The organism is Mangrovitalea sediminis, from assembly GCF_002514725.1.
GTDB lineage: Bacteria > Pseudomonadota > Gammaproteobacteria > Pseudomonadales > Oleiphilaceae > Mangrovitalea > Mangrovitalea sediminis.
Genome location: NZ_NTLB01000001.1, coordinates 112204 through 567499, shown reverse-complemented (window position 1 = coordinate 567499; position 455296 = coordinate 112204). Strand labels below are relative to the sequence as shown.

435 protein-coding genes, 2 tRNA genes, 2 other RNA genes, 4 pseudogenes and 1 riboswitch (1 of these 444 cut by a window edge) are annotated in these 455296 nt (G+C 58.2%); of the genes and pseudogenes, 228 read left to right on the top strand and 215 right to left on the bottom strand.

Annotated elements, in window-relative coordinates; all coding sequences use genetic code 11:
- Positions 1-250 precede the first annotated feature (250 nt).
- From CLR77_RS02750 to CLR77_RS02720, 7 genes are all read left to right on the top strand, one after another.
- Complete coding sequence (locus CLR77_RS02750) at positions 251-958, top strand: AzlC family ABC transporter permease (RefSeq protein WP_227519777.1); 708 nt, start codon at positions 251-253, stop codon at positions 956-958.
- Positions 951-1265: an AzlD domain-containing protein gene (locus CLR77_RS02745; RefSeq protein WP_097459044.1), complete on the top strand. Its 315-nt coding sequence runs from the start codon at positions 951-953 to the stop codon at positions 1263-1265. The genes CLR77_RS02750 and CLR77_RS02745 overlap by 8 nt, the downstream gene beginning before the upstream one ends.
- Before the next feature lie 17 nt (positions 1266-1282).
- Positions 1283-1594, top strand: coding sequence for a cupin domain-containing protein (locus CLR77_RS02740; protein WP_097459043.1), 312 nt, complete (start codon positions 1283-1285; stop codon positions 1592-1594).
- Between the two features lie 15 nt (positions 1595-1609).
- Positions 1610-2245: a LysE family translocator gene (locus CLR77_RS02735; protein ID WP_097459042.1), complete on the top strand. Its 636-nt coding sequence runs from the start codon at positions 1610-1612 to the stop codon at positions 2243-2245.
- Between the two features lie 214 nt (positions 2246-2459).
- On the top strand, positions 2460-3110 hold the full coding sequence (locus CLR77_RS02730; protein ID WP_097459041.1) for a class I SAM-dependent methyltransferase: 651 nt from the start codon (positions 2460-2462) through the stop codon (positions 3108-3110).
- 223 nt (positions 3111-3333) lie between these two features.
- Complete coding sequence (locus CLR77_RS02725) at positions 3334-3945, top strand: Crp/Fnr family transcriptional regulator (protein ID WP_097459040.1); 612 nt, start codon at positions 3334-3336, stop codon at positions 3943-3945.
- Positions 3946-4047: 102 nt separating this feature from the next.
- A complete protein-coding gene (locus tag CLR77_RS02720) occupies positions 4048-4491 on the top strand; it encodes a GlcG/HbpS family heme-binding protein (protein WP_097459039.1) in 444 nt (147 codons plus the stop codon).
- Between the two features lie 95 nt (positions 4492-4586).
- Here the strand turns inward: CLR77_RS02720 and purD are convergent, their stop codons facing one another.
- The 10 genes from purD to CLR77_RS02665 form a co-directional block, all read right to left on the bottom strand.
- A complete protein-coding gene (gene purD / locus CLR77_RS02715) occupies positions 4587-5879 on the bottom strand; it encodes a phosphoribosylamine--glycine ligase (RefSeq protein WP_097459038.1) in 1293 nt (430 codons plus the stop codon).
- Between the two features lie 19 nt (positions 5880-5898).
- On the bottom strand, positions 5899-7479 hold the full coding sequence (gene purH / locus CLR77_RS02710) for a bifunctional phosphoribosylaminoimidazolecarboxamide formyltransferase/IMP cyclohydrolase (protein ID WP_097459037.1): 1581 nt from the start codon (positions 7477-7479) through the stop codon (positions 5899-5901).
- Positions 7480-7556: 77 nt separating this feature from the next.
- Entirely contained in the window at positions 7557-7865 is a 309-nt protein-coding gene (gene fis / locus CLR77_RS02705) for a DNA-binding transcriptional regulator Fis (protein ID WP_097459036.1), read from the bottom strand.
- Complete coding sequence (gene dusB / locus CLR77_RS02700; RefSeq protein WP_097459035.1) at positions 7862-8851, bottom strand: tRNA dihydrouridine synthase DusB; 990 nt, start codon at positions 8849-8851, stop codon at positions 7862-7864. The genes fis and dusB overlap by 4 nt, the downstream gene beginning before the upstream one ends.
- Positions 8852-9061: 210 nt before the next feature.
- The gene (locus tag CLR77_RS02695) at positions 9062-10282 is read right to left on the bottom strand and encodes a DUF3426 domain-containing protein (RefSeq protein WP_097459034.1); all 1221 of its coding nucleotides are present in this window, start codon (positions 10280-10282) and stop codon (positions 9062-9064) included.
- Between the two features lie 249 nt (positions 10283-10531).
- Complete coding sequence (gene prmA, locus CLR77_RS02685; RefSeq protein WP_097459032.1) at positions 10532-11434, bottom strand: 50S ribosomal protein L11 methyltransferase; 903 nt, start codon at positions 11432-11434, stop codon at positions 10532-10534.
- Between the two features lie 47 nt (positions 11435-11481).
- Positions 11482-12822 (bottom strand): acetyl-CoA carboxylase biotin carboxylase subunit, encoded by a 1341-nt coding sequence (gene accC, locus CLR77_RS02680; protein ID WP_097459031.1) that lies wholly within the window; start codon positions 12820-12822, stop codon positions 11482-11484.
- 20 nt (positions 12823-12842) lie between these two features.
- A complete protein-coding gene (accB, locus tag CLR77_RS02675) occupies positions 12843-13295 on the bottom strand; it encodes an acetyl-CoA carboxylase biotin carboxyl carrier protein (RefSeq protein ID WP_097459030.1) in 453 nt (150 codons plus the stop codon).
- Between the two features lie 19 nt (positions 13296-13314).
- Positions 13315-13755 (bottom strand): type II 3-dehydroquinate dehydratase, encoded by a 441-nt coding sequence (aroQ, locus tag CLR77_RS02670; RefSeq protein ID WP_097459029.1) that lies wholly within the window; start codon positions 13753-13755, stop codon positions 13315-13317.
- A 267-nt stretch (positions 13756-14022) separates the two neighbouring features.
- A complete protein-coding gene (locus CLR77_RS02665; protein ID WP_097459028.1) occupies positions 14023-15651 on the bottom strand; it encodes a diguanylate cyclase in 1629 nt (542 codons plus the stop codon).
- Positions 15652-15901: 250 nt separating this feature from the next.
- Here CLR77_RS02665 and CLR77_RS02660 point away from each other — a divergent pair, with 250 nt between their 5' ends.
- Both CLR77_RS02660 and CLR77_RS02655 read left to right on the top strand, forming a co-directional pair.
- Positions 15902-17884 carry a bifunctional diguanylate cyclase/phosphodiesterase gene (locus CLR77_RS02660; RefSeq protein WP_097459027.1) on the top strand — a complete coding sequence of 661 codons (1983 nt, stop codon included), beginning with the start codon at positions 15902-15904 and terminating at the stop codon, positions 17882-17884.
- A gap of 130 nt (positions 17885-18014) precedes the next feature.
- Positions 18015-19064 (top strand): DUF2333 family protein, encoded by a 1050-nt coding sequence (locus CLR77_RS02655; RefSeq protein WP_097459026.1) that lies wholly within the window; start codon positions 18015-18017, stop codon positions 19062-19064.
- A 90-nt stretch (positions 19065-19154) separates the two neighbouring features.
- On the opposite strand, the gene ppa is transcribed toward CLR77_RS02655, so the two are convergent.
- On the bottom strand, positions 19155-19688 hold the full coding sequence (gene ppa / locus CLR77_RS02650) for an inorganic diphosphatase (protein ID WP_097459025.1): 534 nt from the start codon (positions 19686-19688) through the stop codon (positions 19155-19157).
- A 115-nt stretch (positions 19689-19803) separates the two neighbouring features.
- On the bottom strand, positions 19804-20949 hold the full coding sequence (locus tag CLR77_RS02645) for an acyl-CoA dehydrogenase family protein (RefSeq protein ID WP_097459024.1): 1146 nt from the start codon (positions 20947-20949) through the stop codon (positions 19804-19806).
- A 248-nt stretch (positions 20950-21197) separates the two neighbouring features.
- Between CLR77_RS02645 and CLR77_RS02640 the strand changes: the two genes are divergently transcribed.
- Positions 21198-22619, top strand: coding sequence for an acetyl-CoA carboxylase biotin carboxylase subunit (locus CLR77_RS02640; RefSeq protein ID WP_097459023.1), 1422 nt, complete (start codon positions 21198-21200; stop codon positions 22617-22619).
- A 21-nt stretch (positions 22620-22640) separates the two neighbouring features.
- Positions 22641-24446 (top strand): sodium-extruding oxaloacetate decarboxylase subunit alpha, encoded by a 1806-nt coding sequence (gene oadA, locus CLR77_RS02635; RefSeq protein WP_097459022.1) that lies wholly within the window; start codon positions 22641-22643, stop codon positions 24444-24446.
- 121 nt (positions 24447-24567) lie between these two features.
- On the opposite strand, the gene rpiA is transcribed toward oadA, so the two are convergent.
- Positions 24568-25248: a ribose-5-phosphate isomerase RpiA gene (gene rpiA / locus CLR77_RS02630; RefSeq protein ID WP_097459021.1), complete on the bottom strand. Its 681-nt coding sequence runs from the start codon at positions 25246-25248 to the stop codon at positions 24568-24570.
- 193 nt (positions 25249-25441) lie between these two features.
- Here rpiA and ilvA point away from each other — a divergent pair, with 193 nt between their 5' ends.
- Together ilvA and CLR77_RS02620 are read left to right on the top strand one after the other, a co-directional pair.
- Positions 25442-26959: a threonine ammonia-lyase, biosynthetic gene (ilvA, locus tag CLR77_RS02625; RefSeq protein WP_097459020.1), complete on the top strand. Its 1518-nt coding sequence runs from the start codon at positions 25442-25444 to the stop codon at positions 26957-26959.
- 212 nt (positions 26960-27171) lie between these two features.
- Positions 27172-27363 carry a hypothetical protein gene (locus tag CLR77_RS02620; RefSeq protein WP_097459019.1) on the top strand — a complete coding sequence of 64 codons (192 nt, stop codon included), beginning with the start codon at positions 27172-27174 and terminating at the stop codon, positions 27361-27363.
- A 134-nt stretch (positions 27364-27497) separates the two neighbouring features.
- Here the strand turns inward: CLR77_RS02620 and CLR77_RS02615 are convergent, their stop codons facing one another.
- From CLR77_RS02615 to CLR77_RS02600, 4 genes are all read right to left on the bottom strand, one after another.
- Complete coding sequence (locus tag CLR77_RS02615; protein ID WP_097459658.1) at positions 27498-28247, bottom strand: 5-formyltetrahydrofolate cyclo-ligase; 750 nt, start codon at positions 28245-28247, stop codon at positions 27498-27500.
- A gap of 15 nt (positions 28248-28262) precedes the next feature.
- Positions 28263-28445: non-coding RNA, 6S RNA (gene ssrS, locus CLR77_RS02610), on the bottom strand.
- Positions 28446-28539: 94 nt separating this feature from the next.
- Positions 28540-28827 carry a cell division protein ZapA gene (locus CLR77_RS02605; protein ID WP_097459018.1) on the bottom strand — a complete coding sequence of 96 codons (288 nt, stop codon included), beginning with the start codon at positions 28825-28827 and terminating at the stop codon, positions 28540-28542.
- The gene (locus CLR77_RS02600; protein WP_097459017.1) at positions 28827-29033 is read right to left on the bottom strand and encodes a TIGR02449 family protein; all 207 of its coding nucleotides are present in this window, start codon (positions 29031-29033) and stop codon (positions 28827-28829) included. The genes CLR77_RS02605 and CLR77_RS02600 overlap by 1 nt, the downstream gene beginning before the upstream one ends.
- Before the next feature lie 150 nt (positions 29034-29183).
- Here CLR77_RS02600 and CLR77_RS02595 point away from each other — a divergent pair, with 150 nt between their 5' ends.
- The 4 genes from CLR77_RS02595 to CLR77_RS02580 are packed head-to-tail and all read left to right on the top strand — an operon-like array spanning position 29184 to position 33687.
- On the top strand, positions 29184-29780 hold the full coding sequence (locus CLR77_RS02595) for a UPF0149 family protein (RefSeq protein ID WP_097459016.1): 597 nt from the start codon (positions 29184-29186) through the stop codon (positions 29778-29780).
- A 52-nt stretch (positions 29781-29832) separates the two neighbouring features.
- Complete coding sequence (gene pepP, locus CLR77_RS02590; RefSeq protein WP_097459015.1) at positions 29833-31149, top strand: Xaa-Pro aminopeptidase; 1317 nt, start codon at positions 29833-29835, stop codon at positions 31147-31149.
- A gap of 44 nt (positions 31150-31193) precedes the next feature.
- Positions 31194-32456, top strand: a complete 1263-nt coding sequence (gene ubiH, locus CLR77_RS02585) for a 2-octaprenyl-6-methoxyphenyl hydroxylase (protein ID WP_097459014.1) — start codon at positions 31194-31196, stop codon at positions 32454-32456.
- Positions 32449-33687 (top strand): UbiH/UbiF/VisC/COQ6 family ubiquinone biosynthesis hydroxylase, encoded by a 1239-nt coding sequence (locus CLR77_RS02580; protein ID WP_097459013.1) that lies wholly within the window; start codon positions 32449-32451, stop codon positions 33685-33687. Before ubiH ends, CLR77_RS02580 begins: the two co-directional genes overlap by 8 nt.
- On the opposite strand, the gene CLR77_RS02575 is transcribed toward CLR77_RS02580, so the two are convergent.
- From CLR77_RS02575 to ubiE, 9 genes are all read right to left on the bottom strand, one after another.
- A complete protein-coding gene (locus tag CLR77_RS02575; protein WP_097459012.1) occupies positions 33688-34407 on the bottom strand; it encodes a 16S rRNA (uracil(1498)-N(3))-methyltransferase in 720 nt (239 codons plus the stop codon).
- Positions 34404-35144 (bottom strand): twin-arginine translocase subunit TatC, encoded by a 741-nt coding sequence (gene tatC, locus CLR77_RS02570; protein WP_097459657.1) that lies wholly within the window; start codon positions 35142-35144, stop codon positions 34404-34406. Before tatC ends, CLR77_RS02575 begins: the two co-directional genes overlap by 4 nt.
- Positions 35145-35252: 108 nt before the next feature.
- Positions 35253-35663, bottom strand: a complete 411-nt coding sequence (gene tatB / locus CLR77_RS02565; protein WP_097459011.1) for a Sec-independent protein translocase protein TatB — start codon at positions 35661-35663, stop codon at positions 35253-35255.
- Positions 35664-35740: 77 nt separating this feature from the next.
- Positions 35741-35968 carry a Sec-independent protein translocase subunit TatA gene (gene tatA, locus CLR77_RS02560; protein WP_097459010.1) on the bottom strand — a complete coding sequence of 76 codons (228 nt, stop codon included), beginning with the start codon at positions 35966-35968 and terminating at the stop codon, positions 35741-35743.
- Positions 35969-36162: 194 nt separating this feature from the next.
- Positions 36163-36513, bottom strand: a complete 351-nt coding sequence (locus CLR77_RS02555; protein ID WP_097459009.1) for a phosphoribosyl-ATP diphosphatase — start codon at positions 36511-36513, stop codon at positions 36163-36165.
- The gene (gene hisI / locus CLR77_RS02550; RefSeq protein WP_097459008.1) at positions 36503-36955 is read right to left on the bottom strand and encodes a phosphoribosyl-AMP cyclohydrolase; all 453 of its coding nucleotides are present in this window, start codon (positions 36953-36955) and stop codon (positions 36503-36505) included. Before hisI ends, CLR77_RS02555 begins: the two co-directional genes overlap by 11 nt.
- A 36-nt stretch (positions 36956-36991) precedes the next feature.
- The gene (gene ubiB, locus CLR77_RS02545; protein ID WP_097459007.1) at positions 36992-38641 is read right to left on the bottom strand and encodes a ubiquinone biosynthesis regulatory protein kinase UbiB; all 1650 of its coding nucleotides are present in this window, start codon (positions 38639-38641) and stop codon (positions 36992-36994) included.
- Complete coding sequence (locus CLR77_RS02540; RefSeq protein WP_097459006.1) at positions 38638-39288, bottom strand: ubiquinone biosynthesis accessory factor UbiJ; 651 nt, start codon at positions 39286-39288, stop codon at positions 38638-38640. Before CLR77_RS02540 ends, ubiB begins: the two co-directional genes overlap by 4 nt.
- The gene (gene ubiE / locus CLR77_RS02535; RefSeq protein WP_097459005.1) at positions 39288-40067 is read right to left on the bottom strand and encodes a bifunctional demethylmenaquinone methyltransferase/2-methoxy-6-polyprenyl-1,4-benzoquinol methylase UbiE; all 780 of its coding nucleotides are present in this window, start codon (positions 40065-40067) and stop codon (positions 39288-39290) included. The genes CLR77_RS02540 and ubiE overlap by 1 nt, the downstream gene beginning before the upstream one ends.
- A gap of 172 nt (positions 40068-40239) precedes the next feature.
- Here ubiE and CLR77_RS02530 point away from each other — a divergent pair, with 172 nt between their 5' ends.
- Complete coding sequence (locus CLR77_RS02530; RefSeq protein ID WP_097459004.1) at positions 40240-40521, top strand: polyhydroxyalkanoic acid system family protein; 282 nt, start codon at positions 40240-40242, stop codon at positions 40519-40521.
- Here CLR77_RS02530 and CLR77_RS02525 read toward each other — a convergent pair.
- Both CLR77_RS02525 and CLR77_RS02520 read right to left on the bottom strand, forming a co-directional pair.
- Positions 40500-41255 (bottom strand): FFLEELY motif protein, encoded by a 756-nt coding sequence (locus tag CLR77_RS02525; protein ID WP_097459003.1) that lies wholly within the window; start codon positions 41253-41255, stop codon positions 40500-40502. The genes CLR77_RS02530 and CLR77_RS02525 overlap by 22 nt on opposite strands.
- Before the next feature lie 130 nt (positions 41256-41385).
- Positions 41386-42309 (bottom strand): alpha/beta hydrolase, encoded by a 924-nt coding sequence (locus CLR77_RS02520; protein WP_097459002.1) that lies wholly within the window; start codon positions 42307-42309, stop codon positions 41386-41388.
- 493 nt (positions 42310-42802) lie between these two features.
- Here CLR77_RS02520 and CLR77_RS02515 point away from each other — a divergent pair, with 493 nt between their 5' ends.
- The 4 genes from CLR77_RS02515 to CLR77_RS02500 all read left to right on the top strand — a co-directional run bounded on the left by CLR77_RS02515 (position 42803) and on the right by CLR77_RS02500 (position 48982).
- Complete coding sequence (locus tag CLR77_RS02515) at positions 42803-43078, top strand: hypothetical protein (protein ID WP_097459001.1); 276 nt, start codon at positions 42803-42805, stop codon at positions 43076-43078.
- Between the two features lie 103 nt (positions 43079-43181).
- Entirely contained in the window at positions 43182-44585 is a 1404-nt protein-coding gene (locus CLR77_RS02510; RefSeq protein WP_097459000.1) for a class II fumarate hydratase, read from the top strand.
- Between the two features lie 18 nt (positions 44586-44603).
- Positions 44604-45098: a CDP-archaeol synthase gene (locus CLR77_RS02505; protein ID WP_227519776.1), complete on the top strand. Its 495-nt coding sequence runs from the start codon at positions 44604-44606 to the stop codon at positions 45096-45098.
- Between the two features lie 176 nt (positions 45099-45274).
- Entirely contained in the window at positions 45275-48982 is a 3708-nt protein-coding gene (locus CLR77_RS02500) for a DUF1631 family protein (RefSeq protein ID WP_097458998.1), read from the top strand.
- Positions 48983-48987: 5 nt separating this feature from the next.
- On the opposite strand, the gene CLR77_RS02495 is transcribed toward CLR77_RS02500, so the two are convergent.
- Both CLR77_RS02495 and mtgA read right to left on the bottom strand, forming a co-directional pair.
- Complete coding sequence (locus CLR77_RS02495; protein ID WP_097458997.1) at positions 48988-49971, bottom strand: metallophosphoesterase; 984 nt, start codon at positions 49969-49971, stop codon at positions 48988-48990.
- A gap of 89 nt (positions 49972-50060) precedes the next feature.
- Positions 50061-50759 (bottom strand): monofunctional biosynthetic peptidoglycan transglycosylase, encoded by a 699-nt coding sequence (gene mtgA / locus CLR77_RS02490; RefSeq protein ID WP_097458996.1) that lies wholly within the window; start codon positions 50757-50759, stop codon positions 50061-50063.
- A gap of 174 nt (positions 50760-50933) precedes the next feature.
- On the opposite strand from mtgA, the gene efpL reads away from it, so the two are divergent.
- Together efpL and CLR77_RS02480 are read left to right on the top strand one after the other, a co-directional pair.
- Positions 50934-51503 carry an elongation factor P-like protein EfpL gene (gene efpL / locus CLR77_RS02485; RefSeq protein ID WP_097458995.1) on the top strand — a complete coding sequence of 190 codons (570 nt, stop codon included), beginning with the start codon at positions 50934-50936 and terminating at the stop codon, positions 51501-51503.
- Positions 51504-51690: 187 nt separating this feature from the next.
- Positions 51691-52509 (top strand): DUF2726 domain-containing protein, encoded by an 819-nt coding sequence (locus CLR77_RS02480; protein ID WP_097458994.1) that lies wholly within the window; start codon positions 51691-51693, stop codon positions 52507-52509.
- Here the strand turns inward: CLR77_RS02480 and CLR77_RS02475 are convergent, their stop codons facing one another.
- Positions 52510-53196: a GntR family transcriptional regulator gene (locus tag CLR77_RS02475; RefSeq protein WP_097458993.1), complete on the bottom strand. Its 687-nt coding sequence runs from the start codon at positions 53194-53196 to the stop codon at positions 52510-52512.
- A 170-nt stretch (positions 53197-53366) separates the two neighbouring features.
- On the opposite strand from CLR77_RS02475, the gene CLR77_RS02470 reads away from it, so the two are divergent.
- Positions 53367-54479, top strand: coding sequence for an alkane 1-monooxygenase (locus CLR77_RS02470; protein ID WP_097458992.1), 1113 nt, complete (start codon positions 53367-53369; stop codon positions 54477-54479).
- 48 nt (positions 54480-54527) lie between these two features.
- On the opposite strand, the gene CLR77_RS02465 is transcribed toward CLR77_RS02470, so the two are convergent.
- The 5 genes from CLR77_RS02465 to CLR77_RS02445 all read right to left on the bottom strand — a co-directional run bounded on the left by CLR77_RS02465 (position 54528) and on the right by CLR77_RS02445 (position 59372).
- Complete coding sequence (locus tag CLR77_RS02465; RefSeq protein ID WP_097458991.1) at positions 54528-55730, bottom strand: Bcr/CflA family multidrug efflux MFS transporter; 1203 nt, start codon at positions 55728-55730, stop codon at positions 54528-54530.
- A gap of 143 nt (positions 55731-55873) precedes the next feature.
- Entirely contained in the window at positions 55874-56068 is a 195-nt protein-coding gene (locus CLR77_RS20170; protein ID WP_227519820.1) for an EAL domain-containing protein, read from the bottom strand.
- Between the two features lie 146 nt (positions 56069-56214).
- Complete coding sequence (locus tag CLR77_RS02455; protein ID WP_097458990.1) at positions 56215-57582, bottom strand: HD-GYP domain-containing protein; 1368 nt, start codon at positions 57580-57582, stop codon at positions 56215-56217.
- Between the two features lie 112 nt (positions 57583-57694).
- Entirely contained in the window at positions 57695-58780 is a 1086-nt protein-coding gene (hemH, locus tag CLR77_RS02450) for a ferrochelatase (RefSeq protein WP_097458989.1), read from the bottom strand.
- 97 nt (positions 58781-58877) lie between these two features.
- Entirely contained in the window at positions 58878-59372 is a 495-nt protein-coding gene (locus tag CLR77_RS02445) for a DUF4124 domain-containing protein (RefSeq protein ID WP_097458988.1), read from the bottom strand.
- 243 nt (positions 59373-59615) lie between these two features.
- On the opposite strand from CLR77_RS02445, the gene CLR77_RS02440 reads away from it, so the two are divergent.
- From CLR77_RS02440 to CLR77_RS02430, 4 genes are all read left to right on the top strand, one after another.
- A complete protein-coding gene (locus CLR77_RS02440) occupies positions 59616-59891 on the top strand; it encodes a hypothetical protein (protein ID WP_097458987.1) in 276 nt (91 codons plus the stop codon).
- A 132-nt stretch (positions 59892-60023) separates the two neighbouring features.
- Positions 60024-60218 (top strand): hypothetical protein, encoded by a 195-nt coding sequence (locus CLR77_RS19965; RefSeq protein WP_143269351.1) that lies wholly within the window; start codon positions 60024-60026, stop codon positions 60216-60218.
- Between the two features lie 101 nt (positions 60219-60319).
- Entirely contained in the window at positions 60320-60616 is a 297-nt protein-coding gene (locus CLR77_RS02435; RefSeq protein WP_097458986.1) for a hypothetical protein, read from the top strand.
- A 103-nt stretch (positions 60617-60719) separates the two neighbouring features.
- Complete coding sequence (locus CLR77_RS02430) at positions 60720-61160, top strand: DUF4124 domain-containing protein (RefSeq protein ID WP_097458985.1); 441 nt, start codon at positions 60720-60722, stop codon at positions 61158-61160.
- 88 nt (positions 61161-61248) lie between these two features.
- Here the strand turns inward: CLR77_RS02430 and CLR77_RS02425 are convergent, their stop codons facing one another.
- Positions 61249-63270: a TonB-dependent receptor domain-containing protein gene (locus tag CLR77_RS02425; RefSeq protein WP_227519775.1), complete on the bottom strand. Its 2022-nt coding sequence runs from the start codon at positions 63268-63270 to the stop codon at positions 61249-61251.
- A 146-nt stretch (positions 63271-63416) separates the two neighbouring features.
- Between CLR77_RS02425 and CLR77_RS02420 the strand changes: the two genes are divergently transcribed.
- Both CLR77_RS02420 and CLR77_RS02415 read left to right on the top strand, forming a co-directional pair.
- The gene (locus CLR77_RS02420) at positions 63417-64664 is read left to right on the top strand and encodes a sensor histidine kinase (protein ID WP_097458984.1); all 1248 of its coding nucleotides are present in this window, start codon (positions 63417-63419) and stop codon (positions 64662-64664) included.
- Positions 64654-65187 (top strand): response regulator transcription factor, encoded by a 534-nt coding sequence (locus tag CLR77_RS02415; RefSeq protein WP_097458983.1) that lies wholly within the window; start codon positions 64654-64656, stop codon positions 65185-65187. The genes CLR77_RS02420 and CLR77_RS02415 overlap by 11 nt, the downstream gene beginning before the upstream one ends.
- 360 nt (positions 65188-65547) lie before the next feature.
- Here CLR77_RS02415 and CLR77_RS02410 read toward each other — a convergent pair whose 3' ends face one another.
- Complete coding sequence (locus CLR77_RS02410) at positions 65548-66006, bottom strand: hypothetical protein (protein WP_097458982.1); 459 nt, start codon at positions 66004-66006, stop codon at positions 65548-65550.
- A gap of 102 nt (positions 66007-66108) precedes the next feature.
- Here CLR77_RS02410 and CLR77_RS02405 point away from each other — a divergent pair, with 102 nt between their 5' ends.
- The 5 genes from CLR77_RS02405 (at position 66109) to CLR77_RS02385 (ending at position 70848) form a co-directional block, all read left to right on the top strand.
- Complete coding sequence (locus CLR77_RS02405) at positions 66109-66825, top strand: DUF2726 domain-containing protein (protein WP_097458981.1); 717 nt, start codon at positions 66109-66111, stop codon at positions 66823-66825.
- Positions 66826-66933: 108 nt separating this feature from the next.
- Positions 66934-67272, top strand: coding sequence for a hypothetical protein (locus CLR77_RS02400; RefSeq protein WP_143269350.1), 339 nt, complete (start codon positions 66934-66936; stop codon positions 67270-67272).
- Positions 67273-67534: 262 nt separating this feature from the next.
- Positions 67535-67963: a hypothetical protein gene (locus tag CLR77_RS02395; protein ID WP_097458979.1), complete on the top strand. Its 429-nt coding sequence runs from the start codon at positions 67535-67537 to the stop codon at positions 67961-67963.
- Between the two features lie 80 nt (positions 67964-68043).
- Positions 68044-68718: an SOS response-associated peptidase gene (locus tag CLR77_RS02390; RefSeq protein WP_097458978.1), complete on the top strand. Its 675-nt coding sequence runs from the start codon at positions 68044-68046 to the stop codon at positions 68716-68718.
- A gap of 501 nt (positions 68719-69219) precedes the next feature.
- Positions 69220-70848, top strand: a complete 1629-nt coding sequence (locus CLR77_RS02385) for an N-6 DNA methylase (protein ID WP_097458977.1) — start codon at positions 69220-69222, stop codon at positions 70846-70848.
- A gap of 3 nt (positions 70849-70851) precedes the next feature.
- Here the strand turns inward: CLR77_RS02385 and CLR77_RS02380 are convergent, their stop codons facing one another.
- Together CLR77_RS02380 and CLR77_RS02375 are read right to left on the bottom strand one after the other, a co-directional pair.
- On the bottom strand, positions 70852-71985 hold the full coding sequence (locus CLR77_RS02380) for a phospholipase D family protein (RefSeq protein ID WP_097458976.1): 1134 nt from the start codon (positions 71983-71985) through the stop codon (positions 70852-70854).
- 153 nt (positions 71986-72138) lie between these two features.
- Positions 72139-72414: a helix-turn-helix domain-containing protein gene (locus CLR77_RS02375; protein WP_097459655.1), complete on the bottom strand. Its 276-nt coding sequence runs from the start codon at positions 72412-72414 to the stop codon at positions 72139-72141.
- Positions 72415-72526: 112 nt separating this feature from the next.
- On the opposite strand from CLR77_RS02375, the gene CLR77_RS02370 reads away from it, so the two are divergent.
- The 13 genes from CLR77_RS02370 (at position 72527) to CLR77_RS19960 (ending at position 80347) form a co-directional block, all read left to right on the top strand.
- Positions 72527-72736, top strand: a complete 210-nt coding sequence (locus CLR77_RS02370; RefSeq protein ID WP_097458975.1) for a MerR family transcriptional regulator — start codon at positions 72527-72529, stop codon at positions 72734-72736.
- The gene (locus tag CLR77_RS02365) at positions 72733-73032 is read left to right on the top strand and encodes a hypothetical protein (protein ID WP_097458974.1); all 300 of its coding nucleotides are present in this window, start codon (positions 72733-72735) and stop codon (positions 73030-73032) included. Before CLR77_RS02370 ends, CLR77_RS02365 begins: the two co-directional genes overlap by 4 nt.
- On the top strand, positions 73032-73304 hold the full coding sequence (locus CLR77_RS02360) for a hypothetical protein (protein ID WP_097458973.1): 273 nt from the start codon (positions 73032-73034) through the stop codon (positions 73302-73304). The genes CLR77_RS02365 and CLR77_RS02360 overlap by 1 nt, the downstream gene beginning before the upstream one ends.
- 241 nt (positions 73305-73545) lie before the next feature.
- Positions 73546-73854 carry a hypothetical protein gene (locus CLR77_RS02355; protein WP_097458972.1) on the top strand — a complete coding sequence of 103 codons (309 nt, stop codon included), beginning with the start codon at positions 73546-73548 and terminating at the stop codon, positions 73852-73854.
- Between the two features lie 14 nt (positions 73855-73868).
- Positions 73869-74090 carry a hypothetical protein gene (locus CLR77_RS02350; RefSeq protein WP_097458971.1) on the top strand — a complete coding sequence of 74 codons (222 nt, stop codon included), beginning with the start codon at positions 73869-73871 and terminating at the stop codon, positions 74088-74090.
- Between the two features lie 2 nt (positions 74091-74092).
- Positions 74093-74365: a hypothetical protein gene (locus CLR77_RS02345; protein WP_198962641.1), complete on the top strand. Its 273-nt coding sequence runs from the start codon at positions 74093-74095 to the stop codon at positions 74363-74365.
- 355 nt (positions 74366-74720) lie between these two features.
- The gene (locus tag CLR77_RS02340; RefSeq protein WP_143269349.1) at positions 74721-75776 is read left to right on the top strand and encodes a hypothetical protein; all 1056 of its coding nucleotides are present in this window, start codon (positions 74721-74723) and stop codon (positions 75774-75776) included.
- Between the two features lie 12 nt (positions 75777-75788).
- A complete protein-coding gene (locus CLR77_RS02335) occupies positions 75789-76043 on the top strand; it encodes a hypothetical protein (RefSeq protein WP_097458969.1) in 255 nt (84 codons plus the stop codon).
- A gap of 1 nt (position 76044) precedes the next feature.
- Entirely contained in the window at positions 76045-77154 is a 1110-nt protein-coding gene (locus CLR77_RS02330) for a zonular occludens toxin domain-containing protein (protein ID WP_097458968.1), read from the top strand.
- Between the two features lie 134 nt (positions 77155-77288).
- Entirely contained in the window at positions 77289-78569 is a 1281-nt protein-coding gene (locus CLR77_RS02325) for a hypothetical protein (RefSeq protein ID WP_097458967.1), read from the top strand.
- Positions 78566-79591 (top strand): phage integrase, encoded by a 1026-nt coding sequence (locus CLR77_RS02320; RefSeq protein ID WP_097458966.1) that lies wholly within the window; start codon positions 78566-78568, stop codon positions 79589-79591. The genes CLR77_RS02325 and CLR77_RS02320 overlap by 4 nt, the downstream gene beginning before the upstream one ends.
- Before the next feature lie 114 nt (positions 79592-79705).
- Complete coding sequence (locus CLR77_RS02315) at positions 79706-79960, top strand: helix-turn-helix domain-containing protein (protein ID WP_158227102.1); 255 nt, start codon at positions 79706-79708, stop codon at positions 79958-79960.
- A gap of 15 nt (positions 79961-79975) precedes the next feature.
- Entirely contained in the window at positions 79976-80347 is a 372-nt protein-coding gene (locus CLR77_RS19960) for a C40 family peptidase (RefSeq protein WP_143269348.1), read from the top strand.
- A gap of 136 nt (positions 80348-80483) precedes the next feature.
- Here CLR77_RS19960 and ssrA read toward each other — a convergent pair.
- Both ssrA and CLR77_RS02300 read right to left on the bottom strand, forming a co-directional pair.
- Positions 80484-80847: a transfer-messenger RNA gene (gene ssrA / locus CLR77_RS02305) on the bottom strand.
- A gap of 25 nt (positions 80848-80872) precedes the next feature.
- Positions 80873-82309, bottom strand: a complete 1437-nt coding sequence (locus CLR77_RS02300; RefSeq protein ID WP_097458963.1) for a WS/DGAT/MGAT family O-acyltransferase — start codon at positions 82307-82309, stop codon at positions 80873-80875.
- A 556-nt stretch (positions 82310-82865) separates the two neighbouring features.
- On the opposite strand from CLR77_RS02300, the gene rfaQ reads away from it, so the two are divergent.
- The 6 genes from rfaQ (at position 82866) to CLR77_RS02270 (ending at position 90894) form a co-directional block, all read left to right on the top strand.
- Positions 82866-83963: a putative lipopolysaccharide heptosyltransferase III gene (gene rfaQ / locus CLR77_RS02295; RefSeq protein ID WP_097458962.1), complete on the top strand. Its 1098-nt coding sequence runs from the start codon at positions 82866-82868 to the stop codon at positions 83961-83963.
- Positions 83963-85114, top strand: a complete 1152-nt coding sequence (locus CLR77_RS02290) for a glycosyltransferase family 4 protein (RefSeq protein WP_097458961.1) — start codon at positions 83963-83965, stop codon at positions 85112-85114. Before rfaQ ends, CLR77_RS02290 begins: the two co-directional genes overlap by 1 nt.
- Positions 85111-86250 (top strand): glycosyltransferase family 4 protein, encoded by a 1140-nt coding sequence (locus CLR77_RS02285; protein ID WP_198962639.1) that lies wholly within the window; start codon positions 85111-85113, stop codon positions 86248-86250. Before CLR77_RS02290 ends, CLR77_RS02285 begins: the two co-directional genes overlap by 4 nt.
- A gap of 57 nt (positions 86251-86307) precedes the next feature.
- Positions 86308-87318 (top strand): glycosyltransferase family 9 protein, encoded by a 1011-nt coding sequence (locus CLR77_RS02280; protein WP_158227101.1) that lies wholly within the window; start codon positions 86308-86310, stop codon positions 87316-87318.
- Complete coding sequence (locus tag CLR77_RS02275) at positions 87311-88435, top strand: glycosyltransferase (protein WP_158227100.1); 1125 nt, start codon at positions 87311-87313, stop codon at positions 88433-88435. The genes CLR77_RS02280 and CLR77_RS02275 overlap by 8 nt, the downstream gene beginning before the upstream one ends.
- A 164-nt stretch (positions 88436-88599) precedes the next feature.
- Entirely contained in the window at positions 88600-90894 is a 2295-nt protein-coding gene (locus CLR77_RS02270) for a glycosyltransferase family 9 protein (protein WP_097458958.1), read from the top strand.
- Here the strand turns inward: CLR77_RS02270 and CLR77_RS02265 are convergent.
- The 4 genes from CLR77_RS02265 to smpB all read right to left on the bottom strand — a co-directional run bounded on the left by CLR77_RS02265 (position 90843) and on the right by smpB (position 94305).
- Positions 90843-91619 carry a glycosyltransferase family 2 protein gene (locus CLR77_RS02265; RefSeq protein WP_097458957.1) on the bottom strand — a complete coding sequence of 259 codons (777 nt, stop codon included), beginning with the start codon at positions 91617-91619 and terminating at the stop codon, positions 90843-90845. The two genes, CLR77_RS02270 and CLR77_RS02265, sit on opposite strands and share 52 nt — an antisense overlap.
- Positions 91616-92692 carry a lipopolysaccharide heptosyltransferase I gene (gene waaC / locus CLR77_RS02260; protein WP_097458956.1) on the bottom strand — a complete coding sequence of 359 codons (1077 nt, stop codon included), beginning with the start codon at positions 92690-92692 and terminating at the stop codon, positions 91616-91618. Before waaC ends, CLR77_RS02265 begins: the two co-directional genes overlap by 4 nt.
- Positions 92693-92699: 7 nt before the next feature.
- Entirely contained in the window at positions 92700-93737 is a 1038-nt protein-coding gene (gene waaF, locus CLR77_RS02255) for a lipopolysaccharide heptosyltransferase II (protein ID WP_227519774.1), read from the bottom strand.
- An 88-nt stretch (positions 93738-93825) separates the two neighbouring features.
- Positions 93826-94305, bottom strand: coding sequence for an SsrA-binding protein SmpB (gene smpB / locus CLR77_RS02250; RefSeq protein ID WP_097458954.1), 480 nt, complete (start codon positions 94303-94305; stop codon positions 93826-93828).
- 301 nt (positions 94306-94606) lie between these two features.
- On the opposite strand from smpB, the gene CLR77_RS02245 reads away from it, so the two are divergent.
- Genes CLR77_RS02245 through CLR77_RS02235 form a run of 3 tightly spaced genes read left to right on the top strand, consistent with a single transcriptional unit; the run spans position 94607 to position 96939 of the window.
- Positions 94607-96145 carry a sodium-dependent transporter gene (locus tag CLR77_RS02245; RefSeq protein ID WP_097458953.1) on the top strand — a complete coding sequence of 513 codons (1539 nt, stop codon included), beginning with the start codon at positions 94607-94609 and terminating at the stop codon, positions 96143-96145.
- A gap of 60 nt (positions 96146-96205) precedes the next feature.
- Complete coding sequence (locus CLR77_RS02240; protein WP_097458952.1) at positions 96206-96652, top strand: type II toxin-antitoxin system RatA family toxin; 447 nt, start codon at positions 96206-96208, stop codon at positions 96650-96652.
- Positions 96653-96654: 2 nt separating this feature from the next.
- Entirely contained in the window at positions 96655-96939 is a 285-nt protein-coding gene (locus CLR77_RS02235) for an RnfH family protein (RefSeq protein WP_097459652.1), read from the top strand.
- 45 nt (positions 96940-96984) lie between these two features.
- On the opposite strand, the gene CLR77_RS02230 is transcribed toward CLR77_RS02235, so the two are convergent.
- Entirely contained in the window at positions 96985-97314 is a 330-nt protein-coding gene (locus CLR77_RS02230; RefSeq protein WP_097458951.1) for an outer membrane protein assembly factor BamE, read from the bottom strand.
- 118 nt (positions 97315-97432) lie between these two features.
- Between CLR77_RS02230 and fur the strand changes: the two genes are divergently transcribed.
- Positions 97433-97846: a ferric iron uptake transcriptional regulator gene (fur, locus tag CLR77_RS02225; protein ID WP_097458950.1), complete on the top strand. Its 414-nt coding sequence runs from the start codon at positions 97433-97435 to the stop codon at positions 97844-97846.
- 376 nt (positions 97847-98222) lie between these two features.
- On the opposite strand, the gene recN is transcribed toward fur, so the two are convergent.
- The gene (recN, locus tag CLR77_RS02220; protein WP_097458949.1) at positions 98223-99902 is read right to left on the bottom strand and encodes a DNA repair protein RecN; all 1680 of its coding nucleotides are present in this window, start codon (positions 99900-99902) and stop codon (positions 98223-98225) included.
- 278 nt (positions 99903-100180) lie between these two features.
- Between recN and grpE the strand changes: the two genes are divergently transcribed.
- From grpE to greA, 7 genes are all read left to right on the top strand, one after another.
- Complete coding sequence (grpE, locus tag CLR77_RS02215; protein WP_097458948.1) at positions 100181-100792, top strand: nucleotide exchange factor GrpE; 612 nt, start codon at positions 100181-100183, stop codon at positions 100790-100792.
- A 100-nt stretch (positions 100793-100892) separates the two neighbouring features.
- On the top strand, positions 100893-102815 hold the full coding sequence (gene dnaK / locus CLR77_RS02210; protein WP_097458947.1) for a molecular chaperone DnaK: 1923 nt from the start codon (positions 100893-100895) through the stop codon (positions 102813-102815).
- A gap of 126 nt (positions 102816-102941) precedes the next feature.
- Positions 102942-104066 (top strand): molecular chaperone DnaJ, encoded by a 1125-nt coding sequence (gene dnaJ / locus CLR77_RS02205; RefSeq protein ID WP_097458946.1) that lies wholly within the window; start codon positions 102942-102944, stop codon positions 104064-104066.
- Between the two features lie 56 nt (positions 104067-104122).
- Positions 104123-104929, top strand: coding sequence for a 4-hydroxy-tetrahydrodipicolinate reductase (dapB, locus tag CLR77_RS02200; protein ID WP_097458945.1), 807 nt, complete (start codon positions 104123-104125; stop codon positions 104927-104929).
- 223 nt (positions 104930-105152) lie between these two features.
- A complete protein-coding gene (gene carA / locus CLR77_RS02195) occupies positions 105153-106286 on the top strand; it encodes a glutamine-hydrolyzing carbamoyl-phosphate synthase small subunit (protein WP_097459651.1) in 1134 nt (377 codons plus the stop codon).
- A 76-nt stretch (positions 106287-106362) separates the two neighbouring features.
- Positions 106363-109587, top strand: a complete 3225-nt coding sequence (gene carB, locus CLR77_RS02190) for a carbamoyl-phosphate synthase large subunit (protein ID WP_097458944.1) — start codon at positions 106363-106365, stop codon at positions 109585-109587.
- On the top strand, positions 109584-110060 hold the full coding sequence (gene greA / locus CLR77_RS02185; protein ID WP_097458943.1) for a transcription elongation factor GreA: 477 nt from the start codon (positions 109584-109586) through the stop codon (positions 110058-110060). The genes carB and greA overlap by 4 nt, the downstream gene beginning before the upstream one ends.
- A gap of 71 nt (positions 110061-110131) precedes the next feature.
- Here the strand turns inward: greA and yhbY are convergent, their stop codons facing one another.
- Positions 110132-110443 (bottom strand): ribosome assembly RNA-binding protein YhbY, encoded by a 312-nt coding sequence (gene yhbY, locus CLR77_RS02180; protein WP_097458942.1) that lies wholly within the window; start codon positions 110441-110443, stop codon positions 110132-110134.
- Positions 110444-110608: 165 nt separating this feature from the next.
- Here yhbY and rlmE point away from each other — a divergent pair, with 165 nt between their 5' ends.
- The 14 genes and pseudogenes from rlmE (at position 110609) to pnp (ending at position 126291) form a co-directional block, all read left to right on the top strand.
- On the top strand, positions 110609-111229 hold the full coding sequence (gene rlmE, locus CLR77_RS02175) for a 23S rRNA (uridine(2552)-2'-O)-methyltransferase RlmE (RefSeq protein WP_097458941.1): 621 nt from the start codon (positions 110609-110611) through the stop codon (positions 111227-111229).
- A gap of 90 nt (positions 111230-111319) precedes the next feature.
- The gene (gene ftsH / locus CLR77_RS02170) at positions 111320-113263 is read left to right on the top strand and encodes an ATP-dependent zinc metalloprotease FtsH (protein ID WP_264754670.1); all 1944 of its coding nucleotides are present in this window, start codon (positions 111320-111322) and stop codon (positions 113261-113263) included.
- A 92-nt stretch (positions 113264-113355) separates the two neighbouring features.
- Positions 113356-114189: a dihydropteroate synthase gene (gene folP, locus CLR77_RS02165; RefSeq protein ID WP_097458940.1), complete on the top strand. Its 834-nt coding sequence runs from the start codon at positions 113356-113358 to the stop codon at positions 114187-114189.
- Positions 114189-115535: a phosphoglucosamine mutase gene (gene glmM / locus CLR77_RS02160; protein ID WP_097458939.1), complete on the top strand. Its 1347-nt coding sequence runs from the start codon at positions 114189-114191 to the stop codon at positions 115533-115535. The genes folP and glmM overlap by 1 nt, the downstream gene beginning before the upstream one ends.
- A 91-nt stretch (positions 115536-115626) precedes the next feature.
- Positions 115627-116376 (top strand): triose-phosphate isomerase, encoded by a 750-nt coding sequence (gene tpiA, locus CLR77_RS02155; protein ID WP_097458938.1) that lies wholly within the window; start codon positions 115627-115629, stop codon positions 116374-116376.
- Positions 116377-116395: 19 nt separating this feature from the next.
- Positions 116396-116743 (top strand): annotated as a pseudogene (gene secG / locus CLR77_RS20250) (preprotein translocase subunit SecG); the annotation flags it as partial.
- Positions 116744-116903: 160 nt separating this feature from the next.
- Positions 116904-116988: transfer RNA gene (locus CLR77_RS02145), tRNA-Leu, on the top strand.
- Positions 116989-117386: 398 nt separating this feature from the next.
- On the top strand, positions 117387-117845 hold the full coding sequence (gene rimP / locus CLR77_RS02140; RefSeq protein WP_097458936.1) for a ribosome maturation factor RimP: 459 nt from the start codon (positions 117387-117389) through the stop codon (positions 117843-117845).
- A gap of 43 nt (positions 117846-117888) precedes the next feature.
- Positions 117889-119382 (top strand): transcription termination factor NusA, encoded by a 1494-nt coding sequence (gene nusA / locus CLR77_RS02135; protein WP_097458935.1) that lies wholly within the window; start codon positions 117889-117891, stop codon positions 119380-119382.
- Positions 119383-119399: 17 nt separating this feature from the next.
- Complete coding sequence (gene infB, locus CLR77_RS02130) at positions 119400-121946, top strand: translation initiation factor IF-2 (RefSeq protein WP_097458934.1); 2547 nt, start codon at positions 119400-119402, stop codon at positions 121944-121946.
- Between the two features lie 83 nt (positions 121947-122029).
- Entirely contained in the window at positions 122030-122455 is a 426-nt protein-coding gene (rbfA, locus tag CLR77_RS02125) for a 30S ribosome-binding factor RbfA (protein WP_097458933.1), read from the top strand.
- Positions 122442-123347 (top strand): tRNA pseudouridine(55) synthase TruB, encoded by a 906-nt coding sequence (truB, locus tag CLR77_RS02120; protein ID WP_097458932.1) that lies wholly within the window; start codon positions 122442-122444, stop codon positions 123345-123347. Before rbfA ends, truB begins: the two co-directional genes overlap by 14 nt.
- Before the next feature lie 100 nt (positions 123348-123447).
- A complete protein-coding gene (rpsO, locus tag CLR77_RS02115; protein ID WP_097458931.1) occupies positions 123448-123717 on the top strand; it encodes a 30S ribosomal protein S15 in 270 nt (89 codons plus the stop codon).
- Positions 123718-124182: 465 nt separating this feature from the next.
- Positions 124183-126291, top strand: a complete 2109-nt coding sequence (gene pnp / locus CLR77_RS02110) for a polyribonucleotide nucleotidyltransferase (protein WP_097458930.1) — start codon at positions 124183-124185, stop codon at positions 126289-126291.
- A 258-nt stretch (positions 126292-126549) separates the two neighbouring features.
- On the opposite strand, the gene CLR77_RS02105 is transcribed toward pnp, so the two are convergent.
- The 8 genes from CLR77_RS02105 to CLR77_RS02070 all read right to left on the bottom strand — a co-directional run bounded on the left by CLR77_RS02105 (position 126550) and on the right by CLR77_RS02070 (position 134919).
- A complete protein-coding gene (locus CLR77_RS02105) occupies positions 126550-127428 on the bottom strand; it encodes an alpha/beta hydrolase (protein ID WP_097458929.1) in 879 nt (292 codons plus the stop codon).
- The gene (locus CLR77_RS02100) at positions 127398-129299 is read right to left on the bottom strand and encodes an Lnb N-terminal periplasmic domain-containing protein (protein ID WP_227519772.1); all 1902 of its coding nucleotides are present in this window, start codon (positions 129297-129299) and stop codon (positions 127398-127400) included. The genes CLR77_RS02105 and CLR77_RS02100 overlap by 31 nt, the downstream gene beginning before the upstream one ends.
- 106 nt (positions 129300-129405) lie before the next feature.
- On the bottom strand, positions 129406-129867 hold the full coding sequence (locus CLR77_RS02095) for a DUF3015 domain-containing protein (protein ID WP_097458928.1): 462 nt from the start codon (positions 129865-129867) through the stop codon (positions 129406-129408).
- A gap of 113 nt (positions 129868-129980) precedes the next feature.
- Positions 129981-130682, bottom strand: a complete 702-nt coding sequence (locus CLR77_RS02090; protein WP_097458927.1) for an ABC transporter ATP-binding protein — start codon at positions 130680-130682, stop codon at positions 129981-129983.
- 13 nt (positions 130683-130695) lie between these two features.
- A complete protein-coding gene (gene livG, locus CLR77_RS20410) occupies positions 130696-131451 on the bottom strand; it encodes a high-affinity branched-chain amino acid ABC transporter ATP-binding protein LivG (RefSeq protein ID WP_097458926.1) in 756 nt (251 codons plus the stop codon).
- 6 nt (positions 131452-131457) lie between these two features.
- Positions 131458-132726, bottom strand: a complete 1269-nt coding sequence (gene livM, locus CLR77_RS20405) for a high-affinity branched-chain amino acid ABC transporter permease LivM (RefSeq protein WP_097458925.1) — start codon at positions 132724-132726, stop codon at positions 131458-131460.
- Positions 132726-133652: a high-affinity branched-chain amino acid ABC transporter permease LivH gene (gene livH, locus CLR77_RS02075; protein WP_097458924.1), complete on the bottom strand. Its 927-nt coding sequence runs from the start codon at positions 133650-133652 to the stop codon at positions 132726-132728. The genes livM and livH overlap by 1 nt, the downstream gene beginning before the upstream one ends.
- A 142-nt stretch (positions 133653-133794) precedes the next feature.
- A complete protein-coding gene (locus CLR77_RS02070; protein ID WP_097458923.1) occupies positions 133795-134919 on the bottom strand; it encodes a branched-chain amino acid ABC transporter substrate-binding protein in 1125 nt (374 codons plus the stop codon).
- 692 nt (positions 134920-135611) lie between these two features.
- On the opposite strand from CLR77_RS02070, the gene CLR77_RS02065 reads away from it, so the two are divergent.
- A complete protein-coding gene (locus CLR77_RS02065) occupies positions 135612-136136 on the top strand; it encodes a MarR family winged helix-turn-helix transcriptional regulator (RefSeq protein WP_097458922.1) in 525 nt (174 codons plus the stop codon).
- A 469-nt stretch (positions 136137-136605) separates the two neighbouring features.
- On the top strand, positions 136606-137733 hold the full coding sequence (locus CLR77_RS20485) for a methyl-accepting chemotaxis protein (RefSeq protein WP_319823062.1): 1128 nt from the start codon (positions 136606-136608) through the stop codon (positions 137731-137733).
- A gap of 214 nt (positions 137734-137947) precedes the next feature.
- Here CLR77_RS20485 and lon read toward each other — a convergent pair whose 3' ends face one another.
- A complete protein-coding gene (lon, locus tag CLR77_RS02055) occupies positions 137948-140365 on the bottom strand; it encodes an endopeptidase La (protein ID WP_097458920.1) in 2418 nt (805 codons plus the stop codon).
- Between the two features lie 255 nt (positions 140366-140620).
- Here lon and CLR77_RS02050 point away from each other — a divergent pair, with 255 nt between their 5' ends.
- A complete protein-coding gene (locus CLR77_RS02050; RefSeq protein ID WP_097458919.1) occupies positions 140621-141484 on the top strand; it encodes a thioredoxin family protein in 864 nt (287 codons plus the stop codon).
- Between the two features lie 53 nt (positions 141485-141537).
- Here the strand turns inward: CLR77_RS02050 and CLR77_RS02045 are convergent, their stop codons facing one another.
- From CLR77_RS02045 to CLR77_RS02030, 4 genes are all read right to left on the bottom strand, one after another.
- Positions 141538-142026 carry an NfeD family protein gene (locus tag CLR77_RS02045; protein WP_097458918.1) on the bottom strand — a complete coding sequence of 163 codons (489 nt, stop codon included), beginning with the start codon at positions 142024-142026 and terminating at the stop codon, positions 141538-141540.
- A 9-nt stretch (positions 142027-142035) separates the two neighbouring features.
- A complete protein-coding gene (locus CLR77_RS02040) occupies positions 142036-142950 on the bottom strand; it encodes an SPFH domain-containing protein (RefSeq protein ID WP_097458917.1) in 915 nt (304 codons plus the stop codon).
- Between the two features lie 99 nt (positions 142951-143049).
- On the bottom strand, positions 143050-143601 hold the full coding sequence (locus CLR77_RS02035; RefSeq protein ID WP_143269347.1) for a hypothetical protein: 552 nt from the start codon (positions 143599-143601) through the stop codon (positions 143050-143052).
- 187 nt (positions 143602-143788) lie between these two features.
- Positions 143789-144106 carry an ArsR/SmtB family transcription factor gene (locus tag CLR77_RS02030; RefSeq protein WP_097459648.1) on the bottom strand — a complete coding sequence of 106 codons (318 nt, stop codon included), beginning with the start codon at positions 144104-144106 and terminating at the stop codon, positions 143789-143791.
- 205 nt (positions 144107-144311) lie between these two features.
- On the opposite strand from CLR77_RS02030, the gene CLR77_RS02025 reads away from it, so the two are divergent.
- The 9 genes and pseudogenes from CLR77_RS02025 to CLR77_RS01985 all read left to right on the top strand — a co-directional run bounded on the left by CLR77_RS02025 (position 144312) and on the right by CLR77_RS01985 (position 156036).
- A complete protein-coding gene (locus tag CLR77_RS02025) occupies positions 144312-145094 on the top strand; it encodes an SDR family NAD(P)-dependent oxidoreductase (RefSeq protein WP_097458915.1) in 783 nt (260 codons plus the stop codon).
- A gap of 118 nt (positions 145095-145212) precedes the next feature.
- Positions 145213-146181: a prolyl aminopeptidase gene (gene pip / locus CLR77_RS02020; protein ID WP_097458914.1), complete on the top strand. Its 969-nt coding sequence runs from the start codon at positions 145213-145215 to the stop codon at positions 146179-146181.
- A gap of 14 nt (positions 146182-146195) precedes the next feature.
- Positions 146196-146663 carry a D-aminoacyl-tRNA deacylase gene (gene dtd / locus CLR77_RS02015; RefSeq protein ID WP_097458913.1) on the top strand — a complete coding sequence of 156 codons (468 nt, stop codon included), beginning with the start codon at positions 146196-146198 and terminating at the stop codon, positions 146661-146663.
- A gap of 292 nt (positions 146664-146955) precedes the next feature.
- Entirely contained in the window at positions 146956-147963 is a 1008-nt protein-coding gene (locus CLR77_RS02010; RefSeq protein WP_097458912.1) for a porin, read from the top strand.
- A gap of 570 nt (positions 147964-148533) precedes the next feature.
- Positions 148534-149592: pseudogene (locus CLR77_RS02005) on the top strand (DcaP family trimeric outer membrane transporter); the annotation flags it as partial.
- Positions 149593-149918: 326 nt separating this feature from the next.
- Complete coding sequence (locus CLR77_RS02000; RefSeq protein WP_097458910.1) at positions 149919-151085, top strand: carbohydrate porin; 1167 nt, start codon at positions 149919-149921, stop codon at positions 151083-151085.
- A 124-nt stretch (positions 151086-151209) separates the two neighbouring features.
- On the top strand, positions 151210-152088 hold the full coding sequence (locus tag CLR77_RS01995) for a CYTH domain-containing protein (protein ID WP_097458909.1): 879 nt from the start codon (positions 151210-151212) through the stop codon (positions 152086-152088).
- A gap of 16 nt (positions 152089-152104) precedes the next feature.
- Complete coding sequence (gene glnE, locus CLR77_RS01990; protein ID WP_097458908.1) at positions 152105-155014, top strand: bifunctional [glutamate--ammonia ligase]-adenylyl-L-tyrosine phosphorylase/[glutamate--ammonia-ligase] adenylyltransferase; 2910 nt, start codon at positions 152105-152107, stop codon at positions 155012-155014.
- Positions 155015-155112: 98 nt separating this feature from the next.
- Positions 155113-156036: a branched-chain amino acid transaminase gene (locus CLR77_RS01985; protein WP_097458907.1), complete on the top strand. Its 924-nt coding sequence runs from the start codon at positions 155113-155115 to the stop codon at positions 156034-156036.
- A 404-nt stretch (positions 156037-156440) separates the two neighbouring features.
- Here CLR77_RS01985 and hldE read toward each other — a convergent pair whose 3' ends face one another.
- From hldE to CLR77_RS01960, 5 genes are all read right to left on the bottom strand, one after another.
- Positions 156441-157868 carry a bifunctional D-glycero-beta-D-manno-heptose-7-phosphate kinase/D-glycero-beta-D-manno-heptose 1-phosphate adenylyltransferase HldE gene (gene hldE / locus CLR77_RS01980; protein ID WP_097458906.1) on the bottom strand — a complete coding sequence of 476 codons (1428 nt, stop codon included), beginning with the start codon at positions 157866-157868 and terminating at the stop codon, positions 156441-156443.
- 27 nt (positions 157869-157895) lie between these two features.
- Entirely contained in the window at positions 157896-158483 is a 588-nt protein-coding gene (locus tag CLR77_RS01975) for a D-sedoheptulose-7-phosphate isomerase (protein WP_097458905.1), read from the bottom strand.
- A gap of 50 nt (positions 158484-158533) precedes the next feature.
- The gene (locus CLR77_RS01970; RefSeq protein ID WP_158227099.1) at positions 158534-159082 is read right to left on the bottom strand and encodes a D-glycero-alpha-D-manno-heptose-1,7-bisphosphate 7-phosphatase; all 549 of its coding nucleotides are present in this window, start codon (positions 159080-159082) and stop codon (positions 158534-158536) included.
- Positions 159083-159195: 113 nt separating this feature from the next.
- On the bottom strand, positions 159196-160002 hold the full coding sequence (locus CLR77_RS01965; RefSeq protein WP_097458903.1) for an aldo/keto reductase: 807 nt from the start codon (positions 160000-160002) through the stop codon (positions 159196-159198).
- Positions 160002-161183 carry an FAD-dependent oxidoreductase gene (locus CLR77_RS01960; RefSeq protein ID WP_097458902.1) on the bottom strand — a complete coding sequence of 394 codons (1182 nt, stop codon included), beginning with the start codon at positions 161181-161183 and terminating at the stop codon, positions 160002-160004. The genes CLR77_RS01965 and CLR77_RS01960 overlap by 1 nt, the downstream gene beginning before the upstream one ends.
- Positions 161184-161352: 169 nt before the next feature.
- Here CLR77_RS01960 and CLR77_RS01955 point away from each other — a divergent pair, with 169 nt between their 5' ends.
- The 3 genes from CLR77_RS01955 to CLR77_RS01945 all read left to right on the top strand — a co-directional run bounded on the left by CLR77_RS01955 (position 161353) and on the right by CLR77_RS01945 (position 163298).
- On the top strand, positions 161353-162243 hold the full coding sequence (locus CLR77_RS01955; protein WP_097458901.1) for a lysophospholipid acyltransferase family protein: 891 nt from the start codon (positions 161353-161355) through the stop codon (positions 162241-162243).
- Positions 162244-162589: 346 nt separating this feature from the next.
- Entirely contained in the window at positions 162590-162805 is a 216-nt protein-coding gene (locus tag CLR77_RS01950) for a hypothetical protein (RefSeq protein WP_097458900.1), read from the top strand.
- A gap of 238 nt (positions 162806-163043) precedes the next feature.
- Complete coding sequence (locus tag CLR77_RS01945; RefSeq protein ID WP_097458899.1) at positions 163044-163298, top strand: hypothetical protein; 255 nt, start codon at positions 163044-163046, stop codon at positions 163296-163298.
- Between the two features lie 463 nt (positions 163299-163761).
- On the opposite strand, the gene CLR77_RS01935 is transcribed toward CLR77_RS01945, so the two are convergent.
- From CLR77_RS01935 to CLR77_RS01915, 5 genes are all read right to left on the bottom strand, one after another.
- Positions 163762-164154: a hypothetical protein gene (locus CLR77_RS01935; RefSeq protein WP_097458897.1), complete on the bottom strand. Its 393-nt coding sequence runs from the start codon at positions 164152-164154 to the stop codon at positions 163762-163764.
- A 428-nt stretch (positions 164155-164582) separates the two neighbouring features.
- Positions 164583-164658, bottom strand: a tRNA-Phe gene (locus CLR77_RS01930).
- A gap of 56 nt (positions 164659-164714) precedes the next feature.
- The gene (locus CLR77_RS01925; protein ID WP_097458896.1) at positions 164715-164993 is read right to left on the bottom strand and encodes an oxidative damage protection protein; all 279 of its coding nucleotides are present in this window, start codon (positions 164991-164993) and stop codon (positions 164715-164717) included.
- Positions 164994-165044: 51 nt separating this feature from the next.
- Entirely contained in the window at positions 165045-166112 is a 1068-nt protein-coding gene (gene mutY / locus CLR77_RS01920; protein ID WP_097458895.1) for an A/G-specific adenine glycosylase, read from the bottom strand.
- Positions 166113-166156: 44 nt separating this feature from the next.
- On the bottom strand, positions 166157-168367 hold the full coding sequence (locus tag CLR77_RS01915; protein ID WP_158227098.1) for an AsmA family protein: 2211 nt from the start codon (positions 168365-168367) through the stop codon (positions 166157-166159).
- Between the two features lie 373 nt (positions 168368-168740).
- Here CLR77_RS01915 and CLR77_RS01910 point away from each other — a divergent pair, with 373 nt between their 5' ends.
- The 5 genes from CLR77_RS01910 (at position 168741) to hisF (ending at position 172181) form a co-directional block, all read left to right on the top strand.
- Entirely contained in the window at positions 168741-169205 is a 465-nt protein-coding gene (locus tag CLR77_RS01910; protein ID WP_097458893.1) for an SRPBCC family protein, read from the top strand.
- Positions 169206-169287: 82 nt separating this feature from the next.
- A complete protein-coding gene (hisB, locus tag CLR77_RS01905; RefSeq protein ID WP_097458892.1) occupies positions 169288-169881 on the top strand; it encodes an imidazoleglycerol-phosphate dehydratase HisB in 594 nt (197 codons plus the stop codon).
- A 90-nt stretch (positions 169882-169971) separates the two neighbouring features.
- The gene (gene hisH / locus CLR77_RS01900) at positions 169972-170610 is read left to right on the top strand and encodes an imidazole glycerol phosphate synthase subunit HisH (RefSeq protein WP_097458891.1); all 639 of its coding nucleotides are present in this window, start codon (positions 169972-169974) and stop codon (positions 170608-170610) included.
- Between the two features lie 37 nt (positions 170611-170647).
- Positions 170648-171391 (top strand): 1-(5-phosphoribosyl)-5-[(5-phosphoribosylamino)methylideneamino]imidazole-4-carboxamide isomerase, encoded by a 744-nt coding sequence (gene hisA, locus CLR77_RS01895; protein ID WP_097458890.1) that lies wholly within the window; start codon positions 170648-170650, stop codon positions 171389-171391.
- 16 nt (positions 171392-171407) lie between these two features.
- Complete coding sequence (gene hisF, locus CLR77_RS01890; protein WP_097458889.1) at positions 171408-172181, top strand: imidazole glycerol phosphate synthase subunit HisF; 774 nt, start codon at positions 171408-171410, stop codon at positions 172179-172181.
- A gap of 83 nt (positions 172182-172264) precedes the next feature.
- On the opposite strand, the gene CLR77_RS01885 is transcribed toward hisF, so the two are convergent.
- The 4 genes from CLR77_RS01885 to gpmI all read right to left on the bottom strand — a co-directional run bounded on the left by CLR77_RS01885 (position 172265) and on the right by gpmI (position 177551).
- Positions 172265-173113, bottom strand: a complete 849-nt coding sequence (locus tag CLR77_RS01885) for a divergent polysaccharide deacetylase family protein (RefSeq protein WP_097459647.1) — start codon at positions 173111-173113, stop codon at positions 172265-172267.
- Between the two features lie 41 nt (positions 173114-173154).
- On the bottom strand, positions 173155-174651 hold the full coding sequence (locus tag CLR77_RS01880; RefSeq protein WP_406564941.1) for a S41 family peptidase: 1497 nt from the start codon (positions 174649-174651) through the stop codon (positions 173155-173157).
- Between the two features lie 110 nt (positions 174652-174761).
- Positions 174762-175946, bottom strand: coding sequence for a murein hydrolase activator EnvC family protein (locus CLR77_RS01875; protein WP_097458888.1), 1185 nt, complete (start codon positions 175944-175946; stop codon positions 174762-174764).
- Between the two features lie 54 nt (positions 175947-176000).
- A complete protein-coding gene (gene gpmI / locus CLR77_RS01870) occupies positions 176001-177551 on the bottom strand; it encodes a 2,3-bisphosphoglycerate-independent phosphoglycerate mutase (RefSeq protein ID WP_097458887.1) in 1551 nt (516 codons plus the stop codon).
- Between the two features lie 133 nt (positions 177552-177684).
- On the opposite strand from gpmI, the gene CLR77_RS01865 reads away from it, so the two are divergent.
- The 3 genes from CLR77_RS01865 to secB all read left to right on the top strand — a co-directional run bounded on the left by CLR77_RS01865 (position 177685) and on the right by secB (position 179057).
- Positions 177685-178101, top strand: coding sequence for a rhodanese-like domain-containing protein (locus CLR77_RS01865; RefSeq protein WP_097458886.1), 417 nt, complete (start codon positions 177685-177687; stop codon positions 178099-178101).
- Between the two features lie 59 nt (positions 178102-178160).
- Positions 178161-178418, top strand: coding sequence for a glutaredoxin 3 (gene grxC, locus CLR77_RS01860; protein ID WP_097458885.1), 258 nt, complete (start codon positions 178161-178163; stop codon positions 178416-178418).
- A 162-nt stretch (positions 178419-178580) separates the two neighbouring features.
- Positions 178581-179057 (top strand): protein-export chaperone SecB, encoded by a 477-nt coding sequence (gene secB / locus CLR77_RS01855; protein ID WP_097458884.1) that lies wholly within the window; start codon positions 178581-178583, stop codon positions 179055-179057.
- A 51-nt stretch (positions 179058-179108) separates the two neighbouring features.
- Here the strand turns inward: secB and trmL are convergent, their stop codons facing one another.
- From trmL to traF, 5 genes are all read right to left on the bottom strand, one after another.
- Positions 179109-179573: a tRNA (uridine(34)/cytosine(34)/5-carboxymethylaminomethyluridine(34)-2'-O)-methyltransferase TrmL gene (trmL, locus tag CLR77_RS01850; RefSeq protein WP_097458883.1), complete on the bottom strand. Its 465-nt coding sequence runs from the start codon at positions 179571-179573 to the stop codon at positions 179109-179111.
- Between the two features lie 21 nt (positions 179574-179594).
- A complete protein-coding gene (locus CLR77_RS01845; protein WP_097458882.1) occupies positions 179595-180779 on the bottom strand; it encodes an acetyl-CoA C-acetyltransferase in 1185 nt (394 codons plus the stop codon).
- Between the two features lie 56 nt (positions 180780-180835).
- Positions 180836-181582 carry a pteridine reductase gene (locus tag CLR77_RS01840; RefSeq protein WP_097458881.1) on the bottom strand — a complete coding sequence of 249 codons (747 nt, stop codon included), beginning with the start codon at positions 181580-181582 and terminating at the stop codon, positions 180836-180838.
- A gap of 16 nt (positions 181583-181598) precedes the next feature.
- Positions 181599-182834: a multifunctional CCA addition/repair protein gene (locus CLR77_RS01835; protein ID WP_097458880.1), complete on the bottom strand. Its 1236-nt coding sequence runs from the start codon at positions 182832-182834 to the stop codon at positions 181599-181601.
- 90 nt (positions 182835-182924) lie between these two features.
- Positions 182925-184169, bottom strand: a complete 1245-nt coding sequence (gene traF / locus CLR77_RS01830; RefSeq protein ID WP_097458879.1) for a conjugal transfer protein TraF — start codon at positions 184167-184169, stop codon at positions 182925-182927.
- A 368-nt stretch (positions 184170-184537) separates the two neighbouring features.
- On the opposite strand from traF, the gene CLR77_RS01825 reads away from it, so the two are divergent.
- Complete coding sequence (locus CLR77_RS01825) at positions 184538-185077, top strand: LPP20 family lipoprotein (RefSeq protein WP_097458878.1); 540 nt, start codon at positions 184538-184540, stop codon at positions 185075-185077.
- A 56-nt stretch (positions 185078-185133) separates the two neighbouring features.
- Positions 185134-186291, top strand: coding sequence for a flagellar assembly protein T N-terminal domain-containing protein (locus tag CLR77_RS01820; RefSeq protein ID WP_227519770.1), 1158 nt, complete (start codon positions 185134-185136; stop codon positions 186289-186291).
- On the opposite strand, the gene nhaA is transcribed toward CLR77_RS01820, so the two are convergent.
- The gene (gene nhaA / locus CLR77_RS01815; RefSeq protein WP_097458877.1) at positions 186281-187462 is read right to left on the bottom strand and encodes a Na+/H+ antiporter NhaA; all 1182 of its coding nucleotides are present in this window, start codon (positions 187460-187462) and stop codon (positions 186281-186283) included. The two genes, CLR77_RS01820 and nhaA, sit on opposite strands and share 11 nt — an antisense overlap.
- Positions 187463-187630: 168 nt before the next feature.
- Here nhaA and CLR77_RS01810 point away from each other — a divergent pair, with 168 nt between their 5' ends.
- The 4 genes from CLR77_RS01810 to CLR77_RS01795 are packed head-to-tail and all read left to right on the top strand — an operon-like array spanning position 187631 to position 191326.
- Positions 187631-188293, top strand: coding sequence for a CerR family C-terminal domain-containing protein (locus tag CLR77_RS01810; protein WP_158227097.1), 663 nt, complete (start codon positions 187631-187633; stop codon positions 188291-188293).
- Entirely contained in the window at positions 188290-189270 is a 981-nt protein-coding gene (locus CLR77_RS01805; RefSeq protein ID WP_097458875.1) for an HlyD family secretion protein, read from the top strand. Before CLR77_RS01810 ends, CLR77_RS01805 begins: the two co-directional genes overlap by 4 nt.
- Positions 189267-190196: an ABC transporter ATP-binding protein gene (locus CLR77_RS01800; protein WP_097458874.1), complete on the top strand. Its 930-nt coding sequence runs from the start codon at positions 189267-189269 to the stop codon at positions 190194-190196. The genes CLR77_RS01805 and CLR77_RS01800 overlap by 4 nt, the downstream gene beginning before the upstream one ends.
- Positions 190193-191326, top strand: coding sequence for an ABC transporter permease (locus CLR77_RS01795; RefSeq protein WP_198962637.1), 1134 nt, complete (start codon positions 190193-190195; stop codon positions 191324-191326). The genes CLR77_RS01800 and CLR77_RS01795 overlap by 4 nt, the downstream gene beginning before the upstream one ends.
- A gap of 36 nt (positions 191327-191362) precedes the next feature.
- On the opposite strand, the gene hemW is transcribed toward CLR77_RS01795, so the two are convergent.
- The 10 genes from hemW to CLR77_RS01745 form a co-directional block, all read right to left on the bottom strand.
- Positions 191363-192520, bottom strand: a complete 1158-nt coding sequence (gene hemW / locus CLR77_RS01790) for a radical SAM family heme chaperone HemW (RefSeq protein WP_227519769.1) — start codon at positions 192518-192520, stop codon at positions 191363-191365.
- Entirely contained in the window at positions 192517-193125 is a 609-nt protein-coding gene (gene rdgB / locus CLR77_RS01785; RefSeq protein ID WP_097458871.1) for an RdgB/HAM1 family non-canonical purine NTP pyrophosphatase, read from the bottom strand. The genes hemW and rdgB overlap by 4 nt, the downstream gene beginning before the upstream one ends.
- A 39-nt stretch (positions 193126-193164) precedes the next feature.
- Entirely contained in the window at positions 193165-193620 is a 456-nt protein-coding gene (locus CLR77_RS01780; RefSeq protein ID WP_097458870.1) for a DUF4426 domain-containing protein, read from the bottom strand.
- Between the two features lie 11 nt (positions 193621-193631).
- Positions 193632-194222, bottom strand: a complete 591-nt coding sequence (gene metW / locus CLR77_RS01775) for a methionine biosynthesis protein MetW (RefSeq protein WP_097458869.1) — start codon at positions 194220-194222, stop codon at positions 193632-193634.
- Positions 194212-195366 carry a homoserine O-succinyltransferase MetX gene (gene metX, locus CLR77_RS01770; protein WP_097458868.1) on the bottom strand — a complete coding sequence of 385 codons (1155 nt, stop codon included), beginning with the start codon at positions 195364-195366 and terminating at the stop codon, positions 194212-194214. The genes metW and metX overlap by 11 nt, the downstream gene beginning before the upstream one ends.
- Before the next feature lie 134 nt (positions 195367-195500).
- The gene (locus CLR77_RS01765; protein ID WP_097458867.1) at positions 195501-197465 is read right to left on the bottom strand and encodes a dynamin family protein; all 1965 of its coding nucleotides are present in this window, start codon (positions 197463-197465) and stop codon (positions 195501-195503) included.
- 276 nt (positions 197466-197741) lie between these two features.
- Positions 197742-198062 (bottom strand): DUF167 family protein, encoded by a 321-nt coding sequence (locus CLR77_RS01760; protein ID WP_097458866.1) that lies wholly within the window; start codon positions 198060-198062, stop codon positions 197742-197744.
- Positions 198063-198081: 19 nt separating this feature from the next.
- On the bottom strand, positions 198082-198690 hold the full coding sequence (locus CLR77_RS01755; protein ID WP_097458865.1) for a YggT family protein: 609 nt from the start codon (positions 198688-198690) through the stop codon (positions 198082-198084).
- Positions 198691-198839: 149 nt separating this feature from the next.
- A complete protein-coding gene (gene proC, locus CLR77_RS01750) occupies positions 198840-199676 on the bottom strand; it encodes a pyrroline-5-carboxylate reductase (RefSeq protein ID WP_097458864.1) in 837 nt (278 codons plus the stop codon).
- Positions 199673-200410: a YggS family pyridoxal phosphate-dependent enzyme gene (locus CLR77_RS01745; protein WP_097458863.1), complete on the bottom strand. Its 738-nt coding sequence runs from the start codon at positions 200408-200410 to the stop codon at positions 199673-199675. The genes proC and CLR77_RS01745 overlap by 4 nt, the downstream gene beginning before the upstream one ends.
- Positions 200411-200569: 159 nt before the next feature.
- Here CLR77_RS01745 and CLR77_RS01740 point away from each other — a divergent pair, with 159 nt between their 5' ends.
- The 6 genes from CLR77_RS01740 (at position 200570) to CLR77_RS01715 (ending at position 208614) form a co-directional block, all read left to right on the top strand.
- A complete protein-coding gene (locus tag CLR77_RS01740) occupies positions 200570-201604 on the top strand; it encodes a type IV pilus twitching motility protein PilT (protein ID WP_097458862.1) in 1035 nt (344 codons plus the stop codon).
- Between the two features lie 102 nt (positions 201605-201706).
- Positions 201707-202828 carry a PilT/PilU family type 4a pilus ATPase gene (locus CLR77_RS01735; protein WP_097458861.1) on the top strand — a complete coding sequence of 374 codons (1122 nt, stop codon included), beginning with the start codon at positions 201707-201709 and terminating at the stop codon, positions 202826-202828.
- A 255-nt stretch (positions 202829-203083) separates the two neighbouring features.
- Positions 203084-204448: an OmpP1/FadL family transporter gene (locus tag CLR77_RS01730; protein WP_097458860.1), complete on the top strand. Its 1365-nt coding sequence runs from the start codon at positions 203084-203086 to the stop codon at positions 204446-204448.
- 128 nt (positions 204449-204576) lie between these two features.
- Positions 204577-205548 (top strand): FecCD family ABC transporter permease, encoded by a 972-nt coding sequence (locus CLR77_RS01725; RefSeq protein WP_097458859.1) that lies wholly within the window; start codon positions 204577-204579, stop codon positions 205546-205548.
- Positions 205545-206330, top strand: coding sequence for an ABC transporter ATP-binding protein (locus CLR77_RS01720; protein WP_097458858.1), 786 nt, complete (start codon positions 205545-205547; stop codon positions 206328-206330). The genes CLR77_RS01725 and CLR77_RS01720 overlap by 4 nt, the downstream gene beginning before the upstream one ends.
- Positions 206331-206437: 107 nt before the next feature.
- Positions 206438-206680: riboswitch (cobalamin riboswitch) on the top strand.
- A 98-nt stretch (positions 206681-206778) separates the two neighbouring features.
- Positions 206779-208614: a TonB-dependent receptor domain-containing protein gene (locus CLR77_RS01715; RefSeq protein WP_097458857.1), complete on the top strand. Its 1836-nt coding sequence runs from the start codon at positions 206779-206781 to the stop codon at positions 208612-208614.
- Positions 208615-208889: 275 nt separating this feature from the next.
- Here the strand turns inward: CLR77_RS01715 and polA are convergent, their stop codons facing one another.
- Complete coding sequence (gene polA, locus CLR77_RS01710) at positions 208890-211625, bottom strand: DNA polymerase I (protein WP_097458856.1); 2736 nt, start codon at positions 211623-211625, stop codon at positions 208890-208892.
- A 95-nt stretch (positions 211626-211720) separates the two neighbouring features.
- Between polA and CLR77_RS01705 the strand changes: the two genes are divergently transcribed.
- Positions 211721-212044, top strand: coding sequence for a DUF2782 domain-containing protein (locus tag CLR77_RS01705; RefSeq protein WP_097458855.1), 324 nt, complete (start codon positions 211721-211723; stop codon positions 212042-212044).
- An 86-nt stretch (positions 212045-212130) separates the two neighbouring features.
- On the opposite strand, the gene CLR77_RS01700 is transcribed toward CLR77_RS01705, so the two are convergent.
- From CLR77_RS01700 to pap, 4 genes are all read right to left on the bottom strand, one after another.
- Positions 212131-212445 carry a fibronectin type III domain-containing protein gene (locus tag CLR77_RS01700; RefSeq protein ID WP_097458854.1) on the bottom strand — a complete coding sequence of 105 codons (315 nt, stop codon included), beginning with the start codon at positions 212443-212445 and terminating at the stop codon, positions 212131-212133.
- Between the two features lie 344 nt (positions 212446-212789).
- A complete protein-coding gene (trhP, locus tag CLR77_RS01695; RefSeq protein WP_097458853.1) occupies positions 212790-214148 on the bottom strand; it encodes a prephenate-dependent tRNA uridine(34) hydroxylase TrhP in 1359 nt (452 codons plus the stop codon).
- Positions 214149-214272: 124 nt separating this feature from the next.
- The gene (locus tag CLR77_RS01690; RefSeq protein WP_227519768.1) at positions 214273-215571 is read right to left on the bottom strand and encodes an MgtC/SapB family protein; all 1299 of its coding nucleotides are present in this window, start codon (positions 215569-215571) and stop codon (positions 214273-214275) included.
- Position 215572: 1 nt separating this feature from the next.
- A complete protein-coding gene (gene pap / locus CLR77_RS01685; protein ID WP_097458852.1) occupies positions 215573-217087 on the bottom strand; it encodes a polyphosphate:AMP phosphotransferase in 1515 nt (504 codons plus the stop codon).
- 246 nt (positions 217088-217333) lie between these two features.
- Here pap and CLR77_RS01680 point away from each other — a divergent pair, with 246 nt between their 5' ends.
- Positions 217334-217705 carry a hypothetical protein gene (locus CLR77_RS01680; RefSeq protein WP_097458851.1) on the top strand — a complete coding sequence of 124 codons (372 nt, stop codon included), beginning with the start codon at positions 217334-217336 and terminating at the stop codon, positions 217703-217705.
- A gap of 31 nt (positions 217706-217736) precedes the next feature.
- On the opposite strand, the gene CLR77_RS01675 is transcribed toward CLR77_RS01680, so the two are convergent.
- Together CLR77_RS01675 and pyrE are read right to left on the bottom strand one after the other, a co-directional pair.
- Entirely contained in the window at positions 217737-218435 is a 699-nt protein-coding gene (locus CLR77_RS01675) for a DUF4124 domain-containing protein (RefSeq protein WP_097458850.1), read from the bottom strand.
- 253 nt (positions 218436-218688) lie between these two features.
- Positions 218689-219336, bottom strand: coding sequence for an orotate phosphoribosyltransferase (gene pyrE, locus CLR77_RS01670; protein ID WP_097458849.1), 648 nt, complete (start codon positions 219334-219336; stop codon positions 218689-218691).
- An 81-nt stretch (positions 219337-219417) separates the two neighbouring features.
- Between pyrE and CLR77_RS01665 the strand changes: the two genes are divergently transcribed.
- Positions 219418-220197, top strand: coding sequence for an exodeoxyribonuclease III (locus CLR77_RS01665; protein WP_097458848.1), 780 nt, complete (start codon positions 219418-219420; stop codon positions 220195-220197).
- Positions 220198-220251: 54 nt separating this feature from the next.
- Here the strand turns inward: CLR77_RS01665 and rph are convergent, their stop codons facing one another.
- Positions 220252-220971 (bottom strand): ribonuclease PH, encoded by a 720-nt coding sequence (gene rph / locus CLR77_RS01660; protein ID WP_227519767.1) that lies wholly within the window; start codon positions 220969-220971, stop codon positions 220252-220254.
- Positions 220972-221227: 256 nt separating this feature from the next.
- Between rph and CLR77_RS01650 the strand changes: the two genes are divergently transcribed.
- From CLR77_RS01650 to CLR77_RS01630, 5 genes are all read left to right on the top strand, one after another.
- Positions 221228-222094, top strand: coding sequence for a YicC/YloC family endoribonuclease (locus CLR77_RS01650; RefSeq protein WP_097458846.1), 867 nt, complete (start codon positions 221228-221230; stop codon positions 222092-222094).
- A 107-nt stretch (positions 222095-222201) separates the two neighbouring features.
- Positions 222202-222834 (top strand): guanylate kinase, encoded by a 633-nt coding sequence (gene gmk / locus CLR77_RS01645; protein ID WP_097458845.1) that lies wholly within the window; start codon positions 222202-222204, stop codon positions 222832-222834.
- A gap of 120 nt (positions 222835-222954) precedes the next feature.
- The gene (gene rpoZ / locus CLR77_RS01640) at positions 222955-223167 is read left to right on the top strand and encodes a DNA-directed RNA polymerase subunit omega (RefSeq protein WP_097458844.1); all 213 of its coding nucleotides are present in this window, start codon (positions 222955-222957) and stop codon (positions 223165-223167) included.
- 260 nt (positions 223168-223427) lie between these two features.
- Entirely contained in the window at positions 223428-225563 is a 2136-nt protein-coding gene (gene spoT, locus CLR77_RS01635) for a bifunctional GTP diphosphokinase/guanosine-3',5'-bis pyrophosphate 3'-pyrophosphohydrolase (protein ID WP_143269346.1), read from the top strand.
- Between the two features lie 92 nt (positions 225564-225655).
- Complete coding sequence (locus CLR77_RS01630) at positions 225656-226042, top strand: RidA family protein (RefSeq protein ID WP_097458843.1); 387 nt, start codon at positions 225656-225658, stop codon at positions 226040-226042.
- Here CLR77_RS01630 and CLR77_RS01625 read toward each other — a convergent pair.
- Positions 226039-226956 (bottom strand): NAD-dependent epimerase/dehydratase family protein, encoded by a 918-nt coding sequence (locus CLR77_RS01625; protein WP_097458842.1) that lies wholly within the window; start codon positions 226954-226956, stop codon positions 226039-226041. The genes CLR77_RS01630 and CLR77_RS01625 overlap by 4 nt on opposite strands.
- 73 nt (positions 226957-227029) lie before the next feature.
- Between CLR77_RS01625 and CLR77_RS01620 the strand changes: the two genes are divergently transcribed.
- The 3 genes from CLR77_RS01620 (at position 227030) to CLR77_RS01610 (ending at position 231662) form a co-directional block, all read left to right on the top strand.
- Positions 227030-228004: a hydrogen peroxide-inducible genes activator gene (locus tag CLR77_RS01620; protein WP_097458841.1), complete on the top strand. Its 975-nt coding sequence runs from the start codon at positions 227030-227032 to the stop codon at positions 228002-228004.
- A gap of 21 nt (positions 228005-228025) precedes the next feature.
- Positions 228026-230095 carry an ATP-dependent DNA helicase RecG gene (gene recG, locus CLR77_RS01615; protein ID WP_097458840.1) on the top strand — a complete coding sequence of 690 codons (2070 nt, stop codon included), beginning with the start codon at positions 228026-228028 and terminating at the stop codon, positions 230093-230095.
- Positions 230096-230288: 193 nt separating this feature from the next.
- Entirely contained in the window at positions 230289-231662 is a 1374-nt protein-coding gene (locus CLR77_RS01610; protein WP_227519766.1) for an HDOD domain-containing protein, read from the top strand.
- A gap of 456 nt (positions 231663-232118) precedes the next feature.
- On the opposite strand, the gene CLR77_RS01605 is transcribed toward CLR77_RS01610, so the two are convergent.
- From CLR77_RS01605 to CLR77_RS01585, 5 genes are all read right to left on the bottom strand, one after another.
- Positions 232119-234428, bottom strand: a complete 2310-nt coding sequence (locus tag CLR77_RS01605) for a molybdopterin oxidoreductase family protein (protein WP_097458839.1) — start codon at positions 234426-234428, stop codon at positions 232119-232121.
- A gap of 73 nt (positions 234429-234501) precedes the next feature.
- Positions 234502-236655, bottom strand: coding sequence for a diguanylate cyclase domain-containing protein (locus tag CLR77_RS01600; protein WP_097458838.1), 2154 nt, complete (start codon positions 236653-236655; stop codon positions 234502-234504).
- A 178-nt stretch (positions 236656-236833) separates the two neighbouring features.
- Positions 236834-239956: an Ig-like domain-containing protein gene (locus tag CLR77_RS01595; RefSeq protein WP_097458837.1), complete on the bottom strand. Its 3123-nt coding sequence runs from the start codon at positions 239954-239956 to the stop codon at positions 236834-236836.
- Between the two features lie 14 nt (positions 239957-239970).
- A complete protein-coding gene (locus CLR77_RS01590; protein ID WP_097458836.1) occupies positions 239971-241305 on the bottom strand; it encodes an OmpP1/FadL family transporter in 1335 nt (444 codons plus the stop codon).
- Positions 241306-241689: 384 nt separating this feature from the next.
- Positions 241690-242847: a GNAT family N-acetyltransferase gene (locus CLR77_RS01585; RefSeq protein WP_097458835.1), complete on the bottom strand. Its 1158-nt coding sequence runs from the start codon at positions 242845-242847 to the stop codon at positions 241690-241692.
- Positions 242848-243002: 155 nt separating this feature from the next.
- Here CLR77_RS01585 and CLR77_RS01580 point away from each other — a divergent pair, with 155 nt between their 5' ends.
- From CLR77_RS01580 to CLR77_RS01565, 4 genes are all read left to right on the top strand, one after another.
- Positions 243003-243560: an NADPH-dependent FMN reductase gene (locus CLR77_RS01580; protein ID WP_097458834.1), complete on the top strand. Its 558-nt coding sequence runs from the start codon at positions 243003-243005 to the stop codon at positions 243558-243560.
- Between the two features lie 16 nt (positions 243561-243576).
- A complete protein-coding gene (locus CLR77_RS01575; protein ID WP_097458833.1) occupies positions 243577-244047 on the top strand; it encodes a flavodoxin family protein in 471 nt (156 codons plus the stop codon).
- A 251-nt stretch (positions 244048-244298) separates the two neighbouring features.
- Positions 244299-245057, top strand: a complete 759-nt coding sequence (locus CLR77_RS01570) for a substrate-binding periplasmic protein (RefSeq protein ID WP_158227096.1) — start codon at positions 244299-244301, stop codon at positions 245055-245057.
- Between the two features lie 104 nt (positions 245058-245161).
- A complete protein-coding gene (locus tag CLR77_RS01565; protein WP_097458831.1) occupies positions 245162-245407 on the top strand; it encodes a hypothetical protein in 246 nt (81 codons plus the stop codon).
- Here the strand turns inward: CLR77_RS01565 and CLR77_RS01560 are convergent, their stop codons facing one another.
- Positions 245408-246079, bottom strand: a complete 672-nt coding sequence (locus CLR77_RS01560; protein ID WP_097458830.1) for a hypothetical protein — start codon at positions 246077-246079, stop codon at positions 245408-245410.
- A 309-nt stretch (positions 246080-246388) separates the two neighbouring features.
- Between CLR77_RS01560 and CLR77_RS01555 the strand changes: the two genes are divergently transcribed.
- The 7 genes from CLR77_RS01555 to CLR77_RS01525 all read left to right on the top strand — a co-directional run bounded on the left by CLR77_RS01555 (position 246389) and on the right by CLR77_RS01525 (position 253732).
- Positions 246389-247111: a response regulator gene (locus CLR77_RS01555; protein ID WP_097458829.1), complete on the top strand. Its 723-nt coding sequence runs from the start codon at positions 246389-246391 to the stop codon at positions 247109-247111.
- Positions 247098-248558 carry an ATP-binding protein gene (locus CLR77_RS01550; RefSeq protein WP_097458828.1) on the top strand — a complete coding sequence of 487 codons (1461 nt, stop codon included), beginning with the start codon at positions 247098-247100 and terminating at the stop codon, positions 248556-248558. Before CLR77_RS01555 ends, CLR77_RS01550 begins: the two co-directional genes overlap by 14 nt.
- 247 nt (positions 248559-248805) lie before the next feature.
- The gene (locus CLR77_RS01545; protein WP_097458827.1) at positions 248806-250062 is read left to right on the top strand and encodes an ABC transporter substrate-binding protein; all 1257 of its coding nucleotides are present in this window, start codon (positions 248806-248808) and stop codon (positions 250060-250062) included.
- A gap of 58 nt (positions 250063-250120) precedes the next feature.
- Positions 250121-251050 carry a carbohydrate ABC transporter permease gene (locus tag CLR77_RS01540; protein WP_097458826.1) on the top strand — a complete coding sequence of 310 codons (930 nt, stop codon included), beginning with the start codon at positions 250121-250123 and terminating at the stop codon, positions 251048-251050.
- Positions 251043-251912 carry a carbohydrate ABC transporter permease gene (locus CLR77_RS01535; protein WP_097458825.1) on the top strand — a complete coding sequence of 290 codons (870 nt, stop codon included), beginning with the start codon at positions 251043-251045 and terminating at the stop codon, positions 251910-251912. Before CLR77_RS01540 ends, CLR77_RS01535 begins: the two co-directional genes overlap by 8 nt.
- Positions 251913-251931: 19 nt before the next feature.
- Positions 251932-253047 (top strand): ABC transporter ATP-binding protein, encoded by a 1116-nt coding sequence (locus tag CLR77_RS01530; RefSeq protein WP_097458824.1) that lies wholly within the window; start codon positions 251932-251934, stop codon positions 253045-253047.
- Between the two features lie 340 nt (positions 253048-253387).
- Positions 253388-253732 (top strand): hypothetical protein, encoded by a 345-nt coding sequence (locus CLR77_RS01525; RefSeq protein WP_097459640.1) that lies wholly within the window; start codon positions 253388-253390, stop codon positions 253730-253732.
- A 109-nt stretch (positions 253733-253841) separates the two neighbouring features.
- Here the strand turns inward: CLR77_RS01525 and CLR77_RS01520 are convergent, their stop codons facing one another.
- The 9 genes from CLR77_RS01520 to CLR77_RS01480 form a co-directional block, all read right to left on the bottom strand.
- The gene (locus CLR77_RS01520; RefSeq protein WP_097458823.1) at positions 253842-255131 is read right to left on the bottom strand and encodes an amidase; all 1290 of its coding nucleotides are present in this window, start codon (positions 255129-255131) and stop codon (positions 253842-253844) included.
- A gap of 38 nt (positions 255132-255169) precedes the next feature.
- Complete coding sequence (locus CLR77_RS01515; RefSeq protein WP_097458822.1) at positions 255170-255853, bottom strand: DUF2848 domain-containing protein; 684 nt, start codon at positions 255851-255853, stop codon at positions 255170-255172.
- An 84-nt stretch (positions 255854-255937) separates the two neighbouring features.
- Positions 255938-257218, bottom strand: coding sequence for a TRAP transporter large permease (locus CLR77_RS01510; protein WP_097458821.1), 1281 nt, complete (start codon positions 257216-257218; stop codon positions 255938-255940).
- Positions 257215-257763 (bottom strand): TRAP transporter small permease subunit, encoded by a 549-nt coding sequence (locus CLR77_RS01505; protein ID WP_198962636.1) that lies wholly within the window; start codon positions 257761-257763, stop codon positions 257215-257217. Before CLR77_RS01505 ends, CLR77_RS01510 begins: the two co-directional genes overlap by 4 nt.
- 60 nt (positions 257764-257823) lie before the next feature.
- Positions 257824-258876, bottom strand: a complete 1053-nt coding sequence (locus CLR77_RS01500) for a TRAP transporter substrate-binding protein (protein WP_097458820.1) — start codon at positions 258874-258876, stop codon at positions 257824-257826.
- Positions 258877-258927: 51 nt separating this feature from the next.
- The gene (locus CLR77_RS01495) at positions 258928-259779 is read right to left on the bottom strand and encodes a putative hydro-lyase (protein WP_097458819.1); all 852 of its coding nucleotides are present in this window, start codon (positions 259777-259779) and stop codon (positions 258928-258930) included.
- A gap of 89 nt (positions 259780-259868) precedes the next feature.
- On the bottom strand, positions 259869-260762 hold the full coding sequence (locus tag CLR77_RS01490) for a LysR family transcriptional regulator (protein WP_097458818.1): 894 nt from the start codon (positions 260760-260762) through the stop codon (positions 259869-259871).
- A gap of 104 nt (positions 260763-260866) precedes the next feature.
- Complete coding sequence (locus tag CLR77_RS01485; protein WP_097458817.1) at positions 260867-264496, bottom strand: hydantoinase B/oxoprolinase family protein; 3630 nt, start codon at positions 264494-264496, stop codon at positions 260867-260869.
- 174 nt (positions 264497-264670) lie between these two features.
- Positions 264671-265183 (bottom strand): winged helix DNA-binding protein, encoded by a 513-nt coding sequence (locus tag CLR77_RS01480; protein WP_097458816.1) that lies wholly within the window; start codon positions 265181-265183, stop codon positions 264671-264673.
- A gap of 572 nt (positions 265184-265755) precedes the next feature.
- On the opposite strand from CLR77_RS01480, the gene CLR77_RS01475 reads away from it, so the two are divergent.
- A complete protein-coding gene (locus tag CLR77_RS01475; RefSeq protein WP_198962635.1) occupies positions 265756-266586 on the top strand; it encodes an alpha/beta fold hydrolase in 831 nt (276 codons plus the stop codon).
- A gap of 79 nt (positions 266587-266665) precedes the next feature.
- Here CLR77_RS01475 and CLR77_RS01470 read toward each other — a convergent pair whose 3' ends face one another.
- Positions 266666-267529, bottom strand: a complete 864-nt coding sequence (locus CLR77_RS01470) for an isocitrate lyase/PEP mutase family protein (protein ID WP_097458815.1) — start codon at positions 267527-267529, stop codon at positions 266666-266668.
- Positions 267530-267661: 132 nt separating this feature from the next.
- The gene (locus CLR77_RS01465; protein WP_158227095.1) at positions 267662-268384 is read right to left on the bottom strand and encodes a cyclic nucleotide-binding domain-containing protein; all 723 of its coding nucleotides are present in this window, start codon (positions 268382-268384) and stop codon (positions 267662-267664) included.
- 231 nt (positions 268385-268615) lie between these two features.
- On the opposite strand from CLR77_RS01465, the gene CLR77_RS01460 reads away from it, so the two are divergent.
- The 5 genes from CLR77_RS01460 to CLR77_RS01440 all read left to right on the top strand — a co-directional run bounded on the left by CLR77_RS01460 (position 268616) and on the right by CLR77_RS01440 (position 271959).
- Positions 268616-269419, top strand: coding sequence for a Crp/Fnr family transcriptional regulator (locus tag CLR77_RS01460; RefSeq protein WP_143269345.1), 804 nt, complete (start codon positions 268616-268618; stop codon positions 269417-269419).
- A gap of 184 nt (positions 269420-269603) precedes the next feature.
- The gene (locus CLR77_RS01455; protein ID WP_097458812.1) at positions 269604-269993 is read left to right on the top strand and encodes a hypothetical protein; all 390 of its coding nucleotides are present in this window, start codon (positions 269604-269606) and stop codon (positions 269991-269993) included.
- Between the two features lie 11 nt (positions 269994-270004).
- On the top strand, positions 270005-270556 hold the full coding sequence (locus CLR77_RS01450) for a MerR family transcriptional regulator (protein WP_198962634.1): 552 nt from the start codon (positions 270005-270007) through the stop codon (positions 270554-270556).
- A 204-nt stretch (positions 270557-270760) separates the two neighbouring features.
- Positions 270761-271663, top strand: coding sequence for a diguanylate cyclase (locus CLR77_RS01445; protein ID WP_097458811.1), 903 nt, complete (start codon positions 270761-270763; stop codon positions 271661-271663).
- Positions 271664-271683: 20 nt separating this feature from the next.
- On the top strand, positions 271684-271959 hold the full coding sequence (locus CLR77_RS01440; RefSeq protein WP_227519765.1) for a hypothetical protein: 276 nt from the start codon (positions 271684-271686) through the stop codon (positions 271957-271959).
- A gap of 64 nt (positions 271960-272023) precedes the next feature.
- Here the strand turns inward: CLR77_RS01440 and CLR77_RS01435 are convergent, their stop codons facing one another.
- The 3 genes from CLR77_RS01435 to yghU all read right to left on the bottom strand — a co-directional run bounded on the left by CLR77_RS01435 (position 272024) and on the right by yghU (position 274283).
- On the bottom strand, positions 272024-272392 hold the full coding sequence (locus CLR77_RS01435; RefSeq protein ID WP_097458810.1) for a hypothetical protein: 369 nt from the start codon (positions 272390-272392) through the stop codon (positions 272024-272026).
- Positions 272393-272531: 139 nt separating this feature from the next.
- Positions 272532-273344 carry a glycosyltransferase family 25 protein gene (locus tag CLR77_RS01430; protein WP_097458809.1) on the bottom strand — a complete coding sequence of 271 codons (813 nt, stop codon included), beginning with the start codon at positions 273342-273344 and terminating at the stop codon, positions 272532-272534.
- A gap of 66 nt (positions 273345-273410) precedes the next feature.
- Complete coding sequence (yghU, locus tag CLR77_RS01425; RefSeq protein WP_097458808.1) at positions 273411-274283, bottom strand: glutathione-dependent disulfide-bond oxidoreductase; 873 nt, start codon at positions 274281-274283, stop codon at positions 273411-273413.
- Between the two features lie 725 nt (positions 274284-275008).
- On the opposite strand from yghU, the gene CLR77_RS01420 reads away from it, so the two are divergent.
- Entirely contained in the window at positions 275009-275986 is a 978-nt protein-coding gene (locus tag CLR77_RS01420) for a lipid A deacylase LpxR family protein (protein WP_158227094.1), read from the top strand.
- Here CLR77_RS01420 and CLR77_RS01415 read toward each other — a convergent pair.
- Positions 275964-277028, bottom strand: coding sequence for an AraC family transcriptional regulator (locus CLR77_RS01415; protein ID WP_097458806.1), 1065 nt, complete (start codon positions 277026-277028; stop codon positions 275964-275966). The genes CLR77_RS01420 and CLR77_RS01415 overlap by 23 nt on opposite strands.
- A gap of 105 nt (positions 277029-277133) precedes the next feature.
- On the opposite strand from CLR77_RS01415, the gene CLR77_RS01410 reads away from it, so the two are divergent.
- Together CLR77_RS01410 and CLR77_RS01405 are read left to right on the top strand one after the other, a co-directional pair.
- Complete coding sequence (locus CLR77_RS01410) at positions 277134-277982, top strand: metal-dependent hydrolase (RefSeq protein ID WP_097458805.1); 849 nt, start codon at positions 277134-277136, stop codon at positions 277980-277982.
- Between the two features lie 240 nt (positions 277983-278222).
- Positions 278223-279050, top strand: a complete 828-nt coding sequence (locus tag CLR77_RS01405) for an alpha/beta fold hydrolase (RefSeq protein WP_097458804.1) — start codon at positions 278223-278225, stop codon at positions 279048-279050.
- A 68-nt stretch (positions 279051-279118) separates the two neighbouring features.
- On the opposite strand, the gene CLR77_RS01400 is transcribed toward CLR77_RS01405, so the two are convergent.
- Positions 279119-279325, bottom strand: a complete 207-nt coding sequence (locus tag CLR77_RS01400; RefSeq protein ID WP_097458803.1) for a cold-shock protein — start codon at positions 279323-279325, stop codon at positions 279119-279121.
- A 525-nt stretch (positions 279326-279850) separates the two neighbouring features.
- Here CLR77_RS01400 and CLR77_RS01395 point away from each other — a divergent pair.
- The gene (locus tag CLR77_RS01395) at positions 279851-280231 is read left to right on the top strand and encodes a hypothetical protein (protein WP_097458802.1); all 381 of its coding nucleotides are present in this window, start codon (positions 279851-279853) and stop codon (positions 280229-280231) included.
- A 50-nt stretch (positions 280232-280281) separates the two neighbouring features.
- On the opposite strand, the gene CLR77_RS01390 is transcribed toward CLR77_RS01395, so the two are convergent.
- The 3 genes from CLR77_RS01390 to CLR77_RS01380 all read right to left on the bottom strand — a co-directional run bounded on the left by CLR77_RS01390 (position 280282) and on the right by CLR77_RS01380 (position 283664).
- The gene (locus CLR77_RS01390) at positions 280282-280704 is read right to left on the bottom strand and encodes an SRPBCC family protein (protein ID WP_097458801.1); all 423 of its coding nucleotides are present in this window, start codon (positions 280702-280704) and stop codon (positions 280282-280284) included.
- A 202-nt stretch (positions 280705-280906) separates the two neighbouring features.
- Positions 280907-282238 (bottom strand): maltoporin LamB, encoded by a 1332-nt coding sequence (lamB, locus tag CLR77_RS01385; protein WP_097458800.1) that lies wholly within the window; start codon positions 282236-282238, stop codon positions 280907-280909.
- Between the two features lie 547 nt (positions 282239-282785).
- The gene (locus CLR77_RS01380) at positions 282786-283664 is read right to left on the bottom strand and encodes a MurR/RpiR family transcriptional regulator (RefSeq protein ID WP_227519764.1); all 879 of its coding nucleotides are present in this window, start codon (positions 283662-283664) and stop codon (positions 282786-282788) included.
- Between the two features lie 314 nt (positions 283665-283978).
- Between CLR77_RS01380 and zwf the strand changes: the two genes are divergently transcribed.
- From zwf to CLR77_RS01365, 3 genes are read left to right on the top strand one after another with little or no spacing between them, the layout of a single operon-like run.
- Positions 283979-285454: a glucose-6-phosphate dehydrogenase gene (zwf, locus tag CLR77_RS01375; protein WP_097458798.1), complete on the top strand. Its 1476-nt coding sequence runs from the start codon at positions 283979-283981 to the stop codon at positions 285452-285454.
- Positions 285441-286160, top strand: a complete 720-nt coding sequence (gene pgl, locus CLR77_RS01370; protein WP_097458797.1) for a 6-phosphogluconolactonase — start codon at positions 285441-285443, stop codon at positions 286158-286160. The genes zwf and pgl overlap by 14 nt, the downstream gene beginning before the upstream one ends.
- Positions 286161-286216: 56 nt before the next feature.
- Complete coding sequence (locus CLR77_RS01365; RefSeq protein WP_227519819.1) at positions 286217-286864, top strand: bifunctional 4-hydroxy-2-oxoglutarate aldolase/2-dehydro-3-deoxy-phosphogluconate aldolase; 648 nt, start codon at positions 286217-286219, stop codon at positions 286862-286864.
- Between the two features lie 361 nt (positions 286865-287225).
- Here the strand turns inward: CLR77_RS01365 and pyk are convergent, their stop codons facing one another.
- Together pyk and gap (CLR77_RS01355) are read right to left on the bottom strand one after the other, a co-directional pair.
- Entirely contained in the window at positions 287226-288674 is a 1449-nt protein-coding gene (gene pyk, locus CLR77_RS01360; RefSeq protein ID WP_097458795.1) for a pyruvate kinase, read from the bottom strand.
- Positions 288675-288697: 23 nt separating this feature from the next.
- Positions 288698-289699 (bottom strand): type I glyceraldehyde-3-phosphate dehydrogenase, encoded by a 1002-nt coding sequence (gene gap, locus CLR77_RS01355; protein ID WP_097458794.1) that lies wholly within the window; start codon positions 289697-289699, stop codon positions 288698-288700.
- 312 nt (positions 289700-290011) lie between these two features.
- Here gap (CLR77_RS01355) and edd point away from each other — a divergent pair, with 312 nt between their 5' ends.
- The 3 genes from edd to CLR77_RS01340 are packed head-to-tail and all read left to right on the top strand — an operon-like array spanning position 290012 to position 293667.
- A complete protein-coding gene (gene edd, locus CLR77_RS01350; protein WP_097458793.1) occupies positions 290012-291835 on the top strand; it encodes a phosphogluconate dehydratase in 1824 nt (607 codons plus the stop codon).
- Positions 291828-292793 (top strand): glucokinase, encoded by a 966-nt coding sequence (locus CLR77_RS01345; RefSeq protein WP_097458792.1) that lies wholly within the window; start codon positions 291828-291830, stop codon positions 292791-292793. Before edd ends, CLR77_RS01345 begins: the two co-directional genes overlap by 8 nt.
- Positions 292780-293667, top strand: coding sequence for an aldo/keto reductase (locus tag CLR77_RS01340; RefSeq protein WP_227519763.1), 888 nt, complete (start codon positions 292780-292782; stop codon positions 293665-293667). The genes CLR77_RS01345 and CLR77_RS01340 overlap by 14 nt, the downstream gene beginning before the upstream one ends.
- Before the next feature lie 52 nt (positions 293668-293719).
- On the opposite strand, the gene CLR77_RS01335 is transcribed toward CLR77_RS01340, so the two are convergent.
- Positions 293720-295843 carry an alpha-amylase gene (locus CLR77_RS01335; protein WP_198962633.1) on the bottom strand — a complete coding sequence of 708 codons (2124 nt, stop codon included), beginning with the start codon at positions 295841-295843 and terminating at the stop codon, positions 293720-293722.
- Between the two features lie 275 nt (positions 295844-296118).
- Between CLR77_RS01335 and malE the strand changes: the two genes are divergently transcribed.
- The 3 genes from malE (at position 296119) to malG (ending at position 299862) form a co-directional block, all read left to right on the top strand.
- Positions 296119-297312, top strand: coding sequence for a maltose/maltodextrin ABC transporter substrate-binding protein MalE (malE, locus tag CLR77_RS01330; protein WP_097458791.1), 1194 nt, complete (start codon positions 296119-296121; stop codon positions 297310-297312).
- A gap of 138 nt (positions 297313-297450) precedes the next feature.
- Complete coding sequence (gene malF / locus CLR77_RS01325) at positions 297451-298959, top strand: maltose ABC transporter permease MalF (protein ID WP_198962632.1); 1509 nt, start codon at positions 297451-297453, stop codon at positions 298957-298959.
- Positions 298960-298971: 12 nt separating this feature from the next.
- Positions 298972-299862 (top strand): maltose ABC transporter permease MalG, encoded by an 891-nt coding sequence (malG, locus tag CLR77_RS01320; protein WP_097458790.1) that lies wholly within the window; start codon positions 298972-298974, stop codon positions 299860-299862.
- 213 nt (positions 299863-300075) lie between these two features.
- Here the strand turns inward: malG and CLR77_RS01315 are convergent, their stop codons facing one another.
- The 8 genes from CLR77_RS01315 to CLR77_RS01280 all read right to left on the bottom strand — a co-directional run bounded on the left by CLR77_RS01315 (position 300076) and on the right by CLR77_RS01280 (position 307029).
- Complete coding sequence (locus CLR77_RS01315; protein WP_097458789.1) at positions 300076-300528, bottom strand: SufE family protein; 453 nt, start codon at positions 300526-300528, stop codon at positions 300076-300078.
- Positions 300529-300567: 39 nt separating this feature from the next.
- Positions 300568-301110, bottom strand: a complete 543-nt coding sequence (gene sufT / locus CLR77_RS01310) for a putative Fe-S cluster assembly protein SufT (protein WP_097458788.1) — start codon at positions 301108-301110, stop codon at positions 300568-300570.
- 19 nt (positions 301111-301129) lie between these two features.
- Positions 301130-301486, bottom strand: coding sequence for a HesB/IscA family protein (locus CLR77_RS01305; RefSeq protein ID WP_097458787.1), 357 nt, complete (start codon positions 301484-301486; stop codon positions 301130-301132).
- 15 nt (positions 301487-301501) lie between these two features.
- Positions 301502-302749 carry an aminotransferase class V-fold PLP-dependent enzyme gene (locus tag CLR77_RS01300; RefSeq protein WP_097458786.1) on the bottom strand — a complete coding sequence of 416 codons (1248 nt, stop codon included), beginning with the start codon at positions 302747-302749 and terminating at the stop codon, positions 301502-301504.
- Between the two features lie 6 nt (positions 302750-302755).
- Entirely contained in the window at positions 302756-304039 is a 1284-nt protein-coding gene (sufD, locus tag CLR77_RS01295; protein ID WP_097458785.1) for a Fe-S cluster assembly protein SufD, read from the bottom strand.
- A gap of 11 nt (positions 304040-304050) precedes the next feature.
- Positions 304051-304812 carry a Fe-S cluster assembly ATPase SufC gene (gene sufC / locus CLR77_RS01290; RefSeq protein WP_097458784.1) on the bottom strand — a complete coding sequence of 254 codons (762 nt, stop codon included), beginning with the start codon at positions 304810-304812 and terminating at the stop codon, positions 304051-304053.
- 70 nt (positions 304813-304882) lie between these two features.
- On the bottom strand, positions 304883-306331 hold the full coding sequence (gene sufB, locus CLR77_RS01285) for a Fe-S cluster assembly protein SufB (RefSeq protein ID WP_097458783.1): 1449 nt from the start codon (positions 306329-306331) through the stop codon (positions 304883-304885).
- Between the two features lie 254 nt (positions 306332-306585).
- On the bottom strand, positions 306586-307029 hold the full coding sequence (locus tag CLR77_RS01280) for a hypothetical protein (RefSeq protein ID WP_097458782.1): 444 nt from the start codon (positions 307027-307029) through the stop codon (positions 306586-306588).
- 144 nt (positions 307030-307173) lie between these two features.
- Between CLR77_RS01280 and CLR77_RS01275 the strand changes: the two genes are divergently transcribed.
- On the top strand, positions 307174-308094 hold the full coding sequence (locus CLR77_RS01275; protein WP_097458781.1) for an AEC family transporter: 921 nt from the start codon (positions 307174-307176) through the stop codon (positions 308092-308094).
- 20 nt (positions 308095-308114) lie between these two features.
- Here the strand turns inward: CLR77_RS01275 and CLR77_RS01270 are convergent, their stop codons facing one another.
- Genes CLR77_RS01270 through CLR77_RS01260 form a run of 3 tightly spaced genes read right to left on the bottom strand, consistent with a single transcriptional unit; the run spans position 308115 to position 311934 of the window.
- Positions 308115-309665 carry a cryptochrome/photolyase family protein gene (locus CLR77_RS01270; protein ID WP_097458780.1) on the bottom strand — a complete coding sequence of 517 codons (1551 nt, stop codon included), beginning with the start codon at positions 309663-309665 and terminating at the stop codon, positions 308115-308117.
- Positions 309666-309723: 58 nt separating this feature from the next.
- Positions 309724-310791 (bottom strand): fatty acid desaturase family protein, encoded by a 1068-nt coding sequence (locus CLR77_RS01265; protein WP_097458779.1) that lies wholly within the window; start codon positions 310789-310791, stop codon positions 309724-309726.
- Between the two features lie 33 nt (positions 310792-310824).
- Entirely contained in the window at positions 310825-311934 is a 1110-nt protein-coding gene (locus tag CLR77_RS01260; RefSeq protein WP_227519762.1) for a flavin reductase family protein, read from the bottom strand.
- A 304-nt stretch (positions 311935-312238) separates the two neighbouring features.
- On the opposite strand from CLR77_RS01260, the gene CLR77_RS01255 reads away from it, so the two are divergent.
- Complete coding sequence (locus tag CLR77_RS01255; protein WP_097458778.1) at positions 312239-312865, top strand: TetR family transcriptional regulator; 627 nt, start codon at positions 312239-312241, stop codon at positions 312863-312865.
- 7 nt (positions 312866-312872) lie between these two features.
- Here the strand turns inward: CLR77_RS01255 and CLR77_RS01250 are convergent, their stop codons facing one another.
- The 5 genes from CLR77_RS01250 to tmpT form a co-directional block, all read right to left on the bottom strand.
- On the bottom strand, positions 312873-313532 hold the full coding sequence (locus CLR77_RS01250) for an START domain-containing protein (RefSeq protein WP_097458777.1): 660 nt from the start codon (positions 313530-313532) through the stop codon (positions 312873-312875).
- A gap of 189 nt (positions 313533-313721) precedes the next feature.
- The gene (locus tag CLR77_RS01245) at positions 313722-315248 is read right to left on the bottom strand and encodes a SpoVR family protein (RefSeq protein WP_097458776.1); all 1527 of its coding nucleotides are present in this window, start codon (positions 315246-315248) and stop codon (positions 313722-313724) included.
- Complete coding sequence (locus CLR77_RS01240) at positions 315245-316531, bottom strand: YeaH/YhbH family protein (protein WP_198962674.1); 1287 nt, start codon at positions 316529-316531, stop codon at positions 315245-315247. Before CLR77_RS01240 ends, CLR77_RS01245 begins: the two co-directional genes overlap by 4 nt.
- A 36-nt stretch (positions 316532-316567) precedes the next feature.
- Positions 316568-318490 (bottom strand): PrkA family serine protein kinase, encoded by a 1923-nt coding sequence (locus tag CLR77_RS01235; RefSeq protein WP_097458774.1) that lies wholly within the window; start codon positions 318488-318490, stop codon positions 316568-316570.
- Positions 318491-318846: 356 nt separating this feature from the next.
- Positions 318847-319506: a thiopurine S-methyltransferase gene (gene tmpT, locus CLR77_RS01230; protein WP_097458773.1), complete on the bottom strand. Its 660-nt coding sequence runs from the start codon at positions 319504-319506 to the stop codon at positions 318847-318849.
- A gap of 250 nt (positions 319507-319756) precedes the next feature.
- On the opposite strand from tmpT, the gene CLR77_RS01225 reads away from it, so the two are divergent.
- The 3 genes from CLR77_RS01225 to CLR77_RS01215 all read left to right on the top strand — a co-directional run bounded on the left by CLR77_RS01225 (position 319757) and on the right by CLR77_RS01215 (position 322654).
- Complete coding sequence (locus CLR77_RS01225) at positions 319757-320731, top strand: D-2-hydroxyacid dehydrogenase (protein WP_406564940.1); 975 nt, start codon at positions 319757-319759, stop codon at positions 320729-320731.
- A gap of 82 nt (positions 320732-320813) precedes the next feature.
- Positions 320814-321245, top strand: coding sequence for a secondary thiamine-phosphate synthase enzyme YjbQ (locus CLR77_RS01220; RefSeq protein ID WP_097458771.1), 432 nt, complete (start codon positions 320814-320816; stop codon positions 321243-321245).
- Between the two features lie 104 nt (positions 321246-321349).
- Positions 321350-322654: a YihY/virulence factor BrkB family protein gene (locus CLR77_RS01215; RefSeq protein ID WP_097458770.1), complete on the top strand. Its 1305-nt coding sequence runs from the start codon at positions 321350-321352 to the stop codon at positions 322652-322654.
- On the opposite strand, the gene CLR77_RS01210 is transcribed toward CLR77_RS01215, so the two are convergent.
- From CLR77_RS01210 to CLR77_RS01190, 5 genes are all read right to left on the bottom strand, one after another.
- Positions 322642-323604 carry an HDOD domain-containing protein gene (locus CLR77_RS01210; protein WP_227519761.1) on the bottom strand — a complete coding sequence of 321 codons (963 nt, stop codon included), beginning with the start codon at positions 323602-323604 and terminating at the stop codon, positions 322642-322644. The two genes, CLR77_RS01215 and CLR77_RS01210, sit on opposite strands and share 13 nt — an antisense overlap.
- Before the next feature lie 255 nt (positions 323605-323859).
- Positions 323860-325086: a DUF445 domain-containing protein gene (locus CLR77_RS01205; protein ID WP_097458768.1), complete on the bottom strand. Its 1227-nt coding sequence runs from the start codon at positions 325084-325086 to the stop codon at positions 323860-323862.
- 342 nt (positions 325087-325428) lie between these two features.
- Positions 325429-326163 (bottom strand): 16S rRNA (uracil(1498)-N(3))-methyltransferase, encoded by a 735-nt coding sequence (locus CLR77_RS01200; protein WP_097458767.1) that lies wholly within the window; start codon positions 326161-326163, stop codon positions 325429-325431.
- A 5-nt stretch (positions 326164-326168) separates the two neighbouring features.
- Entirely contained in the window at positions 326169-327521 is a 1353-nt protein-coding gene (locus tag CLR77_RS01195; protein ID WP_097458766.1) for an adenosylmethionine--8-amino-7-oxononanoate transaminase, read from the bottom strand.
- Positions 327522-327604: 83 nt separating this feature from the next.
- Positions 327605-328207 carry a DedA family protein gene (locus CLR77_RS01190; RefSeq protein WP_097458765.1) on the bottom strand — a complete coding sequence of 201 codons (603 nt, stop codon included), beginning with the start codon at positions 328205-328207 and terminating at the stop codon, positions 327605-327607.
- Between the two features lie 214 nt (positions 328208-328421).
- On the opposite strand from CLR77_RS01190, the gene CLR77_RS01185 reads away from it, so the two are divergent.
- On the top strand, positions 328422-328913 hold the full coding sequence (locus CLR77_RS01185) for a DUF2505 domain-containing protein (RefSeq protein WP_097458764.1): 492 nt from the start codon (positions 328422-328424) through the stop codon (positions 328911-328913).
- 105 nt (positions 328914-329018) lie between these two features.
- On the opposite strand, the gene metF is transcribed toward CLR77_RS01185, so the two are convergent.
- The 5 genes from metF to CLR77_RS01160 form a co-directional block, all read right to left on the bottom strand.
- Positions 329019-329888 carry a methylenetetrahydrofolate reductase [NAD(P)H] gene (gene metF / locus CLR77_RS01180; RefSeq protein ID WP_097458763.1) on the bottom strand — a complete coding sequence of 290 codons (870 nt, stop codon included), beginning with the start codon at positions 329886-329888 and terminating at the stop codon, positions 329019-329021.
- A gap of 84 nt (positions 329889-329972) precedes the next feature.
- Positions 329973-331358 carry an adenosylhomocysteinase gene (gene ahcY, locus CLR77_RS01175; protein ID WP_097458762.1) on the bottom strand — a complete coding sequence of 462 codons (1386 nt, stop codon included), beginning with the start codon at positions 331356-331358 and terminating at the stop codon, positions 329973-329975.
- A 136-nt stretch (positions 331359-331494) separates the two neighbouring features.
- Positions 331495-332685 (bottom strand): methionine adenosyltransferase, encoded by a 1191-nt coding sequence (metK, locus tag CLR77_RS01170; RefSeq protein ID WP_097458761.1) that lies wholly within the window; start codon positions 332683-332685, stop codon positions 331495-331497.
- 96 nt (positions 332686-332781) lie between these two features.
- A complete protein-coding gene (locus tag CLR77_RS01165; RefSeq protein WP_097458760.1) occupies positions 332782-333783 on the bottom strand; it encodes a metalloregulator ArsR/SmtB family transcription factor in 1002 nt (333 codons plus the stop codon).
- A 79-nt stretch (positions 333784-333862) separates the two neighbouring features.
- Positions 333863-334159, bottom strand: a complete 297-nt coding sequence (locus CLR77_RS01160) for a hypothetical protein (protein ID WP_143269344.1) — start codon at positions 334157-334159, stop codon at positions 333863-333865.
- Positions 334160-334363: 204 nt separating this feature from the next.
- Here CLR77_RS01160 and tkt point away from each other — a divergent pair, with 204 nt between their 5' ends.
- The 9 genes from tkt (at position 334364) to CLR77_RS01115 (ending at position 345116) form a co-directional block, all read left to right on the top strand.
- On the top strand, positions 334364-336364 hold the full coding sequence (gene tkt / locus CLR77_RS01155) for a transketolase (protein WP_097458758.1): 2001 nt from the start codon (positions 334364-334366) through the stop codon (positions 336362-336364).
- Positions 336365-336456: 92 nt separating this feature from the next.
- Complete coding sequence (gene gap, locus CLR77_RS01150) at positions 336457-337485, top strand: type I glyceraldehyde-3-phosphate dehydrogenase (protein WP_097458757.1); 1029 nt, start codon at positions 336457-336459, stop codon at positions 337483-337485.
- Positions 337486-337554: 69 nt separating this feature from the next.
- Positions 337555-338718, top strand: a complete 1164-nt coding sequence (locus tag CLR77_RS01145) for a phosphoglycerate kinase (protein ID WP_097458756.1) — start codon at positions 337555-337557, stop codon at positions 338716-338718.
- A gap of 24 nt (positions 338719-338742) precedes the next feature.
- Positions 338743-339807 carry a class II fructose-bisphosphate aldolase gene (gene fba, locus CLR77_RS01140; protein WP_097458755.1) on the top strand — a complete coding sequence of 355 codons (1065 nt, stop codon included), beginning with the start codon at positions 338743-338745 and terminating at the stop codon, positions 339805-339807.
- Positions 339808-340315: 508 nt separating this feature from the next.
- Entirely contained in the window at positions 340316-341545 is a 1230-nt protein-coding gene (locus CLR77_RS01135) for an efflux RND transporter periplasmic adaptor subunit (RefSeq protein WP_097458754.1), read from the top strand.
- Positions 341542-342228 (top strand): ABC transporter ATP-binding protein, encoded by a 687-nt coding sequence (locus tag CLR77_RS01130; protein ID WP_097458753.1) that lies wholly within the window; start codon positions 341542-341544, stop codon positions 342226-342228. The genes CLR77_RS01135 and CLR77_RS01130 overlap by 4 nt, the downstream gene beginning before the upstream one ends.
- 8 nt (positions 342229-342236) lie before the next feature.
- Positions 342237-343397, top strand: a complete 1161-nt coding sequence (locus tag CLR77_RS01125) for an ABC transporter permease (protein ID WP_097458752.1) — start codon at positions 342237-342239, stop codon at positions 343395-343397.
- A 10-nt stretch (positions 343398-343407) separates the two neighbouring features.
- A complete protein-coding gene (locus CLR77_RS01120; protein WP_198962631.1) occupies positions 343408-344715 on the top strand; it encodes an ABC transporter permease in 1308 nt (435 codons plus the stop codon).
- A 41-nt stretch (positions 344716-344756) separates the two neighbouring features.
- The gene (locus tag CLR77_RS01115) at positions 344757-345116 is read left to right on the top strand and encodes a translation initiation factor Sui1 (RefSeq protein WP_097459631.1); all 360 of its coding nucleotides are present in this window, start codon (positions 344757-344759) and stop codon (positions 345114-345116) included.
- A 10-nt stretch (positions 345117-345126) separates the two neighbouring features.
- Here CLR77_RS01115 and CLR77_RS01110 read toward each other — a convergent pair whose 3' ends face one another.
- The 3 genes from CLR77_RS01110 to CLR77_RS01100 are packed head-to-tail and all read right to left on the bottom strand — an operon-like array spanning position 345127 to position 348288.
- Entirely contained in the window at positions 345127-346221 is a 1095-nt protein-coding gene (locus CLR77_RS01110) for an HlyD family secretion protein (RefSeq protein WP_097458750.1), read from the bottom strand.
- Positions 346218-346715, bottom strand: a complete 498-nt coding sequence (locus CLR77_RS01105; RefSeq protein WP_097458749.1) for a MarR family winged helix-turn-helix transcriptional regulator — start codon at positions 346713-346715, stop codon at positions 346218-346220. Before CLR77_RS01105 ends, CLR77_RS01110 begins: the two co-directional genes overlap by 4 nt.
- A gap of 55 nt (positions 346716-346770) precedes the next feature.
- Complete coding sequence (locus CLR77_RS01100; RefSeq protein ID WP_158227093.1) at positions 346771-348288, bottom strand: MDR family MFS transporter; 1518 nt, start codon at positions 348286-348288, stop codon at positions 346771-346773.
- A gap of 266 nt (positions 348289-348554) precedes the next feature.
- On the opposite strand from CLR77_RS01100, the gene CLR77_RS01095 reads away from it, so the two are divergent.
- Positions 348555-349505, top strand: a complete 951-nt coding sequence (locus CLR77_RS01095) for a D-2-hydroxyacid dehydrogenase (RefSeq protein WP_097458747.1) — start codon at positions 348555-348557, stop codon at positions 349503-349505.
- Positions 349506-349631: 126 nt separating this feature from the next.
- On the opposite strand, the gene CLR77_RS01090 is transcribed toward CLR77_RS01095, so the two are convergent.
- Positions 349632-350156, bottom strand: a complete 525-nt coding sequence (locus CLR77_RS01090) for a cytochrome b (RefSeq protein WP_097458746.1) — start codon at positions 350154-350156, stop codon at positions 349632-349634.
- A 277-nt stretch (positions 350157-350433) separates the two neighbouring features.
- Here CLR77_RS01090 and CLR77_RS01085 point away from each other — a divergent pair, with 277 nt between their 5' ends.
- Both CLR77_RS01085 and CLR77_RS01080 read left to right on the top strand, forming a co-directional pair.
- Positions 350434-350619: a hypothetical protein gene (locus CLR77_RS01085; RefSeq protein WP_097458745.1), complete on the top strand. Its 186-nt coding sequence runs from the start codon at positions 350434-350436 to the stop codon at positions 350617-350619.
- A gap of 104 nt (positions 350620-350723) precedes the next feature.
- On the top strand, positions 350724-352187 hold the full coding sequence (locus CLR77_RS01080) for an SLC13 family permease (protein WP_097458744.1): 1464 nt from the start codon (positions 350724-350726) through the stop codon (positions 352185-352187).
- On the opposite strand, the gene CLR77_RS01075 is transcribed toward CLR77_RS01080, so the two are convergent.
- Together CLR77_RS01075 and CLR77_RS01070 are read right to left on the bottom strand one after the other, a co-directional pair.
- Complete coding sequence (locus CLR77_RS01075; RefSeq protein ID WP_097458743.1) at positions 352188-352841, bottom strand: TetR/AcrR family transcriptional regulator; 654 nt, start codon at positions 352839-352841, stop codon at positions 352188-352190. It abuts the gene before it with no gap.
- 59 nt (positions 352842-352900) lie between these two features.
- Positions 352901-353503, bottom strand: a complete 603-nt coding sequence (locus tag CLR77_RS01070) for a LysE/ArgO family amino acid transporter (protein WP_097459630.1) — start codon at positions 353501-353503, stop codon at positions 352901-352903.
- A gap of 143 nt (positions 353504-353646) precedes the next feature.
- Here CLR77_RS01070 and CLR77_RS01065 point away from each other — a divergent pair, with 143 nt between their 5' ends.
- The gene (locus CLR77_RS01065; RefSeq protein ID WP_097458742.1) at positions 353647-354534 is read left to right on the top strand and encodes a LysR family transcriptional regulator ArgP; all 888 of its coding nucleotides are present in this window, start codon (positions 353647-353649) and stop codon (positions 354532-354534) included.
- Between the two features lie 27 nt (positions 354535-354561).
- Here CLR77_RS01065 and CLR77_RS01060 read toward each other — a convergent pair whose 3' ends face one another.
- Positions 354562-355461, bottom strand: a complete 900-nt coding sequence (locus CLR77_RS01060; RefSeq protein WP_097458741.1) for an AraC family transcriptional regulator — start codon at positions 355459-355461, stop codon at positions 354562-354564.
- Positions 355462-355618: 157 nt separating this feature from the next.
- Here CLR77_RS01060 and CLR77_RS01055 point away from each other — a divergent pair, with 157 nt between their 5' ends.
- From CLR77_RS01055 to mmsB, 5 genes are read left to right on the top strand one after another with little or no spacing between them, the layout of a single operon-like run.
- Positions 355619-357115 carry a CoA-acylating methylmalonate-semialdehyde dehydrogenase gene (locus CLR77_RS01055; RefSeq protein ID WP_097458740.1) on the top strand — a complete coding sequence of 499 codons (1497 nt, stop codon included), beginning with the start codon at positions 355619-355621 and terminating at the stop codon, positions 357113-357115.
- Positions 357116-357126: 11 nt separating this feature from the next.
- Positions 357127-358287, top strand: a complete 1161-nt coding sequence (locus tag CLR77_RS01050; RefSeq protein WP_097458739.1) for an acyl-CoA dehydrogenase family protein — start codon at positions 357127-357129, stop codon at positions 358285-358287.
- Entirely contained in the window at positions 358284-359066 is a 783-nt protein-coding gene (locus CLR77_RS01045) for an enoyl-CoA hydratase (protein ID WP_097458738.1), read from the top strand. The genes CLR77_RS01050 and CLR77_RS01045 overlap by 4 nt, the downstream gene beginning before the upstream one ends.
- The gene (locus tag CLR77_RS01040) at positions 359066-360193 is read left to right on the top strand and encodes an enoyl-CoA hydratase/isomerase family protein (RefSeq protein ID WP_097459629.1); all 1128 of its coding nucleotides are present in this window, start codon (positions 359066-359068) and stop codon (positions 360191-360193) included. Before CLR77_RS01045 ends, CLR77_RS01040 begins: the two co-directional genes overlap by 1 nt.
- A gap of 57 nt (positions 360194-360250) precedes the next feature.
- Positions 360251-361162, top strand: coding sequence for a 3-hydroxyisobutyrate dehydrogenase (mmsB, locus tag CLR77_RS01035; RefSeq protein WP_097458737.1), 912 nt, complete (start codon positions 360251-360253; stop codon positions 361160-361162).
- Between the two features lie 18 nt (positions 361163-361180).
- Here mmsB and CLR77_RS01030 read toward each other — a convergent pair whose 3' ends face one another.
- On the bottom strand, positions 361181-362875 hold the full coding sequence (locus CLR77_RS01030) for a hypothetical protein (protein ID WP_097458736.1): 1695 nt from the start codon (positions 362873-362875) through the stop codon (positions 361181-361183).
- A 133-nt stretch (positions 362876-363008) separates the two neighbouring features.
- Here CLR77_RS01030 and CLR77_RS01025 point away from each other — a divergent pair, with 133 nt between their 5' ends.
- Entirely contained in the window at positions 363009-363374 is a 366-nt protein-coding gene (locus CLR77_RS01025; RefSeq protein WP_097458735.1) for a carboxymuconolactone decarboxylase family protein, read from the top strand.
- Positions 363375-363401: 27 nt separating this feature from the next.
- Here CLR77_RS01025 and CLR77_RS01020 read toward each other — a convergent pair whose 3' ends face one another.
- The 8 genes from CLR77_RS01020 to arnB all read right to left on the bottom strand — a co-directional run bounded on the left by CLR77_RS01020 (position 363402) and on the right by arnB (position 371771).
- Positions 363402-364310: an ion channel gene (locus tag CLR77_RS01020; protein WP_158227092.1), complete on the bottom strand. Its 909-nt coding sequence runs from the start codon at positions 364308-364310 to the stop codon at positions 363402-363404.
- A gap of 65 nt (positions 364311-364375) precedes the next feature.
- Positions 364376-364756 carry a 4-amino-4-deoxy-L-arabinose-phosphoundecaprenol flippase subunit ArnF gene (arnF, locus tag CLR77_RS01015; RefSeq protein ID WP_097458733.1) on the bottom strand — a complete coding sequence of 127 codons (381 nt, stop codon included), beginning with the start codon at positions 364754-364756 and terminating at the stop codon, positions 364376-364378.
- A complete protein-coding gene (gene arnE / locus CLR77_RS01010) occupies positions 364756-365097 on the bottom strand; it encodes a 4-amino-4-deoxy-L-arabinose-phosphoundecaprenol flippase subunit ArnE (protein ID WP_097458732.1) in 342 nt (113 codons plus the stop codon). Before arnE ends, arnF begins: the two co-directional genes overlap by 1 nt.
- A complete protein-coding gene (arnT, locus tag CLR77_RS01005; protein ID WP_097458731.1) occupies positions 365094-366749 on the bottom strand; it encodes a lipid IV(A) 4-amino-4-deoxy-L-arabinosyltransferase in 1656 nt (551 codons plus the stop codon). Before arnT ends, arnE begins: the two co-directional genes overlap by 4 nt.
- Positions 366750-366768: 19 nt before the next feature.
- Positions 366769-367653, bottom strand: coding sequence for a 4-deoxy-4-formamido-L-arabinose-phosphoundecaprenol deformylase (gene arnD / locus CLR77_RS01000; protein WP_227519815.1), 885 nt, complete (start codon positions 367651-367653; stop codon positions 366769-366771).
- Positions 367653-369641 (bottom strand): bifunctional UDP-4-amino-4-deoxy-L-arabinose formyltransferase/UDP-glucuronic acid oxidase ArnA, encoded by a 1989-nt coding sequence (arnA, locus tag CLR77_RS00995; RefSeq protein ID WP_097458729.1) that lies wholly within the window; start codon positions 369639-369641, stop codon positions 367653-367655. Before arnA ends, arnD begins: the two co-directional genes overlap by 1 nt.
- Positions 369641-370624 (bottom strand): undecaprenyl-phosphate 4-deoxy-4-formamido-L-arabinose transferase, encoded by a 984-nt coding sequence (gene arnC / locus CLR77_RS00990; RefSeq protein WP_097459628.1) that lies wholly within the window; start codon positions 370622-370624, stop codon positions 369641-369643. The genes arnA and arnC overlap by 1 nt, the downstream gene beginning before the upstream one ends.
- 7 nt (positions 370625-370631) lie before the next feature.
- Positions 370632-371771: a UDP-4-amino-4-deoxy-L-arabinose aminotransferase gene (gene arnB / locus CLR77_RS00985; RefSeq protein WP_198962673.1), complete on the bottom strand. Its 1140-nt coding sequence runs from the start codon at positions 371769-371771 to the stop codon at positions 370632-370634.
- Positions 371772-372190: 419 nt separating this feature from the next.
- Here arnB and CLR77_RS00980 point away from each other — a divergent pair, with 419 nt between their 5' ends.
- Positions 372191-373642 carry a WS/DGAT/MGAT family O-acyltransferase gene (locus CLR77_RS00980; protein ID WP_097458727.1) on the top strand — a complete coding sequence of 484 codons (1452 nt, stop codon included), beginning with the start codon at positions 372191-372193 and terminating at the stop codon, positions 373640-373642.
- On the opposite strand, the gene CLR77_RS00975 is transcribed toward CLR77_RS00980, so the two are convergent.
- Positions 373634-374452 (bottom strand): ABC transporter permease, encoded by an 819-nt coding sequence (locus tag CLR77_RS00975; protein WP_097458726.1) that lies wholly within the window; start codon positions 374450-374452, stop codon positions 373634-373636. The genes CLR77_RS00980 and CLR77_RS00975 overlap by 9 nt on opposite strands.
- Positions 374449-375141 (bottom strand): ABC transporter ATP-binding protein, encoded by a 693-nt coding sequence (locus CLR77_RS00970; protein WP_097458725.1) that lies wholly within the window; start codon positions 375139-375141, stop codon positions 374449-374451. Before CLR77_RS00970 ends, CLR77_RS00975 begins: the two co-directional genes overlap by 4 nt.
- 165 nt (positions 375142-375306) lie before the next feature.
- On the opposite strand from CLR77_RS00970, the gene CLR77_RS00965 reads away from it, so the two are divergent.
- The 4 genes from CLR77_RS00965 to CLR77_RS00950 all read left to right on the top strand — a co-directional run bounded on the left by CLR77_RS00965 (position 375307) and on the right by CLR77_RS00950 (position 377951).
- Positions 375307-376161 (top strand): TrkA C-terminal domain-containing protein, encoded by an 855-nt coding sequence (locus CLR77_RS00965; protein WP_097458724.1) that lies wholly within the window; start codon positions 375307-375309, stop codon positions 376159-376161.
- Complete coding sequence (gene arfB, locus CLR77_RS00960) at positions 376148-376564, top strand: alternative ribosome rescue aminoacyl-tRNA hydrolase ArfB (protein ID WP_097458723.1); 417 nt, start codon at positions 376148-376150, stop codon at positions 376562-376564. The genes CLR77_RS00965 and arfB overlap by 14 nt, the downstream gene beginning before the upstream one ends.
- A 161-nt stretch (positions 376565-376725) precedes the next feature.
- A complete protein-coding gene (locus tag CLR77_RS00955; protein WP_097458722.1) occupies positions 376726-377328 on the top strand; it encodes an FMN-binding negative transcriptional regulator in 603 nt (200 codons plus the stop codon).
- Between the two features lie 29 nt (positions 377329-377357).
- Positions 377358-377951 carry an MPN domain-containing protein gene (locus CLR77_RS00950; protein WP_097458721.1) on the top strand — a complete coding sequence of 198 codons (594 nt, stop codon included), beginning with the start codon at positions 377358-377360 and terminating at the stop codon, positions 377949-377951.
- A 106-nt stretch (positions 377952-378057) separates the two neighbouring features.
- On the opposite strand, the gene CLR77_RS00945 is transcribed toward CLR77_RS00950, so the two are convergent.
- From CLR77_RS00945 to CLR77_RS00910, 8 genes are all read right to left on the bottom strand, one after another.
- Complete coding sequence (locus tag CLR77_RS00945) at positions 378058-378645, bottom strand: HupE/UreJ family protein (protein WP_097458720.1); 588 nt, start codon at positions 378643-378645, stop codon at positions 378058-378060.
- A 32-nt stretch (positions 378646-378677) separates the two neighbouring features.
- On the bottom strand, positions 378678-379301 hold the full coding sequence (gene ureG, locus CLR77_RS00940) for an urease accessory protein UreG (RefSeq protein WP_097458719.1): 624 nt from the start codon (positions 379299-379301) through the stop codon (positions 378678-378680).
- Positions 379302-379347: 46 nt separating this feature from the next.
- Positions 379348-380061 carry an urease accessory protein UreF gene (locus tag CLR77_RS00935; protein WP_097458718.1) on the bottom strand — a complete coding sequence of 238 codons (714 nt, stop codon included), beginning with the start codon at positions 380059-380061 and terminating at the stop codon, positions 379348-379350.
- Positions 380024-380488 (bottom strand): urease accessory protein UreE, encoded by a 465-nt coding sequence (gene ureE, locus CLR77_RS00930; RefSeq protein ID WP_097458717.1) that lies wholly within the window; start codon positions 380486-380488, stop codon positions 380024-380026. Before ureE ends, CLR77_RS00935 begins: the two co-directional genes overlap by 38 nt.
- 182 nt (positions 380489-380670) lie before the next feature.
- Positions 380671-382374, bottom strand: coding sequence for an urease subunit alpha (ureC, locus tag CLR77_RS00925; protein WP_097458716.1), 1704 nt, complete (start codon positions 382372-382374; stop codon positions 380671-380673).
- 25 nt (positions 382375-382399) lie between these two features.
- Complete coding sequence (locus tag CLR77_RS00920; protein WP_097458715.1) at positions 382400-382705, bottom strand: urease subunit beta; 306 nt, start codon at positions 382703-382705, stop codon at positions 382400-382402.
- 25 nt (positions 382706-382730) lie between these two features.
- Complete coding sequence (gene ureA, locus CLR77_RS00915; RefSeq protein WP_097458714.1) at positions 382731-383033, bottom strand: urease subunit gamma; 303 nt, start codon at positions 383031-383033, stop codon at positions 382731-382733.
- Positions 383034-383049: 16 nt separating this feature from the next.
- Entirely contained in the window at positions 383050-383922 is an 873-nt protein-coding gene (locus tag CLR77_RS00910; protein ID WP_158227091.1) for an urease accessory protein UreD, read from the bottom strand.
- Positions 383923-384364: 442 nt separating this feature from the next.
- Between CLR77_RS00910 and urtA the strand changes: the two genes are divergently transcribed.
- The 5 genes and pseudogenes from urtA (at position 384365) to urtE (ending at position 390056) form a co-directional block, all read left to right on the top strand.
- Positions 384365-385669: an urea ABC transporter substrate-binding protein gene (urtA, locus tag CLR77_RS00905; RefSeq protein WP_097458712.1), complete on the top strand. Its 1305-nt coding sequence runs from the start codon at positions 384365-384367 to the stop codon at positions 385667-385669.
- A gap of 81 nt (positions 385670-385750) precedes the next feature.
- Positions 385751-387370 carry an urea ABC transporter permease subunit UrtB gene (gene urtB / locus CLR77_RS00900; protein WP_097458711.1) on the top strand — a complete coding sequence of 540 codons (1620 nt, stop codon included), beginning with the start codon at positions 385751-385753 and terminating at the stop codon, positions 387368-387370.
- 57 nt (positions 387371-387427) lie between these two features.
- Positions 387428-388600, top strand: a complete 1173-nt coding sequence (gene urtC, locus CLR77_RS00895) for an urea ABC transporter permease subunit UrtC (protein WP_198962672.1) — start codon at positions 387428-387430, stop codon at positions 388598-388600.
- Between the two features lie 29 nt (positions 388601-388629).
- Positions 388630-389358 (top strand): annotated as a pseudogene (urtD, locus tag CLR77_RS00890) (urea ABC transporter ATP-binding protein UrtD); the annotation flags it as partial.
- A 2-nt stretch (positions 389359-389360) separates the two neighbouring features.
- The gene (gene urtE / locus CLR77_RS00885) at positions 389361-390056 is read left to right on the top strand and encodes an urea ABC transporter ATP-binding subunit UrtE (RefSeq protein WP_097458708.1); all 696 of its coding nucleotides are present in this window, start codon (positions 389361-389363) and stop codon (positions 390054-390056) included.
- Positions 390057-390214: 158 nt separating this feature from the next.
- On the opposite strand, the gene CLR77_RS00880 is transcribed toward urtE, so the two are convergent.
- The 6 genes from CLR77_RS00880 to CLR77_RS00855 all read right to left on the bottom strand — a co-directional run bounded on the left by CLR77_RS00880 (position 390215) and on the right by CLR77_RS00855 (position 393150).
- Positions 390215-390511, bottom strand: coding sequence for a hypothetical protein (locus tag CLR77_RS00880; protein WP_097458707.1), 297 nt, complete (start codon positions 390509-390511; stop codon positions 390215-390217).
- Entirely contained in the window at positions 390501-390950 is a 450-nt protein-coding gene (locus tag CLR77_RS00875; protein WP_097458706.1) for a type II toxin-antitoxin system HicB family antitoxin, read from the bottom strand. The genes CLR77_RS00880 and CLR77_RS00875 overlap by 11 nt, the downstream gene beginning before the upstream one ends.
- Positions 390951-390958: 8 nt before the next feature.
- Positions 390959-391213: a type II toxin-antitoxin system HicA family toxin gene (locus CLR77_RS20540; RefSeq protein ID WP_097458705.1), complete on the bottom strand. Its 255-nt coding sequence runs from the start codon at positions 391211-391213 to the stop codon at positions 390959-390961.
- A 147-nt stretch (positions 391214-391360) separates the two neighbouring features.
- Positions 391361-391540, bottom strand: a complete 180-nt coding sequence (locus tag CLR77_RS00865) for a hypothetical protein (RefSeq protein WP_097458704.1) — start codon at positions 391538-391540, stop codon at positions 391361-391363.
- 117 nt (positions 391541-391657) lie between these two features.
- Positions 391658-392206: a hypothetical protein gene (locus CLR77_RS00860; protein ID WP_097458703.1), complete on the bottom strand. Its 549-nt coding sequence runs from the start codon at positions 392204-392206 to the stop codon at positions 391658-391660.
- Entirely contained in the window at positions 392203-393150 is a 948-nt protein-coding gene (locus tag CLR77_RS00855) for a hypothetical protein (RefSeq protein ID WP_097458702.1), read from the bottom strand. The genes CLR77_RS00860 and CLR77_RS00855 overlap by 4 nt, the downstream gene beginning before the upstream one ends.
- Before the next feature lie 297 nt (positions 393151-393447).
- Here CLR77_RS00855 and CLR77_RS00850 point away from each other — a divergent pair, with 297 nt between their 5' ends.
- The 5 genes from CLR77_RS00850 to CLR77_RS00830 all read left to right on the top strand — a co-directional run bounded on the left by CLR77_RS00850 (position 393448) and on the right by CLR77_RS00830 (position 399127).
- The gene (locus CLR77_RS00850) at positions 393448-394836 is read left to right on the top strand and encodes a hypothetical protein (protein ID WP_227519760.1); all 1389 of its coding nucleotides are present in this window, start codon (positions 393448-393450) and stop codon (positions 394834-394836) included.
- Between the two features lie 346 nt (positions 394837-395182).
- Positions 395183-395914, top strand: a complete 732-nt coding sequence (locus CLR77_RS00845; protein ID WP_097458701.1) for a hypothetical protein — start codon at positions 395183-395185, stop codon at positions 395912-395914.
- A 9-nt stretch (positions 395915-395923) separates the two neighbouring features.
- Positions 395924-396448: a hypothetical protein gene (locus tag CLR77_RS00840; protein WP_097458700.1), complete on the top strand. Its 525-nt coding sequence runs from the start codon at positions 395924-395926 to the stop codon at positions 396446-396448.
- A 278-nt stretch (positions 396449-396726) separates the two neighbouring features.
- Positions 396727-398298: an IS1182 family transposase gene (locus CLR77_RS00835; RefSeq protein WP_097458699.1), complete on the top strand. Its 1572-nt coding sequence runs from the start codon at positions 396727-396729 to the stop codon at positions 398296-398298.
- A gap of 211 nt (positions 398299-398509) precedes the next feature.
- Positions 398510-399127, top strand: a complete 618-nt coding sequence (locus CLR77_RS00830) for a hypothetical protein (RefSeq protein WP_097458698.1) — start codon at positions 398510-398512, stop codon at positions 399125-399127.
- Between the two features lie 152 nt (positions 399128-399279).
- Here CLR77_RS00830 and CLR77_RS20395 read toward each other — a convergent pair whose 3' ends face one another.
- On the bottom strand, positions 399280-399414 hold the full coding sequence (locus CLR77_RS20395) for a hypothetical protein (protein WP_264754669.1): 135 nt from the start codon (positions 399412-399414) through the stop codon (positions 399280-399282).
- 61 nt (positions 399415-399475) lie between these two features.
- Between CLR77_RS20395 and CLR77_RS00825 the strand changes: the two genes are divergently transcribed.
- Both CLR77_RS00825 and CLR77_RS00820 read left to right on the top strand, forming a co-directional pair.
- The gene (locus CLR77_RS00825) at positions 399476-400021 is read left to right on the top strand and encodes a hypothetical protein (RefSeq protein ID WP_097458697.1); all 546 of its coding nucleotides are present in this window, start codon (positions 399476-399478) and stop codon (positions 400019-400021) included.
- A complete protein-coding gene (locus CLR77_RS00820) occupies positions 400018-400200 on the top strand; it encodes a hypothetical protein (RefSeq protein WP_097458696.1) in 183 nt (60 codons plus the stop codon). Before CLR77_RS00825 ends, CLR77_RS00820 begins: the two co-directional genes overlap by 4 nt.
- A 215-nt stretch (positions 400201-400415) precedes the next feature.
- Here CLR77_RS00820 and CLR77_RS19950 read toward each other — a convergent pair whose 3' ends face one another.
- The gene (locus CLR77_RS19950) at positions 400416-400883 is read right to left on the bottom strand and encodes a lecithin retinol acyltransferase family protein (RefSeq protein WP_143269343.1); all 468 of its coding nucleotides are present in this window, start codon (positions 400881-400883) and stop codon (positions 400416-400418) included.
- Between the two features lie 87 nt (positions 400884-400970).
- On the opposite strand from CLR77_RS19950, the gene CLR77_RS00815 reads away from it, so the two are divergent.
- The 4 genes from CLR77_RS00815 to CLR77_RS00800 all read left to right on the top strand — a co-directional run bounded on the left by CLR77_RS00815 (position 400971) and on the right by CLR77_RS00800 (position 404508).
- Positions 400971-401339, top strand: coding sequence for a helix-turn-helix domain-containing protein (locus CLR77_RS00815; RefSeq protein WP_158227090.1), 369 nt, complete (start codon positions 400971-400973; stop codon positions 401337-401339).
- 330 nt (positions 401340-401669) lie between these two features.
- Positions 401670-402824 carry a hypothetical protein gene (locus tag CLR77_RS00810; RefSeq protein ID WP_097458694.1) on the top strand — a complete coding sequence of 385 codons (1155 nt, stop codon included), beginning with the start codon at positions 401670-401672 and terminating at the stop codon, positions 402822-402824.
- 297 nt (positions 402825-403121) lie between these two features.
- Complete coding sequence (locus tag CLR77_RS00805; protein ID WP_158227089.1) at positions 403122-403694, top strand: hypothetical protein; 573 nt, start codon at positions 403122-403124, stop codon at positions 403692-403694.
- Positions 403666-404508 (top strand): hypothetical protein, encoded by an 843-nt coding sequence (locus CLR77_RS00800; RefSeq protein ID WP_143269341.1) that lies wholly within the window; start codon positions 403666-403668, stop codon positions 404506-404508. The genes CLR77_RS00805 and CLR77_RS00800 overlap by 29 nt, the downstream gene beginning before the upstream one ends.
- 405 nt (positions 404509-404913) lie before the next feature.
- Here CLR77_RS00800 and CLR77_RS00795 read toward each other — a convergent pair whose 3' ends face one another.
- On the bottom strand, positions 404914-405585 hold the full coding sequence (locus CLR77_RS00795) for an Npun_F0296 family exosortase-dependent surface protein (RefSeq protein ID WP_158227088.1): 672 nt from the start codon (positions 405583-405585) through the stop codon (positions 404914-404916).
- Between the two features lie 472 nt (positions 405586-406057).
- Between CLR77_RS00795 and CLR77_RS00790 the strand changes: the two genes are divergently transcribed.
- From CLR77_RS00790 to CLR77_RS00750, 8 genes are all read left to right on the top strand, one after another.
- Positions 406058-406330, top strand: a complete 273-nt coding sequence (locus CLR77_RS00790) for a hypothetical protein (RefSeq protein WP_097458690.1) — start codon at positions 406058-406060, stop codon at positions 406328-406330.
- Between the two features lie 244 nt (positions 406331-406574).
- On the top strand, positions 406575-406805 hold the full coding sequence (locus CLR77_RS20235; RefSeq protein ID WP_097458689.1) for a GDCCVxC domain-containing (seleno)protein: 231 nt from the start codon (positions 406575-406577) through the stop codon (positions 406803-406805).
- Positions 406806-406823: 18 nt separating this feature from the next.
- Positions 406824-407426 (top strand): cation transporter, encoded by a 603-nt coding sequence (locus CLR77_RS00780; protein ID WP_097458688.1) that lies wholly within the window; start codon positions 406824-406826, stop codon positions 407424-407426.
- Between the two features lie 80 nt (positions 407427-407506).
- Positions 407507-408286: a PhzF family phenazine biosynthesis protein gene (locus CLR77_RS00775; protein ID WP_097458687.1), complete on the top strand. Its 780-nt coding sequence runs from the start codon at positions 407507-407509 to the stop codon at positions 408284-408286.
- An 84-nt stretch (positions 408287-408370) separates the two neighbouring features.
- Positions 408371-409519 (top strand): hypothetical protein, encoded by a 1149-nt coding sequence (locus CLR77_RS00770; RefSeq protein ID WP_097458686.1) that lies wholly within the window; start codon positions 408371-408373, stop codon positions 409517-409519.
- A 277-nt stretch (positions 409520-409796) separates the two neighbouring features.
- Positions 409797-410234, top strand: coding sequence for a VOC family protein (locus CLR77_RS00760; RefSeq protein ID WP_227519759.1), 438 nt, complete (start codon positions 409797-409799; stop codon positions 410232-410234).
- Positions 410235-410687: 453 nt separating this feature from the next.
- On the top strand, positions 410688-411452 hold the full coding sequence (locus CLR77_RS00755) for a LuxR family transcriptional regulator (RefSeq protein ID WP_097458685.1): 765 nt from the start codon (positions 410688-410690) through the stop codon (positions 411450-411452).
- Between the two features lie 526 nt (positions 411453-411978).
- Positions 411979-414873, top strand: a complete 2895-nt coding sequence (locus tag CLR77_RS00750) for an autotransporter outer membrane beta-barrel domain-containing protein (RefSeq protein WP_158227087.1) — start codon at positions 411979-411981, stop codon at positions 414871-414873.
- A gap of 81 nt (positions 414874-414954) precedes the next feature.
- On the opposite strand, the gene CLR77_RS20390 is transcribed toward CLR77_RS00750, so the two are convergent.
- Both CLR77_RS20390 and CLR77_RS00745 read right to left on the bottom strand, forming a co-directional pair.
- Complete coding sequence (locus tag CLR77_RS20390) at positions 414955-415083, bottom strand: hypothetical protein (RefSeq protein WP_264754668.1); 129 nt, start codon at positions 415081-415083, stop codon at positions 414955-414957.
- A gap of 91 nt (positions 415084-415174) precedes the next feature.
- Positions 415175-416530 (bottom strand): class II 3-deoxy-7-phosphoheptulonate synthase, encoded by a 1356-nt coding sequence (locus CLR77_RS00745; protein WP_097458683.1) that lies wholly within the window; start codon positions 416528-416530, stop codon positions 415175-415177.
- A gap of 239 nt (positions 416531-416769) precedes the next feature.
- On the opposite strand from CLR77_RS00745, the pseudogene CLR77_RS00740 reads away from it, so the two are divergent.
- The 3 genes and pseudogenes from CLR77_RS00740 to CLR77_RS00730 form a co-directional block, all read left to right on the top strand.
- A pseudogene (locus tag CLR77_RS00740) lies at positions 416770-418671 on the top strand (propionyl-CoA synthetase); the annotation flags it as partial.
- Positions 418672-418884: 213 nt separating this feature from the next.
- Complete coding sequence (locus CLR77_RS00735; protein WP_097458681.1) at positions 418885-419619, top strand: YopT-type cysteine protease domain-containing protein; 735 nt, start codon at positions 418885-418887, stop codon at positions 419617-419619.
- 221 nt (positions 419620-419840) lie between these two features.
- Positions 419841-420596: a substrate-binding periplasmic protein gene (locus CLR77_RS00730; RefSeq protein WP_097458680.1), complete on the top strand. Its 756-nt coding sequence runs from the start codon at positions 419841-419843 to the stop codon at positions 420594-420596.
- A gap of 21 nt (positions 420597-420617) precedes the next feature.
- Here CLR77_RS00730 and gcvA read toward each other — a convergent pair whose 3' ends face one another.
- Complete coding sequence (gene gcvA, locus CLR77_RS00725) at positions 420618-421541, bottom strand: transcriptional regulator GcvA (protein WP_097458679.1); 924 nt, start codon at positions 421539-421541, stop codon at positions 420618-420620.
- 134 nt (positions 421542-421675) lie between these two features.
- Between gcvA and CLR77_RS20075 the strand changes: the two genes are divergently transcribed.
- The gene (locus CLR77_RS20075; RefSeq protein WP_158227086.1) at positions 421676-421846 is read left to right on the top strand and encodes an RSP_7527 family protein; all 171 of its coding nucleotides are present in this window, start codon (positions 421676-421678) and stop codon (positions 421844-421846) included.
- A gap of 100 nt (positions 421847-421946) precedes the next feature.
- Here CLR77_RS20075 and CLR77_RS00720 read toward each other — a convergent pair whose 3' ends face one another.
- Positions 421947-422738, bottom strand: a complete 792-nt coding sequence (locus tag CLR77_RS00720) for a substrate-binding periplasmic protein (RefSeq protein ID WP_097458678.1) — start codon at positions 422736-422738, stop codon at positions 421947-421949.
- Positions 422739-423072: 334 nt separating this feature from the next.
- Between CLR77_RS00720 and CLR77_RS00715 the strand changes: the two genes are divergently transcribed.
- A complete protein-coding gene (locus CLR77_RS00715) occupies positions 423073-424275 on the top strand; it encodes a PilT/PilU family type 4a pilus ATPase (RefSeq protein ID WP_198962629.1) in 1203 nt (400 codons plus the stop codon).
- A 23-nt stretch (positions 424276-424298) separates the two neighbouring features.
- On the opposite strand, the gene CLR77_RS00710 is transcribed toward CLR77_RS00715, so the two are convergent.
- Positions 424299-425297 (bottom strand): hypothetical protein, encoded by a 999-nt coding sequence (locus CLR77_RS00710; protein WP_143269340.1) that lies wholly within the window; start codon positions 425295-425297, stop codon positions 424299-424301.
- Positions 425298-425509: 212 nt separating this feature from the next.
- Between CLR77_RS00710 and CLR77_RS00705 the strand changes: the two genes are divergently transcribed.
- Positions 425510-425878 (top strand): hypothetical protein, encoded by a 369-nt coding sequence (locus CLR77_RS00705; RefSeq protein WP_097458675.1) that lies wholly within the window; start codon positions 425510-425512, stop codon positions 425876-425878.
- 24 nt (positions 425879-425902) lie between these two features.
- Here CLR77_RS00705 and CLR77_RS00700 read toward each other — a convergent pair whose 3' ends face one another.
- The 7 genes from CLR77_RS00700 to CLR77_RS00670 form a co-directional block, all read right to left on the bottom strand.
- Positions 425903-426649 carry an IclR family transcriptional regulator gene (locus tag CLR77_RS00700; RefSeq protein WP_097458674.1) on the bottom strand — a complete coding sequence of 249 codons (747 nt, stop codon included), beginning with the start codon at positions 426647-426649 and terminating at the stop codon, positions 425903-425905.
- Positions 426650-426698: 49 nt separating this feature from the next.
- Positions 426699-427457 (bottom strand): sulfite exporter TauE/SafE family protein, encoded by a 759-nt coding sequence (locus CLR77_RS00695; protein ID WP_097458673.1) that lies wholly within the window; start codon positions 427455-427457, stop codon positions 426699-426701.
- Positions 427457-428719, bottom strand: coding sequence for an amidase family protein (locus CLR77_RS00690; protein ID WP_097458672.1), 1263 nt, complete (start codon positions 428717-428719; stop codon positions 427457-427459). The genes CLR77_RS00695 and CLR77_RS00690 overlap by 1 nt, the downstream gene beginning before the upstream one ends.
- A gap of 1 nt (position 428720) precedes the next feature.
- On the bottom strand, positions 428721-429548 hold the full coding sequence (locus CLR77_RS00685; protein WP_097458671.1) for an ABC transporter ATP-binding protein: 828 nt from the start codon (positions 429546-429548) through the stop codon (positions 428721-428723).
- Positions 429548-430315 carry an ABC transporter permease gene (locus CLR77_RS00680; RefSeq protein ID WP_097458670.1) on the bottom strand — a complete coding sequence of 256 codons (768 nt, stop codon included), beginning with the start codon at positions 430313-430315 and terminating at the stop codon, positions 429548-429550. Before CLR77_RS00680 ends, CLR77_RS00685 begins: the two co-directional genes overlap by 1 nt.
- A gap of 111 nt (positions 430316-430426) precedes the next feature.
- Complete coding sequence (locus tag CLR77_RS00675) at positions 430427-431401, bottom strand: ABC transporter substrate-binding protein (protein WP_097458669.1); 975 nt, start codon at positions 431399-431401, stop codon at positions 430427-430429.
- A 238-nt stretch (positions 431402-431639) separates the two neighbouring features.
- Positions 431640-432530 carry a LysR family transcriptional regulator gene (locus CLR77_RS00670; protein ID WP_097458668.1) on the bottom strand — a complete coding sequence of 297 codons (891 nt, stop codon included), beginning with the start codon at positions 432528-432530 and terminating at the stop codon, positions 431640-431642.
- Between the two features lie 118 nt (positions 432531-432648).
- Here CLR77_RS00670 and CLR77_RS00665 point away from each other — a divergent pair, with 118 nt between their 5' ends.
- Positions 432649-433416: an SDR family NAD(P)-dependent oxidoreductase gene (locus CLR77_RS00665; protein WP_097458667.1), complete on the top strand. Its 768-nt coding sequence runs from the start codon at positions 432649-432651 to the stop codon at positions 433414-433416.
- 54 nt (positions 433417-433470) lie between these two features.
- Here the strand turns inward: CLR77_RS00665 and CLR77_RS00660 are convergent, their stop codons facing one another.
- Positions 433471-434097, bottom strand: coding sequence for a hypothetical protein (locus CLR77_RS00660; protein WP_097458666.1), 627 nt, complete (start codon positions 434095-434097; stop codon positions 433471-433473).
- Positions 434098-434335: 238 nt separating this feature from the next.
- Between CLR77_RS00660 and CLR77_RS00655 the strand changes: the two genes are divergently transcribed.
- The 4 genes from CLR77_RS00655 to CLR77_RS00640 all read left to right on the top strand — a co-directional run bounded on the left by CLR77_RS00655 (position 434336) and on the right by CLR77_RS00640 (position 439264).
- Positions 434336-434965, top strand: coding sequence for a DUF2202 domain-containing protein (locus tag CLR77_RS00655; protein WP_198962628.1), 630 nt, complete (start codon positions 434336-434338; stop codon positions 434963-434965).
- Positions 434966-435220: 255 nt separating this feature from the next.
- Positions 435221-436630, top strand: coding sequence for a sensor domain-containing protein (locus CLR77_RS00650; protein ID WP_198962627.1), 1410 nt, complete (start codon positions 435221-435223; stop codon positions 436628-436630).
- A gap of 147 nt (positions 436631-436777) precedes the next feature.
- Positions 436778-437989 carry a nicotinate phosphoribosyltransferase gene (gene pncB, locus CLR77_RS00645; protein WP_097458665.1) on the top strand — a complete coding sequence of 404 codons (1212 nt, stop codon included), beginning with the start codon at positions 436778-436780 and terminating at the stop codon, positions 437987-437989.
- 147 nt (positions 437990-438136) lie between these two features.
- Positions 438137-439264, top strand: a complete 1128-nt coding sequence (locus tag CLR77_RS00640; protein WP_097458664.1) for an HD-GYP domain-containing protein — start codon at positions 438137-438139, stop codon at positions 439262-439264.
- Here CLR77_RS00640 and CLR77_RS00635 read toward each other — a convergent pair.
- Positions 439261-440160: a LysR family transcriptional regulator gene (locus CLR77_RS00635; RefSeq protein WP_097458663.1), complete on the bottom strand. Its 900-nt coding sequence runs from the start codon at positions 440158-440160 to the stop codon at positions 439261-439263. The two genes, CLR77_RS00640 and CLR77_RS00635, sit on opposite strands and share 4 nt — an antisense overlap.
- 136 nt (positions 440161-440296) lie before the next feature.
- Between CLR77_RS00635 and CLR77_RS00630 the strand changes: the two genes are divergently transcribed.
- The 3 genes from CLR77_RS00630 to CLR77_RS00620 are packed head-to-tail and all read left to right on the top strand — an operon-like array spanning position 440297 to position 442202.
- Complete coding sequence (locus tag CLR77_RS00630) at positions 440297-441088, top strand: DODA-type extradiol aromatic ring-opening family dioxygenase (protein WP_097458662.1); 792 nt, start codon at positions 440297-440299, stop codon at positions 441086-441088.
- Between the two features lie 17 nt (positions 441089-441105).
- The gene (locus tag CLR77_RS00625; RefSeq protein ID WP_097458661.1) at positions 441106-441789 is read left to right on the top strand and encodes an alpha/beta hydrolase; all 684 of its coding nucleotides are present in this window, start codon (positions 441106-441108) and stop codon (positions 441787-441789) included.
- 14 nt (positions 441790-441803) lie between these two features.
- A complete protein-coding gene (locus CLR77_RS00620) occupies positions 441804-442202 on the top strand; it encodes a DoxX family protein (RefSeq protein WP_097458660.1) in 399 nt (132 codons plus the stop codon).
- On the opposite strand, the gene CLR77_RS00615 is transcribed toward CLR77_RS00620, so the two are convergent.
- Genes CLR77_RS00615 through CLR77_RS00605 form a run of 3 tightly spaced genes read right to left on the bottom strand, consistent with a single transcriptional unit; the run spans position 442199 to position 444887 of the window.
- Entirely contained in the window at positions 442199-442897 is a 699-nt protein-coding gene (locus CLR77_RS00615; RefSeq protein WP_227519757.1) for a transglycosylase SLT domain-containing protein, read from the bottom strand. The genes CLR77_RS00620 and CLR77_RS00615 overlap by 4 nt on opposite strands.
- Positions 442898-442950: 53 nt before the next feature.
- On the bottom strand, positions 442951-444123 hold the full coding sequence (locus CLR77_RS00610; RefSeq protein ID WP_097458659.1) for an MFS transporter: 1173 nt from the start codon (positions 444121-444123) through the stop codon (positions 442951-442953).
- A complete protein-coding gene (locus CLR77_RS00605) occupies positions 444120-444887 on the bottom strand; it encodes an iron-containing redox enzyme family protein (RefSeq protein ID WP_097458658.1) in 768 nt (255 codons plus the stop codon). The genes CLR77_RS00610 and CLR77_RS00605 overlap by 4 nt, the downstream gene beginning before the upstream one ends.
- Before the next feature lie 190 nt (positions 444888-445077).
- Between CLR77_RS00605 and CLR77_RS00600 the strand changes: the two genes are divergently transcribed.
- The 3 genes from CLR77_RS00600 to CLR77_RS00590 all read left to right on the top strand — a co-directional run bounded on the left by CLR77_RS00600 (position 445078) and on the right by CLR77_RS00590 (position 448186).
- Complete coding sequence (locus CLR77_RS00600; protein WP_097458657.1) at positions 445078-446043, top strand: AraC family transcriptional regulator; 966 nt, start codon at positions 445078-445080, stop codon at positions 446041-446043.
- Positions 446044-446218: 175 nt separating this feature from the next.
- Positions 446219-447679 (top strand): NAD-dependent succinate-semialdehyde dehydrogenase, encoded by a 1461-nt coding sequence (locus CLR77_RS00595; protein ID WP_097458656.1) that lies wholly within the window; start codon positions 446219-446221, stop codon positions 447677-447679.
- A 54-nt stretch (positions 447680-447733) separates the two neighbouring features.
- Positions 447734-448186 (top strand): YchJ family protein, encoded by a 453-nt coding sequence (locus CLR77_RS00590; RefSeq protein ID WP_097458655.1) that lies wholly within the window; start codon positions 447734-447736, stop codon positions 448184-448186.
- A 14-nt stretch (positions 448187-448200) separates the two neighbouring features.
- Here CLR77_RS00590 and CLR77_RS00585 read toward each other — a convergent pair whose 3' ends face one another.
- The 3 genes from CLR77_RS00585 to hmpA form a co-directional block, all read right to left on the bottom strand.
- Positions 448201-448527 carry an AzlD domain-containing protein gene (locus CLR77_RS00585; RefSeq protein WP_097458654.1) on the bottom strand — a complete coding sequence of 109 codons (327 nt, stop codon included), beginning with the start codon at positions 448525-448527 and terminating at the stop codon, positions 448201-448203.
- 9 nt (positions 448528-448536) lie between these two features.
- Positions 448537-449226, bottom strand: a complete 690-nt coding sequence (locus CLR77_RS00580) for an AzlC family ABC transporter permease (protein ID WP_097458653.1) — start codon at positions 449224-449226, stop codon at positions 448537-448539.
- Positions 449227-449434: 208 nt separating this feature from the next.
- Complete coding sequence (gene hmpA, locus CLR77_RS00575; RefSeq protein ID WP_097458652.1) at positions 449435-450679, bottom strand: NO-inducible flavohemoprotein; 1245 nt, start codon at positions 450677-450679, stop codon at positions 449435-449437.
- 97 nt (positions 450680-450776) lie between these two features.
- Here hmpA and CLR77_RS00570 point away from each other — a divergent pair, with 97 nt between their 5' ends.
- A complete protein-coding gene (locus tag CLR77_RS00570; RefSeq protein ID WP_097458651.1) occupies positions 450777-451208 on the top strand; it encodes an Rrf2 family transcriptional regulator in 432 nt (143 codons plus the stop codon).
- A gap of 16 nt (positions 451209-451224) precedes the next feature.
- On the opposite strand, the gene CLR77_RS00565 is transcribed toward CLR77_RS00570, so the two are convergent.
- From CLR77_RS00565 to CLR77_RS00545, 5 genes are all read right to left on the bottom strand, one after another.
- Positions 451225-451950 carry an LrgB family protein gene (locus CLR77_RS00565; RefSeq protein WP_097458650.1) on the bottom strand — a complete coding sequence of 242 codons (726 nt, stop codon included), beginning with the start codon at positions 451948-451950 and terminating at the stop codon, positions 451225-451227.
- On the bottom strand, positions 451934-452323 hold the full coding sequence (locus CLR77_RS00560) for a CidA/LrgA family protein (protein ID WP_097458649.1): 390 nt from the start codon (positions 452321-452323) through the stop codon (positions 451934-451936). The genes CLR77_RS00565 and CLR77_RS00560 overlap by 17 nt, the downstream gene beginning before the upstream one ends.
- Positions 452316-453056 (bottom strand): FadR/GntR family transcriptional regulator, encoded by a 741-nt coding sequence (locus CLR77_RS00555; protein ID WP_158227085.1) that lies wholly within the window; start codon positions 453054-453056, stop codon positions 452316-452318. The genes CLR77_RS00560 and CLR77_RS00555 overlap by 8 nt, the downstream gene beginning before the upstream one ends.
- A gap of 218 nt (positions 453057-453274) precedes the next feature.
- Complete coding sequence (locus CLR77_RS00550; RefSeq protein WP_097458647.1) at positions 453275-454414, bottom strand: succinylglutamate desuccinylase/aspartoacylase family protein; 1140 nt, start codon at positions 454412-454414, stop codon at positions 453275-453277.
- Positions 454415-454474: 60 nt separating this feature from the next.
- Positions 454475-455296, bottom strand: the 3' portion of a protein-coding gene (locus CLR77_RS00545; RefSeq protein ID WP_097458646.1) for a CvfB family protein. The gene runs 12 nt beyond the window's last position; 822 of the gene's 834 nt are visible here — the last part of the coding sequence; its start codon lies beyond the right edge, outside the window; its stop codon occupies positions 454475-454477.

The following is a 455296-nucleotide window of genomic DNA, read 5'->3' as shown; positions in this document are numbered from 1 at the left end:
ACGGCTAAGCGATTGGCCTTATCGAAAGGGGGCCTGGCAATTCCATCGTCGTGGCGGCAGATTGCGGATTTACCGGCCAGCGTCACCCGACCCGCCACTGCAGGCGAGTCATGGGCGTGACGACTGGGGTTTACCTACAACAGCACTCGGGTTGACGCCATAAGTCACCAAACACCCGCAAGAATATACAAGACCGGACGGGGCGGGCCGCATAGGCTATTCCCGGTCCGGGTTCTGGAGTTTCCGTATTGTGACATCATCAAAACGACAGGCTGTGTTGATCGGCGCTCGCGATACCCTGCCGCTGGTCGTGGCGGCAATGCCATTCGGCGTCGTTTATGGGGCCATGGCGCAGACCGCAGGTTTGAGTCTTTGGGCCACGCTGGGAATGTCGGCTTTTGTCTATGCCGGATCTGCCCAGTTCATTGCGGTCACGCTGTTGGGAGCCTCGGCGGCGATTCCGGTGATCCTGCTGACGGTGTTCGTTGTCAATGCCCGGCACCTGCTGTATTCGGCCAGCCTGATGCCCCACGCGTCGCGCCTGCCACACTGGTTTCGGGTCCCCATGGCGTTCTGGCTGACGGATGAGACGTTCGCCGTGGTATCGAACCGGCTGACCCAGCAGCCGCCCAAATCGGAACTGCCCTGGTACTACCTGGGCTCGGCGCTACTCATGTACGGCAACTGGCTGGCTTGTACGGGCGTGGGCGTCGTGCTTGGGCACCGTATTCCGGACCTGACCCACTGGGGGCTTGATGTCGCGATGATCGTTGCCTTTATCGGTATCGTGGTGCCGGCCCTGCGTCGTCATTCCCATTGGGCTTGCGCCCTGGTTGCGGGCGTTTCGGCCCTGCTGACCCATGACTGGCCGAATCAGAGCGGTCTGTTGTTCTCTGCGGTCCTGGCGATTGTGGTTGGTGCCGGGCTGGAAAAGGTGTCGGAGGTGCGACATGGCTAGCTGGTGGCTGATCGCCGGTATGGCCCTGCTGACCTTTATTCCACGCTACCTGCCGTTGCGGTTCGCCGGTCGCCTGCAGATTCCCCGCGAATTGGAGCGTGCGCTGAATTATGTGCCCATCGCGGTGCTGACCGCTATTGTGGTGCAGGCCACACTGATCCAGCATGGCGGTATCGATGCCTCACTGCACAACCACCGGCTTATTGCAGCGCTTTGCGCCTTCGCCACTGCACTGATCTGGCGCCGTCTGTTTCTGACCGTCGTCGTCGGATTGGCGACTTTCGCCCTGGTAGGGTGGTTGGGCTGAGTAATCGGGGTTTGACGATGAGAGTGATTCGTGGCCGCGAGTTCGTGGCAGATCGCGCTTGGGGCGCGTTGGATATTGCCAATATGGCGGGCACCACTGTGCGCCTGCACTGGACGGACCAACCCTACCGGTGGCATATCAACGATGGCGAAGAAGTCTTTGCCGTGTTGGATGGCATTGTCGATATGCATTATCGTGAAGAGGGCGCTGAAAAGGTGGTAACGCTGAGGTCCGGTGATGTGTTTTTTGCCGGTGTCGGTTGCGAACACGTTGCGCATCCCCGAGGTGAAGCCCGTGTGCTGGTGGTAGAGAAAGACGGCAGTGTCTGACGCGAGAGGTGATCCATGCTCAGCCTGACAACGGTTGGGGTATTTGCGCTGGCGTCGATTGTATTGGCGCTGATCCCGGGGCCCGATATGCTTTACATTGCCACTCGCTCCGTAGCCCAGGGGCGCAGTGCGGGGGTGGTCTCGGCGCTAGGCGTGCATGCCGGCGTATTGATTCATACGCTGGCGGCGGCGCTGGGATTGTCGGCGTTGATCGCAGCTTCGGCAGTCGCCTTCAGTGTGGTCAAGTTTGCCGGGGCGGCCTATCTGGTCGTTCTGGGGATCAAGACGTTGGTCAGCAAGAGCGAGTCGTTCGATGTGAAGGTGACGTCGAAGGCGAAGCTGGGCGAGATTTTCTACCAGGGGTTGGTGACGAATGTGCTCAACCCCAAGGTGATTCTATTTTTCCTGGCGTTTCTGCCCCAGTTTGTCGATCCTGCGCGAGGTAGCGTCTCCCTCCAGTTGCTGCAGTTGGGTTTGTTGTTGTTCATCGTGACGCTGCCCATCGATATTTCAGTCGGTCTGGCGGGAGGTGCCGTAGGTGCCTGGCTGAGTGCGCGTAGCCATATGCAGGCTGCAAGCAAGTGGTTCACCGGCGCCGTATTTATCGCATTGGGGATTGGTACGGCCTTGCATGGGTCCCGAAAACTCTAGTGTTGGTACGGCGGCTGAGGGGCGTCCTCGGACCTTTCATGTCGATGGAAACCAGGCACGGGGACCGCTCTCCGAAGCCTGTCCGTGTTTAAACGAAGCTGACGTGGGGTCTTGGGCCCTGTATGGTGTCGGACAAGCGTGGCAGAGTGAGGTGCTTCCGGGGTTATCTGCCGGGATGTGGAAGCTGCGTGTCACTCACGCGTAAAGGTTCCCCATGAAGGCGCTCCGCCTGCGTTATCAGACCATTGAGTTTGATGACATCGATATCCATGTCCGGACGTTAAGGGACAATCAGCAATTCTCCGATGTTGACGGTGTTGCCGAAAAGCTGGGGATCTCCTCGGCCAGTTGGCCCTTGTTCGGCATTATCTGGGCATCCGGCCGGGTGCTTGCACATCTGATGGTCGACTATGACGTCGAAGGTCGCCGTATCCTGGAGGTGGGCTGCGGAATAGCCTTGGCCAGCCTGGTGCTGAATCATCGCCAGGCGGACATTACGGCGACGGATTATCATCCGGAAGCGGAAAAATTCCTGCACGAAAACGTTCGCTTGAACCAAGGGGAAAGCATTCCCTTCGTGCGCACAGGCTGGGAGGATGACCCTGCGGCCCTGGGGCGTTTCGACCTGATCATCGGCAGCGATCTGTTATACGAGCATGAGCATGTCGATGCGCTCTCCCAGTTTGTCGAGCGACATGCGACGCCCCAGGGGGATGTGGTACTGGTGGACCCCGGTCGCGGACACCATGCGCGCTTCAGCAAACGTATGGTCAGCATGGGTTACTCCCATCAACAGCATCGTCCTGAGCCGGCAGACTATCTGGAGCAGCCGTTCCGGGGGCAAATCCTGCAATATCATCGCTAGGTGAAACGGGTGTATCTGAATCAAACCGTTGGTGTGATGAGGGAACCTCGCCAGTGGCGGCGGTCATTGTGAGAACGTAGTGAGGTGGCTGTTGCATTGGAAGATGAGTGGCGAAGGAAACCGTGCCTGTGCGGGAACGTCAGTTGTACTTCATCCCCAACTCCATTAACTTTCCGTGAATTGCGAGCCTACCGTGCGAGCATTGCGCGTTGAGGGACATTTAATGGACATGGTCGCCGAGCCTTTCCGCCTTTCACAAGCACTACATGCTGCGCTCTCTCCTTGGGGTGTCGTGTCGGACGAGTTGTTGCGTGAGCTGGAACCCTTGTTTGAGGCGCGGCAATACTCCGGCGGCCAATTCCTGGCCATGCCCGGCAAGGCGTTCGACCGCGTCCTGGTGGTAGCCCGTGGGGTCTTGCGTTTTTTCATCCTCGATGAAGAGGGGCGTGAGTGGAATAAGGGGTTTGCCGCCGAGGGGCGACTGACTGGCCCGCTGGCGGAAACACACATGTCCTGGCCTGATCCGTATGGCATGCAGGCGATCGAAGACAGCGTCGTTTTCGAGGCTCCGGCCGCAACCTTTAGTGCTTTGGCGGCCGGGAACGCCGTTCTTGACGGAATGGTCAAACGTTATGTTGGTGCGTTACTCCGGATGAAGGCGGATCGGCTGACGGGGTTCCAACGGCTGGATGCTACCGGGCGCTATCGCGATTTTCTGGAACGTTATCCGGAACTGGCAGGCCGCCTACCGCAGTATCACATCGCCTCCTACCTTGGGATCTCCGAGGTGTCGCTCTCGCGCCTGCGACGCAAGGTGGCGGGTAACCTGAGCTGAGCCGCGGCTTAACATCTGTTAAGGCGTCTGCTTAGCACCCTCTTTTATGCTCTCTCCTCGACCGGATTATCCGGAGGCTTAACCGATTCGAGGAAGTAGACAATGAGTTCATTAGCAACGCCCCCCGTCGAGCCCCTGCCGCGATACGGCAATCCGCTTTCTCTTGATCAGGCTCGTCAGGTCATGGCTGCGGCTGAGCAGGAAGCGGCCTGTCAGCAGTGGCCGATGGTCATCACGATCGTCGACAGCACCGGCCATCTGGTCATGGTGCATCGTTTGGAGCACGCCCAATACGGCAGCATCAAGGTGTCTCAGTTGAAGGCGCAGACGGCATTGGACTTTCGCCGGCCGACACGGCTGCTCGAGCAAGCGGTTGAGCAGGGCGGTCTGGGGCTGCGACTGCTGTCCGTGCCCGGGGTGGTGGCCCTGGAGGGCGGATTGCCATTAATTGCCGGGGGGCTGATCGTCGGCGCTATTGGTGTGTCTGGTATGCAGTCAACGCAGGATGCACAGGTGGCAATGGCCGGAGCGGCAGCCTTGGACTGAGACCGTTGAGTACTGGGAAGTGTCGGCTTGCCGATGAGGTAAAGGGTGACAGCTAGGGCCAGAGCGGGTATTTCGCTCTGGCCCTTCGGACTTGCTCACTGCTCAGCGGTTTCCCGCGCCACGGCGCGGTAGCCGATATCCTTCCGGTAATACAGGTCCTGCCACTGAATCTTGGCCGCTAATGCATAGGCCCGCTGTTGGGCTTCGGTGACGGTCTGACCCAGAGCGGTGGCGCAGAGGACGCGGCCGCCGTTAGTGACTACATTGCCGTTCTCCATGCGTGTACCGGCATGGAAGACCTTCTCGCCTTCGATTTCCGTTTCGGGTAATCCGCTGATGACATTACCTTTGGCGTAGCTGTCCGGATAACCGCCGGCAGCCAGCACGATGCCCAGGGAAGCGCGCTCGTCCCAGTCAGAGTCGCACTGGTCGAGGCGTCCGTCGACCGCGGCATTGCAGAGTTCCACCAGATCGGAGCGCATGCGCATCATGATCGGTTGGGTTTCCGGGTCGCCGAAGCGGCAGTTGAACTCGATCACTTTGGGGCTGCCGTCGGCGGCGATCATCAGGCCGGCATAGAGGAATCCCGTGTAAGGGTTATCCTCGGACGCCATGCCGCGCACGGTGGGCATGATGACCTCGTCCATGATGCGGTCATGGATCGCAGGGGTCACCACCGGCGCCGGGGAGTAAGCGCCCATGCCGCCGGTGTTAGGGCCGGTATCGGCATCTCCGACACGTTTGTGGTCCTGACTGGTGGCCATGGCGAGTACATGTTCGCCGTCGACCATAACGATGAAGCTGGCTTCCTCGCCGTCGAGGAAATCCTCCACCACGACCCGGTGGCCCGCGTCGCCGAATTTGTTGCCGGCCAGCATGTCCTTCACGGCGTCTTCGGCTTCCATCAAGGTCATGGCGACGATCACGCCTTTGCCTGCCGCCAGGCCGTCGGCCTTGATGACGATCGGGGCGCCGCGCTCACGCACGTAAGCCAGGGCCTGGTCGACATCGGTAAAGTTCTGGTACTCGGCGGTTGGGATCTGGTGGCGCGCCAGGAAGTCCTTGGTGAACGCTTTGGAGCCCTCAAGTTGTGCGGCTTTGGCGCTCGGGCCGAAAATGCGCAGGCCGCGTGCGCGGAACAGATCGACGACACCCAGTACAAGAGGTGCTTCGGGGCCCACGATCGTCAGGCCGATGTCCTGCTGCTCGGCAAAGTCTGCCAGGGATTCAAGGTCGGTGACCTCGATGCCCACGTTTTCCAGTTTGGGCTCCAGCGCCGTGCCGGCGTTGCCGGGGGCGACGAATACCTTTTCCACATAGTCCGCCTGGGCGGCTTTCCAGGCCAGAGCATGTTCGCGTCCGCCGCTGCCGATCACAAGAATCTTCATGGTGTTTTCCTCTGTCGGATCAGTGACGGAAATGACGCATGCCGGTGAAGACCATCGCGATACCGTGTTCATTGGCCGCGTCGATGACTTCCTGGTCGCGCATGGAGCCACCGGGCTGGATGACGGCACGGATACCGGCTGCCGCCGCGGCGTCGATGCCATCGCGGAACGGGAAGAAGGCGTCGGAAGCCATGACCGATCCGGCGACCTCCAGCTTCTCATCCGCGGCTTTAATGCCAGCGATTTTCGCACTGTACACGCGACTCATCTGCCCCGCGCCTATCCCAATGGTACGGCCCTGCTTGGCGTAGACGATTGCGTTGGACTTGACGAACTTGGCCACTTCCCAGGCGAACAACAGATCGTTGAGTTCCTGCTCGCTCGGCGAACGCTCGGTAACGACCTTGATGCTGTTCATGTCGACCATGCCCAGATCACGGTCCTGCACCAACAGGCCACCGGTCACCCGCTTGTAGTCCATCGTCGCAGCACGTTCTGCAGCGAACTCGCCGCAGGCCAGCACGCGGACGTTTTTCTTGGCTTCGAAGACGGCCAGGGCAGCATCGCTGACGACGGGAGCAATCACGACTTCGACAAACTGACGCTCGACGATGGCCTTGGCGGTTTCCACGTCCAGCTCACGGTTGAAGGCAATGATGCCGCCAAACGCGGAGGTTGGGTCAGTCGCGAAAGCGAGGTCGTAGGCTTGGCGGATATCGACGCCGATGGCCACGCCGCAGGGATTGGCGTGCTTGACGATGACGCAGGCCGGATCAGAGAAGGGCTTGACGCACTCCAGGGCAGCGTCCGTATCGGCGACATTGTTGTAGGACAGCTCCTTGCCCTGCAACTGGGTTGCGGTGGCAATACAGGCTTCTTTCGGCTGACGCTCGACATAGAAGGCGGCACGCTGGTGCGGGTTCTCGCCATACCGCATGTCCTGCGCCTTGCGGAAATGCAGGTTCAGGGTGCGGGGGAAGGCGGGGTTGTCATTGTCGGTTGTGCGTCCGCCGAGGTAGTTGGCGATGGCTCCGTCGTAGGCGGCAGTGTGCTCAAAGGCACGTACGGCCAGGTCGAAGCGGGTCTCGCGGGTCAGGCCGCCATCGTTGTTATTGAGCTCGTCGAGTACCCGGTCGTAGTCGGAAGCATTGACGACGATGGCGACATCTTCGTGATTCTTGGCAGCCGCCCGGACCATGGTCGGACCACCGATATCGATGTTCTCGATGGCATCAGCCAGGCTGCAGTCTTCTCTGGAGACGGTTTGCTCGAACGGATACAGGTTGACCACGACCAGGTCGATGGCCTGGATGCCATGCTGCTCCATGATGGCGTCGTCGGTGCCGCGACGGCCTAGAATGCCTCCATGGACTTTCGGGTGCAGCGTCTTGACGCGGCCGTCCATCATTTCCGGGAAGCCGGTGTAATCGGAGACCTCGGTCACCGGAACGGCGTTTTCGCTCAGCAGGCGGAAGGTGCCTCCGGTGGAGAGCAGTTCGATACCGCGGCGGCTCAGGGCCTTGGCAAAATCGACGATACCGGTTTTGTCGGAAACGCTGATGAGCGCGCGACGGATGGGGACTATCGGTTTCTTGGACATGATCTGGTCGTCTGCAGTCGTTCGGCTAGACAAAGGGGAGCGTCGCAATAGGACGTCCCCATGGATTCAGGAAGGGATTATAACAGGCCGTACTGTTTCAGTTTCTTGCGCAGCGTGCCGCGATTGAGACCCAGCATGACGGATGCACGGGTCTGGTTGTTGCGGGTATAGCGCATAACGTGTTCGAGCAGCGGGGCTTCGACCTCGGACAGGACCAGCTGGTACACGTCGGTGACCGGGGCGCCGTCGAGTTGGGCGAAGTAGTTGGTCAGCGCCTGCTCGACGCTGTCGCGCAGGGTAACGCCCGTTCCATTGCCGGCAAGAGCCTGCAGTGTCTGGTTCTCATTATTGGCGAGTGGGTTTTCGGCCATGGTTTCGGCACTCATGCTGCAAACACCTCTTGGTTCCGTAAGTCTTCGAAATAGGATTCAATACTGTCCAGTTGCGCGGATTTATCGTCCAACGCATTAAAATACTTGCGAAAAGTCCCGTCCTGGTCATGCACCTGCAAGTACCAGCCCACGTGTTTACGCGCAATTCGCACGCCCATGGGATCCCCATAAAACGCATGCAGGGCGTTGAGATGGCCCAGCAAGGTTTCCCGAATCTCGTCGAGCGCCGGGGTGGGGAGTTGGCTTCCTGTCCGTAGGAAATGGTCGATTTCCCTGAAAATCCAGGGATTCCCCTGCGCGGCCCGGCCGATCAAAAGACCGTCTGCGCCGGTATGGCGCAGCACCTGAAGGGCCTTTTCCGGCGTATCCACATCGCCGTTGGCGAAAACCGGAATCGACACCGCAGCCTTGACCTCGGCAATGGTGTCGTATTCGGCATCGCCCCGATAGCCGCAGGCCCGGGTGCGACCGTGGACGGCCAGCGCCTGTATGCCTGCGTCCTCCGCCATCCTGGCAATACGGGGGGCATTGCGGTTGTCGGTATCCCATCCGCTGCGCATTTTCAGCGTCACCGGTACCGTGACGGCTTCGACCACCGCCTGCAGGATGTCCCTTACCAAAGCTTCGTCTTTCATCAACGCGGAACCGGCAGCCTTGTTACAGACTTTTTTGGCCGGGCAGCCCATGTTGATGTCGATGATCTGGGCGCCGCGTTCGGCATTCAGTCGTGCGGCTTCCGCGAGCATGGCCGGATCACCGCCGGCGATCTGTACGGAACGTGGCTCCGGCTCTCCCGTATGATCCAGGCGCAGTCGGGATTTGCGCGTGTTCCACAGGCGACTGTCGGCGATCAACATCTCCGAAACCGCGAGTCCGGCACCCAGCTTTCGGCATAACAGGCGAAAGGGAAGGTCCGTGACACCGGCCATGGGAGCCAGAATCAACGCGTTATCCAGCTTGTAGGGACCGATGTGTACCACCCTGTTCTCCTGCTAAAGAACTGGTCAAATGTCAGCCAGGTTTCGGGGGCGCTAATGATACCCCCCGTACTGCAGGGGTTAAAGGGGAAAATGGCGGAAAAAGTTGATTAATATTCGTTCGGGCTGGTTGACTTTTAGTCAGCCTTCTGGGAATGGCCGAGCCTGCCGGAAGGTCGGTGAGAGTGGGGCCCAGTCAGGGCCCCGTCTGGATTATTGGGCGGCTGTCGATCGAGCGAAGAAGGCAATGTTGTAGTTGACGGCATCGCGTCCCGGATCCTTGATCGACAGGGATATCCGCACCGGCGTATTCGGTGGCATGGTCTTCATGCCTTTGGCTTCTCCAGCCAGATATTCGTCCGGTTGGAACAGGCGCTGCGCGACGACGTCATTGTTCAGGTTCGAGAAGGTCAATGCGATGGCCGGGAACGGCTGGCCGAAAGGTGCCTGATTGACAATGATCGCGTCGACCACCAGTACGTTGGGTTGATCGGTTTTGGCGCGAACCAGCAACTGCTGGCTCTGGATCTGGCTGACATCGATCAGTGGCGGCAGCTTGCAACCGACCCAGTGGCAGCCCATTTCGTAAAAGGGGCGCAGGGTTGGGATACGCGACAGTTTATCGAACTGGAACCAGGTAACCTGGGCAACGGCGCCACCGATCAGTGCCAGCAGGACGAGCGTCCAGAAAATGCGCTTGCCCCAATGCCGGGAGGGGCGCTCGTCGAGCGCGATAGGCTCTGCCCTGAGGTGGTCGAACCGTTGTGCCGCGACGGGCTTGGCCTTTGGTTTCTGTACTGCCTCCCTGTCGTCGGGTTCGACTGTCATCCGGGGCTCGGCGCGCAGCGGTTGCTCTGTTTCCGACGGTGCAGGGGTCGCCCTCGGCCGGGGTTGGGAAGACGGACGCGGTGCGGATTCCTTTGGCTCAGGCGTTTCGGGTGCCTTCTTTTCCTTGTGGTCTTCCTGCAGTATTTCCTCTGCCCAGCTTTCGTCGATATTCTCTTCCGTGTGCTCGACGCTGTCGCTGTCCTGGAAGCCCGGCTCATCTTCACGGTCCAGGGAGAGGAAGCTGTCGCTCAATTCATCGTTGTCGAACAGCTTCTTGTTGCCGGCATATCCGCTGTCGGTGCTGTCTTCCTCGGGGTTGTCGGCAAAAAGCAGTTCGTCCTCGTCCGGCGCTGCTGTTGCCGGCTTAGGCTTTGGCGGCTCTTGTGGCTCGGGTTCCGGTGGCGGCTCGACGGCCTTGGTGGGCGGAGCTTTCTGTGGCGCTGGCTCGGCCGGAGGTGCAGGGGGCGTGTCGTCGATCTGATATTCCGTCGCGTTGAAGACGCCCATGCAGTGCCCGCAACGGACTTTGCCGGAGGCCATTTTCAATTGTTCGTCGGTTACCCGGAAACGGGTCTGGCAGTGGGGGCAGCGGGTGAGTATGCTCATGCACGTCCTTCAGGCCAATGCCGGTGTCTGGCAAACTACAATCGCGGTAACGTGGGTCCGGCGACTGAAGGCCGGTAACACACCTGGCATCGTATACTACGTTTTCCTTGCGTTAGCCGCTACCGGTGTCGTGAACGCTGCACTGCAGCGTCTGCCACCGCTTTGGCCGTTTGCGGAATCGTCGATTCTGGGCAAGTGTATTCGAAAACAGCTCTTCGAAAAACAGTGTAGTCGGAAACCGGAGTACGGTCACCCGTTTGCCTGATGCCGACGTCCCTGCAGTCTCACCCAACCATCCTGCTCTGCCGGTTCTTCCATATCGAACCAGTGCTCGTAACGCTTCAGAAGATCGTCTGCCTGATTCGACAGAATGCCTGAAAGTACGATCCAGCCGCCGGGACGAACCCGTTGTGCGAGCATAGGAGCAAGCTCCATCAAGGGTTGCGCCAGGATGTTAGCGAGCAGGATGTCCGCCTGTGTTTCCGGCGCCGCCTCGGGTAGGTAGAGGTCGAGCCGCTCGGTGGCGACGTTATTGCGCCGGGCGTTTTCGCGGCTGGCCTCCAGGGCCTGGGGGTCCATATCGACGCCGATGACATGGGGCGCTCCAAGCAGCAGAGCGGCTAGTCCGAGAATGCCCGATCCACAGCCGTAATCGATAATTTCCTTGCCGCCGACCTCGGCACTGTCGAGCCATTCCAGGCAAAGCGCCGTGGTCGGGTGCGTGCCGGTACCGAAGGCCAGTCCAGGGTCGAGCATCAGGTTGACGGCATCGTCGGTGGGCGGTGTATGCCAGCTCGGGCAAATCCAGAGGCGTTGCCCGAAGCGCATGGGCTGGAAGTCGTCCATCCAGGCCCGTTCCCACTCCCTGTCTTCAAGCAGCTCGACCTCGATGTCACCCAGCGACTGGGCTGTTTCAGCGTGGTAAAGCGCCTGCAGTTGGGACTGAATGGCGTCGAGATCCTGCTCACTCTTGAACAGGCCGGTAACCCGGGTGCTGTTCCAGAGTGGTGTCGTTCCCAGTTCGGGTTCGTACAGCGGCTGGTCCAGTGCGTCGTCCATGGAAACGGCATCCGCGCCGAGCGACATCAGCAGGTCTTCGAGCTGCTCGGCATGATCCGGGTCAGTGTGAACGTGCAGTTGTATCCAGGCCATGCCGATGTCCTTGGGAGGGCTTCGGGTGACGGGCGCCCGTGAAGGCGTCAGTCCCGAATCAGTTTTTCCAGATAATGAATGGTGAAGTCGACGTGGCGGAAGGCGCTATCGCGCACCAGTCGCCGGTGCAGCGGCGTATTGGTCTTGATGCCGTCCACGACCAACTCGTCCAGTGCAATGCGCATCCGGTTAAGGGCGATGTCCCGGTCGTCACCAAAGGTGATCAGCTTGCAGACCAGCGAGTCGTAGTACGGTGGCACCGTATAGCCGCTGTACAGGTGGGAGTCCACCCTGACGCCGTTGCCGCCCGGTGCATGGAAATGGTTGATGCGGCCGGGGCTGGGACGGAAGGTTTCCGGATCCTCGGCGTTGATGCGGCATTCGATAGCGTGACCGCGAATGACGATGTCGTCCTGGCTGACAGATAGCGGCAGGCCGCTGGCAATCCGCAGCTGCTCCTTGACGATATCCACACCTGTCACCATTTCAGTGACCGGATGCTCAACCTGAACACGGGTGTTCATCTCGATAAAGAAGAACTGGCCATCCTGATAGAGGAACTCGAAGGTACCTGCGCCGACATAGCCGATTTCGCGGCAGGCGCGAACACAGGCGTCGAGGACCTGGGCGCGGGCGTCCGGATCGATATTGGGGGCCGGGGCCTCTTCCAGGACCTTCTGGTGGCGGCGCTGCATGGAGCAGTCGCGATCGCCGAGGTGAATGACGTTGCCATGGGTGTCGGCCAGTACCTGAACTTCGACGTGCCGTGGCGTATCGAGGAATTTTTCCAGATAGACGGTATCGTCACCGAAGGCGTTGCGGGCCTCGGACTGGGTGATATACACCGAGTTGAGCAGGGCTGCTTCGGAATGCACGACCTGCATGCCGCGTCCGCCACCGCCGGCTGCCGCCTTGATGATTATGGGGTAGCCGATTTCCTGGGCAACGGCCAGGGTGCGCTCGGCGTCGCTGCCGACCGGACCGTCTGAGCCGGGTACGGTGGGAACACCGGAACGAGCCATGGCCTTGATGGCGGAGACCTTGTTACCCATCAGGCGAATGACTTGGGCGGGTGGTCCTATAAAGCGGAATCCACTTTTTTCCACCTGCTCGGCAAAGTCGGCGTTTTCCGCCAGAAAGCCATAGCCCGGGTGAATGGCCACGCTATCAGTGACCTCAGCTGCGCTGATGATCGCCGGAATATTCAGGTAGCTGTCGGTGGCGCTGTTGGGCCCGATGCACACGGATTCGTCCGCCAGACGGACGTGCATCAGGTCGCGGTCGACGCTGGAGTGGACCGCCACGGTACGGATGCCCAGCTCCTTGCAGGCACGGAGAATGCGCAGGGCAATCTCGCCGCGATTGGCAATAAGGACTTTTTCTATCATGATTCAGGACTAACCTGTCGTCACACGATGACCAGCAGCGGTTGATCGAATTCCACCGGCTGGCCGTTGTCTACAAGGATTTCGGCGATGGTGCCGCTCTTGTCGGCCTCGATCTGATTCATCATCTTCATCGCTTCGACGATGCAGAGCACATCGCCTTCCTTGACTGTTTGACCCACTTCCACGAACGCGGGCGCTGTCGGAGACGGTGAGCGATAGAACGTGCCCACCATCGGTGAGCGCATCAAATGCCCCTTGGGTTTGTCTTCTGCAGGCTTGCCCGCTTCGGTCGCTGGTTGCGCCGGAGCTGCAGCCGGGGCGGGTGCCGCTACGACGGTCGCCGGTGCCGTGTAAGCATCGGGCTGGCGGCGGCGAGTAATGCGAACGGCGTCGTCGCCTTCCTTGATTTCCAGTTCTTCAACGTCGGACTCTTCCAACAGTTCAATCAGTTTCTTGACTTTACGAATATCCATGGGCTCTTTCTCGGTGCATTCAGGACGCGATTCGTTTTAACGCCGCCTGCAGGGCCAGTTCGTACCCCTGACTTCCCAGTCCGCAGATGACGCCGACAGCGGCATCCGAGAAATAGGAGTGGTGGCGAAACGGTTCACGTGCATGAACGTTGGACAGATGGATTTCAATGAATGGAATGTCGACGCCCAACAGGGCGTCTCGTAAGGCCACGCTGGTATGCGTCAACGCGGCAGGGTTAATCAGGATGAAATCCACGCCTTCCTGCCGGGCTTCATGGACCCGGTCGATCAGTTCGTATTCGGCGTTGGATTGCAGGTGAAGCAAATGATGACCGGCTTCGGCCGCGATGTCATGGAGGCGGTGATTGATGTCCGCCAGTGTTTCACGACCATAGATCTCGGGTTCCCGGGTGCCCAGCAGGTTCAGGTTCGGTCCATGCAGAACAAGAATGGTGGCCATTACGGAGTCCGTTATGTCGAGAAACATTTGCGTCGCCAAGCTGTCGTTTGGCGACTATAGACGACAAATCGCGGCAATTTCACGCAAGTTTGCCGACTTCTACTGGCAACTTCAACCCATTTTGCGAGGTGCAGACATGCTCCCGGTGCCGGGTCAGTCAATGTGAGGGCATTGTCAATCAGGATTGGGCGGGGGTCCATACGACGTATGGCGATGGGGCAGTCGCCCGGGGCCGGGCGACCGGTCAATCATCTGGCGTGGGTGGCGTCAGGCATCGGCTCCTGCACTGGCGGCGGCGACGGTATTCCGTCCGGCACGTTTGGCGTCATAGAGTGCCCTGTCGGCTTTTTCGCACAGCTGTTGGGACGCTTCTCCTGTCCAGTCGGCGACGCCACAACTGAAGGTGACACGGAAATCCTCGTTGCCGGCCGGTTGTAACAGTTCGCCGAAGCGTTCGCGAATTTCATTCAATACGGTGCGTGCATCCTGTTCCCGGGTATCCGGGAGGATAATAGCGAACTCCTCGCCGCCGTAACGGCCGATGTGGTCGGTCTTGCGCAGGCGCTGCTTGAGGAACAGCGACAGGCTGCGGAGCACACGGTCGCCGATGGGGTGGCCGTAGCTGTCATTGATTTTTTTGAAGTAATCAATGTCCAGCATGGCGAAGGTGAGCGGTTGGCCGCTCTGTCGCGCCTTGTTGATCTCCACATCGAGCAGGTGCAGCGTGTGGGTGTGATTGTAGAGGCCGGTCAGGCTGTCGCGGATCATCAGTGCCAGCAGCGAGCGGGCGCGGCGGCCACGGTTGTGGATGGTGGCGATAAGGTGCTTGGGGTCGATCGGCTTGGTGAGGAAGTCGTCACCGCCCAAGCTCATGGCGTGAAGCTGTTTGTTGACGTCGTCTTCGGCAGACAGGTAGATGATCGGCACGCTGTGGAGGCGGTCCTGCTGGCGGATCACGCGGGCGATCTCCATGCCGGTACAACCTGGCATGTACATGTCGAGAATGATGATTTCGGGAGAGAATTCATCAAGGGCGTCCATCACCAGCATGGGATCGGTAATGATCCGGGATTTCATGCCGGCACGATTGAGCACGTTCTCCATGAACTTGGCCTGGGCGCGGGAATCGTCGACAACCAATACCCGGTAAGGCTCGATCGGATTCGAGTGAGTGTAGGTCTCGATCTTCTCGATGAGCTGGCCGGGGTCCACTGCCCGGTGGAAGAATTCTTCGCCGCCGGAACGGGATGCGCGCAGGCGGGTGCCGATACTGCCGTCATCTTCGCTGACGAAAATGATCGGGATGGGCGTTTCGTGGTGTTGTTGAAGTGCTTCGATGGTCTCAATGCCCTGCTGCGGGCTGCCTCCGAAGTTGACGTCGATGACAATGGTTTCTGGCTTGTGCCTCGAGCATTCGTCGATGAGTGCCTGTGGGGTATCGAACGCGGCGGCGCGGAAGCCGAAGAATTCCAGTTGCTTGATGACCCGGTGGCTGCTCTCCGGGCTGTCGAGCGCAATGTAGATAGGGGTGCGCAGCAGGGTCCTGGGCGGCTCGTCCTGGGACTGATCGGTCCGCCTCAGGGTGCACTGGCTCAGGCGATCAATGGCACCCTGCAGTTTTTCCTGCGTGTCGGGGGACAGCTGTTGGCCTGCCTGCCAGCCGGACAGGCTGGTTTTCAGCTCGTCACCGACGGCCGCGTGCTTCTCCATCTCAAAGCGATGGGCATATTTGATGAGCTTGTCGACGGCGTCGTTAAGTTCGCTCCGCAGAAGAGCATCGCCTGCGGTTTCGCCGTCACGGACCTTTTGCCAGGTCTCGAGAACGATCCTGGCCTGAGTGGTTACGCGGCGAGCGAAGTGTTGTTTGAGTTTTTCGCGCTGACTTTCGTCGGTCATGAGTTGCGCCTTGCCTGTCCGGTATTTGCGATCTGTGGCAGCGTGCCGGGTCTGGTTATGGGTATTTTTATCATTGTCGGGTCGACGTTGATGACTATAGTGTGTATTAAAGGCTGATGCTTTCCCCGGTGTTCAGGATGTGACCGGACCGACACCTGTCGGATGCAAGGGACAGAATCAGCTTACCCTTAACTATAGTCGCTCTCGCCGCACAGGTGTAAACGATTGTAATATCGGGTGTTATGCTCAGATGACGCAAAGGGAAGCGCGGGCGCCATACCGGCTCAAGACATTACTGCTGACATTCACCGGCATATTGATGCTGGTGTTGTTGGCTGGCAGCTTTTACGTCAGCTTCGAGCGTTTTCGCGCCTATTTGTCATTGCAGCTCCAGGAGCATGCCCAGGATGCGGCAACGGCGCTGGGGCTTTCTCTCTCAAATGCCATCGACGGCCGTGACCCGGTAGCCTCATCATTGGCCATTGATGCCATGTTCGATAGCGGCGACTACCGGTCGATCCTGTATCTCGATGTCAACGGGCAGGAGGTCGCGGGTCGCCGGGCGGGCGATGGGATCGAAGGTGTTCCGCCCTGGTTCGTTCATCTCGTACATTTGCCGTTCCCTCAAGGGCAGGCGCAGGTGGTCCATGGTTGGCAGCAGCTCGGGCGGGTGATCGTTACCGGCAGCCCGGCCCGGGCCTATCGGGACCTGTGGGCGAGCCTGCGTAACCAGACCCTGTGGTATCTCGCCATTGCGATTCTTGCGCTGTTTCTCCTGTATCGCATGGTTCGCCTGATTCTGCGCCCCCTGCTGGCCATGGAGCATCAGGCGAATGCGATTCGCCAGCGGGATTTCAGTGTTCATGTTCCTTTACCCCAGACCCGGGAGCTGCGCAAAGTCAGCTTGGCCATGAACCAGATGGCGGATGATCTGGGCGTGCTTTTCGACGGCCAGCTTAAGCTGATTGAACAGTTGCGCCTGCAAAGCACGGAAGATCAGGTCACCGGCCTGTTCAACCGCTCCACGTTCGACCAACGCCTGCGGGCGGAGCTGGAGTCGGAGGATGGGATTGGAACCGGCACCTTGATCCTGATTCAATTGGCCTATTTCGCCGATTTCAATCATGCCCGTGGACGTCAGGCGGGCGATGCGGTGCTGCAGCAGATGGCTGGCGTCGTGGATGAATTTGTCACGGGCCACAGCAGCGCCTTTGCCGGGCGGCGGGGCGGTGCCGAATTTGTCCTCTTCCTGCCCGGCATCGGTATGGTGGATGCCGAGCATTGGCTGTCGGATCTGATTCTCCAGTTGGAGCGAGTCTACAGTCGGGTGGCAGATGCCATGACCAGCGGCGTCCATGCGGGGCTGGCTGCCAGCCGCGGCGGTCTCAAGGCATCCGAGCTGCTCTCTCGGGCCGATGCGGCTCTGCGTCAGGCGCAAGACGATATGGTCAGCGGCTTTCGCCACTACGATGAGGAGCTGGGTGGTGTCGAGGGGGCGGAACGCTGGCGGCAGATCCTGCAGGATGCACTTGACGGTGAACGCATTCATCTCCTGTTCCAGCCGGCACGGAATATTGCGACGGGCGATACCGCCTATTATCAAGTGCTGTCCCGGGTTGAGGTGGACAGTGAATGGGTGACGGCCAGCGTTTTCATTCCGTTGGCAGAACGGTTCGCCCTGGTCTCGCGGCTGGACCGCCTTGTGTTCGACTTGGCACTGAAGTGGCTGGAAGCGCATCCGGGTGTCTTCCTGTCGCTGAGTGTTGCGACAGCCTCCGTCGGCGACGACGACTTCCTTGATGGGTTGCAGCGGTTGCTTCGCAGGGTGGGCGATCTCGCCAGCCGTGTCTGGATGACGGTGCCTGAACAGGTGGTAAGGTTGCAGCGCAGTGGCTTTGAGAAGCTTCTGCGTATCGGCGGAGAGTCGGGAGCGAAGGTCATGGTCGATCGCTTCGGTGTGGGGGGGGTGCCCTTCAACTACCTGCGCCAATTACCCGTGCAGGGAATCCGCATCGACCGTAGCTATATCCGCGACATCGACAAGCACCCGGAGAACCTGTTCTTTATTCAGTCCATCCTGCCGATTGCTCATGGCCGGGGAGTGAAAGTCTGGGTCAACGGGGTGGAAACCGCCGCCGAGTGGGATCTGCTGCGAAAGCAGCCGATCGATGGCGGTATGGGGTATCATTTGGGGCGTCCGCAAGAAGCGCCGGAGAATGGCGCCAATCCTTGATCAGCGGTTTTCTTGACCCGTTACGGTTGCCCGGGATTATCTGTTTCCGGCAAGGTGTGTGTGCGGCGCTGTCTGCGAACCGGTCCTGATACAGAGGCCGGCAACGTATTGAATCAGGAAAATGACAATCATGTGGCATCGAATTACTGCGGCTCTGGGTGAGCGCTGGGAAAGTCTCCAGGATTTTGTTGGTGGACGTCATATTGCGCGGATTATCGGGGTGGTAGTGGCCCTGTACCTGGTGGTAACCATCATCCTGGGGATGTATTGGAGTTCCGAGCCGCCGTTGTTTTCCGTCCAGAAGGTGGCGGCCGACATGGCGCAGCAAAACAATCGAAAGGTCGTTATCGGTTTCACGACCACCGCGACCCTGATTCATATGGGAGATGTCCTGCTCACCAAGCCCGGGGGATACCTTTCCAACGATATCTTTCCGCCGGGGGTCTGGCTGGACAATATGCCAAACTGGGAATACGGCGTCCTGGTGCAGATGCGCGACATGGCACGGGCGTTGCGCCGCGATATGAGCCGCTCCCAGAGCCAGTCCGCAGAGGATAAGGACCTCACCGTGGCTGAGCCGCAGCTGAATTTCGATAACAACAGTTGGGCGATTCCGTCTACGGAGGGTGAGTATCGCCGAGGCCTGAGAGCCTTGCGCGGTTACCTGCTGCGGTTGTCTGACCCCAAACAGCCGCAGGCACAGTTCTATGCTCGATCGGATAACCTTAATGCCTGGTTGGGAGACGTGCAGTCCCGTCTCGGCAGCCTTTCCCGGCGCCTGAGTCAAAGTGTGGGCAATGTCGAACTGAATGCAGCGATGAAGGGTGACAAGGGCGCGCGGCAGTCGACGGAACAACCGGCTTCCGAATATGTGCAGACACCCTGGACCAAGATCGATGACGTTTTCTATGAGGCGCGTGGCCAGTCATGGGCGCTGATTGAATTGCTGGAGGCCGCGGAGGTCGACTTCCATGGTGTGCTGGTGGATAAGAATGCGCTGGTCAGCTTTCAACAGATTATTCTTGAGTTGAAGGCGACGCAGGAGCCGATCTGGAGCCCGATGATTCTCAATGGCAGCGGTTTTGGGGTCCTGGCCAACCATTCGTTGACAATGGCTTCCTACCTGTCTCGGGCCAATGCGGCCATCATCGACCTGAGATCCCTGCTGGCCCAAGGTTGAGATCCTGTCTCGGCAGACAGATACAGGGAATCGGGAATAAAAAAAGAGCAGCCATGGGCTGCTCTTTTTGTTGATGCCAACCGGTTCGGATTACTTGCCGGCGTTGTAGGCATCCACAGATTTCATGATGGCTTCGCGCGCGGCGTTTGCGTCGTCCCAGTCGCGCACCTTGACCCACTTGCCGTGCTCCAGATCCTTGTAGTTCTCAAAGAAGTGCTTGATCTGCTCGCGCAGCAGCAATGGCAGGTCTTCGACCTCTTTGACTTCATGGTACAGGGTGGACAGCTTGTCGTGAGGAACCGCAACCAGCTTGGCATCTTCGCCGGCTTCGTCTTCCATGTGCAGCATGCCGATTGGGCGACAGCGGACAATGGAGCCGGGAATGACCGGGTAGGGCGTGACAACCAGAACATCCAGAGGGTCGCCATCATCCGCCAGGGTATGGGGGATAAAGCCGTAGTTGGCAGGGTAGAACATGGGGGTAGACATGAAGCGGTCTACCAATACAGCGCCCATCTCCTTGTCGATTTCGTACTTGATCGGCGAGCTGTTGGCCGGAATTTCGATGACGACGTAGATATCGTCCGGTGGATTCTTGCCCGCGGGGATGTTGTCGAAAAGCATGTTGTTGTCCTTTCTGAGCCGGGTTTATGAATACGAGGTGGCGTGATTATACGGGATGGGCGGTGCCTGAGAAACCGCCGGGGAAACCCGGTTGCCTTCTGGACGTCAGCCTGCCCTAGAGGCCCATTTGCTTGGCGATCAGCTCTTTCATGATCTCAGTCGTGCCGCCGCCGATCGCAAGGATACGGGCATCCCGGTATAGGCGTTCGACCACAGACTCCCGCATATAGCCCATGCCACCATGCAGTTGCACGGCTTCGCGGGTGACGCGCTCGCAGGCCTCGGTGGCAAAGTTCTTTGCCATGGCGACCTGTCGTATCGGGTTTTTCCGGGCTTGCATCAAGGCCGCGCAGCGGTATGTGTATTCGCGGGCCAGATCGACATCGGTGGCCATGTCCACCAGTTTGTGCCGGGTCACCTGAAAGCCGGCGACGGTGCGGCCGAAGGCCTTACGGCTGCGGGTGTATTCCAGGGAGGCCTCCAGTGCCAGTTCGGCTGTCATGTAGGCCATGACGCTGAGCATCAGGCGCTCGCGCAGGAAGTTGGCCATGATGGCGATGAAGCCGGCATTTTCCTGGCCGATCAGGTTTTCTGCGGGCACCCGGCAGTCGTCGAAGAAGAGTTCAGCGGTATCACTGGCCCACCAGCCCATCTTGTTCAGTTTGCGGCCGACACTGAAGCCCGGGGTCCCTTTCTCGATCAGCAGCAGGCTGATGCCGCCATGCCCCTCGTCGCCGGTGCGTACGGCGACAGTGTAGTAATCTGCCCGAATACCGCTGGTGATAAAGGTCTTGCTGCCGGAAACCCGATAATGGTCGCCGTCGCGAACGGCACGGGTTTTGAGGCGGGCCACGTCCGATCCGCCGTCGGGTTCGGTAACCGCGAGAGCGGCAATTTTCCTACCGGCGAGTACGTCCGGAACCACCCGGTCGCGAACCTCGGGCCTGGCCCACTGGACGATGGGGGGCAGGGCAATATCCAGTGAGCCCAGTCCGGCCACGAGTCCGCCTGACGTGGAGCGCAACAGCTCCTCGCTGACGGCTATCTTCAGGAAAAGGTCTCCCTCGCCGCTGCCGCCGAACTTCTCCGGATAACCGATGCCCAGGAGGCCAGCCTCTCCTGCCTGGTGGTAAAGTTCCCTCGGGAACTCTCCCTGTTCTTCCCAGTCATCGATATGCGGGAGGATATGCCGGGCAACAAAGCGTCTGGCCATTTCCCTGGCTTGGTTGTGGGTCTCCGAAAAATATTCGGTGTTGGACATGGGGCTCTCCTTGCAGTGAGCGATAAGGGTAATTAGCTATTGAGTCTGCCCCAAACACAAAAACCAAGCAAGCGCTTGGTTGTAGGCAGGCGGGTTGGAATCATGGCATTATTCGTTGTTTGCAATCGCCGGGCGCTCTAGAGTTGCTAGTGCCGACAGCATTGGTACGGGACAGGGTCCTGTGTCTGTCGGTCTGGGGATTAGCGTCCGGAACAACCACTTCCTGCCCACCGGGGAGAGTATCTCAGATGAAAATCAGGAAGGTTTTGATCGCCAATCGAGGCGAAATCGCCGTGCGTATTGCGCGGGCCTGTCAGGAGATGGGCATCAAGGCGGTCGCCATTCATTCGGAGGCGGATCGTTATGCGTTACACGTTAAGAAAGCTGATGAGGCGCACTCCATCGGCGCCGATCCGCTGACCGGGTATCTCAACCCGCACCATATCGTTAATCTCGCCGTGGAAACCGGCTGTGATGCCTTGCATCCGGGTTATGGTTTCCTCTCGGAAAATGCCACGCTGGCTGCGGTGTGCCGTGAGCGGGGGATTCGTTTTATCGGCCCTTCTGCAGACGTGATTCGCAAGATGGGGGACAAGACGGAAGCCCGCACCGCCGCTATTGCGGCTGGTGTGCCGGTGACACCGGGCTCCAAGGGCAACCTGCGTGACCTGGATGATGCGGTCAAACAGGCCGAGGCGATCGGTTATCCGGTCATGCTCAAAGCCACCTCGGGTGGCGGCGGCCGGGGTATTCGCCGCTGTAATGACGAGAAAGAGCTGCGTCAGAACTACGAGCGGGTCATCTCCGAGGCAACCAAGGCCTTTGGCAGCGCTGATGTGTTTTTGGAGAAGTGCATCGTCAATCCGCGCCACATCGAGGTGCAGGTGCTGGCCGACAGCCACGGTAACGTTATTCACCTGTTTGAGCGGGATTGCTCGATCCAGCGGCGTAACCAGAAGCTGATCGAATTGGCGCCGTCGCCACAGCTCGATGAGGCGCAGCGCCAGTATATCGGTGATCTTGCCGTGCGCGTCTCCCGCGAAGTGGGCTACGAAAACGCAGGCACCGTCGAATTCCTGCTGGCGGACAACGGCGATTTCTATTTCATGGAAATGAACACCCGCGTCCAGGTCGAACACACCATCACGGAGCAGATCACCGGGGTAGACATCGTCAAGGAACAGATCCGCATTGCCGCTGGTGAAGCGTTGCGTTTCAAGCAGGAAGATATCGCCTACAAGGGGTTTGCGGCCCAGTTCCGTATCAATGCGGAGGACCCCAAAAACGGGTTCTTGCCCAGCTTCGGTAGAATCAGTCGCTACTACTCCCCGGGTGGTCCCGGTGTGCGCACTGATGCGGCTATCTACACCGGGTATGAAATTCCGCCCTATTACGACTCCATGTGCGCGAAGCTGATTGTCTGGGCCATGGATTGGCAGGAACTGATCGAGCGCTCGCAGCGGGCGCTGAACGATATGTCGATTTTCGGGATCAAGACGACGATTCCCTATTATCAGGAAATCCTCAAGCACGAGGAGTTCCGTTCGGGTTCGTTCAACACCGGTTTTGTCGAAGCGCACCCGGAATTGACCCAATACAGCATCAAGCGGCGCCCGGAGTCCCTGGCGGCGGCGCTGGCTGCCACGATTGCCGCCCAGGCCGGCCTGTAAGGCGAAAGGAGAATTCACACCATGGCAAAGCGCAAGATCCATATTACCGATGTCATCCTGCGGGATGCACACCAGTCTCTGATCGCGACCCGCATGCGTACCGAGGACATGCTTCCGGCCTGCGAACTCCTGGACAAGGCCGGTTACTGGTCGCTCGAGTGTTGGGGCGGAGCCACCTTCGATGCCTGTGTGCGCTTCCTCAAGGAAGACCCCTGGGAACGCCTGCGCCAGCTGCGGGCAGCGCTGCCCAATACGCGCTTGCAGATGCTGTTGCGCGGTCAGAATTTGCTGGGGTACCGGCATTATGCCGACGACGTGGTTGAAGCCTTTGTGCAGAAAGCCGCCGATAACGGGATCGACGTCTTCCGTGTCTTCGATGCGTTGAACGATGTGCGTAACCTGGAAACCAGCATCAAGGCCGTGAAGAAGGCCGGCAAGCATGCCCAGGGAACCATCTGCTACACGACCAGTCCGGTGCACACGATCGAGATGTTCCTCGATCAGGCCAAAGCGATGGCGGATATGGGCTGTGACAGTATCGCCATCAAGGATATGGCCGGCCTGCTGACGCCAAAAATCACGGCGGATCTGGTGAGCGCGCTCAAGAAGAGCCTCAATCTGCCGGTATTCCTGCACTCGCACTACACGTCCGGCATGGCGACGATGTGCCAGTGGGCCGCTGTGGAAGCGGGTGTCGACCATATCGATACGGCATTGTCCGCCTTCGCCGGCGGCACAAGCCATCCGCCCACCGAGACCTTGGTGGCGGCGCTGGAAGATGCCGGCTATGAAACCGGACTCGATCTGGTGACGCTGGACAAGATCACCCAGCATTTCCGTGAGGTTCGCAAGAAGTACCACCAGTTCGAGAGCGAGTACAACGGCGTCGACACCACCGTGCTGCTCAGCCAGGTGCCGGGTGGCATGATGTCCAACCTGGCGAATCAGCTGAAGGAGCAGGGCGCGCTGGAGAAAATTCGTGATGTCTTCGAGGAAATTCCCCGTGTTCGCGAAGATCTCGGCTTCCCGCCGCTGGTGACGCCAACCTCGCAGATCGTTGGTACCCAGGCGGTGATTAACGTACTTAGCGGCAAGCGCTACGAGAACATCACCAATGAAGTGAAAAAGTATCTGCAGGGCTGGTATGGCCAGGCTCCCGGCAAGGTGGATGAGGACCTGCGGCAGCGCGCCGTGGGTATGGAAGACCTGATCGATGTGCGCCCGGCAGACCTCTTGCCCCGTGAACTGCATAAACTGAAGGATGAGATCGGTGAGTTGGCGGAGTCCGAAGAGGACGTGCTGACGTTTGCTATGTTCCCTGACCAGGCGCGGACTTACCTGGAGCAGCGTAAGGCCGGTACCCTGCAGCCGGAGCCGCTGGAGCCGAAGCCGACGATGAAGGCGATGGGTAGCGTGTCCACCGAGTTCAAGGTGACGGTGCACGGTGAAACCTACGATGTGCATATCACGGGGGTCAGCCCGAGCAGCGACAAGGAAAGCCGCTTCTATATGACCGTCGATGGTATGCCGGAAGAAGTGAACCTGGAGACGCTGGCTGAGTTCAACACGGAAGGTAGCGGTGGCGGCAAGCGGGCCAAGGCCTCGGCCGAAGGTCATGTCACTACCAGTATGCCGGGTAACATTGTGGATGTGCTGGTCAAGGAAGGCGATATGGTCGAAGCCGGCGATCCGGTCCTGATCATCGAAGCCATGAAGATGGAAACCGAGGTCAAGGCGCCGATTGGCGGTAAGGTCGTCGCGACGCATATCAAGAAAGGCGATCGCGTTACGCCATCAGAGGTGTTGATCGAGATCGAGTCGGCTTAAGACGTCGGCTGACGAAGGAAAAAGGGCGCCGTCAGGCGCCCTTTTTTGTGGCAATTGACTGCATTCGCAGGGCGCGGTTATTGCGCCCTATCTGGAGTTGTGTGCTTCAAAGGGTAGAGGCTTACCCCTTGATCCGCTCAATCGTCTCCACTCCGGAAGGCCGTCCAACCAGCAATACATCGGCCGGGCGCCGCGCAAAGAGTCCGTTGGTCACCACGCCGACAATCTGGTTCAACTGTTCTTCAACATGGATGGGGCGCCCCAAGTCCATGTTGTGCACGTCGAGAATGACGTTGCCATTGTCGGTCACGACACCTTCCCGATAAACCGGGTCGCCGCCGAGCTTGACGATTTCGCGAGCGACATAGCTGCGGGCCATGGGGATGACTTCGACAGGCAGTGGAAAGGTGCCCAGTCGCTCGACCTGTTTGCTTTCGTCGACGATGCAGATGAATTGCTTGGCGACAGCCGCAACGATTTTCTCGCGTGTCAGCGCGGCGCCGCCGCCCTTGATCAGCTCCAGGTGCGGGTTGGTTTCGTCGGCGCCATCGACATAGAAACTCAGGTCTTTCACGCTGTTGAGGTCGTAGACGCTGATGCCGTGGTCGCGCAAGCGGCGGGCACTTTCCTCGGAGCTGGCGACGGCCCCGTCGAAGCGTGCCTTGTGGGCGCCGAGCAGATCGATAAAGTGGTTGGCGGTGCTGCCGGTACCGATCCCGACAACGCTTTCGGCGCCAAGGCGAGGCAGAAGGTAGTCCAGTGCGGCCTGGGCAACGGCCTGTTTGAGTGCGTCCTGATTCATGGTCGGTTCCCCAGTAGCCAGCAAATGTGCGGGTTATTATATCGGTCGGGCCGGGTTGCTTGTAGACGGGGGCGACCAAAAGTTCATAATATGGCGCCTTCGCTATGCGTTACCGTTGTTTGCCCGAGTGCTCGGGAATCATGCGCGGTGCGCTCTTACCCCAAATACGCCGCTTCCCGGGATGTCTCCTGTCATGCCACAACGCTACATCAAGAAAATTCTGGATGCGCGGGTGTACGATGTGGCGGTCGAATCGCCGATTACCCACGCCCGTATCCTCTCCCGTCGCTTCAATAATACCATCCTGCTGAAACGTGAAGACCTGCAGCCGGTGTTTTCCTTCAAGCTGCGTGGTGCCTACAACAAGATTCGCCAGTTGTCGGAAGAAGAAAAGGAGCGTGGCGTCATTTCTGCGTCGGCGGGAAACCATGCGCAGGGTGTGGCGTTGGCCGCGCATCGCCTGGGAATCAAGGCAACCATTGTCATGCCGCAGACGACGCCAGAGATCAAGGTGAATTCGGTACGCGGCCACGGTGCCAAGGTGGTCCTTAAGGGTGACGCTTTCGATGAGGCGTCGGCTTATGCCCAGGAGCTGGTGGCGAAGAAGGGGCTGACCTATATCCCGCCCTACGACGACGAAGAGGTTATCGCCGGGCAGGGTACCGTGGCAATGGAGATGCTCTGGCAGCATACCCAGCCGCTGCATGCCGTCTTTATTCCCGTTGGCGGTGGTGGCCTGATTGCGGGCATGGCGGCCTATATCAAGTATCTGCGCCCCGAGGTCAAGGTTATCGGTGTTGAGCCGGAAGATTCCAACTGCCTGCAGGCCGCCCTCAAGGCGGGTAAGCGGGTGGTGCTGGATGAAGTCGGTATCTTTGCCGATGGCGTGGCTGTGCGTCAGATCGGTAAGCATCCCTGGGAAATCTGCCGGTCCTGTGTAGACGAAGTGATCACCGTGACCACTGACGAAATCTGCGCGGCGATCAAGGATGTGTTCGATGATACGCGCTCTATCGCTGAGCCTGCCGGCGCGCTGGCGGTGGCAGGTATAAAAAAGTATGCCCAGCGTGAGGCGATCGAGGGAGTGAACCTGATCGGTGTCATCAGCGGTGCCAACATGAACTTCGACCGCCTGCGCTATGTTTCAGAGCGCACGGAGATTGGTGAAGAGCGAGAAGCGATTCTGGCCGTGACCATTCCGGAGCGGCCCGGCAGTTTTAAAATGTTCATCAAGGCGTTGCACAAACGCAATATCACGGAATTTAACTACCGCTACTCCGATCAACAGGATGCGCGCATCTTCGTCGGCGTGCAGATCCAGGCTGGCGGGCTGGGGCGCGAGGAACTGGTAAAGGAGCTGAATGATACCGGGTACACAGTTCTGGACCTGACCGACAACGACGTGGCCAAGCAGCATATTCGACATATGGTCGGAGGGCATGCGCCAGCGGTGGTCAACGAACGGGTTTTCCAGTTCGAGTTTCCTGAGCGGCCGGGTGCGTTGATGAAGTTCCTGATGTCGCTGGGGACCCGATGGAATATTTCCATGTTCCATTATCGGAACCACGGTGCCGCCTACAGTCGCGTGCTGATGGGGGCTCAGGTCGAGGACGATGAGCTGGAGGAGTTTCAGGGAATGTTGGCGCGGATTGGCTTCCGGTACGAAGAAATGACGGATGATCCTGCCTATCGTTTATTTCTTGGGAATTGAAAGAGTTGTCGCGATTAAGGTTGTGAACCTTTACTCTATGGAGAAATTTTAATAACTGTAAAATTGCGGCTTTAAAATTACGTGATATTCTTATAATCACGTCTGAGAGTTATCGCTAGCATCCTGATTCTTCAAAATAAACATCAGTTGTCGCGCCCTCTGAACAGTTGGCTGCAACTATAACGTCCGGCCTTTGGCTCGGGAGAATATCAATGAACCGCAAGCCCGATGTCATTCGGGTCCTCGTTATTGTGTTTGCATTGGGGCTCGTTGTTACGGGTATTTCCTCCTTGCAGGCGACTGAAGGACATCGCGCCGATGAGCTATCGGCGAAGGTATTGAACAACAACCTGTTTCAGAAATCGGGGCGCCAGGACGCCTCCGGCATGGTCAGCGCCCGCTAGCAATTCGGACGAAGTCGGAAGGCCGCCGTTTCGGGCTTTCCGCCTTTGTGGTCCAGCTGACACCTTTCTCCGGCATTCTCCGACGCTTTCCTAGTAGTCCAATCCACAACCAGGCTGTCTTCTCTTCTGTTGACTCAGGCGGGTGCTATGCGCTGCTGGAGAATGCGGAAGGTTCGGGTGCTGCAAGCGCGCTTCAGGCGTGACTTCAAGCGGTGGCGGCCCGCCAGAATGCGCGGCTCTCCGGCTCCCTGCATCGCCGTTGCGTTGCGGCTTCCATAAATGGCGCGGTCGGTGACAATCGCTTCCAGCGGCACATCCCAATCGGCAATGGGTAGTCGGTCCACCCGCTGGAGTTCGTGGGCGAGGCCAACAAGGCGCGGTGCGGGCTGGGCGCTGTGACGTGTAAAACCGAAGGTGCGGTCATAAAAGCCGCCTCCCATGCCGAGTCGGCCGCCATCGGCATCGAACGCAACCAGGGGTAATAGCACGACATGCAGTGCCCAGGGCGCGCAGCGTGGTGCATTGCGGTGGGCGGGTTCCGGTATGCCGAAACGGTTATGGCGTAGACGGGTGTGGCTGTCGAACCGATAGAACCAGAGCCGGTTGTGCAGTATTGGGTGCAGTACCGGAAGGTAGCAGGTTTTGCCGAGTTGCCGGGCGACCTGAATAAACGCGGTGGGATCGATTTCGCCATCGTTGGGCAGGTAGATGGCAAGCCGCCGGGCCCGTTTTAGGGCGGGTAGGCTTAACAGGTGCCGAATCAGCAGCAGGGACGCTTTTTTCTGCGCGTCCGGAGTGAGGGCTCTGCGTTGGCGGCGGATTTTTCGTCTCAGTTGCTGACGCTGGTCCTGCAGGGTGGCATCGATGGCAGAATTCGATGGCATGGTGTCCTCGGGAAAGCGCTCTCCAGACTGCCGCTGTCGGATGTGGCCCTTGAACCCTATGGTTCAAGGTGGTGGCCGCTGTGACAAATCAGGCTTTCCCCTGCATAGGAGGACATGCACACATTGCCCTGAAGTGGCCACCTTGGTGAGATGCATCGGCTCGAGGACTTATCCGCCTGGCATGCAGCCCAGAGAGTGTGGCTATTATACGGGGCATATGGGGGCAGTATGCAAACACTCTTCGTTTCAGACTGTATCCCGTCTGCCCCCGGCCTTTAAGGGAGGGCGCCGTTCAGTTGCCGGACAGCACCTGATCCAGCTTTTCATTCATGCGGCTGAGCGTGTCCGACGAGTCACTCGAAAAGGCGCTCTTCTGCAACAGTTCATGGGTAATGTTTAACGCGGCCATCACCGCAATGCGCTCAGTGCCGAAGACTTTGCCGCTGGTCCGGATTTCGCGCATCTGGCGGTCGAGATGTTTTGCGGCCCGTTCCAGTTCATCGCGTTGTTCTTCGGGGCAGGCGACAAGGTATTCCTTGTCCAGGATGTTAACTTGGACCGTTGTAGGCTGATCAGGCATCAATGTTGCTCCAGGGCGCGCAGACGACCGATCATCGCCTCGATTTTATTGCGGGCCAGATCGTTCTTCTGCAGTAGCTGCGCACGCTCACGATGCCAGTCCTCCTGCATTTGCCGCAGAGCGGCGCAATCCGCCTCCATCTGCCGATAACGTTCCAGCAGGCGATCGAGTTTCTCGGCCAGCGTTTGCAATTCAGACTGTTCCATGTGAGTTCCAACAACTTTGGCAACGTGCCAGTAACTATAATTGCGGGTCTGAGGTGGGTCAATTCGCGTGGGGCCTGTCGTGACGCTATTGCCATCAAAATGCTAGGATAGCGCATTGCCGCATAGAGATTGAGGTCCGCGTCCGCACTCATGAGTACAGCTTCCCAAACGCCGTCCGCCGCCGTTCCCCAGGATTTCGAAACCTGGGCGGATGTCTTCCTCCGTCAGGGTGCCGTCAATCATCCCAGCGAGCTGCACGGTAACCTGAGCGGCCAGTTGGCACTGGGTGCCAGACTGTCCAATGACGCCTGGCTTGCACTGGCGGCAGAGCACATGGGCTCTGAACAGGTCGCCGCCATGCAGGAAGAGGATGCCGATCTGCGCGACTTCCTGATGAATGCCTACGAACAGACTTTACTGGCGATGAATTCGCCGGACATGAGTTTTATGCCCCTGTTGCCTGATGATGAGTATGGACTGAGCGAGCGCCTGGTGGCCCTGGGGGCATGGGTGAGGGGGTTTCTGGAAGGCATGGCGCTGGTTGGCAGCCGCCAACTGGGTGAGTCTTCGCCTGAAATCCGTGAAATCATTCGGGATTTCGTGGCCATCAGTCAGGTCGACGCCGACGAAGACGACGCCGAAGAGGATGAGCTGCAACTGGCGGAAGTGATCGAGTTTGTTCGCGTGGGTGTATTGACGGTCTTTACCGAATTCAACACCGCGCCCGCAGCTGAAACCCTGCATTGATTGTTTTGTCAGCTGGCGGGGCATTTGATTCCCTGTTCCGAGGAACTCCTGCATGACTATTCCGGTTCGTGAATTTGCGCATCGACGCCAAGCCCTGATCGAACAGATGGCGTCGGAGAGCATTGCGATTCTGCCGGCGGCTCCTGAACGTACCCGTAATCGGGACGTACATTATCCCTTCCGGCAGGACAGCGATTTCCAATACCTGACCGGCTTCGAAGAGGCCGATGCGGTGTTGGTGTTGATCCCGGGGCGCGAGCACGGGGAGTCTGTGCTGTTCTGTCGGGAGCGGGATCCCGAGAAGGAGCGCTGGGACGGCTTTCTGGTTGGGCCGGAAGGTGCGGTCGAGCGGTATGGCTTCGATGATGCCTTTCCGATCGATGATATCGACGAAATCCTGCCGGGTATGATCGAGGGCAAGAGTCGGGTTTATTATTCCATGGGCCTGGATGCCCAGTTCGATGCCCATGTCATGGAGTGGATCAATGTGATCCGCAGCAAGGTCCGCAGTGGTGCTCAGCCTCCAGGGGAATTTATCGCCCTTGAACATTTTCTGCATGACATGCGCCTGTATAAGAGTGCGGCCGAGATCAAGGTGATGGAGCAGGCGGCGCGTATCAGCGCAGAGGCTCATTGTCGTGCCATGCAGATCTGCCGGCCGGGAATGTTTGAGTACCAGCTCGAGGCCGAATTGGTGCATGGTTTCATGCGGCACGGTTCGCGGGCGCCTGCCTATCCGTCGATCGTCGGTGGCGGGGATAATGCCTGCATTCTGCACTACATCGACAATAACCAGCCGCTCAAAGACGGGGATCTGGTGTTGATCGATGCCGGTTGCGAGCTGGAAAACTACGCGTCCGATATCACCCGCACTTTTCCGGTTAACGGCAAGTTCTCCCCTGAGCAGAAGGCCATCTACGAAATCGTTCTGGCGTCGCAGGCAGCGGCAATCGATGCCGTGCGGCCGGGTAATCACTGGAACCAGCCGCATGAAGCAGCGGTGAAAGTCCTGTGCCAGGGGTTGATCGACCTGGGTATCCTGAAAGGGACCCTCGACGAGGTTCTTGAGACGGAAAGCTATAAGTCCTATTACATGCACCGTACCGGTCACTGGCTGGGTATGGATGTGCATGATGTCGGGGACTACAAGGTGGGCGGCGCCTGGCGGGTCTTGGAGCCGGGCATGGTGCTGACCGTGGAACCCGGTCTGTATATTTCGCCGAATGCCGAAGAGGTTGACCCGCGTTGGCGTGGTATCGGTATCCGTATTGAGGATGACGTTACCGTGACCCGCGACGGCTGCCGCGTATTGACAGACGGCGTGCCGAAAACGGTTGAGGCGATCGAAGCGTTGATGGCCGGAGCCTGAACGGCGCCGGTTGGGGGTCTGATACCTGTCCACGAAGGCCGACAATGAAGACAAGTCATGATGTGGTGATCGCCGGCGGTGGCCTTGCCGGCGCGACGCTGGCGCTGATCCTGCGCCGCTGGGTGCCTGGTCTGCGGGTGGCCGTCGTCGAGCGCTTTCCGCTCCCGGAGACGCACGATACGGCGACCTACCAGCCCAGTTATGATGCGCGCTCCACGGCTCTGGCCTGGGGCACTGCGCAGATATTCGAGAGTCTGGGATTGTGGGCGGAGATGTCCCGGCACGCCACACCGATTCGCCATATCCATGTGTCCGAGCGTGCGCGCTTTGGCGCGACCCGCCTGCACGCCGAGGAACATCAGCAACCCGCCCTTGGATTTGTCGCCGACAACCGCTGGCTGGGGCAGTGCCTGACGGCAGCCCTGCGTGCGGATAGCGCTATCAGTTGGATCAGTCCTGCGGACGTGGCGTCTGTGCATGTCGACGCCGACAGCGCCCTGATAGGGCTGGATGGCGAATCGCCAGAGGCGGAACTCAGGGCATCGTTGCTGGTGGTCGCCGATGGTGGGCGTTCCGGCCTGCGGGAGCGATTGGGGTTCAGCGTGTCGGTGAGCGACTATCGCCAGCATGCCCTTATTGCCAATATCAGCACGTCCAAACCCCATGATTTTGTGGCCTACGAACGCTTTACCGATCGTGGCCCCCTGGCGCTGTTGCCTCGAGGCAATCCGGAGCGTGCGGAAGGGCGGGCCGCGCTGGTCTGGACGTTGACGGAAGCCGAAGTCGCCGACATTCAACCGCTGCCGGACGCGGCGTTCCTGTCGCAACTCCAGGCCCGCTTTGGCTGGCGCTTGGGACGTTTTACGCAGGTTGGCGAACGGCATGTCTATCCGTTGTCGCTGAGTCTGGTTCAGCAACCCATTCGCCCGCGTGTCGTACTGGTCGGCAATGCTGCCCAGTCTCTGCACCCGGTCGCCGGGCAGGGTTTCAATCTGGCGATTCGCGGCCTGGTAGGGCTGGCCGAAACCCTGCGCGATGCGGTCTCCAGGGAAGAGGATATCGGCGGCCTGTCTGTGCTGGAGCGGTATGTGCAGGCGCAGGAGCCGGATCGCCAGCGCATCATCGGCTTGTCCGACGGGTTGATTCGTCTGTTTGGCGACCGCTCCGGCCCCCTGGAAATGGCCCGCGACGCCGGATTGGTGGCAATGGACCTGATGCCGGGGCTGCGCCATTGGTTTACCCGTTACGCGATGGGCATCGGCGGTCGCCGTCCGGTGCCGCCACCAAGGAAACCGGAGCATGTTTGAAGTGACCCAAGCCACACCGTCGTCTGCCGATATCGTCGTTGTGGGTGGCGGTATGGTCGGTGCCGCACTCGCATTGGCCCTGTCGCCGCTGGATGTGAAGGTGCTCCTGCTGGAAGGACAGGCTTTAAGTGAGGCACCCCGTGACATGCCGGCTTTGCCGGATGTGGGGTGCTTCGAGCGTCGAGTGAGCGCCATCAGCCCCGCCAGCCAGCGTGTCCTGGCACGACTGGGCGCCTGGAATCTGATCCCCCCGGCCCACCTGGGGACCTATACGCGCATGTACGTGTGGGATGCTGAAGGGACCGGTGAGATTCATTTCGACGCGGCTGATATGGGTGCGTCGAGTCTGGGGCATATCATCGAAAACCGGCTGATTACCGATGCCTTGTATGCCGCCCTGCGCAAGAGTCCTGTCGAAGTGCGTGACGGGGTAACGGTGACGGGCTGGCAGGCGCTGGATGGACGCTCGGTATTGTCGTTGGCCGACGGCTCCCGTGTCGAAGCCGGTCTGGTGGTGGCTGCGGACGGCGCACGCTCGCCGCTGCGGCAATGGGCCGGGCTACCGATCCGCGAGTGGGATTATGGTCAGCGGGCCATTGTGGCCACGGTACAAACCGCAAAACCCCATAATTGTACGGCGTGGCAGCGTTTCACGCAGACAGGGCCGCTGGCGTTCCTGCCGCTTGCGGACGGGCAGGGCGGGGAGCACTTCCTTTCCATCGTCTGGTCACAGGACACCCAGGAAGCGGAGCGCTTGATGGGGCTGGATGACACTCAATTCCGCCGAGAGCTGGGTGCTGCTTTCGAACAACGTCTGGGCGATATCCAGGCGGTTTCGATGCGTCAGGCGTTTCCGCTTCGACAGTGTCATGCCAAGGCCTATGTGCGGCAGGGGCTGGCGCTGGTGGGAGATGCGGCGCATGCGATCCATCCGCTGGCGGGCCAGGGTGTCAATCTGGGCTTCGCCGATGTGGAGGTGTTGGCCGAGGAAGTGGAGCGCGCGTTGAAGCGGCATCTGGCGCCGGGGGATATCTCGGTCCTGCAGCGCTATCAGCGCCGTCGGCGGGGCGAGAATCTGGCGATGATGGCGGCGATGGAAGGCTTCAAGCAGCTATTTGGCCGGGATGAACTGTTGCCGCGCTGGTTGCGTAACACAGGGATGCGCTGGATGGATGGGCAAGCAGCGCTGAAGCGACGCATCGCGAGTCAGGCCATGGGGCTGGCGCTCTGATCAAACGGTACTGTCAAACAGGCGTGTCAGCAGGACCGGTACGGCGGTTTCCACGCGAAGGATGCGCGGCCCCAGGTGTACCGGCTCAAAGCCTGTCTCGATCAGTTTTTCCACTTCATAGGGAATAAAGCCGCCTTCGGGTCCGATGCACAGGGTGACCGGCGTATCGACATGTGTCGGGCACGCGGTGCCTGTGCCGGGATGGGCGACCAGTTTGCGGCTACCGCTGGCAATCGCCGGCAGCTCGTCCTCGACGAAAGGTTTGAAGCGCTTGCATAGGGTCACTTGGGGCAGCCTGGTATCCATGCCCTGCTCCAGGCCCAGGATCAGATTTTCCTGCAGTTTTTCCTCACCCAGCCATGGGCTTTGCCAGAAACTCTTTTCCACCTTGTAACTGTTGATCAGGTACAGTCGCTTCACGCCCATCGTGGCGCAGTTCTGAATGACGCGCTTGAGCATTTTGGGGCGGGGCAGCGCCAGTATCAGTGTTACCGGTAGCGGCTGGGGCGGTTCCCTGTCGAGATGCACCCTTAGCTCCGCCTCTTCATCGGTGAGACGTAAAAGCTCGCCGGTTCCCATCAGTCCGTTGAGACGCCCCACCGGCAGCCTGTGGCCGGGTTGCGCCTGAATCACCTCATCCAGATGCAGCCGTCGGCGCCCTCGCAGGAGGACGCGATCGTCAGCGATGAAGTCTTCATCCAGAAGCAGCGCCAGGTTCATGCCGATTCGTCGGCTGTGTCCGCCTTATGTCGCTTCATCTGGCGCTCGACCAGGCGGCCGAACAGGACGCCGGTTTCGAACAGCATCCACATGGGAACAGCGAGTAGCGACTGGGAAAAGATGTCCGGGGGCGTCAGCAGCATGCCGACCACAAAACAGCCGACGATGATGTAAGGGCGCTTTTGACTCAAGGCGGCAACATTGGTTACGCCGATGATGATAAGCAGGATGGTGGCGACCGGTATTTCGAAGGCGACACCAAAGGCAAAGAACATCTTCAGCACGAAATCCAGGTAGGCCGTGATGTCGGTCATCACCGCCACACCTTGCGGCGCGACCGAGGTGAAGAAGCCGAAAACGATCGGGAAGACAACGAAGTAGGCAAATACCACGCCGAGGTAGAACAGGAAAATGGATGATACCAGCAGCGGCATTGCGATGCGTTTTTCGTGTTTATAGAGGCCTGGCGCGATAAAGCTCCACACCTGATAAAGCAGATAGGGAATCGACAGGAAGACGGCGATCACCATGGTCAGCTTCAGTGGCGCGAAGAAGGGGGAAGCCACTTGGGTGGCAATCATCGACGAGCCTTTCGGCAGATAGACGCGTAGGGGTTCGGAAATCCAGCTGTAGATGCGGTTGTCGAACGGATACAACACCAGGAACGCCACCAGGATGACGGCGACAGAGCGTAACAGGCGGCTGCGCAGTTCGATCAGATGATCGATCAGCGGCATGTCGCTGCCCTGGTTTTCCTCGGTGGTGGCCTGTGGGTCGGGCGACGCGCCCTGTGGATCATCGGAGCGCTCGCGCTCATGCGGGTCTGTCATGGTGATGACTGCTGCTCACTGTTTATCGGAAGCGGCCGGGGTATCTGCCCTAGCCGTTGTCGCAGCCTCTGCGGCTTCCCGCGAGGCGGCGGTACTCTCGGCTGATGGCGCTTCAGGGGCGGTCGAGTCGGTCGCCTTGTCCGGCAGGATCATATGTTCGTATTGGCGGGCTTCGTCCATGGCGCTGTTGACCGTGCGCTGAATGTCGTCCAGGCCAACCTCGCCGCCCTCCTTGCGGATACGCTCGCGCAGTTCGTCGGCCTTCAACTGACGGTCCAGCTCGTCGCTGAACTGGCGTACCATGCGCCGGGCGCGACCGACCCAGCGCCCGGCGGTTCGGGCTGCGGCGGGAAGGCGCTCCGGGCCGAGCACAATGAGTGCAATCACAGCACAGACCACCAGTTCGGGAAATCCGATATCAAACATGCGTGCGAAACCGCCCTAATCCCCGTGGATAACGAGAGTGTTGGTGAGCGGGACGAGCGGCAGCAAGCCGCCGCCACTCATTGATGCTGCTTTTCTTCCTGCTTTTCAGCAACCTTTTCGGCTTTGCTGTCTTCCAGCTGCTTGGCCGGTTCGGCAGGCTTGTCACTCTCGTCACTCATGGCTTTCTTGAAGCCCTTGACGGCGCCGCCGAGGTCACTGCCGATATTGCGCAGCTTGTTGGTTCCGAACAGCACCACAACGATGCCGAGAATGATAAGAAGTTGCCAGATGCTAATGCCACCCATACTGAAAGCCCTCCAGGCGGTCGGTCTGTGTCGTCTGTCGCGCATACCGTGATATGCGACTCAGACAGTTATTGTACTCTACTCTTGCTGTTTACCAGCGACTCTTGCTCAGGGTCAATCTGATCGATCCCTGACTGTCCGTGTCGCTGTTTCGTAACATGTTGATTACCAAAGGCATTTTGCCGTTGGTGGGATCAGGCATCCTGGTCCGGTTTTGCGGATCGGGCGGCCTTTTCATCGAGTCCGGACAGGTTGAAGCGCCGTTCGAGTTCTGCCAGAACGGCTTCCGGTCCTTCCCCAAGGTGTGACAACATCACCAGGCTATGAAACCAGAGGTCTGCCGTCTCGTAAATCAGGTCCTGCTTGTCGCCACTGATGGCGGCATCCTTGGCGGCGATGATGGTCTCGGTGCACTCTTCGCCGACCTTTTCCAGAATCTTGTTCAGCCCCTTGTGATGCAGGGAGGCCACATAAGAAGTTTCAGGGCTCGCCTGGCGGCGCTGTTCCAGCGTTTCAGCCAATGCGCGCAGGACATCATTCGCCATGGTTGCCATCCTTCTTTGGGGGCTGTATGTCGCCATAAATGGCTTCGGGATCCTTGATCACGGGATCGACGGTTTGCCACTGGCCCTTCTCCAGGCGGCGGAACATGCAACTCCTTCGTCCTGTATGACAGGCGATACCCCCGATCTGTTCCACTCGCATCAGAATAACGTCGCCATCGCAGTCTAGACGAATTTCATGGAGGCGCTGCATGTGCCCCGAACTTTCGCCTTTGCGCCAGAGTCGGGCCCGGGAACGGGACCAGTACACGGCCTGTCCCTCTTTAACGGTGAGTGCCAGCGACTCCCGGTTCATCCAGGCGACCATCAGGACTTCGCCGGTGTCGGCATCCTGGGCGATAGCGGGTACCAGGCCGTTGGCATCCCAGGCGACTTCATCGAGCCAGGTATTATCGTTGTTTACCGCTGTATCAGTCGTGTTCATAGTAATCCGGTAGCGAGTCATTCACGTGACGGAAATTCAGGAGTCCGTGCGACGGGGCAGTATCAGATAGATGCCGATGGCTGCCAAGAGCCAACTTTGCAAAGGCAATTGCTGCAACCAGCTCAGGGTGGCCTGATCGCTGCCCAGCCAGGCAGCCACGAAACACAGTGTCGCGATCCAGTAGCGGCGACGTCCGCTCTCGTTGCGGCGCAAGTCCTGTCGCAGGCGGCTGATGCCCGACTCCTGACTTTGATTGAAGCGGTCCAGGGCGCGCAATTGTCCGATAGCATCATGTAGCATCTGCGGCATTTCCGGTGCCTGTTCCAGCCAGGTCGGCAATTGTTGCTCGAAGGCCTTGAACAGGCCTTGAGGGCCGATCCGGCGCTTCATCCAGTTTTCCAGGAAAGGATGAGCGGTTTGCCAGAGATCGAGGTCAGGATACAACTGGCGTCCCAGCCCCTCCACATTCAACAGGGTTTTCTGCAGGAGTACCAACTGCGGCTGCACCGTCATGTCAAAACGGCGAGCGGTCTGGAACAGGCGGAGCAGGAACTGCCCAAAGGATATGTCCCGCAGCGGCTTTTCGAAAATCGGCTCGCACACGGTACGTATCGCAGCCTCGAATTCATTCACACGGGTGGTTGCAGGTACCCAGCCGGACTGGATGTGCAAAACCGCCACCTGCCGGTAATCGCGCTTGAAGAAGGCGAGCAGGTTGCGGGCCAGATAGGACTGATCTTCTGGCGTCAGGGTGCCGACAATGCCGAAGTCGATGGCGATATAGCGGGGATCCTGCGGGTTTTCGGCGTTAACGAAGATGTTGCCGGGATGCATGTCCGCATGGAAAAAGCTGTCCCGGAAGACCTGCGTAAAGAAAATCTCCACACCTTTTTCCGCGAGCACCTTGAGGTTGACGCCTGCGGCGTTGAGGGCCTCCACATCGGCGACGGGGATGCCGTGGATGCGCTCCATTACCAGGACGCGTGCACTGATGTAATCCCAGAAGACTTCGGGGATATAGATCAGGCTGGACTGGTCGAAATTGCGCCGCAACTGACTGGCGTTGGCGGCCTCACGTTGCAGATCCAGTTCATCGAAAATGGTCTGCTCATAATCGGATACGACCTCCACCGGGCGCAGGCGATGGCCATCTTCCCAGTAGCGTTGCAGCAGTTCCGCCATCAGGTACATCAGGGCGATATCCTGGCGGATGGTCTTGTCGATACCGGGCCGTATTACCTTGACGACGACTTCCTGTCCTCCTGGCAACCGGGCGGCATGGACCTGGGCGACCGAGGCCGACGCCATGGGTTCGGCCTCGAAATAGTCGAACAATTCGGTGACCGGGGCGCGCAGGTCCCGCTCGACGATGGCGCGTGCCTGATCGCCGGGGAAAGGCGGCACCTGATCCTGCAACTGGCGCAGCGCATTGGCAATGTCGTCGGGCATCAGGTCGCGGCGTGTGGAGAGTAACTGGCCGAACTTGATGAAAATCGGGCCGAGCTCTTCCAGTGCCATTCGCAAGCGTTCGCCGCGTGTCAGGCGGGGGCGCGGAAACAGGTGCCAGGGCGCCAGCCAGAGCAGTATTTTAAGCGGGAGTGGCAGGCGGACCAGATGGAGGAATTCATCGAGGCGGTAGCGGCAAACGACAAAACCGATCCTGAACAAACGCAACAGGCGACTCACTGCGAGTTGGACTCCGGTGTTGGCGGGATGGGAAAAACGCGGGTTTTGACGGCGTCGATGCGGGCGGCGATGCGGTCCACAGCCAGTCTCAACGTGTCGATGTCTTCGAATTGGGCATCGGCTTCCAGGCGTGCCGGCAGCGCCTGGCTTTCCTCTTGCAGGTACTCTTCCAGGTTGGCCGTGAGCGATGCCTGTGCCTGCCGGGTCCAGCGCAATGCGTGGCGAACCCGCTGGCCGATGAAATGCGCAGGCAGGTCGCCCAGGTGCCGGGCAAGCTCGCCCTCCCAGTCGAGGTCCAGCGCCATGACGGATGTTTGCAGGCCTTGCGCCAGGGCAACGTCACCGGTCACCCGCAGGCGGCCGTCATGGAAAACGCTTTGTTCTCCGGTCAGAAGTGCCGCAAAGGCGAGTGGACTGCCGGCCAGCTCGAGCGCGGCATCCTCGGCAGGCTCCGTGCTGACACCAATGCGCTCGCCCCGGGCGCTGACGCTGATATCCCAGCCCGGTGGGTCCAGCCGGACCGTAACGGCGCGATCGAGCTGTGCCAGCAGCGCCTGGCTGCCGGCAGAATCCAGGCGCAACACCTGATTCAGCACCGTCTCGACGACGCTGCTGAAGGTGGCACGAAGGGTTGGGCCCGGACCCATCAGGGTTTGACCCCGGCATGCAGGGCGACAATGCCGCCGGTCATGTTGTGGTACTTGCAGTTGACCAATCCGGCGTCCCCCATCATCTGCTTCAGGGTTTCCTGGTCCGGGTGCATGCGAATCGATTCGGCCAGGTATTTGTAGCTCTCGCTGTCACCGGCGAAAAGCTTGCCCATCATGGGGAGTGCAGTGAACGAGTACAGGTCGTAGGCCCGGCTCAGCATGGGGATCGTGGGCTTCGAGAACTCCAGGACCAGCAGCTTGCCGCCCGGCTTGAGCACTCGCGTCATTTCCCTCAGGGCCTGGTCCTTGTCGGTGACGTTACGCAGGCCGAAGGCGATGCTGACCACGTTGAAGCTGCTGTCGGGAAAGGGCAGGTGTTCCGCATCGGCCTGGACGTATTCGATATTGCCGGCGTAACCCTCGTCGATCAGGCGGCTGCGTCCGACCTTGAGCATGGAGTCGTTGATGTCGGCCAGCACGACCTCGCCTGTATCGCCGACGAGCTCGGAAAATCGCTTGGTCAGGTCACCGGTACCGCCGGCGATATCCAGCACGCGATGCCCTTTGCGAACGCCGCTGAGTTCGATGGTGAAACGCTTCCAGAGACGATGAATCCCCATGGACATCAGGTCATTCATCAGATCGTATTTTCCGGCGACCGAATGGAAGACATCGGCCACGCGCTTGGCCTTTTCGTCGACCGGTACCTGACGGTAACCGAAGTGGGTCGTGCCGGCCGGCTTGTCGGATGTCTCCGGGTGTGGCTGATCGCTCATGATGTGCGTCCCGCTGGTTAGGCTGCGAATGTTGCCCGTATTCTATCGTCCGAAGCCGGGCTTGTCTTTGAAAGAGAGGCCATGAGTTGATCCCGGTGCGGTATCCCGTTTCCGCTATGCTAAAATCCGAAGCGCCGGCGGTGGTGCCGGCGGCCTGGCAATGAGGAGTCCCATGTCCGCCATCGAAATTACCCGTCATCACACTCTGGATCACCACGCCGCGAGAGAGGCCGCTGAATCTCTGGCCAGAGACTTGGCGCAGCGCTTTGACGTCGACTACGCCTGGCAGGGCGATACCCTGCGCTTCAAACGTTCCGGCGCCAGCGGGCAATTGGTGGTAGGGCCGACGGTGATTGAAGTCAGTCTCAGTCTGGGCTTGCTGTTACGCCCGCTGAAAGGTCGTATCGAGCAGGAAATTCACCGGCATCTCGATCATCTGATCGAAAAGGGCTGATCCAACCGGACGCTGAAAGGTGCCGGTCGCCCCTGCAGTATCCCTTCCAGAATATCGGTTTCCCGTTCCACGATCTGGTCTAGCAGGCTGTCGACGCTTTCCATTGCGCGAAAGGCGGCGAAACCGCGCCGCAGGAAACCATGCAGTTCGCCCAGGCCAGCCATTTCAGCCGCTCCTTCGGTCAGGCTAAGGGCGAAACTGATGGTTCGGCTGTGGACGTACCGGTCAAGATCGTTGCCGATATTGGCGACCAATTGGATCTGGCGCAGGCGTTCGGCGCGGTTGTCGCAGCGCCGGAATGCCTCGCAATAAGAGGCTTCGTCGAGCGGCTGGCCCAGTTCGCTCCAGGTTTCGGTCAATTGCAGATCCAGTCGCTGGCTCAGCAGGTTGAGTTCCACCAGCTCTGCGACGGTGTATAACACCGAGTCCGGCAGCAGCTTTACCATCACCGGAAAAACACGGTCGACGTCGTCGTCTCGACGGGTGAATTGCGTGGGCGCATACAGGTCGGCCAACAGGAAATCCAGGCCGTCGCGATAGCGCGGGTCTTCGTACAGGTCCCTGTGGGACGACTTCAAGCGCTCGCTTTGCCAGGTTCTCAGTGCCTCGAGAGCCGGTTGCTGGGGGCTGGCGGCCTGCTGGTTGCGGAAGTCGTGATAGTCCAGCAGCAGCTGCTGAAGGCGGCGGGCGTTGTCGGTGCGCACGCGCGAGTGCAGAAGTTTGTGGCGGTACACGATGGGTGCTACCTCATGGGGGAGTGGACACGAACCCGTTCAGGAGGCGCATTGTAAACAAAATGAATCGATCTGGGGTTGATCGGCCGGGTGTTAACGGCCTCAGCCCCTGATTTTGGCCCTGGAGCACTCAGCCATGCGCGGCCATCGCGGTTTGTTCCAGCGGTGGAATCCAGGCTTCATTGTCGAGCGTGACGAAATGGCTGGGGGAGTCGGTCTCGATGATTCGCACGCTGTTGGGACTGTGACGCGCACTCTTGAGCATCGCATTGCGGTCCAGGATGCGGTCCTGGCGCGGAATCAGGAAGGTGCCGTGGCGAATGTTCTTGTACAGGCTGTAATCGTTGTGCTCCATCCACGCCATGATGTTCTCGATATTGCGAACGATGGTGAGGTGGTCGCGGGTGGCACAGAAGAGTTTGTTCAACAGCTGTTTCTTGCGGGTGTTCATGCGGCCGAAGAACGCCTGGGCGTAGGGCGATGATGGCGTGCTGTTGATCAGCCGGACCAGCCAGGGCCACATGCCGTTGCTGACCGGTTCCAATAGCGCCATAACCATCGGGTGGAGACGTCCTTGAGGCAGTACTGGTGCCTCCAGCACCACTTCGACGTCCCGGTAGAGCTCCGGGCGCTGGCGGATGGCGTCGAGAATCACCGCGCCGCCGCGAGAGTGGCCATGCACTCGGATCTGGGTTGAGCTGGGCAGATTGGCCAGTGCCTGATTGAGTAGGCAGGCATCGTACTCGATGGTGGCTTCTGGGTACTTGATAGGGACTTCCCAGGCCGGTGTTTCCACTTCCACGCCATTGACGGGAATATGGTAGTTGCTGCAGGTGATCAGGATCAGCTCTGTGGTGGCTGACTGGTAGCTCTGGGTAAAGTAACAGTGATTTTCCAGAAAGCCGTGAACGCCGATAACCGTGTGGACTGCCTTGCCGCTATGGTTGCGCACAGAGACCGCCCCTTTGCCGACGCGGAAGACGCGGCCGGAGAACATCTCTGAGTAGGCCGGCGCGATCGGCTGCAGCAACTTGCGCGCATGGCTCGCTTTCATGGCGGTTGGCTCCTCAATCGTCATAACGACGATTTTTAGACAAGACAGTTTTTATTCTATTTTGTGACAACCATGTCCTGACCGGAGTCGAAAAAACCATAAATTCTGGTATTGCGCCTCGTCGTCACATCCTGTGAGAGAAACAACTTCGTTGTTGTATGGTTAGACCGTTTTCTTAAAGCGCTATTTTCTTTTTGCGGCCTAGCCTTACACTCGATTATAGGAAAGCAATTGGTACGTTCGTGTTATTTTTTGTAACTGTCACGAAGGGTTCATCAGGGTGTAGTCTGGCAGAATTCAGCCTCGTTCTGTCTATCTCGGATGGCACCGGAACCTCCAGTCTGTCCTCAGGTATCTTGCGGAATCTATTTGGAACCTTGTCTGTCGGCGCTGGATCATTGGGTCTGACTGTTCGGCGAGGGGGCTGGGCAGTTACACTGGAAGAGCCGGCGTAGCCGGTCTTGCCGATACAGATGCTGAAGAAGGAGCTCCCATGCAGATCCCCGAAGATGCCTTGACCAATCATGAAGTGACCATCTGTCTGGCGGGCGGCGCCGTTCTCGGGCCGTTTAATGCAGCCTGGAGTAAGGAGTCGTCCAGCGATGTGCGCGAACTCTCACGGGAATACGACCAGTTTCTGCAGGGCCAGACACAGAAACGGTTCAAATTTCATCTGCACGATACCTACACCAATACGGTTCACACCTTGATCCTGAACTTTGAGCAGGTTACCGGAATCTATGATCATGTTCGCCTGAAGCACGGCTGAGAGCGCCAAACTGTGGTCTGGGCAGCTGTCTGGCAGGCGGCAGCTGCATCTGACCCAGTCTCTGGTGTTCCGGGCAGAGGAACGGCAGGAAAGGGAGGCCGCCATGCGCAATGCTCAAGACTCTGACGACTTTCGTATCGAAAAGGACAGCCTGGGAGAGGTGAATGTTCCGACCCGGGCACTTTGGGGCGCGCAAACTCAGCGAGCCATCGACAATTTTCCGATCAGCGGACGACCGCTGCCCAGTGCGTTCATCCTGGCGGTGGTCAGCATCAAACGTTGTGCAGCCCGGGTCAACAGCGCCCTAGGCCTTTTGTCTGGTGATCGCAAAGGGGCCATCCTCGACGCCTGCGACCAGATCCTGGCGGGCGACCATCTCGATCAGTTTCCCATCGACATCTATCAGACCGGTTCGGGTACCAGCACCAACATGAACGTCAATGAGGTGCTGGCCAATCTGGCGCATGATCGCAAGGGCGTCCAGATCCATCCCAATGATGACGTCAATATGAGCCAGAGCAGTAATGACGTCATCCCGACAGCCATTCACGTCAGTGCGGTTACGGCACTCCAGAAGCAACTCATGCCCGCGTTGACGCATCTGCAAGGCGCGATCTACGAACGGGAGCCCTCTCTGGGCCGGATCGTGAAAACCGGACGTACCCATCTCATGGATGCAATGCCGATCACCCTGGGGCAGGAAATCCAGACCTGGCGGGAGCAGTTGGCCGCTGCCGAAAGGCGCCTGCAGGGTGCCAGTGATGATCTTTTGTCTGTGCCACTGGGTGGCACCGCGGTGGGCACGGGGATCAATGCCGATCCGGCCTTTGCCGATCGCTGTATCGGCGAACTGGCGAAGCTCACCGGCTTCCCGTTCAAGCCGCTGGCTCACCGCTTTGTCGGCCAGAGTGGGGTGGATGCGCCATTGGCACTGTCGTCCCAGCTCAAAGGGTTGGCGGTGGTGCTCATGAAAGTGGCGAACGACCTGCGCTGGATGAACAGCGGGCCCCATCACGGGTTGGCGGAAATCAGCCTGCCGGCATTGCAGCCGGGCAGCAGTATTATGCCTGGCAAGGTCAACCCGGTTATCCCGGAAGCCGTGGCCATGGTTGCAGCGCAGGTGATCGGCCTGGATGCGGCGGTTACCGTGGCGGCCCAGTCAGGCAACTTCCAGTTGAATGTCATGTTACCGCTGGTGGCTGCGAACCTGCTGGAGATGATCGGGCTGCTGGGCAATGCCGCCCGTCTGCTGGCGGAGCGGGTCATAGCGGGTTTTGAGGTCAATGAATCGCACCTTTCGGCGACAGTGGGTCGTAATCCGGTACTGGTAACCGCGCTGAATCCCGTGATTGGTTATGGCAAGGCGGCGGAAATCGCCAAGGAAGCGTTCGCATCCGGTCGCCCGATTATCGATGTGGCTGCCGAAAGGACGGACTTGACGCGGGAGGCGCTCGAGGCGCTTCTTGATCCGCTCAAGATGACTCGGGGCGGTCTGCCGGGGCGCTGACTGCGGGTTGGGGAATAGATGGCGGGATTGGTCATGTTGTCACTGCAGTTGCTGATGTTGCTGATTGCCGCCAACGGTTCTCCGGTATTGGCGAAACGCCTGTTCGGCAAGCATTTCACATTGCCGGTCGACGGCGGTCTTCGTTGCCGCGACGGGCGCCCTTTACTGGGGGCCAGCAAAACATGGCGTGGCATGATCACCGCTACGCTGAGTTGTGCCCTGATTGCTGAGTTGATTGGGCTGTCTGCGTTGTTTGGCGCCCTGTTCGGTTTGCTGAGTATGTTGGGCGACCTGCTGTCCAGTTTTTGTAAGCGCCGGTTGGGGTTGGCATCCAGCGCCCGGGCTACAGGCCTGGATCAGTTGCCGGAAGCGTTGCTGCCGCTGCTAATGGGTAAATACTGGCTCGACTACGCCTGGTGGCCGGTTGTGCTGGTTGCAGGACTGTTCATGGCATTGGAGATGATGGCGTCTCCGCTGCTCTTTCGACTGGGTGTGCGGAGCCGTCCTTATTAGGGCTGGTATTGAGTGGGCGACAAAGGCTGACGCGGCGCACAAAAGATCGGTTGAAATGCAGACAGAGTCCTATACGTCGCATATAACTAACATATAACACTGTAAATAAACGAGACGGAAAGCCTCGTATCAGTCGCTGACCGGCGCATATCCGGGGCATTTGGCAGTAACTCATCATGATGCAGTCAGAACAGCGCCGATATCCACGTCACCCACTCTGCCGGGACGCCTTTGTCGTGGCGCGCGGGTTCAATCCCGTCGCTTGCGCCACGGGCGATATCTGTGAAGGCGGCATGCTGGTGACCGATATTGAGTCTGACCGCATGCTCCAGCACTTTCGCCAGTCGGATGACTGTCCTGTCGAAGTCCACCTCTTTTGCCAGCAGGCAGGCACCGAAGCCCATCTCCGTGTCCTGGCTCGCGTCAGACGTGTTGTCGACGACTGCATCGGTGTCGAGTTCGTTCAGCCGACGCCTGAGCTGATGTCCACCTTGCTGGAACCGGGTAACGCCCACGTGGGGCGCTATGGCGGACTGCGCTCGTCGGCGAAGCGCCGGGGCCTGTGGCGAACCGTTGCCCAGCAGAGCCGGGACTGGCTGAAACAGTTGCTGGCGGACTTTCAGCGGCTCGCACTGGAAGCACTGCAGGATCGTTTGGATGCGTCCAGTCAGTTTGAGGAGATCAACCGGCTGCGCGATGCCCGTTTGTTGTTACTGGAAGCAGAGCCTGCCATCAACCGGGACTTCTTTGCTGACTGGACCGGGCTGCAACCCGGTTCGAACGAGGATGAGGCGACGGAAAAGCAGCGACAGGTCGATCTCCGCCTGGTCGACAAGGTCTTCTTTGAGGACTGGCTGGAACTGCAGATGGTTGCTACCGCCGTCACCAATCGTCATAGGCCTGAGTTGTTTATCGTCAACCAGTTGCTGTCTCAGGTGATTGGTAGCGATGTCGATGACAAGAATAACCCGTTGGCGCCCACCGTCTTGTGCCAATGTTTGCAGCATGCCATTGCGCGCCGTGAGTTCCCTTCCAGCGTGAAATCCATCCTTTATCATGCCTTCGAACAGACACTCACTGAGTCCTGGCCAGACTTTCTGCATCGTTTGTCTGACTGGCTCGAGGGGCAAGGGCTGCGGGCGGTTCCTCTGGAGAAGATGCGCTCCAACTGGTCTGAGTTGCGCGTGCCGAAAAAGGCGGGTCCCGCTTTGTCGACGGGCGAGGGCCGGGCCGAAGAGCGCGATGCAGTGGGTACTGTGCCGGTCAGCCGTTCTCCCCGTCACCGCGGAACGGTTTTACGCCTGATGCGAATGGGGCGAGGTGATGAGGTGTCGGCGCCGGCGGGGAACGTACTTGAGCCACGAGACGTCAGTAAGCGCTTGTTTACGCACCGGCAGCAGTTACGTAACCGGCTGAGTCATCAGCAGGTCAGCTTGCGAGAGGCGCTGGATGAGGTGGTCGACGGGGATCGACCGCTTAAAGAGGGTATCGGAGAGGACGTCTGGGATGTGGTCAGTGTTGTCGATGGCCTCTTCTCGCCGTTGTCGCGGGGTGAAAACGGGATAGAGCCGGCCCTTCTGGGGCTGCTGGAGCAACTGCGCCTGCCGCTGCTGCAGATATTGCTGCGCGACAATGACTTTCTGGAAAACCCGGAGCATCCGGCTCGCCGGATCCTTAATCACATTGTTTCTCTGTGCTCGGCCGACCGGGCGTCCAGCAAAAACCTGGAGAGAATGCTGGCAACGGTGATCGATGAGATCATGCAGGAGGAAACCCTCAGTGCTTCCCAGTTGCAGGATATCGGCGATCGTCTCGAATCCCTGGTCAAGCGGCAGGAGCATGCGTTTGTCCGCAACGCAGAGCGTGTGGCGAAGACCTGCGAGGGACAGCAGCGCCTGGACCATGCGCGCCGGACGATTCAGCGCCGGATCAATATGCTGTTGGCGGGGCGCGAAATACCTCTGGTGTTGCTGGAATTGCTGGAGGGGGGCTGGGAACAGCAGATGGTGCTTGCCCTGTTGAAAGAAGGGGCAGACGGCACCCATCTGGCGTCACTTTTTTCCGTGATCGAGCAACTGCAGGGCTGGCTGGGGCGGGACAGTCAAGGTGATAGCGCGTTCGAAAGAGAGCTGGAAGCCCCCGCGCTGGTTGAGCAGATAGAGCGCGAGCTGGTGACGACCGGTGAGCCCGCTCGCTACAAGCCGGTCCTGCAGCATCTGAACGCGGTCCTCAAGGAAGAACGGCGTGTCGATTATGTCTGGCTGACGGCTTACCCACTCAGCGAAGCGCAGGACTCGGCGGCGGAAGGCCCGCCGGAAACAGGGCGCTGGGCGGACCGGGCGCAGCAACTTGCTGTTGGCGACTGGGTGACACTGGATTCGGACGAGGGGCCGCAGCGTATGAGCCTGGTCTGGGTCGGTGACGATGCCTATAAGTTCGTGTTTCTGACGGAACATGGTCTGCACGAAACCGCCTACAGTTTTGCCGAACTGGCTGACCAGCTCCAGCAGGGGCGCCTGCAACCTATAGCGGCGCAGGATGTCCCGTTCGTGGACCGCAGCCTGTACGAGCTGGCGCAGGATCTCTACAAAAAAATGGCAAGTCAGGCGTTGCATGATCCCCTGACCGGCTGCCTGTATCGTCATGAATTCGAAAAGCAGTTAGCACGGGTAGTCCTGCAGGTCCCGGTGAGGCACGCCTCGGCGGCGTTGCTGATGGTGGATATCGACCAGTTCAGCGTGATCAACGCCAGTTACGGGACGGCGGCCGGCGATGCCATGCTTAAGGGCTTTCAGGATGTGTTGGTGGCAGGGCTGGACGATTTCGCCGGAGCCCATCTGGTCGGGCGTATGGGGAGTAACGAGTTCGCGCTCCTGCTGTACCCCTGCCTGCATGAGCAGGCCCTCGATCTGGCGGAGCAGTTGCGCAATCGCCTGAGCCTGCACCGCTATCATCATGAGGGGCAGGCGTTCCAGGCTTCCGTCAGCATGGGCCTGGTTCTGATTGAGTCGGATATCCCGGATGCGGGTACCTTGTTGAATCAAGCCAGTCTTGCCTGCTCGGCGGCCAAGCGTAGTGGCGGCAATAGGGTGCGTCCGTTTCGGGAAGGCGACCGGGATCAGGCGCACCAGCAGGAAATGCTGTCCTGGGTCACCCGGATCGACAAGGCGCTGGATGAGGACGCTCTGGAATTGCGAGCCCAGCGCATCCGGTCGCTGGAAGAGGGGGTGCCGGACCGTTACGAAATTCTCCTGGGCCTGAAAGGCGAGGCGGGGCGGGACTGGTCGCCCGCGTTGTTCGTCGAGGCCGCCGAGCGCTTCCACCGTTCCAGTCGACTCGATCGCTGGGTGGTCAACAAGGTGCTTGAGTGGGCGGCCAGTCATGCCGATAAGCTCGGCCAGATCGGGGGCCTGAATATCAACCTGTCCGGTTATTCGCTCAGCGACGACGGCTTTCTGTCATTCCTGGAGCAGCGTATGCAAGTCGGTGACGTCCCGGCGGAGAAAATCTGCTTTGAAATCACCGAAACCGCTGCCGTCGCTAACCTCCACTACACCGCCGACTTTATTCGCGAGCTCAAGCGTAGCGGTTGCCAGTTCGCTCTGGATGATTTCGGTACCGGTTTCGCCTCCTACGCTTATCTGCAAAAGCTGCCGGTGGATTTTCTCAAGATCGATGGCGTCTTCGTCAGGGATCTGGGCGACAATCTGACCAATTACGCCATGGTGCGTTCCATCAACGAACTCGGTCACTTCCTGGGTATGAACATCATCGCCGAGTACGTGGAAAATATGGAGATTCTGGAAGCTTTGCGCGAAATCCGGGTGGATTTTGCCCAAGGGTTCGGGGTGGGAAAGCCTCGCCCGCTCGATGGACTGCTTTAACCGCCTCAGGGGCCTGCTGTCAGGGTGTGCAGGGTGACTTCTGGTGGACAATTCAGCCGCACGTTTACCACGGACGTGCCGGAGCCCACTGAGGTGTAGCCCTGCATCCCTTCGAATTGCCAGTACCCGCGACCGACAAAACGAGGGCAATCCGCGTCCAGCGTTAGCGGAATGCCGCCAGGCAGGCAGATCTGTCCGCCATGTGTGTGGCCGCAAAGGAATAGGTCGAAGCCAGCGTGTGCCGCCTGCCGATAGATTTCCGGAGTATGGCTGAGCAGCATCGTGGTGCTGCCGGAGGGTATGCCGTCGCCCGCCTTTTGCAGATTGTCGACCCGGTAATAATGGGCGTCGTCGATACCGGCGATATAGAGCCGGTCGCTACCGCGCTCGACGACGACGTGTTCGTTCATTAGCAGACGAAAGCCCTGGGCTTCCAGAGGCGGTAGCATTCGAATACTGTCATGGTTGCCCAGCACGGCCAGTACGTCGCCCCGTAGGTGGGTGCGAAGACGTTCCATGCCATGCATTGCCGGGCCGATTTCACCCCAGGTGTCTCGGCGATAGTCCCCGGTCAAAACGCATAGATCGTATTGCAAGGGCCGCACCTTTTCGATCATGGCGACCAGTGCCTGCTCGTCCATATCGACATGCAGATCGCTCAGGTGAAGGATGCGGAAGCCTTCAAAGGCCGCCGGCAGATCCGGAATGCAGAAGCGGTTTTCCTTGAGGTTGATGGCGCGACAATTGGTTTCGCCTCGTCGTAACAGGCCGACGAGCCGCAGGCAGCCGCGGATCACGCCGTGAATCGAATACCAGTTTTCGATATGGAAGAAATTCAATCCCTGTCCGAAAACCTGGGCTTCCTTTTCCCGTTCTATGCCCAGCCGCTGGCGGGCATGGATGGGGCCCAGGCGCTTGGCCAGGGCTGAGAAGAGTGTGGATTCATCCGTTATCTCGAAACGCTCCTCGGGGAGGACGGGCGCATTCATGGGCTTAACCCTGTCCGGAACTGGGTGACTGATCGATGGCTTGCCGAGCCTGCATTGACCATTATGTGCCCTCTGGCGCTCCCTGCAAGTTATGGAATACGGGCTTCCGGCATGCGCTGGCGAACGATGCCTGCCTTTTCCGCCAGCCAGGTGGTCACACCCAGGCGGTCATAGTAGCGGGGACTGGGCAGCATGGAGGCCAGCAATGCCGATTGCTCCGGCCCCAGAGTCTGGGCGGTGCAGTGAAAGTAATGTTCTGATGCTGCTCCAATGCCGAAGATGCCCTGACCCCATTCTGCCGTGTTCAGGTACAGCTCCAGAATGCGCTGTTTGCTCATCATGCCTTCCAGCATCAGTGTAATGAGGGCCTCTTCGCCCTTTCGCAGGAAGGAGCGTCTTTCGGAGAGCAACAGGTTCTTTGCCAACTGCTGACTGATGGTTGAACCTCCCGCTCGGAGTTCGCCGTGGCGTATATCCGTCTCCAGCGCATGTCGGATACCGGCCCAGTCAAAACCCCAGTGGGTCATGAATTTGGCGTCTTCGGCGGCGATAACGGCACGTTTGAGAGAGGGCGAGATCTGGCGATAGGCGACCCAATGTTGCTCCAGCCGGGCGTGGGGATTCCGCTGACGCAGTTGGATGAGGCGCTCCTGCATCACGGCGGTGTACGCCGGGTTATGGGTGCGCCACCACCAGATATGCGCGGCATACCACGCCTGCAATCCGATAAAGATTGCCAGGGCGATCCAGAGTCCGCGCTTGATGAACCGTCGAATTGCCTTTCGCATTTATGAGCGTCGTTTTGCCATTCCGCGCAGACCCTATCACCCTGATGCAGGCCCTGATATTACGGCTTCCCGTAAAACCCGAAGCGTCCGCCTCTTCTCATCATACGGGAGGCTGACGTCCGGTGGCGAACTTGTCATACAATGCGCGCATCCGTTCAACCTGATGAGGTTTCTATGCCTAAGGCTCCCGAACTCAAGCGCGGCGACGTCGTGCTGCTCGACGGCCAGCTTCTGCTGATTCGCGATATTGAAGTCCACAGTCCCAGTGCGCGGGGCGCAGCGACCCTTTACAAGGTGCGTTTCTCCAACGTGCGTACCGGGCTGAAGCAGGAAGAACGTTTCAAGGGTGACGATGTGCTGACGACGGTCGAGATGACCCGCCGGCCGGTGACGCTCTCCTACGTCGACGGCGACGAATATGTCTTTATGGATGCCGAGGACTTTTCCCAGTATAGCCTCAAGCGCAAGGACATCGAGGACGAGCTGCTGTTCCTGACCGACGATATCCAGGGGCTGAGCCTGCGTAAGGTTGAGGATGAGATTATCGGTCTGGAGCTGCCGCCGTCGGTGGAGATGACCATTGTCGATACGGCTCCAGCGATGAAAGCGGCGTCTGCCAGTGCCCGCAGCAAGCCCGCCAGCTTTGCCACCGGGTTGGTGATTCAGGTGCCGGAATACCTGGAGCCTGGCGAGAGAGTGAAAGTCCACACCGTCGAACGCCGTTTCATGGGGCGTGCTGACTAAGGCGCACGGCATCGGGGTGAGGAGGGCTGGCGCTCTTGTAATGGCAACGGGTTGGTATTCCTGATCAAATGTGCCCTGTTCCCAGGGCGCGCATATCGTCGGTCGGCTGGGACAGGGGGTGTCTGTCGAGGCGCCAAGGCTGGCGTTTAGGTTGGCCGGCAAGTGGTCTGGTGAGGCGTGCGACTGTATGGAGATACTGATTTTCCCGTTGGTGCTGTTGCTGCTCCTGGTTTTGCTGTTTGTTGGCGGCGCAGCGCTGATCGTTAGCGTGATCAGGGGGCTCTTTGGCATTCGGCCCAAGCCTCGGGTATCCGGGGCGCAGCCCGGTGCCGATCTGGCGCAGCTGCGTTTGAAAGGGAGCGTACTGAATGCGTCCGAGCACCACATTCTCCAGATATTGGACGGCATTATTGCGCCGAACCACTATCGCATACTGGCCAAGGTACGCCTCAGTGATCTTGTTGTTCCGTCCACGACGGTGAGCAGTGCCTACCTGGCGAGCGTTCGTATAGAACTGCTGGTTTGCCGGCAAAGTGATTGGGGGCCGGTTTGTGGCATTGTATGGCGTGATGAACTGGAGACCCCGTCTACGCGCAGTGCGCTCGACACCGGTTGGGACAAGGGCGAACTGCCGATAGTTAGGGTCTCACTTCAGAACGACGTGACGCCGGAACGACTGGCAGCACGATTGACGGGATATGTGCTGTTCCGGAGCGAGGCGGTTGATACGCCCGATCAGGAGCCCCAGGATTCTCCCCTGCTGGTGGAAGCTCCGGTGCCTGACGAGTTGCCGGAGGCTGAGCCGGAAGCGGACGATACACCGGCTGCGACGGGCAGCGTTGAAGCTCCTGATGTCTTGCGAGACCGGGCCGGTCAGCGGCTTTGCCCGCGCTGCTACGCGCCCATGGAAAAACTGTCGCCGGAAGACAGCCGCTGGCGCTGCAGTCGTTACCCCCAGTGTTCGACGATTACCAACGGTACCGGCGCGGAAGCCGCCCAAGACTGATCAGGCTCTCTGTCGGGAGCCTTCTTCCTGTGTTTCGACAGATGTCAGAATCATTTCGCATTGGTGTTCGCCGAAACGCTGAACCGCTTTCCGCGCCGCTTGGCGGTCACGCGCCAGCACGGCGATCGTCAGGGTATCGAAGAAGTCACGGGTACTCTCGATCTCGCTGCGAAAGCGTTCCATGCTCAGGTAATAGGTGCGGCTGATTGCCGGCTTGAAGTTCTCCAGCGCTTCCTGCAGGAACGGGTTGCCCACCACCGTACAACAGATTTCCATGACGTCGAATGAGGCTTCCACGATGCGGGGTACATCCCGCGGGTTGCTCTCGATCAATCGTTTCACCTGGGATACACGTTCCAGCAGCGCCACCTTGTCTTTTTCCTGCCAACAGCCCACGAGTTCATCGGCCAGCAACTCCAGCAAATGGGCATATACCCGATACAGCGATTTTACGCTATGTGCCGTAAGCGGCATCACTTCAGCGCCCTTGCGCGGCAAAATGGTAATCAGGTGGCGCCGCTGCAAAATATAGAGCGCCTCACGCACTGAACCGCGGCTGACTTCCAACTGGTTGGCGATCGAGAGTTCATGCAGTCGTTCGCCAGCAGGTAGTTCGCCCATGATGATTCGCTGTCCGAGGTAGTTTGCAAGTTGCTCGGCCAACGTATCCGGTGCTTTGAATTCCATGAAGACTCCTGGCTGGACGGGAGGGCGCATCGATGATGTCTCACTATAGCGACCACTAAAAAGTAATACAATTCATCGATGCGTCAGTCTAATTGTTTGACAATCCGTCAATGCCATCGTAACGTAACCACACAACAAGACATCCGGTTTCGATTGCAGAGGACAGCACCATGTCGGACGCCGTAAAACACAGAATTCTGCTTCACCTGAAAAAGTTCAGCTTTCTCATTGCCCTTTTGCCTCTCCTGTTACTGCCGCTCAGCCTGTGGGGCGGTCATACTTTTGGTCATCTGGACGCCTTCGCCTGGGGAACCCTGGTGGTGGTGTTCGGTGTTATCCCGTTGCTGGACGCGATACTCGGCAAGGATGCGCTCAACCCTGACGAAGAAGTCGAGGTGCCGAGTATGCAGAAGGAGCGCTTCTATCAGGTGCTGACGCTGGCCTGGGTGCCGCTGTACGGCGTTCTGCTCGTTTGGAGCTGCCATATTCTGCTGTCAGAACCGTTCGGTCCGGCCGGTGTCCTGGGGTGGGTTATGTCGATGGGGATGGTGGGCGGCCTGGGTATTAATGTTGCCCATGAACTGATTCACAAGGACAGTCGTCTGGAACAATGGAGCGGTGGACTCCTTTTAGCAATGGTGACCTATGCCGGGTTCAAGGTGGAGCACGTTCGCGGACATCATGTACATGTGTCGACACCGGAAGATGCCTCCTCCGCGCGCTTCAACCAGTCGCTTTACCAGTTCCTGCCTCACGCCTACCGGCATAACTTCATGAATGCCTGGAAGCTGGAGGCTGCGCGTCTGAAGCGCAAAGGGCAGTCACCCATGAGCCTGAGCAACGAATTGATCTGGTGGTATGGGATCAGCCTGGCATTGCTGGTGGGCTTCAGCCTGGCATTCGGTTGGCAGGGCGCTGTCTTCTTCGTGGTGCAGAGCTTCGTCGCCTTTACGCTGCTGGAAATCGTCAATTACCTGGAGCACTACGGACTGCATCGCCGCAAACTGGAAAACGGCCGCTATGAGCGGACCATGCCGGAACACAGCTGGAATTCCAATTTCTTCCTGACCAATGTGTTCCTGTTCCATCTGCAGCGCCACAGTGATCACCATGCCTATGCCAAGCGGCGTTATCAGGTGCTGCGCCATCACGACGTCTCGCCCCAGTTGCCGGCCGGCTATGCCACCATGATCCTGCTGGCACTGGTACCACCGCTGTGGAAGCGGGTGATGAATCCCAGGGTGCTGGCGTATTACCAGGGTGAAGAGCACCAGCTGGCCTGAGCAGGCTTCCGCCAAAAACGTCGACCGGTTAATTCCGCTCGGCGTTTTTTAATGTGAGTCGTTCGCTGTCTGATCTTTGGGAATCAGTCGTGCATGTGCCAGGAAGGCGATCACAGTGGCAACGGCAATGACGCCGCCCAAGGGACGTGCGGTGCCATCCTGCAGCAGCCCGACAGTGGCGCCGGAGAGTGTGGCGGCGCCGAACTGGAAGGCGCCGAGCAAGGCGGCGGCGGAACCGGCCTGATGTCCCTGATGCCTGAGGGCGCCTGCCGTGCTGTTGGGGTTGATGAAGCCCAGTGAGGCGATAAAACAGAACAACGGCACCATCAATCCCACCAGCCCGCCAAAGCCGGTGGCCGCGCAGGCAAACAGGATGAGGCCGCAGAGCGCTCCGACCTTCAGTGCCGGCCGCAACAGTGCTTCCGGAGAGCAGTGGGATAGCAGTCTCGCATTGATCTGCGAGGCGGCGATAAATCCCGCCGCATTCAGTCCGAACAGCCAGCCGAAGTGGCTGGGGGAAACATGATAGAGCTGAATGAAAACGAACGGAGATCCGGTGATATACGCGAACATGCCCGCCATGGACACGCCCCCGGCCAGGGCATAGCCCAGAAAGAGTGGATCGCGGAGCAGGCTAAGGTAGGTACGTAAGGTGCGTCCCAGGTGTAGCGGTTGCACCGTTGCAGCTGGCCGGCTTTCCTTCAGGCCGAATATCACACCCACCAGGCAGGCAAAACCGAACAGCGTCAGGATGATGAAGATCGCGCGCCAGCCGTAATGAGTGAGCACCCAGCCGCCCAGCAGCGGGGCCAGTATGGGGGCCAGTCCCATCACCAGCATCAGCGCTGAGAACACGCGGGCCACGGTCCGGTAATCGAACAGGTCCCGCACGACGGCGCGGGCGAGAACGACGCCGGCGCAGCCTCCCAGCGCCTGCATTAGTCGCATGGCAATCAGGGTTTCTATGTCGGTCGCCAGACTGCAGCCGATAGAGGCCAGAATGTAGATGCTGATGCCGATCAGCAGCAATGGGCGGCGCCCGTAATGATCGGAGAGGGGGCCGTAGATAGCCTGTCCTACCGATAATCCGATGAAAAAAATCGCCAGGGAGAATTGGACGGCACCCGGGCTTGCCTGGAGTGACTGCCCCAATTGCGGAAAACTGGGCAGGTACATGTCGATGGACATGGGCGCAAAGGCGGTCAAGGCGCCCAGCAGAAGGATCAGGCCTTTGGAAGCGGATTCTGGCATCGGTATGTCGTCTGGTCGTATCGAGAATCGTCGGTATTGCAGCGATGACGCACTCGGAATTGAGAGAACTCTGTCGCTCAGGGCGCCGCCGGCATCGTCTAACGAAACCAAGTGATTTGCAAGCTAATGGATTTTCGGCGGGATTAGGAGGCTGCGCTGGTGGCGGTTCCCACGAGGCGGAGGTAGTCGATGTCGCTCACCGGTTTTCCAAAGAGCCAGCCGTGGCCGAAATCGCATCCCTGATCTTGCATGATGTGCCAGATCTCGTCGGTTTCCACGCCTTCTGCCACGACCTTGAGCCCCAGGGCTCGCGCCATGGCCATGACCGAACGGGTAATTTCCCGGGTTTTTCAGATAGCCGAATGAAGAAGCGCCAGTGCCGAAGTCGTCGAGCGCGCAGGGGATACCTAGGGCGCGGATGGCGCGAATTTCCTCCAGCGCCGACAATTTTCAATACGCTCTTCCCAGCACCTCGCCTGCAAGATCATATGGCGCTGTGCCAGGCCATGGCCTGTTCAGCGCCTGCCTGGGCGGGTATGAGGGGGTCGACCACCTGACGGATACTTTGTCGAGACTGGTCTGGTAATTCATCCACGTCGTGGGAGACGAGGTGCATCGCTCGCGCCAGTTGTTTGAGCTGCCAGTCCAGCTCCTGATACATCAGCGTAATCTCCGCCAGTTCGGGGGCGGCGATTTCGAGCCCTTCCTGGCGGACATGCTCCAGCCAACGCGCGAGCGGGTCGCTAAGCAGGCCGGAACCTGTGACGGTGATCCAGAGCCGTTGCAGGATAAGGCGGGCACTGCGCAGCTGATGATGCTGCTGGCGATCACTACCGAGGTGAGGCTTCAGACTGTGTAGTTGCTCAAAGCGCTTTTCCAGCTCACAGCGTTGCGTCAGCAGCCGGCTGACGGTTTCGGTGAGCAGGGCGAGGTCGACCGACGGCGAAGGGGCATGTTCGAGCAGTTTCAACGTATTGATCGTCGCCGCATACGCTTGTGCGGTGTGCACGGTGCTGTTGATTTGCAGGACCGGAATCAAGTCGCTGAGGCTTAGGGCTTGCGGGCTGTCCTGCTGGCGCTTTTCGGCGATCGCAAGCAGCATGTCTGCCATCGCCACCAACTGTCCTTCGATCCTCATTTGCTCTTCAAACAGACCCTGCGGGTAGCCGCTGCCATCCGAGCGCTCATGGTGTTCCCTGACGGCACGGCGCGTGGCTTCCGGTAGTCCCTCCACGTGGGAGAGAATCATGTCGCCGATGACCGCATGGCTCTGCATGGCGCGCCATTCGTCAGCGGTGTAATCGCTCTGCTTTTCCAGTATGGTCGGATCGATATGCAACAGGCCGATATCGTGGGTCAGCCCGGCAAGGAAACTCGCTTCGCAATTGAGGGGCGAAAGTTTCAGTTGTCGGGCGAGAGCCAGTGAAAACCAGGCACAGAACAGGGCCTTCTGGTAAAACTGCGGCAGGCGTTCTGCCATGACGGTCATTTTCTGTCTGAGCAGCCCATATTCGGCATAGTGCCGGCATTCGAGGACGAGCGGGTTGTCCAGTTTGAGTGTGCGGTGGATGGTTTTACAGTCGGCAAAATGTTCGATCAAGCTGCTGATATCTTCGTATAGGCGCTGAGCGCCTACCGTCTCTTCAACATCAACCTGCATTTCCAGCGGCTTGACCAGTTTATGGTTCAAGACACGGCGGGCAATATCGGGCTTCAGATCGAGGCCTTTCTTAATCAACAACATACCATTGCTGTTGTAGATGTCCTCAGTGGCAACGACCTGAATGCTCTCGTTGACGTCCGCCAGGTGACCTGCGTAGGCGTCCGGTGTATTGAGATCGTAATCCCTCATTTTCTCAATAACTCGCTCGTGATAGGCGTTTAACGACTCCCTTAATTTAGTCGAAAGCTAATTGTTGGCAAAGAAAATCTAGCATTTGGCGACATGTTTCGTTTTCGTTGGCCTATTTTGCCGCGCCCATGGCCACCGCGAGGGCCTTCTGTGCTTCCACCGTAGCCTTGTCCGGCACCTTCCAGCCCGCCAAATTACAGTCGATCAGGGCGGCCAGTGCGTCGATATGTTCCGGTAATGCGTTGAGAGCACTGATGTACTCGTAACGCTCACCGCCAGCCTGCAGGAAGTAGTCCCGGTTCTCGACCCCGATTTCTTCCAGTGTTTCCAGGCAGTCGGCGGAAAAACCGGGGCAGAAAACCTGGACGGAACGGACGCCTGTCGCTGGCAACGCTTTGAGTGTTTCGTCCGTATAGGGTTGCAACCAGGGCTCCCGGCCAAAGCGGGATTGGAAGGTGACCAGATAGTCGCTCTCGCCGAGTGCCAAGTGTTTCGCCAGCAAACGGGCGGTTTTATGGCATTCGCAATGGTAAGGGTCTCCGCTTCTCAGGTAACGCTGGGGCACGCCATGAAAGGAGAAGATCAGCCGGTCAGCCCTGCCCGCGGTTTCCCAGTGACGGCGAATTCGCGTTGCCATGGCCTCGATATAAGGTCCGAAGTCCGGGTAGTGACTGATGAAACGTAAGTCCGGTAGCCAGCGGCGCTGGATAAAATCCCGGGCGAGGGCGTCGAAGGTCGAGCCGCTGGTGGAGCCGGAGTATTGCGGATACAGCGGTAGGACCAGCAGTTGGCGAACGCCGGCGTTTTGAAGTTGGGTCAACGTATCGGGGATGGAGGGGTTGCCGTAGCGCATGGCAAATGCCACTTCGATGTGGTCTCCCCAGCGTTGTTTGAGCGCTTTACGGAGAGCATCGCACTGAGCCTCGGTGTGCACCAGTAACGGTGACCCCTGTTCCGTCCATACCTTGCGATAGGACTTTGCCGAGCGCCTGGGACGCAGGCGCAAGATGATGCCGTGCAGAATCAGCCACCAAATCAGGCGGGGAGCTTCGACGACACGGGGGTCGGAGAGAAACTCACTGAGGTAGCGTCTGAGAGCGGAGGCTGTCGGTGCCTCGGGCGTACCCAGATTGGTGATGAGAACGCCCAATTTGGTCGGTTGACCGTGGGAGAAATCTGCTACGCCCTGATAACGCATGATATCTGCACTTCTGTCGGTGGTGATGGGGAACGGCCGGTATCAATGTACGTGAGATCGGGGTCTCCGGATGTCTGCCGTCGCAATGATCTGTATCTTACCGGAATTGCGGACCGATCTTCTCGACCCGCACCACACAGTTCTCACGCAACACGATGCGCTGGGATTCGATGATATAGCCATGATAGATGTCGGTGTAAACCCAGGTTTCCTCCCAGCCGGATTCGATCCTGGCCGGTGAACCCAGGGATTTGCGCACGTCTTCTGCTTTCATCCCAGGGACGATGTCTTTGCCGATGATGTAGTGACGCAGGTCTGTGGACAGGAAGCTTTTGCAGGGAGATTCCGCCTTGGGCGCAGGCGTTGGACCTGGCTTTTCAGGTCGGGATTCGGAAGGCACTACTCCCTGACCGAAGCTGCCGCCGATTCGATTGTCTGGCACCTGGATCTGCTTGGCGGAAGGGCCGCAAGGTGTGTCTGAATAGATTGTTCCTTGTGAGTCCACGCAGCGGAAGATCGCCCCGCTGGCAGGGAGGGAGTTCAGCAGTGCCAGTAAACATAGCGGGCGTAAGATTCCGTAAACGGTTTTCATGTTCAGCGGAGACCTGCGGGCAATAAACGATTCAGCCTAAGGGGCCAGGGACATCGGACATAGTGGGGATTACCACTAAGTTAATGGTTGTGACGCCGACATAATGATCCTGGTCAATTTTCGAACAGTCTAGTCCGAAAGCGGATTGACCGCTCTTGCTCAGGGGAGGATAACAAAACCGAATTTTCAGCTAACTGCGGCGTTAGTGCGTGGATGACTGCGAGCGCCAAAGGGGAGGAAAACATGACGAAACCCATATTGCATGGGCTGTTCGAGATCGATAAAACGCATCGACTGCAGGTAGAACCCGCTATTGCCGCGAGTGGCGTTAGGGAGTTGCCATACACGGTGATGTATTTCGGCGAATGGGATAGTGACGGCCGCCAGGTCGCACGAATACGGTTTTGGGAAGCGTTTGGCGGACGCTTGTGTGGTGCGGAATATCTCGACCTTGAAGGCAATATTCTGCATCGCTCGGTCAAATCACGCCGAGCTGCTGCCAGAGATCAGGCGGCATAATGTCTTTGATATTCAATATGTTTTAGACCTGAAGGAGGGCGAGAGTCCGGATACTACGTACGGATAAGCGCATATTTCAAAAATTTGGTTAAAAAATATACTGCTTCCCCGTCGAACGTAAAGGGGGAAGTTATGACGTCAGTCGTCAAAACAGTGGTTCGGGAGCGAGGCGTATTGCGTGTAATGCACGTGACCGAATTTTGCGACGATGAAGTCAGCAATACCTACTATGCCGTCGAGGTGGAAGGGGAAGGTGCCATCAAATCCTTTAGCCATTTACCCCACGCCGAGACCTACATGGACATGCTGTTTGCCAGCATGGTCTAGCTCATTTCCGGACCGTCACCCAAAACTCGCAAATACGCTCTTCGCCGTGCATTCTTAATATGTCTTTTCTGATGAGTCTATAAGTCGTCGGAGCGTCTGTTATGGATACATGGTTTCTCTTACCGCTGGGCGATGGCATCACCGCCCAGTCAGTTCTCAGTCGTATCGAACCGGTCTTCGCGCATACTTACCGTCAGTACGGGGAGCCCTCTGATATGGCTGTTTTCACGCAATTCCTCGGTGGCGGCGATCTGCACTGCTCGGTGAATGCCTATTTTTCGCCAGCAACTGCCGGAATCGCGACAGAGTTCAAAGCACTCCCCTGCCGCAGGCCCCGGCGAGAAAGCCTTGAATTGGTGTTTGGTGGAGATGCCTGCTGGGAGCGCCTTTTTGGATAGGGCCGCTGTGGCATGGGTTTTTGTCGGGGGCCGTTCCCGTTATAGTGTTGTCGTTACTGAAGTCTGAAGGTGAATACCCCCTGTATCGACATGGAAGTTCGACATGCGTCAATGGATGATTCTGCAGTTCGCGCTTTGTGCGTTTGCCCTGCTGTGCCAAACAGCTCAGGCCCGGATTTACAAATGGGTTGATCAAAGCGGCCTTGTCCATTACTCGGATGAAGCGCCGCCGTCCGCGAAAGCCAAGGTGCTAACACCGCCCGCCTTGCCCGATATCAACGTGATTACATCCAGCGGTCAATTGCGCCACGCACCAAAAAGTTCGGAGGGAACCGCACAAAGGGCGCGTGCCCAGCGACGCTCGTCAGCCAGCGTACAGAAACATCGGGCCATGTTGATCCGTCGTTGCGCGCATTACCGTCACGAAATCGAGGTCATCGAGGCACGGTTACGGGCGGGGTATCGTGAACCTCAGGGCAATCGTCTGCACGCCAAGGTCCGGGCGTTGGAGTCAGCGCGATTTCGGGAATGCCAGGGTGTTTGAGGAGGCATAGGGCTTGCGATGACAGGACAACCGGTCAGTTTATTTCTGGTCGACCGGTTGTCCTTGCAAGTTTTTATCGCGTTTGCGGTTACCAGGTGGCGTTCAGCGCCACATGCAAAGTGCGTCCGGGTTCATTGACACGAACTGCCTCTGGGCTGAACGGGTCGCTGTTGGCGCGACTGACATTTGGTGCCCAGGTCTTGTCGAACAGGTTGTCCACCGCCCAGCTCAGGGACAGGTGACGAGCCAGTGGGTGTTCGCCCGACAGGTTGATTACGCCGTAACCGTTCGATGGGCCCGGATCCTGACCGCTGGCGGTATCGACGCGATGTTGTGCCTGCGCAACGACCCACTCCACTCGAACCTGATGGCCCTTGTGGTGCCACGCCAGGCTCTCGACCAGGCTGAGCGGCGGGATCTGCGGCAAGGGGCGGTGGTCCGTCAGGTTTTCCCCGAAGACATAGGCCAGGGCGCTATTGGCTGCCCAGGCACCCTTACCCCAGCCGACACTCAGCTCAGCACCATGGAGCTGCGCACGAACATTGCGATAAACGCTGGTGCCTGCGTAAGTACCGCTTTCCAGCTGCGTACGCAACACATAATCCTGCACCTTATCCAGCCATACACTGGGGCGCCAATGCCAGGCACCGGCACTGCCGTTGAGGGCCAGATCGACCTTGTGGTGCTTTTCAGTAGCCAATGCTGGATTACCCACCCAGCGCATTGCGGAGCTCATGCCCCAACTGGCCAGATAGCGTTCGGTAGCATCGGGGCTGCGTACACTACGGCTGAAGGTGAGCGAGAGAGTCTGCCATGGAGACAGGGTCCAGTCGCCACCGATAAAACCGCTCCAGTTGTCGTCAATGGCCTCGAGGCTACCGGTTTGGTAAATACGCTGGTAGAGCATGGCGGGCGTCGCCATGCCGAGATTGTCGTGAGCCCTGTTGGCGTCCATGCGGACATGATCGTAGCGGACACCGCCGCTCAGTTTTATTGAAGACTGGATGCGCCAGAAGGCTTCCAGATAGAGTCCGTAGCGGTCGCGCTGCACGTCAGGCCAGAGTAGCGATTGCAGATTTTGTAACTGTGAACCGGAAAAACGCTCGGCATTACGATTGATCGTCTGAACGTCAAAACCGGTTGACCAGTTCAGGTTGTCGTTGAAGGACTGGTCCAGCACCCAGCGAGCACCGCGGGTATCGGCGCTGGCGCGGGTCAGCATTTTCATGGCGCTGGTCAGCGGGCGCAGGCTGAAATTGTCCATGATGTGGTCGACATTGGTCTGCCAGGCGGTCAGTTGCCATTGACCGCTGGCCAGCGGGGCGCTGATCTCGGCACGGTAGATGTCGGTATTGGTCTTGGGGCTGTCCATCCCGGTGCCGGCATATTTGACGTCGCGCTCTTCCTGACGGCTGTATTGACCGGCGACGCGGACGCCGTTGGCCCCCTGCCAGGCACCATCAAGCTGCCCTTCCCGGCGGGTAAAGGCACTGCGGACTTCGTTGCCGTCGCCATCCTTGTAGTCGTCGGCCTTGCTCCAACCCCCCGCGGCACGGATGAAGTCGGTGGAGGTGCCAGCGGCGGCGCTGAGACTTGCCTGTTTGCCATTGCCGTTGTCATAGCCGCCCATGCTGGCGTGGCCGCTGAAGTGGCTGCCGTCTGCGAATTTCGGGGCCGGTGTCGTGGCCATGATCTGGCCGCCGTACAGTGGTCCCCAGCGCAGGGTGCGGGTCTCGGTTTCAACCTGTAAATCCTGGGTCAGTGCGGTACTGATCCGGCTGGACGGCGGGTCCATGCGGTTGGGGCAGGCACCGGGAACTTCAACTCCGTCGAGCAGCACCCTCACGCGGTCCTGGCTCATGCCGCGGACCACCGGGTCTGTACCCAGTCCCCCCATACGGGAAAGGGACACGGCGGGGTTGTCGCGCAGCGTCTCCACCGGTGTCGCTGTGACGGCGGCTGGAGTCGCCGGCATCTCATGGCCCCCGGTAATCTTGATCAGTAACGGGTCCTGGGCTGGTGAGGTGCTATCGTTAGTATCGCCAGCCCAGGCCGTGGCGCCATGCAGTGTGAGCCCTATCAGACAAAATTCCGCCCATGGTTTACGCATGCCTGGAATACCTCTTGATTGTTATAGCGTTCATTTCGATGGTTAAAGTCAGAAGGGGCGGCATGATAAGGACCCGGAGCGGTACTTGCCTGAGACAAGATGTCGCACCTGCCTCGACCCCGCCGCAAACATGTAAAATGCACGCCATGCGAATAACGACCTCTTCTCAAGCCGGCTTCCGTGAGGCTGCGCATTATCTTCTTGTCATGCGCCTCGCTATTGTTGGGGCGGAACTGGTGCTGTTGCTGATTACGGACCATCTGGGCCTGCTCGGCAGTGACATCACCGAAGCGGCCTTAACCAGCCTGGGCACTATGTTGCTGGCGCTGGGCATGACGTACTGGTTGCGTCGGAGACCTCCCAGTCGCCCCTGGCCAGTGACGCTCTCATTGTTACTGGACCTCCTGCTGCTGGGTGTCTGGCTTTCCTTTACCGGCGGCTATACCAATCCGCTGACCGCGCTGCTGCTGTTGCCGCTGGCGATGGCGATTATTTTGCTGCCGATGGTGCACAGCATCCTGTTGGCCGTGGGCGGCATTACGATCTATGGGTTGCTGATGCGCTGGTATGTCCCGGTGATACCCCATGCCGGCAAAGCGCATCTTGAACAGCTGCACCTGCATGGCATGTGGGTCGCCTTTATGATCACCGCCGGCATTCTTTTATGGGTGGGGGGCGCGTTAGTGCGACGGCTACGGGCGCAACAGGAAGTCCTGGGGCAGTTCAGGGAGCGGCAGTTGCGTGACGAGCAGATCATCGCGCTGGGTTTGTCGGCGGCGACGGTCGCTCATCGCATCGGCACGCCACTCAATACCATGGCGCTCTTGCTGAACGAGATGCGGTCGCGGCCCATGTCCACTGAACAGTCAGAAGACTTTGACACCCTGGAAGAGCAACTGGGTGTCTGCAGCCAGCAACTGCGGCAGCTTTCCGAGGCGGCGAGCCTGGTCAGTGCGTCGCGTCTGGAGCCCGTCCGCCTCGCAGATTGGCTGCAGCGCCTGCGGGAATCGGCCACGCTCTTGTGGCCCGCCGCGGACATCGTCTGGGAAACGCCCGAAACGGATGCCGGGGTAGCCGTCGATGCCACCCTGGATCAGGCGGTGCTCAATATTGTGGGCAATGCGCTGCGAGCCAGCCCCGATCATGTGCGGATTTATTGCGGTCGTGAAGCGAGGTGCATCACCTTGTCGATCGAAGACCACGGTGCCGGGCTGACGGAGTGGGGCTCGCAGCACCCGGGGGAGCGTCACAGCGAGTCTGAATCGGGACTGGGGATAGGGTTGTTCCTTTCCAATGCAACCTTACAGCGCCTCGGCGGTGAACTGCGGGCGACGGTAGATGAGTCGGGAACGACCATGATTATCGTATTGCCGGAGGCTGATCATGCTCTCTGACACCCCCTGGTTATTGATCGACGATGACCGAACCTTTCTCGACATCCTTGCCCGATCATTGCGACGCCAGGGCATTGATGCTCACTTGGCCCACGATCCGGAGACCGCGATAACCGCCCTGGCGGAGCAGGAGATCGCCCGTTGTGTGCTTGACCTCAATCTTGCCGGAGACAGTGGCCTGGCACTTCTGCCCAAACTGCTGGCGCAGCGGCCGGGACTGGATGTCGTGGTGATTACCGGCTATGGCAGCATAGCGACCGCCGTCGAGGCCATGCGCCGCGGTGCCGTCAACTACCTCTGCAAACCGGTCACCGTCGCCCAGCTCATGGAAGTGTTTTCCGTCTCCAGCGCCGAGCCCCCACTGCGACAGACGCCGCCCTCGGTCGAAGAACTGGAATGGGAGCACATCCAGCAGGTGCTGCAACAGCACGACGGCAACATCTCAGCCACCTCACGAGCACTCAATATGCACAGGCGCACGCTGCAGCGGAAGCTGCAGAAGCGGTCTCGTTGGCGGCAGTGAGGGGGCGCTTGGCACCTCTACGGCTTCCTCTAGTCAGATAGATAGGCCTGTGCTTTTTGTACCGGATTATTTGGACGGCAGGGAAAGGTTCAATCCTGTGAGCGGGGTTGACGCTTATTAGACATAAATGAGTTTTAGAAAAGAAAAAGCCCCTGAAAATCAGGGGCTTATTCCGGGAGATATGGTGGAGACGGCGGGAATTGAACCCCATTCCTGGCGTCAATCTTGGCCCACTATCTGCCACTGATCACCATAAAACAGCATGTTAGGGTGGGGCATTTCCACATTGCGCCGCTTTGTCCCACTGGTGCGTTGACACTTCGTTGACACCTTTTGGAACCGTAGCCTCCTCTCGAGGGGCTATTGATTTGCGGTTTGGCTGTTCAACTTTGCCATAAAGGCGCGGCGCGCGCGGATTCTGGCATTCACGCAGGCCACCATTTGCTGCTCTGTCTTGTTCCACTGTTGGCACTGCGCTGATTCGACGTACTGCTTGTTGAATGCGTCTAATGCCGTTTGTGGCGGGGCTGACGACCATCTTATGACGGCAGCAGGGGGTGCCGTTCTCGTCACTGTCCGTGAAGCGAGGGGGGATGCAGGAGAGGCGTTTTGCTTCATCGCCTGCAGTTGATGCTGTTGGGCGACGTCTGCTCTGGCGCGTGCTTGTGCTTCCTGCACATGCTTTTGATCGGCCTTGTTCATGTCCGTGATGACATTGGAAAAGTAGGAATTCAGGAAGCCTGTTCCGAGTATTACCAAGCCCAGCGCGATGCCCAACACTGCGAGCTTTAATGCCAAAACTCTGAATATCCGTTTCATCGTCAGTTTTCCCTAACGCAGTGTGGTTGAAGTCCTTGGCTGGCACCTAAGATCATAAGGACTATTATACGACATGTTTCCCGTGTGATTTGAGAGAGCGAAATGGAGCTATTTGCTGTCGTACTCATTGTTGTCTGTGTTGTTGTTATCGCGGTTCTCAACAAGAAGGAACTGAAGGATCGCGGTAATGGGCTGAGTGACTCAGAGTTTGAAGTCTATTACCTCAATAAAAGTGTCTTCTCACCAGCTGAGCGTTCTTTCTTCGGTGTTCTAGAGCAAGTTCTCGCGGGGACCAGGTACAAACTTTTAGCCAAAGTCAGGATCGCGGATCTCATCGGGGTCAAAAGGCAGAAAAATCACCTTCGTTTTTTCGGGCGGATTAGTCAGAAGCATTTTGATTTTGTCATCTGCTCTGCTGATACCTTACAGCCTGCCTGCGCGATTGAGCTTGATGACAAGTCCCATGACAGCCCCAAACGAAAGACGCGAGATCAGTTCGTTGACCAGGTCTGCAATGCGGTACAGCTCCCGCTGTTGCACGTGCCAGCTCAGAAATCCTATTCCGTCCAAGACGTGATAAACGGCCTTTCCAGATACATCGAAATTGGGGCGCAATCGTCGACGCCTGAGCCTACAAGCGCCTCGCTCGTGCCGGTGGACAGCTCTGATCCTGAGGATGCTCCTCTTTGCCAAAGGTGCTTTGCCCCGATGGTTAAACGTCGTATTACGAGCGGTAAACGTGAGGGGACAGAGTTTTGGGGATGTGGTCGGTTTCCCAAGTGTCGGTATGTTCAGCCTATCCCAGTTAAGGTTGATTAGTGTGAAGGGGCGGTTAGCGGTCTTGCTCTGATTACGCGGTTGCGGCTGGTACTTGAATAACCGCCCCTGATGCGGTCAAATACTGTTTAAGTATACAGTATTCTAGCCATGCCACTACTACGCTTTCGACACAATGCCAGCACAACCGAGCTTAGTGACGATGCGCCCGCTAGATTTGGGGTGCTCGTCTACCACAAGAACGGCAAGTGCAAATACATGCCCTGGGCGGGGTTTATCGATCTGAAAACGGCCCGGAAGCTGCCAAAAGCAACGCCCGTGAAGATCAATGTCATGGACTATAAAATTGGTGGAATCACGGATCGTGATGACTGGATCAAGGTCGGTGATTTGCAGGCGGTCCAGGGGTGCTACATCAACGGGGTTGTCTTTGCCGTTGTAGATGGCGGTATACCGCGCCTAGTGCTCAGGAAAGGCCAGGATAAATAAGCGGCTGTTGAAATCACCGGTTTGAGCCGGTAGGGTGTTGTCTGACCGCTCGCATGGATGCCCAGCGGCTGCGACACCTGCCCAGTGGTGTGACTACCAGGGAGAGTTCTGGCCCCTTTCTTAACGTATCTCATTCGGTAACGCCAAACTTTGCCAAGATTGCTTGGCCCACTCTCCTTTTCGTGTCAGATTTGCTCAACGCCTTCATTCAGCTTGATGTCGGTGTCGGGTTAATACGGAAGTTTCGACGAGGGGAAAGGGAATGGCTACTCGATACGTCTATGTTGCCGTTACTCCAGATATTATCGGGAATGATTGGGATCTCGTTGATCGTTCTGGCTCTAAGTTCTGCTTCATTAAGTTTGGTGTGACTGATAATCCGAACCTGGACGTCTTGAGGGCCGGTTATACGACTCACAACCCGTCGATTGGCTTCAACAAAATGAGTTACGAGACGAACATTTCTCGAGTTGTTACGACGACGGATCTCGGCAAAGCTATTGAACAAAATTCGTTGAATGGCTCGAAGCTCGTGAAAGTCGGTACTACGGAATGGTATTCGTCTCCGCATGAGAGCGCGATTAAGCTTTTTGAATCCTTTTCTCGCCAGGAAGCCACCGGGAATCTACTTGACTATCAATCCGTAACGAATTTTCTAGCGCGGCTCAATAGCGTAATAAAACGGGCATAGTGGGTGTCATTGGTTCGTGTGATTGTGTCCGGTTGGGTTTGCTTGCTCAATTCGTTCGATATCGCAGGGGGGGGCTCGCTATGTGTGGCCGATATGACCTCAATGATCGCCCGAACACTCGGGACCTGTTCGGAACGCTCGGCGTTCCCGGCGACCTGGTCGAACGCTTCAACATCGCACCAGGCGGAATAGGGCAGATCGTTTACGAAACCCCGCAAGGCCGAGTCCTCGAGGACGCCTACTGGTCGCTCCTGATCGAACCTAAGCCTGACGGCAACGGTTATCGCCCCAATCCCAAATACTCCACCTTCAACGCCCAGAGTCGGCGCCTGACCAGTAGCTTCTTATGGAAGGAACGCTACGAGCGACAACGCGCCGTTATTCCCGCATCGGCTTTTTATGAATGGACGGGAGAGAAGGGCCACAAACAATGTCACCGAATCGAACCGGTTGACGGTGCGATCGCCTTCGGTGGTCTCTATGAACGATGGCATTTTGGCGACGACCTGGTCACGTCTTTCTCTGTCATCACGCTACCTCCTCATCCTCGCTTTCTGCATATCCATGACAAAAGCATTCCGTTGATGCTCGAGGAAAGGGATTTTGATTCCTGGCTCGATCACACCTTCTCAGGCACTGACGCCTTCCTTTCCTTGCTAGCACCTCATCTTCCATATGACCTGCGTGTTTCGCGTGTCACGTCTCCCTTGGCGGATGTGGGGAATGACTTAGAAGTCATAGGTGCAGAGGAGTGAGCTACGTTGTGAGTGACTTTTCCTCGGAAAATAGATCTGCTCCCCTTTCCTGCAGGGATCCAAGGACCATTACCTCAGGAGAGGCTTCTCGTGAAAAATTGACTTCTGCCGTGAAACAATTTGTAGCGTTGAAACAAGCGCATACACCGAAATTGAGAAAGTGGGGGGTGCAGGTCAATTGTGTCGGCTAATGACTCTGATCCCATTTTCCCGCTTCGGGAAGCATACTTGAGTGCTATTGTTGGGTTATTCTATATTTAGTGCGCTGATTGATTTTTTTTCTATTTATTATTTGTGTCTCGCTGGTGGCGGTTTTGGCTATTTTATTTTTGGGTATTTGTTTCGGGTTGCATTATTTAATTTTCGAATAATTATTTTTAATAAAAACTTTGGTGGGCCTTTGTTGTCCTTAAAGATACCAAAATTCTTATGAATTAATAATTGTTCTTTTAAAAAAATAATTTTCGTAGTATAATTTTTAAAAATTACAGGGTGCAATTAATGAAGTTCATCTCTCAACAAACCGCTCAGAAGCTAAGGGGTGGGTATTATACGCCAGAAAAACTGTCTGATTTTATAGTTAGATGGATATCTTATAATAATCCGAATAGTATCTTAGAGCCTTCGTGTGGAGATGGAGCTTTTATATCCTCTTTGACTCGAGTTGGGGTGAAGGTTTCTGAGTTTTTAGGGTTGGAGATTGAGTTTGATGAAGCTGAGAAAGCGAGGTCTAGACTGATACAGTCAGGACATGTTTCTGGCCATATTCTTAATGAAGATTTTCTTGGTTGGGCTCTGTCGTCTTTCTCCAGGAAAGCTAGGTTTGATGCGATAATTGGTAATCCACCCTTTATAAGGTACCAATTTCTACCAAAAATTTTTCAGGACAGATCTGAGAAGATATTTTCTACATTGAGTGTTCCTTTCACAAAGCATACAAACGCCTGGGTTCCTTTCGTCTTAGCTAGTATAAAGCTCTTAAAGCCGGGAGGGAGACTTGGGATGATACTTCCCGCTGAGTTGGTCCATGTGGCTCACTCCCAAGGTCTAAGAACGTATCTTGGCGAAACATGTTCTCGTATATTGGTAATTGACCCGGAAGATATTTGGTTTGAAGATACATTACAGGGAGCTATTATTCTTCTTGCGGAAAAAAAACGGGAGTCGGGTGACATTGGTCAGGGTGTTGGCTTTCATAGAGTTTCTGGTTATGAATTTCTTTCTGAGAGTCCAGAGAATATATTTCGGTCTGTATCAACGATAAATGGAAGGACCGTTGAGGGTAAATGGACTAAAGCACTGTTGCCGTCCTCAACCTTAAGGACTTACGAGTCTTCGTTGAGTTTGGAAAGTGTGCGCAAGTTTTCGGATATTGCAGATGTTGATGTTGGTATCGTTACGGGCGCCAATAAGTTTTTTTTGATTCCAGAGCATACTGTTGCTGATAATGGTCTCCAAGAATACGTTTACCCTATGTTTGGTCGTAGTGAGCACTGTCCTGGTCTTATTTATAATGAAGAACAGCATAATATAAATGTTGATTTAGGTCTTCCGACAAACTTTGTTTATATTCAGGCCTCTTTGGATGAACTTCCGGCTAGTGTCGTCAGGTATATAAAATCGGGCGAGGTAGAGGAGCTGCATATGCGTTATAAGTGCAGAATTCGCCAGCCTTGGTATAAAGTACCTTCTGTCTATACTGCACCAGTTGGTATGCTGAAGCGCTGTCATAATTTTCCTCGTTTGATACTAAATGAACTTGGCGCTTATACTACTGATACTGCTTATAGGATTAGACCGAAAGGTGTTGACGCGACATCTCTTGTTTGCTCGTTTTTTAATCCTTTGACTGCGTTGAGTTCAGAGCTTGAAGGTAGGCATTATGGTGGTGGAGTTTTAGAGTTAGTTCCTTCTGAAATTGAACGACTTCTTGTTCCGGTGAGCCATTTTTCGGCTGCAGAGTTAGAGAAATTGGATCGAGATTTTAGGAATTCAGCTAAAAATAACGTTGGTTATTTTTTGGAGGTAGGAAGTGATATTCTGCGGCGAAGTGGTATGGCTCAACATGAAGCGCAGGATATTGCTGACGCGTGGTGGGCATTAAACCGAAGGCGTCAGCGGAAAGGTTGATCGCTAATCGATTTCTATTTCATATGAAATAGTTGGGTGTTCTGCTTTGTATAGAAATAATGACCGCTTTAGTAAAGAGTCGTCTGCGATAATGCTAATAGCGGTCCCCCAGTGGATCTGGGTCATGAAATTTTTTTGCCGGTAAGATTCTGACTGGGTGTCCGTTTTGTGTGATATTAAAAGTTCGTATGTGCCCATATTAATTCCGGCGATGATTATTCTGAAGTTTGCATGAGCTTGTTCGATGTAACTTTTTTTGGAGTGCGTGTGCCACTCTAACTCATTGAAAACTTCATCTCGAAAGTAGTGGCGATGATCTATTCCCGTCATTAGCCCTTTCTTTAGGCCCATTGATCCCGTTGGATGCGTATTTCCTGCTGTTGGGATACTGAGGTCTCGTCTCGTAAGGCGTTTACTCTTCCACACGAGAACCATGTTTTGGGTGCGAATATTTTGCATTTCCTCAGTTAGAGGTAGATTTTTTGAATGTCTTATTTTCGATTCTTGTTTTTTTGAATATGTGTCAATAATTTTCTTTTTTGATTCGGGTTTTTCGTTTGAACCTTGATTTGCTATTTTTAAGTTTTCGTCAGCTAGTAATCCTTGTTCGGAAAGACTCTTAATCTGGTCTTTATTATTTATTCTTATTACGTGTTCCGGGTGTTCTTTGGCAAAGTTTTGGAAAGTGTCTTCTAATTGCTTTGAGTTCTTTGCGTCTTCATGCACGGAAAGATCTAATTGTATTATCGCGCTAGCTTCAATATTCCTTTGAAGGCCGCCAGTCGTTAGATTTGCGCTGCCAATTATTGCTACCGCTCGGCCGGGTGTTCTTTTATAGTATATCTTTGGGTGATAGATTTTTTGCTGAGACCCAGTATCTACAATGTAAAGGTTTTCGGTTGCAAGAAAGAGGGTGTTAATTGCTTGGAGTGATGTTATGCCATTCCTGATGCCGACAAAAATATAGGTATTCGAGTCGCCTTTTATATATTTTGCTATTGCTCGGGCGCCGCTGTCGCTTGCAAAGGCAACACTTATAATCGTCCTTTCGTTATTTTTGGCTTTGAGAAGGTCATTTATAACGTCTTCGTGATATATGTCGTGTATGGATTGAATTAAAAAGTCAAAATTTGCCATTGTTCCCTCATTTTTCTTTCTCAGATCCCTGATTTAGCACATTCATTAATGCGAGTTAACTTCCCAGGCTTTAACTCGTCCCGCGTTATTGTTGTCTTTCCCTGATTTCTCGCCTATGCCATTTATTAACGACCTTTGTAGCGATCTCGAAACCTATCCTACTTTTAGCTTGTTTGCCCGCCTAGCAACTTCCGTATCCGGATCTATCTGCCCACATTCCGGTGCCGTGTCGTTGGACATCAGCCAAAGTGTGTATTTCTTGAAGCGCTCATGAGTCGTGATTTTCATTAAGAAATCACTTCTAGGTTCGGAGCCTCTTTGTTCGATCCCTTCCAGTGTTCGCTGAGAAGCACCGATTAGATCGGTAAAAGCTTTTCGTCCCAGCCCTTCGGTTTCTCGGATCAGTTTAATTTTTTCAGCAATAGACATTGACATACTACAATTCGCGTATGTACTATTGTTGTAGGTACTACCGGTGTAGTACTCCCGTTGAGCTGAAATACAAGTCAGCCCGGATTTGAGTGTAACAGAGTGGTGAAAAGTGGACGAGCAAAAGCCCTTAGCCTTCAACCTGGTCCCGATCATGACCCAGGAACGCTTCGCCGAACTGACCGGCCTGACGCCGGGCCAAGTGCGGGGCATGGTCGAGAAAGGCCACCTGCCGTCAGTCAAAGTCGGCGGTGCCCGTCCTCGCTTTGTGAACCTGTTGCACCTGAACAAAGAAGTCTACGAAGCGGAGGACTGGTCATGATCAACCCCGCCAAATACGACCTTATCAAAGGGCACATCGACTTCCTGATCGAGTCCCTGGCCGAACGCCTCTATGTGGACGGCACCGTCTGCGCCTTCTGGCATGGCAAGCTCCAGGCCTATGCTGACCTGCTGGTTCACCTGGATCTCGACCTCTGGTCCTACGCCGTCGAGTCCCGCCGTCTCGTCCTGGCTTATCACCGCTATCTGCACCAGGAACAGAACCCCCATCTCCCGCGCCCGTCCTTCCAGGGCTGGCTGATCGGAACCTCCGTCAACGTCTTGAGGGCCGCCTAATGACTGCCTTGATTCCCCCACGTCAGGATCAGGTCGAAGACAAGGAACGCCGCTTCTACATCGTCGCCCCGTCGTCCGTTTATCTCAGCCTCCAGCAGGAAGCCATCGCCCGGGGTTCTGACCTCTGGACCCTCGGCGGCACCGTCCTCGCGGCATGGCTCCAGGCGGGCTGTCCTGATTTTGGATTTTCACAACCGGCCTCCGCCGAAAGTCCTGCTAGTCCGCCCCCGTCATCGTCACCGCTCGCGAACACCAAGGGGTCCGGCCTGTGAGCCGTGCAAGGCTGCGTAGCACCGGCCGCGCAGCGGACGGCCTGGCCTTGCGCGGATCGCAGGTTGGGCCACGGTTCGCATCAAGAGCGGAGAGGATGCCGGGGGTGGACGACCGCCCTTTGATTCCGAACCAGGAGCACAGGCCGCAAGCGGAGCGCGCAGAGAGCGCAGCGACCGCAGGCCTTTGACTCTTCACCCTGAAAACTGAACGCCCTGTTGGGCAACTGAAGGAGAACACCCCATGGAAAACTATCTCAACCTCATGATCCTCGGCGCCACCCGTTACGACATCGACGGCCACAAGGGCGGCAGCGTCTACGCCTACAGCCCCGCCGAACCCGATGACGAAAACCGGGTCGGTAACGAAGTCATGAAGATTGCCTGCGACTTCAAACACATCGACCAGCTCCGCAACCACGCCGACAAACTGCCCGCCATGTTCATCGTCAAGGCGCAGATGAAGGCCGGTGCCGGTGGCAAGGTCACCTTCAAGGCCCTCGAACTCAAGCCCGCCGACCTCACCAAGAAACCTGCCAACGCGCAGGCATAAGGAAGGGGTAGGGCATGGCTTACGCACTCGTCTGTGATCAGCAGTACACCGTCGATACCACGACGGGTGCGCACGTCTGCCCGGGGACCGTCAGCCAGATGGTGATCGATCCCCTGGTAGCCCTGGACCCGAGCACCGCCGGCACCTACCTCGCGGCCGGTTTTGCTCTCGGTCTGGTGGTTTTCAGCGCGGCCCATACGGTCCGCGTCATCTACGACCTCATCAAAGGTGCATGACTATGAACCAAGTAACTGTAAACGCTGCTCCCATCTCCCGCCGTGCTGCCCGTGGCTGGGCCCGCCGTGTTGGCGTCGGTATGGCCTCCCTGATGGTCTCCGGCATGACCTTCGCTGCCGGAACCGCGGCGGCTGCGGGTCCCGATCTGACCAGCCTCACCACCGCCGTGGATTTCTCCACCGTGATCACGGCCATCCTGGCCGTCGGTGCAGGCATGGTCGGTCTGGCCCTGGCCGTCATGGGCGTCCGTAAGGTCGTTCACTTCCTGAAATGATCGTCGTTCAGCTGCTCTATGTGTGCTGCTTCGTCAGTGGCCTCATGGCGGCCTGGATCTTGTTCAGATAGGGCCGGGTTTCCGGCCCTTTTTTATGGGGGGCGTTATGCGCTATTTACTGGTTGGATTGTTGCTCTTTTCCGGATTCTGCCGCGCAGACTGGTATGACCCCTATTATTCGGCAAACGTTACGAGACCTACTGCTCCGCAGATGTGTGTGCTTTCGCAGTCGGGTTCCACCTATTTCGTGACGGTTTCCCCTACGCAAGTGCAATGCTGGAGTGCTCCAGGCGGTGCCCATTTAACGGATGTTTATGTTGTTTCCGGTACAACGGCTTGTCCTTCGGGGAGCACTTTGCAGACTGATGGAACCTGCTCTGTTCCCACCTGTACGCCACCGCAGGTGCTCGACTCCAGCACCAACACCTGCGTCGACAACTCCCCCACATTGTGCGGCGAGACCGGCCAGTTCTATGACGACAGCACCAAGGCCTGCGTCGCCCAGTGCTCCACCGGTTACCTGGGCACCGGTAACGAATGCATCAAGATGGCCGACTTCTCCTGCAGCGTCACCGATCCGACCTATGTCGGCACCGTCTATGACGACAACGGCAACCCCGTCCATATGTGTTCCGACCAGGAACAGCAGTGCAAAGCCTCCGGCGGCTCCTACGGTGTAGGTCCCACCGGGCAGGGCACCGTGGGCTTTGTCTGCGTCCCTAAGGATCATCAGGTCCCCACCTGCGCCAGGAACAGCGTCATCTATATCGACAACTCCAGCATCGCCGGGGGCGGCACCGGCTTCGCCTGCATCACCGCCGACGGCAACAACACCCAGCTCGACAAGAACGGCAAGCCCGTTGCCAAACCGGACCCCAATGCCGGTAAAACCGCCGACCAGATCGCCTCCGAGAACCAGCAGAACAACCAGCACTCCAACACCGCCCTCAAGGGCCTCAGTGATGCCATGGCAGGCACCAACAGCAAACTGGCCAGCCTCAACAAGTCCGCCTCCCAGACAAACACCCAGCTCGGCACCCTGCACCAGGACCTGACCGCCGGTCTCGGCACGGCTAACCAGACCCTGGCCAAGATCCACGACAACACCCAGGCGATGGCCGACACCATGAAGGCCCCGGATAGCGGCTGGCTCGCCACCGCCCCCGACTTCTCGGCTACCTTGGGAACCTTTATGGACTCGGTGAAGGGCGCCCCCTTGCTGGCTCCCCTTAATGTGCCTGACGTCTCCGGCACCTGTCCGGTCATCAGCTTCGATCTCACGGCGCTCAAGCTGGGCGTCGTTAGCAGTAACTATTTCTGCACCTTCTACCAGAACTGGGGGGCCTATATCTCCTCGTTCTTTATCGGCCTCTATGCACTGGCCGGATTCCGCGTCATTGCCTCAGCGTAAAAGGAGCACGCCATGTGGAGCACCCTTAAAGACCTGTTGCTCTGGATACCCCGCGAACTGTTCGCCAAGGTCATGGAAGGCCTTTCGGCCCTGCTACAGGCCATTCCGGCCCCGGACTGGTATGCCAATATCTCGAACATCTTCCAGGGCGACAACAACGTCCACTTCTTCCTGATGCTCTGTGCCGTCACCACCGGCTTAAAGATCCTGGCCGCCTCCTATGGCATCCGCTTCCTGATCCGCCGCATTCCGTTCATAGGGGGCTGACGTGTCCATCGTTGCCTATACCGGCCTGCCGGGGTCCGGCAAAAGCTACGGCGTCGTCGAGAACGTCATACTCCCAGCCCTCAAGCAGGGAAGGACCGTTGTCACCAACATCCCGCTCAACCATGAAGCCCTCGATCAGGAAGTCCCCGGCAACACCGTCATCAGCTTCGACCGCAGCGTGACCGATGCCTTCTGGAACGCTGACAACCAGCCCGCCGGGGCGGTGTTCGTCATCGACGAATGCTGGCGCTTCTGGCCCTCCGGCATGAAGGCCAACAACATTCCCGAACGGGTCCGCTCCTTCTTCACCGAACACCGCCACGTCGTCGGGGAAGATGGCTTCTCCAATGAAATCGTCCTCGTCACCCAGGACCTGAAACAGGTCTGCACCTTTGTGCGGGACCTGGTCGAGGAAACCTTCCGGTCCGTGAAACTCACGGCCATCGGTGCCAAGAAGAAATTCCGGATTGATGTTTATGAAGGCGCTGCCATAGGACAAAAGCCCACCGGCCAGCCGATCCGGCAAATGTACGGCAAGTACAAAGCCGACATTTATAAGTTCTACCAGAGCCACACCCAAAGCCAGACCGGGGCGGCAGGTACTGAACAGAAAGCCGATGATCGCGGCTCTGTCCTCAAGTCCGGCCTGATCAAGCTCGGCTTACCCATTGCGGGCCTGTTCGTCATCCTCTCCCTGGTCGGCGTCTACCGGTTCTTCCATCACAACCCGGATGAGGCAGAGGCCCATACCGTCCCGCTCAGGGCAGGAACCGCAACCGCTGCAGCCGCACCCCCGAAACCCCAGCTCACCGCCGAGCAGAAACGGGAACTGCGAAGGGACCTGGACGCCGACAAGCTCCCCCTCAGTCCCACGTGGCGGATCGTCGGCCAGATCAACAACACCCTGATCCTCGAGAACCCCACCCACGGGGACCGCTACATCCCGGCCACACGCTGCGCAGCCTTCCGGCAAACCTTCGAGCAGTACTGCGTCCTGAACGGCCACCTCGTGACCTGGTACAGCGCCAAACAACCGCAGCAGCCCAACGACCCCGGCCAGCTCGATGCGGCCATGCCATCGATCAGCTTCAACAAGTCACCGGATGGATAAGAAACCCCGCCGGAGCTGCGCGCGAATGCGAGCGGAGCGACCATCGCGCGCCGCCCGGCGGGGCCTGAGACGTCCCTGTAACACGTCTAACAGATTGACAAATAAAAGTGCCAAACGACCACAGAGGACCACACATGACCATTCGCGATTTTGAACGTATTGACCTCCACACCGGAGAGACCGGAAAGGGGGACTTCTTCGTCGGTCCCCAGGGACAACAGTTCAACCTGTCGAACGTTCACATCCTCCATTGTGGCGTCGATACCGTCCGGCAGATGTACCAGGGCCATTTGCGGGAGCGTGAACTGGCGAACGTCGTCATGGCATATGAGGAGGGCAGGGACACCCACACCAAAGTCCTCGGAGAAACCTTTGTTGTTGGGGGAGGGGGCAAGTCCGGTTATCAGTACCGGCTGCAGAACAATGAGCTGGGGCTGATCCTCTTCGTGAAGTCCACCTATGCCGAGCAGGACGCAAGGCACAATCACCTGAAAATCGAGTGTTCCCCCCATTACATCGCCGAACGTTCCGCTGAACAGCTCCAGGCCGATCTGGACCGCTTCGCCACCTACTTCCTCAAAGCCATCGAAGGAACCGGAGTGGCCGTTCATCTGGCCGTAGACGTGCAGGGATGGCGACCAGGTCGTCACTTCCACGACAACCTGACCGCTCGTGCCCGTCCCAATCTGGATGCCAGGGGCATTAGCACCATGACCTTCGATCTCCCGTCCGTTGCGATGATTTACGGCGAGTTTGAAACCATCACCTACGGCAAGGCCAACGCCCTGCAATTCAGCGTCTACGACAAGCGCAAAGAGGCCCAGAAAAAGGACAAATGGCACTACTGGGAGGCGATCTACCAAAAACACCCCCAGTACGACCCGGAGGGGCCTGTCACTCGCCTGGAAATGCGTTTCCATCACTCCGTGGTGCGTGAGATCGCACAGGGTACGGACCTCTCCTATATCGACACCGAAACCGGCGAGTTGATCCGGCAGCAACCGGAAGCCTTTAACACCTTCCTCGGTGTGTTCCCGCACCTTGATGGTCTCTGGCGCTTTGCCATGACCCGTTACCGCCTCGATATCGCCCGCAACTGGGTCCACCCGGTATGGACCAAGTTCCGTGAGGATGCCCGCTTTGTGAGCCAGCCCCATGACGTGGAGTACAAACGCCTCCGAAAGCCTCCAGGCGAGGGCAACGAGAAGAATGTCGCTCTCGTCCTTGGCAACTTACTCTCGATTTATGCGCGTCATAACATGCCCGCACACCAGGTCTGGGCCTGCCTCAAGCAAACCGGCATCTGGGAGGACATCATCAACTATCACCGGCGACGAGAGATCTACGAGAACGAGCTGTTCCAGCTCATACAAAAGGCGCTGATCGACCGGCGATTGCGGGGTAAGGCCGCATGATGAGGAAGCTACCGTCCGGCCGTTGGCAGGTTGATCTGCAACCCGGTGGACGCGGCAACAAGCGAATCCGTAAGAGTTTTGATTCCAAGGTTGAAGCCAAGCGTTTCGAGCGTTGGGCGTTGGGGCAACAACAGGCCGGTAACGTATGGGATGCTCTGAAAGAGGATCTGCGCACGCTTCAGGATCTGATCAAGACCTGGTACGACGCACATGGTCGATTTCTGAGTGATGGTGAACGGCGGTTTCGTCATCTTGAAAGGATCGTTGTTGCATGGGGCAATCCTGTCGCTTCCCAGGTCACCGCGAAAACGTATACCCAATATCGGGCCATCAGGATCGAGGATGGCATTGCACCGAAGACCTGCAACAACGAGTTGGGTTATTTGAATGCTGTTTATAACGAATTGCGTCGGACTGGGGAGATTGAGTTCGAAAACCCGTTTTCTGCGGTGCGACCGATTAAGATTCAGGAGCGCGAAATGGGCTACCTGGAACACGAGCAGATCATGGCGATCTTCCGTCAACTTCACACCAAGGCTACGAATCCGCATGTGCTCCTGGTTGCGCGTCTATCGCTAGAGACGGGTGCACGTTGGTCTGAAGCTGAAAGTCTGACCCTCGAAAGAGTGAAGCCGTATCGCGTCGTGTTTCACATGACGAAGTCAGGCAAAAAGCGATCAGTGCCAGTTTCCAAAGGGCTTTATGAAGCGTTGGTGGCCCATCTTCGAGAATGGGGGTCGCTCGGTACCTCCACGATTTCAGCGTTTCGGCGTGCTGTTGATCGGTCTGGCGTGAAGTTGCCCCAGGGGCAGTGCGCTCACATTTTGCGCCATACGTTTGCCAGTCATTTCATCATGAACGGCGGCAACATTCTCACCCTGCAAAAAATCTTGGGTCATTCGACCATTAACATGACGATGCGTTACGCCCATCTTGCACCGGATCACCTAGAAGACGCTGTCAGATTTAACCCGGTCAACGGATTTGATGCCTGGCTAGATGAGGGCTCGGTAAGGAAGTAGCCCTGTTTAGAGGGGCGCCCTGATTGCTTACTGCACTTTCTTTGAAAGCCATATTAGTTGACATGGACTAAGCGTAGGCTTAGTCTTTGGCTTGTTGAGGTGGGAGATATAGCTGTGAATGTATCTGAACTCAGGGCAAAACTAGGGTTAAATCAAGCTCAGTTTGGCAATCTTTTCGGCGTACATCCGATGACGGTTAGTAAGTGGGAACGAGGACTTCTTCAGCCCTCCGAATACCAGTCTGCCTTGATGACAGAGTTCGAAAAGGCTGCAAGGCAAAAGGAAGTGACTGAGACCATTGGGGCGGTTCTGGTAGGTGCAGGCATCGCTGCTGCGTTACTTCTCTTGCTTAGCAATTCACGAAAATAAATTAGGAAAATAGTTATGTATGAAATTGGCTCAGAGTTGTCTGTTCCGCAGCAATTTTATCGGCATGTAGGCGTTTATGTTGGCCTTGGCCAAGTCTTTCACAATCATCCGGAGCGTGGTGAAGAAATCACGACTGTTGGAGGTTTTGCTAATGGGCGAGCTGTTTCGGTAACAGAGTCCGGGGTTTTGGAACCAATGGCGTTCATGGCCCGAGTCCATGCGGCGATTTCAAATCCTGCCTCTTACAACTTGCTCACCCGCAACTGTGAGCACACCGCAAGCTGGCTTCGTACAGGCAAGGCAAAAACGCCTCAGGTCTGGATATGGGGTAGTGCTGCGGTTCTCACTGCAGTGGCTTTATTTGCCGCATTCCGCACGAAGAAATAATGGGGCCTCTGAGTTGTCGAGGCTGTAGTTCGCGTTTGCTTGCGTTGTCTGTCGACACATCGTTGACACGTTGTGGTGTTTTTCATATGGCCGAAAAGAAAAAGCCCCTGAAATCAGGGGCTTATTCCGGGAGATATGGTGGAGACGGCGGGAATTGAACCCGCGTCCGCCAGCACTCTGCCTTTGGCTCTACATGCTTAGGGTCCTTCTATTAATTTAACTTCAAGCGACCCGAAGGTCAGGGTGCAGGAAGCGATCTCTTTAGAGCTTAGCCGTCAGACAGTGAGCTCTGTCAGTCGGAGCAGCTTGTTAGCTATGACTGCCTGAAATGTTGCGCTCGGTTACAAGCATCCGAGTCAGGCAGACCAGCGGCTTACGCCGCCAGTGCGTAGTTTTCGTCGTTTGCGACTATTTTAAAGCAGCTTTGGATTTACGAGATTCGCTGCCATCTCGGCATGCACCGCAGGGTTCGCCACCAGCGTCGAAGCCATGTCGTCCCCTCTACATCGCAGTATATGGGGTTGCTCAAGCGATATTCAAGGGCTTGAACAAGGGTTTCACGTTGGGTGTCGGGTCTTCCTGTATTGCAAGCTGGCGGAGTTTTTCGAAATTCTCCACGAAACCGGCCACGACATCGTCAGGGCAATCGATAAGGCGCTTGTCGGAAATCAGGCCAAACTGAACGGTGTCGTGATAGCTGAAGATGCTTAACCCGACACCGACGCCGCCGGTCTGGGGCACCCAGAACATGGGCTGTACCAAGCGGCAACCGGCAAGATACAGCGGTTTGCGTGGGCCTGGGACGTTGGTCATGACCGCAGAGGCTTTTTGGCTGAGCAATTCCAGGGCTCGTCGCTCCAGGAGGTCGGGGCCGCGTCCGAAAATATCCAGCAGGCTGTAGGTGATCTGGGCCTGGGAAGAGCGTTTTAGGCGGTTCATTTCCTGCTGAACCTGGTGGAAACGGGCCAGGGGCGAGACGAGGTCCACTGGAAGGGGGACCAGTACAAGCCCGAACTGGTTTCCGAGCGTTTCTATCGGCTGCCGCAGGGGGCGCAGATTGAAGGGGACGGCCACGCGGATACCATTCGGCGGGATTTCTTCTCCAGCCTGATGCAGGTAATCACGTAAGGCGCCGGTCGCTGTCGCCATCAGGACATCGTTTACGGTACCCCCCAGCGCCTTGGCCGTTTCCTTAACCTCGGCCATGCTTAGCGGTTCTGCCCAGGCGACGCGCTTGCGGCCGCATAGTTCGCCTTTCAGCGGTGTTGGTGGGTCTGAGGGCATCAGGCCCAGTCGCAGGCATTCAAGGCTTACATCCAATCCGGTCTTTCCCAGTTTCAGCAGATAGCCGGGGTCTTTCCAGGCGCGATTTACAACCCGGCCGGCCTGCTCTCTGGCCATATCCAGGTTGTTTTGCCAGCGGCGGAAGTGGCGTGTCAGGCGGTGACCGGGAACCGGCAGAGACGGTCGTGCTTTATGCATCGGCGTCACTTTGGTTTGGGGGTTTTCATCGGTTAGGGACAATAGGACCCGAACCAGGGAAATGCCGTCGGCGATGCAGTGATGGATTCGGACCATCAGTGCGCAGCCGCCTTCATACCGATCGATATAATGGATTTGCCACAAGGGCTTGTTGAGGTCCAAGGGTGAACTGTTGAAGTCGCTGGCGAGGTGCTGAAGCGCGGCTTTATCTGCATTACCGGGAAGCGCGATTTGATGGAGGTGGTTGTCGAGATCGAAGTAGGGGTCATCTTCCCACCAGGCGCGCTCTCCGTCGACGACAACCTTCTGTCTGAAACGACGGTATTTCAGGAACCGTTCTTCCAGTAGGTGCCTGAAGGCTCCCATAGGAATGGGCGAGTCAAAGATAAGAACGATGCCAATCATCATCGGGTTGGCCGATGTTTCCATCCGCAGCCAAGCTTTATCCACTGCAGACATAGGGGTGCGATGCCGAGTCATATCCCCCTCCCTGTCGGTGACGTGGGTTCTATGCTTTTGTGAGACGGCGTTCACGGAAGTAGTGTGACGCCTGTGTGGTGAAGGGCCAGTATAGGCAGATGCCCCTGTCAGACGGAAGTGGTGTTATTGATGGCAGGCTTGGGCGTTTTATCGGTAGAGGTTGAGAGCAGGGGCCCGCGGCTATTCGTTAGCTTTTGCGCCCTTTTGTAATGCTAACCTTCTTTTCTGCAGGCCAATTGATCTGCGGTCAGGTGGTTTTATGGACTCTGCTCCGGCGGGCTTCTAAAATGGCGGCTTTGTGGCTGTTGGGCGCATTTCCCCGACGGGGAAACAGGAGTGATGTTTGTCTTGTTTCCTGGAAACTGTCGTTAAAGTGACCGTAATCGGTTGGCGTGGTTTATGCCAGGACGTTTGTCTGAATAGGTCTAAAGTGATTGTCGGATCTCTCGGTTCGATCTGCAGCTTGGGACTGTTCGATCTGCGGCTTGATTCAGTTTGATTCAGCGTGTGGCGACAACGAAAAATGCCAGACGTGACGTGACCGAGACTATATACGATGATCAACTACCTCAAGGATGCCGTGGATTTTTCGCAGATCAGCCGGGTGTTGATCATTAAGCTGCGGCATCATGGAGATGTCCTGCTGACCTCCCACCTGTTCCGTGTGCTCAAGCATCAGTATCCCCATCTGGAGGTTGACGGCCTGGTGTACAAGGACACCGGGGAAATGCTCAGCCTGCATCCGGATATGGCCCAACTGCACCTGATTGACCGCAACTGGAAAAAACTGGGGTTGCGTGAGCAGTTGCGGGCTGAGGTGGGGCTGATCCGTCAGCTGAAACAGCGCCGTTACGACCTCGTGATTCACTTGACGGAACACTGGCGGGGATTGCTGCTGACCCGGCTGATCGGGCCACGTTTTGCGGTGGCCGGGAGCTATGCGTCCCGTCAGAGTAAATGGTGGCGCAAGACATTTACGCACCAGTACCCGATTGTCCCGCGGCGTCACATGGTCGAGGTTCATCTCGACGCTCTGCGCCGTATCGGTCTGCATTCGCCGGCGGAAACCCGCAAACTGGTCATCGCGACCAGTCCTGAAACCGACGCCGAGGTTGCCCAGCTGTTGACGGCAAACGGCACGGCGCCGGGTCGCTATATTCATCTGCATCCCACCTCCCGCTGGCTGTTCAAGAGCTGGGATCCCGCCAAGTTCAGCCAGTTGATCCGGCAACTTCTGGTACGTGGTCACCATGTCGTTGTCACGGCAGCACCCGATGGCGCGGAGCTTGCCATGGTCGAAGAAATCCTGCGCGATCTTCCGCAGCAACCGATCAACCTGGCCGGTAAGTTGAGCCTGAAACAGTTGGTTGCCGTCACTCGTAATGCCCGTTGCTTTATGGGCATGGACTCGGTGCCGATGCATATCGCTGCGGCAGTAGATACGCCATCGGTGGCCCTGTTTGGCCCCAGTGGAGAGACCGAGTGGGGGCCCTGGAACGAAAAGGCCGAGGTGCTGACCGAGCCTTTCAGCTGCCGCCCTTGCGGTAAGGACGGTTGCGGCAGTGGCAAGGTCAGCGAATGTCTTTGGCAGATTCCTGTTGAGCGGGTGCTGGATGCGATTGAGCGGGCCTGTGCCAGCGGGGCGTCGGCGTGATGCCGTCGGCGGGGGATAAGCCCTTGCGGGTTGCGATTATCCGCCAGTCCTATCGTCCCGATGGTGGTGCCGAGCGTTTTGTTTCCCGTGCGATGGAAGCCTTGTCCGAGCAGAACATCGAATTGACCGTGATTGCCCGGGAATGGTCCGGCACCGGCAGTTTCCAGACGCTCTTGTGCAATCCGTCCTACAAGGGCCGTGTCGCCCGGGAACAGGGGTTTTCAGAGGCGGTCTGCGCGCTGCTGAAGGAGCATGAGTTTGATTTGGTCCAGTCCCACGAGCGGGTTCCCTGTGGCGATATTTACCGGGCAGGTGACGGTGTTCATCGGGAGTGGTTGCGCCAGCGGAGCCGGGTGCAGGGGGCGTTGAAGAACTGGTTACAGTCTCGAAGCGGGTTTCATCGCTACGTTTTGAAGGCGGAGCGGGCGGTTTTCGAAAACCCGGAGCTGAAGGCAGTTATCTGCAACTCGCAAATGGTGCGCGACGAAATTCTGCAGAACTTTCAAATCCCTTCTGAGCGCATTCATGTCATCTATAATGGTGTCGACCTGGCGCGTTTTCATCCGGATTGCCGGTCGCAGCGTGAGGTCATGCGTCGTAAGCACGGTGCGGATGAGACAACGCCGGTCATGCTTTTTGTCGGTTCGGGTTTTGAGCGAAAAGGTCTGGCTTCCGCCATCCGGGCCGTTGCGGGTGCGAATAAGGGCGTGCATTTGTGGGTGGTGGGAAAGGACAAGCACCAACCTCGTTATGAGCGCCTGGCCCGTCGGCTAGGAATACAGAAGCAAGTCCACTTTTTGGGCGTTCAGCAGGACGTTCGACCCTTTTATGGTGCTGCGGACGCATTCCTGTTTCCTACCCTTTATGATCCATTCCCCAATGTGGTTTTGGAGGCAATGGCCTGCGGTCTTCCTGTCATTACATCGAACAAGTGCGGCGGTGCTGAATACGTTCAGGAGGGAAAGAACGGCATGGTCGCAGATGCGTTGGATATCCCAAGTCTCTCTGGCGCTGTCGTCGTGCTGGCCGACCAGGAGCGAGCCCGGGTGATGGGTGATGTTGCCCGCAGCAGTGTCATGACGCTGGATATCAGCGCTATGGCGCAACAACTTATTCAGCTTTATCGTAATCTTCTAGGTATAACGTCGTGAATGAAACCACAAAGTCTCAGCCGGTGAAGCCCATGCATGTTGTTCATACAGAAGCTTCGTGCGGTTGGGGAGGGCAGGAGATTCGTATCCTGACCGAGGCGGTCGGAATGCAGGCCCGGGGGCACCGGGTCACGCTGGTCTGTCCAGAACAAGCCCCCATTTACCGGGAAGCGCAAAAGCGCGGTTTGCCGGCAGTGGCATTACCGATAGGGCGTAAGAGCCTGACAGGTTTGTTTGTGCTGCGTCGGTGGCTGAAAACGCAAAATGTCGACGTTATCAATACGCACAGTTCTACCGACAGCTGGCTCTCCGCACTGGCACGCATCGGGCTAAAGGCGCCGCCGGCGATCGTCCGTACCCGCCATATTTCGCCGCCGGTCTCCAATAACCGGACGACGCGTTGGCTGTACACTCGCGGAACCGACTTCATTGTGACGACGGGTGAGCGGTTGCGGGAAACATTGATTCGGGATAACCGGTTTCCTGCAGAGCGTATTTTGTCGGTGCCGACGGGTATTGACCCGCAAGCCTTTGCGCCTGGAGACAGTAGCTTGGCGCGCCAGCAATTGGGATTGCCTGCTGACAAGACCATCATCGGCATTGTGGCGACGATTCGTAGTTGGAAGGGCCACGTTTACCTGGTGGAGGCCATTGCCAGGTTGAATAGACCGGACTTGCTGTTGTTGATGGTCGGTGATGGCCCCAATCGCCATAACGTGGAGAAGGCGGTCGAGACATTCGGTTTGAGTGATCAGGTGGTTTGGGCTGGAAATCAGGAGAATGTGGCGGACTGGTTGAGGGCCATGGACCTCTTTGTATTACCCTCATACGCGAACGAGGGGGTGCCACAAAGTATTATGCAGGCGATGTTCTGTCAGTTGCCTGTGGTCAGTACGCCAGTGGGCAGTGTCGATGAAATCATCAAGGATGGACAAACGGGGTTGATGACGACGCCCCAGGATGCCGGCGCTCTCAGTGAGACCATCGCTCGGATTCTGGATGCGCCAGAACTTGGTCGCCAGCTGGCCAGTGCCGGTTACCAACTCGTGACGAACGGCTATACCTTGAACGGCATGCTTGAGCGAATGGAGCAGATCTTTGAGAGTGTCTGTCGACGCCGTCATTCAGAGGCATAATTTGGTGTTTTCTTCTGCCCCTATCATTTGCGGAAATTATTTCAAATCACTATGCCGATGCACTTTCAAAATATCCTGATCATCAATGTGACTCGCATTGGTGATACGTTGCTGGCAACGCCCGCAGTCCGAGCTATCGCTGAGGCTTGGCCTGAGGCGCGTATCACGGTGATGGGGCATCCCAAGCGTGTTGAGGTGATGGACAACCTGCCCTATGTTCATGCCGTGGAAGGTATTACAAAGAAAACGGCGCCCTGGCGGGACCGGTTTCGGCGTCGCCGCTGGGATCTTGCCGTGGTGTTTGGCTTCGATGAAGCTCTGGTTCGCTATGCCTTGCGCGTCGCCGATCAGGTCGTGAGCTGGGAGCAGCAGGATGCGGATTTGAACCGCCGTGTTACAAAGACGGTTCCCAAACCCCCAAACGACAGTGTGAGTGCGGTAGACATGCTGAACGCACTTCCGTGTCAAGGTTTGGGCATCCCGGATGCCGGCGGTGCCCTGGATTATGCGGTGACGCCGGACGAGGCTGAACAGGCGAAGCAGACCATTGCTTCGTATTGGCCTCAAAAACCGAACCCTCTGATTGGCCTCATGTTGGAGAGCTTTCCGACGAAACCCTATCGGGACTGGCCCCTTGAGAGTTTTCAGTCGCTTTGTACGCGTATTCTCGTTGATTATCCGGGAGCGAGTTTTGTGCTTCTCGGCGGTAATCACTCTCCAGAGAAGCTGGAAGCTTTTCGTCAGCAGTTCGACAGCCGTGTGGCGGTCCTGGCGGGCAAGCTAAGCCTGCGGCAAAGTGCCGCGATTATGAGTCAGCTCGACTTATATATCGGTTGTGATACAGGGCCTTCTCATATTGCCGGTGCGCTGAAAAGTGTCCCTCTGATTGTGCTCTACCATTGTCTCCATCGCGCGTGGGTGCTGGCGCCACAGGGGCACAAGGCGTTGTCTGCGATCGATCATCCCGATTCCGATGCGCAGTGCAGCATTACGTCGAGTATGGCTGATATATCCGTCGAGGACGTGTACCGTCAGGTGGTCGTCCGTTTGGGGACACGTGATGAGTGATAAGCCTGCTCGCGTGCTGCACGTTATTACCACGCTGCCGGTAGGGGGGGCTGAGCGGGTTATCTTGAACACGGTCAGCTTGCTCGACCCCACCCGATTTGAGTCAGTCGTCTGCTGCATAATGCAGGAGGGGGAGCTAGCCGAAGAAGTTCGCCAGCGAGGGGTTAAGGTGGTTTCCCTGGACCTCATGAGTTCAGGTGGTTGGGACTCAAAAGTGGTTCCGGCGCTGACGCAGCTGATTCGCGAAGAGGCTATTGACCTGGTTCATAGCCATCTTTACCACGCGAACCTCTACGGAAGAATCGCTGCCTATCGGTGCGGTATACCCAGCGTCGTCACCATTCACAATACCTATGTTCGGACAAAATGGCATCGGCGTCTGCTGAACTGGTATTGGGGGCGCCGAACGGCTGCCCTGATAGCGGTGTCCGATGATATCAAGCGAGATGTCGTTCGCTGGGATCATGTTCCGGAATCCCTGGTGCAGGTTATCCCCAATGGCATCAGTATCGAGCGCGTGCAGTCAATTTTGTCTGTGGCTGAAGCCCGCGAAAGACTGGACATTGACGCCGGAACACCCGTTCTGGTCGCGGTTGGGCGTTTGGAGGAGCAGAAAGGTCACAAATATCTGCTGTCGGCGCTTCCTGAACTGGCCCAAAAAGGGTATCGGCCGGTCTGTCTTATCGTTGGCGAGGGACGAGAGCGTGCATCGTTGACCGCTCAGGCTGAAGCCCTGGGGGTTGCCAGTCAGGTGCGTTTGATGGGTACACGCTCGGATGTGAGTGATATCCTGCGGGCGGCGGATGTTTTTGTGATGCCCTCTCTGTGGGAAGGTTTGTCTCTTGCGCTATTAGACGCCATGGCGGCAAAAAAGCCTATTGTGGCGACGGACGTTGGTGGTATGCGTCAGGTTCTCGGCGATCGCTTGGGATTACTGGTGCCGTCGGCGGACGCCAGCGCATTAGCTGATGCCCTGATGTTCGCGCTGACGCGTCAGGAGGAAATGCATCGTATGTCTGAAGCCGCCTATGCCCGGGTTTGTGATGAATTCAGCGATCGACGCATGGTTGGCGATGTTGCCTCGTTGTATCACCGAGTATTGGGTTCGCGTACCTGACTACCCTTGACGAGGCCTGATGACGTTGCCTCGTTTTCCGTTGACTCCGCAGGTTTTACCTTGGCGTTATTGGAGCTGGCGGCTGTGTTGGACATCGTAAATACTGTCTTGGATTGTTGTCTCCAAAGAGGCGATTTCTTGTTGTATCAGGACTGGATGGTGCTTTGAAAGACATTACCGCTAAATTTCAGCAATTTTGGGCATGGTTGTTTTTTTTCTCAATTCCCATAGCAAATGCGCCTGCACTGACGTTCGGTGCGCTAATACTGATGTTGCTGACGAGTATTGTTTCTGCTGAGAAAGTTCGGCCACCGCTTTCGTTGCTGGGCATTTTCGCGGCATATATCCTGGTCTCTACGGCGTCGCTTGCCTGGACGTTCGAGCCGGGGGCGACGTTGACGGCGCTTAAGCGTGAAGTCTATATCCCGACGCTCATTTTCTTTGTTTTCTATTGTTTCCGCTTGCCGAATAGCCGTTCTATCGTAACGGCCGCCCTGGGTGTCGGCCTGGTTCTGATTACGTTTGTGTTCATGGCGGAATCCGGGGCTTTGCGCCAATACGTTGGCTCCGCGATACAGCATTACAACCCCGGCGTCGGCGATTTCAGTACCTATGCTGTTCTTCTCTTACCCATTCTTTATTGGGCTTCTCACGGAAGTGACGGGTTTGATCCGCGTAAGACGATCGGGGCGATCGTTGGGGTATTGTTGATTTTTTATGGTGGCTATCTGACGAAGAATCGCATGTTTTGGCCAGCGGCATCCGTCACATTGTTGGCGCTTTTTCTGATCCATTTGGGCGGTAGAGAGCGTCAGTGGGGGGCCAGGCAAGTGGTGAGTCTGTCTCTGGTTGCTGCTGCCCTGATCTCGGTGAGTCTTGTGTTTGCGTACGTCAAGTACCATGGCCCATCCACAGCGTCGGTAGACAGTCAGGTTGAAACGGTTGTGGATAAGGACCCGCGCTGGGAAATATGGAGTTATTGGATACGATTGGTCGATGTCCATCCTTGGCTTGGGTATGGCTATGGGCGCTATATCGCCCTGAGGCATTCGCCTGTTCCGCAACCGGAGGCTGCTCGGGGTTACTTGAGCATGGGGCATGGACATAACATCTTTCTTAACCAGGCTAGCGAGATTGGCATTATCGGACTGGTGTCTTTTTCCCTGATGTGGGTGCTTCTATGGCGCCAATATTGGCGTCATCTTCGTAACCCTGCTATTCGGCACTATGCGGCTGCTGGATTGGTGTTGATGATCGCGTATTTGATGAAGAACATCACGGATGACTTCTACACGCGGCGTAATCTATTGCTTTTCTGGGCGCTCAACGGACTTTGGTTAAGAAGCATTCACGATCACCTGCGGGAACGCGTTTCCTCAGACCTGCAGACGCTTCAGCGTATCCTCGTGATTCGCCGGGATAACATTGGCGACCTGATTTGTACCACGCCCATGATTCGTCAGCTGCGCGAGCGGTTTCCCACGGCGCGTATTGATGCACTGGTCAACAGCTACAACCGGCCGGTGCTTGATAACAACCCGGACCTGGATCACGTGTATGAATATACCAAAGGGAAACATCGCCGTCCGGGCCAGCAGCTGCTTGGCGTCTATTGGGCAAAGTGTCGCCTTTTCATGACGTTGTATGCTCAGCGTTATGACCTCGCCATACTGCCGGGTAGTGGCTATGCCGCTCGTGGCGTCCGGTTTGCCCGTCTTATCGGTGCTCGAGATGTGTTGGGTTATTTCGAGAGAGAGCGGCAAAAATCAGCTGGCCTGACCTTGGCTGTCGATATCAGGCCTCTAGGGCCGATGCATGAGGTCGAATATGGCAGCGTGTTGCTCAAGCCCCTGGGAATTGAGAGTAAACCGCCGCAAACGCTGGTGGTGCTCGCTCCGGAAGAACGTCGTCGTGCCGAAGAAGTGGTTGAAGCTGCCGGGGTTTCTCTGGCGGCGCTTTCGCATGGTGCGATTGGTGTTCACATCAGTGCCCGTAAACACAGTAACCGCTGGCCGGAAGAGGCATTCGTCAGGCTTATCCGGGCGTTATGGCAGGCAGAAAGTAAGCCTGTACTATTGTTTTGGGCGCCAGGGTCATCGAATGATCCCCGGCATCCAGGCGATGATGAAATGGCTGCGCGGATTGCCGCCGCCTGTTCCAACGTGCCGCTGATTGCTTTCGCAACTCAGAACCTTAGAGAGCTGATGGCGGGAATATCGCTTTGTGAGAGTTATATCTGTTCTGATGGCGGCGCAATGCATATAGCGGCCGCGCTACACAAACCCATTGTCTGTTTTTTTGGGAACTCCGACGCTCGGCAATGGTGCCCTTGGGGGGTGTCACATCGATTGTTGCAACCAGATAGCCTCCATGCAGGTTGTATTACGGTCGACGATGTTTTGACCGCTTATTCTGACCTGCGCTGTTCTTTAAAGGCGTCGGAGGCGTGTAGCTCATAAAGCTTCGCATATTTAAAAAAACTGTTCATACAGCCGATCAGGATATGGATCAGTCCAGGGATGCCGTCCAGAAAGCCCCGTCTCACGATGTAAAACTTGAAAAAACGTGTGACGGGGCTTGAAAGCATTCGAAATGCGGACGGTTTCTTGTCTCGGGCATGAAGGGCCTCTGCCTGCAGGCTGGTGTAGCGGTTCTGCTTTTGCAGGTAACGCTCAATCCGGTCCGCGGATTGGTGGTTCAGGTCATTCTTAAACCGCCCCACAGAACCGCTGCAAACCACCTTCTCATGCACGGGGTCTTCGCTCCAGCGGGCTTTTTGCCGATGGAACAGGCGCAAGCTGAGATCGGGATAGCCTTCGCCATGGCGTAGCCAGCGGCCCAGGAACAGGTTACACCTCGGCATTTCATAGGCGTCTGCATCGGGCGATTGCATCGCTGACTGGATTTCCAGTGCCAGTTCCGGTGTCAGGCGTTCGTCCGCATCCAGGCAAAGCACCCAGTCATGGGATGCCTGGTCCACCGCGAACTGCTTCTGCCGTCCATATCCCAGCCAGGGCTGCTGGATGACGCGCGCACCGTGGGATTCCGCGAGAGCGACGGTGTCGTCAGTGCTGCCGGAATCCACGATGACGATCTCATCAACGAATTCCAAGGATGCCAGACAGGCACTCAGGCGCTCGGCTTCGTTCAATGTGATGATGCAGGCGGTCAGCGGCTGTTTCATGTTGGCGAGGCCTCGCGCAGAGAATCCTGGGTCTGCTGCAGATCCGTCCAGACCCGTTCGGGGCTGAGCTCCTCAAAACAGGGCGGATAAACGGGGTAGCGCTCGCTGGCCCCATCGGTCAGTCGGCAGCGTTTATTCATGCAGGGCGCGCAATCCAGTTTTGAGGATAGGATCGATTGGTGGGCGCCGTAATTACCGGTAAGGCCGGGCCGAGTGGGGCCATACAGGGCCGTCGTCGGTACGCTCAGCGCGGCCGCCAGGTGGCCGAGACCCGTATCCACGGCGACGACGCCTAGGGCGTGTCCGATGAGTCCGGCAACTTCGGTCAGGCTGGCCTTTGGGCAAACCCGGGCCGTTTTAATGTCCGCCGCAATCCGGTGGGCCCTGGCCTGTTCTTCGGAATTGCCCCAGGGTAGATATACGGTCATGCCTGCCTCGGCGGCTATTTGGGTCAGCTGCTTCCAGTAGCTTTCAGGCCACAGCTTGGTTTGCCAGGTGGTTCCGTGACAAAAGACGAGGTACGCCTCATCGGGAACCAGGGTCCCTGGCAGTCGTTCCAACGATAGACCGTATTCTCCGAGCCCTTCAGGAACCTCGTAGCCCAGTGCCAATGCAAAGAGCTTGCGCATACGCTCTACGGCGTGCTGCTGCAGGTCGACCGCATAACGGTGGTTGTAGAACAGGCTGGCCAGGGGTTCGCGAATCGAATGCCGGTCATAACCTGCGCTGGGCGCGGTATTGAATCGTGTGAGGAATGCGCTTTTAGCTAGCCCTTGAGCATCCAGGATGAGGTCGTAGTGTGTGTCTTTGATGTCTGCACGAAAGCGCGCCCACTCGCCGGATCTCCGGGCTTTGAACGGCTGCTTTCGCCAACGGCGCAAGGCGACCGGAATGACTTTGTCGACGGCAGGGTGACACCCGGGCAGGCCGGCGAACGCCTCTTCAACCACCCAGTCGAAACGAATGCCGGGAATTGCACGTTGGGCATCGGTCAGTGCCGGGAAACAGTGAATGATGTCCCCCATGGAAGAGGTCTTGAGCAACAGGATTCGTGGTTGGCTGGATAGCGGCATATCGGCCTTAGCCTTTGCTGGGAATCAGGTCGTTCAAGGCATTCAGTACGACCTCGGGAGACAGTTCGCGCAGGCATTTCAGGTGGCCGAGTGGGCACTCGCGCTCAAAACAGGGACTGCATTCGAGGCCGAGTCGCAGAATCCTGACATCGTCGGCCAGAGGCGGAGTGAAGTCGGGAGAGGTGGACCCGTATACGACAATCAAGGGGCGTTTTAACGCAGCCGCAACATGCATGAGCCCGGAGTCGTTGCTGATCACGACATTCGCCAGCGCCAGCAGGTCGACCGCCTCGGCAAGGTTCGTGCGCCCCGCGAGATTGTGGCAGTGCTGGCGGAGCTCTTCGGGCATAGACTGCAGTATGGTCTTGCCGACGGCGGCATCGTTCTGTGAACCGAAAATCCAGACCTGCCTCCCTGCCTGGATTTGCTGCCGGGCGACCGTTGCGTAGTGATCCTCGGGCCAGCGTTTCGATGCACCGAACTCGGCTCCCGGACAGAGGGCAACGATTGCCTTTTCTGTCGACAGTTCGAATTTGCCCAGCGCCGTTTGCTGATTGGCCGCGTCAGTGACCAGGGCGGGGTGAGGCAAATTCGTCGGCAAGGGGGCGCCTTTGGGAACGGCGAGGGCGTCGAAGCGCTGTACCATCAGGGGGAGTGCCGACTTGTCCAGCTTTCTCAGGTCATTGAGTAAACCGTAGCGCATTTCACCGCGCCACCCGGTGCGCTGAGGGATGTTTGCCCACCAGGGGATCAATGCCGATTTCAGGGAATTGGGCAGTACGATGGCCTGGTCGTAATGGTGGCTGCGTAACCCCTTGGCCAGGTTGCGGCGAACGCCCAGGCTGACCTTTCCATGTCCGACGGGCATGTCCAGTATCTCGGATACTTCGGGCATGCGTGCCAGAATGGGGCGGCTCCAGGCGGGCGCCAATACATCGATCCGTGGCGAAGGTGTTCGCTGTTTGAGAAGCATGAACAGCGACTGCGCCATGACCATGTCGCCGACCCAGGACGGGCCTATTATCAAAATCCGGGGAGCACCCACAGCGTTGTTATCTACCCTGTTGTCGGAAACGTTCGTGTACTGTTAAGGGCCCTTTACAGGACCTGCCAGCGAGGTATCAGGTGGCTCCTCAACTGGCAAATTCCCTGACCACCCGCTGCTTCTGGCGCTGCCAGTCGCGTTCTTTCTCAGTGGCGCGCTTGTCGAACTCCTTTTTCCCTTTAACCAGGGCGATCTCGCACTTGACCTTGTTGCCCTTCCAGTAGATCGAAAGCGGAACGCAGGTAAAGCCCGACTGGTTGACCTTGCCGATCAGTCGCCCAATCTCCTTGGCGTGAAGCAGGAGCTTACGGGTACGGGTCGGATCCGCAATGACGTGGGTCGAGGCTGTCTGCAGAGGGGTGATATGACAGCCCAGCAGCCAGGCTTCGCCATCCTTGAACAGGATATAGGCGTCGGTCAGCTGGCATTTCCCGGCGCGAAGGGACTTGACCTCCCAACCCGTCAGTACCAGGCCGGCCTCGATCTTATCGTGGATATGATATTCATGGCGGGCTCTGCGGTTGACCGCGATGGTACCGGAACTGTTGCCGGATTTGCTTTTGCTCATGAGTCGTCTTTGCTGAGGTATAAGGAGGTAATCCAAGCGTATGCTGCGACAGAGGTTTTGCGTCGCAGCGACACGATAAACGTTCGGGATTGTAGCGTAATTAACGGCATCCAGCACGGATGTTGGCTATAAGCAATGATGAAGCCGGGAATGGCTTTCCGTTACAATACGAGATCCTTTCCCGATAGGTATGAACTGGCCGGCGTTCCTGACCGCTAGCCGGCGGTAGTTGCAGCGGACGCCACTATCGTATCCGTTAACCTTAGGACGCCCCTCTTTCGGGCTCGATGGCAGGGACCACATGGTGAAGCGATACGATAAACCAGTGACCGGTTGGACAGGGCGCTGGACCTTCGTACTGGCCGCCACCGGTTCGACGGTGGGGCTGGGCAATATCTGGAAATTCCCCTCCATGGCAGGTGCTGATGGCGGCACCTACTTTATTCTGATTTACCTCCTGTGCCTTGTGCTGATGGGTATTCCTCTATTGATGGCGGAAGTGGCACTGGGGCGCCGTGCCCGGCGCAACCCTGTTGCGGCGATTGAATTCTGGCGTGCTGAGGTTCATGCCGCCAAGGCATGGGTATGGGCCGGGCGCTTGGGCATATTGGCCGGATTCCTGGTGCTGTCCTTCTATGCCGTGGTAGGCGGTTTCGGGCTTGCCTATGTTTTCTTTTCAGCTTTCGGCGATTTCGTAAATGCAGGGCATGCCGTTGTTTTGGCGGAACTGGGGCGCCTGACGGCCAGCCCGGAGGATATGGTGGGCTGGCATACGCTGTTTATAGCGTTGGTTATCGTCGTCTCCTTGCGCGGCGTAAACCGGGGGCTGGAGCGTGCGTTGCGGGTTATCATGCCGGCGCTGTTCGTTTTGCTGGCGATACTGCTTCTGTATGTTTGGCGCCATGCCGACTTTAACCAAGCGGTGGCGTTCCTCTTCTCCATGAACAGCGGACACCTGCGCTGGCAAACGCTGTTCGACGCGCTGGGCCATGCTTTTTTCACATTGAGTCTGGGGATGGCGGTCATGATGGCGTACGGTGCCTATATGCCGCCGCGTAGTTCTGTGGTGGGATCGGCAGTGGTGATTGCGCTGGCAGACACCCTGGTGGCACTGGCGGCAGGCTTGGTGGTGTTCTCCGCAGTATTCTCACAGAATCTGGCACCGAGTGCTGGATTTGGGTTGCTCTTCCAATCGGTTCCGGAAGCCTTTGGCGGGCTGCCCGGGGGGCAGTTTATCGGCAGTATGTTTTTCCTGGTGGTTTCTCTGGCAGCCTGGAGTTCCGCGATTTCGGTTATGGAGCCTGCGGTTGCGTGGTGCCAGGAGCGTTTGGGAATGGCGCGTCAGTGGGCCGTTGTTGGGGTGGGTGTCGCTGCTTGGCTGGTGGGACTGGGGACGGTGTTTTCCTTTAACATATGGAGCCAATCGGACTTTCTCGGGGCGAACTTTTTCGAATGGATAAACTTCATTACGGCAAGTCTGCTATTGCCGTTGACGGGGTTTCTGATAACGCTGTTTGCCGGACGAGTCGCGTCATCGGGCTATATGCGTGAGGCCATGGGGCTTCGATGGCGCCCGCTGTATATTGCTGTCCGTTGGTCGTTACGCTATCTGTCTCCTTTGGCCATTGTCCTGGTTTGCTTGTGGTCTGTGCATGGTTTTATGTCGACGCTGTGTGTCCAGACCCGAGCTCCGGATTGGTGTCCTGCGGCGGGTGGGAACGTGGTGCCAGGCAGTAGTCCTGCTCCGGAGTTGAGAGGAGGGGCCCGCTTGGGACTCGGTTCAAAGACTCCGCTGCCTGTGGTGCCCGAACCATATGGGGGCGTGGAGACGTATTCATGAAGTCTGAGCAGCAAGCGATTCGACGGGGTTGCCCGGCATCGAACGAGGTAGTGGATAAGCATGGTGAATAAAATCGAGCGGAGCGCTCTGGTCTGGCATTCCGCCGAACGCATGTTCGGTCTGGTGAACGACGTGGTGGCCTATCCCCAGTTTCTACCCTGGTGTGCCAGTGCCGAGGTGCACCATACCAATGAGCAGGAAATTACCGCTTCGCTGGAAGTGGCGAAAGGCGGCATGCGTCAGCGGTTTACTACACGGAATCAATTGGTTGCGCCGAGTGAAATTCAGATGGTGCTCGTCGATGGTCCCTTCACCAGGCTCAAAGGATGCTGGCGCTTCCATTCCTTGGATGAACGGGCTTGTAAGGTTCAGTTGACGCTGGAATTCGAGTTTACGGGCACGTTGGCTCGTATGGCGTTCGGGACGGTTTTCAATCAGGCGGCGAATACGCTGGTGGATGCATTCTGTAAACGTGCCAATGACGTTTACGGAGCGTCTCTCCTGTGACAATCGACGTCGAAGTTGCCTACGCCCGCCCCGATCAGCAGTTTCTGCTGCGGGTTGCTGTGCCGGAGGGGGCTACGCCCACCGAGGCTATTGAGCGCTCTGGCGTGCTGCAACGTTTCCCAGAGATCGAATTGGCGAGCGCCTCTATCGGAATTTTTAGCCATGTTCTCAAAGATCCCCAGGCCTATCGTCTCAGGGCGGGGGATAGGGTTGAAATATACCGGCCCCTGATTATCGACCCCAAAGAAGCCCGCGCGCGGCGGGCTCGCAAAGGACTGGGTCGGTAAGGCCTTGTCGGAGGGTAGCCCGCTTAAGGTGGGCCACGTGCCGGATCAGTAGGCCGGCGTCCTGGCGAGAAGGTGGGCCTCGTAGCGCGTATAACGATTCTTATCGTAGTAGACTACGATTTGTTGTTTGCGGATGTCCCCGCCGTGTTTCTGGAAGGTGTAGATATAGTATTCACGGCTTTTGTCCAGTGGGTCCATGACCAGCGGTGTGCCCAGTACGAAGTGAACTTCGCGGTGGGTCATGCCGGGCTTCAGTTTGGCGAGCTCTGCCTTATCGACGATATTGCCTTGCTGGACGTTGATCTTATAAACGCCGGGAAACATACAGCCAGACAGCAACAGAACATACAGCAAGCAACAGGCGAGTTTTTGCATCGGGATTTGAAATCCTCTATCTTGACTCCGCGCCAAGCGGCGAGCGCAGTCATGAGCCGACGGTGAGGCCGTCATCATACCGGAACCACAGGTGTTCCCCCAAGAGCGAACATAGGGCATGTCATCGGAAAACTCTGAATTACGCAAGGCCGGGCTTAAGGTTACGCTGCCCCGGGTCAAGATTTTGAATATCCTGGAGCGCGCCGACCAACATCATCTGAGTGCAGAGGATGTCTACAAGCGCTTGCTGGACGCTGGGGATGATGTAGGGCTGGCGACGGTTTACCGGGTGCTGACGCAATTTGAGGCGGCAGGCTTGGTGTTAAGGCATAACTTCGAAGGCGGTCACGCCGTTTTTGAAATGGCGACGGATGACCACCATGATCATATGGTATGTACGCAAACCGGCAAAGTCGTCGAGTTTTTCGATTCGGTGATCGAGGAGCGCCAGCGCAAGATCGCTGAAGAGCATGGCTTCGACATTGTGGATCACAGTTTGATTCTTTATGTTAAGCCAAAGAAAACGAAATAACGTTGCTCTGCAGGCAAAGTCGGTGTGACCTCGTTGTCTAAGGTGTTTTTGCCTGCGCCTTTCTCGTTCTTGTAAATCCCTTCGCTCCTTTCGGCCTTCAGTCAAAGGAAACTTTGCTCTGGGTCTGTGTGTTTAGTTTGTATGGAAAATAAAAAAACGGCGAGCTATATAGGCTCGCCGTGAGTAGGCTCTCAGGGGTGAGAGAAGGAGTACTGCCAAAGGCAGTATGGTGAGAAGAATCTCAATGGTTCTGGTGCAACCCGGAAAACATGCACCAGATACATACCTTAACTTGCTGGCGTTTGATAACAATTAGCCATTGGTCGCCCGGGTGCTACTTACCTCCTGATGTGGCGCAGTTTGTTTCGGTCGGCCATCAGTGATGGGTGGCCTGCCCTTTGCCATACATCTCCCGAGCATGGGCTAGCGACTGATCGGTCACGTCGACCCCGCCGAGCATGCGTGCCACCTCTTGTACCCGTCGTTGGTCGTCCAGTTTTTCGACACGGGAAAATGTTGCGTCGTTTTCGCTGAACTTGCTTACAAAGAGGTGTTGGTGAGCTTGCGCCGCGACCTGGGGCAGGTGCGTGACACAAAGCACCTGACCGCTTTCGCCGAGGATTCTTAGCAGTCGGCCCACCACTTCCGCTGTGCCGCCACCAATGCCGACATCGACTTCATCGAAGACCAATGAGGGGATGGTGGATGTTTGTGCAACGACTACTTGGATGGCGAGACTGATGCGGGACAGTTCTCCGCCAGAAGCCACCTTCGCCAGGGATCGAGCGGGTTGTCCGGCGTTTGCGCTAACCAGGAACTCGATGTCCTCATTTCCGTGTGGATGCGGTGTTCCGTCGCTGTGCTTAGTGAGCCTGGTTACGAATTGCGCGTTTGCCATATTGAGGCGATGTAACTCTTCTGCAACACGCATGTCGAGTTCTGCGGCCGCCTGCTGGCGTTGTTCGCTAAGCTGCCGTGCGATCGTTTGATAATGCTCCAGCCGGTTAGACAGTTCTATTTCCAGCTGCTCCTGGCTGTCTGCTCCGCCATCAAGTTCGGACAATTCCCGGTGTAGAGTCTCTCGAAGTGCTGGGAGTTCCTCGGGTTGAATACGATGCTTGCGGGCTAGCTGATAGATGGCGCTTAGGCGCTCCTCGACAACCGAGAGTCGTTCGGGGTCGAGTTCGTAGCCATCGATAAAGTGCCGCAGGTTATTGCCGGCCTCATTCAGTTGAATGTGAGCTTCGTTGAGCATCTGCAATGTATCCGTCAGGGCGATCACCTCGACGGGCAGTTGCTCCAGTTGTTGTATGGCCTGACGCACAAGGTAGGCGGCGCTGGAGTCGTCCTCGGCACAAAACTGCGCGGCGAGGTGTGATTGCTTAAGGATTTGTTCTGCGTTGCTGAGTTGCTGTTGTTCGTTTTCCAGTTCGGATAATTCGCTTGGCTGAAGGTCAAGGCGCTCCAGCTCTTCGACCTGATAGCGAAGCAACTGAAGTCGCGCATTCGACTCTTCCTGGCAATTGCGGGCTGTATCGAGACGTTCCTGAAGTTGCTTCCATTGTTTGTAGGTCGTCAGGGTTTCTTCGGCGAGGGTTTCTGCGCCGGCAAATTCATCAAGCAAGCGTCGATGGTTGTCCCGCTGTAGGAGCGACTGGTGTTGATGTTGACTGTGAATATCCATCAACAGCGAACCGAGTTGGCGCAGGTCCTGTAACGGGCAGGGTTGGCCATTGATGTAGGCGCGGGAGCGACCGTCGCGGCTGATGACGCGTCTGAGGATGCAGTCATTGTCGGCGTCGAGGTCGTGTTTCTGCAGCCAGGTGCTGGCGGCCTCATTGTCGCGGATATCGAACACTGCCGTAATGTCGGCGCGTTTTGCGCCTTCTCGTACAACTGCTGCATCGGCTCGGTCACCAAGACTGAGGGACAAAGCACCAAGCACAATCGATTTCCCTGCGCCGGTTTCGCCGGTCAATGCCGTCATACCCTTGTCAAACTGAAGCTCCAGGCGATCGGCGATAGCATAGTTGGATACCGTCAGTTGCGTCAGCATGCTCGATCTCCGTGTTCCTGTTCCGATAAGTGCTGAAGTAAGTCATTGTCTGGATCTGTGTACGTGAGCTGGTCATATAAACAGCTGTTCATGCGTACAGTATATGATTATTTGTACAGTGATGTTTGTTGATTTGCAAGAGGGATATCGAAAACGGTGACGGAAAGCGGTTGAAAGCCGGTGTGGTGACCCCATATAGCGGCAAAGACTTCCAGGCCTCCATGGCCCTGGCGTGACTCAACGAACGTAGTGTGCAAATAAGTTGCAGGAGAGTGCCGATGAGCGCAGAGGAGACTCGTAACGAGAATTCGATGGCAGATGAGCCGAGAGAGGATCTCGCCTCTGATGCCGAGCAAGTGCAGGCGGAAGCGGGGCAGGGTGATGCCGTCGAACCCGCCGACAGCGAGGTGGCTGCGCTGAAGGCTCAGGTGGATAACCTGAAAGAGCAGGCGTTGCGGGCCCAGGCGGAAATGCAGAATGTGCGTCGCCGCGCTGAGTTGGATGTGGAGAAGGCGCATAAGTTTGCGCTTGAAAAGTTTGTTCGTGAGCTGGTGCCTGTCGTCGATAGCCTGGAAAAGGCGGTTGAGAGCACTGGCGCCAGCGAGGGTGAAGAGCTGCTGACGACGATTCGTGAGGGTGTCGAGATGACGCTCAAGATGTTCGTTGCCAGTTTGCGTAAGTTCAATGTGGAGCAGGTCAACCCGCTGGGCGAGCCCTTCGATCCGCAAGTGCACGAAGCGATGTCGATGGTGGCGGCGCCGGATGCCGAACCCAATACCGTTGTGGCTGTTATGCAGAAAGGCTATTTGCTCAATGACCGGTTGGTAAGACCGGCTATGGTCGTTGTTTCGAAGCCTGACTCTGCAGGGAATGTCAATCAGCAGGCTTGAAAACTCGAAATGGGAGCCAATATAGGGCTCTAAATGGTGCGTAATCTGCCCAAGATTTCAGGTTTAAGTCCTCAACAGGATTCAGGATTGGAGCTATTCGATGAGCAAGATAATTGGTATTGACCTGGGTACGACAAACTCCTGCGTCGCTATTATGGATGGCGACAAGGTCAAAGTAATCGAGAATGCCGAGGGCGATCGCACGACGCCGTCGATCATCGCCTATACCGATGAAGGCGAGACGCTGGTTGGCCAGTCGGCCAAGCGTCAAGCGGTGACTAACCCGCACAACACGCTGTATGCCATCAAGCGCTTGATCGGTCGCCGTTTTCAGGACGACGTCGTACAGAAAGATATCAAGATGGTGCCTTACAAGATCGCCAAGGCCGATAATGGTGACGCCTGGGTTGAGGTAAAAGGCAAGAAGATGGCGCCTCCGCAGATTTCCGCGGAAGTGTTGAAAAAGATGAAGAAAACCGCTGAAGACTATCTGGGTGAGGCGGTGACCGAAGCGGTTATTACGGTTCCGGCTTACTTCAACGATAGCCAGCGTCAAGCGACCAAGGACGCAGGTAAAATTGCCGGGCTGGATGTTAAGCGGATCATTAACGAGCCGACCGCTGCGGCGCTGGCTTATGGTCTGGACAAGAAGGGTGGCGACCGCACTATCGCGGTTTACGACCTGGGTGGCGGTACTTTCGATATTTCGATTATCGAGATCGCAGACGTTGATGGTGAGCATCAGTTTGAAGTGCTTGCGACCAACGGTGACACCTTCCTGGGCGGTGAAGACTTCGACCTGAAGTTGATCAACTACCTGGCTGAGCAGTTCAAGAAAGATTCCGGCATCGACCTGACCGGCGATTCTCTGGCCATGCAGCGTCTGAAAGAAGCTGCTGAGAAAGCGAAAATCGAGCTGTCTTCAGCGCAGCAGACCGACGTCAATCTGCCTTATATCACTGCCGACCAGACAGGACCCAAGCACCTTAACGTCAAGGTGACGCGGGCCAAGCTGGAGTCGCTGGTAGAGGATCTGGTTGAGCGCAGTCTGGAACCATGCCGTATTGCGTTGCAGGATGCGGGCCTGAAGTCGGGCGGTATCGACGAAGTGATCCTGGTGGGCGGCCAAACCCGCATGCCGCTGGTTCAGCAGAAGGTAAAAGATTTCTTCGGCAAGGAACCGCGTAAGGATGTGAACCCGGATGAGGCCGTTGCGATCGGTGCTGCGATTCAGGCAGCCGTGCTTTCTGGTGATGTGAAAGATGTTTTGCTGCTTGACGTGACCCCGCTGACGCTGGGCATTGAAACCATGGGTGGGGTTGCGACGCCGCTGATCGAGAAGAATACGACGATTCCGACCAAGAAATCGCAGACTTTCTCGACAGCCGACGATAACCAGACAGCGGTCACTATTCATGTGGTTCAGGGTGAGCGCAAGCAGGCGTCCCAGAACAAATCGCTGGGCCGTTTTGATCTGTCCGATATTCCGCCGGCACCGCGTGGCCTGCCCCAGATTGAGGTGACCTTCGATATCGATGCCAACGGTATCCTGAACGTGTCTGCTAAAGACAAGGCTACCGGCAAGGAGCAGTCCATCGTTATCAAGGCGTCCTCAGGTCTGAGCGATGAAGAGGTCGAGCGGATGGTGCGTGATGCCGAGGCGAATGCCGAGGAAGATCGTAAGTTTGAAGACCTGGTCGCAGCGCGTAACCAGGGCGACAGCATGGTGCATGCTGTGCGCAAGACCCTGGAAGAGGCTGGCGATAAGGCGACGGCTGAAGAGAAAGAGAAGATCGAAGCTGCCATCAAGGATCTGGAAGAAGCCTTGAAGGGTGATGACAAGGATGACATTGAGGCCAAGACCAAGGTTTTGACGGAAGCCTCATCTGAGTTGGCGCAAAAAATGTACAGTGCTCAGGAAGAGCAGGCGCAAGCTGCAGGAGCCTCCGGTGAAAAGGCGAGCGGCGAATCGGATGACGCAGTTGATGCGGAGTTCGAAGAGGTCAAGGACGATAAGCGTTAATTGCAGGCGTTGCAGTTGAGCGTCCAGACGCGGGAGGATTCTCCCGCGTCTTGTCATTCATAACGGTTGAAAACGGGGCAGCGGGTTTTGGTGTGCTGTCCACGACAAAACGGATAAACGAGTATCATGGCCAAGCGCGATTATTACGAGGTTCTGGGTATCGCCCGAACGGCGGACGATAAAGAAATCAAACGGGCCTACCGTAAGCTGGCGATGAAGTATCACCCGGACCGAAATCCGGGCGATCAGGAATCCGAGGAAAAATTCAAGGAAGCGAGCGAAGCTTACGAAGTCCTTTCGGATGAGCAGAAGCGCGGAGCCTACGACCAGTTCGGACATGCCGGTGTGGATGGCCAGGCCGGTGCCGGTTTTGGGGGCGGGGGCGCCAGTTTTGCCGATATCTTTGGCGATGTCTTTGGCGATATTTTCGGTGGGGCTGCGCGCGGTCGTACGACCCGCGGTGCTGATCTTCGTTATACCCTCGAACTGGATCTTGAAGAGGCTGTTCGAGGTACCACGGTGAAGATCCGTGTGCCGGGGCATGTCGACTGTGAGACCTGTGGTGGCAGTGGTGCAGAAAAGGGCACCCAGCCTGAGACCTGCAGTACCTGTCGAGGGGCGGGACAGATCCGCATGCAGCAGGGGTTCTTTTCTGTCCAGCAGACGTGTCCTCACTGTCGCGGTGCGGGCAAGGTTATCCGGTCGCCCTGTAAGGCCTGTCATGGCATGGGGCAGGTAGAGGAAGAAAAGACGCTTTCTGTTAAGGTTCCGCCGGGTGTCGATACCGGTGACCGCATTCGCCTTGCGGGCGAGGGCGAGCCGGGTGTCAGTGGTGGTCCGGCAGGCGACCTTTATGTGCAGGTTGCTGTGCGGGAACACAGAATTTTTGCCCGTGACGGTCGCAATCTCTATTGTGAAGTACCCATCAGTATTATTGATGCCTCTCTGGGCGGTGAGCTGGAAGTGCCTACGCTGGATGGCCGGGTCAAGCTCAAGATCCCGCCGGAGACGCAAACCGGCAAGTTGTTCCGGTTGCGCGGCAAGGGTGTTGCGCCGGTTCGGGGGGGAGGTCCCGGGGATTTGCTGTGTCGCGTTGTCGTCGAGACGCCGGTGAATCTCACCAAACGCCAGAAAGACTTGCTTGATGAGTTCCAGAAAACCCTGGATGAGAGTAACGGTAGCCAGCACGCTCCACGTAAGAGTTCGTGGTTTGAAGGAGTGAAAAACTTCTTTGAAGACATGAAGTTCTAAATGGCAGGCTGGGGTGCCGCTTTGGTTTGCAGCAGACGGAAAGGATTGGATAGACCATGATTCGCATCGCTATCACCGGCGCAGCCGGCCGTATGGGGAAAACCTTGGTTGAGGCGTTGTCGTTGACCGACGATCTCCAATTGACGGCGGCTATCGATCATCCTGACAGTTCATTGATCGGTAGCGATGCGGGTGAAATCGCCGGCGTTGGGCGGATTGGGGTGGCGTTGAGCCCCAGTCTGGACGATGTGATCGCCGATTTCGACGTGCTTATCGACTTCACCCAGCCTGCGCTGACGGTCGAGAACGTGGCGACCTGTCGTGCTGCCGGGAAGCGTATCGTGATTGGCACAACAGGCTTGTCCGATGACCAGAAGGCTGTCTTGCAGGAAGCCGGGCGGGATATTGGTATCGTTTTTGCCCCGAATATGAGCGTGGGTGTCAACCTCCTGTTGCAACTGCTTCAAATGGCGGCACGGGTGCTGGGTGATGAGGTCGATATCGAGATCATCGAAGCCCATCATCGGCATAAGAAAGATGCTCCCAGTGGCACGGCGCTGCGAATGGGAGAGGTTATTGCTGAAACCCTTGGTCGTGACCTTAAGGAGTGTGCAGTTTATGGTCGCGAAGGATTTACCGGTGAGCGTCCTCGGCAGGTTATCGGTTTCGAGACAATCCGTGCCGGTGATATCGTGGGGGAGCATACGGCGATGTTTGCCGCTATGGGAGAGCGCGTTGAAATTACGCACAAGGCGAGCAGCCGTATGACCTTTGCTCGGGGTGCTTTGCGAGCTGCGCAATGGCTGGCTGGCCGGGATGCCGGGCTCTATGACATGCAGGATGTGCTGGAACTGAAGGGCTGAGAGGCTCTTTAGCGCTGAATCTACAGATTAGGTGCGCATTGTCGTGGACATTGGCGGCCTAAATTTTTTACAATAAGGCAGTTTAACTGCTGCTTATTGCGTGTTCGGCAATTCCTAAGACAAAAAAGGGCGGGACGGAGTTGTAAGAGCTCCCTCTCGCTTTTTTGCGACCTGAATTTGCCTACGTGCTCCCCAGCCCACGACGGTACAAGAGGACATGGCCTTGAGCAAACCTGCAATCCTTGCGCTCGCGGACGGAAGCATTTTCAGGGGAACGGCTATCGGCGCCGACGGACAGACCAGTGGTGAAGTTGTCTTCAACACTGCGATGACCGGATACCAGGAAATCCTGACGGACCCCTCCTATGCGCGCCAGATTGTGACCCTGACTTATCCCCATATCGGCAATACCGGCGTTAATGCCGAGGATGTCGAATCCGATCGCATTTGGGCCGCCGGCCTGGTTATTCGCGATCTTCCCCTAATGGCCAGTAACTGGCGCTGCGAGAAATCGCTGGACCAGTACCTGCGCGACAACAACATTGTAGCCATCGCCGATATCGATACCCGTCGTCTGACTCGGATTTTGCGTGAAAAGGGCGCCCAGAACGGGGCTATCATCGCTGGTGACCAGTTGGACGAGGCCCAGGCGCTGTCCCTGGCAAAGGCATTCCCCGGCCTGAAAGGCATGGATCTGGCGAAGGAAGTCACCCGTGAGAACAGTGTCCAGTGGCGGCAGGGTAGTTGGGCATTGGAGACGGGGTATGGCACCCCTGATCAATCGCGTTTCAAGGTGGTTGCCTTTGATTACGGCGTCAAGCATAACATCCTGCGCATGTTGGCGGATCGCGGTTGCGATTTGACGGTGGTTCCAGCGCAGACTTCGGCGGAAGACGTGCTGGCGATGCAGCCCGATGGAATTTTCCTGTCGAACGGCCCTGGCGACCCGGAACCATGCGACTACGCGATCAGTGCGATCGAGTCATTGCTGACTAAGCGTATTCCGATTTTCGGTATCTGCCTGGGTCACCAGTTGCTGGCGCTGGCCAGCGGTGCCCGCACAGTAAAAATGAAGTTTGGCCATCATGGTGCGAATCACCCGGTGCAGAACATCGCCGACGGTACGGTGATGATCACCAGCCAGAACCATGGTTTTGCCGTCGACGAAGGGTCCCTGCCGGATTGTCTGGTGCCGACACACAAATCCCTGTTTGACGGTTCGCTACAGGGTGTTCGGCGTTCTGACGTGCCGGCGTTCAGTTTCCAGGGGCACCCGGAAGCGAGCCCGGGGCCGCATGATATGGCGCCCTTGTTTGACGAATTCATCCGCTTGATGGAGCAACATCGAGGCGCATGACCCCAGCCCGACGCCGTTTGACGGCGTCGCCGGAATCCGCACGCGAGACACGAGCTTAGGACAGGTTAACGAAGAGATGCCAAAGCGTACCGACATCAAAAGTATTCTGATTCTGGGGGCTGGGCCCATCGTCATCGGCCAGGCATGTGAGTTCGATTACTCGGGCGCACAGGCCTGTAAGGCGCTTCGGGAAGAGGGCTACCGGGTTGTCCTGGTGAACTCGAACCCCGCCACTATCATGACCGATCCGGTTATGGCCGACGCTACTTATATTGAACCCATCACCTGGAAAACCGTCGAGAAAATTATCGAGCGTGAACGCCCCGACGCCCTGCTGCCGACCATGGGCGGCCAGACGGCGCTGAACTGCGCCCTGGACCTGGAGCGTCACGGTGTCCTCGAGAAATACGGCGTTGAAATGATCGGCGCTAACGCCGATACCATCGACAAGGCTGAGGACCGTGAGCGTTTTGACAAGGCGATGAAGGCCATCGGTCTGGAAACGCCGCGGGCTGCGATTGCGCACAGCATGGAAGAGGCCTATCAGGTTCTCGATAATATCGGCTTCCCCTGCATCATTCGCCCGTCCTTTACCATGGGGGGCTCTGGTGGCGGTATCGCCTATAACCGGGAAGAGTTCGAAGAAATCTGTACCCGTGGTCTCGATCTGTCACCGACCAGTGAACTTCTGATCGACGAATCCCTGATCGGCTGGAAAGAGTATGAGATGGAAGTTGTCCGTGACCGCAACGACAACTGCATCATCGTTTGCGCGATCGAAAACTTCGATGCCATGGGTGTGCATACTGGTGATTCGATCACGGTTGCGCCAGCGCAGACTCTGACCGACAAGGAATATCAGATCATGCGCGACGCCTCTCTGGCGGTATTGCGTGAGATCGGTGTGGAAACCGGCGGTTCCAATGTTCAGTTCGGCGTAAGCCCGACGACAGGCCGCATGGTGGTGATCGAGATGAACCCGCGGGTGTCGCGTTCGTCTGCCCTGGCATCCAAGGCAACCGGCTTCCCGATTGCCAAGGTCGCGGCCAAGCTGGCCGTGGGTTATACCCTTGACGAGTTGCGCAACGAAATTACCGGCGGTGTCACTCCGGCGTCGTTCGAGCCCAGCATCGACTATGTCGTTACCAAGGTGCCTCGCTTCACGTTCGAGAAGTTCCCTCAGGCCGATGCGCGGCTGACTACGCAGATGAAATCGGTGGGTGAGGTGATGGCGATTGGCCGCACCTTCCAGGAATCGTTGCAGAAAGCGTTGCGGGGATTGGAGGTCGGCTCCGCCGGCTTCGAACCGAGGCTGGATCCGGCGAATGCCGACGACCGGGATATCCTGATCCGTGAACTCAATGTTCCCGGTGCGAACCGTATCTGGTTTATTGCCGATGCTTTCCGCATGGGTATGACTGTCGACGAAGTCTTCCGTCACACACATGTTGATCCCTGGTATCTGGTTCAGATCGAAGATATCGTTCGAGAGGAAGAGGCGCTCAAGACTACCGCCAAGGGCGAACTGGACCGCGATACCATCTTCCGGCTCAAGCGTAAGGGTTTTTCCGATACGCGCCTGGCGGCCTTGCTGGGTATCTCGGAGGTCAGCTTTCGCAAACACCGTCACGATGTCGGCGTGCGGCCGGTCTTTAAACGTGTCGATACCTGTGCGGCGGAGTTCGCGTCGTCGACGGCCTATATGTACTCCACCTACGAGGAGGAGTGTGAGGCTGCCCCTACGGATCGTCAGAAGATGGTCGTTATCGGTGGTGGTCCCAATCGTATCGGTCAGGGGATCGAGTTCGACTATTGCTGCGTGCATGCCTCCTTGGCCATGCGCGAAGATGGTTATGAAACCATCATGATCAACTGCAATCCTGAAACGGTTTCAACCGATTACGACACGTCTGACCGTCTCTACTTCGAGCCGATTACGCTGGAAGATGTGCTCGAAATCATACAGGTTGAAAAGCCGCTGGGTGTTATCGTGCAATACGGCGGACAGACACCGCTCAAGTTGGCGCGAGGCCTGGAGCAGGCGGGTGTGCCCATTATTGGTACCTCGCCAGATGCGATCGACCGTGCAGAAGATCGTGAGCGGTTCCAGCAGATGATCAATCGTCTCGGGTTGCGCCAGCCGCCAAACGCGACAGTGCGCAGTCATGAGGAAGGTATCGTTGCTGCCCGAGGCATCGGTTACCCGCTGGTTGTGCGTCCCTCCTATGTGTTGGGTGGACGGGCGATGGAGATCGTCTACGAGGAAGAAGAACTGATTCGCTACATGCGCGATGCGGTGCTGGTCTCCAATGACAGCCCGGTCCTCTTGGATCACTTCCTGAATGCGGCCATCGAAGTCGATATCGACGCCATTAGCGACGGTAAGAATGTCGTTATCGGCGGGATTATGCAGCACATTGAGCAGGCGGGTGTTCACTCGGGTGACTCGGCCTGTTCGCTGCCACCCTACACCTTGCCCGCTGAGGTCCAGGACGATATGCGCGATATGGTCAAGCGCATGGCCTTGGAGCTCGAAGTCGTTGGACTGATGAACGTCCAGTTGGCCTGGCAGGATGGCGAGATCTACGTTATCGAGGTCAATCCCCGGGCTTCGCGTACCGTGCCTTTTGTCTCCAAGGCGACGGGGGTGCCCCTGGCGCGCATTGCGGCGCGTTGCATGGCAGGGAAGTCTCTGCAAGAGCAGGGCTTCACAGAGGAGGTTGTCCCGACCTACTATTCGGTTAAGGAATCCGTATTCCCGTTCAACAAATTCCCTGGTGTCGACCCGATTCTCGGGCCGGAAATGAAGTCGACGGGAGAAGTGATGGGCATTGGCGACAGCTTCGATGAAGCCTTTGCCAAGGCTGCTTTGGCAGCGGGTGAGCGGCTACCGGAGAAGGGCACGGCCTTTATTTCAGTGCGTGAGATGGATAAGGATCGCGCGGCACAGTTGGCGAAAGATCTCCGCGATGCCGGCTTCTCCATCGTGGCCACCCCAGGGACGGCCAAGGTGATTGCTGATGCGGGTGTCGAGGTCCAGATCGTCAAGAAGGTGCGTGAAGGTCGGCCACATGTTGTTGATGCGATCAAAAACAAGCAAATTCAATTGATCGTTAATACGACGGAAGGGCGCAAGGCAATTGCTGATTCGGCTCAGATTCGGCAGTCTGCGTTGCAGCACAAAGTGACCTACACCACGACGCTGGCAGGTGGAGAGGCGTTTTGTCGGGCCATCAAGTTCGGGCCTGAGCGGAAGGTTCGTCGTTTACAGGATTTGCATGCGGGAAATGATGCATCATGAATAGAGTGCCAATGACGGCCGCTGGAGAGGCAAAACTCCGCGAAGAGCTGAAACAATTGAAATCGGTAGAGCGACCGCGGGTCATCGAGGCTATTGCGGAAGCGCGAGAGCACGGTGATCTCAAGGAAAATGCCGAGTATCATGCTGCGCGCGAGCAGCAGGGGTTTATCGAGGGGCGCATTCAGGAGATCGAGAGCAAGCTGTCTGCGGCCCAGGTGATCGATGTGACGCGCATTGAAAACACGGGGAAAGTAATTTTTGGCGTGACCGCACACCTGATAAATCTCGATACGGACGAAGAGGTTACCTATCAAATCGTCGGTGATGACGAGGCGGATATCAAGGCAGGTAAGATTTCGGTCTCATCACCTATCGCCCGCGCTCTTATCGGCAAGTCTGAGGGAGATGTGGTGCCGGTCAAGGTGCCGTCGGGTATCGTCGAGTACGAAATCGACCGGATCGAGCACTTGTAACCGTGTGACGGGTCGAAGAAAAACAAAGAAGCCGGCAAATGCCGGCTTCTTTGTTTTTGAGGCTTGTAGTGTCAGGTAAGGGCGCGGATCAGGTTTGACAGCTTGCGGTTGGGTTTTGCTGCGCGACGCAGAATGACCGCGATTTTGCCAATACTCTGGACAAGCTCGGCACCGGTTGCCGTGCAAATTTCTTCGACAATTTCCTGGCGTTCTTCGCGGTCGTTGGAGGCTATTTTGACCTTGATGAGCTCGTGGTCGTCCAGCGCTCGCTCCAACTCCTGTTTCAGACCCTCGGAAAGCCCTTTCTCGCCCACCATGACAACGGGTTTCAGGTTGTGGGCGATTGCGCGATATTGCCGGCGTTGTTCCGCGGACAGACTCATGATGAATTCTCTTGATCGGGAAGATTAAAAAACGTCCGAGGTCTCCCCGGAACGATGCGGTATACTTTAAAGCTTATAGTCTATCAGTCGCCCGTCGGCCCGTGAATCCGGGGTTGTCCCGAGTGTTGGCGTGCGTTGAAGGTGATTAACTGAGCGGAGGTGGTATTGGCCCGTTCCAAATCGAGTGGTCGCTGGTTGCGCGAGCACTTTGACGATCCTTACGTCAAGCGTTCGCAGGCCGATGGTTATCGGTCCCGTGCGAGCTATAAGCTGTTGGAAATCGACCAGCGTGACCGTTTGTTTCGGCCAGGGCAGGTTGTGGTGGATCTCGGCGCGGCACCCGGAGGTTGGTCGCAGGTCGCTTCGCAGTTGGTTGGTGACAAGGGGGTCGTGATTGCCAGCGATATATTGCCGATGGACCCTTTGGCAGGTGTGTCCTTTGTCCAGGGTGACTTTACGGAAGAGGCAGTACTGAATGAACTGCTCGACCTGCTTGGGGATCGGCGCGCAGACATTGTAATTTCAGATATGGCCCCCAATATGAGTGGTATGGCTGCGGTCGACATTCCCCGGGCCATGTATCTGGTTGAGTTGGCTCTCGATATGGCGCGTCAGGTGCTCGCTCCGGGAGGAGCATTCGTAGCGAAGGTCTTTCAGGGCGAAGGTTTTGATGCCTTGCTAAGCGAGATGAAAGAGAGCTTTTCCAGCGTAAGCAGTCGCAAGCCGGATGCGTCGCGGGCACGTTCCCGCGAGCAGTATCAGGTCTGTAAGGGTTTCAGGCCCTAGCGCCGGTCCACCTCTGGCGACACACCGTATAATTGGTGTAAGGTTGCCGAAGGGTGTCCTGCGCGACACTTCACTCACAGGTAGAGTACCTTGAACGACATGGCAAAGAATCTGGTTCTCTGGCTGATTATAGCCGCCGTGCTGCTGATGGTGTTCCAGAACTTCAGTCCGACCACCACCGGCCAGCAAGTCAATTATTCCCAGTTCATCCAGATGGTCCAGAACGGCCAGGTGAAGAAAGTCACCATTGATGGACTGGATATTAACGGTGTCCGTGACGACAACAGTCACTTTCAGACCGTGCGTCCCGCCGTTGCCGATAACAAGTTGATGGATGACTTGTTGAGTCATAACGTCGAAGTTGTCGGTAAGCAGCCGGAGCAGCAAAGTATCTGGACTCAGTTGCTGGTCGCCTCTTTCCCGATTCTGGTGATCATCGCCGTTTTTATGTTCTTCATGCGGCAAATGCAAGGCGGTGGTGGGGGCAAGGGCCCTATGGCCTTTGGTAAGAGTAAGGCCCGCCTGATGAGCGAAGATCAGATTAAAACGACCTTTGCCGATGTCGCCGGTGTTGACGAGGCAAAAGAGGACGTTAAGGAAATCGTTGATTTTCTGCGCGACCCGAGCAAATTCCAGCGTCTGGGTGGCCGTATTCCCAAGGGTGTGCTCATGGTGGGCTCGCCGGGGACGGGTAAAACGCTGCTGGCGAAAGCTATCGCGGGTGAGGCCAAAGTACCCTTTTTCTCGATTTCCGGTTCGGATTTTGTCGAGATGTTCGTTGGTGTCGGCGCTTCTCGAGTGCGGGATATGTTCGAGCAGGCGAAGAAACAGAGTCCCTGCATCATTTTCATCGACGAAATCGATGCGGTGGGGCGTCATCGTGGAGCGGGTCTTGGCGGTGGCCATGACGAGCGTGAGCAGACGCTGAACCAGTTGTTGGTGGAAATGGATGGTTTCGAAGGCAACGAAGGTGTCATCGTCATTGCGGCCACCAACCGTCCCGATGTTCTTGATCCGGCGCTGTTGCGTCCTGGTCGTTTTGACCGACAAGTCGTGGTCGGTCTGCCTGATATCATCGGCCGTGAGCAGATTCTCAAGGTTCACATGCGTAAGGTTCCGTTGGCCGATAACGTCGAGCCCGGTGTGATTGCGCGTGGCACGCCAGGATTTTCCGGTGCCGATTTGGCCAATCTGGTGAACGAGGCGGCGCTGTTTGCGGCGCGTCGTAATCAGCGACTGGTTTCCATGGAAGAGCTGGAGCTTGCGAAGGATAAAATCATGATGGGCTCCGAGCGGAAGTCCATGGTGATGTCGGAGAAAGAAAAACGGAATACCGCCTATCACGAGGCTGGGCATGCCATTGTCGGGCGTCTGATGCCGGAGCATGACCCTGTGTATAAGGTCAGTATTATCCCTCGTGGTCGTGCGCTCGGCGTAACCATGTTCCTGCCTGAGGAAGATCGGTATAGCCACAGTAAGCGCTACCTGATCAGCCAGATATGCAGTTTGTTCGGGGGGCGTATCGCTGAAGAGCTGACACTGGGGCATGAGGGCGTGACAACGGGAGCGTCCAACGATATCAAGCGGGCGACCGAATTGGCTCGCAGCATGGTCACCAAGTGGGGGCTATCGGAAAAGTTGGGTCCGCTGATGTACGACGAAGAAAGCGAGGAAGTTTTCCTGGGGCGTTCTGCTGGCCACAGTGCTCGCGTGTACTCGCCGGAAACGGCTCAGCGCATTGATGAAGAAGTGCGTACGATCATCGACGATTGTTACGATCGAGCCAAGCAGCTCTTGGTCGATCACATGGATAAGCTGCACAAGATGGCGGAGGCGTTGATGAAGTATGAAACCATCGACAGCGACCAAATCACCGACATCATGGCCGGTAATGACCCCCGACCGCCGAAAGGTTGGGACGACAAGGGGCATGGAGGTGGTGCTTCATTGTCTTCGGATAGCGAAGAGCGGCCGTCGACAGATCAGGGTGGTCGGCCTGATGATGGGGTTGGACGCCCCGCGGGCGAACATTGACGCCATTGCCCAGATGAAACGCCGCCTTCGGGCGGCGTTTTTCATGGTTTCATTGGAATGTCTTTCACCAGTCTGATTCAGGTTCTCGCGGTATGGAAATGACGTTTGCCGGACGTACGCTTGATTTGTCCCGGCCCAGAGTGATGGGCATTCTGAATATTACGCCTGACTCGTTTTCTGACGGTGGGCGGTTTTTAGGGCGCGATGAGGCATTGCGTCATGTTGATGAGATGATATCTGCCGGTGCTGATTTTATCGATGTCGGCGGTGAGTCGACCCGTCCCGGGGCTGCTGCTGTCAGCGTGCAGGAGGAGTTGGATCGGGTCTGTCCCATGGTTGCGGCCATACGTGAGCGTTTCGATGTGGTGATATCGGTGGATACCAGCACGCCGGCGGTCATGTTGGAATCGGGAAAAATCGGCGCCGGTTTGATCAATGATGTGCGGGCTTTAGGGCGTCCGGGTGCTTTGGATGCTGCGCATGCTGCGGGCTTGCCGGTTTGCCTGATGCATATGCAGGGTGAGCCGGACTCAATGCAGAAGGATCCTCGCTATGACAGCGATGTGACCAGGGAGGTGCTAGACTTCCTGGCTAGGTCGGCAGAGCGGGCATATCAGGCGGGGATTGGTAAAGAGAATATATTGCTAGACCCTGGGTTTGGCTTCGGTAAAACCCTGAAGCACAATCTTCAGCTGATGCGAGACTTGCCGGTTCTGGCCAATCTGGGCTACCCCTTATTGATCGGCATGTCGAGAAAAACCATGATCGGGCAGATAACTGGCCGGGAGGTGGGCGCGCGCGTCGCTGGTAGCGTTGCGGGTGCCCTGCTGTCTGTGATGCGCGGCGCGGCAATTGTCCGGGTGCATGATGTGGCGGAAACGATCGATGCGCTCAAGGTGTGGGGCGCGCTACGGGAAATCGAGTGATGACGGAACGAAAGTATTTTGGCACTGACGGGATTCGGGGGCGCGTCGGTGAGCCACCGATCACGCCGGAATTTATGTTGAAGCTGGGTTGGGCGGTCGGCGAGGCATTTAAGCGGCAGGGGCAGCGCAATAAAGTCATCATCGGCAAGGATACGCGCTTGTCCGGTTACATGTTCGAGTCTGCGCTGGAGGCTGGTTTGTCTGCCGCAGGTGTTGACGTCCGGTTGCTGGGGCCGATGCCGACGCCGGCGATAGCTTATTTGACGAGGACGTTCCGGGCGGCCGCAGGTATTGTCATCAGTGCCTCCCATAACCCTCATCACGATAACGGTATCAAGTTTTTTTCCGCGGAAGGTACCAAGTTGGATGATGCCCTTGAGGCTGAAATTGAGCGATGGCTGGAGTGTCCCCTGGAAGTGGTACAGTCTTCCGAACTGGGTAAGGCTGTGCGCTTGGAAGACGCGCCGGGGCGCTATATTGAATTCTGTAAGAGCACTGTGCCCAATGCCTTCACCTTGGACGGCTTGAAAATCGTGCTCGATTGCGCGCATGGCGCGACCTATCATGTCGCGCCGAGTGTCTTTAAGGAGCTTGGTGCCAAGGTTACGGCAATCGGTGTCGAGCCCGATGGCCTCAATATCAACCTCAACTCCGGGTCGACTCACCTGGATAACCTTGTGGCAAAGGTGCTGGAAACCAAGGCCGATCTTGGTATTGCCTTCGATGGGGACGGTGACCGGGTCATGATGGTTGATCATACCGGTGCAGTGGTTGACGGCGATGAGTTGCTGTTTATTATCGCGCGGCAACGTCGGGAGGTGGGGCGTCTTCATGGGGGGGTGGTTGGTACCCTGATGACGAACTATGGGGCTGAAATGGGGTATCGAGAGCTTGGTATCCCGTTTGAGCGGGCGCCTGTCGGTGACCGTTACGTAATGGAGCGCCTGCTCAAGAATCAGTGGTTCCTGGGAGGCGAGAGCTCGGGGCATATCGTTTGTCGTGATTGCACTTCCACTGGAGATGGTATCGTCTCTGCCCTGCAGGCCTTGGTGGCGTTGTGGCAAAGTGGTAAGGGGTTGGCGGAGATGCGGGCAGGGATGCACAAGTTGCCGCAAGTGATGGTTAACGTAAGGGTGGCGCAACGTTTTGATCCTCTGACGTTGTCGCAGGTCCAGGCGGCCGTAGAAAATGCGGAGTCACGACTGAATGGCGCTGGGCGGGTGCTCTTGCGGGCCTCGGGAACCGAACCTGTGATTCGAGTCATGGCTGAGGGTGTGGATGAGGCCCTGGTCGGGCAGATCGCGAATGAGTTGGCTGAGGTCGTCAAAGGGGCGTCGCCAGCCTGAGCGAGAGGTGGATGAATTCGGTGTTGCGCTTGGCTTGTATGGTGGCGTCAACTCCGGTATAGTTTCGCCTCCCTGAATAAGGGGGAATGAGATGCGGCAGCGGCTTGTAGCAGCCAATTGGAAAATGCACGGTGATCGTGCTTTTGCCCGTCAATTGATGGGACAGTTAAAAACCTCGCTTTCAGCTCTTGATAAAGAAGCGCAGGTTGTTATCATTCCTCCCGCGCAGCTTCTGGCTGATGTGTCGGACTTGGCAAAAGGTTCGTCCATCGAGGTGGGGGCGCAAAATCTTGCGCAGTGGGAAAGCGGTGCCTTTACCGGCGAGATCTCGGCAGAAATGCTTGCGGATGTCGGTGCTCGGTACGCGTTGGTAGGACACTCCGAAAGGAGGTCCCTGTTCGCCGAAAACGACGATGTCGTTGCTGCCAAAGTGGCGCGAGTGTTGGCGACAGAGATGAAGGTTATTTTCTGCTGCGGAGAATCATTGGCGCAGCGGGAGAGTGGTTCGGCGCAGGCTGTGGTGGACGCGCAGCTGGCTGCCGGGTTGCGAGAGGTAAGTAGTGGGCAGTGGGGGAAAGTCATTGTTGCCTATGAGCCTGTTTGGGCAATAGGTACCGGTAAAACGGCTTCTCCCGAAGATGCTCAAGAGATTCATGCTGGCATTCGAGTGGCTTTGAAGCGGCTCGGTGCGCCGGAAGATGACGTTCCGGTGATATATGGTGGTAGCGTTAAAGAAAGTAACGCCCGCGAACTGTTTGCTCAGCCAGATGTCGATGGTGGTTTGGTGGGTGGCGCATCTTTGGATGCCCAGGCCTTCGCCGCGATTTGTCGGGCCGTATAAAGGTTAAGAGAGTATCCGGATGGATTTGCTCGAAACGCTGGTTTTGATTGTGCATGTCGTCGTAACGCTGACGCTCATCGGGCTGGTGCTGATTCAGCACGGCAAGGGGGCGGATGCTGGAGCGGCATTCGGTGGCGGCGCCTCTCAGACCGTGTTCGGTAGTCAGGGTAGCGGAAGCTTTCTGACCCGTATGACAACGGGGCTGGCTTTGGTATTCTTTGTAACCAGCTTTTCCTTGGCGATCTTTGCCAAGAAGCATGCGCAAGTGGCGTCCATGATTTCGGTTCAGCAAACCGAGCAGTCTGCCGCTCCTGCAGCTCAGAAAACAGCGCAGGGTCAATCGACGACATCGTCGGCTGATTCTGCCAAGACGTCCGCCGAAAAGCAGTCCTCTGGCGATACGTCTAAAGCAGCTGATAAAGCTGCGACACCGGCATCGTCTTCTCAGTCGCAAAGCGCTTCTGATAAGCAGGATGCAGGTAAGCCTGCGGAAGGTTCCGGCCTTCCAAAGCTTCATTAAAGGTTAAGCCGAAGTGGTGGAACTGGTAGACACGCTATCTTGAGGGGGTAGTGGCGTAAGCCGTGCCGGTTCAAGTCCGGCCTTCGGCACCAAGTAAGCAGGCGGCTTGGTTTATCCAAGCCGTTTTTTTTGGTCAGTCCTTGACCAGTGTGGTGGCCGTCTTTATACTCCGTCGGTTGCTGTAGCGGGGTAGTTCTCCCGTCGGGAGAGGGCCTGCTATCGATAAGGCTGCTGTGAGCATGCTGCTTTGTCGAAAGTGGGGACCGGATAAACCGACCAGGCCCCGCGGGAGAAGTTTGCAGACGGCCCCTTTATGGGGTTTTTTGCTAAGTAGGGCCTGGTTTGGTATGGGGCCCTTACGTCTAAAAAAGGGCTGTTTAAGGCCCTTTTTTTGTTTTTGTTTCGGCGGTTAATGCAGGACTCTGTGTGGGTTTTGGGTTGATTGCTGTCTCTACAGTCATCATTTAGGTGTTACGGGAGGCTGGGGAACTTGTCCACCAGACTGCTTAAACTTGAGAATCTGCTGCGCCCTGTTATCGAAGGCCTTGGCTATGAATGCTGGGGGATTGAGTTCTATTCGCAGGGTAAGAATTCGGTGTTGCGCATTTTTATCGATAAGGCTGACGGTATCGTCGTCGAGGACTGCGAGGCGGTCAGTCGTCAGGTAAGTGGCGTATTGGACGTCGAAGATCCCATCCCGAGCGAATATACCCTGGAAGTCTCCTCCCCCGGTATGGATCGTCCGCTGTTTCGATTGGACCAATATCAGAAATTTGCTGGCCATATGGTGCAACTGCGTTTGCGGATGCCGTTCGAAGGGCGTCGTAAATACCAGGGTATCCTGAAAGGCACTGAAGGAGATGATGTGATTATCGTCGTCGATGATCACGAGTTCTTGTTTCCCATCGATAGCATCGAGCGCGCCAATGTCGTGCCGGTGTTTGAATGAATTACAGTCTTTACGAGATTTCAGTCAAGGGCAGGGCAATCGGATGAATAAAGAAATCTTGCTGGTGGTTGAAGCAGTTTCCAACGAGAAAGGCGTTGATAAAGAAGTTATTTTTGAAGCTATCGAGTTGGCTTTGGCCACTGCCGCCAGAAAACGTTACGAAGAAGAAGATGTCGACATCCGTGTGGCCATTGATCGTAAGACTGGCGAGTACGAAACGTTCCGTCGCTGGACCGTCGTTGACAACGATACGGTGCCCTCTCTGGGTGCGGACCTGACACTGGAGGAGGCTCATGAAAAAGATGCCTCTCTGCAGGCCGGCGACATTTACGAAGAAAAAACTGAATCCGTAGCCTTCGGCCGAATCGGTGCACAGGCGGCCAAACAGATTATTTTCCAGAAAGTCCGTGAAGCCGAGCGTAGCAAGATTGTCGATAGCTACCGCAATCGCGTCGGCGAGCTGGTTTCCGGTACCGTCAAGAAAGTGACCCGGGATAACGTTATCGTGGATTTGGGTAGCAATGCGGAAGCCTTGTTGCCTCGTGATCAGTTGATCCCCCGCGAGACATTTCGAATGGGCGACCGTGTGCGAGCTCTCTTGTTGGAGATTCGCAGCGATCACCGCGGGCCGCAGTTGATTCTGAGTCGCAGTAATCCTGGCATGCTGATTGAGTTGTTCCGTATCGAGGTGCCGGAAATTGCGGAAGAGCTGATCGAAATTCGCGGTGCCGCGCGGGATCCCGGTCTGCGCGCCAAGATTGCGGTTAAAACGAACGATGGCCGTATTGATCCCGTCGGAGCCTGTGTGGGTATGCGTGGATCGCGTGTCCAGGCAGTGTCCAACGAGTTGGGCGGTGAGCGTATCGATATTGTGTTGTGGGACGACAACTCAGCGCAATTGGTTATCAATGCGATGGCGCCGGCAGAGGTGGCATCGATTGTGATGGATGAAGATCGTCACACGATGGATGTGGCCGTCAGCGAGGAAAACCTGGCTCAGGCGATTGGTCGTAACGGACAGAATGTTCGACTCGCCAGTGAGCTGACCGGCTGGGAACTGAACGTGATGACTGAGGAAGAGGCCGGTCAACGTCAGGAGCAGGAGTTCAACCGCTTGCTGGATTACTTCGTCAGCAAGATGGATGTCGATGAAGAATTGGCGGGAGTGCTTGTCGAAGAAGGCTTCACCTCCCTGGAAGAAGTGGCCTATGTGCCGATGGAGGAGATGCTTGGCATCGAAGGGTTTGATGAAGATCTGGTCAATATGCTGAGAAAGCGGGCGAAGGATGTGCTGCTGAATCAGGCGCTGGCCAGTGAAGAAGCGCTTGAGGGCAAGGCGCCGGAAGACGATCTGCTGAACATGGAAGGCATGGATCCTGACCTGGCAGTTGTCTTGGCTTCAAAGGGTATATGTAGTCGAGAGGATCTGGCCGAGCAGTCGGTGGATGATCTGCTCGAGGTTGAAGGTATGAGCGAGGAGCGTGCCGGTCAGTTGATCATGACCGCCCGGGCGCCCTGGTTCGAGGAACAGGAATAATCGGGAGGAGGACCAGTATGTCAGATGTGACCGTAAAGCAACTGGCCGATGATGTAGGCGCTCCCGTTGACCGTTTGCTCCGTCAGATCGAAGACGCCGGACTGCAGCAGCGCGCGGAAGACGACATCGTCACAGACGATGAAAAGCAGCACCTTCTCGCCTTTCTGCGTCGCAGTCATGGTGAGGCCGATGGCGAGCCGCATCGCATTACGCTTAAGCGTAAGACAACCACCACGCTGAAAATGGGCGCTGGTGCCAATCGCGGCAAAACCGTCAATGTGGAGGTCCGTAAGAAGCGGACTTACATCAAGCGCACCGAAACGCCCGTTGAAGCAGAAGCGGAGCGTCGTAACCTCGAGGCTGAGGAAGAGCAGCTCGCAGCAGAAGGGGTATCGCCAGAAACCGTGGAAGCCGTGTCGGAAGCCACGGAAACGCCGGTAGTTGCGGTAGATGCTTCGACAGAGGTCGCCGAGGAATCTCCGGCTGCAGCGGTAGAGCCGGAAGTTGTAGCTGTAGAGCCGCCTGCGACGGAAGGCGAAACACCTATCGTTGAGCCGGTGTTGACGCCGGAAGAGGAAGCCGCACGCGAGAGCCGCAAGGCCAAGAAGAAAAAGCGTCCGCGTGATGATGCGGATGATGAAGCAGCGCATAAGTCCAAAGGCAAATCTGCCGGGCATCGCGGACCTCGTGTACGTGTCGAGGAAGAGTTCGTTGCGCTGGTAGAAGACGATGACGATGCGCGGCTTGCAAAGCCGTCGCGACAGAAGAAAAAGTCGCGTAAGCATGCGTTCGAGAAACCCACCAAACCCATGGTGCGTGAAGTGGATGTACCCGAAACGATTACGGTATCGGATTTGGCCCAACGTATGGCCGTCAAATCAGTCGATGTCATCAAGACCCTGATGGGTATGGGTGTCATGGCGAATATCAATCAGAGCCTGGATCAGGATACGGCTGTTCTGGTTGTTGAAGAGATGGGGCATAAGGTGAGGCTGGTCCGTTCCGACGCCATCGAGTCTGACGTCCTCAGCGGCATCAGCTTTGAAGGTGATGAACAGCCCCGTGCACCGGTCGTCTCAGTGATGGGCCACGTCGATCACGGTAAGACTTCGCTGTTGGATTACATTCGCCGTACCAAGGTGGCAGCGGGTGAGTCTGGCGGTATTACGCAGCATATCGGCGCTTATCACGTGAATACCGATCACGGCATGGTGACCTTCCTGGATACGCCTGGCCACGCGGCCTTCACAGCGATGCGTGCTCGCGGTGCCCAGTGTACGGATATCGTCATCCTGGTCGTAGCCGCGGATGACGGTGTGATGCCGCAGACGGAAGAAGCTGTACAGCACGCCCGTGCTGCCGGCGTTCCGCTGGTCGTGGCTGTCAATAAGATGGATAAGGAACAGGCCGATCCGGATCGCGTCAAGAACGAACTGGCCGCCCTGGATGTTATTCCTGAAGAGTGGGGCGGCGATACGCAGTTCGTGCCGGTTTCTGCGCACACAGGCGCGGGCATCGACCAGTTGCTGGAGTCGGTTCTGCTGCAGGCGGAAGTCCTGGAGCTCAAGGCTGTTCCCGATGCGCCCGGCAAGGGTGTTGTAATCGAGTCGAGCCTTGAGAAAGGTCGCGGTTCGGTAGCCACCATTCTGGTCCAGAACGGTACGCTGCGTCAGGGCGACATGATCGTTGCCGGCGCCTTCTTCGGTAAGGTTCGCGCCATGATCAATGAAAGTGGCGATCAGGTGAAAGAGGCAGGTCCTTCGATTCCGGTCGAGGTTCTGGGTCTGAACGGAACGCCGGACGCGGGCGATGAGTTCGTTGTCGTTGCTGATGAGAAGAAGGCGCGTGAGCTTGCCGAGTTCCGTAAGGGGCGTGAACGTGAACAGCGTTTGCAGCGGCAGCAGGCGACCAAACTGGAAAACTTGTTCGAGAACATGGGCAAGGATCAGACCAAGACACTCAATATCGTTCTGAAGACCGACGTGCGTGGTTCGCTGGAAGCGATTACCAAGGCATTGCAGGATATCGGTAACGACGAAGTGCAGGTCAAGGTTGTGTCTTCCGGTGTTGGTGGTATTGCCGAAACTGACGTCAACCTGGCGCTGGCCACGGGTGCGGTCATCTTTGGCTTTAACGTGCGTGCCGACAGTGCCTCTAAGAAGATCGTCGAGAAGGAAGGCCTGGATCTGCGCTATTACAGCGTTATCTATAACATCCTGGATGACGTCAAGCATGCTCTGACCGGGATGTTGGCGCCGGAATATCGCGAAGATATCGTCGGCATTGCCGAAGTGCGCGATACCTTCCGTTCGCCGAAGTTCGGACAGGTGGCGGGCTGTATGGTTGTGGAAGGTACGGTCTATCGCAACAAGCCGATTCGCGTGTTGCGTGACAACGTTGTGATCTTCGAGGGCGAACTGGAGTCGCTGCGTCGCTTCAAGGACGACGTCGCCGAAGTTCGTAACGGCATGGAGTGTGGTATTGGCGTCAAGGGTTACGATGTCAAAGTGGGCGACCAGATCGAAGTCTTCGATCGTGTCCGCGTAGAGCGTACCCTGGGTTAAAGGTTGAGACCAAAGGGATCTCCGATGATGGGGCTCCCTTTGGTTGGCCTATACCCCTAGTCAGGTAATTCCGGAAAATATTCATGCCTCGAGAATTCAAAAGAACCGACCGGGTGGCCGACCAGATCCAGCGAGAGCTGGCTTGGCTTCTGCAGCGGGAAATCAAAGATCCCCGCGTAGGGCTGGTCACCATCAGTGATGTTCGCGTCAGTCGCGATATGGGCTACGCAGAAGTTTACTTTACGTTGCTCAGTACTGAGGAATTAAATGCTTCCTCACCTGAAGTGGAACAGTCTCTGAAAGTGCTTCAAGGGGCAGCCGGCTTTTTGCGAAGCGCCTTGGGACGCGCCATGAAATTGCGGATCGTTCCCCATCTGCGTTTCCATTTCGATGCGTTGGCGGGTGAGAGTCGGCGTCTCGATGCCTTGATTAATCGGGCCGTGAAGGAAGACGGTGAGCACGAGCATGGCGAGGACGGTCCGGCGGGAGAGGACCATGAGGCGTCGTAAGGGCCGCCGTCTTGATGGGATTCTGGTTGTTGACAAGCCTCAGGGGCTGACATCGAATGGGGTCCTGCAGCGTGTAAAACGGTGCCTGGATGCGGCGAAAGCCGGGCATACTGGAAGTCTTGACCCGCTGGCGACGGGAGTGTTGCCGATCTGTCTGGGTGAAGCCACCAAGTTTTCGCAGTACCTGCTGGACGCGGATAAGGCTTATGTTGCCAGGGCGCGTCTGGGGCAGGTCACCTCCACCGGTGATAGCGAAGGCGAGATCATCCGCGAGCGTCCCCTTCCTGAATCGCTTGATGAAGCGCAGTTGGAAGAGGTCTTGGCGCAGTTTCGTGGAGAAATCGATCAAGTGCCGCCGATGTATTCAGCCCTGAAGCACCAGGGGCGGCCTCTCTACGAGCTGGCCCGGCAAGGTGTGGAGGTCGAACGCAAAGCCCGTCGCGTGACGATTTACGAACTGACTCTCCTGAGCCTGGCAGCCGATGGTTTCGAGATTGCCGTCCGCTGTAGTAAAGGGACCTATATCCGGTCTCTGGTTCAGGACATTGGTGAGGCCCTTGGGTGTGGCGCTCACCTGACGGCTTTGCGTCGTACGATGGCGGCGGGTTTTACGGAAGCGGTTGCCGTCTCCCTTGAACAGTTGCAGGAAGAGCCGCCAGAGGTGCGCGAAGGGCGTCTGATGCCCGTGGATACGGCATTGAAGGCGTTGCCGCAAATTGTACTGAATCCAGAACATCTCGTATCGATATTGAACGGACAACCCGTTAGAATAGACGGCTGTCCAGTGCCGGGACCGGTGCGCCTGTATGGGGCGGATCGTTTTGTAGGACTGGGCGAATACTTGGCAGACGGTCGGGTGCAACCCCGGCGTCTCATACAGAGTTCCCCCTGAGCCAGCTGCATAGGGCAGCCGGACGGAGGAATGGGTAGCGGGAGCTGTAAATATGCGCGGTTCCCTCTGCATTGAAAAAGGCATATTTTGAGGTTGAATCATGGCACTGAACGCCGAAGAGAAAGCAAAGATCGTAAAGGGTTATCAGCGCGCTGAAGGTGATACCGGATCTCCTGAGGTTCAGGTAGCACTGCTGAGCGCCAACATCGACAAGCTGCAAGATCATTTCAAGGTCAACAAACAGGATCATCATTCCCGTCGTGGCCTGATTCGCATGGTTAACCAGCGTCGTAAGTTGCTCGATTACCTGAAGAGCAAGGATGCGGAACGCTACGTTCAGCTGATCGGTCGTCTTGGACTGCGTCGCTAAGCGTTTTTCGCGGATTTGTGTGACGTGTCAGGCTCGCCTTGGCGGCCTGACACGGTTCTCTGAAGAACGCCAAGGTCTTTCCGGTTTGAGCGCACGTTGTTGAAAGTTGCTTTGCCGCTGTTGCGTGCGTCCAATCAAGGCGGTGTCATTGGGGACAGTATCCTGGGTCGATGTGCAGAACTCCTCGTTTTTGATGGGCGTTGGAGGTTGCCAGTTAAGGGCCGGGCTTGGGCTGTCCTGTTGAATGCCAGACGGACGCAACGTCCAGATTCGTACCCTTCAGGGGTGTGAATAAAGTTCGGCGCGTATTGTCTATTTTTAATTGTCCCATATTAGGGACGCGAGCAGAGTATCAACGGCCGGAAAGTCAGCCGGCCATGCATTCAGGATCGATGGCCTTTCCATGCATGGGCTGGCCGTCGGATAGTACTCAGACAGCTTGCATCACACTGGAAAGGAGCAATTGTGAATCCAGTTAAAAAAACCTTTCAGTACGGTGACTCAACAGTCACTCTCGAAACGGGGCGTATTGCCCGTCAAGCAACGGGCGCGGTGCTGGTCACCGTTGACGACACTTCCGTTCTGGCAACTGTTGTCGCTGCCAAAGACATGAAACCCGGGCAGGATTTCTTCCCGCTGAGTGTCCACTACATGGAAAAGACCTACGCGGTCGGCAAGATTCCTGGTGGTTTCTTCAAGCGTGAAGGCCGACCGTCCGAGAAAGAGACGCTAACTTCGCGTCTGATCGACCGTCCCATCCGTCCTCTGTTCCCGAAAGGCTTCATGAACGAAGTACAGGTGATCTGTACTGTGATGTCCTCCAACAAGGATCAGGATCCGGATATCGCTGCAATGATTGCGACATCCGCTGCCCTGTCGGTATCCGGTGTGCCTTTTGAAGGCCCCATCGGCGCCGCGCGTGTGGGCTATACCGATGAGAACGGCTACTCACTCAATCCGAGCTACGAGCAGTTGAAGAGCTCGCGTCTCAACATGGTCGTTGCAGGCACCAGCGATGCTGTCCTCATGGTGGAATCCGAAGCCAATGGGCTCACCGAAGACCAGATGTTGGGTGGCGTGCTCTTTGCGCATCAGGAAATGCAGGCCGTTATTGAAGCGGTGAATGCATTTGCCGCTGAAGTCGATGTCCAGAAATGGGACTGGCAGCCTCCTGCGACTAATACCGCGCTGGCTGAAGGGCTGGCGGCTGAATTCGAAAGCAAGATCAGCGATGCCTACACCATTCGCGAGAAGATGGAGCGATACAACCAGCTCGGTGAGTTGCGCAGTCAGGCTGTTGAACGGTTTTCCGGCGAGGGAGAAGGTCAGCCCAGCGCCGATGAGGTGAAAGGCTACTTCAGCAAACTGGAAAAGCGTGTTGTTCGTGGTCGGATCATTCGTGGCGAAGCGCGTATCGATGGTCGAGACAACAAGACGGTTCGTCCGATTGAAGTAGAAGTTGGTGTGTTGCCCAATGCCCATGGTTCCGCGCTGTTCACGCGCGGTGAAACCCAGGCGTTGGTCGTCACCACGCTGGGCACCACTCGTGATGCACAGATCATCGACGCGCTGGAAGGCGAGCGGAAGGAACATTTCATGTTCCACTATAACTTCCCGCCTTTCTCTGTCGGCGAAACCGGTCGTGTAGGTGCCCCTGGCCGCCGTGAAGTGGGTCATGGCCGTCTGGCCAAGCGTGGCGTTCAGGCTGTTATGCCGACTGACGACGAGTTTCCTTATGTCATTCGCGTCGTATCGGAAATCACCGAATCCAACGGTTCCAGTTCAATGGCTTCCGTCTGCGGTAGTAGCTTGGCGCTGATGGATGCGGGTGTTCCCCTGGCGGCGCCGGTTGCCGGTATCGCCATGGGGCTGGTGAAAGAAGGTGATCAGTTCGCCGTTTTGACGGATATCCTTGGTGACGAGGATCATCTAGGTGACATGGACTTCAAAGTGGCCGGGACCTCCGATGGTGTGACCGCGCTGCAGATGGATATCAAGATCAACGGCATTACCGAGGAAATCATGGAAACCGCGTTGGAGCAGGCTTACCACGCGCGTATCCATATCCTCGGTGAAATGGCCAAGGTCATCGATAAGTCCCGCGAAACGCTGTCTGAGAAAGCGCCGAGCATGCACACGCTGAAGATTCATCCGGATAAGATCCGTGATGTTATCGGCAAGGGTGGTGCCACCATTCGCTCGATCTGTGATGAGACTGGCGCGTCTATCGATATCGACGACGACGGTAAGATTCGTGTTTACGCGGAAAATCTCAAGGCGGCGGAAGATGCGATCAATCGCATCATGGAAATCACCGCTGAGATTGAAGTGGGCAGGGTGTACAAGGGCAAGGTTGAACGCATCGTCGATTTTGGTGCTTTCGTTAACATCCTCCCGGGCAAAGACGGCTTGGTGCACATTTCACAGATCGCGGATCGCCGTATCGAGAGTGTGCGCGACGAACTGACTGAAGGTCAGGAAGTGATGGTCAAGGTGCTGGATGTTGATGCCCGCGGCCGCGTCAAGTTGAGCATGAAGGACGTGCAGGAAGGCGAAGCGCCCGAACTGGACTGATTTCGATGTGTTGAAACGAAAACCCGGCATCTGCCGGGTTTTTTTGTGGCCAGCTAAGGCTATCCGTTACGAGATGCTTTGAATCGGAATGGCAGTATCGGCCGTCGGCGGCGGTAAGCTCCTTTCCATCGGGCAGGCGCAGGTTCGTGCCGGTCAGTTGCCGCAACGTCGAAGGGCGTTTGCGTTGGGGCTTCCCGCAAGCCTTTTCTAAAGAGGCGCTGTTTTTGACAGGCTTGACGAATAAGCCTGGCCGTTGAATTAATGGGTGTCGCTCAGGGCTGGTTCGCCAGTCAATGGCGAACGTCCGTACTCCGCCAGAAAACTCAATACTTCTCGTCGATAACGGGGCACAAGAAAGGTGGCGGTGTGCGGTGTTTCCGTTGCCAGGAAACGTTTGGGTTCCCCTGCGGCCTGGAACAGCTGTGCGCCATGGTGGAAGGGAACGATATGGTCATGGTGGCTGCTGATCAGCATGAGCGGCACCGGGCTGATATGTCCGACGTTATCAATGGGCTCGTGACCATCTGGGATGGTCCAGGCTAGCGGATACTGCAGTGGCCAGGTCAGCCAGAACTGGTCGAGCTTTTCCCGAGCAATTCGCCGGAACCCCGTAAAGGCGCCATCGGCGATAACCCCGGCGGGTCTGTCGCCAAATTGACGCCAGTGTCCCGCCAGGTCCAACGTCAGCGCGGCGCCCAGGCTTTGTCCCAACAGGAAGACTGGCTGTTGCGAATGGTGTTGATAGACCCAGCGTAGGCCCGTTTCCGCATCGTTCAAGGCACCTTCGAGATCCGGCGACCCGCTGGACTTGCCGAACCCTCGGTAGTCGATCATGAAGACATTGTAGTGGGCCTTGGGCAGCCAGCCGATGTTGATGAGGAAGGCGCCCATGTTCTGTGCATTGCCGTGTAAGTAGTAGATCGTGCCAAGGCTATTGCCGTCGGCGGGTAACCACCATGCATTCAGGTGTGTGCCGTCGGAGGTTTCAAGGGGCACATCCTGATAGCGTAGGCCCAAATCCGGTGGCGACAGGTAATGCCGGCTGTCCGGATAGAAAAAGAGCGAGCTGCATCCGCTCAGGCCGAGACTTAATAATAAAATGATGCCTAGAAGTAAGTGTGAAAGCCGACCAGCCATGATGTCCTATAACGATTCAGGTAGTGGGTTCGGTCGAGCGAGGTAAAGAGGCCGAAATTCCTTCTGATATGCCAATCGCCCCGCAGATAGGCTGTGTCTTCGCGCTTTGAGTAACCACTGGCCATCCAGAGTTTGCTGCGCACACCGGCCGCTGCACTCAATGAGCTGCCTTGATGAAGCAGCATCAAATCGACGCCCGGTGCTGCATGGTAGCCCTGAGCGATCTTTTGACTGATTTCCAGATCAGCGGTTCCCATGGCGACAGCCAGCCATTCCGGTGTCGGTGCCCAGGCGAAACCTGCTCCGCCATCGAGGTAGGGGGTTAGCGCTTCCTGGCCATTGGCAATCATGCGTCGACGGGCGCCGAAACCGACCTGCCATGATAGGGGGTGGAAGAAGGCATTGCGCGGCGATAGAGAACGGATTTCGACACCGGTGAGTTGATCAACGCGCAGGCTGTTGTTATCCGGATAATAGCGACCATCGAAACGCAGGAATTGGAGTTGCGCGCCTGGGCGGTAACCTCCGGGGGAGTCGAGCAGGTCGTGGTAGGCCGGGCGCAGCGAAATGCGCACGATATTCCGGTGGGAATCCCGTCCGCCTGCGATGCTGAAGCGGAACGTATCATGCCCCTGATCATCGCGAATCTCAGGTGTCGGCGGCTGCGGAGGGGCGCTCTGTAGATCCAGCGCGCTTCGTGCTGCAAGGAGTTGGTAGGACAGCGGTGCAACTCGTTTCCGCGGCCACTTGTCCTCGATTGCCATGTATTGCACATAGTTATAGGTCGTATCGAGCACTTCCGCACGTCGGGCAGGCGGCAGCGCCAGCACCTTGGGGGCGGTGGGCTTGAGTGTGCCATCGGCGAGTTGTCGGGTCAGTATCTGTTCCTGGGGCGACAGTTGCTGGATTTGATAGGCAACGGCGGTCGCTGAGGAAGGGCGGTAATGCACATGATCGACCAGGCCGGCGTCGACAACCCAGCGCACGGTATCAGACGGAATCGCATGGGTGGTGACGCGGGCTGTCAGGTCCAATCCCGGGCGAGCCACATCTAGTAACTCAAGCAGGCGGTAGGCGCAGTTTTCATCGAAAAAGTAGTAATCGAAACGAATGTTTTGTACTTCCCAGGAATGCCAGAGCAGGCGCTGAATTTCTTGGGGCTTCAGGTTGAGGCGGTATTCCCAGAGGTCCCGGTTTTCGATGTCGGAATATTGTTTGATCTTTTCATAGTAGGGGCGCACGGAGGTAACACCGGGGTAACCACCGAAAATGCCACGATAGGCAAAAACAATCTCGCTGTCGGTGGCGTTGGCATCAGCGGCATAGGAAACGGTGCTGGCCAACAGTAAATCGGTTTTTGTATTGCTGGAGGGCGGGTCCAGCCGCAAAAACGTATGCCCGAACATAGAGGAAGGGCTGTTTAGGTAGGATGCGGCGAAAACCAGTGTAACCTGTGCCGTGTCCAGTTTCTTCAGCCAGGCGTCCAACGCGGGGCAGCTGACTGGCGTTTGGGGTATGCCCAAAACCTGCCTTAGCCAGTGATCGCGGGCCGGAAAGCGGCAACGCGCATCCTTGTTGCCTTGGCCGGGAGTCAGGATGGCCTGAAGCGTCGCCTTGAGTTCCGCGCCCGGCGAGTGTTTACCCTTGGGACTGAGGAAAAAGCGTGGATCGTCCGCTTCGCTCGTGTAGTCCCCGGTAATGTGATTGATGCGATAGTGGACAAGTGCAAGCCAGGCCGGGTTGTGGGCCAGGCCGCGTTGTTGGGCAAGTGCTGTGGCATCGGCAATGGATAGCGTGGAGGCCTGAGCCGTCAGGGAAAGCATTGCACCCAATGTGAACAGCAGATATCGAAGGCAGCGTGGGGCAATCACGAGGACGTGTTATCCGGATCGAATATCGAAGGCATCCCGCGAACAACGAAACTGTGGGCGGGGCGGAAAACAAGGGGCCCCGATTGGGGCCCCTTTTACGTCGTGTTTAGCTGACGTACTTCTGGAGGGTTTTGTCGCCTTTCATCACGTTGATGATATTGTCGACTGCCTCGTTTGAAGTGGTGTTGGCCGACGGGAAAATCGTGTTGAAATGAGCTTGCATGACCTGGTTGAAGGTCGCACGATCCTGCGGCTGTACGCCCAGCAGTACCGCTACCGTCGTCAGGTTTTCGCCTTGGCCGCGGGACATGTCACGCGCAACGTTGTTCACGTTGTTGTTCATGTACATGGCCATCGACTGCACGGCTTCGTTGGTGTTACAGCCCAGCGTACCGGTGGTCATACCAAAGGTCTGGTTACCGAAGGAACCGTTGGTGGTCGCTGCCAGGACATGCGGAGCGATACCCGATTGGCCTTTCCAGATCATGGCGCCAACGCCACATCCCGGTTGTGCAAAGGCCAGCGAAGATGCGCCCAGAAGAACTGCACCAGCAATCAGCTTTTTCATTGTCAACTCCTTGTACGAAGTGAAACTGCTCTCTTTCTTTCTATTCCCGTCGCGTCAAGCGCCATGGGGGGGTGCCTCAGCAGTATAGCCCAGAAGGCCTTTTCGCCAATACGCTAACCACCCAGATAGGCTTTACGGACGTCCTCGTTGGCCAGCAGGTTATCGCCGGTGTCATGAAGCACGATCCGGCCATTCTCCAGCACGTAACCCCGGTCAGCCAGTTTCAGGGCCTGATTGGCATTCTGTTCGACGAGGAAGATGGTGATGCCTTCCTCGCGTAACTGGCCAATGATCTCGAAGATCTGGTTGATGATCAGCGGCGCGAGCCCCAGAGAAGGTTCGTCCAGGAACAGCGCCCGGGGTCTGCTCATCAGTGCGCGACCGATGGCCAGCATCTGCTGTTCGCCGCCGGACATGGTCCCGGCACGCTGCGAGAGGCGCTCCTTCAGGCGAGGGAACAGATCGCAGACATAATCCATACTTTCCAGCACTTCCTGCTTTGAGCGGAAGAATCCGCCCATATGCAGGTTCTCCTCGACCGACAGGCCAGGGAAAATGCGGCGTCCTTCCGGCACGATGGCCAGGCCGGAACGCATGATGCTGGCGGTGTCCTCGTGGGTGATGTCGCGACCATCGAATGTGATGGTCCCGGCGCTGGCCCGCGGGTCGCCACAGATGGTCATCAGCAGTGTCGTTTTGCCGGCGCCGTTGGCGCCGATCAAGGTAACGATTTCCCCTGCTTCAACGGTTAGCGAGACGCCATGCAGCGCCTCAATCTTGCCATACTGCGTATGCACGTTTTCCAGTGTGAGCATCATAGTCTCCCGCTTATTCTTCACCCAGATAGGCTTTGATCACATCCGGGTTGCAACGGATTTCGTCCGGTGTGCCTTGTGCCAGGGGGCGCCCCTGGTTGATAACGGCAATCCGGTCGGAGATGCCCATAACCAGTCCCATGTCATGCTCGATCAGCAGGACGGCAACGTTGTAGTCCTCCTTCAGGCTGACGATCAGCTCGTTCAGGTCCCGAGTCTCCCTAGGGTTAAGGCCAGCGGCAGGCTCATCCAGCATCAACAGTTTCGGGCCGGTCACCATGCAACGGGCGATTTCAAGTCGACGCTGCTGGCCATAGGCCAGGTTGCCGGCTTCCCGGTTCGCCAATTCGAGCAGGTTGACTTTCTTCAGCCAGTAGACAGCACGGTCCATGGCTTCCTGCTCGCGATGACGATAGCTCGGTGTCTTGAACAGGCCGGCGAACAGGTTGGTGTTGACCTGGTGGTGTTGAGCCACCATCAGGTTTTCCAGGGGCGTCATCCGGTTGAATAGGCGCACGTGCTGGAAGGTGCGAACCATGCCCAGCCGAGCGATGCGATAGTCCGGCATGCTGTGGATGGCATGCCCGTTAAACTGGATTTCGCCACCGGTTGGTCGGTAGAAACCGCTGATGCAGTTGAAAACCGTGGTTTTACCGGCCCCGTTGGGGCCGATGATGGAAAAGATTTCCCGTTCATTGAGGTTCAGCGATACGCCGTCGACAGCCAATAGCCCGCCGAAGCGCATCGAAAGATCGCGTACTTCAAGCATCCTTCGTTACTCCCGGGCCAGTTCGACAGGTGTGCGTTTCATGGGGATCAGCCCCTGCGGGCGCCAGATCATCATCAGTACCATCAGCAGTCCGAAGAACAGCATGCGGTATTGCGCCATGTCCCGTGCCAGCTCGGGGAGCATGGTCAGGATGGCGGCGGCGAGGATGATGCCGACCTGTGAACCCATGCCGCCCAAAACCACAATCACGAGCACGATGACCGATTCGTAGAGATTGAACGAATCAGGGCTGATGAAACTTTGTTTGGCGGCGAAAACGCAACCGGCAAAACCGGCAAAGAAGGCGCCTAACGTAAAGGCGGATAGCTTGATGCCTGTACGACTGAGTCCCAGCGAACGGCAGGCGATTTCATCCTCGCGCAGTGCCTCCCACGCGCGCCCGACGGGCATCTTCGTTAGTCGTTTGATAACGAAGACGGTGAAGAGGGCAAAGACGAGGGTGATGAGGTAGAGGAATATCACCTTGTGGTTGCTGTTGTACTCAATGCCGAGGACTTTGTAGAACAGGGTGTCGCCTGGATCCTTGACGATGCGGCCGAACTCCATGTTGAACAGGGTCGGATTGGGGATGCCGCCAATGCCGTTGGGGCCGCCGGTCAGCCAGGTCATGTTGTTAATCACGATCCGGATGATCTCCCCGAAACCGAGGGTGACGATGGCGAGGTAGTCGCCGCGCAGACGCAATACCGGGAAACCCAGGACAAAGCCAAAGGTGGCAGCCAGAATGGCGCTGATGGGTAACGCCTCCCAGAATCCGAAACCGAAATACTGGTGCAGCAGGGCGTAGCTGTAGGCGCCAACAGCGTAGAAGGCGACATAGCCCAGGTCGAGCAGGCCGGCCAGTCCCACCACGATATTCAGGCCCAGGCCCAAAATAACGTAGATCAGTACCAGATTGCCCAGGGCCGTGGCGCCTCGGCTGGCAAAGAACGGCATGGCAAATGCCAGTACGGCAACCAGGAACCAGCCTGCCCGTTCAGCATAGATCCGCTTACGGCCTTCCAGGTTAGGGGTGAAGGACGATGCCTTGGGCAGGGGGACCTGACGCCAGAAGCCGGATAGGTAATCCTTGAACAACTGGAACAGGAAGACCACGGCCGCACCCAGCGCGATCCACATGAACGTGGCGCTTGGCGCGGACTTGAGCACGATGTGGATGCCCTGTGGAGTCAGGTTCAAGCCCAGGATAGGCAAACCCATAACCAGGGTCAGTACGGCACAAAGGGCCGCGAAGGGAAGTCTTTTGGCTAGCATCAGATCTTCTCCACTTCGGGTTTACCCAGCAGGCCTGAGGGCCGGAACAGCAGGATCAGAATCAGCAGCAGGAAGGACACCACGTCCTTGTAGTCGGTGGACAGGTACGCTGAAGTGAAGCTTTCCGCAACGCCCAGTACGATGCCGCCCAGCATGGCGCCGGGAATGCTGCCGATGCCGCCCAGTACGGCTGCAGTAAAGGCCTTGAGGCCGGCAATGAAACCGAACTCTGGATCGATGGATCCGTAGTACATGCCCAGCAGCATGCCGGCAACGGCGGCCAGCGCGGAACCGATGACGAAGGTCGCCGCGATGATCTTGTGTGTATCGATACCCAGAAGGTTGGCCATCTTCAAATCCTGCGCCACGGCGCGACAGGCGCGGCCCAGGCGGGATTTGGAGATGAACAGCGTCAGCGCCACCATGCAGACGATCGTGACGATGAAAATCGTCAGCTGCATGTAGGAAAAGTTGGCCTCAAACCCATTGGGGTCGCCGAAGGTCCAGCTGCCTTTGATCAGCAGCGGGAAACCGATATCGCGGGAACCTTGAGCCAGAAGCACGTAATTTTTCAGGAAGTAGGACACGCCGATGGCGGAAATCAGCGGGTTCAGGCGATTGCCTCCCCGCAAAGGGCGATAAGCCACACGTTCCATGCTCCAGCCGAATGCGCTGGATACGATCATGGCGAGAACCAGGGCGATAACCAGAACGACGGGGAGGAACGTGATGTTGAGGGTTGCCAGGCCAGTAATGGTGATAAGGGCGATGTAGGCACCGATCATATAGATTTCGCCGTGGGCGAAGTTGATCATGCCGATAATGCCGTAAACCATGGTGTAGCCGATGGCGATGAGGGCGTAGGCACTTCCTACGGTCAGTCCATTGAGGAGCTGCTGCAGGAAATACAACATTTGCTCATGCATGGTTAGAAGAACTCCGATTGCAAAGAAACCCCCGCGTTGGCGGAGGTCTCCTTTTTGATCCCGCCGGGTAGGCAGGCTGTTCAAAAAAGCACCCTGTCTCCGATCAGGAGAGAGGGTGCTGGGTTCTTTGCAAAAAAGGTGGTTATTCTACCCGAGTTTTAGTGCCATCTGAATGCCACTTGTAGACGACGAAGTTAAACTTCTTCAGGTCGCCTTCCTTGTTGAAGCTGACATCACCGATTGCGGTGTCGAAAGTGCCAGCGTGCAGTACCTTGGCAACTTTCACAGGATCGGTGGACTTGGCTTTTTCGATGCCTTCAGCAATCAGTTGAACTGCAGCGTAGGAGGTCATGACGAACGGACCAGTCGGATCCTCCTTGGCGGCCTTGAAGGCTTTAACCAGGCCAGCGTTCTTCGGCAGGGTGTCGAAGCTGGGCGGCAGGGTGACATACATGCCTTCAGCTGCGTCGCCAGCGATGGTGTTGATGTCTTTGTTACCTACGCCTTCCGGACCCATAAAGTGGGCTTTCAGGCCTTTTTCCTTGGCTTGACGCAAGATCAGGCCCAGCTCCGGGTGGTAGCCGCCGTAGTAGACGAAGTCGACTTTGGCTTGCTTGAGCTTGGTGATCAGAGAAGAAAAGTCTTTCTGGCCGGCGTTGATACCTTCATACATAACGACGTTAACGCCGTCCTTCTCGAGGGTCTTCTTGACGGCGCTGGCGATACCTTCACCATACTGTTGCTTGTCCTGAACCACAGCAACGCGCTTGGGTTTGATCTTGTCGGCGATGAAGTTTGCGGCGATCGGGCCCTGCATGCTGTCCAGGCCGATGGTGCGGAAGATGTTGTCGTAGCCGCGCTGGGTGATCGTCGGGTTGGTAGATGCCGGAGTGATCATGACAACGCCTTCGTCGGCGTAAACGTCAGAAGCCGGCTGGGTCGAGCTGGAGCACAGGTGGCCTACAACGAACTTCACACCCTTGTTGACCAGATCGTTGGCAACGTTAACTGCCTGCTTGGGGTCACAGGCATCGTCTTCTTCGACGGCAACCAGCTTCTTGCCCATCACGCCGCCGTGGGCGTTGATTTGCTTGATAGCCATCCGGGTGCCGGTGAACTGCATGTCGCCGTATTGTGCAACGGGACCGGTCATGGGACCTGCAATCCCAATCTTGATAGTGTCTTCCGCGCTGGCGGTCGTGGCCGCGCCAGCCAAAACGACAGATGCCGCTAACCCTGCAATAAGTTTACCGTATTTGCCTTTCATTCTTATGTCCTGTCTGGATTGTTAAGTGTGTTTCCACTCTTTATCAGGCTGTTCGGGTATGGCGCTTGGTGATCGCACATCCGCGAACAATGCAACAAACAAACACTAGCGTCTTAATGTTGTCAAGCAAGACGGCAGAGAAAGGGGATAAGACCTTTGGACAGGTATATAAAGTGTCCAATTTTTGGCGGCTTCTGGTGGGGGCTTTGATTGGGGGGGGAATGCCTGCGAGGGTGAGGTAATTTGACGTTGTGTGATGCGATATTCTGTTGATGTCGAAGTTTTCTTGATGGGGTTTGTCCGGGGGTGAGGGTGGATATTGGATGGTTTGCAATTGTTGGCTGAATAGAGCGATTGCGCTCCGGGGTCTTTGTGATGGCTTGGGTTTTGTTGGTGGACGAATAGTGTTAGAAAAGTTAGAGTTGTAAGTAAAATGCGTGTGTGCATTCTTTCTTTTTTATGGGCTGCACGGTTGCATGGTGTGGTTCGTCCTCGGGTTTCGTTTTAGCGAGAAGCAAGATGGCTCGCGCTCGTGCGGACGTCGGCTCACTGAAAATCGTGCGCAGCGGTCAGTCATTGCTTCCAGATTCAATGCTTCTTTCGCTATTATGTCGAACCATAAAACTTTGTACTCAAAAAAGCTCGGGCACTATGAGCGCCGCCATGCCGAGCAGTCCTGGTGGGATATCGTCATGAATAACTATGAACAGGTATTGGTTGCTCTGCGCCGGGTCATGCGGGCGACCGATCTGCACTCCAAGCGTCTCAGCAAGACGGCCGGCCTTACGGCGCCGCAGTTACTTATTATGCAGACCATCCGGGATCTCGGTGAGGTGACAATAGGGACTATCGCCGATAAGGTCAGCCTGAGCCAGGCTACGGTCACGACGATTCTTGACCGTCTGGAGCTTCGTAAGCTGATTTACCGGGTTCGAAGTAAGACGGACAAGCGTAAGGTCCATGCGCACCTGACACCTGAAGGCGAGGTGATTCTCGCTCAGGCGCCGGCACCGCTTCAGGAGGAGTTTATTCGCAAATTCCAGAATCTGCATGAGTGGGAGCAGACGATGATTATCTCGTCGTTGCAGCGGGTTGCGCAGATGATGGATGCGGAACGTATCGATGCCTCTCCCGTGCTGGATGTCGGCCCGATCAATCGCGAGGACGGGTGGTCCGAACCTGAGGATGCGGTTTCTCGGCGGGCGGAATCCGGTTAAGCAGGAACTCCGTATCCCCAGGGCTCTCTCCATTTAAGGCGCCCTGTGAGCTGGCGAAATAAACCTGGACGGCTAGAGTTAAAAGGGTGACGGGGGCACTTTCCGTCTATTCCTCAGGCCAGACTCGTCGGAAATCATGCCATTCGCTGTCTCATCATCATCTCAAGCTCTACCTCGATTATTGCTAAGGGTTTCTCCTGTCGGTGACATCCTGCAGTGTGAGGCCCAGGCCTTTCCGGTCGATTCGCCGACGGCGCTGCCGCGGGAGTCGAGTTCGTTGTCGGACCTGTTCCGGGCGGATGCCGCAGACGCGCTTGCGGCATTGCAAAAGGCTGTTCGGAGCGGTGTTACCTGGAGTGGTGCCCTCCCGCTGCGATCACCATGGGCTGATACCTCCTGGGTACAGTGCCTGATTGCGAGTGACAATTCTGACGCCCGGCTTTGCCTTTTGACTCCCCTAGATGCTTCTTTGCAGGCGCAAGCCGAAGCGACGCTCGGTACTGTGCGTCCTTTCTGGCATGGCTGGCCGCTGACGCGGCTGATTCGCAATACCTGGCCTTTGTGGATTGCCTTGCTGGCTGCCCTGGTCGCCGTCAGCGTTGCAGGGGGCGGTTGGGCTGCTTACGGGATCGTGCTACTTGGGCATTTTTCAGCGCTGCTGCCGTTACGCCTGTTCTGGTATGCGCATACTGCGCAAATGCTGCAGGGATCGGTGCCGCTCACTGAGGGAGACGGCCTCCTGTTGTCCGCAGGAATGGCTCCGGAAGTCGCCAGGGTGCGGCAAGCCATTGGGATGCCGACGCTTCAGGCGGCGTTGGCTGAGTCCCGGCTTCAAATATTATGCCAGCGCCTGGGTGATATAGAGGCCTTGCTGCAATCACCGCCGGAAGTGTCGGCAGCTTCATCCTGGCAGCAGCTCGCAGAAGATTGTGATCGTTTGCTGCAGGCTTCAGTGGATGCACAAGGGGTGTCATCTTCTGTCAATGTGGCGGATGGAGACGGGAGTGATATGGTGTCAGCCATTAAGCGTCTGCGTGCGGAATCTGAAGCAGAGGTGGCTCGTATAGGACACTTGACGTCGGCATTCGCCCATCTCCGGGAGTCGGCTGACCGTATCGGTCAGGCGGCTGCGATGATTTCCGGCATTGCCGAGCAGACCAACCTGCTGGCGCTGAATGCGTCCATCGAGGCGGCCCGGGCGGGTGATGCCGGCCGAGGCTTTGCGGTGGTCGCCGATGAGGTTCGCGCGCTGGTCGGGCGCACACGGGAGTCCACAGGGATGATTCAAGACGTGACGGAGTCGCTTAACCAGCAGTTGGTGAATGCGGCCGATGTGCTGGCAAGCGTCGATCGGGATAACGGTTCCGGGGCAGACTGGCCGAGTGTCGAGGCGGGCTGTGAACGTTTAGAGGCACAGCGTCGTCAGTTGCTTTTGTCGCTGACACAGCAGAACGAATGGCTGGTGGCGCACGCAACTGCGCTCTGTGAATTGCGGGATGCGTTGGCGCGTGAATCGGTGCCGCAGCGGGATGGTGAACAAGCCGACTGGGCGGCACGCCTTGCGCCGACGGTCGCTTCCATCCGGCTGTGGCTGTAGCGGTTTGAGGGATGTCGGGATGCCGTTCGGAGATAAAAAAACGGCGCCAGGGGATGGCGCCTAAAGGGCTCTTCTCAGATGATGGCCAGCAGCAGTCATGTCACTGCGCTTGATGATTAAAAGTTTAGTACTTCAGTGCCAATCGCCAATACGGAGTTGTGCGTAGATCGGTATTAAGCTAATAGACACGATTTGTGAGCTATCGACATTGGTTCTAGTGAACGCTGGTTCCCCGCTTGGCTTTTTCCTCGAAACAGGCACGGAATACGTCGGAAAAATGCTGGGCGAAATGGACGTCCAAGCCTTCCTTCAGGTAGTCGGGCAGCTCCTCGAAGTCTCCCCGGTTTGCCTCCGGTAATATCAGGGTGCCGATTTTCTGGCGGCGAGCAGCAATAACCTTTTCGCGTATGCCGCCGACTGGCAGGACCTGACCAGTGAGGGTCAGCTCGCCGGTCATGGCGAGCGGTGTCTGTAACACTTCGCCCCGCGCCAGCGACAGGAGTGCCGTTGCCATGGTGACGCCGGCGCTGGGACCGTCCTTCGGAGTGGCGCCCTCAGGGACGTGAAGATGAACGAAGGAATTATCGAAAAAGGCCGGATCGCCCCGGTATTGCTTCAGGTGTGAAGAAACAAAGCTATAGGCGATTTCGGCGGATTCACGCATAACATCACCCAACTGGCCGGTCAGTTTGAAACCGCGGTTATGGGTATGGATGCGGGAGGCTTCAATGGATAGTGTGGCGCCGCCCATGGCTGTCCAGGCCAGGCCCGTGACGACCCCGACCCCCTTGAGAGAACGCTCCTTCTTGAAGACGGGCTGTCCCAGGTAATCTGCCAGGTCGTTGACGCCGACGCGAATCTGCTGATCCGGGTTTTCCAGCAGGCGTACGATCGCCTTACGGATAATCTTGTGCAGCATCTTCTCCAGATTGCGGACACCGGACTCCCTGGCATAGCCTTCAATTACCTGGCGTAGCGCCGCATCGGTGAGGTTGACTTGTTTCTTCAGCAGCTTGGCCCGGTGTAACAGTCTCGGCAGTAGGTGGTGCTTGGCGATAGCCAGCTTTTCCTCGGTGATGTAGCCGGACAGCCGAATGGTATCCATGCGGTCGAGCAGTGGACGAGGGATGGTATCGAGCTGATTTGCCGTGCAGATGAACAGGACCTTGGAGAGATCCAGGCGGACATCCAGATAGTGATCGAGGAAGTCGCGGTTCTGTTCCGGATCCAGTGTTTCAAGAAGGGCCGCCGCCGGATCGCCCTGATAGGAAGCGCCGATTTTGTCGATCTCGTCGAGCATGATCACCGGATTGGAAACGCCTGCCTCTTTCAGTGCCTGAACGAATTTGCCGGGCATGGCGCCGATATAAGTGCGCCGGTGTCCCTTGATTTCGGCTTCGTCCCGCATTCCGCCGACACTGAAGCGATAGAACTTGCGCCCCAAGGCGTCTGCGACTGAGCGTCCGATGGATGTCTTGCCGACGCCGGGAGGGCCGACCAGCAACAGGATCGAGCCGCTGACTTCGCCCTTGAAGGCGCCTTCAGCAAGGAATTCGATGATTCGGTCTTTGACGTCTTCCAGTCCGTCATGGTCGCGATTCAGGACCTTTCGCGCCTGCTGTAGATCGAAATGGTCATCCGACTGAATGCCCCAGGGAACCTGCGTCAACCAGTCAAGATAATTACGGGTAACGCCATACTCCGGCGAGCCCTGTTCCAGGATCGACAGTTTTTGGATTTCCTCGTCAAACCGTTTGCGCACATGCTCAGGTGGCTGCAGTTCGTCCATCCGTTCGCGGAAGGCATCGACATCGGCGGTTTTGTCGTCCTTGGCAATGCCAAGCTCCCGCTGGATGACCTTGAGCTGCTCGCGCAGGAAGAAGTCGCGCTGATGCTTTTGAACCTTGATGTTCACCTCTTCGGTGATCTGCGCCTGCAGCTTGGCCACCTCCTGCTCCTTGCGCATCAGGAGCAGGACTTTCTCCATCCGGTGCAGCAGCGGGATGGTGTTGAGAACGTCCTGCAGCTCGGTCCCGGGAGCGCTGGTCATTGCTGCGCCGAAGTCCGCCAATGGCGAGCTGTCTGCCGGCCCGAAGCGGGACAGGTATTGCTTCACTTCTTCGCCATACAGCGGGTTGGTGCGCAAGAGTTCCTTGATGGCGCTTATGATGGCCAGGGTATAGGCCTTAAGCTCATCCTGATCCTCTTCCGGTTCCTGTGGATATTCTACTTCCACCAGGTAGGGGGGGCTGCGGCGCAGCCACTGGGTAATCCGGAAGCGCTGCATGCCCTGGGCGATAAACTGGATCTTGCCTTTCTCCTGCTGCACATTATGGACGCGCACCGCACAGCCAACCGAGGCGAGGTCGCTGGAGAGCGGCTGGTCGTTGTCGGCATCGGGGTTTTGGACAAAGCAGAGGCCAAGAATGTGATGATCTGTATTGGCGACGCGGTTCAGGGTTTCCTGCCAGGGGGTTTCATTGACGATGACTGGCTGGACCTGGGCCGGGAAAAAAGGGCGCCCGGACACCGGTAGAAGATAGATCCGCTTGGGCATGATTTGATGTGGCAGGGCCAGACTGTTGTGAGTGTCTTCCTTGCCGATGAATTCGATTTCGCTGTTATCCGTCATGATGTCTTCGATCTCTTCCTGTTTTGTCGGACCAGACGCCCGAAATGGCGCCTTCTCAGGTCACCGTGACAGGCGTTCTCGAAACGAACAGCCATTTAAGAGTGATGCTCCTAATGTGACGCCGTTATTGGAGAATTCAAGCGGCGGGAATGAACTGTATGATGGCGGGCTGTGTGGTGAGCAGCAATGCTTGAAGCGGCAGGAGTTCGCCCATACATTGGTTAAATCCATTCGAATTGCGCAAGGCTATCGTCTATGACGGATTCTCCCTACGTTTTCGAGGCTACTCTCGAAAACTTCCAACAGGACGTTATCGAGGCGTCCATGACCGTACCGGTCGTTGTCGATTTCTGGGCGGACTGGTGTCAGCCTTGTCATCAGCTGATGCCTGTGTTGCAAAAGCTGGCCGCCGAATACCAGGGAGCCTTCCTCCTGGCCAAGGTCAATGCCGATGAACAGCAGCAGTTGGCGGCACATTTGGGCGTACGCAGTTTGCCGACGGTAAAAATCGTCAAGGGCGGCCGCCTGGTGGACGAGTTTACGGGTGCGGTGCCGGAAGGTCAGGTGCGCGGCATTCTGGATAAGCACGTGGAGAAACCGCCGGAGTCCGTTTACGATCAGGGCAAACGACTCTGGTCCGAAGGTAAGCTGGATGAGGCGCTGGCTTTGCTGATGCAAGCCAACCAGGAAGATCCCAAGAATCTGGCGGTCCTGATCGATATTGCCCAGTTGAAGGCGGAGTCCGGGGATATTGTCGCTGCTCGGGAAATTCTCGACAGCTTGCCGCCTGAAGAAAAGTTGCAGCCCCATGCGAAACAATTGGCGGCCCGCCTGAAATTTCTGGAGCAGGCGGGCGAGCTGCCGCCGGAGGCAGAACTCGAAGCGCGCCTGGAGCAAGATGGCAAGGACTTGGAGGCGCTGTATTTGCTGGCGCTGCATCGTGTCCTCAAGGATGACAATGAGGGTGCAATGGAGCTGCTGATCCGCTTGATGCAGGCCGATCGCCACTACCGGGATGGCCTGGCACGGACGACGCTGATCGAATTGTTCGATCTGCTCGGGAATGAAGATCCTGCGGTTAAGCAGTATCGGCGAAAGCTGTATGCCCTGATGTATTAATGTCGACGATGGCGAAACAAAAAGGGTCCCAAGGGACCCTTTTTTGTTTACGTCTAGCTGGCGAGCCTGTTATCACCCATCGGCGCGACGATCAGGGTCGTGCCGGCGGCTCCGATCACTCTGACCCGTTTTCCTGCCTCAATCCTATCGCCATCCTTTTCCAGGCGGGCCAGCCAGGTGGTGTCTCCGATACGAACACGGCCGGACGAACCGTCGATGTCGCTCGCGGCTGTATATTCGTGCCCAATATATCGGCGCAGGCGTTGGTTGACGTCACCGTCAGCGGGTGTTTGCGGTACGATCTTTTGCCGATACAGTCGATTGCCAATGTAGCAACTGACCAGGCTCAACAGGGCGAATGTCAGTAATACGAACTCCCAGGGCAGCGGTGGCAGTACCAACATCAAGCCGCCTGTGACCAGTGCCGCGAGGCCGAACCACAGCAGATAGAAGCCGGGTAGCAGAACTTCCGCCACCAGTAGCAGGATGCCTGCAATGACGAGGGTTTCCCAGCGGGCCAGCAGGGATGCATCGAAGACCATGGTTGCCCCTCAGTGTTTGATGGTTTTCAGCAGTTCGTTCATGCCACCGAGAGCGCCAATCACGCTGCCGGCTTCCAGCGGCATGAAGATGACTTTCTGGTTTTGGGCAGAGGCAATGGTGGATAACGCCTCGATATACTTTTGGGCAACGAAGTAGTTCACCGCCTGAATATCGCCCTCGGCAATGGCCTTGGATACCATCAGTGTGGCGCGGCTTTCCGCCTGGGCCATCCGCTCACGGGCTTCGGCGTCGCGGTACGCCGCCTCGCGTCGGCCTTCCGCCTGCAGTATCGCGCCCTGCTTTTCCCCTTCGGCCTTGAGAATTTCCGACTGTCTTTTGCCTTCCGCTTCCAGGATGGCGGCGCGTTTTTCCCGTTCGGCGGTCATTTGCCGGGACATGGCCATCACCAGATCCTGGGGTGGGGTAATATCCTTGATTTCCACCCGGGTCACTTTCACGCCCCAGGCTGCAGTGGCTTCATCCACGACCTGCAGCAGACGTGCGTTGATGGAATCCCGTTCGGAGAGGATTTCATCCAGATCCATCGACCCCATAACGGTCCGCAGGTTGGTGGTGACCAGGTTGCGGACAGCGCGGGACAGTTCGGCGACCTCATAAACGGAGGCGGCAGCATCGATCACCTGGAAAAAACAGATGCCGTCGACCTGAATCAGCGCATTGTCTCGGGAAATGACCTCCTGGGAGGGGATGTCGAGTACGGTTTCGCGCATGTCGACCCGGGCGCCGACTCGCTGCACGAAGGGCACGACGAAGTGCAATCCGGGGTCGAGGGTGTTGGTGTAGCGGCCGAAGTATTCAACGGTATAGCGAAATCCCTGGGGTACGATCACCAGTGCGCGCGTGATAAAGACCACGGCCAGAACCACCAAGGCGATAACAACAACGGACGGTGTGCTGAACATTCCCTTTTGCTCCTCGAAGGCAGGTCCGGTTTTTGTCGAGGAGAACTATAGTCCGTTTGGCTGGCGGGCGACAACGCAGGCCCCGCTATCCTGGGCTGCTCAGGGGTGAGTCTTGATGCGAACGCTGTTAGTGATCTCAATATTGCGGAAGGAGTAATCCCCGCGGGGCATATCAGCGATATCGCGGGCATTGTGTACTGAGACTTCACCGATCTGGTTGCTGGTTTGGACATTCAGGGCGCCATCCGCGCCGGTCTGGCTGGATACCGCGGATTTGGACGGGTCTGCGGCAATCTGCGTCTGCCCGTCATGGCCCACGTTCACCACAGCCGGAGCCTGGGCGCCGGGCAGGTTGCTAGGGAGGATGGGAGTGGTCGATGGTCTAATGTTTTGCCCGCCATCGGCGGACTCCCGGTTGCTTTGGTTCGCCGAATTCAGGCTGGTTCCCAGTGTATTGTTTTCGCCGCGGGAGGGTGTGGCCGTTACCTTGCCATTGCCGGCCGCGCTGGGGCCGGCAATGTTCAGCACGTTTCCACCCGGCAGATGTACCTGGTCCATCGCCGTATCTGTCAGGGGTTTTGCCGCCCAGGCACAGGCTGGTATGAGGAGGGCAAGAGTCAGGGACGGTATGGCAACGGCACTAGGGTTCATGAGGAGGCCTTCTGGCATATCGCCAGTTTGTAACATTTTGTTTCAGTTTACGGGGCGGCTCTCGCGAAAAGAAGGGGGGTGGTGGATTTTTGCCCAATGTGACAGCCGTGAAGTGTGAAAATCGAAGCGCCGTCACAGATTGTGGTGTCGCTTCGGATGCGCCGTCGGAAGCTGGGGCGAGGCCTTTTCAGTCGTCGCCCTCGCCGAGGAATTCTGCCAATCTGCGTCGCATGTCTGTATTCAGGTAACAGGTGAGGAACTTGCCGTTACGTTCCACCCGGATCAGGTTGGCATTGACCAGCTCCTTGACGTGATGGGAGATGGTCGGGGCGCCGATCTTCAGTGAGTTGATGAAATCGTAGAGTAGGCAGCCGCTGCCATCGTCTGGCCCGACATCGTGTCGTTGGCGCTGCAGTATTTCCTGATAGATACGCAGTCGGTTGGGGTTCGACAGGGCCTTAAATGCCTTGGCGATGTCTTGATGACTTGGTTTCGTGTCGCGCATAAAGCCCCCTTGCTGGCAGCGGCAAGAATAGCCGTTCTCTTCCTCGGTTTTCAAACCTCTTCCCCGGAATCTCTCAGTGTTTGCCTGTCCATTTATTATAGTTTGACATATTTCGAAGTATAGAATAGTTTTATATTCTTCGAACTGTTATTGGTGATGGTTCTCGGTAGAAGCTCAAGGCCGGGGATGACGGAGGCAATCAGAGATGGCGGAACAAAAGCAACAAACCGTTTTAATAACCGGTGCCTCGATGGGCATTGGGCGTGATATGGCGCTGGATCTGGCCCGGCGGGCCAATCACCTGATATTGGTGGCGCGAAGTGAAGAGGCCCTGCAGCAGCTGGCAACCCGGCTACGTACGGAGCGGAATGTCGAGGCGACAGTGATAGCCCTGGATCTGGCGCAGCCGGATGCGGCGGACACCTTGTACCAGAAGGTACAGGCGTTGGGGCTGGAAGTGGATGTCCTGGTCAACAATGCGGGCTTTGGACTGAAAGGCGCTTTTATGGAGCTGCCCCTGGCTGATCAGCAGCGCATGATGCAACTGAATATGGGGGCCCTGACGTCGCTCTGCTATCTGTTCGGTCGGGATATGGTGCGCCGCGGTGGTGGTCGTATCCTCAATGTGGCATCTGTCGCTGCCTTTCAGCCAGGGCCGTTGATGGCGATCTACTGCGCTACCAAGGCATTCGTTCTCTCACTGTCGGAGGCCTTGGATACCGAACTGCGCTCGCAAGGCGTGCGGGTGACGGCGTTATGCCCGGGGGCCGTCGATACGCATTTCCATACGGTGGCAAAGAATGACTCAAAGCTGCTATTGGGCATGGCGATGCAGCCGGCGCCGGTGGCGAAGGAAGCCGTCAGGGGGCTTTGGCGGGGGCAGCGTATTGTGATCCCTGGCTGGATGAATCGCCTGACCGTCTTTTCCGTGAGATTGATGCCTCGGCGCTGGGTGGCCGGTATCGCCTATCGCCTGATTGCCGGCTAGGTGTCGTAGGCCGACCGTGGCGATATCGGCATCTGGATCAAGTCTCGGTCTTTCCGCTGTAGCATCGTTGCCAGCGATGCTCTACAGTCAGGAAAAATCCGTGAAAGGATCCTCACCGATGTTGACGCTTTACCCCGAAATCAGACCCTATGCAGAGCACCGCCTCAAGGTCGACTCGTTACACGAGCTATATGTCGAAGAGTGCGGCAATCCGCAGGGGATTCCTGTCGTCGTCGTGCATGGCGGGCCGGGCGCGGGGTGTGAGGACTACTACCGGCGATACTTCGATGCCGAGCTGTTTCGGATAGTGTTGTTCGATCAACGCGGCAGTGGCCGCTCTACGCCGTTGGCGGAGTTGCAGGACAACACAACGCTCGATCTGGTGGAGGATTTGGAAAAGATCCGTCACTTCCTGGGAGTCGAGCAATGGATGTTGTTCGGTGGGAGTTGGGGTTCCACGCTCAGCCTGGTGTATGCCGAAACCTACCCGGAAAATGTGCTGGCGCTCGTGCTCCGCGGCATTTTTCTTTGTCGCCCGGAAGATATTCACTGGTTTTATCAGAACGGCGCCAGCCGCATATTCCCTGATTATTGGGAAGACTTTGTCGCGCCGATTCCTGTCGAAGAGCGTGGTAGTCTCGTATCGGCTTATTATAAGCGCCTGACCAGTGAAAATGAGCTGGAGCAAATGCAGGCCGCCAAGGCTTGGTCGGTCTGGGAGGGGCGGTGCGCTACCTTGCATCCGAATCCCCGTGTCGTTGAGCATTTCGGCCATCCGCATGTGGCGATTTCGTTGGCTCGGGTGGAGTGCCATTACTTCATGAATGACTCCTTCCTGGAGCCGAATCAGATTCTGCGTAATGCCGGTCGGATTGCGGATATTCCCGGTGTCATTGTGCACGGCCGTTACGACATGGTATGCCCGCTGGATAACGCGACGGCACTGAGTAAGGCCTGGCCCAATGCAGAACTTTATATTGTGCGCGATGCCGGACATTCGGCTTCGGAGCCTGCCATCATCGATGCACTCATGCAGGCCTGCGCGCGCATGGGGGAGCGTTTGCGTCCCCAGTTTTTCCCCCACTGATGCTGTAGCCTGGTATGAAGGGATTGATACAACGAGTGAGCCGGGCATCGGTTTCGATCGATGGTTGCACGGTCGGTGCGATTGATGCGGGAATCCTGCTGTTCCTGGCGATTGAGGCGGCCGATACGGATGACTCGGCACAGCGCCTACTCGATCGAGTTATCCGCTATCGTATTTTTCCTGACGAGCAGGGGCGCATGAATCGTAGTCTTGTCGATTGCGGCTATGACCTTCTCGTCGTTTCACAGTTCACGTTGGCCGCAGACACCCACAAGGGATTACGGCCCAGTTTTTCGGGAGGTGCCGACCCCGCACTGGGGTTGCAACTCTACGAGCGCTTTCTGGATAAGGCCCGAGAGCGCCTTTCCGAGCTCAATGTCGGGCGGTCGAATGCTATGACTCTGGCTAGCGGTCGCTTCGGTGCGGACATGCAGGTCAGTCTGATCAATGACGGGCCTGTGACCTTTCTGCTGAACGTCTGAACGCCGTTTCTCCCCTCATTTTGCCTCTTTCATGGTCATCGATCATGGGGCCCATCTCCGGCTGAAGTCTTATTGACGGCTTCGTTTTTCGTTTGCTTAAGGTGCTGTCGCGAGGGAGCTTTTTGTTGCTTTCGCTCAAAAAATACACGATTTTTCAAGTCGTTATGAAGCGGGTCTTCTGAGCTTCTGTCATCTGAATGTCACTCCGTTTTTATCAAACTGTCATCGTCCGCCGCCACCATCTCGCCTGTGCAAACTTCTCCCATATTTTTGAAAGGCAAGGAGTGATTCCATGAAGTTCAGGCTGATTCCTTTAGTTGCGGTGGTCGCCTCCCTCACTGCAATGTCTGCGCATGCTGAAGGTCCGATCGACGGTAAGGTATACGGTAAGCTGCGTCTGTCGGCTGATTACGTACGTACCGAAACCAGCGGCACCACCACCAACACGAATGAACTGAAAAGCCACGCTTCCCGCATTGGCTTCAAGGGCGCGACCAAGCTTGAAGGTTACAACAACCTGAGCGTGATCTATCAAGCCGAATACGGCATCGATGGCCAGATCAACAACGGTAACAACTGGAGCGCCCGTAACACGTTCCTGGGCCTGAAAGGCGATTTCGGTACCTTGATCGGTGGTCGTCACGATACCCCGATGAAGTCTTCGCAAGGCAAGGTTGACCAGTTCAACGATGTCGACGGTGATTTTGCTTCGATCATGAATGGTGAAAATCGCCTGAATCAGCTGGTGATGTACACCACACCGTCGCTGAGCGGTCTGAAAGCGTCTGTTGCCTATGTGATGAGCAAGGACAATGCGGCTAACTCGAACAACAAGAATACCCAGAAGAACGGTATTTCTGCGGCTGTGATGATGGATGCCGGCATGTTCTACGGGGCCGTTGCCTATGACCAGAACATTGCCAATGCCAACACGCTGCGCGTAACCGGTGTCGTAACGCCGGTTAGCGACCTGCAACTGGGTGCCATGTGGCAGCGTACCAAGTGTAACGACTCCACTCTGTCCTCCTGTGCTCCGACCAACGGTGCAAGCGCCAGCGATAGCGAGAACGGCTACCTTGTCAGCGCCGGTTACAGCATCGGTGCTGCGACGTTGAAAGCAGAGTACGGCGACTCTGACATCTATAAGCTGGGTCTGGCGAAGTATAAGAAAGATGCTTCTATCGGTGCAGACTACAAGCTGGCAAAAAATACCAAGGTTGAAGGATGGGTCACCCAGCTCAAGAAGGACAATGGGGACAAGACCACCTACATTGCCCTGGGTATGGAACACAAGTTCTGATCGAGGTTGGGGCGCGGGCAGCCCTGTCGTGACGATTGGGCTGCTTTTCCTGACAGGCCCCGGCATTAGCCGGGGCCTTTTGACGATCTGAGTCAATGATTTAGGTGGCAAGAGATTTTCTTTTTCAATTTTTCATTGAATCTTATTTATTTGAAAAATAAAGAAAAAATATTTTCTCTTGCGGTTTGGAGGTTGTCGTTTCCTTTCTTCTACCACTATTGTCTCAGTTAAAATCTTGCGTATTCGGTGTCAGAGGGCGTGACGTGCTTCGCTTTTGGTTGCTATGCTGTCGCGCATTGATTAAAAATTGGAAACGCTAAATGGTTGCTTCGGCACTCATGTCTGTTGTTTCGATCGACATCCCCGACTTGAAGAACAGGACCCAGATCTCTGTAATCCGGTCGGTGGGTTATTCACTAAGACTAAAGAACAAGAACCCAAAAACTTGACAATTTGGTGAAGTCTTTTAATGTTTCACAGAAGTGAAAATTGTTTAACTTTGCAGAACAAGTTGTCAGGATTCTTGAGTTTTAAGCGCCCCCCAAAAAACAAAGATGGAGTGAGAAAAAAATGAAACACAACAAACTCAACAAGCTGTGTTTGGCCATTGCGGCGACTGGCTTGGTTGCGGGCTACACGACGGCGGCATCGGCGTTCACGATTACCGGCGGCGATAACACCAAGGTTGATATTTACGGTTATGTTAAGGCGGACGTGCGTTATGACCTGGGCGAGAGCTTGGGCAGCACTAGCCCTGCCGCTGACATCGGAAGCGTGCTGACCACTCCGGCGGCCAACGCCAACGAAACCAACGGTCACTTGAGCTTCACTTCTCAGCAAACCCGTCTGGGCTTCAACTTTACCCAAGGTACCGACATGGGTGACGTGAAGGCGAAACTGGAAGGTGACTGGGCAAGCGGCGGTGCGAACTACGCTTTCCGTATTCGTCATGCCTATGTTGAGTGGCAAGGTATCCTGGTTGGTCAAACCTGGACTAACTTCACCTCTTGGAACGACTGGGCTGACACTCTGGATTGGGACGGCCCCTCCGGTCACGCTGGTGGCTTCCGTCACGGCCAGATCCGTTACACCATGGCTTCGAGTGCTGGCACACTGTCAGTAGCGATGGAGCAGCCTCAGTCTGGCGATTTGGACGGCACTGGTGCCAAAGGCCAAGTACCTGATCTTACCGCACGCTTTGAAGGCAAAGCAGGCATGATCAACTACGCCGTAGGTGCTCTGGGTCGTCAGTACAAGACTGACACGCCCAACGGCAACAACGACACCGCTAACGGTTGGGGCGCGATGGCGAACATCTCGATCGCGTTGGACTCCGGCACCACGCTGCGTGCGGGTATCCTCCACGGTAAAGGCCTGGGCTCCTACATGTATCCGGGTACTTTCAAGGGTGCATATGTTGACTCCACTGGCAAGATTCAGACTCTGAAGCAAACTGGTGCTAACCTGTCCGCTTCTCAGGCTCTGACTTCCAACTCGGACCTGACTCTGTCTTACGGTTATACCAAGAGCGACGTCGATCCGATGGCAAGCGCCACTACTCACAAGAAAGAGCAGAACGCTTACCTGACTTACACCATCTCTCCGGTTAAGCACCTGATGTATGGTGTTGAATTTGCCCATTACTGGGTAACTGACGAAGTTGGTCGTACTGGTAACGCCAACCGTCTGCAGTTCTCTGCAAAATACAGCTTCTAAGAGGCTGTTGTCAGGGGCGGCTCTGCCGGTCCTGATGCCCGTTCCGGCAACGTCGGCTCGGGCTTGAGTATTAAAACGGGTCCTTCGGGGCCCGTTTTTTGTTATGCGCTTGCAACTCTCACTCGACAAATGATAATCGTTTGCATTGGAGATTGATTCCTGGCAATCTGGCGTGGCTTTTGAGTGGTGCCTTGTTGGGGTGCCTGAATCTATCTTGCGACAAGAGACCGGAGACGCTCATGCAACGAAAACGATTGTGCCGTTCCTTTTCTGCAACGTCCTCATTATTGGTGTTCAACGTGTTGGCTGGCCTCACTGCAGCGAATGCGGCGACGCTGTCGCCCGGCGTTGATGTGTCCCTGGATTTTGCCCAGGACTATTTCAACAACGTCTCGGGGGGGGCGGAGCATGGCAGCGGCTCTCCTTCAGCGCTGCATCTCACGACGACAGTGGATAGTCGTGCCTTGCAGGGTTCCGGGAACGACGTTGTCCATCTTGATGTGCTGGGCTTGGGGGGTACCTCCATTTCTGCTCGCGTAGGCGACCTTCAGGGTTTGGATAACAATGAGGCGACCAATACAGTACGCGTGTTTGAGGCCTGGTATCAGCACGATTTTAAGGCCCAGGGGCTGAGCGTCAGGCTGGGGGTGCAGGACTACAACGCATTATTCGATACGCTGGACAGCGCCGGTCTGTTTATCAATAGCTCTTTTGGGCTCGACCCTTCGGTTGGCCAGGTGGGGCTGAGCACCTTCCCTGAATCGACGTTGGGGGGCGTTATGCGCTGGCAGAACGATGCGGGAATCTACGTCATGGGTGGCGTCTATGACGGTACGCCTGGATTGGCGGGGCATCCTTATGGGACCCACGTAGAGTGGCGCCAGGGTGATGGAACCTTTATCAATCTCGAAGCCGGGGTTCAGGTGTCCGGTGACGACGGGTACAAGCTGGGGGTGGGCGCTTGGCATCGTGATGGCGATTTCGAAGACCCCAAGGGCAACCTCCGTAATAGCAATCAGGGGCTCTATTTCCTGGGAGAGAAGCATTTCTCGTCCCGTTATCTGGGGGTCCCGTTTAGCCTATTCACTCAACTGGGGGGCGCTGACGCGTCGCGTAACACCTTCGATCATTACATGGGTGCCGGCATGACCTTCTCGGGACTGGTGCCCGGTCGGCCGGACGATACCGCAGGTTTCGGCATTGCGAGGGTGCATCTCAGCAATGCCTATCGAGACGTGACGGCGGGCAGCACGCAGGCTGAAACAGCGTATGAACTGACCTATCAAGCGGTATTTGGGGATCATTTCAGTCTGCAACCGGATATTCAGTACATCCAGTCTCCCGGGGCGCTTTCCTCCGTGGATGACGCCTGGGTTGTTGGTGCGCGGGCTGAAGTAACCTGGTAATGGAAAAGCCCTGGCGCGCTGCCAACGGTGCGTCGGGGCCTTTGGTTTATCCAGGTGCGCAGCGGGTTTCGCTTTGCCATACTGACGTCTCCAAAATGGTCGCTTTTCCAAACCAAGGAACGTCATGGCGCGCGAAACTGAAATCAAGCTGACACTGTCCCCATCCTCCTTTCCCGAAGTCCGCCGCTGGTTGATTGATATAGGCGCGGAGTCCCAGGGAGTTCGCCGCCTGGAAAATATCTACTTCGACACCGATCAGAGCGACCTGAATCGGCAGCACGTTGCACTGCGTATCCGCAAGGCCGGGGACCGTTATATCCAAACCTTGAAGAGCAAGGGGCAGGCACGCAATGGTGTGCATGAGCGTAATGAATGGGAGTGGTTTGTCGCTGGGGCGACGCTGGATCTCGCGGTATTGCAGGAGGCTGGCGTTGAGGGGCTGCCATTGGGGGAGGGCGCTTTGCAGCCGGTTTTCGCCAATCACTTTGAACGGGACGCCTGGCGCATTGTAACGGTGTCGGGGGAGGTCGAGTGCGCGCTTGATCATGGCCTGATCGAAGCACAGGGGCGTCAACGGCCGTTGGCGGAAGTGGAGTTCGAGCTCAAAGGCGGTGAACCGCATACCTTGCTGGATCTGGCGCGACGCTTGGCCGATACCGTACCTGTATTCCTCAATACCGTCAGCAAGGCGGAGCAGGGTTATTTTCTGGCCGGCTTGCATCATCCAGAGGTCCCTGCCCCCACCGGCGACGAGATTTTGGGAGGGTGGCTGGATGCGCTTGGTGCCTTCTGGCTGGCCGGGGAGAAGGAGGCTTTGCTGGCATCCTGGGGGTGGCTTAACCAATTGCGCTCCCATGCAGTGGCATGTGGTTGTGATGCGTTGTGGGTGGCGGTTTGTGCGTCGCATTTTCGAATGCTCGCGACATCGAAACCGGATTCCAAGACTTTGTTGGACGATCCCTCGGTGGGGCAGCTGGCGCTAGCGTTGGCGTCGGCAGGTTGAGCAGGAGGCTATGACCATGTCGAGCGGTGCGTTTGAAGTAGGCTGTCTTCCGCCTTTGTTGCAGGACAAGGCCGAGGAGGCCTTGCGTTCCGTCGAGGAAGCCTACGGTCGATTTCCGTGGCAGCCCGAATCGCAGGAGCATTGGGTCAGGGCACTGGTGCTGAGTGACTTCCTCAAAGAATCCGTATTGCGTCACCGGGACATGATGGTCGACCTGATCGATAGCGGGGACCTTGATCGCGTCGGTGAGCTGGGACAGATCGCTGACAGGTGGCGGGATTTCGGTGCAACGATTGAGGATGAGCCCGGGTTGTTTCGGCAACTGCGGCGCTTCCGCCAGCGCGAAATGTTCCGCATTGTCTGGCGGGACATGTTGGGGAAAGCGGACCTCAAGGAAACCATGGCCAACATGACCGAGTTGGCGGAAGTTTGCATCGAAAGGGCGCTTGAGTGGCTCTATGACGATGCCTGTCGCCAGTGGGGGACGCCGTTTGACCGGTCGCCGGAGGGCCAGCCGCAGCGCATGGTGGTGTTGGGTATGGGCAAGTTTGGCGCCCACGAACTCAATGTGTCTTCCGACATCGATCTGATTTTTGTCTTTCCCCATAACGGCGAGACGCGGGGCGGAAGCCGGGCGCTGGACAACCAGCAATTCTTTGTCCGGCTTGGGCAGAGGTTGATCCAGGCTTTGGACAAGACAACCGAGGATGGCTTTGTCTTTCGTACCGATATGCGGTTGCGGCCTTACGGGCAGAGCGGGGCACTCGCGCTGAGCTTTGCGGCCATGGAAGAGTACTATCAGGACCAGGGGCGCGAGTGGGAGCGCTACGCGATGATCAAGGCGCGTGTCGTCGCCGGTGATCGTCTGGCCGGACAGCAACTGATGTCGGCATTGAAGCCCTTTGTCTATCGCCGTTATATCGATTTCAGCGCTTTCGAATCGTTACGTGGCATGAAGGCGATGATTAGCCGAGAGGTCCGGCGCAAGGGCCTGGAGAACAATATCAAGCTAGGTGCTGGAGGCATCCGCGAAACGGAGTTTATCGTCCAGGCATTCCAACTGATTCGAGGTGGCCGGGAGGCGGATCTGCAGGTTCGCGAACTGCTGACGGTGCTATTCGTGCTGCGCCAGCGACAGTTGCTGCCGGCCGCTGTTGTCGACAGCCTGCGTGAAGCTTATTGCTTCTTGCGGCGCGTTGAGCACATTCTCCAGGGTATCGCTGATCGCCAGACGCAAACGCTGCCGGATAACCCCCAGGATCAGGCTCGCGTCGCCTGCGCTATGGGGTTCGTCGATTGGCCGGCGTTCCAGCATACGCTGAATGCGCATCGTGACGTGGTCAGTCAGCATTTCGCCGATATCATTTCTTCTGACGAGGAAGAGACTGACAATGCGGAATGCGATGAGACCTGGCAAGAGCTTTGGCAGGGGGAAATAGAGGAAGCTGCAGCAGTATCCTGGCTTTCCGGGCAGGGCTTCGAAGTGCCCGAGGACAGCTACCAGCGGTTGCAAGCCCTGCGTGCGAGTCGCGTCGTACAGACATTGCAGAGCCAGGGGCGTCGCCGCTTACACCAATTCATGCCGATTCTGCTGCAGGCGCTCAGTGACGCGGAGAATCCTTCGCGAACATTGGAACGGGTGCTGGTGTTGGTCGAGGCGGTGTTGCGGCGTTCGGCCTATCTGGTGTTGTTGAACGAGAACCCTCCCGCGCTGGAGCAACTGGTCCGTCTGTGCAGTGCGAGCCCCTGGATTGCCGAGCAACTGGCGGAGACGCCGCTGCTGCTCGACGAACTGCTCAATACCCACAGTCTTTATTCGCCGCCCACAAAGATCGAACTTGAGGACGAGCTGCGTCAGCAGTTGTTGCGGATTCCCGCTGAGGATCTGGAAGAGCAGATGGAGTGCCTGCGGCACTTCAAGAAAGCGCATGTGCTGCGAGTGGCCGCTTCGGAGATCCGCGGTACCTTGCCCCTGATGAAAGTCAGCGATTATCTGACATGGATTGCCGAGGTCGTGCTGGCGCAGGTGGTGATGCTGGCGTGGCATAACCTGGTCGAAAAGCATGGCCGGCCAGGGGGAATCGACAGCGATCCGGAAACGGCGTTCGCGGTCATTGGCTATGGAAAGCTCGGTGGCATCGAGCTGGGATACACGTCCGATCTCGATCTCGTATTCATTCACGATGCAGATCCCACCTTGTCTACCGATGGCGCGAAGCCGGTCGAAAACGGTGTTTTCTTTACCCGCCTCGGGCAACGTATCGTCCATATCCTCAATACCCAGACGCCTTCCGGCCTTCTGTATGAAGTCGACATGCGACTGCGGCCGTCAGGTAACTCCGGCCTCCTGGTGTCCTCGTTGTCGGCCTTCGATCGCTATCAGCACGAAAGCGCCTGGACTTGGGAGCATCAGGCCTTGGTTCGTGCGCGTTGGTTGGCTGGCAGCCCTGCTGTCGGGCACCGCTTTGAGGCGCTGCGTCGCGAGGTTTTGGGTAAGCATCGCGATATCGAGCAATTGCGTCAGGAAGTGGTTTCCATGCGGGAGAAAATGCGTGACGCGCTGGCAACGCCGGTCCCCGTTTCGGGAGAGCCGGAGGCGTTTCATCTCAAACAGGATCCAGGCGGAATCATCGATATCGAGTTTATGGTGCAGTTCCTTATCCTGTCCTGGACCCAGGCCTATCCCAGCCTGGCGCGCTGGTCCGACAACATCCGTCAACTGGAAGCACTGGGTGAATGCGGTCTGTTGGCGGCGGCGGTGACGGAGCGTTTACGCGAAATCTATATTGCCATGCGTTCGACGATTCACCGTCGTGCCCTGCAAAAGCAGAATAGCCGTGTTGAGGCGGAAGCTTTCGTCGAAGAACGTGCCTTTGTGATGGCGCAGTGGGCATTGGTGATGGGGGCAGGGAAGCAAGATGATTAGCGGTGATTATTAATAGCTCTCAGCGATTCTGCGGACTTCGTCGGGTGCGCATTTCTTGCTAGAATGGTTTTTTTATCGCGGTGATAGGAGCGGCGGTTATGTCAATGGCGGATCGTGATGGTCTGATCTGGCTGGATGGTGAAATGGTTCCCTGGCGCGATGCCAAGGTCCATGTTCTGACCCATACCTTGCATTACGGGATGGGTTGTTTTGAAGGTGTCCGGGCGTATAAAACGGAGCGTGGTACTGCGATTTTCCGTTTGCAGGAGCATACCGATCGTCTGTTCCGTTCCGCGCATATTCTCAACATGAAAATGCCTTTTAGCAAAGAAGTGATCAACGAGGCTCAGCGTAAGGCTGTCAGTGAGAATAACCTGGAAGAAGCTTACCTGCGTCCGATGGTTTTCTACGGATCGGAAGGTATGGGCTTGCGTGCCGATAACCTCAAGGTGCATGTCATGGTGGCAGCCTGGTCCTGGCCGTCCTACATGTCTCCCGAGGCGCGCGAGAAGGGTATCAAGGTCCGTACCTCCTCCTACACTCGCCACCACGTGAATATCACCATGTGTAAGGCGAAGGCGAACGGCAACTACATTAACTCGATGCTGGCATTGAATGAAGCGCTCAGCTCCGGTTGTGAAGAGGCCCTGCTCCTGGATAACGAAGGGTACGTTGCTGAAGGCTCCGGTGAGAATATCTTTATCTACCGCGACGGCGTTCTGTACACGCCTGAGCTGACCTCCTGCCTGGACGGCATCACCCGTCGGACCATCTTCTCCTTCGCCGAGGAGCTGGGTATTCCTGTGCGTGAAAAGCGGATTACGCGTGATGAGGTTTACGTGGCGGATGAAGCTTTCTTCACCGGCACCGCGGCGGAAGTCCTGCCGATTTATGAATTGGATGGCCGTCAGATCGGCAGCGGTAGCCGTGGACCGATCACGGAGAGAATGCAGACCCTGTATTTTGACGCGGTCAAAGGCCGTCGCGCAGAAAACATGGAATGGCTGACTCCGGTGAAGTAAATCGCCGCGTGTCGTACTGATGGGCGACAAACGAAAAAGCCCCCGCTGAAGTCAGTGGGGGCTTTTTTGTGGTTCATCGCGGATTAGCGTGAAGAGCCGTAGCGCCGAATGAGACGCCACTCGGTGTAACAACACCCCATGACTGACCAACGGCGATACTACACCCGGAAGCTAAACTCGGAGTTTGCCTGCTGCCATGCGGCGCAATGCCCTTCGGTTATTGCGCCCTACCGATGGAACAAGCGCTAACCTCCAGGTATGACAAGGGGGTATCGGGGCAGCGACTTCTCTTTGAAATCAAAGCCGCTTTTCCCGGTAAAGTGCGATGAACCTTTTTTATGGGTGCAAACACGTTGGGGAGAAGGGGAGACCGTCTCGGACACCGTCCGCCCTCCTTCCTGTCCCTAGCTATGCTCTCGAATGTACTTGATGGTTGCTGTTGTCGAAAGCCCGGCCTCGACATTCAGCACTTCCACTTCGCCACCGTAGGCCCTGACAACTTCGGCGCCGACGACCTGGTCGATCGTATAGTCGCCACCTTTTACCAGTACGTCCGGTTTGACGGCTTCCAGCAGGGGGATCGGTGTGTCTTCGGAAAACGAGGTTACCCAGTCCACAGCCTTCAGTCCGGCCAATACCGCCATGCGGTTATCGACCTTGTTGACGGGGCGCCCCGGCCCTTTGAGGCGGGTGACTGAATCGTCATCGTTAACCGCAACGACCAACTTGTCGCCTCTGCGTCGTGCTTCCTGAAGGTAAGCAACGTGACCGGCGTGGAGGATGTCGAAGCAACCGTTGGTGAAGACTACGCGCTGACCATAATGGCGCGCGTCGCGAACAGCGGCGACGAGTTGTTCCTTGGACAGGATGCCCCCCTCCAGTTCATCGTCATGCTCGATGGACTTCTTGAGTTCTGGCGTGGTGACGACGGCAGTGCCCAGTTTGCCAACGACGATGCTGGCTGCATGGTTGGCCAGGATGACCGAGGTTTGCAGGTCGCAACCAGCCGCCAGTCCGACCGCCAATGTCGAGATCACGGTATCGCCTGCGCCGGTGACGTCGAATACCTCGCGGGCATGTGCGGGGTAGTGATGATGCTCGCCGTCTGCGGTGATCAGTGACATGCCCTTTTCGCTGCGTGTAATCAGCAGAGCATCGAGTGCCAGCTCGGCGATCATGGCCTTGGCCCGCTCCACCATTTCTGCTTCGTCTGCGCATTTGCCGGCGACACCCTCGAATTCCGACAGATTGGGTGTCAACAGGGTGGCGCCCCGGTAACGACTGAAGTCGTTACCTTTGGGGTCGATCAGCACGGGTTTACCGGCTTTTCGTGCCTCGTCGATGAGCGTGGGGCACTGGCGCAAAGCCCCTTTGGCGTAGTCGGAAAGCAGCAGGACATCGGCGCTGGCCAGTGCGCTGCGCACACGAGATGTCATATCGTCGATGAGCTCGTCGCCACAGGTGGCTTCGAAATCAGCGCGTATAAGCTGTTGGTGTTGGCTGATGATCCGCAACTTGGTGATAGTGCTGAACCCGGCGTTCTGGGTCAGCAGGGGCTCGACGCCCGCGTCGTTGAGGATCCCCGTCAATTCCGCGCCGGCGGGGTCGTCGCCGACGATGCCCGTGAGCAGCGCTTTGGCGCCGAGTGCTGCGATATTCAGTGCGACGTTGGCGGCACCGCCAGGGCGGGCTTCCTGCTGGTTAACGGCGACCACCGGAATCGGGGCTTCTGGCGAAATTCGTGAGGTGCTGCCGTGCCAGTAGCGGTCCAGCATCAAGTCACCGGCGATCAGTACGTGGGCGTTGCGGAAGAAACTGAAATCGATATTCATGTCGTGTCGTCTGTCCTGATGCCCGGTTTATACCAATGCCTGACCGTACATTTCGACCTCGATGGCCGAGCAGAGAATGTGGCCCAGCATGATGTGGCATTCCTGGATCGTGGCGGTCGCCGTTGCCGGAACATTCAGGGCAATATCGGCCTTCTCCGCGAGTCGTCCGCCGGGGCCCATAAGGCCGATAACCTTGGCTCCCCGCTCGTGGGCGACATCAGCTGCGGCCAGTATGTTGCCGGAGTTGCCGGAGGTGGAGATGCCGATAAAAACATCCTGCGGCTGAACCAGGGCTTCGACTTGGCGCGAAAAGACCTGGTCATAGCCGTAATCGTTACCGATGGCCGTCAGGGCTGAAGTGTCTGTCGTAATGGCGATGGCGGGTAAGGCGGGCCGGTCCTTCTTGTAGCGGCCGACGAGTTCTGCCGCAATATGCTGGGCATCTGCTGCACTGCCACCGTTCCCGGCAATGATCAGTTTACCGGAGGCCTTGAGCGCGTCGACGCAGAGCGACACGCAGGATTGCAGGGCTGCAAGTAGTGCAGCATCCGCAAGGATTGCCTGTTTGGCCTCGATGCTGCGCTGAATATGGGCGGTGACCAAAGTTTCCTGCATTAGGTTGTTTCCCCTGTCGTCTCAAACTGTTGTCGTCGGCCCGCGAGCCGTTAAAGCAACTTTTCCGCCTGGCAAAGCCGGGTGATCGTATGGTCCGCCAGACTGCGTCGTCGAAAGCGCTTGCCAGGCGCTTCCCGAAACAGTATCGCCCGACGAATCCCGGCCTGGCGGGCGGCCTGAATATCCGACACCTTATCGCCGATCATGATCGAACGCTGCCGGTCCAGGCGATAACGGCGCGCGCCTTCGATCAACATGCCGGGCCGGGGTTTGCGGCACCAGCAATTTCGCCCCAAGGGCCCCTCAACGGCGGGGTGGTGAGGGCAGTGCAGTATACCACTTATCGTTACCCCCTGACGCTGGAACTGGCCGGCCAGCCAGCCTGAAAGGTGTTCGAACTGTGCCGTCGAATAATAGCCGCGGGCGATGCCGGATTGATTGGTTACGATGACGATGCGGTAGCCTTTTTTCTGGGCGGCCCGACATAGGGCGAAAATGCCGGGAATGAACCTTATGTCCTGTGGGCGATAAACGTAACCTTCGTCGACATTGATGACGCCGTCCCGATCCAGGAACAGGCCTTTGAAGGAGGTCGTCACGGGCGCATTCCCCCTTGTATCGGGGGCCGGGTGGCGGAGGGGCGGGTGCCGACAATTGGGGTTGGGTACATCTGATACCTCTGTCGCGTTGTCAAAATCATCAATCGTGACAACTAGTGTGACGACGACGCGAGAATCTGGTTGGCAATGGCCACATTGGCCTCCAGGTGTCTGCGGTTGATCGTGCCAACGACGACCGAAGTGACGCCGGGTTGTGTCAACGACAGCTCGAAGGCTTCCCGCACCGGGTCCTGGCGTGCCTGATCCTTGGCTGTGTGTCCGGAGGCCAGGGCTTTCTTGATGATAATGCCCTTGCCGCTGGTCCTGGCTTGCTCAATGACCGGTAGCTGTTCGAGATCGTCGATGTTGAGCGTGACCATGGCACAGTCGGACTGACCCAGCGCCGCGAGACCGCCGGCGACGGTTTTGGTCGACATGCCGCTGGCCCGGATCCAGCCGCGTTTTTTTAGGTCTGCCAGGACTTCCAGGGCTCCCAGTCGGTGGATGATGCGCTCGTCGTCGCCGTCAGAGTGGATCATGACCAGATCCAGATAATCGGTGGCCAGTCGCCGCAGGCTGGTTTCGACGCTCCGGATCAGGGCTTCCGGTGTAAAGTCATAGCTGGACTCCCCGCTTTCGGGATCGAAAGATTCGCCAGCCTTGGTGGCGAGTATCCAATGCTGGCGTTGGCCGCGCAGCAGGCGTCCCAAACGGGCCTCGCTCTCGCCATAGGCCGGCGCGGTATCCAGAAAGTTGATGCCCAGGTCGCGCGTGCAGGCCAGCAGGTCGAGCAGGGTTTCATCGTCCGGCAGCTCGAAGGCCTCAGGGTATTTGACGCCTTTATTGCGGCCAAACTTGACGGTTCCCAGGCCTAGCGGGCTGATCTCCAGGTCGGTGCTGCCGAGTCTTCTGAGTAGCATTACATATCCTCCCAGGCGGTAGCGGTTAGCGGAACCGGCTGAGACGCCTGTAAGGCGCTTAGGTCAGAGTGGGTGCCGCTGGGGGGATCGAGTTGCTCCAGTACCCGGTCTGCCAGATTTGGGCTCAAGGCCAGCTTGGTCGGCCAGGTCACGAGGATGGGACCACGGCGTTCCACAAAGGCCGTATCCGGCCGGACACCACCGCTTTGCTTCGGTTCGGCGCGATTGACGCGGACGGTCCGCCACTGTGGACTTTTCAGCGTGATCCAGGGCAAGAGTTGACGAAGGGTGGATTGTCCGCGTTCGATCACTTCTTCTGACGTCATATCGACACCGCTTTCCGCCAGCTCGCCCCCCAGGTACCAGACATGGCGTCCACTCGCTGCCCGGTGTGTGGTAACGGTGAGGAGCGGTTTCGCGGAGGCACCGATGCAATGGGCGAAAAGGTCGAAACCGTCCTGATGGGAAACCAGCGCCATGTGCAGGGGGCGCAACTGCATCTCCGGTTCTTGTAGGCCGAAGGTTTTGGCGAGATCGGCGTAGCCTTCCCCGGCAGTCAACAGGACCTGTTTCGGCATCAGGGTGACGCCCTGTCTGTTGAGTTCCAGCCGGGCAGGTGCTGTTGCTGTTTCCGGGTGGAATGTCGTGTCGTCGGCCGCATCGATCTGAAAGATGCGATCCTGATGAGGGGCACTCAGATTTCTGACCAATGAGGGTGTGTCCAGCACCAGCTCGTCCAGGCGATACACCTGGCCGCGGAACCCGGGGGCGCGGAAAATCGCCGGTCGTTCGTCCGCGCTGACTTTTTGGGTACGACTGCGCATGGCCTTACTGGCAAAAAAACCCGTCATGCGTTGCGACAGCGAGCCGTTGGACCAGAGATAGTGGGCATCCGAGAGCAGGCGGGTGTCGCGCAAGTCGATGTCGCCTGTCCCCTGTAGGCAGTTGCGCCAGCGGGAGGGCATATCGCCAATGGCGCTGGCGGCACCGGACAACATTCCGTTCAGGGTATACTTGGCGCCACCATGGATGATGCCTTGGGACAGGCAGGTCTGGGCGCCACCCAGGGCCCGTTTTTCGAATAGAATAGCGTTGTAGCCCTCTTGCACTAAACGGTTCAGGCACCAGAGGCCGGCTACGCCGCCACCGACAATCAGTACGTCGACTTCGATCTGCTTCATCCTGTCTCGATAATCCTCGTGGTCAACTGTCGTTTTGGAGGCTCCCTAGTCTAATCGTCCTCCCGCGCCATTTCACCTGTGGTAAACCGTCGTTCAACCGGGCGGCTTCAAGCGCTATACTGCGCAGCGCCTCGAATGACCCAGTTTTTCCCTGGAGCGCCTTTTACTCATGAAGGAATTTGCCGCCTCGCTTATCGTCCGTTTGGCGCATTGGTTAGCCAAACTCGAACTGCGTTCCCTACAGCGTCTCGGTGCCGCCATTGGCGACCTGATCTGGTGGTTGCAGTTGAAGCCAGCGCGTATCACTCGGACCAACCTGAACTTCTGCTATCCGCGGGCGACGCCAGACCAGTGTCGGGACCTGGGGCGGCGCAGTATGCAGGACACCGTCAGAACCATTGTTGAGGCAGGCGCGATCTGGGAGTGGCCGTTGGAGCGGAGCCTGGCGCTGGTGCGCGAAGTGGAGGGCGAGGAACTGATCAGAGAGAGCCTGGAAAAGGGCCGCGGCGTGATCGTGCTCGGGCCGCACCTGGGGAATTGGGAACTGACCGGGCTGTACCTGGCTTCGAAATTTCGTATGGCTTCTCTCTATCGGCCGCCGCGCTTACAGGGGCTTGAAAACTACATGCGCAAGGCGCGCAGCAGGAGTGGAGCGGAACTGGTGCCGACCACCAATAAAGGGGTGGCGCGCCTGTTGGCGATCCTGAGAGACGGCGGTGTCGTTGGTATTCTGCCGGACCAGGTGCCTCCGAAGGAAAGCTCGGATTTCGCACCTTTTTTCGGGTTGGAGACCAGTACGATGACATTGGCCTCCCGGCTTTCTGCGCGCACGGGAGCTTCTGTTTTGTGCGCCTATGCGTTGCGTTTGCCCAATGCACAGGGCTTCCGTCTGATCATCAAGCCCGCCGATGGCGTTGAGGCCCCTGACCTAAAATCGTCGTTGACGGCGCTCAATCGCTGTGTCGAAGAGGGAATCTCGCTGGAGCCGTCCCAATATCAGTGGGAGTACCGTCGCTTCAAACGTCGCCCGAAGGGCTTGCCTCGAATCTACTACGAATGAGTGGCGGTAAAGATTTCCGCCTTTCAAGAAACTGTCATGTTCAGGATGCTAAATAGGGCTGAGCGCTGGCGAGCGCTCGAGATGTTCTTGGCGTCCTTTTCCCTCCCACGGGAGACGTCTTTCGGGTCTGGGTGCCTGTTCCGATGAAGCGTCCCGGAGCAGACTGATGGCCAACGTCTGGATTGTATTGCCATTCTCCTGAGACACCCAGTTTTCGGCCCCGGCAGGCAGCGGGGCCTTTTTTAATTTTTGATCTCGCCGTCACTTTTTTGATTGTTCTGCGTTTGTCGCCTACGCTGATGTGACCTTTGTCGCTTTTGTCGGCAAATCCCTGCTAAGGACGCGTATGCGCACTCTGATTCGAGATGCCGGCCTCATAAAGCTGGTAGAAGTTGTCGTCGCAGATGAAAACGCTGGCGTATCCCCTGCTCGTTATGACATCGAGGTCGAGGGGGAGGGCGTCTTACACAGCTTTGCCGAGCGCCAGGAGGCGGAGGGATATTTGCAGATGCTGCTGGGCGACGATGATCAGGCCAATACGTACCAACTCGACTGGGGTTGAATTTTCGAATCTGTCGCTTGTCCCCCGCTTACCATCGCGTAACAACTTGCCCATGCTGCACTTCTGATATTCTCAGGAAATCTCACTTAACTTATTGAAAATAAATATTTAAATTCCATTTTAAAAACCTTTCCAACCTGCGTTTTCGCTGCCGTTATATACGGGTAATGCCGGACTTAGTCGTGTCGGGGGGCTTGCCATAATCGCCGGGCAGATCCAGCGACAAAGGATGACAGCTATGTACGATTGTTCCAGAGTGATCTTCCAGCGCGAAGATGTCCGGGTTCGGGAAATCGATCGCAAGTTTACTTCTGACGGCAGCTATGTCGCACGTTATGCCTTGGAGATTGGCGGAGAGTCACTGTTTCGCCATTTTGTCAGTCTTCTCGAAGTGATGGATGCCGTCGCCACCCTTTTTGCCGAGCGCAATGAACTTCGAATGAAAGTGACGGGTATGCTCCCCGCTGCCGCAGTTGAGAGCCACTTGGGTTGATGCCGTCGTCAGGAGCGGCGGTGACGTGCCAAGGATGAGCTGCCGTTCCTGATTCTCTTCTTTTCTCCTCCCTCCATACTTGCCTTTATCGACTGACGCTGGTTTCAGGCGCCTGCCGTTGCAGGAAAATCCGTTTGTATAAAAGATGATCACCTGTGTGCGTTATGATGATCTTTGTCTGTTTACCGGGTAACAGGGTGCCGGACGGCGAGCAAGGAGCGCAAATTATGAGGAATTCAGGAAAGCGCTGGAGTGGAAACGACGAGAGGACTCTGGTCGACTTGGTCGAGCGGAGGCTGCCGCTTAACGAGATATGCCTGAAACTGGGAAGGAGCCCCAGCGCGGTGAGATCCAAAGCGCAGGAGCTGGGTCTTTCCTTGAAGCCTACCAACCACGGTTCCTGGTAGAGAGTGGCGCAGCGGTTACTTTGACGACCAGTGGCTGCGCCCTCTCTGCCCGTCAACTAGAACCAGGTCGTTTGGTGAGCGTCGCGCTGGAAGCTTTCTGCATTGGTTGCAGAGGCTTGGTCATATAGACCCGACAGGCTCACGTTGGACGTGTGGCCGCTGTAGTTGTGCGAATTCACGTTGAGGTCGCTTCCCGTATTCGCATGAGACACCTGGGTGCGAGGGCTCGTGAACTTCACGGTTGACGGAATGCCGTCATAGTTGTGCGAGTTCACGTTACGGTCGTTGATTGCCTGCTGATGAACTACATACGGTGTCGGCATAACGACCTTGCCACTGGCAACGCCATTGTAATTATGGTCGTTCGCGAAGGCAGCCCCTGAGCCGGTAGCCAAGGCCGCTGCCAGTGCCAGAGCAGTAATTGCAGATGTCGTGTTGATGGTGTTCATGATGAATCTCCTTACGTGGTGCTTGTGTGAGTTCGCTCGGGCTGTCGGTTTGTTTGGCTGCGGGAGCGGTATGGGAGTATTTCATCAGTTTCCCGTATGTAGATAAACTCGCCTTCCATAAACCAATTGTTTATTAAATTGAAACTATGCCCAAAAGGCTTGGCCCGCGGGCCTTTCGGGCGTTCACGGTGTGTTTGGGGGCTGGGGTCTGTGGCTACTACGGATTGCGCTGGATAGGGTGGTTGTGAGAGGCGCTAATTGTTCGTTGATGGATAAGCAATGCTTGGGGGAAGGGCTGGGCTTGGGCTGAGTGGTGGCCAATTGCCTGGTGGTACCGCGAATATTGCGCGGGTGAATGTCTGTTGTTCCTGGAATATTTGTCCCATGAAAAAAAGGCCTAGCTCGTGAGAGCTAGGCCTTTGAATTTTTGGTGCCCGGAGGCGGAATCGAACCACCGACACGGGGATTTTCAATCCCCTGCTCTACCGACTGAGCTATCCGGGCAACGGGGCGCTATTAAACCGATTTGGCCGACGCTAGTCAAGGGTGTTTTTGCGGTTTTACCCCTGATTTTCCGGTGGCACGTAACCTTCGGCGGTATCGTGGGCTTCGTTGTTCAAAAAACGATCCATTTGCACCTGCAGATATTTACGTGCGTTGGGGTCCATCAGATTCAGGTGTTTCTCGTTGATCAGCATGGTCTGCTGTTGCTGCCATTCCTGCCATGCCTTTTTCGAGACGGTTTCGAAGATCTCCTGACCCTTGGCGCCGGGCATGGGGGGAAAGTCGAGGCCGTCCATTTCCTGCTGGTATTTGCGGCAGAGGACCTTACGGCTCATGGGGTTTCTCCTGGGGATGCTTGAATGATGGGGCGATGATAGCAAAAACGTTCAGGGGGCAGGGGCCAGATCGAGCTGGGCCGGTTCCGTTAGCAGCTTACGGATCGGTGCGGGGATACCAGCGCGTACCGCGTCGTCACGAAAATGCCAGCGGCGGTCACTGTCGGCAACGGCCCGGGTGCCGAGGCAGCGCAGCAGGGCGGGCTGGATCTGCAGGTGATAGTGACTGAAGGTGTGGCGCAGGCCGGCCCTGGGCTCGGCGGGCTGGCAGTCCAGCCCCAGGTGGTTGGCGCAGTAGTCCGCCAGTTCCTCGGTATTGAGCGCCGGATCGGCTTCGGGGAGGCTCCATAGGCCGCCCCATATGCCGCTGGGAGGACGACGTTCGAACAGCAGGCGGCCTTCGCCGTCTTCGATCATCAGCATCCAGGTGGCCTTCTCGGGCAGGGTCTTGCGGGGTTTGCGTCCGGGATACTCGGTCGGCGTGCCGCGTTGAAAGGCGGCGCAGCTGTCGTTGATCGGGCATTGCTGGCAGTCGGGCTTGCTACGAGTGCAGAGCAGGGCGCCCAGGTCCATGATGGCCTGGGTGTAGTCGCGGACTCTGTGGTCTGGCGTGTGTGTCTCGGCTTTATCCCACAGTTGGCGCAGCACGTCGGTCTGGCCGGGCCAGCCGGCTATCGCATGATGGCGGGCCAGCACCCGTTTGACGTTGCCGTCGAGAATGCTCGCGCGCTGTTGGAAGGCCTGGGCGAGAATGGCGCCTGCGGTGGATCGACCGATGCCGGGGAGGGATTCCAGGGCTTCGATGTCCTCGGGAAAGGCTCCGCCGAATTGCTCTGAGACCTGTTTCGCGGCTTTGTGGAGATTACGGGCGCGGGCGTAGTAGCCCAGCCCTGACCAGTGTTCGAGCACGTCGTCCAGTGGCGCGTCGGCGAGGGTGGCGACATCCGGGAAGCGCTGCATGAAACGCTCGAAGTAGGGAATGACCGTGGCGACCTGGGTCTGCTGGAGCATGATCTCCGAAATCCAGACCCGGTAGGCTGAGCGATCCTGATGCCAGGGCAGGTCCTGACGACCGTGTTGGTCATACCAGGACAGCAGCTTGTCGGCGAATGTCGTCATTGTCCCTCGTTGTTCTCTGTTATTGCTCGTTGCCGCTTGTTGCGTTACTTGAACAGGTTCTTGAGCTGGTTCTTCAGGTTTTCGGTTGAATCCTGCTGGCTGCCGTCGCTCTTCTGCGAGTTTTTGTCGAGCAGTTTCTGCAAGGCGTCGCTGGCCTTGGTTTTCAGCTCTTGGGTTGCCATACCTTTCAGGACGTCGCCAAAGCGGGCCGTATCAAACCGGCAAAGGGACTTGCTGTTGCCGGTCAGGCTGCCGTCGCATTTAACCGGGATCACTACACCCTGTATGCGAGGATTGACGCGGCAGGCCTTGTCCTTGCTGATCTCGCCGACCACGCGCAGGCCCAGTTTGTAATCGAGAGCCATCTGCTTGAGATCGACGGTGCCGTTACCGCCCAGGGCCAGGCCCACCAGCTTGGCGCTGAGGTCGGTGTTGTTGAGGGTGTTGCCGTTGATCTTCACGGTACCCTGTAACTGGTCGAAGGGGGTTTTGTCCGGCCAGTTACCGGTGTCGATGCTGTCCTTATTCAGACGGGCAATCCCCTCACAGGCCTTGGCGGTCAGGTTCATGCCCTCCAGTGCGCCATTGGCGATATTGAAGCTGGCTTCGCCGTTGGCATTCTGGCGCAGGGTGGAGATGCGGTTGCCCTCGGTTTTTACGTCAGCCTTCAGGTTGACTGCTCCGGATACCAGTTTGACCTTGGCCAGGTCGGTCAGCAACGGCAGGGTCTGGATCCCCTTGAGGTCGTTGTGGAGCTGCCAGGTCGGTTTGCTGCTGCGGGCGTCGAGGCTGGCCGTTGTGGCAAAGCTGCCATCGTACATCTTGCCGTTGAGTGCCTTGAGTTGAATCAGGCCCTTATTGCCCGTCGCCTGAACCTGGATGTCGGAGATCTTGAGGTTTTCCGCGGTGAGCTTGCCAAGTCCCAGTTTTACGTCGAAGTTAAGCTGGCGCAGCGTATCCAGCGGCAGCAGGTCCTTCTCGGGGGTGTTGGCTGCGGGGGAGGGGCTGCCGGAACTGCTTTGCTGTTGAGAGGCTGCCGTTTCGGTGGTTTTGCCCTTGGCTGCCTTGGGCGGCAGGTAGCGGTCCACGTTCAACTGATCGCCGTTAAGGTCGGCACCGATGAAGCCGCTGAGCAGGTTGTAGCCCAGAGAACCTTTGAAGTTGGAGTCGTCCAGTGTCAGTTGGAACGGCTTGAGGTTAAGTTGTCCGCCGCTCCCGGAGATCTGGGTTTGCAGTGCGACTTTTTTCAGGACGCTGTCATCCTGCGTCTTGATATCGGGTTGGCCGAGATCGTCGAGCAGCTTGCGGACCGAGAAGGGTTTGATCGCCAGCTCGCCCTTGATATCGGGTTTGTTGTTGAAGCCGGTAATGTCGGCGCTGGTGGTCAGCGTGATATTGGCCACCTGCAGCTCCAGGCCGCTCAGTGACGCCATCTGTTTGTCGAGATCGGCTGTTACGGCACCGGTCAGTTTGGCGTCGACAGACTTGCCGTTGAAAGGCTGTCCCTGTGCGGTGACTTTGGTGCTGAGGTCGGATATCGCGAACTTCTTCAGGCTCTTGTCGGCGAATACCTTGGCGCTCAATGTTGCGTCGATGCCCATCTGTGGTTTTGCGTTGTCGACATGGAATGACAGGTCGAGCGGGAAGGTCTTGCCGGGTGCAATATTGCTCGCGGTCAGGTTGAGTTTTTCCAGTGCAACCTTCTGGCCCGTGGCGGCGTCCGCATAGTGAATCTGGGCATCGCTTATCTTGACGCTGTTGACGTCGAACTGTAGCGGCTTGCCGGCCTGGGCCGTTTGCGGTTGCGACGGTTGGGGCTGGGGCGCTGCTTTCGCGGGAGTCTGCAGTGTCTTCGTTGCCGCGGGCGCCTCCGCCACAATGCGGGTCCAGTTGCCGACGCCTTCCTTGTTCTTGCTCAATTCGGCATTGAGGCCATCGAGTTCGAAGGTGCCGACGGAAGGCTGCAGGCGTAGGAGCGACCAGAAGTCGATCTCCGCGATCAGCCGGTTGACACGGATGAAGGGTTTGCCATCGAGGTCTGCTGCCACGTCGTTCAGTTTCAGGCCGATCGGGAACAGGGACCAGCCAATGTCGCCGTTCAGCTTGAGATCGAGGCGGGTATGGCTTTCCACCGCTTTTTCGATTTGCGGTTTATAGTCGTTGGGGTTGATCACCGATACCGCAACGACGACTCCGATGACCGCGAGGACAATCAGAGCAAGCAGGGTCCAGAGTGCGTAGCGTAGCGCTTTCATCGTCAAGCGTTCCTTTTCCGTGTCCATTTCTGTCCGCTGGGATCCAGGGGGGCTGGATCATCACGCCGTGTCCATCAATCGGCGGTTGGATGCCGCCAGCATACCTCAGCCACCATAAATTAAAAGTTGATACGCTGCCTTGTTGCGATAGGTTTCCTGGCTGATTCGTAACCTTTTCGATAATATCCCGATGTTCGGCCTCCTGGTCTGGCACCGCAAGCTGGCGCGTCAATCTGGAATGACAAGGGCAAACTGCTGGCCGAGGCAGTTTGCCGCGACAAAACCGTCTGTAATGACAAAAGACGGCAACGACAAAAGCGGTAACTACAAAAATAGTAACCGGCGCTGCCGGTGTTCTTAATAGGAGTTGAATGTGGCGATTAATATTGCGATCGAGATCAGTCGTGAGTTCGACCTTGCGGCGAGCTTCGACGACGTGTTCGAGCTGTTGGCGGATGTTCCTCGCTCGGCGAGTCATTTCCCCAAGCTGCATAACCTCGAGGACCTGGGAGGCAATGCGTTTCGCTGGGAAATGGAAAAAATCGGCGTTGACAAGCATGCCCTGCAGACGATTTATGCCTGTAAGTATTTCTCTGACAAGGATAAAGGGCGTATCTGGTGGGAGCCCGTCAAAGGTGAGGGCAACGGTGTTGTGAAGGGCTCCTGGAGCCTCACGCGCAATGGCGACGACCGTACGCATGCGTCCTTCCATACGGAGGCTGAGCTATCTCTACCGCTGCCGAGCCTGCTCAAGCTGGCTATCAGTCCGGTGGTCAAGCATGAGTTCAACTCGCTGGTGGACGTCTACACCCGCAACCTGCAGGCTGCTTTCCAGTAAGCCGCAGTTGGCGCGACGGGGCGCGTGATTGCAGGTATAATGCGCGCTCTGTATTTGCCATTCCTTTGAGGTCAGAGTCGACATGTCCGAACGCAAGGCCCGGGTCGAACGCAATACGCTCGAAACCCAGATTACCGTGTCCATTAACCTGGATGGGACCGGCGAAGCCCGGTTCGATACCGGGGTGCCTTTCCTGGAGCATATGCTGGATCAGGTAGCACGGCATGGTTTGGTGGACCTGGATATCCAGGCCAAAGGGGACCTGCATATCGACGCGCACCATACGGTCGAGGATATCGGCATTACGCTGGGCCAGGCGTTTCGCCAGGCCGTGGGCGATAAAAAGGGTGTGCGGCGATACGGACATGCCTATGTGCCGCTGGACGAGGCCCTGTCCCGTGTCGTGCTCGATCTGTCCGGCCGCCCGGGACTGGAAATGCATGTGCCCTTTACCCGGGCGATGATCGGTGGCTTCGATGTCGACCTGTTCGGTGAATTCTTCCAGGGCTTCGTCAATCACGCCATGGTGACGCTGCACATCGACAATCTGCGTGGGAATAACTCCCATCACCAGATCGAAACCGTCTTCAAGGCATTCGGTCGTGCCCTGCGCATGGCTATCGAGCATGATGAGCGTATGGGGTCGGCCACGCCGTCGACCAAAGGCGCGCTCTAACCACCTGTCATGTTGAATTGATTATTGCTAGTAAGGCGTGCCGTCTTTGTTGGGGGCACTCCTCATAGCGTTGTCAAAACCGAGGTCGGTATGAAAACCGTTGCCATTATCGATTACGGCATGGGTAACCTGCATTCCGTGAGCAAGGCCGTGGAGCACGTGGCGCCCGACACCCGGGTGCTGGTGACTGCCGAGCCGGACCTGATCCGGGAAGCCGACAGGGTCATCCTGCCAGGCGTTGGGGCTATTCGTGACTGCATGGCGGAAATGCGCAGGCTGAATGTGGACAAGCTGGTTCTCGAGGTATACCGGGATCGTCCGCTGCTGGGTATTTGTGTCGGAATGCAGGCGCTGATGGCCCATAGCGAGGAAAATGAGGGTGTCGATACCATAGGCCTGTTTCCCGCGACGGTGCGCTATTTTGGTGATCACCTGATGAATGGCGAAGAGCGTCTCAAGGTTCCGCACATGGGGTGGAATGAGGTTTTCCAGAGTCGCGATCATCCGCTCTGGCATCAGATCGACGACGGCGAGCGCTTCTATTTTGTCCATAGCTATTATGTCGCAGCCGAGGGAAACCCGGATGTTGTCGGTCACACCCGTTACGGGGTCGATATCGCGGCAGCGGTTGCGCGTGACAATGTCTTCGCCGTGCAGTTCCACCCGGAAAAGAGTCATCGTGCCGGCCTGCAACTGCTGCGTAATTTCGTGAATTGGTCGGGCGCCTGAGCCTCCGGCCTGGATTGAGAACCTATTGGATACCGCCATGCTGATTATTCCCGCCATCGACCTCAAAGACGGCAAGTGTGTTCGCCTGCGTCAGGGACGGATGGATGATTCCACCGTTTTCTCCGACGATCCGGTGCAAATGGCTGAGCGCTGGGTGAACGCTGGTGCGCGTCGGCTGCACCTCGTCGATCTCAATGGCGCTTTCGCCGGTGAGCCGGTCAATGGCGAAATCGTCAAGGCGATTGCGCGTCGGTTCCCCGATCTGCCGATTCAGATCGGTGGCGGCATTCGTTCGCCGGAAACGATCCAGGCGTATCTGGATGCGGGAGTGCATTGGGTCATTATCGGCACCAAGGCGGTCAAGGAACCCGAGTTTGTCACCGAAATGTGCACCAGGTTTCCCGGTCACATCATCGTTGGCCTGGATGCGAAGGACGGCAAGGTGGCAACTGATGGCTGGGCGGAAGTTTCCTCGGTCGATGCAGTCGAGCTTGCCTGCCGTTTTGCCGATGACGGCGTCAGCGCTATCGTGTACACCGATATCGCGCGCGATGGCATGATGCAGGGCGTGAATGTAGAGGCTACGGTGCGCCTGGCAGAGAAGTCACGTCTTCCGGTGATCGCTTCAGGTGGCGTGACCGATATGGAGGATATCAAGCGTTTGACGGCTGTGGCGGACCGGGGAATCCTCGGCGCGATTACCGGCCGTGCCATCTATGAAGGTACGCTGGACGTTGCCGAGGCCCAGGCCTGGAGCGATCAGCAACTGCAGCAGCGCTAAGAGGAAGGGCTCTCCTATGTCACTGGCGAAGCGCATCATTCCCTGTCTGGACGTCGACAAAGGGCGCGTGGTCAAGGGCGTCAATTTTGTCGATATCCGCGATGCCGGCGATCCGGTTGAAGTTGCCCGGCGCTATAACGAGCAGGGGGCCGACGAAATTACCTTTCTCGATATCACGGCCAGTCATGAAAGCCGGGATACCACCTACGAGACTGTCGAGCGGATGGCCAGCGAGGTCTTCATTCCGCTGACGGTTGGCGGTGGCGTGCGCACCGTCGAAGATATCCGCAACCTGTTGAATGCCGGTGCGGACAAGGTCAGCATCAACACCGCAGCGGTCTTTCGTCCCGAGTTCGTCCGCGAGGCTTCCGAGCGTTTCGGCAGTCAGTGCATTGTGGTGGCAATCGACGCCAAGCGTGTCAACGGTGAAGGCGAGCCGGCGCGTTGGGAAATTTTCACCCATGGCGGGCGCAAGCCGACCGGACTGGATGCGGTCGAGTGGGCGCAGCGGATGACGGCATATGGCGCAGGGGAAATCCTGCTGACCAGCATGGATCGGGATGGTACCAAGGCGGGTTTCGATCTGGGGGTGACACGCGCTATCAGCGATGCGGTGTCAGTGCCGGTGATTGCCTCGGGAGGTGTCGGGAACCTGCAGCACTTGGTGGATGGCATCAAGCTGGGTGGTGCCGATGCCGTGCTGGCCGCTTCCATCTTTCATTTCGGCGAATTCACCGTGCCTCAGGCAAAGGCGTTTATGCGGGCTCAGGGAGTCGAGGTCCGTTTATAAAGCCGTGCCATCGGTTTTCGTGTCCAGCTTCAGAGTGGGGCCTTCTTCCCACTCTTCCTAAGCCTTTCTTCCCTTTTTGCTCTTCAATTCAGGCGCGCCTGCGATGGTCTGGCGGTTCCGCTTCGAAGCGTGCTCGACATGTCGATCTGTCCCAGCGCCATGTTCGGCAGTATGGCTTCCTTATGACTGGCAAACATCACATGGTTGTCGTTACGGATGTGCCAGAGCCCGCTGACGGTGGCAACGGCGATACCTTCGGCGTCCAGTTGCGGCAGGTGCTGCTCCAGGTATTCCACGGTTGCCGGATGCGGGTGACCGATAGCTACTGCCGTACCGTCCTTGCGCGCGATGTCCAATAGCCGCTTGAACTGAACGTCGATGGCCTGCTCTGTCTGCACGTCGTCCAGGAAGACGTCGCGGCTCAGGTTGGGTATCTGATATTGGTTCGCCACGTTCGCAGCGACCGACGTGGCAATGGTGCGGCTGTCGACGAAATACAGCGGATAGCGGGATATCTCTTCCATCACCCAGTCCATTGGCCGCACTTCCTGGGTGAGAAGGCTACCCATATGGTTGTTCACGCCTTGCACATAAGGGATGCTTTGCAGCGCATGAAGCAGGGTCCTGGTGAAGGTGACCTCGTCCATATTCGGCGTCAGTCCGGCGGCCCCAAGCGGCAGGTTGCGGGTGTTCGCCATCGGCATGTGGAGCATGATTTCCTTGCCCAGGCCGTGGGCCTCGATGGCCTGCTCGTGGGTAAACGGGCGAAACGGCAGGAAGGATAGCGTCAGCGGGTAATTGAGGTGGATCAGGCGTTCGCCCCAGGAGCCGGCGTTGCCCATGTCATCAATAATGATGGCGATAGTGGGTGGTGTTTGTCGCGGTTGCGCCGACACCATGGCCGCTGCCAGTATCGCCATGCCGCCGAGCATCAGCCCGGCGACATGAACGAATAGCCGGCGCGACGGCTTCGTCACGATTTAGTGCCCTTCTGGCTGCTGCTCTTATTCTTCAGTGCGCCAGTATCGTCGGCAGGTATCGTCGTAGGTCCCTTCTCGCGGAAGATGGTCAGGCCCTTCAGCAAGTTCAGCGCGGAGCGCAGTTGGAAGTCGCGATCGATTGCCTTCTCCTTGTTGGCATCCTTGTCTTCTTCCTTTGTAATCTTCTCGCGTGCCTTCTTGGCGTTGACCTTATCGTTGGTCAGGTGACCCGTCAGGTCCGCTTCCGTGAAGAAGGGCTGGCTGTCGGTTTCCGTTAGCTTGGCCTGTTTTACCTCGATATCCGGAGTAATACCGACCGCCTGGATGGAGCGTCCGCTCGGCGTGTAATAACGTGCCGTTGTCAGCTTGATGGCGGAGTCCTCACCCAGTGGCATCACCGTTTGCACGGAACCCTTGCCGAAGGATCGGGTGCCCATGATCACGGCGCGGTGGTTATCCTGCAGGGCGCCGGAGAGAATTTCCGAGGCCGATGCCGAGCCACCGTTGATCAGTACCACAATGGGGATGCCGTGCGTGATATCGCCCGGTTTTGCGCTGAAACTGAGCTGTGAACTCGGGATGCGGCCTTTGGTGTATACGATCAGGCCCTTGTTCAGCATGCTGTCGGCAACGCTGACGGCTGCCTGCAAAACACCGCCGGGATTGTTGCGCAGATCGAGGACGAGTCCCTTGAGGGGGCCTTTATTGACTTTTTCGAGCGACTTGAAGCCCTTGATGAACTGTTCGCCGGTGCCGGCCTGGAATTCGGTGATCCGCAGGTAGCCGTAACCGGGTTCAAGCAGGTGCGTCTTGACGCTGGTGACCTTGATGATGGCGCGCTTGAGCTTGACATCGAAGGGCCCGCTCTTGCCTTCGCGAACGATGGTCAGCGTGATTTCGGAGCCGGCCTTGCCGCGCATCATGTTGACCGCTTCTTCCAGGGTCATGCCTTTGACCGGATGATCGTTGATCTTGATGATCAGGTCACCGGGTTGCATACCGGCTTTCTGGGCAGGTGTATCGTCGATCGGTGTAATGACTTTGACGAAGCCGTTTTCCAGGCCGACCTCAAGACCCAGTCCACCGAATTCGCCGGTGGTGGTCTCTTCCAGGGCACTGAAATCCTTGGGCCCCATATAGGCGGAGTGCGGGTCCAGGCTGTCCACCATTCCTTTGATGGCATTGTTCAGCAGGGTCGTGTCGGAAACCTTCTCGACGTAGGTCTCCTTAATCCGTTGAAACACCTCGGTGAACTTGCGCAGCTCGTCCAGCGGCAATGGAGCATTTTCGCTCTGGCCCGCGTCCACCGGTGTGTTGTCGGTGTTGTCCGAATTGGCGCCGGGAGAAGCCGGCGATAATACCGGGGACGGCATGACCGGTGTGGGCGTCTTGCCGGGCGTGGCAGGCTGGCCCTGAGCATTGAACGCCAGCGTCATGGAAAGGGAGGCTGCCGCCAGGGTCCTGAACAGAGTACGTCGGGCAAGTTTCATCGATTCGTCCTGTTCCTCGTTAGACAGTACGCGGGACTTTCCCGCTTTGAGGTTGAGTCATTCCAGGGAAAACCCTGCAAGTATGGTGTTGTTTTCGGGCTTTGTCAGCGTCACTTTCGCAGCCAGCGCAAAGGGTTAACCGGTCTGCCATGGTGACGTATCTCAAAGTAGAGTCCTGTGGTATCGGCTCCGCCACTATTGCCGGCCAGCGCAATGGTTTCGCCGGCACTGACCCAATCGCCGGTCCGTTTCATCAGGCTGTTGTTGTGACCATATAGGGTCATGTAGCCGTGCCCATGATCGATAATGATCAACAACCCGAAGCCGCGGAGCCAGTTGGCGAATACGACCCGGCCGTAGTGGACCGCGATGACCGGAGCGTTGGCGCTGGTGGCGATCAGTATGCCGTTGCGGTGTAGCTTCCCATCCGCCACCGGGGCGCCGTAGTGGCCAACCACTCTACCATGAGTCGGCCAGGGAAGTTTAGCGCGTAGTTTGCCGAAGGGCGTGCTGTCCTTGGGGAGCGGCATATTGGCGACGGCAGACTGTACCTTGTCCAGCAGTTTCTCCAGGCGTTGCTGGTTGGCCTTGAGGTTGGTCAACTCCTGTTGCTTGTCGGTAATCTCCGACTTCAACTTGGCCAGGGTGTCCTTGCGCTCGGATTGTTGCTTGCCGAGGTCGTCTCGCTTGGCTTTCAGCTTTTCCTGGGTGTCCGCCAGGGCGAGCTGGGCCTGGGTGGTTTCCTGGCGGGTGCTTTGGAGTTCTGAAAGGGTGTCGTTGAACTGCTTGAGTTGAGCGACATCTTGCCGGCTCAGGTAACTGTAATAGGTCATGGTGCGCGCGACCTGTTGGGGGTCGGCTTGATTCAGCAGCACCTTGAGTGCGGGGGCGTCGCCCTGCATCCAGGCGGCACGGATCTGCGCCTTCAGGCCCTGCTTCTGCGACTCGAGTTGGCCGCGGAGTTTATTTTCCCTGTCGGATAACTGCTTGAGTTTTGCAGAGAGTGAGTCGCTTTTGCTTTGCAGGTCCTGCAATTGCAGGTTGAGACTGCCGATCTGGCGCTCAGTGTCGCGCAGTGTTTCCAGGAGCTTGTTGCGGTGTATCTGGGCGTGGTTCAGCCACTGGGTGACCGCCTTGATGCGGGTTTTCAGGGCTTCCAGCTTTTGGGGCGACACGCTGTCTTCGGCATGGGCTGGTGGTGCCGGCAGCAGCGCGCCCAGCGTCAGGCAGCACAGTAGCAGCCATCGGGTCAGATGGTGCCTGTCGAACCAGGATTGGTGGTGCAGATTAGGCATGAATAAGGCGCCATATGGCCGCTTCCGACGAATTTCGGAAGCGGCGCAGGGAGATTATCCTCCCAGTTTTACCAGAGAATGGCCTGTCATTTCATGCGGTTGGTCGATATGCATCAAACTCAGCAGCGACGGTGCCACATCGCTCAGGCGACCGCCGTCTTCCAGGGAAACCGCCTGCGGCCCGACGTAGACCAGCGGTACCGGGCCGGTCGTGTGGGCGGTATGTGCCTGACCGGACTGCTCGTCACGCATTTGTTCGCAGTTACCGTGGTCGGCGGTGATCAGGCATTGCCCGCCGACTTTCTCGAGTGCCGCCGCAACGCGGGCCAGGCACTGGTCGATGCACTCCGCCGCCTTGACCGCAGCATCGAAGTTTCCGGTGTGGCCGACCATGTCGCCGTTGGCATAGTTGCAGACGATCAGGTCGAAGCGACCGCTCTCGATAGCTTCGACCAGTTTGTCGGTCACCTCGGGAGCGCTCATCTCCGGTTTGAGGTCATAGGTGGCCACATGGGGCGAAGGGATCAGGATGCGCTCTTCACCGGGGAAGGGTTCTTCCCGGCCACCGCTGAAGAAAAAGGTGACATGGGCATATTTTTCCGTTTCGGCGATGCGTAGCTGTGTTCGTCCCAGGCCGGACACATACTCGCCAAGACTGTTGTTCAGGTCTTCGGGCGGATAGGCGCAGGACGTTTTGATGTCTGCGGCGTACTCGGTCAGCATGACGAAGTCGGCCAACTTTGCCTGCTGCTGCCGTTCGAAACCGTCGAAGTCCGGGGTGACGAAGGCGCGGGTCATTTCGCGGGCGCGGTCGGCACGGAAATTCATGAACAGGATGCAGTCGCCGTCGTTGACGCCGACGTCTTCCTGCCCCTGCGCCTGGATGCGCGTGGCCTTGACGAATTCGTCGTCTTCGCCCCGCTCGTAGGCGGCCATCAGGCCGGCAACGGCATCGTCGGCGCTGTAGTCGGCCTCGCCCCGCGTAATGAGGTTATAGGCGCTTTCGACACGATCCCATCGGTTGTCCCTGTCCATGGCGTAGTAGCGGCCGACAATGGAGGCGACACGGCCAACACCAAGTTCGTCCAGCTTTGCCGACATTTTCTGCAGGGAGGGCTCGGCGCTGCGGGGCGGCATGTCTCGCCCATCGAGAAAGGCGTGAACATAGACCCGGCGTGCGCCGCGGCGGGCGGCCAGTTCGCAGGCTGCATGAATGTGGTCTTCGTGGCTGTGCACACCGCCCGGAGACAGCAGGCCCAGGATATGTACGGCACCGTTGTCGCCAACGGCCTTGTCGATGGCCTGGGTCAAGACCGGATTTTCATAGAAACCGCCGTCGGCGATATCCTTCGTGATTCGCGTGAAGCTCTGATAAACGATACGACCGGCACCAAGGTTCATGTGACCGACCTCGGAGTTGCCCATCTGTCCGTCCGGCAGCCCCACGGCCATGCCGGAGGTGGCGATCAGCGTGTTGGGCCTGCTGGCCAGCAGCTGATTCCAGAACGGCAGGTGGGCATTGCTGATGGCGTTATCGCCGGCAGGATCGCGATGGCCCCAGCCATCAAGAATGATCAGGGCAGTCGGTTTGCGGGTATCAGTCATCACTCAACTCGGTTGCAGGGGTTTCAGAGCCCCGGATTTTACCTGTTTTGACCCGGCTAGGCTATGCGGCGCACCTTCTGTCCGGGAGGCTCCCTGTGTATAATCGCCGCCACATCCATCGTAGGCTGAATCAATGGAAAGGCTGTTTGAATTTGCTGTCAACCACTGGATCCTGGTGGTGATCTTCGCAGCATTGCTGGCTGCGTTAATGTTGTTGGAATCGTTCCGCGCCGGGCGCAAGATTTCGCCGAATGAAGCGGTTAGCCTGATCAATAAGGATCAGATGGTGGTCGTGGACTTGCGCGAACGCAAAGATTTTACGGCCGGACATATTACCGGGTCGCTGCATATTCCCCTGGCCAACCTGCAGGAGCGCATCTCCGAGCTGAAGAAGCATGAGGGGCAGCAGATCCTGCTCGTGTGCAGAACCGGGCAGTCGGCCGGTGCCGCCGTGAAGATGCTGAACAAGGCCGGTTTCAAGAATGCAGTACGGCTGCGAGGTGGCGTTGAGGAGTGGAGAGGCAGTAACCTGCCCCTAATCCGTAAGTAAACGGCCACGCGTCGTTACGCTCCGGGGAGTGGTCCCGTCTGATAAGTGTGGAGTCGATTATGTCGTCGGTGATGCTTTACACCACCCGCTATTGTCCTTTCTGTGTCCGGGCAAAGCGGTTGCTCGATAGCAAGGGTGTTACCTACACGGAGATTGCTGTGGACGACGATTACCGGCTACGTCAGGAAATGATGCAGAAAAGCGGTCGTCATACGGTGCCGCAAATCTGGATCGGGGACCGCCACGTCGGCGGCTGCGATGAACTCTACGCGCTTGAGCGTAGTGGCGAATTGGACCGGTTGCTGTCTGCAAGCTGATCGGATGGTCGGTTTCACAGTTCTGTCAGCGGACTGGTCTATATAATGTACGTCTATAATAGGGACCTTCGGCGCATAGCGGCGACAGGTGATGTTGGGCTAAAGGCGCACATCAGACTGAATACCAACACAACACGACGACACTAGATAGAAGGGTTCGACATGGCAGACGAGCAACAGCCGACCGAAGGGCAGCCGCAATTCGCCCTGCAGCGTATTTATACCAAGGATATTTCCTTCGAATCTCCGAGCGCGCCGCTGGTGTTTCAGGAACAGTGGCAGCCGCAGGTCAACCTGGACCTGAATACCTCGAACGAACGTCTGAACGATACCCAGTTCGAAGTGGTGCTGTCCCTGACCGTGACGGCCAAGGTGGGTGAAAAAACGGCATTTATCGTTGAGGTGCAGCAGGCGGGTGTCTTCTTTATCTCCGGATTCGAAGGCGACCAGCTCGGCCACATGCTGGGTGCATACTGCCCCAATATCCTTTTCCCCTACGCCCGCGAATTGATTGACAGTCTGGTCAATCGTGGCAGTTTCCCGGCACTGATGCTGTCGCCGGTCAACTTCGATGCTATCTATGCGCAGGCTCTCCAGCGTCAGCAGGAAGAAGCGCAGAGCGACAGCACCGCGCACTGAGCCTTCGGTCAGTGTCGCTGCGGAGTGTGTTATCCCGCAGCGACCTGTCTCTTATATAGCCCCCTCGAAATCCAGCTGGCGCCAGACTTCATAGGCGATCAGCGCCACTGTATTGGACAGGTTCAGACTGCGGCTCTGCGGCAGCATGGGCACACGCAGCCAATTCGACTCCGTAAGCTGCTGGCGGATCTCCAGCGGCAGGCCGCGAGACTCCGGTCCAAACATCAGATAATCGTCCGACCTGAACGCGACCTCATGGTGATAGCGCTTGCCTTTGGTGGTCAGGGCAAATAGCCGCTCGGGTTGTTCCTGGGCCAGGAAGGCCTCGAAGTCCCGATGTACGGTCAGCGAGGCGAATTCCCGGTAATCCAGGCCAGCGCGGCGAAGCCGGCGATCGTCGATTTCGAAGCCCAGCGGCTCGATCAGGTGCAGGCGAAAGCCGGTGTTCGCGCACAGCCGGATAATGTTTCCGGTATTGGGCGGGATTTCCGGCTCGAACAGAACGATGTGCGGCATGCTTCCGATTTCTCGTCAGCCTCAGGCCGGGCGCTCGACGGCGAGTGCCACGCCCATGCCGCCGCCGATACACAGCGTTGCCAGACCTTTGCTGACATTACGTCTGCGCATTTCGTGGAGCAGGGTGACCAGGATGCGGCATCCTGATGCGCCGATCGGATGGCCCAGCGCAATGGCTCCCCCATTCACGTTCACCTTGCTCGTATCCCACCCCAGTTCCCGGTTGACCGAAAGCGATTGGGCCGCGAAGGCTTCATTGGCCTCGATCAGGTCGAGATCGTCAATGCTCCAACCGGCGCGCTCGAGGCAACGGCGGGTGGCGGGTACCGGGCCGGTTCCCATGATAGCGGGATCGACGCCGGCGTTGGCGTACCCGCGGATCACTGCCAACGGCTCCAGGCCCAGGGCCTTGGCTTTTTCGGCGCTGCAGACGATGACAGCAGCGGCGCCGTCGTTCAGGGATGAGGCGTTGCCGGCGGTCACGCTGCCATCAGCCTTGAAGGCCGGGCGCAGGCGGGAAAGGCCTTCCGCGGTGACGCCGTCGCGTGGACCTTCGTCGCGATCAAAGCGGATCGGGTCGCCTTTGCGCTGGGGGATCTCGACGGGGACGATTTCGTCGGCAAAACGATTGGCTTCCTGTGCGGCGACCGCCTTCTGTTGGGAGGCGGCGGCGAAGGCGTCTTGCTCCTCACGGGTGAAGCCGTACTTGGCGACAATATTCTCCGCCGTGATGCCCATGTGATAGCCGTTGAAGGCATCCCAGAGGCCGTCATTGATCATGGTGTCAATCATTGCCCAGTTGCCCATGCGCTGGCCGGTGCGGCTGTTGGGCAGAACGTGCGGTGCCAGGCTCATATTCTCCTGGCCGCCAGCGATGATCAGGTCGGCATCGCCGCAAGCGATGGCCTGGGCGGCGAGATGAACGGCCTTCAGGCCGGAGCCGCAGACCTTGTTGATGGTCATGGCTGGTACCGCATCGGGCAGGCCGCCACGAATCGATGCCTGGCGGGCCGGGTTCTGGCCGCTGCCGGCCGTCAGTACCTGGCCGAGAATGACTTCGTCGACGTCTGCCGGCGCGATGTCGGTATCTTCCAGCAACTGCCGGATAACGGTGGCGCCCAGAGTGTCGGCGCTCAGGCCGGCGAGAGCCCCGCCGAAGCTGCCAATGGCGGTACGGCGTGCGGCGGCAATCACAACATCGCGCATCGATAAGTCTCCACAGTATTAAGGTGATGAGTTGCGGCTATTCTACCGCAAAGCGGTTATTGGTTCAGGGTTCGTCCGCCATCGACCGCAATGATTTGTCCAGTGACGAAGGGTGCTTCACAGGCGAGCCAGGTAATGGTGTCCGCAATATCGGAGGGCTGACCGGTCCGCCCCAGCGGAGTTTGGGAGAGGATGCGCTGTTGATAGTCCGCGTCGATGGTCTCTCCGTTGTCCGGCCAGAGGATAGCGCCCGGCGATACACCGTTGACGCGGACATCCGGCGCCAGATCGCGCGCCAGGGCGCGTGTCAGCATGGCCAGCGCGGCCTTGCTGGCGCAGTAAAGCGGATGTTGCGGCAAGGGGCGCTCGGCATAGATGTCGATCAGGTTGACGACGTTACCTTGAGTGGCTTTCAGCGCGGGGAGGCATTGTTGAACGAGGAAAAATGGTGCCCGGACATTGGTGTGCATGATGCTGTCCCAATCATCGAGCGTCGCCGTGTCCGTCGGCGCCGGATAGAACAGGGAGGCATTATTGACCAGCAGGTCAAGGCGTTGCCAGTGCCCGGTAGCCGCTTTCGCCAGCGCCAAGACCTGATCGCTTGCCTCGAGGTCTGCCTGCAGCGGGTGTGCAGATTCCGGGCGAATGCCATTCAGGTTCCTGGCCAGCTTGAGAGCCTTGTCGGCGCTGTGGCGGTAATGGATAAGCACGCGGTAGCCACGGGCATGCAGAGCTTGGGCTGTGGCGGCGCCGAGTCGTTGAGCGGCTCCGGTGATGAGGGCGACAGGCGCGTCCGTGATCATAGGCTTTCGAGGGCCATCAGGAGGTTTTCCTTTGCGTTTTCAATGTCTCGGTAATACGAGCCAGACGCTCCCGTTGGATCGCTTCGCCCAGCGCTTTTCCCTGAAAACCCTCTTCCATCAAGGCTCTCGGGTTGACCGACTGCGCAGCCTGCAGGGCCGCGCGGAACAGGTTCGCCTGGGGGTAGGGGCGATCACTCAGGCCGGTGCGTCCCCGTGCGTCGGCTTCACAGGCGATAAGGAAACGCTCGAAACGGTCGGGTCGCCGCCAGGCGTCGCCAGCGTCCAATACCTTGAGATAGGTTTCTGGCCGCAATTCGCCGGCGCGGTGCACGTGCGTGTGGTACTGCGCGGTCAGTAAGGCTAGATCGCGGCACTCGTTAGGGACCTTCCAGCGTTCGCTGACCTGACGGATCAGGGGGAGCCCCCGCGTTTCGTGGGCGATGTGTCGGGGCCACTCCGCCTGCGGCGTCAGACCTTTCCCCAGGTCGTGCATCAGGGCGGCAAAACGCACATCGGTTGCGTCGCTGAGTCGGCAGGCCTGCTCCAGGCAGAGCAGGCTGTGCTCGCCGGTATCGATTTCCGGATGATGCTCAGGCGGCTGCGGCACGCCAAAGAGTGCGTCGAGTTCAGGAAACAGGACAGCAAGGGCGCCGCAGCGACGCAGCACATCAAAGAAGACGCGCGGCTGCCTTTCCTGCAGGGCCCGCTGCGTTTCCTGCCAGACGCGTTCGGCCACCAGGTGATCGACTTCTCCGGCCGCCACCATGTCCTGCATCAGTTGCATCGTTTCCGGCGCCACTTCAAAACCCAGGACGGCAAAGCGAGCAGCGAAGCGGGCAATGCGCAGTATACGCAGTGGGTCCTCGCTGAAGGCAGGGGATACGTGGCGCAACTGTTTATTGTCGAGATCCCGCTGGCCGCCAAATGGATCGACCAGTTCTCCCTCCGGAGTTTGGGCCATGGCGTTGATGGTCAGGTCGCGACGGCGCAAATCCTCTTCGAGAGTGACATCCGGTGCGCTATAGATGGAAAAACCGTGATAACCATGGCCCTGCTTGCGTTCTGTGCGGGCGAGGGCATATTCCTCGCGAGTGTCGGGGTGCAGGAATACCGGGAAATCAGCACCAACCTGGCGAAATCCCTGTGCGAGCATGTCTTCCGGGCGGGCCCCCACCACGACCCAGTCCCGGTCCTGAACCGGGAGTCCCAGCAGTCCGTCGCGAACGGCGCCTCCGACCAGATAGATTTGCACTGCTGCTCTCCTCAAATGCTGGCGAGCATTATGTCGGTATTGAGGGAGGGCGGCAAACGGCTCCGCGGGGGCGGAGCCGTGAGGTGTCGCCTAGAAGGTGAATGCGGTCTGTAAAGCGGCGCCGTATTCGGCGGAACTGACCAGGCCCGACAGTTCCAGGTGGATGCCAAAAGGCGAAAGGCCAACGCCGGCGGTGAACTGGGTTTTCTCCTGAACACCATAATCGGTCCCGGTTTTAGCCAGGTTCTGCCGCACGCCAGCGCGCAGCTGTAAGGTCTCGAAGATGTTGAATTCCCCGCCAACCGCCAGCCACTGGGTTTTATCGTCATAGCCGAAGGACCGCGTCGGCGTCAGGTCGAGATCGACGGACAGGGTATGCCAGTCGGTGGACTGGGAAAGCCCGACTGTTGCTTTCGGATCGAGATGGAAGGTGCGGCCGTACACCGAGTCCAGTTTCATCGGGATAACGTTGCGAATGCTCAGGCCCGCTACCCACTGACTCTGTTCCCCAAACTGATAGGCGGCGCCGATATCGGCATTGAAGCCATTTTTTCGGGTTTCGTAGTTGGCAGCGTGGAAGTTTGAGCTGTCGAAACTGCCAACGTCCTGTTTATAGTCAAAGGTCCGCAGTTGCACGAATTTGGGCGAAATGCCCAGGGCGATCTGATGGTCGTTAAGGTCGAACTGGTGGGCGAAACTGATGCCCGCTTCGCCGACGGCGGCTCCGACGACCGTGCCGTAGGACTGGAGCCTATAGCCACCGGTACCGGTGCCGCTGGTGTCGATCGAAGTGGCGGGTGTCCCGTTGGCAATATTGTTCAGGTAGGTCAGGTCGCTGGCTGCAATGTCGCTTTGGGCGGTGACTCGCAGGGTGGCATCACTGAATACGCCGACGGAAAGGGACTGGCTAGGCACCTGCAGGGCGATGCCCAGTCCGGCGTCACCTCGAACGGTATCGTGGTTGAGGTCGCGTAGCTGGTTTTCCAGCGTGGCGGCGGACTGCTGCACGGCGGTGCTGTTCAGGGCACTGAGTGCGCTGTTGAAACGGTTGATTTCGTCCTGGATGGCGTTGATCTGGTCGATCACTTTCTTGTCGTCGGCATAGCGGGCGTTCGCTGAAGGCAGAACCAGTGCAAAATCGTCTGCACTGTCACTGTGCTGACGAATGGCCAGCAGGGCCGGGTTGGCGAAACTGGCGTCCGACGGTAGCGCAGAAGCGACACCGGTGCCTCCCATGGCAAATGAACGTGCGTCACTGAAAAGCTGAGGACCTGCATAAGCTGTGGAGGTCAGGGTGGTTATGGCGGCGGCCAAGGCCAGGCGTCGCATCGACATGCATATACTCCCGAACAAACTGCTGATATCTGATGGTTGTCTGGACGGTCTATGACGAGTCCGTCAGCTTCTGATTTTAGTTCAGGTCTCGAAGGGTATTGGGGCCGGCGGGGAAAATCTTGTTACCAATTGTCAGGAATCGTTGCCCTGGGCGCGCTTTTGCAAGGTGGGGATCGGGTAACGTCGACCGCTGCCGAAAAAGCGGCGAACCCTTGCCGCATCGGCAAGTAGGCTTTGGGTTAACATCATGATTTTCTGGCTGAAAATGTTGGCATGGAATTTTCTATGCCCTTCTCAGGGAAATTGCGTACCCGTGACGAGTGGCGGCGGGTTGCCGCGTTCGTTCACGCACCGGGTGGAGACTGATTATGAAAAATCGCGGATGGTTGATAGCCGCGTTCGCTGTGCTGCTGGGAGGTTGTTCTGGGCTGCAGTCGCCGCAGAATAATGTGTCAAAGGTGGATCTCGAACCCGTGGTCATACGGGTGAGCGGTTATGGCACCTACGACAAGCTGGGTGATCGTCAGGATCCCCGCAAACATCTGTTGGCCATGCGAGCCTCCAAGCTCGACGCCTATCGCGCGCTGGCCGAGCGGGTCTATGGCACCGTGATCTATGGCAGTTCCACGGTCAATGACTTCGTGCTGCATAACGACGTGTTTCGGGCCTATGTGGATAGCTATATCCGCGGCGCCAAGGTCATTTCGGTCAACGAGCATGCCGACGGTGTGGTCGAAACGGTGATGCAGCTCAAGCTGGAGCCCCGGTTCCGTGCCTGCGTAGCGCACCTGACGCCGGAAGAGGTCGCGGCGAATTGCCCGATTCCGATGCCCCGGGGAAATGACGCCAGTGGTGACGTCGCCTCCGGTAAAAAGGGTGTCGATTCGCTCTACTATCTGGACCAATAGTGGGTGTTCACATGTCGTGTCGTCTTGGCGTTCTAATTGCGACGGTTGTCTTTCTGATGGCTCCGACCGTGTCCGCCCAATGGGTCCAGGCAGGGGGGCAGGCGGTGATTCGCCATGGAGACGTTGATAAGGCGCGAGAAGAGGCCCGTAACGCGGCGCTGCGTGATGCAGCGCTGCAGTTCGAGGCTCAGGTGGACTCCAGCGATACCATGGAAAACGGTGTGCTGACGAAGTCCAGTCTGACCGTTGCCAGCCAGGCCAGCGCACGACAGGTGAAAGTGCTTAGCGAGCACCGGGAGGGTGATGTCCTGCGGCTGGTATTGCTGGCGGACATGCAGGCTGGAAATTCCCGTTGCACAAGTTCAGAGGCTGCCGGCTATCGCAAGCGTGTGGCCGTCGCGGGATTTGCTTTGTTGCACCCGGCCCAGGCCGGAATGGGGGCGCTCGACAACATTGGCCGGGCGCTGCCGGCCGCGTTATATCAATCGCTGTTGCAGACGAACTCCGTGGAGCCTTTTTCGATCGGGCGCCGCGATCTGTTTCAGGATGTCGGCGATGCGCCGACGCGTATCGAGCCCGACAATGTCGTGGATAAAACGTTGCGTCTGGCGCGGGAAATGAATGTTCAGTTTGTGGTGGCCGGTGTCATTCGGGATATCGGTCTGATCGATCCCAATGCCTGGGGTACTTCGATTGTCGACCGAATGGTGCGGGGCGTCGGACTCTCCAATACGCGCAGGCACTTCGTCGTCGATATCTTTGTGTATGACGGTTTTAGCGGCAGCATCATCGACGAGCGGCAAATCGCCGTAACGGGCAAGTGGAACATCGACAAAACCACGGACGTGGGCTTTGGCTCTGCAGCCTTCTGGCGGACCGATTACGGGGACGCGGTGCGTGGTGCCATTGGCCAGATGCGGGACGTGGTCACCCAGGCTATCGCCTGTCAGCCTTTTATGACACGTATCAGCCGCGTCGACAATAAGACGGTCTATCTGGCGGCGGGAGCGGGTTCCGGTATCCGACCCGGCGATACGCTGAAGCTTTACCGCACCTACCACTTTCAGGATTCACCAGACAGCATGCCGGAGTTGCAGGATACGCACACCCGGATGCGGGTGCAGCAGGTCAATCCCGAGTTCAGTCGCGGTGTTATTGCCCGAGACGCTTCGCAATTGAACCTGCAGCAGGATGATGTCGCGGTTATTTGGTAGATACCGGTTTGGGCGCAATATAGCGTAGCCAAAGCAGACCCAGAACCGCTGACAGGAAGGAACCGAGCAGGATGCCCAGGCGGTCGGTCGAGGCATAACCGCTGGCGTTCGGGTCGAAGGCCAGCGAGCTGATAAACAGGCTCATCGTAAACCCGATCCCGCAAATCAGCGAAATGCCGTAGAGGTGTCGCCAGGTGGCACCTTCAGGCAGTTTGGCGGCCCCAACCAGAATGGTTGCTCCGGCGAACAGGAAGACGCCGAGTTGCTTGCCGAAGAAGAGGCCTGCAGCAATGCCCAGGGGGATGCCGTCAAGCAGGTTGTGCCAATGGATGCCGTTCAGTGAAACGCCGGCATTGGCAAAAGCAAACAGAGGCATGATACCGAAGGCCACGGTGCGCTCGATGCTATGCTCCATCTCCACCGACAGCGGGCGTCCGCTTTCGCCTTTGACGCGATAGGGAATGAACAGCGCCAACACTACCCCCGCCAGTGTGGCGTGGACGCCGGACTTCAAAACCGCCACCCACATCACCAGTCCGACCAGCAGATAGGGCGCGACTGCCGCTACCTTCAAGCGATTCAAGATAAACAGCGCCAGGATCATCGCGCCGGCGACTGCCATGGATATGGCTGACAGGTGGTCGGTATAGAAAATGGCAATGATGATAATGGCGCCGATGTCGTCGACCACCGCCAGAGTTGCGAGGAAGACCCGCAGCGCCGGAGGCACCCGTGAGCCCAGCAGCGCGAGAATACCGAGCGCGAAAGCAATATCGGTTGCGGCCGGAATCGCCCAGCCGTTAAGGGCAATCGGGTCGTGGCGGTTGAGCGCCGCATAGATCAGTGCGGGTATCAGCATGCCGCCAAGAGCGCCCATTGCCGGCAAGACGATCCGGCGGGCACTGGAGAGGGAGCCCACCAGCATTTCCCGTTTCAATTCCAGTCCGACCAGGAAAAAGAACACTGCCATCAGTCCGTCGTTGATCCAGAGCAGCAGCGGTTTTGCGATTTGCAGCGCGCCGACCCGTACTTCCACGGGCGTATCCAGCAGCGCGTCATACCAGCTTTTCAGTCCGCTGTTGGCGAAGATCAGGGCCAGTACGGTTGCAATCAGCAGCAGGACGCCGCTGGCAGAGCCGCTTTGCAGAAATCGCTTCAATGCTGAGGGCATTCGGTTCTCCGATAAACGATGGAACGCGTCGTCCCAAGGGTCATGAGAGGGCATGTTACCAGCTGCAAGCGTCAGGGGTATTCGTGGATTTCACCGAGGAGCTCATTTGCAAAGTTGTCAGCCAGACAATATTATTTAGAAAAGTTGTTTGAAACAGGTTTTCTAAATATGCGTCGAGCTCCTGATAACGCCCAGAACGAAAGCACCCGCCAAGCCCTTTTGCTGGCAGCTGGTGAGGTCTTTGCTGAGCATGGTTTCCAGATTGCCCGTATGCGGCAGATTGCCGAGCGGGCGGGTGCGAACCTGTCGGCCATCAACTATCACTTCGGCAGCAAGGAGGGGCTATACGAGGCCGTGCTTGACGCTGGGGCAAAGGATGTCATCGGGCGCTATCCGCTGATCACCGAGGAAACCCGGGCTATGGCGCCTGAAGAGCGCTTTCGTCACTTGGTCCGCAACCTGTTACGGCGTTTTATTTCGCCACATACCCCGTCGATGATGTCGCGATTGATGGTGCGAGAACTGGCGAATCCGACCAAGGCATTGGAGCGTGTGGTGGAAACGATCAGTAAACCCCAGATGCAGGTCGTGGCGGTCCTGGTCAGGGAATTGATGGGCGGAGAACCCGACATCGATGTTGTGCGGCGCTGTACGTTCAGCGTGGTGGGGCAGTGCCTGTTCTGTCTGTTCGGGCGGCCGCTATTGTCCCGTCTGGCGCCGGAGGTCTATGCCTCCGAAGAGGGGATCGATACGCTGGCGGCACATATAGCGCACTTTTCGCTGGCTGGTATCGCGGCCTATAGCGCGGTGGATGCGGGAGACGCGTCATGATAAGCCGCGGGCGAATGCTGTGGGTGTTCCTGATGGCCGTGCCATTACTGGCTGGGTGCGATCACCGGTCTCCTGCCGCCTGGCAAGGCTATGTCGAAGGAGAATCGTTGTTTATCTCGGCGCCTGTTGGCGGAACCTTGCAGACAGTTACCGTGAATGAGGGGGAGCGGATAGCCAAGGGGCAGCGGTTATTCTCGCTCGACCCTGCACCGCAGTCCGATAATCTGGCGCAGGCGAAAGCCGGCCTGTCCAGGGCGGCGGCGCAGCTGGCCGATATGGAAAAGGGGAAGCGGCCGCAGGAGCTGGCAGTTATCCAGGCCCAATATGCGGAGGCGCGGGCAGCCGAGCGGCTATCGAGTTTGCAGTTGCAGCGAGCGGAGGCCTTATTCCAGCGGAAACTGGCCAGCCAGTCCTCGCTAGACGAAGCGCGAACGACGGACGCCCGCAATCGGCATCAAGTGCAGGCACTTGCTGCGCAGCTGCAGGTGGCGAAACTGGCCGCCCGGCCGGATCAGTTGGACGCGGCCCGGGAGCAATTACATTCCGCGCAGGCCTTGGTCGATCAGGCCCGGTGGCAGTTGTCCCAAAAACAGCAGGATGCTCCCGCCGCGGGCCTCGTGCAGCAGGTGCTGTATCGGCCGGGTGAGTACGTTGCGCCAGGGCAGCCCGTTATTGCCCTGTTGCCGCCGACACGCCTGAAAATCCGTTTCTTCGTGCCAGAACCGGCGCTCTCGTCGCTCCAGCCGGGAGCCCGGGTTAAGGTGAGTTGCGACAGCTGCAAGCCGTTTGAGGCGACAATTCGCTATATCAGTCCGACAGCGGAATACACGCCTCCTTTCATCTACAGCCGGGACAACCGGAAGAAATTCGTCTACCTGGTGGAAGCCTGGCCTGGCGCCGAACGGGCCGTCACCCTGCATCCCGGTCAGCCCGTCGATGTGCGTCCGGAGGATGGCCATTCCGGGATAACGCCATGACTGGGCAGGAGGCGATTATCGATGTCCGGGGGCTGTCCAAGTCGTTTGGCGACAAGGTGGCCGTCAATCAGGTGAACCTGAAGGTGCATAAGGGCGATATCTTCGGGTTCCTTGGTCCCAACGGCAGTGGTAAGACCACCACGATCCGTCTGCTGTGCGGTCTGCTGACGCCGGACGCCGGTGAAGGCCAGTGTCTGGGGCTGGATGTCCTCGCCGAATCCCGGCGGATCAAGCGCCAGGTTGGTTATATGACCCAACGTTTCAGCTTTTATGAAGATCTGACGATTCGGGAAAACCTGGATTTCGTGGCGCGGGTCTACGGCATGTCCGGACGTAAGGCGGCAGTCGACGAGGCGTTGCACCAGTTGGGGCTGGAACAACGGCAGCACCAGTTGGCGGGCGATTTGTCCGGCGGCTGGAAACAGCGTCTTGCCCTCTCGGCCTGCATGCTGCACCAGCCGAAGCTGTTGTTGCTCGACGAGCCCACCGCCGGGGTCGATCCCCAGGCGCGCCGCGACTTTTGGGATGAGATCCATCGGTTGTCCGGACGGGGTATTACCGTGCTGGTCTCCACCCATTATATGGATGAGGCGGAGCGCTGTAACCGGTTGGGATACATCGCCTATGGCCACCTGGTGGGAGAAGGCTCCCCCCAGTCGTTGGTTGAGGAATCCGGTTTGGTCACCTGGCTGGTCGATGGCCCGGATATTCACCGGGTGGCAGACGAATTGCGGCAGTTCCCCGCGGCAGAGCAGGTGGTGCCTTTCGGTAACCGGCTCTATGTGTCAGGTACCGACGAAAAGGCGCTGGGGCAGGCGTTGCGGCCATTGATGCAACAAGCTGCGTTCCATGTCGAGCGTACCGAGCCTCGTTTGGAGGATGTGTTTATTCGTCTGATGAATACGTCCCGGGAGGAACGTTGGTGAGCGCTTTTTCCCTCTACCGTTTGTGGGCTGTGGTGCTGAAGGAGTTTGTGCAGCTGCGTCGCGATCGTCTGACGTTCGCTATGATGATCGGCATTCCACTGATCCAACTGACCCTGTTCGGTTTCGCCATTAACTCCGACCCCAAGCACTTGCCGCTGGCAGTGCGTAGTGCCGAATCCACGCCCTATACCCGCAGCATCATCGAGGCGCTGGTGCATACCGATTACTTCACCCTGGTGCGTCTGACCGACTCTGAAGCGGAGGCCGATCGTCTGCTCGCTGAAGGCAAGGTTCAGTTCGTGTTGGCCATACCACCGGGATTTACGCGGGCATTGCTCCGGGGCGAGCATCCCGCCCTGTTGATGCAGGCAGATGCCACGGATCCGTCTGCCACGGCCAACGCGCTGGCAGCGGTACAACAGATCGAGGGGCAGGCGCTTACGCACGACCTGACGGGACCCCTGGCACATTTGAAGGGCAGGGCCGGGGCCTTCCAGATTGAGTTCCACCGGCGCTATAACCCGGAAGGAATCACCCAGTACAACATCGTGCCTGGGCTGATGGGCGTTATCCTGACCATGACGATGATTATGATGACGGCGCTGGCGATTACCCGCGAACACGAACGCGGCACCATGGAAAACCTGCTTGCGATGCCCGTGCAGCCGCTGGAGGTCATGATCGGTAAGATCGTGCCCTATATCCTGGTGGGCTACGTGCAGGTGGCCGTCATTATGGCCGCGTCGAAATGGGTGTTTCAGGTGCCGATGGAAGGCTCGATGCTGTTGCTGGTCGTCGGTATCCTGGTGTTTATCCTGGCCAACCTGACGGTCGGCATTACCGTGTCCAGCGTGTCCCGCAATCAGGCGCAGGCCATGCAGATGTCGTTCTTCTTCCTGCTGCCGTCGATCCTGCTGTCGGGGTTCATGTTCCCGTTTCGCGGGATGCCCGAATGGGCCCAGGTCATCGGAACGGCGTTGCCGCTGACGCATTTTCTGCGCTTTATCCGCGGACTTCTCCTGAAAGGCAACGACTGGGCCCTGGCCTGGCCGCACCTTTGGCCGCTACTGCTGTTTATTCTGATCGTGATGGGGGTGGGGTTGTTGAGGTATCGGCGGACGTTGGATTGATCGGATCCGGCAGCCTTTGAACCCCGGTATAGGTTCCTATAAAAAACGCTCCAACAGGCCGTTCAGGTACCGTTGACCGGTAGGCGTTGCCTGCAGTCTGTCGGCGACGATCAGGCCGTCCCGGCGAGCGCGCTCCAGCGGTTCGGCGATGACGTCCAGTGGTAGCCCCGTGCGGGCTTCGAACTGGCTTTCTTCAGTGCCTTCCCGCAGGCGTAGCGCATTCATCAGGAACTCCAGCGGTCGTTCATCCCTTTCGATCTCCTGCCGTCCGGCCGTGCGACTGCCGACGCGATTCAGGTAGGCTTGGGGCTGGCGGGTTTTCCAGTAGCGCTGGATAAGGTTCTTATCGGGCCAGGTGATTTTGCCATGCGCGCCGGCACCCAGGGCCAGGTAGTCACCGAAGGTCCAGTAATTCAGGTTATGGCGGGCCTCGCAGCCTGGGCGGCTCCAGGCCGAAATTTCGTAGGCATCGTAGCCGGCACTGCGCAGCGTGTTGCCCCCTGCTTCGTGGATCGCCCACAGTGTGTCGTCCTCCGGGAGAGCGGGCGGGCGGCTGTAGAACTCGGTATTGGGCTCGATGGTGAGCTGATACCAGGACAGGTGCGGCGGTTCGAAAGACAGGGCCGTTTGGAGGTCCTGGACGGCGTCTTCCTCATCCTGGTCGGGAAGGCAGTGCATCAGGTCGAGGTTAAAGTTGTCGAAACCGGCGCGTCGAGCAGCGTCAATGGCACGCTTGGCCGCCTCGCTGTCATGGATGCGACCCAGATGCAGCAGGTGGCGATCATTAAAGCTTTGGATGCCGAGGGACAGGCGATTGATGCCGGCAGCGCGGAAACCTTCAAAACGGGATTGCTCGACGGTGCCGGGGTTGGCCTCTAGCGTGATCTCGGCATCGTCTGCGAAATCCAGAAATCGTCGCAGTTGTCTCAACAGCTCCGTATAGAAGGCTGGTGACAGCAGCGAAGGCGTGCCACCGCCAAAAAAGAGGGTGTCGACCTGCCTTCCCTGCACCGCGCCCAAATCTTCCTGCAGATCTTCGAGCAATGCCTGCAGATAGGCGTCTTCTGGTAGCGATCCGCTGGCAGCGTGTGAGTTGAAGTCACAGTAAGGGCACTTGCGAACGCACCAGGGAACATGGATGTAGAGACTTAGCGGCGGCGCTTGCAAACCGCCGGGGGGCACGATGGCGTTCAAGTCCGCTCCGTACGCAGCGCTTCCACCAGTTGGCGCAGTGCCTGGCCGCGATGGCTCAGTTGGCTTTTTTCGGCGCGACTCAACTCCGCCGCGGCACATTGACGTTCAGCCACCCAGAACAGGGGGTCGTAACCAAAGCCCTGTTCACCTCTGAGGGCGCTCAGAATCCGGCCGTGCCAGGTGCCGTGACAGATGATGGGCGTCGGATCCTCGGCATGTCGCAGATACACGAGAACGCAGTGGAACGATGCGGTGCGCTGTTCTTCGGGGACGGCCTTGAGGGCCTCCAGTAGCTTGGCGTTGTTGTCCGCGTCGGAGGCCGTTTCGCCTGCGTAGCGGGCGGAAAAGACGCCGGGTGCGCCGTCCAGGGCATCCACGGCCAGTCCCGAATCGTCTGCCAGTGCTGGCAGGCCCGTGATGCGGCTGGCATGACGGGCCTTGATCAGGGCATTTTCGACAAAGGTGACGGCGGTTTCCTCTGCCGGCTCGACGCCCAGGGTTCCCTGTGCGGCCAAGCTGAATCCCAGGGGTGACAGGAGGTCGGTGAGTTCGCGAATTTTGCCGGTATTGTTACTGGCCAGCACCAGTGTGGTCTTTTCGGTCATTGAGACGGCCTGGTCGTTGGGCGTTTTGTCGCCGCTTATCTAATCGTTGAAAAGCGCCTGGGCAAAGCGAATGGCCAATGGCGAGCCGGTGCCTATCGGTGTTGCCTTGATATGAAAAGTCAGCATGTCCCCCTGCGTAAACTGGAAGGGTGCGATGTAGTAGACCGCTTTGCCTTCGGTCACCGCGCGAAAATTCAGGGTGGTGAATTGCTGGATATCATTGTTGACCTGCCCTTCGACAGTGGCCTCGACTGGCTCCTTGTTCGCCGCGTCGAGAGGCGTGACGGCGATGGTTACCACGCCGATCGCCTTGGAACGCGTAATCTGATAACGCTGGGCAATCGTCGGCGTCAGGAAGGCGCTGGGCAGGGCATTGTAGTGCACGCTGTAGTGGTCGAAGTCGACTTTCTGGTCGGCCTGGGCGCTCGGCGTCATGCTGCCGAGTATCCAGAGCAGGCAGAGATTCCCGAGATGTTTCAGACCACGGCGTGACATAGCGACGTCCCTCAGCGGGTAACCCGGTAGATGGCGAACTGGCCGAGCATGTTGGGCCACAACTGACTGAGCCAGCGGTGGCGGTATTCTTCGTCCACCACGGTCCGGTTCAGGATCTTGATGTGCTTCTCCTGACAGAGCGCCTCGAAATCCTTGAACGTGCAGAAGTGGATGTTCGGCGTATTGTACCAAGTGTAGGGCAGGGCCTGGGAGACTGGCATACGGCCGCGGCGAATGAGATACCAGCGCAGGCGCCAGTAAGCAAAGTTGGGAAAGGTGATGATGCATTCCCGTCCCAGTCGCAGCATCTCCTCCAGCATGACATCCGGTTCACGCACAACCTGCAGTGCCTGGGTCATGAGCACGGTGTCGAAGGAGGCGTCCCCGAAATTGCCCAGACCATTGTCCAGATCCTGCTCGATCACACTGACCCCGCGGCGCAGGCAGGTGGTGATGTGGTCGTGGTTGATTTCCAGGCCGTAGCCCGTCACTCGCTTCTCCCGTTGCAGGAAGTCGAGCAGGGTACCGTCGCCACAGCCGAGGTCGAGTATGTGGCTGCCGGGCTGAATCCATTCCTGGATGATTTCCAGATCAACGCGCATCGGCGACCTCCTCGGAAATCCGCGTCATATACCCGGAAAACACGTCCAGATAGCGTTGCGTCGGAATCAGGAACGCGTCATGTCCCCAGGGTGCTTCGATCTCGGCGTAACTCACCCGCCGGCGTGCTTCGATCATGGCGTTGACCAGTTCTTCCGAGCGGGCGGGGGAGAAACGCCAGTCCGAGCTGAAGGAGATCACCAGAAAGCCGCATTGGGCCTGCCGCATCGCCTCGGCCAGGTTATTGCCGTAGTCGTAGGCCGGGTCGAAATAGTCCAGCGCGCGAGTCATCAGCAGATAGGTGTTGGCATCGAAGTTTTCGGAAAACCGCTCGCCCTGATAGCGCAGATAGCTTTCCACCTGGAATTCGGCGTCGTAGCCGAACTTGAAGGCCTGATCCCGCAGTTCCCGACCGAATTTCTCGCCCATGGAGGCATCTGACAGATAGGTGATGTGGCCAACCATCCGGGCCAGCATCAGGCCATGGCGGGGAATGGTGTTGTCTTCGTAGTAGCGGCCGTCGCGGAATGCGGGGTCCGAGGTGATGGCCTTGCGGGCAACCTCGTTGAAGGCAATGTTCTGTGCGCTAAGGCGTGGGGTGGACGCGATGACCACCGCATGGCGCAACCGATCCGGATAGGAAATGGCCCATTGCAGCGCCTGCATCCCCCCGAGTGAGCCGCCGACCACGGCTGCCCAGCAGTCGATACCCAGACGGTCGGCCAAACGGGCCTGACTATCGACCCAGTCCCGCACCGTAACCACGGGAAAGTCCGGTCCATAGCGGCGTCCGTTGGCCGGATTGATGCTGGTGGGGCCGGTGCTGCCATGGCAGCCACCCAGGTTATTGAGGCTGACGACAAAGAAACGGTTGGTGTCGATGGGTTTGCCCGGGCCGATACAGGTATCCCACCAGCCCGGTTTACGGTCTTCGGGGCTGTGATAGCCTGCAGCATGGTGATTGCCGCTCAGGGCATGACAGATCAGGACGGCATTGCTGCGGTCGGCGTTGAGCTCCCCATATGTCTCGATAACCAGGTCATAACTGGGTAAGGACCGCCCGCCTTGTAGAGGCAGCGGCTCATCGAAATGCAGGGTACGGGGTTCCACAAGCCCAACGGAATCGGGCGGCAATGAATCGGGCATCAACGCAATTCAATCCTGGCGGTCCGAAGAAAGGGGGCTGCGCTGAAACAGAGCAGTGACGGACAGGGCAGTTTATCGATGGCGGGGGCAGGACGCAAGGTAAGGCGGCGTTATGCCGCCCCGGAGGCGGCCTCTCAGGCAATGCCGGACAGGCTGACGACTTTTTGCTGCACGAGCGTGGGTGCCGGTCGCCGAATCTGGCGCTGGATGTTGTCGGCCAGCTCCATTTGGCGGCGCAGATCGGCGATGGCGTTCTCCAGGTTTTCACGTTGTTCGCGCACGCTCTTGTCGCTTTGCACCATTCCGTGCAGGCGCTTGATCTGCTGCTCCAGCAACTGTTTCTGCTCCATGGAAAACTGAATGATGGGAAGCAGGGCCTCTTCAGGCCAGCGTTCCACATCCTCCTGGGCCTTCTCATAGAGACGGCGCGCCTCAGAGACGAGCGTATTGAAGAATCGCTTGATCAGCAGGGTCTGTTCGGTGAGCAGGTTCCGGGGATCGTGGCGGAACCGATCCGCCTTTTTGCGCAACTCCCGGATAGCGATGACGTGGCGTCCCGCCCGCAATGGAATTGGCTCCAGGTGTTGGGCGCCGGCTTCCTCGTTGTAGCGCTTGTACATGGAGGAAACCATCTTCTCCGCAAGCTTGCCTTCCGCCAGCAGGTTGGTGAAGTCATCTTCTATCAGGCTGAAGAAATGGTTCATCGCCCGGCTCATGCCCAGCGACGTCCAACTTTCCTTGAGCAATTGCCGTGTCTTAGCGACGTGATCGTCGAATCGCTCGCGGTTAACCAGTTCGCTCAGGATTCTACCCTGGGACTGCATCAGCCGGCGGCTGGAGCGTAGCGTGATGAGCTTCTTGTAGTAAAAATCGTAATCGCCCTGTGTGCGGTCGGCGAGCCGGCGTAGGGCGTCGCGATCGATATGCTGGTCGGCGCAGATTGCCATTTCCTCGTTCAGGGCGGCGAGGCGCGCCTGCATGGCCGCATGGCTGTTTTGCAGCATGCCGAGCATATCGTTGATCAGGTTACGGGTGATCAACTGCTCCTTCTGCACGAGGATGCGGTCGATGATCAGTTTTTCCAGGTTGGGCAGCCCACTACGCTGGCGTAGGGCCTTGTCGCCGCGAACCTTGCCGAGCAGTCCTTGCTTGGCAGAAATCGGAATGACATCTTCTGCGGGTATGCCCAGGTGGTCAGCCGTGTAATGCAGCACCTTGTCGATGGACGCCTGGGTGTAGTTATCGCCTTGGAGATCGTCCCAGAGCACGTCGATCTTATTGAGCACGGCGAAGCGACCTGCGCGGTGGTCGGCATCTTCGGTGGTGATGTAGTCCTTCCACATCGCCATATCGCTTGCGGTGACGCCGGTATCGGCGCTGAGCAGGAAGATTACCGCATGGGCATTGGGGAGCATGCTGATGGTCAGTTCCGGCTCAGAGCCCAGGGCATTGAGTCCCGGTGTATCGAGAATCCTCAGGCCTCGCTCCAGCAAAGGGTGGCGAAGGCTGATGAGGGCATGGCGCCAGGCGGGAATCATCACCTGATCGCGATTCTCCCGGTCATGATCGAGCATCGCTTCTTCAAAACCGAGCGCGCGAGCTTCTGCAACCGGAACGCTCTTGGTTCTCGCCACTTCGGCGAGCACTTCGCGCATGATCTCCGGCGAACCGGTATCCAGTTCAAAGCGTTGCCATTGCTGAGGGTGCTTACGCCACTGTTGCAACGGAATGCTTTCGCGGCGGCTTTCGATGGGGAGCAGTAACAGGTAATCGCGCCCTTCAGCGCGGTCGAAAAACAGTTCCGTCGGACACATGGTGGTCCGGCCGGCTTGCGATGGCAGCATGCGCTGGCCGAAACCGGAGAAAAACAGGGCGTTGATCAACTCGGTTTTGCCGCGGGAATACTCCCCGACGAAGGCAATGGTCAGCTCGTCCTCGAGCAGCAGTTCGATGCCCCGCCGGATGCGCTGATGCACGTCATCGGAAAAAAGGTCGTTGTCCTGTAACCAGTTGCGGTAACGGGAGATCTGTTTGATCAGTTCCTTTTTCCAGGCGTGATAGGCTTCCACCTGATGGGACAGGTTGCCTGCGTGTTTCATGGGTGCTTGCCTTCTCCGGTTTACGGGCCCTGTCGTCTATATCTCCTGAGGGGAACACCTCTATATCTCCTTAGGGGAACACCTCGGATGCCGTGGGCAGTGAACGGGTTCGTCCGCTGTGCACAACGACAGTGCATTCAAGTATAGAAGCTAGTTCGCGGAATGCCCGGGCGCTGTGATGCAATCGACACTGGATCGTCGGTCCCGTTTACGGCGGTTCGTTTGCGATCAATTAATGGCGCGTAAACAATAAGTTGTCTGCGATGGGCTTGGCGTTTAATTTTGCGGGTTTTTGTCAGCGAATGTTACGCCGGGGATGCTGGGGAAGCATTGTGGCGCTGAGACTCGCAGGCGTTTTTGACGGGACGTTTCGCCACTCAGCAAGGCGATGTCGCGCTGGCGGACACCGAAGCTCTTGGCGAGGAATTTGAGTAAGTGACGGTTGGCCTTGCCATCGACGGGCGGCGCACTGATGCGGATTTTCAGGGCGTCGCCATGCAGGCCGATAAAGGCGTCATCCTTGGCGCCGGGTTGCAGGTGGCATACCAGGATGAGGTCATCACCTTGCCATTGATAGGGTTGCGGATTGTCGGTCATGCTAGCCGATATGGCGATGTCAGAACATGACGCCGATCTGTCCCATGCCCACGCCGCGAGCCAGGTACCCCACCATTAAAGAGGCAACCTGTATTGCCAGGAAGGCGATGATGGGCGAGAGATCCAGTCCCCCCATGGGCGGCAGCAGGCGGCGGAAGGGCCTTAAGACCGGTTCTGTCAGCTGGGCGAGCAATTGTGTGGCTGGGTGCGTATTCGTCGGCGCGATCCAGCTCAAAATCACCACGGCGATGATGGTCCAGTAGTAGATGCGGAGAATCAGCCCCAGCACCGTGACGATGGACCAGGCGAATATGGTGAGGATGATCGAGGCGTTGGAGGCGGTCAGCGAGAAGAATTCACTGCTTTGGGTCTGCGCGATCAAGATCAGAATAAAGCATAGCGCCTGCACCAGAATCGCCAGAAGCAGGGAGGCTCCGTCCAGTGCATGCCACGGTGGAATGATTTTCCGCAACGGTCGCAACACCGGGTTGGTGGCCTTCACCACGAACTGGGTGATCGGGTTATAGAAGTCTGCACGAGCCAGCTGCAGCAGGAAACGCAGCAGCACGATGGTCATGTAGAAGGTGGTTAACAGTTGCAGAGACGATATCAGTATCTGCGTCAGCATTGATGACTCCTCAATGGCGATTCGCCGGTGCAGGGAATGATGCGGGCGGCGCGGCCAGATTTCCAGTCCTGGCCGTTCGATTGCTTGATTAAAACGCTTTCATCGGGCCTGTCGCGTCGCCCCGAGTCTCTTCCCACGATCTTCTTTCGTCAGTCCTGGGCCTTGCCTAACTGGTCCGAGAGCTCCCGCGAGCGCAGGGCTGCCGCATCGAATGCCTTTCTGACCAGTTCCCGCAAACCGCCGTCTTCGAAAGTCTGAATGGCACGCTCGGTCGTGCCGCCGGGGGACATGACATTGCGCTTGAGCTGGGCCGGATCATGGGGGCTGGTGGCTGCCATTTCCGCGGCGCCTGCCATGGTCTGTATAGCCAGGCTGCGGGCCGTTTCAGCGGTCAGGCCGGCATCCGTCGCGGCGGACTCCAAGGCTTCCAGCATCAGGAAAAAATAGGCAGGGCCGCTGCCCGAAAGCGCGGTAACGCTATGCAGGAGCGCTTCGTCGTCAAGCCAGGTAACGATCCCGATACTGTTGAAGATTGCTTCTGCGGCAACCTTTTGTTCAGCGGTCACCGACTCCGTGGCATAGAGGCCCGCAGCGCCACGACCGACCAGGGCCGGGGTATTGGGCATGCAGCGTACGATAGGGAGATGGCCACCCAACCACTGGTCGAGGGTATCGGTTTCCAGGCCAGCGGCAATGGAGATGATCAGGGGCCGGGTGTTTTGCACCACCGGGGCGATCTCCTGGCAGATGTCCCGCATTACCTGCGGTTTGACGGCCAGGATCAGGATGTCCGCCTGTTTGGCACAGTGACGGTTGTCGGTGGTGCCGTTGACGCCATACTGATCGCGGATGGCGGTCAGGTGTTTGTCTTCCGGAGAACTCACCCAGATATTGGCCGCCGGAAACTGCTGCGCCACCATGCCGCCAATGATGGAGTTGGCCATATTGCCGGCGCCGATAAAGGAAATGGTCTGTGCTGTGTTCAAGGGTTGTGCTCCATGGTTTCGCAGGATGTCTTGGCTGGCTTGGGGCGCGCACCGAACAGGGCTGTGCCGATCCGCACAATGGTTGCGCCTTCGGTGACCGCGGATTCCAGGTCATCGGACATCCCCATCGACAGGGTGTCCAGCGTTGTCCAGTCCGGATGCTGCTCGCGTAGGGTTTCCAGCGTTTGTCGCAGAGTGGCAAAGCGTTGGCGAAGCTGCTCTGCGGACTGATCGGGGTTGGGGATGGCCATGAGACCTCGCAACCGCAGCCGCGGCAGGCTGCCGATATGATTCGCCAGGCTCTCCACCATTGTCAGCGTGGTGCCGGATTTCGTGTCTTCCCCATCGATATTCACCTGGATGCAGATGTTCAGTGGCGGCATGTCCGCAGGGCGCTGATCGTTTAGCCGGTCAGCAACCTTGGCGCGGTCGACGCTGTGCACCCACTCGAAATGTTCGGCAACCGGTCGCGTCTTGTTGGATTGCAACGGGCCGATGAAATGCCATTCAAGGCCCTTCAGATCCTGCAGCGCCTGTACTTTTTCGAGGGCTTCCTTGACATAGCTCTCGCCGAACCGGGTCAGCCCTTCTGCGGCGGCGGTCCGGATCTCGTCAGCGCTGCGTGTTTTGCTGACCGCAAGCAGGTGTACGCTGTCCGCGGGGCGGCCCGCAGCCAATGTTGCTTTTTGTATGCGCTGCCTTACGTTCCGAATGTTGTCTGCTATGCTGGACATTACCCTCTACCGGCATCGACGAGTGGGGTTACACGTTACCGTCAGGATACTGAGTTGCCAAGGCTTTCCCCTGTTTCGTGTGTCCGCCCGACTGCCGCTATATGAAGCTCAATAACACGAAAACGCAACATCCGATCAGAAAGTCTTTCGAGGACGCGTATGGATATTACTGAACTCCTGGCCTTTTCCGCCAAGCAGGGCGCTTCCGACTTGCACCTGTCATCCGGCCTGCCGCCGATGATCCGTGTGGATGGCGACGTCCGTCGCATCAACCTGCCGGCGATGGAGCACAAGGAGGTTCATGGGCTCATCTATGACATCATGAACGATAAGCAGCGCAAGGACTACGAGGAGTTCCTCGAGACCGACTTTTCCTTTGAAGTGCCAGGTGTCGCCCGCTTCCGGGTCAATGCCTTCAATCATAACCGGGGTGCCGGTGCCGTGTTCCGGACCATTCCCTCCAAGGTGCTGACCATGGAGGACCTGGGTATGGGGCAGGTCTTCAAGGATGTGTCCGGTGTTCCCCGGGGGCTGGTGCTGGTCACCGGGCCGACCGGTTCCGGTAAGTCGACCACCCTGGCAGCGATGCTCGACTACATCAACGATTCACGTTACGACCACATCCTGACAATCGAAGACCCTATCGAATTCGTGCACGAGTCCAAGAAATGCCTGGTCAACCAGCGTGAGGTTCACCGTGACACGCTGGGCTTCAACGAAGCATTGCGCTCGGCGTTGCGGGAAGACCCCGATATCATTCTGGTGGGCGAGTTGCGGGATCTGGAAACCATCCGTCTGGCGCTGACCGCCGCGGAAACCGGCCACTTGGTGTTTGGCACTTTGCACACCACCTCGGCGGCGAAAACCATCGACCGTATCGTCGATGTGTTTCCGGCGGAAGAAAAGTCCATGGTGCGGTCCATGCTGTCGGAATCCCTGCAGGCGGTTGTCTCGCAGACGCTGCTGAAGAAAACCGGCGGCGGGCGGGTAGCGGCCCATGAGATCATGATCGGTACGCCGGCGATTCGTAACCTGATCCGTGAGGACAAGGTGGCGCAGATGTACTCCGCCATCCAGACCGGTGGTGCCATTGGTATGCAAACGTTGGATCAGTGCCTGAAGAACCTGGTCCAGAAAGGGGTTGTCACGCGGGAAATTGCCCGTACCAAAGCGAAGACGCCAGAAAATTTCTAGCGGCTATTGCCCTTTGGGGCACGCAGTATTCGAAAAGCGACAGTGGGACAGATCCGGTGAGCCCTGAGATGGGCCGCCGGCTAGCGACTTGGGAAGACGGTCATGGAATTCGAAAAACTGTTGAAGCTGATGGTGGAGAAGAACGGCTCCGACCTCTTCATTACCGCCGGTGTACCGCCGAGCATGAAAGTGAACGGTAAGATGGTGCCGATCACCAAGAATGCGCTGACGCCGGAGCAGACGCGCGAGCTGGTGTACAACACCATGAACGACAAGCAGCGTGCGGAGTTCGAGGACAGCCATGAGTGCAACTATGCGCTGAGTGCACGGGGCATCGGCCGTTTTCGGGTCAGTGCCTTCTACCAGCGCAACCTCTGCGGCATGGTGCTGCGGCGTATCGAAGTGAAAATACCCCAGGTCGATGATCTCGGATTGCCTGAAATCGTCAAGGATCTGGCCATGACCAAGCGGGGATTGATTATCTTCGTCGGTGCTACCGGTACCGGTAAGTCGACATCGCTGGCGGCCATGATCGGGCACCGTAACCGCAACAGCCGCGGCCATATCATTTCCATCGAGGATCCGATCGAATTCGTTCACCAGCACCAGGGTTGCATCGTCACCCAGCGCGAGGTGGGCATCGACACGGAAAGCTTCGAGGTCGCGTTGAAGAACACGCTGCGTCAGGCGCCGGATGTCATCCTGATCGGCGAGGTGCGTACTAAACAGACGATGGAGTACGCGGTGACCTTCGCGGAAACCGGCCATCTCTGTCTGGCGACACTGCACGCCAATAACGCCAACCAGGCGTTGGACCGCATCATCAACTTTTTCAATCCCGAACAACACAACCAGATCTGGATGGACCTGTCCCTCAACTTGCGTGCTATCGTCGCCCAGCAGTTGGTGCCGACACCCGACGGCAAAGGGCGCCGGGCGGTTATCGAAGTTCTCGTCAATACTCCGTTGGCGGCGGACCTGATCCGTAAAGGTGAGGTACACCGGCTTAAGGAGTTGATGACGAAGTCCACTGAATCCGGTATGCAGACCTTCGATCAGGCGCTCTACAGGCTTTATGCCGAAGGGGCGATCACCTACGAAGATGCCCTGGCACATGCCGATTCGGCCAACGATCTGCGCCTGCTGATCAAGCTGGGAGCCGATGCAGCTGCGCCGGAAACGCTCTCTTCCTCCGTGGACAAGTTGTCGATACAAGGCGATTGAGTCCATACTCACTGTAAGGGCGGCAGCGGGATCGTTGCCGCCCCTCTGATAAGTGTTCAACATCATAATAAGGTCGGCCTGACCGACGTGCCTGATCGTGGTCAGTAAAAGGTACTTCTTTTCTGTCGATCGACATTGGACGACGGAGACTTGCGCCCGTACTCGTTACATTACGTAACAGTGAAATGGGGATTCAGTGCTTATACTGTGCGCCCCGTTAGATACGGAAAAGTCAGACAGGAGAAGGGGTTAGAGATGATAATCAATAATAATCGCGGTCGTGTTCTGCTGGCCGCATCCGTTTTTAGTGTGTTTCCGTCCCTCGCTTTCGCCGCTGGTTATGCACTTAATGAACAGAGTGCCAGCGCCATGGGCGCAGCGAATGCCGGTGCGGCAGCGGACCCGGAGAACGCATCCACCGTATTTTTCAATCCAGCCGGCATGACCCAGTTGAAGGGCACCCAGATTTCCTTCGGTGCAACCTTGCTTGACGTGACGTCGGATTTTCAAGGTTCGGCCACCAACACGGTCGGTAAGACCGTCACCGGAGGGGATGGCGGACGCTATGTTCCGCTGACCTTCGTGCCGAACTTCTATGTCACCCATCAGGTCAACGACTATCTGGCTGCCGGTTTTGGTGTCCATGTGCCTTTTGGCCTTAAGGGTAACTACGACAACGATTTCGTCGGGCGTTACTTTGGTGATAAGACCGAAATCGAAGTGGTCGATTTTCAGCCCAGTATCGCCATCGATACACAACAGGGGCTTTCCCTCGGTTTCGGGCTGGATATCATGCGCGCGAAGGGGACTTTGACCAAGTATCAGGACTTCAGCTATTACAACCAGCCTGACGGATACTTCGAAGCGAAAGGTTATGACTGGGGACTGGGATGGAATGCCGGTATTCTCTGGCAGCCCTTCGACAGAACCAACATTGGCATGACCTACCGCTCCCGGGTTGAGTTCAAGTTGCGAGGTCAGGCTACACTGACGGGCGCTCCGGTTGCGTTGACGGGCAATACCACCGGCGACCTGACGGAAAATGCCCGTGTGCCGCTGACCACTCCGGATACGCTGACGTTCAGTTTGAAACAGGGGCTGGCGCAGAACTGGGACCTTTTGGCGGGCGCGACCTGGACGGACTGGAGCCGTTTCCCCTCCCTGGCGATTCTCAGTTCCCAGCCCAACGCCGGGCAATACGGCACGATTTCGTTCCTGGGGTCGCAGACCTACAAGGGGAGTGCTGACCTGATCGGTTACGAAGCCGAGCATTGGCACAATACCTGGGCGTTCTCCATTGGTACGGCCTGGCAGGCAACGCCGGCATGGAAGTTCAAGGCTGGCTACGCCTACGATGAATCTCCGATTCCCAGCGAATACCGTAATGTACGGATACCGTCCACCGACCGTAACTGGCTGACGCTTGGTGCCCAGTGGAAGGATGTGCCGACTGGTTGGACCGTTGACGGTGCCTTCGGCTACCTGATCATTCGTGATGTGCACGTCAATGAAGTGTTGCACACCGTGAACGATCAGCCGGTGTCGGGCGCGGCGAATGTCCAGGGAACCTACAAGCCGAAGGCTTGGGGCCTCGCTGTTCAGGTCAGCAAGGCGTTCTGATAGAGAGCTGTCAGAGGCGAGCCTTTCGGTCTGCGCTTATAACGGCAAGCCGCTTTACAAAAGCCCGGTATCCCTGTGATGCCGGGCTTTTGCTCGTTATACTCGCTCCGTTTCAGTTGGGATAACCTGTGGTGCGACGGACGACGTTGATATTTTTTCTCCTGCTGTTGTTGGATCTGGCAGCCTTCTGGCTGGCCCTTTCCCATGGCGCGGTGACGATTGATCCGTTGGCGGGATGGACGGGACATCTTCCTGACTGGCAACTGACCATTCTCGAACAACTTCGCCTGCCCCGCGCCGTGGCCGGTATGACGGTTGGCGCTATGCTCGGTATGGCCGGTGTCCTGATGCAGGTGCTGTTGCGAAATCCTCTGGCAGAGCCCTATGTGCTAGGGATATCCGGCGGTGCCGCGGTTGCTGCGCTGGGGGCGCTACTACTGGGGTTGAGCAGTTTCTGGGTTTCCGGCAGCGCCTTTATCGGTAGCCTCATCTCCATGTTCATGGTTTTCCTGCTGGGCGGCCGCCAAGGCGAAACGCATTCGGAACGCCTGCTGTTGACGGGTGTTGTCGTCGCCGCCGGATGGGGCTCCATGATCAGCTTCATGCTGGCGGTTGGCCCAGACCAGTCGTTACGCGGCATGCTGTTTTGGTTGATGGGAGACCTGTCCCGGACATCTGCGCCCTGGTGGTCCATCGGCGTGGTTTTCCTGGCGCTGGCGGCGGGCTGGGTGATGGCGCCTGCGTTGGACCTGCTGGCGAGGGGCGATCAGCAGGCTGCTGCGTTAGGGGTGGAGATTCACCGCCTGCGTGCCAGTTGCTATGTGACGGCGTCGCTGTTAACGGCCAGTGCTGTGACGCTGGCCGGTCCCATCGGATTTGTCGGTTTGGTGGTTCCGCACCTGATCCGCCTGGTGAGTGGTGCCCGCCACCGGGTATTGCTGCCAGCCTCCATGCTTGCCGGTGGTGCGCTGCTGACCCTGGCCGATACGCTGGCGCGGACGATCATTGCTCCGCAGCAGTTGCCGGTGGGTGTGCTCACCGCGATGATCGGCGTCCCCTTGTTCCTGTATCTCCTGCGGCATCAGGGAGTCCGCGGATGACGATGCTACAATTGGACAGCCTGGTCTGCGGCCGGGGGGCGAGTCGGTTGGGCGCGCCCCTGTCACTTCAGGCCCAGGGAGGTGAGTTCTGGATGATCCTGGGTGAAAACGGGGTGGGTAAATCCACTCTGTTGCTGACCTTGGCCGGTCTGCTGCCCCCGCTCTCCGGCAGGGTCTTTCTGGACGGAATCGATGTTGCCCGATTTCCCCGTAAACTCCTGGCCCAGCGGCTCGGGATGCTATTGCAGCAGTCCGACATGACCTTTCCTTTCACCGTGCGGGAAGCGGTTTCCGCTGGCCGTTATGCCCACCGCAAGCCCTGGCATCCTTCAGCACCAGAGGATGGGGCCGCTGTCGATCATGCTCTGCGGGCCTGCGCATTGACTGAGCTTGCCGGACAGAGCGTGCAGCGGTTGTCCGGTGGTGAGCAGCGGCGGGTGGCTATCGCCACGTTACTGGCGCAAGAGGCCGGAGCCTTGCTGTTGGATGAGCCCGTCAATCCGCTCGACCTGCGCCATCAGTCGGATTTGATGGCGCACTTTCGGCATCTGGTCTGCTCAGAACGCCGACTGGTGATGATGTCGGTGCACGACCTCAACCTGGCAGCCCGTTTCGCCGACCGGGTGATCCTGATGTTCCCCGATGGCTCCGTCGAAGCCGGTGCCGCCAGCGAGCTGCTTACGCGATCCCGGCTCGAAGCTCTCTACCGTCACCCTCTGCATGAGATCCGCGATCAGGATACCCGGTTTTGGGTGGCCGGGGAGCGTGACTTGGCGGACTAAGTGATTCCTTATCCACAGGATTGGCTTGACGGGTTCGTCGTCGATCCGTACATTGCGCTCAGTTTAGAAAATGGATCGCGCGACGATCCCGGCGGATGCTGCATTGAGTGTCCGCCGCTGCATTCGGTGCTCGTATCACGAGTGAAACGGGAAACTGGTGGAAACCCAGTGCTGCCCCCGCAACGGTAAGTGACAGAGGCAATGATCGATGCCACTGTGTCCGTTGGAACGGACCGACCTGAGCCTGACTCGGGTCCGGACCGTGCCACGACACGGGAAGGCGTCATTGCCGGGCCATCCCAGATGGCCACTTCACGAGCCCGGAGACCGGCCGATTGCAGTGACAGCGGTGTAGCGGAGGGCTTCACCGGTGGACACTGCCTGCCAGTTCCGCTCGTTTTCCCTCCTCTCACCGGGCCTTTGATGCTGACCTTCAGGAAGCAAACCCGTGAGAGTAAACATTTCTATATCCCGTTCCCGTCTGGCCCAGGCCGTGGCGCTGACAGTCCTGTTGTCACCGCCCACGCTTGCTGACGAATTGCCGAACATGGTCGTTACCCCGACGGACACCCCCCAGTCACCGGAAGACGTCAACGCCTCCACCACGGTCATTACCCGCAGACAGATCGAGCAAAGCGGCGCCCAGAGTCTCGATGAACTCCTGGTCGGCGTACCGGGCGTGTCCGTGGCCAACTCTGGTGGCTATGGAAAACAGAGCAGTCTGTTTATGCGAGGCACCAGCTCCAACCATACCTTGGTGCTGATCGATGGTGTTCGCATTAACACGGCGACGCAGGGCGCCGCCCTGATCCAATACATTCCACTGGATCAGATCGAGCGTATCGAAGTGGTACGCGGGCCACGCTCCAGCCTGTACGGCTCGGATGCCATGGGAGGCGTGATCCAGATCTTTACCCGTAAGACCAATAAACCGTTCAGTGCGTCAAGCGCGGTGACCGTGGGGAATCAGGGCACGACCCACTTCCAGCAGTTTCTCGGCGGCAATGTGGATGGTACCCGCTGGAACCTGTCGTTGGGGACGTTCAAAACCTCCGGCCAGGATCAGTACCCCGGCTACGAGCCGGATAACGATGGTTACGATAACCAGTCGATCAATGCCGGCGCCGAGCATTCGTTTGCGGGGCGTTTGACCTTGGGAGCCAACCTCTATCGGGCTCAGGGCAACACGCAATTCGACGACCCCTACAACCCGGGCAACCTGCCCAATACCGATTTCGTCCAGCAGGTATTGTCGACTCACGCGAATTACCTGCTCTCCGATAGCCTGCTGTGGAAAACGCAGTTGTCCCGCTCGGAGGACCGCGACCGTGAATATGCCAAAGGCGTGGCGACGTCCAATACTATTGGCCGACGGGACACCTTGCGCTCAACGCTGGACTACGTGTTGTCCGAAAATGAGACGCTGACCGGTGGTATCGAGCGTAGCCAGGATCACGTCAAATCGTCGGTAGATTATGCGCAGACGGGCCGTTTCAACAACGCGGTTTTCGTGCAGTCGCTTGGCAGCCTGGGCGGGTTCAGCCATCAGCTGGCACTGCGCTATGACGACAATCAGCAGTTCGGTAGTGCGGTTACCGGTAATGCGGTGTTTGGCTATAAGGTGAGTAAAGGTTTCTCGCCCTACGTTAGCTATGGTACAGCTTTCGTGACGCCAACCTTTGTCGACCTGTATTACCCCAATTACGGCAACCCCAACCTGAAGGCGGAGAAAGGGCATACCCTGGAGCTGGGGGCGAAAGGACAATTCACTGACTGGCACTACACGGCGGATATCTACGAGTCCCGAATCCGCGACATGATTGCCTACACGGCGAGCTACCAGTTGGACAACATCAACAAGTCTCGAATCCGTGGCGCTGAAGTGTCTGTGGGCACGACACTGGCGGGCTGGGAGTTGAATCTGGCCGCGGGCTACACGGATGCCATCGACGACAGTACGGACCAGAAACTGATCCGTCGTCCCAAATGGAACGGGAATGCCAGTCTGTACAAGGAGTTCGGGCGCCTGGGTTTCCGCACCGAAGTGCAGGCGCAGGGCTACAGTTGGGATAACTACTACGACCCGTCGAATGTCTTCAGCAGCGGCCAGCGGGTGACTCTGGGCGGTTTCGCACTGACCAACGTGGCGCTGACCTGGCAGGCCCGTAAGGATCTTCAATTGGAGGCACGAGTGGACAATCTGTTCAATCGTGATGCGGTCACGGTGGCAGGCTACAGCGGTCGCAGCCGCCTGGTCCTGGGAACGGTGCGTTACACCTATTAATCGTTGCCGCGCCAGCGCTCGATCTCCGCTGCCGAGTGGCCCGCCAGACATGGACTTGGTGCCTCATGCGGCGCAATGCGCTGTGCTTATTGCGCCCTACAGCAGTGGCGGGAAGCTACAACGGGTTATCGATCCGGAGGTCATGCGTAGGGCGCAATAACCGAAGGGCATTGCGCCGAAAGGGTTGGTCTTGTTGCGTCCTGTGGCATTGGCAGGGCGTTGATTAAAATTCTATCAACGCCCTGCCAGTGTTTTATGCCATGCCCGATGTTGTGTTAATGCGCTTCGTCCCAGTTGAGGCCCGTTCCTGCTTCCACCAGTAGCGGAACATCCAGGTCTGCTGCTGCCGACATCCGCGTCACCAAACCATCCCGGACCTCCTCCAGACAGTCTTCATGGACTTCCAGGATCAGTTCATCGTGCACCTGCATGATCATGCGGGCGTTGAGTTGGCTGTCGTTAAGCCAGCTTTCCACCGCCAGCATGGCGCGTTTGATAATGTCTGCTGCCGTGCCCTGCATGGGCGCGTTGATGGCGGTGCGCTCTGCTGCCTGTTGCAGGTTCCGGTTGGGGCTGTTGATATCCGGTAGATAGAGGCGGCGTCCGAACAGGGTTTCAACGTAGCCCTGGTCGTGCGCCGAGGAGCGGATCCGGTCCATATACGCGAGGACGCCGGGGTAGCGTTCGAAGTAGCGGTTGATGTACTCCTGGGCGGTGCCGCGATCGACGCCGATCTGGCGAGACAGGCCAAAGGCCGACATGCCATAGATCAGGCCGAAGTTGATGGCCTTGGCGCTGCGTCGTTGTTCAGATGAGACGGCATCCGGCGTCGTACCGAAGACCTCGGCGGCGGTGGCCCGGTGGATGTCCTCCCCCGCGGCAAAGGCTTTCAGCAGTCCTGAATCGCCGGACAGGTGGGCCATGATGCGTAGCTCGATTTGGGAGTAGTCGGCCGCGATCAATCGATAGCCCGGCTCGGCAATGAAGGCCTGCCGGATGCGCCGGCCTTCTTCTGTACGGATCGGGATGTTCTGCAGGTTCGGGTCTGAGGACGATAGGCGTCCAGTGGCGGCAACGGCCTGGTGATAGCTGGTGTGTACGCGACCCGTGTGCGGATTGACCATTTCCGGCAGGCGGTCGGTATAGGTCGACTTCAGCTTGCTCATGCTGCGGTATTCGAGGATCAGCGTGGGCAGGCGATGACCGGACTCGGCCAGTTCCTGAAGCACGGGTTCTGCGGTCGAGGGCTGTCCCTTCGGGGTTTTCTTGACGACCGGCAGGCCCAGCTTGTCGTAGAGGATTTCCTGCAACTGCTTCGGCGAACCCAGATTAAAGGGTTGGCCGGCCTCTGCATGCACCTCTTTCTCCAGTGCATCCATGCGTTCGGCCAGTTGCTGGCTTTGCTGGCGCAGCTTGCCGCTATCGATTTTGGTGCCTCGTCGTTCCATGCTCGCCAGCACGGGAACCAGTGGCATGTCGATCTCACGGTAGACCGAGTCGGGGCCGGTCTCCCGAGCCAGTTGAGGGCGCAGTTTCCGGTGCAGTCGCAGGGTGATGTCGGCATCCTCTGCGGCATATTCACCTGCCTGTTCCAGCGCGATCTGGTTAAAACTGAGCTGCTTGGCGCCCTTGCCGGCAATGTCTTCGAACTTGATGGTTTTCAGGCCGAGATACTTCAGGGCAAGACTGTCCATATCGTGACGGGTTGCCACGGAGTTGAACACGTAGGACTCGAGCATGGTGTCTTCGGCCACGCCGCGTAAATGCACGTCGTGATTGGCGAGGACGTTGATATCGTACTTCAGGTTCTGGCCGACTTTTCGGTGTTTGGGGTCTTCCAGTAGCGGCTTCAGTTGTGCGAGTACCTGCTCTCTGTCCAATTGGTCCGGGGCGCCCATGTAATCATGTGCGAGCGGGACATAGGCCGCTTCGCCGGGGGTAATGGAGAAGGAGACGCCGACGATCTGTGCCTGCATGTAATCCAGGCTGGTGGTTTCGGTGTCGAAGGCGAAAAGTTCCGCGGCGGCCAGTCGCTGCAGCCAGGTGTCCAGGTCGGCCTGTGTCATGATGACATCGTAATGGCGTTCGGCCGGGGAGTCCGCCGGGTCGTCCCCGGTTTCTTCAGCATTCCTGGCCGTCTCTCGGCCCGGTTCGCTAAGCTCCGAAATCCACCCCTTGAACTCGAGTTCGCGGAACATCTCCAGCAGCGCCGGCTTGTCCTCCTCAACCGGCTTAAGGTCGCTGAGGTCGATGTCCAGTTCGATATCTGTGCGTATGGTCGCCAGTTGGTAGCTCAACGGCAGATGATCAAGAGCCTCGCGCAGGTTTTCGCCAATCTTGCCTTTGACCTCGTCGGCATGAGCCATGACGGATTTCAGGTCGCCATACTCCTGCAGCCATTTGACGGCGGTTTTGGGGCCACACTTGGTGACACCGGGAATGTTGTCGACGGTGTCGCCCACCAGGGCAAGGTAGTCGATGATCCGCTCAGGGGGGACGCCGAATTTTTCCTCGACGCCGCTGCGATCCATGCGGGTTTCAGTCATGGTGTTGATCAGGGTCACGTGAGGGCTGACCAGCTGAGCCATATCCTTGTCGCCGGTAGAAATCACGGTGTCGATGCCTTTTTCCGTGGCTTCGCGGGCAAGGGTGCCGATGACGTCGTCGGCTTCCACCTCAGGAATGATGAGCAGGGGCAGGCCCATGGCGCGGATAATGTCGTGTATCGGCTGGATCTGGCTGGCCAGTTCTTCGGGCATGGGCGGCCGGTGAGCCTTGTAATCGGGAAAGAGCTCATGCCGGAAGTTCTTGCCGCGGGCGTCGAAAACCACAATGATGGGAGAGCCTGGGAAATCCTTGTTCAGGCGGCGGATCATATTGATCACGCCCTTTATCGCCCCCGTGGGTTGCCCGGAGGATGTCGTCAGGGACGGCAGAGCATGGAAAGCCCTGAACAGATAGGATGAGCCATCGACGAGTACAACGGGGGGCTGCTGAGCATTGCTGGCCATACGGGTCCTTCGAAGTCTGGAAGTCGGATCGATGGTCGTTCTTGAACCGGGTGTTTACGCGGAACGGATCAATTAAGAAGGATGCCAAGGTTATCATGAAACGCAAGATCAACGCTGTGTTATTGGGGGTGTCTCTGGCGGTCGGTATGGCCGGTGGTGCCCATGCGGAAGAATCGGCGAAGCTGTCGGAACAGAAGGCTGAACCCAGCCTGCCGAGCCAGGATGGGTCTGAGATCGTTATCCGGCATAGGGAAGATAAAACGTTCTACGAATACCGGGTCAACGGTGTTCTCAAGGAGATCAAGGTGGTGCCCAAGCATGGTCCCGCCTACTACCTGGTGCCGCAGGACGGCAATGGCTGGATCCGTGAGGACAAGCCTCAGGTATTGGTGCCGAGCTGGGTGCTGTTTCGCTGGTGACCATAGCGCTTGCAAGCCGTGCCGCCTAAGCGGCACGACTGTTCCAGGCGCTGGTGTACCTGTCCCTGGCGGGTACCGGCACGGCCTTAGATAACGGTTATCTGGACCGCCTGCGAAGGCCCGCTTTCCAATCCCTGCTGATCAACAGCCGTCACTTCGAAATCGTAAATCCCCGGCGAAAAGCTGGACAGCGACAATTCCGTCGTTGATCCGTCGGGGATCGTGATCAGGTGATACTGCTTTTCGTAAGTGAACTTGTAATAGACGTGGTACTGGGCTATCTCGCTGGGGTAGAGCAGGGAGCCGTCCTCGCGTGCCACGGGTTCCTGCCAGACGAGACTGGATGTCGGGCCGGCAGTCATCAGCCGCATTGCCGAATTGCCGGTGTATGTCGAATCCATTGCTTGTGCGGAACCTGAACTGCTGCCGCCACAGGCGGTAAGGAGTAGTGTTGCCGAAAGTGTCACAAAAGCTATGCCGATGCGATGCCAAGCCAAGTTGGCGCATGAAAGAAAAGCCATGCGAATCATTGCCTACGGTTATGAATGATGTGCGGCTCTGCGGCCGCTGGCAAGATTTGGTCCGTACACCTTGATCGGAACAAGAGGGATTATGCGGATTTGATGAGTTGATACAAGTGAAGATTACGTAAGTGATGCCAATTAAAATATGACGCCAATAGCGTCGTGATTGATGGGTGGTGGGCCTAGGCCGGCAATTGTTGCCGGCCTTTTCGTCAGGTACTCTACAGATTCCGTAAAAGCAGACCGTATTCCAGTCCTTCGCCGACGTCAGCCGGCAGCGGGATGCGCATCTGGTGACCGGAGCCGGGGGCAACGTCAACCTGCTCGCCGCGGCGGTTTTCGAGGGACTCGATGTTGAACACCAGATTGCCGGTGGGTGTCATCAATTCCATCGACGAGCCTTTTTCAAAGCGGTTTTTCACTTCGACCAGGATGGTGTTGCTCTGCGCATCGAATTCCAGAATTTCTCCGGCGAATTGCTGTTGCTGGGAGCGTGAGTTGCCGTCTTTGTAGTTCTGGTATTCGTCATGGACGTGGCGGCGGTAGAAGCCTTCGGTATAGCCTCGATTAGACAGCTTCTCCAGCTCGTCCATCAGACCACGGTTGAATTCGCGACCGGCAACCGCATCGTCGATCGCCTGCCGGTAGACCTGTGCGGTGCGGGCGACATAGTAATGGGACTTGGTGCGGCCTTCGATCTTGAACGAGTGGACGCCCATTTCCGTCAGACGCTGGACATGCTGGATGGCTCGCAGGTCTTTCGAATTCATGATGTAGGTGCCGTGCTCGTCCTCGTAGGCGGTCATTGGCTCATCGGGACGGCCTTCCTCATGGAGGAGGAACATCTTGTCGGTGGGCGTCCCTTCGCCCAGCGTCGACGAGCCTTCCTCCGGCGACCATTGGCCGGGTGCAGCGCCGGACTCCAGCTGTGTCACAGGGATCACGTTGCCGGCTTCGTCCTGCTTGGCTTCCACGGCATTGTATTTCCAACGGCAGGCATTGGTGCAGGTGCCCTGGTTGGGGTCCCGGTGATTGATGTAGCCTGACAGGAGGCAGCGGCCTGAGTAGGCCATACAGAGGGCGCCATGGACAAAGACCTCAATCTCCATCTCAGGGCATTCCTGGCGAATTTCGCCAATCTCCTCCAGGGACAGCTCGCGGGACAGGATGATGCGGCTGATGCCCTGCTTTCCCCAAAATCTCACGGTGGCAAAGTTGACGGCGTTGGCCTGCACTGAGAGGTGGATCGGCATCTCGGGCCAACGTTCGTGCACCATCATGATAAGACCGGGATCGGACATGATCAGCGCATCCGGACGCATCTCCACGATCGGTTCGATGTCTTTCAGGAAGGTGCGCACCTTGCTGTTGTGTGGCGCGATGTTGGCGGCGACGTAGAAGCGCTTGCCCAAACTGTGCGCCAGCTCGATGCCTTCTGCGAGTCGCGGCATCGTGAAGTCGTTCTCCCGCACTCGCAGACTGTAGCGGGGCTGACCGGCATAGACGGCGTCGGCTCCGTAAGCGAGTGCGTAACGCATGTTTTTCAGCGTCCCAGCGGGGGAGAGCAGTTCCGGAGTCATGGCCAGCACCTACAAGCTATCGGTTACAGATTTTGAAAAATGGTTCCACGCGGGTGGAATACCCGAGTATTGGGGTCGGACATTCTACCAGAACCCGTTTCAGATAGCAGCAGCCTGCCCCAGGTCAGCCCGGTAGCGCCGGCGAGGGCACCAGCCAGGCCACAGCCAGCCCGCCAATGATGGCCAAAACCAGGGGGATCGTTACGCGGCGGGCCAGTGCCATTTGGCCGACCGTCGCAGCCAGGGTCGCCTTGACCAGACTGTTGACCGAGGCCGCGATGATGATGCCGACGACGGCGGTGTGCAGGTCCAGGCCTTGGCCAGTCATGCGTCCCAGCGAAAGGGTAATGGCGTCGACATCGCTGATGCCCGAGCTGGCGGCCAGCAGGTACACCCCGGCGCTCCCCAGCCAGTCGCGCAACCAGTTGCCCGCCAGCATGACGACCAGCAGTAGCACGCCGAAGGTGAGGGCGGCTTTCAGGTCGAGCGGGTTCTGCTGCAGGTGAGGGCTTGTGACGGAGTGGTGCCGATACCGATACCAGATAATCAGGGCTGGAATATACAGCAGCGCGGCCATCACCAGAACGGGGGCGATAATGAGGGGGATCAGGGCACGATTGACGGCTGTGCAGAGGATCAGGATGCGAGGGAACATGGTGCCGCACGCCATCAGGATGCCCGCTGCCAGAAGCGGGCTGAGTTCCCGCGATTCGCGGGAAAGGCGTGCGAAATGTAGCGTCAACGCCGTGGATGAACTGAGTCCGGCAAAGAGTCCGGTAAACAGGATGCCACGTTCGGCGCCACCCACCCGAACCGCGAAGTAGCCGACGAAGGATATGGACGCGATCAGCACCACCATCCACCAAAGCTGGAAGGGGTTAATCGCCTCGCCTGGGCCGAAGCCCCGATTGGGCAGCAGCGGCAGTACCACCACGGTAATCAGCAGTAGCTTGAGTCCGGCGTCCAGTTCATGGGCTTGGAGTTTGCGCAGCAGACCGTGAATTTCATCCTTGTTATCAAGGATCAGGGCTGTCACGACCGCAGCAATAGCGGCGATCTCGATCTCGCCCAGGACTGCCAGTGCTCCGAACATCAAGGTGAGCAGAAGTCCGACCAGCCCTGTAATGCTGTAGTTTTTTACCGAGTCCACCCTGGCGCGGTAGGCGATGATGCCGATCAGGGAGAAGCTGGCGATCAGCGACACCAGTATCCAGGGGCCAAATTGCTCTGCCAGCAAACTGCCGAGTCCGCCCAGCAGGCCGGTGAGCGCGTGGGTGCGGATGCCAGCGATCCGTTGCCCGGCCTCCTGGTCGCGATCCCGCCAGCCGCGTTGAATGCCGATCAGGGTGCCCAGGAGAAGTGCGACAGTGAGGCCGATCAGTGCCCGATTATCCATCAATAGGGACTGGGCAAAATCATTCACGTTACTCGTCTCCGTTCAGCGCGGACTTGTGTTTGTGTCTTTCTTTGTGAGCCTGGTCGTGCAAGCGGGCCTTCAGCGCCTCACAGACGATTTCCAGTACACGTATCCGGGTGTAGCGTTTGTCGTTGGCGGCAATCAGGTGCCATGGCGCGATATCTGTACTGGTGCGGCTGATCATTTCCTCCACGGCTTCAGCGTAGGTCGGCCACTTGTCGCGGTTGCGCCAGTCTTCGTTAGTGAGTTTGTAGTGCTTGTAGGACGTTTCCAGGCGCTTGTTGAAGCGGCGAAGCTGGGTTTCAGGGTCAATGTGCAACCAGAACTTCAGCACGACGACGCCATGCTCCACCTGTTGCTCCTCGAAATCGTTAATTTCGGCATAGGCTTCGTGCCACCGATGTTCCGGTGTCAGGCCCTCCACCCGCTCGACCAGGACGCGACCGTACCAGCTGCGGTCGTAGATGGTAACGCGCCCGGCCCGCGGCACGTGTCTCCAGAAGCGCCATAAGTAGTGGTGGGCGCGCTCTTCGTCGTTGGGCGCGGCGATTTGGATAACCTGTGCGACTCTGGCATCGATACCGCGCATGATGCGGCGGATGGCGCCGCCCTTGCCGGCGGCATCCCAGCCTTCGAATACCAGCGAGAGTGAGACGCCGGCATGATAGGCCTGCCAGCTCAGCTTGTTGAGCGTCAGCAGCTTTTCGTCGATCGCCTGGCGGTAATCCTTTTTGGAGAGTTTCTGATCCAGATCCAGCTTATCCAGGATGGTGCCGTCAGTGTGATGGTGCTCCCGGTGGACTTTCGAAACATCGACGAGTGACTCACCGGCCAGTGCCGCCCTCAGGTGTTCTCCGGCCATCAGGTTGCGGTAACGGTGGTCGGCCGCCTCGATGGCAGTCCAGGGCGCTTCACGGTGGTCTGTGTGGCGCATGGCTCGCTCCGCACCGGCGACCAGTCGGTGGTAACTGGCGTGTAGCGTGTGGTCCAGCTTGGATACCATCCAGCGGGCGTTGGGCTCGTGGTCCAGCTGTTTCAGGTAGGTTTTCTGGTGTTTTTCTGAACGGTGTAGCCAGAGTTTGACGAAGACGGCGCCGTCGTGGGCCAGCATGCGCTCAAAGCGGCTGATGCGCTGCATGTGGCGGTCGAACGTGTCATCGTCGATCTGGCCAAGGGCATACTGCACCAGTGTGCCGGTGTACCAGGAGCTGTGAAAGATGCCAATGCGGCCGCGCCCCGGCAACGCCCGCCAATAACGCCAGAAACGTGGGCGCTCCAGTTCTTCATCGGATTTCGGGCCAAAGGCATGGAATTCCACGCCGCGGGTATCCAGCCAGTCGTTGAGTACGTTGGCGACCTCACCCTTGGTGGCGTTGTCGAGACCTTCGAGGATGAGAATGATCGTCCGGTCGGTGTCACGCAGCTGGAATTGCAGGTCGAGCAGGGTTCTGCGCAGGGCGGGCAGCGCTTCCTTGTACTGAGCCTTGTCCAGGGTTCTTCCCAGTTCCGCAGTTTCCAGCATCGTCTTGGCGCCTAAATCAAGATGTCCGTGTCGGTCGTCACTGCCTTCGAGCTGAGTCGAAGGCATCGGAAACAGTATAAGGCGTGACTCGGGCGTGGAAGTTCGCTGAGATCAAAAGTTAGACGGAAAAAGCGCACGAGCCTTATCCCTAGTATGAATATTCTAATTTTTATCTTTATCGTCCCAGTTCGTGGTCATAAGGGACGTTATGCAACGTCTGACGTTTATCCGTGGTTGGAGGTCGTTATGGGCAAGCTGAAGTCGTATCAGGAGCAAGTACAGGAAGCCATCGAAAAAGGCATCAACAACGTTGAAGAGCAGTACAAGACGCTCTCAGCCAAGCCTTTTGAACTGGCGGAAAAAGTGGAAGCCGAAGCCAAGAGCTACAGTGTTAAGACGGTTCGTGAGCGTCATAACGAATACGTTGCCAGCCTGTATGACTCGCTGCGTACGCTGAACAAGCGTCTGGGTGGCTATGCCGGCGACCTGATCGGTCGGTTCGAGAAGGAAGTGGCAGAAGAAGCCAAAGCGGTTGAGGAGGCGACCAAGCCTGCGCCGCGTAAGCCGGCTGCTCGCAAGACTTCGAGCGCGAAAAAAGCCGAAGCAGCGACGGCCTGATCGGCAGGACAGAAAGCCAGTGAGGCATGCCTCACTGGTTTTCTGACGCCGTCTTGTCCAGAGGTAAGGCGAAGGGTAGCGTCGGCTTTTCCCCTGTCAGTTGCTCAAGTCGCGTCACTTTTTCCCGGTAATTTTTTTCGACATTGTCGATTTCCTGTTTCTGTCCAGCAATTTCCAGCTGAACGGAACGGATGTGTTTCTGTAGCTGCTGCATCTTTTCAAGCACGCCTTTCGGCACCGTGCGTCCCGCACGTTGCAAATTGCCGGCCTGTTCCTGCTCCTGTTCGAGTTGCGACTGCAGAATAGCAATGTTGCCGCGCTTGAGATTGATGAGGCTGTTCATCTCCTGCAACTGACGATGTAGTTCGCGGATGGCGTCATCCGGCGAGCTGTAATTGCGTAGCAGTATCTCGTCCTGACGTTTCTGGTCGGCGATTTCCTGCGCCTTCGCCTTACGAGCTTCCTCTGCCTGCATTTTGGCTTTTAGCTCAGCGGCAGTGGGCGCGGGAGGGATCGTCTTGATGACGCGGCCATTGGGACTGAGAATTTCGTAGCCGCGCTTGACGGCATCATCCGGCACCGTGCCGCTGATGGCTGGGTGACCCTGGCTATCGATATATCGATACAGGGTGGCTGCCTGAGCCACCGGCAAGCCGAGTAGCAGGAATGAAGATAGCGTCGCGATGTGCTTTAAGAGCGTGGCAGGGGATTTGCTAAGTACTTTTATCATAATGATGAGTTAGCAGGGAGTGCCCGGTTTGCTTAAGTCTCCTAAGCATAACAAAAGTTCCGGGAACCTGCGTCGGCACCTGAAAAAGTATACATTTTCCCGGTTAGGTCGCCAGAACAGACTGGTCCGGGGTGGCTTTGCGACGGTCCATAAAGTGGCAGCAGGCACCGGGATTGGGCGTGATCCCGGTGGCTGTCATCTGGGCGGTGTAGCCTGAAGCGAAACGAGTGGATACGGCGCTGCCGAATTCGACTCAGCCGGCGCTGCCGTACTTGGCGCGATAAGCTTCCACGCTTTCGGCATATTGTGCCAGGGAAGGGGTTTCCCTGAGATAGGCCAGAATCTGGTTGAGCTCTACGATGCTGAATACGGGAACCTTGTATTCGGCTTCGACTTCTTCGATCGCCGACTGCTGTCCCTTGCCGCGTTCCTGGCGGTTGAGGGCGATCAGGACGCCAGCGGGCTCTGCGCCGGCATCACGGATGATCTGCATGGATTCGCGGATGGCTGTGCCGGCGGTAATGACGTCGTCGATAATCAGCACTCGCCCTTGAAGCGGTGCGCCGACAATGTTGCCGCCTTCGCCGTGGTCTTTCTTCTCTTTGCGGTTGAAGGACCAGGGGATGTCCTGCTGGTGATGCTCGGAGAGCGCGATGGCTGTTGCGGCAGCTAAGGGAATGCCCTTATACGCTGGGCCGAACAGGACATCGAATTCGAGACCCCACTGTTGCAAGGCCGCCGCGTAATAGCGTCCCAGGTGGGCGAGGTCGGAACCGGTATGAAAGAGTCCCGCGTTGAAAAAATAAGGACTTATGCGTCCTGATTTGAGCGTAAACTCGCCAAAACGCAAAACATTGCGGGTAATGGCGAATTCGATGAACTGCTGCTGATAATGCTCCATGGGCGGCGAGTATCTTCTACCGGTTCTTTTCAAAAAGTATTAAAACGGTATCATACACGCAAACTAAATCAGGGAACATCTATGCGGGTTGTATCCATCAGCGTCAACGGGCTCAGGCAGGCCGTCGAAAATGGGTTTTTCGACTGGGTTGCCGGCCAGAACGCCGATGTTATCTGTGTGCAGGATCATCGCGTCCGTGCCTATGAAGTCGAGGATGAGCCAGCGCTGCGACCGGATGGTTACGAAGCCTATTTCATCGACGGGGAGCATAACGAGGATGGTGGTGTCGGCATTTATACCCGCCACTTTCCCAAGGCCATCATGTACGGTTTCGCCCACGAGTCGGCTGACCGGGAAGGTCGCTTCATCCAGGCTGATTTCGAGCGTGCCAGTGTCGGCTGCGTGCTGGCGCCCTGCGCGCTTGGAGATCCCTCCCGGCAGGCGCACAAGGACGAATTCCTTCAGGCTTTCCAGGTGCACCTGCAGAAGACGCTGCGTAAGCGGCGCCAGTTTATTTTCTGCGGCAATTTCCAGACAGCGCACTTGGTGACCGATGCCAGTCCGCGCTACCACAAGATGGAAGTGTCCGGATTCCTGCCGAATGAGCGGGCCTGGATGGACGAGGTTTTCGATACCATGGGGTATATCGATGCGTTCCGCGAGGTCAATCGCCAGGGCGGCCAATTCACCTGGTGGCCGGAATGGGCCGAGGGCTGGCGTAAGCAGGCGGGCTGGCGCACGGACTACCAGATGTTGACGCCCGGGCTGCGCAATACGGTGCAGGGTGGGTTTATCGATGTCGATACCCGCTTTTCCGATCATGCGCCGATCGTGATGGATTATGCGATCCCAATGGAATGAAGGATGCCGGATGAAAAAAGGCCGCCCAAGGGCGGCCTTTTTTTGTGGTCAGTTTCAGCCTTCCAGTGCTGCTTTCTGGATGCTGAAAAGTTGATCGATGCCGCGGCCAGCCAGTGCTAGCATGGCATCGAGATGGTCTCTCTCGAAGGGCGCGCCTTCCGCTGTACCCTGAACTTCGATGAAGCCGCCCTTGTCGGTCATGACAACGTTCATGTCTGTCTCGGCCGCGGAATCTTCCGGATAATCCAGGTCCAGTACCGGCGCACCTTCATAGACGCCAACGGAGATCGCCGCCACCATTTGCAGCAGTGGATTGCGGGGGATCATTTTTGCCTTCACCATATGGTTTAGTGCGTCGACCAGGGCCACGCAGCCCCCGGTAATGGAGGCGGTACGGGTGCCGCCATCGGCTTGAATGACGTCGCAGTCCACGGTGATGCTGTGTTCGCCAAGCGCTTTGAGGTCGACGGCGGCGCGCAAGGAACGGCCGATCAGACGCTGGATTTCAACGGTGCGTCCGCCCTGCTTGCCGCGCGCGGCTTCGCGGCCCATGCGCTGACCGGTCGAGCGCGGTAGCATGCCGTATTCGGCGGTGATCCAGCCTTGGCCGGTTCCTTTCAGGAAGCGGGGAATGCCGGTCTCAACCGTGGCGGTGCAAAGAACCCGGGTGTCGCCGAATTCGACGAGAACGGAACCTTCCGCGTGCCGGGTGTAATGGCGCGTGATACGGATATCGCGAGTCTGTTCCGGTGTGCGTCCGCTGGGTCTCATCATGGGTACTGTCTCTTGCCTTAAATCTGAATGGGCTCGCATTGTAGCACGAGCCTGTAGGCATGCTTCTCCGGCGCGTGGCTCTTGCTGTGGCTCCATGGATCGGATGCCTCCATGGGAGTGAAGATGATACAGTCGTGGCTATCGAAGACCTCAATGCCCATCCGGGCCGCGAGGCGTTTGAATGTTTCGGGCTCACCGATGTCGTGTGCCAGATCGAATTGAAGTGTCCGGCGAGAGTCCGGGTAGAGGAGTGTTGATGATCAGAAGTATGACGGCTTTTGCCCGCCAGGAAACTCAGGCGGAATGGGGATCGCTCACCTGCGAAGTGAGGACCGTGAATCATCGCTATCTGGAGCCTCAGTTCCGTTTGCCGGAATCGCTGCGGGATCTGGAGGTCACGATGCGCGACCTGGTTCGGGACCAGTTGCGACGTGGCAAGGTCGATATCGGCATGCGTCTGCAGCTCACTGAAGGTGCCGGTGGGACGCTCTCGATCAATCAGGTGATGGCTGAACAAGTCAATGAGGCCGCTAACCTCATCAACCGTATGCTCGATAACCCTGCACATATCAATGCCCTCGATATTCTGCGTTGGCCAGGGGTGTTGGAAAACGCCGAATTCGATATGGAGCCGGTGAAGGAAGCCGCGCGTGCGCTGATGCAGGCCACGCTCCGTGAAGTGGTTTCCGTGCGGGAGCGTGAGGGCGGACGTTTGCGCCCCCTGTTCGACGAACGCCTGGATCGTATGAATGAGTTGGTGGGAGTCGTGCGTCAGCGCATGCCTGAACTGCTAGAGAGGCAGCAGGTGCAGTTGCGGCAACGCTTTGAGGATGCTCGCGTCGAACTCGAGAGCGACAGGCTGACCCAGGAAATGGTGCTGCTCGCGCAGAAATGCGACGTCGCCGAGGAGATGGACCGCCTTGATGCGCATATCAAGGAAATCCGGGAGGCGCTCGATCGTGATGAGTCCATCGGTCGGCGTCTCGATTTCCTGATGCAGGAACTCAACCGCGAGGCCAATACGCTCAGCAGCAAGTCTATCGATGCCGATGTGACAAAGGTGGCGGTGGAGTTGAAAGTGTTGATCGAGCAGATGCGGGAGCAGGTCCAGAACATCGAATAGATGGGGTGTATCGTTCTGCACCGTCAAAGGGCGGATTCCCGCCCTCGTTCCGGTTACAATGGCGGGCTTAATTCAGGTCGTCGGCACAGGAACAGGAGCAGATCAGTATGAGCGCGGCTATTGAGCGGGGCACCCTCTATGTGATATCCGCCCCTTCCGGGGCGGGCAAGACCAGTCTGGTGAACGCGCTGCTCGAGCGGGATTCGCGCCTGTGCGTTTCAGTGTCACACACAACACGCCAACCGCGTCCCGGGGAGCAGGATGGCGTGAACTACCATTTTGTCGATCGCGCCAGCTTCGAGGATATGATCGGCAACGCCGCTTTTCTCGAGCATGCCGAGGTCTTCGGCAACTACTACGGCACCTCCCAGCAATGGGTGGAAGACACCTTGGCGACGGGGCGCGATGTCATTCTGGAAATCGACTGGCAGGGTGCGGAGCAGGTACGTCGCCTGCTGCCGGACTGTGTCAGTATTTTCATCCTGCCGCCTTCAAGCCAGACGTTGCGTGAACGCCTGGTCGGTCGCGGGCAGGATTCGCCGGAGGTGATCGAGCGTCGGCTGCACGAAGCTGCGGTGGAGTGCAGCCATGCCTTCGAGTTTGATTTTGTCGTTGTCAATGATCAGTTTGATGAAGCCCTGGCCGACCTGCTGGCCATTGTGCGGGCCCAGCGTCTCAACATCCGGCTGCAGAAGGTTCGCCAGGAGGTTCTTCTGGAAAGCCTGGTGGCAGGGAGCTGATCGGGCGCTGTACAGTTCGTCAGCTTTTGGTTAGAATTCGCGGTCCGCAAAGGCTCATGTTATCGAGTCTTGGGCGCAGGACATTATGTGTAAATAGGTCGACTGAATAACGAGGTTATCATGGCACGAGTTACGGTTGAAGATTGTCTGGATATGGTGGATAACCGTTTCCAACTGGTCATGGTGGCTTCGCGCCGCGCACGTCAGATAGCCAACCGGGGCCGCGATCCGATGGTGCCGGAGGAGAACGACAAGCCGACGGTTATTGCGCTGCGGGAGATCGCTCTCGGCAAGATCGATAAAAGTATTCTCGACGAGGACGATGAGGGCTGACAGGGCCTTTTGTCACACGTCGCAAAGGCGCCCCGGTCTCTGATCGCGGCGCTTTTTTTGTGGGCCGGATTCTTAAGGCCTTCGCCTGCAGGTAGTCGCTTCTGCTCAGGTATTACCACTTATGGCTATTACCCTTATAGCCTCCTTGAATTTGCCGCCACCGCTTTTATAGTGAACCCTGTATAGTATTGAAATTGGGTGGTTGCGCCCGGTCACAAGATGACGAGTGTGCGCAGGAAGCACCCTCCAGAGGTGGATACGTGTCGACGATAGAAGCGCTAGCCGAACGCCTGCATGACTATATGGATGATGCTCGCATCAACCAGGTGCGTCGTGCCTATTTCTATGCCGAACAGGCCCATGAAGGGCAGTTTCGGCGCAGCGGCGAGCCCTATGTCACCCATCCGCTGGCTGTAGCCACGATTCTGGCAGACCTCCACCTCGACCATCAAAGCCTGATGGCGGCGATGCTGCACGATGTCATCGAAGACACCGGTATTCCAAAGGAGGCACTGAACGAGCAGTTCGGTGAGGCTGTGGCGGAATTGGTTGACGGCGTCAGCAAGCTGACCCAGATCGAATTCCGTACCCGGGCAGAAGCGCAGGCCGAGAATTTCCAGAAAATGACGTTGGCGATGGCGCGGGATATCCGCGTCATCCTGGTGAAACTGGCCGACCGCCTGCACAACATGCGTACGTTGGGGCCGCTGAACTATGAGAAGCGCCACCGTATTGCGACTGAAACTCTCGATATCTACGCGCCCATTGCCAATCGGTTGGGGATGCACAGCCTTTGCGTGGAATTGGAGGATCTGGGATTCAGTGCCCTCTATCCCATGCGTTCGCGTTATATCCGCAAAGCGGTTGAGACGCTGCGGGGTAGCCATCGCGAGATCATCGAGGAAATCCAGGGGCGCCTGGAAGAGCGACTGGCGGAGCGTGGCTTGCCGGGGCGGATCCTGGGGCGGGAAAAGCACCTGAACTCCATCTACAACAAGATGAAGTTCAAGCACAAACCCTTCCATGAAATTATGGATGTCTATGCGTTCCGTATCATCACGGACAGCGTCGATGACTGTTATCGAATCCTTGGTGCCGTACACAGCATTTACAAGCCGTTGCCCGGTCGTTTCAAGGACTACATCGCCATGCCCAAGGCGAATGGCTATCAGTCCCTGCATACCACGCTGTTCGGGATGCACGTGAATATCGAGATCCAGATCCGCACTGAGGAGATGGAGCAGATCGCCAATAACGGGATCGCGGCGCATTGGCTGTATAAGAGTGAGGATTCAAGTGTCAGTCAGGCCAATCAGCAGCGCGTCGATCGCTGGGTGCGCGGTTTGATGGAAATGCGCGAGCGGGCGGACGACTCGCTGGAGTTTATCGAGCACGTCAAGGTCGACCTGTTTCCCGACGAGATCTATGTGTTTACGCCGCGAGGCAAGATTCTTGAAATGCCGGCCGGTGCGACGCCGGTGGACTTTGCCTACGCCATTCACACGGACATTGGTAATGCCTGTGTCGCCTGTCGTGTCAATCGCAATCTTGCGTCGCTGAGTGTCCCGTTACAAAGCGGTCAGACGGTCGAGATCATTACCGCGCCCGGTGCCCGCCCCAATCCGGCCTGGCTCAATTTTGTCATGACCGGTAAAGCCAAGAGCAGTATTCGCCACTACCTCAAGCATCAGCGACGGACAGAATCGGTCGAACTGGGCCGTACACTGCTGAAAAAGTCCCTCAATGGTTTCAGCATCAAGCTTTCCGACGTCAGCCCGGAGCGGATTCAGCGTGTCATCAGTCATAACCAGGTGTCGACGTTCGACGACCTGCTGGCTGAAATCGGTCTGGGAAGCCGGATGGCCTACATCGTGGCCCGCCAACTGTTGCCCGGCGACACGGATGTGGCGGCTAGCGACAATACTCTGGAGTTCGGCAAGGGCGCCGAGGCGGGGACTGTGACGATTCATGGCTCCGAGGGGCTATTGTTGCGGTTTGCGACCTGTTGCAAACCGATCCCGGGCGATCCCATCGTCGGCCTGATGGATTCAGGCACCGGTATGGTGATTCACTCAGAAAGCTGCGACAAGATCCGCCTGCATCCGGACGACAACCACCGCCTCGTGCATCTGAGCTGGGCCAAGGACATTACCAGTGAGTTCTCGGTGGAACTCCGTGTCGAACTGGAGCGTCAGCGTGGTGTCATCGCGGAGCTGGCCAACGCGGTAACGCTGGCGGACGGCAACATCGAGCGTATCGGTGTCGAGGAGCAGGACGCCCATCTCAGCAGCATCAGTCTGGTTGTTCAGGTCCAGGGGCGTAAACACCTGGCGCGAGTCATGCGCCGCATCCGCAATATTCGCGCTGTCACCAATATTTCCCGCGTTCGTCATTGACTGGGGCGTCGCTTCCCGGCGACTATCGACCTTTTAGCCCGGATCGATTGAATCCGCACCTATTCAGAAAAGACAGGAGCCTGCGTGGCGCTATGACCAACAAGTCCGTTATCCAGACTGAAAAAGCCCCCAAAGCGATCGGTACCTATTCACAGGCCGTCAAGGCAGGAGATACCGTTTACCTGTCCGGTCAGATTCCCCTGGTGCCGGCCACCATGGAAATGGTCGCAGGGGATTTCGCGGCCAACGTGCGTCAGGTCTTCGACAACCTGAGCGCTGTCTGCGAAGCCTCTGGCGGGACCTTGCAGGATATCGTCAAGCTCAATATCTACCTGACGGACATGGCCAACTTCGCCACGGTCAATGAAGTGATGGCGACCTACTTCCAGTCCCCGTATCCGGCCCGTGCTGCGATCGGTGTTGCGGCACTGCCCAAAGGTGCCGAGGTGGAGATGGACGCCATTATGGTCCTGAGTTAAACGGGATCGGATTGGAGCGGCACTTGCGGGGATGGCGCTGCGGCGAGAGTCCCCGAATCGATGATGGCGCCGTATCCTTCGCGGTAGGTCGGGTAGAGGAAATGGTAGCCGCTGGCTTTCAGGCGGGCGTTGTTGCAGCGCTTGCTGCCGGCGCGACGTGCACCGTCCCCGGCGCCTGGCTGCTCGGCAGCGCAGTCGGCATGTGACCGTATCCAGGTGATGATGTCGCTCAGGCGGCAAGGTTCGTCGTCGCTTCCGATATAGCAGTCTGCCAGCTCCACACCCTCCCAGTTGGTCATCACCAGATGGTGCAGGATGCCCGCACAGTCTTCTTCATGGATACGGTTGGTAAAGGGGCTGTCGGCGCGAGGTGCCAGACGGCCCTCCTGTACCATGCGCAGAAAGCGGGTCCGGTCCGGTCCGTAGATACCGGAGAAGCGGATGCTGGTGCCAGCGATCGGACTCTGCTTGAGACGCTGCTCTGCCTCCAGCAGCCGCTGGCCGCTAAACCGGGCCGGTTCCGTCGGACTCTCCTCGTCGATCCACTCATCGTCATTCTGATGGTAGACTCCAGTGCTGGAGATAAAAAAAACGCGGCGCGGCGGGGTGGGCCGGGATTCCAGTAGGGTCAACAGGTTGTCCAGGCCGTCGATGTAGGCGCGCTTGTAGCCGGCGTCGTCCATCTGCGACGGTGTGACGCAGTAGATCGCGAAATCCAGGGCGTCGGGTAGGACGGCCGCCAGCGATGTCCTGTCCCCCAGGTCTGCCTGCAAAGGATGGATAGGCGCAGGGATGAGATCTGCATGACGACGCAGCCCCCAGACGTCTGCGAACGCACTGAGACGCCGGGCAATGGCCGTGCCCAGCGCGCCACAGCCGGCGAGCAGTATGCGAGGGCTTTGCGTTGCGCTCATGGGGTCCTGTCCTTATGCTTTTACCGCAGTTCATACGATGCCCAGAGTTGGGCCTCACCGGTGGGAGAATACCATGACGCTGACCGAGCTCCGTTATATCGTCACCCTGGCGCAGGAGAAACATTTCGGCCGTGCCGCCGAGCGCTGTCACGTCAGCCAGCCGACGCTCAGCGTCGCGGTTAAAAAGCTTGAGGACGAATTGGGCGTTGCCTTGTTCGAGCGCAGCAAGAGCCATATCCGTGTGACGGAAACCGGACTGCGTATTATCGAGCAGTCGCAGCGGGTGCTCGATCAGGTGGGGGTTATTCGCGATCTTGCCCAGGACGGCAAAAATCAGCTGAATTCACCGCTGCGCGTGGGCGCCATCTACACCATCGGTCCTTACCTTTTTCCGCATCTGTTGCCGGAACTGCGCCGTGCCGCACCAGAGATGCCATTGTTCATCGAGGAAGGTTATACCGCTGTGCTGCGTGAGCGACTGAGGCATTCGGAGCTGGATGCCATCATTATCGCGTTGCCCTTCGACGAGCCCGAAGTCGTCACCTTGCCGCTTTATGATGAACCCTTCGTGGTGCTGCTGCCGGGCGGTCACCCGCTTACCAAATTCGACCATATCCGCAGCGAGCAGCTGTTGCAGGACCAGCTCCTGATGCTGGGGCCGGGGCATTGTTTCCGTGATCAGGTCCTGGAATCCTGTCCCGCGTTGCTCAACACCCTTAACGTCAAGGGGAACGAACAACCCCGCAGCGGCGCGCTGATCACGGAAGGCAGTTCCCTGGAGACCATCCGTCACATGGTGGCCTCTGGACTGGGCATCACGGTATTGCCCATGTCGGCGGCCAACGCGGTGCAGTATCGGGAACATTTGCTGGAGGTCCGGCCGTTCGTGGCGCCGGTTCCCTACCGGACGGTGGCACTTGCGTGGCGGGTCACTTTTCCCCGGCCAAAGGCGATCGATGTTCTTTCCCTGGCGGCCAATCAGTGCCGCCTGATGGAAACGGTGGGCAGCGACAGCGCTAAAGCGCTGGCGTCCGCCGCTTCAGCCTGATTCCGCCTGGCCGGATTACCGATGGCTGCACTGGATGATCTCGAAGTCGGTGTGCTGCGTGGTGTGGGTGCCGCGCTGGCGCAGCGTTTGGCGCATCTCGATATCCATACGCTGCAGGATCTGTTATTTCATCTTCCCCACCGCTATGAGGATCGTTCGCGCATTCTGCCGATCGGCTCACTGCGTATTGGCGATAGCGGTGTCGTGGAAGGGGAGGTCGCCGCCTCGGATATCGTCATGGGGCGTCGCCGCAGCCTGCAGGTGACATTGCGTGATCAGAGCGGTTTTCTGGTCCTGCGCTTCTTCCATTTCAACGCCGCCCAGAAGAAACAGCTCGAACCGGGAAAGCGCGTTCGCTGTTATGGTGAAGTGCGTCCAGGCCGCGCCGGTTTTGAGATGTACCATCCTGAATATCAGGTGGACCCCGAAGCCTTGCGCCCGGGCGAGACCGAGACGCTGACGCCCGTGTACCCTGTCACCGAGGGTATCCAACAGACCCGGATCAGAATGCTCTGTCGCCAGGCGCTGGAATATCTGGATCGTTATCCGATTCGGGAATGGTTGCCCGATGATTGGCTGGCGGATTTCCAGTTGCCGGAAATCAATCGGGCGGTGCGCCTGATCCATGCCCCGCCGGTCAATGCCGACCCCGTACGCCTGATGGAGGGAAGGCATCCAGCACAGCAGCGGCTGATTATGGAGGAGCTGCTGGCGCACCACCTGAGCCTGCTTCGTCTACGTCGGCAAATCCAGCTGCGGCGGGCTTTACCGCTCGGTCTGTCCGGCGAGCTGGTGGAGCCGTTTCTCGATCAGTTGCCGTTTCAACTGACAAGGGCTCAGCAACGTGTATCGGAGGATATCCGTCAGGACCTGTCCCGCTCCCGCCCCATGCTGCGTCTGGTACAGGGCGATGTCGGGTCAGGAAAGACCGTGGTTGCCGCGCTGGCGGCGCTGCAATGCGTAACGGCGGGTGCCCAGGTGGCGTTGATGGCGCCGACGGAGATCCTTGCCGAGCAGCACTACCAGAGTTTCTGCCAGTGGCTGGAACCACTCGGAATACGGGTGACCTGGCTTTCCGGGCGGACCAAGGGAAAGGCTCGCGAGGCGGCGTTGGCGCAGGTTGCAGGCGATGCCCAGGTCGTCATCGGCACGCACGCGCTGTTCCAGGACGATGTTCGTTTCCGCCGCCTGGGTCTGGCCATCATCGATGAGCAGCATCGGTTTGGGGTTCATCAGCGGCTGGCGCTGCGGGATAAGGGAGAAGCCGGGGCCGTGCCGCACCAGCTGATCATGACGGCAACCCCGATTCCCCGGACCCTGGCCATGAGTGCCTACGCGGACCTGGATACCTCTGTTATCGACGAACTTCCACCGGGACGCCAACCAATCGAGACCATCGCTGTTTCCGACAGTCGTCGCGAGGAAGTGATCGAACGGGTTCGTCGGGCCTGTCGCGAAGGCCGGCAGGCTTACTGGGTCTGTACGTTGATCGAAGAGTCCGAGGCGCTGCAATGCCAGGCGGCGGAAGTGACCGCGTCCCAGTTATCGGAATGGCTGCCTGACCTCAAGGTCGGTCTGGTCCACGGGCGCCTGAAACCGGCGGAAAAAGCTGCAGTGATGGAGGGCTTCAAGAACGGTGTTCTGGATCTGCTGGTTGCCACCACTGTGATTGAGGTGGGGGTCGACGTGCCCAATGCCTCCCTGATCATCATCGAGAACCCGGAGCGGTTGGGGCTTGCCCAGCTTCACCAGTTACGGGGGCGAGTGGGTCGCGGCCATACCGCGAGTTTTTGTGTGCTGCTGTATCACCCGCCACTTTCGGAGAATGGGCGGGCTCGGCTGCAGGTTTTGCGGGATAGTCAGGACGGCTTTGTCATCGCGGAAAAGGACCTCGAGATTCGCGGCCCCGGCGAGGTATTGGGAACCCGCCAAACAGGAATGCTGCAGTTTCGTCTCGCTGATTTTGAGCGCGATAAGGGATGGATCGAGGTCATACGCGAGCGGGCGCCTTCACTGATGGACGATGAGCCGCGCACAGAAGCCTTGGTCCGGCGATGGCTGGGGCAGCGGTTGCGTTACGGGGAAGTGTAAGCCTAAGTGTAAGGGTTTAGCGACCCGGGTTTTGATAAGATACGCGCAGTAACCTATCCGGCAGAGGGTCTTTTACAATCGGAGAGCGTGTTTCGAAGGGCGCGCCAATCGGTCGGGTACGGCACTAATATAAAGGGCAGGCCAGATGAGCAGTGGGTAACTGTCGACTATCGAGTGTTTTTCTGGGGGATTTATGAGTGTACCTGGCGCATTAATGCAGGTGTTTGGCGCTTTGTCGCCGCCGGTCGAGCCGCGCGTGTTTGACGCCGCAAAAAAGCCTCTGGAGACCATCCTGAAGATGGTCGTGCTGGCCGACGACCAAGGGCGGCAACAGGTTGTTTTTCCTGCAGCGCACCTGCTCGACATTGATCGTTTGAACAAGTTGCAGGCTAGGGAGTTGAGGGCCTTGCCGCGGAGTGATGTCCAGCAGTTGCTGACACGCTTCCAGATGCTTCAGCTTCCTGCAGTGCCGAGTCTTACGGGGCTGCCGACGATCTTGGATAGCGATATCGACCTCGGGGGGAACGACCTGCTGATCGAATCCGGTTATCCCGACCAATGGCTGTCGATATCGGTAAAGGATTTTCTCCGGTTGGCGCCGGACGCCCGCAGTTTCCAGGTGTCTGTGCCCTTGTCCCGGGTCGAAGTGAACGATTCGGAACCGGATCGCGACCAGGAGCAATTCGAGGAAGCGCTGCGTCGTTTTACCAAGCTGCGGATCAAGCAGCGTCTGGAAGATACGCTGGAGCTGCCGCCGCTGCCGGAAACCGCTCAGAAGATCATTCACCTGCGGGTTAACCCGAACGCCGGTGTCGGCGATCTGGCCGATATCGTCGAGAGCGATCCCAGCCTGGCGGCGCAGGTGGTGAGTTGGGCGTCGTCTTCGTTTTATGCGGCGCCGGGGCGCGTACGTTCGGTGAACGATGCCATCGTCCGTGTGCTGGGATTCGATCTGGTCATGAACCTGGCTATGGGGTTGGCCTTGGGGCGAACCCTGAAACAGCCCCAGGATGCACCGGAAGGCTTGATGGACTATTGGCCTCAGGCGATCTGGATGGCGCAGTCGGCAGGTATCCTGACAGGGCTGATGCCGCGTGACCGGCGACCGGCGTTTGGTCTCAGCTACCTCGCGGGCCTGCTGCACAACTTCGGCTACCTGGTGCTCGCTCACGTGTTCCCGCCATACTTCTCGTTGATCTGCCGTTATGTCGAGGCGAACCAGCATATCGACACGAAATATGTCGAACACTTCCTGCTGGGGATCACCCGGGAGCAAATCGGCAGCCAGCTGATGGATGTCTGGGCAATGCCCGAGGAGGTGGTGGTGGCGCTGCGTCATCAGAAAAACCCGGCCTATGAGGGGCCGCACGCGGTTTATGCGAAAATCCTCCTGCTGGCCCGTCAGTTGTTGACGGATCGTGGTGTGGCATTGGGACCGCGACAAGCTGTCGATGACACGTTGATGGCCAGCCTCGGGTTGGATGAGGCCAAAGTGGCCGAAGCCTTCGACGAGCTGGTGGGAAATAGCGCTGATATCTCCACTATGGCGGGCATGATGGCTGGTTGAATTCGATTTTGGCATAAAAACGTGACTAAAAAGCCCCGACCGGCATAAACCGGCGGGGCTTTTTCATACCTGTAGATAATCTCTCGATAGATTTGTTACTAAATGTTTCTTTTTGTAAATATTTTGAGGATTCTATTGCTGAATTTGTCCGGGTTTTCATTCAGTTGTGAAAAATTGAAAGATTGACGCCTGCTTCACGCTCCAAATGTGACGTGGGCGGTTCTTTCTTCATGCGCTAATTTTAAATCAGGGACTGATTGATGAGGGGGCAAGGTCCCAGGGCGTAATGAGTTTCAGGTCAATCCGACCTTCGATGCGACGACAGGCCATCGTCAAACAGGGAATGTTTCTGCAACTGCAACAAGCGGGTGAGCTTGCCAGCCTTCGGGCTGGCTTTTTTTGTGTACGATCATCGCCGGCGTGGCGACCGGCACCCTGGCAGGTGCCGGTCAGTGTTCAGGAGGCGATGGCGCCGGTGCGGGATCGGTCTTCTGCCAATGCGGCTTTTACCCGTGTGACGGTTACCGGTTGCCCATTGAGCACGGAGGTTCCGCAAAGGGTGTCCACCTGATCATCCCGCAGGACATCATTGATGCTGACTCCCGGATGTGTGGCCGCTGTACCGAGGCGGATACCTTCCCGTTGATGTCCCCATCCGTGAGGCACGCTGACGACGCCGGGCATGATGTTGGCGGTGATTTCCAGCGGAAGCTGAATCCGCCCAACGGGTGTTGCAGCCTCAACCGTATCGCCTTCCTTGATCCCCAGGCGTTTAGCGTCGTCGGGGTGCATCATCAGTGTGCAGCGAGGCTTACCCTTGACCAGCCGCTGGCTGTTATGGAGCCATGAATTGTTGCTGCGGACGTGACGCCGGCCGATCAGCAGCAGGCTGTCCGGATCCGGCATTCCCTCCTGTAATGCCTCATAGAGCCGGTGGAGGTCTTCCAGATAACGCCGCGGGGCAAGTTGAATCCGCCGGTCACGGGTATTGAGTCTTTCCGGTAGCGAGGGTTTCAGCGGCCCAAGATCCAGGCCCTGAGGATTATCCTTGAGCATCGCCAGGGAAAGGCCCTTGGGCAGGTCCTGCCATCGTCGGTCCAGGGGGCTGGTGCGTAAAAGAGTCGATAACCAATGCCTGGCAGGCAGGACATCGATCAGCATGTCGACCAGCGGCTGCGTTAGCGACCTGAACTTTTCCGCAGTAACCCCATAGGGGCCGGTGCGCAGGGCGAGGTCGAGCAGCCAGTCCGGGTTTACCCGCTTGAAGGCCCGCCACCCCAAATCTCCCCGGAAACTGAGACCGCGTTTTTGGGCCAGTTTGTGTCCCAGCTCCAACAGTATCTGCCAGTCGGAGCGCTGATCGGGCTTCGGGGCAAACAGGGCCTCGGCATACTTTGCAACGTTTCGGATGGCGAACGCGTTGAAGATCAGATCGTAGTGACTGCGTTCCAGCGGACCTACCGGTGGCAGAATGACGTCTGCATGCCGGGTGGTTTCGTTCAGGTAGAAATCGATGCTGACCATGAAATCCAACTGCTCGAAAGCCGTGTCCAGGCGGGTGCCGTTCGGGCTGGACAGAACGGGGTTGCCTGCCACGGTGACAAAGGCCCGGATCTGGCCATCGCCGGGGGTCAGGATTTCGTCGGCCATGGTGCTGGCGGGGAATTCTCCGCCGAACTCGGGCAATTGGCGAACCCGGCTGTAACGACGGCCAATATGGCCCTTTTCGCTGCTGCCTAGGGCGACCATGTCGATGGCGGGTTGAGTGAACAGTACGCCACCGGTGCGGTCGAGTTTTCCTGTCAGGATGTTCAGGAGGTAGACCAACCAGGTTGCGAGACCGCCGAACGCCTGTGTGCTGGTGCCAATACGGCTGTAGATGAAGGCGCGGGGCGTGTTTGCCAGACGCCGGGCCAGGCCACGAATGGTGTCGGCAGAGAGGCCAGTGTTCGTCGCCACCTTCTCCGGCTCGAAAGGCATCACCGCGAGGCGGACGAGGTCGAGGTCCTGGCACCAATTGGCCGTGTGGCCCGCATCGATACGGTCTTCCTCAAACAGGGTGTGCAACATACCCAACAACAGGAAGGCATCGGTGCCGGGGCGGATGAAATGGAATTCGTCGGCGAGGGCTGCGGTTTCGGTGCGCCGGGGGTCGATGACGATCAGTTGGCCATCCCGCTCGCGGAGGGCCTTCAGGCGGCCGCGGACGTTGGGGACGGACATCAGGCTACCATTCGAGGCCATCGGATTGGCGCCGATACAGATCATCAGGTCTGTATGGTCGAGGTCCGGAATCGGGAACAGGAATTGGTGACCGAACATCTCCAGATTGGCCAGCATATGCGGCAATTGGTCGTTGGAGGTGGCGGAGAAACGGTTCTGGGTGCCGAGTGCGCGCAGAAACGGCAGCATGGCCATCATGGCCCCGTGGTTGTGCACATTGGGGTTGCCCAGATAGACGCCGACCGCGTTGCGGCCATGGTTTTCGCGGATTTTGTGCAGTCGGTCTGCGACCAGCTCGAAAGCTTCGTCCCAACCAATCGGTTGCCAGCCGTCGGCCGTCTTGCGGATGGGCTGCCGAAGGCGGTCAGGGTCTTCGTGAAGGTCTTTCAGTGCGACTGCCTTGGGGCAGATATGGCCCTGACTGAACGGGTCCTGGTCGTCTCCCTTGATGGACTCGATCACGCCGTCTTGAACATTGACGACGACGCCACACATGGCTTCACACAGGTGACAGGTACGACGATGAACGGTGGTTTCTGGCATTCCCTGATCCTCGTTATTGTTCTGGGCTCAGGTTAGCAGGTGGTGCTGCCGGACTCCACGCTTGAGCTTGTCCTTATCCGGTATTCTGCCCCCGGGGTTGTGCGGCTGGCTCAATGGGTACCGTTGTCAGACTGAACAGCTTCTGGACACTCCCGGCGAGCAGGGAGCGCAGCGTGAGCGCATCCACGGGTGGCGGCAGGACCAGATAGTCCGCCGGCAACTCCCGGCCATGGGGTGGGCTGTCGCCGACAATCACCACTTGCATGTCAGTATGCTGGGCCTTCAGCCAGGCGAAGAAGCGGCGAATATCGATACCTGGCAGAGATCTGTGCATGAAGAGAATGTGCGGCTTCAGTCGGTTGGCGTGCAGGATCGCTTCAAGGCCGTCTCGGCTGTGTAGCGACTTGACCGGCATGGGGGATTCTGCGTTGAGCAGTGCCTTGGTGCGTGCGGCACTTTTCAGGTCGGCATCGACGATCAAAACCCGCAATTCATAGAAAACCGCCTGGTTGCGGCCATGCTCCTTGGCGTAATACAGAGCCGTGTCGGCCCGCTTGAGTGCGGCCTGAATGGATTCCGTGCTGGCCGCTGGCGTGGCGGGTGCTGAGGCGGGCAGGTGTTCCGACAGACCGATGCTGACGGTGAGGGGAATCACCTCGGATTCGGTGGAAACCGGCGCTTCCTCCATCACTCGCACCAGCCGCTTAATCAGCCGCTCTACCAAGGGGCGCGGGCCTGGAATATAGGCGACGAACTCTTCGCCGCCGAAACGGCCCAGGGGAATTGCTTCGCCGAACAGGCTGCGGGCGCGTTGGGCAAAAACCTGGAGGGCACGGTCGCCAGCCTCGTGGCCGTAGGTGTCGTTGACCTTTTTGAAGTGATCGAGGTCGCACAGCGCGATCCAACCGGTGGTGTCCGTGGCTTCCGCTGTGAGCTGGCGGACTTCTTCCATGAAAGCCCGCCGGTTTTTCAGTCCCGTTAGGGGGTCGTGATTGGCCAGGAAACGGAAATGGCGCGCCTGATCGCGTAGTGAGGCCATCTGTTCGCGGGTCCTGATCATATGCGACAGGTCCTGGACGAAGACGCCGTAGCCTTGGCGCTCGTTGTCGATCCGGACCGGTTCCATGACCAGGTGGGCGCTGAATTCCGTGCCGTCCTTGCGCAAAGCGGTCAGGTTGCGGTTAAGGCCGCGCCGGCTTTGGTGGGCCTCCTTCAATAGTGCGTCGCCGTTACGCAGGAACCGTGAGATATGGGCGCCGACGGCTTCGTTTGCCGTGGCCTGGAAGGTGGCTCGTGCGCCGGAATTCCAGGTGCGGATGATACCGTCGCGGTTGACCAGGAATATGGCGAAGAAGCGCACCGAATTCACCACGGTGTTGAGGTAGCTGTCGGTCCGGGCCAGTTCCTTTTCACGTAAATCCCGTTGCCGCTCCATGGCAGTACCGTAGATCAGCAGCCGGCTGATGGTCAGCAATATCGCCATAATGCCAAGCGCCAGCAGGATGCGCTGGGGTGGTGTCATGAAATCGGTTCCGGGTTGCGAGGGCGCAGCGGACAGAAAGCGAGTGCCGGCCATGGCAGTGTAATGCATGGCGCAGATGGCAGAGGCCAGTGTTGCGGCACTGACCCAGCGCCAGCGCCCCTGGCGGCGATGAAACACCAGACCGAGAGTGATGGCTGACATACCGGCGACGATAGCCAGCGCCACCGTGGCCCAGAAATAGTTAGGTAGATAGACGGTGCGGGCTTCGACGGAGAGTGACAGCATGCCCAGCAGGTGCATGACCAGAAAGCATAGTCCGATGAGTCCTCCGCACAGGATTCCCACGGGGCCGGTCACCCAGACGGAGGCATTCTGACGCTGTCGCCAACGAGCCATGAGATGTAATGGGGCCACGAGCAGGACAATCGGCGCCGCGAGAGAGGCTAACGTCAGCAAAATGTCATGGCCAACGGGCAGGTCGAGTTCGAAGGCCAGCAGCGCGGTAAATTGCATGGACCAGGCGGTGCCACCCAGGATGATGGCTGCACTCAGTGCCCAAAAAGGTTTGTGCCGGTGGAACTCATGGGTGCTGAACAACTGCATTGCCATTTTAAGGAAGGCGCGAGCGCCGAACAGTGCAATGGCAAACGACAGGATCACCAGGAGGGGGACGTAATGGGACAGCCGGGAGGCGCCGGGGTGCTGCGCAAGGATAATGCCGAGATGAGACAATAATGGCTCCATGATCTTCACCCGTCCTGGCAAGGTTGACTCGTCCTTGTCCAGTTATACCGCGGTTACCATCAATGGGCTGTACTGCTTGTGTAATCCATTGTCGATAAATGTATTTATGAAAAAACGGTCACAAAATGCCGGCCCCGAAGGGCCGGCCAAGATGGCGTGAGTCCAGGATGAAACGCCTTTACGGCTTGATGGGGTTGGAAATGTAGTTGAGGTCGGCACCACCGGTTGGGATGTTCAGGTAGATATCGCTCTTCAACAGGTTGGCCGACGAGGTACTGGAGCTTCCGAATATCAGTGAGCCGATGCTGTTGAGGAAGTTGGTGATGTCGCTGATGGTCTGGTTACTCTGCAGCGGCCAGAGCGCGACATCGATCGGTACCGCCGAGGTATTGAGCTGCCCGATCTCCATGCGGCCATCCGGCAGGAACACGATGGGACCGTCCAAGTTCAGCTGCACCGGATAGCTGTATTGGTTGTTGGTCGATTCGAAGGGCGCCACCAGATTGGGGGCATCCAGGTAGGCATCGACGGTGGTCTTGAACCTGGGGCCCTGGGCTGTCGAGTAGATCCAGCCATCGATCAGCTGATTACGTTGCCCGTTGCTGTCCTTCTGGTAACGCAGTCTCATCACCATGGGGCCGGTGGGCGTTTTCGACTGGATCAGCGAGGCGACGGTGCTGTACACATCGATCGAAGACGTCATCAAGAGTGTGGGATGCAGCTTGACCTGAACTGCATTTTGCGCGGCGTTGTAACCTACCACCTCTGTGTTCAGGGCTCCGGTCAGGAACACATACTGATTCGCCGGACAATTGCCATTTTGACAACCGACGTTGGCGGCAGTGACGGCGCCACCGACGCCCGTGACGAGCAACTGCGTGGAGTTGTCCAGGTTTGTCGTGGGGCTGGCGGATGTCGGCCCCGGTTCGCCGGCCTCGTAATCGAAGTTGGCGTTGACGTCGGCTGTCGGCAGATTCTTCAGCGGATTGAAGACATTGGTGTCGGCGGCTTCGCCCCGGAAATCGATTTCCATATCCGGGCCGCCGCTGGTTGCGCTGTAGCCTTCCAGCAAGGCGGTCTGCAACGGCAGGTTCTGGGTCGAACAGATGGCGTCGTTGCCGCCGCAGGCGGGGCCGCTGGAGACCGATCCCAGAACGTAGCGGTACAGTTGGTCCTTGGTCCAGGGGTCTTTCGGCGTGAACGTGACCTTGCGTGTGTCGATGGTCAACTGCCCGGGAACGGTTGCCACGCAGTTGCCATTAGTGTCGATCTGCTCCACTCGGAAGGTTGCACTGGTATCGCTGCAACTGGTGCCGAGTCGGATTGAGCCGGCTTTCATGTCTTGTGAAAACGTCACGATGATGGGCCGGTTGGCAGGTTGCCTGGCGACGGGAATGATGTCGTCGAGCGTGTTGGCGGCCGGTGCGGTAGAGGCTGAGTAGTTTTCCGTGCCGTTCCTGCCATAGTGATCGCTGGGATCGTTGTTGACGCCGCCGAGGCAGCGACCTTCCAGGTTGTTGGCGAGGTCTCGGCTCACGGTGGTAACGGCACAGGGATAGCCGGGCTCCAGCGAGGTGACGATGGGCGAGCGGTCATTCCCCGTGACATAGGTGGGCAGGGAGAACGGCAGGTTATAGGTCTTGTCCAGCGGGTTGCCGGCGAGGTCGGTGACTTGGGTCGACACTTGCACCGTATAGTTTTTGCCGAACTGCAGCCCGCCTTGGGGGTGAATGACCAGGGTGCCGCCATCGAGGGTCTTGGTGAAGGTGGCCGGTGTGCCGTCTGCGAGCAGCGTCACGGCGCCGGAGGCATCAAGACTGGCGCGAGATAACGGTTCGCTGAAGTTAAGGATGATCGGGTCGCCGGGGCGTGCCATGTTGCTGTGGTCGCCGGGCTCCCAGGACTGCAGCGTCGGCAGCGAGGTGTCGGCCACCGCCGCGGGCGGGTTGGTCTGATCCTTATAGCCGGCCATGTGGAACGAGATGGTGCCGTAGGCGTTTTCCAGCCCCAGGACCTTGGGTTGAACGACACCGACGGCGTCGATCACCATGGCGCCATCCTTGACGATCGAGGTGCCGACCAGCTCTACATGCATCAGGTCCTGGCTCAATCCGCCGTTGGCCTTGGCATTGGCCGTCGTCATGGCGATGTCCATGTACAGGTAGACCGTGCGCGGTGCATCGGGACTGCTACTGTAGTGGTTGCGCGTCAGGTAACCGTTGGCGTCTGAGATGAAACGTACGCTGATGGCGCCGGTATCGAAGCCGGCAGGCACCTGGCCATTGATCTTGACTGTCACGCTGGAGCCGTTGAGCAGGGTGCCTTTGCTGATCCTCAACGGCGTATCGTTTGGATAGTGGGGCACGAAGGCCAGTTCTGCCCGAATGTCGCCGGTTTGTTGCGAGCGGGAGTTGTTTCCCAATAGCACGGCGTTGATCGGCACCGTATTGATCGGGTCTCCGGTCAGAGGGGAGATGATGCTGCCGCTTTGCGAGTCGGCAGCCTGTTGCACCATGACCGTGGTGGGGCTCGAGTTCTGCGGTGTCAGTATCAGACTGTCGAAATTGCCGGGAATCAGCGCGTCGCCAAGCGTGCTTTTCACCGCGTTGCTGAGGGATAAAGTGTATTTCGTTCCGGCGGTCAGGTCCTTGTTCGGATCGATGGTCAGGTAAGGCCCATGGGCGATCACGGTGGCATCGACCAGTTGCCCGCTGGCGTCCGTCAGGCTGACATCGGTGCCGTAGTTGACGGTGGTGCTGTCCAGTGGCTGCGTGAATTGCAGCCGCAGGGTGGAAAAGTCCATCAGCGGCTGGCTGCTGCCGTCGGGAATCATGCGGGCAACGGTGAAGGGGCCTTCAGACACCTCTGACGCCGGTCCACTTGTGGCCGCACGGGTATCGAACTGTACGCCGCCGGTGGGCATCAGCGCGCTGCCTGATGCCGTCGTCAGGGTGCTCGCAGTAACCGTGTAATGGGTATGTGGGGGCAGCTCGCTGTCGGGCGTCAGAATCAGTGTCTTGTTGTTGTTGACCGCCTTGCGACTGAAGCTGACGGTGTTGCCCTTGCTGTCCTTGATGACGAAAGTGCCGGCGGGAATAGTGCTGGGAACGGCTTCCGAGAACTCCAGCACGATGGGTGCGTGACGCGGCACCTCGTGCTGTAGATTGTCAGGATAGGAGTAGATCAGCTGCGCACTGTTCCAGTCGAAGGACGAAGACTGGTCACCGCCACAGCCGGCGATCAGCGATGTCAGCAACAGCATCGCTATCGTGGAAATTCGAACCGGGATGAAGAGTCGCATTGGGCGGATCCTCCTCAAAATTTCAGGGTAACCGAGCCGGCAAAGACGTTGACGCTGCCTTTGGCCGTTACGGTTTCATAGGGGTTGGTCGGCGCGCTGCTGTACGTCATCTGGAAATCGCGGGACTGGAGGAAATGGTGCTGGTAGCCGAAGTCCAGGCGCAGGGGGTAGGCGAGGATACCGGTGTGCTCGAACTCGGCGCTGAAACCCAGTCCCACAACCCATTCGTTGTTGTCGAAGTAGTTCACATCCAGGGTTTGGCTGCTTTCCAGTGGTGATTTCTGGTAGGCCACGCCAGTGATCACGTGAAAGTCGGGGCCAAGGTTGAATTCCAGACCGGCGCGGGGGATCAGTATGTCCTTGAACTTGGCGTTGGCCTGATCCTTGATCGTGTCGCTCTTCAGTTCGTCGGTCAGTTGCGACCAGCGCTGTTGTTCCAGGGCCACGCCGGCGCGGAACAGTTCACCCTGATATTGGATGGCGGCTTCAAGAACGTCAGGCTGGTACGAGTCGAGGGTCGACACGTTCAGCGTGAGGCCCGGGGCCGGAATGGTGCCGGGAATGGTGGTGTTGGCCGTCACTGACGTGCGGGTGTTCGAATGCTCCCGGAATACAAACGCCGTCTGCCAGCCGCTGGCCCAACATTGTTGTTTGGGGCACAACGTATCGCCCCAATCCACCGTCAGCCCGAAGATCGGTCGGATCGAGGGCTTGGCGTTGACTTGTAGTTGTTCATATTGGGTATTGCCTGCCAAGTCGGTCTGGGCGACCAGGTTGGCTTCGGCGTGCAGCGTGATCCGCGCGGAGAAACCAGCATCGATACCGCGCCAGAGTGGGGTGGCTCCCCCCAGGTTGAGGAACAGCGGCTGACGGCCGTATTTGAGATATTGGCCGGTCTTCGAGGTGGTCGAATCGAACGCGAGCATCTCGCGCCCATATTTCTCGACGCCGGCGACAAACCCCAGGTAAACCGGATGATGGAACTTGGTGAGCGACGTCAGGTTGGTTTTCATGCCGATCAGTACATGCTGACTGGGCGCATCCTGCAGGACATCGCCTTTGCGTACCGGCGCGTTCGGTCCACCATCGCTGATGGCCTTGAGCGTGTGATTGGCCTGGAGAAGCCCCATTGTAAGTTCGCCGCGGTCATCCCTGGCGAGATAGGAGGGGTTGTAATACGTAGCCGATACCTGGCTATCGAACATCGACAGCGCCTGGGCCGAGGCGATATCCACAGGAAGGACACCGTAGCTCGTGCCGATGTTGCCCATACTTGCCAGGGCGGGGAAGGACAGGCATACGCCGGAAAGAGCCAGCGAATAACGTATCTTCAGGGCAGATGAAAGCATCAACCGTACTCCATTCTTATTTGATAATGGGTCGCGCTCGCCAGCATCCGACAGGCGCGGTGCTACGATTCGGCTATAGGGGGGTGACACCATAGGGAGGGGACTGTCAGCACAGGTGTAGGCCCTGTACTCACAACGGCGTCGTTTTTTCTCTTCTTCTTAGCGGTCCATCGTCACGCTCTTAGGCTGCGATAGGACTCGTGTTGCTCACATTTAGGTATTCAGGCAGATACCTGCGAGCAGATTATTTCGTTATCACGGTTTAAGACTAGTCAAAAGAGGTCAATCTCGACTTGGCTGAATTGACATTGGAGAAGGTCAATTTGGCAAAAAGCGGCTATTTGATTTGGAACTGTGATCGACTTCGCGCCGAGCCGAAGCCAGTTATTGGGGTTCATCGCCCCGACGGAAAGGCAGCAGGCCTTCTGCGGCCTGGCGGTAGGACTCGACTTCCGGGGTTTCTTCCTCCAGGAAACGATCAATGGCGGCTCTAAAGTCCGGGTGGGCAATCCAGTGCAGGGATTGGGTCAGTATCGGGCGAAATCCTCGCTGTATCTTGTGCTCTCCCTGGGCGCCGGCGTCAAACCGGGAGAGGCCGCTGCGTATGCAGTAATCGATACCCTGGTAGTAGCAGGTTTCGAAATGCAGATGATTGTACTCTTCGAGACAGCCCCAGTAGCGTCCGAACAGGGTGTCCCGGTTTTTCAGGAAGAGCGCACCGGCAACGTAGCGGTTGTCCTTGAGGGCCATGACCAGCAGCAGCTGTTCCGGCATGCGTTCGCGCAGCAGGCGGAAGAATTCCTGGTTCAGGTAGGGGGGCTGTCCGCGCTTGAAATAGGTGGCGCAGTAAAAGTCGTAAAAGGCGTCCAGCACGGTGTCGTCGATGTCCGCTCCTTCGAATGTCTGGAAGCGGATGTCCTGCTCGTCGACGCTGCGCCGTTCACGGCGAATGCATTTGCGCTTGCGGGCCGTCATGCCACCCAGGAAATCGTCAAAATCCCGGAAGCCTTCGTTATGCCAATGGAACTGACAACCCAGGCGTATGGAAAAACCGGCGTCGCGTAAGGCGTCAAAAGAGGCCTGGTCAGGGAACAGAATGTGCCAGGAGGACAGGCCTGTCTCCAGGGCCTTGTCTTGCAAAGCGTCGGCGATGAGGCGGCCTATGTCGGCGGCGTTGTAGCCGGGCCGGATGATCAGGCGTGGTCCGGTCGACGGGGTGAAAGGCACCGCAGTCAGCAGTTTCGGATAGTAGGGGACGCCGTAGCGGTCATAAGCGTCGGCCCAGCCCCAATCGAAGACGTACTCGCCCCGTGAGTGGGTTTTCAGATAGGTGGGTGCCAGGGCGACGAGGTCGCTGTCGCTATTGCGCAGGAGAAGGTGATGCGGCGTCCAGCCGGTTTGAGGGCTGACGCAGCGGCTCTCCTCCAGGGACAGCAGAAATTCATGGCGGACGAAGGGGTTATCTGTTCCTGCCAGCGCATTCCAGTCATCGGCATCGATGCGTGCCAGGCTGTCCAGCCACTCAAGGGTTAATGATGACATGGGCCGATGTTTTCACTCACTATGTCGTGACGCCTTCGCGGTGTTGTAACGCTTTCACGTGGTCGAGGCTTCGTTTAAGGTTGAGAACGAAATCGCTGAAACGATCTATCCGCCATTCTGGTGTTGATCATACGCACATAACAGGGAGACAGTTTATGGGTATTCAGATCCTGGGCATCTGCGGCAGCCTGCGCAAGGCTTCATTCAATCGAATGGCTCTCAACGTTGTCATTGAAGAAGGCCAGAAGCAGGGGCATGCCATTGAAACTGCCGCTATCGATGAGATTCCACTGTACGATGCCGATTTGCAAGCCTCGGGCTTTCCTGAGGCTGTGGTCCGCCTTGGTGAGCAGGTTGCCGATGCCGATGCGGTGATTTTCGTTTCTCCGGAATACAACTATTCCGTTCCGGGCGTGCTAAAGAACGCCATTGACTGGATTTCCCGCCTGCCCAACCAGCCCTTCGCCGGCAAACCGGTTGCGATTATGGGGGCGTCCATGGGAGGGATTGGCACGGCGCGCATGCAATACCACCTGCGCCAGATCCTGGTGTTCCTGGATGCCAGGCCGCTGAATAAGCCGGAAATCATGATTGGTGCCGCACACGAGAAATTCGATAACGAGGGGCGCCTCAACGACGACAAGACCCGGGAAATGATTGGCAAGCTGCTCGATAGCCTGAATGACTGGACCGCCCAGTTGCAGCCGCGCTGAGGCGGCTGAACCGGTTATGACCGAGGCTAAATCCTTACTGGTCATTGCACATGCGCCGTCGCCGAATACGCAGGAAATGTTGGCGGCGGTGCTGCGAGGTGCGGGGCATCCCGACATCGAAGCGGTGGATGTGCGTTACCTTGCGCCTCTGGCGGCTGGCCCAGAGGATGTGCTCGGGGCCAGCGCGCTGATTCTCGGCACGACCGAAAATCTCGGATACATGAGTGGCGCGTTGAAGGACTTTTTCGATCGTTGTTACTACCCATGCCTGGAGCGAACCCAGGGCTTGCCTTATGCGCTCTATATCCGGGCCGGCCATGACGGTACCGGAACACGCCGAGCGGTAGAGTCGATCGTGACGGGGTTGCGCTGGAAGGCGGTGCAGGAACCCCTGTTGTGCCGCGGTGATTTCAAACCGGCATTTTTGGAACAATGCGAAGTGCTGGGGATGTCGGTGGCGGCAGGCCTGGACGCTGGTATTTATTGATTGAGGCGATTTTCGTCCTTTCGGAATTCGTTTTTTTGATCTACTCCTAAGAAGGAGGGTGGTGTCGTTCCGGAAGGCTACCTTCTGCGCCTCCTTAATGATGGAGCGGGTTAATGATGGAACGGGATGAAATGGAGCTGAATCTCCTCCCATGATCAGGACGGTCGACTATCCAACAACGGCATCGTGTAGGGCAAATGAAGGGTAAGCGTCGCATCCTCTGGCTCGTTAGAGCAGCAGGATGGGTTAGCTTGCTGTGCCTGTTGGCGATAAATGCTGCCTGGGGCGCGGCAGACTCCACCGTGTATCTGGCATCCACGCCCTGGCCACCTTATTCGGGGGCCTCGCAACCGGATGGCGGAGCGACGACCGAGCTGATTCGAGAAGCCTTTGCAGCCGTCGGGCGCAAGGTGGTGGTCAATTTCTATCCCTGGCGCCGGACGATGTTCATGGCGCGTCAGAACCCTCAAACCGATGGTTTCTATCCTGCCTACTACAGTAGCGCGCGGGCGCAGGAATTTCTGGTATCGGCGCCAATCGCCGTCAGCCTGGTGGGGTTCGCGGAGCGGAGCGACGCTCCTGTCAAATGGCAGTCATTGTCGGACCTTGCGCCCTACCGACTGGCGGTGGTCGACGGCTATTACAACCCAGGTGGGCTGGACGCCATGATTGCCCATGGTGTCATCAAGACCGACACCGTGCGCGACGACGCCCTGGCACTGGGTATCCTGGGAGCCGGCCGTGTCCGGTTGGCGGTGGTGGGGCGTAATGTCATGAATTACCTATTGCGGACAGACCCTACACTCCGGCGCTATAGGGCCAGTATTGACTTCAATCCCCATGTTCTTGCCACCTTGACCGTACACCTGATGTTTCGAAAAACGCCGCGAGGACGGGTGTTACAGCAAGACTTCGCCCGGGGCCTTCATATGATCGATCAGCAGGCCATCATGAAGCGGTATATTCCTGGCTATCTCACCGAGCTACCCGTGCCGCCCACCGCGCGCTGACGGCCATCTTTCAAGTTTTGCAGGATTTTATCATTGGGTGCGGCGCTGCTTGCTATGGTTCTTGCGTGACCTATCCATTTCCGCTGAGGAACCCGGTGAGCGACATGCGTCGTCAGATACTGCGTTATGGAACCATGACCCTGTTTGTTGTTGATGGCGGCCCTGAAGTGGGCGGCGCCCCGGTTTCGCGTTATGAGCTGGAGGTCGATGGGCAAGGTGTTGTGGCGACGTTTCTCAGCCTTGAGGAAGCGTCGATCTATCTGGAGCTGATGGCGGAGGACGATGCCGCAGGGCCAATGTCCGGCCCGACGGCGTTTAAGCCTCCGCCCTGTTTCGGGCGTTGCTCTTGATCAGCGTGTTGGGCAGGGTAAATTGACCGGCTCCCAGTGTGGTGGGACCGACTTGCCGGGCATCTGTCCCGCGGCGGGGCGAATCGCCCGATAGAAGTGTCCCTGAAAACTCACCAGGCTGCCGATGATATAGGAATCCGTAAACGACCAGCGGGTGACCTGTTTGCAGACCTTCCCGGTCAAGGGCTTGTCCTGCTTATCCAGGCCCAGCGCATGCTCCAGCATGTTGACCGGCTGCTTTTCCTGCGCAGACTGCGCTTTCAGCCGTTGTTCCTGTTCCCGGCGCGCCTGGTCGGTGTTGGCCGGTAGCGGCGTCGGCACTGCCGCGGGTGCGATGGCTTTCGGCGGCATCGACTTCATACCATTTTTCGGCTCAGCGGCGCTGGACGCAGTCGCCTGCGCAGGTGCCGCTTCCTGTGCCGGACAGTGCGGCGGCGCCTTGACCTCCTCCCAGGCAAACATATTGGTGCCTCCCGGCTCGTTGCCGGACTGCCAAAGCCGCGACTTGAACCAGTGTCCCTGATAATGAACGATGATTCCTGGCCCGAAATACTCGGCGGGTACCCATTTGGGGGTCTGTTCCTGGCACTGTGCATGGTCGTCGGCGGCGAGTACGGTCTGGCTCAAGGCCAGTGTCAGGAGAAGGCAGCAACGTGCCAGCAATGTCTGCATGTCGTGTTCCGGTTTGGGGCTGAAGCCGTACTGTTTCACCTGTCTGGGTGTTTTGGCAACCTCCGATGTGGCATCGTGGCAGGGCGTAGTCTGGGGGCGTAACCTTCTCAGGGCAATGCGGGCTTTTGCGCGATGGTTGTTTTTGGGGTATACCAGTGCAGGCCCCGCGAGGGGACGTTTTCGGTGATAGGGGGTGTTCAGGTGCCGGGCTGAAGGATTTTGCCCGCTGGCAACCACCCGACCAGATAGCGACCGTCTGGACTCCTGATAGCCGCTCGGTCCAATAACAAAAGCAAGTGGCGCTATACGATGACCGCAGTAACCCAATCGATTCTCGTCGTCGACGACGACCGTGAGATTCGCGAACTCCTGCAGGAATATCTCAGCCGTGCCGGCTATCACGTGCGCACCGCGGCTGACGGTGACGAGCTGCGTCGCGAACTGGACGAATGCCTCCCCGACCTGTTGATCCTGGACATCATGTTACCTGGCGATGACGGTTTTGTACTGTGTCGCCGCGTCCGCGAACACTCGTCGGTCCCCATCATCATGCTAACGGCCAGCTCTGACGAGGCGGACAAGGTGATCGGCCTGGAGCTGGGTGCCGACGATTACATCGCCAAACCCTTCAGTCCCCGCGAGTTACAGGCGCGGGTGAAGGCACTGCTGAGGCGCTCACAACTGACGCAGCAGGGATTCAATCGCTATATCCGGGTGGCAGAATGGCGACTCGACACCCAGACCCACGAGCTGATCCACAATGACGGCCACCGGGTGGCCCTCTCCGGCGCTGACTTCGCCCTGCTCAAACTGTTTCTCGACCATCCGATGGAAGTGCTGGATCGGGATACCATTTCCGGCGTTACCCGCGGCCGTGAGTCTGTGCCCCTGGATAGGGTCGTGGATGTGGCGGTCAGTCGCCTGCGCCAGCGTTTGGGCGACAACGGCAAAAGCCCCCGTTTGATAAAAACGGTTCGGGGAGCCGGTTATGTCCTTATCGCCAGCGTCAGTCACGACCATGACCCTCTCTGATCCGACGAAGAAGGGGCTGCGCCGCTGGCTGCCGAATTCCCTCATGACCCGTATGCTGCTGCTGACGCTGTTGGCGGTGGGGCTGGCGCAAGGGCTTTCCAGCGCTATCTGGGTGGGTACCTTTCGCGCCCATGAGATGGAAGGCTTGATGAACTCCACCCGCAACCTGGCCTATTCGGTTGCGGCAACCGTGCGGTTCTTTACGTCGCTGCCGCACCAGTACCGCGACATTGTGCTGGACCAGTTGCGCAACATGGGGGGCTCGCGATTCTTCGTTTCGCTCAATGACCACGAAATCGTCATGAAGCCTTTGCCCGACAGCGAGCGTAAGCAACTGGTGCTGGGTGAGATCAGGCAGGTGTTGGATCAGCGGTTGGGGCGGCGACACGAGCTTAAGGTGGAATTCGTATCGCCGGAGAACGTGCGCATCCTCAACAGCCAGATTCCCCTGTCAGGATTGCCCCATTCGTGGGCCCGCTATGCCCTGACCCTGGAGCCGATCAATCCACCGGTGCTGGTGACGCAGATCCGCATCGGCAAGAACGAATGGTTCTATCTCGCCGCCATGCTGCCGGCGCCTTATGTCTCACTGGAAGACCAAACCCTGCCGCGTCAGCAGATCGTGTTCATTGCCGTGATGACCCTGATCCTGCTGCCGTTTATCGTCCTGCTTGTGCGCCGCCAGACCCGCCCCCTGAAGGAACTGGCATTGGCGGCCAGCGAACTGCCGCTCAATGAACACAAACCTCCGCTGACGGAGCAGGGGAGTTCGGAAATCGTGGCGGTCACCCGCGCCTTCAATCTCATGCGTACCCGTATCCAGCGTTACCTAAGTGATCGGGAGCAACTGTTCAGCGCCATCTCTCATGACCTCAAAACCCCCATCACCCGCTTGCGCCTGCGCACGGAATTGCTGGAAGACGATCAGATGCGAGCCAAGTTCGAGCAGGATCTTGGCGAGCTGGAACTCCTGGTCAAGGGGGCGCTGCAATGCATGAAAGACACGGATATCCATGAGAACGTCGAACCCATCGACATATACCAGCTCCTGTCCCATATCACCGAGCCCTATCGTGGCGAAGCGGCCCAGGTATCCCTGGCCGGTCATGCACTCAAGCCCTATCGGGGTAAACCCTTGGCCATGAAGCGCTGCCTGGGCAATTTGTTGGACAACGCCGTGAAGTATGGCGAGTCCGTCACGATCACGATCCAGGACTCTCCCGATCAACTGACCCTCGTCTTTGACGATCGAGGTCCCGGTATTCCGCATCAGCAACTGGAGCAGATTTTTGATCCTTTTTATCGCCTGGCCCCGCAGAAGGAGGGTTTTGGGTTGGGATTGGGGATTGCGCGGGATATCGCCCGGGCCCATGGGGGGGAACTGACCCTGTCCAATCGTCCGGAGGGGGGATTAAGGATGCTCCTGGAGCTGCCCCGGCAGCCTTAGCCCTTTAACTTCAAGCCCTCTGGCGGACAGGGGGCCGCAACCACGGTGCTTTTTCCTGGGTCCGTGCATTCCCTCCCGCAAGCGTAACAGGCTCGTTACATTTGGCTTGCCCTTTGATACCTACGGGAAGTACCTACTGCCATAAACTGGAAATGTCAGACAACCCCGGAAAAGGGTGTGTCGTCCGACAGGCTTTACCCAACCTGGTGACTACAGTTTTTCGGAAAATAAAAACAAGGGAATAACTATGAAAATGCTGAAACGCTCCGCAGCGGCGCTTGCACTGTGCTGCGCGGCCTCCATGGCGCAAGCCAAAGGTACCGTTGAAGTCCTGCACTGGTGGACCTCGGGTGGCGAAGCCCGCGCTGTTGGCGTGCTCAAGAACATGCTTGAGCAGGAAGGGTATCATTGGAAAGATTTTGCTGTTGCTGGCGGGGGTGGTTCCGCTGCAATGACTGTACTCAAAACCCGCGCCGTATCCGGCAATCCTCCCGCCGCCGCCCAAATTAAAGGTCCCAGCATTCAGGAATGGGCCAAGCTCGGTTTTCTGACCAATCTCGACCCGGTTGCCAAGAAAGAGCACTGGAATCAGGAATTGCCGCCTCTGGTGCAAAAGATCATGCAGTACAAGGGGCATTACGTGGCCGTGCCGGCCAACGTGCACCGGGTGAACTGGCTCTGGGTCAACCCCGAAGTGTTCAAGAAAGCGGATGCCCAAATTCCCCATACCTGGCCGGAATTCTTCGCTGCCGCCAAGAAAATCAAAGCAGCCGGTTTCATTCCGCTGGCCCATGGTGGCAACCCCTGGGGCGACACGACATTGTTTGAAGCTGTCGCACTCTCCCAGTTGGGACCGGATGACTACCGCAAGGCGTTCGTAGACCTGGATCAGAACGTGCTGGAAGGGCCCAAGATGGTAGAAGCCTTCACCATCTTCAAGAAAATCCATGATGACATCGACTCCAACTCCCCCGGCCGTCAATGGAACATGGCGACTCATATGGTCATCAATGGCAAAGCCGCCATGCAGATCATGGGCGACTGGGCGAAAGGCGAGTTTACCGCCGCTGGCAAGGTCCCGGGCAAAGACTACGAGTGTCTGCCGGCACCCGGTACCCAGGGCGATTTCTCTCTGAATATCGACTCTCTGGCGATGTTCCAGCTCAAGGACAAGGCGGACATCAAGGCTCAGGATGCGTTGGCAGCCCTGATGCTTCAACCCAAGTTCCAGCGTGTGTTCAATATGGCCAAGGGCTCCATTCCGGTGCGTACGGACCTGAGCATGAAGTCGTTTGATGCCTGCGCCCAAGCCTCCATGAAGGCCTTCAAGGCCGCTTCCAAAGATGGCCGCCTGGTGCCGAGCTTCTCACAAAGCATGGCTGACAGTGATGCTGTCCTCGGCCAGATCACTGACGTGGTCACCAACTTCTTCAACGATCCTGGCGCCGATCCCAAGAAAGCGGCCCATCAACTTGCCGTGGCGGTGAAATCCGCTCAGTTGTAGGCCGTAGTCCTGGCACCCGGCTCCAGCAGCCGGCGTGCCAGGGTTGAGGGAGGTTTCCATGTCAACTCAAATCGGAGTGCTGTCTGTGCCCGCCAAACGCCCGGCCAGCCGCGTGATCAATCTTATCCAAGCCTGGCTTCCCAAGCTGGTGCTGGCGCCAAGCCTGGCTCTCGTCCTGGTCGGCGTATACGGATACATGATTTGGACGGCGGTTCTCTCATTCACCAATTCCAGCTTCATGCCCAGTTTCCGCTTTGTGGGATTTGCCCAGTATGCGCGGTTGATAGCCAATGACCGCTGGCACACCGCCTGTATCAACCTGGTGATCTTTGGGGTGCTGTTCATTGGTGTGTGTCTGGCGCTGGGGATTTTCCTGGCCATCTTCCTGGATCAGAAAATCCGCCAGGAGGGCTTTATCCGCACCGTCTATCTCTACCCGATGGCGCTGTCGCTGATCGTGACCGGTACCGTCTGGCGCTGGATTCTCAATCCCGGCCTGGGATTGGAGAAACTGATGCACGACTGGGGCTGGACCTCGTTCCATTTCGATTGGCTGGTGCGTTCGCACCTGTCCGTCTATACCCTGGTCATTGCTGCCGTCTGGCAATCCTCGGGCTTCGTGATGGCGTTGTTCCTGGCCGGACTGCGGGGGATCGATCCGTCCATCATCAAGGCTGCACGCGTCGACGGCGCACGACTGCCCACGATATACCTGCGCATCATCCTGCCCTGTATGCGGCCGGTGTTTTTCAGCGCGATCATGATCCTGGCACATCTCTCCATCAAGAGCTTCGACTTGGTCAAAGTGATGACCGCCGGCGGCCCCGGCTACTCGTCCGACCTGCCGGCCCTGTTCATGTATGACATGAGCTTTACCCGAGGTCAGTTAGGCCTGGGGGCGGCGAGCGCCATCATGATGCTGGGGGCGATTCTGGCCCTGTTGGTGCCCTATCTCTACTCGGAATTGCGGAGTAAGCGCCATGACTGAGATGGTTCGTAAACCGTTCAGCTTCAACCGCGTTCTTATCTACACGGTGCTACTTACGGCCGCCGCGGTGTACCTGGTGCCGTTGGTGGTGATGTTGCTGACCAGCTTCAAGACCCTGGGCGATATCAGCAGCGGTAACCTCATGGCGCTGCCAACCCACTGGACGATGCATGCCTGGCATAAAGCCTGGTCCACCGCCTGCACGGGTGTCTCCTGCGAGGGTGTGCATCACTTCTTCTGGAACTCGTTCAAGATGGCGATTCCGGCCGTACTGATTTCCACCGGTATCGGCGCCTTCAACGGTTACGTTTTTTCCAAATGGCGTTTCCGGGGCTCCGACCTGATTTTCAGCATGATGCTGTTCGGCTGCTTCATTCCGTTCCAGGTGATCCTGCTGCCGATGGCGGCAACATTGGGCAAGATGGGACTGGCCAACACCACCGCGGGTCTGGTCGTTGTGCACGTGACCTACGGGGTCGCCTTCACCACGCTGTTTTTCCGTAACTACTATGTCGGCGTGCCAGATGCGCTGGTTAAGGCCGCCCGACTCGATGGCGCGGGTTTTTTCACCATTTTCTTCCGCATCATGCTGCCGATGTCCGTGCCCATTTTCATGGTCTGCATCATCTGGCAGTTCACCCAGATCTGGAATGACTTCCTGTTCGGCGTGGTGTTTGCCAGCGGTGACAGCCAGCCCATCACAGTGGGACTGAACAACCTGGTCAATACCGGGACCGGGGTGAAGGAATACAACGTCAATATGGCCGCCGCGCTGATTGCCGCGCTGCCGACCCTGGTGGTCTATGTGCTGGCCGGCAAGTACTTCATTCGGGGCCTGACCGCCGGGTCGGTCAAGGGCTAATTTCTCGAGGTAACAGAACATGTCAAGACTCGAACTGCGAGCCATCCGTAAAACCTACGGTAAGGCCGAACGGGAAACGCTTAAGGGTATCGACATCGATATCAACTCCGGTGAGTTCCTGATTCTGGTCGGGCCATCCGGTTGCGGCAAATCGACCCTGATGAACGCGATTGCCGGCCTGGAAGATATTAGCCAGGGCGCTATCGTCATCGATGGTACCGACGTGACGACTCTGGAACCGCGTGACCGCGATATCGCCATGGTGTTCCAGTCATACGCGCTCTATCCCACGATGACCGTCCGGGAAAACATCGCGTTTGGCCTGCGTATCCGTCGTCAGCCGAAAGAAGAGATCGATCAGGAAGTACAGCGCGTTGCCAAGTTGCTACAGATCGAACCCTTGCTGGACCGCAAACCGTCACAGCTCTCCGGTGGCCAGCAACAGCGTGTGGCCATGGGCCGCGCCCTGGCGCGTCGTCCCAAGATCTACCTGTTCGATGAGCCGCTTTCGAACCTCGACGCCAAGCTGCGGGTGGAGATGCGCACCGAGATCAAGCGTCTTCACCGCCGCCTGCGCACGACCATCGTGTACGTAACGCACGATCAGATCGAAGCCATGACCCTGGCTGACCGCATCGCGGTTATGAAGGATGGTGAACTGCAGCAACTGGGTACGCCAAAAGAAGTCTACGAGACCCCGGCCAACCTGTTCGTGGCCAGCTTCATTGGATCGCCGGCGATGAACTTTATTCCGGTCACGGTGCAAAAAGGGGATCGGGGGCTGCATGCGATGGTGAAGAGCGACAGCGGCGAAACCATCGACCTGCCGTTACCGCTGGCGCTGTCGGCCTACGAAAACAAGGAAATTATCCTGGGTGTCCGGCCGGAGCACATCACGCAGATCCAGGCCCATAAGGAGGGGCAACCGCTGGTGGCCCGGGGTAGGCTGACCATCGAAGTCACCGAGCCGACAGGGCCGGACGTCATCGCCCTGGTCAACATCAACGGTATTCCCGTGCATTGCCGCATCGACCCGGATCATCCGGTCGATCCAGGCGACGTCGCCGAGCTGATGTTCGACATGTCCAAAACCTCCTATTTCGACCCTGCCACTGAGCAACGTATTACGCTGTAACCCGTTGACCGGTGCCGCCGTTCCTGGCGGCACCATCTCTCCCTTCAGTGTCCCGGTGGCGCATCCTAGCCCTCCAATAGCCGCTGCGGCGCTATTGTCATCGGCGCTGAACGTTGATATGCGCCAGTTGTCGGTTATCATTCCGGAATAACGTTAACAAGGCCCGGCAGTCGCTGGGTGGCGTTAATTGTTGGTGCATGGAGGCAGGTCTTAACTGAAAGGAAGCTGCTTGTGTAAAGCAATCGAGTAAGAAATCGACTGCCTTGATTTGCCATTGCCCTGACGTTTGCAGCCTGCGCTCAAGCGCCAGGCGGGCGGTAAGGATCAAGCTGAGACCCTGATGGAACCTGAATCGAAACTGCGTACCATCAAAGCGATCCACACTTTGGTGTGGGCTGTCTTTGCGGCTTCCATACTGGCTATTCCAGTCTTCGCGTTCATCGGGGACTTGGCGATGGCGTGGCGCCTGACCGGATTCGTGCTCCTTGAGGTCGTCGTGCTCGTCGTCAACCGGATGAGGTGTCCACTCACCGACGTTGCGGGGCGTTATACGGCCAATCGCCAGGACAACTTCGATATCTACCTGCCGCTGTGGCTTGCGCGCCATAACAAGGCAGTGTTCGGTGGACTTTATGGCGCGGGGATTGTGTACACCCTATGGGAGTCTGTTCATGCCGTCACCTAACCAAAGAGGCGGCAATATGACTAAGCGCGACCGGGGCCGGACGCGCTAGGCCCGGCGTGAACCTGGGTCTTGTGATGCTCATTTTGGTCGCTCGCCGCTTCCACCTGTCTCAGCGTCTCAGCGGCGGGAGTAATGACATTACCTGATGCGCAACCGACAGCAGCTGCCAGTCACTGCCTGAAGGCAATCCCAGCATCAGGGCTGCGGGCGCTTTTCCCAGGCCGGCTGTAGGCAGCGAAATCGCACAGGCATCGGCCAGATTGAGCAGGCTGGTGTTGCGCAGCATCATGGCGTTGATAGGGTCAAAATCGGCTTCAGCTTCGGCAATGGTGGGGGCCGGTATCATGAGCGTCGGCGCGACCAGCGCGTCGAAGCCTGACATCTGGCGATTGAAGTGCGCGATGACCTCATCCCGGCGGGAATAGGCCTGGGCGACATCCGTCTCACTCAGGGTTTCTCCGTAGCGAAGGCGTTTGAGTACCCTCGGATCGCCGACCTTTTCCAGTCGCTCCAGGTCTTCGCCGTAGATCCGGAGTGCCTCGGCGGCGACCAGTATCCGGTTGAGCGGCGCCGCTTCCGTCAGAAAGCCGAGGTCCAGGGGGATCAGTTCGTGGCCGGCTGAGGTCAGCACGTCGCAGAGTCGGTCGAATTCCGTCTGGATGTCGGGATGGAGATCGTTGGTGAGGGCGTTTTGAGGCAGCGCCAGCCGAAATTTCCTGGCCGGCCCCGGGAAACCGGTCGGTGCCGGCTGACCTGCGATCACTTCGAATATCCGAACGACCGTTGCAAGGTCGCGCGCCAAAGGGCCTGCCGTATCGAAGCTGGGCGCCAGCGGATGAATGCCGTCGGTGGGCACGGCGTTGCGACTGGGCTTGAATCCGACTAGGCCATTGACGGCGGCAGGGATGCGGATTGAACCGCCCGTATCGGTGCCCAGAGCGGCGTCGACGATGTTCAGGGCCACGGTCAGGGCGCCACCGGATGTGGAGCCGCCTGGAACCCGGCTTTCATCGAACAGGTTGCCTGGTGTTCCATAATGGGGATTCAGGCCCACGCCGGAATAGGCGAATTCGCTGAGGGTGGTGCGACCGAAAGGTACGGCGCCTGCGCGTTTGATGCGGGTGATCACTTCGGCATCCGTGGTTGCCGGTGGGCGATCGCTTAGCAGGCGGGAGGCTGCCGTGGTGGTAATGCCGGCCTCGTCATAGAGATCTTTCACCGAAATCAGAAGCCCCGCCAGCGGGGGCGGCGTGGTTGAGGCCGCAACCCGTGTTTCGGCCGCCTGCGCCAGCTCGATGATGCGTGACGGATCGAATTCGGTGAAGATTCGGTGTGCCCGGTCGCCCAGTTGGGCAACCCTGGCGATGGCATCATGTGCGGTGTCTACGATTTTGCCCATGCTCAGTTTCCTTAGCCCGATCAGAAGTCCCGTTCCCGTCAAGCGACGACCGGCAGTTCGAAAATGCGATATTCGTGCGATATCGTCCTGCCTTTGACGGGGTCCCTGAGTTCCATCCGGAACGTCTGGGCGGGTCTGACGCCACCTTTTGCGCCGAGTGTGCCGCACAGCATGGCGGCCGCGGTGTCCTGTCCGGCCGCCTGCTCAAGCCCCGCGCCTGCAATCAGGTCTGTCAGCGGACGAATGGCCGACAGGGAACCTTCCTGATAGAGCACCCAGTCTGCCGAGCCCGCTTCCTGTATCCAGGAGCGCATCTCTATGGACTCCAGATGGTCTGCCACCTCGTCGAAGTGCCACAGTCTGTCGGCAACTGGCTTGAGACAGACCTGCTTCGATAGGGCGACCGAGTGGCTTTCCAGGTCCCGGTCAGTGTGATCCGAAGCGAGACCGAGATAAAGATGTCCCCCGTTGGCGAGCACCAGGGGTTCGACCTCACCGGAACTGGACCCGCCGACCACCTCGATTTCCGGCGCCTGGCTCAGGATGCCGCTGGATACCCGGTAGTAGAGCGGCACGCTGGACGGGGGTGTCACGCCCAGGGCAGCCAGTTCGTCAATATGATGTTGAATCGCGAGTGCGTCGCGGCCTGTCCAGCCGGCCACTGTGCAATGATGGATATCAACGGCAAGGGACGTTTCATCGATGGCGAATTGCAGTTTCATAGAGCTCCGTAGGTTGCTAGCCTGGCTGTGGGGCCTCGCCTGCGGAACGGTGAGTGATCGTTCGGCGGGCAGGGCGACCGAGGGTTAGAGGTGTCCGGGCAGATAGAGGGCCAGGTTCGGTGCTGCCACCAGCAGTGCCACCATGGCCAGCATGACCAGTACGAATGGAATGGTGCCCAGCATAACGTCCGTCATGCTGCCCGATTTGCGTGCACCCTGGACCACGTAGAGGTTAAGGCCCACGGGTGGTGTAATCAGGGCCATTTCGATCATCACGATCAACAGGATGCCGAACCAGACCTTGTCGAAGCCCAGGCCGGTGATGATCGGCACGATGATCGGGATGGTGGCGACCATCAGCGACAGCGTTTCGATAAAAAAGCCCAGCACGATATAGAGCAGGATGATGACCCCCAGAGTGCCGAACTTGCCAAGGTGCAAGCCGGTGATGATGTGGGTCAGTTCCCGGCCCAGCCCGGCGGAGGTCAGGGTGAAGTTGAGGAAGTACGCACCCATGATGACCAGCATGATCATCGAGGTGATACGCACCGTGCCGGTGAGACTCTGGTTGAACATGTCCAGGGAAACGCCACCGTTGGCCCAGGCTATCAGCAGGGCGATAACCACGCCGATGGCTGCCGATTCGGTGGGCGTGGCCCAGCCGGCGTAGATGGAGCCGATGACGACCATAAACAGGAAGAAGATCGGCGCCAGTTGTATCAGGCTCGCGAAGCGCTCACTCCAGCTGAAAGAACGGCTCGAACCGCCCAGCGATGGCTTGATCGTGCACAGCACCACGGTCACCGCGATAAAGGCTGCAGCCATCAACAGCCCAGGCAGGAGACCAGCCAGAAACAGTCGTGGTATCGATGTTTGGGTGAGGAACCCGTAGACGATCAGGTTGATCGAGGGCGGAATCATGATGCCCAGGGTGCCACCGGCGGCGATGGCACCGGAGAACAGTTTGGGATCGTAACCCAGTTTCTCGGCCTGGGGCAGGGCGACGGTGGCCACGGTTGCCGCGGTCGCAACCGACGAGCCTGAGGTGGCGGAAAACATGGTGGCAGTGCCGATATTGGCATGGATCAATCCACCGGGCAGCCAGGAAAACCATTTGTCCAGCGCGTTGTAGGTGCGTGCGGCGATCCCTCCGCGCACCAGGATCTCGCCCAGCAGTACAAAGAAGGGAATGGCGATCAGCGTGGACGAATTGGAGGATGACCAAACCACCTGACCCAGGGCCCGGACCAGGGGGAAGAATGAATAGAAGTGGCTGATCCCGAAGCCCAGCAGAAACAGCACGATACCAACAGGGATCGATAATGCCAGCAAGCCCAGCAGCGAAAGCGTCAGCGTTGGGATCATAGCTCCAACTCCATCTCGGTGCGGGCGCCGACCAGACTATCCGCTTGGCGCAGGTCACCTTTCATCATCAGTACGACGGTCAACAGCACCAACAGGCTGGAACTCAGTGCGAACCAGACCCATCCCGCAAACCAGATGCTTTGGGGTATCCACAGCGGTGTGGCCAGGGAGGTATTGGCCAGGGCGTGATGGGCAATGGTCTTCTGGAGGACCGGCCAGGCCTCGAAGGCAATTACGATGGCCGTACCGGCCAGCGCCACGATGGCAATCAGATCCAGGATAGCCTTGCCTAACGGCCGCAAGCGGACGCGGATCAGATCGATGCGGACGTGAGCCAACTCCGTCAGCGTATAGGACACACCCCAACTGGCGATGCCTGCCATGACGTAGCCGGAGATTTCATCCGAGCCGCCGAAGGATATGCCGAGCTGACGCAGGCTGATATCGATGAGTATCAGCGCCACACAAGCGATCAGTGCCAGCCCGACCAGCAGGGCGATGAAACGGTTGATACGCCGTAAACCGGCAATCACTGAAATGATCACGGGTGAAGTCCTCCGCCAGTGAGCAGGGCTCGGAGCCCGAGGGCTCCGGCGCTATTGTCATCAGTTCAGTGGGACCTGAACGCCGACGGTTTTGCCAACGGTTTGGTTCCAGCGGGCTACCCACTTCTTGTCGGTCTGTTTGGCCCATTCGGGAAGTACCTTTTGCACCAGAATCCGATGTGCCTTATCGAGGTCGGCCTGGGTCACTTTGACCAGTTTCATGTGGGCGGGTTTCCCTGCGGAGCAGTTGCCGTTGCCGGTGAGGCAGGCAATGTTGTTCTTGAGGGCGCCGGCGGCGTTGTTCCAGGCGGGGTTCTCGAACTGGCTTTTGATCTTCGTGGTGATCAGGTTCTGGGTCTTCGGCGAGAGACTCTTCCAGGTGTTCATGTTCATGGCGGTAATGACCGGGTCCCAGCCGCCCAATGGAATGGGGTACAGGCTGTCTGAGACTTCGTACCATCCGGCGCTATAGCCGGAACCTGCGCCGGTTACCGCACAGTCGATCACGCCGCGCTGCAGGGCTCCTGGAACTTCAGAGAATGAAATGTTGACGCCGGTCGCTCCCAGGGCTTCGAGGAAATCCGTGGTCATCCGGCCGGAGCCGCGAACTTTCTTGCCTTTCAGGTCCGCAAGGGAGTTGATATTGCCTTTACAGAAAACCACCTGTGGCGGATAGGGGGCGATGGCCAGCAGCTTCGCATTGAACCGCTGCTTCATGATGTCCGCCACCATGGGGCGGGCTGCATTAACCATGGCTCGTGCCTGCTTGGCCGTGGTGGCGACCAGCGGGACGTCCAGGCCCTGAAGCTCTGGGGCGTCTCCGACGGCGTAATCGGAAACGGTCATGCCCACGTCAAAGACACCGTCGCTGAGCATACGCAAAACGTCGCTGCCCTTGATTCCCATCTGATCGAAGGTGGTCATCTTGACGTTGATAGCGCCGCCGGAATCGGCTGGCAGGTCCTTGGTCCAGAAAGGAACTTCAAATTGCTTGTGCAGCGGTAGACTGCTCCAACTGCCAACCACGGACAGGTCCTTGGCTTGTGCTGTCGACGCAAGGACGGCAGCTCCCAGTGACACTGCCGCCAGTAATCCAGTTAATGCCCTTTTCATTGTGCTGTCCTCCGGTTATTGCCTGTTAGTATTTTTTGGTCTTGCCGGTTCCTACTGCACGCTGGGTGTGATCGAGAATTCGGCCGCTTCGGCCGGAACATCGGTCACCAGCATCATGCCCGGTTCGTGACTGATGGCCAGGTCCGCCCGGGCGTTGCGGATAGCCACCTGCGGCGTAACTCCGCAGGCCCAGAAAACCGGGATATCGCCGTCTTCGATCAAAGGGGGGTCACCGAAATCCGGTTTGGAGAGGTCCCTGATACCAATTGCCCCAGGGTCGCCAATATGCAGAGGCGCACCATGGGCGAGACGGTAGCGGTCGGAATAGAGAATCGCCTTGATGGCGTCCGAAGGCTTGAATGCGCGCATGGAAACCACGGTCGGTCCCTGGAAACGGCCGGCGGCGGCAGTCGGAATCGTGGTTTCGTACATGGGTACATTGCGGCCGCCGTCGATATGGCGTACCGGCACACCGGCCCGTTGAATCGCATCTTCGAACGTGAAGGAACAGCCGAGTACGAAAGTCACCAGATCGTCACGCCAGAGATTCTTGAGATCCCTGACGCTGTCCACGTGCTGTCCGTCGCGGAATATCCGGTATCCGGGCAGGTCGGTGCGAATATCCAGGTCTCGGCCCAATGTGGGAATGTAAGGGGATCCTGGCTCGGAAATGCCTATCAGTGGGCAGGGTTTGGGGTTTCGGACACAGAACTGCAGGAACTCGTCGGCAAAGGCGTGCGGGAGGATAGCGAGGTTACCCTGCAGATACCCTGCGGCATGGCCGGTTGTCGGCCCCCTGAAGTCACCGACGCGGATGGCATGACGCAGTGCCTGCGGAGAGGTGTAAGGGACCTGACCATGAAGGCCCCCGGTCTTGCTGCCTGGCTCGCTTTCGGCATGCATGGGATGGATTCCTGTTTTTCGTCTACTCCTAGATTGAAAAAACAGAATGATCTTGTCAAGGAATCGATTTATTTAATTGGTGATCGAAATTAAAGATCAGATTGATCGAAATGACGGGCAGTATTGACTACGGCTTCACCAATTTCGCGATTACGCTCGGGAAAATAGCTCACCACGAAATGCAGATCGGTCAGATGGGCCTCGTCCAGGACCGGGATCCGTCGGATTGGATCGGCGTCCACATCGCTCTCGGCCATCAGCGCCGGCAGCACGCCGATGCCGAAACCGCCGCTGACCAGATGCTTGACCGTGGAGAGGGATGCGGAGCCGTGCAGGGATGGGAAGGCGATGTCAGGGGCCGAGAATATGCTTTCTATTTCACGGAACGGTAGTGTGCCTTTGGGAAAGGTCACGATGGCGTTTCGGGCCAGTTCCGCCAGCGATAGGGGATGATCCGGCAACGACATGTTCTCCGGACCATACCAGCCCAGCCTGACCGGCTTGAGGGAGGCTGCGGCAGCTCCCTGGGGAACCGATTCGCGCAGCAGGATGGCGACGTCCAGCCGGTCGTCAGCCAGGGCGTCGGCGAGTTGGACAGAGGTATCCACCGACAGCTCGAAGCGTACCATCGGGTAATCGTCTTTCAGCCGGTTCAGCGTGTCGGTCAGGATGGTATGGACGATGGTCTCGGCCACACCGATACGCACCGTGCCACTGAGTTCGCCGGCGTGGGTCATCTCCTGCCAGATGCGGTCCCTGGCACGCAGCAGGCGCTGGGCTTCCTCGAGGAAGCGCAGGCCGCTGGCGGTAAGTCGTACCTGGCGATTGGAGCGGTCGAACAGTTGGACACCGAGGCGCTTCTCCAGTGCAGCGACCCTTGAGGAGATGGCCGACTGTGACAGCCCGAAGTTCTGGGCCGCCGCCCGGAAGCCGCCGGCTCTGACGATGTCCTGGAGAATCTCGATATCTCTGAATTCAAACATGCGGTTTCAGTCCGTCGCCTCGTGGTATCGAAACCGCAGTTTATCAGCCCCCGCCCAGATGCCCACTGCGGATTTGAGTGGGCCTGACGGTTATAGAACTGGCGTCAGGGATTGCCATAGCCGCCGCCTCCCGGTGTGGCTACCACGATGCAGTCGCCCGACTCCATCTCGCAGCGATCGGTTCCGCCCAGAGGTTCCCGCCGGCCGTCGGCCCGCTCGATCCACTGCTCGCCAAGGGCTCCCGGTCGCCCACCAGCCAGGCCGGGTGGGGGTATCCGTCGGGAGTTGGCCAGCAGTGCGACGGTCATCGGTTCCAGGAATCGCAGGCGCCGGATCGCGCCATTGCCGCCGCGATGGCGACCCGCGCCCCCGGAATTGGGGCGGATGGCGAATGATTCCAGCCGCACGGGGAAGCGCCACTCCAGGACTTCCGGGTCGGTCAGCCGGCTGTTGGTCATATGCGACTGGACGGCGCTGGTGCCGTCGTAATCGGGACCGGCACCGGTGCCGCCGCAGAGCGTTTCATAGTGCTGGTGGCGTTCGTTACCGAAGGTGAGGTTGTTCATGGTGCCCTGGGCGGCGGCCATGGTTCCCAGCGCCAGGTAGAGGGCATTGGTCACCACCTGACTGACCTCTACGTTTCCGGCCACCACCGCAGCCGGCGGATTGGGGTTAAGCATGCTGCCTTCTGGGATGATCAGTTCGACCGGCTTGAGGCAGCCGTCGTTGAGCGGAATGGCATCGTCCACCAGAGTCCGCAGCACATACAGTACGGCCGCACGGGTGACGGCGCTTGGGGCGTTGAAATTACTGCTCTGTTCGTTGCTGGTGCCGGTAAAGTCCACTGTGGCGGTGCGGGCCTGCTGATCGGCCCGGATACGCACCTCCACGGCGGCGCCGCTGTCCAGTTCCAGCCGGTAATGGCCGTCATCCATGACCCCGAGCACACGGCGCACCTGTTCTTCGGCATTGTCCTGGACGTGGCGCATGTAGGCATGCACCACCTCCAGGCCGAACTGATCGATCATCCTGCGCAATTCCTGGATACCGTTTTCATTGGCCGCGATTTGTGCACGTAGGTCGCTGAGGTTCTGCTCCACATTTCGCACCGGATAGCGGCCGCTGCTGAGCAGTTTGCGGACATCGTCCTCCAGGAAAGTGCCGCCGGCGACCAACTGCACATTGTCCAGCAGAACCCCCTCCTCATCGATGGTGTGACTATCGGGCGGCATGGAGCCGGGAGTAATGCCGCCGACATCCGCATGGTGGGCGCGGCTGGCGATGTAGAACAGGACCTGCTCGCCTTCCCGGTCGAAAACCGGCGTGACGACCGTGATGTCCGGCAGGTGGGTTCCGCCGTGGTAGGGGTCGTTGAGCATGAATACATCGCCAGGGCGCATACTGTCCCTGCGTTGCTCGACGATAGCCCGGACGCTCTCGCCCATCGAGCCGAGGTGCACCGGCACATGGGGCGCATTGGCCACCAGTTGGGTGTCCGGATCGAAGACCGCACAGGAGAAGTCCAGCCGCTCCTTGATGTTGGCGCTGTAGGCGGTTTTCTGCAGGGTGGCGCCCATTTGCTCTGCGACCGACATGAACAGGTTGTTGAAGACTTCCAGCATCACCGGGTCGACGTTGGTCCCGACAGCGACCCGTTTTGGCCTTGCCTGAACCCGGTTCATCACCAAGTGATTGCGCTCGGTTATTTCCGCCTGCCAGCCGGGTTCGACAATGATGGTGGAGACCGGATCCCGGATGATTGCCGGTCCGTCGATGCGGTCTCCCGGCAGCAGGTCTTGGCGGTCGTAGACCGGGGTCTGCCGGTGCTCCCCCTCCATAAAGGCATCGACCTGGGCGAGAACGGTGGGTTCGCCGCTGACTCGGGCGTCGACACGGGTTTCTTCCAATGGCTGTTCGCCCCCGCCGATCAGCTCCACGCTGGCTGCGGCGATCATCAGGGCCTTGCCCGGCATGAGAAAACCGAACTGGCCACGGTGCAGGGTCTCGAACGTTTCGCGGATGCCGGCCAGGGACCCCAGTTCCGTTTCCAGCGTGGTATCGGTGCCCTCGTATTTGACATGCAGACGTCGCACTTCACGGATGGCGTCGGCAGGACAGCCTTGGGCGACCAGCTCTTCACGGGCGGTCTTGGCGAGACCATCGAGTGCCGGGGCGATTTGGGCCAGTAACCCATCGTCCAGGCGCGCATCCACCGGATGTTCACGCAACAGGGTCAGGTCAGCCAGTCCCATACCGTAGGCGGACAGAACCCCGGCGAAGGGGTGGATCAGCACCCGGCCCATCCCCAGTGCATCGGCCACCAGGCAGGCATGCTGGCCGCCGGCGCCACCAAAGCAATTCAATGTATAAGTGGTGACATCCCGGCCCCGCTGGACGGAAATCTCTTTGATGGCATTGGCCATGTTTTCCACGGCAATCCGCAGGAAGCCCTCGGCCACTTCCACCGGGGAACGGGTGTCGCCGGTGGCTTGACGGATGCGCTCGGCCAGTTCGCTGAAACGCTCGTGAACGATGGCGACATCCAAAGGCTCGTCTGCACCGGGGCCGAAAACCCGGGGGAAGAAGTCAGGCTGAAGCTTGCCCAGCATAACGTTGCAGTCGGTGACCGTCAGTTCGCCGCCCCGGCGATAGCAAGCCGGGCCGGGGTTGGCGCCGGCCGATTCGGGACCGACCCGGTAGCGGGAACCGTCGAAATGCAGGATGGAACCGCCGCCCGCGGCAACGGTATGGATTTTCATCATTGGTACGCGCATGCGCACCCCGGCAATCACGGTTTCGAAGCTGCGCTCGAAATCCCCGGCAAAGTGGGAAACATCGGTGGAGGTGCCTCCCATGTCAAAGCCGATGATGCGGTCGTACCCGGCCATTTGGCCGGTACGCGCACAACTGACGATACCTCCAGCCGGTCCGGAAAGGATGGCGTCCTTGCCGGCGAACCAGCGCCGGTCGGTCAGTCCGCCGTCGGATTTCATGAACATCAGCCGGGTATCGCCCAGTTCCGATGCGACCTGCTCGGCGTAGCGCTTGAGAATAGGGGACAGATAGGCATCCACGACGGTGGTATCACCCCGACCCACCAGCCGCATCAGCGGGCTGACCTCGTGGGACACCGACACCTGGGTGAAACCAATGTCTCTGGCGATAGCCGCGACCTGTTGTTCGTGGCCGGGGTAGCGATAGCCGTGCATGAAACAGATGGCACAGGCGCGGATGCCGGTATTGAAGGCCTCGGTGAGTCCGGCCCGCACCCGTTCTTCGTCCAGCGGCCGAACCAGGGTGCCGTCTGCCGCCAGTCGCTCAGGTGCTTCGACCACCTGTTCATAAAGCAGCGAGGGTAGTTCGATGCGGCGGGCAAAAATTTCGGGCCGGGCCTGATAGCCGATGCGCAGGGCGTCGCCGAATCCTTCCGTGACGACCAGTACCGTGCGCTCACCCTTGCGCTCGAGCAGGGCATTGGTGGCGACCGTGGTCCCCATCTTCACATGCTCTATCCGGTCTGCCGGAATAGGATCATCGGCGGCGATACCCAGCAGATCGCGAATGCCTTTCAGGGCCGCATCGCGGTATTGCTCGGGATTCTCGGAAAGCACCTTGTGCGTAACCATGACTCCGTCGGGACGGCGGCCAATGATGTCGGTGAAAGTGCCGCCCCGGTCTACCCAGAACTGCCAGCGACCGGTGTCCACCGGGTCCTGTACCTTGGTTTCGCGCATGATGCTCTCCCGTTGAATAGCATGACGGATGCCAGGCATGCGTCGGCTATGCAATGCCGTCGCAACGATCTACTCACTCTCTTTTTCTCAAAACGTCTACAAAATGTCAATAAATTGTATTTTAGGGTTGTCGCGTGTTTGTCCTGTGCCGGTGAAAACGGGGCGGGAATGAACTTACAGGGAGGTTGCGGCTCTTGCCGCTTGATCATAGATGCCCGAAAGGGCTCGCAACCGGGTTGCGATGCTGGCCATATCCTCGGTGCCAGGGCCGCCAAACGCGGCCAGTGCATCAATCAGGCAGGCTTCCCGTACTTCCCGGTACCGCTCGCAGGCTTGGGCGCCGGCCTCTGAGGTGGCGAAAACGGCTTCCTTGCCCCGTTTGCGGGTTTCGATCAAGCCGAGTTTACGCAGCTTGCGCAGCGAATAGCTGACGAGGTGAGTGTCTTCGATATTGAGCACGAGGCAGATACTGGCGATGGTCTTTTCCCGCTGACGGGAATAGACGTTGTGCAGTACCAGGATATCCAGTGGCGCCAGATCCGGAATGCCTGCAGCGGTCATGCAGTGGACGGTCCAGCGTTCGAAGGCTTTGCTCGCAATGATCAGGCCGTATTCGAACTGGCTGAGGTCCGCCGCCTTTTCCGAGACAAGATGGGCAGAGGAAACAATGGGATCTTGGCGTGTCATGAAAGAAAACCTCTCATCAAGGGACCGGCTTGCTGTGGCGTTCCGGTGGCTGCCGCTCACTGTTTATCTGATAATTCGTCGACAAATTATCGTTAGATAATGCCTGAGAACGAGCGCTCAGGCCATGCGCTTTTGTTGGCTATTATCTGTGGTTGGACCGCTCGTTGTGAGCGTTGCATCCCGAAGTAGGCAAAACGCCACAGGCGAAATACTGGCGATAAGCGACTACGCCTCGGTTCTCACAATGAGAGCGGGATACCACCGAATGGTCTTTTATGGTTAAGCTTATGGCGTAAGGTTATCGCCGAAGCGTAGGTAACCTTTTTCACTGGGAACCTACTTGTTTTTATCACGGGGAACCTACTTGGTTCGGAAGTGACGCATAAACAGTGTAAATGACTCCGACGACTGTGATCGCGCCTTTTCGGGAAGCTGCACCTAAGTTCAAGTGCGATAGGGTGGCAGCGTGAAACTCAAACGCGGATGCCTGTCGTGCGCGAAAATCTAAGTGAGGCACGCCAGGATTGCTGAACCCCTTCAGCAACTGGCATCCGGCTTGAGACCTGAGCCCTATGCGCCGTTTGATGACATTCTGGGTGGTTGTGTTCTTGTTTGTGTCGCTGGCCGGCTGTGCCACGTCGTCAGTCGACACCCGGCGTGCGGCGTCGGAGAAGGTGGCGCAGGATGCCGGCTGGGAGCGGTTGGATCTGGATGCCGGGATGTTCGTCCTTGCGGCTTTCGTCCCTCCTTCGCTGAAACAGGCGGATATCCTGACGGTCTATATCGAAGGTGACGGACTCGCCTGGGTCGACGCCCACACGCCCTCATTCGACCCGACGCCGCGCGACCCTCTGGCATTGAAACTGGCTATCCGTGACCCCGGCCGCCATGCGGTTTACCTGGCGCGCCCCTGCCAGTATGTCCGTAGTGCCAATCGCCGTAATTGCCGGAATCAATATTGGACAAGCCGCCGTTTCGCGCCGGAGGTGATTGCAGCGGAAAACCAGGCCATCGAGGCGTTGCGCAGAAAGTACCGTGCCAGGAAGCTGGTGCTGGTGGGCTATTCCGGCGGCGGTGCGGTGGCGGCACTGGTGAGCGCCAGGCGTGATGATGTTGTTCGCCTGATAACGGTGGCGGGTAATCTGGATACGGCTGTTTGGGTGGCCAAACAGCATCTCAGTCCTCTCGCGGGCTCGCTGAATCCAGCGGACGCCTGGCGGAAGTTGCGTCGTATTCCTCAACTGCACTTCGTTGGTGGTCGGGACAAGGTCATGGGACCGGCGTTTGCCAAAGCCTATCAGGCTCGGTTTCCGCCGGGGCAGAAACCCGACGTGGTGGTGATTCCAAACTTCAACCATCACTGCTGCTGGGTGAAGGATTGGCCGGAGTTGCTCCGCGATTGACGCCCGGCGGCATTACATCGGCTTGCCGATCGGGCTGAGGTTTTCGTGAACTTGGTGGCCCGCGGCTAACTGCCGTACTTCACTCATGCACATCCATAAATCGGCGCGCCCAATCGCGGTTTTCCTCCAGTGTGGAGTATCGGGTCGCAAGCTCTGAGGCATTTAACGTCCCTTCGGCAATGCCCCGCTGTTCGCGCAGGCAGTCGTAGGTCGCCTTAATTGCGGCAAAGTAGGCTGCGTGTCCGTTGACGACGATGCGAACCCCGTTCTCAGCGAGACGCGCACGATCGCTCAACGCCGGATTGTCGTAGGCGACCAGCATCAGCGGAATGGAGAGGTGCGCGCTGATCGCTTCCAGATGAACGAAGTCACGAATGCCTACCATGCAGATGCCATCCGCGCCGACGGCTTGATAGGCCTTCACTCGCGCGATCGTGTCGTCAACATTCAACTGTGCGGCATTAGTGCGTGCAAAGATAGCCATGGCGGGGTCAATTCGAGCCTCCAGTGCCGCTTCTATCTTGCAAACCGCTTCTTCGAGCGGGACCAGGTCCGTGGTTTTGCGCCCGTATTTGGGGGGCAGCAAGGTGTCTTCAATGGTGAGCGCGGCCACGCCGGCACGTTCCAGCTCTGTGACGGTGCGGATGACGTTCAAGGCATTACCGTAGCCGTGATCGGCGTCGGCGATGATCGGTAGTCGTGCCACGCGGCCCACACGTGTGGCCTGTTCCGTGAATTCACTCAGGGTGATGAGCGCAAAGTCCGGCGCGGCCAATACCTGAAGTGAAACCACGGAGCCGCCGAGAATGCCGACCTCATAGCCGAGGTCTGCGGCAATACGGGCCGACATCGGGTCGAATGTCGAGGCCGTGTAATGGCATTGATGACTATCCAATAACGCCCGGAAGTCTTTGCGAAGATCGTGCTGGGAGGGAGTTGCCATGCCTTGGCTCCTCGAAACAACGGATTACGTGGGAAGGGGGCAATGGGGAAGAGTATATCCGCCTTACCATCGAGAATCATGAGGACCTTGGTCGTGTAGTCAAGCGCCTCCGGCGCCGAGGTACTGAAAACGTCAGCGTGACGTGCGTAGCCTTTCTTTCAGTGCATCCGGGTCGGGTAAGCTGATCTCCTGCCCCTTCAATGTGATTAACTTTGCCGCATTGAGGTGCTGCAATTGATCATGGATGGTGTCAGTCGTCATCCCCAGATAGTTGGCCATTTCATTGAGCGGGATTGGCAGCCTGAAGCGGGTGGGCGATAGGTGCCGGCGATGAAAGTGGCGGGAAAAGGAGAGCAGCAACGTGATGATGCGTTGTTCGTCGGTGTAATAGCGCCGCATCACCGACAGGTGCTGCGTATCCTGTATCTTCAGGCTCATCAGGTCAAAGACCTGCCGTTTGAAGGTAGGCAGCTCGGTCAGTAGTGCTTCGAATTGATCGCCGCTGAGTTCACAGACGGCACAGTTTTCCAGCGCTATCGCGGAATACGCATAGTGGGAAGCGTCGAGACTGTCGAGGCCGATGATCTCGCCGGACAAATGGAAACCGGTGATACGTTCGGCGCCGTGCGCATTGGAAATGCTGGTCTTGATGGCGCCGCTTTGTAGTGCGAAACACGTGGAAACTGGATCGTTTTGCAGGAAAAGGTGTTGGCCTTTTTCGAGGGTTTTCCCGCCTTTGACGATATCTTGCAGGAGTGATGTGTTCGAGGCGTCGAGCAGGCCAGGAAGACAGACATCGCTAAGATGGCAGGATTGGCAGCGGTCGACAGTCCTCTTGTCGAACGGAGTGGGCACGTAGGTCGGCTCCCATTGAGAGAAATATGATAAATCAAATAGCTTCAATGCGTTGAACCGGAGGATCATAGGAAGGCGATTCTGCCGGAGCATTGACTCCGGTCAGTGTGTGACAATGCTAATTATTTTGTTGCGGGTTGCGTTACGTCACAGATGGAAACGTGATTATCTTTGTACCGTGGGTGCCATGGTTCGGCGCTCGGCGACGTTGGTTTGCCGAGGGGGTTGTCGGTGATCGATAGAAAAGGCCATTTCATGTTGGAGAATACCGGGCAAGGTGCGGTTCTGACGGAGTCCAATCGTGCATGCGAAGCCTGTGCGCTCAAGGATCTCCGTTTGCCTCGGCCTCTGAGCCCCCGGGAATTGGAGGTTCTGGAGCAGCGCGCCAAATCTTCCGCAGTACTGGATGAGGGAGCCACCTTGTTTTCGCAAGGAGACTCTGTCAACGCTGTCTATATTGTTCGCGGTGGTGCGGTAAAAACCTTTGTGACGGACCGTAACGGGAAGGAAGACATCATCGGCTTCTTCTTCACGGGGGATTTTATTGCGCTGGAGTCTCTTGCGTGTGACCTGTATCCCATGTCCTGCGCGGCACTGACGAAGACCTATATTTGCAAGATTTCCCGGGCGGATATGCAGGCGCTGACCCGCGAGCTTCCCTCATTGGAAGAGTATCTGTTTCTGTCCGTCAGTGAGGAGCTTCTGGGGAGCCACCAGCTTTCACAAATATTGCGGCAGCTCTCTGCCGACGAGCGCCTGTCCTCTTTCCTGCTTTTCCTTTCCCACACCAATGAAAGACACAAGCTGTCTGGAACGGACCTCGCTTTACCGATGTCTCGTAGGGAGATTGCCGGCTACCTGGGGCTGGCGGTGGAAACCGTTAGCCGTGCTTTCAGCCGACTTCAGGAAAAACAGCTGATCGCGGTCAACGACCGCAATGTAACGCTATTGGATATCGAAGGGCTGAGGGCGCAGTCCCATTGTTGCCAATCCTACCGGGACGGGACCTTCTCGAGCGAAAAGCCGGTCATCTGAACCGAATCGTATCCACCGCAAGGGACTGTGTCTGCGACAAGAAAACAAGGTGTTGCCCAAACGCCCGGTTTTTTGCCGATTACTGGCACCTGAGTCCGGCGTAAGTAGGCCTTTATGCGGTTATTGACCCGTCTATCGCTTCACAGTGCAAATTGGCGCTTTTGCACGTAGCGGGAGCATTTGCATGCACGACCAAACCTATCTTGAGCGATTTGCCAACCTGGATCTCGGGCCCGAGCATTTTGATCACCGGGGACACTTGTTCATCGCCTGGTTGCACCTTATACATTATGACGAGGATGAGGCGGTGCAGCGGGTCTGTGAAGGGCTCAGGGGGCTTGCCTCGAAATTTGGCGCACAGGGAAAATACCACCAAACGTTAACGGAAGCGCTGGTCCGCATCATGGCCCGTCGCATGCGAAGTGGGGAAGACTTTGAGGCTTTTCTAGAGGCTAACCCTGACCTTCTCACGGATTGCCAAAGTACCCTGTCACACTACTACAGTGACGAACGCCTTCATTCGGAAACGGCAAGGGCGGGTTGGGTGGCGCCGGACCGCCAGTCTTTGCCTTAAGGGGGCTCCCGGTGAAAACGCAGACGATCACGGCATTTGCCAAACGGTTCGGCCTTTCGCGGGCGACCTTACTCTATTACGACCGCATCGGCCTGCTCAGTCCCAGCGCTCACAGTTCTGCCGGCTATCGCCTGTACAGCGAGAAAGACGCGGCTCGCATGAGCCGTATCGATACGCTTCGTCAGGCGGGGCTTCCGCTCAAGGCCATTCAGTCCGTATTGGATGCGACTACGGGCGATCGTCTGGAGGCAGCACTGGAGCAACAGTTGGTCAATCTCAATCGGGAGTTGGCCCAACTGCGTGCCCAGCAGCGTCTGGTCGCGCAGTTACTGCAGCACCACGGTCGGCAGTTGCCCATCGGCAATGTCGATGTGACGCAGTGGGTTCGAATGCTTGAAGAGGCAGGGATGGACGAGGCGGCCCGCCAGCGCTGGCATGCGGCCTTCGAGCGCGACGCACCGGACGCGCATCAGGAATTCCTGCACTCTCTTGGGCTTAGCGAGGCACAAGTGGCAGAGGTGCGACAGCGGTCGCGGGAAAAGCCCGCGGCAGAAGGAACATAGGAAAGTTTCTTGCGCAGAATGGGGTGTTAATGTGTGGGGGGCGAGTCTACTCTATAAGAGAGAGCCTTGTTGGTTTTGCCCGTGTCTTTGCTGATGGTCATCTGCAACGGGTTCGAGCGCCGAGGATGGATAGATGGCCTTATTGCAGTGTTGGGGCCCGGCGTAAAGGGTGCCTTGGGAAGACATCTTGGCGGGGAGCACGACATGGAAGCCTTCACCAACCAGCAATTACAGTCTGCTGTTGCCCAATTGGATCAGGCACTGGCCAGTCATGAGCAGTGGTATAAAGGCGTGCTGCGAGTACTGGTTTTGCATGTCCCGCCCGACAAATCGGACTTAGCCCCCGCCGCGCACCGTCTTTGCCGTTTCGGACAGTGGTTTGAGAGTCCACAAGCGGCATTTCTCTACAACCACCCCACATATGCCTCTCTCGGCGCTGCCCATGAGAAAATGCATGTCTATGCACGGACGCTGTTGCAGCGGGTGGTGAACGACGAGACCATTTCGGAAAGCGATTTCGATAAGTTCAACAACACCCTGGATCGAATGCGACTGGAATTTCAGTCGCTACGCCAGGAACTGGCTGATCTGGTGCAGAACCGGGATCCTTTGACCGGGGCGCGAAACCGCTTGAATTTGCTGGCGGCGCTTCGCGAACAATACGCCCTGGTACTGCGTGGGGTGCAAGTCTGTGCGATCGTGATGTTGGATCTTGATCACTTCAAGCGCGTCAACGATGACTACGGTCATACCATCGGTGACTCGGTTCTGGTCGCGACGGTTAACTGCCTTCAGGCGCATGCTCGGCCCTATGACCGGATATATCGCTATGGCGGGGAAGAGTTTCTTCTCTGCATGCCCGGTACGGCGTTGGAACAGGCGCGTGGCGCGGCGGAACGTCTACGTGAGGCTATCGCGGCACTGCAGATTCCCGTGAATAAGTCGGGTGAGTCGATTCAGATTACTGCCTCCTTTGGTGTGGCCGAGCTGAGCGCATTACGTTCGGTCGAAGATTCCATCGATCGTATGGACAAAGCGATGTACGTGGCCAAGACATCGGGGAGAAATCGTGTTGCCACCGAAGAAGACTGCGGCCCTGTCGGTTGAGGTTCCGCTAAGATCTCAGCATGATGAAAGACGTCGTGCTTCTTCATACCCTGACGACCGGAACCGGGTGGAGTCCAAGTCCCATGTGTCCTCATGAGATTCTCGATAACATTCCCGACGTACGCGATGGCCTTACCCGCATTGAGCGGATTGTGCTTTATGTGCTCAGGGAAACCCAGCGTGAGCGCAACGGTCGCGCTGTCCCCACTGCGATGCTCTACGGACGGGTGCTGGAGCATATCACTATCAGCGAGGACGAGTTGCAATCGTCTCTGGACAGACTTGGCGTGAAATAAAGGCGTATCCCGCCCGCGATGGGCTGCACATACCGGGGCAGTCCGTTTTCAGACGGACAAAGGCCTAGGGCTGATTCTGCCAGCGGTCGGACTGGGCCTGCAGTCGTGCTATGCACTCCTGGTAAAGTGCCTTGTCCAACTCGCCGCACAGTGCCGTGTCCGTTGGTAAGCTGTTTGCGACGGCCGTCTTTGCCAGTGCGACCAGCCCCCCGCGTAGCAATTGCTCGGCCTGTTCTATCAGCGGTAACTCGCGTCGCTCAAGGTGTCGTGCTGCAGCGTAAAGGTCATCGCGGACTGCGATTTCCAGTTCTGCGAACGGCAGGATGCCGGTCATCACCTCGCCGGCAGGGCTGTCGTCTGCATCAAACAGGAAATGCTCCAGAATCTTGTCGAACTCGGCGGTGGTCAGGCGATCTTCAGCCGAAGTTTCCATAATGGCATCCTGCAGAAAGGGGGATAGGGTCATTGTAAGGCTGGAGGATGGCCGGCGGATTAGATCTGTATCAACAGAAGAGGAGTCTTGGCGGGGCACCGTTGAGAATGGCTTGGACCGCCAAGTCATCGTGTACGCATTATTTGGGTGTCAGCTCCCTCTGGTTCAGATTCAGTGACTTTTGCTTTTTAATCCTGAACAGGGGCTTGATAAAAATCTGATAGGCAAATTTCCGATAAAGCATCTTTTTTAGATACGGCTTTAGGCCGCGCTTTTTTAGCGGAGACATCAGCTCTTCGCGGCCCTCGATATTCGACTGAACGGCATGATCATTATAAAGCCCAACAACGTAGGGAATGAGGCCGACTATTTTTAAGGTGCGCAGCTTTAGCAGTGTATTCCAGTTGTCGGCAACCTGATTCACCGGGTACAAATTCTGAAGAAGGACTTCCGCCGATTTCCGTGTAACCACGTAGCCGTTGGCGCAATAGCTTTCAATGATTGGGCAGAGCTTGCCGACTGATGGCAGCTTTTTATGGTTCCAGAGCGTGTAGCGGTGAACCTGATTCAGCAAATACACCCTGTTATCTTGGGGGCTGAGCACCTGTTCCAGGGCGGCAAGGGCCTTTGGAAGCGTTTCGGCTAACTCCGCGTCATCTTCCAGAATGAGGGCGTACGGCGCCTGGCTTTCGATTAAATCCCGATAGACACCGATATGCGAAAGCGAGCAGCCAATTTCGCCGAGCGAAAGCTGCCGCCCCATCACCGCAAGCGTGGTGATGGGGTCATAGTCTCGGGAAAGCTCGTCTTCCGACAGGCTCTTGCCGTCAACGGCATTGAAGACAGTGTACTGCAGGCCAAGCTTTTCGAGCTGGTGAGTAATACGCGCCCGCCGATCCCGAGATCTTTCCAGGTTGATAACGTAGATCGGAAATGAATCAGTCACTTTCATGCAAATTAACCATGCAAAAGACCAGGGGACTAGTGTTCCCGGCGTCTCATAACTCAATGATAAAAATCAGGTTTCCTGCATCTTGTCCTGAGTTTTGTTCTCAAAATCGCTGGCATCGTGCCGTTCCCGGAGTTGTTCCGAAGGCTCACCCCAGGACCGGTTGACCATGCGACCGCGCTGCACCGCTTTTCGCTCAAGCAGCATGTCCGCCCAGCGCAGCACATTTTTGTACTCGTGGACGGAGAGAAATTCCCCTGCATCATACAGCCAGCCTTTCGCCAAGGCCCCGTACCAGGCGAAGATTGCCATGTCTGCAATAGAGTATTCGTCGCCCGCCATATACTGCCTATCTGCCAGGTTGCGGTCGAGAACATCCAACTGGCGCTTGGTTTCCATCGCGAAGCGATCGATTGGATACTGCCATTTCTCCGGCGCATAGGCGTAGAAATGGCCGAAGCCGCCACCCAGATAAGGGGCGCTGCCCATTTGCCAGAACAGCCAATTCAGCGTTTCCGTGCGCTTGTGGTGGTCTTTCGGTAAAAAGGCTCCGAACTTTTCCGCAAGATACAGCAGGATGGAGCCGGACTCGAAAACTCGGGTTGGCGTTTCGGTGCTGTGATCGACCATCACCGGAATCTTTGAGTTGGGGTTGATCTCCACATAACCGCTCGAGAACTGCTCACCTTCCCGGATATTGATCAGCCAGGCGTCGTATTCTGCGCCGGTGTGCCCGAGCGAGAGCAGTTCTTCCAACATGATCGTGACCTTGACGCCGTTAGGGGTCGCCAGGGAATAAAGCTGCAGCGGATGCTTGCCGACCGGTAGTGTTTTTTCGTGAGTGGGACCGGCAATCGGACGGTTGATGTTGGCGAATTGTCCTCCGCTTGCGTGATCCCATGTCCAGACCTTGGGAGGGGTATAGGGCGCTGTATCTGTCATGTTGGTTGGCTCCTTTGCTCAACGATCGTTGTAATAGCGTTCGGCATTAAGTGCCCATGTGCCGTTCCATGTCAGAACGGCTATACGTCGATGTTGCCGCAGGCGATTTGTCGAATGAGTCGATTGGCACCGTTCACCTATCGGTCCCATCTGTTAATGCCCTTTTGGTGTTGGCCGTTGGATTAACTGAACGGTGGGTGTTGGGGAACTCACGCCCGTCATCCTACATTCCGAAAGGCTTCCAGGCGAGCAATAGACTTGATAAAGACCGGCACGCGACGAGCGGAGGGAACCAGACCGAGGCGAGATTACCCTAATCGCTGGACGCCAAAGCTGCCAAGTGGGACATCGCTCTGCCAGCAATGCGGCGGCTCACCTGGTTTTGGGTGTATACCTGATATTGCGTCCTGTCGCCTAAGTCTGGTAATCGCTACCGTTGAATGAGGCATCCAAGATATGATTCCGTGCGTCGCCAAGGTTATCCCGTATGAGATTGCGGTGTTCAAGGTCTCGGTTGGGCAGGGAGTCCTTATTTACTGAGGTAAAGGAGAAATGAGTGCGCTTGGTGATGCTGGTTCAGGTGTTGCTGTTGCCAGGATGTTGCGCAGCACACCGGTAGATTGATGAAAGGCGTGATCCCGTATTTTTGAAGCGATTTCCTTTGCTCAAGTGCGGCGCGCGGTCGAACCTTTTTCCGGGTTGTTGTTGATGGGGAGCTGAGTTGCGTGGGTCTAGGCCGGGTTTCTGCTGTCTTACTGGTCATTTTGCTGTTGGTCAGCGCCCCGCTCAGGGCGGATACCGTCGGCGTTACCTGGGAAGACGATATCTTCGTCCATCGAGACTACCACTACACCAATGGCGTGAGTCTGTTTTGGGCACGTAACGGGCTCCAGCATTTCAGCGATACGCCAGCCACCTGGCCTATGCGCTGGATGGGGAGACTGTTTCAGTTTTCTTCCTCCCGTTATGATTTCCGTGCTGTCACCCACGCCATCTGGCAAACCATGCAAACGCCCGAGAACCTGGCCCTGACGCCACCAAAGGCTGATGACTTGTCCTATGCTGGGCTGTTGTTTTGGCAGGGTGATTTATATGCCGGAAATGCGCGTGTCACCGATCGATTGAGCCTATTGGTGGGCGTGGTTGGGCCTTCGTCCGGTGCCTCCTCGGTCCAGCACTGGGTTCATCATCTGATCAACGGCAACACACCTGAAGGATGGCGTTTTCAGTTACACAACGAACCGGTGATCAATCTGCAGTTGGGCCGTGAATGGCGTGCCTGGCAGACGGCGCACGTGGATCTGGTTCCCGGTGCTCAACTGAGTGCTGGCCTGCTGAAAACCGAGTTGAGCGGGAGTGTCATGCTACGGATGGGGCGCCAATTGGCGGCAAGCTTTCCTGGTGTCGATCTGGTGGCTTCCCGTAGCGCTTTCATTCACCAGCATATTGCTCCGGCATTCTGGTATTTCTATGTCGGGTTGGGCGGCTACTATACCGTCAATGACCTGCTGGTCGAGGGCAATAACTTCGAGGACAGTTCCGGGTTGCCGTTAAAGAAAACCGGCGTAACCCGGTCTTTGGGGTTGGTATGGGGTAAAGGAGCGTTGACGCTTGCCGCGGGTTTGGTTGATCGCACCCACCGGTCCGGCGTGTTGACCCATGGGGTGAGGTTCGGCTCGATCAGCGTGGCGTGGCGTTATTGAGCGTGTCCCGATATTCCCGGGGCGACGCGCCTGTCCAGCGACGAAAGGCACGGGTGAAGTTTGCCGGATTCGTATAGCCAAGGAGCTCGGCGATACGTTGAATCGGCAACTCGTCGCGAGCCAGCAGGCGCAGGGCATCCTGATGGCGGGCCGTCTCCAATTGCTGCTGGTAGCTGCTCCCCTGTTGTTGCAGTCTCCGCCGCAGGGTTCGCGTAGACATATGCAGACCTTTGGCAAGCAAGTCCGCGTTGGGGTAGCCTCTGTCGCTGAGTGTCAGAACGGCCCTGACCCTTGGGAGGATGTCGCTGTCGTGTTCTTCGATCAGCGCATATTCACGTTGGCACTGGGCAACCGCCAGATGCAGGGCTTCCGGGTTGGCTGTGGCGATGCGATGGGTCGGCAATTGTGAGCCGGCGAAGCGGATTTGTGCGGCGGGCATTGCATAACGGACCGCCGGAAAGCCGGCGGGCAGATCCTGTGCCGGTGTCGGGGCTGGGTGGTCGAACCAAAGTTCGCCGTCCGGTGTCTGGTCGCCTAACAGGAACTGAACGCCGCGATAGAAGCCGCTCATGATGAATTCGAAGATAACGCGTTTCAGCACCGGCGGAATGGGTGCCTCCGCCCTGAACTCAAAGATATGGCAGCCGTCATGCTCGATAAAGCTGAACTCGACCCCCCTTCCGCGCAGATGCCAGAATCGTTCCAGCAACGCCAATGCCTCACCGACGGTATCGCAGCAAAGTAACGCGTACCCCAAACTGCCATGCGCGGTCAGTGGTAATTGCCAACCCAGCGCCAGTCCCAGCCCAGGGTTACCGCTGCGAGTGATGATTGCACCCAGCAGGCGTAGGTGATCCTGGAGGGCAATTCGGGCAGTCGGTTCCGACATCAGGGTTGGGGGGAGCCCCAGTTCCCGGAGCAACGTCGAGGTCTCTATACCCTGGGCCTGTGCCCACTCCAGGTAGATCCGGGTGTAGGTGGCCGGCATGTTCGCATGTTCGAGGGTCGGATGACGTTCCTTCATCGCGCTGGTTTTGGCCACAAATGATAAGTTGCTTGGCCGCTCAGAATCTCACGCTCAGGCCTGGATAGCAACTAAGCTGACACTTCGAAATTCAGCGAAGTGAAATGCGACCAGGAGAACGCCATGACTGCCGCCCTGTCTGCCGATACCGTTGCTGCAGCCCACCATAAACTGAAAGTTCGCAAGATCGATTTCGAATTTACCGACGATATTCCCGAGTTTTGGTACGCCGGTGATCCTTTCCGGACGCTTCTGCTAGCGGCTCTGTCCGGCGGGTTCCCGGAGGGAGAGCGCTTTTTTATCGACTCGGTCAGACACTTTCAGGACCGGATCACCGACCCTGCGCTGAAAAAGGCGATTCGCAGTTTTATCGGGCAGGAAGCGCATCATGCCAAGCAGCACCACGCGTTGAACGGGTTTCTTTCGCGCCGGGGTTACCCGGTGGACAGTATCGATCGTGGGGTGGGCAAGCTGATGAACCTATTCCGCAACTATATGACGCCCGAACGACAACTGGCGCATACGGCAGCCATTGAACACTTCACGGCGATCATGGCCGAGCACGTGATCATGGGTGATCTGGATGAGTTGCGTAAGATGGCGCCGGAGATGGCAAGGATCTGGGCCTGGCATGCGGTGGAGGAGTCTGAGCACAAGGCCGTGGCTTTCGATGTGTATAAGGAAACGGTGGACGATGAGTGGGTACGGATTTCACAGATGATGCTGGCGACGTTTCTGTTTCTGACCTTCAGCTCTATCGATTTCCTGCGGATGTTAAGGCGTTCCGGCCACATGACGGACTTGAAGATGTGGATGAACGGAATCAATCATTATTGGGGGCGCCCCGGAGTCTTTCGACGCCTTATCCCGAAATACCTCCGCTATTACCGCCGCGATTTCCACCCCTGGCAGGAAGATAACAGCGCCCGGGTGGATTCAGTGAAGACGGAATTTTTGGGGGAGTGGGCCTGACGTCGCACTCTGGCATGGTGATGCAGGGCGCCATGGATGGGGCCCTTTCGGGCAGGATGCGGACCATCCCCTATCCACCGCTGGTGGCCTGTCTTTTCTCCGCTTTTCGCCTGAGCGGTTCACGCGCGCATTGACGTATCGGTGTGAACCGACTAAATGAGAATGAATGCTGAAGGACGCGGTAGCAGGTTGTAGATGTCCACTTGGATACTCAATCGCTGAGAGAAGGAGCATTCTCTAATGACTTCCATGAACACCGCCCGCCGATTCGTTCTGTTTTTCTGCCTCCTGGTCAGTCCCCTTGCCTTCGGTGATTACGCCAACGTTAACGGCATCCGCATGTATTACAGTATCCAGGGGCAGGGCACACCGGTTGTTCTGTTGCACGGAGGGTACGTGGACTCGGATATGTGGGCGGTCGAGAGTCGTTTGTTGGCTGAGCACTACGAGGTGATCAAGATAGACAGCCGCGGGCACGGCAGAAGCAGCGACGCCAACGTACCTATCACTTATGAACTGATGGCAAGCGACACGTTGGCGTTACTGGACAAGCTACACGTCAACAACGCCCATTTCGTCGGCTGGAGCGACGGCGCCGTGATCGCGAGCCAGATCGCAGCCTTTCATCCGGAGAGGGTCGATCAACTGGTCCTTATCGGAGCAGCCTATCAGAACAATGTGTACACAGCGGCTTTCGAGTATTTCCTGAACAGCAAATTCCTCTTCGACGTGGGTATCGACCTGCTGTTCAGTGAAAAGTACAAGGCCGTCAATCCTGACCCGGACCACTGGTCGGTGTTTCGGGATAAGCTGCATGCGCTGTGGCAGTCGCCCTGCTATTTCGCGAATACACCCGTCGATTACTGTCTGGAGCCGTTGGAAAGCATTGCGGCGCCAACATTGGTGCTGGCAGGGGAGAATGAGATCATACAGAAGGCCCACACCGAGGCGATTGCCAGCCGGATTCCCGGTGCCAAACTGGTCATTGTTCCGGGGGCGGGACACTTCCTGCCGATCACCAAGCCTTTCGTCACGACTAATCTGATTCTGGATTTCCTGAATAACTAGGTGGTCGAAGGCGATATTTGTGCAATAAAAAAGGCAGCCGAGGCTGCCTTTTTTGTGTCGCCGGTAATTTACACGGCAACAACATTTTCCGCTTGCGGGCCTTTCTGGCCTTGCGACACGGTGAAGCTCACTTGCTGGCCTTCGGTCAGGGTTTTGAAACCGCTGCTCTGAATGGCGCTGAAGTGAACGAATACGTCCGGACCATCTTCACGGGTGATAAAGCCAAAGCCTTTGTTTTCGTTAAAGAACTTGACCGTACCGGTAGTAGTAGACATTAATAAAATTCCTGAATTCAATCATTAAATGTGCTGTCATCGCATCGATATGATGCTCGATCAGCTTTTTTGCGGAAACAAAAAACGGGCGTAATCAAAAACAGGACGGTGCACTACTAATACCACTGAGGAACGTCATATTCGTGAAAGGCTTTGTTGAATCGTTTCCAACAGGACTCACATTACTCCTCGCTCGCTGGAATAGCGAGCTTTTTAATGTAGGTAAATGCCACTGGGCCATCAGCAGGGTGTATGTGTTGTCTCGAAGCCTCAAGGTTTGGCTATTTTCAAGGCATTACCTGGATTTGTTGCGAGCTGTCGTTGCATGGCGGCCAGAACTTTACGGTTTTACCGGCTCAAGCCCTGGCCTAAAAGTGCCTTTACCGTTTAATATTTGACCGCCAGTTCACGGAATTTTGTTGGCGTCAGGTTACAATCTGTACACTTTTGGTTACATGCTGGCTGTTGAATGCTGTTCGCCAGGCCCATCTTCGGGTGCCTGGTGTTTCCCACTAAGGGTACGTCATGTTGATCTCGACCGTTGTACATTACGCCGAGGCGGTGACGGGAGTATTGGCTCTCGCGTTGTGTCTCAGGATTTACCTGCTCTATCGCGCCTTTGTTGCCAAGACGCTTTCGCATGCGCCGGTGACAGCCGTGGTGCGCATGCCTGCGCAGCCGGCGACACCGAACGCTATTCTTGAAGAATATATTGGCGAGCTTCTCGGGGCGGATAACATCATTAATTCCCTCCCCGAGCCGCGCCTCGAAGAAACGGTTCAGCTGGCGCAGCCTCATAAGGAAGCTGCGTACGACATCCGGCAGCTTCCCCCGTTCAACCCGCAATCCTATCAGCCGATTACCGCTTTTCTGGCAAATCGCTGCGAGGTGCAGCAGGCCAGTTGAGGTGGTGGCGACCCATGCAACTGGCACCGGTCGCCGAAAGTGCATGGATGCTAGCGCTGTTTGGCGAGGCGACGTAAACCTCGTGTCAATCCCTGTTCCAGGGTTCTACTGACCAGGCGGCCCACACCGGGTAGCGCTGAGAAATCGATAGTCCAGGTTATGTGGCTGCCTTTGTCGGTTTCCGCAAACTCGATGCGTCCCTGATGTTGTCGGAGCGGCCCGCCAAAGCGGCTGATGCGGTAATCGATGCGACGGTTCGGATCAAGCGCGGTTACGGTTTCCTGAGTGCCGACCGGCCAGGGACCTATGCGGCGGATCGAGCCCACGCCGTTGGGCGCGTCAGCGCCGTCCCGGATGCGCGCCACGGGAACGCCGAATACCTGTCCCAGCCGATTATGATCGGCAAGCACACTGAAGACCTCTCCGACCGGACGGTCGAAGTCCTGGTTGATCACGATCTGATAGCGCGGCATGAGCTCCCCTTTTATAGCATTATGATAATGATGGGTGTTGTCATAATGCCGCTTTCTCAGGATCGGTAACACCCTTATATCAGGCCAATGAAGCTCTTTTACTGGAAGGGATGTATTGGTTTTTAGGGGCCTAGCCCCCTAAAAAAAGGGGCCGCGCGATGCGCGGCCCTGAAGATGGAGTTGAGCGATTACTCTGTCGTACCTACCACCAGGCTTCCATTTGCACGCCGACCTGGATATCACCGTCAACACCCTGCTTGTTTTGGGCATCTTTTGCGACATTGCCGAAGAAGGACGTTACGTAGGCGCGAATGACTGGGCGAGCCCAAAAGCCTGGGCCAGCCTGCCATTCCTGAGCCAGGGTGACTTTTTCGAGATCGGCGGAGCTGGTGCTACCCGTGTTCTCAACGCTTGAATAACCGAGCTCCAGGGCGGTGCTGCTGACGTTGGTCCAGCTGTAAACCGGGCGCACAACGACACTGGTGGTTGCCGGATCTTCTTTGGTTGCGGTGCCGTTGGCCTTGCCTTTTTCGTACATGGCCGAATAGCCCATTTGCAACGGGCCGCTCAGGGCAATGACGCCATGATCGATAACGCGCCAGCTATGCTTGAGGCTGCCGGCTGACAGGTAGTTGGAGCTGGTGCCGCCGGAGGTGTAGTAGGCCGCGTCACCCATAGAGTCCTGACCGTACTGGAGCACGAACTTGTTGAAGCCGCCCATGATGTTGGTCGACAGCTCGGAGCTCAGGAAGAAGCCATTCTTATTGCCCAGGCCATCGGTTTTTTGTAGCTGGGTGCGGTCTGCCATGCCGTAGATTGCCGCCAGGTCCAGTGTGCTGTCACTGCTGACCGGGAATGCGTAACGCACGTCCAGCTTGTTGTTCTGGACGATATTGTTGTTGTTAAAGGCGTCTTTCTGGGTGGTGTCGTTGTTCATCCAGGCGACGGACAGTTTGCCGACTCCCGCCGTAATGTTCTCGACACCGGCGCCGTAGCCGGAATCGTTCAGGTAGTAAAAATCGATCTGGTCGATGTTGTGGCGCTGGTAGTAGCGCTTACCGGCCCAGAGTGTGGCACCAGGGAACAAGGCGACAACGTTTTTGCCGGAAACATACAGCTGACGAAGGGCGAGTTCGCCGCCGGAGTAAGGGCTGGAAGAGGCGGTCGTCGTCGTGTTGTTGTTAAAGTCTACGCCGGTCACGGTATTGGTGCCGGTGAAGGCCTGATAGTCATTGCCTTGATTGGGCGCGTTCAGGGACACCATGGAGTCGATGCGGAACGACTGGTCGTCCTTGTTGTACAGCTCCTGACCGAGAGCGAGTTCCGCGTAGGTGTCGCACTCGTCACCCAGTCGGCCGGACAGCTTGCCACCCAGGCAGGTTTGTTCACCGCCGTTGCTCAGGTTGGTGGATAGTCCGGAACGTGCATAACCATGGAAATCAACGGCTGCGGCTTGGGTCGTCAGCATGGCCGCCGCAATGGCGGTCGTCAGAGGGGCTACTTTTGCGATCAAGCGTTTCTTGTTGTGAATCATTATCTGCGTCCTGTTCATTATTGTTGGAATTGCCATGCCTAGCCCATGCCGCCAGTGCCCAAGAAGAAGGCCTGAGCGTCATACACACCGGGCTACTGCATATACTGCTTAGTGGTTATCGGGCAACCTGCGCCTATGGTGGGTAAAGGCGGGGTAGCCCGCATCCTCCGGCCCATAACTTTTCGGGGGGGAGGAGAAAGGATGACGGGGGCGTAGGGCTGGGCGTAAAACCGCAGATCTCGCCGGGGTCCGATGGCGTTGTGTCATGGCTGTTCCTTTTTGTTGTTGTGCGGAACCTGGATCTGTTTGGAGCCTGATACTGACATCATGCGACGGGAGGATGGGGCCTGAGGGTGGCCCAATCGCGCCCGCAATACCTGCATGACGTGGATACGAGTCTATGCCCGGTGTTCGATGCGTGGTGTATCAAAGTGAAAGGCCAATGTAACAATCTTGATACTTACGGCGAGGTGCGAGCGCGACCGGCCGCATAGGCGACCGGCCAGTGGCGTATGGCAGGTGGGCAGGGGACTCGGGCTTTTGGAGGTTAAGGCGCGCTGTCGTCGCTGGGGAAGCGGGTCGCGCGCAGGCTGTCCTTGATCTTCTTCAGGTGTGACTGGAAGTCGGAGCCGCGCTTTAGAGTGACGCCGGTGGCGAGAATGTCCACGATGGTCAGATGGATGATGCGGGAGGTCATCGGCATGTAAACGTCGGTGTCCTCCGGCCCGGTGACTTCGAGTGCCACGGTGCAGACTTTTGACAGCGGAGAGTTTGGCGCAGTGATACCGACAACCGTGGCGCCGTTTTCCCGGGCAACCTGTGCAATGTCGACCATTTCCCGAGTGCGTCCCGTATAGGATATAACGACGATAGTGTCGCCCTTGCCGGAGGCTGCGGCCACCATGCGCTGCATGAGGGCATCGTCATAGGACGTGACGGGAATGTTGAAACGGAAGAATTTGTGTTGTGCGTCCAGTGCGACGGGTGCGGAGCCTCCCATGCCGAAGAATAGAATCTGCTTGGCCTGGATCAGGTAGTCGATGGCTTTGCCGATGGCCTGGGGGTCAAGTCCCTGCCGTGCACGCTCCAGGCTGGCGATGGTGCTCTGGACAATTTTCTGGGAAAAGGCCTCAACGGTGTCGTCTGGTTCTACACTTTGACTGACATAGGGGATGCCGACAGCAATACTTTGCGCCAACTGGATCTTGAAGTCGGGAAAGCCACTGGCTGAAAAGTTGCGGCAAAAGCGGTTGACGGTCGGCTCGCTCACGGATGCTGCATGCGCCAGGGCGGCGATACTGTAACGGGTGGCTGAACTGGGATCGCGCAGGATCACCTCGGCAACTTTGCGTTCCGACTTGTTCAAGTCCTCCAGGCGGCTGCGTATGGCGGTCAGGAGGTTGTTGGATTGGCTGTTGTCGGTCATGGGTACCATCGACTCTCAGGGTTTGATTCCGGAATGGCCTTGCCACTTCGGATGGGCAGGATAGAGGTTGAGCGGTGACAGGGCAACAGGGTATGTAGTGAATTAACCACGTCGGACGTATTACCACTATAGCCCGTGGTTCTCGGCTCTTCCATTTCGGTGTTTGGCGCTGCATGGAGCGAATTTCAGATCTTTGATGTAGTAAAAACAAATAAATAATTTGCGTCAATGCTGGAAATCCTGAAATAATTCCGCATAATTTTTAGTATTACTACTTTTTGGTACGATCACTCTACGTTGGCGAACGAGCGCATATGAAAGAAAAAGAGAAGGCTCAGTGCGACCTGGCGTTGTTCGGTGCGCTGGGAGATCTGGCTCAGCGTAAGTTGTTTCCGGCGCTTTATCAGCTGGAGCGCGCCGGATTGTTACATGGAAAGCTGCGTCTCCTGGGGTTGGCGCGCGAAGGTTTGGATGCGTCTGGGTTTCGGGGGCGCCTGCTGGAGGGATTGCGCACCCACGTTCGTAAGGCTGAGCAGGACGAGGCGGTCATTGAGCGCTTTCTCTCCAAGGTCGATTATCTGGGAATGGATTTCTCTGACCAGGAGAGTTACCAGCGTCTTGCAGCATGGCGGCAGTCGAGTGCTGTGCCGCTGATAGTGTATATGGCAACGCCGCCGGCAATTTACGGCATGATCGGTGAGCGCCTCAGCTCGGCCGGATGTGTTGATGCCGAGACACGTGTGGTGGTGGAAAAGCCGATTGGTCATGACCTGGCCTCATCGGAAGAAATCAACGATCAGCTGGCGGCCTACTTCAGGGAGTCGCAGCTGTTCCGTATTGATCATTACCTGGGTAAGGAAACGGTCCAGAATCTGATCGCCCTGCGTTTCGCCAATAACCTGTTCGCCAGTCAGTGGGACCAGGATCACATCTCCCACGTGGAAGTGACGGTGGCGGAAAAGATCGGTATCGAGGGCCGTTGGGGATATTTTGATAAGGCTGGCCAGTTGCGCGACATGGTGCAGAATCACCTGCTGCAGCTGCTCTGTCTGATTGCGATGGATCCGCCCGCTGACCTGTCGTCGGACAGTATCCGTGATGAGAAGGTCAAGGTGCTCAAGGCATTGCGCCCCATAACGCCGGACATGATGGAATCCCACCTGGTGCGAGGCCAGTACACGGCCGGCAGTAGCGATGGCCAGGCTGTGCCCGGTTACCTGGAGGAAGAGGGCGCCAATGCCGGTAGTCCGACGGAAACCTTTGTGGCGCTCAAGGCGGAAATCGCCAATTGGCGCTGGTCGGGGGTGCCGTTCTATCTGCGTACCGGCAAGCGTCTGCCCGAAAAGCTGTCGCAGATCATCATTCATTTCAAGCCGGCTCCCCATTACATCTTTGACCCGGACCAGAAACATCTGGCGAACAATAAGCTGATTATCCGCTTGCAGCCCGACGAAGGTATTTCGTTGCAGGTGCTGACCAAGGCGCAGGGGTTGGACAAGGGGATGCGTCTGCGGCAGGGGCCGCTTCAGCTTAATTTCTCTGAAGCCTTCAATGCGTCACGCGTGCCGGATGCCTATGAGCGTCTGCTCTGGGAAGTCATGAAGGGGAATCAGTATCTCTTCGTGCGTCGTGACGAAGTGGAATATGCCTGGCGCTGGGTTGACCGTGTCATTGCCGGTTGGCAGGAATTGGGTTCTCCGCCCAAGCGCTATGCCGCAGGCACCTGGGGGCCGGTGGCCTCCATCGCCATGATCACGCGGGATGGCCGGAGTTGGTATGAAGATGCATGAGTTGCCTTGGCCTGACGGTGTGAATCTGGTGGAGGCCGGCGATCGCCAGGCGCTGGCTCAGAAGTTGGCGATGCAGGTGGCGGACTGGTTGTCGGAAGCGTTGCGTCATAGCGAGCGGGCTTCTCTGGCCGTTTCCGGTGGTCGGACGCCGGTACCTTTCTTTGAGGCGTTGTCCGGTTTTGAGCTGCCATGGTCGCGTGTGGATGTGATGCTGGTCGATGAGCGTTGGGTCCCACCGACCGACGCTGACAGCAATGAACGCCTGGTGCGAGAGCATCTTCTTCGGGGCGCTGCCGCCAAGGCGCGCTTTGTGGGAATGAAAAATGCCGCGGCGACGGCGGCTGAAGGGGTTTCGTTATGCGAGTCGGCGCTGAAGTCCCTGCATTGGCCGCTCGATGTAGTGGTTTTGGGAATGGGGAACGATGGCCATACGGCATCATTGTTTCCGGAAGCTGGCGGGCTGGCGGCGGCGATGGCTCCGGGCGGTCCGGACCTTTGTGCGGCGATACATCCTCCGGCAGCCCCCCATGAGCGAATGACATTGACCCTGGCGGTCCTGGCAGAGGCGCGGCATGTCGCGTTGTATGTGGTGGGTGACGACAAGGCGGTCACGCTCGGTGAAGCGCTCGCCGCTCCTGAGCGCCTTTTTGATATGCCGATTCGGGCCTTTCTGCATCCGGGGCTGCAGGTCTATTGGCATGCCTGATAACGCTGTCCAGTGGACGCGACATTGATTGAAAAGAGGTTTTAGCGATGGCCAAGATGCTGTCTGAACGGCTCAGCGAAGAACTGGAACGCATTACGGCGGCCTGTCCCCTGGTGCCGGTAATTGCGATCGATAACCTGGACGAGGCATTGCCGCTGGCGCGAGCCCTGGTGGATGGTGGTATCACCATCCTGGAAATCACGCTGCGTACGGTGCATGGAGTCGAAGCGATTCGACAGTTACGTGAAGCCTTGCCTGATGTGTGGGTGGGGGCTGGAACGGTTACCACGGTGGAGCAGTATCGTGCCGTGGAGGCGGCGGGTGCCCAATTCGTGATTACGCCGGGATCGACGCGTGAATTGCTGGAATACGGTGTGGATGCCCAGGCTCCGCTGTTGCCTGGTGTGTCGACCTTGTCGGAAATGATGGAAGGGTATCGGCTGGGCTATCGCCAGTTCAAGTTCTTCCCGGCAGAAGTGGCAGGTGGAATTGCGGCGCTGAAAGCATTCAGTGGCCCCTTTTCCGATGTGTGCTTCTGTCCGACCGGCGGGATTCGTCAGGATACGGCGGCCGACTACCTGCAGTTGCCCAATGTGGCCGCGGTGGGGGGGACCTGGCTGACGCCGAAAGATGCTATTGCGACCGGCGACTGGTCGCGGATTACCGATATCGCTCGTGCCAGTCTGTCGCTGGTTAAGGGCTGATTCGACCTGTTCTTGTTCTCTCTCACTGCCAGGGACGCTCACTCCTCGGGCACTCCTCCTGCAACCGCCGAAAGGCGGTTTTTTTTGTCTGTAATCTGGCGGGGCATGTTGTGCGCGTCTGTCAAATAATCCATGCGGCGCAATGCCCTTTGGTTATTGCGCCCTACGACGAGGCCGCTGGCGTCGAGTCGGTGCTTTTTCTGGCATTTGGGGGAAAGAAAAAAGAAGCAGGGGCGGAAGGGGATTCCGGAGCCCTGCTTTAATGCTCAGACAAGAGAGTCTGGATGGGTGTTCGTCCCTGAACCGTGCGACAAAAAAAGCCTGTAATAGGTGTACGGTGGCGGATTGTTTTCGGCTCTTTTTACCTGATCTCGCTTCCGACACGGACAATTTTCAGGGTATTGGTGCCGCCCTGGGCATTCGCGTAGTCGCCTTTGGTGATCACTATGCGATCGTCGCGGCTGACGATGCCCTGGCGGATCAGTTCGTCAACGGCAAGCCTGTTGATTTCGTCGTTAGGCAGCGTTTCAGTATCGAACGGTACCGTTTGCACGCCCCGATACAGTGCGACGCGGTGCTGCGCGAGGTGGTGGCGCGAAAATGCGAAGATTGGCAGCGGGGATTTGATGCGCGACATGATCAGTGGGGTGGCGCCGGTTTCGGTCATGCAGATGATCGCAGAGACGCCTTCCAGGTGGTTGGCGGCGTACATGGCCGATAATGCAATGGCTTCGTCGACGTGCACCATGACTTCGTTGATACGGTGCTTGGAGTTGTGGGTCGACGGATGTTTTTCCGCCCCGATACAGATGCGGGACATAGCCTGCACGACTTCGACGGGGTATTCGCCAACCGCGGTTTCCGCTGACAGCATGACGGCGTCCGTGTAGTCGAAAACCGCATTGGCGACATCGGACACTTCTGCTCGGGTCGGCATTGGCGAATGGATCATCGATTCCATCATCTGCGTGGCGGTGATGACGACGCGGTTCAGCTGGCGCGCCCGTCCGATGATGTGTTTCTGTACGGCGACCAATTCAGCGTCGCCGATTTCCACGGCGAGATCTCCGCGAGCCACCATCACAACATCTGCTGCGCGGATGACGGCTTCGAGCCGGGCCTCGTTATGGACCAGGTCGGCTCTTTCGATCTTGGCGACGATGGCTGCCTGGGAGCCTGCCTGGCGCAACAGTTCGCGGGCTTCCTGAATATCGTCTGCGGTGCGGACAAAGGATACAGCGACGAAATCTGCGCCCAGTCTTGCGGCGGTAACGATGTCGGCCCTGTCCTTGTCGGTCAGTGCGCTGGCGGAGAGGCCGCCGCCCCGTCGGTTGAGGCCTTTGTTGTTGGAGAGGCATCCGCCGATGAGGACGCGGCACTCCACGGTGCGTCCCTTCACGGCAGTGACTTCGAGTTCGAGGCGCCCGTCGTCGAGCAGTAGCACGTCGCCGGCATGAACGTCTTTGCAAAGGTCTTCGTAGTCGAGCCCGACGCGGTCGGCCGTGCCTGCCGATTTGTCGCAATCCGGGTCCAGTGTGAAGGCTTGCCCCTTCTTTAACTCGACCTTGCCGTTGATAAAACGCGCCACACGGAGTTTTGGGCCCTGCAGGTCGGCCAGCAGCGCCACGAAGCGGCGATGTTTGCGTGACAGTTCGCGAACCAGTTCCGCGCGCTGCACGTGTTCTGCGGCTTCGCCATGGGAGAAGTTCAGGCGCACACAGTCGACGCCTGCCTGAATCAACGAATCCAGTGCTTCCGGTGAGCTTGTAGCTGGGCCAAGTGTCGCAATGATCTTGGTGCGACGTAGCATGTGGCGATCTCCTTGGGATGGGCTCAGGACGCTTTCATCAGCGCCAGGGTGTTGTCGAGCATCCGGTTGGAGAAGCCCCATTCGTTGTCATACCACGCCATCACCTTTACATGGCGGCCTTTCACTTTGGTGTGATTGGCGTCGAAGGTGCTGGACAGGGCGGTATGGTTGAAGTCGGTCGACACCAGTTTGTCCTCGTTGTAGCCGAGAATGGCTGACTGGGTCGCCGCCTCCTGCAGGATGCGGTTGATCTCCTCCCGGCTGGTATCGCGGTTGGCGATGAAGGTCAGGTCGACCAGTGAAACATTGATCGTTGGTACGCGGACCGCCATGCCGTCAAGGCGACCGTCCAGCTCCGGGAGTACCAGGCCAATAGCGGCGGCAGCGCCGGTCTTGGTCGGGATCATCGATTGTGTTGCTGAGCGGGCCCGATAGGCATCCGGGTGGTAAACGTCGGTCAGCTTCTGATCGTTGGTGTAGGAGTGGATCGTTGTCATCAGGCCGCTTTCGATGCCCACGGTGTCATTCAGTGCCTTGGCGACCGGTGCGAGGCAGTTGGTGGTGCAGGAGGCGTTGGAGATGATCTGGTGTTGGGCTGTCAGCGTGTTGTCGTTGACGCCGAAGACGATGGTGGCATCGGCGTCGGAAGAGGGGGCCGAAATGATGACCTTGCGAGCGCCGGCTTCCAGGTGTGCGGCGGCTTTGGCCCGGCTGGTAAAAAGGCCGGTACATTCGAAAACGACGTCGACATTGAGCGCGCCCCAGGGCAGCTCCGCCGGGTTCCGGACGGCGCTGACGGAGATGCGGTCGCCATTGACGGTCATATAGTCCTGGTCGTGACTGACGTCGCCGGAGAAACGGCCGTGGACGGTGTCGTACTTCAGGAGGTGAGCGTTGATGGAGGCATCGCCGAGGTCGTTGATGGCAACGATCTGGATGTCTTGGCGGTAGTTGTTTTCATACAGGGCGCGCAGGACGTTGCGCCCGATGCGTCCGAATCCGTTGATGGCGACGCGAATAGCCATGGTTTGCCTCCATATTCGGTCAGGGTGTGCGTATTGTTGAACTTGTAATGTAGTAAACATAACAAATAAAAATGGGCGCAGATAGATTTTTACCGGAATTTAAGGAATATTTTGTAGTAAACTTACATTTAATATAGAACGATAAGTACTATAAGAAGGGGGGTGGCGTATCGATGCCCTCGTGAGGCTTTTCCCGCCGAGGCTTTGGCGCGATCATGGGTGTATCGGTGGTCGATAGGCATGGCGGAAGGATCTCGCCGCGATCAGTCACCCCCGCAATCAGCCACTCCAACAAGGGAGTCAATGTGCCCTATGCACCCGACCGTTGAGACAGTCACCCGGCGCATCATCGAGCGCAGCCAACCAACACGTGACGACTATCTGGCCCGCATGCGCCGTTTGAAAGCACAGTCGCCGCAACGCAGCACATTGTCCTGCGGCAACCTGGCGCACGGCTTTGCTGCTTGCGGGCAGAAGGACAAAGACGTCCTGCGCCTGATGAACCAGGCCAACGTGGCGATCGTCTCCGCCTACAACGATATGTTGTCGGCACACCAACCCTACGAACGCTTCCCCGATGTGATCCGCCGCGCGGTGCATGAGATGGGCTCCGTGGCGCAGTTTGCCGGGGGTACTCCGGCCATGTGCGACGGGGTTACCCAGGGGCAGCCGGGCATGGACCTGAGTCTGTTTTCCCGCGATGTGATTGCGATGAGCACCGCCGTGGCGTTGAGCCACAATATGTTCGACGCGGCATTGTTGCTGGGTATCTGCGACAAGATCGTGCCGGGCTTGTTGATCGGCGCGCTGAGTTTTGGCTATCTGCCCGCGATACTGGTGCCGGCAGGTCCCATGCCGTCCGGCCTGCCGAACAAGGAAAAACAGCGCATCCGGCAACTCTATGCTGAGGGCAAGATCGGCAAGGACGAGTTGTTGGAATCGGAAAGCAAGTCCTATCACAGCCCTGGCACCTGTACTTTTTATGGTACGGCCAACAGCAACCAGTTGCTGGTCGAAGTGATGGGGTTGCACCTGCCCGGTGCGGCGTTCACCCATCCCAATACGCTTCTGCGCGACGCCTTGACGACGGCAGCGGCTCAACAGGTCGTGCGGCTGTCGGTGCCCAATGGTGGTCAGGTGAGCTTGTGCGATGTGGTGTCCGAGAAGAGTATCGTCAATGCGCTGGTGGCGCTGTTGTGTACCGGTGGTTCGACCAACCACACCATGCACTGGGTTGCTATCGCCCGGGCGGCGGGCATCCTGATCGACTGGAACGACTTTTCGGAGCTGTCGGCAGTGGTGCCGTCGCTGACACGCATCTATCCGAACGGTCAGTCCGACGTCAATGCTTTCCATGAGGCGGGCGGTACGGGCTTCCTGATCCGCGAATTATTGGACGCCGGTTTGCTGCACGAAGACGTCCAGACCGTCATGGGGCCGGGGTTACGCCAATACACGCGCATGCCCGTACTGGAAGGGGAGCAACTGGTCTGGAAGGAGGCGCCGAAAGAAACCGGCGATCCCGATGTCCTGCGTGGTGTCGATGCGGCCTACGCGCCAGACGGCGGGCTGCGCGTGCTGGATGGTAATCTTGGGCGTGGTGTGATCAAGGTGTCCGCAGTAGCGCCGGAGCATCGGATTGTCGAGGCGCCTGCCATGGTCTTCGAGGATCAGGACGACTTGGCGCAGGCGTTCAAGGACGGGCTTCTCGAGAAGGATGTGGTGGCGGTCGTCCGTTTCCAGGGGCCGCAGGCCAACGGCATGCCGGAGCTGCACAAGCTGACACCCTACTTGGGTGTGCTGCAGGATCGCGGCTTCAAGGTCGCGCTGGTCACCGATGGCCGTATGTCGGGTGCTTCCGGTAAAGTGCCAGCAGCGATTCACGTCTATCCGGAAGCGGCCAAGGGTGGTCCGCTGGCGCGATTGCGCGACGGTGACATTATACGGGTCGATGCCGAGGCCGGAACGCTGGCCGTGGCGGTTGGCGAAGATGAACTGGCAGGGCGTCCTGTCAGCAAGCCGGACCTGTCCCGGGTGCGTCAGGATATCGGCCGCGAACTCTTCGGCTGGATGCGTCAGGGCGCGAGCACGGCCGAGACCGGCGCATCCGCTTTCTGGAATCCCGAGCATGACTGATACGCAATACGCCCTGGTGGGCGACATCGGCGGCACCAATGCCCGTTTCGCGCTGGTCCAGCCGGGCAGTGTGGAGCTGGAGCAGATTCAGGTATTGCCCTGCAGCGACTATGCGAACCTGGACGGCGCCGTGGCGGATTATCTGCAGCGGGCGAACGTCGAATCGGTCAGCCAGGCCTGTATGGCCTTTGCCTGTCCGGTGCATGGTGAACGGATTCGGTTGACCAACAACCACTGGTCTTTCGATCGTAACGACATGCAGCAACGTCTTGACCTGACGACCTTCAAGATTATCAACGATTTCACGGCGATGGCCTTGGGTGTTCCCCATGTCAGTCATGAGCGTTTGGTGAAGATCGGTGGTGGCGAGGGTGATCCGGCACGGCCGCGGCTTGTCATAGGTCCTGGTACCGGGTTGGGGGTGTCGGGTCTGGTGCGGACAAAGGCTGCCTGGGTGGCGCTGTCCACCGAAGGCGGTCATGTGGATTTCTCGCCCCGGGACGATGTGGAATTCGGTGTCCTGCGTATCCTGCGCGAGCGCTTTGGGCGGGTGTCGGTGGAGCGTATTCTCTGCGGCCAGGGACTGGTGAACCTGTATCAGGCGCTGGCCGAGCTGGAGAGCCGGACGGCCCGGTTCACCGATCCTGGCGAGATCACGCGCCATGCACTGGAGAACGATGATGCCCTGGCGAGGGAGACATTGACCCGCTTTTGCGAAATCCTGGGCCGTGTGGCCGGTAACGGTGTTCTGACGCTGGGTGCCCTGGGGGGTGTCTATATCTGCGGAGGCATCATTCCCCGCTTTATCGACTTCTTCCGTGAAACGCCTTTTCGGGCAGCTTTCGAAGACAAGGGCCGGATGCGTGGCTACATGGAATCGGTGCCGGTCTATGTCGTGACGGAAACCTATGCGGGATTGCTGGGCGCTGCGGAGGCGTTGACCAATGATGAAGTCTGAAGGCGCATCGAAGCTGTTCGACGTGCCGGTCATCCTCGGCATGATGCGGCTGCTCGACTATCCTGATCTGGCGTCGCCCAAGGCTTTGGCCGGTTGGATCGAAGCGCGCATCGGGGAGGGCCTGCCGGTCTTCGATCATGCGGATATCTATGGCGGCAATGCCTGTGAGCTGGCTTTCGGTGAAGCCATGTCGGCTGCGCCTGCATTGCGTCGGCAGGTCCGGGTGATCAGCAAAGCGGATATCGTGCCGCAACAGCTCGACACCTCGGACTGGCGGGTCAAGCATTACAACACCTCCGGCACCTATGTGACGGCAGCCATTGATGCATCGCTGCGCCGCCTGCGGGTGGAAACACTGGATCTCTTCCTGATTCACCGGCCTGATCCCCTGATGCCCTTGGCGGAAACGGCGCGGGCATTGGAAGAGGCGGTAAAGTCGGGCAAGGTCCAGGCGCTGGGTGTGTCCAACTTTCTGCCCGAGCAGTGGCGGTTCCTGCAGTCGGCGCTGTCCCGGCCACTGATCTGCAATCAGATCGAATTGTCTCTGCGTGCGTCGACACCCCTGTTTGATGGTACCCATGAGGCACTACAGCGGGACGGTCTGCGCCTCTTGGCATGGTCGCCTCTGGCTGGAGGGCGCTTGCAGGAAGGCGTCTTGGCTGAAACCCTGGCTGAGGTCTCAGCAGAAACCGGGCTGAGCGCCACGGCGCTGGCGATGGCCTGGTTGAGGCGTCTGCCGGGGCAGCCGGTACCGGTGATCGGCTCCCTGCGCGAAGAACGCATCGCCGATGCGGTGGCTGGCGCAGGCTACGAGATGCCGCGCGCACTGTGGTTCCGGTTACTCGAGGCGGCCCGCGGTCATCGCGTTGCCTGATCCCGCCCGGGCGCCTTTTATGGCGCCCGTTTCCCCTCTCAATGGCTCCTTCTCAGTTTCCCCTGTCCTGTGCCACGGCGATGACGACGCGGTCGTTTTTGTCGATGCGGGCAAAGGTGTAGGGGCTATTGTCCAGCTCTTCGTGCCGTCCGTCGCCGATGGCCGGATGGTCTTTGCGGAACTGGCCCAGCTTGCGCCAGAACTGGAGCATGTCGTTCCGCTGCCCGGCTGCGATCTGAGCCCAATTCATGTCGGAGCGGGTGCCCTGGGTGGGGTCCGAGCCGGTTGGACCGAACTCCCGGCCGCTTTCGTCGCCGTAGAAGATTTGTACGGCACCGGGCAAGAGGAGCAGGGCGGCGCCCGCACGTTTTTCCAGTTGCGGATTCTTGTGGGCGATGGTGCTGAACAGTTCAGTATCGTGGGATGAGATATAGGTCATCACATTAAACGGCTGGCGACCGTTCATGGCATCGGCATAGCGCTGGAAGACCGGTTGCAGGTTACTCAGACATTCCGCGCCGGCCTTGGCATCCTGTTTCTGGAAGTCGAAATTGATCACCGCATCGAAACCATCCTGGTAATAGTGGTCCCGTTCGACCCCATGAGGGAAGACTTCGCCCACCATCCAGAACCGGTTGCTCAGCGGCTTCTGTTCGGGATGTGCCTTGTAGTAGTCGGTCCAGGCCCTGTCGGCGGCCCGCTTGAGTTGCTTCCAGGCGGCGGGCTCGACGTTCTTGGCCGTATCCACCCGGAAACCATCGATGCCGAAGCGGCGAACCCAATCGGTCAGCCAGGAAATCAGGTAGTCGCGCACGGTGGCATGGGGCAGGTCGCGAGCGCGGGTGTCCGGCTTGTCGCGCAGGAACGTCGGCAGCTTGACGAACTTCTTCGATTCGGTCTTGAAGTCCGGCAGGTAGGCGACAGAGCCTTTATAGGGATCGATATTGATATCCGGAGGCGTATCGTAATTGTAGATACCGGCACGGACCCAGTCCTTGCCCCACCAGTTGGCCCAGGCAGGAGCGTCGTAATCGATCAGTGCATTGTAGGCGTGGTAGTTCTCGTAGGATTTCGGTGTCCAGTCGCCCCAGTGCGCCGGCAGGTACTTCCCAAAGCCCTTGCGTAAGGCGCCGAAGTGGTACTGCTGCATATCCTGCAGGGTGGCATAGCCGGGATGATTCATGACGATATCGAACAGGACGCGAATGCCCCGCTTGTGGGCTTCGCGAATCAGTGTGCGTAACTCCTGCTCGGTGCCCATGTTCTTGTCGAGGCGCGTGTAATCCAGCGCGTAGTAGCCGTGATAGGCGTATTGCTTGAAATCCCCGTCGCTGCCGCCGCCGACCCAGCCGTGGATCTGCTCGTAGGGCGGAGAGATCCAGAGGGCTGTCACCCCCAGCTTGGCGATGTAATCGAGCTTGTCGGTGAGACCGGCAAAATCGCCACCGTGGAAGGTGCCGATTTCCTGTTTGCCGTCGGATTGGCGACCGTAGCTGTGATCGTTATCCTTGCGGCCGTTATAGAAGCGGTCGGTGATGACGAAATAGACGGTGGCGTTATGCCAGGTAAAGGATGCGATCCGGGGTTTGGCCGACTCGATCAGCATCAGGCCTTCGGAATGAAGGGCCGGTGTCAGGGTGACCTTGCCGTTCTCGACGCGCGCCTTGGCGCCAGAGTAAAAGTCGCGCACCCAGTCGCCGTCCTTGAAGACCGGGGCGACGGTGACAGTCTGAGGGCGGTAATCGGCTTTGCACAGTCCCTGGTGAACGACGGGCTCTTTGGGCGGCGGCGTAGGCGCTCGAGACAGTCTCAGGTTGGGATGTTCGCCGGCGTTATAGATCAACTGGTAGCGGCCCGCTTGTACGATATGCACCTGATAGCGTTCGTTGAGTGGCTTGCCCTCGGGAAGGTCGATTCGGTGGTAGAGCTTCATGCTGCCGGTTTGGCTGCCGCCCTGGCCGACGCTGACGGTGTAGTCGCCCGGCGATAGCGTGGCGAAGGCGCGCTTCTGGTTGGCCTCCGGCTGGCTGAACTCGAGACTGACGGCTTTGCCATCTTGGGCGATTCTGACCCATTGGTCGCTGTCCGAAGCCGTGGTGGCACAGCCCCCCAGCGTTATCGCCAGGCAAAGCAGCGGCGTTGTGATAGCCGGCGAGCGCAGGGTGTGAAGGGGCATGGCGGTCGTCCTTATTGTTGTTGACCCGATAGCGGCCGTGCTTCATCACACCAAATTCAGAGTGGCTTGAGTAGGTGGAATTCCGGGGGGCGTACTACTCCCCCGTTCTACGCCTCCCCTATTCGGGGGAGGGGGGATGCGGTTAACTCCTATCTGATTGACTATCGCTATACACGCAGGGCCGTCTTGCGTTCTCGCAGGGTGGCGGAGTCCCGTCGAGGTTCTCTGGGCCCGCTGCGAAAACAAGAATAAGTCGAAGAGAGGTAAATGCCCCTATGTTTTCCTGGAAGAAACTCATCACCTCCGTGGCTGCGGCCACTGTCCTGACGGCGGGCGCTGTCGCCTCGGCCCAGGCTGATATCAAGCAGGGCCAACTGGTCGTCTGGATCAACGGCGACAAAGGCTATAACGGTCTGCAGAAAGTCGGCGACTGGTTCACCAAGGAGACCGGCATCAAGGTTACGGTCGCGCATCCTGACAAGGTTACCGACAAGTTCCAGCAGGCGGCTGCCACCGGTAATGGGCCGGATATCTTTATCTGGGCGCATGATCGCCTCGGCGAATGGGCAAAGAGCGGCCTGCTGGCGCCGGTCAATCCGTCCAAAGAGGTGAAGGACGGCATCTATGACTTTACCTGGAAGGCTGTGACCTGGAACCACCAGATCTACGGCTACCCGATGGCTGTCGAGTCCGTCGGCCTGATCTACAACAAGGACATCATTTCCAAGCCGCCCAAGTCGTTCGAGGCGATGTTCGCCCTCAATAAGAAGCTGGCTAAGGAAGGCAAGAAAACCATTCTCTGGGACTACAACAACACCTATTTCTCCTGGCCGCTGCTGGCTGCCAACGGCGGATACGTATTCAAGCGCGAGAATGGCGGTTTTGACGTCAAGAAAACCGGCGTGAACGACAAGGGTGCCATCGAAGGCGCCGATATGATCAAGAAATTGATCGACAAGGGCGTTATGCCGAAGGGCGCAGACTATGGGGTCATGGATTCCGAGTTCAACCAGGGCAAGCTGGCCATGATGATCAGCGGTCCATGGGCTTGGGCCAACCTGAAGAAGAGCGGTATCAACTTCGGTGTAACCACCATCCCCACCATCAACGGCAAGCCGGGCAAACCTTTTGTGGGCGTCATGGCGGCGATGATCAGTTCGGCGAGTCCGAACAAGGATCTGGCGGTGGAGTTCATCGAGAACTATATGCTGTCCCTGAAAGGCTTGAAGATGATCAACAGCGATGTGCCGCTGGGGGCTGTCGCCAACAAGGCGTTCATGAAGGAACTGTCCTCCGATCCGCATATCAAGGCGACTTTCGAGAATGCCCAACTGGGCGAGCCGATGCCGAACGTTCCTGAAATGGGCGCCTTCTGGTCGGCGATGGGGCCTGCCCTGCAGAACATCACGTCCGGCCGTCAATCGGTCAAGGCCGCTCTCGACGCGGCAGCCACGCGCATCACCCACTAGGTGCCGTATGCCGGCGAGGGTTTTGTGAGCCTTCGCCGGTTTTCCAAGGTTTTTACGTTTTATCCGTAGCCGTCAATGGGGCCTCATGTCATGCTCACCCAAGCCCTTTCCGAACCGTATACGAGAAGCAAGCGACTGATGAACCTCCGAGCCCTGGTGAAATGGGGCGCGCTCGGCGCGGTGTCCCTGCTGGCTTTCTACCTTATCCTGGCCCTGTATCTCCAGCGTCAGTTCATGTTTGCCATACTCTTCCTGGTACTGACCGGGTCTGCCCTTTATGTTTTTGCGCGCAGTAAAGCCTATACCTACCGCTATATTTTTCCCGCCCTGGCCGGGATGTCGGTTTTTGTCCTGTTCCCGCTGTTCTATACGGTGGCGATTGGGTTTACCAACTACAGCGCGGATAACCTGCTGACATTGCCCCGCGTACAGCAGGTGTTGCTGTCGCATACCTATCAGGTTGCCGGTGGGCGCCACGATTTCGAATTGCGGGAGCAGGGTGGCCGTTATCGACTGAGTATCACGGATGATCAGGGCGCGCGTCTGGTCACCGCACCCTTTAGCCTGGAGGCGTCCGGCAAACGCCAGAAGCTGTCGCTGCAACCGGCCGGTAGCCAGCCCATTGCGGGCGACAAGGTCAACCTGCGAGGCATCATCCAACACAAGAAGGCGCTCAACGACCTGACACTGGTCCTGCCGGACAAGACGCTGTTGAGTATGGTCAGCCTGCGCAGTTTCGGCGCCGTTAAGCCACTGTACACGGTGCACAGCGACAATACCCTGGTCAACAACAAGACGGGAGAGGTCTACTACCCCAACGACAAGAGCGGGTTCTACGAATCGGCGAAGGGCGAGACGCTGTCGCCGGGCTGGACGGTGGCCATCGGTTGGGCCAACTATGTCCGGGTCCTGACCGATCCCACCATCCGTGGTCCCTTCATCCAGATCTTTACCTGGACGGTAACTTTCGCCCTGCTGACCGTGGTCTTCACGCTGGGGCTTGGCCTGCTGCTGGCCAGCTTGCTGCAATGGGATCAGGTGCGCGGCAAGGGCTTCTACCGCACCATGCTGATCCTGCCCTATGCGGTCCCGGCCTTTATCTCGATACTGATCTTCAAGGGGTTGTTCAACCAGAACTTCGGGGAGATCAACCTGGTACTCCAGCACCTGTTCGGTGTCCGCCCCGACTGGTTCAGCGATCCCTTCCTGGCCAAGGTGATGATCCTCATCGTCAATACCTGGCTCGGCTATCCCTACATGATGCTCCTCAGCATGGGGTTGCTGCAGTCGATTCCCCGGGATCTCTATGAAGCATCGGCGATGGATGGCGCAGGTCCCATCGACAATCTGTTCCGGATTACGATCCCGCTGATCATCAAACCGTTGATGCCGTTGCTGATTGCCAGCTTTGCCTTCAACTTCAACAATTTCGTGTTGATCGCGCTGTTGACCAACGGCGCGCCGGATATCATCGGCGCCAGCACGCCCGCGGGTACAACCGACCTGCTGGTGAGCTACACTTACCGCATCGCCTTCCAGGATGCCGGACAGAACTTCGGCCTGGCGGCGGCCATTGCCACGGTCATTTTCCTGCTGGTCGGCGGTCTTTCGCTGATCAACCTGAAGTTGTCCAAGGTGAAGGTCTAGGAGGGAATCGACATGGCAATGGTCCAACCGCGCTCCACCAAATACCGCGTCCTGCTGACACACCTGTCGTTGCTGGCGTTTATTCTGCTCATCCTGTTTCCGCTGCTGATGGTCATCTCCATCTCGTTCCGCACCGGCAACTTCGCCACCGGTAGCCTGTTGCCCCAGCATCCGTCGCTGGAACATTGGTCGCTGGCCTTCGGTATTCCCTATCATGAGGCCGATGGCAGCGTCATTCAGCCGCCGTTCCCGGTCCTGCTCTGGTTGTGGAACTCGATCAAGGTGGCGTCGATCGCCTCGGTCATGATCCTGCTGCTTTCCACCACCAGCGCCTATGCCTTCGCGCGGATGCGCTTCAAGGGTAAAGACGTCATTCTCAAGGCCATGCTGATCTTCCAGATGTTCCCGCCGGTGCTGTCGCTGGTTGCCATCTATGCACTGTTCAACCAGATCGGAAAAGAGGTCAGCTGGCTGGGGATCAATACGCACGGCGCGTTGATCCTGGCCTATTTGGGCGGTGTCGCCCTGCATATCTGGACGATCAAGGGGTACTTCGAGTCGGTGGACAAATCCCTGGAAGAGGCTGCAATTGTCGATGGGGCCACCACCTGGCAGGCGTTTCGCTACATCCTGCTGCCGCTGTCGGTACCGATCCTGGTGGTGGTGTTCATCCTGGCGTTCATCATGAACATCATGGAATACCCGATTGCCTCGGTACTGCTGCTGGATGTGAACAAGCTGACCTTGGCGGTGGGCGCCAACCAGTATCTCTACCAGCAGCATTACCTGTGGGGCGACTTTGCCGCCGCAGCGGTGCTGTCGGGATTGCCGATCACCGTGATTTTCCTTTACTGCCAGAAATGGATTGTGGGCGGCCTGACGGCGGGTGGGGTCAAGGGGTGAATCGGTACTGAACCTATTCGCACTCCCGTGGGGGGAATTCGCGATTGCCCGGGACCTGTTTCCCGGGCTTCTTTTTATGGGGTGTCCGGACTGGATACCGCAGTTGTAGGGCGCATTAACCGAAGGGCAATGCGCCGAATGCACTGGAGACAGACCCTGTGCAATGGTCGTAGGTTAGTGCGGCTTAGGCTTGGGCACCGACGGTGCCGAAGATCATACTGCGTGCGCGGCAATATCCCGAATCTTGCTGACCATGGCCCGCAGACCGTTGCCTCGGGTCGGTGAGATGTGGCGGAACAGGTCGAGCTTCTGGAACAGGGCGTCGACGTCGACCGTAAGCAGGTCGTTGGGGGTGCGGGCGTTGAGCGCGATCATGATGATGGCGGCGAGTCCGCGTACGATCATGGCGTCGCTGTCGATCAGCAGGTAGAGCTTGCCGCTGCTGGGATCGAGAAAATCGGTGACCCAGACCTGACTTTGGCAGCCGTGGACATAGTTGGTGTCGGTCTTCTGGTCGTCGGGGAAGGCCGGTAGCTTCCGGCCCAGGTCGATGATATAGGCATAACGCTCTTCCCAATCCCCGAGGAATTCGAAGGCTTCGAAAACGTCATCGATGGAGATCTGGGTGCCCAGTTCGTTTTGGGTAAAAGCGGCGCTGTCTGTCATGAAAAATCGACCATTGCGAAAAGCGGATTCAGCGGGCAGTTACAGCATGCCCAGTTCGAGCTTGGCCTCGTCCGAGAGCATATCGTTGCTCCAGGGCGGATCGAAGGTCAGGTCCACCTGAACCTTGTCGACGTTGGGGACGTCTTCCAGCTTGCGTTTGACGTCATCGGTGATGACCGGCCCCATGCCACAGCCGGCGGCCGTCAGTGTCATCAGGATGCGGATGCGGTTGCCTTCCTCGGTGCCGTTTTCCACATGGCACTCATAGATCAGGCCGAGGTCGACGACGTTGACCGGGATTTCCGGGTCGTAGCAGTTTCGCAGCGCTTCCCACACCTGGTTTTCGTTAACGGTGCCGTCGGCGGGTGTCTCGAAACTGCTGACCGGGGGCTCTTTGCCCAGGGCCGGAGCGTCCTTGCCCTCGATACGGGCGAGGTTGCCGTTGACCGCCACCGTAAAGGTGCCGCCCAGCGCCTGGGTGATGGTGACGAAGGTGTCTGCGGGAATCATGATTTCCGTACCCGAGGGCACCAGTCGTGCTTCCACCTCACGCTTGGTCAGGACTACTTCACGTTCGTGCATTGTCGTTTCGCCCTGTCTGTCAGGTCACCGAAAAACTTTCACCGCAACCGCACTCGGCAGTGGCGTTAGGGTTACGGAACTGGAACATGGAGTTCAGGCCCTTGGTGATGAAATCGATCTCGGTCCCGTTCACCACCGGAAGATCCTTGCGTGCGACATAGACGGCGACGCCGTCTGCGATCTGAAAGATCTCGTCATCGGAGCCTGGCTCGGACACCCATTCCGTCTCATACATGAAGCCGGAACAACCGCTTTTCTTCACCGCGAGCCGAATGCCCAGGGCGCCGGGATGCTTGCCCAGTTGCTGGCGAACATGATCGACCGCGCTTGGCGTCATGCTGACGCCGACCGTCGGGGTAAAGGCTTCTGCCGTCATGCACAAACCTCCAGGTTAGTTGGCAAACAGGCGCTGGATTTTCTGTAGGGCGGCGAACAGCCGATCCACTTCATCCAGCGTATTGTAAAAGGCAAATGAGGCCCTGGCGGTACCCGGTACCTGGAAACGTTCCATCAGGGGCATCGCGCAATGATGGCCGGTACGGATAGCGATACCCTGCTGGTCGAGCAGGGTGCCGATGTCGCTGGGATGCAGGCCATCGATGGCGAACGAGAGCACGGGCACCTTATCCCGCGCGGTGCCGATCAAGCGCAGGCCGGGGAAGTCCGCCGCATGCTGCATGACCGACTGCCAGAGTTTTTCCTCCGCCGCGGCAATGGCCGGGCGTCCCAAGGCATCCAGATAATCGATGGCGGCCGCCAGGCCAATGGCTTCGGCAATGGCCGGAGTGCCCGCTTCGAATTTGTAGGGAAGCTGGTTCCAGGTGGTCTTCTCGAAGGTCACCTGCTCGATCATTTCGCCGCCGCCCTGGAACGGAGGCATGCGCTCCAGGAGTTGTTCGCGGCCGTACAGCACGCCAATCCCCGTCGGGCCAAACAGTTTGTGGGAGGAGAAGACGTAGAAATCGCAGTCCAGGTCCTGCACATCCGGCTGCATGTGCGGTGTGGCCTGGGCGCCGTCGATGAGGGTGAATGCGCCGGCCGCCTTGGCCCGGGATATCAGGTTCTTGATCGGGTTGATCGTACCCAGCACATTGGAGACGTGACCCACGGCAAGAACACGTGTGCGTTCGCCGAGTTGCTGTTCGAAACTGTCCAGGTCCAGTTCGCCGGCATCGTTGATGGCGATGACCTTGAGGACCGCACCGGTACGCTCGGCGATCATCTGCCAGGGCACAATGTTCGCGTGGTGCTCCATGTGGCTGACCAGGATCTCGTCACCGGGCTTGAGTTCCGGTGCCAGGCCATTGGCCACAACGTTGATGGCTTCAGTCGTGCCGCGGGTCCAGATCACTTCGCGGGTACTGGCCGCGTTGATGAAACGACGTACGGTTTCACGGGCGCCCTCGAAGGCTGCCGTGGCGCGGTCACCCAGTGTGTGGGCGCCGCGATGCACGTTGGCGTGGCTGGTCTCGTAATAGCGGGTCATCGCGTCCAGCACGGCGCGGGGCTTCTGTGCTGAGGCGGCGTTGTCCAGGTAGACGAGCGGGTTGCCGTTGACGGTCTGCGACAGTATCGGGAAATCCTGCCGGACCTGTTCGACATCCAGGCCAGTGACGGCTTCGGGGGCGACCTGAGTCATGGGTCGTTACACCTCCTGAAAGGTGGTTTCGATGAAATCGATGAGGCGTTGTTCGATCGCGTCTTTCACCGATTCGACCGGAATCTGCTGCACCAATTCATTGATGAAGGCCATGCTCAGCAGGGTGCCGGCTTCCGTGCGGCCAATGCCGCGCGATACCAGATAGAACAACGATTCTGCATCGAGTTGTCCAATCGTGGCTCCATGAGCACATTTGACGTCGTCGGCGTAAATTTCAAGTTCCGGCTTGGTATCGATTTCCGCTTCCGAGGACAGCAGCAGGTTCTTGTTGCTCATCTCGGCGACGGATTTCTGGGCGTCGCGATGAATCAGGATGCGCCCATTGAAAATGGCGTGGGACTTGCCCGCCGCAATGCAGCGATAGGTTTCTTCGCTGTTGCAGTGCGGAGCGACGTGCTCGATAACCGTGTGATTGTCGTAATGCTGCTCGCCCAGCGTGACAGTAACGCCGTTAAGGCGGCATTCGGCACCCGCTTCCTGCAGACGTATTTGTAGGTCATGGCGACGTAGCGGCCCGCCGAAACCGACGCAGTGGCTGTCAAAACGGGCATTGGCGGCCAGTCGCACGCCCGTGGCGCCAATGTGGTTGACCGTCGTACCGTCGAGGGACAGGCGGACGTAGGTGACCTGTGCGCCCGCTGCGAGATTGAGTTCGGTGACAGCGTTGACCAGTGCCGGGGCATCTCCCTGGCTTTCGTGCTGCTCGACGAGGGTCAGTTCGCTGTGGCTGCCGGCATCGACGAGAATGCGCGGATGGGCGGAACCGCTATGTTCGGCCAGCGTCTGGCACAGCACGAACAATGGTTTGTCGAGCCTTGCATTGGAGGCCAGGCGAACCAGAAGGCCGTCTTGCAGGCGAGCGCTGTTGAGTGGGGCGAACTGCAGGGCTGCGGTGTCCAGCGCGCCATCCAGTTGCTCGACGATCTTTTGCGCGTTGACTTCATCAAGGTCGGCAAAACGGACAATTTCGATGCCGTCGATCGCCGGCAGTCGTGATTCGTCCGCTGCGATGACGCCATTACGGATGACGATACGGTACGCGTCTCCGATGTCGGTGGAGATGGTGCCGGTCGCCGCCAGCGGCGCCGCGAGAGCGGTATCCAGTTGCAAGTGACGGCTGGAATATTTCCAGTTTTCGGTACGCCGGGTCGGCATCGCCATGCCGGCTATCGCCTTGGCGGCGTTATCGCGGTAGCGCTGAAGCGGTCCCGGCAGTGTGCTGTCGGGCACACTGGCGAATTCAGGGGCGAGGGTAGCCAATGCAGTCATCAACGTCTCCTTCAGCCCGCGGTAGCGGTTTCGTTGATACCGAGCCAGCCATAACCTTTAGCTTCCAGTTCCAGCGCCAGTTCGCGACCGCCGGACTTGATGATGCGTCCGCCGGCCAGGACGTGGACATAATCCGGTACGATGTAGCTGAGCAGGCGCTGGTAATGGGTCACCATGATCACTGAGCGGTCCGGTGAGCGCAGGGCGTTGACACCGTCGGCAACGGTCTTCAGGGCATCGATATCAAGGCCGGAATCTGTCTCGTCCAGAATCGCCAGTTTCGGTTCCATCAGCAGCATCTGCATGATTTCGTTGCGCTTCTTCTCGCCACCGGAGAAACCTTCGTTGACGCCGCGCTTGAGGAAGGACTCGTCCAGATTCACCTGGCGGGCTTTCTCGCGGGCCAGCTTCATGAACTCTACCGCATTGATTTCGTTCTGGCCGTGGTGCTTGCGGATGGAGTTGAGCGCGGTCTTGAGGAACTGCAGGTTGCTGACGCCGGGAATCTCCACCGGGTACTGGAACGCCAGGAAAACGCCTTCGCGGGCGCGCTCCTCGGTTTCCATCTCCAGCAGGTTCTTGCCATCCAGGATCACTTCGCCGCCGGTGACCTCATAGGAGTCGTTACCGGCCAGAACCTGGGACAGGGTGCTTTTTCCAGAGCCGTTCGGGCCCATGATGGCGTGAACTTCACCGGGCTTCACTTCCAGGTCGATACCCTTGAGGATCTCTTTGCCCTCGATGGCCGCGTGGAGGTTCTTGATGCTCAGCATGGACTCTGGTCTCTCTCTGAATCTGAATTCGATGTCGTTGAAACGGGGTGCTCAGCCTGTCCGCCGGGTATTAACCGACGGAACCTTCCAGGCTGACTTCCAGCAACTTGGTGGCTTCCACGGCGAACTCCATGGGCAGCTCCTTGAAGACTTCCTTGCAGAAGCCGTTGACGATCATGGAGACCGCCTGTTCCGGATCGATGCCGCGCTGGCGGCAGAGGAACAGCTGCTCGTCGCTGACCTTGGATGTGGTTGCTTCGTGCTCGACGATGGCGCTGGGGTTCTTGCTTTCGATATAGGGGAAGGTGTGCGCGCCGCACTGATCGCCGATCAGCAGCGAATCGCACTGGGTGAAGTTGCGCGCACCCTTGGCGTTGGGTCCGAAACGGACCAACCCCCGATAACTGTTGTTGCTGCGACCGGCGGAAATCCCCTTGGAAATGATGGTGCTGCGCGTGTTCTTGCCCAGGTGGATCATCTTGGTGCCGGTATCGGCCTGCTGCATGTTGTTGGTCAGGGCGACGGAATAGAACTCGCCGACGCTGTTTTCGCCACGCAGCACGCAGCTCGGGTACTTCCAGGTGATCGCGGAACCGGTTTCCACCTGAGTCCAGGAAATCTTCGAGTTGCGGCCGATACAGGCGCCGCGCTTGGTGACGAAGTTGTAGATGCCACCCTTGCCGTTCTCGTCGCCGGGGTACCAGTTCTGCACCGTGGAATATTTGATCTGGGCATCGTCCAGCGCGACCAGTTCGACGACCGCTGCATGCAGCTGGTTCTCATCGCGCATGGGGGCTGTACAACCTTCCAGATAGCTGACGTAGCTGCCCTTGTCGGCAATGATCAGGGTGCGTTCGAACTGGCCGGTATTGGCCGCGTTGATACGGAAGTAGGTAGACAGCTCCAGCGGACAACGCACACCCTCGGGGATATAGACAAAGGAGCCGTCGCTGAACACCGCGGAATTGAGGGCGGCAAAGTAGTTGTCGCCGGTCGGCACCACCGTACCCAGGTATTTCTTGATCAGCTCAGGATGCTTGTGGACGGCTTCGGAAATCGGGCAGAAGATCACACCCGCTTCAGTCAGCTGTTCCTTGAAGGTGGTGGTTACCGAGACCGAATCGAAAACGGCATCGACGGCAACGCCGGCGAGTTTTGCGCGCTCGTGCAGCGGGATTCCCAGTTTTTCATAGGTGCGCAACAATTCGGGATCGACTTCGTCCAGGCTCTTGGGCGCATCCGCCTTGGACTTGGGGGCTGAATAATAGGAAATGCTGTTGTAGTCGATCTTGGGAAAATGCACATGCGCCCATTCAGGCTCGGTCATTTCCAGCCATTTGCGATAGGCCTTAAGCCGCCATTCCAGCATGAACTCCGGCTCATTCTTGATGGCCGACAGGCGCCGAATCACGTCTTCGTTGAGGCCGGGCTCAAAGGTATCCGCCTCGATCTCGGTCACGAAACCATGTTCGTACTCGCGCTTGATGAGTTCTTTGACCGGCTTGTTGCCATCCGCCATGTCTTACCCCGTAGGTTACCTTGATGCGCATCCCGCCCAAGTCAGCATGACTCCCGGTCAAGGAGGTTTCGACTTGGGGGTTAAAAATGAGAACTGTCTCTCTGACTTCGACCGCAATTGTACAATATCAGAGTGTTTTAGTCAGGTATTAATTGTGAGTCCGGCGACGGTCCCACAAAAGGCCGGAGATTATACCGTAAAATGGCGGGGAAGTGGACGTGGCGGCGGGCTGGCGCCGCCGCCGTTCAAGAGATTTACCGTGTGCCCGGTAATGTCTGGTACAGGTCGTCGATGTCAGTGGAGTAGCTGACGCCAACCAGGTGCCAGCCCTGCTTGGGCTGATAGAAGGTGAACTGCCATTCGAAAGCGGCGCTCTGGTATTTTTGCAGCACGCTGATCCGGTAGAAGCTGTTTCCGATATGTTCACGCCTGACGACAAGGTCTCCCAGCGGCTTGCCGACCTTGTCGAAAACCTCCTTGAAATAGGACACAGCCTTTTTGGCGGCCTGGTTGTAGGCATCGGCATCGACGCCCAGATAGGGGTGAAGTCCTACATAGGCCTGGTCCACCTGGCCCTGGTCGGCCTGTTGCATGAAGGTGGCGACCGCCTTATCGGCCATTTTAGGGGATTCCAGGCTGTCGGCCCGGGCCAGCAGCGGTGCCAGCAGGAACAAGCCGAGCAGGTAACGGTAACGCATGATGAACTCCGTATCGCCATAGGGATGCCCGGTAGAGGATAAGAGAAACCGCAGGCGATGCCCACGTCAACGGCGCTAAAACGCCAACTATTCCGCGCTTCTCCGGACTGATAGACTGCGCAGCGACCTGCATCGGAAACTGTTATGGCCATCGTTTTCTCGCTGTTGACCAAAATGATTCCGCTCTACCTGACGATTGCGTTGGGCTGGATCGCGGGTCGTTTCCTGCAGGTCAACGGGCGCCATATCGCCAGCCTGATGCTGTACATCATCACGCCATCGGTGATTTTCAGCGGGGTGATGAGCGCGCCGCTGAGCACGACGGTGCTGCTGATTCCGGTGTTCGTCTGGTGCATTTGCCTGGTGTTGGGGTTGGGCTTTCTCACTATTGGCAAACGGGTGCTCGGCGACGCCCGGGCCAATATCCTGGCCATGACCGTATCGACCGGCAATACCGGTTATTTCGGTATCCCGGTGGCCCTGATCCTGTTTGGCCAGAAGGCGCTGGGGATCTATGTCGTCTGCATGCTGGGGACGACGCTGTATGAAAACTCCATGGGTTTCTATATCGCCGCGCGCGGTCGGTACAGCGTGCGGGAATGCGTCTTGCGTGTGCTGAAACTGCCCTCGCTCTACGCGTTCCTGATTGGCGCCGGGCTCAACCTGTCCGGTATCCGCATACCGGATATCTTCGTGCCGATGTTCGATAACCTGCGCGGTGCCTACAGTATTTTCGGCATGATGATCATCGGTATGGGCATCAGTACCTTTCGGGGGCTGGCCGGAGACTGGCGCTTTACCGGGTTGTCATTTGTCGGCAAATTCCTGGCCTGGCCCCTGATGGTACTGCTCTTGTGGTGGATCGACGGGCTCGGGCCGCACTGGTATGACCTGCAGGTCTACCGGTCGCTGTTCCTGGTGTCGATCGTGCCCGTCGCCGCCAATACCGTGGTCATTGCCACTCTCCTCGAAACCCATCCGGAACAGGCGGCGGGAACCACCCTGTTGAGTACCATTGTGGCTTTGCTCTATATACCGGTGATGGTGGCTCTGGTTTTGGGATAGTCCGTCGGGCACTCCTTGGATTACAGGGTGTTCAGGGCGTTTAGCAGCGTTTCCGCCCGCTCGAGAGTGGCCTGTCGTTTGCTGTCGCCTTGCCGTTCCCAGTTGCGGTACATCATTGTCATGCGCGGGTTGTCGGCGAAGTGCACCCGGTTGCGATGAATGAAGTGCCAATAGAGACTGTTGAAGGGGCAGGCATCCTGCTCCGTCGTTTTCGCAACCTTGTAGCGGCAGTCGCGGCAGTAGTCGGACATGCGTTGAATGTACTTGCCGCTGGCGGCATAAGGTTTTGAGCCCAGGTAGCCGCCATCCGCATGCAGGGCCATGCCGAGAGTGTTGGGCAGCTCAACCCAGTCGAAGGCATCCACATAGACAGCCAGATACCAGTCGCAGACCTGTTTGGGCTGTACACCGATCAGCAGGGCGAAATTGCCGGTGACCATCAGGCGCTGGATGTGGTGGGCATGGCCGTTGCGTCGGGTCGCGTCGATACAGTGGCGCAGGCAGTTCATGCCGGTGTCGCCGGTCCAGTAGAATCCTGGCAGGTCGCGTTGCGCGTTCAGGCCGTTCAATTCCGCATATTCGGGCATGCGCAGCCAGTAAAGGCCCCGGACATACTCTCTCCAGCCGATAATCTGCCGGATAAAACCTTCTACTGAATTCAACGGGGCGCGTCCAGCATGCCAGGCTTGCGCGGCCGCCTCGCACACTTCACGTGGGTCCAGCAGGCCGATGTTGATGTAGGGGGAGAGCAGGCTGTGAAACAGGCTGTCCTCCCGTGCCGCCATGGCGTCCTGGTAGTCGCCGAAGCAGGGCAGGGCGAAATCGACGAAATAGTCCAGGGCCTGCAGCGCCTCGGTGCGGGTGACCGCAAAAGCGAAATGGTCGAGTTCGCCGAAATGTCCGCTGAAGTCGCGTGCGACAAGATCCAATACGGCCTGCGTTATCGCATCCGGTTCGACGCGGAAGGGGGCCGGTGCCGGTGGTTTGCCTGACCATTTGCGCCGGTTTTCCGCATCGTAATTCCAGGATCCGCCTACGGGCTTGCCGTCTTCGGTCATCAGCAAGCCGGTTTGCTGTCGCATCTCCCGATAGAAGAATTCCATGCGCAGCTGTTTGCGCCCCTGTGCCCAGTGTGCAAAGTCTGACTTGCTGCAGAGGAAACGGTCGTCGGGCGCGATGTCTACGGGAATGTGCAGGCTCGTCGCCCAGCTCCGTATCTGCTGATCGAGACGGTATTCTCCGCACTCGGTGCTTATCAGGCGCTTTGGCGAAAGCTGGGTAACCGCCTGTTCCACCACGCTATACAGCGAACGCTGTGCAGCGTCCGGTGTGAAGGGGTGATACTGAACCTCAAAGCCGCGCTCGCGCAGTTCAATCGCGAAGTGCCGCATGGCACTGAAGATCAAAGCGATCTTCTTCTTGTGGTGATTGACGTAACCCGCTTCCTCAGCGACCTCCGCCATCAGTATCCTGTCGCACGTTGGATCGGCATCGCGAAGCGCGGACAGGTTGTGTGAGAGCTGATCGCCGAGAACCAGAATGAGGTGGCGGGTTTGGGCGTTATCTGTCATGCCGGCTGTGCGCCTTTAGGGAGGTCTCCTTTATACGCACAACCGGCACCGATGGTTTTCAGGCGGCTTGCCGAGTCAGCCGTTCCGGCAGCGAGAAGCGCAGGATTCGTTTTACCACGGTCGCGTACTGGCGCCCAAAGGAACCGGTGTTGTAAGGGATGCCCAGATCCTTGCACAGCGCCTGTACCCTGGGTGCCATCTCCGGATAGCGATGCGCCGGAATGTCCGGGAACAGATGGTGTTCGATCTGGTAGCTCAGGTGTCCGCTCAACAGGTGGAGCCAGCGCCCGCCGGTGAAATTGCTGGAGCCGGTCAACTGGCGGTAGTACCACTGCCCCTTGCTCTCGTTCTCGCAATCGGCCTCGTGGAAGGTGGCCGCCTGTTCGGTGAAGTGCCCGCAGAAGATGATGGTCGAGGCCCAGAGGTTTCTGGCCAGGTTGGCGCTCAGGTTGCCGAGCAACACCTTTCCCGCGACCGGAAAGGTCAGCAGCGGGAAGAAGACGTAATCCTTGAAGAACTGGCGGCCTCCCTTGCGGAAGAATTCCTTCAGAAAGCCGCCTTTGTCGCGCAGGGAGATCTCGCCACTGAGCAGCTTCTCGTATTCCAGTTCGTGGAGGCCCACACCCCATTGGAACAGCACGCTGAGCCCGACGTAATCGGCGAACTGGAACAGGTTGCGCCAGCGCCAGGGAGTGTCGTTGCTCAGACGCAGCAACCCGTAACCGTAGTCGCGGTCCTTGCCGATAATGTTGGTGTAGGTGTGATGCTCGTAATTATGGGTACGACGCCATGAGTTGCTGTCGCAGGCGGTATCCCACTCATAATCCTGGGAGTAAAGTGCCGGGTCATTCATCCAGTCGTATTGACCGTGCATGACGTTGTGGCCGATCTCCATATTCTCGATGATCTTGGCCAGGCTGAGGCTGGCGGTGCCTGCGACGAATCCCACCGGCGTGAGGCTCAGGGGAATCAGTATGCGGCCCGCGACTTCCAGGCTGCGCTGCAGGCGGATGATACGTCGGATGTAGCGGGCATCCCGTTCGCCGAGGTCGCTGACGACGTCCTCTCGGATGGCATCGAGCCCGGTTTCCAATCGTTGTAACTGCGTCTCGTTGAGTGTCTTCATTGCAGATATCCTTTCTTTGTTCGTCGTGTCGGTTTACAGGTCCAGCGAGACTGGGCCTTGCGGAACCGATACGCAGAGCTGAATGGTTTCTTCGCCTGGGCCGGATACATGGCCTGTGTTTCGGTTGACGACAGTGCCCGTTGTTTTTCGGCAGCTGCATTGATGGCAAATGCCCATGCGGCAGCCGAACCGGGGGCTGAGACCTGCCGATTCTGCCGCTTCCAGGAGGCTCTGGCCGGAATCGACGGTCAGCTCGCGGTTACTGCGCATCAGGGTGACAGCGCCGCCTGCCGTGTCGGTCAGCGGGTTGGTGAGAGGCGCAAAGAAGGTCTGGAAAACCTGTTCTTCCGGTACGTCCCGCGTTTCGAGCAGGGTCGTCGCGACCGCCATCAGGCCGGTCGGGCCGCACAGGTAGCAGTGGCGTGCCTGAATGTTTTTAATGCTATCGATATCGGACGCCTGCAGCAGCCTGGGGGGCTGTCCCTCGCCCTGGTCGGCCCGAATGATCTGGCAGTTCAGCAGGGGCAGCTTGTGTTGCAGTTGCTCGAGCTGTTGCGCGCCAATCTGGTCCTGAGCGCTACGGATGCAATAGATCAAGGTGATCGGCGCTGTGTATTCGCGGCAAGCCAAGCTCTCCAGGTGGGAAAGAATCGGTGTGATGCCACTGCCTCCCGCGATATAGAGCAGCGGTGCTTCGACGTCCGGTAGCAGAAAATTGCCAAAGGCTTCGCTGATTTCCAATGCACCGCCCCGGTACAGGTTTTTGTGCATCCAGGGAGTGACCAGACCTTCCGGCGTTCGTTTGATGGTGATACGGATCAGGCCTTCGCGTTGCCAGGTTTCCGGGGCGCAGGCAAGGCTAAAGGTGCGGTGATGACGTACCCCGTTGATATCCAGGGCCAGGGTGACGTGCTGACCCGCCAGGAAGCCCCGCCAGCGACGCGGTGGACGCAGGACGAATGTCCGGGTGTCGTGCGTTTCGTCCTCGATACGTTCGACCGTGGCGATCATGCGTCCGAGAGCCCAGCGTGGGTTCAGGGGTTCTATCAGCGGATCGAAATAGCGACCGGCAACATCCTGGTTCAGCAGTTGTCGACTCAGCCACTGCATTGCGGTGATTCGTTGAGCGTTAAAAGCCGACATGATGATCTCCTTGTGTACGACTGTTCACGTTATGTGAACGAATGTACACAAGAGGATTTCTGCCTGTCAATCTCTGTCTTCTGTCAACGGTAGCTTGAGCGAGGTTTCCGTCACCGGCCCGGATTTACTGTTTATACAAGGTTTTTACTGGCTTTGGCAGGGAAGGTAGTGGGTCCATGGCTGGGGCTGCGCCTTGAAGTTGGCCCCTTTTGACTAGTGTTTTATGGTTTAATACGTTTTTATGTTGACTCGAATGATGTGAACACATGTTTTTAGATAACATGTTTTTAAATAAGAGGTGGCAATGAGTGAGCGTCATCGGACTCGCCGAGGCGAAAATCGGGAGCGCCTGATGGAGGCGGCTCTGGCGCTGGTCGGCGAGGGGCGCCACTTTGCGGGAATGGGCATCCGGGAAGTCACACGGCGGGCCGGCGTGGTGCCGACCGCGTTTTACCGGCATTTCCGCAGCATGGACGAGTTGGGCCTGAGTCTGGTGGACGAACTGGGCTTGCTGTTGCGTCAGATGATGCGGGATGCAAGACGTCAGGCGCCTATGGCAGACCGCCTGATTGACGATTCGGTGGACGTCTTTATCGCAAACGTCCTGGCCAACCGTGCCTTTTTTATCTTCATGTCCCAGTGCCTGGCCGGCGAGAGCCGCGCTGTACGTGAAGCCATTCGTTCCGAGATGCGGTTTTTCGCGCACGAACTGGCCAGCGACTTAAGGCAGTTCAAACTGCTTCCGCATCTGGATGATGCCGCTTTGGAGATGGTGTGCGAGCTGGTGATCCGGACAGTGGCCTTTTCACTGACCGACCTGCTGGGACTCGATCCCGAGGACGAAGCGCAAATCCAGCGCGTGCGGGATCGTACCGTTTCCCACCTGAGGCTGATCTTCGTCGGGGCGGAACATTGGCGCCAAACCGTCTGAGTGGCGCTCACCGGGACGCGGGTGGCTCCGTGATGAAGGCAACCCTGGCGTTTCGATAGCGCGGATCGTCGACGTGTTGCCGAAGTTTCTCCAACGTCTGAAATGGCTGGTCCACCACGAAGCTGTTGGCCAGCCAGGCGGGGACGTCGCCGCTGGGATCGGCATGAACCTGATATTCCACTTTGACCTGATGGCCCGGCTCGGGCGTGAAGCGCCAGAAGCCCTCTACCTTCGCGGCCCGGACGCAGCTTTGGGTTCGGGCCAGAACGTTGTCGACCCCCTGAAAATTCACCGTGACCACAAGGCTCTTCGGGTCCTGATCGATGACTGAATGCAGGACATAATCCCGGTCGTCCACCGGCCAGGGGGCGTGAGTGACGTAATAGACATAGAATTCCCGGTCGCTTACGCGTTTGACCAGTTCACTCTTCTTGCAGTCCTGGATCCAGTCCGGCTGCGAATCGAGGTGGAGTTGCATCGCCACCAACTGATGCAAGCTGGCGTGCACATGGGTAATGGCGTAAAACGCCTTGAACTCCGAGCCCTTGGGTAATTCTGTGTAGACTTCGATACCATCATTTTTCTTGGCCAGGTCCCAGGCCGAAGCTGCCAGCGAATGGAGCGCCAGTAGGGCTGACAGTAAGAGGCTGACGCTTTTCCGTGACATGGCATGGATCCCTTATGCGCTATGCGGTGGAGAGTCCATTCTAGCGGTTGGCGCCGGTCCGGGCCTGATCTGTATCAACCTACGGTTATCCGGTGGGGAACAGGTGGCGGGAGCCGTTTGGATGATCCTTGACTGAATGGCTCGCAAGCCTGCGCGGCGGGAGAGCGGACCGCCGCGCAGGTGGCGCGCTCAGTCTTCGCTGAATTCCTCTTCCGGCACCGTCTGCGGCGGGCAGTGATATTCCGCCACGACGGTATCGTCATCGACACTTTCCAGATGCACATCGAACCCCCAAAGCCGATGCACGTGGCGCAGGACTTCGTCCGTATCCTCCCCCAGCGGCACCCGGTTGGTCGGTACGTGGCGCAGGGTGAGTGAACGGTCGCCGCGCACGTCGGCTTCCCATACCTGGATGTTGGGTTCGCGCTGACTCAGGTTGTACTGCCTTGCCAGCTGCTCGCGAATGTAGCGGTAGCCATTGTCGTCGTGAATGGCGGTGATTTCGTAGGTGGGGTCCTGTTCGTCGTCGCAGATGGCAAACAGTTTCAGGTCGCGGATGACCTTGGGCGAGAGGAACTGCAGGATGAAGCTCTCGTCCTTGAAGTTGCGCATGGCGAAGTCGAGCGTCTTCAGCCAGTCGGAGCCGGCGAAGTCGGGGAACCAGTGTCTGTCCTCCTCGGTAGGATTCTCGCAGATCCGGCGCAGGTCCGAGTAGATGGAGAAACCCAGGGTGTAGGGGTTCAGCCCGGAATACCAGGGGCTGTCGAAAGGTGGCTGATAGATGACGGCAGTGTGGCTCTGCAGGAATTCCAGCATGAAGCCGTCAGTCACCAGTCCTTTCTCGTGCATCCGGTTAAGAATGGTGTAGTGCCAGAAGCTGGCCCAGCCTTCGTTCATCACCTGGGTCTGGCGTTGCGGGTAGAAGTACTGGGCGATCTTGCGCACGATGCGCACGATCTCGCGCTGCCAGATTTCCAGTAGCGGCGCGTTCTTTTCGATGAAGTAGAGCAGGTTTTCCTGAGGCTCCTCGGGATACCGGTGGCGACCGCGGTGCGTTTCGCCCTTGCCGTCCAGGGGCTTGGGAATGGTGCGCCAGAGGTCGTTGAGCTGGCGTTGCAGATACTCCTCGCGCTCTTTCTGGCGACGCCGTTCCTCGGCGGCTGATATGGGCGACGGCCGCTTATAGCGGTCGACACCGTAGTTCATGATGGCGTGACAGGAATCGAGGATTTCCTCGACGGCCTCGACACCATAGCGTTCCTCGCATTCGCTGACGTAGTTCCTCGCGAACACCAGGTAGTCGATGATGGCGCTGGCGTCGGTCCAGGTGCGGAACAGGTAATTCCCCTTGAAGAAGGAATTGTGTCCGTAGCTGGCATGAGCAATCACCAGGGCCTGCATCATCATGGTGTTCTCTTCCATGAGATAGGCGATGCAGGGATTGGAGTTGATGACGATCTCGTAGGCGAGCCCCATCTGCCCCCGGCGATAGCGCTTGGAGGTGTTCAGGAACTGTTTGCCGAAGGACCAGTGATGGTAGCCCACGGGCATGCCCACGGAGCTATAGGCGTCCATCATCTGTTCCGCGCTGATCACTTCGATCTGATTGGGATAGGTATCCAGTCCGTATTCTTCCGCGATCTTGCGGATTTCCTCGTGATACTGCTCTATCAGCTCGAAGGTCCACTCTGAACCGGTCGATATGGGCTCGGTCATGCGGCTTTCCTCTCGAACAGTTGACGGAACACCGGATAGATTTCGCCGGCATCGGCAATCTGCTGAATAGCAAAGGAATTTGGATACCTTTCCTGTACTTTCTCGTATTCGTACCAGAGCATCTGGTGGTCTTGCGGGGTAATCTCCACGTAGGCGTAGTATTGGGTCTTGGGCAGGATCTCCTCGCTCAGCAACTTGCTGCAGACGGGGGAGTCGTCGTTCCAGTTGTCGCCGTCGGACGCCTGGGCGGCGTAGATATTCCATTCCGCCGGGGAATAGCGTTCGTCGATGATCTGGTTCATCAGCTTGAGCGCACTGGAGACGATGGTGCCGCCGGTTTCCCGTGAATAGAAAAACTCTTCCTCATCCACTTCCTTGGCGCTGGTATGGTGGCGGATGAAGACGACATCGATCCGCTGGTAGTTCTTCTTCAGGAACAGGTAGAGCAGGATGAAGAAGCGCTTGGCGATGTCCTTGTGCATCTGGCTCATGGAGCCGGACACATCCATCAGGCAGAACATGACCGCGCTGGTGGCCGGCTGCGGCTGCTTGACGTGTTGGCGGTAGCGCAGGTCGATCTCGTCGATCCAGGGTATCCGTTTGACCTGGGTCTTGAGGCGTTTGATCTCATCCTGCAGGGCCTGGATCTGGTCCTTCTTGCTGAAGGCGGGATCGGCGATATCCGGCGTTTCCTGCAATTCCTTGAGCTGCTGCTCCATTTCCCGGATATGGCGCTTGCGGGCACCACCCAGGCTGAGGCGACGGGCATGAGCACCTCGCATCGAGCGCAGCACGTCGAGCTTTGCCGGCACGCCTTGTGTCGAATAGCCGGCCCGGACGTATTTGAAGGCCTCCGTATCCTTGAGCCGTTTGCGGGCCAGGTTGGGCAGCTCCAGATCGTCGAACAGGAAATCGAGAAACTCCTCCTGTGTGATCTGGAAGACGAAGTCGTCCATGCCTTCGCCCTGGTTGCTGGCCTGTCCGCCGCCGCCCCCCCCGCCGCCGCTAGGAGGCTTGGGCAGGGTGTCGCCGGTGACGAACTCCCTGTTGCCCGGATGAACGATCTCACGGCGACCGCCCCTTCCGTTGTGGAAGACGGGTTCCTGGATATCACGGGTCGGGATACTGACTTTTTCGCCGTGTTCGATATCGGTGATCGACCGTTTCTGGACGGCTTCCGCCACGGCTTTCTTGATGTGCTGCCGGTAACGGCGCAGGAACCGTTCCCGGTTCACCGCGCTCTTGTTCTTACCGTTCAGACGACGATCGATAATGTGGGTCATCCCCATAAAACTACTCCAGAGCGGCTACGCCGCCGATCACTGGGACTTGCGTACGCGCAGATACCATTCGGCCAGCAACCTGACCTGTTTCTCGGTATAGCCCCGTTCGATCATGCGTTCGACAAACTGCCGGTGTTTCTTCTGGTCATCATTGGACGCCTTCGGATTGAAGGAGATGACCGGCAGCAGATCTTCCGTATTGGAGAACATTTTCTTCTCGATCACGCTACGCAGCTTCTCGTAGCTGAGCCAGGACGGGTTCTTGCCCTGGTTGTTGGCGCGGGCCCGCAGGACGAAGTTCACCACCTCGTTGCGGAAGTCCTTCGGGTTGCTGATACCCGCCGGCTTCTCGATCTTCTCCAGCTCGTCGTTGATGGCCGAGCGGTCGAGGATCTCGCCGGTTTCCGGATCCCGGTATTCCTGGTCCTGAATCCAGAAGTCGGCATAGGTGACATAGCGGTCGAACAGGTTCTGGCCGTATTCGGAGTAGGATTCGAGGTACGCGGTCTGGATTTCCTTGCCGATGAATTCCACATAGTGGGGCGCCAGGTACTCCTTGATGAAACGCAGGTAGCGCTCCTGGACCTCGGGCTGGAACTGCTCCTGTTCGATCTGCTTCTCAAGGACATAGAGGAGGTGGACCGGGTTGGCCGCCACTTCCGTGGTGTCGAAGTTGAACACCTTGGACAGGATCTTGAAGGCGAAGCGTGTCGACAGGCCGTCCATCCCTTCGTTGACGCCGGCCGTATCCCGGTACTCCTGGATCGACTTGGCCTTGGGATCGGTGTCCTTGATGTTCTGGCCGTCATATACCTTCATCTTCGAATAGATGCTGGAGTTTTCCGGCTCCTTCAGGCGCGAGAGCACCGAGAACTGGGACAGGATGCTGAGCGTATCCGGGGCGCAGGGCGAGCCGGAAAGCGAACTGTTGCGCAGCAGTTTCTTGTAGATCTCGATCTCTTCGGTCACCCGCAGGCAATAAGGCACCTTGACGATGTAGACCCGGTCAAGGAAGGCCTCGTTGTGTTTGTTGTTGCGGAAGGTTTGCCATTCCGACTCGTTGGAGTGAGCCAGGATGATGCCATCGAAGGGCACTGAGCCCATCCCTTCGGTGGTGTTGTAGTTGCCTTCCTGGGTGGCTGTCAGCAGCGGGTGCAGGACCTTGATGGGCGCCTTGAACATCTCCACGAATTCCAGTAGGCCCTGATTGGCCTTACAGAGGCCGCCGCTGAAGCTGTAGGCGTCAGGGTCGTCCTGGGAGAACTCCTCCAGCATGCGGATGCTGACCTTGCCGACCAGTGCCGAGATGTCCTGGTTATTGTCGTCGCCGGGTTCGGTCTTGGCGATGCCGACCTGATCGAGGATGGAGGGGTAGCGCTTGACCACGCGGAACTTGCTGATATCGCCGCCATACTCGTGCAGCCGTTTCACCGCCCAGGGCGACATGATGGGCTTCAGGTAACGCTGGGCGATGCCGTATTCTTCTTCCAGGATAGGACCGTCTTCGTCCGGGTCGAACAGACCCAGGGGCGATTCGTTGACCGGTGAATCCTTGATCGCATAGAAGGGCACTTTCTGCATTAATGCCTTGAGTTTTTCGGCGAGCGAAGATTTACCGCCGCCGACCGGGCCGAGCAGGTAAAGGATCTGTTTCTTCTCTTCCAGGCCCTGTGCCGCATGCTTGAAGAACGACACGATGTTTTCCACGGCTTCTTCCATGCCGTAGAACTCGGAAAACTCAGGGTAGCGTTTGATGATCTTGTTGGAGAAGATTCGCGACATTCGCGAGTCGAGAGAGGTGTCCACAAAGGCTGGTTCGCCGATGGCGATCAGCATGCGTTCGGCGGCGGTGGCGTAGGCCGTCGGGTCCTGTTTGCAGATATTCAGGTATTCTTCCAGGGAGTATTCTTCCTCCTGCGTGGCGTCATACCGAGTCTTGAAGTGCTGCAAAATGCTCATGGGTTGGCCCCCTCGCTTATAGCGTTTCTAAAGCCTGACTACACGAAATCTTTCCTTCTGACTGACTCACTACCGGCTTACGATCCACTGCCGGCACTGGACTTATTGGGTTCATCGATTGCGGGGCCTGTGGCCTCCGCGATTAGGGCGACTTTTTGACGGTCTGTCGCCTTTGACCGAATCCCTTGCAGGTTTCGGGCCTCGTCGGCGATTTTCGTCGCGAAGCCCTGCCAATGGGTCCCCATTTCGGGGGCATCCTTTTCCGGATGCTCTATGTTTGAGCATAGTCCAGGCTTATAGCGTTGGACAGGGGGAAAAGAACGATGTTCAGCGCAATTTCACGTATTTACAGACCGTTAACGATCCTTACTCAAGCCGTACACAACCTCTCGGGCTGCGCTTAAACCGCGTCTTTTCGCAAAGGGGTCGTCCCTTGCCAGATCCTGCTCATGCAGCCGCTCGATGTGATAGTCGCGGCCATACAGTTGCTCGATTTCATCCCCGCGTACGGAAAAAGGCGGTCCCTGCATAGCGTCTTGGGGGTACTCGATCGTTATCAGCAAGATTCGGGCCCCGGGTTTCAGAATACGAGTCAGGTGATCTACGTACCTCCGCCGCATTTCCGGTGGAAACGCAATCAAAGCAGCGCGGTCGTACACCAATTTGATGCTCGAAAGATCCTCTTCGGTGAGATTGAAGAAATCACCGCACCAGAGTTGCAGGTCGTCGTGCGCGAAAATGGTAAAGCGTGGATCGGGGCGCACTGTTGCGGTGCATTGACCTTCCTCGAAAAAGTCTTTGCAGGCGATCTGGCTGAGCTCGACCCCGAGGACCGGATGGCCGCGATCATGCAGCCACCACATGTCGTGGGATTTCCCGCAAAGCGGTACCAGTACGGCTTCGTCGCCGGTCACTGCCAGGGCGCGCCAATGCGCCTGGAGATAGGCATTGATGCTGTCCTGGTGAAAGCCAATCTGGTTTTGCGCCCAACGGGCGTGCCAGAACTCGTGTTCCATGAAGTCCTTCTCCTGATGATATGCTGTCAGGGCGCCCAAAAATGGCGCCGTTTTAGATAGGGAGCGCGACGGGGAAAGGGCCCAACGTGGCGCCCCTTTACAGGAAGCGTCATGGCAGAGTGAGCTGCCCTTTACACTTACTATAGACCGCTGACGCACCAAAATGCACCGAATTAACATTACAGGGTTTAAGGTTAACGGCCCGGGCCGAGCGAAGGTCGCCCTTGTTTGTCGTGAAACGGAGGAAAGCGTGGAGCAAATCGTAAACGCAGTATTTCTGGACGCCGATAGCCTGGGGCCGCAGATTACGCTGGCGCCGATACAGGGCGTTGTCTCCCGTCTGGATACCTGGCCTGGAACGGCTCCCGCTGACGTTGTGGGAAGGCTCCAGGGCTATCAGATTGCCCTGGTCAATAAGGTTGTGCTGGGCGAGACGCATTTTGCCGCTTGTCCTGAATTGAAGCTGGTGGCGGTGACGGCGACCGGTGTCAACAATATCGATCTCGATGCGGCCCGCCGTCATGGCGTGCGTGTGATGAATGTGGCGGGCTACGGCACGGCCACCGTAACCCAGCATACCCTGGCGTTGATCCTGGCACTGGCGACGCGGCTGGTGGACTATGTCGGCGATGTCAAAGCCGGCGCCTGGCAGCGTAGCGAGACCTTTTGCCTGATGCACCGTCCGATCATCGAACTGGCGGGCAAGACGCTGGGGATCGTCGGTTATGGTGAGCTGGGGCAGGGGGTGGCAGCACTGGGGCGTGCGTTGGGCATGCGGATATTGGTCGCTTCGCGACCTGGCCAGCCCGGTGGTGAGATCGGTGGTGTGGTTCGGGTTCCCTGGTGGGAACTGTTGCCGCAGGTCGACGTGCTTTCCCTGCATTGCCTGTTGACCGCGGATACGCGGCATCTGATCGACGCGGAGTCGTTGCGGGCGATGAAGAATAGTGCCTTCCTGGTCAATACGGCCCGGGGCGGGCTGGTCGATGAAGCTGCGTTGGCCGAGGCGCTGCGTACTGGGCAGATCGCGGGCGCGGCGGTGGATGTCCTCAGCGAAGAGCCTCCACGCCACGGGAATCCGTTACTGGCCGATGATATTCCGAACCTGATTGTGACGCCTCACAGCGCCTGGGCCAGCCGGGAGGCGCGACAGCGGGTGGCGGACATGACAGCGGACAACCTGCGCCGCTTCCTGGCCGACGACAGTCCCCGTTTTATTGTGTGAAAGGGCTCCTGTAGACAGGTTGGCGGGCTTTCGTATTTCGGGCTTTATCGCCATTCACTCATGACGGTGTGATCAATTCACTATGACCTGGTTTCAGAAAACCATTACGCTCAAACCTCGTCCCAGAGGTTTTCACCTGGTCACGCGCGAGGTGCTGGAACAGTTGCCCGAAGTGGCATCGCTCAGGGTGGGCATACTGCACCTGTTCATCCAGCATACCTCTGCGTCGTTGGCGGTGAATGAGAATGCCGACCCCAGTGTCCGCTCCGACATGGAGGCGCATTTCAATCATCAAGTGCCGGAAAATGCGCCATACTACGAGCATATTCTGGAGGGCAGCGACGATATGCCTGCGCACATCAAGGCGGTTTCGGTGGGCGTATCGCTCAGTCTGCCGATCAGCGAAGGCCGTCTGGCGCTGGGCACCTGGCAGGGAATATATCTGGGTGAACACCGTAACCATGGCGGTTCGCGAAGACTGGTCGCAACGCTGTCCGGGGAACCGGCTTCCTGATAATCCGTGTTGAACTTAACCTCCGCCTGGACCGGACGATGCGATACCTGTGCCGAGCATAGTTGTTCCGGGAGGTGTCGTCGGCCTGCGAATAAGGAAACCCCGTGGCCAATATGACCTTGAAAGACCGGCTGCACGTTGCCGAAGAATGGATACTCGCGCCGCCATCGCCACAGGCTGGCGGGCCACTCCGGCTGCTGCATCATTTCGGGCGTATCGCCTACGCCGTGATCCGTGATGTTATCAGCGGCAATCTCACGCTCTACGCGATGAGCCTCGTGTACACCACCATGCTCTCCGTAGTGCCGCTGCTGGCGCTGAGCTTTTCGGTGCTCAAGGCATTGGGTCTTCACAGCCGTATCGAGCCGATGTTGTACCAGTTCTTCGAGCCGCTTGGGCCGCGGGGCGTCGAGATGGCAGACAAGATGCTCAGCTTCGTCGACAACATCAAGGTGGGCGTTCTGGGTTCCCTCGGCCTGGCGTTGCTGGTGTATACCGTCATATCCCTGGTGCAGAAGATCGAGCGGTCCTTCAACCAGATTTGGCGGGTACCGCAGATGCGGTCCATGTCCCAGCGCTTTAGCAACTACCTGAGCGTTATCATGGTCGGCCCGCTGCTCATGGTATCGGCCGTCGGGGTGACGGCGACGATCTTCTCCTCATCGATTGTGCAATGGCTGCTGAAAATCGAGCCTTTTGGTTCCCTGATCGTGCTCGGCAGCAAGCTGGTGCCTTTCCTGTTGGTCGTGGGGGCCTTTACGTTTGTCTATACCTTTATGCCCAATACTCGGGTGCGCCTGCGCAGTGCGTTGTTGGGCGGCGTGCTCGGCGGTATGGCCTGGCAGGCGGGAGGCGTCCTCTTTGCCTCCTTCGTGGTGGGCTCATCTCGTTATGAGGCGATTTATTCCAGTTTCGCCATTGGCATCGTGTTGCTGATCTGGGTCTATATCAGTTGGCTGATCCTGCTGATCGGGTCGAGCATTGCCTTCTATGACCAGTATCAGGGGTCGATTTCCCGCAATCGTCAGGTCAAGTCCGCACCGGAGCTGGAAGAGCGCGTGGCGTTGGCGCTGATGTGGTTAGTGGCCAAGCCCTTTGATCGGGGCGAGAAGGCGCCGCAACAGGAAGCGCTCGAGCACCGGATTCATATCCCGGCAGAGATCACCCGCCGGATCAGCGATAAGCTGATCCGCGGTGGCCTGATAACGTTGGCCGGGCCTCGCGGCGATCAGCTGGTGCCCGCGCGCTCGCTGGATCAGATGACGCTGGCGGATGTGCTGGCGGTGGTCCGGGCGGATGAAGAGGGATTGGTGGGACGTCTGCCGACACACCTGCCTTCGGACCACTTGTTGCAAGCTGAAGCCAGTTTGCAGGAAACGCTCCAGACGTGGGTTCGTCAGGCGGATTGAGCCCCGGCGTCCTCGCCTTTCAGCATCGCAACGAGGCGGTTGCGCACCTGATGGAACTGGCTCTGTGGCAACTGTAGCAGCGCACACAGGGTGTCTTCCGGCAGGTTCCTTTGATGGGCGTGACGTAGCACTTCCCGGGTACCGAGAATCATGCCGTCGTTGAGCGGCGTATGCTCGGCGCCCGGTGCCGGTCGCTGGGCATGTAGCAATATCGCGTGATGCCGCGGCGACAGCTGCCACTCGGTGGCGATGTATTGGCAGGTCTGCCAGAAATACTTGACGATGACGTGATAGGCCACTGCAGGGTCAGGGACGGTCTGTCGTTGGGTGTTGGCCAGTTCCCGGTACAGGGAGAGATACGCCAGCGCCGGTAAAAGCCCCACCACTGAGAGTGAGTGATAATCGATATTCTGTGCCTGCGCGACCAGCTCGCTGGCCCGGGAGCAGGCCAGGCCCCAGCGCCAGGTGCGGCGGGCAAACAGGGATTCGCTGTTGCTGCGGGCCGCCATCATGGGACGCATGACCGCTGCGGCGATAACGCTGCGGATGCCGTCCATGCCCAGCATGAAAATCGCCTGATCCACCGACTCGATGGACTGTTCAGTGGTCCGGAAGAACGGTGAATTGACGACCTGTAACAACTGGTCGGTGAGGGCCGGGTCAGCCAGCATGATTTCCGAAATTTCATGGCGGCGGACATTCGGCATGGCAATGGCGCGCATCAACTGCGGCAGGATCATGGGTTGACGGGGCAGCTCCTGCAAGTTGCCGCTTTCCAGTCGTTCCGCAATTTCCCGGTCGATGGCGACGGTGCTTTCCGTCGTCAATTCCAGTCGGTGATAGTCGCTATCGAGGAGCCAGCCGAACAAATAACGGTTGAGCTTGGCCAGCTCTTCCTGCATGTGCTCTGCGGACTCTTCGTCGGAATGTCCCGACGCCAGTGTCGACATCGAACGGCTCGTGCCCGAAGTGGGTTCAGGTGCTTTCTTTCGGGAGAACCAGCTCCACATCATCATGGATCCTTGCCGCACTCGGCTCTGGGGATATAGGTTTCCTAAGTTTACTCTGGCAGCCTGCGTTTCGGTAGAATTTGCCAGCAAATTGCCACTATTGGCGTAATCACCGGCAGTTGATAGCCACAGCGGACAAACGTCCGACCAAACGCGCAGGCCTGTCCCCAGATCTCAGCCTATGAAGGTCGAACGTTACAGGACGTTGCCGAAAACGAAGAAAACCTGTCCTATCCCGGCAAGCAGACCCAATACGGCTCCCACCACGATCAGCTTGATTTCGTCTTCCTGGAAGCAGGGACGCAGCAGGTCCTGGAACTCGGCCGATGAAAGGGCGCTCATCCGTTGACGCATGATGGCTTCCACGGCTTCAGCCCGGTCTCGCTCAAAGAAGGGATCATTGAAGGCGGTGGCGGAAATCTCGATTGCCTTCTCGCCCACCTGATGTTTTAGGGTGGCAAAGCCTTTGGGGCCGAAAGCCATCTGGGTCAGGGGCTTGCTGATGCCGGCCGTTTCGTCCACCAGCGGCTTGGCGTGTTTTTTCACCATGTTGCGAGCGCGCTCGCTGTAAGGGCCGTTGAGGATGGCGCGGATGATATTGCCGACCGTCAGGATTTCGTGAGTAATGATCCGGCAGAAGGATTCCGCCACTTCCTGCTGGCGGCGCAGGAACAGTCCCTGGATGCGGAAGGGCCCAATCTTCACGGGCTCCAGCGGTCGAAAAATCACGTTGAGGGCAATCCAGTTGGTGGCCCAGCCAACGATGAGTCCGAATACCGGAAGCACCCACCAGGACTGATAGAAGAACCAGGCAGCCATCTGGATCAGGCCGAAGGCGAAGCCGAAATAGAGGCCGGAGTTGACGATGAAGCGGAATTCCGCCTCGCCGCACTCCAGGAAGATCCGGTTGAGCAGGCGCTTGTCCTCGGCCAACTGGTCGATCACCATGGCCTTGATGTCCAGCAGACCTTCGATGTTGTCCGAGATGTCGGCGACCAGATTGTCCACCAATTGCGGGGTCGCCTTGCGTACGCGGTCGTAAACCAGACTGCGAGCCGCGGAGGGCAGGTTCTCCCAGAAAGTGGGATAGTCGCGCAGCATCAGTTCGTCCACGTATTCCTCTGTGCGAGGCTCCATGGTCCGCACGATATAGGCAGACAGTTCCTGGGGGTCGATCTGCTGGAAAATTTCCTGCACGGTGCCGATCTTGGCAATGGTGGCGTCGACGCTCTTGGCCGCCATTTTACGGGCTTTCGACGGGATGATGCCCTGCCAGCCCCAGATCGGCCGGAGACCGACGAACTCCAGGGGGTAAAACGTCATCTGGATAGCCAGCCAGTTGGTGATCCAGCCAATCAGGGCCGCAATCACAGGAATACTCAAATATTGCCAGAAAGTGGCACTGCGCACTAAATCCATCATCAACAACGCGCCCTGCGAGAAAACCTATTCTTGTCGTTTGCGACACCGTGCGGGACTGTTTCCGGCGAGGCATCGACGCTTATGTAACTCTGTGTAACCGGGTTTGGGCATTATAGGGAGGAGTCAGCCCATGAACATCGGAGGCAATCACAGAATCGCGTATCCTGTCCGACAATCTGTGACCGACGAGGATAATCCGGGGGCGGGGAGGGTAAGTCAATGTCATCGCTGACATCACCTGAGGTAAAAATGATCAGCATCATCCATGCCCCGGTGCTGGCGGGTCGGGGACTGTTGCCCATAGGCGATGCACAGAGTTATCCACAGATTGTGTGAACAAGTTCAGGTGTTGAAATCTCCCCACAGCCATTGACAGACCGCCATTGCGGCGATTGGAGCCGTCTCTGTCCGCAAGACGCGAGGGCCCAATGTGGTGGCCATGAAACCCGCAGCTTCGGCGGCTTCGATTTCGGCGTCGGTCAGGCCCCCTTCGGGGCCGATCAGGATTATCAGCCGACCGGGTCGGGGCAGGCTGGTCAGGGACTGGGTGGCGCGGTGATGCAAGACCAGTCCCAGATCGTGCTCGGGGAGTTGGTGCAACCAGTCGGTAAGGTTTTCAATGGCGGCGATGTCGGGTACCCGGGCCCGTCCGCACTGCTCTGCGGCGCTGCTCGCGACCTGTTGCCAGTGGCGAACACGCTTGTCCTCGCGATCACCCTTCAATCTGACGTCACAGCGTTCGCTGACCAGGGGCACGATGGCGGAGACGCCCATTTCGACGCTTTTCTGAACGGCGTAGTCCATGCGGTCGCCCTTGGAAATGACCTGCCCGAGGGTGATGTGCAATGGGGATTCCGACGCGATAGGAACGGCGCTGTCGATGCGGACACTGGCGTCACGCTTGCCGACCTTGTCCAGGACGGCTGCGTAGTCATGTCCGTCACCGTTGAAGAGGATCAGCGGCTGCCCGGCCTGCATGCGCAGTACCCGGACCACATGATTGGCGGCGGTCTCGTCGAGTTCATGTTGTTGGCCGACGCTGAGCGCGGACGGGGTGAAAATGCGGGGTACACGCATGCTTGTCAGTCCTTCACGGCCAGTTCTATGCCTTCGCTGGCGACCTGCGCCAGGTGCCGGATCTGTTCCGGCGTAATCACGTAGGGCGGCATAAAGTAGAGCACGTTGCCCAGCGGACGCAACAGTGACTCGCGGGTCAGGGCATGCTGATACACGCGCAGGCCACGGCGCTCCTGCCAGGGGAAGGGCGTGCGGTTGGCTTTGTCCTTGACCAGTTCTATGGCCAGGATCATGCCGTGCTGGCGGATTTCCCCAACATGGGGATGGTCGGCCAGGTGCGCGACCGAGTCTGCCATGCACTGTGCAAGTTCCCGGTTGTGGGCGATGACGTTTTCGTCGCGGAAAATGTTCAGGGTTTCCAGGGCGACAGCGCAGCCGATGGGATTGCCGGTGTAGCTGTGTGAGTGCAGGAAGGCCCGCAGGGTTTCGTAGTCGTCGTAGAAAGCCTGGTAGATATGATCTGTCGTGAGCACCGCTGAAAGTGGCAGGTAGCCAGCTGTCAGCCCTTTGGATAGGCACAGGAAATCGGGGCTGATGCCTGCCTGCTCGCAGGCGAACAGGGTGCCGGTCCGTCCGAATCCAACGGCGATCTCATCGGCGATCAGGTGCACACCGTAACGGTTGCAGGCGTCGCGCAGCCGGCTCAGGTAGATGGGGTCATACATACGCATGCCGCCGGCGCACTGTACCAGGGGTTCGACGACAACGGCGCAGATCTCTTCGTGCTGCTCGGCGAGAATCCGCTCCATCTCCTCGAAGCGACGCAGGGCCACCTCTTCCCAGCTTTCGCCGGGTTCACGGGTAAAGGCGTCCGGTGAGGGCGCGGTAATCACTTCCATCAGCAAGGGCTGATAGGTGTCCTTGTACAGGCTCACGTCGCCCAGCGCCAAAGCGCCCAGGGTTTCGCCGTGATAGCTGTTGCTGAGGTTGACGAAGTTCTTCTTGCGCGGCCGACCGCTGTTTCTCCAGTAGTGGTAGCTCATCTTGAGTGCCACTTCGATGGCGGAGGAGCCGTTGTCGGCATAGAAACAGCGTTCCAGGCCGGCTGGCGCGATCTCCACCAGGCGCTCGGAGAGTTCGATAACCGGCTCGTGGGTAAATCCGGCGAGAATCACGTGCTCGAGTTGTTCGATCTGGTTACGGATGGCGGAGTTGATACGTGGATTGGCATGGCCGAACAGGTTGACCCACCAGGAACTGACCGCGTCGATATAGCGGTTACCTTCGAAATCTTCGAGCCAGACACCCTGTCCCCGTTTTATCGGCACCAGCGGCAGTGTCTCGTGGTCTTTCATCTGGGTGCAGGGATGCCAGACGTGCTTGAGGTCACGTTCGATGATGTGCTGGTTGAGGCTCATGGCCGCTCTCCTTTGGGACAATCCAGGTACAACAGAGCGGAAATGATACGGGGGGGCTTCGCGGGACGCAAAAGACCTCGCGGTTACTCCTTTTCCTGAGAGGCTTGACGGTTTTGCTCAGGGTGCTTGTAGCGCTGGTAGAGCCGCCACCGGTAGATCAGGTAAGCCGTGAGGCTCAGCACGACGATGCCGCCAAAGATGGCGGCTTCTATGCGTTTGATATCCTGCAGCAGCCACGCTAATGCCTGACCGAACTGAAAGCCCAGGAACAGGAACAGTGTGGCCCAGATAATGGCACCCAGCGCGTTCCAGAACAGGAAGCGTAGGTGGCTGAGATCGCTCATGCCCACCACCATGGGGCCGACGGTCCGCAAGCCGTAGGTAAACCGCAGCAGGACGATCACGGCTGCGTGCCAGCGATCGATCATCTGTCTGACCCGGGGAGCCCGTTCGGCGACATTAGGGAAGCGATCCAGGATATTGTTGCCATAGCGGCGCCCGATGGAGAAGAAAACCTGGTCCCCCAGTGTGCCGCCGGCTGCCGCGATCAGCGCGGCGAGGGAGAAATCCATATAACCGCGACTGACTGCCAGTCCGGCAAGTAACAACACGGTTTCACCTTCCAGAACGGTTCCCAGGAAAAGGGCGTAATAGCCGTACTGTTGAATGAGGTAGGACAGGTCCATCGAATGCCCAGCGTATGGTCAGTGGCGATAGCGTGCGGTTTATGCAGGTCTTGGAGTATACCGGATTTGCCGGTGAGTTCGGTTCCAGCCACATGGTGGATAACCGGTATGCCGGGGTTCGCCCTTCTGTCTTCATCGGCTTGCCGGTGTTGCCAATGCGAATGCCCTGGTTGTTGGTAGGATTTTTCCACTATCCACGTACGGGGAATTCATCATGGAAGTGCAATTTACCCACGAGTTTGAGGCTGGACTGGCCTCGGTGCTCGAGGCGTTTTTCGATCAGGAGCATATCCTGCGCAAGAATCGCGAACTGGGCTACGATGCGGCGAAGATTACTCGTCTGGAACGCTCGGCCGACAGGGTCATCCTCGTTGTACAGCGACGGATGCAGCCTTCCGTACCCGTGCCGGGCGCGCTTCGGCCGTTCCAGCAGGAGTGGAACGCTGTCGAGCAGGAAGAAACCTGGGAGCGTCAGCCCGACAATTCCTGGCGCTGTGACTTTCGGCTCAGGGTGGAGGGCGTTCCGGCCCGTCTGGCGGGCAAGATGCACCTGACCGGCGACGCCAACTGCGCCACCAATCGCGTGTCGCTGGCGGTGCGTTGTGACGTGCCTTTACTGGGGCGTAAAGTGGCCCGCTTCCTGGCGGAAGATTCCGGGCACAAGATCAATCGGGAGTACCAGGTGATCCGGTCGCTGGTCGCTTGAGCGACAAGAGACGATCATCGCGGATGCTGCGGGTAGGGCACAATCACCGAAGGGCATTGCGCCGCTTGTGGAGCAGGCAGTCAATGCCTGCCTGCTCCAGGGGCTCTAGAAGGCGATTTTGCGACTGGGGCTGAGGCCGAGGTTTTCCCACACCTGCAGGCTCGCATCGGCCTGATTCAGGGTATAGAAATGCAGTCCGGGCGCACCAGCGCCGAGCAGTCGCTCACAGAGGCGGGTCACGACCTCGATGCCGAACTGGCGAATGCTCTCTACGTCGTCCCCGTAGGCTTCCAGCTGCTTACGGATCCAGCGCGGGATTTCCGCACCGCACATATCGCTGAAACGCATCAGGTTGGTGTAGTTGGTGATCGGCATGATGCCGGGCACCACGGGCAAGGTAATGCCCAAAGCTTCCAGGCGGTCGATAAAGTAGAAATAGCTGTCCGCATTGTAGAAATACTGGGTGATGGCACTACTGGCGCCAGCATCCACTTTGCGCTTGAAATTGATGAGGTCTTCTTCGGCGGAGCGGGCCTGGGGATGGAACTCCGGGTAGGCGGCTACTTCGATGTTGAAATGATCGCCGCTGTGCTCGCGGATAAAGGCGACCAGGTCGTTGGCATAACGCAGATCCCCGGGAGCCCCCATACCGGAAGGGAGGTCCCCACGCAGGGCCACGATGCGGTTGATGCCGTTATCCCGGTACAGGTCCAGCAGCTCCGCCACACTTTCCTTGGTGGCGCCGATGCAGGATAGGTGCGGTGCCGTTGAAATCCCCTGTTGGTGCAGGGTCAGTACGGTATCGATGGTGCGCTCGCGGGTTGAGCCGCCGGCACCGTAGGTCACGGAAAAGAAATCCGGGCCACGCTCGGCCAGTTGATCCCGGACCTGCTGAAGCTTTTCCTTGCCTTGCGGGGTCTTTGGCGGAAAGAACTCAAAGCTGAAGCGGCGTTTAAACTGTTTTTGCGATTGCATAGTCCATCTCGCAGTCGGGACAGGCTGAATACCCGGTCCGGAGCCTGCCGGCTCCGGACCGCTTTAACGCACCGGCAAGCGTGATCAGTACTTGTAGCTTTCCGGCTTGAACGGGCCTTCCTGAGGCACGCCGATGTACTTGGCCTGGGTCGGCGTCAGTTGCGTGATCACGCCACCGAAACCCTGGACCATGTACTTGGCGACTTCCTCGTCCAGTTGCTTCGGCAGGACCTTGACGTAGACGCTGCCCGGCTTCTGGTCGGCCGGCAGATCGGCGAACTTGCGCTCGAACAGGTACATCTGCGCGAGGACCTGGTTGGCGAAGGAACCGTCCATGATGCGCGAGGGATGGCCTGTCGCGTTACCCAGGTTCACCAGGCGGCCTTCCGACAACAGGAGCAGGTGGTCGTTTTCCGCCTTGTTGCGGTAAACCTTGTGCACCTGCGGCTTCACCTCGTCCCATTCCCAGTTGTCACGCATGAACTGGGTGTCGATCTCGTTATCGAAATGACCGATGTTGCAGACTACCGCGCCGGATTTCAGGGCGGCCAGCATGTGGCGGTCACAGACGTTGACGTTGCCGGTAGTGGTTACCAGCAGATCGGTGTTGGCCAGCAGGTCGCGGTTGATGCTTTCAGCCGTGCCGGTGTTGATGCCGTTGACATAAGGAGAGACCACTTCGTAGCCATCCATGCACGCCTGCATGGCACAGATCGGGTCGACCTCGGTGATCTTGACGATCATGCCTTCCTGGCGCAGGGACGCCGCGGAACCCTTACCTACGTCGCCGTAACCGATCACCAGGGCTTTCTTGCCTGCCATCAGGTGGTCGACGCCGCGCTTGATGGCATCGTTGAGGCTGTGACGGCAGCCGTACTTGTTGTCGTTTTTCGACTTGGTGACGGAGTCGTTAACGTTGATGGCCGGAACCTTCAGGCTACCTTCCTTCAGCATGTCCTGCAGACGGTGCACACCAGTGGTGGTTTCTTCGGTAACTCCGTGGCACCGCTCCAGGATTTCAGGGTATTTCTTGTGCAGCAGTTCGGTCAGGTCGCCGCCGTCATCCAGGATCATGTTCGGCTTCCAGTCCGCTACGTCGGCGCCGACGGTGCGTTCCAGGCACCATTCATATTCTTCCTCGGTCTCGCCCTTCCAGGCAAAAACGGGAACGCCGGTAGCCGCGATTGCAGCGGCAGCGTGGTCCTGGGTCGAGAAGATGTTGCACGAGGACCAGCGGACTTCGGCGCCCAGCGCGACCAGTGTTTCGATCAGCACGGCCGTCTGGATGGTCATGTGGATGCAGCCCATGATGCGGGCGCCGGCCAGCGGTTGCTCGGCCCGGTATTTCTCGCGCAGGGTGATCAGTGCCGGCATTTCGCCTTCGGCAATCTCGATTTCCTTGCGGCCCCAGGCGGCCAGTTCGATGTCGCGGACTTTATAATCGGTGTTTTGGGTGTCGAGCGCTTGCATGAATCTGTCTCCGTGCTTGGATGGCAGCGGGCAAAAACGCGCCGCCAGTCAATCGTCTGGTGTGTTCGACGCCAGGCAGTCGCCAATCGGTTGCGACTGTCCGGCGTCTTTCGAACCCCGAAAGGAACGGAGTGTTTTAGAGGCCTGCGGCTTCTCGCAGCATCTCGGCCTTGTCGGTCTTCTCCCAGGGGAAGGCGACAAAGGTGTCGTTGCCGACGGTCATCTCGAAAGGCTCGCGACCGAAGTGGCCGTAGGCTGCGGTCTGGCGGTACATTGGGTGCAGCAGGTCGAGCATCCGCGTGATGGCGTAGGGGCGCAGGTCGAAGATCTGGCGGACCATCTTGATGATCTCGCTGTCGTCGATCTTGCCGGTGCCAAAGGTGTTGAGCGAGATGGAGGTCGGATTGGCCACGCCGATAGCGTAAGACACCTGGATCTCACAACGCTCGGCCAACCCAGCAGCCACGATGTTCTTGGCCACGTAACGGCCGGCATAGGCTGCGGAACGGTCGACCTTGGACGGGTCTTTGCCGGAGAAGGCGCCGCCGCCATGACGGGCCATGCCGCCATAGGTGTCGACGATGATCTTGCGGCCGGTCAGACCGCAGTCGCCCACCGGGCCGCCGATGACGAATTTGCCGGTCGGGTTGATGTGGAACTGGGTGTCCTTGTGGATCAGCTCTGCCGGGATGACATGCTTGACGATCAGTTCCATCACGCCGTCACGCAGGTCTTCCTGGGAAACCTCCGGGCTGTGCTGAGTGGACAGGACGATGGCATCGATACCGACGACCTTGCCGTTTTCGTACTGGCAGGTGACCTGGCTTTTGGCATCGGGACGCAGCCAGGGCAGCAGTCCGGACTTGCGGGCTTCTGCCTGACGTTCCACCAGACGGTGGGCGTAGCAAATCGGAGCCGGCATCAGGACATCGGTTTCGTTGGAGGCGTAACCGAACATCAGGCCCTGATCGCCTGCACCCTGATCTTCCGGCTTCTGGCGATCGACGCCCTGGGCGATATCGACCGACTGCTTGCCGATGATGTTGAGTACGCCGCAGGTTTCGCCGTCGAAACCAACATGGGAGGAGGTGTAGCCGATGTCGCAGATGACACGGCGAACCAGCTCTTCCAGATCGATCCAGGCGGACGTGCTGATCTCGCCGGCGACGATGGCGACACCGGTCTTGACCAGTGTTTCACAAGCAACGCGTGCAAATTTGTCTTCCGTGATGATAGCGTCCAGTACCGCGTCTGAAATCTGGTCGGCGATCTTGTCCGGATGTCCTTCGGACACGGATTCGGAAGTGAAGAGGCTGTATTCGGCCATAGCTACGGGATCCCCTCTTGGATGGGTTGATCAACAAATTTTGATATTCTTTAACAAAAGTTCACACTACCGTCGGAGACGCTGGCGTAACAACGGCTAGCCGCCATCTCCCTTCCTGAATTCCCGGACCTGCACCTGAAACCCGTTGCGCAGTCCGATGAACAGTGTTTCTCCGGCGACCAGGCCTGCATCGGCAGCCCAGGCGGTTAACTCTTCCGGCTCGAAGCCGAGCCAGAGATCGCCACAGTTGTCGCGTACCCAGTCCTGATCATGACTGCATAGATCGCTGACAATCAGATAACCGTTTTCTTTCAACAGGGCGGCGCTGTCCAGGAAGATATCCGCAGGACTGGGCACATGGTGCAGCACCATGTTGGCCACGATCAGGTCGAATTGATCGCCCCGCTCAAGGATGTCTCCGGTCTCGCCCAGCACCAGCTCCACATTGTGCAGTTGGGCTTCCGTCCTGCGCTCCCGCGCCTGCTCCAGCATTTCCGCCGAATTATCGACGGCAATCACGTTTTCGCCGAGCGAAGCCAGACTGGACAGAAAAGCCCCTTCACCGGGCCCGATTTCGAGAATGGCCTGGCAGGGCGATTCGTCGAAACGTTTACGCAGCAATTCGTTCACCGGTTCGGCATAGAACGCATATTCGGCAATCAGTTCCTGTTGTTCGCGGAACTGTTCGGCGAAACGGGCGAAAAAGGCCCTGGACTGCTCCGAGCGCTGTCGCCGAATTTCCAGGATGCGTGCCTGGCGCGCTGGCGGCAGGCTTAACCGGTCGACAGCATCGAAAATCTGGCGAATGACGTCAGCCAGCAGTCCGTCGCCGATTTCCTGCAGGGGCCGCCGATAAAAGATCGCATTGCCTTCCCGTTGCGGCTCAACCAGCCCGGCCCGGCTCAATACCTTGAGGTGGTGGCTCATGCCGGATTGGCGCATGTCGAACATCTGGCTCAATTCCAGCACCCCGAAGGTATCCCGCTGCAGTACGCGAAGGATCTCCAGGCGCAACGGGTCTCCGCTCGCTTTGAGGAGTGTCGCGAGATCCGCATACGGGGTGGTATCGACGGGTTGGAACTCAGCCAGATTGCTCATGCTGCGCAGTGTAGAAAGCTTTCGATGTGGGGTCAATATCAATATCAAAAAGTTTTGATATAGATGTGACGGTATTGTGTCAGTGGGCTTTGGCGGCTTGCGCTACGTCAGGCGTGCCGCACTTCGGCAGATAGTGCTGACAGAGTTTTCGGTAGGTGCCGTCGACCAGGATTTGCCATAGAACGCGGTCGAACTGCTGCTTGAGCGGCTTGAACGACGGCTTGGTGGATAGCACCAGATAGGCGGGACGGATCGTTAGTGGCGGATTGTCGGCCAGGACGCAGCCCTGGACTGCATTGCCACGGCCTTTCGGCATGAGGTCGAGGCGGGGTTGGCTGAGGTCCTTGCAGACCTGCCGGGGTCTTCTGCCGGCCACCGGATCGGCGCCTATGTCGTTGGTAAAACACTGCAATTCCGTCTTCTTTAGTCTCCGTTACAAACTTTGTTCCCTTCTTGCTGGATGTTATTTGCCCCCGTACCCCCGAATCGGCGAAAATAGCGCCCTTCTTTTTATCGGTTCGCCGGCCAAATAGCCCGCTGTGCCGGCCGCCAAACGCATAGATTCGCTGGAGACTGCCTGATGCCCTCGCGCAAAGACCTTGCTAACGCCATTCGTGCCTTGAGTATGGACGCTGTCCAGAAGGCCAACTCAGGACACCCCGGAGCGCCGATGGGTATGGCCGATATCGCGGAGGTGCTGTGGAACGATTTCCTCCAACACAACCCCGCAAACCCAAAGTGGCCCAACCGCGACCGCTTTGTACTCTCCAACGGGCACGGCTCCATGCTGCTGTATTCGTTGCTGCACCTGACCGGCTACGACCTGTCCATTGAGGACATCAAGCAGTTCCGTCAGTTGCACTCGAAGACACCGGGCCATCCGGAGTATGGTTATGCGCCGGGCGTCGAAACCACCACCGGTCCGCTGGGGCAGGGCATCGCCAACGCCGTGGGCATGGCGATTGCGGAAAAGGTGCTGGCCGCACAGTTCAATCGTGACGGTCACAATGTCGTCGACCACTTCACCTATGCCTTCCTGGGCGACGGCTGCATGATGGAGGGGATTTCCCATGAGGTCTGCTCCCTGGCCGGCACCCTGGGGCTGGGCAAGCTGGTCTTCTTCTACGACGACAATGGCATCTCCATCGACGGCGAGGTCGAGGGCTGGTTCACCGACGATACGCCCAAGCGCTTCGAGTCCTATGGCTGGCATGTGATCCCGGATGTCGACGGTCACAACAGCGAGGAAATCCATCGCGCCATCCAGGCGGCCCGCCTCAACGCGGATCAACCCACGCTGATCTGCTGCAAGACCATCATCGGTTTCGGCTCGCCCAACAAGCAGGGCACCGAAAGCTGTCACGGTGCGGCACTGGGCGAAGACGAAATCCAGGCCACCCGCAAGAACCTGGGCTGGAATTATGGGCCGTTCGAGATTCCCGAGGAGATCTATCAGGGCTGGAACGCCGGCAGTAAAGGCATGGCGCGCGAGGAAGCCTGGAATGTGGCGTTCGACGCCTACGCCAACGCCTACCCGGAGCTGGCCGCCGAACTGAAGCGCCGCCTGTCCGGTGAGTTGCCTGCCGATTTCAGCGAGAAGGCGACGGCCTATATCCAGGCTTGTCAGGAAAAGGGCGAAACCATCGCCAGCCGCAAGGCTTCCCAAAATACCCTGAACGCCTTCGGTCCATTGCTGCCTGAACTGCTGGGCGGTTCTGCCGATCTGGCCGGTTCCAACCTGACCCTGTGGCAAGACAGCAAAGGTGTCAGCGCGGGAGATGCCAGCGGCAACTACCTGTTCTACGGCGTTCGCGAATTTGGCATGAGCGCCATCATGAACGGTATCGCACTGCATGGCGGATTTGTCCCCTACGGCGCCACCTTCCTGATGTTCATGGAATACGCGCGTAACGCCGTGCGTATGGCGGCGCTGATGAAGCAGCGTACCCTGTTCGTCTATACCCACGACTCCATCGGCCTCGGCGAAGACGGCCCCACCCACCAGCCGGTGGAGCAGATGGCGGCATTGCGCCTGACACCTAATATGAGTCTCTGGCGTCCCTGCGATACTGTCGAGTCGGCTGTCGCCTGGAAGGCGGCCATCGAACGTCAGGATGGCCCCACCTCCCTGATCTTCTCCCGTCAGAACCTGCCCCATCAGGCGCGAACGCCTGCCCAGGTGGCGGAGATCGCCCGTGGCGGCTACATCCTGTCGGACAGCGACGGCCAGCCGGACCTGATCCTGATGGCGACGGGCTCCGAAGTGGCCCTGGCCCAGGAGTCAGCCGCCGTGCTGCGTGAGAAGGGGCACAGTGTCCGCGTCGTATCGCTGCCGTCCACCGATGTGTTCGATGCGCAAAGCGCTCACTACCGGCAGCACGTCCTGCCGCTGGATGTGACGAACCGGATTGCCATCGAAGCCGGTATTGAGGATTACTGGTACAAGTATGTCGGTCTCGATGGCCGCGTGGTGGGCATGTCCAGCTTTGGCGAGTCGGCCCCGGCCGGTCTGCTGTTCAAGGAATTCGGGTTTACTGTGGATAACATTGTCGCAGTGGCTGAAGACATGCTGTCGGACTGATGGCTTGGGGCGGGCGCTATGTGCCCGCTGCCTGGCTCTGGTAGCAGGTCTCAGTGACGGAACACAGGTGGCAGGTCTCACGAGTGGCAAAAATGGCGTATAGGCTGGCAATCAACGGGTACGGTCGGATAGGGCAGAGTGTGCTGCGGGCGCTTTACGAGAACGGCTACCGGGAGTCGCTGCAGGTGGTGGCGATCAACGAATTGTCCGACCTCGACACCATTGCTTACCTGACCCGCTATGACACGACGCATGGTCGCTTCCGCGGCCAGGTGGAGACCGAAGACACCCATATGGTGGTCAATGGCGACCGGATTCAGGTGCTTCGCCGCAGCGATCCGCGGGAACTGCCCTGGCAACACCTGGACGTCGACCTGGTACTCGAATGTACGGGCGCCTTCAGCGATCGCCGCACCGCCGAAGTACATCTGGAAGCCGGAGCCCGCCGCCTCTTGTTCTCGCAGCCGGCGGAAGCCGATGTGGATCGCACCATCGTCTTTGGTATCAACGAGGACAGCCTGAGTGCGGATGACCTGATCGTCTCCAACGCCTCCTGCACCACCAACTGCATCGTGCCGGTGATCAAGCTGCTGCATGAAAGCCTGGGGGTCGAACAGGGCACGACAACCACCATCCATGCCGCCATGAACGACCAACCCGTTATCGACGCCTATCACCACCACGACCTGCGGCGCACCCGCAGCGCCTTGCACAATATCGTGCCGGTCGACACCGGCCTGGCCCGCGGTATAGAACGCCTGTTGCCGGAAATGAGTGGCCGTTTCAGTTCGGTGGCGATGCGTGTGCCGACCATCAATGTGTCGGCTATCGACATGACGGTGAATGTTGGACGGGATACCAGCGTGGAGGAGGTCAACGCCATACTGCGACAGGCCTCGAAAGGTTCGCTCGGCCGCATCATCGGCTTTACCGATGAGCCGTTGGCAAGCAGCGATTTCAATCACGACGCCCATTCGGTCGTTGTCGATGGCGGTCATACCCGTGTGAGCGGGCGACGCATGGTGAAAGTCCTGTGCTGGTTCGACAACGAGTGGGGTTTCGCAAACCGCATGCTGGATGTCAGCCATGCCTGGTTGACCGCGGCTGGCGACAAGGGCTGAACCTTGCCGGCCGCCCATCCCGCCAGCATGACAAGTATTCAACTCGATAAGTGATTCAAGGATACGAAGATGCCAATTCTCAAGATGACTGATCTCGACCTGGCCGGCCAGCGCGTGCTGATCCGCGAGGATCTCAACGTGCCCGTGAAGGATGGCAAAGTAACCAGCGACGCCCGTATCCAGGCGTCCTTGCCGACTATCCGTCAGGCGATGGAAGCGGGCGCCCGCGTCATGCTGATGTCCCACCTGGGACGGCCGGAAGAAGGCGTCTACGATGAGGCGTCCTCGCTCAAGCCGGTGGCGGAACACCTGTCCACATTGCTGGGCAAGCCGGTACGACTGGTCAAGGATTACCTCGGCGGTGTCGATGTGGCCGAGGGTGAAGTTGTCCTGTTTGAAAATGTCCGCTTCAACAAGGGCGAGAAAAAGGACGACGAGAGTCTGTCGCGTCAGTATGCTGCGCTCTGTGATATCTATGTGATGGACGCCTTCGGCACGGCGCACCGCGCGCAGGCGTCGACGCATGGCGTTGGCCGCTTTGCCCCGGTCGCCTGTGCCGGTCCCCTGCTGGCGGCCGAGCTGGAAGCGCTGGGCAAGGCACTCGATAACCCGGCCAAGCCGGTTGTCGCCATCGTCGGCGGTTCCAAGGTGTCGACCAAACTGGATGTGCTGAATGCACTGTCGCAGATTTGCGACCAGCTGATCGTCGGTGGCGGCATTGCCAATACCTTCCTGGCGGCGGCGGGGCACAAGGTCGGCAAATCCCTGTGTGAACACGACCTGCTCGACACCGCTCGCGAGGTGGCCGCCAAGGTCAACATTCCGTTGCCGGTCGACGTGGTTGTGTCCAAAGCCTTCGCCGAGGATGCTGAAGCCACGACAAAATCCATTGACGATGTGGCCGAAGATGACATGATCCTGGATATCGGCCCGCAGACGGCACAACAGTTTGCCGACATGCTCAAGTCCGCCAAGACCATTCTCTGGAACGGTCCGGTCGGCGTGTTCGAGTTTGATCAGTTCGGCAACGGCACCAAAGCGCTGGCCGAGGCGATTGCGGGTAGCTCCGCTTTCTCCCTGGCCGGTGGCGGCGACACGGTGGCCGCTGTCGACAAATACGGTGTTGCAGACCGGATTTCCTACATTTCCACGGGTGGCGGTGCCTTCCTCGAATTTGTCGAGGGTAAGGTACTGCCCGCGGTACAGATGCTGGAAGCGCGCGGTAGCGCCTGAATGAATTCTTAAAAGGAGACCCTCATGGCCCTGATTTCAATGCGACAAATGCTGGACCATGCCGCCGAGTACGGCTACGGCGTGCCGGCATTCAACGTGAACAACCTGGAACAGATGCGCGCCATCATGGAAGCGGCGGACAAGACCGATAGCCCGGTGATCGTCCAGGCGTCTGCCGGCGCCCGTAAATACGCCGGTGCTCCCTTCCTGCGCCACCTGATTCTGGCGGCAGTCGAGGAGTTTCCGCATATCCCGGTGGTGATGCACCAGGATCACGGCACCAGCCCCTCTGTCTGCCAGCGTTCCATCCAACTGGGCTTCAGCTCGGTGATGATGGACGGCTCCCTGGGTGAAGACGGCAAGACGCCGACGGACTATGGCTACAACGTCCGTGTCACCCGCTCCACCGTCGAAATGGCCCATGCCTGTGGCGTTTCGGTGGAAGGCGAGCTTGGTTGCCTGGGTTCCCTGGAAACGGGGCAGGCCGGCGAAGAGGATGGTATCGGTGCGGAAGGCGTTCTGGACCACAGCCAGTTGCTGACCGATCCGGAAGAAGCCGCCCACTTCGTCAAGGCGACCCATGTCGATGCCCTGGCGATCGCCATCGGCACCAGCCACGGCGCCTATAAGTTCACCCGTCCGCCTACTGGCGACATCCTCGCCATCGACCGTATCAAGGCGATCCACGAACGGATTCCGGACACCCACCTGGTCATGCACGGCTCTTCCTCGGTGCCCCAGGAGTGGCTCAAGGTGATCAACCAGTTCGGCGGCGAAATCCCGGAAACCTACGGTGTTCCGGTCGAGGAAATCGTCGAGGGCATCAAGCACGGCGTGCGCAAGGTCAATATCGACACCGACCTGCGCCTGGCATCCACCGGGGCTGTGCGTCGCTTCCTGGCCGAAAACCCGGCCGAATTCGACCCGCGCAAATTCCTCAAGGAAACTGTCACCGCGATGCGTGAAATCTGTATCGCCCGCTACGAAGCCTTCGGCACCGCCGGCAACGCCAGCAAGATCAAACCGATCTCGCTGGAGGCGATGTTCGAGCGTTATGCCTCGGGTGAGCTGGACCCGAAAGTGAAATAAGCCTGTCGCGTCCTCATGGACGGGTGATCGGGAGGGCTGTGCGGGTAGATCTGTGTCGTATGGCTTTGTCGATGAATATATGAAAAATGAAAGGCCGGTGGAAACACCGGCCTTTTTCGTTGTGGACGAAGCATTCCTGGGTCGGGGTGGCGAGGTCTGCCGCAGGGGCGTGCCAAGGCGTCATTATCTTTCCGAGTATGCAACTCGAACGTAAGTGAATCGTAAGCACGCTAATCAGAAGGAGATCCCTCCATCTCACTGGCCACCACAACCCTCTCCGCAAACTGAACCATGGCGCCTGCGAGAAGGTCGATTCGTGAGGGGATCCGGTATCTGTGGAAGGCGTGGGGACACTCCCGTCCCAATTGAAGCGACAAATCCGAGAGATGGCTTCTTTCCCTGGCTGTTAACCCCGGCATGGCAGTGCCTGTGCCTGTCAGTCATCTCGCCGTATACTACGCACCAACTTTGGGTTCATTTCCCCGCACCTATCACCTAAAAAAACACCATGAGCGACGACGATCTCCTTTCCCAGCTTCGAATCGATCCCGGCCAGCGCGAAGGTGGTACCCGACGCCCGTGGCGCTGGCTGGCCATACTCCTGCTTGTCGTTGCGGTTGGCGTCGGCGCCGTGTTTTTTGCGTTGCAGGGGCGTGCCTTGCCGGTGCGGCTGGCGACGGTCGAGCCGCCGCCCCGGGCGGACAATCAGGTGCCGGTACTGGATGCCACCGGCTATGTGACGGCGCGCCTTGAGGCGACGGTGTCGTCCAAAATCACCGGTAAGCTGTCCGAAGTCCTGATCGAAGAGGGGGACCGGGTCAAGGCCGGGCAGGTGCTGGCCCGCCTGGAGGGGGCGGACGAGAAGGCTCAGCTACGGCTGGCGCAGGCTCAGTTGGGTGCGGCGCAGTCTCAGTTGGGGGAGTTGCAGACGCAACTGGACCAGGCCCGGCGGGATCTCAGCCGGCAGCAGTCACTCAATACCAAGGGGCTGTCGTCGGAGCAGACGCTGGAAGACGCCCGCACCCGCATGCTCACCCTGCAGGCGCAGATGGCCGCTCAGCGTAAACAGATCCTGGTGGCGCAGGCCCAGGTCAATGTCGCTCAGGTCAATGTCGATAACACCATCATTCGCGCACCGTTTTCCGGCGTGATCATCGCCAAGGCCGCACAGCCCGGCGAAATCGTGTCACCCATCTCCGCCGGGGGCGGTTATACGCGGACCGGGATCGGCACCATCGTCGACATGGACTCGCTGGAAATCGAGGTGGATGTCAACGAGTCCTACATTAACCGGGTCAAGCCGGGGCAGCCGGTGACAGCGGTGCTCGATGCCTATCCGGACTGGAAGATTCCTGCTCAGGTTATCGCCATCATTCCCGCGGCTGATCGCAGCAAGGCCACGGTACGGGTTCGCATCGGCTTCCAGGTGAAGGACCCGCGTATCGTGCCGGATATGGGCGTGCGGGTTTCCTTCTTTGAAGATAAGGCCGATCAGAAGGCGCGGCCGATCAAGGGCGTTCTGGTCCCGAGCAGTGCGGTGGTGGAGCGTGACGGTCGTAATGTCGTCTTCCGCGTGCAGGATGGCGTAGCCCACCGGCTACCGGTTACCGCCGGGCAAAGTTATGGGGATTTGCGCCTGATCAGTCAGGGGCTGGCGGTCGGCGACCGTATCGTGCGTGATCCTCCTGTCCAGTTGGGTGACGGGACGCGGGTCAAGGCGGAGACCGCGACCCCATGACGGCTTTGGTGGAAATCCGTGGCGTCAGCAAGGTGTATGAACGCGGTGCACAGAAGGTGGAGGTGCTGCACCACGTCGACCTGGATATCGAGGAAGGCGATTTCCTTGCCTTGATGGGACCGTCCGGTTCCGGCAAAACCACCTTGCTCAATATGATAGCCGGTATCGATACGCCTACGGACGGTACCCTCTCGGTGGCTGGTCGCCGGATCGATAATCTTTCGGCCACGGCGCTGGCCCGCTGGCGTGCTGCCCACGTGGGCTATATCTTCCAGTTCTACAACCTGCTGCCGATGCTGTCGGCGCAGAAGAACGTGGAATTGCCGCTGTTGCTGACCCGCCTGAGTGCGGCCCAGCGTCGGCGTAATGCCGGGATTGCGTTGCAGCTGGTGGGATTGGCGGATCGCGTTTCCCATAAGCCGGGCGAGCTGTCCGGCGGTCAGCAGCAACGGGTGGCGATTGCCCGTGCCATTGTGGCCGATCCGACCTTGCTGGTCTGTGACGAGCCGACGGGAGACCTGGACCGTCAATCGGCGGAAGAGGTGCTGGGCTTGCTGCAAAAACTCAACCGGCAGTATGGCAAGACCATGATCATGGTCACCCACGATCCCAAGGCGGCAGAGTACGCCAAACGCGTGCTGCACCTGGATAAAGGCACGTTGGTCGAGACCGCGTCGGCCTGAGGTGTGTCGTGAAATACTTTCCCCTGATTCTGGCCGGATTGCTGCGTAAGAAAACGCGAACCCTCCTGACATTGCTGTCCGTGGTGGCTGCCTTCGCCCTGTTCGGACTGCTCGATGCCGTCAGGGTGGCCTTCAACGCACCGGATAATGTCGCCGGCATCGATCGCCTGATTGTCGCGTCCCGCTTCTCCATCATCCAGCCTTTGCCCTATGCCGATTACAATCGTATTCGCCTCTTGCCGGGGGTGAAGGAAGTGGCCTACGCCAATTGGTTCGGCGGCGTCTATCAGGACCCCAAGAATTTTTTCGCGAATATGGCCGTCAGCGCCAAAAGCTTTCTCGATACCCATCCTGAGCTGGTGATGCCGGCCGCGCAGAAAGCCGCCTTCCTGAAAACGCGCACCGGCGCTATCGTCGGGCAGACCCTGGCTGACCGTTTCGGCTGGAAGATCGGCGATAAGATCCCGCTCAAGGCGACCATCTTTCCCAAGAAGGACGGCAGCAACCTTTGGACCTTCGACCTCGTCGGCATCTACCACACGGCCCAGCCCGAGTTGCGCGGCCTGGAGCAGCAGATGTTCTTTCACTACGACTATTTCGACGAGGCTCGTCAATTTGGGCAGGGCACGGTGGGGTGGTATATCGTCAAGATTGCCGATCCGGCACATGCCGACCAGATGGCCCAGACCATCGATCACCTGTTCGCCAATTCGTCGAACGAAACCAAAACCGAAAGCGAGCGTCAGTTTCAGTTATCGTTCGCCAAACAGATCGGCGACATCGGCCTGATCGTGTCGGCGATCATGGGGGCGGTCTTCTTCACCCTGGTGCTGTTGACGGGCAATACCATGGCGCAGGCCTTCCGCGACCGCATTCCGGAGCTGGCCGTCATGAAGACGCTCGGGTTCAGCAACGGCGCAGTCTTGCGTATTGTCCTGGCGGAGTCGGTGTTGGTGCTGTTGATCGGTGGTGCCGGTGGACTGGTCGCGGCGCGGACGATCCTGCCGGTGATTGCGGCGGCCAGCGGCGGTCAGTTCGACCTGCCCATGACGGATCGCACCTGGTTGCTGGGGCTATTGCTGATGTTGCTGATCGGCATACTGGTGGGGCTGCCGCCAGCCTGGCGGGCCATGCGCCTGAAGATCGTCGATGCACTGGCGGGGCGCTAGGGTGATGTCGTTGCTATTCAGCATATTACGGGGCCTGGGGCTGTTGTTGCTGGTATTAATCGTACTGGCAGCCTGGATGCGGTTTCCCTGGCTGTTTCTGGTACTGGCGGTGGTCCTCTCGGGATGGCTGGTCGGAACCCGTTCAGGGCACCAGACGATAGCGATTACCTGGACCAGTCTGCTGACGCTGCCGCAGCGACTGGGCGCCACCTCGGTAATAGTGGTCGGGATTGCCGGGGTGGTCGGCGTGCTGGTTGCGTTATTGGCCATGGCGGAGGGCTTTCAGGCGACGCTGCGGGATGCCGGGCGTAGCGACACCGCCATCGTGCTGCGGGCCGGTGCCAATGCGGAACTGTCCTCGGGACTGGATCGTGCCACGACCCGTTTGCTGGCCCAGATGCCGGGCGTTTTGCGGGACGCCGACAACACGCCCATTGTGTCTGCGGAAGTGGTTGTGGTGGCGAACCTGCCGAAGCGCTCGACCGGTAGCGACGCCAATGTGGAGGTGCGGGGTGTGGGGCCTGAAGTCTGGCAGCTTCGGCCCAATGCACAGCTGATTGCCGGTCGGCACTTTCGGCCGGGATTGCGTGAACTGGACGTCGGCAAAGGTGCCGAAGCGCAATTCGCCGGGCTGGGTATCGGTTCGACGGTTCGTCTCAATAACCAGCGCTGGAAGGTGGTCGGTATCTTCGACTCGGGCGATGCCCACAATTCGGAACTCTGGGGCGATGCCGAATCGGTGGCCGCTGCCTACCGGCGCTCCGGTTTCCAGTCGGTGACCGCCCGCCTGACCGGGCCTGATGCGTTTGACCGATTCAAGGCCGCCGTCGCCGCCGATCCCCGTTTGCGGGTGGATGTCAGCACCACACGGGATTACTACAATAGGCAGTCCGAGCGCCTGACCCGGGTGATCCGCATTCTCGGAACCGGCGTCGCCATCATCATGGCCATCGGTGCCGTTTTCGGTGCGCTCAATACGATGTATGCCGCCATTTCGGCGCGGGCGCGGGAAATCGCCACGCTCCGGGCCCTGGGCTTTACCGGTGGGCCTGTACTGGTTTCGGTTCTGTTGGAGACGCTGCTGCTGGCGCTGGCGGGTGGCCTGCTTGGCGCCCTGGTCGCGTATGCGGTGTTCAACGGTTATACGGTGTCCACGTTGGGCTCTAATTTCAGCCAGGTCGTCTTCCAGTTCCAGGTCGGGCCGTCACTGTTACTGAGGGGCGTGCAGTGGGCGCTGGCGATCGGCTTTGTCGGTGGCCTGTTCCCGGCACTCCGGGCGGCGCGGATTCCAGTCACGACGGCTCTGAGGGAGCTGTGACGGCCGAGCAACCTTTTGCATATTTCCAAGGTCAGCCATTTATGAGCAAGAAGCGAGAAAACGGTGGTTTGGTCTACTCGACAGAGTTTGGCCGCATGTGCCCGGATTGCGGTCGGTCAAGGGCTGACTGTTCCTGCGGCGAGAGCACTGTGCCGGCAGGTGACGGCATTGTGCGGGTCAGCCGGGAAACCAAGGGACGCAAAGGGAAAGGGGTGACCCTGATTTCCGGCGTTCCGTTGACGGGCGATGCTCTGAAAACCCTGGCCAAAACCCTGAAAGCCCGCTGCGGCACCGGCGGGACGGTCAAGGACGGCGTGATTGAAATCCAGGGGGATCACCGGGACCTGTTGCTGGAGGAATTGCGCAAGCTGGGCTGGACGGTGAAGAAGGCTGGCGGCTGACGACCGACGGTCAGTTGCCTGCTCTTGTGCCGGCCGGGGTCAGGCCCTGCTGCTTGGCCTGCGCCATAGCCTCAGCGTCGCTGAGGACCGCGCCGCGGGGCTTTCCCAAGGGTGTTCTGGCGCTGCCGGTGTCGATCCTGACCTCCGTGCTGGTTTGTACGCGCAGCGGATAGGCGGGGCTGTCGTCCACCACCAGGATGCGTACGGGCACCCGCTGGGTAACCTTGACCCAGTTCCCGGTCGCATTTTCAGGCGGTAGTAATGAGAAGGCCGTACCACTGGCGGGGTTGATGCTTTCGACGATGCCGTGAAAGGGGTGGTTGGGGTACATATCGACGTCGATTGTCGCCACCTGTCCGGGGCGAATGCGGGTCAGGTCGGTCTCCTTGAAGTTCGCGTAGACCCAGAAACGGTCTTCGCAGACCAGCGAAAACTGCGCCGCGCCTGCCGATACCCGATCTCCTTTCTGTAATTCGAGGCTGGCCAGGCGTCCGTCGCAGGGAGCAGTCTGGCGCGTATAGGAAAGGTCAAGCCTTGCGGTGTCGAGCTGTGCCTGGGCGCTGCGGATGCGTTCGTTCTGTTGGCCGCTGCTGCCGAGTTGCTGTTCGGCCTGCTGCAGTTGGGCCCTGGCCAGCTTGAGCGCCGCCTTGGCGCTATCGAGCGTGGCGCGGGCGTTATCCAGTTCGGACTGGGGTTTCACCTTTTGGGCAACGAGCTTTTGGGTGCGCTGGTACTGGCGCCGGGCGTTTTCCAGTCGCGCCTGCCTGTCCTCAATCGCCGCCCGTGCTGCGGCCACGGCCGCCTGGTCCGCCGCCACCTGCTGTCGGGCCAGGGATAACTGGGCTTCGGCCTGTTGAACCTGGTACTGGAAGCGGCGGGGGTCTATCTGGAAGAGCAGCTGCCCTTGTTTCACCAGCTGCTGATCGTTGACGGGCAGGGCTATTACCTGCCCGCTGACCATTGGCGTTACCTTGACCACCTTGGCTTGCAGGTAGGCATCGTTGGTGCTGGGGTAGTGCTCGTTGTAGCGGTAGTAGATATAGCCACCGGTGGCGACAGCGAGTGCCGCCACGCTCACGAGACTCCACTTCAGCGTCCGGATCATGCGTCCTCCTGCGGGGTGCCTCCGTCAGTGCATTCGTCACGATCACCTTTGGGGCAAACGCTGTCACGGATATGTGTCAGCACGCGCTTACAGGTGTCGATGTCCTGCTCGTCGATGCCGGCCAGCAACTCCTTTCGTAGCGCGGTGGCCACTTCCTCGATTTTCTGGCGCGTATTCAGTGCCTTGGCGGTGAGGTGGACGGTCTTGCTGCGCCGGTCGTGGGGTGAGGAACGACGTTCGATCCATTGATCCCGCTCCATGCGATCGAGCAGGCCGACCAGCGTGGGCCCTTCAACGCCCACGCGCCCGGCCAGTTGCTTCTGGGTCAGTTCATCGCCACCGTTTCCGCCGGCATGCAGCAGCACCAGCCATTGCGACTTGCTCAGCCCCAGCGGTTGCAGTCGCCTGTCCAGCTCGAAACGCCACGCCCGTGCCGTTTCGCCTAAGAGTTGGCTGAACTGTTCCTGGTCTTTATCAATTTTTTTATTGGTCATTGCTTATCCAAAAAACAGTAAGTGACTTTGGGAGCCAGATTCCCGCATTGTTTCCTTATGCCGCTTTCCCGCGGCCTTCCTTGCCGGCGTTCCTGCTGATCAGCAACAGCAGGGGAAAGCCGAGTACAACGGTCAACGCCATGACCTCAAACGCATTGAGCAGACCGTGGAAATCGGCCTGCAGCCGCAGCAGATGTCCCAGCACCGCAGCGGCCTCTCGGCTGTCGGGGCTGAGGTGCAGCGGTGCCAGATACTGGCGGACGGCATCCGATGTTGCTGTGATGTGCCCACCATACTGGTGCCATGCGACCTGGCTCTGATGTGCCATGACGGCGCCGCTGACGGAGACGCCCAGCGAGGCGCCGATGGTTCTGCCCAGTTGTCGCACGCCAGCGGCCTCTGCGGACCATTCCTCTGGTAACGTCGCGAAGGAGACCGTTGCCAGTGGCACAAAGACCATACCTAGCCCGAATCCCTGCAGGACGATGGGCCAGATGATCCACCAGGGATCGATTTGCAGGGTGTACCAGGTAGTGACCCAGGTACTGAACAGAACACAGAAAAAACCACAAACGATTAGCGGCTTGGCGCCGACCCTGTTGATCAGGCGCCCGGCCAGGAACATCGACACCATGGCGCCCACCCCTCGCGGGGCCAGCACAATGCCCGTGGTGAGGGCCGGATAACCGAGCAGTGACTCCAGCATCTGCGGTTGAAGCGCCAGGGCACCGTACATGCTGAACATGAATGTGGCCAGGATCAGCACTGAAACGGCAAAGTTGCGGTCCTTGAACACGCCGAGGTGAAAAATCGCCCGAGGCCCCATTTCCAGGTTGCGCAGGATCAGGCAGAGGTAGCCGAAGGCACTGAGAACGGTGAATATCTGAATGGTGTGGGACTGGAACCAACCCTGTTGTTGCCCCTGATCCAGGACGTACTGCATGCAGGCGACGGCGAGGACCAGAAAACTGAAGCCGATCCAGTCGATACGACGCTCGCGGGTGTCCGTTTCCGGAATGAAGAACAGGGCGCCGAGCAGCGCCAGGATGCCCACCGGCAGGTTGATAAAGAAGGTCCAGCGCCAAGTGAGCACTTCGGTCAGGTAGCCGCCCAGTGTCGGTCCGAGAATCGGTCCCACCATGGCCCCGACGCCGAAAATAGCCATCGCCTGGCCGCGCTTTTCGCGGGGATAGATGTTGATGAGGACGGCCTGGGCCGTGGGCACCAGTCCGGCTCCGGCAATGCCCTGTAGCAGCCGGAAGATGACGATTTCCTGCAGGTTCCCGGCAATCCCGCAGAGCATGGATGTCAGTACGAAGCCGGTAATACTGAAGGTCAAGTACCTTTTCTGTCCCAACCTGTCCGTCAGGAACCCGGTCAAGGGCATGAAAATGCCTGATGAAATCAGGTAACTGGTCAGCACCCATCCTATCTGCTCGGTGTTGGCGCCCAGTTGCCCCTGCATGTGAGGCAGGGCCACCGTGACAATAGTGGTATCCAATATCTGCAGGATCGCCGCTGCCATAACCACGGCTGTAATCAGGAAACGGGTGCGCTGATTTTCGACAACCATCGCGAATGACCTTTCCTGGTTTTGCATTGCTTGCAACCGATTCGCTTGCAACTAAAAACCCTAGCACAAACGGGGTTTTTCGCCCAGCGAGATAAGATTACGCGCGATTAACGGGGGGCCGGACATCATGAGCAAGGTGGTGTTGATGTCGCATCAGCAGTGCTGGCAGTCTAGGATGAAAGGAGTTGGCGGCTAAGTCCTGGTCAACGGAGCCTTTCAGCGGTCAGGGCGCCTGCGGTTTCGCGGCAAGATGGAGGGAGAACACTATGGCAGTGCAGCAACACCGGATACTGGTTGTCAGTGCTGACGCTGGAGACTATGTCGAGCGGCTGCAAGCGGCCTTGCCGGCCCATGCCGAGCTGAGTTACGCAACGACGGTGGAGGGCGCGGAGTCCTTGGTGACCGATTGCGATGTCGTGCTGGGTAACCCGTCGCTGGTGGCTGAGATCCTGCCGCAGGCAACGCATCTGAAGTGGGTCCAGTCGACATTCGCCGGCGTCGAGCCGCTGTGCCGTCCGGGGCTGCGGCGGGATTATCAGCTCACAGGGGTTCGCGATGTATTCGGTCCGCTCATGAGCGAATATGTGTTTCTGCATGTGCTTGCCAACGAGCGCCAATTGGCGGCTACCTGGCAGGCGCAGACCGATGGCCTGTGGCAGCCATTGGCTTACCGGGGCTTGAGTGGCCTGACGCTGGGTATTTGCGGTCTTGGCTCCATCGGTCGCCATATAGCGACGACCGGCCGGCATTTCGGGATGCGGGTGCTTGGTTACCGGCGAAGCGACGGCACCTGCGACGAGGTGGACCGGGTTTACTCGGGTGACCGGTTGCACGACTTCCTGGCGCAATTGGATTATCTGGTCCTGGCGTTACCGCAAACCGCGGCAACCCATCACTTGATCGATGCGGCGGCGTTGGCCGAGCTCAATGCCGAGGCGACGCTGATCAATGTGGGGCGCGGCGATGCTGTCGACGAGGAGGCGTTGATTGCGGCCCTGCGTCGTGGGCGTCTGCGCCACGCGGTGCTGGATGTCTTCGAAACGGAGCCTTTGCCGTTGGGTAATCCCCTTTGGCGGCTACCCAATGCGACGGTTACGCCCCACAATGCAGCCCGCAGCTTCCCGGCGGATATCGTGCGGTTGTTCCTGGTGAATTACGAGCATTATTGCCGGGGAGAAGCGCTGGAGCATCTGGTGGATTTCGAGCGGGGTTACTAGTCGTTCGAGCTTGAAAATTACGTCGGGCAACCCGCTGGTGTGACAGCATGACAAAGGGCGCGGAGAGAGTGTCCGCGCCAAACTCCTGGGGGGCAGGAGAGCAGAAGAACAGCGGGTTACCGAGCGTCAGAGCATGCGTTGCATCACGTCGTCGCGCTTGAAGAACCGGTGGTAGAGGGCTGCACCGACGTGCCCTGCGATCAAGGCCCATAACAGGAACTGGCCGACTTCGTGCATTTCCTCACCTAATTCGTGGGCCCATTCCAGCTTGGCGCCAGGGGCGATAACGGGAAGGCCGAAAAAGCTGGCACCATGGCCGCTACCCCAGGCCAGTAACAGCCCCGAGGCGGGCATCAGCAACATCATCAGGTAGAGGGCCCCGTGCCCGAGCTTGACCCATATCCGTTCGGCACCTGAGGCCACTGCCGCGCCCTGATTGAATCGTCTCCAGATCACGCGCAGAACCAGCAAGGCCAGGATCGCCATGCCGATACTCTTGTGATAGGCCATCAACTCCCGTTCGAGAGGACTGTGTTCCACCAGTTCCCTGACTGCACCCGTGGCCAGCATGCCCAGAATCAATAGCGCCATCGACCAGTGGATCAGGCGTGTCGTCACGCCGTAGCGGGTTGATGTGTCCATGAGTTGCATCGGTCCGGATCTCCCGTGAGCAAAAAGGATTGCGGCTTCGCGACGAAGTCTTGATTGGGATATTCCAACGCAACTTTGTCGCGAGCCTATGTCCTGAAACCGGGGTTTTGTCGCAAAGTATGTCAGCGCGGGCAGTTGGGATATTCGGTGACAACAGCGAATGCCAGGAGCCTTCGGCACGGGGCGACCGTTTTCTTATACCCCGACCTATGTCAAGGTGATGAGGATGGGCATGACCGTATAGTGTCCTTTTCGTGATAGGGGAAAGGAGGGCGTCATGGCGTTCAAAGGGACGGATAAGAGTTCATGGGCGATTGGTGGTGGAACCCTGATGGGATTGGGGGTCGGGCTGGTTTTCCTGAAAGCCTCTGCACTGGCGTTTGTCGGCTCATTACTGGCAGGCTTGGGGTTGGGATTGGTCATCGCCGCGCTGATTTCACGGGATCATGGCGGTACGTCCTAGTTCCTGTTTCCGTGTTTATCTGCGACTCGTATCGCGAGCCGTTTCTGTCATCCGCTGATGTCTGCTGCGCGGAGAAAGCGTCCTCATGAAGGATACCTTGCTGCATGCCGGTTAGCGCCGAAGATAATGCCGAGCCGTCAGGGCTGCCCACCAAGCAGGTGCTGGGGCTGATTCTGGGGCCTTTGCTGTTCCTGCTCACGGTCTTGCTGCCAGCCCCGGCAGATATGAGTGTGGCAGCCTGGTCTGCTCTCGGACTGATGTTGTTGATGGCCACCTGGTGGTCGACAGAGGCTATTCCCATCCCTGCCACCGCCTTGTTGCCGATTGTGCTGGTCCCCGCATTAGGGCTGGGGACGATCAAGTCCGTTACGGCGCCCTACGCCAATCCCATCATATTTTTGTTTCTCGGAGGCTTTGCCCTGGGACTCGCGATGCAGCGATGCCATCTGCATCGCCGTATTGCCCTGAAAATACTGTTGGCGGTCGGCGCGAAACCGCGACGGCAGATTGCCGGCTTTATGATCGCCACGGCCTTCCTCAGCATGTGGGTCAGCAATACCGCAACGACGATCATGATGTTGCCCATCGGCTTATCGGTGATTGCCATGCTGGACCCGTCTGACTCGGACGCCGTGCGCCGATATGCGACAGCACTGATGCTGGCAATAGCCTACGCGGCAAGTATTGGGGGTGTCGGAACCCTGATCGGTACACCGCCCAATGCTCTGCTGGCGGCCTATCTCAACGAAACCCAGGGGATCTCGGTAGGGTTTGCCCAGTGGATGCTGTTGGGTGTGCCGCTGTCCCTGATCATGTTGGCGGTGATCTGGTGGTGGCTGGTGCGCAAGGACTTCGGGCTGGCCGGCGCCGGCATTCCCCAGGGCCTCATCCGTGAGGAATTGGCCGCGTTGGGGCCGCTTCGAAAAGGGGAACGGCGGGTCGCCGCGATTTTCCTGATCACGGCGATGGCATGGATATTCCGGCCCTTGTTATCGAAAGTGGGAATGCCCTGGCTTAGTGATACGGGCATTGCTGTCGCGTCCGCACTGGTGTTGTTTCTGACGCCGGAGGATCTTCGCGCACGCCGTTTCCTTCTGGACTGGGAAACGGCGAAAGGCATTCCCTGGGGTGTGTTGTTGTTGTTTGGTGGCGGCCTTGCGCTGGCGGATGTCATCAACCATTCGGGCCTGGCGGGCGGGATCGCCAACAGTCTTTCTGTGGTGGGGCATTGGCCGCTTATCGGCCTGATCGCCTTAGTGGTTTCCGTCGTGATTTTCCTGACGGAAGTGACGAGCAATACCGCAACGGCGGCGACCTTCCTGCCCCTACTGGGCGCTCTGGCACTATCTCAGGGATTGCCGGCGGTTATGCTCACGGTACCGGCCTGCATTGCGGCCAGTTGTGCCTTTATGATGCCCGTGGCGACGCCGCCGAACGCTATTGTCTTTGCGTCAGGCCACCTGGCCATCGAGGATATGATCCGTGCCGGTTTTGTGCTGAATTTGTTGGGGATAGTGGTGGTGACCGGTCTCAGCTACCTGATGCTGGGATTTGTGCTGAGGTTCTGATCAGGACGATGCCGGGCGGGTGGCCGCTGTTGCGGCATCCAGGGGGCCGTTGCTGGCCGTCGGTGCCATCAATTGGTCGAGCATGAGGTTCAGCGTCGTGTCCAGGCTCTCCGTCGACCCTTCCACCTTCATCCGTGTAATCCCGCCTTCCCAGGCATTCCAGAACAGGCTGGCGAGGGTTTGCGCATCGATATCGTGGCGGAATTGGCCGAGACGTTGTCCTGCCTCGAACAGGGGCACGAAACGGGATTGCCAGAGTTCGTAGGCACGGTGCAGGGAGGCACGGCAGAGGGGATTGCTGGCGCCGATTTCGGCAGCGAGGTTGCCCAGCAGGCATCCCTGAACGCAGCCCTGTCTGGCGAATTCTGTGCTGAGACGGCTGTAGACGTTACGAATCAGTGTGCGGGGATCGTCTTCGGCGCGGGCGAGGTATTTGTCGGTCAGCGAGACCAACTGATCGATATAACGGTCGATAATCTCCGCCGCGAAGGCTTCCTTGCTCTCGAAATGGTTGTAGAAGGAGCCTTTTGGCGCATTCGAACGCGCCAGGATCTCCTGCAGTCCGGTACCGTGATAGCCCTGGCGGGCGAGCAATGCGGAACCTTCGCGGAGCAGGTCTTCCCGGGTCTGTTGACTACGGCGGGGTCTTGCCATTGTGGCCTGCAAAAGTCTCTGTTAGCGAAAGCAGACCATACGTGCGGTGCCAGTAAGCGTCAAGCCGACCAAAGGAGGCGCACGGCCATACTCAGCATGGTGATGGCCACGAGCGCATCGATGGCGCGCCATACGACGGCTCTTTGTAACCAGGGCGCCAGCGCCGCCCCGCCAAGCGACAGCAACATAAACCAGCTTGCGGATGCGGTAATGGCGCCGCCGACAAAATGGCCGGGCTGAGCCTGTTGGACACCGACAGACCCCATCAGCAGCAGGGTATCGAGATAGACGTGAGGGTTTAGCCAGGTCACGGCGGTGGTGGTGGCGAGCGCGGAGGCCAGACTGACCGGCGATGCCGACAGGTCATTGAGCCCCTCCTGTTGGAAGAGCGCGCGATAACCGGCCTGTAAGCCGTAGCCCATGAGGAAGGCCACACCGGCCCAGCGCAGCACTTCGGGGAGCCAGGACCAGTGAGTGGCCAGCGTGGCGGCTCCGGCAACGCCTGCGGTGATCAGGATGGCATCAAACAGGATGCACAGGGCTGCGATGGCCAGATGGTGTTCGCGGCGCAGGCTTTGTGCCAGCAGGTAAGCATTTTGCGCACCGATAGCCACGATCAGGCTGCCGCACAGTGTCAAGCCGTTCCAGTAACTTTGCCCCAAGACCTGATCCATGCCCCCTCCTGTTTCTTCCCATGTGCGTCACGTGTTTCGAGGCACCTAAGGTAACGTTACGCGCGCTATTTTATAAATTAATTGAGGTAATATTGCATAAGAAAATTTCATGACATCTGACGAGGTTGTCCATGTTGGATTACAAACTGCTCGAAGCCTTGACGGCGGTTGTCGAGACGGGAGGATTCGAGAGGGCCGGGCAAAGCCTGGGTCTCTCCCAATCGGCGGTGTCGCAGCGGATCCGGTTGCTGGAAGCCCGCCTGGGGCAGCCGGTGCTGGTGCGGTCGGGCATCCCTTCGTTGACGCCGTTGGGACAGCGTCTGCTCAATCACTGTCAGCAGGTGCGGTTACTGGAGCAGGATCTGCAGCGCAGGGTGCCGGCCCTGGGGCAGGAGCGTAACCGGCTGCGTATCGCCATTAACGCCGACAGCGTGGCAACTTGGTGGGCAGAGGCGATAGGCGATTTTGCGGTAAACAATGATCTCCTGATGGAATTGGTTATTGAGGATCAGGATGTCGGCCTGCAGCGCATGCGCGATGGCGAAGTCGCCGCCTGCCTCTGCAGTGGCGAACGCCCGGTGCAGGGGGCGAGAGTGGTGCCGCTGGGCGCCATGATCTATCGGGGACTGGCGAGTCCGTCCTATGTGCGGCGTTACTTCCCCGATGGTCTGACTCCCGCTGCCATTGCCCAGGCTCCGGCGGTTATCTATGGCCCCAACGATCAACTGCACGCACGGTTTTTGCGCGGCCTCGATTTTCACGACCCTTTCCCGTTTCACCTGTGCCCGTCGTCGGAAGGTTTTGTCCGTTTCGCGGAGGCGGGACTCGGCTATGGCTTTATCCCGGAAATTCAGGCCGCGAAGCCGTTGGCCAGCGGCCGCCTGGTGGATGTTGCGCCGGAGGGGGCATTGAGCGTGCCCTTGTATTGGCATTACTGGCGCCACGGTGGGGAGTTGCTGGATGAACTGACCCGAACCCTGGTGCAGCGTGTGCCTGCTTTGCTGGTGATGCCGGAATAGTAGAGCCCGGCCCCGAGGTGGTGCCTTTTAATGCTGCAGGCGCGTCCGCCGGTAATGGTCGGGCGCGAGGCCGATAATGCGCTTGAACAGGCGTGAGAAATAGTAGGCGTCTTCGTACCCCAGCTCCTGGGCCACATCCTGCACCTGGCGGTCGCTGACTTCGAGCAGGAAGCAGGCATGCTGCATCTTCAGTTGCAGGAAATGCTGAATCGGTGTCTCCCCGGTCATCTGCTTGTAGATACGGGCAAAGTGGTGGCGTGAGAGGCCAACGCTGCCCGCCAGGGATTCCAGGCTGAGCGGCTGACGGATGTGCTGTTGCATGAAGGTGTGCACGGTATCCAGATCGAAGGCGCCGGTGCGTTGCTCGTCCTGGCGGCGGCGTTGCAGGGCACAGTAACCGAGCAGTTCCTTCAGGGCGAGGGATTGATGAATCAGGGTGTTGATCCGGTTACCCGAAAGCCGGGGCGCCATCAGTTCGTGGAATTCCGCGAGGAGCTTGGGTGCGACGCCAAGGTGGCAGACCGGTGCCGCTGGTGTGACGCCGAGATGCTCCAGGTAGTGATCGGCCAGTTCTCCGCTGAAGTGCAGCCAGAAGATGGTCCAGGGCTGTCGCCGGTGCGCTTCGTAACGGTGGGACTGGCCCGGGGATAGCAAGATAAGGTCGCCGGCACGAATGTCGAAACGCTGCCGGGTTCCCGGTTCCGTTTCGACATCCAGTTGGCCACGGCCGGTCGAACAGAAGATCATGAGATAGTCGTCGTGGCGGTCGCGACGCATGCGATGACCCTGTGCATCCGGGTAGTAGCCAAAGACACGGGGGTACAGATCCCGGCTCAGCGGGTGTCGCGCCAACTGCTGGACGATGCTGTCGGGCAGGGCGTAACGGATGCCGTCGGGCGGCAGGGGCCAGTTGGATGGTCGTGACATGGCTTGCAGAGTCCGCCTGATAAGTCGATGATGAAGATCGAAACTGCACCAATTGTAGCAATATAGTCCATCCGGGTGTCTGTTTTCGCAATCCCACCCCGGAAAAAACTGTGGCTAGAATGCTGCGATCCGACAACAACAATCCGGAGTGATCGTCATGGATTCTCGTGTTCCCCTGTATCTGGAAGGCCAGTTCGTCGATAGCACCAGCACACGGACCCTGCCCAACCTGAACCCTGTAAACCAGCAGAAGCTCGCCGATGTTCCCTGTGCCTCGGAATCGGAGATGGCGCGTGCCGTCGCCAGCGCCAAGGCCGCATTCGAAACCTGGAAGGAAGTGCCGGTACCTGAGCGTGCCCGCTTGATGATGCGTTTCCTGCAACTGCTCAAGGACAATCAGGACGATATCGCCGAGACCCTGAGCCACGAAACCGGGAAGGTCTTCGCCGATGCCAAGGGCGACGTCTGGCGCGGTATCGAAGTGGTCGAGCATGCCTGTGGCATCCCGTCGCTGATGATGGGGGAGACGGTGGAAAACGTCGCCCGTGACATCGATACCAGTTCCTATATGCAGCCGCTGGGCGTATGTGCCGGTATCACACCGTTCAACTTCCCTGCGATGATTCCGTTGTGGATGTTCCCGCTGGCGATTGCCTGCGGTAATACCTTCGTGCTCAAGCCGTCCGAACAGGACCCGCTGACGCCGATGAAGATCGCACGTCTGTTCGATGAGGCCGGTTTCCCCAAAGGCGTTCTTCAGGTGGTTCATGGCGACCGCGAACAGGTCGATTACCTGCTGAACCATCCCGATATCCGCGCCATTTCCTTTGTCGGTTCGGCGCCGGTCGGACAGCATATCTACAAGACCGGTACTGCGAACCTCAAGCGCGTGCAGTGTATGACCGGTGCCAAGAACCACATGGTTGTGATGCCGGATGCCGACAAGCGTCAGGTCATCAACAACCTGGTGGGGGCGTCAGTCGGTGCCGCGGGCCAGCGTTGCATGGCCATCAGCGTGGCCGTGTTCGTCGGCAGTTCGATCGAGTGGCTTGATGAACTGAAAGAGGAATTGGGTAAAGTCACGCCGGGTGCCTGGGATGATGCCAGTGCTGGCTATGGCCCGCTGATCAGCGTGCGGGCGCGGGAGCGCGTGATTGATCTGATTGGCCAGGGCAAGAAAGAGGGCGCGAACTGCGTGCTGGACGGTTCTGACTTCCGTCACTCGGATTTCCCGGACGGCAACTGGGTGGGTCCCACCATGTTCTCCGGTGTGAAGCCGGACATGACCATCTATAAGGAAGAAATCTTTGGTCCAGTGCTGCTGGCTATGCAGGTGGATACCATCGAAGAAGCGGTTGAACTGATCAACAACAACCCCTTCGGAAACGGTACCTCGCTGTTCACCAACTCCGGCGGTGCCGCCCGTTACTTCCAGCACCATATCCAGGTCGGCCAGGTCGGTATCAACGTGCCGATTCCGGTGCCCCTGCCGTTCTTCTCCTTCACCGGCTGGCGCAATTCGTTCTATGGCGACCAGCACGCCTACGGTAAGCAGGCCGTGCGTTTCTATACGGAAACCAAGACCGTCGTCAGTCGCTGGTTCCACCATGGTGAGGAAGCGCAGGGTCCGAACATGACCATCCAGATGCGCTGAGCGGGGTTTCCATGGATTTCAACCTGAATGAGGAGCAACGCGCCTATCAGGCATCCGCCCGCAGCTTCGCCGAAAAGGAACTCCAGCCGGATGCGGCTGAATGGGACGCTACCGGGTTTTTCCCGGTCGACGTTCTGCGTCGTGCCGGCGAAATGGGGTTCATGTCCCTGTACACCGCAGAGTCCGAGGGTGGCCTCGGACTGACGCGCCTGGACAGCAGCCTGATCTTCGAGGAGCTGTCCCGGGGCTGTACGTCCACCACCGCCTACATCACCATTCACAACATGGCGACCTGGATGGTGGCGACGTTCGGTAGCGACGAGCTGCGCGAAACCTGGTGTCCCGGACTGACCACCGGCCAACAGCTGGCCTCCTACTGCCTGACAGAGCCGGGCGCAGGGTCCGATGCGGCGTCATTGCGCACGAGCGCACGTCGCGAAGGCGATGAGTTCGTCATCAACGGATCCAAGATGTTTATTTCCGGCGCCGGCGAAACGGACGTGCTCGTGTTGATGGCGCGTACGGGCGGTAATGGAGCCTCCGGTATTTCTGCGTTTGTGGTACCGGCGGATACACCTGGCATCAGCTATGGTCGCAAGGAAGCCAAGATGGGCTGGAACAGCCAGCCGACGGCGGGCATCACGTTCGAGGATGTACGGATTCCGGCGAGCAACCTGCTTGGCACCGAGGGCGACGGCTTCAAATACGCCATGAAAGGTCTCGATGGCGGCCGCATCAATATTGCCACCTGTTCCCTTGGCACCGCACAGGCAGCCTTGGAGCGGGCGCAGCAATATATGCTGGAACGGCAGCAGTTCGGTCGTCCCATCGGCGACTTCCAGGCCCTGCAGTTCAAGCTGGCGGACATGGCAACGGAGTTGGTTGCTGCCCGTCAGATGGTGCGCCTGGCTGCGTTCAAACTGGACCAGAAGGACCCGGAAGCGACAGCGTACTGTGCGATGGCCAAACGCTTCGCCACCGATGCCGGCTTCAATGTTTGCAACGAAGCCCTGCAGATTCATGGCGGATACGGCTACATCCGCGAATACCCGCTGGAGCGTTATGTGCGCGACAGCCGTGTCCACCAGATTCTGGAAGGCACCAACGAAATCATGCGTCTGATTATCGGGCGCCGTCTATTGATGGAAAACGCTTTGGAGATGATTCGATGAGTACGACCGACAAACTGCGACTGGAAAAGATCGGCCATACCGCATTGATCACCATCGCCAATCCGCCGGCCAATACCTGGGATGCCGACAGCCTGCCGGCGCTGCGCGACATGGTCGAGATGCTGAATCAGGATAAGGAAATCTATGCCCTGGTCGTGACCGGCGACGGGCAGAAATTCTTCTCCGCCGGCGCCGATCTGAAGATGTTCGCTGATGGCGATAAGGCACGTGCACGTGCCATGGGCCGCGTTTTTGGCGAAGCTTTCGAAGCCCTGACCGATTTTCAGGGCGTGTCGATTGCGGCGATCAACGGTTTTGCGATGGGGGGCGGCCTTGAGTTTGCTCTCGCCTGCGATATCCGTATTGCCGAAGAGCAGGCCCAGATGGCCCTGCCGGAAGCGTCTGTCGGTTTGCTGCCCTGTGCTGGCGGGACCCAGAACCTGCCCTGGCTGGTCGGCGAAGGCTGGGCCAAGCGCATGATCCTGCTGGGTGAGCGGGTGGATGCGCAGACAGCGCTGCGGATCGGACTGGTGGAAGAAGTCGTGCCCACCGGAACGGTGCGCGAGCGTGCGCTGGAACTGGCGGCGAAAGTGGCCCGTCAGAGTCCGCCTGCGGTACGAGCCTGTAAGCAGTTGATCCAGCATGCGCGCCAGGGAACGCCCAAGTCGGCGCTGCCGGTGGAGCGTGAACTCTTCGTCGACCTGTTCGACACTCAGGATCAGAAAGAGGGTGTCAACGCCTTCCTGGAAAAACGTGCACCGGAATGGAAGAACGGCTGATGACGGATACCGCACCTGTATTGTTCGAAGAACGCGCCTGCGCTGACGGTCACCGCATTGGGCTGATTACCCTGAATGTCCCCAAGGCCCTGAATGCCCTGGGGTTGGAGATGATCGACGCGATCTATCCCCGGTTGTTGCAATGGCAGGATGACGACGGGATTGCCTGCGTCTTCCTGCAGGGCAGTGGCGATCGCGCCTTCTGCGCGGGCGGCGATATCGTGCATCTCTATCGCTCCATGGTGGAGGCGGACGGTGGCCCCAACCAGCATGCGGAAGATTTCTTCACGCGGGAGTACCGTCTCGACTACCTGATGCACACCTATGCCAAACCCATCATTTGCTGGGGTAATGGCGTGGTGATGGGCGGTGGCCTGGGACTGATGTCGGCCTGCAGTCACCGGGTGGTGACTGAGAGCGCCCGCATCGCCATGCCGGAAGTGAGCATCGGGCTTTATCCCGACGTCGGCGGCACCTGGTTCCTCAATCGAATGCCGGATGGTTCCGGGCTGTTCCTCGGTTTGACCGGCGCACATTGCAACGCCAGTGATGCCCTGGAGCTGGGGTGGGCCGATCACTTCCTGCCGCACTCGGAGAAGGACAGCTTGCTGCAGGCGTTGTGCGATCACGTCTGGGATCAGGCAGAGAGCCGCCATAGCGAACTGTCTGCGTTGTTGTTGGAGCGCTCAGCGCCGCATCGTGCGGAGCAGCCTGAAGGACAGGTGGCCCATCATCGTGAGTTGATTCAGCGCGTGACCAGTAGTGACAACCTGATCGACGTGGTCAACGCCATTCTGTCCGCCCCCGAGCCGGATACCTGGCTGGCAAGAGCCCAGAAGTCGCTGGCGCACGGGTGCCCGACGACGGCGCACCTGGTCTGGCGACAATTGCACGGTGGACGGGATCTCAGCCTTGCCGATGTCTTCCGCCGCGAATTGATCATGTCGGTACGCTGTACCCGCTTCGGTGAAATGCGGGAAGGCGTGCGGGCGTTACTGATCGAGAAAGACAACCAGCCGAAGTGGGCCTACGCCCGCGTTGAGGATGTGCCTGCAGACTATGTCGACGGCTTCTTCGTGAGCCCCTGGGCGGAAGACGCGCATCCCTTACGTGACCTCGGCAACTGAATCCGGGATCACTGGTCAATAACCAGACTGGCCAATAACAAGAAAGGAGTGTCAGCCATGCAACGTATCGGTTTTATCGGCCTCGGCCATATGGGCGGCCCCATGGCCTTGAATCTGCTCAAGGCAGGTCTCAGCCTCAACGTCTTCGACCTGATGCCGGAGGCCCTGGAAAAGGCCCGGGCGGCAGGTGCGAATGTCGCGGCCAGCGCATTGGATGCCGCCACGGATGTCGATGTGGTGATCACCATGCTGCCTGCGGGCGCCCATTGCGAAAAGGTCTATTTGGGTGAATCCGGCCTGATCCAGCAACTGAAGGCCAAAGGCCAGTCTCCGCTATTGATCGATTGCTCGACCATCGCCGCGGAAACCGCGCGCAAGATCAGTGGCGTCGCCAAAGCGGCCGGTTTTGCCATGCTCGATGCCCCGGTTTCCGGCGGTACGGCAGGCGCAGCGGCTGGCACCCTGACCTTTATCGTCGGGGCGGACGACGCCGATTTCGAGAAGGCGAAGCCGATCCTCGAGCATATGGGTAAGAACGTCATGCATGCCGGTGGTCACGGTGCCGGTCAGGTGGCCAAGATCTGCAACAACATGCTGCTGGCGATCCATATGATCGGAACCGCAGAAGCCATACAGATGGGCGTCAACCTCGGCCTGGACCCGAAAGTGCTCTCTGACATCATGTTCAAGAGCTCAGGCCGCAACTGGTCGCTGGAAGTCTACAACCCCTATCCGGGTGTGATGGAAAACGCACCGGCCTCACGGGGTTACGAGGGCGGCTTCGCGGTCGACCTGATGAACAAGGATCTGGGCCTGGCCACCGAAGCCGGCATCCAAAGCAAGTCCTCCACCCCCATGGGCGGCCTCGCCAAGGCCCTCTACCAGCTCCACAGCCGAAAGGGGAATGGGAAGCTGGATTTCTCGAGTATTCTCCAGTTGTTTGAGGAGGGTGTGGACGGCGGTCACTGATCTGCCACGCCCTGCGCTCTAGAAAAAGGAAGCGACACCGTCGTTGGGACCTGGATTGCTGTCGATCAGCAGGCGGGTCCCGGCAGCGGTTCCATCGGTCGTCCAGGGCTCCCACCCATGGGCACTATCGTAGGATTTAAACAAAAGATAAGGCCCGATGCTGGGCTGGCGGTTGGCTGCAGAGAGACTGTATAGGTAAGGCATATATCCCAGCATGCTTATTTCGGCGGTTGTGGAATATATCTGCTGTAGCCCTGATGATGTTTCGGAAGTGAGGCTGACTGAGCTAAAAATCAGGTTTTTCTGGCAGCTCCTGGGGGCCAGGGGGCAACTCTCCGTTGCCTGAATCTCGTGGCTCTCGATGAGTCGGCTAACCGTGTAGTAGGCACCATCAAATGCTTGATCATACGAAAATAGTCGTATCGGTGTCGTCGATTGGTTGAGATCGCGAACCTGCCAAACATCCTCTCCCTGTATCACGCCGTTGCTGTCGGTGACGGCACAGCTATAGGTTAGCCGCGACCCGGAAAGTGAACGAGTGCTAAGCGGCTTTGAGGATTTACCGGCGCAGGCGTCTGCAATGAGTGTGCTCCAGTTTCCTTGGTCTAGTGCATAGAGGCCGGGCTGGCCTGATGTCTTGTCGTCGATCTCGAAAATCTGCTGATGACCGACATGGCCGATAAAGCGTGGCTCCTCCGGTTGCGCAATCGGGAGTGAAATATACCTCGTTCCGTTTTCCGTACCGTCCGACATGAAAAGTGTACCAACGCCTGCCGAATTTTTGCCCATTCCAAGGAAAAGGCTGGTGCCCGTTTCAACCGGCCCCACCGCGGTGGAGGAGAAATATGGCCAAGGCGGTGGGGGTGTCGCTGAACTGTCGTAAGGCACGAATATCAGCGACTGGGCGCCGCCAGATGTTTTGTTTTCCCGAATCAATAGGACTCCGCTGTCCAGAGCGTAGAGGTATTGGTATTGCTGCGAGGTGCTATCGGGTAGTTGGGCGATCAGGCTGGGTGTGTCATCGGGATGGTAGACGGCCGTGATGATGGCGCTCCCGTCGGCCTGGGTTTGAAGGAGGTAGAGGGCCCCATCATGAGGTGACACATCAGCGGTTGTCGCACTTCCCCACGCTGCTGGCATGGTGCCGCCAGGGGTGCCATCGCTCCGCTCCCACTCGGTTCCCAGTTTGAAGAAAAGCGCATTGCCCAGCCGTAAGCTGTAATTGCTGATGGGATGGGGTGATGCGGTGATGTCTGGTACCTGCGCTGTCAACGCTTTGGTTCCCTCCGGGGTACCGTCCGTGATGTAAAGCTTTCGGGTGCCGCTCTTTGCGCTGCTGAGCGGGAAAGACTCCCCCGCGACGAAGAACTGCTTGTCTTCACAGACTATCTGGAGCGAGCGGGCACCGCCTGAGCTGGGCAGCGTGATTTGCTTGCCGACTCCCTTGAAGTAGCAGGCTTGCAAAGCGGGCTCAGCGCTGATGGTCAAGGTTACCGGGCCGCTGGTATCTCCCAGGTCCATTGGTTCTTCCGGTTGGCTCTCGGTCAATGTCGTGACGGTAGCGCCGAGTTGACGTGTTATGTCTACAGAGCCGAGCAGTCCCGAAGCCGTGATTGTCGCTATGCTGCCTTGAGAGGTTGAAGATGACCCGCCACAGGCGGACAGAAATAGGGGCAAGAGTGCTGTCAGTGAGAGCCAGAAGATCCTTTTCATGTCGCTTCCGTAAACGTTGATGGCGTAACTATGGTGGCTCTGGAAAGAGCGAAGATACCTTATGGTTAAAAGTCGTTAATATACCCGAATTAAGCCACCGTTATAGACATATCTCTGTGAAAGGAGTACCGAAATGACCAGAAAATCCCCAGGTGAAACCGTCCGTCGCGAAGTCATGGGCGACGAGTATGTCGACCGTTCCCTGAATAACGCCAACGAACTCACCCAACCCCTGCAGGACTTTATCAACGACCATTGCTGGGGGGCAGTTTGGACGCGGGAGGCCTTGGATCGGCGGACGCGTAGTCTGGTGACGTTGGGGATGCTCGCTGCACTCAAGGCGCCCCAGGAGTTGAAAGGGCATGTTCGGGGAGCGCTGAATAACGGTTGTACGGTGGAGGAGATTCGCGAGGTATTGCTGCATTCGGCGGTGTACTGCGGAGCACCCGCAGCGCAGGAGGCGTTTCGGGCAGCGGGTGAGGTGCTGGACAACCTGTAGGGCGCATTGCCCTCCGGTTAATGCGCCCTACGGCTGGACTGGTTCTCCGGCGAGGGCAACGGTCTCGTGGATGCGGTCCAGATTGACGATGCGGTCGCCTTCAGGACTGACACTGATCATATCGACGAAGCGACGGCCAAACAGGATGCTGTCACTGGGATAGATCGCTCGTGCATGGACGGTCTGGTTCAGAGTTTCGTCGACGCCGGATAGCAGGACTGCCAGTTGGGCGCCGCAGGCCTGTATGTCGTTTGCGTCCTGTCCGTGGAGGGGGCTGGTTTCGTCGATGCGATGCAGCACCAGCCAGCTCATGGAAAAGAACGGTGTCCTGCTGCGGACCAGTCGCAGGTCGTGCATCCGCAGTATTTGTGAGCCTTCCAGATTTTCCTCCTGCCGCAATAGGGTTACGGACACTTCCGCCTGGATCAGGTTGTTGCGTCGCTGGTTGGCGATACGCAGCATCAGGGTCGGTACGCCATCGTAGGGGGCGATGAGAGCGACCCGGCTGAACATCAGGCGTGCCGTGGGGTAGGAGAAACGGGCGAAGAAAAGGCCGGTCAGCAAGGCATAGAAGAGAGCGCCGACGATGGCTTCCAGCGTCATGACAAGATTCGCAGGAGTGGTCGCTGGATACATCTCGCCGTAGCCCACGGTGCTCATGGTCTGCACGCTGAAAAAGAAGTACTGGGCGAAGTGGTGGTGGGGAATGCGTGCCACGCTGTCCGGCAGCGACGTATAGATGGCCGCGAAGATCAGGTTGATGGTGAGATACAGGAGAACGGTGCCCAATAATACTGTCGGCCAGGACACCGTCAGGAGGATATGGTAGGCGTCGCCGCGTAGCGAGTATTGTTGGCCCCGTGAGCGAACGGGAGTGGCATGAGGCGCCACGCCGTATGGCGCGCGCTTACCCGCGGTGCTCGTGTGTTTTGGCATGCTCGGCTCCAGGAGGGACGGCATAAGCCGCCGTGGATCAGAATGGCTGCTGGTGTTGGTCGAGCTTAAGCGGGACGGCGCTGATTGATCAATACGACGCCGACGACGATGAGTCCTACGCCGAGGCTACGGATCATCGAATAGGGTTCGTTGAACCAGGGAAGAGCGCCTGCGACGAGGTAGACCAGTGCGTAGCTGATACTCAGGAGTGGATAGGCGCGGTTTAGCGGCAGGTCGTGCAGGGCCGCCATCCAGCAGCCGAGAGAGGCGGCGTAAGCGACCAGTCCGCTGAACACGAGTAGCAGCATGCCCAGGTGGGCTTGCCAGTGGGACAGGATGGCCAGCAGGTCGTGTAGGGGCGGCAGGTGGCTCATGCCCCACTTCATGGCTAACTGGGCATAGGTGGTCAGCAGGATGCTGGCGCCGGCGAAGAGGTAACCGCGCATCAGGTCCCCCTCAGCAGGGCGATGCCCAACATAATGAAAAGGATGCCGACCCAGTGACGGGGCGTGGTCTTCTCGCCGAACCAGAACTGGGCCGCCAGTGTCACAAAGACAAAATTAAGGCTGAGCATCGGGTAGGCAACACTGACCTCCAGTCGCTGCAGTACCACCAGCCAGATCAACATGGCGGTACCCAGCGAGATGATGGCCAGCCAGAGCCAGCGCGATGTCAGCATGCCAAGCGTTCCGGTCGGTTGCACCTTCCAGCTCTCCACAGCCTGCTTCTGCATGAGCTGCCCCAGGCAGGTGAACAGGCTGACGGCAAGGACCAGTAAAAGGCTCATGAGTCGCGCTGCTGATACACCAGCAAGGTGAACTTGCCGCGTCTGATGTCTTCATCCGCTTTGGGCAGGCCTTGCACATACTCCGGCGAGCGGTCACGCAAGAACAGGACAATCGAGCCTTTGCGGCGATGCTCTGCCAGCCACTGCGGGAACGCATCCTTGGACACATAACGCGATTGGGCGTCCGCATAACCCAAACCGTAGGTCAGCTCTCCCTTGTTTTCGAAGATATCGATGTTCGTCCGTTTCAGCGCCCAGGCGACGCTGGTAGCCAGGCCGACGTCGTTACTCAGGATTCGGCTGGCCTGCGCAAAATCGGCGCGATGGTCATGAATGAAAAACTCCGGCAGCTTCGAGTCGGCGACGGACTGCGGCAGTGCCGAGGGGAACAGATACATCAGTGGGAACAGGCAGAAGGCGCTGAGCAGCCAGAGCTGCTTCGGCCGAATCAACTGGATCAGGCCGATGATGCCCCAGATGGCGAAGATGGCCATCGCAATCGCCTGCTTGCCCTCCTGGCCGGGACCGTAGACCGGCTGGTGCCCCATCGACCCAAGACGCAGATTGATCAGAGCAATGCAGGCTGCGACGCCAAAAATCAAGTTGATGGCTGCGTTGATTCGGAAGGACGGGCCGCTGCTCTTGTCCTGCAGTTTCTCAACGGCGCCCCAGGCGATCAGCATGGCCAGTGGCGCAAAACTGGGCAGGATATAGGTCGGTAACTTGCCCTTGGCGATGCTGAAGAAGGCAATAGGCAGCACGAACCAGGCCAGCAGGTACAGGTAGTCACGGCGCTGGGAAACGACCTGCCAGCCTCGGCGCAATGCGGAGATGACCAGCCCCGTCCAGGGCAGTATGCCGAGGATCAGGATCGGAATATAGAACCAGAAGGGGCGCATGTGCTGTGCGTGCGCGCCGGCGAAGCGCTTGATGTGCTCGATCCAGAAGAAGTAGTGCCAGAAGTCCGGGTCCAGCGTATTGATGCGCAGCGACCAGGGCAGGCTGATCAGCGTGGCGACGACGATGGCAATGGGACCGAATTTCACCAGTTCCATGAAACGGCGTTGCTGAAGCATGAAGGGGACGGCGACGATGACAGGAACGGCCAGGGCGATAAAGCCCTTGGTCAGGAAGCCGAAGGCGCAGGCCACGCCCAGCGCCGCATAGCCGAGCAGACGGCCGCGGGTGGTTTCCGCACTATAGGCCAGATAGAAGGTCACCATGGCGAGGTTCAGCCAGAAGGTGATCATCGAGTCGAGTACGGCATCGGTACCCACACCGAGGACCAGCAGGCTGGACCAGTAGATCAGCGTCGCAGCAACTGCTTTCGTTTCCTGGCGCCAGAGACGCATACTGAACCAGTAGATCAGCAGGCCGCTGAGGCCGGTGAAGAACGCCTGGGCGAAGCGGACACCGAAGTTGGTGTCACCGAACAGCATCTGGCCGATGCTGTTGAACCAGTAGCCGGCAATCGGCTTCTCGAAATAGCGCAGGCCCAGCAGATGCGGCACCACCCAGTTACCCGTAGCCAGCATCTCCCGGCTGATTTCCGCGTAACGGCTTTCGTCCGGAATCCAGAGCGGTCGGAGATTAAGGGGAATCAGGTACAGAAAGACGTAGAAAAGGGGCAGCAGCCACTTGTTGAATTTCATGCAGGTCCTCGTGTTTCTGTTATCCCTTGCAGCCGATCCAGCCTTCCCGGCCTTCGAGCAGTCCCCGGATCAGGCGCCCCTCGGGAAGATCCGACTTTTGGGCGGGAAGCAGTTCCCGTAACGGGCAGAAACGGATGCCCTGTTCCCTGGCCCGGCTAAGTAACGCGTCAAACTGATCGGCCATAACGATGCCTTCGACTTCGGCATGGATGGTGTAGACGTTGTCCGTCGGACTGGCCGTCATGCGTGTCAGGATGAAGTCATTGAAGTTGTCCGGGGTGATCTCTTTGCCCGCCACTTCATCGAAGGTCGGGAGATTCACCGGAATCTGGGGCGTGCCGGGCAGTCCATCGGAGCGGATAGGGCGGAATGCACCCTTGCCTCGGCAGTCACTGTTGTAGCGGAAGCCAAAGCTCTCCTTGGCATCCACTACGCGCTGGTCTGCGCGCCAGCCAGCTGCTGCAGAACAGTCTACCGCCCGGCCCAGGATATCGTTCAGGCAGTCCAGGCCCAGACGGATCTGTTCGACCAGTTCCTTGTGGGTCCAATGCTCGGTATGGGCCTGCCAGCCGTGGTGGTCCCAGGCATGCAGCCCGATCTCATGGGCGCATTGGTCGGTTTCCCGCATTTTGCTGCCCAGGTGCCGGCCGATCTGACGACCTGGCCAGGCCGTACCAGCCAGCAGGATGTCCCAGCCATAAAGGCTGGCGGCGTTCGACCGCAGCATCTTGATCAGGAACTTGGGCTTGAGCAGGCGCCATAGGTGGCGCCCCATGTTGTCAGGCCCGACAGAAAAGAAGAACGTTGCCGTCACTCCGTGCTTCTCGAGGAGTTCCAGCAGCCGGGGGACACCGTCACGGGTCCCCCGGAAAGTATCGACGTCGACACGTAGTCCGACATCGATCATGAACGTTCTTCCTGCTCCACCGCGCCGCGCAGGAAGAAGTCCAACGTCTTCTCGATGGTTTCTTCCATCTGGATCGTCGGTTCCCAGTCCAGCAGGCGCTTGGCGTTACGCACGCTCGGGCGACGGTGGGAGACGTCCTGGTAGCCGTCGCCGTAGTAGCTGTGGCTCTCGATGTCGATCATGCCGGCAAAGGGAGGGAAGTGGTCGCGCAGCGGATGTGCCTCGAACTTGGCACACAACAGCTCGGCCAGTTCACGGATGCTCGCCTCGTTGTCCGGGCTACCGATGTTGATGATCTGGCCGTCGCACAGGTTGTCCTTGTTCTTGACGATCCGGTAGAGGGCTTCGATACCGTCGTTGATATCGGTGAAACAGCGCTTCTGCGCACCGCCGTCAACCAGCTTGATGGGCGTGCCTTCCACCAGGTTGAGGATCAACTGGGTGATGGCCCGCGAGCTGCCGATACGGGCGGAGTTGAGGCTGTCCAGGCGCGGTCCCATCCAGTTGAACGGACGGAACAGGGTGAACTTGAGACCTTCTTTCTTGCCGTAGGCCCAGATGACACGATCCAGCAGCTGCTTGGAAACCGAGTAGATCCAGCGTTGCTTGTTGATCGGGCCGACGATCAGGCGAGACTTGTCCTCGTCGAACATGGCGTCATCGCACATGCCGTACACTTCGGAGGTCGACGGGAAGATGATGCGCTTGTTGTACTTCGCGCAGTAACGCACGATCTTCAGGTTTTCCTCGAAATCGAGTTCGAAGACACGCAGCGGGTTACGGGTGTACTCGATCGGCGTCGCGATGGCCACCAGCGGCAGGATCACGTCGCACTTCTTGATGTGATACTCGATCCACTCGGTGTGGATACTGATGTCGCCTTCCACGAAATGGAAGTTGGGGTTGCCCATAAAGCGGGTGATGGCATCGGAGCCGATGTCCATGCCGTAGACTTCGAACTCGTCGTCGCGCAACAGCCACTCGGTCAGGTGGTTGCCGATAAAACCGTTGATGCCCAGGATCAGCACGCGGGTGCGCTTCTTATCCATGATGGCGGCGCTGGCCTTCGGACCCAGGCGCATGCCGGCCACCAGACCCATTTCCCGCGCCAGTTGCGGGCCGCGAACGAAGAGGCCGGTCTCAGTCTGGCCTTTGGTGATTTCCAGCACACCCTCGCCACAGACCACTTTCAGCGGATCGATGGACAGGATGGTGCCCGGAGTCTGATCGCTCTGCTCTGACAGCGCCTTGGCTTCCCAGATGGTCAGCTTGCGGTCGCCTGCGAAGGAGAAGGCGCCCGGATAGGGCTGGGTGACAGCGCGAACCAGGTTAAACAGGGCGCGTGCCGGACGGTTCCAGTGCAGCTCGCCGTCTGCGGCGGTGCGGCGGCCGAAGTACATGGCCTGGGACTCGTCCTGTGGCGTCAACTTGACGGTGCCGGCCTTGAACAGCGGCAGTTGTTCGTCCATCAGCTCGCGCGCAGCCTGGCGCAGTTTGCGATGCAGGGTCAGGGCGGTGTCTGCGTCCTCGATCTCCACCTGACGCTGACCGGCGATGTCGCCGGCATCGGGCTTGGTGGTCATCTGGTGCAGGGTGACGCCGGTTTCGGTTTCGCCGTTGACCAGCGCCCAGTTCACCGGTGCCCGGCCACGATAACGGGGCAGCAGGGAGCCGTGCAGGTTGAAGGCGCCCTTCTTGGCCAGGTCGAGGACGTCCTGGCTCAGCATGTTGCGATAGTAGAAGGAGAAGATGTAATCCGGATCCATTTGGCGGATGCGCTCCACCCACAACGGGTGGTTGACGTCTTCCGGCGCCTGAACCGGAACGCCGCGTTCGGCACAGAGGTGCGCAACCGAATCGAAGAACCGGTTCTCGCTCGGGTCATCGACGTGCGTGAACACCGCCTGGATTTCGAAGCCGGCATCCAGCAGCGCCTCGATACCGGTGCAGCCGATATCGTGGTAGGCGAAAACGACAACTTTCATCAGTGCTTGTCCTGTGTTTGAGGAGAGGAAAGGTTACGGGTGCGGGTCACCTTCTGCACGAAATAGCGCGGACGCGCCCGGACGTCGTTGTACATGCGACCGATGTACTCTCCGAGCAGACCCATGCCGATGAACTGGGCACCGACAAAAATGAACAGGATGGCGAACAGGGTGAACACGCCCTGCGCCGCCCAGGCCTGACCCAGGATCAAACGCATGACCAGGATCAGGATGGCGAAGAAGAAGCCGGCACCGGCAATCATGCTGCCGACGATGCTGAGCAGCCGCAACGGCGTCGTGGTCATACTGGTGACCAGATCGAACATCAGGTTGATCAGCTTCATGAAGCTGTATTTCGATTCGCCGTGGGAGCGTTCCGCATGGGCCACCGGCAACTCGATCACGTTGCGGGCAAAGCCGTTCGCCAGGATCGGGATAAAGGTGCTGCGCTCATGGCAGGACAGCATGGCGTCGATAATATGCCGGCGATAGGCGCGCAGCATGCAACCGTAATCGTGCATGTCGACACCGGTGGCGCTCTTGACCGCCTTGTTGATCAGGCGCGAGGAGAGCTTGCGGAACAGCGAATCCTGCCGGCGCTGGCGAACGGTGCCGACCACGTCGTAACCCTCTTCGGCCGCCGTGACCAGGCGCGGAATTTCCTCCGGTGGATTCTGCAGGTCGGCGTCCAGGGTGATCACCAGATCGCCGCGGGATTCGTCAAAACCGGCCATGATGGCAGAATGCTGGCCGTAGTTGCGGTTCAGGATCACGGCGACGACATGGCTGTCCGGCTCTTCCGCAGCTTCCAGCAGCATCTCGGCGGAACGGTCACGGCTGCCGTCGTCGACCAGGATGATTTCGTGATCCTGTTTCAGTTCGGCGCAAGCGGCGCGGGTGCGGCGCAGCAACTCGGGCAGGCTGGCTTCCTCGTTGAATACGGGGATGACCACGGAGACCAAGTTGATATCGGGTTCTTTCAGCACGATGTCAGTCCAGAATGTCCTTGATGGCGGTAACCACGCGATCGAGATCTTCGGCGGTCATGGTCGGGAACAGGGGAATGGTGCAGAGGCGACTTGTGTTCCAGTCGGTATTCGGCAGTGTCTGTCCCGGAAAGTTCTCGCGGTAGTATTTTTGGGTGTGTGCAGCCCGGAAGTGGATGCCCGTACCGATACCACGCTGCTGCAGGGCCTGCATGAAGGCGTCGCGGTCGAGGCCGGCTTCTTCCGGATCGATGCGGATGATGAACAGGTGCCAGGCGTGCAGGTGATCGTAGCTTGGCAGTGCCAGTGGGCGCACGGGAAGTCCGGCCAGGCGCTGCTGGTACTCGGCGGCCAGTTCGGCACGGCGTGCGTTCAGCTTCGGCAGGCGCTTTAGCTGGACCAGGGCAATGGCGGCGTTGATATCGGCCAGGTTGTACTTGAAACCTGGCTCGACGACTTCCGCCTGAGGTTTGCGACCCTGCGTCAAACGGTCGAAAGCGTCGACGCCCAGGCCGTGGAATTTCAGGGTGCGGACCCGGTCGGCAAGGGCCAGGTCATCGGTGACGACCATGCCGCCTTCGGCGCAGGTCATGTTCTTGATGGCATGGAACGAGAAAATCGCTGTCCCGCTGCTGCCGATCCAGCGCCCCTTGTACTGGGTGCCGGCGGAGTGGGCGGCATCTTCGATCACCGCAATACCATGCTTTTCGCCCAGCGCCAGGATCGGGTCAAGATCTGCCGGTGCACCGGCATAGTGTACCGGGATGATGGCCTTGGTCCGCGCTGTGATGGCCGCTTCGATGCGCTCGGCGTCGGTCATCAGGGTGTCGCGGTCGATATCGACAAAGACCGGCGTTGCGCCCAGCAGGCAGATCAGGTTGATGGTGGAAACCCAGGTCTGGGACGGCGTGATGACTTCATCGCCGGGGCCGATATTGAGCGCCATCAGGGTAACGTGCATGCCGGCCGTGGCCGAGCAGACGGCAATGGCGTGTTGGCAGCCAAATGTCCGGCAGAATTCCTCTTCCAGTTCCTGGTTCTTCGGGCCGGTGGTGATCCAGCCGGAACGAAGGACGTCGGTTACCGCCTGGATTTCCTCGTCGCCCATTGCCGGACGGGAAAACGGTAAGAAATTCTGCATGATGTGCTATCCAGCCTCGTAAAGAGAAAGTGCCCTGATGCGCTTAAACACCGCTCACCCGCCAGGAGCGAGGGGCTATGCGCGCCTGCCGGCCTGTTCCAGCGTCGACGGCCGCCCATTATACAGGCAATGGAATACAATGTTGACGGCGCGAAATGAGGTCGCGGTCGCTACACGGCAAGTCTGTCCGAATTGGGACTATCGAGACAGTAAACGCAGCATGCCTGATCGCGCGCCATGCTACCAGAGCGACAGGCTCCGGGCCAGTTATCACACCCTGTCGATTCCCCAAAGGCGGTGAGTATCCGCAGAATTACTGATATGGGTTATGAGGAATTCGCAAACCTGAACCCGAGTGCTTTGGATTGACGGTCAGATGCGTATACTGGCTGAGCTGTGACCCACAAGAATAAGGACGACTGATGAAACGCCTGGGACCCTTGGATGCCTCTTGGTTGGCTGTTGAATCCGAAGACACGCCAATGCATGTGGCCAACTTGCTGATCTTCTCGCTACCGGACGGTGCCCCGGAGACATTTCTCCGGGATATGGTGAGCCGGATGAAGGCCGAGTGCGAGGTGGCGGAGCCCTGGTGTTACCGTTTGGCCCGTACCGGCAAACTCGGTCGCTTGCTGGCACCAGCCTGGGTTGTCGACGATAAGATCGACCTCGACTACCACGTCCGCCATTCGGCGTTGCCCCGGCCGGGCAGCGAGCGGGAATTGGGTGTGCTGGTGTCCCGGCTGCATTCCAATCCACTGGATTTTTCCCGGCCGCTGTGGGAATGCCACATCATCGAAGGGCTCGAGAATAACCGCTTTGCCCTCTATACCAAGATGCATCACTCGATGATCGACGGCATCAGCGGTGTGCGACTGATGCAGCGCGTGTTGAGTACCGATCCCGGCGAAACCAACATGCTGCCGCCCTGGTCGGTGCGCCCCCAGCGTACCCGCGGTAACAAGACCGATCGCGAAGCCAGCGTTCCTGCCGCGTTCTCCCAGGCGATGGACGCCCTTAAGGTGCAGATGGATATGGCGCCTCACCTGTGGGATGCGGCGAGTCGCCTGATCCAGTCGGCCCGTCATGCGGATGACGAGCTGACAGCGCCTTTCTCCGGGCCAAGTTCGATCCTCAATGGCAGGGTGACGGGCCAGCGCCGTTTCGCCACCCAGCATTACAGCCTGGATCGTCTGAAGCGTTTGGCGAAGCTCGGCCAGGCGTCGCTGAACGACGTCGTCCTGTACCTGTGCGGAACCGCTTTGCGGCGCTTCCTGTTGGAGTCCGATAATCTGCCGGACATTCCCCTGACCGCGGGGATACCGGTCAATGTGCGACCGGCTGACGACCAGGGAACCGGTACGGCCATCAGTTTCATGATTGCCTCGCTGGCAACGAACCAAGCCGACCCGCTGACCCGGCTGGCGCAGATCAAGGTCTCCACCCATCGCGCCAAGGAGCACCTGCAGACGTTGCCGCGCAGTGCACTTAACCAGTACACCATGCTCCTGATGTCACCCTACATCCTGCAGCTGATGTCGGGTTTGGGCGGGCGTATGCGGCCGGTTTTCAACGTCACTATTTCCAACGTGCCGGGCCCGCAGCAGGCCCTGTATTACGAAGGCGCCAAGCTGGAGGCCATGTACCCGGTGTCGCTGATTGCCCATGGCGGTGCGCTCAATATCACCTGCCTGAGCTATGACGGCTCCCTCAACTTTGGCTACACCGGTTGCCGTAATACGCTGCCGAGCATGCAGCGGCTGGCGGTCTATACCGGTGAAGCCCTGGAAGAGCTGGAGGCGTTGCTGGTGCCGCCGGCCAAGAAGCCCGCGACGAAGCGGCGGACCCGAGCCCGCAAACCCGCCTCAGACTGACTTGCCGGCCTTCTCCCGTTTGTACAGCCGGTCGCTGCGTAGCTGCAGGTTGGGAGAGAACAGGGTGCGGTAGGCGAGCATGACCACCATCAAGGTTCCCAATGCCGTGGCGGCGGCGATCATAAACATGATGACGATCTGGTAGCGCACGGCGGCCGCCGGCGCGGCCCCTGCCAGAATTTGTCCGGTCATCATGCCGGGCAGGCTGACGACGCCCATCACCATCATGGCGTTCACGGTGGGGATCAATCCCGTTCTCAGGCTGGCGCTGGTCAGGCCGTGCGCCGCTTCCCAGCGGGTTGCGCCCAGGGCCAGTTGAGTTTCGATCAGGCCGCGTTCCCGCGCCACACCTTCCATGAAATGATCCAGCCCCAGGGAAATGCCCGTCAACACATTGCCCAGCACCATGCCGAGCAGGGGGATGGCATATTGCGGATTGAACCAGGGTTTCACCTGCAGGATGCCCAGAAGTGCCAGCCCCGTGACAACGAAGGACGCACTGAACACGGCGATAAAACTGTGCCAGTAGATATCGCGGAAACGGCGCTGGGTGCGGTTGACGGCCGCAAAGCTCGCCAGTAGAACCATCACCAGCCCGACGCCGGTGACAGCCAGCGGATGTTCCAGGGCGAAGAGGTATTGCAGGATCACGCCGATCAGCAGCAACTGCACGATCATGCGCACGCTGGCGATGAGCAGGGTACGGGCCAGTCCCAGTCGAAGGGCTACCGAGATGGCCATATTGGTCAGGATCAGCGCGGTTGCGCCGCCAACCTGCCAGAGGCTGAGATTGAGGTAGTGGGAGGTCATGGCGAGATGGCCTCCAGCGTGGTGCTGGTTTCTGTTTGCGTGCCAATACGGATGTGGCGGCTACAGAGGCGCTCGATTTGCTCGGGGTCGTGGCTGATGTAAGCAAAGGCTCTTTCCGGCTTTGCGTGCAGCCAGTTGCTGAGCAGTGACTCGACCTGCCGCACTCGCGTGCCGTCCAGGGAGGCCGTGGGCTCGTCCAGCAGAAGTACGGAAGGTTTCAGTAACATGGCTCTGACCAGCGATACCAACTGGGCTTCGCCCCCGGAAAGGGAGGCGGTGTCCTGATCCAGGAAGGCGCCTTCCACCGCCAGTGCTTTCAGGTACTCCAGTGCCTCCGGCCGGGAAAAACGCTTGTCTCGGTGGATGCTCAGCTCAAAGGGTGCTGCGAGCGCGGTTTCCACCGAGCCATCGGGCAGGCTGGGGCGCTGCGGCAGGTAGATGATGTCAGCCCGGAATGCGGTCAGCTTCGGGAGTGCGATAGGCTCGCCGCGCCAGAGGATCTTCCCCTCTCCCCAGGGGTTGAGACCGACCAGTGTCCTTAAAAGCAGGGTCTTGCCGCTACCGGAGGGGCCGGTCACGCCCACCCCTTCTCCCGCGTTGAGTTGGAGGTGCAGATCCTGCCAGACATTGCGGCCTGCGATCGTGCAGGACAAATCTGTAGCTTCCAGCAAAGGCGCTGGCTGAGTCATGGAGTTCCCCTGGAATATGGAAAACGGCAGGATACTTGATCGCTGCAGTCTGAACGGTCGTCGTGGTTCAGGTAATATACCAGTTTACAGTCGTCGAATCGGTCCTCCGCGGCCTGCCGGTATTCTTATCGAAATCCGGGTCTTCCCTGGAGAGTGCGCACAACCATGATCCCGCTCCTGTCTCTGGTTATTGTCTTATTGTTATCCATAACGGTGACGCGTATCGCCACCATCGTCCTGGTGCATACCGGCCTCTCGTTAGAAACGGCGAGGTTTCAGGCTCGCTCCGCATTCACCGGTGCCGGCTTTACCACCCAGGAGTCGGAGCAGGTCGTCAATCACCCTGTGCGTCGGCGGGTCATCATGTGGCTGATGCTGTTCGGCAACGCCGGCATCGTTTCGGTGATCGCTTCTGTCATCCTGACCTTTATCAATTTCGGTGAGGCCGCTTCCGGTTCCCTGCTGTGGAAGTTGTTGCTGGCTATCGGCGGTTTGATGCTGGTTATCTGGTTTACTTTCAGTCGCTGGTTGCGGCAGCGGATGTCCGTGCTGGTGGACCACGCATTGGCCCGGATCACCGATCTGGACGTGCGCGACTATATCAACCTGTTGCACCTGGACGGCGAATACCGGCTGATCGAGATGGTGTTGGAAGAGGATGACTGGCTGGCAGGGCGCACTCTGTCCGAAGCCCGTCCACGCAGTGAGGGCATCGTGGTACTCGGTCTGCGTCGGCGGGGCAAGGGTTATATCGGCACCCCGTCCGGGGATACCACCTTGCAGGCGGATGATACTCTGTTGCTTTACGGTCGCCAGTCTGCGCTGGCGCGCGTGGATCAGCGGCGCAAGGGATGGACTGGTGATATCGAGCATCGGGAGGCTGTGGAGGAGCAGCTGGTAGTCGCCGAGCAGGAAGCGGCGACACTGGCTGAACCAGCTCCTGAAGAAAAGACTGTCGCCCCAGCGGCAAAGCCCCAGGCCGCTGAGGATAAAACCAAGGATCCCGATGTTCGCGATTAACGACACCCTGAGTATTCCCGAAGAGGACATCGAGTTCAGTGCCATCCGTGCCCAAGGTGCCGGTGGGCAGAACGTCAACAAGGTGTCGTCGGCCGTGCATCTGCGGTTCGATATTCCTGCCTCGTCCCTGCCGGCGTTCTGCAAGGAACGATTGCTGGCGTTGAGCGACAAACGCATTACCAAGGAAGGGGTCATCGTTATCAAGGCGCAGACGGCCCGCACTCAGGAGCGCAATCGCGAGGATGCGCTACAGCGGTTGCGGGAGTTGTTGCTGAGTGTCCTCAAGACCCCGCCGCCGCGTCGGCCCACCAAACCGTCACGTTCGGCCCGGCGCAAACGTGTGGATTCCAAGGTAGCGAGAGGGCGAGTGAAGTCTTTGCGTAAGCCCCTGAAGCCGGAATAAACGGGCTTTCCATCTTTAAAAAGAATGTCCCCGCTACAAATTCAAAGCGAAGATTCGGTGCTGGCTCCAGGTGGTTTGGATCGAGGGCCACGCATATCGACAAAGGTGTTCCACGACAGGCATGATGCGTTTCTTTATCGGGCCTTCATGGGAGCGCAGGGATGTATCAGCCCAAGCACTTTGTCGAGAATGACCATCAGCGTCTGAGTCAGCTAGTCGACCGTTATTCCTTTGCCACTCTGATCAGCCATGCGGGCGGGCGCTGCGAGGCCAGCCATGTGCCGGTCATGGCGGACTTCCCCGGTCGCAGGCTGCTATGCCATCTGGCGGCTGAAAATCCCCAGGTGGATATGCTGGAGCAGGACGACCGGGCCCTGGTGGTTTTCCAGGGGCCCCATGCCTATGTTTCGCCGTCCGTTTACATCAATGCCGGTGTGCCGACTTGGAACTATGCGGCCGTTCACGTCTACGGCCGCGTCGAGTTGATGCGCGATCCGGCCGACCTTCGCTGGCTCGTGGACACCCTGGCGAGCCGCCATGAAGCGCACCGGGCCGAGCCCTGGTCGCCCCACTATGCGCCGGGCATGCTGTCGCGGATTGTCGGCCTTCACATTCATATCGACGACATTCAAGGCAAGTTCAAACTGAGCCAGAACCGGGCTGCTGAGGATCGACTGCGGGTGATTGAGGATCTCGAGAAGGCGGGTGATGAGAACTCGCTCGAAGTGGCTAAGATGATGCGGGAGCAGGGAGGTGTGCGTTGAATAGATGGTGTTACAGGGAAGTAACTCTATTGGGTCTGTTTCTCCTTTCCTCCGTCGCCCATGCAGAGCCACCCATAAGGCCCTTTATCGACGGGACAGCTGCCTCAACGCATGTTCTGCCGGTGCAGGTTGGTAGTTCCTTCACTGAACCCGGATGGCGGCTGACAGGGCTGGTACGTGCCGGGGTGGTTATTCCTGTACTGGGGCCGATTTTCGTGCAGACTGATGCCGGTTACAACGTCCTTGGCGCCACTAACCCAGACCAATCTGCCTTTAACGAGGGAACTGACGCGCAGGCGGATGTTCAGCTGCGTATCGAGCCTTTTCCCAGCTACGTCGTAAGTCCCTATGTTGTTGGCGGTTATTCTGTGGCATCTGTGACGCCATACTGGGATTGTTACAAAGTCTATCCTCCATGGAGTAATACGGAAAAAACGACCTGTGATGTAAAGAGTTTGATTAGCCGCGGGCCTTCCTATGGCATTGGTGTCGTCTTAGGGACGGGAAACTCGGGAGGGTATGCCGGTTACTCCGGTTATGGCGGCTTCATGATCCAATTCACGCATTTTTCCGGAAATCACGACGTTTGGTCGAACAGCCTGAGTGTCGGCTTTATGTTCTGAAAGAACGAAACAGGAAAAAGGCGTCAGCCAACGCTGACGCAAGGAAACCCGGAGCCGTTATACGGGAGTGATGAAGGTTTTGGTGGCTCCGGGGAATCTCTGTCGATCAGGCGAGGCCAAGTAGCATCAGGGCGCCTGCGCCGACGGTACCAAGCCCGGCGGCTGGCGTGAGCCACTGCAGAGAGCTGCGCGATGCCGCACGTCCGACAGCCATCCCGATCAAATGCAGGGTCGCGGTGGCCATAGTGAAGCCGGCGAAGAAGCTCCCGACATGGGCACCGGAGGGCATCTCGCTACCGTGGGCGCAGCCGTGGAAGAAGGCGAAGGCAGCGGTCAGGCCAACACCCAGCAGGGTCGGCATCTGACGCGCAGCCATCATGATCAGGCCGAGCATCAGCACGGACAGGGCGATGCCGGTTTCCAGTCCCGGCATGGCAAAACCGGCCACCCCCGCGCCGGCACCCACCAGCATCCAGCTCATGAACGCGATCGGCATCCAGATACCACGGCGACCCATGCGGGAGGCCGCAAAGCCCACCGCCAGCATGGCCAACAGGTGATCGAGGCCGGTGAAGGGGTGCACGAACCCGGTACTGAAGCTGTAGGTCATCTGATGGCCCGGGTGTGCGGATGCGGCCAGTGGCAGCAAGGTCAGTGCGAGGCCGCTGAGGCCGGTAACCAGTGATTTGCGCATGGGAATCTCCTTATAGGGTGGGCGCTGGGGCGTCAGGCGGCGGGTCTGGCCAGCATGCCCTGATTGATGATGAATTCAATGACGTCCCGCAGGCCGTCGCCGCTTTTCAGGTTGGTAAACACGAATGGCTTTTCTCCGCGCATGCGCCGTGCGTCGGTATCCATGACCTCCAGGGAGGCACCGACCAAGGGGGCCAGGTCGGTCTTGTTGATGATCAGCAGGTCGGATTTTGTGATGCCCGGGCCGCCCTTGCGGGGAATCTTGTCGCCGGCGGAAACATCGATGACGTAGAGCGTCAGATCGGACAGTTCGGGGCTGAAGGTGGCGCTGAGATTGTCGCCGCCACTTTCCACCAGGACCAGTTCGAGTCCCTCGTGGCGCCGGTGCAGTTCGTCGATGGCGGCAAGGTTCATGGACGCGTCCTCGCGGATGGCCGTGTGGGGACAGCCGCCGGTTTCGACACCGATAATGCGGTCCGCTTCCAACGCCTCGTTACGGGTCAGGAATTGGGCGTCTTCCTCGGTATAGATGTCGTTGGTGACCACCGCGAGGTTGTAGCGGTCGCGCAGGGCACGGCAGAGGGCCAGGGTCAGTGCCGTTTTGCCGGAACCGACGGGGCCGCCGATGCCGACTCTCAGGGTTTGGCTCGGGTTCATGCAGGCTTCCTCTTGTTGTGAGGTCTTGGCGTCATCGCGTTTCTTCCTAAGACCTGAATAGTCTTGAATATTGGGTTTCGTGATTGCTGCAGACGATGGCAAAGCCCGGATAGGAGGCCCCCAGCTCGTCGTCGTTCAGGGCCGCCGCCCTCTCGATGCAGGCAGGTACTTCAGGCATCAGGTGCTGAAGGATGCGCTGGGCGTCCGTCTGGCCCAGAGGCAGGGCCTTGCAGGCGACGGCCATCTGGTTTTCCAGCCAGCTCCAGAGCCAGCCGATGGCGGTGGCCCGGGCGGGTACCCGGGCATGCACGGCCGCTTCGGCGAAGGTGGTGAGCAAGCTGATGGGCTCGTCGGTGCCGGTCCAGTGTGTCCTGATTTCCAGGCGCTTCAGCAGTTGCCAGAGTGCACGTCCCAATTGGGTGTCTTCCTGATAAAGCTCGTGGGTTTCTCGGCTGGCGAGGGCGTAGTCGTTCCAGTATTCCAGCGCCGCGACATCCTGATGCAGCGCACAACAGTGCAGGCGCAGCAGGAGCGGCAGGTCGAGATGCGTCAGGTTATGACGCAGGATTCCGCCGACCCAGCGCTCGATGCTGTCGGCATCGGTCGCCACGCCGTTGTCGATTACCGACTCCAACCCCTGCGACCAGGCGAAAGCCCCTATCGGCAACGCCGGACTGACCAGGTGCAGCAGGCGCACCAGGGCCAGTTCGTCGAGGCCGGTGTCAGTGGTGGTGATGGCCGCCGTGAGCGCTGTGCTCATGGTAGGCTCCCTGTTCCGGTTCGAAGGGCGCCAGCTCGCGTTCGACCTGCAGGCCGTAGCGGGTGACGAGTTCTTCCAATACATGATCCGGTTGGAACCGCACCCATCCCGGACCGATCTGCAGCGGTACATGGCGGTTGCCCAGGTGATAGCAGATGCGGGCAAAGGTGAGGTCGCCGGCACCGGCAGGGCAGTAGGCGGTAACGACATCCTCGGGGGCGGAGATAATGCGGATGATTTCGCCGCTCCTGGCCCGGATCAGGTCGCCGCTGACCAGGACCTTCCCCCGCTCCAGGAAAAGGCCGACATCACGACCGCCCTCGGTCAATGCCTTGAAGCGACCACGCTTGCGCAGGTCGAAGGGCAGGCGAAGGTCGTCTGCCGGGGCTTCGTGGCTGTGATCCAGCTTCTCAATCAGTTCCAGCATGGTTATGTCCTCAGTACGTCATTCCCACAGGGTTTCCTGGGGCGTTCGCTCCCTTCTCCCCAACCCCTCTCCCCTCGCGGGAGAGGGGTTGGGGAGAGGGGCGGTTGCACTTTCGCTTCAAGTCTTTCCGTGTGCTCCTCCTCCCTATTCCGCCAAAGGTGACGCAGGACGTTGTCGTCCTGCTAGAACAGGAAATACCGTTGGGCCAGCGGTAATTCCGTGGCGGGCTCACACACCAGAAGCTCCCCGTTCGCCCGCACCTCATAGGTTTGCGGGTCCACGTCGATGGTGGGCTGCCAGTCATTCAGCCGCATGTCCTTCTTGCCGATGTTGCGGGTGTTCTTGCAGGCGACCAGCGGCGAGTGCAGACGCAGTGCAGCCGGGTCGCCATGGTCGAGGAACGCCTGGCTGACGAAGGTAACGCGGGTCGCCTGGCAGGCCGGCCCGAAGCTGCCGAACATGGGGCGATAGTGCACGGGCTGCGGGGTCGGGATCGAGGCGTTGGGGTCGCCCATGGGCGCGGCCGCGATGGCGCCGCCCTTGATGATCATGGCCGGTTTGGTGGCGAAGAAGGCCGGGCGCCAAAGGACGATGTCGGCCAGCTTGCCAACTTCCAGCGAACCCACTTCATGGGCAATGCCGTGGGCGACGGCCGGGTTGATGGTGTACTTGGCGATGTAGCGGCGGGCGCGGAAGTTATCGCAGGACGCATCGTCCTCCGGCAGGCTGCCGCGCTGCACCTTCATCTTATGGGCGGTCTGCCAGGTGCGGGTGATGACTTCGCCGACGCGGCCCATGGCCTGGGAGTCGGAGGAGATCATGCTGAAGGCGCCCAGGTCGTGCAGGATATCCTCGGCGGCGATGGTTTCCTTGCGGATACGAGAGTCGGCGAACGCCACGTCTTCGGGAATATCCGGATCCAGGTGGTGGCAGACCATCAGCATGTCGAGGTGTTCGTCGATGGTGTTGATGGTGTACGGCCGAGTGGGATTGGTCGAGGACGGCAGGACGTTCGACGAGCCGCAGGCCTTGATGATATCCGGCGCATGGCCGCCGCCGGCACCTTCAGTGTGATAGGTGTGAATGGTGCGGCCCTTGAAGGCGGCCAGGGTGTCTTCGACGAAGCCGGACTCGTTCAGGGTGTCGGTATGGATCGCGACCTGGACATCGAACGCGTCGGCGACGGTCAGGCAATTGTCGATCGCCGCGGGTGTGGTGCCCCAGTCTTCATGCAGTTTGAGGCCCATGGCGCCGGCATAGAGCTGTTCGTGCAGCGCCTCGGGCAGGCTGGCATTGCCCTTGCCCAGAAAGCCCAGGTTCATGGGGAAGGCTTCGGAAGCCTGCAGCATGCGGGCGATATGCCAGGGGCCGGGTGTGCAGGTGGTGGCGTTGGTGCCGGTGGCCGGCCCGGTGCCGCCGCCGAGCATGGTGGTGATGCCGGACATCAACGCCTCGTCGATCTGCTGCGGGCAGATGAAATGGATGTGGGCGTCGATGCCGCCGGCGGTGGCGATCAGGCCTTCACCGGCAATGATCTCCGTGCCCGGGCCGATGATGATATCGATGGCATCCTGGATGTCCGGGTTGCCGGCCTTGCCGATCTTCCAGATTCGGCCGTTCTTGAGCCCGATGTCCGCCTTGACGATGCCCCAGTAATCCAGGATCAGGGCGTTGGTGATCACGGTGTCCGCCGTCTCGGCACTGGGACGTTGGCTCTGGCCCATACCGTCGCGGATGACCTTGCCGCCGCCGAATTTCACCTCGTTACCGTAGCGGGCGTAATCCTGTTCCACCTTGATCCAGAGTTCGGTATCGCCAAGCCGCACGCGGTCGCCCACGGTGGGGCCGAACATATCCGCGTAGGCCTGTCTGCTTTGCTTTGCCATTGCGCTGTCCTTATTCGTTGGGGGCTCAGAGCGAGCCCATCACCTCACCGCGGAAGCCGTACACCTTGCGCTCACCGGCAAAGGCCACCAGTTCCACCGTCCGGGTCTGGCCCGGTTCGAAGCGCACGGCCGTGCCGGCGGCGATGTTGAGGCGAAAGCCTCGGGCCTGGTCGCGGTCAAAATCCAGGGCGGGGTTGGTTTCGCTGAAGTGATAGTGGGAGCCGACCTGCACGGGACGGTCGCCGGTATTGGCGACGGTGATGGTAACGGTGGGCAGGCCTTCGTTGAGTTCCAGTTCGCCGTCGACGACGTCGATTTCACCAGGAATCATGGGGTTCTCCTTGCGGTCGTCGCGGTTAGGGGATCGGGTTGTGGACGGTGACCAGTTTGGTACCGTCAGGGAAGGTGGCTTCCACCTGGACCTCCGGAATCATCTCGGCGATACCCTCCATGACCTCGTCACGGCGCAGCAGGGTGCGGCCGTAATCCATCAGGTCGGCGACGGTGCGTCCGTCACGGGCACCTTCCATGATGGCGGCGCTGAGGAAGGCCATGGCCTCCGGGTAGTTGAGCTTCAGCCCGCGCTCCTTGCGCCGTTCGGCGAGCAGGGCGGCGGTAAAGATCAGCAGCTTGTCTTTTTCCCTTGGCGTCAGTTCCATGTGGACCTCGTCGTTCTCAGGTCGCCCAGATGCGCGGCAGGCTTGGCGCGCAGTTCATCAGGGCGGGTCGCAGGTGTTGCCAGAGTCGCTGTAAAACATGACGCAGCGCTTCGGCATCGGAATGGAGCAGGCGGACCAGGAGCAGGTCGCGGGTGACAGTAGCACCGGCAGACCAGCCACCGAGTTGTTCACGCACCTCGGCCAGGAGTTCGCGCTGCTCAGAGTCGTTCAGGTGGGTCAGGGTACCGGCCAGCGTTGCCAGGGCGGGTTTGCCGTCCAAGCCCCAGGGTGCGGAGATGGCACTACTGTCCGCATGAATCGGTGTGCGCTCGATCAGCCAGGGTCTGCCGTTGCGCCGGATACTGAGCCGTTGTGTCAGGGAGCCGCTGCGGAAAGGATGTTGCCCGGCGGCACGTCCCAGGCACACCATTTCCCAGCCCAGAAAACGGCCGGAGCCCTGTATGTCGATGTCCAGCGACATCACGCCGCGGGCGTTATCGAACACGATGGTGTCCTGCGGCAGCCATTCGAGCCGCGCACCGTCCGCGATGGATAAGCGGGTGGCCTGAGTCTGGGCCTCGCCCGTTGGTGCTGCCCGATAGACCTTGCCGGAGGAAGGGGTTGTCACAACGCCGTGGCTGCCGTGCCCGGCATCGAGATCGATGTCGATCCTGTCCCCCGACACCAATCCGCCGGGGGGATGCAGGAGATAAAGGTGGCAGCAACCGGGCCCCTCCGGATGAAAGGGGCGCTGTACGCGTAAGGGGCCCTGATGCCGGTTGCGCGCCAGGACGGTGCGCTCACCGTCCCGCCTCAAGGCAAGCGTCAGGGACGCCGGCCATTCCCGGGGGGCCGTTTTGGGGCATGTCGCCAATGTCGTGTCCGTCACGCCGTCTCCCTTGCTTTTCAACGTCGGCCCGGTTTGGGGTATCCGTGGCTGATGAGGCTTATCCCCAACCTTTTCGCATACATATTGCGAAGGTCGTGCCAGCTTGCCGGAGGTATGACGGGATGCGCGTTTTTGGGACGTGCAGCGGCATTGAGGTCGATTTTGAGGGAGAAAAAAGTCGCCCCGGCGCCCGACGATGGTGCGCGTGTCTTGATGTGGGTTATCTGGTTGCGCGCATTTGGTGCGGGCCGGATTGTCGGGATGGTGCAGTCGCGAGGCCGCGCGCTCCAGTGTGGTGCTCCGGAATGGCGCCTGACATTGTCATCAATGTCATTAATTTTTGTTAACTCATTGTTTTTGAATCCTAAAAAAGCCGTTGGAATGCCCGCTGCACTCGGCGATGACGGATGCTCAATCCGCTCACAAGAAGGAAGCGAATAGGATGAAAACGATGAAAAAAGGGCTTAAAGCTGGCTTGATGGCCATGGCGCTGACGGCATCTTTAGCGTCAGTGCAGGCAATGGCTGCCGGCGTTATCAAGGTTGGCGTGCTGCATTCGTTGTCGGGGACGATGGCAATTTCCGAATCGACCCTGAAGGATACCGTCCTGATGTTGATTAAGGAGCAGAACGCGAAGGGCGGTCTGCTGGGCAAGAAGATTGAACCCGTTGTCGTGGACCCCGCCTCCAACTGGCCGCTGTTTGCAGAGAAAGCCAAGGAGTTGCTGGAGAAGGACAAAGTGTCGGCCATCTTCGGTTGCTGGACCTCCGTATCGCGGAAGTCCGTTTTGCCGGTGGTCGAGCATGACGACGGTATCCTGTTTTACCCGGTCCAGTGGGAAGGTGAGGAATCCTCCAAGAACGTCTTTTACACCGGTGCTACCCCGAACCAGCAGGCGATTCCCGCCATCAACTACCTGCTGAGCAAAGAAGGCGGCAGCGTTAAGCGTTTTGCACTGATCGGCACCGATTACGTTTATCCCCGCACCACCAACAAAATTCTCGAGGCCTACCTGAAGTCCAAGGGCATCAAGTCGTCGGACATCATGGTCAAGTACACCCCCTTCGGTTACTCCGACTGGCAGACCATCGTCAGCGAAGTGAAGAAGTTCGGTTCCCAGGGCGAAAAGACGGCGGTGGTTTCCACCATCAACGGCGACGCCAACGTGCCGTTCTATAAGGAACTGGCGAACCAGGGTATCAAGGCGGAAGACATTCCGGTCGTGGCCTTCTCCGTGGGTGAGCAGGAACTGTCCGGCATGGATACCAAGCCGCTGGTCGGCCACCTGGCTGCCTGGAACTACTTCATGAGCGACGATACCCGCGCCAACGAGAAGTTCATCAAGGAATGGCACAAGTACATCGGTAACGACAAGCGCGTTACCAATGACCCGATGGAAGCCACCTACATCGGTTTCCATATGTGGGTGAAAGCGGTTCAGAAGGCCGGTACCACCGATCCCGATGCGGTTCGCAAGGCGCTGATCGGTATCACCGTGCCGAACCTGTCCGGCGGCTACGCGACCATGATGCCGAACCACATGATCACCAAGCCGGTTCAGATCGGTGAGATCCAGTCTGACGGCCAGTTCAGCGTGGTCTGGCAGACCCGTGGTGAAGTGGCCGGCGATGCCTGGTCCGATTACCTGCCCGGCAGCAAAGACCTGATCGCAGACTGGCGTGCGCCGATGGAGTGTGGCCACTTCAACGTCAAAACCGGCAAGTGCACCGGCGAGAAAAAGAAATAACGACCTTTAGTCACCGGCCCGGGCAAGCCCCGGCGCCGGTGACGCCCTGAGCACGATTTCCGGTGTACCAAGGAGTTCCACATGAACAATCGAGGATGGTTGGCGCTTCTGCTGGGCGTAATCCTCAGCACCGCCGCGGCCAGTGCCTGGAGCGACGATTTCACGACGTTGGCCACTCAGCTCAAGAGCCGCGATTTCAATACCAAACAACAGACAATAGAGGCACTCGCCAAGATCAATGATCCGCGGGTGCTTACCATTTTCAAGGCCATGATGGGCGGCCAGTTGTTCTACAACGAAGATAACAGCCAGCCCTATCTCGAAAGCGAAAAGAACGGCGAACGGCAGTTCACGAGTGTGCTGACCGGTAAGCAAGCCGAAGGCATGGACCCGTTCTCCTTCCACCGGGTGGTGGTGAACAACTATCTGCGCGGCATCCTGCGCGATCATCTCGCCGGTCTCGAATTGAGCAGCCCGGACGAAGGCCTTCGGCTGAAGGCTGCGCGGCAGATGCTTGACGATCCTGAACCGGACGACATGCCGCGTATCGGCAAGGCGCTGGAACGCGAGACTTCACCGAAAGTGCATCGGGTGCTGGTCCTGGCACAGGACCTGATTCGCCTGCAGAAGGATGATTCCGCCGTGCGCCTGGCGGCCATTGCCGGGCTGGAGGGCCAACTGGAACCGGACGTAAAAGATGCCCTGGTTCAACTGGTCGGTCCTGATGGCAAGGGCGGTAGCGAGAAGGACCCTAAAGTCCGTGCCGCGGCCTGGAGTGCCCTGCAGGGCATCAACACCCGCCTCTGGTGGAACGGCATTTTCCAGAACGTTTACTTCGGCGTCAGTCTCGGCGCGGTGCTGCTGCTCGCGGCTGTGGGGTTGGCAATTACCTTCGGCGTCATGGGGGTCATCAATATGGCCCACGGCGAGATGATCATGCTGGGCGCCTATACCACCTATATGGTGCAGCAGATTTGGCCGGGGTTGATCGAGTATTCGGTGTTTATCGCCATCCCGCTGGCCTTCTGTGTCTCCGGCCTGGTCGGCGTCCTGTTGGAACGGCTGGTCATCCGCCATCTCTACGGCCGGCCGCTGGAAACACTGCTGGCGACTTTCGGTGTCAGCCTCGCCCTGCAGCAGGCTGTCCGTACCATCTTCAGCCCCCTTAACCGCAGCGTGATCACGCCGGACTGGATGTCGGGCTCCTTTGCCGTGAATGGCGCCCTGAGCCTGACCTGGAACCGTCTCTACATCATCATCTTTGCGTTGCTGGTGCTGCTGGTGTTGTCGGTGGTGTTGCGCAAGACCCAGTTCGGTCTGCAGATGCGGGCCGTGACCCAGAATCGACGTATGGCCAACTCCATGGGTATCCGTGCGGGGTGGGTGGATGCGCTTACGTTCGGTCTCGGCTCGGGCATTGCCGGTATCGCCGGTGTCGCACTCAGCCAGCTCACCAATGTCGGTCCCAACCTGGGGCAGGACTACATCGTCGACTCCTTCATGGTCGTGGTGTTCGGTGGCGTCGGTAACCTGATGGGCACTTTCTTCGGCGCCATGACACTGGGTATCGCCAACAAACTGCTGGAACCGTTCAGCGGTGCGGTGCTGGCCAAGATCGTGGTGCTGGTGTTCATCATCCTGTTTATCCAGAAACGCCCGCGCGGCCTGTTCGCGCTCAAGGGCCGGGCGATCGAGGACTGACTCATGGCACAAGGAACTGTTTCAACCCGGGGGCAAGGTCCCCTGACACGCCTGCTGATGCAGGACCGTGGCGGTCGTCGTTTGATGATACTGCTGGCCCTTGTCACCATCATCGTGCCGATTCTCAACCAGGCGGTACCCGCCGGATCGCTGTTCCATGTCTCGTCATATTCCATGACGCTGCTGGGCAAATACCTCTGTTATGCGCTGCTGGCGCTGGCGGTCGATCTGATCTGGGGCTACTGCGGCATTCTCAGCCTCGGTCATGGGGCCTTCTTCGCCCTGGGTGGCTATGCGATGGGGATGTACCTGATGCGCCAGATCGGTGATCGCGGCGTCTACGGCAACCCGCTGCTGCCGGACTTTATGGTGTTCCTCAACTGGCATTCGCTGCCCTGGTACTGGCACGGCTTCAATCTGTTCCCGTTTGCCATGCTGATGGTCCTGGTGGCGCCCGCGATACTCGCTTTCGTGTTCGGTTGGCTGGCTTTCCGCTCGCGGGTCACCGGCGTCTACCTGTCGATCATCACCCAGGCGCTGACCTACGCCCTGATGCTGGCCTTCTTCCGCAACGAGATGGGCTTCGGTGGTAACAACGGCCTGACGGATTTCAAGGACATCCTGGGCTTCGACCTGCAGTCCGACAGCACCCGTGCCGGTCTGTTCGTTGCGTCCGGTGTGGCACTGATCCTGGCCTATCTGCTCTGTCGCTGTATCGTCGGTTCGCGACTGGGCCGGGCCATGGTCGCGGTGCGTGACACCGAATCGCGGACCCGTTTCCTCGGCTACCGCGTCGAACACATCAAGTTGTTCACCTTCACCCTCTCGGCCATGCTGGCGGGGGTGGCGGGTGCGCTCTATGTACCCCAGATCGGCATCATCAACCCCAGCGAATTCTCGCCCATCAATTCCATCGAGATCATCATCTGGGTGGCCGTGGGAGGGCGGGGCACGCTGTTCGGCGCCATTATCGGGGCCATTCTGGTGAACTATGCCAAGACCTGGTTCACCGGTGCCTTCCCGGAGCTCTGGCTGTTCTTCCTCGGCGGCCTTTTTGTCGTTACCACCCTGTTCCTGCCCAAGGGCGTGGTGGGGTTGGCACAGCAGATCACGGATCGCATCCGGGAACGTCGTGCGCAGAACCAGAATCCGCCCTCGGCGGGCAGCGCCGACATTCAGGGCGTGGACGCACCTGCAGGTAACGATTCGACGGTAGGAGACCGGGCATGACAGTGACCAAGCACATCGGCGAAACGCCCCTGCTGTACATGGACGGCGTCACCGTCTCCTTCGACGGTTTCAAGGCGTTGAACAACCTGTCGCTGATCATGGAGGCCGGTCGTATGCGCGCCATTATCGGCCCCAACGGCGCAGGAAAGACCACCATGATGGACGTGATCACCGGCAAGGTGCGCCCCGACATCGGCAAGGTGATGTATCGCGACAATATCGACCTGACCCGCTTCGACGAAGCGGCCATAGCCAATCTCGGCATCGGTCGTAAATTCCAGAAGCCCAGCGTGATCGAAAGTCTCAGCGTGTTCGAGAATCTGGAGCTGGCATTGAAAGGGCAGAGGGGCGTCTTCCAGTCACTGATGTTCCGCCTGAGCAGCGAGCAGAGCGACCGTATCGACGAAATCCTGAAGCTGGTGCGCCTCACCGGTCGCCAGGACGACCTCGCCGGTAGCCTGTCCCACGGCCAGAAACAGTGGCTGGAAATCGGCATGCTGTTGATCCAGGAGCCGAATGTCCTGCTCATCGACGAACCGGCCGCCGGTATGACTGACGCCGAAACCGAGCGCACCGCCGAACTCTTCAAGGAGCTGGCGGCGGATTACTCGCTGGTGGTGGTCGAGCATGACATGACCTTCATCCGTGCGTTGGACTGCCCGGTTACGGTACTGCACGAAGGCAGCGTTCTCGCCGAAGGTACGCTCGATCAGGTGCAGCAAAACCAGAAAGTCGTTGAAGTCTACTTGGGGCGCTAATCATGTTGCAGATAAAAGATCTCGATATGTACTACGGCGCCAGCCAGGTGCTGCGCCACGTGAGTCTGGATGTCAAAACCGGTGAAGTGACCTGCCTGCTGGGCCGTAACGGCGTCGGCAAAACCTCACTGCTGCGAGCCCTCGCCGGACAGTACCCGATCCGCGCCGGGCAGGTGACCTGGGATGGCGAAGACATTGCCAACATCGCCTCCCACGCCCGTGCCCGCCGGGGTATCGCGCTGGTCCCCCAGGGCCGGGAAATCTTCTCCCAGCTCACTGTGCTGGAAAACCTCAAAACCGGCTTCGCCGTCCTGCCCCGCGCCGAACGCCGCATTCCGGAAGAAATCTTCCAGCTTTTCCCCGTGCTCAAGCAGATGCTCCGCCGCCGCGGCGGCGACCTCTCAGGCGGCCAGCAACAACAGCTCGCCATCGCCCGAGCGCTGGTCATGCGGCCCAAGTTGTTGATGCTGGATGAGCCTACCGAAGGTATCCAGCCCTCCATCATCAAGGATATCCAGCGGGTTATCGAAGTACTCCGGGATCGCGGGGAAATGGCGATCCTGCTGGTCGAGCAGTATTTCGATTTTGCCCGGGATCTGGCGGATAGCTATGCGGTGATGGATCGGGGGGAGATTATTTTGAGTGGAAGGGGGGATGATATGGATGAGGAGGTTGTTCGGGGGCATATGACGGTTTAGGACGCCGCGAGCGAACACTGGTAGGGCGGGCTGAACTTAGCCGTCTTACCAGTGCTGTAAACTGCAAACCCCAACATTGGTCCTTCAACAGGCAACCTACCAAGCCCATAGCTTGCGTTTCGGCGATACAAAAAGCCCTTGATTCGCTTGCGTGGCGTTCAGTCTTTCTTCCGAGCCTTCGTCACTGGATTAACCTCGGCGGCATCGACGGTGTTGTTGCCCATTTTGGTGGACTTAACCAAGCCCAAACGGGAAACACCCACCATAGCCCCGGGCAGCGCCAATTCCTGATTGGGACCTAACGCACCTACGCCAATCTTGAATTCGACAAGCAGATCATATTGACCTTCGTGAATACCGTAATGTTTGATGAGTACTTCGGTAAGCTCTCGAAGCGATAGTGGGTCAGCTACGGGAGTTCCTTGATGGGCGATCACTTCTTGATTAGTGGGCATTCATCGTTTCCCAGATAGGGCTGTCAGCGGTTGATGCGCTATAAGACTTCACGTCCGTTGCAGCGTCGCCGACGGTCACGTAGAACGTGTTGTGGTTCACGGCGGCACTGGTGTTCACGTAGGCATCCAGCGCGCGCAATACGATCTCGTTCAAGCTCACACAATCGGCGGCGGCCCTGAGCGCTGCCGCTCTATGTAGCTCAGGTGAAATGCGAACGTTGAACTGACCGCGAAAAGGGCGGGATGGCAGTCGGCCAAGCTCTTCGCAGGTCTCAATGTAGTCGTCAACGGCGGCCTCGAACTCCCGCTGCAAGTCCTTTGGAGAGTCAGACTGATAGGTTACAAGATCGTTGATAAACAGGATTTTGCCGCGACACAGGCCACGATCCATGTCCAGTTCCGCAGTGCCTTCATAACCTTTGTATTTCAGAATATCCATGCGCGTTCCTAGATGAAACCATGCAGTTTAAGGGTTTCGACAACGTCCTTAACGCATCCCTTATCGACGGTCGGCTCTGGATGCGGTTCATGACAGATAATCAGGACGTTTTTCTCCTCATGATAAAATTTCCTGCGGGAGCCTTTGTTCTTAAGCAACTTAAAACCAAGGCGTCCCAGGATCGCTGTTAGCTCTGACCACTCAAAGTCTGACGGGGGTGGTTCCGAACAAAGTTTGGACAGTGCCTTCTTTTGCTTCGACATGTTATTTATCTGTTGAGAAGAATAGCAGTGTAACTGAAATTTAGTTACACCGTCCAAGGTGTATTTTTCGGCGGGGTTTGACGGATCGCATCGCCAGCTCCCGACTCATCGAGTTTGTGCTATTTCTGCGAGCTGGCAATCGTTCCGTTATTCCTTGTCATCGACATCTTCATCGCCGCCCAATAATTTGCTTGGGTTGCCCGAGTATTGAGGCTCATCTTCCATGTCTTCCGGAAGTTCCATCAGGACTCGACGAGCGATCTCTTCGGGCGTTTCCGTTCTTTTCTTACGGCGTGCTGCATGGATGTCTGTGATTTCCTTACTCATAAACAACCTTGTGCACACATGCGGGGTCTTGGATTTAGCGTTTGCTGCTACCGGTAATAATCATGGTGACCCCTTTGGTTTGGACCCCCTTTGGTTTCCGAGAACTCTTTTCAACACTCAAGAGCCATTACCCATTCCCTCATATTTCAGCCGCTTGAGCCGGATGAGTGTCGCGTAACTTGTGACGCCAATCCCCGTCGATAACCTTTTTGCCAAGTACGCCGCGGCCACGGCCAAGAGGTCGAAAACATGGGAGAGTTGAGAGGTATTTTCTGCAATGTTGAGAAAGAACAGCGCAGCAACCGCAATCAAAAGTGCCGTTTGAAAACGCACTAAATCTTGCTGTGCGAACATGAAGCCTAGAGACAATCTCCCAATAATGACCGCCTGAATCACTAAGGGAATGAAAGGACCTCCGAAAATGATTCCCGCGCGCACCGGCATTGTCGCGTCCCTGAAAAACAGGCTGGCGAAACTGATGCTCAAAAAAACATAAGCGAGCAAGGACAGCATTGGCACGGCGACCGTGCCTGCGAGCCCTGGCGGGCGAAATAATATTCGCTCGCCCGATTGTAAGTCACACGCCAGTGCCCAGAACTCGGAATCTTTCCACTGATCCAAGTAATCGGCCTTTGTTGTGCGTCCTCGCTCGGGGTACGCGCTCATAGCGTCCTTACCGGTTTGTAGATTCCGAATAGTAACGTCCGGAGTTGGCTTTTAGGGTTATGGAGGACTCCAGATACTGCACTGCCCGTATAACCCAAGGTCGCACCAACAGCATCCACCAGCTCAAGCTTTAAGGCATGAGATATCGCTGGTGTACTGTAGCGAGCTGGGTAAACGCCGGCTCTAATGTAGGCTTTGATCGCGCTGTTTGATATGCCTGGGTGTAGGTTGCGGATGATTTCTTCTGTGAGCCTTTTGCGTTCAGGTCTGGAAAGCTTTGCCAGCGTGGCCAGAAAACTGCTGGAACTTGCTGCTTTGAGTGTTTTGAAGGTTTTGAGCGCGACAAATGTTGAGCCTCCCGCGCCTGCCAGTGAAACCAGATCTAGTGCGACAGACGTCTTTTCGTACCACTCCTCGGAATCGAGCCAGCTCAACATTTGCGTGTTGTCGGTCATCGCAAGATAGGTTCGCCCCATACCATTGATACATTGCGCAGATGAGGCCAAGGCTGCGGAGCCTGCTATTACCGTTAGCGCGGTACTGGTTCCACCGCTTACAGGAATGGCGGTGCCGGATCCTATTACAACGACCCAGCCTAATACTGCGGCACCGCAAGAAATTGCTGCTCCGGTGGCTTCATACAGCGCACTGTATACACGTCCGTTTTGGCTTTCCAGGTGGCTATTTGTCGGTTCGGCTGAAGACGCTGCGTGTTTTGGCACTGAGCGAATAAGCACAGAGATAGGCTCAATGCTACATATCGGCTGGAACTCCCGAACCACCAGCACGTCAGCACCATTGAAATAGATAACCTTCGCGCCGATCAGGCTGGGTTGGGCATCGACTTTCTTAAGAAAGCGTTTGATGTTCAATTGGGATTCGAGTTCTCGACGAAGCTGCTCTTGTCGAAATTGCTCGCCGGGCAGGATAGAGAATGCCTGCATTATGCCTCCTTGCTATGCATTGAGTCGGATTCGATATCAGTGGAGTGGTTAGCTGCCTATAGCGAACTGACAGAATGTTACATCGCCCTGCTTGGAAAGGGTTTCCTAGGCTATGGCCGCTCGCAGTCCTTTGCTACCATCCATGGTTGTAGCTGGCAGAAGATACCATTTAGGGTCATGAAGATGAAGTTGCTACGCTAGGAAGCGAATGTTGACGCTTTGTTCGCCTACGACTGAACCCAGTGCTAGTATCTTTCAAGAAAAGATACATGTCATAAGGATAGTCAGGGAGGTGACATGGTTCAGCGTCCGGAGTTTATTGCTTCAGGGGAACTGGCACGTTTGATCCCGATCGTCGCCGATAGCGCGAGAGAACAGCGCTCGGTGTCGATATTGTTGGCGGGAATGCGTTCCGTCTATGAATTGCGGCAAGCCCTGCTCAAATCCATCAGCGTTCGCGTTGGTTCCTCAGCAACATTGGAGGCCTGGACGGAAGTCATCTTTGAAGAAGACAAAAGGGAGGGTAAAAAAACAAACGACCGACCCGACGGTCTGCTAATCCTTCGCACAGGACGACGAGAATGGCGGGCACTGATCGAAGCGAAGGTTGGCAATAAAGTCGTCGAGGAAGAACAGATAACCCGCTATATCCAGCAAGCCAAAAAGCACAATATTGACGCCGTAATCACCATCACCAACCAGTTCGCCGCCCTCCCAACGCACCACCCCGTCAAAGTTCCCAAATCCGCTATCAAAAACGTTGCTCTGTTTCACTGGTCGTGGGCTTTCATTCGCACCCAGTGCGCCTTGCTGTTGAAGAACGATGGCGTTGAGGATCAAGACCAAGTTTTCATTCTTGAGGAGTTGCTTCGGTACTTCGAGAGCGATGTGGCAGGCATTACCAACTTTGATCAGATGAACAGCGAGTGGAAAGACGTTGTTAATAAAGTGAAAAGCAATGCGCCACTCGCTAAAACCAGTGACGAAGTGCAGAACACCATTACGGCTTGGCATCAGGAACAGCGCGATTTGTGCCTCATCATGTCTCGTCTGACGGGGAGTGATGTGACATTGAAGCTCAGTCACGAACACCGCTTGGATCATGCGAAGCGCGTGAAGGATGATGCCGAAGCACTCTGCAAAGAGCCGATTTTGAATTGCGCATTGAGCATTACCAACGCCGCTGCGGACCTGGAAGTTTGCGCCGATATTCAGCGGCGCATGATCTTTTGTTCGATGAAGCTTGCGGCACCCAAGGATAAAAAGAGCACCAAAGCTCGGGTGAATTGGCTGTTGCGACAACTGCGTAAAACGAATCCCGAAGGCTTCTATATTCGAGCAACCCGGCCAGGGAAGGCGGCGGCAACGCTGCAGCCTTTGAATACGTTAATTCAGTCGCCGGAATTGCTGGAATTGGACCAGTCCAAAGTTGTCGCGACCGGATTGGAGGTTGTGTATGAAGTCGATTTGGCGGGCAAATTCTCTGGCCGAAGGGTGTTTGTAGAAGAAATCGAGAAGGCCGTGCCGCATTTTTACCAAGAGGCTGGCCAGTGGTTGAAGGCTTGGACAGCGCCTGCTCCGAAGATTTCTAGGGAATTGGACGAGGGCGATGATGAAGATACAGGTAAGGACGAAAATCGAGATGGGATTATTTTTGCTGGTGGCGTGAACGAAAAACTGGCGTGAAAAAATAAATCTGAAGATCATGTAGCCAGCTTCCCGTAGCCCGTCACCCGGAGAGGCTCGTTAGATTCTCTATCTCGAGAACTGCTATTTAGACGCATAACCCAGGAGTTTGCCAAGATATACGTCTTTGAAGGTCGTTTATCCAGGGATATGTGTCTTGTACGACGCTTTTTACGGAGTTGATATGCCGCCGTGGGCGGGCTAAATGTGTGTCAGCTAGGCCAAAAAAACGCCCCAGTTGAAGAGGTTGGAAAATATAGGCTGAGATTGCTGTGTAATGAATGCTCCGGATAATGGGCGGAATAGACGACGAATAAGCTGTTAGATGCCAAGGGAACCATAGTCGATGAACCTACAGCAGTACGCAGAACTGACCGACCTGTCATCAAGGACGGAGCTGCAGAAGAGTGAGCTGCTGAGCTTCTACCTGCTGAAAGAAAAGGCCCAATCAGAGTTTTCTGTCTCGGAATTGACTGAACTGTTTGGAGAGCTTCATTTTTCACGCCCAAATCCGTCTCGATTAGCGAATCGATTAAGAAAAGAGCGTGCATTTGTGAATGGAAAATCTGCTGGCCATTTCAAGATTCACGCAAAACGAGTTCGTGAACTGGCGTCCGAGTACCCAGGGGTTGGTTCAAAATCTGAGGTGATTCAGCACGACGAAACTGTACTCCCCGAGTCTCTCTACCGATCGACCCGCGGATACATTGAGAGGCTGGCGGACCAAATAAATGCATCTTACGAGCACAATCTCTTTGATGGCTGTGCTGTACTAATGCGCAGACTTCTAGAGATTTGCCTGATTCTCTCCTACGAAAAATTAGGCATCGCGTCGGAGATCAAGGACGTCGATGGCAACTACAAATTGCTTCAAGCCATCGTTGCGAACGCCACAGCCAATTCAACGTTGGGGCTTTCACGTAATTCCAAATCTTGCATAGAGATATTTCGCACTCTCGGAAATTTCTCTGCTCACAAGATTCACTACAATGCGAAACGGGCCGATCTACTTTCGGTCAAACAAGATTATCGTGCTTGCATCGAGGAGTTACTCTACAAATCGGGCATTCTTCTATGAGGAAATACAATGTCAGAACGAGCAGTCGTTAATATCAATTTGAGTCTTGGCGAAATCCGCGTTGAAGGCTCGGAGTCGTTCGTCAAAGAGCAAATCGAGAATTTGGAGCAGATACTCAATTCGATCGGTGCGTCCAAACGCAATTTTCCACCTGCCTCGCAGAATCCCACTAACCCAGAGTCCACTGAAGAAGATTCCGGCAGTGAAATAACCAGTGGAGATATCACCGGAAAGTTGCAAGTTCCTGAAGTGTTCGGCGAGTGGCTACATTCATTTAAAGATAAGACTTCAGATCAAGAGAAGGCGCTCATCGCTGCCTATTTCATCCAATCCAAATCCGACGCGAATGAGTTCAAGACTTCAGAGGTCACGAAATTTCTAACGGATCACGGAATCAAGTTGTCGAACGCATCTGCAACGCTTAAGCAAATCGAGGGTAAGAAGCTAATTTTTCAGACGAGAAAACCTAGCAAGATTTCGTACAAACGCGTGTCTCAAGACGGCATAAAACACCTGCTCACGTTGCGTCGCTAAGTTGGCATCTAACAAGCACTTCCGGTGCGACGTGGACTTCCTCCAGTTTAGTAGACACGCATTGCTAACTCCGCAAAAGATCGTATTTCGGAAATATGTAGGGGTAGCCATATTTGGTGCACTTGTTTGGTAAGTACGCTTTGCTCGAAACCTATCGCGCTAATCTGAAGGTTGTCGGTATTGAACAGTTGAACATAGCGTTGAGGCTGTAGAAAAAGTCCCAAAAACCACCGCCTGGCTTTGATAGGATTCAGAAAACAGGACAAGGGAAGGTCGGCATGCCCCGCTTCAAGCCCTACAACTACGATCAGAGTGCCATGGTGGTGATCAACTACCAGGACCAGCTCCAGCCCGGCACGTTTGAACATGCTGTTCATTACCTGATCGAGCATAAGCTGGATCTGTCGGTCTTCCATCCGAAGTACCGCAACGAAGACACCGGCCGGTTGGCCTACGACCCCGCCATTCTGCTGAAGATCATCCTGTTTGCCTATTCCAAGGGCATCACCTCCAGCCGCGAGATGCAGTGGTGCTGCGAAACCAACATCCTCTTCAAGGCCCTGTCGTGCGATACGGTGCCGCACTTCACCACCCTGGCCAAGTTTGTCAGCGGCCATGCCGATGAGATTGCAGGCCTGTTCGAGCAGGTCCTGTTGGTGTGTCATGAGCAAGGTCTGTTGGGCAACGAACTCTTTGCCATCGACGGCTGCAAGATGTCCTCCAACGCCGCCAAGGAATGGTCGGGCACGTTTAAAGAGTTGGGAGAAAAGCGGGACAAGTTGCGCCGCCTTATCCGCCATCATCTGACAGAGCATTACGCCCGGGATGAGGCCGAAACGGAAGCGGAGCTGGATCGTGATATCCGCCAGGCAAAAACCATTCTGTCGCTGGATGCAGCGATGACCAAAGTCGACCGTTTCCTAAAGACGAGCAGCCCAAGGATGGGCCAGGGGAAACGGCGCAAGGAAGTGAAGAGCAACATCACCGATAACGAAAGCGGCAAAATGACCACCAGTAAGGGCACGATCCAGGGCTACAACGGTGTGGCTGCGGTGGACAGAAAGCACCAGATCGTCATCGATGCCCAGGCCTTCGGCGAAGGCCAGGAACACCACACCTTAAAACCGGTGTTGGAGAGCATTGAACAACGCTATAAGAAGCTGGGCATTGCCGACACGCTTTATCAGACCGGCGTGATAGTGACGGCGGATACGGGCTTTGCCAACGAAGCCAACATGCAGTATCTGCACGAACAGGGGATCAACGGCTACATCCCGGACAACCGCTTCCGCAGCCGAGACCCGAAGTTCGCCGAGCAGAAGAGCAAGTACGGTAAGCGTCATCCGAGCCCAGCGAAGACCGGCTGGAAAGCGGTGATTCCAGCGAGCGAATTCCAGTTCGACCCCGCTGCGATGAGCTGTATCTGTCCTGCGGGAAAATCCCTGCATTACGAAGGCACCCGGACCGACCCAAACGGTGTGCCAAGAGCGCACTTCCAGGGGCGGTTATTGCAATGTCGGGGATGCCCGAAGAAACAGCGGTGCATGCAAAACCCCCGTTCGGCGGATCACCGCAAAGGCAAAGGACGACAGGTCTCCTACACCTTGGAGCTCAGACGAGATCCGACGTATACCGACTGGATGAAGCAACGGGTGGATAGCGATCAAGGCAAAGCCATCTACAGCCATCGCATGTCGGTGGTGGAGCCGGTGTTTGGCAACATCGGCACCAATAAAGGCCTCAACCGCTTCAGCTTGCGAGGTAAAACGAAGGTGCAGGGCCAATGGCAACTGTATTGCCTGGTTCACAACATTGAGAAGCTGGCGAATTACGGGCGGTTAGCCGCGTGATGGTAGGTCTATGCTACAGCCAGGTTGGGCCTTGAAACGTGCGAATAGACGGTGATGGGGCCGGACTATTACACCTACCCGGTTTTGCCGACGAATAAACGCACTTGCGCCGGTTGCTGGCAAGTGAAGACAACATTGGAAAACGGCTGCGGACTGGGCTCTGTTAAGGGTTTTTCTACAGCCTCGTTAGGCCTCGAAAGGACTATCTACTATGGATGACTACTTCAAGAACCCAATCTTGGTACTCGCCTTAGGAGCTGGTGCCGGACTTGCATTCTGGGGGCTAGGTGCCGGGGCCGCGCTTGCATTTCACGCGTTCGGCGTAATGATCCGTCTTGCAATTTCCGGCACTGCTGCTGGCTTTACTATTGCTCCAGCTGTAGGCGAGATTGCCTCTTACGGTGCAGCGGCAACTGGTGCCGCTCTCTCGATTCATCTCGTTGTTCGGATCACAAAAGAAGCCAAGAAAGAGCCGCTGGTGTGGGGTACGCCTATTATCGGTGTACTGTCTGGGTTTCTTGTCCAAGTCTGTGAGCAGTTCTGGTCCGGCCCGAAAATCGTTTGGCTTGGGTTCTCTGTAGTAACAGGTCTACTTGTGGTTATCGGTGGCGTGTTTTATGGGCAGAAGAAATGTGCATATAAAATCATTGGTGCGGTTACATCGGTGGTTGCCCCTATAGCAATGCTAGCCGCTATCGGATACTCAAACCCTGAACATCTATCCACATTTTTTTTAGCCGGTTCTTTGGAGCTTTGGCTGCCACTAACGTTATTATTCATCGCTGCCGGTATCCTCGGAGCGTTGGCTCATGTGTCTGCCAAAGAATAGGCCTAACACGGCGCTCAAAATGGATGCCAATTCGGATCAATGGGGTTCAGAGTCCTTTGGTCTTAGGGTTTTGATCAGGGCGTCCGAGGCTAACTCAAGACCAGTAATCAATTACTCTGCCCTCTGTGGTTTCAGGCGTTCCCTTGTCTTAGCTAGTTACGATTGATAGATTCCCCATTGGCCGCGCACAGGTACGTGCGACGAATGCTGGCGAGGGTGTCATCGCTCTCGTCGGGACCTTCGAGGGAGTGAGGGATGGCAACCTGCTGTACGGCATCGTTTTTCATTGATTTTTTAACTTCTCCTCCTGCGTTGGTTCCTTTCTTTATTTTGTAAAAGGGACCTGTCATGACTCATGGATTGAAAAGCCGAGAACATCTCAAAACGGAAGATCGTTACCAGTCCTATCGGGACATTGCCTATGAAGTCACCGTGGAAGAATTTCCGGGGATTGAAGCTAAGCCTTTAAATTACGTGGATGCGCTTACTGCCGATCGATGGAAAGATCTCCCTCCGGGTTCAGGGCGGCCAACTCGCGCTAGCTGGCAATGGACAAAGGAGTATCCCTTCTATCGCAATCGACCAAATCGCTTTGAAATAACGTTTTGGAAAGAGGGGGTTCTTGGTGCCATCTGCTATGGGCAGTTGTCTCGAAATGGCACGCGAATGCGTATGAACCTTATTGAGTCAACACCTGTGCGGCCCACGCCTCTGGGGCGAAAGGCGTTACCCATACTGTCGTTTGCCGCTGCCGCATTTGCTGATATCGTGGGAGCGACGGAACTCTGGGTGCTCGATCCAGATCCTCGTCTGGAAGGTATCTACCGAGGACAAGGGTTTGGCGATAGAGAGATTTATCATGGCCGTCGCGTGGGCCAGAGGAGAATTTTATGAACCCTGATCCCCATACTCCTGAAGGCATGGAAGAAATTCGGCGCCGACTCGCAAAAAGGCGTGCCGAGGCGGAAGAGTATCGTCGTCGCTCTGAAGAAAATGTTGATGAAGAACCAACGGGCAAATGGACACAGCCAAACGAAATCGATCTGCACAGGGACCGTAAGAATGACGATTGAACGTGAAAGCTTTTCCGGTGAGAAGCGCAAAATTAAATAGTCGCTGAAAGCAAAACAGTCTGAAATTCGTGCGAAGGCGAACGAGATTGAGCGAGTGTTGAATTCGGAGCGGAGTAAGAAACACGTCTCTGCTATGTCATCAAGCTAACCTTTGTGGATCTATGGGGTCGAGAGATTTGTCTCTCGATTCCCATAGGTTTTTGTCTGTGAGCATCTTACTCCGCGACGGCATGTGTCGTTACGGCAAATACCGTCAGGCAAGCCAGTGCGGTTATCCATGGATTTTTCGCGGATGCTTTGTAGGCGATAATTCCTGCCAGCGGAACGGAAACCGCGGAAGCGGTGACCTGTTTGCTCGTCGGTGAGAGTCCCATCACATGTCGTACGAATGCTTCACAGTTGAAGTTCGTAAGAGAGTACTTCGCTTTCCCAATAAGCTGTCGCGCAGCTAGTATGATTTGATAAGGGGAGCGGTCTGAGTCCAGGTCGGACTTTGAAACCGTTTTCCCTCCTGTTGCCTCTCCCCAGCTGCGTTCCGCTACTGTACCCGTTGCCATAGAGTGATCGATAATCATTGGATGGCCGTCAGGACCAATGCGGTCTGAAACGATGCCATAGTGAACATAAGTCGGATGAAACACTTTAATGGCGTCTCCTGCTTTAAATCCAAAATTTGCTTGCATAGTGCTTTCCTTGTAGATTGCAAAAATTACTATCTTTCTAGTTATGCCTGTAAGGCATTTATGCCTTATGCGGCAAAGGAGGTATCGATGCAAGCAGGTTCTACCTATGCGGCTGTCGTTGGAGCTGTAATTGCTCAGGTGAGATCCGAAGTTGGAATGTCGCAAGCCCAACTGGCAGAACAGGTTGGGATTGGTCAGCCGGCGTGGTCGAGGATTGAGAAAGGGGGAAGCGTGTTGTCGGTAGATCAGCTTGCCCGAGCTGCTCGTGCCATGAAGACAGCACCTCATAGGATCTTGGAATTGGCGGACAAGACAGTTGAACAAATGCGGGTTGAAAGTTTTGAAGTTTCATATGACAAGCCGCAGCGCAACGAGCCCCCATCGGACAATACTGGACTGTTGCTGTTGGGGGGGGCTGCTCTGGCGGCTCTTATTTATGCTGCAAGTAAAAAGTGAGGCAGAATCTGCAAAGACAAATTAAATCGATCTGGCTGCTTTCACAACCTGCTGATGTTTGACCCACCGGGATAATGTGGTCAGAGATCCTTTGATCTTAGGATTTTGATCAGGGATACCGAGGCTATCTCAAGACCAGTAGTCAATCACTCTGATCCCACCGGCTCCCGATCTTGCGATGCCCCACGATCTTACGAGATACCTGCTCGCATCCATTGGACGCTAGCCCAACAGAGGCCTACATTTTGTTGGTAACGTTCTAGCATGGGTACCAAATCGATCTCTTTCGAGCGCGGCCCACCGACAACATAACAAGCAGAGTGCGATTTCATGGAAGAACCTTCTACCTATAACGTGGTTATCGAAGGCCAGCTTCATTCCGGTTTTGATATTGAGCAGGTCTGCGATGCACTGGCGGCAGTCTTCAAGGTTTCGCCGGAAAAAGCCGCCACCCTGCTGAAGTCCCGGCGGGTGCTGAAAAAGGATGTGGACCAGGCCGTGGCGTTGAAGTACAAGCAGAAGCTGGAAAGCATTGGCGTGGTCGTGACACTTGAGAGGCAGGCGCCGCCTGCTTCAGCGCCGCAGGAATCCCCGGGACTCTTGCTGGTCCCTAAAGATGAAGAGCCGGATCCGGAACCTTCTGTTTCCGGTGGCTCGTCGGCACCGGCGAAATCACAAAGGCTCTGTCCCCAATGCAAGTCTCTGCAGCCTGTCTCGGCCCGCCGCTGCGAAGCCTGCGGATTTGCCCTTCATCAGGTAACCTCTAAAGCCGCCGTGCCGGATGCGACTATAGCGTCGGTATCGAGGGAGGTGCAGGCGGCACTGAAGGGCGATCTGACCCCGGCAGATATGTCCACTCCGGTTCTGCTGGCGGGGGCTGCCGCCGCGCTGGCGGGCGCACTCATCTGGTATGGCATTGCCATGGGTACGGGCTATGAGGTCAGCTTCGTGGCCTGGGTAATCGGTGGTGGCGTGGGGGCGGCCATGGTGTTCGCCGGTGGGCGTGGCATGACGGTGACCCTGATAGCGTGCTCGCTGACGTTAGTATCCATCATGGGCGGCAAGTATATGATCCTGCTTCACGCCGAGAGCAAGCTCAGGGCGACTTATATGTCGGGCCCGCAGTTGGAAGAAATGAAAGCCGATTACCACCACGAAATGGGCCTGGCCAAGCAGTACGTCGATGACGTCTACGATACAAAATCCCTGAAGCAGTTTATGTTTGATAATCACATGAGTCTGGCCGCTTCAGCGGACAAGGTGTCCAGCGACGATGTGGCGCTGTTCAATCAGCAACTAAAGCCCCGGTATGAGAATGATGTTTACAACAAGGTGTCTTTCCAGACGTGGCAAAGTAAAGTCTTTAGCGACACCGAGCAGCAAATGGACAACATCAGCATTCTCAAATCCAGCCTGCGTGTGACCGATTTTATCTTTCTGTTTTTGGGCATTTTTACCGCTTACAAGGTGGTGCGGAAGGCATGACCTTGGGGCTGGTCGCAGATAGTTGGCTTGGTGTAAGGCACAGCTTATCTCTGCCGTTTCCGAAAATCGGGACACCTATTCGTCAGCAATATGGGCCCCTTTGATCGAAAGCGATTCTCCATGACTCCTCTGTTGTTTGGAGGACTTTCGAGAGCCGGCGTCATGTCGGCCGAAATTCTCCATGAAGAGCCAAAAATCAGTAAGTGACGTCGGATGGAACGGATGTCCCTTGAGCGGGACGATCAACCTTTCCCACCAGCCCAGGCGTACCCTTTTACGTTATCCATCAACGGAGTCATGATGCCAAGAGACGTAACCGAGTTTTTGACGACTGACGAGAGTTCGCCTCAATGCTACGGTGATTCGGGCTGCATGCTGGGCGCCCTGCGTGACTACCCCATGGTGCTTCGTGACGAGCATTACCGGCAAGAACTCCGGCACAGTATTTACCTGTTTGCGCGGGCGCCGGAGAGCGGCGCTCAAGTCTTTATCCACGTTTTTCCGCTGCCGCATGGCAGAGCGGAGTATGAGAAAGCGCTGAGCTTCTACAACGAACAAAAGAATAATTTCCGACTGCCCTCCGGGCAGACTTTTAGCGACGCCACTCTGGCACCGGCGTCGCGAGAAGGGTTTGATGAACATCTGGTGTTTCGTGCGAAGGATGGGCGCCACCGGCGCAGGATCGTGCACGGTTTCGTCGGTACCCATCGTGCTGTCATGCTGGTGTTCTCCCTGAATCACACGGATTTCCTGGGCAGCCAGTTTTTCGCCCTGGTGTGTGGGCACTTGAAGCTGGCGGATCTTCCGTTTGACGGTTTTGGCGTGACCGGCGGATGCCGCGTTGACCCTGGAGAGCCTCATGCCAAGTGAGTTGCCCACCATCAAGGATAAAATGGATACCGATAGCGCCGCGGAGATTGTGGCTGTCGGATACCCGGATAATAAAAGTGCGCTGGAAGAATTGATTTTCTGGTCGTGTTTCCCGAACGATTTAGTCTGCTGGGTGACCTTCCCCTATATCTCGTCACTTCGGGATGAGGTGCTGGCACCGGCCATGGCGGCGTTTATCGAGTTTCATCATAGCCATGGACAAACCGATCTCGTCTCGGATGTCTTCTGGCTCTTCATCAATGAGCGTGGCGAGGCATTTCGCTCACGGATTCTCTCTTATATGGAAGACAGGGATTCCCAGGCCTATTTTTCATTACCGGAATATTCCCTGGACCAATATGCTGAGGATCGTCGGAATTTCGATGCGTTGCGGAAGTCGAGCGCAGAGGACTTGGCGGACGCAGAGGCGATTCAGACAACAGGGACGAATGCCTTGGCGGTGGAGATCAAGGGGGAGGGTGATGTCGTTGGCGCGAAAAACGTCGTTGCGGCCGGATACCCTGGTAATGAAGCGGTCCTGGGCCAGCTCCTCTTTTGGACCTGCTTTCCGGATAAGCCCATCTACCCGGTTGCATTTCCCTACATCCATTCATTACGGGACGAATGGCTCGCGCCCGCGATAGCGACGTTCATCGAAGACTGTTTCAAAAAGGACCAAGCGGACTTGGTGGCGACAGTCTTCAAACAGCTTATTCATGAACGTGGCGAGCCTTTTCGCGGGCTCATCGTCTCACAGATGCAAAACGGCAAGGCCAAGGAACGGTTCTTGTCTGGAGACTATTGGACGGGGTAGGTTTTGGGATGCCAGCAGCGCGAGGCAGTGCCATGAAAGCGGCGAAGCGTGCTGGTGTCCATCACTGGCTGTGTGAGAGCAGGGCTGGCGCTCTGCATATTCTAGGTCCGTAAACCGCTGGCCGGTTGAATTAGCTGCCCGCCTGCGAGGCCCCGGGTGCCAGCCGTCAGCTTTTTTTACGAACAGCCTCCTCGGTAGGAGTTGACAACAACAGACCCTAGGCGTCCGGCTGGGCGGCATTGGTCAACGTGCTGACTCTGGACGAGCGACGTGCTCCAAGGTTACTCCCGATTTGCGCAGTGACATTCAGCGAGGCGCTGAATGTGGGGATTTACTGGTAGGGAAGCGATGCACAAAAAAAGGCCGGGATGTGGCTAATATCCCGGCCTGATTTGACTGACAGCACTATGCAAAACGGCTTTGGCGATAGCGACGAGTTGATGCGCCAAGCGCAACCAGCCCTAAGCCAAACAGTGCAAGCGTGCCCGGTTCAGGGACAGCTGCAGCAAATTCGAATGCAACGCCGCCACTGCTGCTCAACTTGACAGTGTCAAACGTTCCCCCGGTTTGGCCGTTACCGGCAAAACTGAAGAAACCGTCAGTATTGAAGTTCGCAGGGCTTCCGCTGCCGGCTGCCAGCGCATGAGCCTGTGTACCTGTCAATGAGTCGATGACGGCACCGCCGACGCCACCACTCAAAAACTCAACCAGGTTATAGGAGTCAATGGACCCCCAGTAGAACGAAAACGCATCGTTCAGATTGGTGACGTAGACTGCACTTGTCGCACCAGGAGGATTGTTGCCACTACTGGTTACGTTGTAAGAGAGTACATTCCCTTGATTACCCGTATCTGTGCCGGGCGTTTTGTATTGGTTAGCTACACTGACCGCAGGATCTACAACAGCTCCTCCGGATACGGTATAGCCTGCTGTTGCGAGATCAGTACATGTACCAGGGCAAGCGGCACCGAGGTAAGAAGCCGTCACTGGAACCGCTGCTGCAAGACTGCTGAATCCTAGCGCTGCAGCAACCGTGATGCCTGTAAAAATCCCTTTTGTTCTAATCGTAGTGTTCATCTCACGTTTTCTCCTAATCGAATAACGATTCACAAATACGAATCCGAACTTCCGGCGCATACAGCTGAAAAGGCGCTTCATTATTCTTTCATGCAAACGCTCGACCAAATAAAAATATGTTGCAATAAACAACTAGTTGCAGTCTGCGATTGGAGGCCGGTGCGGAAAATTAACGGTTTTGTGTAAAAAATATTGACGAGCCAACGTGACGCTTGTGACGATAGGTCGATTTTAGGGTGGGAAAGCGTAAACGGATCAGGGTCATAGACGGGAATTGCTACCTGGGCGATGGATCAAAGGGCGGTGGCCGCTTAGTAAGCGGTGACGTTGATCCGCTGGATGGCTGGTTGCATGAATACAAAAATTCCCGGCACGGTAATAAAGCCTTGAATCTCCCTCCAACGTTCCGTTAGATGTTGTCTGGTATTGCCATAACGGGTACCCGTTTGCTTTTTTCAATAGTCGAGGATTTATGAATCTGGCTGAGCTTGGAGAGATCACTGACAGTGAGTATGACAAGGAGCATCGCTGCGGGGAAAACGGTTTTCCCGATTGTGATCGCCTGGTTCACTGCATTTCGAGCCATGAGGTAAGCCAGGATCTGTGGCAGTTGCACAGTCTCCATTTTGCCGACGAAACCGAAGTGAAGATCGGCGAGGCGGAGTATGTCGGCGAAATCACTTACCACAGTATGATCCTGGTTAATTTCTGCCCGTTCTGCGGGATGAAACTCAGCCGTAACTGATCGCCCTGCTCGTGGCTGGTGCGCTCACGCTTCCGGCACGTTACGGCAAGCCGGTCTTTGCGGTGTACTGCGGCATCCTCAGCATTATTTTAGTGGTTATCTGCTGGATAAAAGGCGAGCCTCCAAAGTGGCGTTGGGGAAAGAAGTAGGTTGTCGGGAGCTGCTGTTCGCGCGATTGTCTGCTTATTCCCGGTATAAAACCGACATCCACAACATCACCTGGGCATCGTCAACCGGAGGGGAAATGGACAAGGTCATTTTGGAATCCACGATCACCTGCCCGGAATGTGGGCACCGGAAGAAAGAGATCATGCCCACCGATTGCTGCCAGTATTTTTATGAATGCGAGCATTGCCATTCCCTGTTAAAACCCAAGGCGGGTGACTGTTGCGTCTTCTGTTCCTATGGCACCGTGGCTTGCCCGCCTGTTCAGCAGGATCGCGGATGCTGTGGCTTGGGTTCTGATCAAGTTTAACGATAGAACGGAGTTTCCATGTCAGATTGTGGTTGTGGGGCGGAACAGGCGGAGACGCTGGAGCGGAAGACGCTGATAGTGCTTCTCTCAATCAATGCCTTGATGTTTATGGTCGAGCTGGGGCTGGGCTGGCTGGCGCAATCTACGGGCCTGATTGCAGATTCGCTGGATATGCTGGCGGACGCGATGGTCTACGGGCTTTCCCTCTATGCGGTCGGCAAGGGCGTTTTCTATCAGGCGAAGGCTGCACAGTGGAGTGGTTTCCTTCAAATCCTCTTGGGTGCCGGGGTGCTGTTTGATGTCCTCAGACGGTTGTTCTTCGGCAATGAGCCTCATAGTCTCTTGATCATGCTGGTTGGCGCTGTTGCGTTGGCGGCTAATGTCTTCTGTCTCGTCTTGATATCCCGGCACCGGGAGGGGGGCGTGCATATGAGGGCGTCCTGGATATTTTCGACCAACGACGTGATCGCCAACCTTGGGGTGATCGTCTCGGGCATACTGGTTGCCGTTTTGGATAGCCGGATTCCTGACCTCCTGGTTGGGACCGTCATTGCACTGATTGTCGTTTTCGGGGGCTTTAAAATTCTCCGCGAAGCGAAAACTGCACGCCTGAGCGGCTGAGCAGATGTTTCCCCTCACTCATCCAGGATGAGGCATTTTGAGGGACGGGTATTATCGAGACAGTGTCATGGAGAGCGCGCGTGAGACTCGCCATTTATCAAGTTGATGCCTTTGCCGAAAGAGTGTTCGAGGGAAACCCTGCGGCCGTCTGTCCGTTGGAAGAGTGGGTCAGCGATGACCTCCTTCAAAAAATTGCCGAAGCCAACAACCTGTCTGAGACGGCCTTTTTTGTTCCCCATCAGGACCGGTTTCAGCTGCGCTGGTTTACCCCGGTGGAAGAAGTGGACCTGTGTGGCCATGCAACCCTGGCGGCGGCCCATGTGATCTTCAAGCACTTTGGTTACGCCGGGGCGACCATCGAATTCGATACCCGAAGCGGCAAGCTGTTCGTGGAGAGATCCGGTGAGGGAATGCGCATGGACTTTCCAGCGTCCATGCCAAAGCCGGTGGCTGCAGATCACGCGCTACTGAGGGGGTTGGGAGCGGAACCCCAGGCGGTCCTCGCCGCTTTCGATCATATCGTCGTGCTGGATAACGAAGACGACGTTCGGGCGCTTGTGCCCGATTTTTCATGCTGGATGGGGCTCGATTTGCGGGGCGTCGTGGTCACCGCACAAGGCCGTGACGTCGATTTCGTCAGCCGGTGCTTTTTCCCGAAACTGAGGGTCAATGAGGATCCCGTCACTGGATCGGCGCACTGCGAGTTGGCGCCATACTGGGGCGAGCGTCTCGGTCTCACACATCTGCGCGCCCGGCAGCTGTCCAAAAGGACCGGGCTTGTGGGCTGTGACCTGGTCAATGACCGCGTCATATTGACCGGGCATGTCGTCGAGTACATGCAAGGCAGAATCAGTCTCTGAGGCGATCGTCTCTCATAAGTGTTTAATTTTTTCTACCGCTGGCCGCTACACAATCATAGATGGGTTGGATATGGCGAATGGATAATGGATATCAGTAATAAACCGCTAGGACTGCTTTCGCCCATCACGCTCACCAGTGCTCCGAACAATCAGCACAGTCAGGGGAAGGGCCAGGGACTGACCCAGACCAACACCGTGGTCGCGCCTGTTTCCCGGTCTACGGTGCCAATACTCACCGATAGTCCCGTGGCCGAGGTGCCGGTCTTGGAGTTGCCTTCCTCGCTTTCGCCCCTGATGCAGGGGCTGGGGGACTGGGCCCACTCCGAAATCGCGCAGACGGGCAATACGGCTTCCGCCTCGGCCTCAACCTCGCAGGAAAACTCGAATCCGCTGTACGGCGGTGGATTCTCGTTAAAGATCACCACCCGCGAAGGCGACCATGTCACGCTGCATTTCAATGAAGCCCGTGGTAAGGCTGGCTCCCGGGAACCACTGACTTCGGCCCAGTATGAGGTGGACGGCAAGCTTTCTGCGGATGAGCGCAAAGCCCTGGGCAAGGTGGTGAATAAGATGGTGGACCTGGCCCACTCCTTCTTTTCCGGCACGTCGGGGCTCGGCAACCTGGCCGTCGTGAATGACCTGAGTTTCTTTGATGCCAGTCAGCTGACCAGTTTCGCCCTGGATCTCAGTCAGTCACGGCAGCACACCGGGCTGGCGGATCGCTCCTATAGCCTTTTCTCCCTGGATTACAGCGTTGACCTGACGCACGGTAGCCAGCATCTAAGTTCCGATTTCGTTCAGGGATATCAGCAAAAGGATCAGGCCGGCAGCAGTCACTATGGCTATGACCTGACCTCGGGTATCGGTCCGTCGAGTCTTGGCGTCCTGAACCAGACAGATGTCCATGGTTTGGGTAAGCCGCTCCGGTATGAAAGCGCTCCGACGGCATTGCCCAGGTTCTATCAGGGGGCGGTGCAGGCTTTGGCCAGCAATGTGGATCAGCTTGCTGCGCTGGCGGATCAAGTGGCATCGCAGCCGTTGCCGGCCGCCGCCGACAAGCTTGTGCCGGAGCTTTTTCGCGGGCTTGTGCAGCAACACCCCGCCTATCATCAGGCCAGCGAAGGAACCCGGCAGGGGTTGAACCGGATATTCGCTGTGCTGCCGACCTTGATGTCACGGTCCCAGGGGCTGGCCGCGGGACTCCTTCGCGGAAGTCTTCGCGAGCAAGTCTGACGCCTGGGCTTCAGGCGCGCGACACCGAGGGCAACCTAGTGCCGTATCGTGCTTCGGAACGCTGCGGAAAGAGCGGTAAGCGCATCTTCGGCGGGTTACGGAGCTGCTTGGCAGGAACTCCGGTATTCGCCCAGAGGATGTGTTCGTGAGTCTTGTCGAGGTCGTGAAAGACAACTAGTCCCTCGGTTGCGACCTCGCACAATATGCCTGAATCGACCCTGACGGTGTTGCAACCCATGCGGCAGGACGTCAAGAATGGTGGTGCCACAGCCGCCGAATGGTTGCGGTGCTGCACCCGGAAAATCAACAATTGCCAGATGCGAGGTTTTTGAGAATGTTCAGCCACATAATGCTTGGCGCACATGATATCCAGGAGTCGAAGGCCTTTTACGATGCGATTCTCGATGTGTTTGGGTATCCGCCCGGTGTCATCGATGAAAAGGGACGTTGCTTCTATTTGACGAAAACCGGTGTCTTTGCCCTGAGCATACCGATCGATGGGAATCCCGCCACCAAGGGGAATGGAAGCACTATCGGTTTTTCTGCAGGGAGTCCCGAAGAAGTGGACAAGTGGCATGAAGTCGGGATCGCTAACGGCGGCACCACTTGCGAAGATCCTCCCGGTGTTCGTGAAGGTTCCGGGATGAAGTTGTATCTGGCGTATTTGCGGGATCCCGCAGGCAATAAGATTTGTGCCTTACATCGTATGCCTTGAACATAGTGTTCCAAGTGGCGATATAACGCATGGTAGAGGGGCGCAATGACTTCATTGCGCCCCTTTTCTTTTATCCGAATAACGAAAAAAGGGATGATTGATGATAGAAAATATTGATCTGGAACATGGTAAGTCTTGGTGCCTACTATAGATTAATGAACCTAATAAATGCTTAAGGTTTATTGAATACGTTGCGTTATTGGTTGGTTGTAGCCGTTTTCTACAAAAATAATAATTGGGATTGTCTCCATTCGTTGGGAAGTTAATCAGCCGTTTCATGATATGCGCCGATGAGCCTGTCAAATGTAGAGGCGTCGATGGTGTTTGCTGAATCCGGCCCAGATGTGCTGTTAAATTCCCAAGCCAAGCATCAAGCCCTTTAGGTGTTGCTTAAGTGCATTCCGGACATCCCGTTGGAAGCCATCTGTCGCCGGACGAGAAGGGCACTTTTGCATGTCGGTATCGGTTCTCTACCGTTACGAATCCGTACTCAATGCCACCTCAATTGAGGAACTGTGCGGTGTCGTAGAAGACTTGACGGAACAGATGGGGTTTCCCGCCTTTCACTACGGTGCCCATGCTCCAGTCAGACCCGATGGCCGGCCGACTCGCTTCCTGTTCGATGGCATCGACGAACCCTCCCTGCATATGCTCACCAACTATCCCGATGCCTGGGCGGATCGATACCGTGAACAGCATTACCTCAAGATAGATCCTCTGCTGCAGCACTGTTCACGCTCCACCTTGCCCATTCTCTGGCACGAGCGTCGTCAGCCGGATACGAAGAAGGCTGCGAGGATGTTCGATGAGGCCCGGCAACATGGCCTGGCAACCGGCGTCGCCTTTTCCATCCATGGCATCAACAGGGAGCACTCGGTCTTCAGCCTGGCCATTGCCAATACGCGGCCGCAGGACAAGCGGGATCTCGTACGCCAGATCGGTTCGGCTTACCTCTTGCTGGTACATCTGCATGAGGCGGTCCGGCGGCTGGCGTTTCCCGAGGACGCTGCACTCGGCCATGTCGAGTTGACCGCCCGGGAACGTGAAAGCCTCCTCTGGGTGAGTAGCGGCAAGACCTCCTGGGAAATCGCCCAAATCCTGGGCATCTCGGAAAACACCGTCACCTTTCATATCAACAATGCCAAGCGGAAGCTCGATGCCAACAGCCGGGCGCAGGCGGCGGCAAAGGCACTGGCGGCCGGTTTGATCGATCCCTGAGCCTGTCGGGCCCGGGGGGCTCGAGGCACCATGGAGGTGTCTCCGCAATCGTTTGTATAGGCGGGGGCACCGGATGCTCCTGCGAGGGGCTGCGGCGTCAACCTATCGATTTCGATAGTTATACCGCCATGTCGTCACCACGATAATTCGGCGGCAAGCCTGTACCTCGTCAGCAGGCAATGGCTGGTGGTGCTAGATGGCCTCCGGCCCTGCGAAGCAAAAGAAAAGCGGGTTAACCGCTGTGACCGGTTCCATTGTTGTGGCGGGTCGTTGCCTGACGTGGGACCCAATGGTTCGAAGACCCGGACCTTGATACGTATGTCTTTAATTATTTGGGAGGATAACGAAAATGGCCCCAGCTCGAGTATCTGTAGGGCACCACGTGGCGTCTGAGACGCCATCCTGGCACATTGACAGTGAGTCTCCACGGCCCACAAAACCGGAATCCCGGTTCCGGCGTAACCCCCTATCGGCTTATATCTCCCGAATGATGAGACCCTTGTCGTTGTCGGCATGGACATGCGGCATGGTGTTCTCCTTCCCTTCTTTTGTGGTGGCCGCGCCGACGACGCTCACGGTGAGCGCAGCGGCCCCCACGGGGCAGACCTACGATGTCTCAGGCAATGAAACCTATTCCTCAATCACCGTCGGCCAAGCGGCCAATGAAGTCGGCACGATCAATATCAATGCCGGCAATACGCTGACGACGGGGTCGGCCGGCACTACCGGTACGCTTATGGGGCATTCCGCTTCAGCCAGCGGAACGATCAATGTCAGCGGGGCTGGGGCCAGTTTCACCGATAACGGCAGTACCTACATCGGTGAAAATGGTAAGGGGGCTCTCAATATCTCCGGAGGCGCTACGGTCACGACCGGGACGTCGCCGAGCGACAATACCTATATTGGCTATCAGGGAAATGCTACCGGCGCGGTTACCGTCGATGGCACGGGGTCGACCTGGACAAGCAATGCAATCGTCACGCTGGGACAGCCCGGCACCGCCAGTGGCACCATCAGGGTTCAGAATGGCGGTAAGGTGGTGTTGAATGCGAATAGCACCCTTAACATCAATAACGGAACCTTGACCACCACTGGGGCCGGCAGCACCTTCACGGCCAATGCGGGGGCCAATCTCGGCAATGGATCCCACATCGTCGTCACCAATGGCGCGACGATGAACTTCTATAACGTCGGCCTCTATATGAATGTCAACGCGGTGCTGGATATCAGCGGCGCGGGCACGACGGTGCGCCTGGAAAACCCGGGCAACCCGACGACTGGATCGTGGTTGACCGCCATTGGAGGCAGCAGCATTTCCCTGACGGATGGCGCCCACCTCATTAGCGATGGCGGCTATATCGGCGGGACAGACCCAACGCTGTCGCAGATGACCGTCAGCGGAGCGAACACCCGTTGGGATTCGACGGTGCGGGTCTATGTGGGCGGTTCCTCTGGAGGCACCAGCAGCGGCAACGGCAAGCTCACGATATCGAACGGAGCGAAAGTGACGTCGGCTACGGGTGGCGTCGCGCTGGATACCAACTCGAGCGGGACCATGATCCTGACCGGTCAGGGGTCGACCTTTTCGGCGGCCGCCAATACGACGCTCAGTGCGCTCGGCAACTTCTACGTCGCCTATGGGGGAACTGGCGATGTGCTGGTGACCGACGGGGCGCTGCTTAACGCGGATCACCATATCAGCATCGCATCTGCAAGCGGGAGTACCGGCACCCTGTCCATCGGGGCGGCAAAAGGTTCCGCCGCTGCAGCTCCTGGCACCGTTACGACGCCGAACGTCGACTTTGGCGACGGCACCGGCACGCTGGTCTTCAACCACACCAGCAGCGACTATGTCTTTGCGCCCAATATCACCAGCACGGGTGTCGGCACGGATGTTATCGGGTTGTATGGCGGTACAACCGGCTTCACCGGAGACCTGACGGGTTACACCGGTACCATGAGTGTGGATGGCGGTACTCTGGCGATCGCCAAGGGGCAGACCCTGAGCCTGGGCGGCAACTATCAGCAGACCCTGGCCGGCATCCTCCAACTCGGCGACGCTGCCAGCAAGCTGGCCGTGACGGGCACTGCCACCTTTGCTGCTGGTACCGGCATTCATGTCGACGTCAATGCGCTCAGCACGCTGACCAACGGCGAAACGGTTTCCAACGTGATCCACGCCGGCACACTGAATGCCAGCACCTTTAATGTCGTGGATAACTCGGCGTTGTTCGACTTCTCGGCCATCGTTAACGGTAACGCGGTGGATCTCAAGACGGTCCAGGGAACGACGGTCACCGCAGCGGTCACCAGTTCAGGCCTGCCTAGCGGTGAAGGCGCCGCACAGGTGTTGGATAGCGTTATCGGCAGCGGTAGCACTCAGACCGGTCTCAGCAGTGTGATCACCGCCCTGGGTCAAATGCCGACGGTTCAGCAGGTCAGCAACGCTGTCGCGCAGACGCTGCCATTACTGGTCTCCGGTACCACAAGTATCTCCTCCTCCGTGATGCATACCACCGGCGAAGTCATTCGGGCTCGTCAGTGGAATCTCAGCGGGCTCTCCGGTGGCGACGGTTTCCTGGGGAACAAAGGCGCATGGGTCAAGCCTGTGGGCAGTTGGGCACACCAGAGCGAACGTAACGGCATCAGCGGTTACAGCGCTCATAGCTATGGCATCGTGGGCGGTGTCGACGGTGCGCTCGGCAGCGATAGCCGGACCCGGCTCGGATTCGCGCTCTCCTACATGAACACGAAGGTGGACGGGCTCGATACGGCCTCGGGCAACCATGCGGCTATCGATGCCTACCAGGCTATCGTCTACGGTACTCATGCGCTGGCATCGTCACCGGATGTGGAGGTGAACTGGCAGGCGGATATCGGTGTCAACCAAAACAGGGGGCACCGGGATATCAGCTTCATGGCCAGTACGGCCCATTCCAGTTACCAGAGCTTTACCCACCACCTCGGTCTCGGCGTGGCCCGGGCCTTCCAGCTCAGCGATGCGACAACCGTGATTCCGACTGTTCGTGCCGACTACACCTATATCCGGGACCAGGGGTATACGGAAACCGGCGCTGGTGTCCTCAACCTGAATGTGGGCACCAACGACACGGAAGCACTGGTTGCCAGAGCCGGGGCGCACCTCAAGCAGGCACTTTCCGACAGGGCTTCCCTGGTGGCCAGTGCTGAAATGGGTTATGACTTCTTCAACAAGCAGACCAGTCTGAACTCATCGTATGTTGGTGGTGGTGCCGCCTTTACCACCAATGGTATGCACCTCTCTCCGTGGCTGGCCCAGGCCGGTGGCGGGGTGGTCTTCGCGGCCAACGAACGTACGACCATCACGGCCCGCTACGACCTGCAATCGCGTAGCGGCTTCCTGGCGCAGACGGCTTCGGTCAAGGCGCGCTGGCTGTTCTGAGTGATGTCGAAGGGTTTGTGAGGTTCTCCGAAAGGGGCGGATCGGTTACGGATAAATCGATCTGACCCCCTTTCGATACTTTCAAGCAACAAGTCTGTACAAACCGCCATCACCCTCTTTGAGGAGGGCGAGCACCGTTGGCGTGTGATTGGTCGCTACCCCAATAAACGCAATGATCTTATCGACACCAACGAATACCTGATCAGCCATGACGATCAACTGCTGCTGACGGACCCTGGCGGCCTGGAGATCTTCCCGTCCCTCAGAGGAGACCGGCGCCGCGCTGGGCGCCGTCCAGGTGTTAGCGGCTCTGCCGTGCCGCCTTCAATGTATCCGCAATCAGAAACGCCAATTCCAGCGATTGATCGGCATTCAATCGGGGATCGCACTGGGTATGGTAGCGTTCTGCGAGGTTTTCCTCGGTCACCCGGTAAGCGCCGCCGATGCACTCGGTGACGTTGCTGCCGGTCATCTCGAAATGGACGCCGCCGGCATAGGTACCTTCGGCGCGATGGACCTCGAAGAACCCCTTCATCTCCTGCAGGATGTCCTTGACGTTACGGGTCTTGTAGCCGTTCGAGCTCTTGATCGTGTTGCCGTGCATGGGGTCGGAGCTCCACACCACGGAGGCGCCCATCTGCTGGACGGCGCGCACGAGCGACGGCAGTTTTTCCTGGATGCCCGTGGCACCCATACGTGCGATCAGTGTGATGCGGCCGGGCAGGTTGCCCGGATTCAGCAGCTCCAGCAGCCGGCGCAGATCGTCGGTATCGGTGCTCGGCCCGACCTTGATACCGATCGGGTTATGTACGCCGCGCAGGAATTCCACATGGGCATGGTCGGGTTGGCGGGTGCGGTCGCCGATCCACAGCATATGGGCGGAACAGTCGTACCAGTCGCCAGTCAGGCTGTCCTGCCGCGTCAATGCTTCTTCATAGTTGAGCAGTAACGCCTCATGGGAGGTATAGAGCGTGGTTTCCTTCAGCTGCGGTGTGTTGCCTGAGTGAATGCCACAGGCCCGCATGAATGCCAGGGTCTGGTCGATCTGGGCCGCAAGGTGCTCATACTTCTCGTGTTGTGGCGTTTGGGAGACGAAGCCCTGGTTCCACTTGTGGACTTGGTGCAGATCGGCGAAGCCCCCGCTGGCAAAGGCCCGCAGCAGGTTCAGCGTCGCCGACGACTGGTGGTAGGCATCAAGCAGCCTGTGTGGGTCAGGCGTGCGAGCCTCGGCGGTAAAGGCGATGTCGTTGACGATGTCGCCGCGGTAGCTGGGCAGCTCGACGCCCTCGACGGTCTCGGTATCGGCCGAGCGCGGTTTGGCGAACTGACCGGCTATGCGGCCGATTTTGACCACCGGGCAACTGCCGGCAAAAGTCAGCACCACGGCCATCTGCATCAGCAACTGGAAGGTGTTGCGAATCTTGTTGGCGTTGAACTCGACAAAACTCTCGGCGCAATCGCCCCCCTGCAACAGAAAACCGTCACCCTGGCTGACGGCGGCGAGCCCTTTCTGTAACGAGCGGATCTCTCCGGCAAATACCAGCGGTGGGAAGCGCCCCAGGGTCTGTTCGGTGTTACGGAGCGCGTCGGTATCCGGGTAGGCGGGTTGTTGCTTGATCGGCTTGTCTCGCCAACTGCTGGGGCTCCAGTTCTGCATGTCGTCTCACTCCGGTACCACGTTCGATTGCTTCAGGGCTGACATCATCGGTGCTCTGCCGAAATACGTCCAGCCCGTTTTGGACATTTCCCTGTACTGACCGCGGCTTGCGCACTGGTGCTTGAACCCTCTCCAGTATGATCCTGGTCAATCTGTGGAAGATTCCCTGCCGCACTAAGCCAATGGTCTACTAGTCACATCACGGGACTGCCGACAGTGTTTGCGATAGGAGTCGGAATAACAACAAGCACAGTGAGGTGGTATTGATGGATTACAGCTCAGAATTCCAGCGTTCGATCAGTCAGCGCGATGACTTCTGGCGGGAGCAGGCCGCCCGGATCGACTGGATCAAGGCCCCGGAGATCGTCTGGCAGGCGAAGGAAAACGGTCATGGCGACTGGTTTCCGGACGGCGTCCTCAACACCTGTGACGTCGCGCTGGATGCCAATATCCGCGCGGGTCGGGGCGATCAGAAAGCCCTTATCTATGATTCCCCGGTCACCCAAACCCAGCGAGCTTACACCTACAACGAGTTGACCGCAGAGGTCGCCCGTTTTGCCGGCGCGCTCAGGGCCAGAGGGATCGAAAAAGGCGACCGGGTGATCATCTATATGCCGATGGTGCCGCAGGCGGTCATTGCGATGCTCGGCTGCGCGCGTATTGGCGCGGTGCATTCCGTGGTGTTTGGCGGTTTTGCGGCCAATGAGCTGGCTGTGCGTATCGAGGATGCCACCCCAAAAGCGCTGATTACCGCCTCCTGCGGTATCGAGGTCAACCGGGTCATCGAGTACAAGCCGCTGGTGGACAAGGCCATCGAGCAGTCCAGTCATAAACCGGAGTTTTGCATAGTCCTTCAACGACCCCAGGCCAGGGCGGATCTGCAGGCGGGCCGGGATGTCGAGTGGAACACGCTGATGGCGGGTGCCCAGCCGGTGGATCCGGTTCCGGTCAAGGCGACCGATCCGCTGTATATCCTCTATACCTCCGGTACCACCGGTAAACCCAAGGGCGTGGTGCGCGACAATGGCGGCCACGCGGTGGCGCTCAACTACAGCATGAGCCTGGTGTATGGCGCCAAACCCGGCGATGTCTACTGGGCGGCCTCGGACGTGGGCTGGGTGGTTGGTCACAGCTACATCGTTTATGCGCCGCTCTTTGCCGGTTGTACCAGCATCCTCTACGAAGGCAAACCGGTAAAAACGCCCGATGCAGGCGCCTTCTGGCGGGTGGTTCAGGATCACGGCGTCAACCTGCTGTTTACGGCGCCTACCGCCTTTCGGGCAGTGCGTAAAGAAGACCCCGATGCCCGGGAGCTGGCGAAATATGACGTCAGTTCCCTTCAGCGGATCTTCCTGGCCGGCGAGCGGTTGGACCCGCCCACCTACGAATGGCTGAGCGAGCACACCGGGCTACCGGTTCTGGATCATTGGTGGCAGACCGAGACCGGCTGGGCGATATGTTGTAATCCCGTGGGCATCGAAATGATGGAAACCAAGCCGGGCTCCGCCACGGTCCCTTCACCGGGATTCGACGTTCAGATTGTCGATTCGTTTGGACACCCGGTGCCGGCTGGTGAGCAAGGCTATATCGCCGTCAAATTGCCGTTGCCGCCGGGCTGCATGAAGACGGTGTGGGGCGATGACGAGCGGTTCCGTCGGACCTACCTGGATCCGATTCCCGGCTATTACAGCTCCGGAGACGGTGGCTATATCGATGAGGACGGTTATGTCTTTGTGATGGGACGGACCGATGACGTGATCAATGTGGCTGGTCACCGGTTGTCGACCGGTGAAATGGAGGAGGTGGTCGCTTCCCACGTCGCGGTGGCGGAGTGTTGCGTCGTCGGCGCTCAAGACGAGTTGAAAGGGCAGGTTCCCATCGGTCTGGTCCTGGTCAAGGATGGCGTCGCCACCGATCCCGATGAACTGGAAAGGGAGTTGGTACAGATGGTTCGCGAGAGGATCGGCGCCATCGCATGCTTCCAGCGCGCCATGGTGGTGGACCGCCTTCCCAAGACCCGTTCTGGCAAAATCCTCCGGCGGGTTATCCGCCAGATTGCAGATGGGGAGGCTTACACGGTACCCAGTACCATCGATGACCCCGCCATCCTGGAGGAAATCAGCGAAAAGTTCGGCCGCTGAGTTTCCGGGCCACCGCATCGAAGCCCGGCTGGCCAAGTCGAGGCGGTGGCGTTCAATCCAGGAACTATCGGTAGGGGCGACAGAAATGCTGGTTTGGGAAAACCGTTTTTGTCAGGAGCTATACGCTGGCTTATAGTTTTGGTTTTAAGGGAGAGGGCGACATCCATACCCGAACACGGGAGGTGTTGTCCGTTATCAACAGGAGGAAGATTTGTGAGTGTGTCCGACGATCTGCATATCATGGCCCAGGGGTTAGGCGGTGCCAGAACCTTTTCGTTCAGCCAGGGAACGGCGTTTAAAGTCGCTCCCGAGACGGAGTGGGTCACACCCACAAAGACATGGAAAGATCAGGGCAAGATGTACAAGATGGTCCTGCGAAACAATAATCCGATGGGCGGGGTCTGCGCGACGGTTTGCGCTTTCTGGATCGTCTTTCACGCCAAACAGGGCGCCGGTGAAATTGCCAATGCCTTTACGCGGGACCGGTCGGTCTGGGATTACCTGTTTAACGATGGCGGGCTGAATTTGGGTGCGGCGCAGAATATCACCTGCGAACATCTTCTTTCGACCGGCAACCAGTTGAACTACTTCGAGAACTTCATGGCGAAGTTTGATATCAAGCGGAGAGATAAGAGTATCTCCGGGATTCCGATCGCGAATGTCTTTGTGGCACTGAGTAATTCGACCGTGTTTCAGTGTGCCGACATTATTACCCGGATTGGTGGCTATAAGCTGATTCAGCTCAAACAGTCGCTTGATGGGAGTGGTTCCGGCCACATGGTTTCGGCTTGGTGTGACGGCCAGGATGTCGTGTTTATGGATCCGAATATGGGTGAGTTCTGGTTTCCGAACGTCACCAGCTTCAAGGTCTGGTTGGCGAGCTTCTTTGCCAAGACGTATCTGCGTAATAATCGGTACAAGTCCATGCGAGTGCATAACTACGCATGATGTGGAGGCGCCTTAGGGCGCCTTTTTGCGACATGGCTGTTTGGGCCACCCGCACCTATAGCGGTTGCCTGCGATGCAATCCGCCCTGAGGATAGGGGAAACCTTTGCGTTAACCGATAAATTGCCGAGAACGCATTACACTGAAAGGTATTCGGGCGACGGATGGATCTCGGCTCGACGGTCGGCATGGATGTTCGCAATCCCAGTTGGATCCTGTCCTTATGTCTTATCGCGTGCTGTTTTTCGCCTGCCTGTTGGGCGTATTTTCCTCTGGTGTGAGTGCGGCCCGCCCAGCGAATACCCTGCAAATGTACACTGAGGAACTGCCGCCGCTGAATTATCGGGATGGCAGTCATGTGGCCGGTTACAGCACCGCTGTAGCGACTCGCATTCTGGCCCTGGCGGGATTTAAGGGCGAGTTCCACCTGTTTCCCTGGAAACGGGCCTATAGCATCGTTCAGGAACAGCCTAATACAGTGCTCTACACCATGGCCCGCACCGAACAGCGAGAAGCGCTGTTCCGCTGGGTGGGACCTCTGGCGCAGCGGCGGATCTATCTTTACCGATTAAGTCGTCGGCCGGGCATTCGGTTGGCCAGTCTGGCGGATGTGCGCCCCTATCGGGTGGTCGGTCTCAACGGTTCTGCGGCAGCCAACGAACTCAGTCAGCGTCTGCCGGATGTCGATCTGCTGCTGGTTGGTAATGAGCAACAGAGTCTGGAAATGCTGCTGCTCGACCATGCCGACTTGGTGATCATGCTGGACTGGGCGATGCAGTATCATCTGGCCAAACTCCATCAGCCTGGGGACAGGGTGACTCCGGCACTCCTACTGGATGATCGTTACCAGTACTATTTCGCGGTGAGCAAATCGACGCCGGTGGCAACGGTTGCCAAACTGCAGGCGGCGTTCGATCAGTTGAAGGCGTCGGGCGAACTGGCCCGACTGCAGGAACAGTATCTCCACGTGAAATATTGAGTTGATGTCCGGCGAGCCGGTTCATTCTTGGCTCGCAGGCTCCTCCGAAATCTCGCCGTCTCCCCGCTGCATTTCATCCATCAGCCACTCCTTAAATGCTTTCATGCCCGCGGTTAGTGGTCGGCTCTTTTGGTAGACCAGATAATAGGCCTTGTGGGTGTCGAGCTGGATATCGAAAGGGACGACCAACTGGCCGGACTTGATCTCCCTGGAGGTGAGGGTGCTGTCGGCCAGGGCGATCCCCAGGCCTTCCTGCGCGGCGGCGGTGGCCAGTTGGCCACTGGACATCTGCAGGTTGCGTTTAGGGTTGATGAGGTCGACCCCGGCGAGATGCAGCCAGTTTTCCCATTCCCACTGTCGCTTGCTGACATAAATCAGCGTATGGCGCCGCAGGTCTTCCGGCGAGTCGAGGGGGCGTTTACCGTCCAGAAGGCGGGGGCTGCAGACCGGAACCAGCATTACCTTGCGGAGAAAGTGCACCTCAATGTCGTCCCACTCTCCGTTGCCAAAGTAGACCGCCATGTCTGTGGTGCCGCGACTGAAGTCGACAAGACCCATGGAAGCGTTGATCTGTAACTCGATATCGGGATAGAGCGCCTGGAAGTGAGACATGCGCGGCATCAGCCAGCGGGTCAGGAAATTGGGGGCCACGCTGATTCTGACCAGGTTTGCTTCGTGGCTGCTCGCGAGGCGTTGGGTGGCCATTTCGATCTCGTCCAGGGCATGCCGGATGGAGGTCAGGTACTGCTCGCCCGCCGGTGTCAGCTCGACCTTTCTCTTATGTCGGCTGAATAACGAAACTCCCAAATATTCTTCAAGTGTCTTTATCTGGTGACTGATCGCGGAAGCCGTCACGAAAAGTTCCTCGGAAGCTGCCACAAAGCTACTGTTTCTGGCGGATGCCTCGAAAGCACGAAGGGTGTTGAGTGGCGGGAGTCGGCGCATATCGGTTTTCACTGATGATGAAATATTTTCACCATTCTCGTTAGAAATGATCGCTTTTTCAACAGCCGCGAAGCACCTACCATGAGTCTTGCCAAGAGCACCAAAACACCCCTTCCTCAATGAGGACTCAGACCATGGAAAACGATACCAAACTGCGCGAATACGACCCGAATAATGTGGATTACTACGTGCGCGAAGCACGCCGCCTGCGTAGTGAATATGTGGCTGAATTGGGACGGGTGCTGGGGAAACGGGTAAAGGGATTGCTTCGCTCGACGCCGTCCAAACTGAACACTCGTCACTGAGCTCCCGGTTTCTTGCGGGGAGAATGGCTGGCAGTGCCCTTCGCAGGCAAGCCAGCCTGCCGCTTATCCACGATTGAAGCGTGTCTTCCAGGCTTTCCGGTCATTGCCAGGCGTTGATGATGCGCTGGAAAGTGCCGTCCGCTACCAGTTCTTGGTAGGCCTGCTGTAGCTTCTGCAGTGTGGCAGCATCGACACCACGCTTGCTGATCCCAAAGTAAACCGGGACCGGCTCCAGCATAAAACCGTGTAGGGCCAGCCCCTTGTAATGGGGGTTGTGGGCTATCTCGTAGGCCATGGCATCACGGTCTTCAAAGAAGCCGATGATGCGGCCCGCCTTAAGTTTTTCGGCATTGAGTTCGGGGCGGCTGATGTATTCGAAGTATCGAGCGAACGTGGCATCCCTAAGTCTTCTATCCAGAACAGGTGAGTAGCTGACATGCTGCTGTAAGCCGAAATTCTGGTGATGGGTTCGGGCCGTGGCCGGGAGATCGTCGATTCCGTCTATGCGCAAGTCCCTATCCTTCTGGCGCACCACCAGGGCCATCTGCGAGTAACGCTCTGGGCCAATCCAATACAGGTAGGCGCTTCGTTCCGGCGTTCGAGCAAGATTCATCATCACCTGCATATTGCCGTTTTTCATTTCCAGTAAGGCACGCGACCAGGGGCGCTCCTCGAAATGGGGTTGAAGCCCTGCCCGTTGTATCAGCGCTTGTCCCAACTCGGTGTCGAGTCCTGTCCACCGACCCTGCGCGTCGCGGAAATAGAAGGGAGGGAATGCCGCAACGCGTACCTTCAGAACGCGAGTCGTCGCTGGGGCGTCTTCGGCTGCCTGAACCAACGGCGCAGCCAAGAGGCTGAGCAGACAGGCGAGCAAGATGCGTTTCACGACCATAGGAATGTCCTCGACCGTCTATCATTGACAAAGTGTGATCATGCATGTGCCGCATGCGGGGTAGGGGAAGCGTCTATCGTTGCGCCTGACAGTATTGACGAGGGCTGTGGATAACACAATCGGGTATTGGCCCGGTCTTCCCCGCTTTTGGCGCCTTGGTAGTGGTATTGAGGGTTTTTGGTAAGCCCTTGTAAACCGGTATCGCCTGACGCGCTGCATCGTGCTATATCAGCAGTTTTGTGACCACCCGCACAGCGACAATCCGGTTCTCGGTAAACCTTCGCCTTCCAGGGTTATCTTCACTGGAGAGCGATCACGCACTGAATGGAACAGAATGATGGCGACTCCGATCGATCGATACCTGAATATTCTTGCCAAGAAAGATGGCTCAGATCTTTACCTCAGTACCGGGGCTCCTCCCTGCGCCAAATTCCAGGGAGAGCTCAAACCATTGTCGCGAGAGTCGATGAAGCCGGGTGAAATCGAGGCGATTGCCAATGAAATCATGGATGAAGAACAACGGAAAATGTTTGAAGTCGATCTCGAGATGAATCTTGCGATATCGATGCCTGGTATCGGGCGGTTTCGGGTCAATATTTTCAAGCAGCGCAACGAAGTGGCGATCGTTGCGAGGAACATCAACACCGAGATTCCCAAGTTCGAGGACTTGGGACTGCCGCCGGTGTTGAAGGAGCTGGTGATGAACAAGCGCGGTCTGGTGCTCTTCGTCGGGGGCACCGGGTCCGGTAAGTCGACCTCGCTGGCGGCATTGATTGACCACCGTAACAGCAATTCCGGGGGACATATCATTACCATCGAGGACCCGGTGGAGTTTGTGCATAAGCACAAAAAATCCCTCATCAACCAGCGGGAAGTCGGCGTTGATACGCGTAGTTTCAAGAACGCCCTGAAAAATACCCTGCGGCAGGCGCCTGATGTCATTCTGATCGGTGAAATCCGTGATAGGGAAACGATGGAACATGCGTTGGAGTTTGCGGAAACCGGCCACTTGGCGATTTCCACCCTGCACGCCAATAATGCCAACCAGGCCCTGGAGCGAATCATTAACCTGTTCCCGGACGAAAAGCGACCGGCGCTGTTGATGGGATTGGCGCAGAATATCCGGGGTTTTGTTTCCCAGCGCCTGGTGCCGACGGTGGATGGTAAACGGTGTGCGGCTGTCGAAGTCCTGCTCGGGACCAAGACCATTCAGGAGCTGATCCTTAAGAATCGGCTTCCTGAAATCAAGGAGATTATGGAGAAGTCCGAAAACCTGGGCATGCAGACCTTCGATTCGGCCTTGTTCAAGCTCTACATGGATAAGCGTATCAGCCTTGAAAACGCGATAGCCAACGCCGACTCCCCCAACAACCTGCGGCTTCGGATCAAGCTGGCAGAGGGGGATGCGCCGTCACCTGAACCGTCCGCTGCCGCGGCGGCGACAACAACACCAAAAACCAGTGGCTTGACGCTGGAGTTGGAAAAAATCGAGGAGGACGAAGACGAGGTTCCCTATCCGCCCAAGGAGTCTTTTTAAGGCACCTCCTGCGATGGCCGCCGTTAGTCGCCGCCGGGCGTTGGCGGGACCGCGGCGGCCTGCACCTCATCCCCGGAGACCCAGGCTACAGCTACGACCGGATTGATGTCTCCGCTCTCGAAACGGTTCCAGTTGGTATGAGCCCGCTGGATGGCGAGCAGTCGGTGAGGCTGCTGTTGTTCTTTATCCCAGGCCCGCTGAAGGACTTTCAGTTCGGGACAGAAATACCCGTTACAGATATCAGAGCGAAGCTCGCGAGGCAGGGCGCAGCCGGTGGCCGTCTGGTTGATGCAGGCCCCTGTCATCGATTCTTCCGGAAGTCGCTCCAGATAGGCGTCGAGGAGGCGTTCAGCGCTCAGTTCGGGGTTGGCGTCCAACTGTCGCCGCATGCTGACGGCGCTGAGGTAGGCATGGTCAGCCCCCTGAGCGCAGCAGCCTCCCCGGCATTGCCCGCATAAGCGGTCACAGAGCTGTGCCAGGCGGGGATGCCTTGCCAGAAGCGTGTCGATACCTTTGCGCTGTTCGGGGGCATCGTAATGTTGGTCGCGGGGTAGATCGGCGATGCTGGCGCAAGCAGTCGCTTCTGCGAGAATGTGTTTGAGATGGTCTTTATAACGGTCCTTGCGCGCGGATGACAGCCTTTCCGGCTGATTCGCTCCCTGCGGCAACGTCACCACGAGACGGCTACCCTGGTCCGGCTCATGGGCAAATACGGCGTCCGCGATCGCTTTGTTTTCGGCGGCTTCAGTTCGTTCGATATAGGACTGACGCTGGCGGTATTCGGCTTCGCGGGTTCGTTGTTCCCGAATGCGCTGCCGCTGGAAGTTCAATTGGGCCTGGAACAGGGCCGGTGGCATCGTCGATTCCTGCTGCAGTATGTGTCTGCAGGCTAAATTTCTGCAGACCTTGTGGCGCCGCTGTTGCTGTAACAGGGTGTCGACAGGGATCACGGGGTCGCCACAGACGAAGCAGCAGGTCGTATCGGAGGGAGATGAGGCGCCCGAGCCTCCCTGGGTCTCCATGGGCCATGTCCTTATAGGTGCAGAGTCCTGATAGGTGCAGAGTCCTGTGGCTGATTGGAACAGAATTGCATAAATGGATCCCCGGGAACAACCGGCCGAAAGAGGGCTCAGTCGTCGGTCTGGCTTGACCCAGGTGCCGTGATGACGTTCTATGGCTCCGACTGTTGGCAAAACCCATTCTTCCTGTCACCGATAACAACCGAGCGCTACCTATGAGCAATGACTCCCCCTCCAAATCGACTGACATGCTCTTCAATGCATTCAATGTCCTGACGCTCATCGGTGTCATGGTGGTCGGTTTCGGCCTGATCTCGACGATCTGGCATCGCCCGTCCGTCGAGGCACTGAGCCACTCCCTTTATCCTGCTGGCGCGCCGCTGATGAATTCGTCCCTGGCGGATTTCCTGATGCATCGCTGGGTGGGGGTGGTCATAGGGCTGGCGGTGTTGGGCCTGGTGGTCAAAGAATTCTTTATGACTCGAGTGGCGCAGCGGATGATGGTCAATGGCCTGGCATTGGTGCTGTTTGTTGGGCTTGCCGGACTTTTGGTGATGTTACTGCAGTCACCGGTTGCGCGTTAGGCCGCAGGGGCGGCCCAACGACGGCTACGACATCAGGGCGGCACCCAGCTTTTCTGCCGCCGTATTCAATATCGCGATATGCGATCGCATGGACTCCAGGCTCATCCGCGCTTCCGGCGCATGCACGGCAATACCGGCAATGACCTGACCGTCGTCGCCGAAGATGGGCACCGCCAGTGCAACCAGTCCTTGCAGGTCTTCACCGACGTTTTCGGCGTAGCCCTGGGCCTTGATCCTTTCACATTCCTTTTCCAGCTTTTGGGCATCGGTAATCGTGGATGGCGTGTATTTTTCCAGTGCCATATTCCGAATAGTGACGGCGCGAACCGGATCAGGAAGATGAGCCAGCAGCAGCTTGCCGATAGCCGTGCAATGCATCTTGACCCGACTGCCGGGGGCCAGTTGCACGCGCAGTGGCCAGTGACACTCGACCCGATCGATGTATAGCACTTCCCCGTTGTCGAGGATGCCGATGTTAACGGTTTCTTCGAAGCGCGCCACTAAGTCTTCGAGGATGGCGCGTGTCGGCGCCGTACGGTTCTGGGAGACGACGGCGGCGATGCCAAGCTGGCGGACCCGGGAACCCAGCCGGTATTTCTCCGGTTGTATATCCCGCTCCAGCAGGTCGAGTGCTTCGAGCTGCTTTATCAGCCGGTGAGCGGTTTGCTTGGGTAAATCGAGTTCGGTGACGACGTCGGACAAGCGAAGCGGCTTTTGATGACGCCCGAAGCACTCGAGTACGGAAAATGCGCGATCAATGGCAGAGCTCAACGGAAGCGCCTCCTGTTAACCACATGTTGTTGCCGACGGCCCGCACCGGTTATCGGCCCGTTATCAGGGGCGAGACCAGCGGATAGCAGGCCAGGCCGAGTCCTGTCATCAGAAGCAGGACGGTTGCCCCATGAAAGTGCCGGTCACTGAGCCGGATAAACACCTGATGGCCCGCAAATATGCCGCACAGCATGGCGACAAGCAAAAAACTTTGGAGTCGCAGATTGAGAAGCTGCCCGGGCATATGGGTAAGAATCGGCGGCAGCGAGAGTAAGCCGACAAGGACAAAATAGAGCGACATGATGCGCCGCTTCGAGGCCTTGCTGATAGCCTTGTCAGCATGGAGCGCCGTAAGGACTGGCGGGCCGGCTGCTCCGGCCACGCCTTGCATGAAACCGGCACATAAACCGATGAGCATCCAGTGTCGGGTCGTTGGTGACGCCTTGAAGGAGACTTTCCCGGCGATCAGTAATAGCGCGACCAGCAGGCAGGCGACCAGCATCACCCGCGCAAAGACGGGAGGCAGCACCAGCAGCACCAATAAGCCTGGCACCAGTCCGATAAGAGTGAATGCCGACAGTCTCAGGGCATAGGTGATCTCAGGCGCTGTGAGTCCGCGCAGGGCAATTAGCAGACCGCTGGCAATCTGGAACATCAGGCTGAGGCCGACAGCGCTTGCGGGCTCAAGCACCAGGCTCATCATTGGGACGGCCAGCAGTGCAAAGCCAAAGCCGGTTGCCGACCTCACCAGCGTTGCGGTAAAGATCGTTGCCGTCAGCGATAGGGTGATCGTGCCGGAAGCCATCATCACGGCGGTGCATCGTTGGGTGGGGATTGGATAAGGTGCTGGCGGATAATGGCGGCGCTTTCCAGCAGGTGGCGATCGGCACCCCGCTTTGCGATCAACTGAAGATTGATGGGAAAGCCTCCAGATTGCCCGAGAGGAAGGTTGAGCGCTGGCATCCCCAGGAGTGTCCAGAGCCGCTGTGGATCTCTGGACCCGGTTCCCTGCTCCAGTCTTGGAGGCGGTCCCATCACCGAGGGGAACACAATGACATCCCCGTCCCCCAACAGGCTCTCAAGGTGATCGATCAGGGTTTGGCGCCGCTCAAGACTGCGCTGGTAATTCGCGTCGGCGATGGATTGTCCGCGACGCAGAAAACCTTGCAGCAAATCGCTGGTTCCCGGATGCCCCAACAGACTGTCGCCCCAGGTGCGGAACATTTCAACGCAGAGCAGTGTGTCGGTTATCTCGGCTTCTTCCCTGGTGATAGGTGTGGGTAAGATAAGGTCGGCGCTGTCGATTCCTGTGCCTTTGCATGACCGCCGGAGTTGTTCCCGCAGGCGAAAGAAGGGTTTCAGGCCCTGGTCCTGGAACCAGGGTTCGACAAATACCCATCTGAAGGATGCCGACGGCTGTTGGCGGTGCTCGCTCATCAACAGGTGAAGTACCCCCGTCATGCGCTCCAGGGTATCGGCAAAAAATCCCAGGTGATCCAGTGTGGGACTGAGTGATAGCACGCCCTTTAGCGACCCAATGCCATGTGTTGGCTTAAAGCCAACTGCGCCGCAGTAGGCCGCAGGCCGGATGACGGAACCGATGGTCTGTGTTCCCAGGGCAAAGGAAACCAGACCGGCACCCACAGCCGCTGCCGACCCGCTGGACGATCCGCCGGGACTGTGCCCCGGCGACCAGGGGTTCACAGTGATCGTGGGCTTTGCGATAGCCATTTCGGTCGAGCGGGTAATGCCGATCACCTGCGCTCCAAGCCCGATAAGTTGGTCGACGATTTCCGCATTCTCCAGCGGTATCCGGTCTTCGAAGGCCAGGCAGCCGTACCCGCAAGGGCTGCCGGCGACATCGATGACTTCCTTTACGGCTATCGGGAGCCCTTTGAGAGGAGCACGGATCAGTGCTCCGGCCGTGTCGTCGCTGAGGCCTGGCGGCTCGCTCAAGACCGAGGTGAAGGCGTTGAGGGTCGAGCGAGCTATACGGTCGATCGTGGCCTGGGTTTCGGCCCGGAGGTGCGATAGTGCCGGGCGATGGTCAATGGGCTTGAGTGGTGTCATGTCAGTCCGCGGTCACCGAAGGCGGGTTGCAGCCATAGGACTTGGCAATTTCATCGGTCAGTTCGCTGAGAATTTCCGCTTCGAGCGTCCTGAATTCTGCGGATTTGCTGTCGCGTGGGTAGGGCAGGTCGACAGTCATGTCGAGCTTGATCCGTCCCGGACGGCTGGTCATCACCACAATCCGGTTGGCCAGTACCAGGGCTTCCTGGACAGAGTGGGTGATCAGCATGACCGTCTTCTCATATTCCTGCCAGATCGATAAGAGTTCTTGCTGCAGCATGCTGCGCGTAAGCGCATCCAGGGCGCCGAAAGGCTCGTCCATCAGGATGATGGAGGGATTGGTACAGAAAACCCGGGCCAGAGCGACGCGCTGCTTCATGCCGCCCGACAGGGAATGGGTGCTGGCTTCCGAAAAATCCTGAAGGCCGACCAGCTCAAGAAAGGACTTAACTATCGCTGCCCGTTGTTCCTCCGGGACCTTCAACTGCTTGAGCCCGAACTCGACGTTTTGCCGGACATTGAGCCAGGGGAAAAGCGCATACTGCTGGAACACCATGCCCCGATCGATGTCCGGCTTGTCCACTTTGACGCCGTCCACCAGGACGCTGCCTGCCGTTGCCTGCTCAAAACCTGCGACGATATTGAGCAGTGTGCTCTTTCCACAGCCGGAAGGGCCGATGACGGCGAGGAACTCACCCGGCTTGATATCCAGCTTCACCGGTTTCAGGGCTTCGACAGGATCGCCGTTCGGGGGGTAATACATCTTGCCGACATTTTGGATGTGAATGCCTTTCGCTCGACTCTGTGTCTTGTCGAATACGGTTGTCATTACTGTGCTCCCCAGTTGACCTTCTTCCCGATCACCCGGAAAACCGAGTCGATCAACACGCCCAGGACGCCGATGACGACCATGCCGGCCAATACCATGTCAGAGCGCAGGATCTCCATGCCGTTGGAAATAAGGAAACCGAGCCCATCTCTGGCCGCCACCAGTTCTGCGGCAATGATTGCTGCCCAGCCGGTGCCGAATGCAATGCGCAGACCTACCAGGATGGTCGGCATGGCCGCCGGCAGGATGACCTTGATGAACAATTTCAGAGAGGTGTCGCAGCCGAGTATCCGTCCTGCCCGAATCATGACGGGATCGATGGATTTCACGCCGGAGACCGTATTCAGGAGAATCGGGAAAAAGGTGGCGATAAAGATCACGAAGATCTTCCCGGACTCACCAATGCCGAACCAGAGAATGGCGAGGGGAATCCAGGCGAGGGGCGAGATCGGCCGAAACAGTTCGACCACCGGTTCGAACACCCGCTCAAAGCGCCGGTTGGTGCCCTGGAGCAGGCCGAGGGGAATCGCGATGATGGCCGCCAGGAGCCAGGCAGATAGAACCCGCGATAAGCTGGCGTAGATATCGGTGATGAGTTCTCCCGACTTGGTCAGTGTCCAAAGCGTTTCAGCGGTTGCTGCAGGCGTTGGCAGGATGGCTGAGCTAGGGTGAAGCAGCTCCACGACAGCTTGCCAAACGAAGATGATGGACAGCCCGGCGATAAAGTAGGGACCGATGCCACGGAGCCGGTGACGCAAATAGGCCATGGGTATTTCCTGTCATGTCTTACGTGGGGCAGATGATGAAATCAGGTCAGGTTGGTTGCGCCGGAGGCTGGCAATCAAGCCTCATGAGGCCGGCGCAACGCCTTTCAGTCCTTAATCTGCCAGGGCCTTCTTTGCGAAAGCGGCATCGATCTTTGGCGTATCGCTGGCTTTCAGTATTCCTGCATCCTTGAGGAACTTCGTATAGGCGGTGATGGTGTCCGCACCGGGGATGATGTCCGGATCGTAGACCGAAATCTTTTGCTTCAGCGAAAACGAAATAACGTCTTTCGGGAAGCCGATTTCGTTACTCCACATGGTAATCGCCTTGTTCGGGTCCGTCTGTATCAGTTTGATGGCCTTGACCAGCGCGCTCATGATGTCCTGAACCAGTGGCCCGTTTTCCTTGATAAAGGCGGTGCGGCCATAAAAGCCGTTGCCGATGTAATGTCCTGACTTCAGCGGCAGGATCGACTCGGCTTTCAGCAGGACCCGGGCCTTGCCGGACGCCAGTGCCTTGGAGACATGGGGGTCCCAGGTAATCCCGGCATCGACGTCCTTTTGATCCACAAGCAGGGACACGTTGGAGCCTTTGGTCTTGAATAGCTGAACGTCGTTGACGGTCAGGCCTGCGTCAGCCAGCGCCTTCAACAGCAGTGGATACTGCTGGGACCCTTCTCCGGGAAAGGCGATTTTCTTTCCTTTCAAATCCTTCACACTGGTGATCGTTGAGTCGGCGGGCACGATAATGGCTGTCTGCTCAAGGATGGTAATGCCTAGCAACTGCGCGGGAAGCCGGGCGGAGGCGACGATGGCGGGCCCCATGCCGGCGGACGCGAGATCCAGGTCTCCCGCAGCCATGGCCTGATTCTCAGGTGCGCCGTAGGAAAAGCTGTGGAATTTAAACCTCACATCGTACTTTTGCTCGATCGGTTTCAGGTAGCCGGCAGCCTGCGCTATGTAGATCGGCTGTGTGGCTGGTTGCACACCGACGTTGATGTCTGTGGCTGCGTGGGTCACTACGGATGAAAACAGTAACGCCGCGCTCAATATCCAGCGACTGAGGGGGCTTTTTGCCAGATGTTGCATGATGCCTCTCCATAAAATGGGACGTTTGGTCTCGATTTATGATGCATGAACGAGGCCATCGCTGTTCAATTTTTGCAAAGTGCATAAGAATCAGTCTGTTGCTTGGGTGGTGATCGATAAGCTTTGCGCGTCGAAAGGGCGCTGTGCCCTGAAAGCTGGCGTTACCGCGGGCGGGTGCACCAAAGTGGGAAGGTGATATCGGCGCGTCCAGGCGTCGAATCTTTGTGGCAAGTGAGCGTTACTGTCGTTTTTCGTAGACCTTCGCTACCCAGTCGATAAACACGCGAACCCTGGGGCTCAGCAGGCGCCGCTGCGGGAAGAGGGCGTGTATGGGGGTCGCTGAGGGTGGCGTATCGCTCAATAACTCGACCAGTGTCCCTTCCTTGAGGTCCTGCTCCACCGAATAACGGGGGACCTGGATCAGTCCGAAGCCGGAAAGCGCCGCCTGGCGGTAAGTCTCGCCACCGTTCACCTCCAGCGATATGGGTAGAGTCACTTTCCGGGGATCTCCGTCGACGATAAATTCCAGAGGCAGGACACTACCGGTCGCGGAGGAGTGAAAGCCAACCATCCGGTGACCGTCCAGTGCCTCCCAGTGCTCCGGAGTGCCAAAACGTTCCACGTAATCTGCGGACGCCACGGTCACTTCACGCAACAGGGCGAGGCGCCGGGATGCCAGGGTGCTGTCCTTGGGGGTGCCGGTGCGCAGCGCACAGTCGACGCCTTCCCCGACGACGTCCACATAACGGTCGGTTTCGCTCAGGAACAAGGTGATATCGGGATAGTCGGCAAAAAAGCCGGGTAGTGCCGGTACGATGAAATCCCGCGCCTGGGAACCGTGGACGTCGACCCTCAAGCGCCCGCGGGGTTTGGTGCCTCTGACGGCGCTTTCCGCTTCCTCAACGTCGCCCAGTATCGTCAGACAGCGCTGGTAGTAGATTTCGCCATCGGGAGTGGCGTGCACCTGTCGGGTCGTCCGGTGGAGCAGCCGGACCCTTAGGTGGGCCTCCAGCTGCTTCACGGCCTCGGTCACGGTCGAGGCGGGTAACCCAAGGTCTTCTGCGGCGCGGCTGAAGCTGCGCCGCTCCATAACCCGCACAAACACCCGCATGGCATCGAGTCGGTCCATTCTTCGCAATATCCGGATAGTGTTGTCGTGAATTGAAAGATTATCTGGATTCCCGGAAATGTCATGCTGTTTGTGTCCGGAGCGACCGGACCCATTCCCTGCATGAAGGAGACAGTTCATGGCGAACAACGGTACGAAGATTGCCCTGGTCACCGGCGCGAGCCGCGGTCTTGGGCGGAATATGGCCATTGCCCTCGCTCGCAAGGGCGTTGATGTGGTGGGCACCTATCACAGTAACCGGGAAGAAGCGGCGGCTACCGTCTCGGCTATCGAGGCGCTGGGACGCAAGGCAGTGATGTTCCAGTTGGATACCGGAAATACTGCCGCATTCCCCGCCTTTGCCCTCGACATGAAAGGGGCCCTTAACGATATCTGGCAACGGACGTCATTCGACTATCTGGTCAATAACGCCGGTATCGGCATTAACGCCTCCTTTGAGGAGACGACTGAAGCCCAGTTTGACCGGCTGATGAATATCCATGTCAAAGGCGTCTTCTTCCTGACCCAGGCGCTGCTGCCGTTGATGGCCGATGGCGGCCGTATCGTCAACCTGTCCAGCGGGCTCACGCGCTTCAGCCTGCCGGGTTACGCGGCCTATGCGTCGATGAAGGGTGCTGTCGAAGTGCTGACCCGCTATCTGGCCAAGGAGCTCGGATCGCGTGGCATTGCCGTTAATACGGTTGCGCCGGGCGCTATCGAGACCGACTTTGGCGGTGGTGTGGTCCGCGACAACAAGCAAGTCAATGATTTTGTCGCCGGTGTCACGGCGCTCGGCCGTGTCGGCTTACCGGACGATATCGGTCCGGCGGTCGCGTCTTTGCTGGCGGAGGACAATCGCTGGGTCAACGCGCAGCGGATCGAAGTGTCCGGGGGCATGTTTGTGTAAGCGACTCCGGTGAGTGAGAGATGCTGTCGTGGCGACCGGGAGCTAGCGGAGCCCTTAGAACCGAAAGCCCAGGCCCACGGCGGTCTCCATTTGGAAGAAGCCATGGCTATCCACCCGCGCCGTGCAACCGCCGGAACAAAAAATGGCGGCGTTGGTATGGAGTGCCGTGTAGATGCCGCGCAGGTCGAAACGCAGCAGCAGGTGTTGGCCCAGGGGCAACTTGGCACCTCCACCCAGCGAGATCGATGGCTGGTAGTCCGTCTCCAGACCTGCGGCGTCAGGGGACATTCGCGTGATGCCCAGTGTCCCGGCGATAAATCCCAGGGAGGAGACGCCTCCGGGAAAGTACAAGCCGCCGAACTGCAGGCGATCTATGGAGACATCAAACTGACTGATGCCGGAAAAAAGGGCGGGCTGTCCGACGCTGGCGCGAGTGTCCTGGTGGCTGTAGTAAAGCTGGTACTGCCTTCCGTAAGGATCGATATCACCGTTGACGAGAATGCCAAAGCTGCTGCTGTCACTGAATTTCAGGGTGTCGGTGGTCGTCGTGGTGTCGCTGCGGAGGGCGACATTGTTGGCAAAACGGTAGCCCAGGAAGGGGGTGATTTCAGTTTCCCCTCGAACGGGTAAGGAAAACGTGGCCAGGAGGGCTGCGCCCGTTATCCAAGTTCTGATGTGCATCACGAATGCTCCCGATAAACCCGATTGCACTATAACCCGCCGGTGGCCCGGGTTTACAGGTGTCAGGAAGGGAAGATCGCTTTTTACTCAAGGTGTTGCGGAGATTTTCCTGTTGACTGCCTTCGTCAAAATGGCAGGGAACAGGGTGGTAATTTCCCCTATTTTCGCTGTATTTGTCTTGAACGGGAATTTCCAGACTCTATATTGATTAAGGTCATTTAGATACTCCTGGGGGTATATGATGTTGGTTTCTTACAAACGTATTTCCGCTTTGATGCTGGGTCTTTTCCTGGCTTTGGCCGCCACGGTTTCCCAAGCTCGGCCAACGGTTAACGCAACCGCAGATTCCACGTCGGCATCGGTTTTGACGGATGATCAAATTGCAACGCTGCAATTCATGCGCGAAGAAGAGAAGCTGGCCAGGGATGTGTACCTGACCCTTTATGGTATCTACGGGGAAACGGTTTTCTCCAATATCATGGCCGCCGAGCAGACGCATTTCGATGCCATCGGCGCGCTTCTCGAGAAATACGGCATTGAGGACCCGGCAGCGAACGACGTTCATGGCCAATTCGTCAATCCGGATCTGCAGGCACTTTACTATGAGCTCACAACTGCTGGCGCCAAGGATCTGCTGAGTGCCCTGAACGTCGGCGGCCTGATCGAAGAAACCGACATGCGCGACTTGGCCAACGCTATCGATGAGTCCGATCGCCGTGATATCGATCGTGTCTATACCAACCTTCGCGACGGTTCAAAGAATCACCTCCGGGCCTTTGTCGATAGTGTTGAATCCCTGGGAGTGACCTACGAACCCCAGTATCTGACGGATGCCGAGTTGCAGGCCATCCTGGATGAAGCCTCCTGAGGCGCCTGTCCCCGGACAGGGATTCGTGATCGCCAAAAAATACCGGGCCATTGGCCCGGTATTTTTGTGCATGTGGCGCTCGCCGGTGAGCGCGTTCTCTGCGTTACCTTCGGTATTCACTTTTTACAATGTGTCATCCTTTTCCCTAATAATTCCACATGGTTAAAACGTGCATTTCAGACTGGAACGAGTAAGCTTTAAGTATTGCAGTCGGGCTGAGTTGTCTTCTCTTCTTTACTCAAGGTGCGAGCGTCCATGATCCGCAGTTTTGCCGGCCGGCCGGGGTCCGGGGAGCAACCCAGAGAATTTCTGTCCCTGGACAATGTCATGGACCTTTTGCTGGACGCGGTTTGTCTGGTGGATGCAGACGGTTATTTCGTCTTTGCAAGTGCTGCTTGCGAGCGAATATTTGGCTACCCCCCTGAGGAAATGGTAGGGCGCTGCATCAAGGATATGGTGCATCCTGAGCATCTCGAACGTACGCTCGAGGCGGCTGATCGTGTCCTGGCTGGACAGCCCCTGGTTCATTTCGAAAACTGCTATATCCGTAAAGACGGTCAGCCGGTCCATGTGATGTGGTCGGCCCAGTGGTCCGAAAAGGATCAATTGCGTATTGCGGTTGCTCGCGACGTGACGGAACGGAAGCGCTCCGAGGCACTGCAGGCCGCACTCTATGCGATTTCAGAAGCAGCGTTCTCTACTCAGAACCTGGATGAGCTGTTTCAGCACACCCATGAAGTCATCGCAAGTCTGCTGCCTGCGAACAACTTTTTTGTTGCGCTCTATGACCGCGACAGTGATGAGCTGAGCTTCCCCTATTTTGTCGATCCCTCCCATGAGGCGCCTGCCCCACAGCCCTTGGATGCCGGTGCGCTGAGTGCTGAGATCATTCGTACCGGTCAGGCCCTGTTGTTGAATCCGTTGAGCCGCTCCACCTTGAACGAGCCTGATCGCCCGGATATCGCCAAGGGGGCCCTGGAGTGGCTGGGGGTGCCGCTTGTCTCGCCAAGCGGGACTATTGGGGTGCTGGCCGTGCAGAGTTACATGGCAGATGTCTATCGCGAGCGGGATGTCGAGCTGTTGCAGTACGTCTCTACTCAGGTGGCTGCGGCGCTCGAACGCAAACGCATGGAGCACCGGCTGCAGCATGCGGCGTTGCATGACCCGCTCACCGGCCTGCCCAATCGGGCGTTATTCCATGATCGGCTGGAGAATGCCCTGGCCCTGGCTCGCCGTGACAAAAGCCTGCTGTCACTGCTCTATCTCGACTTGGACCGCTTCAAACAGGTCAACGATACTTATGGTCATGCGACGGGTGATGTGTTGCTGCAGGAGGTGGCTCGTCGACTGACGTCCTGTGTCCGGGAGTCGGATACCGTGGGACGTATCGGCGGTGACGAGTTCCTGATCCTGCTGAGTGGTGTCGGCTACCCTGATGACGCGCTGATTGTGGCTGAAAAGGTTCGCTCGGTGTTGCTGGAATCCTATGATGTTGGCGGTCTGCGTCTTTCTATTGCGCCAAGTATTGGCATCGCCGGCTATCCGGAGCATGGGGACGATTACCGGCAACTGATCCGCATGGCGGACGAATCCATGTACCGGGCCAAGAAGCAGGGTGGAAATCGGTTTGACGCGACCGTCCAGGGGGAGCATACGCCGTCGTAACTTCCATGTTATAACAAGGGCCGATGTGTGCCCGCATGAAGACCCGCACCTTTCCGGCATTCGCCGAACATCGATGTTTCAGACGTCTTGCCGCTGAAGCGCGTGACGATAATACCCCAATGTGAACAAGGACCTATACGAGGCCACATGACCCAGACCTACCGTACTGACGGCCCGCTTATCCATTCCCTGCTCGATACAGACTGGTACAAGCTCACCATGATGCAGGGGGTCCATCACCGGTACCCGAATGCCAGGGTCACTTGGGAGTTTCGCAGTCGCAGCGCGGAAGACCTGAAGCCTTATCTCTCCGATATCCGCGAGCAAATCGATCACCTGGCCACCCTGCAGCTGAGCCGGGAGGAGTCGGCCTATCTGAGCCGGTTTCCCTATATGTCGCCGGACTTTATTCGTTTCCTGGAACTGTTCCGTTTCCGTCCGGAATATGTCGACGTGGGCATGGATGGCAGCGAACTCTGCATTGTGATCGACGGGCCCTGGTCGCACAGCATCCTTTTCGAGATCGTGGTTTTGGCCATGATCAGCGAAGTGCGCAACCGGGTGCTGTATCCGGACGTAAAAATCGCGCAAGCCGAAGACCGGCTGCGGGATAAGTTGGAGAACCTGCGTCGTCGCTATACGCCGCAGCAACTGGCCGGCTTTAATCTTGCGGATTTCGGCACCCGTCGGCGGCTATCTCAGCCGGTACAGGAAGCCATCATCCGTATTCTGACGGCGGAATTTCCGGGGAATTTTGTCGGCACCAGCAATGTGGACATCGCCCGCCGGCACGGGATTCGCCCGCTGGGGACCATGGCGCACGAATGGATCATGGCGCACCAGCAACTGGGAAGCCGTTTGGTTGACAGTCAGCGGGCCGCCTTGGAAGCCTGGGTTCAGGAATATCGCGGTTATCTCGGCATCGCGGTGACGGACACCATCAACCTGGACGCCTTCCTCAACGACTTCGACCTCTATTTCGCCAAGCTGTTCGATGGGTTACGTCATGACAGCGGCGACCCGATGCGCTTTGCCGAGAAGTGTATTCGCCATTACGAGAAGCTGGGTATCAATCCCATGACAAAAACCCTGATCTTCAGCGATGCGCTGACTCTGGAAAAAGCCATGGAGATCAAAATGGCACTTGAGGGGCGAATCAATACCAGCTTTGGGATTGGCACCAGCCTGACCTGCGATGTGCCGGGTGTCGAGCCCATGAACATGGTTATCAAGATGGTGTCCTGCAACGGGCAGCCCGTGGCGAAGATATCCGACGCGCCCGGTAAGACCATGTCGCGGGATGAAGGGTTCATCACTTATCTCAGGAATGTCTTCGAAAAGGCCCGAAATCACGGATAGATGAGTGTTAAATTTTGCTATCTGTGACGATGTCCAGCCACGGCCACCCCTGGTCTATGCTTAACTTATTCCCTGGGTTTGGTTGTTATTGCCCGAATGCGGCTGCCTGCCGACTCGAAGAGCAGCGTCCATAATAAGGAGACATCAGTGCCCAACCTGGTCAGGCTGGCCCCAGGCGTGCTTACGGTGGGGAAACCCTTGCCATGGAAGGTCTATGACAAGAAGGGGAACCTTCTACTCGTTCAGGGGTATGTGATCCAGAACGAATCGCAGCTGGAAATGTTGTATCAGCGGGGACTCTTCTATCAGCAGGTCCGCGCTCTCGATCCGGAGGACGCACAGGACGACCCAGACCCTCGCCGTTTCAGCCCTTTCGTGGAATATGCCGGTTTGCTGCAGGGCCTCGAGGACACCCTGGGTGCCATCGCGTCACAGCGCGAAAGTGCAGCGCGCAAGCTGGAATGGCTTGCCCGCCATATCGATGCCATCTGCGATAGCGATCCGGATGCCGCTTTGGCCCTGGTGCACATCTATTCGATCGAGCCGACGGCATACGAGCAGACATTGTTCTATGCGATTCTTTGCCGGATAGCGGCTCAGCGACTTGGTTTCGATCCGGAGCGATCCCACCGCCTGTTGATGGCGGCGCTGACGGCCAACCTGGCGCTGTTACCGCATCAGGATAAACTGAACCAGTCCAGGTCGACGTTGAATGCCCAGCAGCGGGCCGTGGTGGAGAAGCATCCGGAGCTCAGCGCGGACGCTCTGGCCAAGGCCGGTATCGAACACGAGCAGTGCCTGCTTATCATTCGCCAGCACCACGAACGCTTCGACGGAAGCGGCTACCCCCGCGGACTTTCGGGGGCCGATATCCTGCCGGAAGCGAAGCTGCTGTCCCTTTCAGAGCGTTACACCGCCATGATCACCAAGCGTGCCTATCGCAACCGTTTCCGGGCAGACCAGGCCATGGCGGAGATCCTGGCGGTTGTCAAAGCGGCGCCGCAGCCGGAAATCTACCATGCTTTTTTCAAGGCGCTGACGCTATATCCGCCGGGCACTCTGGTAAAGCTGGCCAATCGCGAGGTGGCGGTGGTAACCCACCGGGGGCACCGCGAAAATATGCCGATGGTGCAGGCCATCGTCAGCCCCAAGGGCAATCCCTATCTGGGCTCTTTTTCAAGAGATACCCAGCAGGAAGAGTACCGGATCGAACAGATCCTGATGCCGGATATCCTGCCGCCGCTGAATCTGGCGTCGATGTGGGGGTACGGCTAACCCGTCCAGGAGACCTCCCGAAAGGCCTCGACCAGATAATCCACCAGCCGCCGGACCTTGAGGGGCATCTGTTTGCGTGTCGGATAGACCGCGTAGATGCCCATTTCGATCGACCGGTACTCCGGCATCAGCTCGACCAGATCCCCTCTGCGTATATCGTCATCCACGAGAAAACTTGGCTCCAGAAGAATGCCGCCGTGTCGCAGGGCAATGGCGCGACTGGTGTCGCCGTTGTTGGATAAGACGCGCGGTTTGACGCGAACCTGAACCTTGCCATCGGGGCCTTCGAAGGGCCATTCATCCCGGGCCGACCAGTTGGTATAGGCAATGAGCTGGTGGTGGGCCAGGTCACGGGGATGTTCTGGTGTGCCATGCCGCGCGAGGTAGGTGGGAGAGGCGCACAGGACTGAGCGGGTCGAGGCCAGCTTTCGACTGACCAGTGCCGAGCTGGGCAGGATTCCGATGCGGATCGCCAGGTCGTAGCCTTCATTGACGAGGTCGACGACCCGGTCATTGAGGCTGATGTCCAGATCCACCTTGGGGTGGGTGTCGAGGAAGGCGCCCCAAAGGGGCGCCAGGTGCAGGACGCCAAATGTCAGGGGCACATTGATCCGTATGAGACCGCTCGGCTCCCGCGTGCGCAGGCTTACTTCCGACTCCGCCTCTTCCAGCGCGGCCAGGACTTCCTTGGCCCGTTGATAGAACTGGCGACCGGCTTCCGTGACGGACAGTCGCCGGGTCGTGCGTTGCAACAGGCGGACACCCAGGCGTTGTTCCAACGCATTGATATGACGTGACACCGCGGCCTTCGACATTTTCAGGCTGTCGACCGCGCCAACAAAGCTGCCGGCCTCGACGACTGCCGTGAAGACGCTCATTTCCAGTGTTCGGTCCATTTAATTGTCTCGAAAATCGGAACTATTAATCGCGATGATAGCCGTTTATCTGGGGGTATTGAATCAATAAAGTGTCCTTCGTTAAGCGCCGGAAGGGTCTTTCTCAAGGGCGCGGATCTTCAGTTGGAGAAATTCTATGGCAGCTCCTCTCCCCGTATTGTTCGTGTCTCATGGTGCTCCCACCTTTGCACTGGAGCCTGGGCTGGTCGGTCCCCAGCTCAAGGCTCTGGGGCAACAGCTGTGGGGGGTTCAGGCTGTGCTGGTGGTGTCGCCCCATTGGGTGACTGGCAGTGATGTCCGGGTCATGACGACCCCGATGCCCGAGACCATCCACGACTTTGGTGGCTTCCCGCAAGCGCTCTATGCATTGCAGTACCCGGCTCCGGGCGCTCCGGTACTGGCTGCACAGGCAGCAGCCTTGCTGAGGGAGGCGGGTTTCGAGGCAGAGACCGACGATAAGCGGGGTTTTGATCATGGTGCCTGGGTGCCGTTACGGCATCTTTACCCTGCTGCCAATATTCCGGTTTTCCAGGTGTCGATGCCGCGGTCTTTGGATACCCGCCGTGCGGTTTCGCTGGGGCAGGCACTGTCGCCACTGCGTGATAGTGGGGTCCTGATCGTAGGATCCGGCTGCCTGACGCACAACCTCCACGAGTTTCGGCAACGGGCCACAGGCTATGCGCCCTATGCGGTGGCCTTTGCCCAATGGGTGCGGGAGGCCGTTGCCGATGGCGATATGGGGCGTTTGATCGAATACCGGAAGCTGGCGCCCCATGCGGAGTGGGCGCATCCGACCGAAGAACACTTCCTGCCCCTGCTGGTGGCTTTAGGTGCTGCCGGTGACCGTGCGGCGACGGCGGTGATCGATGGGGGCATCACCTATGGCGTCATCTCCATGGATGCCTACGTGCTCGGCGAAGCCGCCTGATTCGGGAGACCATGGTTATGAACGACCGCAACGAAGCTGGCCTGACGCTTCTGGAAGAGCCGTTATCGGGCCTGCATTACCGCATTGTCGAGAGGACGGCTGGCGAGACGCCAGTGGCGAGGTTGCTGTTGCTGCATGGTGTCGGTAGCAATGAGGCCAGTATGGCGGCGTTGGCTGGCACCGTAAATGCCCGGATTCAGGTGGTGTTGGTTCGTGCGCCTCTGGTGTTGGGGCCACATCAATTCGGCTGGTTCCAGGTCAGTTTCCAGACGGGCGCTCCACAGATCGACGCAGACCAGGCTGAAACCAGCCGCCAACAGATGGTCCGGCTGATTGGCGCCCTCAATGCCGACAAACCGCTTCCCACGGTGGTGGCCGGGTTCAGCCAGGGCGGCATCCTCAGCGCCAGCGTCGGCTTGAGCGCACCGATGGCGGTTGCGGGCTTTGCCATCCTGAGCGGTCGTATCCTGCCGGAAATCGAGCCGCGACTGGCCCCACGGAACGCGCTCGCCGGTCTCCGGGTCTTTGTCTCCCATGGCCGCTTTGACAACAAACTGCCCGTGGATTGGGCGGACAGATCCGATCGCTGGTTGACGGCGCTCGGCATTCATCACCAAACCCGGCTGTACCCGATCGGTCACGAGTTGACCGCTGAGGTCGCTGCCGATTTCAACCGATGGCTTGAAGCCACACTGATCTGAACGGGGATTTTGTTATGGTCGATACACGCACTGCACCTTATGCCGCCTTACTGCTGCGCCTGGCACTCGGCATCATGTTTCTGGCGCATGGATGCCTGAAGATTTTCGTTTTCACGCCGGCGGGCACGGCGGCCTTCTTTGCCTCTGTCGGCTTTGCGTCCTGGCTGGCCTACCCGGTCATTGCCTTTGAGATTATTGCCGGCGTCCTGTTGGTTCTGGGCGTGTTTACGCGTTGGGTGGCGATTGCATCGGCGATTGAACTTTTCGTCGCGTCCACGGTTCACTTCGGCAACGGCTGGTTCTTCACGAATCCCCACGGCGGCTGGGAATATCCCATTTTCCTCACTGTCGCGGCCTTGGTGCTTGCCTTGATCGGTGACGGTGCCATGGCGCTGAAGAAGTCTCGCGCCTAACGGCAGAAGGGCCAGAACTGATAGAAGTGCCGGCAGCGCAGGGCTTTCTCGCAGCCGGCCAGTTGTTTTGCATAACGCCTGGAACGGGTGGCCACGCGATGAGCCAGTTGAAGAACGTCCGGCTTGTGGCGGTAGCTGCGATGGAGAAAGCCGCTGCGGCCCTCGTGATAGGCCAGATAGAGATGCTCAGGATTGTTGAGTGGGATGCCCAGTTGTCTGTGACTCTGCAGGTTGTACCAACCGATAAAGTCCAGGGCGTCCTGCATATTCGAGCGTTGTGCCAGGGGTCGCTCCATCGCCTGTCGATAGTCACGCCAGGCGGGATCCTGGGCCTGTGCATAACCATAGGCTGTGGATGGGCGCTGCCAGGGAATGAGGCCCCATAACCGGCGGCGTGGCGGCTTCACGAAGCGCTGGAAAGCGGATTCCTGCTGCACGAACGCCATCTGGGTCGCAATCGGTGTTCCCCAGCGCTTCAGGGATTGTGCGGCCTCGTCATACCAGTCCGGTTGTTCCGCAAACACGCTGCACAGGTTTTCCTGATCCCGGGGTGGGGCGGGTGTGCGCACGTAAATGTCGCCCAACAGGTAGGCGAGGATCGTGACCACCGCGAGAGGCAGACGATGGCGCCATGTGAACGCCAAGGCTGCCTGCGTCGTGGTCGTTATAGTCGCGATGAGTGTCGATAGGCGCATAGCCTCGGCACGTTAACCGACCCCGTGGTATTACGCCATGCGGGATACCACGATTAGCGGGTGATAACGGCCAGGGCTACCGCCAGCATGGCGCAGGCTGTCAGGACCGTCAGGCCTGTGTGCACGCCCAGCGAGGCAGTGATCAGGGGGCCCAGAAAGCTGGCCAGGGCAAAGGTGCCGAACAGCAGTCCGAAGGCGGCTTCGGTATGTCCATCGCTGGCGACGGCGGCCGCCAGCGATGGCAGCTTGCCGGCCATGCCGCCGAAGGTGAGCCCTATCAGTAGCGGATAGATCACGAAAAGGTGCGGAGCTATGCCTTCCAGCGCCAGCAGCAAGAGTCCGGCCGCCGTCAGGTTGAGCGTCAATACGGCATTGCGACTGAAGCGGGCTGAACGCAGGTCCGCCAGGACCCCGAACCCAAAACGACCCAACCCGTTCCCGAACGCCATCAGAGAGACCGCCATAACGGCAAACCCCGTATTGAAGCCGAGTTTGGGGGACAGTTGCCCAATCGTCGCGAAGGAGGCAGATCCCAGTGGCGCGGCTGCCATCACGATGGCAAGGGTCGCGAGCAGGGGAGGATGGCCGATCATTCTGCGAAGGGAGGGGCGTGGTGTCTTTGGTGGATGTGCCGAGCTGGTGGTGGCCGGCAGACCGAACCAGGCCAGCCAGCCCACGGCCGCATAGCCGCAAACCAGTGCGGCCAGGGCTGCCTGCCAGCCCTGGCGGTGATCGAGAACCTGAAAAACAGGTGCGCTCAGTGTGGATGACATCCCGTAAAGCGCCAGCAGGGCTCCCCCCAGCGATCCCCGTTGTCCGGGATAGAGGCGAGAGACGATGGCGATACAGGCCGCGGTGGAGAGGCCGGCTCCGAGTCCCAGGGCCAGGATACTGTAACCGGCCATAAAGGGCAGGGCGCTGCCGGGCGTGATACCCAGCAATCCGCCCAGGGTAAACAGGCTCAGTGCAATGGCCAACAGGGTTTTGGGGGGAATCCTGTGTAAGGCATGCCCTGCAAATACCACGGCAGGCATCAGGGCCAGTGGGGTCAGTGAAAAGCACAGATCCAGCGTCGGCTCCGACCAGCCGCTTTGCCGGTGGATGGCTGGGGCGATGGCGCCCCAGGAGTAGATCAGGCCAAAGATGAACTGGAATGGGGTCAGTAAGACAAAGGGCAGCCATCGCCGCCCCTGTACTGCGCTGTCAGGATTCTGGGTCTGACTCACACCAGCTCCCGGGCGATATCGGAAAAAATCTGCTCGGACGCCAGCATGCCCCGGACGACCCCTTTCTTGATGTGAAACAGGACATCCTCCCCATAGGCCGATTTCTGATAGATCAGTTTGTCCAGGGTCGCGCTGTGTTCCTCATCGCAAACGCAGTGCATGTCGATGGTTCGTGTATCGATCAGTGACTGCTCGCTGCCAAGGTTTTCCAGCGACCGTTTCCAGAATCCATACTGATCCACGACCCAGCACTCGATGGTCGAAAAGGCGGCGAGGCTCTGCAGATCGTTGCCTTCGGCCACGATGTCGTTGTGTGCGGTGTAGAAGTGGTTGGCGATGACCTTGGAGCGTCCTTCCAGGCGGGGGTATTGCTCCTGAATGCGAAGCTCCCGGTAAATATGGGTCTTGCGCAGACTTTGAATGAACTGGTGATAGAGTTCGCCATGATGGTTTTTCCAGGATGCCGAACCCTGCATACCGAAACCCATTTCTTCAGACAGATTCTCGTAGATCACTTCCTTTATGGCTTCGTCCTTCAAGGCCAGAAACAGGTTGCAGACATAGGCGGCAAAGCCGTAGACGAAGTGAGCGTAGAGTTCGAACATCCGCAGGAGGCGCTCTGGATCGTCGCCAATGATGCGATGGAGGGGATGGTCGAGGACCAGGCTGGTACGGAACTCCAGTATCCGCTGGACTTCGGTCTTCCGCCGGGTGTGCTCGTCCAGTGAGGTGATGGTGCTTTTTGCCTTCAGGTTGACGGACATGTGAGAATCCTTCAGATGCTCAGTGAGAAAAGGGCGCAGGCGTTGCTATTCTGAAGGTCTCTATCCTAGACAAGGTGACGGCCCGGGCCTGGTTCCTGGCTGTACCCTTCTTTGGGATGTCAGTGAACTTGTTCGGAAGTTCTCTTGGCGTTGGAGTGTTCCAATCAACCGGGTGTGGGATGCAGGGGCGATGAATAGGGGTGCCGACATCGAGTCAACAAACCCTGTTACGGCGGAAGCGCCGTGGCTGTGGGAGCGACAGCTGACTGAAACCTTCCTGCCGGGGCAGGTGCTGGTGCGTGACAATCCGGCGGGCCGGATAGAGCGAAGGGTTCACCTGAACCGCCTGCTCGTCGCCCAACTGACGGTGGCGCCGCAGACGGTCGAACACGCCGCCGCCCACCTCGACGGACTGTCCCGTGATGAGCGCTCCTCCCTCATGGTGCATGTGGTCATGGAAGGGGGTGGTTATATCGAGCAGCGAGGTAAGGTTCTGCCGTTTCGCCCGGGCGATATTTCCTTCCGGAATCTGCACGAGCCGTCCCGTGTGGTTTTCGAGGAGCCGACGCGGTTGTTTGTCATTCGTCTGCCGGCGACGACCTTGAACCTGTCGCCCGGCGGACGCGGCTTCGACGCGGTGCCGGCGCCGCGAATTGTCGGTGACGCCAAAATCCTCGCAGATGCCACCAGCCGGTTGCTCCAGGATATGGCCGTCTATCACGGGCAGCGTCTGGAGGATCTCTACACGGCCTTTGCGCTGCCCTGGCTGCTGGCGGGGTGTTATCACAGCCAGTCGAAGCCGGAGTTGCCATCGCCCAATGTATCGCGCTGGCAGCAGATCATGCGCTATATCGACGAGCACCTCTTCGATGCCGATCAGCTCTCCCCCGCGGCCTGTGCAAGCGCCGTTGGTGTGACCGAACGCTATGTACATCGCCTGTTTTCGCTGCGGACCCTGCGCTTTTCGCGTTTTGTGCAGGAGCGCCGGCTCGAGGCAGCCCATGCGCTGCTGCGGAATCCGGCCTACCGGACACAAAGCGTGTCGTCCATCGCCTACCAATGTGGCTTTACCGAGGCCGGGCATTTCTCCCGGGTATTTCGCAAGCGATATGACGTGACGCCCAGCGCGTTGCGTCGGTCCGCTATCGATCTCTGACCTGTTGCCCTTCTCCGGGTGTCAGGTGGTGTTGGCGGGTGGCTAGGGTGTATCGTGCCACTGTGATGTCGAGGAATCCGCTGGGCCAACTCCCGTCATGGGAGCCTTATTTGAAGCCTGCCGATTCCTGGGCCTGTCATTTTCTTTAAGTTTCACATCAACGCGAGGAGGCACCATGGCTAATCCTGGACTGCGCGACAGCAAACTTTTCCGTCAGCAATGCTATATCGGCGGCGCCTGGGTGGATGCTGACGGCGGCGCGACCCTTTCGGTCGACAATCCGGCCAACGGTGAGGTGCTCGGAACGGTGCCGCGATTCGGGCAGGCGGAAACCAACAGGGCTATCGAAGCCGCAGCCCGGGCCTTTCCAGCGTGGCGGGATAAAACGGCGGCCGAGCGGGGCACGATTCTCTATCGCTGGTACGAATTGATGATGGCGAATCAGGATGACCTGGCCCGCCTGATGACGCTGGAACAGGGTAAACCCCTGGCGGAGTCGAAAGGGGAGATCGCCTATGCGGCGTCATTTATCCGCTGGTTTGCAGAGGAGGCCCCGCGGGCTTATGGCGACACCATTCCCGGTGCGCGACCGGGTCAGCACATCGTGGTGATCAAACAGCCCATCGGCGTTACCGCCGCCATTACACCCTGGAACTTTCCGGCGGCCATGATCACGCGCAAGGCCGGTGCGGCGCTGGCGGCGGGCTGCCCCATGGTGGTGAAACCCGCGTCAGCCACGCCTTATTCGGCCCTGGCCCTGGCGGAACTGGGTGAGCGTGCCGGTATTCCTGCGGGGGTACTGAATGTGATCACCGGGTCGGCCAGCGCCATTTCCGAGGCGCTGACTTCCAGTCCGGTCGTACGCAAGTTGAGCTTCACCGGATCGACCGAAGTGGGCAGCAAACTGATGGCCCAGTGCGCGAAGCACATCCAGAAGGTTTCGCTGGAACTGGGCGGGAACGCGCCCTTTATCGTCTTTGACGATGCGGATCTGGACAAGGCCGTGGAAGGCGCCATGGCGTCGAAATTCCGCAACACCGGGCAGACCTGTGTCTGCGCCAACCGCATCCTGGTGCAGGACGGTGTTCACGATGCCTTCGTCGAAAAACTGTCTGCCGCAATCAGCAAGCTGAAAGTCGGCAATGGCCTGGAAGAGGGCATTACCCAGTCGGCCCTGATCAACCCGGAAGCGGCGGAGAAAGTCTACGAACATATCCGCGATGCGCTGGACAAGGGGGCGACGGTGGTGGCTGGCGGAGAGGCCCATGAGCTGGGCGGAAGCTTCGTGCAACCGACCCTGCTCACTGGGGTGACTCCGGATATGGTGCTCTGCCATGAGGAGACTTTCGGTCCGCTCGCCGGTGTAACCCGCTTCCAGACCGAGGAAGACGCCATCGCCCTGGCCAACGATACGCCGTTCGGGCTGGCTGCCTATTTCTACAGCCAGAATATCCACCGCTGCTGGCGGGTTGGAGAAGCGCTCGAGGCCGGGATCATCGGTATCAACGAGGGCTTGATCTCCAATGCTGCAGCGCCCTTCGGTGGCGTCAAGGAATCGGGCCTTGGCCGGGAAGGCTCCAAGTACGGCATGGAAGAGTATATGGAGGTCAAATACCTCTGTATGGGTGCCGGCTGAGTCGAGGGTTGACGGCCTGCGTCGGCCTGGCTTGAATCAGGAACGGGATACGCGATGACAGACAACGACACCTGCCCCTGCCAGGCTGGGCGCTCTTACGGGGAATGCTGTGGCCCCTACCATGGAGGGGCTGCGGCCCCGACGCCGGAGGCGCTGATGCGTTCGCGCTACAGCGCCTTTGTCCTGAGCCATGTCGACTACCTTTCGCTGACCTGGCATCCCGAGACTCGACCGGCTGATCTCACGCTCGACAGCGGAGAGCGCTGGGTTGGTCTCGAGGTGTTGGATGCCGGCTCTGAAGGGGATGTCGGCTGGGTCCACTTCAAGGCGACCAGCCGTGACGGCAGGGGCTTCGCGGTGCTGGAAGAAAATTCCCGTTTTGTCCGCGAAGCGGGGCGCTGGTATTACCGGGACGGTGACGCACGGGTGTCGGCCCTGACGCCGGGGCGCAACGATACCTGTCCCTGTGGCAGTGGCCGTAAATTCAAGAAGTGTTGCGGCGCCTGAGCGCCCTTATTCTCTTAACCCCACCAGTACTGCAATAGCCAGAAGGCGGCCATCCCCACCAATAGCGTGAGAAAGATATTACGCGTTCGCCAGGCAACGATCGCCGCGATCAGCGTCGCGATGAGATAGAAATTATGAACGGACAGGTCCAGTTGGCCATGGCGGATGACCACGGTGGGCCAGACCAGGGCTGACAGAATGGCGGGAGGGACAAAATGCAGTGCCCGCTGTGCCAGGGGAGGGAGCTTCAGAACGTCGCTGAGTGCGATAAACGACAACCGCAGCACCAGAGTGATCAGGCCGGCACCGACAATGGTGAACCAGAAATCTTTCGGTTCCATAAGGATCTCCTAGCGCGACAGCACCATACCGGTAACGACACCAGCCAGTGCCCCCAGCAGCATGTTCAGATGCCATGGCAGCGCGGCGGCTGAAACGGCGACAACGCCACTGACGGCGGCCGCGGCGACACCGGGTTTATCCCGCAGAGCGGAAAACATCAGTGCCAGAAAGGTCAGGGGGGCCGCCAGTTCCATGCCCCAGCTTGCCGGTATCTGCGCGCCGGTAAAGGCGCCGACCAGCGTGCCCAGTTGCCAGATTGCCCACAGGGACAGGGCAGCTCCCAGATAGAAACGGTACTTGGATCCGACCTCTCCCCGTTGATAGCGGAGCAGACTGACGATAAAGGCCTGGTCGCTGAGCAGGTAGCCTGCGATCAGCTTTTGCCGTTTGTTTAACGGTTCAAAGTGGGGTGCCAGAGATGCGCTGTACATGACGAAGCGCAGGTTGACGACCAGCACCGTTACCAGAATGATCAGCGGTGGCGAGGCCTCATGAAACAGCTGGAGGGTGGCCACCTGTCCGCTGCCGGTGTACATGATCAACGACATGCTGGCACTGTCCAGCGGCGACAGGCCCAGCTTGACGCCGAGGATGCCGGCGACGATGCCGAAGGCAAACATGCTTAGCCAGATGGGGGTGCCTGCCTTGATGCCGGCAAAATAATCGGACATTAACCAGTTGTTGTTTTGGGTCATCATCGGGTTTCCTGAGTGCGGCGCTGCTGCAATTGCCAGCTTCGCCCCGATACCATTTCATGGGCAAGATCAAAAGACGGTTCGGGTGTGTCCGTTCAGGATACCCAGGGTGCGGATGGTGCAGGAAAGATAAGGATGGGCCGACACCATGCCCCAGAGTATCGTATCCGGGGCATGGAGGGTAGGTGGCAATTAGTGTGAGAGCTATCGATTAGTGGCTGGCGACCGGGCAGGCCTCCAGGGCTTCCGCGGGGCCAAAGAATTCGAAATGCAGGTCCTCATCCGCAACGCCGCGTCGCTTCAGCAGCGGATAGAGATGTTGAAGCATGGCTTTCGGTCCGCAGAAGTAATAGGCAGCCTCTGCGTCACCCAGTAGCTCTTCGAGCAGGGCCGCGTCGATCAGCCCCTCGCTGTCATGCCGAGGTGAGCTACGGTCTGCCTCGGTGGCGTCACTGTAACGCACATGGGTCCGCAGGTTGGGGTGGCGTGTTTTCAGGCTGGTCACTTCGTCGGCGAAAGCGTGTACGGTGCCGTTCAGCGCCCCCTGTATAAAGACGACCGGTCTTTCGGCAGAGGATTGTTCCAGGGCCGCATGGAGCATCGATATCAGCGGCGTAACACCAACGCCGCCGGCGATGAACACCAGTGGCTTGCTCGGGTCTTCCGGCATTTGCAGTGTGAATTCGCCACAGGGCGGTCCCAGTTCCAGGCTGTCGCCTGCCTGGAGATGATCATGCAGATAGTTGGAAATGACGCCATCGGGTGTGTTGGCGGCCAGGGCTGTTTCCCGTTTCACGCTGATCCGGTAGTAGGGGGCGCCGGGCGCATTGGAGAGGCTGTAATTCCGCATCGCAACGGCACCGTCTGGCAGCGTTACCCGCACGGTGATGTACTGGCCGGGCTTGTGGGCGGTTAGCGGCAGGCCATCCGATGGCTTCAGGTAGAAGGACTGGATATTGCCGCTACTCGCTTCGCGGCGTTCGACCATGAAGTCCTTGAAGCCTTGCCAGCCGTAGGTTTTCTCCTGTTCTTCGAAAATTTCCCCTTCCCGCTGGATAAAAATATCTGCGAGGACGCCATAGGCTTGTGCCCAGGCATCGATGATCGCTGGTGTAGCGGCATCCCCCAGGACTTCCTTGATGGAGGCCAACAGGTTTTCGCCCACAATCGGGTATTGCTCGGGACGAATGCCGAGGGAAACATGTTTCTGGGCGATCAGCTCGACGGCGCCGGCCAGCGTTGACGGGTTCTCGATATGTTGGGCATAGGCGCAAATCGCGCCGGCCAGGGCCCGCTGTTGGCTGCCGGAGCGCTGATGGGCCGGGTTAAAGAAGGATTGGACTTCCGGATTGTGCGAGAACATTCGTTGATAGAAGTGGCGTGTCAGGGTTTCACCGTGAGCCTGCAGAACGGGAATGGTCTGCTTGATGACAGCAGTGGTTTCTGGTGATAGCACGGTCTTTCTCCTTGAGATGGGTGGCGATTTAAATGGGTATTTTACATGCCTATTTAAATGAGCATATTATTTACCAAATTAAAGGAGGTCAAGTCCCATGCAACTCACTACGCATACCGACTATGCGTTACGTCTGTTGATCCATCTGGCGTCAAAGCGAGAGGATGAGCCCGCGACGGTGCAGGATGTGGCGGCACGCTATGGGATCTCTGCACACCATGTGGCGAAGGTGGCGCAGACGCTGGGGCAGTTGGGTTATGTTCACAGCCAGCGTGGCCGGGGCGGTGGCTTGGAGTTGGCTATGGCGCCGGACAGTATCCGCTTGGGAGAGGTTGTCCGGCAGACGGAAAACCTGAAGATCCTGGAATGCTTTGGGCCTGATTCGACCTGTCCGATCGAACCCGCCTGCCGCTTGAAGGGGATATTGGGTGACGCGCTTCAGTCTTTTCTGGCGGTGCTGGATCGGTATGTTCTGGCGGACCTGGTGACGAACCGGGACGAGCTGCGAGGTCTGCTCGTCCGGCGCTGAATCCCTCGGTAGACTTCTACAGGCCCCAGATATGCCAGTGGATCAGTAGTGGCACAGCGAGAGCCGTGAATACGCCGTTCAAGCCCACCGCCAGGCCGGCGAAGGCGCCCATTTCCTCGCTTTCCTCAAAACAGCGGGCTGCCGCCACGCCGGAAGCACCGAGCCCCATGGTGAAACCGCAAATCGCATGATCCCGCACGCGCAGCGCGCGCAAAAGCATCAGTCCAAATACGGCTCCGCAGATACCCGTCGACATGGTGAAAACCACCACCAGCGGTACATCGCCGCCGGCAGACTGTGCGATCCCCAGGGCCATCGGAGTGGTCACGGCCTTCGGCGCCAGCGACAGGATCACGGGTAGGGGCAGGTCGGCCAGATGTCCCAGGGCGACCACGCTGCCGATGGTCACGAGCGAGCCGACAATCAGTCCACCGGCCAGCGGCATCCACATCTTCAGCAACAGGTGCCGGTATTCGAACAGCGGGACGGCCAGTGCGACGGTCGCCGGTCCCAATAGAAAATTGATCAGTTCCGCCCCTTGGCGATAAGTCGTGTAGGGCGTATGCGTGAGTTCCAGCAGCGCGATCAGGATCACCATGCTCAGCAGCAGCGGATTCAGCAGCGCCTTGCGTCCCGACGCCTTGAAGATCCGGACCGACACTAGATAGGTTGCCAGGGTTGCGACCAGCCAGGGCAGATCGGAATGAAGTAGCGGCTGGATCAGGTTAAGCGCCTGAGTCATGGGAGCCTCCCGGTTGACGCGAGCGACGCAGGCGTTTCTGCGCAGACATGAGGAACGTGATGGTCATGGCAGTGGCGATAAAGCCAATGACCTGACTGACCACCAGCACACCGGTCAGGGTCCAGCCCTCCTTCAGCAGCAAGGGCCACTGCTGCATGATGCCCACGGCGACAGGCACAAACAGCAGGATCATGTTTTCCAGCAGGGGACGGGTGACGGGCAGCAATCCGCCGAGCCAATGTGGCCGTAGCAGCAGGCAAAAGAACAGCAGCATGAAACCCAGCACGGTGCCGGGAACCGGGATACCGGTCAGCGTATTGATCAAGGTGCCGGCCAGTTGGAACATCAGCAGGTAGAGAAAGGCCTTAAGCATGGGCGGACTCCGAGAGTGACAGGCGTTCCATCACACGGGACAGATGCATTCGCATGGCGGAGCGTGCTGTATCGGCATCGCCCCTTTCGATCGCGGTGAGAATGGCGCGGTGCTCGTCCAGGAGAACCTGGCGAGTGCCGCTATAGTGCGTTGGCGGTCGATAGCACTGCGCGATGGCAACCCGGATATGGCGGTTCAGATAGCGACTGAGATCCTGGTAGTAGGCGTTGTGCGTGGCCTTGGCGATGCCGATGTGAAAGTCCAGGTCGGCTTCCGACATGGAGGCAGCATCACCGGCCTTCGCCATACGCTCGACGCAGTCGCGCAGATAGGCGCACTCCTTGTCGTCGCGGCGTGAAGCCGCCAATGCCGCGGCGCCGGACTCGAGCTCGACCCGCAGCTCGATCAGTGCGGCCAGGTCGTCCGGCGCGCTGATCTGTTCGCCATCGAGGCGGAAGGGGCGTCGCGAAGACCAGTCGACGACAAACACTCCCTTGCCCTGATGGGATTCGACAAACCCCTCGGACTGCAGGCGGGCTATCGCCTCGCGGACTACGCTGCGACTGACTTTGAGGTCTTCGACCAGTCTGGCCTCGGTCGGCAGCTTGTCGCCAGGCGTCAGGGTACCGTCCTGGATCAATGCTGCCAGCTGGCGGGCGACCTGATCGGCGAGGTGGCCCCGCTGGTTGACACTGCCCAGGTTGAGAGTGCCTTCCGCCGCTGGTGGACTCACGGTGGGCTCCTTGGGATAAAGAGGGAATCGTGCCAGGAAACCCTGCAAGTGATTTTTCATAGGATGTCAGTTGTCTGACAAGTTTATCGGCAATCGATTGAGATGTCATCCCAAGGGGATAATCGCTTCTGCGGATAGGACGGGTGGCTCGGGGGCCTCAGGAGGAGGCTGGCCGGAAAGCCGACGGCTTCCGGCCAGCAGGCGGCGCTTTGGGGCGCTTAGTCGCCGAGCAGGTTACCTTTGCGGTCCGGTAAGGGCTCCTTGCCGGCGAGGAGTGCCAGTCGCTGACCGGGACGCACCAGTTTGATCAGGTGGCGGACTACCATGACGCCATCGACCGGGCTGAGAATCCGTTCGCGTGGCGGGTTGATGCCCTGATCCAGCGGTGCCACTTCCGCAACGACTTCTCCTTTGCGAACAGCCTCACCCAGCGCCTTCTTATAGATGACAATGCCGGATGTCGTCGCCTTGATCGGCGCAACCCCGGTCAGGGGGTAAATCTGCGGTTCGCCGGCCTGGTGCGTGGCGGCGCCCAGGTCGCCTTCGATCACACCTTCCTCGGCGAGGAATCGCAGAATCCCCTCGGCGTCCGCCGTGGCCAGTTCGTCATTGATATCGGCTTGGCCGCGTAATTCGACCGTACAGGAAAATCCCACCTTGTCCGCATCGACCACGCCGGCGTTTTGCACCACTCGCCATGCGTTGGAGTAGGCCTCGTCGAAGGGCGCGTTGCTGGAATCGTCTTCCAGGAAGATGGCCTCGATACCCAGGCAGCGGGACAGCCGGAGGGAGCGCTCTGCCTGATTGGTGGTGCTGTAAAGGTGCAATGCCGCATCGGAATCGCAGTGCAGGTCCAGCACCAGGTCATGCTCGAAGGCGTCACTCAGCAGTTGATGCTTGCCGGCACCGACGGTATCCGGGCTGGTGAGGGGGGCCATCAGCCGGGCGAAGCGCCGCTTCACCTCGGCTACGTCGTTATGGGCTACCGGTTCCTCCGCCAGATTGTCCTTGAGCGCGTCGGTAATGTCTGGAAAGAAACGGTTGTAGTTCTCTCCGTTATCCAGGTTGAAGCGTCCGGCCAGATGCCCGAACACCCGCTGCCCCATGCCGACCGGGTTGGCGAAGGGACGCACCACAATGCGGCCGAGAATCCCGTCGGCGTCATCCAGGGCCTGCAGCCGGGTCAGCAGGTGCTGGATCACCAGTAGGCCGGGATGTTCATCGGCGTGCAGGCCAGCCTGAATGTACACCGACCGAGCGTGACTGCCGGGCCGGCCGCTGAAGGTGTAACTGAGCAGCCGGTGACTGGCGCCGGGCGATTGGCTGGGTAACGAGACTTCTTTTTCGATAATGGCCATCTGTCACCTTTGGACATGCGGAAGTTGATGCCCCTGGGCTCACCCTTGGGGCTGTCTGGATTACACCAGATGGATGCCGTCCTTCTCAATACGAATCCGTTGCTGCTTGTACAGGCCGCCGATGGCCTGCTTGAACGTGTTCTTGCTGACATGAAAGCGCGCCTTGATCGCTTCCGGCGGACTCTTGTCGCTTAACGGCAGGTAGCCGCCATTGGCCTGGAGTTCGCGCAGGATCTTGTCGGTCAGGCTGTCGACCTTGGCGTAGCCGGGCTGTTGCAGGCTCAGTTCCACCTTGCCGTCGGGACGCAGGCGCTTGATGTAACCGGTTAGTCGTTGGCCCTGACGAACCGGGCGAAAGATGTCGTCATGATAGAGCAGGCCCCAGGTCTGGTGTTCGATGATAGCCTTGACGCCAAGGTCCGTGCGTTCGCCGATGGTCAGCGACACCGCCTGGCCGGGCTTGTAGCTACCGCTCGGCGCCGTATCGGCGATGAAACGGTTGAGCTTGCTCGAGGCGGCAATGCGACCGGTGTTGTCCTCGAACAGGTAGACCAGGTAATGCCGGCCTTCCTGCATGGGGCGCCGTTGCTCGGCAAAGGGTACCATCAGGTCTTTCGGTAGACCCCAGTCCAGAAAGGCGCCGACCGGCGTCACCGAGACCACCTTGAGCCAGGCACATTCGCCAACCTGGGCCAGCGGCCTCTCTGTGGTGGCGATGGGACGGTCTTCCGAGTCGAGATACAGGAAGACATCGAGGAAGTCGCCATTCTGTAGCGTCTCCGGCATATAACGACGGGGCAGTAGCAATTGTCCCAGCGGTCCGCCGTCGAGGCGCGCGCCTTCCTCCTGCTGGCGGATGACTTTGAGGCGGTTGAAGCGTCC

Bases quoted from the DNA above. Each gene is read 5' to 3' on its own strand.
- CLR77_RS02745 (WP_097459044.1), top strand. From the start codon at position 951: ATGGCTAGCTGGTGGCTGATCGCCGGTATGGCCCTGCTGACCTTTATT.
- CLR77_RS02740 (WP_097459043.1), top strand. From the start codon at position 1,283: ATGAGAGTGATTCGTGGCCGCGAGTTCGTGGCAGATCGCGCTTGGGGC.
- CLR77_RS02735 (WP_097459042.1), top strand. From the start codon at position 1,610: ATGCTCAGCCTGACAACGGTTGGGGTATTTGCGCTGGCGTCGATTGTA.
- CLR77_RS02730 (WP_097459041.1), top strand. From the start codon at position 2,460: ATGAAGGCGCTCCGCCTGCGTTATCAGACCATTGAGTTTGATGACATC.
- CLR77_RS02725 (WP_097459040.1), top strand. From the start codon at position 3,334: ATGGACATGGTCGCCGAGCCTTTCCGCCTTTCACAAGCACTACATGCT.
- CLR77_RS02720 (WP_097459039.1), top strand. From the start codon at position 4,048: ATGAGTTCATTAGCAACGCCCCCCGTCGAGCCCCTGCCGCGATACGGC.
- purD (WP_097459038.1), bottom strand. From the start codon at position 5,879: ATGAAGATTCTTGTGATCGGCAGCGGCGGACGCGAACATGCTCTGGCC.
- purH (WP_097459037.1), bottom strand. From the start codon at position 7,479: ATGTCCAAGAAACCGATAGTCCCCATCCGTCGCGCGCTCATCAGCGTT.
- fis (WP_097459036.1), bottom strand. From the start codon at position 7,865: ATGAGTGCCGAAACCATGGCCGAAAACCCACTCGCCAATAATGAGAAC.
- CLR77_RS02695 (WP_097459034.1), bottom strand. From the start codon at position 10,282: ATGAGCATACTCACCCGCTGCCCCCACTGCCAGACCCGTTTCCGGGTA.
- prmA (WP_097459032.1), bottom strand. From the start codon at position 11,434: ATGGCCTGGATACAACTGCACGTTCACACTGACCCGGATCATGCCGAG.
- accC (WP_097459031.1), bottom strand. From the start codon at position 12,822: ATGATAGAAAAAGTCCTTATTGCCAATCGCGGCGAGATTGCCCTGCGC.
- accB (WP_097459030.1), bottom strand. From the start codon at position 13,295: ATGGATATTCGTAAAGTCAAGAAACTGATTGAACTGTTGGAAGAGTCC.
- aroQ (WP_097459029.1), bottom strand. From the start codon at position 13,755: ATGGCCACCATTCTTGTTCTGCATGGACCGAACCTGAACCTGCTGGGC.
- CLR77_RS02665 (WP_097459028.1), bottom strand. From the start codon at position 15,651: ATGACCGACGAAAGTCAGCGCGAAAAACTCAAACAACACTTCGCTCGC.
- CLR77_RS02660 (WP_097459027.1), top strand. From the start codon at position 15,902: ATGACGCAAAGGGAAGCGCGGGCGCCATACCGGCTCAAGACATTACTG.
- CLR77_RS02655 (WP_097459026.1), top strand. From the start codon at position 18,015: ATGTGGCATCGAATTACTGCGGCTCTGGGTGAGCGCTGGGAAAGTCTC.
- ppa (WP_097459025.1), bottom strand. From the start codon at position 19,688: ATGCTTTTCGACAACATCCCCGCGGGCAAGAATCCACCGGACGATATC.
- CLR77_RS02645 (WP_097459024.1), bottom strand. From the start codon at position 20,949: ATGTCCAACACCGAATATTTTTCGGAGACCCACAACCAAGCCAGGGAA.
- CLR77_RS02640 (WP_097459023.1), top strand. From the start codon at position 21,198: ATGAAAATCAGGAAGGTTTTGATCGCCAATCGAGGCGAAATCGCCGTG.
- oadA (WP_097459022.1), top strand. From the start codon at position 22,641: ATGGCAAAGCGCAAGATCCATATTACCGATGTCATCCTGCGGGATGCA.
- rpiA (WP_097459021.1), bottom strand. From the start codon at position 25,248: ATGAATCAGGACGCACTCAAACAGGCCGTTGCCCAGGCCGCACTGGAC.
- ilvA (WP_097459020.1), top strand. From the start codon at position 25,442: ATGCCACAACGCTACATCAAGAAAATTCTGGATGCGCGGGTGTACGAT.
- CLR77_RS02620 (WP_097459019.1), top strand. From the start codon at position 27,172: ATGAACCGCAAGCCCGATGTCATTCGGGTCCTCGTTATTGTGTTTGCA.
- CLR77_RS02615 (WP_097459658.1), bottom strand. From the start codon at position 28,247: ATGCCATCGAATTCTGCCATCGATGCCACCCTGCAGGACCAGCGTCAG.
- CLR77_RS02605 (WP_097459018.1), bottom strand. From the start codon at position 28,827: ATGCCTGATCAGCCTACAACGGTCCAAGTTAACATCCTGGACAAGGAA.
- CLR77_RS02600 (WP_097459017.1), bottom strand. From the start codon at position 29,033: ATGGAACAGTCTGAATTGCAAACGCTGGCCGAGAAACTCGATCGCCTG.
- CLR77_RS02595 (WP_097459016.1), top strand. From the start codon at position 29,184: ATGAGTACAGCTTCCCAAACGCCGTCCGCCGCCGTTCCCCAGGATTTC.
- pepP (WP_097459015.1), top strand. From the start codon at position 29,833: ATGACTATTCCGGTTCGTGAATTTGCGCATCGACGCCAAGCCCTGATC.
- ubiH (WP_097459014.1), top strand. From the start codon at position 31,194: ATGAAGACAAGTCATGATGTGGTGATCGCCGGCGGTGGCCTTGCCGGC.
- CLR77_RS02580 (WP_097459013.1), top strand. From the start codon at position 32,449: ATGTTTGAAGTGACCCAAGCCACACCGTCGTCTGCCGATATCGTCGTT.
- CLR77_RS02575 (WP_097459012.1), bottom strand. From the start codon at position 34,407: ATGAACCTGGCGCTGCTTCTGGATGAAGACTTCATCGCTGACGATCGC.
- tatC (WP_097459657.1), bottom strand. From the start codon at position 35,144: ATGCCGCTGATCGATCATCTGATCGAACTGCGCAGCCGCCTGTTACGC.
- tatB (WP_097459011.1), bottom strand. From the start codon at position 35,663: ATGTTTGATATCGGATTTCCCGAACTGGTGGTCTGTGCTGTGATTGCA.
- tatA (WP_097459010.1), bottom strand. From the start codon at position 35,968: ATGGGTGGCATTAGCATCTGGCAACTTCTTATCATTCTCGGCATCGTT.
- CLR77_RS02555 (WP_097459009.1), bottom strand. From the start codon at position 36,513: ATGGCGAATGATGTCCTGCGCGCATTGGCTGAAACGCTGGAACAGCGC.
- hisI (WP_097459008.1), bottom strand. From the start codon at position 36,955: ATGAACACGACTGATACAGCGGTAAACAACGATAATACCTGGCTCGAT.
- CLR77_RS02540 (WP_097459006.1), bottom strand. From the start codon at position 39,288: ATGGGTCCGGGCCCAACCCTTCGTGCCACCTTCAGCAGCGTCGTCGAG.
- ubiE (WP_097459005.1), bottom strand. From the start codon at position 40,067: ATGAGCGATCAGCCACACCCGGAGACATCCGACAAGCCGGCCGGCACG.
- CLR77_RS02530 (WP_097459004.1), top strand. From the start codon at position 40,240: ATGTCCGCCATCGAAATTACCCGTCATCACACTCTGGATCACCACGCC.
- CLR77_RS02520 (WP_097459002.1), bottom strand. From the start codon at position 42,309: ATGAAAGCGAGCCATGCGCGCAAGTTGCTGCAGCCGATCGCGCCGGCC.
- CLR77_RS02515 (WP_097459001.1), top strand. From the start codon at position 42,803: ATGCAGATCCCCGAAGATGCCTTGACCAATCATGAAGTGACCATCTGT.
- CLR77_RS02510 (WP_097459000.1), top strand. From the start codon at position 43,182: ATGCGCAATGCTCAAGACTCTGACGACTTTCGTATCGAAAAGGACAGC.
- CLR77_RS02505 (WP_227519776.1), top strand. From the start codon at position 44,604: ATGGCGGGATTGGTCATGTTGTCACTGCAGTTGCTGATGTTGCTGATT.
- CLR77_RS02500 (WP_097458998.1), top strand. From the start codon at position 45,275: ATGATGCAGTCAGAACAGCGCCGATATCCACGTCACCCACTCTGCCGG.
- CLR77_RS02495 (WP_097458997.1), bottom strand. From the start codon at position 49,971: ATGAATGCGCCCGTCCTCCCCGAGGAGCGTTTCGAGATAACGGATGAA.
- mtgA (WP_097458996.1), bottom strand. From the start codon at position 50,759: ATGCGAAAGGCAATTCGACGGTTCATCAAGCGCGGACTCTGGATCGCC.
- efpL (WP_097458995.1), top strand. From the start codon at position 50,934: ATGCCTAAGGCTCCCGAACTCAAGCGCGGCGACGTCGTGCTGCTCGAC.
- CLR77_RS02480 (WP_097458994.1), top strand. From the start codon at position 51,691: ATGGAGATACTGATTTTCCCGTTGGTGCTGTTGCTGCTCCTGGTTTTG.
- CLR77_RS02475 (WP_097458993.1), bottom strand. From the start codon at position 53,196: ATGGAATTCAAAGCACCGGATACGTTGGCCGAGCAACTTGCAAACTAC.
- CLR77_RS02470 (WP_097458992.1), top strand. From the start codon at position 53,367: ATGTCGGACGCCGTAAAACACAGAATTCTGCTTCACCTGAAAAAGTTC.
- CLR77_RS02465 (WP_097458991.1), bottom strand. From the start codon at position 55,730: ATGCCAGAATCCGCTTCCAAAGGCCTGATCCTTCTGCTGGGCGCCTTG.
- CLR77_RS02455 (WP_097458990.1), bottom strand. From the start codon at position 57,582: ATGAGGGATTACGATCTCAATACACCGGACGCCTACGCAGGTCACCTG.
- hemH (WP_097458989.1), bottom strand. From the start codon at position 58,780: ATGCGTTATCAGGGCGTAGCAGATTTCTCCCACGGTCAACCGACCAAA.
- CLR77_RS02445 (WP_097458988.1), bottom strand. From the start codon at position 59,372: ATGAAAACCGTTTACGGAATCTTACGCCCGCTATGTTTACTGGCACTG.
- CLR77_RS02440 (WP_097458987.1), top strand. From the start codon at position 59,616: ATGACGAAACCCATATTGCATGGGCTGTTCGAGATCGATAAAACGCAT.
- CLR77_RS19965 (WP_143269351.1), top strand. From the start codon at position 60,024: ATGACGTCAGTCGTCAAAACAGTGGTTCGGGAGCGAGGCGTATTGCGT.
- CLR77_RS02435 (WP_097458986.1), top strand. From the start codon at position 60,320: ATGGATACATGGTTTCTCTTACCGCTGGGCGATGGCATCACCGCCCAG.
- CLR77_RS02430 (WP_097458985.1), top strand. From the start codon at position 60,720: ATGCGTCAATGGATGATTCTGCAGTTCGCGCTTTGTGCGTTTGCCCTG.
- CLR77_RS02425 (WP_227519775.1), bottom strand. From the start codon at position 63,270: ATGCGTAAACCATGGGCGGAATTTTGTCTGATAGGGCTCACACTGCAT.
- CLR77_RS02420 (WP_097458984.1), top strand. From the start codon at position 63,417: ATGCGAATAACGACCTCTTCTCAAGCCGGCTTCCGTGAGGCTGCGCAT.
- CLR77_RS02415 (WP_097458983.1), top strand. From the start codon at position 64,654: ATGCTCTCTGACACCCCCTGGTTATTGATCGACGATGACCGAACCTTT.
- CLR77_RS02410 (WP_097458982.1), bottom strand. From the start codon at position 66,006: ATGAAACGGATATTCAGAGTTTTGGCATTAAAGCTCGCAGTGTTGGGC.
- CLR77_RS02405 (WP_097458981.1), top strand. From the start codon at position 66,109: ATGGAGCTATTTGCTGTCGTACTCATTGTTGTCTGTGTTGTTGTTATC.
- CLR77_RS02400 (WP_143269350.1), top strand. From the start codon at position 66,934: ATGCCACTACTACGCTTTCGACACAATGCCAGCACAACCGAGCTTAGT.
- CLR77_RS02395 (WP_097458979.1), top strand. From the start codon at position 67,535: ATGGCTACTCGATACGTCTATGTTGCCGTTACTCCAGATATTATCGGG.
- CLR77_RS02390 (WP_097458978.1), top strand. From the start codon at position 68,044: ATGTGTGGCCGATATGACCTCAATGATCGCCCGAACACTCGGGACCTG.
- CLR77_RS02385 (WP_097458977.1), top strand. From the start codon at position 69,220: ATGAAGTTCATCTCTCAACAAACCGCTCAGAAGCTAAGGGGTGGGTAT.
- CLR77_RS02380 (WP_097458976.1), bottom strand. From the start codon at position 71,985: ATGGCAAATTTTGACTTTTTAATTCAATCCATACACGACATATATCAC.
- CLR77_RS02375 (WP_097459655.1), bottom strand. From the start codon at position 72,414: ATGTCTATTGCTGAAAAAATTAAACTGATCCGAGAAACCGAAGGGCTG.
- CLR77_RS02365 (WP_097458974.1), top strand. From the start codon at position 72,733: ATGATCAACCCCGCCAAATACGACCTTATCAAAGGGCACATCGACTTC.
- CLR77_RS02360 (WP_097458973.1), top strand. From the start codon at position 73,032: ATGACTGCCTTGATTCCCCCACGTCAGGATCAGGTCGAAGACAAGGAA.
- CLR77_RS02355 (WP_097458972.1), top strand. From the start codon at position 73,546: ATGGAAAACTATCTCAACCTCATGATCCTCGGCGCCACCCGTTACGAC.
- CLR77_RS02350 (WP_097458971.1), top strand. From the start codon at position 73,869: ATGGCTTACGCACTCGTCTGTGATCAGCAGTACACCGTCGATACCACG.
- CLR77_RS02345 (WP_198962641.1), top strand. From the start codon at position 74,093: ATGAACCAAGTAACTGTAAACGCTGCTCCCATCTCCCGCCGTGCTGCC.
- CLR77_RS02335 (WP_097458969.1), top strand. From the start codon at position 75,789: ATGTGGAGCACCCTTAAAGACCTGTTGCTCTGGATACCCCGCGAACTG.
- CLR77_RS02325 (WP_097458967.1), top strand. From the start codon at position 77,289: ATGACCATTCGCGATTTTGAACGTATTGACCTCCACACCGGAGAGACC.
- CLR77_RS02320 (WP_097458966.1), top strand. From the start codon at position 78,566: ATGATGAGGAAGCTACCGTCCGGCCGTTGGCAGGTTGATCTGCAACCC.
- CLR77_RS19960 (WP_143269348.1), top strand. From the start codon at position 79,976: ATGTATGAAATTGGCTCAGAGTTGTCTGTTCCGCAGCAATTTTATCGG.
- CLR77_RS02300 (WP_097458963.1), bottom strand. From the start codon at position 82,309: ATGACTCGGCATCGCACCCCTATGTCTGCAGTGGATAAAGCTTGGCTG.
- rfaQ (WP_097458962.1), top strand. From the start codon at position 82,866: ATGATCAACTACCTCAAGGATGCCGTGGATTTTTCGCAGATCAGCCGG.
- CLR77_RS02290 (WP_097458961.1), top strand. From the start codon at position 83,963: ATGCCGTCGGCGGGGGATAAGCCCTTGCGGGTTGCGATTATCCGCCAG.
- CLR77_RS02280 (WP_158227101.1), top strand. From the start codon at position 86,308: ATGCACTTTCAAAATATCCTGATCATCAATGTGACTCGCATTGGTGAT.
- CLR77_RS02275 (WP_158227100.1), top strand. From the start codon at position 87,311: ATGAGTGATAAGCCTGCTCGCGTGCTGCACGTTATTACCACGCTGCCG.
- CLR77_RS02265 (WP_097458957.1), bottom strand. From the start codon at position 91,619: ATGAAACAGCCGCTGACCGCCTGCATCATCACATTGAACGAAGCCGAG.
- waaC (WP_097458956.1), bottom strand. From the start codon at position 92,692: ATGCCGCTATCCAGCCAACCACGAATCCTGTTGCTCAAGACCTCTTCC.
- smpB (WP_097458954.1), bottom strand. From the start codon at position 94,305: ATGAGCAAAAGCAAATCCGGCAACAGTTCCGGTACCATCGCGGTCAAC.
- CLR77_RS02245 (WP_097458953.1), top strand. From the start codon at position 94,607: ATGGTGAAGCGATACGATAAACCAGTGACCGGTTGGACAGGGCGCTGG.
- CLR77_RS02240 (WP_097458952.1), top strand. From the start codon at position 96,206: ATGGTGAATAAAATCGAGCGGAGCGCTCTGGTCTGGCATTCCGCCGAA.
- CLR77_RS02230 (WP_097458951.1), bottom strand. From the start codon at position 97,314: ATGCAAAAACTCGCCTGTTGCTTGCTGTATGTTCTGTTGCTGTCTGGC.
- fur (WP_097458950.1), top strand. From the start codon at position 97,433: ATGTCATCGGAAAACTCTGAATTACGCAAGGCCGGGCTTAAGGTTACG.
- recN (WP_097458949.1), bottom strand. From the start codon at position 99,902: ATGCTGACGCAACTGACGGTATCCAACTATGCTATCGCCGATCGCCTG.
- grpE (WP_097458948.1), top strand. From the start codon at position 100,181: ATGAGCGCAGAGGAGACTCGTAACGAGAATTCGATGGCAGATGAGCCG.
- dnaK (WP_097458947.1), top strand. From the start codon at position 100,893: ATGAGCAAGATAATTGGTATTGACCTGGGTACGACAAACTCCTGCGTC.
- dnaJ (WP_097458946.1), top strand. From the start codon at position 102,942: ATGGCCAAGCGCGATTATTACGAGGTTCTGGGTATCGCCCGAACGGCG.
- dapB (WP_097458945.1), top strand. From the start codon at position 104,123: ATGATTCGCATCGCTATCACCGGCGCAGCCGGCCGTATGGGGAAAACC.
- carB (WP_097458944.1), top strand. From the start codon at position 106,363: ATGCCAAAGCGTACCGACATCAAAAGTATTCTGATTCTGGGGGCTGGG.
- greA (WP_097458943.1), top strand. From the start codon at position 109,584: ATGAATAGAGTGCCAATGACGGCCGCTGGAGAGGCAAAACTCCGCGAA.
- yhbY (WP_097458942.1), bottom strand. From the start codon at position 110,443: ATGAGTCTGTCCGCGGAACAACGCCGGCAATATCGCGCAATCGCCCAC.
- folP (WP_097458940.1), top strand. From the start codon at position 113,356: ATGGAAATGACGTTTGCCGGACGTACGCTTGATTTGTCCCGGCCCAGA.
- glmM (WP_097458939.1), top strand. From the start codon at position 114,189: ATGACGGAACGAAAGTATTTTGGCACTGACGGGATTCGGGGGCGCGTC.
- tpiA (WP_097458938.1), top strand. From the start codon at position 115,627: ATGCGGCAGCGGCTTGTAGCAGCCAATTGGAAAATGCACGGTGATCGT.
- nusA (WP_097458935.1), top strand. From the start codon at position 117,889: ATGAATAAAGAAATCTTGCTGGTGGTTGAAGCAGTTTCCAACGAGAAA.
- infB (WP_097458934.1), top strand. From the start codon at position 119,400: ATGTCAGATGTGACCGTAAAGCAACTGGCCGATGATGTAGGCGCTCCC.
- rbfA (WP_097458933.1), top strand. From the start codon at position 122,030: ATGCCTCGAGAATTCAAAAGAACCGACCGGGTGGCCGACCAGATCCAG.
- truB (WP_097458932.1), top strand. From the start codon at position 122,442: ATGAGGCGTCGTAAGGGCCGCCGTCTTGATGGGATTCTGGTTGTTGAC.
- rpsO (WP_097458931.1), top strand. From the start codon at position 123,448: ATGGCACTGAACGCCGAAGAGAAAGCAAAGATCGTAAAGGGTTATCAG.
- CLR77_RS02105 (WP_097458929.1), bottom strand. From the start codon at position 127,428: ATGGCTGGTCGGCTTTCACACTTACTTCTAGGCATCATTTTATTATTA.
- CLR77_RS02095 (WP_097458928.1), bottom strand. From the start codon at position 129,867: ATGAAAAAGCTGATTGCTGGTGCAGTTCTTCTGGGCGCATCTTCGCTG.
- CLR77_RS02090 (WP_097458927.1), bottom strand. From the start codon at position 130,682: ATGCTCACACTGGAAAACGTGCATACGCAGTATGGCAAGATTGAGGCG.
- livG (WP_097458926.1), bottom strand. From the start codon at position 131,451: ATGCTTGAAGTACGCGATCTTTCGATGCGCTTCGGCGGGCTATTGGCT.
- livM (WP_097458925.1), bottom strand. From the start codon at position 132,726: ATGCTAGCCAAAAGACTTCCCTTCGCGGCCCTTTGTGCCGTACTGACC.
- livH (WP_097458924.1), bottom strand. From the start codon at position 133,652: ATGCATGAGCAAATGTTGTATTTCCTGCAGCAGCTCCTCAATGGACTG.
- CLR77_RS02070 (WP_097458923.1), bottom strand. From the start codon at position 134,919: ATGAAAGGCAAATACGGTAAACTTATTGCAGGGTTAGCGGCATCTGTC.
- CLR77_RS02065 (WP_097458922.1), top strand. From the start codon at position 135,612: ATGAATAACTATGAACAGGTATTGGTTGCTCTGCGCCGGGTCATGCGG.
- lon (WP_097458920.1), bottom strand. From the start codon at position 140,365: ATGACGGATAACAGCGAAATCGAATTCATCGGCAAGGAAGACACTCAC.
- CLR77_RS02050 (WP_097458919.1), top strand. From the start codon at position 140,621: ATGACGGATTCTCCCTACGTTTTCGAGGCTACTCTCGAAAACTTCCAA.
- CLR77_RS02045 (WP_097458918.1), bottom strand. From the start codon at position 142,026: ATGGTCTTCGATGCATCCCTGCTGGCCCGCTGGGAAACCCTCGTCATT.
- CLR77_RS02040 (WP_097458917.1), bottom strand. From the start codon at position 142,950: ATGTTCAGCACACCGTCCGTTGTTGTTATCGCCTTGGTGGTTCTGGCC.
- CLR77_RS02035 (WP_143269347.1), bottom strand. From the start codon at position 143,601: ATGAACCCTAGTGCCGTTGCCATACCGTCCCTGACTCTTGCCCTCCTC.
- CLR77_RS02030 (WP_097459648.1), bottom strand. From the start codon at position 144,106: ATGCGCGACACGAAACCAAGTCATCAAGACATCGCCAAGGCATTTAAG.
- CLR77_RS02025 (WP_097458915.1), top strand. From the start codon at position 144,312: ATGGCGGAACAAAAGCAACAAACCGTTTTAATAACCGGTGCCTCGATG.
- pip (WP_097458914.1), top strand. From the start codon at position 145,213: ATGTTGACGCTTTACCCCGAAATCAGACCCTATGCAGAGCACCGCCTC.
- dtd (WP_097458913.1), top strand. From the start codon at position 146,196: ATGAAGGGATTGATACAACGAGTGAGCCGGGCATCGGTTTCGATCGAT.
- CLR77_RS02010 (WP_097458912.1), top strand. From the start codon at position 146,956: ATGAAGTTCAGGCTGATTCCTTTAGTTGCGGTGGTCGCCTCCCTCACT.
- CLR77_RS02000 (WP_097458910.1), top strand. From the start codon at position 149,919: ATGCAACGAAAACGATTGTGCCGTTCCTTTTCTGCAACGTCCTCATTA.
- CLR77_RS01995 (WP_097458909.1), top strand. From the start codon at position 151,210: ATGGCGCGCGAAACTGAAATCAAGCTGACACTGTCCCCATCCTCCTTT.
- glnE (WP_097458908.1), top strand. From the start codon at position 152,105: ATGTCGAGCGGTGCGTTTGAAGTAGGCTGTCTTCCGCCTTTGTTGCAG.
- CLR77_RS01985 (WP_097458907.1), top strand. From the start codon at position 155,113: ATGTCAATGGCGGATCGTGATGGTCTGATCTGGCTGGATGGTGAAATG.
- hldE (WP_097458906.1), bottom strand. From the start codon at position 157,868: ATGAATATCGATTTCAGTTTCTTCCGCAACGCCCACGTACTGATCGCC.
- CLR77_RS01975 (WP_097458905.1), bottom strand. From the start codon at position 158,483: ATGCAGGAAACTTTGGTCACCGCCCATATTCAGCGCAGCATCGAGGCC.
- CLR77_RS01965 (WP_097458903.1), bottom strand. From the start codon at position 160,002: ATGCTACTCAGAAGACTCGGCAGCACCGACCTGGAGATCAGCCCGCTA.
- CLR77_RS01960 (WP_097458902.1), bottom strand. From the start codon at position 161,183: ATGAAGCAGATCGAAGTCGACGTACTGATTGTCGGTGGCGGCGTAGCC.
- CLR77_RS01955 (WP_097458901.1), top strand. From the start codon at position 161,353: ATGAAGGAATTTGCCGCCTCGCTTATCGTCCGTTTGGCGCATTGGTTA.
- CLR77_RS01950 (WP_097458900.1), top strand. From the start codon at position 162,590: ATGCGCACTCTGATTCGAGATGCCGGCCTCATAAAGCTGGTAGAAGTT.
- CLR77_RS01945 (WP_097458899.1), top strand. From the start codon at position 163,044: ATGTACGATTGTTCCAGAGTGATCTTCCAGCGCGAAGATGTCCGGGTT.
- CLR77_RS01935 (WP_097458897.1), bottom strand. From the start codon at position 164,154: ATGAACACCATCAACACGACATCTGCAATTACTGCTCTGGCACTGGCA.
- CLR77_RS01925 (WP_097458896.1), bottom strand. From the start codon at position 164,993: ATGAGCCGTAAGGTCCTCTGCCGCAAATACCAGCAGGAAATGGACGGC.
- mutY (WP_097458895.1), bottom strand. From the start codon at position 166,112: ATGACGACATTCGCCGACAAGCTGCTGTCCTGGTATGACCAACACGGT.
- CLR77_RS01915 (WP_158227098.1), bottom strand. From the start codon at position 168,367: ATGAAAGCGCTACGCTACGCACTCTGGACCCTGCTTGCTCTGATTGTC.
- hisB (WP_097458892.1), top strand. From the start codon at position 169,288: ATGTCCGAACGCAAGGCCCGGGTCGAACGCAATACGCTCGAAACCCAG.
- hisH (WP_097458891.1), top strand. From the start codon at position 169,972: ATGAAAACCGTTGCCATTATCGATTACGGCATGGGTAACCTGCATTCC.
- hisA (WP_097458890.1), top strand. From the start codon at position 170,648: ATGCTGATTATTCCCGCCATCGACCTCAAAGACGGCAAGTGTGTTCGC.
- hisF (WP_097458889.1), top strand. From the start codon at position 171,408: ATGTCACTGGCGAAGCGCATCATTCCCTGTCTGGACGTCGACAAAGGG.
- CLR77_RS01885 (WP_097459647.1), bottom strand. From the start codon at position 173,113: ATGCTCGGCGGCATGGCGATACTGGCAGCGGCCATGGTGTCGGCGCAA.
- CLR77_RS01880 (WP_406564941.1), bottom strand. From the start codon at position 174,651: ATGAAACTTGCCCGACGTACTCTGTTCAGGACCCTGGCGGCAGCCTCC.
- CLR77_RS01875 (WP_097458888.1), bottom strand. From the start codon at position 175,946: ATGCCTAATCTGCACCACCAATCCTGGTTCGACAGGCACCATCTGACC.
- gpmI (WP_097458887.1), bottom strand. From the start codon at position 177,551: ATGACTGATACCCGCAAACCGACTGCCCTGATCATTCTTGATGGCTGG.
- CLR77_RS01865 (WP_097458886.1), top strand. From the start codon at position 177,685: ATGGAAAGGCTGTTTGAATTTGCTGTCAACCACTGGATCCTGGTGGTG.
- grxC (WP_097458885.1), top strand. From the start codon at position 178,161: ATGTCGTCGGTGATGCTTTACACCACCCGCTATTGTCCTTTCTGTGTC.
- secB (WP_097458884.1), top strand. From the start codon at position 178,581: ATGGCAGACGAGCAACAGCCGACCGAAGGGCAGCCGCAATTCGCCCTG.
- trmL (WP_097458883.1), bottom strand. From the start codon at position 179,573: ATGCCGCACATCGTTCTGTTCGAGCCGGAAATCCCGCCCAATACCGGA.
- CLR77_RS01845 (WP_097458882.1), bottom strand. From the start codon at position 180,779: ATGCGCGATGTTGTGATTGCCGCCGCACGCCGTACCGCCATTGGCAGC.
- CLR77_RS01840 (WP_097458881.1), bottom strand. From the start codon at position 181,582: ATGATCACGGACGCGCCTGTCGCCCTCATCACCGGAGCCGCTCAACGA.
- traF (WP_097458879.1), bottom strand. From the start codon at position 184,169: ATGTCGATGCGACGCCTGGCCTTGGCCGCCGCCATAACCACCCTGACC.
- CLR77_RS01825 (WP_097458878.1), top strand. From the start codon at position 184,538: ATGAAAAATCGCGGATGGTTGATAGCCGCGTTCGCTGTGCTGCTGGGA.
- CLR77_RS01820 (WP_227519770.1), top strand. From the start codon at position 185,134: ATGGCTCCGACCGTGTCCGCCCAATGGGTCCAGGCAGGGGGGCAGGCG.
- nhaA (WP_097458877.1), bottom strand. From the start codon at position 187,462: ATGCCCTCAGCATTGAAGCGATTTCTGCAAAGCGGCTCTGCCAGCGGC.
- CLR77_RS01810 (WP_158227097.1), top strand. From the start codon at position 187,631: ATGCGTCGAGCTCCTGATAACGCCCAGAACGAAAGCACCCGCCAAGCC.
- CLR77_RS01805 (WP_097458875.1), top strand. From the start codon at position 188,290: ATGATAAGCCGCGGGCGAATGCTGTGGGTGTTCCTGATGGCCGTGCCA.
- CLR77_RS01800 (WP_097458874.1), top strand. From the start codon at position 189,267: ATGACTGGGCAGGAGGCGATTATCGATGTCCGGGGGCTGTCCAAGTCG.
- rdgB (WP_097458871.1), bottom strand. From the start codon at position 193,125: ATGACCGAAAAGACCACACTGGTGCTGGCCAGTAACAATACCGGCAAA.
- CLR77_RS01780 (WP_097458870.1), bottom strand. From the start codon at position 193,620: ATGTCACGCCGTGGTCTGAAACATCTCGGGAATCTCTGCCTGCTCTGG.
- metW (WP_097458869.1), bottom strand. From the start codon at position 194,222: ATGCGCGTTGATCTGGAAATCATCCAGGAATGGATTCAGCCCGGCAGC.
- metX (WP_097458868.1), bottom strand. From the start codon at position 195,366: ATGCCCGATTCATTGCCGCCCGATTCCGTTGGGCTTGTGGAACCCCGT.
- CLR77_RS01765 (WP_097458867.1), bottom strand. From the start codon at position 197,465: ATGAAACACGCAGGCAACCTGTCCCATCAGGTGGAAGCCTATCACGCC.
- CLR77_RS01760 (WP_097458866.1), bottom strand. From the start codon at position 198,062: ATGACCGACAATCCGCAACCCTATCAATGGCAAGGTGATGACCTCATC.
- CLR77_RS01755 (WP_097458865.1), bottom strand. From the start codon at position 198,690: ATGCTGACGCAGATACTGATATCGTCTCTGCAACTGTTAACCACCTTC.
- CLR77_RS01745 (WP_097458863.1), bottom strand. From the start codon at position 200,410: ATGTCCAGCATAGCAGACAACATTCGGAACGTAAGGCAGCGCATACAA.
- CLR77_RS01740 (WP_097458862.1), top strand. From the start codon at position 200,570: ATGGATATTACTGAACTCCTGGCCTTTTCCGCCAAGCAGGGCGCTTCC.
- CLR77_RS01735 (WP_097458861.1), top strand. From the start codon at position 201,707: ATGGAATTCGAAAAACTGTTGAAGCTGATGGTGGAGAAGAACGGCTCC.
- CLR77_RS01730 (WP_097458860.1), top strand. From the start codon at position 203,084: ATGATAATCAATAATAATCGCGGTCGTGTTCTGCTGGCCGCATCCGTT.
- CLR77_RS01720 (WP_097458858.1), top strand. From the start codon at position 205,545: ATGACGATGCTACAATTGGACAGCCTGGTCTGCGGCCGGGGGGCGAGT.
- polA (WP_097458856.1), bottom strand. From the start codon at position 211,625: ATGGCCAGCAATGCTCAGCAGCCCCCCGTTGTACTCGTCGATGGCTCA.
- CLR77_RS01705 (WP_097458855.1), top strand. From the start codon at position 211,721: ATGAAACGCAAGATCAACGCTGTGTTATTGGGGGTGTCTCTGGCGGTC.
- CLR77_RS01700 (WP_097458854.1), bottom strand. From the start codon at position 212,445: ATGGATTCGACATACACCGGCAATTCGGCAATGCGGCTGATGACTGCC.
- trhP (WP_097458853.1), bottom strand. From the start codon at position 214,148: ATGACTCCGGAACTGCTCTCCCCCGCTGGGACGCTGAAAAACATGCGT.
- pap (WP_097458852.1), bottom strand. From the start codon at position 217,087: ATGCTGGAAACTGCGGAACTGGGAAGAACCCTGGACAAGGCTCAGTAC.
- CLR77_RS01680 (WP_097458851.1), top strand. From the start codon at position 217,334: ATGGGCAAGCTGAAGTCGTATCAGGAGCAAGTACAGGAAGCCATCGAA.
- CLR77_RS01675 (WP_097458850.1), bottom strand. From the start codon at position 218,435: ATGATAAAAGTACTTAGCAAATCCCCTGCCACGCTCTTAAAGCACATC.
- pyrE (WP_097458849.1), bottom strand. From the start codon at position 219,336: ATGGAGCATTATCAGCAGCAGTTCATCGAATTCGCCATTACCCGCAAT.
- CLR77_RS01665 (WP_097458848.1), top strand. From the start codon at position 219,418: ATGCGGGTTGTATCCATCAGCGTCAACGGGCTCAGGCAGGCCGTCGAA.
- rph (WP_227519767.1), bottom strand. From the start codon at position 220,971: ATGATGAGACCCAGCGGACGCACACCGGAACAGACTCGCGATATCCGT.
- CLR77_RS01650 (WP_097458846.1), top strand. From the start codon at position 221,228: ATGATCAGAAGTATGACGGCTTTTGCCCGCCAGGAAACTCAGGCGGAA.
- gmk (WP_097458845.1), top strand. From the start codon at position 222,202: ATGAGCGCGGCTATTGAGCGGGGCACCCTCTATGTGATATCCGCCCCT.
- rpoZ (WP_097458844.1), top strand. From the start codon at position 222,955: ATGGCACGAGTTACGGTTGAAGATTGTCTGGATATGGTGGATAACCGT.
- CLR77_RS01630 (WP_097458843.1), top strand. From the start codon at position 225,656: ATGACCAACAAGTCCGTTATCCAGACTGAAAAAGCCCCCAAAGCGATC.
- CLR77_RS01625 (WP_097458842.1), bottom strand. From the start codon at position 226,956: ATGAGCGCAACGCAAAGCCCTCGCATACTGCTCGCCGGCTGTGGCGCG.
- CLR77_RS01620 (WP_097458841.1), top strand. From the start codon at position 227,030: ATGACGCTGACCGAGCTCCGTTATATCGTCACCCTGGCGCAGGAGAAA.
- recG (WP_097458840.1), top strand. From the start codon at position 228,026: ATGGCTGCACTGGATGATCTCGAAGTCGGTGTGCTGCGTGGTGTGGGT.
- CLR77_RS01610 (WP_227519766.1), top strand. From the start codon at position 230,289: ATGAGTGTACCTGGCGCATTAATGCAGGTGTTTGGCGCTTTGTCGCCG.
- CLR77_RS01605 (WP_097458839.1), bottom strand. From the start codon at position 234,428: ATGCCAGAAACCACCGTTCATCGTCGTACCTGTCACCTGTGTGAAGCC.
- CLR77_RS01600 (WP_097458838.1), bottom strand. From the start codon at position 236,655: ATGGAGCCATTATTGTCTCATCTCGGCATTATCCTTGCGCAGCACCCC.
- CLR77_RS01595 (WP_097458837.1), bottom strand. From the start codon at position 239,956: ATGCGACTCTTCATCCCGGTTCGAATTTCCACGATAGCGATGCTGTTG.
- CLR77_RS01590 (WP_097458836.1), bottom strand. From the start codon at position 241,305: ATGCTTTCATCTGCCCTGAAGATACGTTATTCGCTGGCTCTTTCCGGC.
- CLR77_RS01585 (WP_097458835.1), bottom strand. From the start codon at position 242,847: ATGTCATCATTAACCCTTGAGTGGCTGGACAGCCTGGCACGCATCGAT.
- CLR77_RS01580 (WP_097458834.1), top strand. From the start codon at position 243,003: ATGGGTATTCAGATCCTGGGCATCTGCGGCAGCCTGCGCAAGGCTTCA.
- CLR77_RS01575 (WP_097458833.1), top strand. From the start codon at position 243,577: ATGACCGAGGCTAAATCCTTACTGGTCATTGCACATGCGCCGTCGCCG.
- CLR77_RS01565 (WP_097458831.1), top strand. From the start codon at position 245,162: ATGCGTCGTCAGATACTGCGTTATGGAACCATGACCCTGTTTGTTGTT.
- CLR77_RS01560 (WP_097458830.1), bottom strand. From the start codon at position 246,079: ATGCAGACATTGCTGGCACGTTGCTGCCTTCTCCTGACACTGGCCTTG.
- CLR77_RS01555 (WP_097458829.1), top strand. From the start codon at position 246,389: ATGACCGCAGTAACCCAATCGATTCTCGTCGTCGACGACGACCGTGAG.
- CLR77_RS01550 (WP_097458828.1), top strand. From the start codon at position 247,098: ATGACCCTCTCTGATCCGACGAAGAAGGGGCTGCGCCGCTGGCTGCCG.
- CLR77_RS01545 (WP_097458827.1), top strand. From the start codon at position 248,806: ATGAAAATGCTGAAACGCTCCGCAGCGGCGCTTGCACTGTGCTGCGCG.
- CLR77_RS01540 (WP_097458826.1), top strand. From the start codon at position 250,121: ATGTCAACTCAAATCGGAGTGCTGTCTGTGCCCGCCAAACGCCCGGCC.
- CLR77_RS01535 (WP_097458825.1), top strand. From the start codon at position 251,043: ATGACTGAGATGGTTCGTAAACCGTTCAGCTTCAACCGCGTTCTTATC.
- CLR77_RS01530 (WP_097458824.1), top strand. From the start codon at position 251,932: ATGTCAAGACTCGAACTGCGAGCCATCCGTAAAACCTACGGTAAGGCC.
- CLR77_RS01525 (WP_097459640.1), top strand. From the start codon at position 253,388: ATGGAACCTGAATCGAAACTGCGTACCATCAAAGCGATCCACACTTTG.
- CLR77_RS01520 (WP_097458823.1), bottom strand. From the start codon at position 255,131: ATGGGCAAAATCGTAGACACCGCACATGATGCCATCGCCAGGGTTGCC.
- CLR77_RS01515 (WP_097458822.1), bottom strand. From the start codon at position 255,853: ATGAAACTGCAATTCGCCATCGATGAAACGTCCCTTGCCGTTGATATC.
- CLR77_RS01510 (WP_097458821.1), bottom strand. From the start codon at position 257,218: ATGATCCCAACGCTGACGCTTTCGCTGCTGGGCTTGCTGGCATTATCG.
- CLR77_RS01500 (WP_097458820.1), bottom strand. From the start codon at position 258,876: ATGAAAAGGGCATTAACTGGATTACTGGCGGCAGTGTCACTGGGAGCT.
- CLR77_RS01495 (WP_097458819.1), bottom strand. From the start codon at position 259,779: ATGCATGCCGAAAGCGAGCCAGGCAGCAAGACCGGGGGCCTTCATGGT.
- CLR77_RS01490 (WP_097458818.1), bottom strand. From the start codon at position 260,762: ATGTTTGAATTCAGAGATATCGAGATTCTCCAGGACATCGTCAGAGCC.
- CLR77_RS01485 (WP_097458817.1), bottom strand. From the start codon at position 264,496: ATGCGCGAAACCAAGGTACAGGACCCGGTGGACACCGGTCGCTGGCAG.
- CLR77_RS01480 (WP_097458816.1), bottom strand. From the start codon at position 265,183: ATGACACGCCAAGATCCCATTGTTTCCTCTGCCCATCTTGTCTCGGAA.
- CLR77_RS01475 (WP_198962635.1), top strand. From the start codon at position 265,756: ATGCGCCGTTTGATGACATTCTGGGTGGTTGTGTTCTTGTTTGTGTCG.
- CLR77_RS01470 (WP_097458815.1), bottom strand. From the start codon at position 267,529: ATGGCAACTCCCTCCCAGCACGATCTTCGCAAAGACTTCCGGGCGTTA.
- CLR77_RS01455 (WP_097458812.1), top strand. From the start codon at position 269,604: ATGCACGACCAAACCTATCTTGAGCGATTTGCCAACCTGGATCTCGGG.
- CLR77_RS01445 (WP_097458811.1), top strand. From the start codon at position 270,761: ATGGAAGCCTTCACCAACCAGCAATTACAGTCTGCTGTTGCCCAATTG.
- CLR77_RS01440 (WP_227519765.1), top strand. From the start codon at position 271,684: ATGATGAAAGACGTCGTGCTTCTTCATACCCTGACGACCGGAACCGGG.
- CLR77_RS01435 (WP_097458810.1), bottom strand. From the start codon at position 272,392: ATGGAAACTTCGGCTGAAGATCGCCTGACCACCGCCGAGTTCGACAAG.
- CLR77_RS01430 (WP_097458809.1), bottom strand. From the start codon at position 273,344: ATGAAAGTGACTGATTCATTTCCGATCTACGTTATCAACCTGGAAAGA.
- yghU (WP_097458808.1), bottom strand. From the start codon at position 274,283: ATGACAGATACAGCGCCCTATACCCCTCCCAAGGTCTGGACATGGGAT.
- CLR77_RS01410 (WP_097458805.1), top strand. From the start codon at position 277,134: ATGACTGCCGCCCTGTCTGCCGATACCGTTGCTGCAGCCCACCATAAA.
- CLR77_RS01405 (WP_097458804.1), top strand. From the start codon at position 278,223: ATGACTTCCATGAACACCGCCCGCCGATTCGTTCTGTTTTTCTGCCTC.
- CLR77_RS01400 (WP_097458803.1), bottom strand. From the start codon at position 279,325: ATGTCTACTACTACCGGTACGGTCAAGTTCTTTAACGAAAACAAAGGC.
- CLR77_RS01395 (WP_097458802.1), top strand. From the start codon at position 279,851: ATGTTGATCTCGACCGTTGTACATTACGCCGAGGCGGTGACGGGAGTA.
- CLR77_RS01390 (WP_097458801.1), bottom strand. From the start codon at position 280,704: ATGCCGCGCTATCAGATCGTGATCAACCAGGACTTCGACCGTCCGGTC.
- lamB (WP_097458800.1), bottom strand. From the start codon at position 282,238: ATGATTCACAACAAGAAACGCTTGATCGCAAAAGTAGCCCCTCTGACG.
- CLR77_RS01380 (WP_227519764.1), bottom strand. From the start codon at position 283,664: ATGACCGACAACAGCCAATCCAACAACCTCCTGACCGCCATACGCAGC.
- zwf (WP_097458798.1), top strand. From the start codon at position 283,979: ATGAAAGAAAAAGAGAAGGCTCAGTGCGACCTGGCGTTGTTCGGTGCG.
- pgl (WP_097458797.1), top strand. From the start codon at position 285,441: ATGAAGATGCATGAGTTGCCTTGGCCTGACGGTGTGAATCTGGTGGAG.
- CLR77_RS01365 (WP_227519819.1), top strand. From the start codon at position 286,217: ATGCTGTCTGAACGGCTCAGCGAAGAACTGGAACGCATTACGGCGGCC.
- pyk (WP_097458795.1), bottom strand. From the start codon at position 288,674: ATGCTACGTCGCACCAAGATCATTGCGACACTTGGCCCAGCTACAAGC.
- gap (WP_097458794.1), bottom strand. From the start codon at position 289,699: ATGGCTATTCGCGTCGCCATCAACGGATTCGGACGCATCGGGCGCAAC.
- edd (WP_097458793.1), top strand. From the start codon at position 290,012: ATGCACCCGACCGTTGAGACAGTCACCCGGCGCATCATCGAGCGCAGC.
- CLR77_RS01345 (WP_097458792.1), top strand. From the start codon at position 291,828: ATGACTGATACGCAATACGCCCTGGTGGGCGACATCGGCGGCACCAAT.
- CLR77_RS01340 (WP_227519763.1), top strand. From the start codon at position 292,780: ATGATGAAGTCTGAAGGCGCATCGAAGCTGTTCGACGTGCCGGTCATC.
- CLR77_RS01335 (WP_198962633.1), bottom strand. From the start codon at position 295,843: ATGCCCCTTCACACCCTGCGCTCGCCGGCTATCACAACGCCGCTGCTT.
- malE (WP_097458791.1), top strand. From the start codon at position 296,119: ATGTTTTCCTGGAAGAAACTCATCACCTCCGTGGCTGCGGCCACTGTC.
- malF (WP_198962632.1), top strand. From the start codon at position 297,451: ATGAACCTCCGAGCCCTGGTGAAATGGGGCGCGCTCGGCGCGGTGTCC.
- malG (WP_097458790.1), top strand. From the start codon at position 298,972: ATGGCAATGGTCCAACCGCGCTCCACCAAATACCGCGTCCTGCTGACA.
- CLR77_RS01315 (WP_097458789.1), bottom strand. From the start codon at position 300,528: ATGACAGACAGCGCCGCTTTTACCCAAAACGAACTGGGCACCCAGATC.
- sufT (WP_097458788.1), bottom strand. From the start codon at position 301,110: ATGCACGAACGTGAAGTAGTCCTGACCAAGCGTGAGGTGGAAGCACGA.
- CLR77_RS01305 (WP_097458787.1), bottom strand. From the start codon at position 301,486: ATGACGGCAGAAGCCTTTACCCCGACGGTCGGCGTCAGCATGACGCCA.
- CLR77_RS01300 (WP_097458786.1), bottom strand. From the start codon at position 302,749: ATGACTCAGGTCGCCCCCGAAGCCGTCACTGGCCTGGATGTCGAACAG.
- sufD (WP_097458785.1), bottom strand. From the start codon at position 304,039: ATGACTGCATTGGCTACCCTCGCCCCTGAATTCGCCAGTGTGCCCGAC.
- sufC (WP_097458784.1), bottom strand. From the start codon at position 304,812: ATGCTGAGCATCAAGAACCTCCACGCGGCCATCGAGGGCAAAGAGATC.
- sufB (WP_097458783.1), bottom strand. From the start codon at position 306,331: ATGGCGGATGGCAACAAGCCGGTCAAAGAACTCATCAAGCGCGAGTAC.
- CLR77_RS01280 (WP_097458782.1), bottom strand. From the start codon at position 307,029: ATGCGTTACCGTTACCTGCTCGGCTTGTTCCTGCTGGCACCGCTGCTG.
- CLR77_RS01275 (WP_097458781.1), top strand. From the start codon at position 307,174: ATGGCCATCGTTTTCTCGCTGTTGACCAAAATGATTCCGCTCTACCTG.
- CLR77_RS01270 (WP_097458780.1), bottom strand. From the start codon at position 309,665: ATGACAGATAACGCCCAAACCCGCCACCTCATTCTGGTTCTCGGCGAT.
- CLR77_RS01265 (WP_097458779.1), bottom strand. From the start codon at position 310,791: ATGAAGACACTCAACGAGACGCAGTTACAACGATTGGAAACCGGGCTC.
- CLR77_RS01260 (WP_227519762.1), bottom strand. From the start codon at position 311,934: ATGTCGGCTTTTAACGCTCAACGAATCACCGCAATGCAGTGGCTGAGT.
- CLR77_RS01255 (WP_097458778.1), top strand. From the start codon at position 312,239: ATGAGTGAGCGTCATCGGACTCGCCGAGGCGAAAATCGGGAGCGCCTG.
- CLR77_RS01250 (WP_097458777.1), bottom strand. From the start codon at position 313,532: ATGTCACGGAAAAGCGTCAGCCTCTTACTGTCAGCCCTACTGGCGCTC.
- CLR77_RS01245 (WP_097458776.1), bottom strand. From the start codon at position 315,248: ATGACCGAGCCCATATCGACCGGTTCAGAGTGGACCTTCGAGCTGATA.
- CLR77_RS01240 (WP_198962674.1), bottom strand. From the start codon at position 316,531: ATGACCCACATTATCGATCGTCGTCTGAACGGTAAGAACAAGAGCGCG.
- CLR77_RS01235 (WP_097458774.1), bottom strand. From the start codon at position 318,490: ATGAGCATTTTGCAGCACTTCAAGACTCGGTATGACGCCACGCAGGAG.
- tmpT (WP_097458773.1), bottom strand. From the start codon at position 319,506: ATGGAACACGAGTTCTGGCACGCCCGTTGGGCGCAAAACCAGATTGGC.
- CLR77_RS01220 (WP_097458771.1), top strand. From the start codon at position 320,814: ATGACCTGGTTTCAGAAAACCATTACGCTCAAACCTCGTCCCAGAGGT.
- CLR77_RS01210 (WP_227519761.1), bottom strand. From the start codon at position 323,604: ATGTCGACACTGGCGTCGGGACATTCCGACGAAGAGTCCGCAGAGCAC.
- CLR77_RS01205 (WP_097458768.1), bottom strand. From the start codon at position 325,086: ATGATGGATTTAGTGCGCAGTGCCACTTTCTGGCAATATTTGAGTATT.
- CLR77_RS01200 (WP_097458767.1), bottom strand. From the start codon at position 326,163: ATGCGTGTACCCCGCATTTTCACCCCGTCCGCGCTCAGCGTCGGCCAA.
- CLR77_RS01195 (WP_097458766.1), bottom strand. From the start codon at position 327,521: ATGAGCCTCAACCAGCACATCATCGAACGTGACCTCAAGCACGTCTGG.
- CLR77_RS01190 (WP_097458765.1), bottom strand. From the start codon at position 328,207: ATGGACCTGTCCTACCTCATTCAACAGTACGGCTATTACGCCCTTTTC.
- CLR77_RS01185 (WP_097458764.1), top strand. From the start codon at position 328,422: ATGGAAGTGCAATTTACCCACGAGTTTGAGGCTGGACTGGCCTCGGTG.
- metF (WP_097458763.1), bottom strand. From the start codon at position 329,888: ATGCAATCGCAAAAACAGTTTAAACGCCGCTTCAGCTTTGAGTTCTTT.
- ahcY (WP_097458762.1), bottom strand. From the start codon at position 331,358: ATGCAAGCGCTCGACACCCAAAACACCGATTATAAAGTCCGCGACATC.
- metK (WP_097458761.1), bottom strand. From the start codon at position 332,685: ATGGCCGAATACAGCCTCTTCACTTCCGAATCCGTGTCCGAAGGACAT.
- CLR77_RS01165 (WP_097458760.1), bottom strand. From the start codon at position 333,783: ATGAGCAATCTGGCTGAGTTCCAACCCGTCGATACCACCCCGTATGCG.
- tkt (WP_097458758.1), top strand. From the start codon at position 334,364: ATGCCCTCGCGCAAAGACCTTGCTAACGCCATTCGTGCCTTGAGTATG.
- gap (WP_097458757.1), top strand. From the start codon at position 336,457: ATGGCGTATAGGCTGGCAATCAACGGGTACGGTCGGATAGGGCAGAGT.
- CLR77_RS01145 (WP_097458756.1), top strand. From the start codon at position 337,555: ATGCCAATTCTCAAGATGACTGATCTCGACCTGGCCGGCCAGCGCGTG.
- fba (WP_097458755.1), top strand. From the start codon at position 338,743: ATGGCCCTGATTTCAATGCGACAAATGCTGGACCATGCCGCCGAGTAC.
- CLR77_RS01135 (WP_097458754.1), top strand. From the start codon at position 340,316: ATGAGCGACGACGATCTCCTTTCCCAGCTTCGAATCGATCCCGGCCAG.
- CLR77_RS01130 (WP_097458753.1), top strand. From the start codon at position 341,542: ATGACGGCTTTGGTGGAAATCCGTGGCGTCAGCAAGGTGTATGAACGC.
- CLR77_RS01115 (WP_097459631.1), top strand. From the start codon at position 344,757: ATGAGCAAGAAGCGAGAAAACGGTGGTTTGGTCTACTCGACAGAGTTT.
- CLR77_RS01110 (WP_097458750.1), bottom strand. From the start codon at position 346,221: ATGATCCGGACGCTGAAGTGGAGTCTCGTGAGCGTGGCGGCACTCGCT.
- CLR77_RS01105 (WP_097458749.1), bottom strand. From the start codon at position 346,715: ATGACCAATAAAAAAATTGATAAAGACCAGGAACAGTTCAGCCAACTC.
- CLR77_RS01100 (WP_158227093.1), bottom strand. From the start codon at position 348,288: ATGGTTGTCGAAAATCAGCGCACCCGTTTCCTGATTACAGCCGTGGTT.
- CLR77_RS01095 (WP_097458747.1), top strand. From the start codon at position 348,555: ATGGCAGTGCAGCAACACCGGATACTGGTTGTCAGTGCTGACGCTGGA.
- CLR77_RS01090 (WP_097458746.1), bottom strand. From the start codon at position 350,156: ATGCAACTCATGGACACATCAACCCGCTACGGCGTGACGACACGCCTG.
- CLR77_RS01085 (WP_097458745.1), top strand. From the start codon at position 350,434: ATGGCGTTCAAAGGGACGGATAAGAGTTCATGGGCGATTGGTGGTGGA.
- CLR77_RS01080 (WP_097458744.1), top strand. From the start codon at position 350,724: ATGCCGGTTAGCGCCGAAGATAATGCCGAGCCGTCAGGGCTGCCCACC.
- CLR77_RS01075 (WP_097458743.1), bottom strand. From the start codon at position 352,841: ATGGCAAGACCCCGCCGTAGTCAACAGACCCGGGAAGACCTGCTCCGC.
- CLR77_RS01065 (WP_097458742.1), top strand. From the start codon at position 353,647: ATGTTGGATTACAAACTGCTCGAAGCCTTGACGGCGGTTGTCGAGACG.
- CLR77_RS01060 (WP_097458741.1), bottom strand. From the start codon at position 355,461: ATGTCACGACCATCCAACTGGCCCCTGCCGCCCGACGGCATCCGTTAC.
- CLR77_RS01055 (WP_097458740.1), top strand. From the start codon at position 355,619: ATGGATTCTCGTGTTCCCCTGTATCTGGAAGGCCAGTTCGTCGATAGC.
- CLR77_RS01050 (WP_097458739.1), top strand. From the start codon at position 357,127: ATGGATTTCAACCTGAATGAGGAGCAACGCGCCTATCAGGCATCCGCC.
- CLR77_RS01045 (WP_097458738.1), top strand. From the start codon at position 358,284: ATGAGTACGACCGACAAACTGCGACTGGAAAAGATCGGCCATACCGCA.
- CLR77_RS01040 (WP_097459629.1), top strand. From the start codon at position 359,066: ATGACGGATACCGCACCTGTATTGTTCGAAGAACGCGCCTGCGCTGAC.
- mmsB (WP_097458737.1), top strand. From the start codon at position 360,251: ATGCAACGTATCGGTTTTATCGGCCTCGGCCATATGGGCGGCCCCATG.
- CLR77_RS01030 (WP_097458736.1), bottom strand. From the start codon at position 362,875: ATGAAAAGGATCTTCTGGCTCTCACTGACAGCACTCTTGCCCCTATTT.
- CLR77_RS01025 (WP_097458735.1), top strand. From the start codon at position 363,009: ATGACCAGAAAATCCCCAGGTGAAACCGTCCGTCGCGAAGTCATGGGC.
- CLR77_RS01020 (WP_158227092.1), bottom strand. From the start codon at position 364,310: ATGCCAAAACACACGAGCACCGCGGGTAAGCGCGCGCCATACGGCGTG.
- arnF (WP_097458733.1), bottom strand. From the start codon at position 364,756: ATGCGCGGTTACCTCTTCGCCGGCGCCAGCATCCTGCTGACCACCTAT.
- arnE (WP_097458732.1), bottom strand. From the start codon at position 365,097: ATGAGCCTTTTACTGGTCCTTGCCGTCAGCCTGTTCACCTGCCTGGGG.
- arnT (WP_097458731.1), bottom strand. From the start codon at position 366,749: ATGAAATTCAACAAGTGGCTGCTGCCCCTTTTCTACGTCTTTCTGTAC.
- arnA (WP_097458729.1), bottom strand. From the start codon at position 369,641: ATGAAAGTTGTCGTTTTCGCCTACCACGATATCGGCTGCACCGGTATC.
- CLR77_RS00980 (WP_097458727.1), top strand. From the start codon at position 372,191: ATGAAACGCCTGGGACCCTTGGATGCCTCTTGGTTGGCTGTTGAATCC.
- CLR77_RS00975 (WP_097458726.1), bottom strand. From the start codon at position 374,452: ATGACCTCCCACTACCTCAATCTCAGCCTCTGGCAGGTTGGCGGCGCA.
- CLR77_RS00970 (WP_097458725.1), bottom strand. From the start codon at position 375,141: ATGACTCAGCCAGCGCCTTTGCTGGAAGCTACAGATTTGTCCTGCACG.
- CLR77_RS00965 (WP_097458724.1), top strand. From the start codon at position 375,307: ATGATCCCGCTCCTGTCTCTGGTTATTGTCTTATTGTTATCCATAACG.
- arfB (WP_097458723.1), top strand. From the start codon at position 376,148: ATGTTCGCGATTAACGACACCCTGAGTATTCCCGAAGAGGACATCGAG.
- CLR77_RS00955 (WP_097458722.1), top strand. From the start codon at position 376,726: ATGTATCAGCCCAAGCACTTTGTCGAGAATGACCATCAGCGTCTGAGT.
- CLR77_RS00945 (WP_097458720.1), bottom strand. From the start codon at position 378,645: ATGCGCAAATCACTGGTTACCGGCCTCAGCGGCCTCGCACTGACCTTG.
- ureG (WP_097458719.1), bottom strand. From the start codon at position 379,301: ATGAACCCGAGCCAAACCCTGAGAGTCGGCATCGGCGGCCCCGTCGGT.
- CLR77_RS00935 (WP_097458718.1), bottom strand. From the start codon at position 380,061: ATGAGCACAGCGCTCACGGCGGCCATCACCACCACTGACACCGGCCTC.
- ureE (WP_097458717.1), bottom strand. From the start codon at position 380,488: ATGCTGGAACTGATTGAGAAGCTGGATCACAGCCACGAAGCCCCGGCA.
- ureC (WP_097458716.1), bottom strand. From the start codon at position 382,374: ATGGCAAAGCAAAGCAGACAGGCCTACGCGGATATGTTCGGCCCCACC.
- CLR77_RS00920 (WP_097458715.1), bottom strand. From the start codon at position 382,705: ATGATTCCTGGTGAAATCGACGTCGTCGACGGCGAACTGGAACTCAAC.
- ureA (WP_097458714.1), bottom strand. From the start codon at position 383,033: ATGGAACTGACGCCAAGGGAAAAAGACAAGCTGCTGATCTTTACCGCC.
- urtA (WP_097458712.1), top strand. From the start codon at position 384,365: ATGAAAACGATGAAAAAAGGGCTTAAAGCTGGCTTGATGGCCATGGCG.
- urtB (WP_097458711.1), top strand. From the start codon at position 385,751: ATGAACAATCGAGGATGGTTGGCGCTTCTGCTGGGCGTAATCCTCAGC.
- urtC (WP_198962672.1), top strand. From the start codon at position 387,428: ATGCAGGACCGTGGCGGTCGTCGTTTGATGATACTGCTGGCCCTTGTC.
- urtE (WP_097458708.1), top strand. From the start codon at position 389,361: ATGTTGCAGATAAAAGATCTCGATATGTACTACGGCGCCAGCCAGGTG.
- CLR77_RS00880 (WP_097458707.1), bottom strand. From the start codon at position 390,511: ATGCCCACTAATCAAGAAGTGATCGCCCATCAAGGAACTCCCGTAGCT.
- CLR77_RS00875 (WP_097458706.1), bottom strand. From the start codon at position 390,950: ATGGATATTCTGAAATACAAAGGTTATGAAGGCACTGCGGAACTGGAC.
- CLR77_RS20540 (WP_097458705.1), bottom strand. From the start codon at position 391,213: ATGTCGAAGCAAAAGAAGGCACTGTCCAAACTTTGTTCGGAACCACCC.
- CLR77_RS00865 (WP_097458704.1), bottom strand. From the start codon at position 391,540: ATGAGTAAGGAAATCACAGACATCCATGCAGCACGCCGTAAGAAAAGA.
- CLR77_RS00860 (WP_097458703.1), bottom strand. From the start codon at position 392,206: ATGAGCGCGTACCCCGAGCGAGGACGCACAACAAAGGCCGATTACTTG.
- CLR77_RS00855 (WP_097458702.1), bottom strand. From the start codon at position 393,150: ATGCAGGCATTCTCTATCCTGCCCGGCGAGCAATTTCGACAAGAGCAG.
- CLR77_RS00850 (WP_227519760.1), top strand. From the start codon at position 393,448: ATGGTTCAGCGTCCGGAGTTTATTGCTTCAGGGGAACTGGCACGTTTG.
- CLR77_RS00845 (WP_097458701.1), top strand. From the start codon at position 395,183: ATGAACCTACAGCAGTACGCAGAACTGACCGACCTGTCATCAAGGACG.
- CLR77_RS00840 (WP_097458700.1), top strand. From the start codon at position 395,924: ATGTCAGAACGAGCAGTCGTTAATATCAATTTGAGTCTTGGCGAAATC.
- CLR77_RS00835 (WP_097458699.1), top strand. From the start codon at position 396,727: ATGCCCCGCTTCAAGCCCTACAACTACGATCAGAGTGCCATGGTGGTG.
- CLR77_RS00830 (WP_097458698.1), top strand. From the start codon at position 398,510: ATGGATGACTACTTCAAGAACCCAATCTTGGTACTCGCCTTAGGAGCT.
- CLR77_RS20395 (WP_264754669.1), bottom strand. From the start codon at position 399,414: ATGAAAAACGATGCCGTACAGCAGGTTGCCATCCCTCACTCCCTCGAA.
- CLR77_RS00825 (WP_097458697.1), top strand. From the start codon at position 399,476: ATGACTCATGGATTGAAAAGCCGAGAACATCTCAAAACGGAAGATCGT.
- CLR77_RS00820 (WP_097458696.1), top strand. From the start codon at position 400,018: ATGAACCCTGATCCCCATACTCCTGAAGGCATGGAAGAAATTCGGCGC.
- CLR77_RS19950 (WP_143269343.1), bottom strand. From the start codon at position 400,883: ATGCAAGCAAATTTTGGATTTAAAGCAGGAGACGCCATTAAAGTGTTT.
- CLR77_RS00815 (WP_158227090.1), top strand. From the start codon at position 400,971: ATGCAAGCAGGTTCTACCTATGCGGCTGTCGTTGGAGCTGTAATTGCT.
- CLR77_RS00810 (WP_097458694.1), top strand. From the start codon at position 401,670: ATGGAAGAACCTTCTACCTATAACGTGGTTATCGAAGGCCAGCTTCAT.
- CLR77_RS00805 (WP_158227089.1), top strand. From the start codon at position 403,122: ATGATGCCAAGAGACGTAACCGAGTTTTTGACGACTGACGAGAGTTCG.
- CLR77_RS00795 (WP_158227088.1), bottom strand. From the start codon at position 405,585: ATGAACACTACGATTAGAACAAAAGGGATTTTTACAGGCATCACGGTT.
- CLR77_RS00790 (WP_097458690.1), top strand. From the start codon at position 406,058: ATGAATCTGGCTGAGCTTGGAGAGATCACTGACAGTGAGTATGACAAG.
- CLR77_RS20235 (WP_097458689.1), top strand. From the start codon at position 406,575: ATGGACAAGGTCATTTTGGAATCCACGATCACCTGCCCGGAATGTGGG.
- CLR77_RS00780 (WP_097458688.1), top strand. From the start codon at position 406,824: ATGTCAGATTGTGGTTGTGGGGCGGAACAGGCGGAGACGCTGGAGCGG.
- CLR77_RS00770 (WP_097458686.1), top strand. From the start codon at position 408,371: ATGGATATCAGTAATAAACCGCTAGGACTGCTTTCGCCCATCACGCTC.
- CLR77_RS00760 (WP_227519759.1), top strand. From the start codon at position 409,797: ATGGTTGCGGTGCTGCACCCGGAAAATCAACAATTGCCAGATGCGAGG.
- CLR77_RS00755 (WP_097458685.1), top strand. From the start codon at position 410,688: ATGTCGGTATCGGTTCTCTACCGTTACGAATCCGTACTCAATGCCACC.
- CLR77_RS00750 (WP_158227087.1), top strand. From the start codon at position 411,979: ATGGTGTTCTCCTTCCCTTCTTTTGTGGTGGCCGCGCCGACGACGCTC.
- CLR77_RS20390 (WP_264754668.1), bottom strand. From the start codon at position 415,083: ATGGCTGATCAGGTATTCGTTGGTGTCGATAAGATCATTGCGTTTATT.
- CLR77_RS00745 (WP_097458683.1), bottom strand. From the start codon at position 416,530: ATGCAGAACTGGAGCCCCAGCAGTTGGCGAGACAAGCCGATCAAGCAA.
- CLR77_RS00730 (WP_097458680.1), top strand. From the start codon at position 419,841: ATGTCTTATCGCGTGCTGTTTTTCGCCTGCCTGTTGGGCGTATTTTCC.
- gcvA (WP_097458679.1), bottom strand. From the start codon at position 421,541: ATGCGCCGACTCCCGCCACTCAACACCCTTCGTGCTTTCGAGGCATCC.
- CLR77_RS20075 (WP_158227086.1), top strand. From the start codon at position 421,676: ATGGAAAACGATACCAAACTGCGCGAATACGACCCGAATAATGTGGAT.
- CLR77_RS00720 (WP_097458678.1), bottom strand. From the start codon at position 422,738: ATGGTCGTGAAACGCATCTTGCTCGCCTGTCTGCTCAGCCTCTTGGCT.
- CLR77_RS00715 (WP_198962629.1), top strand. From the start codon at position 423,073: ATGATGGCGACTCCGATCGATCGATACCTGAATATTCTTGCCAAGAAA.
- CLR77_RS00710 (WP_143269340.1), bottom strand. From the start codon at position 425,297: ATGGAGACCCAGGGAGGCTCGGGCGCCTCATCTCCCTCCGATACGACC.
- CLR77_RS00705 (WP_097458675.1), top strand. From the start codon at position 425,510: ATGAGCAATGACTCCCCCTCCAAATCGACTGACATGCTCTTCAATGCA.
- CLR77_RS00695 (WP_097458673.1), bottom strand. From the start codon at position 427,457: ATGATGGCTTCCGGCACGATCACCCTATCGCTGACGGCAACGATCTTT.
- CLR77_RS00690 (WP_097458672.1), bottom strand. From the start codon at position 428,719: ATGACACCACTCAAGCCCATTGACCATCGCCCGGCACTATCGCACCTC.
- CLR77_RS00685 (WP_097458671.1), bottom strand. From the start codon at position 429,548: ATGACAACCGTATTCGACAAGACACAGAGTCGAGCGAAAGGCATTCAC.
- CLR77_RS00680 (WP_097458670.1), bottom strand. From the start codon at position 430,315: ATGGCCTATTTGCGTCACCGGCTCCGTGGCATCGGTCCCTACTTTATC.
- CLR77_RS00675 (WP_097458669.1), bottom strand. From the start codon at position 431,401: ATGCAACATCTGGCAAAAAGCCCCCTCAGTCGCTGGATATTGAGCGCG.
- CLR77_RS00670 (WP_097458668.1), bottom strand. From the start codon at position 432,530: ATGGACCGACTCGATGCCATGCGGGTGTTTGTGCGGGTTATGGAGCGG.
- CLR77_RS00665 (WP_097458667.1), top strand. From the start codon at position 432,649: ATGGCGAACAACGGTACGAAGATTGCCCTGGTCACCGGCGCGAGCCGC.
- CLR77_RS00660 (WP_097458666.1), bottom strand. From the start codon at position 434,097: ATGCACATCAGAACTTGGATAACGGGCGCAGCCCTCCTGGCCACGTTT.
- CLR77_RS00655 (WP_198962628.1), top strand. From the start codon at position 434,336: ATGATGTTGGTTTCTTACAAACGTATTTCCGCTTTGATGCTGGGTCTT.
- CLR77_RS00650 (WP_198962627.1), top strand. From the start codon at position 435,221: ATGATCCGCAGTTTTGCCGGCCGGCCGGGGTCCGGGGAGCAACCCAGA.
- pncB (WP_097458665.1), top strand. From the start codon at position 436,778: ATGACCCAGACCTACCGTACTGACGGCCCGCTTATCCATTCCCTGCTC.
- CLR77_RS00635 (WP_097458663.1), bottom strand. From the start codon at position 440,160: ATGGACCGAACACTGGAAATGAGCGTCTTCACGGCAGTCGTCGAGGCC.
- CLR77_RS00630 (WP_097458662.1), top strand. From the start codon at position 440,297: ATGGCAGCTCCTCTCCCCGTATTGTTCGTGTCTCATGGTGCTCCCACC.
- CLR77_RS00625 (WP_097458661.1), top strand. From the start codon at position 441,106: ATGAACGACCGCAACGAAGCTGGCCTGACGCTTCTGGAAGAGCCGTTA.
- CLR77_RS00620 (WP_097458660.1), top strand. From the start codon at position 441,804: ATGGTCGATACACGCACTGCACCTTATGCCGCCTTACTGCTGCGCCTG.
- CLR77_RS00615 (WP_227519757.1), bottom strand. From the start codon at position 442,897: ATGCGCCTATCGACACTCATCGCGACTATAACGACCACGACGCAGGCA.
- CLR77_RS00605 (WP_097458658.1), bottom strand. From the start codon at position 444,887: ATGTCCGTCAACCTGAAGGCAAAAAGCACCATCACCTCACTGGACGAG.
- CLR77_RS00600 (WP_097458657.1), top strand. From the start codon at position 445,078: ATGAATAGGGGTGCCGACATCGAGTCAACAAACCCTGTTACGGCGGAA.
- CLR77_RS00595 (WP_097458656.1), top strand. From the start codon at position 446,219: ATGGCTAATCCTGGACTGCGCGACAGCAAACTTTTCCGTCAGCAATGC.
- CLR77_RS00590 (WP_097458655.1), top strand. From the start codon at position 447,734: ATGACAGACAACGACACCTGCCCCTGCCAGGCTGGGCGCTCTTACGGG.
- CLR77_RS00585 (WP_097458654.1), bottom strand. From the start codon at position 448,527: ATGGAACCGAAAGATTTCTGGTTCACCATTGTCGGTGCCGGCCTGATC.
- CLR77_RS00580 (WP_097458653.1), bottom strand. From the start codon at position 449,226: ATGATGACCCAAAACAACAACTGGTTAATGTCCGATTATTTTGCCGGC.
- CLR77_RS00570 (WP_097458651.1), top strand. From the start codon at position 450,777: ATGCAACTCACTACGCATACCGACTATGCGTTACGTCTGTTGATCCAT.
- CLR77_RS00565 (WP_097458650.1), bottom strand. From the start codon at position 451,950: ATGACTCAGGCGCTTAACCTGATCCAGCCGCTACTTCATTCCGATCTG.
- CLR77_RS00560 (WP_097458649.1), bottom strand. From the start codon at position 452,323: ATGCTTAAGGCCTTTCTCTACCTGCTGATGTTCCAACTGGCCGGCACC.
- CLR77_RS00550 (WP_097458647.1), bottom strand. From the start codon at position 454,414: ATGGCCATTATCGAAAAAGAAGTCTCGTTACCCAGCCAATCGCCCGGC.